Source organism: Desulfovibrio desulfuricans (assembly GCF_004801255.1).
Taxonomy (GTDB): Bacteria; Desulfobacterota; Desulfovibrionia; order Desulfovibrionales; family Desulfovibrionaceae; genus Desulfovibrio; species Desulfovibrio desulfuricans_C.
Map to the genome: position 1 here is coordinate 2,380,001 of NZ_CP036295.1, position 461,373 is coordinate 2,841,373.

The following is a 461,373-nucleotide window of genomic DNA, read 5'->3' on the forward strand; positions in this document are numbered from 1 at the left end:
GTTACCGCCGCTTTTGAAGAATCGTCCATTGCCCGTATTCTTGAGATGGTCGAAAACGCCGTGGCGCGCAAGGCCCCTACCGAGCGTTTTATTACGCGCATGGCCCGCTGGTACACGCCAGCCGTCACCGGCATTGCCTTGCTGGTGGCGGTGCTGCCGCCGCTGTTCGGGCTTGGGCCCTTCTCTCAGTGGATTTACCGTGCGCTGGTGCTGCTGGTCATATCCTGCCCGTGCGCCCTGCTTATCTCCATCCCGCTCGGGTATTTTGGCGGCATCGGCGCGGCTTCGCGGCGGGGCATCCTTATCAAGGGCGGAGCGGTGCTCGACAGCCTGCGCGACATCCGCGTGGCGGCGCTGGACAAAACAGGAACCCTCACTGAAGGCGTGTTTGAAGTAAACGAGGTGCTGCCCGCCCCAGGCATCGCGCCCGATGACCTGCTTGCCGCCGCAGCCCTGGCAGAGAGCCGCTCCAACCATCCCATTGCCCGCTCGGTGCTGCGGGCGGCGCAGAGCCGGGGCCTGACCACCGACGACGCAACGCTTACCGGCATGCAAGAACTGCCCGGCATGGGCGTAATTGCGGGCACCGACGCCGGCGAGTTGCTGGCGGGCAATGCCGCCCTGCTTGCAAGCAGAGGCATCGCGCCCATGGATGTAAACCTGCCCGGCAGCGTGGTGTACGTTGCCCGAGGCGGCACACTGCTGGGCGCACTGGTGGTGGCGGACCGCATCAAGCCGCAATCGCCCGAGGCCATACAGGGCTTGCGCCGCCTTGGCGTGCAGCGCATCGCCATGCTCACGGGCGACAGAGAGGAGCAGGCCCGCCCAGTGGCCCAGCAGCTTGGGCTGGACACCCTGCGGGCAGGTCTGCTGCCCGAGGACAAAGCCGGAGCCCTCGAAGCCCTTGGTCCGGTAAAGAACACCATATTTGTGGGCGACGGCATCAACGACGCCCCAGTGCTGGCAACAGCCGGGGTGGGCGTGGCCATGGGCGGCCTGGGCGCGGAGGCGGCCATTGAAACTGCCGACGTGGTCATTCTGGACGACAACCCCGCGCGCCTGCCGGAGCTTTTGCGCATAGCGCGGCGCACGCGGGCTATTGTGTGGCAAAATATCGTTATGGCGCTGGGCATCAAGGGGCTGTTCATGGCCCTGGGCATCGTGGGGCTTTCCGGCCTGTGGGAAGCCGTGTTTGCCGATGTGGGCGTGGCGCTTATGGCCGTGCTCAACGCGGCCCGCGCTGGCAAGGTAGACAGCTGAACCTGCAGCGGGGGAAGGAGCCGTTACGCTCCTCCCCCCGCTGCAAAAAAACTTCGGCGTTCTGCTGCCGCCGCGTCAGCCGACCCGCTTACCGAGCCGCGCCTTCAATCATATACCCGCTCTCCTCCAGGGCCTCGAGCGCTGGAGCGAGATTCTCCGCCTTTATCAATATATAGTCCGTATCAAAGGTTGAGACGGCAAACAGGCTGATGCCCGCCCGCGCAAGCGCCGTGGACAAGCCCGCCATAACGCCGGTGAGCCCAAAATCCATACGCCCCGCCACACGCAGGGCACGCCAGCCGTCCTCGCGGGCGAGGGTGGCGTGGGGGACATCGGCCGTCAGGCAGACCACAGAAATTTCGGCATCGGTCTTGCCCACAAACAGCCAGGGCACATTAAAATTGACGGCGCGCAGGTTTTCCACCTTGCAGACGCTGAATTTTCCCTCAATGACCTGCAGCAGCATGCTCCCTCCCCTTTTCAGTTTGTGCAGTGGGCCAACTAACTGGCCTGAGAGAGCATACACCTAAGAAAGCAGCATTTTCAAGTGCCTGTAGGCCAGAGGGGTTGCCATGCGGCCCCGTGGCGTGCGTTTTAAAAAGCCGCACTGGATGAGGAATGGCTCATAAATATCTTCAATGGTGCGCACTTCTTCCGAGCAGGCCACCGCAAGGGTTTTGATGCCAACCGGGCCGCCGTCGTAGTGTTTTATAAGCACTTCAAGCAGTTTGCGGTCCATCTGGTCAAGCCCCAGCTCGTCCACGTCCATGCGTTTGAGCGCCGCCGAGGCCTGCTCGCCCGTTACCATGCCGTCGCCGTGAACCAGCGCAAAGTCGCGCACGCGGCGCAGCAGCCGGTTGGCGATGCGGGGCGTGCCGCGCGAACGTCGGCCAATCTCCACCGCGCCGTCGGTTGTCACCTCTACGCCCAAAATCCTCGCAGTGCGCTGCACTACCCGCGCCAGATCGCCGGGCGTATAGTATTCGAGCCGCGCCACAATGCCAAAACGGTCGCGCAATGGCGAAGAAATCAGCCCCATGCGCGTGGTTGCCCCCACAAGGGTAAACGGCTCAAGGTCGATTTTTACCGTACGCGCCGCTGGCCCCTGCCCGATTACCAGATCGAGCTTGAAGTCTTCCATGGCGGGGTACAGCACTTCTTCCACGGCAATGGGCATGCGGTGTATTTCATCCACAAAAAGGATGTCGTGCCGGTTGAGATTGGTGAGGATGGCGGCAAGGTCGCCGCTGCGTTCGAGCACCGGCCCCGAGGTGCAGACCAGATTGACGCCCAGCTCGGAGGCCATGATCTGCGCCAGCGTGGTTTTGCCCAGGCCGGGGTTGCCGTAAAAAAGCGTATGATCCAGCGCCTTGCCGCGCTCGCGCGCGGCCCCAAGGTACACGCGCAGGTTGGCGCGCAGCTCGTCCTGCCCGATAAAGTCGTCGAGACTGCGGGGGCGCACGCTTTCATCAATGCCCGTCGCGCCTTCAGCAGCGCACTGGTCGGGACACTGGCTGGTAAAATCCGACATCAGGCCTTACCTCTGGCGAGCGCCTTGAGGGCAGCCCGCAGTGCGCCGGTAACGTCAAGATCCGGCTCTTCGTGCAGCAGTTTTTTGACCAGCGGCGCGCACTCGTCCGGCTCGTAGCCAAGGTTGCCGAGCCCGTCCAGCACATCGCGAAACACCGAGCCGGGGCGCACCCCCGAGCTCAGCACCGCAGCCTGCGGCACATCCTCGACCTTAAGCTTGTACTTGAGTTCCAAAAAGACATGCTCGGCGGTTTTTTTGCCAATGCCCGAAACACGGGTGAGGGCCAGCACGTCGTCCTCAAGCACCACGCGGCGCAGATCCTCGGGCCGGAATATGGAAAGGATGCCCAAAGCAGTACGGGCGCCGACCTTGGAGATGGAAACCAGCACCTCAAAGGTCTGCCGTTCTTCAAAGGTGGCAAAACCAAACAGCTCCAGCGCGTCTTCGCGAACGGAAAGGCTTGTGTACAGCACCAGGGGTTCCCCCCTGCCGGGCAGGGCGGCCAGAGTATGGGCGGGCAGGGCCACTTCGTACCCCACGCCGCCCTGGGTAACCACAAGGCAGGCATTGCCCCATATTTCGGCCAGGCGGCCTTCAAGATAGGCGATCATGGATTCCTTGCAAAAGTAGAGGTTGCGACCGCCAGAGCATAGACTGAAAGACGGCGCGTTTCAAATGGCGTTTGCCAGGCGCGGAACAGCAGAATCTCGGTTCACAGAGCGCCTGCGTACCGGGGCACAGCAATATCCGGCATCCCGACTGGCGGTGCCCATGTCGGTGCGGCTAACCGCCAATGCCCACCATGTGCTTGTCGGCCACGGCCTCGCCCTTTTTACGGGCTTTGAGCAGATCAGCGCCTATGGGCTTGTCCGCGCAGGCCAGCCGCACCACGCGGGCCAGCTGCCCGTCGTCAAAGTGCGGGCTGCGCAGTATGCCGCGCAGGTGATACTCCCTGTCGTCAAACAGGCAGGTGCGCAGGTTGCCGTCGCTGGTGAGCCGCAGCCGGTTGCACGTGCCGCAAAAATGGCAGGAGACGGCAGTGATAAATCCCAGACGCCCCTTGCCGCCGCGCACGGCAAACATCCTGGCCGGGCCAGCCTCGGCGCTGTCGTCCTGCACAGGGTCAAGCTGCACCCGGCGCTCGGCCTCGGCTCGGATGTCCCCAGCGGCCCAGAATGTTTCCGGCCCCCACAGCGTGCCGCTGCCCATGGGCATAAATTCGATAAACCGCAGATCAATGGGCATGGTGCGCACGGCGTGCACAAAATCGTCCATCTGCCCGTCGTTGACGCCGCGCATGGCCACAGCGTTGATTTTTACGCGAATGCCCGCCCGCAGCAGGCCGTCCAGCGAGTCCAGCACCGCTGGCAGCATATCGCGCCCGGTGACCTTGGCAAAGGTATCGCGGTCAAAACTGTCCAGCGAGAGATTAACAGCGCTTACGCCCACCGAGCGCAGCATGGGGATGTGCGGTCCGAGCAGGGTTCCGTTGGTGGTAAGACGCAGGTCAAGGGAGGGATAGTGCGCGTGCAGCTGGTGCAAAAGTTCGTCGCACCCCTTGCGGGCAAAGGGTTCGCCGCCGGTCAGCCGCAGCTTTGTCACGCCCAGCGAGGCCATCATGCCCACCAGACGCACCATTTCTTCATACCGCAGCACCTTGGGATGGGGTATGAATTTTTGGTTTATATCACTGCGGCAATAGGCGCAGCGCAGGTTGCAGCGGTCTGTTACCGAAAGCCGCAGATACCGCACCACGCGGCCATGCCCGTCGCAGAGCTGACCAGCCCGCGCGGATGGCTGCTGCTGGCCGTTTGGGGTCGCGCAGTTGCCAAGATGGGCAAATGGATTTACACATGCTTGCATGAAACACCTGCTATTCGCCACAGCCCTGCTGGGCTGTCTTTGCATGACCATACCCGCTCTGGCCTGGGACGGCTTTGACGCCGACTCGGCCGACCTTGTCGAAGTTATCCCCGACCGCGTCCCCACCAAGGGCGACACGGTGGATGTACGCAACTACGACAAGGACGCCACGGAAACCTGTCTGGTCGAGTCGGTGGCGCGCAATGCCCGTACCGTTGAGCTGGTGGTGCGCACGCCTGCCGGAGTTGCCCGCACCCTGGTGATGGAAGGCCGCTAGCGGCTGTTGACCAAAAGCATCGGTCAGGCCCCCCGGCGCGCCATTATGCGGCGGCCTGCGCATACGCGCGCACGGCGCTTCGGCATGGCCGCCGCCTGGGCAATCAGTTTTCTTTATTTTCCGCCTCATAGCCCGGCAAAAGAATGCTTGGGCTCTCGGCCTGTCCTTGTCCCTTGGGGCATTGGGACTGCAAATGGCATATTTCGCAGCCGCCCTTGAAGGGGTAATGCGTCACCACTGCGTAGCGACGGGTCAGCGTGCCAAAAGCTTCGCGGTATTCGATGCCCAGCGAGGCAAGGGCCTCGCGCAGGGTTTCGGTGGGGCGCGGCGAGGGCGCACAGCCAGCGTCTTCCACCTGCGGCAGGGCATCCTGCACGGCGGCCATGCACATAAACTGGGCAAGGTTGTTAATCATAAAACCGTCAGAGGCTGACTTGCCCCACGCTTCGTCCACGTAATTTTCCACGTCTTCCGGCAGCCATACGGCCAGATACGAAATTTTGCCCGTAACAATTTCGCACACGTTCAGCTGCGGCAGCCATTCGCCCCACAGGCCCACGAGGCGCTCAAGTATGGCCCCGCCAAGGCGCGTCTCCTTGCTCATGGACATAAAGGCTTCAAGATCAAAGTAGGGCTGCACTTCATGCCGCCGGATTTCATACGGTTTGCTGCTTGCCTCGCTCACGTGTTCTCCTTGGGTGCTCATTGCCTGATTTGCCCGCGCGCTGCAGCGCCTGGCCGTGCTTATGAGCCGCAGCAGATATTCTATCCATGCAATGGGCATCGTCAAGAGCATGTTTGCCGCTGCAAGGCTGTTGCACGCGCGTCAGAGCCGGGCTGCCGCAGCATTTTGCGCTCCGCCGCGCTTTTTTGAATCCTTTTTTTGCCGTGTTTGCCACGGTCTGTCCGGCCCGGAGCATTGCCGTGTCCGCGGGGGGGCGGTTTGCCGCCTTTACTTGGCAGGGGCTCTTTTTTATCATATGCAATTGCCGCACAATTGATGTCGTTGCAACCGGGGCCTCAGCCTGCGGCCAAGCCCCTGATACCACCACCACAAGGATGCCGCATGAACAAGCCCAGTGACCACCCCGCAAAGATCCGCTATAAATATCAGATGGATGAAAGCGCGAGACTGCAGACAGCCCACGGCGTTTGGGGCGGTATAAACCCTCAGGGCGAAATTGAAATGAATTTTTATCACGAAAGTGACGCCTTGCCCGCTTTTTCGGAGCAGCTGGTGGCCCCCGACGGTTCCATCGGGCACGAGATGACCCCCGGCGAGCCGGACGTGCGCGAAGTGAACCGCTGCATACACAGCCGCATACTGCTCAACTACCACACGGCCCGCGCCGTGCTCGACTGGCTTGAAGACCGCGTGGCCGCTCTTGAAGAAGAAGGCGCGCCCGGCATGTACGATGCAGACCTGGACATAGAGCAGTAACAACAATCATGATCGAAAAAACGTACCATATCATCACTTTTGGCTGTCAGATGAACGTGCACGACTCCCACTGGCTGGGACGTGCCCTGAGTGCGCGCGGTTTTTTTGAAGCGCCGCTCGAAGACGCGCAGGTGGTGGTGGTCAATACCTGTTCGGTACGCGAAAAGCCGGAACAGAAAGTCATGAGCGCGCTTGGCCGCATCCGCCAGCTCTCGGGCGGCAACCCCGCCGTGCTCGTGTGCGTGGCTGGCTGCGTGGCCCAGCAGCTTGGCGAGAGCCTGTTTGAAAAAGAAAGCCAGGTGCGCCTTGTGGCGGGCAGCGACGGCATAGGCAATGCCCCGCAGGCTATTGAACGCCTGCTGGAAAACCCCGCCCAGCGCCTTTCGCTGCTGGACTTTACCAGCCAGTATGTGGAGCGCGAGGCCACCACCGAGCCTGGCGTGGTCAACGGGGCCGTGGCCTACGCCAACATCATGCAGGGCTGCGACAACTTTTGCGCCTACTGCATCGTGCCCTTTACACGGGGCCGCCAAAAATCACGCGGCAGCGCGGCTATTATAGATGAATGCAAGGCTCTGCTCGACAACGGCGCGCGGGAGATCACCCTGCTGGGGCAAAACGTCAACGCCTTCGGGCAGGACAAAAGCGGCGACGGCACAAGCTTTGCCGCCCTGCTGCGCAAAGTGGCCGCCCTGCCGGGCCTTGAACGGCTGCGCTATGTAACGCCGCACCCCAAGGATATGGGGCCGGAAGACATAGCCGCCTTTGCCGAGCTGCCCCAGCTGTGCCCGCGCCTGCACCTGCCCATGCAGGCTGGGTCTGACGCCGTTCTGGCCCGCATGAAGCGCCGGTACGACAGCGCGGCCTTTCTTGATCTGGTGGAGCGTCTGCGCAAGGCGCGGCCCGACCTGGCGCTTTCCACCGACCTTATCGTGGGCTTTCCCGGCGAGAGCGAGCAGGATTTTCAGGATACGCTGCGCATGATGCGCGCCAGCAATTTTATGTCCAGTTTTTCCTTTTGCTATTCCGACAGGCCGGGCACGCGGGCCTCGCTGTTTCTCGACAAAATCCCCGCTGAGGTGGCGCAAGACAGACTGCTGCGCCTGCAGGCCCTGCAGGACGAGCTGGGGGCGAACTGGCTGCGGCACAGGGTCGGCGACGAGACCACGCTGCTGATCGAAAACCCCAGCCCCAAGGAAAGCCAAGGGCCGGAGCCCAGCTGGCAGGGGCGCGACCCCTACGGGGCTCCCGTGCATGTGGAGCTGCCGCCTCTGGCCGACCACACGGGGCGCATGGTGCGGGTGCGCATCAGCCAGGCAAAAAAACACAGCCTCATGGCCCAAAGACTGGGGGAACCATGGTAGAAATGCGCGTTTTCGGCCTTACCATCGACCCTCAGAGCAAAACACCCATCGTGGTGTTGCGCGAGGCGAGCGGCGATGCGGTGCTGCCCCTGTGGGTGGGAGCCATGGAGGCCATGGCCATTTCACTGGTGCTCAACAACGAAAGCCTGCCCCGCCCCCTGACGCACGACCTTTTTCTTATGACGCTCAAGGCCTTTAAGGCCGAACTGCGGCGGGTGGAGATCAACGACCTGCGCGAGGGCACGTACTATGCGGTTCTGGTGCTCTCCGGCCCTGACGGCAGAACCCGCATAGACTGCCGCCCCTCTGACGCCATCGCCCTCGCCATGCGCGCCGCCGCGCCCATTCTGGTGGAGGAGGAAGTACTGCGCCTTTCGGCGGAAGAACAGCAAAAAATCGAGCAGGGCAAGGCGGTTGAGGTGAGCACGCCCGTGCCAGATGCCGCCACGGACATGGTGCGCCGCGCCGGGGCCCGCAAAGAGGCCGACATGCTGGGCGGGGCACTGCTGCGCCACGGGGAGCTGCCAGCGTCGCTTTCGGCAGATGAAGAAACCCGATATCGCGAGATGCTGCGCTCCCTTGACCCTGTTTCGCGTCGCAAGATGTAATTATCGTATCTTACTGATATTATTAAAACAGCTTGTACAAGACCGCATCCACGGGGCGGTGACGCGATGTCTCGCGTCCGGGCTGTCAATATGGCCTGAAGCGTCTCGCAGCCGCCATTTTTATGCCTGCGCATCATGGTCGGGGCGTCCTGCCCCCCCCGCAGGTCTAAAAAAAATCTAAAAAATTATTCCCGCTTCAACGGTCTAAAAATACGGATAAAAATTTTCACCCCGCGCCAATGGCGGATTCCAGCCCCCTAAAGATATACTGCCGGGCTCCGATATAGAGCAGCAATAGGGAAGTAAACCATGCTGCACTATCGCCTTTTTAAAGAAATCAACGATCTCTTCGCCTCTGGCCGGGACGAACAGGCTCGCCGGCTGCTCATGGAACTGCAGTCGCGCAGCATAGCCCTGCACGACGAACTTCATCTCCTGCAGACCCGCCTTAAAACCATGGAAGAAGCCATGAGGCTTTCGTGCAACCTGTTCAGACGCAGCGGTTTGTACTGGCTCAAGGCGCAGGAAGTTGACCTTGGGCCCTTCTGCCCGCGCTGCTACGACCACGAGGGAGGGCTCATCCGCCTTGAACGGAGCGACGGCGAGCTCCACTGCCCCTACTGCCACACGGTCATCACCTGCCCGCCCCCATTTGAAGAGGAAGCGGCCCCCAGTCCCCGCGCCCACATCATCCCCTTTGCCAATTAGCCCGCAGCGAATACGGCTCTGCAACCGCTGCAATGCATGCATGAACTGAGCATGCTTTTTTTGCATCCGCCTTTAGTCCGCCCGCTGTAACCTTGATTTCATAAATTTAGCGGTGCAGTTTTCTTGCGCAAGCCTCGCGCTGAGGGTATAGTATTTTTACGGAAGGCCCAGCCCGCCTCTTCCAGAGCGGGCGTTCAACAGGTCTCTCTGGCAAGGACAAGCATGACCCGCCAACGGCAGATCCATGTTCTTCTTCTCAGCGAAAGCGAATCTATGGCCGCTCTCGACAGGCGCGCCCTGCGCGATGTTGGAGCCGACCGCATAGAGTGCCTTACCTCCGGCGTTGCGGCGGCCCGCATGCTGGCCGGTCTTGACGAACTTCCCCCGGCTTTTCGGCCCGATGTGGCCGTGTGCTCGCAGCGCCTCTCCGACATGGACGGCGAGCAGCTTTGCGCCATCCTGCGCCTGCACCCCCTGCTGCTGGATATGCCGGTTCTGCTTATTCTCCCGCACGACAGCGAGGTCGAACAGCTCAGAACCCTCGGCTGCGGGGCAAGCGCCCTGCTTGCGCGGCCCTACTCCATCGATCAGCTCAAGGCGCATCTTGATTTTTTGGTGGGCTCGCGCCCCACGCTCGACGACCTGGACAAAGCCGGGCAGATGACCAGCACCAAGGCCTTTGACGATGCCCTGGCCACATACGGCATCCTGCTCAAACCCGTCCGCCAGCCTGAAGACTACTTTCGCGTGGGCATGCAGTGCCTTGAACAGCGCAAGTGGAACAGCGCCATCAACGCCTTTCAACGGGCCATGCGCGGGGCGCTCATCCAGGGCAAGGCCGAGCTTGGCATGGCCGCAGCCTGGAAGGGCAAGGGCGACATGGCCCGCTACCGGCATTATCTGTCGCTGGCCGCAGCCACCTTTGTACGCGCCCGGCAGTGGAACAGGGCACGGGCCGTGTATGGCCGCATGCTCCAGGAAGACCCCAACGCCCGCAGTCCGTTTTTGTCCGAGGCCCTGCAGCAGATGCGCCAGGGCAACTACGACTATGCGGCTGGCATTCTTGCCCAGGGCTACGAAATTACGCCCCGTCAGCAGATTACAGAGCGCATGGCCCAGATGTGCCTTGCCGCCGACACCTCCGACGACCTGCTCAAGAGTATGGAGGCCTGCCTTGAGCAGGCTCTTGGCGAGGATGCCCGCGGCCTGAGCGCTGAAATCCGCTCCACGCTCGAAGCCATGGCGCAGGAGGCCGAGGCCAAAAAAATTGAAGAAGCGTCAGAACGCCAGTGGCGGGCCGGCAGAAACGCACGGGCGCGTGAAGAAGCGGAAACCGCGGCTGACGAGGCCGACGATTCGCTCTCCCAGCTGGCCCCGGCCGCGCAGGCTGCCCATGGAGCGGCCCGCGCCCCGCGGGCGGGCGCGCGTGCCCGAGGCCCCGTGGGCATTGCGCTGGCGGAAGATGAATACCAGGACGCGCCTGCGCAGCAGGGGTCTGCGGCCCGGTCGGGCGCCATGCGTGCGGGGCAGGGGGCTACAGCCCCCGTCATCTCCCTGTGGGGCGAGAACGACAGCACCGCTGGCGCGTCGCAGCCCCCCCAGCAGGAGCCGACCGCAGAGTCGCCCTCGCAGCCCCAGACAGGCACGCCCATACCTCCGCTGCTGGACCCCCTGGCTCGCGGCAAAAGCACGGGAACAAGCAGCCTCAACGACATGCTCTCTGTCGTCAAATTTACCTGGAAGCAGGCTTTCCGCAAATAACGCGGACGGCATTGCGGCAACAGCCGCAGCAAATATACGGCACAAGTCCGCGTAGCTGCGGGCAAACGCGTTGGGGCCTGTCTTGCGGCAAGGATTTGGATGTTAATCCTTGCCGCAAGACAGGCCCCAGCTGTTTAAGCAGATAAAAAGGCACTACGGCCTAGCGCTTGACCCTCTGCAGCATGTCTTCTGGCGCAAGCCCGTGCAGCTGCCGCACACGCAGCAGATAGCACGCCGCCCCAAATCCCAGCGCCACAATGTAGGCCACCCAAAAACCCGCCGCGCCCATGGCGGGGGTGAGCAGGTTTGTCCTTGCCAGGGCAAAGCCCAGAGGCAGGCCGATGATCCAGTAGGCCGCAAAACAGATAACCGAGATAATCCGCGTGTCGTTGTGCCCGCGCAGAACGCCGATGCCCGTCACCTGCAGCCCGTCCACAATCTGGTAGGCTGCCTGGTACAGCAAGAGCTGCGCCGCCAGCGCGGCAACAGCCGCGTCTTCCGTATATATGGCCACAATGCCCTTGCGGCACAGCACAGTAAGCGTGGCGATAAGCAGGGCAAAAATCACGCTCAGGGTCAGGGCCGTGCGGGCCACGAGCTTGGCGCGTTCGCACTGCAGCGCGCCAAGGCAGCGCCCCACGCGTATGGTGGCCGTCATGCTGATGGACAGCGGCACCATAAACACCAGTGAACCAAAGTTGAGGGCTATCTGGTGCCCGGCCACCATCACTGTTCCCAGCGGGGCCAGTAAAATGGCGCTGAGGGCAAAGAGCGACACCTCAAAAAACAGGGCCAGGGCCCCCGGCAGGCCGATGCGCAGCACGCGCAGCACCAGCGCGCCGTCAAACCGGGGCTCGCTTGCGCTCACGCCACGGAACAAGGGCGCAAACAGCGGGCCCAGATGCCTGTACTGCGGGTCGCGACGCAAATAGTACAGCATGCAAAGTCCCATAAACCAAAAGCTGATGGCCGAGGCCACGCCGCAGCCCACGCCGCCCAGCTCGGGCATGCCCAGCTTGCCGTAGATGAATATGTAATTGCAGGGCACGTTTACCAGCAGGCCCAGCAAACCGATGATCATGGCCGGGCGGGTACGGGCAAAGCCCTCAAGAAAACTGCGCAGGTTCACAAAAAACAGAAAGCCCGGCAAACCCCAGAGCATGGCCCGCAAAAAGCCGCCGGAGATCCGCGCCAGCTCCGGCTCAAGACCAAAGGCGTCCATGTGCAGCGACATGACGTAAAAAAACGACATGAGCACAATGCTCATACCCAGTGTAAGCCACAGGCCCTGCCGCAGCAGGTGCGCCGCGCGGTCGGGACGCCCGGAGCCGACCAGCTGGGCGCTCAGCGGCGAGAGCGCCAGCAGACAGCCAATGCCAAGCAGGGCCACGGGCATCCACACGCTGCCGCCCACGGCGACCGCCGCCATGTGCTCCGCGCTGTACTGCCCGGCAAAAGCCGTGTCGGCAAAGGTCATGCCCGTCTGTGAAATCTGGGCTATGAAGATGGGCAGACCCACCGAATAAAACCGGCGGGCCTCGGAAAAGGAAAAATATTTTTCAAACATAAGGTTCTCACAGGTGATCCATGGCGCGGCCAGGGGGCAGTGCCAGAGCAGCCCGGAAAGTCCGGGGTAAGACGAGTTTCGTCCGCGCCGCAACGCGCGAAACATGGGGGCTTGGGGTTGAGGCGGGCGTATGCCCTTGCGGGCTAACGCAAAAACAGGCCTTCCGGCGGCAGGCTTTTGCCCATAAGCTCCGCAGCGCGGCCCACCAGGGTCTGGATGGCCGCACGGCCTGCCAGGCCAAGGTCAAGGCTGAAATCCGTCACAAAGGTCTTGATGTGCGCGCTGGTCACGCTCTCTTCCATCTCCTGCGCATGCGCGCGGATAAATTCGCGCGAGTCTTCCGGGTGCGCGTTGGCATAGGCCAGGCTGGCGGTAATGGTGTTCTGCACGCGGCGGGCAAGCGCCACCGGCAGATCGCGCCGCACGGCAATGGCCCCCAGCGGCAGCGGCAGCGCAAATTCGCCCTCCCACCACTGGCCCAGATCAAGCAGTTTTACCAGCCCCTGCCGGGCGTAGGTAAAGCGCCCCTCGTGGATGATCAGCCCAAGATCCGCCTCGCCGCTGGCCACGGCGGGCATGATGTCGCTGAACAGCATCTCTTTGCGCGGCCCCTGAAAGCCCCCGTGCAGGGTCAGCAGCAGGTTGGCCGTGGTCAGCAGACCGGGCACGGCCACAGTGGCGTTGCGCCAGTCTTCGGGCTTGAGGTTTTTGCGCGCAACCACAAGGGGGCCGCAGCCCCAGCCCAATGCCGCACCAGAGGACAACAGGGCATAATCCTGCATGATTTCGGTGGTTGCGCCAAGCGACATCTTGGTTACATCCAGGCCTTTTTGCCGGGCAAGGTTGTTCAGTTCTTCCACATCGGCCATATGCGGCGTGATGGAAGCGGGGACAGGCACAAGCCCGTGCAGCATGGCGTGAAATATATAGGTGTCGTTGGGACAGGGCGAAAGGCCAAAAGACAGGTTTTGCGGCTGCAAGGCAGACATTTTTTCCTCACATTGACAGCGTGCGGCGGGGGGGCTTAATCTGCGAGCGGCATTTTGCCCCCAATCCATGCACAGGATTCAGATATGCTAGACGCAACATACTACGCCGCCCTGGGCCTTTCGTCTATCCGCGAAAAGGTGCTCGCCGGGGAGCGGCTTTCGCCCGAAGATGGGCTTACTTTGTTCAATTGCCCGGACATTACCGCCGTGGGCGCGCTGGCGTTGCATGTGCGCTGCCGCCTGCACGGGCACAAGGCTTTTTATGTGGTCAACCGCCAGATCAACTACACCAACGTGTGCGTCAACGGTTGCACCTTTTGCGCCTTCAGGCGCGATGCGGAGGACGAACCCGGCGCGTTTGTCCTGAGCCTGGACGACGTGCTGGCCCGGCTGCGGGCCGCCGACGCAACCCCCCTGCATCTGGACGAGCTGCACATTGTGGGCGGCTGCCACCCCACCCGGCCCCTGGCCTGGTTTGAAGAGATGATCCGCGCGGTGCGGGCCTTCAACTCCAACCTGCCGGTCAAAGCCTTTACGGCTGTGGAGATAGAGCACTTTGCCCGCCTTGAAGGCATCAGCACCCTTGAGGTGCTCAAGCGCCTGCAAAACGCCGGTCTTGTCATGATGCCCGGCGGCGGCGCCGAAATTTTTGACGAAACGCTGCGCCCGCAGATATGCCCCCACAAGGCCGATGCAAAAGCCTGGCTGCGCATCCAGGGCGAGGCCCACAGCCTCGGCATCGCCACCAACTGCACCATGCTGTTTGGGCATATCGAATCGTACGAGCACCGCATCGACCACCTCTGCCGCCTGCGCGAACAGCAGGACAAGAGCGGCGGCTTTACCTGTTTTATTCCGCTGCCCTTCCTCACCGAGCACAGCCGCCTCAAGCTGCCCGAAGACAAGGTCGGCCCCCAGCGCGGGCTGGACCAGCTGCGCACGGTGGCGGTGTCGCGACTGATGCTCGACAATATTCCCCACCTCAAGGCCTACTGGATCATGATGGCCCCCAAGCTGGCCCCCGTTGCCCTGTGGTACGGCGCGGACGACCTGGACGGCACCATCACCGAGGAGCGCATCGGCCACATGGCGGGCGCGCAGTCCGCCCAGGGCATGACCATTGAGGAGCTGGAGCACCTCATACGCGAATCGGGCTTTACCCCGGTGCGGCGCAACGCCACCTTCAATACCCTGAACGACGAATCCCCGGAGGCGCGCCAGTGAGTACGTTTTTTACCGCGCACAGTCCCTTTGACGAACAGGGAGCGGACTATGCCGACGTGCGTCAGGCCGCAGCCATGGCCGCCAGCGGCCAGCGCCTCGATCGCGCCGCCGCCGAGGCCCTGTACTACAAGGCCAGCCTGCACACCCTGGCCCAGCTGGCCCACGCCATGCGCCTGCGCATGCATCCCGAGCCTGTTGTCACCTATGTGGGCGACCGCAACATCAACTATTCCAACGTCTGCGTCTGCGCCTGCCGCTTCTGCGCCTTTTTTCGCGCACCCGACCAGGAAGGCGGCTACGTCATCAGCCGTGACGAGATGGCGCAGAAAATCGACGAAACCCTGGCCCTCGGCGGCACGCAGGTACTGCTGCAGGGCGGACACCACCCCGATCTGCCGCTGGAGTGGTACGAAGACCTGCTGCGCTGGATGCACGCCACATGGCCGCAGTTGCACATCCACGCCTTTTCGCCGCCCGAGGTTTTCTTCTGGTCGGAGAAGTTCGGCCTTTCCGTGCACGAGGTGCTGCGCCGCCTGAAAGAAGCGGGCCTGCAATCCCTGCCCGGCGGCGGGGCGGAGATTCTGCACACGGGAGTACGCGCCCAGGTGTCGCCCAACAAGTGCACTGCCGAGCAGTGGCTGGGCGTTATGGAAGAAGCCCACAAGCTGGGGCTGCGCACCACGGCCACCATGATGTTTGGTCATGAGGAAGAACCCGCCCACCGGCTTGATCACCTTTTTGCCGTGCGCGAGGTGCAGGACCGCACCCACGGCTTTACGGCCTTTATTCCCTGGACGTTCCAGCCCGCGCACACGCGCATCAACGTAGACCCGCTGCCCGCGCCCGCCTATCTGCGCCTGCTGGCCGTGTCGCGCCTGGTGCTCGACAACATCGCCAACATCCAGGCCTCGTGGGTAACCATGGGCCCGCAGGTGGCCCAGCTGGCCCTGTTCTACGGAGCCAACGACTTTGGCTCGCTGATGATTGAAGAAAACGTGGTGGCCGCAGCGGGGGTTTCCTTCCGCATGAACCGCAGCGACATCCACAAGGTCATACGCACGGCGGGCTTTACCCCTGTGCAGCGCACCATGGATTACACGCCTGTATCTCCCCAACCGGAAGTATAAGGCCGCCGCACAGATGCCGGGCGTTTCCGGGGGCACGCCCCCGGAAACGCTTTTTTTGACATACATTCAAACTTCGTCCATCGGCATTGCCCCTGGCAAAAGGTGACCGTCCCGTGACCACGCAAGATAAAAATCCCCCCGTATTGCGCATGGGCCGTATTGGCTACCTCAACGTACTCCCCATCTATCATCCGCTCGAAGCGGGCATCCTGCCCCACGATTACGAGCTGGTTTCCGGCCCGCCCGCTCTGCTCAACACCATGATGGCGCGCGGCGAGCTGCATGTTTCGTCCTGCTCGTGCTTTGAATACGCCAGCCGCCCAGAACGCTACCAGCTGGTGGAGGACCTCTCCATCGGCTCGCGCGGGCCGGTCATGAGCGTGCTGCTGCTCTCGCGCGTGCCTTTTGAGCAACTCGAGGGGCAGGAGATTCTTATCAGCGGCGAGACCCACACCTCGGTCGCCCTGCTGCGCCTGATCATGCGCGACCAGTTCAAGCTCAACGTCAGCTATTCCACCGGGCAGGTAACTCCCGCCCTGCGCGGCAAAAATCCGCCGGTGGCCTTTCTGGCCATTGGCGACGAGGCCCTGCGCCTGCGCAACCACCCCGATTATCCCTATCGGCTTGATCTGGCCGAGGCCTGGCGCGACTGGACGGGCCTGCCCTTTATCTTTGGCCTGTGGGTGGTCAGCCGCGCGGCGGCAGAGGCCAACCTGTTTACCAGCGACCCCGGCGCACTGTTGCGGCAGGGGCGCGACTGGGGCCTTGAACACATGGACGTGATTCTCGACCTCACAGCCCACGGCTGCCCCCTGTCGCGCGACGAGCTGGCCTTTTACTACAGCAAGGGCCTTGTTTACACTCTGGGCGATGAAGAACAGCAGGGGCTGATGCTCTTTTACCAAAAGCTGGCCGACGCGGGCATGATCCCCAAGGCCCCGCCTCTGGAATTTTTCCGCATGTAGCTTTGCCAAAAAAAATTGCCCCCCCCACGGGGCATTTTTTTGTGCGCTCTGGCGGTAAAATGCCCGGCATTTGGCGACAGCGTCGGATGCCGCAGCGCATTGCCGTGATTTATTCATACCAATTCAATATGTTATAGCGCAGCAAATGCCCTGCGCCGCCCCGACTGCACACCGCCTTGAAGCCGCAACGCATACTGCCAGGCCAAGAAATTTTTTCGCAATTATCAGCCAGCAAATGGAACGCAAGGTCAATCTGCCCTAAGTTCGGTATCCACGCGCGTACCGAACACATCTTACCGTGGGGTAGGTCTATGACTCAGGTTTCTGTTGCCGCAAGGCAATCTTTTTGGGGTTATCTTTGTGAAAATATTCGTAATACAGGGAAAAACCCCCTGCGCGTCCTTACAGGATTCGTCCTTGCGTGGGTTGCCTTCTTTTTGCTGTGGGGGGTGATCCCCCCGTTTACCGGGCTTACGCACAACGGCATGGCAGTGCTGGGCATTGTGGTATGGGCCAGCATCATGTGGGTCAGCGAGGCCATGCCCGCCGGTATAACCGGCATTTCCATTCCCACCATGCTGCTGATCACCCAGGCCCTGCCCTGGACCAACGGCAAGCCGCCCATGGCGATTATTTTTGCCGGGTTTACCGACCACGTCCTCTGGCTGTGCCTGTTTGCCTTTATGGTGGCGGCGGTAATGCAGCTCATCGGCCTTGACCGCCGCATTGCGCTGGGCATCCTGGCCCGCTTCAAGGCGTCCTCGGCATGCCGGGTTGTCTGGGGCATGTTTTTTGTCAACATCGTGCTGGGTTTTCTGGTTCCGGCGGCCAACGCCCGCGCCGCCACCCTGCTGCCCGTGGTGCAGGGCATCTGCAACCTGCTGGGCGACTCGCCCGAAGAACGCGCCGCCAAAAAAGCCATCGTCATCCAGTCGCTGGTTTACGGCTCCATGATCTGCGGCATGTTCATCATGACTGCCCACCTGCCCAACATGATCCTGGTGGGCATTTTTGAAAAAAACGGCTTCACCAACATCAACTTTCTCAACTGGATGCTCCTGCAATTTCCTTACCTTGGCATGTTTGTGCTGACCAACTGGTGGACGCGCTACTACTTTAACACCAGCTGCATTTCCATTGCTGGCGGCGCGGCCACGCTTGAAAACCGCTATGCGGAAATGGGCCCCATGACCACGCCCGAAAAAGTGCTGCTGGGCATCTTTCTGCTGGTCGGGTTCATGTTTGTGACCGGCAAGGGCAGTTTTATCTATGAGCTGCACCGCCAGCCTCTGGGCGTTATCGGCCTTGTGGGCATGATGGTGCTGTTTGCGCCGGGCGTAATGCCCTGCACGTGGAAGGCCGTACAGCAAAAAACCATCTGGGGAACCTTTTTGCTGCTGGGCGGCGCCATGACCATGACCACGGCCATGACGCAGGCCGGCGTGGCGCAGTGGCTTGCCGACCACATCCACGCCTGGGTCGTGGGCATGAACTGGTGGCAGACGCTGCTGACCATGATGGTGGGCACGCACATCATCCGCCTTGGCATGCTCTCCAACGTGGCGGCCGTGGCCATGCTGGCCCCCGTGGTCTTTGCCATGGCTCCCAGGCTTGGGCTGCATCCCGTGGCCTTTACCATGCTGGTGTGCGACACCGACACATTTGCCTACCTGCTGCCCACGCAGATCACCGCCGCCGTCATCGCCCACAGCACAGAGACCTTTTCTACCGCCGACTACGCCAAAGTGGGCTCGGTAGCCGTGCTCATCGCCATTGCCTACGGCGTATGCATCATGGCCCCCTGGTATGCCCTGCTGGGCATGCCCGTGTGGAACCCCGCCGCGCCCTGGCCTTTTTAAACAAAACGTTACCTTGCCCTAACAGCCCCAACCTTTTGCCCAAGAGGACATTATGGCACGTATAAAAACAACCCATGCGGTCGATTTTCGGCCAACCAGCCTGAACGACATTGAAACCATCGAGGTAAGCGCCGACCTGCTGATCATCGGCGGCGGCAACGCGGGCTGCTTTGTGGCGACCGAGGCCGCCCGCCTCAACCCCGGAGCCAAGATCGTCATTGTCGAAAAGGCCGACATCATGCGCTCCGGCGCGTGTTCCGCCGGTATGGACGCCATCAACACCTATATTCCGCCGGACAAGACGCCCGAAGACCTGGTGCGCTGGAGCCGCTCGCAGGTGGGCGGCGGCCCCCTGCGCGAAGACCTGGCCCTTTCCAATGCCCGCGAGCTCAACGAATGCGTGGAAGATCTGGAACGCTGGGGCCTGCCCATCCTCAAGGATGCGCAGGGCAATGTGCGCTACCGCGGCAAATGGGATATCTCCATCCACGGCGAGCAGCTCAAACCCATCATGGCGGAAAAAGCCCTTGCGACAGGCGCGGACGTATACAACCGCGTGGCCGCCACGGGCCTGCTGGTAACCGATGGCCGCTGCACCGGGGCCATGGGCTTTGGCGTGCGCGACGGCAAGTTCTACGTGTTCCGCGCGCGGGCCACGGTGGTGAGCACCGGCGGCGCAGGCACGCTGTACAAGTCCTACACGGCCGACTCCACCGACAGCGGTTCGCAAATCTGGATGTGCCCCTACTGCGTCGGCTCCGGCTACGCCATGGGCCTGCGGCAGGGCGCGGAGCTCACCAGCCTTGAGCAGCGCTGGGTCGCCACGCGCACCAAGGATTTTTGCGGCCCTGTGGACACCATCTCCGTGGGCTACGGCGCGCCCATCATCAACTCGCTGGGCGAGCGCGTCATGAGCCGCTACGCGAGCCTGGGCGGCGATGCGGCACCCCGCTACATCCGCGCCAACGCTCCCATGGAAGAATGGCTGTCCGGTCGCGGCCCCTGCTTTTGCGACACCACCCACATGTCGCCCGAAAAAACCAAGGCCATGATGGAAGATTACCTTAACGAACGTCCTTCCTTCGTGCTTTTTCTCGCCAGCCGAGGGCAGAATCCCTCCAGAGAACCCATCGAGATTTTCGGGTCCGACCCCTACATCATGGGCGGGCACACCGGCGGCGGCTACTGGGTGGACATGGAACGCATGACCACCCTGCCCGGCCTGTTTGCGGCGGGTGAAACAGCGGGCGGCAACCCCAACAAATTTGTGGGCGGCTGCTGCGCCGAGGGCAAGCTGGCCGCGCGCGGGGCCCTGGCATACATGACCGTGGCCCATGCGCCGGAGCACGACGCCAACCAGATCGAGCAGGAAAAGGCGCGCATATACGCCCCGCTGCTCTCGCGCGACGAGGAAGGCGTGAGCCCGTTGGAAATGAAGGAACGCCTGCAACGTCTCATGGACGAATACGCTGGGGGTTCCAGCCAGTTTTACCGCGCCAACGAGCAGCAGCTCGATTACGCCCTCAGGCACATCAAGATACTGCAAAGCCAGTTTCAGTACCTGCGCGCCAACGATCTGCACGACCTCATGCAGGCCAACGAAACCATGGACCGCGTGGATGTGGCCGAATCAGTGGTGCACCACCTCAAGGCCCGCAAGGAGACCCGCTGGGCTGGCTGGCAGACCCGCTCGGACTACCCGCAACGCGACGACGAAAACTTTGACTGCTTTGTGGAATCGCGCCGCGACCCCGCCACGGGAGAAATGACAACCTTTACCCGTCCCTACGAGCAGCTGCTGCCCGGCGACAGGTACAAGCCCTAAGTCAGGAGAACAACAATGCCGCCTAAAATCGACACGCGCAAATGCAACGGCTGCAACGGGCGCGAAGAAACCCATTGCGAAGAAGTATGCCCCGGCGATCTCATGGCCCTGAACCCCGGCACGGGCAAGGCCTATCTGCGGGCCGCCCGCGACTGCTGGGACTGCATGTCCTGCATCAAGGCCTGCCCGGCAGGCGCGCTTGAAATAAAAATGCCCTATCAGCTGGGCTACTTCAAAGCTTCACTGCGCCCCATCATGGGCTCAAACTTCATTATCTGGAAGTGCCGCGACATCAACGGGCAGGAACAGACCTACCGCTACGTCAACCGGCTGGACAAGGCCTGATAGCGCAACGTACTGTTGATAAAGCCGCCTGCGTCCCGCCGTTACTGCACGGCGGGGCGCAGGCGCTCCATACAGGGAAGGGCCTCCATGGACACGTACTGGCATCTGGAAAAAGAGGACTTTTTTAAGGGCATCGCCGAGGTCAAAAGCCTCTTTTTAAAAAACGCCCAGTGCCTTGAATTGCCCAAAAATGAAATGGTCTTTCTTGAGGGCGATGCCGGTGATTCCTGCTTTTATATAGAATCCGGCCTGATACGGATTTTTTGCATGGACCGCACAGGCAAGGAAATGACCTTTTCGCTGCGCATGAAGGGTGAAATTTTTGGCATTTCAGAGGTGCTGAACAACTCTCCCCGCAAGGCCTGCGCCCAGACGGCCAGCGCCTCGGTGCTCTACGCCATCAACCGGCAGGATTTTGAGGCAATGCTGCAGGAGCACTACCCCCTCGCCCGCAGCGTCATCACCCTGCTGGGGCGCAGACTGCGCCAGATGGGCGATCTGGTGCGCCGCCAGAACAGCGACGTGGCCAACCGCCTGGCCAGCCTGCTTATCTCGCTGGCCTACGAAACCCTGCGCACCACCGAAGCCTGGAACCAGCCCTGCGAAATTCCGCTGAATATCCCGCAAGAGCAGCTGGCCTCCATGGTCGGCTCCACCCAGCCAACTGTCAGCGCCACCCTGCAGCAGTTTCGCAACGCAGGGCTCATTGTGGCCTCGGGCAGACGCATTGTACTGCTCAATCCCATAGAAATGATCTACCGCCTCGACCACAACCTGCTCTAGCTGCCAGCCCGCCCCCTGCGGAGCCGAGCCGTTCAGACGCGCGCAATCTTTCCTGTCCATCATGCAGCGGATAGCCTGCCAGAGCACAAGGTGGTACAGGTTGGGTCAAGGCTGTCCGGCATGCATTCCAGCCCAGGCATTTCAGCCCAGGGCATTCCAGCTCTCTCCAGCTCCCCCGTAACGGATTTTGCCGTCCGTAGGAAAAAGCAAGGCCCGCTCAGAGAGCGGGCCTTGCTGCAATACACGCGCGGCTGAAACAGCTGCCTATTCCATGGCCTTAAGTATGCTGCCGGCAGATACGGACGAAAGCACGTTGCCGTCGACAACCACGGCGGGCAGGGTCTTGATGCCGAAATACTGGGCAATCTGCTGGGCCTGATACAGGTTCACGTTGCCCGCATTGTAGCAGTATTTGCCCACGGCCAGTTCCTCGGCGGAGTTCACCGGGGGCCGCAGCTTGCTCATGTAGCTGTAGTGGATGGGAAAGTCCGAGGATTCCACCGTGGCGTCATACTCGTTGTTAAAGGCCACAACCCGGCCCTTGGCCTTCTTTTGGGCGGCCTTTACCTCGTTCCAGCGCGAGAGCGCATAGGTCATGTACTGCATGGCCTGGCCGGGGCGGGAGTAAGAAATCCAGATGCCCATGCCCATGAGGTCGGTGCCGTAATATTCCTTGCTGTTGGCAAATACCACCACCTTGCACTGCTGGGGCGAAACGGAGCGGCTGGCTTCCGCCACGGCATGCCACACCTTTTCACTCTGCGGCGAGGCAAAGTCGAGCAGCACAAGCACTTCGTGCGGCGCCTTGGGGTCGCCAAACAGTACGGGGTAAAGTTCCTGTTTCCACTGGGGCCGGTACGCGGCTTCACCCTCGATGGAAGTCGCACGGCCGCCCATTTTTTGCAGCATGGCCTGACTTTCGGCATCATTTGCGCGCAGGTTGGGCAACGAGCTGCGCATGTAGGGGTTAAATGCATTGGCCTTGGCATTTTGCACGCCAGCGGCAAGATTTACCTTTTCCTTGGGGCCGGTATCGCCCGTCCCCATGGTGCCGCACCCGCCCAGCAAAAGCCCCGAAACCAGTATAGCCGCCAAAAATCCACGCATAGGTCACCTCTTCTCCCAGCCTGCAGCAAGGGATTGAACGGCATCCTCAAGATGCCGCAGCCATATTTCAGCCACACCGGCGTATTCCGCCGTCCCCACGAGTACGGGCAGGCATTGATGGCCGTGGGCCTCAATGCGACTGCGCCAGCTGTGTCCGTTCTCGCCCGCCATGTCCTCCAGAGCATGGCGGCCCACTACCGACAAAAGCGGCATAAGCCATACCCGGCGTGAAACGAGATTGGGCAAAATTCCTTCAAGCGTCACCGCTCCGTTCATGGCGCCCACGTATACGCGGCTGTCAAGCTCGCGCACGGCTGCCGCCAGGTCCACATAGCGGGCAACCGCCTCGTGCTCCGCCCCGTGGCCCATAAAGATCACGTCTTCGTCAGCCGCGCGCCCGGCGGGCAAATGCCGCACCAGCGCGCTGGCCGTTGCGCGCACATCGCCCGCCGAGGCCAGCAGGGGCGCGCCCACCCGGCACAGCAGATGCTCTTGGGCTGCGGCCTCTTCAACCGCAGCGCGCACATCGCCGTGCTCCTGCCCCGGTATGGTCTGCAGGGGCTGCACGGCCACGGCTTCAAAACGCTCAAGCCCCAGGCGGCATACTGCCTTGAAGACAGAGTCGCTCTTCTGGCGGGCCTGGGCCATGCGCTCGCGCAACAGCAGCGAGGTATAGGCCCAGCGTACCGGAACTCCGGGATACCGCTGACGCACAAGCGCGTCAAAGCCTTTGAGGGCGTTTTGTCCCTGCGGGTTGCTCGCGCCAAAGGCTACCAGAAGAATGGCATGTTTCATGGGGCTTTTTTGTACGTCACTTGCGCCCCTGAGGCAAGAAGGCCGCGTGGATGTCTGATGCCCAAGCGCGCCCGTATGAAATTGATCTTGACCTGCCTGTACTGTATTGACCCCGGCCACGATGCGGGGATACTGTGCCGGAGAATGGCCAGCACATCAGCAGCACCGTTTGACGGGCAAACCTTTGGGGGTCGCATGGCAAAAGCTCTGGTACTTGGTGGGGCAACCGGCCTTTTGGGCCAGGCCCTGACGCGAGTGCTTAAAGCCCGCGAGTGGGAAGTAGCAACCCTGGGCCGTGAAAACGGCAACCTGCTGGACATGGCCTTTCTGCAATCCGCCATTGCCGGGGCGCAGGCCGACGTAGTGTTCAACACTGTGGCCTGGACGGCAGTGGACGATGCAGAGGACCACAAGGACGAGGCCTGCCAGCTCAACCGTGCCCTGCCCGCAGCCATTGCGCGTTGCGTCAAGGCGCAGAGCGCGGGCTTTTTTGTGCAGTACAGCACCGACTTCATCTTTTCCGGCACGGGCGAAACCCCCTGGAAAGAAACCGACCTGCCCCAGCCCGCCTCGGTCTATGCCCGCACCAAGCTTGAAGGCGAAAAGGCCGTGATGGAAATCTTGCCAGACCGCGCCTGCATTGTGCGCACCGCCTGGCTTTTTGGCCCCGGACGCAAAAATTTTGTGGATACCATCCTTGCCGCCTGCCAGCGCCGCGACTCCATAAATGTGGTGCACGACCAGACAGGCTCGCCCACCTACACGCTTGATCTGGCGCACTGGAGCGCCGCCCTGGCCGAAAAACGCGCGGCGGGCATCTGGCATGCCGTAAACGGCGGTCAGGCCAGCTGGTGCGATCTGGCCTGCGAGTCGGTATCGCTTGCCGGGGCTTCGTGCCGCGTCGTACCCATTGATTCGGCGGAGTGGCCGCAAAAAGCCCGCAGGCCGGTTTTTTCCGTACTGGACAACAGCAAGCTGGCCGGTTTGCTGGGCAAGCCCCTGCGCCCATGGCCCCAGGCCCTGCGCGACTATATTTTTAGCGAATATCTGCCCTCTCACACTGGCAAAGGTGGGGCGCAGTGAGGCGTGCCGGCGCTGCCTCGGGGCGGGTGTTGTCGCCTGCCCGCCTGCCCGGACGCGGCCTGATTGCGGCGCTGCTGGTTATGGCCTGCCTGGGCGTGCTGTGGAACGGACCGGCGCAGGCGCGGCCCCGCAGTCTGCAGGAACTTGCCGCCATCATGGGCAAAATGGTTGAAACCGGCGTCAAGTACGGTTCCATCCCCTCCCTGTACCGCCCGCGCTACGACCTTGTGCAGGACGCAAACCTGAGCCTCAGCGACGACGAGGTGGTTTTTGTGGTCATGCTGCCGGGCGGGCCGCGCGTGTACCCGCAGCGCATCATGGTCTGGCATCAGGTCGTCAACGAAATCGTGGACGACAAGGCCTACGCCATCACCTACTGTCCCACCACGGGCACGCTCATGGCCTATGACTCCACCATGGGCGGCCTGAACCTTATTTTTGACACCGAAGGACGCCTCTACGACGGCAACAGCGTGCTCATCGACCGCAATTCCGGCAGCCTTTGGCTGCAGGAGACAGGCATGGCCTTTGACGGCCCCCTGCTGGGCCGCGGGCTGCCCATGGCCCCCGTGTACTGGACAAACTGGGGCGCGGCAAAGCGCACCTTTCCGCAGGCGGTGGTGCTGGCCAAGCCAAACGGCAACAAGCCATACGGGCGCGACCCCTACGGCAACTACCTGCGCAGGGGCACCTACTACGACAACGACAGGCTCATCTACCCTGTCGAGCGCATGGACAAGCGTTTTGCCCGCAAAACACCCATGTTCTGCATCGAGTACGAGGGATATCTGCTGGCCATCGACATCGGCTACGTCAGAAAAAAAGGCGCGGTAAACTTTTTTGTGGGGCCGCACGCCCTGGTGGCCGTTTACGACCGAGGGCTTGAAGTGGTGCGTCTTTTCAACCGTCAGATATGGTCCGAGCCGTTCCTGTTCGTTGCCCAGAACGGCAAGCTCATGGACCTGACAACCCGCAGCCTGTGGGACCCCAGATCAGGCGTTGCGACTGAGGGCAACATGAAGGGCGCGTCCATGCCGCAGTTTTACGGCGCGTATTCCATGTGGTTTGCCTGGTACAGCATCAACCCGGAAACACTGGTAATTCCCGGCCCCGGCGAAGTGCCGGAAAAGCTGCTTTCGCCCGCGCCGCCCGGCCAGTAGCCCCGCAGGGGCTGTTTGCATTGCCGAAAACCAGAGCGTATCTGTCTTTCATGAACAGCGCGATCTCTCCTGCACTTGCAGATATATCTACCCATCTGGCATGGTTTACCGCCTACGCCAGCCAAAAAAAGGCCATGGAAACGGGCGACGCCTCTCCCATGGATCTTAAAATCACGCACACCATGCATGTGCTGGACAATGCCCGCCATACCGTGGAGGGCGAGGGCTTTGACGCCGCAACCGCGCGGCAGAGTCTTCTGGCGGCGCTGTACCACGACGTGGGCCGGTTTGAGCAATATCTGCGCTACCACACCTTCCGGGACAGGGAATCGTGCAACCACGGGCAGATGGGCGTGCGCATTCTCAAGGCGCACCGCTGCCTTGCGCATGAAACCCCTGAAACGCGCAAGGTGGTTATGGCGGCCGTGGGCATGCACAACCGTTTTGCCCTGCCCGCAAAAACGCCCGCCCTGGTGGCCCTGGTCACCAATGTGGTGCGCGATGCGGACAAACTGGACATTTTGCGGATCATGGACGAGCACCTCAACGGCCCCGGCCCCTACAACCCCAGCGTGGTGCTGCAGCAGCCGGACGACCCCACCATCGCCAGCCCCGCCATCATGCAGGCGGTGCGCGACCACCGGGTGGCGGCCTATGCCGACCTCAGCTGCGTCAACGACTTTCGCCTGTTGCTGGGCACATGGTTTTTTGACCTGCATTTTGCCTCAAGCCGACGCAAGTTTCTGCAGGACGGGCACACGCAAAAACTGCTGCGCCACCTGCCCGACACGGCCCCCCAGGCCCCGGCGCGCGACTATCTGCTGGGACTTCTGGACGCTGCGCAGCGGAGCCAGTAAGCATGTCTGACTGCCCGGCCTATTTTTGGCAGGCGCTGCTTGCCCGTGGCGTACCCTGGCCGGAGGCGTACGCCCACGCACCGCTCACCCCCGACCTGCAGCGGCTTTGTGCAGTCAGCGACGCGACCGCCCGCAATGCGGCCCTGCCCTGCGTGCGTCTTGCCTTCGCCCTGTGGCATCTGCCCGAGGATCAGGGCCAAGCGCTGCTGCGTCTGGCCCTGCAAAACGCCGAGACGGTGCTGGTGGCCGACTTCAAACTGGCCGAGCGCAATCTTGAACTGCCTGCCGTCCTTGCGGCGCAAGGCCTCATGGCGCTGACCGGGGTTCTGGGCGGGGTTCTGGGCGGGGTTCTGGCCCGGGTTCTGGGCGGTATACATGGCAGGACGCATGCGGCGCTACGCGCCAGCCGCGCTGGCCAGTCAAATTTTATGCAAACGGGCGGCATTGAGGGGCTCGTGCACCGGAGCGGGGCTCTGGTGCACGAGCGCCGCCCCATTTTTGCCGGGGCGGCGGCCCTGCTGCGGCTGCAACACCCTTAGCCCTGAGCCCGTCTCGGCCAGCTGGTCAGCAGTGCATGATGCATTGAATATTATAGTTATTTTAAACTGTTATAAAAGCTCTGGCGACCAGCGGACCTGACGCTTCCGCCGCCTCGCCCGCCGAGCCGCCTTGAAGCCCCCCCCGCCCCTGTGCTATAAATTTTTTCGGCGCGCCCCGCCGCAGGGCGTCCGCGCCCGTAATGCCCGCCGTTGCCGCTTTTGGAGCTTCCATGTCAGATTTTGTCCATCTTCATTGCCATACAGAATACAGCCTGCTTGACGGCGCCATCCGCATCAAGGATCTGTGCGCCCGCGCCAAAGACTTTGGCATGTCCGCCTGCGCCATAACCGACCACGGCAACCTGTTTGGCGCTGCCTACTTTTTTCAGGGCTGCAAAGACTACGGCGTCAAGCCCATCTTTGGCTGCGAGGTTTACGTCTGCCAGGACCACACGGACAAAAGCACCGACTCCCCCCTGGCCCGCCGCCGCAACCACCTCATCCTGCTGGCCCAGAACAACACAGGCTATCACAACCTGGTCAAGCTGGTGACCAAGGGCTACCTTGAGGGTTTTTATTACAAACCCCGGGTAGACAAACCCCTGCTGCGCAAATATTCCGAGGGTCTCGTCTGCCTGTCGGCATGCATCGCGGGCGAAATACCCCGCGCCATACTTGCGGACGACATGGACAAGGCACTGAGCCTTACGCGCGAATACGCCGATATCTATCCCGACCGGTTTTACCTTGAGCTGCAGTCCAACGGCCTGCCGGAGCAGACCAAGGCCAACAACGCCCTGCTGGAGCTGTCGGCAACCACGGGCGTGCCGCTGGTCGCCACCAACGACTGCCACTACCTCACGGCAGATGACGCCGAGGCCCACGAGGTGCTGCTCTGCATCCAGACGCAGACCACCATGGACGACCCCAAGCGCATGCGCTTTGGCACCAACGAGCTGTTCTACAAATCCATCGAAGAGATGGAAAAGCCCTTTGCCCATGTGCCCGAGGCGCTGGCCAACACCGTGCGCATTGCCGAGCAGTGCAATGTGGAGCTGGACTTTGGCCACCACTACTTTCCGGTATACAAGCTGCCCGAGGGGGCCAGCCTCGACTCCGAATTTAGGCGTCTGGCGGAAGAAGGCCTTGAAAAAAGGCTGGAGAAACACCCCGACAGAGCCACGCTGGACATGCAGATGTACCGCGACCGCCTGCAGTACGAACTGCGCGTCATCCTTGAAATGGGCTTTCCCGGCTACTTTCTTATCGTGCAGGAATTCATCAACTGGGCAAAAAACCACAACGTGCCCGTGGGGCCGGGGCGCGGTTCTGCCGCTGGTTCGCTGGTGGCCTGGGCCCTGCGCATCACCAACCTTGACCCGCTTCCGTACAATCTGCTGTTTGAGCGCTTTCTGAACAACGAACGCGTCTCCCTGCCCGATATCGACGTGGACTTTTGCGAACGTCGGCGCGGCGAGGTGATCAAGCACATGGTCGAGACCTACGGCGAGGGCTCTGTGGCGCAGATCACCACTTTTGGCACCATGAAGGCCAAAGGCGTGGTGCGCGACGTGGGCCGCGCCCTTGGCATGAGCTTTGCCGAAACCGACCGCATCGCCAAGCTGGTGCCCGCCGACCTCAAGATGACCATCAAAAAGGCCCTTGAGGCGGAGCCGGAGCTGGAGAACCTCTACCACTCCGACCCCAAGGTCACGCACCTGCTCGACACGGCGCGCCGCCTCGAGGGGCTGGCCCGCCACGCCTCCACCCACGCCGCCGGGCTGGTGGTTTCGGACAAGCCCATGGAGGAATACCTGCCCCTCTATCAGGGCAAACGCGGCGAACTTGTGACCCAGTTTGACGGCCCCATGACCGAAAAGGCCGGGCTTGTTAAATTTGACTTTCTGGGCCTCAAGACCATGACCCTGATTCAGGATACCCTGGACAATATCACCCTGCAGGGTAACGAACCGCCCGACCTCGACAACCTGCCCCTCACCGACGCCGAAACCTACGAGCTGTATGCCCGTGGCGACACGGACGGCGTTTTTCAGGTTGAAAGCTCGGGCATGCGGCAGTATCTGCGCATGCTCAAGCCCTCATGCTTTGAAGACGTCATCGCCATGCTGGCCCTGTACCGCCCCGGCCCGCTGGGTTCGGGCATGGTGGACGAATTTATCAAGCGCAAGCACGGGCAGGTGCCTGTGGTCTATCCGCACCCGTCGCTCTCCGACTGCCTGCGCGACACCTACGGCGTTATCGTCTATCAGGAACAGGTCATGCAGATCGCCCAGATCATCGCCAGCTACACGCTGGGCGGGGCCGACCTGCTGCGCCGCGCCATGGGCAAAAAGAAAGCCGAGGCCATGGCCAAGGAACGCGTCAACTTTGTTGCCGGCGCGGAAAAAAACGGCATCAGCAAAGACAACGCCAACGAAATTTTCGACTTGATGGAAAAATTCGCCGAATACGGCTTCAACAAGTCGCACTCCGCCGCATACGCGCTTATTTCGTACTACACGGCCTACCTCAAGGTGCACCACAAGGTCGAGTTTATGGCCGCCCTGCTCACCTCTGAAATGGGCAACCAGGACAAGCTGCTCAAGTACGTCTCGTGCTGCAAGGACATGGGCATCAACGTGGTGCAGGCCTCGGTAAACCAGAGCCAGCGCGAGTTTACGGCCCACGGCGGCAAGGTGGTCTTTGGCCTTGGCGGCATCAAGAATGTGGGCGACGAAGCCATCCGCGAGATTGTCGAGGCCCGCGCCGAGGGCGGCGAGTTTGCCTCGCTGTTTGACATGTGCTGCCGGGTCAACCTGCGCAAGGTTACCAAGCGCGTGCTCGAATCGCTCACCAAGGGCGGCGCGTGCGACTGCTTTGGCCTGCCCCGCGCCGCCCTGCTGGCGGCCATTGAAATCGTGGTTGCCCGCGCGCAAAAAAAAGCCAAGGACAAAAACTCCAATCAGGTTTCGCTGCTCTCCATGGCCCCGGCAGTGGAAAGCGCCCCTCAGCCCGGCATCGGGTTCGACTGCCCGGAGGCCTCGCTGCCCGAAATGGCCGACGACGACAAGCTGCGGGCCGAAAAGGAAGCCCTGGGCTTCTTTTTGACCAGCCATCCGCTGCAGCCCTTTGTGCGCGAGATACGCCGCCTGGGCCTTACAACGCTCGAAGACGCGCGCGAGCTTTTTCCCGGTGCGGAGATCCGCTGCGCGGCGCTGGTTGTCAGCGTCAAGGAAGTGCTCACCAAATCCAAGGGAGAGCGCATGGCATTTGTGGGCATTGAAGACCTCACCGGCCACGCCGAAGTGACGTTCTTTCCCCGCTCCTATGCCGAATGCCGCGACCTGTTGCGCTCGGAGCAGCCCATCTGTCTGGTGGCGCGGCTCGACAGCCAGACGGACAATGCCGACAATGCCGATATGGACGAAGAGGCGGAGGACGCCCCGCGCGAGGTCAAGCTGCTGGGGCAGAGCGCCCGGTCGCTGGCCGAGGCCTGCGGCCTGAGCGACACCCCCGTGTGCGTGCACATACCGGCCCACCGTCTTGGCCGCGACGACATGCTGGCCCTGCGCAATCTGCTGGAGCAGTATCCCGGCCCGGTCGAGGCCCACGCCCAGGTGCTGCTCGACGGGCATCTGTGCCTGCTGCATCTCGACAACACTCTAAAAGTCAGACCCGGGCCAGACCTGGATAAAGCTCTTGCCGCCTGGGCTTTATAATATATGTTCCGATTTTTTCTGGTAACAGGCATTGGCCTGGCCATCATCAACGGCTGGATATCCTGGTGGCTTTGGCGCGCTCTTTCGGGCGCGGGCTGGCTGCGTTTTGTGCTCTGCGCCCTTGTGCTCGTGCTGGGCGCGGCCTTTCCCCTGCTGTACAAGGGGCATGGGGCAACGCTGGCCCATGTGTGGCTGCTGCGGGCGGGCGCGTTCTGGATGGGCGTGGCCTTTTACGCCTTTGTCCTGGCGCTGCTTGCCGACGTGTGGGGGCTGGGCGCACGAATTTTTGGCTGCGCGCCGCCCATGGCGCCACGCTGGGGAGCCGTGCTGCTGGTGCTTGGCCTGCCGGTACTGCTGGGCGCGGCCAGCTGGTTTAACGCGGCCTTTCCCGCCTTGCGGCAGTACGACATCACCGTGCGCATGCAGGCTCCGGTGCCCGACGCCCTGACCCGCAAACCACTGCGGCTGGGCATTGTTACCGACATGCATCTGGGCCGACTGATAACTGCGGGCCGACTGGCCAGAGCCATGCAGCTGCTGGCCCCGGAGCAGCCCGACGCCATTTTTTATGTGGGCGACATTATTGACGACCACATCAAGCTCGACGCGCAGGCCATTGCGGCGGCCCTGGCTTTGACCCAGCCCCGGCTGGGCCACTGGGCCGTACCCGGCAACCATGAGTATATTTCGGGTTCCATTGACAGGAGCCTGAATTTTTTACGCAGCGTGGGCATGCAGGTACTGCGCGACCAGTGGGCGGTTGTGGACGACAGCTTTATACTGGCGGGCAGGGACGACCTGAGCAAGCCCGGCTTTACCGGCACGCAACGCGACAGCCTGGCAGAAATTCTGTCAGACCTGCCCCAGCAGTACCGCCAGCTGCCCCTTGTGGTGCTCGACCACCAGCCCGCAGCCCTAACCGAGGCCCGCGACGCCGGGGCCGTGCTGGAATTTTCGGGCCACACCCATTACGGACAGCTGTGGCCCTTCAATCTGGTGATTGAACGCAAATACGAAAACCCGTTGGGGTTGCTGACCAAGGGCAGCTTCCACTCCATTGTCAGCGCGGGCACGGGAACCTGGGGCCCGCCCCTGCGCAACACCTCGCGGGCCGAAGTGCTGCTGGTGACCGTGCATTTTGCGCCAATGGAGGACAGAGCCGGGGCAACGCCCGCCCCCTGAGCCTCTGCCGGGCTATTGCTGCGGGCTGATGCTCTCCCCCTCCGGGTCGTGCAGCCGATACTTGCGGGCCGCCGTGGCGGGCGAAGTATTGGCGTAGCAGTACACGCAGCCGTGGGGGCAGGTATCGTACTGGCCCACGTCCTTGCAGGGCACGCACAGGCACTGCGCCCGCTGGCCGCTGTCGCGCGGGTATTCGGTTGCCGCCGAGGGCGGGTCGCCAGACGGCCCGGCAAGCGGCAACCCCAGCTGTCGCGGTTGCGCAAGGCCAAACAGCCGCAGGATATCAGGATGCCGGTTGGTGAGCCTGAGGACAAGCTCGGGATCAATACAGCGGTTGTGGCTGATGCCCAGGGCGGCAAAATCGCCCTTTTCACCGCAGGTGCAGGCGGCAATGCCCAGATCACCGGCGATGCGGGCCACCCCCGCGGCAACGCGGAGCGTTTCTTCCCGCGTAAAATCGCGCCAGCCAAGCCCCGCCCTGCGCAGGTTTTCCCGCACCTTGCGGTAGTCGGCGATGTCGGCAAAGCTGAACACCAGTTTGCTGGTGCAGCCCGCAAGCGCGCGGCCCACGCGCTCCATGCGCTCAAGCAGCGCTTCGCAACCCAGCGGGTCTCTGGCCAGCCCGCCCGCCAGCATGAGCGGGTCAAAACGCCACACGACCCTCTCCGGTCCGGCGATGTCGGCAAACCGCCTGAACGTATCAATACGCCGCGCAAGTCGGGGCAGGCCGGGTTCCCAGCCTTCTTCTTCATAATCGTTGAGCGTAAACTGCAGATACCAGGCCAGCCCACGGGCCTCCACCTGCGGCAGCAGGGGCAGCAGGGGCTGCGGGTTTTTGCTCCAGAACACGACCATCCGCGTGTGGTCAAAGGCCACAAACTGGGATCGGCCATTGAAGGGGTTGATCCAGCGGGCATACCCGGCGCGCAGGCGGCTGACAAACCACGGCGCGTAAAAAGCCGGGATGTCCGTTGCCCGGCTGACCGCGATAATTTCCGGGGCAACGGCGCTGACGGTTCCCTCGGGGGTGTTGATCTGCACTGTTCGCCATTTCATGGGCCAAGTGTTTCAGGGTGACGGCGCTTCGTCAACCGGCAGCGCGCCGCCGCGCGGGGCCGCCGCAACGTGAGCGCGCAACGTGAACGCCGGGCAGCAATCAGACTGCAGATGGACAGCAATCAGGCAACAAAATAGCTACAAACTGGCAGCGGCGGGGCAACTCTTGGCAAAAACAGGCAACCCCGGGTAAAACCACGCTGTTTCGCCATTTTGACATATCCCGCGCAATTGTTATCCTTGTGCTGCGAATACGCCCAATCAACCTGCAACAAACTGGAAATTCATGTCTTTTTTTTCCTGGATGCAAAGCCTCTTTACGCCGCCCTCTACAGGCGACCCCGATCTGGACGATCCGCGCCCCGGTTTTGAATGGAATCAAAACGTCCGCATATTGCTGGCTATGATTATTGTCATTATTTCGGCCTTTGTGGTCTACTGGATACTGTCATGACAAAAGGCGCTTTCTGGCGGCTGACCGTACGCGACGATTTTTCCGCAGGTCACGCCCTGCGGCACTATGAAGGCAAGTGCGAGCGCATGCACGGGCACAACTTTGCGGTTGAGCTGACCGTGCAGGGGCAACGCCTGACCTGCGATACGGAGTTGCTGCTCGACTTCAAGACCCTCAAGACGGGCCTCAAGACCGTACTCGACGGGCTGGACCACCGGCTGCTCAACGAAACGCCGCCATTTGACGTTGCCAACCCCTCCTCGGAAAATCTGGCCCGGCACATCTGGCGGTGCATGGCCGAGCTGCTGGCAACGCACGACGACCCGCAGGCCCGCGAGGTGCGGCTGTACAGTGTTGCCGTGTCTGAAAAAGGTGCGCAAACCGCCACCTATATGGAAGTGGACGACTGACTGCCAGCGAGCCGCAGGCCGCCTCAGCCCCTCCCCCGCACACCGTTAACCAGACCACACGGAACCAAGCATGGCTCAGGCTTTGTGTCTTCTGCACGCCAACTGCCAGGGTGATGCGCTGCGTCCCCTGCTGGAGAATACCCCGGCCTTTGGCAGCCGTTTTTACATCCGCCAGTACGTCAACTACACGCGGCAAAGCATAGCCGCGCGGGATATCGAGCGCTGCGACCTCTTCCTGTACCAGCGGCTCGCCCCCAAGTGGGGCGACCTGTCCACGGAGCAGATGCTGCCGCAACTGCCGCCGCACTGTCAGGCCATTGAAATTCCCAATCTTTTTTTCAAGGGCTACTGGCCCTTCTGGTCGCGCGACGAGCGCATCAATTTTGCCGACAGCCTGCTGGAAGCCCTGCTGGAAAGGGTCAGCCCGCACGAGGCCATGACCCTGTATTTGCGCGGCTCTGCCGGGCTGCTGGGCGATGCGGCGACGCTGAACCGGCAGGCCGAGGAATCGCTTTGCCGCGAGGAGGCCAAGGAGGCCGAGGGCCCCATCAAGTGCGCCCCGCTGCTGCGCGAACGCTGGCGCGACGAGCAGATGTTCATCACGGTCAACCATCCGGGGCGCGAGCTTGTGTGCCACATGGCCGACAGCCTGCTGCGCCTGCTGGGCCTTGGCGGGCTGCCCCCGAGCACGCGCAGGGGTTTTGTACACCCGCTGGAGGATTTTTGGCTGCCTATCCATCCGGTCGTGGGGCAGGCCCTTGCCCTGCCCTTTGCCAGCGCCGACAGACCCTGGGCCATCTTTGATTCACAGCTGACCCATCGGGAATACATCATGTGCTACCTGGCCTGCCGCGCAAACAACGTAGCTGATTTTTTGACATTTCTCAAAAACCTGTCGCCCGACGCCATGCACATGGCAGCGGCAGCCGTACACGGCAACCGGGCGACCCCCTAGAGCCTTTATCGGCTCCGTTTTTTCCAACTTCCTGGGCAGATAAGCATTTCAACGGCAATCTGCTCCGCACTACCGGCGCCCGTCCGCCGGGTGTCTGCCCAGCAACACCAGGCGCAACGCGGCTGCGGCAAACGTGTCGCCACCGCCCACGCACAGGGCTGCGGCCATACCGCGCCCGAAAGGAGTACGTCATGAAAGTTCTGATGATCAACGGCAGCCCGCACCCCAAGGGCTGCACCTTTACCGCGCTGTCCACCGTGGCCGCGCAGCTTGAAAAAAACGGCGTTGAAACAAAGCTGCTCCAGCTGGGCGCAAAACCCATCCAGTGCTGTATTGCCTGCGGCAAATGCAAGGATACCGGGCATTGCGTCTTTAACGCCGACCACGTCAACGAGGCCATCGACCAGCTGCGCGAGGCCGACGGCTTGGTGGTGGGTTCGCCAGTGTACTACGCGGGCCCCAACGGCGGCATCACGTCCTTTCTTGACCGCATGTTCTTTTTCAAATCCGGCAGCTACGCCTTCAAGCCCGCCGCCGCTGTGGTGAGCTGCCGCCGTGGCGGGGCCAGCGCCTCTTTTGACCGGCTCAACAAGTACTTTACCATCGCGCGCATGCCTGTGGTGTCTTCGCAATACTGGAACGCCGTGCACGGCAATACGCCGGATGAAGTCATGCAGGACAAGGAAGGTCTGCAGATCATGCGCGCTCTGGGCGACAACATGGCCTGGCTGCTCAAGTGCATTGCGGCAGGCAAGGCCGCTGGCGTGGCAACGCCCACGCCCGAGGCCTGGGAACCAACCAACTTTATCCGCTAGCGCGGGTGCAAACCGGGGCACGGCAAACGCCCCGGCGCAGTCTGTCGCGCACCCCGCCCGCCGCACAGTAGGCAGCGCCAGCAGACAGTGCCCCACAGACAGGGCCGTCCGAGGGATCACCCCGGGCGGCCCTGTCTTTTTCTGCTCCGCCAGAGCTGTCTTTGCCGCCCCCAAAATAAAAAACTACGTAGCCAAGGGTTGGCCCGTCGCCGGTGCGGATCGGCATCGGGCAGTCGGCGCGTCGGCCTGGATAAAACTGTCATATGCAACGCTGCGACAAAACTGCGCAATAGTTTTTAAATAACGGAGGCAGTATTTCTGCGAGGAGCATCGACCGGTTGCTGACAAATACACTTAACCCGACAATATACGTCTGCATAACACAATATAACAGCGATAATTTGACACAAATTGCACAATATTATACATAATAATACTGCAAAATTTGATTAATATGTAACTATTAAATGTATAATAAAAATGATTGTGATTTTTTTTACATAGTATTTTTTACATCGCATACCGCTTCCATCGGCTCAACATCCATTAAATAAGTACAAAGATTGATCAACCATTCAATAATATATTGTTGCCAGCAACTTGTACATCTGGCATTCTTCGCGCAATTGTTTATTTTGCATGGCCCAAGGTTGCCGCACCTAATCTCTGGAGCGCCCAAGGTTGCCGCGTGCATGGCCGCCCCGGCAAGGGCGGCGACAGCCCCAAGGTCAATAGGGCAAGGCGTTAATATTTACTGGCAGTTACACGCTAATTCGCACATCATGTGCTGGCTGAATATTGAGCGGATCTGGCAGGGCCACCCCCGGATCACAGCAATCATTGCCGCATAAAGAGGATGCCATGAAGGAAATCAGTGTTGAAGACATCGCCCGCGCCATTGCCGATCTGGCGGTACGCGCCTGTTGCCACCTGCCGCAGGACATGGTGGACGGCATGCGCAGGGCGCACCAGACGGAGCCCTCGCCCGTTGGCAAAAACATTCTTGAACAACTGCTGGAAAATGCCTCCATCGCCGCCAACGACGGTATTCCCATCTGTCAGGACACCGGCCTTGCCGTGATTTTTGCCGACGTGGGACAGGATGTGCGCATCGTGGGCGGCGCGTTTGAAGACGCTGTCAACGAAGGCGTGCGCCGCGGCTATGTGGACGGCTACCTGCGCAAATCGTGCGTGGCCGAGCCGCTTTTTGAGCGCAAAAACACGCGCGACAACACCCCTGCCGTCATCCACACCCGCCTCGTGCCCGGCGATGCGCTGCGTCTGCGGCTGGCCCCCAAGGGCGCGGGCTCAGAAAACAAGAGCGTGGTAAAAATGCTTGTGCCTGCCGACGGCATTGAAGGCGTGCGCAAGGTTGTGCTTGACGCCGTGCTGGCCGCCGGCCCCAACTCGTGCCCACCCATGGTGGTGGGCGTGGGCCTTGGCGGCACCATGGAGATGGCCGCCATCTGCGCCAAACGCGCCGCCGCCCGCGACCTCGAAAGCCGCAACCACGATCCGCGATACGCGGCATTTGAAGAAGAACTGCTTGAGCTTATCAACAAGACCGGCATTGGCCCCCAGGGCCTTGGCGGGCTGACTACGGCGCTCAAGGTGCATGTGGAATGGGCCCCCACCCACATCGCCTCGCTGCCTGTGGCCGTTAACATCAACTGCCACGCGGCGCGTCACGCCGAAGTTACCCTGTAGGAGGCCGCCCATGTCCGAAACCCAGATGAAAAAAATTCGCGCCCCTTTTGACGATGCCACCGCGCGCTCGCTGCGGGCGGGCGACCGGGTGCTTATTTCAGGCACTATTCTTGCCGCGCGCGATGCGGCCCACAAACGGCTGGTGGAAACCCTGGACAAGGGCGACCCCCTGCCCGTGGATCTCAAGGGCGCTGTCGTCTACTACGTGGGGCCAAGCCCCGCCAAACCCGGCCAGGTCATCGGCGCAGCCGGGCCCACCACGTCGGGCCGCATGGACGCCTATACCCCACGGCTGCTCGCTCAGGGGCTCAAAGGCATGATCGGCAAGGGCTACCGCAAGCCTGAAGTGGTGGAAGCCATGAAAAAGCACGGCGTGCCCTACCTTGCCGCCGTGGGCGGGGCCGGTGCGCTTATTGCCCGCAGCATCAAAAAATACACCGTGCTCGCCTACGAAGACCTGGGGCCGGAAGCCGTGGCCGCCATGGAGGTGGAGGACTTTCCCGCCATTGTCGTCATCGACAGCACTGGCGACAACTACTACGAAACCGGGCAGGCTCCCTACAGACGCTCCTGACCCCTGACACGCCGGTTTGCAGCCCAATGCCGAGACAGGCGCGGCTTAGCCGCGCCGTTTTATAATGCCTGACACATTATGAAGGAGTTGGTATGGCCTTAAGCAGATCCCCTGTCGACGCCCGAACCCGCCTGGACTTCTGGCAAGCGGCCTCGGGCGCGGTGTTGGCGCTTTTTGTGTGCGTGCATCTGGTGCTCGAAGGAACTGTCGTTATCAGCCCTGCGCTGACCAACGGCATTGCATGGCTGCTCGAAGTGACCATGCTGGCGCAGGTGGCGGCCCCCGTCATCGTGCTGCTGATCCTGTTTCACTTTTACATCGCCGCCCGCAAAATGCCCTTTCGGGCCAACGAGCTGGGCGTCTTTGTGCAACACAGCAAAGGCCTCAGGGAACTGGATACCTGGCTGTGGCTGGTGCAGGTGTTTACGGCCATTATCATACTTGCCGGCGCCTTCTACCATGTGTACAGCGTCATGACCGACCTGCCCATCAATGCGGCGGGCAGCGCCAAGCGCCTGCACTCGGGCTGGCTGGCCTTTTACGTGTTCTTTTTGCCCTGCGTCATTCTGCATACGGGCATCGGCGCGTACCGCCTGGCCGTCAAATTCGGCCTGTGCGTCAAGGCCACGCGCGCCGCATGGCGCAAGTGGACCTGGGTTGTCATGGGCTGTTATCTTTTGCTCGGCGCGGCGGCTCTGACCCGCGTGTGGTTTCTGGGATAGGGGGTGCGTATGCGAGTTTTTGAAAGTGATGTTCTTTGCATAGGCGCCGGCCTGGCCGGGGAACGCGTGGCAGTGGAAGCGGCCCAGGCCGGGTTCAGCGTTATCTGTCTTTCGCTCGTGCCGCCCAAGCGGTCGCACTCGTCCGCCGCCATGGGCGGCATGCAGGCGGCCCTTGGCAACTCCATCATGGGCGAGGGCGACTGCCCCGAGGTGCACTTTACCGATACCGTAAAAGGCTCTGACTGGGGCTGCGATCAGGAAGTGGCCCGCCTGTTTGCCGAAACCGGCCCCATCGCCATGCGCGAGATGGCCTGGATGGGCGTGCCGTGGAGCCGAGTCGTACCCGGCGAGCACACCTACTACAAGGGCGGCAAACCGTTTCAGGCTACGGAAAAATCTGAAAACGAGGGGCTTATCCACTCGCGCGCCTTTGGCGGCACGGCCAAATGGCGCACCTGCTATACCTCGGACGGCACGGGCCATGCAGTGCTGTTTACCCTCGACAACCGTCTGCTGCAGCTGGGCGTGGACATGCACGACCGCATGCAGGCCGAGGCCCTGATCCACGACGGCCAGCGCTGCATGGGCTGCGTTGCCCGCGACCTGCGCACCGGCGAGCTGGTGGGCTATTTTGCCAAGGCGACCCTCATCGCCACGGGCGGCTATGGCCGCATCTACCGCGCCACCACCAACGCCATCATCTGTGACGGCGGCGGCCAGATTACCGCGCTTGAAACCGGCGTTGTGCCCCTTGGCAACATGGAGGCCGTGCAGTTTCACCCCACGGGCACGGTGCCCACCGACATTCTGGTCACAGAAGGCTGCCGGGGCGACGGCGGAACACTGCTCGACGTCAACGAATACCGCTTTATGCCCGACTACGAGCCGGAAAAGGCCGAGCTTGCCTCGCGCGACGTTGTATCGCGCCGCATGACCGAGCACATGCGCAAGGGGTTTGGCGTGCCAAGCCCTTACGGCGAGCATCTGTGGCTCGACATCCGCCACCTGGGCGAAAAACACATCACCACCAACCTGCGTGAAGTGTACGACATTTCCACGCACTTTCTGGGCGTCAACCCCATCCACCAGCTTATCCCGGTACGGCCCACCCAGCACTACAGCATGGGCGGCGTGCGCATCAACAAGGACGGCCACGCCTACGGGCTGCAGGGGCTGTTCTCTGCTGGCGAGGCGGCCTGCTGGGACATGCACGGCTTCAACCGCCTGGGCGGCAACTCGCTGGCCGAGACTATCGTTTCGGGCCGCATTGTCGGCGCAAAGCTTGTGGAATTTTTGCAGGGTTACGAAACCGTGTTCTCCACCCAGTCCATGAAAGACGCCGCCCTTACGGTCAAGGGGCGCATAGCAGCCCTGCTGCGCGGCACGGGCGACGATTGCTACACCCTGCGCAACGCCATGCAGGACACAATGATGGAGCACGTGGGCATTTTCCGTAACGGCAAGGATCTGGAAGCGGGCGTGGCCAAGCTGCAGGAACTGCTTGAGCGCAGCAAAAACATGCGCCTGGCGAGCGGCAACATCCCCGGCCCCAACGGCGAGCTTTCCATGGCGCTGCGCGTGCCCGGCATGCTCAAGCTGGCCCTGTGCACCGCCTACGGCGCGCTGATGCGCACCGAAAGCCGCGGCGCCCATGCCCGCGAGGACTACCCCGAGCGCAACGACCAGCAGTGGCTCAACCGTACCCTGGCATACTGGAAGGAGGGCGACACCCTGCCCACCCTCAGGTACGAACCGGCAACGCCTTTCTACATTCTGCCCCCCGGAGACCGTGGCTACGGCGGCGGCAAGATCATCACCGCCGATATCAGCGCTGAAAAAATAGTGCCCTACGCGCAACAGGGGTAAGGAGAGCCACATGGGACGCAATCTGACATTCGAGATATTCCGCTACAATCCGCTGGATTCGCTCTCGCAGCCCCACATGCAGACCTTCCAGCTCGAAGAGCACAACAGCATGACGCTGTTTATCGCCCTGAACATGATCCGCGAAACGCAGGACGCCTCGCTGCAGTTTGATTTTTGCTGCCGCGCCGGCATCTGCGGCTCATGCGGCATGGTTATCAACGGGCGGCCCGGCCTGGCCTGCCACACGCAGACCCGGGACCTGCCAAACCACATCACCCTGCATCCGCTGCCGGTGTTCAAGCTTTTGGGAGATCTGTCAGTAGATACGGGCACATGGTTTCGCAATGTGGGCACCAAGATCGAATCGTGGATACACACCACCAAGGAATTCGACCCCACAGCGCAGGAAGACCGTATGAGCAACGAGCTGGCTACCCAGATATTCGAGCTCGACCGCTGCATAGAATGCGGCTGCTGCGTGGCCGCCTGCGGCACCGCCCGCATGCGCGAAGACTTTATTGGCGCAACCGCCATCAACCGCATGGCGCGCTTTTATATCGACCCGCGCGACAACCGCACCCCGGCCGATTACTATGAACTGATCGGCGACGACAACGGCGTATTCGGCTGCATGGGCCTGCTGGCCTGCGACAACGTCTGCCCCAAGCAGCTGCCGCTGCAGGACCAGCTGGGCATCATGCGCCGCATGGTGACCATGGAATCGGTACGCGGCATCCTGCCGGAGTTTATCCGTAAAAAAATGCAAGGCTGCGGCTGTTCCAAATAGCCACGGCAGCACCCGACATCAACCGGTCGCCCGAACCCCGCAAGGGTTCGGGCGGCGCTGCAGGCAAACCCGCTCAACAGCCGCGCACACCGCATTTTCCATAGCCTGCCCGGTATATTCCCGACCTCATGCCTTGGCTTCCACCATGTTATAGGCTATACCTAACGGCAAGTCATAGCTGCATGATCAGACTATCATTTACGATTTCTTAACCTGTACAGCAGCATTGGTGCGGTAAAAAACATTTTGCCGACGCGCGCCGCGCTGACTGTTCATGCAGTCACAACTTTGGGGTTATTGGGTCTACAATAACGACAGGATGTTGCTCCAAGGCGCACCCTGCATATACACGTCATTGGGCATTTTATGACGCCGCGCCCCTGCCCGCCAGAGCGCGGCACGCTTTTACGCTTCGGGATTTTTCATGCACAAGAACTACGCGTTCAGAACCAATTTTTTTATCTGTCTGATCATCATTGTCGGCTTTTCCGTCACATCTGTAATCAGCTATCGCTCCAACATGGATACGCTGAAAAAAGAAGCAGAAAGTGTAACGCGTCTTGCTTCTGAAGGCATGATGTACCAGATTGATGCTATTTTTGCGCAATCCATACACGTTTCGCTGACCATGGCTCACGACAGTTTTTTGATAAACTTTCTTTCCAAAGAAAAAGAAAATCTCGAAGACCCTTCGTATACGCAAAATATCAAAGAATACCTTGCCGCATACAGAAAAAAGTACGACTACGATTCTGTCTTCCTTGTCTCCATGCAGACAGACAGGTACTACAACTTTACAGGCGTTGACAGGATAGTTGACCACTCCGCGCCTGAAAACAAATGGGTGCGCGCGTTTGCTGCCGCCAATAATGAATTTTCGCTGAATATCGACAATGATAAAGCCGATCATGACACCATCACAGTTTTTGTAAACTGCAGTGTAAAAAACAAAGACAATAAAATTGTGGGCATCGTGGGCGTCGGCTTTAGGGTAAACACCGTCCAGGCCATGCTCACCAAGTACGAGCAGCAGTTTGCGGTCAAAACATACCTTGTGAACGACAACGGCGCTGTGCAGATATCATCCTCCGGGCATGCCGCCGCTGATTCGCGCATGTTTGCCACGCAGGCCTTTGCCGCAGCCAAAAAGAACCTGCAAAAAAACAGCTCGGACTGTTCGGATCTCTGGTACTCCGGCAACGGGGCGGACGGCTACGCCGTAACACGCTACCTGCCTGCCCCAAACATGTACCTTGTCACTGACAAAAACACCTCAGAGATCATCAAGCAGATCAGAATAAAATACTATACTGGCGCTGTTATTGTCTTTGTTACAATGTTAATAGTCATCTTGATTGTAACAACAATAATTCGCAGATATAAAACAAAAATCGTATCTCTTACCATTGCTGAAGAACTGAAATACCACGCCATACTTCAAAACGCCACTTCGCAGATCTATGACAGCATTATAGAATTTGACATTACCAACGATATTGCCTGCGGCGAAGGCACAAAACGCTTTTTGCAGCAACTTGGCCTCAAGCCCGGCACGTCGTACAGCGCCATGCTGCAAACCATCGTGACCAAACATATTCACCCGGACCATGCCGCGCTGTTTATGCAGACATTCAGCCCTGATTCTGTACGTACTGCGCTTGAAATGCAGTGCAACAAGCTGAGCTGCGACTTTTTGTATGCCGGCAAAAACGGGGAATACATATGGTACCGGGAAACAGGCTATGTGCTGCGCTGGGCGGAAAACGACTCCATCCACATCGTCATTTGCCGCCAGAATATCGACAAGGACAAAAAACAGGAACTCAACCTGCAGGAAATGGCGCTAAAGGACGGCCTCACTGGCCTTTACAACAAAATGACCACCCAGAGCCTCATCGAAACGCGCCTTGCTGAATACCAGTACGGCAAGGGCATCCTTGCCATGATCATGCTCGACATCGACAACTTTAAGGAGCTCAACGATTCGCTTGGTCATGTGGTCGGCGACAGGATTATCCAGGAATTCGCGCACGGCATCAGCGCCGGTTTTGAGGCAAAAGACATCATTGGCCGCGTTGGCGGCGACGAATTTGTGGTGCTTACCCTTCAGCAGAGCGAAGGAGCGCTGCTCGACAAGCTGGAGGAGTTCAGCCGCAGCATCCGCGCCGCGTCTTTTGGCGGCGACGGACGCTACCATCTGGCGGCAAGCATGGGAGTGGCCATTTTTCCGCAGCACGGAACAACCTTCAGCGATCTGTACGCCAGGGCCGACGCAGCTCTCTACCGCGCAAAGCAGGGTGGCAAGGACACCTTTGTTTTTTTTGAAAACACCCCTGCCGCCGTCAGCTGACAACGCGCTGGCGCATAGCGCCGGTTTGCCCAAACAGCCCCGAGGCCCCGGCAGAGCCCGCCGCTCGCGACAAACTATGGCTGCTGCCGGTTGCGGCGCGAGGGCCCCCACCCGGGCGCTCCGGATGCGCACGGCAGAGCCCGTCACTTGCCCTTTGGGGCCTCGCAGCTGGCCAGACAGCGGCGTACGGCGGCCACATTGGCCGAGGCCATGCCCTTGCGCCACACAAGCTCCGTAACTGCGCTGCCCAGCGGATGCTCAAGGGCATGCACCGACAGCATGCCGTCAGTGCGGCACAGATCGAGCACCGAGGCGGGCACCACCCCCACCCCCATGCCCGCAATAACGCCCCCCACTATGGCGTGGTACGAAGCCAGCTCGACAATGTGCTGCGGTTCCCAGCCATAAGCCCTGAACCAGTTTATTACCCGGTTTCGGTATGCGCAGCCGCCCTGGAAGGCCAGCACCGCCTTGCGCCCGATGTCGTCCGGCGTGTGGATGGGCGGATGGCCGTTGGTGGCGATAAGTACCAGACGCTCCTCAAAGGCCGCTACCCGCTCAAGGCGATCGTCCACTGGGGCGTCGACCACAAATACGGCGTCCAGCTTGTTTTCCAGTATATCGTCGTACAGTGAACGGCTGGTCCCTATGACGAGCTCAAGCTCTATATTGGGGTACTCCGCATGCAGCCGGGCCAGCACTTCGGGCAGCCGGGCCGCCGCCGCGCTTTCCAGCGCGCCGATGCGCAGCCGCCCGCCAGGCTCCATGCCCTTTACGCAAAGCTCCGCCTCATCCATCAAAACGATTATCCTGCGGGCATAGGCATACAGCGTCTGCCCCCTGGCAGTGGGCAACAGGCGCTTTTTTTCACGCAAAAACAGCTGCACGCCCAGGTCTTCCTCCATCTGCATTATCCGCGCGGTAACGCCCGAGGGCACGCGATTGAGCGACTTGGCGGCGTGGCTGATGCTGCCCTTTTCCATTACAGCCATAAATGTACGCAGGTCTGACACTTCCATTTATTCACCATTTGTGACTATTTTTTTCATTTTTATTCATTTGCCATGACAATTATCATTCCATAACCTATGCCGCAAGCCGCCCGCTGCTGCAGGGGAAAAACCCTCACTCCAAATTTTCCCCAGCGGCAGCGGATGAGCTGACAACCCGAACTCAGGAATATTCCATGCGTGCGACCTTGAAACTGCTTTGGCAGACGGCTCTTCTCACTGCCATATACTGGGGCTGCGACCAGATCACCCGCCTGACGGGCATTCCCATACCGGGCAACGTGCTGGGCATCATCGTGCTCTTTGTGCTGCTGCTGACTGGCGTTGTAAAAGAAAGCCACATCAGCACGGCTGCAGAATATTTTCTGCGGCATCTGGTGTTCTTTTTTGTGCCCATTGCTGTGGGGCTCATGCAGTGGGGCGGGGTTTTTTATGATTACGGCTGGGTGCTGGCAGCGGCCATTGTGGGCAGCACGGCCCTGCCGCTGGTGATCGTGGGTTTTATGGCCAGAGGGCTGCGCCGCCGCGCGGCATGCGGACAAAAGACTGAAGGGGAGGATGGGCCATGCAGATCATAAGCATTTTTTTGTGCGTGGCAGGTACGGTACTGGCCTATGCGCTGGTGCGCGGCCTGTACCTGCGCTACAGGCACCCGCTCATCAATATTGTGGCGGGCAGCGCCGCCATAGTCATCGCAGCGCTGCTGGCCTGCGATATCCCTTACGAAACGTACGAGCCGGCCCGCCAGGTCATGACCCTGCTCATCGGCCCGGCCACGGTCAGCCTGGCCCTGCCGCTCTACCGGTACAGACGCCTGCTGGTGCGCAACGCCATGCCCATTATTGCCAGCGTGGGCGCGGGAGCCTTTGCGGCCATGCTTTCGGCGGGTATTCTGGCGAGATGGGGAGGGCTGCCGCAAGACGTGGTGATTTCCATTCTCCCCAAGGGAGTTTCCATCCCCTTTGCCGTCGAGGTGGCGTCCATGTACGGCGGCATTCCGTCGCTCGCGGCCGCCTTTGTGGTGGCGACAGGCACGCTGGGTTCGCTTTTTGGCCTGTGGGGGCTTAATGTGCTCCGCATCAGGGATCCCTTTGCCCGGGGGCTGACCATGGGGACAATTTCGCACGCGCAGGGCACAGCTGCGGCCCTGCAGGAAGGCGAGGAACAGGGCGCCATGGGCGGGCTTGCCATGATACTGGCGGGCATACTGACTGCGGCCCTGGCCCCTGCAGCGGTGTGGATTGTGCTGCGGCTGCCTCTGACGCCGTAAACGGCGGTGCGGGGGCGGCGCGTGCCGCCCCCGGCAATATTTTGCAAGGCAAGCCGGTTACTGCAACGGAGTCGCGTTGGGGTTGCCGGGCGTGCCGCCCCCCTCCCGCCACTGCAGCCACTGCGTGGCAACCTCAATAAGCCGGTAAGGATCAATGGGTTTGGCAAGGTGATCGTTCATACCTGCGGCCAGACTTTTTTCCCTGTCGCCCACCATGCTGTCGGCGGTCAGGGCGATAATAGGCGTGCGGGCATACCGCTCAAGCATACGCAGACGCTTTGCCGCTTCAATGCCGTCCATATCGGGCATGTGAATATCCATAAACACCATGGCGTATTCCGTCTGTTCCACCATACGCAGCACGTCCAGCCCGGTATTGGCGATATCCACGCTGAAGCCGGACGACGCCAGCAGTTCCTTGGCCACAAGCTGGTTGACCTCGTTGTCTTCAGCAAGCAGTACCTTGCTGCCCCTGAACCTGGAAGGAATACGCAATTCCTGCGGCAAGCCAGACTCATCCTCGTCGGTCGAGCGCTGGCCAAACACGTCCAGAATGGCGTTTTGCAAGAGTGAAGGACTTACAGGTTTGATGAGAAAATGGCTGATGCCCTCGGCCTGGGCTTCTTCCATTATTTCTTCGCGCCCGTAGGCCGTGACCATGATTACCGTGGGTATGTAGGGCAGCTCGCGACAGCCCCGCAGCAGGCGCACCACCTGAATGCCGTTGTCGCCGGGCATCTTCCAGTCCATGAGCACCAGGTCGTAAGGGTCGCCGTCTTCCGCAGCGCGCACCAGCTCTGCCAGAGCAGCTTCGCCGCAGTCCGCCGTACCCGCCCGCAGCTGCATGTCTTCCAGCTCCTGCCGCAGAATTTCGCGGCTTGAAAAGGAATCGTCAACCACAAGAACCCGCCGTTCATGCAGGTTTTTCAATAACAGGGGCGCGCGGTGGGCCTGAGTTGCCTGCATATCGAGCATGACGGTAAAGGAAAACGTGCTGCCATTGCCTATCTCGCTCTCTGCGCTGATCTCTCCCCACATCAGCTCCACTATCCGCTTGCTGATGGAAAGCCCAAGCCCGGTGCCGCCAAACCGGCGGGTTGTGGACGAATCCCCCTGAGTAAATTCCTTAAACAACTTGTCCAGCTGTTCCTGCCCCATGCCGATGCCCGTATCCGTAATCGTAAAGCGCAGGCAAGCCTTTTGCTCCTGCATTTCCTGCAGGGCAACCCGCACCACAACTTCACCCACCGGCGTAAACTTGATGGCGTTGCCCACAAGGTTGATCAAAACCTGCCCCAGGCGCAGCGAATCGCCGACAAAGAACAGGGGAACATCCCTGTCGATGCGCAGCAGCAGTTCTATGTTTCTGCCGCCGGACTTGGAGGTGTCAAGGCTCGAAAGCCCCAGCAGCACTTCCTCCAGATTAAAGTCCAGATGCTCCATATCCATGCGGCCTGCCTCGATCTTGGAAAAATCGAGGATGTCGTCAATAATGCGCAACAGCGATTTGGCGGAGCTGTCGATATTTTTTAAATAATTGCGCTGGGTGGCGCTAAGCTTGGTGCGCAGGGTCAGGTGGGTCAGGCCCACAACGGCATTCATGGGCGTACGTATTTCGTGGCTCATGTTGGCCAAAAATTCGCTCTTGGCCTTACTGGCCTGTTCTGCTGCCTGCTGGCTCTCGACCAGATCGGTAATATCCCGGCAATCTTCAATAATACCCAGCAGCTCTCCGTCAGGCGACAAAAACGGCGTGGCCACCATGTCGCAGTAGACGATGCTGCCGTCCTTTTTGCGGCGCATCTGCCTGCTGGCGGCCCTCGGCGCGCCATTGAGTATGCGCCGACCAACGCAGTCCGCGTCGCACAGATCGCTGCTGGCGTGCTCGCCGCACCAGTGGCCGATCATCTCCTCGCGCGAGTATCCAAAACAGTTTGTAAAGGTGGCGTTTACCTCTTTTACTATAAGATTGCGGTCGATAACCCGCATGGCGCTGCCGGCGGCGTTAAATATCTGGTACATCTCCATCTGGGCGCGCCGCAGGGCTTTGTCTGACGCGATGCGCTCAGTGATGTCCGTGCCCATGTACACCAGGCCATTAGCCGCGCCATCGGGGTCAAACAGCGGCACGCGCACGACCTCAAGGGTGTGGGCCTCGCCCGCGGCATCATAGCGTGATTCTTCCGTTCTGTGCGCCTTGCCGGTCTCGATCACCATTTTATCCAGGCGGATGCCCGATTCGGCAATCTGCGACGGCAGCAGATCAGCGATGCGCCTGCCAACAACATCTGCCTCAAGATTCCCCGTAAACGTCTCAAAAAACTTGTTTACCATCACATAACGGCCATCCGCATCCTTGAGCATCATGAGGCTCGGCAGATTGTCAACAACACTGCGCAGCTGCTGCTTGCGCTCCCACAGGGCGGCAGCGCTGGCCCTCGCCGACTCAAGCGCCTTTTGCCTTTCTGACGATTCGTGCGCGAGTTTGCGGTTCCAGATCACAATAACTCCAAGCACGCTGCCCAAAAAAAGCACCACCACGCCCGCGACATGAAAAACCAGCGTCCAGTTAACCGACCGCTCAATGCGCAGGTTGGCCCACCGGTTGATGACTGCTGCGAGCTGGTCCTGAGGGATATTGTCCAAGGCCTTATTGAGGATTTCAACAAGAACCGGCCAGTCAGAACGCACGGCGATGCGCGCGGAGTACTGCAACTGGGGCAGCAGCCCCAGGCGCACGTCACGGAGATTTTTGTTGACCACCGAGTATTCCATGGAAAGGGCCAGACCGACCATCGCGTCGACCTGCCTGCTCTGCACGGCTGCAAGGCCTGCATCCTGACTGTGAACATTGACGATTTTTGAATTGGGCAACTGGCTACGCAGGTAATCGGCAAGACCGGCGTGATCGTGCACGGCAACGCTCTTGCCCGCCAGATCGCCCGCCGTGGTCACCATGCGCTCGGTATCGAGCGTAACCACTGCCAGCGGCAACTGGGTAACGGGTTTGGTAAACAGCCAGGGGCCGCCCGCTGGCGGGGTACCTTCGAGGAAGGGCTCCAGATCGGCCATATGCGAGGTGCTGCTGTCTTTCAGCACAGCGTCTGAAACCGGTTGTATGGCAATATTCAGATATCGCCCCGCAAGCTGAACAATATTCAGCCCAAGGCCGCTAAAATTACCCTCGACGTCGACAAACTCAATGGGCTGCCAATCCTTTTCTATAGCCACGCGCACGGTCTGGTGGGCCGCAAGCCACCCACGCTCGGCCGGGCTAAGCATCAGGGGGCGAGCCATGTTGCCCCACACGCGGTGCGCCGGGTTGCGTATCCAGCGCTCCTCAAGCGCAACCATCTCGGCCCGGCTGATGTGCGCAAGCCCCGCATCCAGCAACTGGGCAATATCATCCCTGTCGCGCAATACCGCCGGGTGCAGATTGCGCGCAAACAGCGGCAAGGCCTGCGGCATAAAAAAACTGTTGAGCCCCATCTTGTCTATCACGCCGTAGGCAGAGGGAAAATTGCTCGAAATGCCCACCGCCAATCCCTTGGCGACGGACAAAAACAAGTCGGCCCCATTTTTTACCACCAGCAGGCGCGCATCGGGAAAGTGATCCCGCATGTAGTACTCCTGCAGCGAGCCTTCCAGAACGGCAATGACCGAATCCCCCAGCTGGCTTGGATCAACAATCTTTTTGCCAGCCTCGACCGAGAGCAGCAGCCCGCCTATGCCTGGCGAAATGGCGGGGCCAAATTTTGCCCAGCGGGCGCGATCAGGCGTAATATACATGCTAAAATGGATATCGGCCCTCCGCTCGCGCAGGGCATCCAGCGAATCCTGCCAGTCGCTCATGACAAACCTGACGGGGCGGCCAACCTTTTCTCCCCACAACCGCCAAAAATCAATCATCAGACCAACGGGCTCTCCTGTTTTTGAGGTAAAGGAAAGCGGCTCGTTGTCGTTCATACAGGCAATGGTGATAGGCTCTGCAGCCTTGGCCGAGGCATCAGAAGCGAAGGCGCGTGCATGACGGGTGAGGACGAGGAATAATACCAGCAGGCAGAAGGTCAATGTGCGGCAATGTCTGTGCATGGCATCCTCGCATGATCTTTTACAGGAATGATATTTAATTTCTTATAGCAGTAGAGCCAGTAATGCAATAATACCCTGCCCCGGCATTGCGGGCGGCTTTGCGAGACAAGCTCAACCGCATCAGGGCATATGCAATCAGCCGTGCCGTCTGAGGAGGCGGGCTCACTTTGACGCGGGCGGCGCTGTGGGGATATGCTCGGCACAGAATGCGGGGGGGGGCAAACCCCGTTGAGAGACAATGCTCCGCACGGGGCGCATACTCTGGCACGACGAGGTTCTTATGTATATTGTTACCGGAGGCGCGGGTTTTATTGGCAGCGCCATGCTCTGGCGGCTCAACCAGGCCGGCATAACCGACATTATGGTTGTTGATAACCTTGGCTCTACGGAAAAATGGAAAAACCTCGTCAACCGCCGCTATGCGCGCTATGTGCACCGCGATAGCTTTTTGGAGATGCTGCGAGGCGACACCCTTGGCTGCAGCGTTGACGCCGTGCTGCACATGGGGGCGTGCTCGTCCACCACTGAAAAAAACGCGGACTTTCTGATGGCCAACAACACGGCCTATACAACCGAGCTGTGCAGATTTGCCCTGAACCACGACGCCCGCTTTATCAATGCAAGCTCGGCCTCAACGTACGGCGATGGTTCACAGGGGTTTGCGGACTGCGCGGAAGTTACGCGCCGCCTCAAGCCCCTGAACATGTACGGTTACTCCAAGCACCTTTTTGACTTGTGGCTGCTCGACAACAAGCTGGACTGCAACGTGGCCAGTCTCAAATTTTTTAATGTCTATGGCCCCAACGAGTACCATAAGGATGACATGCGCAGCGTAGCCTGCAAGGCCTTTCATGAAATCCGGGGCACAGGACGGCTGAGGCTTTTTAAATCAACCACGCCGGAGTATGTCGACGGCGGCCAGATGCGTGACTTTGTCTATGTGAAAGACTGCGTGGAACTGATGTTCTGGCTGCTTCAACACCCGGACGTCAACGGTATTTTCAATGTGGGCACGGGCAAGGCGCAGAGCTGGAACGACCTCGCCAAGGCCGTCTTTGCCGCACTGGGCAAGGAGCCGCGCATAGACTATGTGGACATGCCAGAAACGCTAAAAGGAAAATACCAAAACTTCACCCAGGCTGACATGGGCTGGCTGCGGGAAAAAAACTGCCCCGTGCGCTTTACCCCGGTTGAAGAAGGCATTGCGGACTACGTGGGCAACTATCTGAGCCAGGACGACCCCTACCTCGAAATGCCCGCCTGACCAGAGGGGCTACCGTGTCCGCTCGTTTGCCCGGCGCGGCCCGGCTGGCGTTGCGCACCGGCAGGCACTCCCGCCCGGTCTGGCCCAGAGGGATGGTGGGAGCCGCCGAGCGCCGCTATCAGCCCATATTGAGCGCCATGGCCTCGGCCCACGATGGCGCGGCGCTGTCCTTGGCGGAAAGCAGCGGTTCCTCCACCGGCCAGTCAATGCCGATGGCCGGGTCGTTCCAGCGGATGGACGCCTCATCCTGCGGGCAATAGAATTCTGTGCACTTGTAGTGAAAGTGGGCAATGTCGCTCGTAACCACAAAGCCGTGCGCCAGACCGGGTTGAACCCACATCTGCCACTGATTTTGCTGCGAAAGCTCCACGCCAAACCACTGGCCAAACGTGGGGGAGCCACGGCGGATATCCACAGCGACGTCAAAAACGCTGCCCAGTGAAACATATACCAGTTTGCCCTGAGGACGGTTTTTTTGATAGTGCAGGCCGCGCAAAATGCCCCGCGTGGACATGGAATGGTTATCCTGCACAAATGGCAGGGCCATACCGGCGGCTTCGTAACGCTGCTGCTGCCAGGTTTCCACAAAATACCCGCGCTCATCGCCCCAGATCTTTGGCTTGATCAGCAAAACCCCGTCGATGGGCGTTTGAACTACTTCCACTGTCCTATCCCCGTATCCACCAGTTCAAGAAGATATTGGCCATACCCCGTCTTGGCCATAGGCCGCGCCAGCGCGCGCACGTCTTCAGCGGAGATGTAACCGTTGCGCCAGGCTATTTCTTCCAGACAGGCCACCTTGAGGCCCTGACGTTTTTCCACCGCCTGCACAAAGGCTCCGGCGTCCATAAGTGAATCGTGGGTTCCGGTGTCGAGCCAGGCAATGCCCCGGCCCATCAGCTCCACATGCAGATCGCCCTGCTGCAGATAGGTGTTGTTGACGTCGGTAATTTCCAGCTCGCCCCGGCCAGACGGGCGCACGGCGCGGGCGATGTCCAGCACCTTGCTGTCGTAAAAATACAGGCCGGTCACGGCAAAATTGGATTTGGGCTGCCTGGGCTTTTCTTCAATGCTGACAACCCGCCGCTCGCTGTCAAACTCCACAACGCCGTAGCGTTCGGGATCGCGCACATGGTAGCCAAAAACAGTGGCCCCGCTTTGGCGGGACATGGCCTCGCGGGTGAGGTCGGGCAGCCCGTGACCAAAAAACACGTTGTCGCCCAGCACCAGGCAGGTGTTGTGACCGGCAATATGGTGCTCGGCCAGCAAAAAGGCCTGCGCCAGCCCCTCGGGCCTTGGCTGCTCCACATAGCTGAAACGGCAGCCAAGCTGCGAACCGTCGTGCAGCAGCGCCTTGTAGAGCGGCAGATGCTCCGGCGTGGAAATAAGACAGATATCGCGAATACCCGCCATCAACAGGATGGACAGCGGGTAGTAAATCATGGGTTTGTCGTAGATGGGCATGAGCTGCTTGCTCACGCTCAGGGTCAAAGGATACAGACGCGACCCCGACCCCCCTGCCAGAACAATTCCTTTCCAGCCGCTCATGCCGCCTCCCTTGTCAGTTGCTGCCGCCTGGGCCGCGCTGCGCGTAGTTGGCCGTAATCCACTCCCGGTATGCGCCGCTGCGCACGTGCTCGATCCACGCGGCGTTTTCAAGATACCAGCGGACCGTCTCGCACAGGCCGGACTCAAAACTGCGGGAGGGCTTCCAGCCCAGCTCGGTTTCCATGCGGCTGCTGTCAATGGCATACCGGAAATCGTGCCCCGGCCTGTCGGCCACAAAGCTTACAAGATCGGCATGGGGGCCGTTGGCCGACGGAGCCAGACTGTCAAGGATAGCACATACGGCAAGCACAACCTCAAGGTTGGTCTTTTCCGCATGTCCGCCGATGTTGTAACAGCGCCCCACCCGGCCTGCCTCGAGCACGCTGGCAATGGCCGCGCAGTGGTCTTCAACGTGCAGCCAGTCGCGGATATTGGCCCCCGTGCCGTACACGGGCAGGGGGTTGCCATCCAGCGCATTGCAGATCATCAGGGGGATGAGCTTTTCGGGAAACTGGCGCGGCCCGTAATTGTTGGAGCAATTGGTCAGCAGCACCGGCAGGCCGTATGTTTCGTGAAACGCGCGCAACATATGGTCGCTGGCGGCCTTGGAGGCGGAGTACGGACTGTTGGGGCTGTAGGGCGTCGTCTCCGTAAAGGCAGGGTCGCCGACCTGCAGCGCGCCGTAGACCTCATCGGTCGAAACGTGCAAAAAGCGGAATGCTGCGGCGCGCTCCGCAGGCAGACCCCGCCACCACCGGGTTGCAACGCGCAGCAGTGTGGCGGTTCCGAGCACGTTGGTGCGTACAAAGGCCTCCGGATCCACAATGGAGCGGTCCACATGGCTCTCAGCGGCAAAGTTGACGACGGCATCGGGCTGGAACGTCCGCAGCAGCCAGTCCACCAGATCGGCATTGCCAATGTCGCCCCGCACAAAAACGTATTCGGGGTCGCCCTGCAGCGCCGCCAGGTTGGCGGGATTGCCCGCATACGTCAGCTTATCAAGATTGACCACGCGCACGCCGCGCCGCCGTGCTTCAAGCACGTAGCAGGACCCTATAAATCCGCAACCGCCGGTAACCAGCTGACAGGGCATGCGCGCTCCCGGATTAAAGCCGCCAGAGGTCAAACCCGGCATCAAGCATTTCCTGCTTGTTCCAGAATCCTTTGATATCCATGAGCAGAACCTTGCCCGCAACAAACATGGAGCGGATGACGGCGGGGCTGAGCTGCCCAAAGCTCTCGTGCGACACGGCCAGAATAAGCACGTCAAGGTTGTTGAGCTCGCTCATGGGCAACAGGTGCTGGCCGTATTCGTGCAGGGCTTCGGCCGGGTCGGCCTCCGGGTCGTGCACCAGGGCGGTGATGCCGTACTCCTTGAGCTCCGCTATGATGTCCACCACGCGGGTGTTGCGGATATCCGGCACGTTTTCCTTAAAGGTAAAGCCCAGCAGGCCCACGCGGGCGCCCTTGACATGCTTGTCGGCATTGATCAGGCGCTTGACGCATATCTCGGCCACGTACTTGCCCATGCCGTCGTTGATGCGGCGGCCCGCCAGAATCACCTCGGGGTGGCAGCCGATTTCTTCGGCCTTGTAGGTCAGGTAGTAGGGGTCGACGCCTATGCAGTGCCCGCCCACCAGACCGGGACGAAAGTGCAGAAAGTTCCACTTGCTGCCAGCAGCCTCGAGCACCTCAAGCGTATCAATGCCCATGCGGTTAAAAATAAGGGCCAGCTCGTTCATCAGGGCGATGTTGATGTCGCGCTGGGTGTTTTCGATAACCTTGGCGGCTTCGGCAACCTTGATGCACGAGGCCCGGTGGATGCCCGCCGTGACCACCGCGCCGTACACCTTGACCAGCAGGTCGGCGGTGACTGCGTCAGAGCCGGAAACAACCTTGCGGATGGTTTCAAGCCTGTGCACCTTGTCGCCGGGGTTGATGCGCTCGGGCGAGTAGCCCACGGTAAAGTCGGCGGGAAAGCTCATGCCCGATTCCTTCACCAGCAAGGGGATGCATTCGTCCTCGGTGACGCCGGGGTAGACGGTGGACTCATAGCACACCACGCAGCCCTTGGGCATGTGGCGGCCCACGGTGCGGCTGGCGCCGATCACGGGCGTGAGGTCGGGGGTGCGGTGGCTGTCCACGGGCGTGGGCACGGCCACAATGATCACGCCAGCCTTGCCCAGCTGGGCGGCGTCGCTGGTAAAGCACGCGGTGCTGGCGGCGAGGGAGGCGTCGTCCACCTCGTTGGTGGCGTCATGACCCTTATTGAGGGCATCCACGCGCGCTGCGTTGATATCAAAACCAATGACGTCAAAATGGCGGGAAAGGGCCACAGCCAGCGGCAGGCCCACATACCCCAGACCAACAACGGCCACGGAAGATTTTTTGGAGAGGAGATCGTCGAAAGAAACCATGCTGCTATCCTTAAAATTACTGACTTTTTCACCGGAAATCTGAATATCACAACGTTCGCCGCATGTGTCAAAGCCCGCGCAAAACCGGGGCAGTCGCGTGCAGGCGGGCTTTTACCGCAAAACGGCCTGCAGGCGGGGCACTTGCTGCCTGTTTGCAGGCCGTGCATAGCTGCAATGCTGCCAAAACCTACACCAATGCGCACTCATTGAAAAGCGGGAAAAACAGCCACATTACAGGCCGTACGCCTGCCGCGCGGACCGGGAGGCTCCAGCGTTGCATGGTCGGCCCTGCCTACGCCCCTCTGTGCGGGTTTTGCAAAAAATCCCTGTAGGCGTCGAGCAGGCCTTCCCTGAGGGAGATGCGGGGTTTCCAGCCCATGCCAAAAAGTTTTCCAGAATCCATGATTTTGCGGGGGGTTCCGTCAGGCTTGCCGGCATCCGCGACGATGTCGCCTTCATACCCCACTACCTTGGCGATCAGACGGGCCGCATCCATGATGCTGCACTCTTGCTGGCAGCCCACGTTCACATGCTCAAAATCAGAGTAATTTTGCAGCAGAAACACGCAGGCCTCCGCCATGTCGTCCACATGCAAAAACTCGCGCAGGGCTGTGCCCGTGCCCCAGATGGTCACTGTTGAGGCTCCGCTCACCTTGGCCTCGTGAAACCGCCGGATCAGCGCCGGTATCACGTGGCTGTTTTCGGGGTGATAATTGTCGCCGGGGCCGTACAGATTTGTGGGCATGGCGCTCACGGCGTCAAACCCGTACTGCCGCCGATAGGCCTGACACATACGGATACCTGCGATTTTGGCCAGGGCATAGGCCTCGTTGGTGGGTTCGAGCGGCCCGGTGAGCAGGTATTGCTCCTTGATGGGCTGGGGGCACAACCGGGGGTAAATGCAGGACGAACCAAGAAACAGCAGTTTTTTGCAGCCGTTGCGGTAGGCACTATCGATGACGTTGTTCTGGATCTGCAAATTTTCGTATATAAATTGTGCAGGATAGGTCGCGTTGGCGTAAATGCCCCCCACCCTCGCAGCCGCCAGAACAACAACCTCTGGCCGCTGGCGGGCAAAAAAAACTTTCACTGCGGCCTGATCGCACAAATCCAGCTCGGCATGGGTGCGGGTCAGCAGGCGCTCGTAGCCCGCACGCCGCAGTGCGCGGCACAGGGCGCTGCCCGCAAGACCCCGATGGCCCGCAACATAGATCAGGGCATCCTTGCGCATACCCTACTCGTTGTGGCTGAAGGTTTTAAAGCCCGCCACCTTGCACACGGCGTCGCGCATGCTCAGGGCCAGATCTTCGCGCGCCATTTCGGCCACCATGTCTTCAAACGGCGTTGCAGGCTCCCAGCCGAGCTTTGCCTTGGCTTTGGACGCATCGCCCAGCAGGGTTTCCACCTCTGTGGGACGAAAATACCGGGGGTCTACGCGTACAATCACGTCGCCAGGTTTGAGGCTGCACGCAAGCCCCTGCCGGTTGCCTGCGATCTGCCGCAGCCGCTGCACATCCACAGAGGCTACCGATCCGGTTTCTTCCACGCCCTGCCCCTGCCAGCTCAGCCCCAACCCCAGCTCCGCCGCTGCGGCATTGACAAAATCACGCACGGAAAACTGCCGCCCAGTGGCAATAACAAAGTCGTCCGGCTGGGGCTGTTGCAGCATCAGCCACTGCATTTCGACGTAATCTCTGGCATGGCCCCAATCGCGTTTGGCATCCATATTGCCAAGGTACAGGCAATCCTGCAGTCCAAGCGCCATACGCGACAGGGCACGGGTTATCTTGCGGGTCACAAAGGTTTCGCCCCGGATGGGGGATTCGTGGTTGAACAGGATGCCGTTGCAGGCATACATGCCGTAAGCCTCGCGGTAATTTACCGTGATCCAGTATGCGTAAAGCTTGGCGCAGGCATAGGGCGAGCGGGGATAAAAAGGTGTTTTTTCCGTCTGCGGCATCTGCTGCACCAACCCAAACAGTTCGGATGTGGACGCCTGATAAAACCGCGTGTGCCGGGTAAGCCCGGCAATACGTATGGCTTCCAGCAGGCGCAGGGCGCCCAGAGCGTCGACATCAGCCGTATATTCCGGCGATTCAAAAGAAACCTGCACATGGCTCTGCGCCGCCAGGTTGTACACCTCGTCGGGCCTTACCTCCTGCATGATGCGCACAAGATTGCTGGAATCGCTCAGATCGCCGTAATGCAGGATAAGCCGCCTCTGTTCCATGTGCGGGTCTTCATAAAGGTGGTCAATGCGGTCGGTGTTGAACAGCGAAGCGCGCCGCTTGATGCCGTGCACCTCGTAGCCCTTTTGCAGCAGAAAATCCGCCAGATAAGCCCCGTCCTGACCAGTAATGCCGGTTATTAGCGCTTTTTTCATAAATTAAGATGTCAGGTTACAGATTTTTTGCCCATCCGGCTTCAAAACGGCAGCCCGGCGCGCTCCCCCCTTGCGGCAGGGTCGCGCGGGGGTCAGCCGTCTGAGCGGCTCCGCCCGTATTCGTCGGCAAAACGCACAATATCGTCCTCACCCAGGTAGGCGCCGGACTGTATCTCTATGAGCACCAGCGGGATAACACCCGGATTTTTCAGCCGATGCACCGAGCCCACAGGTATGTAGGTTGACTGGTTTTCTGAAAACAGCTGCACGCTCTCGCCGTTGGTCACCTCGGCTGTGCCGCTCACCACAACCCAGTGCTCGGCCCGGTGATGGTGCATCTGCAACGAGAGCTCCGCACCAGGACGCACGATAATGCGCTTGACCTGAAATCGCCCGCCAACGGCAAGAGTCTCGTAGCTGCCCCATGGCCGGTGCACCAGCGGATGCAGCCTGCATTCCGGCCGCTGCTCCCGCTGCAGGCGCGCGACGACTTTTTTGACGTCCTGCACCTGATCACGCGGGGCGACCATGACGGCGTCCTGCGTTTCGACCACAATAAGGCCGCTCACGCCGATGGCTGCCAGCAGTCGGTGGCTGGCTTTGAGATAACAGTTGGTCGCGCCTTCGGTCATCACGTCGCCAGAGCAGACATTGCCGCTGCTGTCCCTCTGCCCTGTCTGGTAAAAGGCCTCCCACGATCCCAGGTCGCTCCAGCTGAGATCAAGGGGCACAACCGCCGCCAGCTCGGTATGTTCCATCACCGCATAGTCTATGGAATCAGCTGGCGAGGCAAGAAAGGCGGCCCTGTCGGGACGGCAAAAGGCGTGGTCGTTTGTATGTCCGGCCCAGGCAGCCCTGGCGGCGGCGTATATCTGGGGGGCAAAGCGTTCAAGTTCGGCCAGATACACCGAGGCCCGCAGCAAAAACATGCCGCTGTTCCACAGATAGCCGCCTTGAGCCAGCATGGCTCTGGCAACATCGGCAGCGGGCTTTTCCACAAACCGCGCAACGCGGCAGCCGCCGTCAGGCCCAGATTGGCAAAAATCCCCCGTCTCAAGGCTCTCGCCCTGCTCTATGTAGCCAAAGCCGGTTTCCGGCCCGGTGGGCGCAATGCCAAACGTGACGATAAAGCCCTTGTCCGCCAGCGCGGCTGCACGTCTGACGCCCTCAAAAAATCCGGGTTCGTCGCCGATAATATGGTCAGAGGGCAAAACCAGCATGAGCGGGTCAGCACCTGCATCCTGCAGGGCGCAGGCGGCAAGGGCAATGGCTGGCGCGGTGTTTCGGGGGGCGGGCTCAAGCAGTATTTTGCCGTGCACGCCGCACGCATACAGCTCGGCGGTTACGTAAAAGCGGTGCGACTCGTTGCAGACGATCACCGGCTCGGCGCACCCTGGGGTGTGGCGCGCCCGCTGCACGGTATTTTTGAACAGTGTTGCGCCGTCGCCCATATCCACAAACTGCTTGGGATAGGTCTCGCGGGAGAGCGGCCACAAACGGGTGCCGCTGCCGCCGCACAGGATCACAGGAACAATGTCGGGCATGAATGACCTCGCCAGCGCGTCAGTGTTGGGGCCGTGATCAGGCAAGAGTTCCGGACGACCGAAGGGCGCTCCATCCGCCGCCGACACCTGTATCAGGCGGGCTCTGCCCCGCCCGCATCTTTAAGCAGCTGTAGCAGCTCTGCCGTTTTGTCAGCAAGCAGCGCCGCGTTTCCCTTGCTCTCCACATTGAGCCGCACCAGGGGCTCGGTGTTGGACATGCGCAGGTTAAAACGCCAATGGGCAAATTCCAGGTTAACGCCGTCAATGTGGTCCTCATGCTCTGCTGCGGGGGCGTACTTGTCCCGCACCAGCTGCAAGAGCCCCTGTGCATCCTGCACGCGCAGATTTATCTCGCCGCTGCAGGGATAGGCGGCCATGCGAGCGGCTACCAGCTGCGCCAGCGAGCGGCCGCTGCGGTGCAGCAACGAGGCAACCAGCAACCAGGGCAGCATGCCGGAATCGCAGTAGGCAAAATCGCGAAAATAGTGATGGGCGCTCATCTCGCCGCCGTACAGGGCATCTTGGGCGCGCATGTGTTCTTTCATGAAGGCGTGCCCGGTTTTGCCCATTACAGGCTGCCCGCCCGCGGCCAGCACAACCTCGCGGGTATTCCAGTACACCCTGGTGTCGTGCACGATTTTACCGCCCGGTACGCGGCGCAGCAGCTCCTGCGCCAACAGGCCGATGCAGTAGTATCCTTCGATAAAATTGCCCTCGGCGTCATAAAAAAAGCAGCGGTCAAAATCGCCGTCCCAGGCAACGCCCATATCCGCACCCGCCTGGCGTACGGCATCGGCCGTGGCGGCGCGGCGCTCTGGCAACAAGGGGTTGGGCACGCCGTGAGGAAAGGCCCCGTCGGGCTGCATCTGACGGCAAACAAATTCAAAGGGCAGTTTGTCCATCAGCTCTCGCAAAACCAGCCCGCCGCAACCGTTACCGGCATCGGCCACAATCCTGAGGGGCCTGCGCCCGGCAACGGGTTTCAGCCGCCCTGCGCCGCTGTACTCCAGCAGCCATGCAACATACGCAGCCCGAAACGACGCCACGTGCACAGGCGGAAGATCCGCATCCGTCATGGCAGGTGCTTCGCCCTCGGCCATAATCTCCTGCACGCGGTCACGCAGGTCGTAGAGGCCGGAATCCCTGCTTATGGGGATGGCCCCGGCGCGCACGATCTTGAAGCCGTTTTCATCCGCCGGGTTATGACTGCCCGTGATCATGACGCCAGCGCCAAACGGCTGGTTGGCGGCGGCATAATAAATTTCTTCCGTGCCGCATATGCCGATGTCCGTCACCTGCGCTCCGGCCTGACGCAGACCAAGGCACAGTGCGTCGCGCAGTTCTGGCCCGGAGAGCCGGGCATCACGGCCGATGACGACACTCTTTGCGCCGAGTATTTCAACAACGGCCCGCCCCAGAGCGCGCGCCAACGGCGCATTGAGCACAGCCGGAACGCGGCCCCGGATATCGTAGGCCTTGAAACACGCAAACGAGTTGCCCATGTATTCTCCATTACCGCAGTGCGGCGCGAGCTCCGCATCGTCGCTGTGCGGAATATGCAAACATTTTACCCAACTTGCACGCTGATTGCCAGCGGCTTATGCCGGGGCGCGCAGGAATCACGAATACTGTCCTGAATTTTCGTACATTTTGCAGCAGACAGTCCGGTGAGGCCTGGAGTGTCCCGGACATTGAAAGCCAGATTCTACGCCGGTACTTCCTGGTTCATGTTGATATACCGTTGCGTGCCCCACTTTTGACCTGCCATATAGCGCAGGCAGTCTGCTTCCATTTCTTCAATGTGCTAAAGATACCGTACGTTATCGCAACATGTTCAACGGGCTACAGCCGCAAAAAAGCCATCCCGCCCCCTCGCGACGGGAACGGGATGGCCAAAAAAAGCGGAGACAAACCGCTTAGCGGGCGGGCTTTACGGGCCTGGCCGACTTGGCGGCGGCCGGTTTGGCAGTCTTGGCAGGAGCGGGCGCGGCCTTGGCGGCGGTCTCCGGCGAAGGAGCGCCGTTTACCATGTCCGACAGGGCCAGAATGGTGTTGGCATAGATATCCGCATGGTTGTAGGCCATGAGCAGCTGATGCTGCCGTGTGCGGGGCAGGCCGGGCTTCCAGCCGTGCTTGGCCAGATAATTGGAAAGGCTGGCTACCGCGTCGGGCACGGTGAACAGATCCACCTTGCCGTCGCCGTCGCCGTCCGCGCCGTAAGTGGCGATGTTGGACGGCATGAACTGGCACAGGCCCACAGCTCCGTAGATGGAGCTCGGCAGGTGGTGCGGATCGATGTTGTCGCGCAGCATGTGTTCCACCAGCGCCTTCACTTCCTTGTAGGCCCAGTCAGCCCGCTTGGGCATGATGTCGGCAAACCAGTCGAGATGCTCCTGGTAGCCGGGCATGCGCGGCAGCCATTCGGGGATATCAGAGGGCTGACGCGTCACGGCCATGCTGGCAAGGGTATAAAAGGCGTTTTCCGGCACGTCGGCCAGCACTTTGCCCAGGCGCGTTTCCACAAAGAGCAGCGAAACCGCGATGGACGGAGGCACGCCGTAGCGGGCGTTGGCCTGGTCAAAGGCCCGCTTGTTCTGCGCCACAAACTGGCGGCACAGCTGGACGTTGGCCTCTGTGAGCACGCCTTTGTAATAAAGGGCGGCCGGAGCTGTGGACGGCGGCTTGGGGAAAAACTTGCGATTGTACAGCTCGCGCATTTTTCTGCCCATGGGCGACTGCGTGGGCGTAGGGTTGAGCGTTGCCAGCAGGGCGTTCACGCGCGGACCCGAGAGCCCGTCGGCGGCAAGTCGTGCGGCAAGGGGCTGCCACACGGGGGCCACCGCGCCGTTGCCAGCCATTTGCTGCGCCTGGGCAGACGCGCCATAACCATAGGGCTGGCCCTGGGGCTGCCCGTAGGTGGGGGCGGCGTTGTCCCCGGCATAACCGGGGGCGGCATAGCTCTGCGGGGCCTGCGGCGCCCCCTGCGACGGAACCTGAGGCGAAGTATAGGGCGTCGTGTAGGCAGGCGCAGCCGCTGGGGGAGAAGACGGCAGGTCGTAAGACGTAACGCCGTCTCCCCCGCGTGCGGGCGAAGATGCCGTCTGCGCGCCGCCGCAGGCGCACAGCAGCAAACATCCCGCAAGGCTGCAGACTGTCCAGATTCTTCGACAAAAGTATTGAGCGGCCAAGGCTGGCTGGTGCGTCATTGCTATACTTCCTGCAGCACCCACGAGACACGGCCAAGCATACGCCTGGTCAGAAGGCTGGCAGCCAGCTGCGTTTCAGGAAAGGCCGCAGCCTCTGAACGCAGCACATAGCCGTCCTGGGTGCTGTTCAAAAACACCCTGCGCAACACCACGCCCTCGTTGGGGGCAAAGATGGCATACACGCGGCCAGAGACCACATCTGTATCCATGGTGTCCACGCCCACATGGGCCCCTTCGGAAATAAGAGGGGCCATGTTGGCGCCGCGCACGCGCAAAACCTGCAGGCCGTCGCGGGTAAGCGACAGCGGCAACGATATTTTGCCCGCCAGGGCAAGGGTGGGACGCGGAGCGTCATCGCTGTAGACGCACTTGGCGTCGTAGACCGAGTGAATACCGCCCCGCGCCATGGCATCGCCATAGTGGGCAGCGGTCTCGGCCAGTGCGGCCGGAGCGTCTTCGGGAACGTAACCCTGCTCGGTGCGCAGGTACATGGGGCCAACGCCCTGCTTGAGCCAGTCGGGGTTGAGGCCGAACTTCTCAAACAGCTTCATGAACCAGTCACCAGGCACGGAATTGCGCCGCTTCGCATCTGAAATACTGGACTGACGGATGTCCAGAACCTCGGCCAGTTCAACCTGTGTACGGCTGTTGGTGGCGAGCTTGATGCGCTCATATATTTCTGCAAAACCGGGCATAACTCTTCGACTCCTGGCGTGGACGCAATCCACGCATCAATGTTGCTGATTAAGCAATGGCGTTTCGTTAGAAAGCACCATTTTACTGTTTTCTTTTAACGACTTGCGCATGGCATCAAGCCAGCGCTGGTAGGCGTAGAACTGGGGGGCCTTGTTGTAAGCCTGCGCGTAAGCCGCCGCAGCCGTGGCATCGCCCTTTCCGCGTTCTATTTGCGCCGCACGCGCCGCCTCCGCCAAGATAACCGCCCTCTGGCGGTCAGCATCAGAACGGATACGCGTCGATTCCTCCTCGCCTTCCGAGCGGTACTGTTTTGCCTGCCGCTCCCGTTCAGCCCGCATGCGACCAAAGATCGCGCGCTGGTTTTCCGGCGGCAGGTCGGTGCGCTTGATGCGCACATCGAGCACCTCTACCCCGTAGCCATGCATAAGGTCTGAAACCTTGTTGGTGACTTCCTTCATGATGGCAGCCCTGTGCGAAGATACAACCTCTGTAAGGGTGTACGCGCCAACAAGCGCCCGCAACTGCGAATAGACAACGTCGTCCAGACGCGCCTGCGCGCCTGGTATGGAGCGCATGGTGCGGTAAAACTGCAAGGGGTCGATGATTTTCCACCGCGCGTAGTTGTCGAGCACAATGGCCTTTTTATCTACGGTAAAAGCCTCGCGGGACCTCGCTTCATAATCCAGGACACGCGCGTCGAAATAAACCACGTTCTGGATAAATGGAATTTTAAAATGCAGGCCAGGCCCGTACACGCGCGAAAGCGGCTCGCCCAGCTGCAGCACCAGCGCCTTCTGGGTCTGGTACACGGTAAAAAAACCCTGATTGCCGATTATGATGAGCACCAGAGCCACAATAGTAAGCACCAAGGGATTTTTGCTCATTATTTTTTCTCCAGCGTCTTGGGCGAAGCGGGAGCGCCGAGACCGGGCAGGGTGAGATAGGGCAAGGCACGCCCGGCTGCCGGGCTGTCCATAAGCACCTTTTCGCCTGCGTTGGAAAGGATTTCTTCAATCGCTTCGTAGTAGAGCCGCTGCTCTGTGACCTTGGGGGCCTTGTCGTGCTCTACGCGCAGGGCGTCAAACCGTGAGGCGTCGCCCTCGGCAGTACGCACGCGCGTTGCGCTGTAAGCCTCGGCGTCGTTCACCATGGCGGCCGCCTGACCTCTTGCCTTTGGCAGCAGCTCGTTGCGGTAGGCCTCGGCCTCGTTGATTATGCGGCTTTTGTCCTCGCGGGCGCTGGCCACGTCTTTAAAGGCGTCGATAACTTCCTGCGGGGGGTGCACGTCCTGCAGCTGCACGGCCAGCACCTGTATGCCCGCGCCGTAGCGATCAAGCACGGTTTGCAGCAGGTGCGTGGCTTCGCTCTGGATTTTAAGCTTGCCGTCGGTGATGGCCGAATCGATCAGGCTGTTGCCGATAACCTCACGCATGGCGGCCTCTGCAGCATTGCGCACCAGCGCGGCCGGGGCCGTGACGTTAAAGAGGTAACCCACAGGATCGCTGATCTTGTACTGCACGCTGAACTGCACGTTGACGATATTTTCATCGCCCGTGAGCATGGAGGCTTCTTCCGGAACGGTACGGACCTGCCCCTGCTGGAACGTGGCCGTCTGTCCCACGGAACGAAAGCCCACTTCACCGCGCAAAACCTGCGTTACCTGCGGCTTGTATACTGATTCGATAGGAACTGGCCACGCATAATGCGGGCCAGGGCCCTCAGTGCGGTCGTATTTGCCAAACCGCAGCACCACGCCCTGCTCGTCAGGGTTGATAATGTATATGCCCGAAAGCAGCCACAGGCCCACTATGGCAAAAACAACCAAAAATGCGGTCCTGCCGTTGGGGAAGCGCATCCGGGCAAGTTTGGCAAAAGGGTTTTCGTTGCCCGGACCACGTCCGTTGTTAAACGGCGTACGGCGGGCACGAGGGGCTTCTTCCTCCCGCTCCGTGTCGTCAGAATCAAAATCCTGAGGAGGTCGGGGCGGGGGGTTGGAGCCCTGCTTCTGTCTTTTTTCCTGAAGTTTGTCCCAGTCCCAATTCATGACGCAAGCGTATCCTTTAAAAATGTGCGGCCCCGTTGCCGATCAGAGAGAGATCAGTCAGCAAGCCACTGAGTATTTTGAAAAAAAAGGAGAATCTAAACATGGCACTATTGCGGTGTAAACAACAAAGACCTGCCACCCATTCTAAACGGGCATCTTGTAAAATATATGCAAAGTCTGAAACAAAGTCAACATAACGTTGCGAATCAGTATGTTTTAAAGGGCTAAGACATACATTACGGGTAATTGCAATTTAGCAATCAGAGCAGACACGTGCCCTGCTTGTGGGGATCATCCCCGCTGTGCCGTGAAAATAGGATAAGGCAATTTTTTTATCTCCTGGACAAAAACGCGGACGGCTGCAGTTTGCGCAAAAAACCGTTCGGACGCAAGGCGTACTGGCAGTCGGGGCTTGCGCCCTGACTGCTAGTACGCCAGAGAAACTGCGGCGTTTTTGTCCATGTTTACGCTGGGGCTGCGCAGCGCGGGTCCGGCCAGGGGCACAACCCGCACGGCGCTGACTACGTCGGCCCGTACGTCAAAGCCCGGCGTAAAGGCCAGATCGCCGCTTTCGCCCAGGCTTTCGCCACGCCAGAGCGTGACGGCAAAAAACAGCGCACAGCCAAGCAATGCAGCGCTCAACGCCATATAGGGAACCGATTTAGCGCGATTCTGCCTGATCATGACGACTCCTTGCGGCAGCTTTTGCCGCCGCCAAGTTTTCGTCATTTGATGCAAAAAACGCGCCGGGCAGGACTACTGGCGCAACCGCGTGCACTCCTCGAGGATACGCGCAAGCTCGGCGTCGTCGGGCATTTCCTTGAGGCCCGTGCGGGCATGCCCGATGGCGCGAACATATTCGCCAGCGTCCATCATGGCTCTGGCCATCATGCCAAAGATGGCATTTTCGTCCTTATAATGCTTTAGCGCCTCGGCAAAACAGGCGTCAGCCTCCGACGGCTTGCCCTCGGCCAGAAATTTTTTCCCGTCGCTGAAGCAATGGTCGAGGTTGAGCTTGCGCTGCAGGGCCAGCTGATATTCCTCTTCTTTTTCCTGGCCTTTCATGGCCCGGTAAAACTGCGAGAGCCGCTGCAGCAGTTCCTTTTCGCCGCCGGGCGAATAGCCGCTTACCGGCGCGCCCGCCGCCTTGAGGTCGGGGTCTGCGGCAAGCTCGGCAAGCGCGGCGCGAAAATCGCCGCGCAGATCAAGGGGCGCGCTCTGCCCGCCCAGTTCTTTGAGGGCCGAAATAATCAAAAACAGCGCCCTTTCCGTGTCGTGGCGCGAGCAACAGGCCTTGGCCCGGCCCAGGTCTTCCCTGATCTTGCGTGCGTTCATCATAGCCCCTGATTGTTGTTTGCCGCCTGGGCGTGCATGGTCAGCACCCGCCGCATGGCCTCCGCCGTGTCGCCGTCCAGCTGGTACGACATGACGTAGTTCCTGAAGCGGGCGTTCAACCCTGCCGCCACATGGGCAAGATCACGCTGAAATTCCTTGTATTCACGCCGCTCCGCCAACCGCACCCTGCCCTGGCCGTCCACATCCTCAACGGCGTACCGCCTGAGAGGAACCAGCGAGCGCAGGCCCGAAAGGTAAAGAATCTTGTTCATAAACAGCCTGCCCATGCACAGGTTGTCCCTGATAACCAGCTCACGGTGCAGTCTGCGTTTGTCTATGCCCCTTGCGGCGTACGTATCGCGAGCGTCTTCGCCTTCCCTGATGTTCTCAAAATATTCCGGTCCGAGGTAGTAGTACTGCGGCAGGCCCGCCGCCTGCATGCGTAGCCCGTAGTCGCCGTCTTCGCCTCCGTAGAGGCCGTATTCCTCATTCCAGCAGCCAAGCTTTTGGGCGACGGTCTGCGGCACGAGCACCGCCTGACCGGGCAGGTTGCCCAGACACAGGCCAAGCTCGCCGTGGGGCGTCTGCTGGCTGCCTGGCGCTTTGCGCAGCATTTCACGGTTAAAGGCTCCCCCAAGGTTGGAGACTGGCTGCCCGTGGCTCCACAGTGCCAGCAGGTCGCGCAGCCAGTGCCGCCGCACCATGGCCGTGTCGTTGTCGAGCTTCATGTACAGCGGCGCGGGCGCAAGCTCCCACCCCACATTGGCCGCGCAGGCCACGCCCATGTTGCGCGGCAGCAAAAACAGGTGGTCGATAACCCCATCGCCGCGCAGGCGCAGCAGAGTTTTGACCAGATCAGGCTCGCTGCCGTTATCCACCACCGTGATGCAAAACGGAACCTCGCGCGAAGTTTCGGACAGGGCGCGGATAGCGCGCTCTGTGGCTGCGGGCCTGTTAAAAACAGGGATGGTCACGTTGCAGAGCGGGCCGGTCAGGCTCGCCCCAGTACTGGACTCGTGCATGTGTGCTCCGCTGGCGCAGGTGCGCCGCCGCCTGCCTTGGCAGCCGACAATGTAGCGCGATGGTAGATAACAGGCCCGCAGCCGTCAAGACAGACAATTGACGCTCACGCCCGGCATTGGTAGGCTTGCCGCCGCAAACCCGCCGCCTTTTGCGGCTGGACAAAGGAGCACCATGGCGCGCGTACTTTACGGCATTCACGGCACAGGCCACGGGCACGCCATGCGCGGCCTGACCATAGCCCGCCGCCTTTCACGACACGAATTCCTTTTTGTGGCGGACGACGACGCCCCAAAAGTTCTTGAGCCGGAGTTTCCCGTGCGCCGCCTGCCCAACCTGGGCACAGTGTTTAAAAACTACAAGGTGGACATGGCGGCCACCATTGCCAGGGCCGTCCCCCTGCTCTGGCGCAGGCAGCGCTATATTGACCAGGTTTCGCGCCTGATTGATGAATTCAAGCCCGACGTCTGCATGACCGACCTTGAGTATTTTGTGCCGCGTGCGGCGGAAAAGGCCGGTCTGCCCTGCCTGACGCTCGACCACCAGCACGTCATCACCTGCTGCAGGCACAACCTGCCGCCTGACATGTGGTGGGACACCTTTGTGCAGGGTCTGACCCCGCGCTATCTCTTTCGCCCCACTGCCGAAAACCTCATCATCTCCTTTTACGCGCCGCCAGTGCTGCCCCGGTACAAGGCCCGCGTGGCCCCGCCCATTCTGCGCGACAGCGTGCTGGCCCTCAACCCGCGCGACGACGGGCACGTGCTTGTGTACCAGAGCAATTCGACCCATCGCAAGCTTGTGGACTTTTTACGCGCCGCCACGCGTAAAACCTGCTATGTTTTCGGCTATGACCGCACCGAAGGGCAGGAGGACAACGTGGTCTTTATGAGCAAGAGCGAAGAGGGCTTTTTGCGCCTGCTCGAAAGTTGCTCCTATGTTGTTCAGGGCGGCGGGCACACTCTCATGGGCGAAGCCCTGCACCTGGGCAAGCCTATCCTCACCCTGCCGCTCAAGGCCATGGTGGAGCAGCGCTTTAACGCGCTGTACATCGAGCGCCTGGGCTACGGCATGCAGGCCGACATGCACACGCTCGAACCAGAGCTGCTGCGCCGATTTGAGGCCAACCTGCCCGCCTACAAGGCGGCCATCGCCGCAGGCTCGTTCTGCGGCAATGAAACTGTATTCGGCCTGGTGGACCACTTTATCCGCACCGGCTCCCTGCCGGAACACGGCAACCCCGCCGTGCAGGAATAATCCCGCCAGCCCGCAAACTGGCCATATCAGGGCCGCGACCGCCTGACCTTTCGCACGTGGATGGCCCGGCGGCGCGGCTTTTCTGCCGCCCTTAACACAGTTCTGGGAGCTGCGGGGGCGAGGCGCAACCCGTTTTGCCGGCACGGTCTTGTTTCAGGCATCGTAATTTGGCGTCGCGCTTGTCATTTATTTTGAAAAAGTCTAGATTTCAGCAATATTTTTCCTCCAATCCATAAACGAGGCATTCGCATGGACGGCATCCGCTATATTCACGCCGCCGATCTGCATCTGGACACGCCGTTTCAGGGGCTTTCACGCTCGGCGTCGCAGGGCGCACATCTGGCCCGTCTGCTGCAAGAGGCCACCTTTAAGGCCATGGAACGCCTTTTCCGGCTTTGTGAAACAGACAAGCCGGATTTTCTTGTTCTTGCGGGCGACGTCTATAATGAAGAAAACCACAGCGTCAAAGCCCAGCTCAAGCTGTGCGACGGCTGCCGCCGTTTGCGCGATGCAGGGGTGCGCGTGTTTTTGGCCCACGGCAACCACGACCCGCTCTCCTCGCGCCTGGCCGCCATACAGTGGCCGGACAACGTCACCATTTTCGGGCCGGATGTCGAAAGCCACACGGTTGAAAAAAATGGCAAAATCGTGGCCGTGGTCCACGGCATCAGCCATGCAAAAATCAAGGAAGGCCGCAATCTGGCCCGCCTTTTTCGGCGTGACCAGCAGCACGACTGCTTTCAGCTGGGCGTACTGCACTGCACCGTCGAGGGCCAGAGCAAGGCCGACCGCTACGCCCCCTGCGCGCTGGACGACCTGAAAAACGCCGGGCTGGACGCCTGGGCGCTGGGGCACGTGCATGAGCGGGCAACGCTGAGCACGACCCCGTTGATCGCATACAGCGGCAACGCTCAGGGCCTGCATGTCAACGAGCCTGGGCCGCGCGGCTGCCTGCGGGTTGCCGCCAGCCCGCAGCCCGATGGCGGCTATGCCTGCCGCGAGGAATTTGTGCGCCTCGGGCCGGTGCAATGGACCAAGGTGCAGGTTGACCTCGACGACGTGGCCCACCTCAATGATGTGGAAGGCCGCATGACACGCGCCCTGGAAGAAGCCGCCGAGAGCACCGACCCCGGTTGCGAAGCGCTCATCGCCCGGGTGGTTCTGCGCGGGCGTACCCCGCTTGACGCCGCCCTGCGCGACGCCGCCAATCAGGAGGATCTGGCCGAACGTCTGACCCACCTGCAAACCTCCACCCCCAGCGTCTGGCTCAAGGATATGGTGGCGGAAACCAGCCCGGCCATAGACCGCGCGCAGTATCTGCAGCGCGAGGATCTGCTGGGCGAGGCCCTGCGCCTGGCCGACCGCATGTCGCAGGGCGGCGAAACCCTGCACGCGGTGGCCGCCCCGGCGCTCAAGCAGCTCTACGAGCACGGCCAGCTGCGCCACATACTTACCCACCCCGACGATGAGCGCATGCGGGCCCTGCTGGAAGAGGCCGAACGCCTGTGCACCGATCTTCTGGAGGCCCGCTGATGTATATCCAGTCCTTCCACATGGACGGTTTCGGCATTTTCTCGGACGTGAGCGTCGAAAATCTTTCGCCGGGTCTTTCCATCTTTCTGGGAGAAAACGAGGCGGGCAAGTCCACCTGCCTGGAATTTTTGCGCACCATGCTCATCGGCTACCCCGACCCGCGCAACAAGGAATACAAGCGTATCCCCGGCCCCCTGCGCGGCGGCCAGCCCGGCGGCAGCATGGAGCTGCGCAGCGACGAGCACGGCATCATGCGGCTTACCCGGCGGCCCGGCAGCAACGGCGGCGTGCTCACCCTGACCGATGCCGGCGGCAAGGCGCTTGAGCACGACACGCTGCGGCAAATGCTGTTTGGCGTCAGCCGCGAGGTATACCGCAATGTCTTTGGCTTCAGCCTGACCGAGCTTGAAGACCTCAACAGCCTGACCGACGACGGCGTGCGCAATGCCCTGTACGGCGCAAGCTTTGGCCCGGGGCTGCGCTCGCCCGGCGAGGCGCTCAAACAGCTGGACAAGCAGGCCGACGAAATTTTTAAAAGCGGGGGCAGCAAGCCGCCCCTCAACGCCGCCCTGCGCCAGCTCGGCGAGCTGCGCCAGCGCAAGGCGCTGCTTGAGCAGGAAAGCGCGGGCTACGACAGCATGGCCATGGATCTGACCGAAAAACGCGAGGCCCTTGCAGACCTGCGCCACCGCAAACTGCAGCTTGAAGAAGAGCGTCGTATCCTCGAGCGCCGTCTTGGGGTGTGGCTGCAGTGGAACGAATGGCGTATGACGGGCGCGCGGCTTGAACGCCTCGACCCCATCAGCGCTTCCTTTCCCGAAAACGGCAGGGAGCGACTGGCCCGTACGCAGGAGGCCCGCGAGGGCTGCGAACGTCAATGGGCCGCGCAGATGGAAAAACTCACGCGCCTGCGTCAACGTCGAGACGGCATTGAAATCAGCCAGCCGCTGCTGGAGGCCCTGCCAGCCCTGCGCCGCATGGCCGAGCGCAAAAGCGGTTTCCGTCAGGCGCTGCTGGCCATGCCCGCGCAGGAGGAAGCCCTGCAACGGTCGCAGGAGGATCTGAGCCGCGAGCTTTCGCGCCTCGGGCCCGACTGGACCTGCGACCGCATCCGCGCTACCGACCGCTCGCTCTTTGCCCGCGAAGATCTGGAACGCCAGGGCAGGGAAATGCGCACTGCGGGCTCTGCCCATCAGGCCGCCGTGGACAGCCTTACCCAGGGCAACCGCGAGGTGGAAAGCGCCGAACGCGAGGTAGCCTCCAACTCTGCCGCCCTTGATCTGCTGCCCGTGCCGCCCGCCGCGCTGGACGACGAGGCCCGCGACAACCTTAGGCAGTCGCTGGCCCGGCAGGAGGAAGCCCGCCGCCAGCGCCCCTTGCGGCAGCGCGCCGTACAGGAGGCAAAAACAACATTTTCCCGTGCCTTCAACCCCTTGCGTCTGGTCGCAAACGGCGCGGGCGACAGCACCCAGGCAGAATCGCTGCTTGACGCCCTGCTTGCCCGGCAGGAGGAGGCTCTGGCCCTCGCCGCCGAAGTACAGGACAAAATGCGTCAGTCGGAGGACGCGGCGCAAGAGGTGCGGCAGGCCGAGGAGCAGGTGGCCGCTGTCAAGGCCCGCACCGAGGCCCTGCGCGAAGAACAGCGCCACGCCAACGGTCCCAGCCGCGAAGACCTGGACGGTCAGACCCTTGCCCTGCGCAAGCTGCGCGCCCTCTCGGCCAACCTGACCACAGAGCGCGAACGGCTTGAGGATCTCACCGGGCGCATCGGCAACGAGCCGCCCGTCGCGCGCGTAAGGAACATCCCCCTGCTGGTGCTGGGCATTGCTTTTTTTGTCGGCGGGGCGGCCATGCTTTTGGCCTTCTGGCGCATGGGCATCTCCAGCATTACGCTGTCGCCGGGCATTGACCTGCCCGTGAACCTGTGGTCGGGCTACCTGCTGCTGCTCTGCGGCGTGGGTTTTCTGGCTGGCGGCGTGCCGCACACCGGCGCCGAGGCAAAGCGCCGCAAACAGGAGCATATTCAGCTGCTCGGCAGGCGCGACGCCTGCGCCGCCCATGTGGCGGAGCTGGACGAGCAGGCCCGCCAGTTGTGCATGGCGGCAGGCGTACAGAGCATGGACCTTGTGACCCTCGAAGCCCGCGAGGTGCTGCTTGAGCACGAACGCGAACAGTGCTTTGAGGAGGAGCGCGCCCGCAAGGACATGGACGAGCTCAAGCACGCCATGGATCTGGCCCGCACCGAGGTAAGCAAGCGCCAGGCCGTGCGGGCGGAGGTCGAAGGCGTTGTGCAGCAGACCCGCCGCCGCTGGCACGAATTCATGCTGGCCCTGCATGTGGCCAATGTTCCTTCGCCCGAAGGCGCGGCGGCTTTTTTTGCCAGGGCGGAATCCGCCCGGCTGGCCTTTGGCGCAGTGGCAGCAGCCGATGCGGAGCTGCGCACCCTCGACGACGACCTGCGCCAGACCGAAGGACGCATGCGCCTTGTGCCCGCCGTGGCCGAGCGCCTGCCCGCCAATGCCGATTCGGACACTCTGGCCGAAGCCGTGCGCCAAGTGCTCGAATCGTGCCGCGAGGCCGATGCGGCGCGCGAGCTGCGCATCAAGGCCGAGGCGGCGTTGCAAAACTCGCAGAGCGAGCTGCAGCGCGCCCGCACCCGTCAGGCCGAAGCCAGCGCAGAGCTGCGTCAGGCGCAGGAGAGGCTCAACGAGGCCCGCACCCAATGGGCTGCCTGCCTGCAAGACCTGGGGCTCGGTACCGATCTTGAGCCAGAGACCGTGCGCGAAGCCCTCAAGTATATGGAAAACAGTCTGGCCGCCGAGGCTGCGGTGCACCGCGCCCAGTCGCAGCTCAACCAGAGCCGGGCGGAGCTGAACGCCCTGCGCGACCCGCTGCAGGCGCAACTGACCGAGCTTGGCATTGCGCCGCAGCTGGACGCAGACAACCAGCCCGACTGGCTGCTCAGCCTCGAGGCCGCCCAGGAGGCCGCCGAGGCCATGGCCCAGGCTCATGCCCGCCGCCGCAGCCTTGACCATGAAGTGGCGGAGATGGAGGACGAGGCCCGCGCAGCCGAGGCCGCCCTTGAAAGCGCCCGCAGCGCCGAGCGCTCGTTGCTGGCCATGGCCGGTGCGCACGACGCGGAGGAATTTTTGCGTCAGGCGGCCCTGCACGAAGAGCTGCGCACCCTCACCCTGCGCAGACAGAATCTGGAAGACTCCCTGCGTCTGGCGGCGGACAAGACCCCCCTGCAGGAGTTTATTGATTCCTTCGGGCATGAAGACCAGGAGAGTCAGGAACGCCGCTGCGCCGCCATCAGCGAGGAGCTTGCCGGTTTGCAGGAGCAGGAGGAAAACCTGGTCAAAAAAGTGGCCGACCTGCGCAACAAGGTCGACGCGCTCTCCCGTACCGACGAACTCTCGCAGCTTCTGCAGCAGGAGGCCGCGCTTGTGGAGGACATGGAGCGCATGGCCTTTGCCTGGAGCCGCATATCCCTTGCCAGAAGCATCCTCGAGACGGCCAAACGCACATTTGAACAGGAGCGCCAGCCCGAGGTCATCCGCCTTGCCTCCAGCATCTTTACGCGCATCACCGGCCAGCGCTGGCGCGGCATAAACGCCTCGCTCGAAGATTCCAGCCTGGCCATACTGCCACCGCAGGGCGAACCCATCAGCCCCGAAAACCTCAGCCGGGGCGCGCGCGAGCAGGCCTACCTGGCCCTGCGGCTGGCGTACATAAAAAACCACGCCCTGCACGCAGCCCCCCTGCCCGTCATCATGGACGAGGTACTGGTCAACTTCGACCCGCAGCGGGCGGAGCGCACGGCGCGGGCCTTTGTGGAGCTGACCGGCGGCGGTCAGGGCAAGGCCCACCAGTTGCTCTACTTTACCTGCCAGCCGCACATGGCCGAGCTGCTGCGCAAGGCAGAGCCGCAGGCGGCGCTGTTCCAGGTACAGGACGGCAGCATCAGGGCCGCATAGCCCCAACCATATTACCTTCTGCACACTGCGGCGGGCGTTTCCTTGAAGCGTCCGCCGCGCCATTTTATGCCCCAAGCCGCCCAGCGCCCTGCCTCTGGGGCCTGCGCACTCGCCAGCAGAGAGCCTGACGGCCTGCCGGGCATGCCTTCTTGCGCCAGATAAGCGGCGCTTCTTTGCTGGGTTAAGCAACTCCTTTTTATTCAGAATGTTAGAAAAAATTCAATTTTTTGTACATTTTTTATGTTTAATTTCAGTATGATATAAATTGAAGTTGAAAATTAATTTCATTTTTATTGACACGTATGTCCGCCTGTGCCAGTGTACCGCCATGCACATTCAGCCAAGCGGAGAAAAAAATATGGATCAGCAACAGGTGTTTACCGACCACGCAGGACTCACCCACCGTTTCAGCCACGACAACCTTCACATATCCGTTTCATCCCGCTTTGATCCTCCCCAGGCCAATGCCCTCATCAAGCTGCTGCAGTGCAATCAGGCCAACTGCAAAAGAATTTTTATCGATGTGCGGCACGTAGCCGACCCGCACCCTTCAGCCGTTGACGCCCTCAAGACCTCGCTGCTGCTGGGCGGCCTCAGCACTGAACGCATTGTCTTTAAGGGCAAAAGCGGCTTTGACATGGCCGTTACCGGCAACCGCGTGCTTATTGAGCAAAAAAAGGAGCACGTCTGCAAAGGCAACTGCGCCAACTGCAAATGCGGCCATCACAAACACCATCAGGCGGATAACTGATCAGGCCGGTTTTCGGCTGCGGGCGGGGCCTCGGCAGGGGGTCCCGTTCATGATCCGTACCGCACGCATAACGCGTGCGCCGCAGCGGGCTGTGACCGTCGCGGCAAAAGCGCAAACCCATTACGCAGGAGCAAGTAATGACGTTACAAGAAAGGAAAGGTCTAAACAGGTTTAAAAAAATGTGCATGGTCACGCTGCTGGCGGCGGGAATGCTGGTTGGCGCGGCGGGGGGGACCAGAGCCATCGAATTTAAGGCCCAGGGCGAATGGCTTGTCGGCTTTGGGGTGGCAGACACCGCGCTGACCAAGTCCGCCAAGGATATGGACGGCAACAAAACCAAGACCAATACGGACGACCAGTTTGCCGCGTCGCAGCGCATACGCCTGCAGCTGGACGCCGTGGCCTCCGAGGCGCTTTCGGGCACGGTGTACTTTGAAATCGGAGACCAGCACTGGGGCAAGGCCGACGAGGGGGGCGCGCTGGGCGCTGACGGAACCAACCAGATCAAGGTGAAAAACGCCTACATCGACTGGCTGGTGCCCCAGACCGAAGCGCGTCTGCGCATGGGCCTGCAGACCACCACCCTGCCCAACGTGGCGGGCGGCTCGGCCATCATGGACTGCGATGCCGCAGCCCTCACCGCCAACTACAAGTTCAACGATACCGTCAGCCTGAGCTTTATGTGGGCGCGGCCGGTCAACGACAACTTCAACAACAGCTACATCGACCTGGCCAACAACAAATCCAGCACAGAAAAAGTCAATTACCTCGACAACATGGATTTGTTCATGCTCTCCATGCCCTTGCACTTTGACGGCGCGGACATCACCCCCTGGGCCATGTACGGCATGCGCGGCAAAAACGCCCTGCGCGGGCTTGAAGCCGTCAACGACGCCGAACCGTGGGAAACCAGCGACGGCAAGCTGGGCCTGACCCTGCCCGGCCTGACCCCCGGCTTCAACTACGCGGGCAGCACCCCCCTCACGGCTTCCTCCACCAGCAAGCAGTACGGCTCGCAGTTCTGGGCGGGTTTGCCCGTGGCCATCACCATGTTCGACCCCCTGAACATCGAATTTGACATCAATTACGGTTATTCCGAGGCCATGGGCCGCTACGACGTGCTCAAACGCGGCGAGGAAACCGTGCGCGGCAGCACAGGCCGTCAGGGATGGCTGGCCAAGGCCCTTGTGGAATACAAGATGGACTGGGCCACCCCCGGCATTTTTGGCTGGTACGCCAGCGGCGACGACGGCAACATCAAAAACGGTTCAGAGCGCATGCCCTCCATTGCCGGGGCAGGCAACTTCACCTCGTTTATCGGCGACGGCAACCTGTCGTGGACGCCCAACAACGGCGGCTGCGACATGAGCATGAGCTACGCCGGAACCTGGGGCATCGGCGCGCAGCTGAAGGACATGAGCTTTCTGGAAAACGTCAAGCATACCTTCCGCATGGCGTACTGGGGCGGCACCAACGCCCCCTCCATGGTCAAATACATGAAGGAAGCCTCCTCCTGGCAGGGCGGCTACGGCGGCGACGGGCCTTACCTGACCACCAACGACGGGTTGCTTGAATTCAACCTGGTGAACACATGGCAGGCCTACGAAAACCTGAGCGTGAACCTTGAGCTTGGCTACATCGCCAACATGATCGACAAGGACACCTGGAAAAAGACCGGCTACAACAACGGCGCCGGCAACGGCAGCTTTGAAAAGCAGGACGCCTGGAAGGCCCAACTCTTCTTCCAGTACAGCTTCTAACCTTTTGCCTGCCGCTAGCGCCGATTCCTTCCCGGCGCGCAGACTTCGCCGCTTCCGCCAGCCGGAAGCGGCGTTTCACTATGGCGGACGGTTTGCTGCGGCTTGCGGCGACGGTTAAGCCGCAACAGGCTGCGCGCGGACAATGCGGCGGGCACGGGCCAGATCCAGCCTGGCCGCTATTGCGCGGCGTTGCCCCAGGCGGCAAGGCCGCCCTCAAGATACCGCACGTCAAAACTCTTCTGGCTCAGGCTGTTGTGAACAGCCTTGCTCACAGAGCCTCCGCGCGCGCAGTAAATGACAACGGGTTTGTCCGTGGGCAGTTGCGCGGCCCAGGCCTCGACCTGCTCCGGATCATGCCAATCTGCCCCGGGGATGGTACGGGGGTCGGCCTCATAGTCCGCCCTGCGCCGCACATCGCACACGGTTGCAGCCTTGCGCGCCAGCAGCTCCTTAAGTTCCTGCGGTAAAAGCGTTTCGCTCATATGTCCTCCCAGTTGGTGGGTTGCACAGTGTCGGCCGTAACGGCCCAGTTGCAACGGGTCGCCCGTCAGACCATTTGCCACAGCAGACCGGCCAGCCCGCTCAGCCCCACCAGCGCGTGCATGGAAAGTTTAAAGCGCACCAGGGCCACAAGCGCGGCCACGGCGATCAGCACGGCAAAGACGTCAAAGCCGGTGACGGGAAAAAACGTGTTCCAGGCAAAATACACGCCGATCTTGAGCACCACGCCCACCACTGCGCCGGATATGCCGGTAAGCGCGGCATTGAGTTTTTTGTTGGACGTGATGGCCTCAATGTATGGCGCACCTGCAAATATAAACATAAAACTTGGCAAAAACGTGGTGAATGTGGTGAGCAGCCCGCCAGCAATGCCCGCAGTCAACGGGGTCAGGTTGCCGGGCTGGTTCCAGGCGGCGATAAAGCCCACAAACTGCGTCACCATGATCAATGGTCCGGGGGTTGTTTCCGCCAGCCCAAGGCCCAGCAGCATGTCCTTTTCCGTCAGCCAACCCAGGCTGACCGCGTGCTCCACTATGTAGGCAAGTACGGCGTATGCCCCGCCAAAGGTCACAAAGGGGGCTTTGCTAAAAAATACGCATATCTGCGAGAGCATGTCGGCCATGCCCAGAGAGGCAAAAACGGGCGCGACAACGGCCAGCCAGATCAGGACAAAAATACCCGTCACTTTAACAAGGTGCGACAGCGGCGGCAGGTTGGTGAATGTCTCCGGCTCATCAAGCAGACATTCGTTGGTGCCCGGCTTTTTCTGACAAAATATATCTGGCCGCAGCCGCCCAAGAACAACCCCGGCAAGCCCTGCCAGCACAACAATGACGGGAAACGACACGCCAAAAAACTGGCCGAGCGCAAAGGATCCGCCTGCAAAGGCATACAACGCCGGGTGCCTGAGCGATTTTTTTGAAAGCCTGATGAGCGCTTCAATAACAATGGCTACAACGGCCGCCGCTATTCCGTGAAAAATTCCGGCCACAAGGGGAACCTGCCCCTTGGCTGCCGCCAGCCACGAAAGAAACAGCATCAAGAACACCGAGGGCAGCAAAAAGCATATCCCCGCTATGGTTCCGCCCCAGTATCCGTTAAGCCGCCAACCAATGTACACCGCCAGCTGATGAGCCTCCGGCCCTGGCAGCAGCATGCAAAAGTTGAGGGCACGCAAAAAAACCTTTTCACTGATCCAGGCCCTGCCGTCCACCAAGTTTTTGTGCATCATGGCGATCTGCCCCGCAGGACCGCCAAAATTGATAAATCCCAGTTTGAACCAGTAAAGGAATGCCTGTCGCAAGGAAACCTGGGGGGCGGCATCATTTTCGCTCATGCACGATCCTTTGCCTGTCAGGCTGGGGGACTAAACGGAAAGAACAACGTTTTGACTACCACGCCGGGGAGAGTACCTTACACTACTATCCGTAGCGCGGTAGATCAAGGGGCTTTGGCACATTGCGCGGCAGTTCAAGGCTGGCGCTGCAAAAAAAGGCCGCCCGGCAGGGGCGGCCTGTAGATACTGCGGGCGCGAGGCGATTATCCCTGGTTTTTCATCTCGCCGATAAGTTTCTGCAACGCCTGCGACTGCTGGGCCAGATCAACCACAGCCCTTGAGGCCTGCTCCATCGCCTGGGCAGTCTCGGCCGAAATGCTCGAAATCTGATCGACAGAACGGTTTATCTCCTCACTGGCCGCAGATTGCTGTTCACTTGCGGTAGCGATGGACTGCACCTGATCATTGACCAGCTGAACATACTCAAGAATATTTTTCAGCGATTCGCCCGACTGCACAGAGAGTGTTGTGGCCGCCTCAATGGCTACGCCGCTCTGCTCGACATTCTGGATGTTCTTTGCGGTGCCGGCCTGGATCTCCTTGATGGCCCGGCCCACCTCCTGAGTTGCCGTCATGGTCTTTTCCGCCAGTTTGCGCACCTCGTCGGCCACCACGGCAAAGCCGCGCCCGGCGTCGCCGGCGCGGGCGGCCTCAATGGCGGCGTTGAGTGCAAGCAGGTTGGTCTGGTCGGCAATATCGGCAATGACGCCCATGACCTGCCCGATGCTTTCCGCCTGCTTGCCCAGGGCATCCATGTCCTGCTTCATGGCAATAGATTGCGTGTGCACCGTGGATATGCCCTTGACGGCATCGTTGACTATCTGCGCGCCTTCTATGGCCTGCTTTTTGGCGTTGTTTGACACATCGGCAGCCTGCTGGGCGTTTTTGGCAACTTCCAGCACAGTGGCGTTCATCTCTTCCATGGCGGTTGCGGTTTCGCGCACGCGGCCAGACTGTTCGTCAGCGCCGCGACTGGACTGTTCTATCTGGGCAGACAGTTCTTCTGAGGCGGACGTGATAATTTCCACCACGCCTTCAAGCTGCCGCGCAGCCTGAAGCATGCCCTCGGCCTTGGCGCGCTCGGCCTGACGGCGGGCTTCTTCCGCCTCGGTCGTGGCCTTTTGGGCGCGCTCGGATTCTTCCCGCGCCTGCTGGCTCTTTTCATCAGCCTCGGCAATTTTGCCCTTGAGCGTGGCGACCATTCGCTTCATGGCTCCGAAAACGCCGATATCGGGCCGCGCGGGGTTAAACTTTGCTTCCAGGTCGCCGCCGGCAATCTGCAGGGCCAGCTCGGAAAGCGCAATCGGCTCGTCGCCAAGCTGGCGCAGCATATTGCGCGAGATAACATAGCCCAGGCCAAGGCCGATGAGGACAGACAACACCACGCCCGCGATGGTCATCATCCGTGCGGTTTCATAGTCCTTGAAGCTTGTGACGCTCAGTTCATGAGCGAATTCCAATTTTCTTTCGCCAATGTCCTGCAGATGATCAGCGAGTTTTCTTGCCAAGACCCGCCCCTGCGTTGACGACAACACTTGCGCCTGCTCATTCATTGCGGGGTCAGTCGTTTGGGCCAACGCCATGATCTTGTCATGCACGTTGCGCCATTCGCTGACCATGGCGTTCAGCTCCGAGAGCATCTGCGCGGCGGTCTGCGTGACAAAATAGCGAGGCATCTCTTTGAGGTGCCCATTTAATCTTTCATATTCTTTGTGCACATTATCCAGAGCCAGGCGGTTGCCTTCTTCCGTTGTGCTGATGATCAGGTTTTTTTCCTCACGGATAATCCGCAGGATGTCTATATTGAGCACACGGACAAGATTAAGACCCCGCATATGCATGGAGTTCAGTTCTTCAACATCAACGGCAAGCCTGTTCAGTTTATTGACGCCGTACATGCCTATAATCACTGTAAATAAACACAAGAGGAGACTTAACCCTGACAATTTCTGCATTGTTGTAATTTTAGGCATAACAACACCTTTTTTTGCATGTCAGTTTTGATCAGCGAAAGTATTCTATGACACGGAGATAGTTCACACATTTCATAATACGGACAAAATGTAAATTAATTTAGGTTATTTTAGATATATTTACCATTATTATTTCTTTAATTTAGCGTACGCATACAAACTATAATGGCGTAACAAAAACAAAGAAAAATATAATATTTTTAGTATATAAACGATTTAAAACAACAATATAAAACATATTTCCGTTTACAACATATACAATTGCGCCAATAAAATACAGAACATCTCTCAAGTAACCAATACAAATTTGCTCATACGTAAACATAGCTGCTTGAACCACATTTCACATTTAGTGGAGTACATTTTTTATGTGCCTTTTTGATCCTGGCTGGCCGCTTTATTATAAAGCAATGCGATATACGCAACCTGTTAGGCGCATAACCAGCCCCGCATGCCAAACAACGCAAAAAACCGGCCGTCTCGTTAGAAGCAGCCGGTTTTACACCATTGCCGGGCGCGGCGCCTATGTGGCGTCGACCTCCGTGTCGCGCACCACTTCAAATATGGGCGGCAGCACGCGTATGGCTTCGATAAGCTGATACAGCTGGGTGGCGTCGCGCACTTCGACGGTAAAACGCATCTTGGCGCGGCCATCCACCTGATTGTCCATATTCAGGCCGATAATATTGACGTTGTTGCGGGCCATGACCTCGGCAACCTTGGCCAGCACGCCCTGCTCGTTTTTGGCGATAATGAATATGCCCGCAGCGTAGGGCTTTTCTTCCATGCCGTCCCAGTGCACCGAGATAAGCCGTTCAGGCTCCATATTGGCCACATTGGGGCAGTCCGCCCGGTGCACGCTGATGCCGAGCCCCCGGCTGATATAGCCAATAATGGGGTCGCCAGGCACAGGGTTGCAGCACTTGGCAAAGCGCATGAGCACGCCGTCCACCCCGGATATGCCCACGCCCTCGCCCTTGCGCGAGGCGGCCTCCTTGCTCTCCTTGACCGTGGGCGGGGCAGGCTCGGCGGCAGTGGCGGCCTCGGGATGCAGCACTGCGTACAGGCGGTTAAGCACCTTGCGGGGCGTGGTGTGGGCGTAGCCCACGGCGGCCACCATGTCGTCCACGCTTTCAAAATTCATTTCCTGGGCCACAATGGCCAGGTGGCCCTCCTTGGTGGCGCGGCCCACGTTGAGGCTGACCTTGCGCCCTTCTTTTTCAAGCAGGTCGCGCCCCAGCGCCACGGCGTGCTCGCGCTCTTCGGTGCGCAGATAGTGCTGGATACGGCTGCGGGCCTTGGCGGTTTTGACTATCTTGAGCCAGTCGCGGTTGGGATTGCGCGTGGGGTCGGTAAGAATTTCGACCACATCGCCGTTTTTCAGCTCTGTGCCCAGGGGCATGAGGCGGCCATTGATTTTTGCGCCGCTGCAGTGCTGGCCCACCTTGGAGTGGATGACAAAGGCAAAATCGAGGGGCGTCGCGCCTTCCGGCAGTTCCTTGACGTCGCCGGCGGGGGTATAGATGTACACCTCGTCCTTGAACAGATCCATCTTGAGCGAATGCATAAACTCGCGGGAGTCCGTCTCTTCGCTCTGGCGCTCAAAAATTTCGCGCAGCCAGGCAAACTGCTCAAGGTCCTTGCTGTTGACGCGGCCTTTTTCCTTGTACAGCCAGTGCGCGGCCACGCCATGCTCGGCCTGCCGGTGCATCTCTTCGGTGCGTATCTGAATTTCAATACGCTCGCCTTCCGGCCCGATGACGGTGGTGTGCAGGCTCTGGTAGCCGTTGGTCTTGGGCATGGAAATGTAATCTTTAAAGCGCCCGTGCACGGGCCGCCACTGTGAATGCACAAGCCCCAGCACCGCGTAGCAATCCTTGATGTCCTGCACCAGCACGCGGAAGGCCATGATGTCGTGCATTTCATCCAGGGTCATGGACTGTGCCTGCATCTTTTTGTAGATGCTGTGCTTGTGCTTGATGCGCCCGTAAACCTGCCCGGTGATGTCGTTTGATTCCAGCAGATCCTGTATCAGCCCCACGACCTTGCCGATGATCTGCTTTTCCACAACCTGATGGTTGTCGAGCCAGTGCTCGATCTGGTTGTAGATGTCGGGGCGCAGATATTTGAAGCTCAGGTCTTCCAGGTCGCGCTTCATCACGTACAGGCCCAGCCGGTTGGCCAGGGGCGCGTAGATGTCCATGGTTTCCTGAGCTATGCGCTTTTGCTTGTGGCTTTTTTGAAAATCAAGCGTGCGCATGTTGTGCAGGCGGTCGGCCAGCTTGACCATAAGAACCCGCATGTCGTGGCTCATGGCCAAAATCATTTTGCGGATGTTCTCTGCCTGGGCTTCTTCCTTGTTTTCAAAGGTAATCTGGCTGATCTTGGTGACGCCGTCGACGATGTCGGCCACTTCTTCGCCAAAATTTTCGTCCAGATCTTCAATGGTGGCCTTGGTGTCTTCCACCGTATCATGCAGCAGACCGGCTGCGATGGTGGGCTCGTCAAAGCCCATTTCGGCCAGGATGCTGGCCACCGCCAGCGGGTGGGAGAGGTAAGGTTCGCCCGAAAGGCGGGTCTGCCCCGCATGGGCGGTGGCGGCAAACACATACGCCTTCTGGATCAGCTCCAGATCCGCGTTGGGGTTGCCTGCCGAAACCTTATCGAGAATTTCCTGAATACGAATCATGCGTAACATCCACCCACAGCGTAAAAAAATCTCTTCACCACGTGTGAAACTATGTTCCGACTGGCGCGGCCTTGTCAACGCTGCGAGCGGGCAACCCCCAAGAATACTGCGTCTGCACGCAGTATTGCAACTACCCGCAAGGGGCGCGGCTGACCTTGCCGCTCCCTGCGCGCCAGCCGCGGCCCCGCGCCGCAGGCAGTGCCGATGCCGACGCTCGCACGCTTAAGGCTGCATTTGCGGCTGTTGCAAGCTCTTGGGAATCCACCATTTTTCAAAATTATACATGATGCCCGCCAGAGCAGGCTCTATACCCTGAAAGCGCCGTTGCACCACGGGCAGGGCATAGGGCACAAACAAAAAGCAGTACGGCTGGTCGGCATCAAAAATTTCCTGAATCCGGTAATACAGCTCGGCCCGTTTTTTCTGGTCGGGCGTCGACTGCGCTTCTTCAAGCAGCCTGTCCACTTCGGGGTTGCGGTAGTGGGTAAAATTGAGGCCGCCCTCAAAGGTCTGCGACGAATGCCATACGGAATACAGATCCGGGTCCTGCGGGATGGTCCAGCCCAGGAGCACGGCGTCAAAGCGCCCCTTGTTGACAAATTCGCGGATAAAGGCCGCCCACTCCACAGTGCGGATACGCACGTCGATGCCGACCTCCCTGAGCTGCGACTGCATCACGGTGGCCGCAAGTATGCGCTGCTCGTTGCCCTGGTTGGTCAGAATGGTAAAGGCCAGAGGCTGGCCGCCGCGGTCAAGCACGCCATCGCCATCGTGGTCGGCAAAGCCCGCCTCGGCCAGCAGGGCGCGGGCGGCGGCCACATTTCTGGGCAGGGGCTTGAGCCCCGGATGATAGGGCCACGAGCCGGGCTTGAACGGCCCAAAAGCCGGAACTCCCTGCCCCAGCAGCACCCCCTTGATGATGCCGTCGCGGTCGATGGCCATGGAGATGGCCCGCCGCACCCGCTCATCCTTAAAAAACGGATGTTCGAGGTTGAACCCCAAAAAAATATAGACCGAGGCCAGATACCGAAACTTGTGAAACCTGTTTTGCCATTCGGGCCCAGAGGTCTGCCGCAGGTACTGCAGGGGCGAGAGGTCCATAACGTCCAGCCTGCCCGCGCGGGTTTCCATAAACATGGTGGCGTTGTCGGGTATGATTCTGTAGACCACCTCGTTTATGCGCGGCTTGCCCGCAAAATAGGTGGGCGAAGCTTCAAGCACGATGCGGCTGCCCGGCTCCCACGATTTGAGGCGGTAGGGGCCAGCGCCCATGGGCTTGCGGGCAAAGGGCGTTGAACGGATATTTTGCCCTTCCAGAATATGTTTGGGCAGGATGGGGTTCATCCAGGTGGAGACAGCCCGGGCAAAAAACTGGTCGTAGCGCACCTCAAAGGTATAGCGGTCGATGACGCGCAGGTCCTTGATGCGCAAAAAATCCTCGGCGTAAGGGCTGCCGGTGGCGGGGTCGGCTGCCAGCTTGCAGGTAAAGGCCACGTCATCCGCCGTGAGTTCCTGCCCGTCTTCCCACAGGATGCCCTTGCGCAGGGTAAAACGCATGAGCCTGCCCTCGTCCTCCATGCTCCACGATTCCGCCGCCCAGGGTTCTGCCTGCAGGTCTTTGTTGTAGCGCAGGGGGGCCACGTAGATGAGCTCGGCCACCTCATGCGAGGCGGAGTCGGAGGTAAGATAGGGAATAAGGTTTGACGCCTCGCCTATGGTTCCAAAAAAAATACTGCCCCCGTCGGAGGGGGGGCCGCTGGGCGCGGCGCTTTTTGCCAGATCCGCTCCGGTTTCTTCGGGCAGGTCGCCAGGAGAGGATGCGCAGAATGCGGGCAAGCTCCATAAACAGATAAACATCGATAAAATAATGCCCATAATACCCGCTTTTTCCCCGTAAAAAATCCTGTCTCGGCAGTAGGATATTGAGTCCAACATATTGATTGCGCGCTCAAAATTTATTTTTTTCATAAAAGAGACACATCATATTGCTTTCGCCCCCCAACCTGTGCTATTTGTCGCAAACATCATAACGTCTCTCCGTTTCTGGAATTTTCCAGAAATTTCTGCGGAGTATTTTGGGGAACCCATGAGTCGATCTGAACAGAGCGTCGTCCGCGAAATGTGCCAAGCCTTTCTGCACGATAGCGTGCCGGAATACATTCGTGACGCCGCCTACTATATCCTGTCCGAAGGTGAGGTGCAAAAAATAAATATTCAGGAGGGCGAAACCTGGGATGTGCAGGGCGTCATACAGGGCGACGATCTGCAGGTCTTTACGCCGAGCCTGAGCCTTACCATTACCGACCGCAGCACCCACCATCAGTGCAACTGCTCTGACGCGTTCACCGGCATTTGCCGCCATGTGGCCGCTCTGGCATTACGCCTTGTGGAAGAACTGCGCAAGGAACAGGGCGACCCGGAAGAAACCCCGCCCCCCAGCACCGACTGGAAGCAAAGCTTCCGCAACTTTTTTTCCACCGATATGGAGCCGGAGCCGGGCCGCCATTACCTCATCTTTCGCTTTGAACCGGAACAGGGCCGCCTGCTGGTTTCCTTTTTCCGTGGTCGGCAAAACAAATCCGGGCTCTCCAGCGTACACAACGAGGTAACGCTGGACCAGATCATCCAAAACCCCGAATGGTGCGAATTTTCACCACAACTGCCGCATGTTGCCCGGCAGATCGGCCAGCACCTCGACTATTACGGGCATCGGGTTGAAATTCCGCAGGGGCTGACCTCGTGGTTTTTCTGGTCTGTGCGCAAAGAATATTACCTGCTGTGGAAAGACACGGACAAACCCTGCCGCATCGAGAGCACGCCCTTTGCCCTCAAGCTCAAGCCCATACTTGACGACGCGGGCTTTCGCTTTGAGGTGCTGCTCAAACGCGAGGGCCGCCCGCCCCTGCCCATACGCGCGGGGCGCACCAACCCCGGCGACCGCAACCAGCCCGAAAGCACCTCGCCCGAGGACGCGCCCATCACCTTTCATGGGCAAATGCCGCTGTGGGTCTGCTATCAGCACAATTTTTACCCGGTGCAGACGGGTCTGTATCCCTCGCTGGTGCGCAACCTCATTTACGAGCGCCCGGTTGTGCCGCACGAAGAAATTTCCGAATTTCTCGACCGCGTGTGGACGCGCCTGCCCGCCTCAGAGCTGTACGAGCCGCAGCAGTTCCTCAAGCTCATGGAGCCGGTTTTTCAGCCTGCCACGTATAATCCCAAGCTCTTCCTCGACGAGGAGGGCAGCCTGCTGACGCTGGAAATCGACAACATTTACGAGACGCGCCACGGCGAATTTACACTCAACGGCCCAAACCCCGACTTCCAGACCGGCAGCTACGCCTTTGAGGGTCAGACCTACCTGGTGCGCCGCCATCAGGACGAAGAAGCCCATCTGATGAACGAGTTGAGCGGCATGGACTTTCAGGCCCGCTCAAGCAAACTGTGGTTTCTCGAGCCGGAAGAAGCCATTGCCTTTTTGCTCGATTCGTACCCCAAGCTCATCGAAAACTACCGCGTCTACGGCGAAAAGGCCCTCTCCCGCTACAAGGTGCGCACGGCCTCTTCCAGCATCACGGCGGAGGTCGTCAGCAACGAGAAGGAAAAGTGGTTTTCGCTCGACATCAATGTGGAGTACGAAGGCCAGAGCCTGCCCCTGGAAAAAATATGGAAGGCCTGGACGCGCGGCAAGCGCTACGTGCAGCTGAAAGACGGCTCGTACACCAGCCTGCCCGAGGCATGGCTCGAAAAACTTTCGCACAAGCTTACGGCTCTGGGTCTCGACCCCTCAAAGCCCCCCCAGCAAAAATTCAAGCAGTTCGAGGCCCCGGTGCTCGACAGCCTGCTGGAAGACCTGCCCGGCGCGGCCACAGACTCCTTCTGGAACAACCTGCGCGAAAAAATCCGCTCGTTCCGCGAGGTTCAGCCCATTGCGCCGCCCAAGGGCCTCAACGCCAACCTGCGCAGCTACCAGGTACAGGGCCTCTCGTACCTCAACTTTCTCTCCGAGTACGGGTTTGGCGGCATACTCGCCGACGAAATGGGCCTTGGCAAGACAGTGCAGACGCTGGCCTTTATCCAGCATATGATTGACGTGCACCATGATGGCCCCAACCTCATCGTGGTGCCCACTTCGGTGCTGCCCAACTGGGAGCGCGAAGCGGAAAAGTTTGTGCCCGGCCTCAGGCGGCTGACCATTTACGGCACGCGCCGCGAGGGCATGTTCAAGCACATTTCAAACTCGGACCTTATCATCACCACATACGCGCTGCTGCGGCGCGACCTGGAAGAGATGGAAAAGTACGAGTTCAACACCGTCATCCTTGACGAAGCCCAAAACATCAAAAACCCCAATACCATCACGGCGCGCGCCGTGCGCCGCATCAACGCCCGCATGCGCCTGTGCCTGTCGGGCACGCCCATCGAGAACAACCTCTTTGAGCTGTGGTCGCTGTTCGAGTTTCTCATGCCGGGCTTTCTGGGTTCGCAGCACGCCTTCCAGCGGGGCATCGTCAAACCCATCAAGGACGGCGATGCGGAAACCCTCGACTACTTGCGCACCCGCGTGCGGCCCTTTATCTTGCGGCGTACCAAGGCCGAGGTGGCCAAGGATCTGCCGCCCAAGGTGGAGAGCGTCACCTGCTGCGCGCTCGAAGACGCCCAGGCAGAGCTGTACGCCGCTCTGGCGCGCAAGCTGCGTGCCCAGGTGCTGGCCGATGTGGACCAAAAGGGCCTTGCAAAAAGCCAGATGTCCATTCTCGACGCCCTGCTCAAGCTGCGCCAGATCTGCTGCCACCCGCGCCTGCTCAAGCTCGACATGCCCGGCTTTTCCAACAACCTGCCGTCGGGCAAGTTCGACGCCTTCAAAGACATGATTATGGAAATCGTGGAAGGCGGGCACAAGGTGCTGGTATTCTCGCAGTTTGTGCAGATGCTGCAGATCATCAAGCAGTGGCTGGAATTTTCGCAGGTTCCCTTCTGCTATCTCGACGGTGCGAGCAAAGACCGCTTCGATCAGGTGGACCGCTTCAACAACACCCCGGAAATTCCCATCTTCCTTATTTCGCTCAAGGCGGGCGGCACGGGCCTCAACCTCACCTCGGCGGACTACGTTATCCACTATGACCCGTGGTGGAACCCCGCTGTGGAAAGTCAGGCCACCGACCGTACCCACCGCATCGGCCAGACCCGGCAGGTTTTTTCGTACAAGCTCATCTGCCAGAATACGGTGGAAGAAAAGATACTCAAGCTGCAGGAAGCAAAACGCGGCGTGGCCGAGGCCATTATTCCCGGTCAGGACACCTGGAAGTCGCTCACCCGCGAAGATCTGGAAATGCTCTTCGAAGTGTAGCCTCCAGCACAGCCATACGACACAAAAAAGCAAGGCCTCTGGCGACAGGGGCCTTGCTTGCGTCTGAAAAGCAATGGACTTATGGCGTAAGGACGCCCTAAAGGCGGGAGCGGACAAAGGGCTGCACTGACGCAACTGCGGGGAGCACGCCAGTTCAGGCAAAATTTTCTGACAGGCCTGGAACAAAAATAAACAATCGGGGGCTGGCGCGGCGGGCCCTTTGCAGGCTCCGCCACCGCAAAAATCTTCCAACCAGCGGAAGTTACGAGAGCACGGCCTTGGCCTCGGCCACCCGCGCCTCCTCCTCCCGTCCCAGTTTGCGCAGGGCGCGGGCAAGAGCCTGCCAGGCTTCGGGCCTGTCGTGCAGGCCGACGCTCTTGCGGGCCAGCAGCTCGGCCATGGCGGGGTCTTCGTTGCTGTCCAGATAGATATTGGCCAGCAGCAGCATGGAGGCGGCGTCCTGAGGATTGCGAACCAGGGCCTCATGCAGCAGTTCGCGGGCCTCGCCGCCCTTGCGCTGGCGCACGGCAACACGCGCAAGATGCCTGCGGGCAAGGCTTGGCCCGCTGGGGCGGGCATCCTCAAGCGTTGCGGCTTTTTCGTAAAAACGGCGTGCTTCGGCCCGTCTGCCGCCCTGCTCGCACAGCTGCCCCAAACGGATGTGCGCAAACAGATGCTCGGGCGAAATTTTGACGCACTGCCGGTAATACTGCGCCGCAGCCCGTTTTTCACCCAGCCCCTGACAGACGGTGCCCAGGTTGTAGTAAATCTGCTCGGCCAGCGCGGTATCCGGCCCTCGGCGACGGGCTTCCATAAAGTGCCGCCGGGCCTCGTGCTGCCGCCCAAGGGCCGCCATGCACACGCCAAGCGAATTCCAGGCCATGGCGTTGTCCTCGTCGGCCAACAGCGCAAGCTTGTACTCCTCGACAGCGCCAAACACGTCGCCCAAACTGTAGCGCCGGTCGGCGCTGATGTTAAGCGCCAGCGAGTTGCACACCCCCACCTTGGGTTCGGGCAGCAGCAAGGCGTATTCCAGCGCCTTCAGGGCGCAGTCGGGCATTTCACCCCGGCTGAACTGCAAAAAAGGATACCCGGCCAACCCGGCAGCGGCCAGCGTGCCTTGCCCGGTCAGTGCCCCGCATACCTCCTCATACAGGGGCACAAGGGCCTGCGCCTCCACATCGGGATGAAAAAACACCAGGCTGTTGCTGCCGTAGCGCCCGGCCAGCGGCGAGGCTACGGCGGCGCAGTCGGTCTGCGCCCCCTGCGCTTTTTCCAGCGCCGCACGCCAAACGCTCAGGGCCGTGTCCACAAGGCCCTGCCGGTTTGCGTTTTCCGCAACCATATCCTGCGGCGCGGGCGCGGCCTGCGTCCCTTCTATATCGGCAGTTTCGGCGCTGCCCGGCTCAAGCCGCAGCAGGCACAGGGCAAAACGGCTGCGCCGTTCCGCCTCCTGGGCAAACCGGTTCAAAAAATCGCCGTGGCCGCACAGGCCGCCCGCGCATTCCGGCCGAGGCCCGGCCTGCGCCAACGCGCCGCCCTCGCCCCTGCCGCGCACGGCAGCAGCCGCAGCTCCCGCGATGGGCCCGAGAGCGCCAGTCAGGTCGTGCTCGTCAAGGTCCGGGCTCAGCACAGGGGTCTCGCCAAGCAGGGTAAGCCTGTCGCCCACCTCCGGCTGACAGGTTATATCCACGAGATGCATCACTTCGGCCACAGAATCCGTATCACGGGTGTGCAACAGCACAAGCTCGCCCTTGTAGCGCGGCGAGCTGCCGTCGCCCCTGCCCCAAAGGGCAAAACGCATCCCCTCGCGCGCCTTGGCCTGCCGCCCGATACTGAGGCGCAAGCGCCCCAGCGGCAAGGATTCCAGCACCATGCCGCCCTCCTGCAATATGCGGGCAAAGGGCATGATGCGGCTTTCGACGGCGTCCGCGCCGTCAGCCTCCTGCCCGGCCACATCCGCCGCAAGCCTCGCGCGGTCCATGCACAGCCGGGCCTGATCGTACATGGCCAGATGCAGCTCTGTGCCGCGCATATCTTGCGGATACAGCGCATGACCGGCGCACAGGCGCGGCCTCACGGCCTTTTGCACCACCGGGTACGGCATGCGCACGGCTTCCATGCGCGAGAGCGCGGCCCGCGCCAGCTTGTGGCAGGCCCCACGCCCGCTGGCCGGAAACAGCAGAGCCATCTCCCAGCGACCCACGCGGGCGGCCAGCACGTCAGAGGGCAGGGCCTCGCGACAGGCATCGGCCAGAGATCTGAAATACTTTTCCGCAAAGGCGTGCCCGCCGCGCCGAACCACCGACTGCCCATTGGACAGCCGCAACAGCACAAGCCCCATGCACAGCCAGTGCAGAGGCGCGGGGCCGCTTTCTTCCGCGCCGGGCTCCTCCAGATAAGCCCGCAGGCGCTCGGCGGCGTTTTCCATATGGGCAAAAAGCGCCTGTTCCGTGGCAAGCCCCGTAACCGCATCAGTGCGCATGGCCTTGGCCCGGGCCAGATTTTCCAGCCCCAAAGCCAGAATGGCGGGCAAAAACGGCAACAGGGGCCTTGCCTCGCGTGCCTTGACCCCGTGCAGCATAAACACGCCCAGCTGGCTGTCGTTGCGACGCAGCGGCAGCAGCAGCCGCCGCTCGCGCGTCAGAAGCTGCGGCTCTTCGGGCGCGCGACTGGTGGGAAAGTACAGGGCATGCCCCGAAAAAGACAGAAACGAAGACAGTTGTTCGCACAACAGACCTTCCATTTCCATGAGGTCTTCACGCGCAAGATCGAGTTGCGGACAGTTGTTTTGCATCGTTAAAGTGTAGTGTGGCTGGCGCTGCTTGTCTAGAAAATTTCAAGACACAGGGCGTCCGCGCGCGCTCTCCAAATCCGCAACACGGGCTGCTTCCCCTGGCCGCTTGATTTTGCCCCCCTGTCCGGCTATCGCTCTTGTGGAACAGCAAAAAGGTTGTCGCCGCAGTGCGGCAGACCTGTAACCCTCTTGCCTGAAAAATTCATCCACGATAGCATACCCAAAGTCGAAATCCATGCGAACAATCACAGATTGAGCGCATAATATCGACCAACCAAAGGAATTTTTATGCCCGTTGCGACTTTTCCCCTCGGCCCATTGCAGACCAACAGCTACCTCATCCACAGCGGCAAGCAGGCTGTTGCCGTTGACGTGGGCGGCGATCCGGCCCCCATGCTCGAATATCTGAGCACGCACGGTTTGACGCTGGCTGCCATCTGCATCACCCACCGCCATTTTGACCATGTGTACGGCGTGGCCGAGCTGCGCGAGGCAACAGACGCGCCCGTTTTTATCAGCACAGACGACGACTGTCTTGCGGGGACGGAATCCGCGCAGGGCGGCCTGTGGGGTTTTCCTTCCGTTACGCCCTACCCGGCGCAGCCCATGCCCGCAGGCAAGACCTCGTTTGGCGGTATGGAATGTGAAGTGCTGGCCACACCCGGGCATACGCCGGGGGGTGTCTCTCTGTATTTTGCCGATGAAAACCTTGTTTTTAGCGGCGATGCGCTGTTTTACCGCTCCATTGGCCGCACGGATTTTCCCGGCGGCGATCACGAGGGCCTGCTGCGTTCAGTGACGCAAGTGCTTTTCAAGCTGCCGGACGACACGGTTGTCTATCCCGGTCACGGGCCCTCCACCACCATTGGCGATGAGAAAAAAAGCAATCCTTTTTGTGGTGAATTCACGCTATGAACAACATCCTGGTGCTACAGTGCAGCCCCCATGCGGGCGGAGTTTCTGATGCCGTTGCTGACCTTTTTGCCGCCGGCATGGCAGAAGCGGGCGCCGACCTGCGCACTGCAGCACTTCGAGATTATGCCTTTTCGCCCTGTACGGGCTGCGGCGGCTGCGCCAGGCCGCCGCACAATTGCATTCTGGCCAGGCGACCCCTTCCCGGTCTCGGCGGCGGATGCGCGCCCATGGATCAGGCGGAAGAAGTCTTTCAGATGATCAGCGAGGCGCAGATGATCATGATTTCTTCCCCCATCTATTTTTATTTTTTGCCCGCGCACTTCAAGGCGCTTATCGACAGAACGCAGCGCTTCTGGGCGCAGCAGGGCGGCGAAGACCGCGTTGCCCTGCCGCTCTCGCGCACCAAACCCGTGCTTGTGGCCATGACTGCCGGGCGGCGGCGTGGCAACCTGCTGTTTTCCGGCTCGCTGCTTTCGCTCAAGTATTTTCTGGCGCCGCTTGGGGCGGGCATACGCGAAACCCGCCTGCTGCGCGGGCTTGAATCGCTCAAAGACCTGCACGAGCGCCCCGCAGTGATGGCTGCCTTGCACGCCTGGGGGCACGACTGGGGTCACAGGCTGGCTACGGAGCAGTCCCCCATTTATGAACTGCCGCAGGCTCTGCCCCCCGATATGGGCAAGCCCTGAGCGCGCCGCATGCCGTCTCGCAGTACGCCGCTGCAGCACCGCCGTACCGGTTTTTTTGGCCAGCGGCCCCTGGGGTTGGCCGCCTCGCTGGCGGCATGGCTGGCCCGCTGGCAAAACCTGCTTGGCCTCGCGCAAAACCGCTGCGTGCACTGTCTGCGCCCCTTTTCTGCCCCTGACGCCGCGCTGTACGAGTCCGCAGCTGCTCCTGCATCTGTTTATGCGCCCATGTCCGCTCCCGCTGCCGAAACGCGGCTCTGTCCCGACTGCCTTACCCTGCTCGCCCCATACGTCGGCCCCCACTGCCCCCGTTGCGGCCTGCCGCCTGCCAACCCGCATGAGGGCAATGTGGTCTGCGGCGCCTGTTTGCAAAATCCTCCGCCGTGGAGCGGCATCGCTTTTCACGGGCTATACAGGGGCGCCCTGCGCCATACCCTGCTGCGACTCAAATTTGACGGGCATTTGTACCTTGCACCGCTGTTGGGCGGGTTTCTTCTTGATGCCGTCGGCTGCCTGCCGCGCCCTGATGTGATAATCGCCGTGCCGCAGCACCCTGAACATCTGCGCCGCAGGGGGTATAATCAGGCGCACGAGCTGGCCAAGGCGCTGCACGGTCTTTCGGGTGTGCCGCTGGGCACGCGGATGCTTGCCCGGCCCGTGCCCGGCAAAGAACAGGAACAGCTCAACGCCATGGCACGGCGGAGCAACGTGCAGCACAGTTTTGCCGCCGAGCCCGCCGTCAACGGGCTGCGCGTGTGGCTGGTGGACGACGTCTTGACCACGGGCAGCACCATGGCCGCTGCGGCGCGGGCCCTGCTTGCAGGCGGCGCTGCGCGGGTGGATGCTGTTTTTGCAGCACGAACGCCTCTCAACAGCGCCCCGCAACCGACGGATGTGCAATCCACTCCGCCATGTCGCACAAGCACCACATGACAAGCTCATGCTCTTGAGCTATACACAGGGCACATACACCAGCGCCTGCACCCTTTTTGCGTGCAAACCGTGTTTACCCGCCGCATACGCGGGCATGCGGGCGCAGCCAGGAGTTTCCATGCCCAGCGCACACTGTTCCTGTCATCGGGGTTTTTTAAAGCACAGAACTGCCGCCGTTGCGGCACTATGGGCTTTTTTTGCCTGCCTGGTCTTTACCGCCAGCGCGCAGGCGCAGGTAACCCTGCTTGTCCCCAGCCAGCCGAGCGTTGAAGCTCCCTCACCCCGTCCAAAGCAGGATGTCCCTGCCAAGCGTGAAGACAAAAAGGACGAAAAACGCCCGCAGGAGGCCAAGGCCGCCACGGGCAAGGCTGACCAGCCCGCCGACTCCAGCGCAAAGCAGCCGGAGCAGCCTGCTGCGGCGGACAGCAAGCCCGCGCCCAACAGCGACGCAAGCCCGGCTGAAGCCCCTGCCAAGCCGGAACAGACCCAAGCCGCAGCACCTGCTGCAGCCTCCGCACCCGCTGAAGCCCAGATCAATGAAGAACTGGACGTGCTCATAACCATGATGCGCCCCTTTCAGTATGAAGGGCTGGTCATGGATATGCCGCAGATGTTTGCAGTACTGCGATACGACAGCGCCACGCCCATCAAGGACGGTGTTGCGCAGCCCGAACGGCGCGACCTGCTGGGGGACCTGGAAGAAATACGCTACCTCAACCAGAAGGCCTGGGGAGCCAATGTGGCTCTGACCAAACCCGGACTTTACCAGTTTATCATCGAAGGACGCCCCTGGTGGGATGCTGCGCACGGACGTTTTTTGCAGCACTATGTCAAAACCACGCTTCCGGTTTACGGCGTTGAACGCGGCTGGAGCCTGCCTGTGGGCCAGCGCTTTGAAATTGTTCCGCTTGCACGCCCGTTTGGGCTCACTGCACCCGCCATGTTTTCGGGCGTGGTGCTTATGGACGGCAAGCCGCTGCCCGCCGCCTCTGTGCGCATGGCGCGCATAAATACCGAAAAACGCTCCGTGCCGACCTCATGGCATGAGGATATCGCGGCCCGCACCAACAACAAGGGCGAATTTGCCTTTGTGCTCAACCAGCCCGGCTGGTGGTGCTGCATGGCCAGCATACCCGGCGACCCGCTTAAAGGCCCCGACGGCCAGCCCAAGCCCCTGCAGCTTGGGGCGCTGTTCTGGCTGTACGTGGACAGCCCCGCGAGCGAAACCCGCAAGCGTTAGGTCGCCCCTGCCTTCGCAAATTTCCCCGGTTGCACCGCTGCAGCCGGGGTTTTTGTTTTTTTGCGCCTATGCAGCGAGCCGTTATTTGAGTTTGCTGCCCTGCGGGCACGCTATATCGCCCTCCGGCGAAGTTGGGGACGCCTGCTGGGCGAGCTGTTTTCGCCTGCGCGGCGGTCGTTATTTGAGTTTTCTGCCCTGCGGGCACGCTATTTCGCCCTCCGGCGAAGTTTGGGACGCCTGCGCGGCGGGCTGTTTTCGCCTGCGCGGCGGTCGTTATTTGAGTTTTCTGCCCTGCGGGCACGCTATATCGCCCTCCGGCGAAGTTGGGGACGCCTGCTGGGCGAGCTGTTTTCGCCTGCGCGGCGGTCGTTATTTGAGTTTTCTGCCCTGCGGGCACAGGGTTTCGCCCTCCGGCGAAGTTTGGGACGCCTGCGCGGCGCACGGCAAGGCGGGGCCGGTTATGGGGCTGCGCCCCCTGCGCGGCCCCCCTTGCATCCCCCCCGAACCACCCCCCTTGAGGTTTTCAATTACCATAGCTTGACGAGGGCACGCGTCCTGTGCTGCGGGAGCTTCCTTCCCTCGCTTTGCTCGCTCAGGCGATCTCCCTCCGCGACGCGTAAATGCCAGAGTACGCTTTCACTTCGAATCAGATTCCGCTTCAGCCGAATACCGTTGATCGGTTTGATTACTGCAAGTGAACTTTGTACCCGCTCCTGCAGAAACTATTTCAACTACATGATAAATTTCACTAAAAATACAAAATCAGTGTAACTAAGCGTCACGGTTACGGCAATTCAGCGCTCCGTTCAGCCACGATCAAAGGGCTTACCCTCCCCCCGCCGCCGCTGACTTCTTACATGCTTTTGCCTTTCTTGCTTTCTTGCCTTTTCTACCTCACCCACCATGCCGTCCAACGTACCGATCGTTCACTTGTCTTTTCCGTCTCGCCCGCCATCAAAAGCAGGTCGTGGCGTCGCCTTCCTTAAACTCGCTGAAGCGAAGCGGAGGCGATGGCTGGTGTTGGGCTATTTGCAAAATACGTATTTTCCCGGCCTGACAAGGAAACGTCGCGTTTTTGAGCGCAGCGTACTCGTGTACGTGAGCATCAAAAACGCGACGTTGACGCCGTCAGGACGAAAAAGACGGGTTTGCGTAAATCAGCCCGACGGGCTCACCCACCCCCGCCGCCGCCAAGCTCTTACATGCTTTTGCCTCTTGCTCTCTTGCCTTTTCTACTTCGCCCACTCCGTCAGCCCCGGCTGCATTATGCCTTTGCGACATCCTTGGTCGCAGCAGCCAGAATCAGGCGGATAGCGTATGCGTCAAAAATTCTTTCACCATCAAAAGCAGGTCGTCGAGCCGCCTTCCTTAAACTCGCTGAAGCGAAGCGGAAGCGATGGCTGGTGTTGGGCTATTTGCAAAATACGTATTTTCCCGGCCTGACAAGGAAACGTCGCGTTTTTGAGCGCAGCGTACTCGTGTACGTGAGCATCAAAAACGCGACGTTGACGCCGTCAGGGCGAAAAAGACGGGTTTGCGTAAATCAGCCCGACGGGCTCACCCACCCCGCCGCCGCTAACCTCTTACATGCTTTTGCCTCTTGCTCTCTTGACTTTTCTACTTCGCCCACTCCGTCAGCCCCGGCTGCATTTTGCCTTTGCGACATCCTTCATCGCGGCAGCCAGAATCAGGCGGATAGCCACCGCGTCAGACCATCCTTTCACCATCAAAAGCAGGTCGTCGAGCCGCCTTCCTTAAACTCGCTGAAGCGAAGCGGAAGCGATGGCTGGTGTTGGGCTATTTGCAAAATACGTATTTTCCCGGCCTGACAAGGAAACGTCGCGTTTTTGAGCGCAGCGTACTCGTGTACGTGAGCATCAAAAATGCGACGTTGACGCCGTCAGGGCGAAAAAGACGGGTTTGCGTAAATCAGCCCGACGGGCTCACCCACCCCCGCCGCCGCTAACCTCTTACATTCTTTTGCCTTTCTTGCTTTCTTGCCTTTTCTACCTCACCCATCCCAGCCAGCCCCGGCTGCATTTTGCCTTTGCTGACATCCTTGATCGCAGCAGCCAGAATCAGGCAGATAGCGTATGCGTCAGAAAATTCGTCTGCGATCAAATCACCGCAATCGCGCGCTACTTTCCCTCGCCCAGCTTGGCCAGCAGCGTCTTGCGATTGATCCCCAGCCTGCGGGCGGCCTCGCTCTTGTTGCCGCCCACCTGGGCCAGCGTGTCGGCCACCGCCATGCGCTCGATTTCTTCAAGCGTCATATTGGCAAAATCCACCCGCGCTGCCGCCGCGCTCTCTGCCTCCTGACCAACGATAGTGGGCGGTAGTTCACGCTCGCTGATATAATCCCCCACCAGCAAAACCACAGCCCGTTCGACGGCATTTTCCAGCTCGCGCACATTGCCCGGCCACGAATGCTTCAGCAGACGATCCATGGCGGCAGGCGTAAATCCCTTGACCGCCTTGCCGTTGCGCTCGGCAAACTGCTTCAAAAAGTGCATGGCCAGCAGGGGAATGTCCTCCCCACGCTCACGCAGAGGCGGCAGTTGCAGGGCAACCACATTGAGCCGGTAGAAGAGGTCCTGCCTAAACCGGCCCTCCTCCACCTCGCGGGCTAGATCCTTGTTGGTGGCCGCCAGAATGCGCACATCCACCCGCACGGTCTGGTCGCCGCCCACGCGCTGCAGCTCGCGCTCCTGAATGACGCGCAGCAGTTTGACCTGCATGGACAAGGGGATTTCGCCTATTTCGTCCAGAAATATCGTACCTTTGTCCGCCGCCAAAAAGCGCCCCTCGCGGCGTTTTTCCGCCCCGGTAAACGCACCCTTTTCGTGCCCGAACAGCTCCGACTCCAGCAGGGTTTCGGTAAGGGCCGCGCAGTTTACCGCCACATACGGGCCGGAGCGCCTGTTGCTGTTGGCGTGGATGAGCCTGGCCACAACCTCCTTGCCGGTGCCAGATTCACCAGTGATGAGCACCGTGGCCTCCGAGGGCGCGATGGCCGAGACAAGCTCGAGCATCTGCCGCATGGCCGGGCTTTGCCCGATGACGTTGCGGGCGTCCATGCCCTGCGCCAGCTCGTGCCGCAGGGTGCGCACCTCGTGCCGCAGGCTGGCGTGGTCAAGCGCCCGCTCAATGGCAAGCTTGAGGGCGTCAAAAGCCAGGGGCTTGGTAAGGTAATCGTACGCCCCGGCCTTGAGCGCCTCAACCGCGCTCGAAACGTCCGAATAGGCCGTCATGATAAGGATGGGAATGGCGGGATTGTACGCCTTGACGGCGCGCGTGGCCTCAATGCCGCTCATGCCGCCCATGCGCACATCCATGAGGATAAGGTCAAAGGGGCGCTGGCGGCACAGCTCCAGCGCCTCCTCGCCGCTGGCGGCTCCGGTAGGGGTGTAGCCCCACTCTTCAAGCAGGGCTCGCAGCATTTCGCGGTGGTTGCGGTCGTCGTCCACGACCAGCAGATGTATGGCTGTATGTGCGGTCATTATTCTGTCCTTGGGCAAACATCGGGGCGGGTTGGCGCACCAAAAATTTCGAGGCTATGGGGCAGGCGTGCCATCCGCCTACACAGGCAGGGTCAGCGTAAACTCCGCCCCGTGCCCCGGCGCGTTGCCGACGCTGACGCGCCCGCCGTGCCCCTCGGCAATCTGGTAGACAATGGCGAGGCCCAGCCCGGTTCCCGACGGTTTGGTGGTAAAATAGGGCGTGAAGATGGAGGCCTGAATCTCTGCCGGTATACCCGGCCCGGTGTCAGCCACGGTGAGGCTAAAAAAACCGTCCGGCAGCAGACGCGCCGTTACCCGCAGCGTGCCGCCATTATCCATGGCCTGCACCGCGTTGAGAAAAAGATTCAGCAGGGCCTGGGTCAGCCTTTCCGGGCTGATTTTGACCTTGGGGAACCCCGGCTCCAGCTCCAGCGCCACGGCAACGCCCTTGGCCTTGATGTCGGCCTCGGCAAGGCGCAGCGCCCGGCTGATAATCTCGCCCAGATCGGCCTGAACGGTTTCAAACGAGCCGGGGCGGGCAAAGTCCAGCAGCTCGGAAACCACGCGGTCGAGGCGCTCCACCTCGTCAATCATGCGCTGAGCGGCTTCTTGCTCACGCCCCCCAAGCGGCATGCGACGGGCAATATACAGGGCAACCCCCTTGATGGTGCTCAAAGGATTGCGGATTTCGTGGGCCACGCCAGCCGCCAGATGCCCCAAAGCGGCAAGGCGGTCATTGCGCTGGGCGTCGGCCTGAAGCCGCTTCATTTCCGTAACATCACGCAGCACAAACACATTACCCAAAAAAACGCCGTCTTCATTGCGTATGGCCGCTCCGCCAAGGTTGACGGTCAGCGGTTTTGCCCCGGCAACGGCCAGCGCCGTCTCCTGCTCCAAGATGCGCGCGCCGTGGGACATCTTGTCTGTCAGTGAATCCCATGGCAGACCCGGCAGGCTTGCCAGAGGGCTTGCCTGCTTGTGGGCATGGGAGCTGCCCTGCTGGCCGTTTTGCGGGCCGGAGTTCTCCGCGGGCAATATCTCGTGGCGTTTTTTGCCAAACATGCCAAGCGCCGCATCGTTGATCATGGCGATGCGGCCTGCGGGATCGCTGATCACAAGCCCCAGAGGCAGGCTGGCCACAACCTCGGCCGCCATGGCCTGCTGATCGCGCAAAATACGCTGCCAGCGCCGGTTGTTGTGCACCCAGAACAGTGAAACAAAACCGGCCAGACCAAGTGCTGCCGCCAGCGCGGCCGAAAGCAGGTTATTGCGGGCGTCCTGCGCCAAAGCGTCCTCAAAAGGGCGCGCGTCAAAGCCGACCAGCGCAACACCCACCACCTGACGCGGTGCTTCTGGGCCTGGTCGCCCGCCAAAACCGCCCATGGGCGGCGGCGGAGCGTCGCCAAATGCGTCCCTGGGGTCGGGCGCTCCAAAACCGTCAGCTGCGCCAGGGCGGCCATCCGGCCCGGCAAGCCCGTCCGCCCCAAGCATCCCCATCATGCCGCCCATCATGCCCATGCCGTGGGATCCGTGCCCCCCGCCCATATGCTGCCCGTGCGCACGACTCAACGGAGCAAATGCACGAAATACTTCAAATACTTCCTTGCCGTCCTTGTTGCGCACCCGCCACATGGGTCTGTCCCCAACGTCGGCCAGAGGGGGAACATCCTGAGCCTGAACCCGCATGGACGTTGCCGCCAGATCGCGCCCCGCATCGCCGGGCTGACCGGGGGGCAGGGGGCTGTCGCCGCTCTGCGCCAGAACAGCGCCGCTGGTGTCGGTCACGGCCATATACAAAATGCCGGGCTGGCGGGCGGTTTCGGTCAGCAGAGGGCGCATGCCCAGCACCGCGCCGGGGCTGAGACGCAGCCCGGTGCGGGTTCCGGCCTCCAGCGCCCAGATGAGCGCTTCGGCCCTGTCGATGAGATTATGGACCATAAAAGCCCGTTCACGCTGGTTGCTGCGCACGGAAATACCCGCCAGCGTAAGCCCCAGAATAAGGGCCGCGCCCAGCAGCATCCAGGGCGAAAGCCCCATGCGCGACAGACTGCGTGATAAAGACAGGCGGAAAGATTTCATGACTGGTTCCTCTACGGCGCAGCATTAAATTATGTATTTTTTACCCACCGCGCAAGCCCCCTGGTAAAATTTGGACACTATCCAGCGCAGGTGAGTAAAAAACGGGCAGTGCTCAAACTCATGCCCCCAAGCTCCACAGTCACATAAAAAAATACATCTTATATTTAAGCATGTTAAGAAGCACAGCAACAGTTGGCACGTCCTTTGCTCATACAACAGCAAATGGCGCTAAAAACGCAGCAACCATCAGCAGGCATTAATTACAACTGACGGCGCAACGTCAAATAGAGGAAACTGATATGTACGGCTGCGATATAGGAAGCGTAATGGGATGGGGAAACGGCATGACGCACCTTATGTTCATGATTCTGATCGTTTCTCTTGCAGCTGTTTTTATCAGCAGGATCATACCACAAAAGAAGAATAACATGGACTCAGCAGATTCTCTGTCCATTCTAAAAAAGCGGCTTGCTTCGGGCGAAATATCGCTTGAAGAATACGAAAAACTGAAAAACGCCATCTAAGCCGCAATGCGCTCAACCGCTAAAAAAGCAGGAACAGGTATGAGCACTTTCAAACTGACCCTTATTCTTGCCGCGCTTGCCTTTGCCCTGGCGCTGGCTGTGACAGCCTCAGAGGCAAGCGAGGCCGCAACGCAACCAGAATCACCATGGTGCGGCAACGGGCAAAACGGCGCGCACGGCTACGGATCAAACTGCCAAGGCCCGGCGACAGCAACGTCCTGGCGCAATTAACCAAATCATCTCAAGCAAAAAGGATACACTACCATGAAGACCTCCAAAATCGTTACCTCCGGCGCGGCCCTTACCCTTGCTATCTTTCTTGGCATTGCGGGTGTTGCTTCTGCCCAGAACGGAGACGGGCACGGCCCCGCAGGCATGGGCCCCGGAACGGGCTACGGCATGGGGCACGGCGGCATGGGTTACGGCATGGGCCTGACCAATGAGCAGCAAACCGCCATGCAGCAGCTACACCAGAACTTTGCGGAAAAAATGCAACCCACCCTGCAGCAGCATTTTGCCAAGATGGCCGAGCTGAATAACCTTGCCGCTGCTGACGCAAAGCCTGACGACGCCCGAGTCAAGGCAGCCCAGAAGGATCTGCGCGAAATCGACGCCAAGCTGTACGCAGCCCGCGCCGATATGCTCAAGCAGATGTCTGACAAGGGTATTCCATTTATGGCCGGGCACGGCATGGGCCGGGGCATGGGACGGGGTATGGGCCATGGCATGGGTCACGGCATGATGGGTAACGGCATGATGGGCAACGGCGACTGCCCCGGCCTGGCAGGCAACGCCGCCGACAATGCCGTGCCGTCTTCCACCACCGGCAACAAGTAAGCGCAGCAGTTTACCATGGCGCGGCCAACTGCCAGGCTATGCGCCATTACCACACGCTCCCTCGCAGTCTGGCGGCTGCGGGGGAGTGCGCCGTAGTTAGCCCATATACAAAAAACCGCCCGCTTTCGAAAAAGCAGACGGCTTTGCATCGGTCAAAATCCGCCGCGAAACCCTGATTTCACGGCGGATCTTCTGTCAAGACGGCTATGAGTTGTAGTCGCCCCTGTTAAACTTGAATTTTTCCGTCGCGGTCATCACGTCAAGCTCGTTGACCAGTGAATCAAGACCGGTATTCTGACCGCGCACGGCGGCCGTATTGGTCTTGAGTGCGGAAACCTGCCCGTCTATGCCCTGCAAAAGAGAATAGGCTTCGCGCAAAGATCCATCCTGCCCCGACGAGCCCAGGGCGTTAACGTACGAATCCCACATATCCAGCGTGCCAGAGGCCTGAGAAAAGGCGCTCTGGATGACATCGTCATCCATATCGGCCGGTTCTGCCTGGGTAGTGCCCAGCAGCATCTGGCTGATCATCGAAGCCTGCGAGGTCTGGCCCGCTGCAGCAGTGGAAAACGTGGAAGATGCGACGGCATTGTCAAGGCCCAACTGCTCGGTCAAAGCAGCCTCAAAGCCCCCCGCCTGCGTCTTTTGCGGGCGTGTGGAGCCTGAGGACTGGCTTTGCTGCCGTAACAGCGCCTCAAGTTGGTCGTTGGTAACTTTCATGTCGCCTCCAGGGTTGGCGTACTGCCGTTGCGAAAAAGATGCAAAAACCTTGCCACAACCGCACCACACCATAACAGGCTGATTTTGCACAGTCCCGCGAGGCGCGCGGGAAAAATTTTCCCTGCCCCTTTGCGGCGTTAGGTGAAATGTCTTGTCTATTGTGCTGAAAAAAACTACCATTAATGTTAGGTGAAGGCAAAGGATAAGGCTGCAACACCAAAATCATACCCCTCTGGTAGCCCCCCATTCTGCCCGCCCGCCAATCAATCTGCCGTATAGAGGGGAACAGGAGTTTGCCATGAAGGAAATCAAGAAGATTCTTTGCGCGGTAGACCTTTCCGAACACAGCAAGGAAGTTGCCGAGTATGCGGTGCTTCTTGCCAAGGGCCTCAGCGCCAGCGTGCTTGTAGTGTACACCGCCCCTTCGCTGAGTCAGTACGTTGGCTTTCATGTGCCGCCCAACACCATTGAAAACTTCGTAGGCGAAATCGTCACCGGCGCCGAAAAGTCCATGGAATCCTTTGTCGCCGAAAATTTTGTGGGCGTCGAAGCCAAGGGACAGGTGCTCATCGGTTACGCCGCTGAAGAAATCCTCAACCGCGCCAGAGAAGAAAAGGCCGACCTTATCGTTATGGGCACCCATGGACGCAAGGGAATCGACCGTATTCTCTTCGGTTCTGTTGCGGAAAAGGTTGTCAAAAACGCCGACATGCCTGTGCTGACGGTGCGCCCCACCGAACCTGCGGAATAGCAGCCCCCCGGCCAGATAGCGTCTGCCGTAGAGCAACCATCTGTTTTTTAAAATCTTTTCAGCCAACAAGCCGTTGCACCGTAGCGGCTTGTTGGCTGAAACATATTAGGGTAAACAACCAAGCCATCTTGCGCCGACGCGCTGCCCTGAAGCTTCGCCCTGCCGGGCGATACTGGTGGAGTAATCATGTCCGAGATCAGTGTGCGCCAGGAAATTACGGCCCTCAAGGCCTATGTTCCGGGCCTTTCCATTGCCGAAATCCAGGAAAAGTACAACTTGCCCCAGGTCATCAAGATGGCCAGCAATGAAAACCCTCTTGGCATGCCGCCTCTGGCTCAGGAAGCCGTAGTGCGCCACGCCTCGGGGGCTTTCCGCTATCCGCAGGGGGGCAATCCCCGGGTGGCGAGGGCATTGGGCAAGCGACACGGCGTGGACGAACGCCGCCTGGTCATAGGCAACGGCTCGGATGAAATCATCGACCTGCTTATACGCATACTGGCCATACCGGGCACGCACAATATCGTGTGCTTCAATCCCTGTTTCAGCATTTATCCCATACAGGGGCGCATCTGCGGGGTGGAGATCAGGCGACAGCCGCTTGAAAAAGACTTTTCATTCAACTTTGCCGCCCTGCTCGACCTGGTGGACGAAAACACGCGCATTGTTTTTGTGACCACGCCCGACAACCCGTCCGGCTACTGCCCGCCCCGCGAACAAGTGATCGGGCTTGCCCACGACCTGGCCCGGAAGGCCCCCGACTGCCTGCTGGTGGTGGACGAGGCATATATGGATTTTGCCGACGACGAAAAGGCGACATCCATGCTCGCGGGCGGCATCATGCCCAGCAACACGGCCTTTATGCGCACGTTTTCCAAAAGCTTTGGCCTGGCGGGCATGCGTGTGGGGTACGGCATTTTGCCCGACCACCTGGCGGATTTTGTCTGGAGGGCGCGCTTGCCTTTTTCTGTCAATATTCTGGCAGAAGAAGCCGCACTGGCCGCGCTGAACGACAAGGCATTTTACGACGCCACGCAAGAGGCGGTACGCAGCGGCCGCAAGCAGCTGTACACGGGTTTGACCGCTCTGGGCTGCAAGGTATGGCCCAGCCAGGCAAACTTTTTGATGTTCGGCATGCCCGAAGGCGCGCCCTCTGCGGCGGAATGCTTTGAAACCCTGCTTGCGCGGGGCATCATCATCCGTCCGCTCAAAAGCTACGGTCTGCCTGATCTGCTGCGCGTGAGCATTGGCAATCAGCAGGAAAACCTCGCGTTTCTCGCGGCCATGGCCGACGTGACGGCCCGTCGCACGCCCGAAGGGGCTAAGGCATGAGCGCAAGGCTTTCTGTGGTCACTCTGGACGGCCCGGCCGGCGTTGGCAAAACCACCCTGGCACGGCGCGTGGCTGAAGGGCTGGGCATTTCCTACCTTGATACCGGCGCAATGTTTCGCTGCATGGCGCTCAAGCTGGGGGCAGGGGCGGAAACGCTGCCGGAGGATGACCTGCGCACCCGTTGCGCCCAGTGGAAGTTCACCCTCTCGGGCCTTGGCCAGCAATCCACCCTGTTTTGCAACGGCGAGGCCGTGCGGGGCGAGGTGCGCACCGAGGCCGTAGGCATGCTGGCGGCCCGCATCGCCACAGTGCCTGTGGTACGCGAAATGCTGCGCGCCACACAGCGGGCCATCGGCGAGCGCTCGCCCCTGGTGGCCGAGGGGCGCGACATGGGCACCGTGGTTTTTCCCGACGCGCGCTTCAAGTTTTTTTTGGACGCCGCCCCCGAGGTACGCGCCATGCGCCGCCTGCACGACCTTGAATCACGCGGACAAAACGCCGACCTTGCAACCCTTACCGAGCAGATACGCCAACGCGACGCGCTGGACCGCAACCGCGCCGTCGCCCCGTTGCGCCCTGCGCAGGACGCACTGAAGGTTGACACCTCGCAGCTTGATATCGAAGGGGTGCTGGGCGTCATACTGCACCACATCAATGTGCACGGCGGCACGCAAAGCCTGCGTACAGCCTGAGTACAGCCTGAGTATTTTTGCCGCATCGCCTATGGGGCCGGGCCGTTTGACGGTCCGGCCCTGTTTTGTTGCGGCAATAATTGCCCGCCCCGGAAAATCCTGCCTCCCAGGCAGCTCCCCCACGCCAAGGCTTTGGCGCTCAAAGCCGCACGCCAGCCCTTGCGGCAAGCCCACTGGCGCACAATTGGCAAATCACCCAGCTGAATTTATTGCACTCTTTTATCATTGGCATGTTCAGTGCATATAATCTGGCAAGTCAGTGGGCATACAGCGCACGACGACAAACCAGCCTCAGTTGGGGAGGATACGATGAGCAATCAACTGGATTACGAAATCAATAAGGAATTGGGCGAGTGCTACCTTTTCATGGGTGATTTTGACAAGGCCGAGGAATACTACCGCAAGGCTGCGAGCAGCAACTCGCAGAGCGCGGCTCCCTTCCTGGGACTGGCCACTGTGGCCGTGCAGCGCTCCGACCTTGACAAAGCCCTGGTGCTCTACCAGAAGGCCGCCGCCGTTGAAGAAACCGACAAGGCCCTGTGCGGCATCGGCCTTGTGTACATGGAACAGGGCGAGCATCAGCTGGCTTTTGACCACTTTGCCCTCGCTCTGAAAAAATCCAGCGAAAACATCGTGGCGCTCAACTGCCTGGTGCGCGAATCTTACCAGCTTGGCTGCGTCGAAAACGCCCTGCCCTATCTGGAAGACACCCTGAAATCCGGCGTTGAAGCCGAGGCCGTCCGCGTCACCCTGGCTGGCTGCCTCATCTACCTGGGCCGCGCCGAAGAAGCCCGGCAGCATCTGGAAGCGGTGCTTGGCGCCAACCCCGCCAACATTAACGCCAAGGAACTTTTTGACACCATGGCTGCCTAGGATTGGCCCGACCAGTCCACAGCCAGTACATACTCCCCTCCCCACATGATTTTCCGGCCCCTGGCGGGTGTCGGGGGCCGGAAAATCATTCTCTGAGGGAAGCCGCTCGAGCCGCTGCCGCCCAGGCTTCGCCACTGGCGAACCAGGCCTGGCGGCACGGAGCGACCGGAAAAAACCCCTGAAGTGATTCAGGGGTTTTTGTCGTCAGGCAGTCTGGCAGCGTACCGTGCGGCAGCGCGGCGGCAGCTAAAGCCTGTCGCGTATCTCGTCGTAACTTTCGCGCAGCTTCATGACCTGTGGTTCGCCGAGGGCCTGCGCCCCGTTGCGGGCGACTGCGCACAAAAACAACAGGGCTTCCTCCGCATCGGACATGCTGTTGCAAACGATGTCGTAATATTCCGTTTTGTTGGAAGGATCTACTTTTTTGGCGATTTCTGCCGCCTGACGAAATGTCTTGATAAAGACTTCGCAGCGTTCGTGCCGGAACACGCGCCGGGCAAATACCTGCAGCAGGGGCGTCTCTGCGGGCGTACCCGCCAGCAGGCCCTCCACCTCGCGCACCAGCGCCGCCCCGACCTCTGCGCTGCGGGCATTCAACGCGACGGCGTCGCACAGGCATTCGCGCACCACAAGGCGCACGTCGGCTACGCTGAAGCGATGCTCGCGCGACTTTTTAAATTCGTCCATCAGCAGCAAGAACATGCGTTCGCGGTGGTACAGCTGCGCGGCCTTTTTCTGCTTTTGCAGTTCCTTGCGCTGCTCGCGCATTTCGTCGCTCTGCATCTTTATGGACACGATAATGCCCGCAAAGGCCAGACCAGAGAACAGCGTGTTCAGCACCCCGAACGAGTCGCCAAACGTGCCCGACTTGCTGTAATCCTCCACCGACATATAGAGCACAAGGGCGGAGGCCGCCCAGATAATCGTCACCAGCACCGCTGCTTTCAGAAACAGCGGCCAGGTTACCCTGTCGGGGGTAGCTTCGGCAGGGTTTGCATGCGCGTGCGCCGACCCCGCCCCCGCAACCGGCCGGTGTACGTTTTCCGCATCCTTGGCGTGGGGTGTGCGTGCCGCCATATGGTAATCCTCCATGGGTGATGCGCGGCGAACAACCCGCCGCAGCTGCAACATAGCCTTAAGCCGCAGGCCGCGCAAACAGCCGTGGCCGGGGATGTTGACGCGCCTGCTGGCAGCGGATAAGTGAATACGCTCACTGTTCAACTTTTTCCGGCCTGTCAAGTACCGATCTTACGACCGCTCCACGGATTTTTCATGCAGATACCTGTACCTGTAAGCACTGTGGGCTTGCTGTTCTGCTCCAACCTGTTCATGACTTTTGCATGGTATGGACACCTGCGCTACAGAAGCGCCGCCCTGCCGCTGGTGATCCTCACAAGCTGGGCCATTGCCTTTTTTGAATACGTTTTGCAGGTCCCTGCCAACAGGATCGGCTACGGCTACTTTTCGGCGGCGGAGCTGAAAACCATTCAGGAAGTCATTTCGCTCACTGTCTTTATGGGCTTTTCCGCCTTTTGGCTGCACGAGCCCCTGCGCTGGAACCACCTGGTAGGCTTTGCGCTTATCGTGCTTGCGGCGTGGGTTATCTTTAAGGAATGGTAACAGAACAGTGCTCGATTTTAGTCTGCTCACCTACCTCGTAGGCATAACCGCCGCTTTTGCCGGGGGATTTATCGATTCCATAGCGGGGGGCGGCGGTCTTATCACCATGCCCGCCCTGCTGCTCAGCGGCGTGCCGCCGCACCAGTCGCTTGGCATCAACAAGGTCAGCGCCTGCCTTGGCACCTGCGTGGCCCTTGGCAACTTTGCCCGCAGCAAGCTTGTGCTGTGGCGCGTTGCCATGGCGGGCATCGCCTTTTCGCTGATAGGATCGTGGGCGGGCTCGCGCCTGGCCCTGCTGCTTGACGCGGCGGTGCTCGGCAAGGTGCTGGTGGCCCTGCTGCCCATTGGCATGTGCGCCACACTGCTGCCCAAAAAGGAACGCAAGCAGGTTCCCCTGACGCATTCCGGCCCCCGGTTCTGGATTCCCGTGGCCTTTGTGTGTCTTGTGATGGGCGGTTATGACGGTTTTTTTGGCCCCGGCACGGGCAGTTTTCTTATTCTTGCCTTCCACTGGATATTGCGCATGGGGCTCATGGAGGCTTCCGCCACCTCAAAGGTGCTCAACCTTGCCTCAAATTTTGCCGGAGCTGTTGTTTTTATTATGAACGGCGTTGTGGTGTGGAGCCTGGCTCTGCCCATGGCCGCGGCTTGCTGCCTGGGCAACTGGATGGGCAGCCGCATGGCCATCCGTGTGGGGCCTGCAGCCGTGCGCCGTTTTTTGACCGTTTCGCTCAGTCTGTTGCTGCTCACCCTGGTGTGGCAGTATTTTCTTGCCCCGGCCCTGCGCTAAGGCGACAAGGCTGCAGGCTGGCAAGCAGTTGAACCAATCAACGCAAACATCCCCGGAATGCAATCATTCCGGGGATGTTTGCGTTGATTGGTTGCGTGGCGGGCTAGCCCCGCTTCATCTCGCCTATCAGCTTGCCCATGCGCTCCGCCTGGCGGGCCAGTTCATTCACCGCCCGCGAGGCTTCGCCCATGGCCTGCGCCGTCTGGCCGGACATCTCGTTGACGCGTTCAATCGACCGAGTGATCTCGTCGCTGGTGGCGGACTGCTGCTCGCTGGCTGCGGCGATGGCGCTGACCTGATCAGCCGAGGCCTCGACCTTGGTGACAATTTCCTGCAGGGCCTCGCCGGACTGCTTTGCCAGATCGGCGGCGGTTTCCACCTCGGTCAGCGCCTTGTCCATGGCCTGCACGCTCTGCCCGGCGCTGCCCTGGATGGCGGCAATGGCGTTGCCGACATCGTTGGTGGAGGCCATGGTTTTTTCGGCCAGTTTGCGCACCTCGTCGGCAACCACCGCAAATCCGCGACCGGCTTCGCCCGCGCGGGCTGCCTCGATGGCGGCGTTGAGGGCCAGCAGGTTGGTCTGGTCGGCAATGTCCGAGATGACGTTCATGATATGGGTAATGGCCTGGGCGTGCTCGTTCAGCGTTGTCATATCGCCCTTGAGCGCCAGCGAGACCTTGTGTACCTGCCCGATGCTCTGCAGGGCGCTTTCAACGATATTGGCGCCGTGCTCCGCATTTGCACGGGTTTCGGCAGACATGCTCGAGGCGTCCGAGGCGTTGCGGGCCACTTCCTGCACGGTGGCGTTCATTTCATTCATGGCTGTGGCGGCCTCAGCCAGACGCTGCGACGACTCTGCTGCGCCCTTGTCCGACTGCTCTACCTGCGCGGCGAGTTCGGTTGATGCGGCAGAGATGATGCTGACCACTTCCTCCAGTTGTTCCGCCGCCGCAAGCATGCCTTCACGCTTGGCGTTCTCGGCCTGACGGGCGGCTTCTTCGGCTCTGGCGGTGGCTTTTTCCGCTTCTTCGGTGGCTTGCTGGGCAGCCCTGGTTTTATGCTCGCTTTCACCTAGCAGATGCCTGATGCTCTCAACCATCCGCCGCATGCCTGCGGCCAGCGTGCTGAACTCATCGCCGCGCTTTTCAGCTGCGTCAAACAGGGCGCGTTCTTTATCGTTGGTTTGCAGGCGTCCACCGGCAACGGCCTCGGCCACGCTGGAAATACCGCCCAGCATGCGCACAATGCCGCGCGCCGAAAAAAAGATCACGACACCGACAATCAGCGCACAGGCCAGGGTGATCAGGCTGGCGTTGGTCAGCAGATCACTGATGGGCTTGAAGATTTCGCCGCGGTCAAACTCTACGCACAAAATCCAGCCTTCATGCGGCAACGCTTTATAATACAGGCCCTTGCTCTCGCCCTTGCTGTTGTCAAAACGGGTGCGGCCTTCTTTTTGCGCAAGCAGCTGCACCACCTGCGGCAGCTTGCTGTCGTTGCGGCCAAGCACATTGCTGTCAGGGTGCAGCACCACCTGCCCCTGCAGATCATAGGCGTACACCAGCCCCTTTTGCCCGACCTTGATCTTGTCGGTGGTTGCCTTGGCCAGGGCATGGTTGTCAATGCCCGCTGCCAGTACAGCTACCGTTTTGCCGTTCACCTTTAACGGCATGGCAAGCACGGTGGCGATTTCACCGCTGCCAGCGCTGACTACGCCTACTACACAGGGCTGACCGTTTTTGCTCTTTTTGAAATACTCGCGGTCAGAAAAGTCGCTGCCCACAAACTTGCTGGGGCCTTGCTGATTGTCGACACGGTGGCTGATGACCTTGCCGTCAAGGGCAACGATAGCCGCAAAGTACACCATGTCGTTGCTGGTTACGAAAGACTCAAGCGCATGGTCCGCCCTGGTAAACAGCGAACCCTCAAGAGCTTCTGCTTTGCCCTCGGCGTACGCCTCAACCTGATCCTTGATGCGCTGGTTTTCGGTCATGGTCTGCAGGCCCTGCTCAACCCCGCTAAACACAGCATCAAGACCAATGGTCTGACACTCAAGCAGCGCGGTCATGTCGGTGGCAATCTGCTCCCGCAGCATTTCTTCTGACATTTTGTAGCAAACCCCAGCCACAAGCATCAGACCCACAATGGCCGGCGTCAGGATGGACAGGCCCATCCTCGCGAGCAATCCAATTTTCATCACTACCCCTTTTGCGCGGCGTCAACACGCTGGTCATCAGATAAGACAGAGCCCCTTGTGAAATTATCAACAACATCGGTAAACTACGATCATTCCTTTGCTTTGCCTTGCTTATCGGCAAATAATTGCTTTTCAATATATCAATTATGCCTATTTTCACAAGACATTTATCCAAAGATACTAGGAATATTTTGCGATAGACTTCGTACTGATACCAGGAGGCGGTCGCCGCTGCATCAGAAAAAATTCTTATATTCGATAATTTGGGCCGGGCCGGGTGAGCCTCAACGGGCAGGCAGAGAACAAAAAGGCTGCGCAGCACGCCGGTATAGGGCGAGTTAACGGGGTGCGGCGGGGTCGGCAAGCTCTGGCAGTGCCCCGCCAGCCACGGCCCACAGATACAGACTCGCCACAGAGCCATAAGGGCTGAAGCGGCGACGGTAGACCTCAAACCGCTGACGGTCGACCACCTTGTGCCTGTAGACCATGCGCAGCCCCCTGTGGATGGCCAGATCGCCAAAACTGAGCACATCGGGCCGCTGGAGCGAAAACAACATGAGCATTTCCGCCGTCCATACGCCCACTCCCTCCAGCGCGCACAGGGCGGCGCTCAGCTGCGCCTGATCCATCAGGCGCAGGGCCTCCACATCCAGCTCGCCCTGCAGAACCTTGCGGGCAGCGCCCTTCATGTACCCTACCTTGCGGAACGACAGCCCCAGCCGTTGCAGACTGTCTGCGGCGGCGTTGTCCACAGTTTCGGGCGTGACCCGCCCAAGGGCCTGCTCCAATCGCGCCCATACGGTCTGCTGGGCCTTGGTGGCGATCTGCTGCCCCACAATGGCGTGCATCAGCGCGTCAAAAAGGTCAGGACGAACCTCGCGCCGCACGGGTCCAAGCTGCTCTATGACAGCGGCCAGCCGCTTGTCCCGGCGCGAGAGGTATTCGGTCTCCTGTTGTCCGTAGACAAAATACTGGGGCATGGCGCTTCCTTGTGCTGAGGGTGGTTGCGGTACGCTACCCCATCGCCGCGCATAAAAAAAGCCGCTGTCGCGGCAAGATACATGCGGAACAAAAAAAAGCGGCGCGAAACCGGTCGGTTCCGCGCCGCTACAACGTGCAGCCAGCCTAGTTTTTCAGGCTGTGGATGGGGGCGGGGATGCGCCCGCCAAAGCCGATAAAGTCGGTGGCGTCGCCCTTGGGTACAGGGATGATGGCCGCCTTGCCCAGCAGGCCGCCAAACGACACCTCTTCGCCCACGCCCTTGCCGGGCACGGGGATAAGACGCACGGCCGTGGTCTTGGTATTGATGACGCCAATGGCCATTTCGTCGGCGATAATGCCCGAGATGGTCGATGCGGGAGTGTCGCCGGGGATGGCGATCATGTCCAGACCCACCGAGCACACGCTGGTCATGGCCTCAAGCTTTTCAAGGCTGAGCAGGCCGGAGGTGGCGGCAGCCTCGATGCTCGAGTCTTCCGAAACGGGGATAAACGCGCCCGAAAGACCGCCCACCGAGGAAGATGCAAACGCTCCGCCCTTTTTCACCGCGTCGTTCAGCATGGCCAGAACGGCGGTGGTGCCGGGCGCGCCGATGCTGGAGAGGCCCATGCTCTGAAAAATTTCGCCCACAGAGTCGCCCACTGCGGGGGTGGGAGCCAGCGAGAGGTCGGCCACGCCAAAGGGCAGGCCCAGACGGGTGGCCACTTCCGTGCCGATCATCTCGCCCACGCGGGTAACCTTGTAGGCGGTGCGCTTGATGACCTCGGCCATGTCCAGCAGGGTAAGGCGGCCGCCCTTGCCGTTGTGCCCCGCCTCGCGGGCGCGGTCGAGGGCCTTTTTGACAACGCCGGGGCCGGAGACGCCCACGTTGATGACCACATCGGGTTCGCCCACGCCAAGGTAGGCGCCAGCCATAAAGGGCACGTCCTGAGGAATGTTGGCAAACACCACAAGCTTGGCGCAGCCGATGCCGCCGCGCTCGGCGGTGGCGTTGGCAACCTTGAGGATCTGCTGGCCCATGAGGGCCACGGCATCCATGTTGATGCCGCTGCGCGACGAGGCCACGTTGATGGAGGAGCAGATGCGGTCGGTCTCGGCAAGCGCCTGGGGCAGGGCTTCAATCAGGGAGCGGTCGCCGCTGGCAAAACCTTTTTCCACCAGGGCGGAAAAACCACCCAGAAAATCGACGCCCGCCTCCTTGGCGGCTTCGTCAAGGGCCTTGCACACGCGCACCATGCCGTCGGGCCCAAAGGGCGCGCCCACCACGGCAATGGGGCTCACGCTGATGCGCTTGTTCACCACCGGGATGCCGTACTTGTCGCCCACTTCGTTGCAGACTTGCACGAGCTGGGAGGCATAGCGGTTCAGCTTGGCCTTAACGTTGGCGGTAAAAAGCTCAAGGTCATGACTGACGCAGTCAAACAGGCTTACGCCCAGGGTGACGGTGCGCACATCAAGGTGCTCGTTGCGGAGCATGTTCAACGTGCTGATAACTTCGCGTTCTGAAAGCATGGAGGTCTTCCTGTATTTTCGGGTGCGGCCGCCCTGAGGCGGCCCGCCCGGCAGGCGGATTTTATTCCCCGGCGCTCATGAGCGCGGGGCAGGAAAGCGCATCTGGACAAAACAGGCGGTCAAGCGCCCTGGGGGCAACGCTGCCGCGCCTGTGGCGCGCTGGCGTGGACGCCCTGCGCGGCCGATCTGTTAAAAAGAGTTCACTCGATGCACGGCCTCAAAAATATCCCGGTGCTGGACGCTCACGCGCAGGTCGCGCTTTTGCCCCTCGCAGTCAAGCTCGCGGCGCAGCCGGCCCATGTCGACGCTGTTGGGCACCATGACCTCAAACACAAAAAGCGCATGGTTGGAGCCGCCCTCGCCCAGTATGGCCTTGAGGCTTTCGATGTTCACGCCGTGGCGGGCAAACACGCGGCTCATGGCGGCGATGAGGCCGGGTTTGTCCGGGCCGTCGGCGGTGACCACAAAAGGTTCGCAGTGGAGGTCTGTTCCCCACTGCCCCTTGATTGCCGGGCGCACCAGCACGGAAAGGTCGACCTTGGCGGCCTCAAGGCCGCCGTTCAGTTTGGCGCGCAGGCTTTCGGCGTCTTTCTCCGGGGCTGCAACCACAAAAATGGCCGCAAACTCGCCGGAAAGGATCGTCTGGGTCACTTCCTCGATGTTGCAGCCGCTTTCTTCAAGAATTCGGCTCACAGAGGCCACCACGCCGGGGCAGTCGCGCCCCAGAAAGGAGGCTGTAAATTTTTGCATGACACTGTCCTTGGAAAAGCCGCCAGCATGGGCCAGCGGCGGTTGTATCGTGTAAAAGTGTTTTATACACGCAAACAGGGTAAAACTTCAAGGGGGCGCAACGGCCCATTCTGCGCGGGTTTTTCGGCGAAGACGTGCAAAAAAGCAGCTTCTCCGGCCCTGGGGCCACGGCCTGATATCAAGGACGCGCGCAAGGCGCATGCGCACAAGGGCCGATGTTTGCCGCATGCGGGGCAATCTTGACGCCTATGCGCTAATGGCATACCGTAGCGCTCCTTTCAGGTATGGGCCATTCAGGAGTCGTCACGTGGATAATCGGGAAAAGAAAAGCAGCAAGCCAGCAGTCAAGTTGGGTACCAAGTCGCAGCATGCGGGCTATTTTATGCCCATGCTGGAAAGTTTCGCCGTACGCGAAGGCCTCAACGAAGTTGTCAAAAACCGCGTTGTCAAATCGTGCGACCTTTTGGACGCGGGGGTTCCGCTTTTTCCCAACGACTTCCGCAAAGAGCACGACGTCGCCTGGGTGCTGGAAAAGTTTGGCGCGCTTGAGGGCGAAGATCTGGACAGACAGGAAGACGTCTTTGCCATTGCGGGCCGTATTGTTTCCTTACGGTCATTCGGCAAGGTGGCCTTCTTCCATATCATGGACCAGAGTGGCCGCATCCAGTGCTACGCCTCGCGCGAGCATATGGACGAAGCAAACTACATGGTGGTCAAAAAGCTTGATGTCGGCGATATTGTTGGCGTTTCTGGCCACCTGTTCCGCACCAAGACGGGCGAGCTGACCATCGCCTGCCGCAAGGTCAAGCTGATCACGCGCTCCATGCGCCCTCTGCCCGAAAAATATCACGGCCTCACCGATATGGAGACGCGCTACCGTCAGCGCTACGTCGACCTTATCGTTACGCCCCGCGCCCGCGAAATTTTCTTTAAACGCAGTCTTATTGTGCGCGAATTTCGCCGCTTTATGGAAGACCACGGCTTCATGGAAGTAGAAACCCCCATGATGCAGCCCCTGGCGGGCGGCGCTGCGGCCAAGCCGTTTAAAACGCACCACAACGCCCTCGACCTGCCCCTGTTTTTGCGCATTGCGCCAGAGCTGTACCTCAAGCGCCTGCTGGTTGGCGGGTTTGAAAAAGTTTTTGAGCTCAACCGCAACTTTCGCAACGAAGGCATCGACACGCGTCATAATCCGGAATTCACCATGTGCGAGTTCTACTGGGCGTACGCCACGTTTGAGCACCTCATGGACTTTACGGAACAGCTCTTTGCCCACCTGGCCATGGCCGTCTGCGGCACGACCGTAGTGCCCTATCAGGGCGAGATGATCGACCTTACGCCCGGCAAGTGGACCCGCCTCAGCTTTTACGATTCGCTTACCCAGGTCGGCGGGCATTCGCCGGAATTTTATAACGACTACGGCAGGGTCAAGGCCTACATCCGCTCGCGCGGCGAAAAGGCCGCCGACAGCGAAAGCCTGCAAAAACTGCACGCCAAGCTTTTTGACCTGGATGTGGAAGGCAAGCTTATCCAGCCCCACTTTATCTACCATTATCCCACGGAAATCTCGCCGCTCTCGCGTCGTAACGACGCGCACCCGGAACTGACCGACCGGTTTGAGCTGTTCATCACCGGGCGCGAACTTTCCAACGCCTTTTCCGAACTCAACGACCCTGTGGATCAGCGGCTGCGATTTGAAGACCAGGTGCGCGAGCGCGAGGCTGGCGACGACGAGGCCCACAGCATGGACCAGGACTACCTGCGCGCCCTCGAGTACGGCATGCCCCCGGCGGCCGGGCAGGGCGTGGGCATAGACCGGCTTGTGATGCTGCTTACAGACAGCGCATCCATCCGCGAGGTCATACTCTTCCCCCTGTTGCGCCCCGAGGTGTAACAACGCTCCGGCAGCACGCCGGCCATCTGCTGAAAAAACAAGCATATCAGGAAACGTCGCCTCAGGGCGGCGTTTCTTTTTTGTAATTATCTATTTTTATGTAAACAAATTTGCAAATAGCTTAGCACCTCCCGGACAAAAAAACAATTTTATATCAACAGTATATAGTATTGCCACTATCTGTCGATAATAATACAAGATTATTATCTGCATTTATTCTGGGCTCACGCGCCCAATTGGGCCGCATATGGCGTCACAGGTCTGGAAAGGAGGTTTACATGAAGATGCGACTGCTGAGCAAAATGCTTCTGTACATTCTTACCCCGGCGATTGCTGGTCTGCTGCTGCTGGCTGGTGTAAGCTACCAGATGTCCGAGGACATTTTGCGCGATCAGATCCGCAACGACGCCCGCTCCCTGTTGCGTTGCCAGACCATCGGCCTCCACGCCATGCTGCAGGTCATGGAGGAAGCCCTCTCCATGGTTGCCGCCGACAACCGGGTCAAACTGTACCTTGACTCCGTCAACGACAAAATGCCCGAGGTCATGACGCGCACCATGTATGCCGATGCGGACGCGGCCCTCGATAGCTTTGTGTCGCTCAATTCCAATTTTGCCTTTTGCGGCGTTGCCGGTCTTGACGGCAAGGCCATAGCCCACCATGTCGCGGGCGAAAAGCATCCCAGTAAATCCGTAGGCGTGAGCTTTACCGACCGTGATTATTTTCAGCGCGGCATGCAAGGCAAAAAAACCATTGTGGGCGTGATCAGTAAAACCACGGGCAAAATTACCACGGTAATGGGCCTGCCCATTCTGCGCGACGGCAAACCGGCCGGCATTGTCTGGGCGGGCATCGACAACGAAAACATGGCCAGCAAAACCACCAGCCAGATTGATTTTGGCTCCAGAGGCAGCATCTACGCCTACGACTCCCATGGCAAAGTCATGCTGCACCGCGCCCCCAAGGCCTACGGGCGCGACGACAGCAGCAAGCCATACATGGCCGAGATTCTTAAAAATCCAGAGGGCCGCGTCAGGTTTGTCGCCGCAGACGGGCGAGAAAAAACCATCTATTATCAGGCCATGCCCGCTGAAGGCTGGGTTTTGTGCCTGGAATTTGACCGGGAAGAAATATTCAATCCCATCAATGTGATGCTGAGCAACAGCATGCTGCTGACCCTGGTCAGCACGCTAGCGGTGGGGCTGATCATCTTTTTTGCGGCGCGGGCCATCGCCCGTATGCTCAAAGGCATTTCGGGCATGGCCGAAGCCGTGGCCCAGGGCCGCCTTGAGGCCAGCGCCAGCGAAAAAGCCCTGCTGCTCCGGGCTGCCAAACGCCGCGACGAATTCAGCACCCTGGCCCTGGGCATGGAAAACATGATTGATAACATCAAGCGCCTGCTGCAGGAGAGCGCGCAAAAAGCCCGTGACGCCCAACAGGCTACCGAACAGGCCAAGCTCGCCACCGCCAGGGCCGAAGAGGCCGCCCAAAAGGCTGAAAACGCCAAGCGTGAAGGCATGCTGGCGGCGGCTGGCCAGCTGGAAGAAGTCGTGGAGATTATTTCCGCCGCCTCAAACCAGCTCACGGGGCGTATAGAGCAGTCGGACCATATCGCGGCCCAGTCGGCCCAGCGCCTCAGCGAGGCCGCAACAGCCATGAATGAAATGAACGCCACCGTGCAGGAGGTGGCCCGCAACGCCTCCTCCGCCTCGGCGGTGTCTGCAGAAACGCGCACCAATGCCGAGAGCGGAGCCAATATTGTAGAAAACGCCCTCAAGAGCATCGGGCAGGTGCAAAAGGTCTCGCTGGCGCTCAAGGACGACATGACCAAGCTCAACCAGCATGCGCAGGCCATCACCCAGATCATGAACGTCATCTCGGACATCGCCGACCAGACCAACCTGCTGGCCCTTAACGCGGCCATTGAAGCGGCGCGGGCGGGCGAGGCCGGGCGAGGCTTTGCCGTGGTTGCCGACGAGGTACGCAAACTGGCCGAAAAAACCATGGCCTCCACCAATGATGTGGGCAACGCCATCGGGGCCATCCAGCAGAGCGCTTCGCAGAGCGTGGCCGCCATGGACAAGGCACTGGAAGAGGTCAACACCGCCACAGACTTTGCCAGCCAGTCGGGCGCGGCCCTGCGGGGTATTGTGCGCAACGTCGAGGCCACCGCTGATCAGGTGAGCGCCATAGCCACGGCCAGCGAAGAGCAGTCCGCAGCCAGCGAAGAAATCAACCAGTCCATCGTCGAGGTAAACGACATGTCCGGTCAGACGGCGCAGGCCATGGGCGAAGCCTCAAAGGCCGTCGCCGACCTTGCCCAGCAGGCGCGCAGGCTGAGCGAGCTCATCGAGGCCATGAAGCGCAGCTGACCGTACAAAAGCACCTGACATTCGCCTCTCCCCACGCTTGGCTTGGGCAAGGGGTTGCCCACCCCCGGCAGGTTCGCCGAACCGCCGGGGGTTCGCATTGCCATGGCGGGGTTTGCGCGTGGGCCTTGCCCAATGCCTTCCGCCCGGGTTTGCGCTGACCGGGATATCTGGCAGTTTCAGGCTTGCAGCAGTGCTCATGGCAGCCGGGTGAAGCCGCAGACGCAAGGCCGCAGGCCACGCATCGCAGGCACCTCAGGCCGCCAGCATGAGGCTGGCTCTCCTGCGGACTCACGGCGCGGGCGACACCCGCCCGCAGGCAATTGCCGCGCGCTCTAAAATAACTCTTGAATATCCGGGCAAGGTGGGACAATATGCCGCAAATGTCATTTGAACTATTTGTCGCACTGCGCTACCTCTTCTCGAGGCGAAAGCAGACATTCATTTATATCATATCGATCATGTCCATTCTGGGCGTGGCTATTGGCGTTGGTGCGCTGGTAGTGGTGCTGGGCGTGTACAACGGCCTGACCACTGACATGCGCGACAAGATTCTGGGGGCCAATGCCCATGCCATCGTCATGTCCTACATACCCTCGGCCTTCGAGAACCGCAGCGACCTTCTGGACCGCGTGCGCTCTGTGAAGGGCGTTACCGGCGCTACGCCTTTTATTTACACCGAGGTCATGCTTTCCGCCGGCGGCGGCGTCAAGGGCGTGGTGCTGCGCGGCATTGACCCGCAAACCGCGCCTGCAGTGCTCTCCATGCTGCGGCAAATGCGCGTGGGTTCAGCCGCCGACCTTGAACGCGAAGGCGCACCAGGGCTGATTGTTGGCGAGGAGCTGGCCAAACGCCTGGGCCTGGGCCTGGGCAGCCGCGTCAACCTGCTTTCGCCCTCCGGGCAAAAGACCACCTCGGGCTACGCCCCGCGCGTACGCCCCTTTGAGGTTGTGGGCATCTTCAAGACCGGCATGTTTGAATACGATTCGTCGCTGGGCTTTGTTACCCTTGCCGCTGCGCGCGACGTGCTGGGCCTGCCCGACAACTACCTCTCGGGCGTAGAGCTGACGGTGGCGGACGTCTACAAGGCCGACCAGACCGCAGCTGCGGTTTCCACCGAGCTGGGTTCGCCGTTTTACGTGCGCTCGTGGATGGAAATGAACGCCAACCTATTTGCCGCGCTCAAGCTGGAAAAAATCGGCATGTTCATCCTGCTGGCAATGGTTGTGCTGATCGGCTCGTTTTCCATCGTCACCACGCTGGTTATGCTGGTTATGGAAAAAACCCGCGACATTGCCATCATAATGTCCATGGGCGCCACCAGCGGCATGATACGACGCATATTCATGTTTCAGGGCACCATCATCGGCGTTATCGGCACGCTGCTGGGCTATGCGCTGGGCCTTTCGCTCGGCTGGCTGCTCAAACGCTACCAGTTCATAAAACTGCCCGAAAACGTCTATACCCTTGACCACCTGCCCATAATCATCAGCCTGTCTGACGTGCTTATCATCGGGGCCAGCGCCATGCTGCTGTGCTTTCTGGCCACCCTTTACCCGGCCCGGCAGGCATCGCGCCTGCAACCGGCGGAAGCCCTGCGCTACGAATAGCCATGCCAGCACTCTATACTTTTTCAAATGTGGTCAAAAAATTTGCTACAGCCAATGAAGATATCGAAATTATCAAGGATATCAGCATGGTTGTGGAAGAAGGCGAGATGCTGGCCATCGTGGGACAGTCCGGTTCCGGCAAGAGCACCCTCTTGCATCTTATGGGTGCTCTTGATACTCCAAGTTCGGGCGAGATATGTTTTGAGGGACGCGACATGGCGCTTATGAGCGCAGACCAGAAGGCTGCTTTTCGCAACAAGACTCTGGGTTTCGTTTTTCAATTTCATCATCTGCTGCCGGAATTTTCTGCCCTTGAAAATGTGGCCATGCCGGCTATAATCGGTGGTGCGAGCCAACGTTCAGTGATGACCCGTGCGCGTGAAATGCTTGACCGCGTGGGCCTTTCGGCGCGTATGGACAGCAAAATTGCTACCCTCTCAGGCGGCGAACGCCAGCGGGTAGCCATTGCTCGCGCGGTTTTTATGCGACCGCGTGTTCTGCTGGCTGATGAACCTACTGGCAATCTGGATGAAGTTACCGGGGCTCAAGTGGGCGAACTCATGAACGAACTCAATCGTGAATTGGGCATGACCCTCGTAGTTGTGACGCACAACCGGGAGCTGGCCGCAGGCATGGGCAGAACCCTGGAACTGAAAGCGGGGACCTTGTATGAGAAGACTTTTGAATAACGTGCTGTGCAAAGCTCTGTGCCTTGCCGTGCTGGCCTGCGCCACCCTGGCGCTTTCGGGTGGAGCCATGGCGGCGGAAGGCCCCCTTGTGCTTGTTTTGCCCTTTCAGGTGAACGCTGGGCCGGAATTGCCCAACGCTTCACAAGACCTGCCGCAGATGATCGCCGATCAGCTGGCGCAAAACGGCATGCGTGCAGTCCCCATGGCGACCGCACGGCAGTTGCAGCGCAGCAGCGGCGAATCCATCGATCTCGCCACGGCCCGCGAGCTTGGCCGCAAGGCTGGCGCCCGCATGGTCATTTACGGCAAGTTTAACCAGATGGGCCAGGGCTTCTCCATGGACACGCGCATTGTGCCTGTCTATAACGGCGATGCCGTGCCTGCCGGTTTTGAACGCAACACGCTCACTGCACTGAACGAATGCACGGCAGCGCTGGCCAAACGCGCCGCCGAGGTTGCCAACCCCGCGACGGCGGCGGAGGCTGTACCGCAAAAGTCAGACGCCCCCGCCTCGCTGGTTCCCATGGGCGCTCCCGCATCCGCGCACGGCGGCATCGCCGACGTGCAGGTACGCGGCATGAAGGTGCTTGACCCCGACACCGTGCTCATGCGCCTTACCATCCGCAAGGGCGACAACCCCGACGCCACCGCCATCAACGAAGAAGTAAAACGTATCTGGGATATGGGGTACTTCAGCGACGTGCAGGCCAACCTTGAAGGCAACGTGCTTGTCTTTACCGTGGTTGAAAAACCCCGCATCGACAACATCATTGTTGAAGGTTCGGACAAGGTCAGCAAGGACGACGTGCTGGCGGCCATGGGCACCAAGAGCGGCAGCGTGCTGAACGAGCAGGTGCTCTCCGACGACCTGCAGAAGGTCAGCGAGCTGTACCACAAGGAAGGCTTTTACCTCGCCAAGGTGACCTACCGCCTCGAAGACCGTCAGGGCGGTCGCGGCGCAGTGCTGGTGCTCAGCGTCAAGGAAGGCAACAAGCTTTATATCAAGGACGTGAAGATCGAGGGTCTTACCAAGCTCGATCGCGGCGACCTTGACAAATACATGGCCCTCAAGCCGCGCGGCATCTTCTCGTGGCTCACGGGCACGGGCGTGCTCAAGGACGAATACCTTGAGCGCGACACCAACGCCATTGCCGCCTTCGGCCTCAATGAAGGCTACGTGGACATTCAGGTGGCCGCGCCTACGGTCGATTATCGCGACGACGGCATCTACATTACCTTTAACGTGCACGAAGGCCCGCGCTACAATGTGCGCGACGTGGTCTTTGCCGGCGACGTTATCGATAGCGAAGACAAAATGCTTGAAGTCGTGCAGATGGACGACTGGAAAAAGTCTGACAAGCACTTTTCGCTTACGGTCATGCAGGAAGACTCCAAGCGCCTCACCGACTACTACGCCGACTACGGCTACGCCTTTGCCGAAGTGGATACCAAGGTCGTCAAGGCCGATGACGGCAGCGATCAGGTCGATGTGGGTTATGTCATCACCAAAAAGCAGAAGGTATTCATCCGCCGCCTGTCGGTGGAGGGAAACACCAAGACCCGCGACAACGTCATCCTGCGTGAAATGCGCCTGGGCGACGGCGACATGTACGAAGGCGCCAAACTGCGCCGTTCCAACGAGCGTTTGAACCGCCTGCGCTTCTTCTCCGCAGCGGATATGGAACTGATCCCCACCGACAAGGAAGACGAGGTCGACCTCAAGGTCAAGGTCAAGGAGGCCAACACCGGCGCCATCATGGGCGGCATTGGCTACTCGACCTACTACGACGTGGGCGTCACCGCCTCCATCATGGAGCGCAACCTCTTTGGCCGCGGCTACTGGCTGCAGCTGCAGGGCTTCTTCTCCTGGCGTCGTACATCCGGCGTGCTGTCATTCACCAACCCGCGCCTGTATGATACCGACCTTTCCGTCGGCAACGATCTGTACTACACCCACGATTACTGGGACAACTTCACCAAGGATACCGTGGGCGACAGCATCCGCCTCTCGTATCCCATTGGTGAATACACCAGCGTTGGCGGCGGTTATCGCCTTGAACGCTACACCCTGTACGACGTGGACGACAACGCTTCGCCCTATATCAGCGATTACAAGGGCGTCAACTGGACAAGCGCCATTTCTGGCCGCATCCTGCGCGACACCACCGACTCCAAGGAGCGCCCCACCAAGGGCACCATCGCCCGTCTGTGGGCTGAATACGGCGGCGGCGGCCTTGGCGGTACCGACAACTTTATCAAGACCGTGGCCGACTGGCAGGGTTTCTGGTCGCTCAATCCGCAAAACACCGTCCACCTTCGCGGACGCCTGGGCGGCGTGTACCAGAATACCGGATCCAACGTGCCAGTGTTTGAACGCTTCTGGGTGGGCGGCATGGATACCATCCGCGGTTACTCCTTCTCCGACCTCTCGCCCCGCGACTACAAGTACAACGGCGACCAGATCGGCGGCGACCGCATGGGCGTTGCCAACCTTGAATACATCTGGACCTTCCAGAAAGACCTTGGCCTCGCACTGGTGCCCTTCTTTGATGCCGGTTACAACATCGACAGCAAGACCATGGGCAACGAGCTCAACAAGTACATTGTCTGCTCCACCGGTCTGGAACTGCGCTGGCGTTCGCCCATGGGCGACCTGCGCATCGCCTACGGCATTCCGCTGGTTCAGGACTATGACAAGGAACGTGAGAATGGCCGTATAGAATTCAGCATGGGCCAGTTCTTCTAGGCCTCGGGCACTTGCCGCCCTTGCGGCATATATTCGGCGCGCCGGAAGCACAGTAGTAAGTGCCTCCGGCGCGCTGCCTTTTTTGTAGGGTACGTTCTGGCTATTAACGCCGCTACCAATCATACAAAGCCGATGGCATGCTATATGCTTTACATTGGCAAGCAACAGCTTTATGCGTCAGATTATTGTCACCAAGCATGGCAAAGGGAAATACCGTGGCCGGAAAATCCACCCAGCCCAAGGCTTCCGAACAGGTTAGCAGCACCAACATGCGTCGGCTTGTGCCGCCGCTGGCCTTTCTTGCCGCCCTCTGCCTGATGGTTGTCTGTTTTTACGACTCCGGCTACACGTCGCTGCCGCCTACCGGCAAGCGCTATGATCTGGCCAAGGCCAGCATCGACACCCTGCGTCAGGACGAAAAACGCTCGGGTCAGCGAGAACCGTGGGAAAACCTTGCTGCCGAGTTCCGCGCCATCTATGATGCAGACCCCGGCTGGCCCAACCGTCCCGCAGCCCTGTTCCGCGCAGCGGAAAGCCTTGAGGAACTGGCGCGCCGCTCATTTGCCAAGGCAGACGCCAGAAAAGCTATCGAATGTTATGAGGCCGTTGCCCAACGCCATGCGGACAGCCGCCTTGCGGACGACGCACTGTTTCGCGCGGCCAAACTGCGCGCTGCATGGCTCAAGGACGACAAGGGGGCGCTGGCCCTGCTTGAGCGCATCAAGAGCCAATACCCCAAGGGCGACATGCTTCAGGAGGCGCTGGCACTGGAAAAGACACTTCAGGCCGCAGCCAATGGGCGCACAGCGCCTGAAGCGCGCCAGGTTGCCAGCACTGACGGTAAAGAGCCAAAGGACGAGCTGGCCGCCAGATCCGCAGGCCAGGCGTCAACGGCCGCGCAGGCAAACGGCAACGCCGATACCGCTTCGATGCAGAAAGCAGCGCCGCCGCAGCCATTGCCTCAGGCCGACCTGCTGCCGCGCTACCGCGAGGCCAAGGCCAAAATGGATGCCCTGCGCGCAGACAAGGTGCGCTCGTGCTGGCGGCAACCTTGGGAAGAACTGACCACGGAATTTCTGCGCATCTACATAAGCCGCAAAGACTGGGCGATCTCGCCGGGCGCGCTGTTTCGCGCGGCCTCAAGCCAGGAGGCCCTGTCCGACTGCTCGCACCTGGCGGATGAATACCGTCAGGCCCGCGATCTTTACCTCAAACTGGCGCAGGAATTTCCCAAAAGCGCCCTCGCGGACGATTCGCTGCTGCGCGCCGCCGCCATTGACGCCGACCACCTCAATCAACCGGGTGAGGCGCTCGAGCTGCTTGACGCCATCGCGGCCCTGTACTCCGGCGGCGACAAAACCGCGGAAGCACAGACGCTCCGTAGCCGCCTCACTGGCGCACCCGCCAATGCATCCGCCGCAGACAAGCCCGTTGCCGCAGCGCCAGCTGCCAAGCCTGTCGTGCAGGCTCTCTCCTGGAATTCACTGAGCAAAAACAGTGTGGAAATCGTACTGGAGCTCAGCGCCCCTGCCCGCTTCACCGCCAAGCTCAACAATGCGGCAACAAGCGGCAAGGCGCGGACCGGGCCGACTTCACTGCAGGTAGCGCTGGAAAACGCCGCTGTGGAAAAAACCGTACGCAAAGGCGTGAGCATACGCGGCAGCCTCTTCAAAGGCATGAGCGTGAGCGACGGCAAGGCAGGCGAAGCGGTACTCCAGTTCAATTTTCAGGATGCCCGGCGGTTTGACACGCGTACAGAATCAAATCCCTGCCGTATTATCCTGCGCGTAGCGAGCGGCACAACACTTCTGCCCCCTGTAAACAACGCCAAGGGCGGATTTGCCCAGGCGCAGCTCAGTGAATCGGGCCAGCCTGATGAATCGGGGCAGCCCGATGCGACGGCTCAGGCAGGGGCAACGGGGCAGGCTGCCGGTGTCGCCGCCAACAGCAGCACGCCCGCAGGACCGCCTTCGCCGCGTCTGGTGCGCGATATGGCCCGCCAGCTGGGCCTTACCGTACGCACGGTATTTATTGACGCCGGTCACGGCGGCCGCGACCCCGGCGCCAACCACAATGGAGTGCTAGAGCGCGCCATCTCCCTCGACGTGGCCCTGACCCTTGGCCGCCTGCTTGAAGCCAACGGCCTTGATGTGGTTTATAGCCGCACAGGCGACAAATCCGTTTCACTGCGCGAGCGTACGGTCATGGCCAATGCCGCTGGGGCCGACCTGTTTGTGTCCATCCATGTCAACGCCAATGACGACGCCAGCGTACAGGGATTTGAAACCTACTACCTCGACATCGCCAGCAACCCTGACGCCGCCCGCCTGGCCACGCTTGAAAACGCCGACGGCGACCACAAACTCGGCGACATGCAAAAAATGCTGGCCGACGTCATGCTTAACGCCAGGGTGGATGAATCGCGCCATCTGGCGCAGGACGTGCAGCGCATGGCGCAGTTCCGCTTTAAAAAGCGGCAGTTTGATATAAAGGACAACGGCATCAAGTCTGCACCGTTTATTGTCCTGCTCGGTGCGCAAATGCCTGCGGTGCTTATTGAAATTGGTTACTGCACTAATAAGGAAGAAGCAGCCCGTCTGCTCACGCCCAAATACCGCATGACTCTGGCCGAGGGGATGGCCGAGGGCATCCTGGCCTACAAGGACAAGCTTCTCAAGCGCCGCACGGTCCAGAATTCCTTGACGCAAGAAGGCGCTGGTGCTATGTGAGGCAAGTAATTTCAACTATGTGTTTTTGGCCTGTACCATAGCAAATAACTGTTTTTTACTGCACCTCAGATAGTTATGGCTGTTTTGCAAAATGTAGTACATAGTTGCGGACAGCAGAGGCATCTTCTCTTACGGCGCGCGGCTCAGCCCAGTTCCGCAAGGACGACATAACAAATCAGCATTGGGGAAGGAGAACTTTCATGCGCAAGGTTTTGATGACGGCTGTTGCGGTTGGCATGCTGCTTGCCGGACAAGTCTGTGCTGCTGACGGCAGCGCCGTGCCTGCAGCCAAGATCGGTGTTGTTGACATGCAGACGGTGGCTACGCAGAGCATCCCTGCCCAGGCCGCCAAAACAACAATGGAAAACAAGTTCGGCAATGAACGCAACGAACTTGAAAAGCAGGGCGAAGCGCTGAAAAAGAAAGCCGAAGCTCTGAAAAACCCCAAGGCCAGCGAAGAAAAGAAGCTGGACTTCATCCGTTCCAAGCAGGATCTGGACCAGAAGACACGCAACTTCCTGCGCAAGGTTGAACAGGAAGAAGTGAAGCTTCGCCAAGACATGGTTACCCTTGTCTTCAGCGCTACCTACGAAGTTGCCCGCGCCAAGGGCTTCAACTTTGTGGTGGACGTCACTGCTGGCGGCGTGCTGTATGCCGACCAGTCCATGGATCTGACCCAGGACGTGCTGACCGAAGTCAACAAGATCTACAAAGACAAATCCAAGGACGACAAGGGCGCCAAGAAGTAACCCCCCCTGCCGTTTACTGTTCTGGCCTCTCAACCCGGAAGGGGCGAGAGGCTTTTTTTATGCTGCCTGCGGGCGGCAAAGCACAATACATTCAGGAGGCCCCATGCAGGATACCACCCCCCAGAACTTGAGCATGGACATACAGCGCATTTTGCGGCTGCTGCCCCACCGCTATCCTTTTTTGTTGGTGGACAGGGTGGTGGAATGCGTTTCAGGCTCTCATATCCGGGCCTACAAAAATGTTACCTTTAACGAACCTTTTTTTCAGGGGCATTTTCCCGGTGCGCCCATCATGCCCGGCGTGCTCATTCTGGAGGCTCTGGCCCAGACAGGCGGTCTGCTGGCCGTTTCGGGCATGGAGAGCCTTGACGACAAGCTCTTTTTGTTTACCGGCCTTGACGGCGTAAAATTCCGTCGGCAGGTGACGCCGGGCGACAGGCTTGATCTTGAATGCAGCAACCTGCGCATGAAGCTCAAACTTTGCAAGATGGACGCCCGTGCCTATGTGGACGGCAAGCTGGCAGCCGAAGCCCAGATTACCGCCGCCATCGGCGACAGGCCCAAGAGCTAGCGCGGCACGCGACATCTCGCCAAAAGGGGAAGGGATTACAACAATCCCTTCCCCTTTTTATTGGCCTGTCCTGCGGACTGACAAAATTTATCGGCCATCTCGCACGATGGCAGGCTCTGACGGCGGCACTCCCGCAGCGTGGCGAAACAGGGCTGACGATGCGGCTAGCCCCTGGAGTTCTGCGGCGGACGTTAACGCTGCAGCAGCACCCTAAAAAAGCCCAAGGCTGTGCAGGGCGTCTGCCACATCTTCCACCGGCAGCGAGTCAAGGCACGGCGTGAACGGCCTTGGGTATTCAAAGCCCAGATTCAGGTAGGCGTACGGCCCCTTGTGGGGCAAAAGCGCACGCACGTGCCGCCCCACCGGTCCCCAGCGCAAGGGGTTGGTCGGCCCGTGCAGGCCCACGGTGGGTGCGCCCGCAATGGAGGCCAGATGCATGGTGCCCGTGTTTACCGACACCACGGCCGAGGCGCGGCTGAACAGCCATGCCAGCCCCTGCAGCGAGGTTCTGCCTGCCAGCGAAACAGCGGGGCACTGGGGATGCGCCTGCAAAAAGGCGTTGTTGCGCTGAGCGTCGGCCGCCGCCCCCGTCAGATACACCTCAAAGCCCTCTGCGCTCAACATGCGCGCCAGCGCATCCCAATTATCGGCGGGCCATTCCTTGAGCCATGCATGGGCCCCGGAGGGCCACATATGCAAAAAAATCCGTCGCGGCAGCGCATCGCCCACCTCGCCCGTGGGTTCCAGCCTGCCGCACAGCTCGGCGGGCAGATCGTCGGGCGGCGATTGCGGCATCAACAGACGCGGCGCGCCCAACAGACCGGGGTACAGCGCCCGGCCAAGCTCCAGAAAGTTCTCCACCTCGTGCCTGTCGTTGCGGTGCTCAACCTTGCAAGAGTACCCAAAGGCGCGGTGCTGCCCGCAGGTGTCAAACCCTACCGTTGTACGCGCATTGGAAAAATTGCACAGCACCGCCCCAAGGCGCGCCCACTGGGTGCTGTCAAAGAGCACGTCAAGCCGCTGATCGCGCAGCCACGCGGCCATGGAAGAGACATCGGTCACGGCAAAGGCCGCGCTGCTGTCTATGCCGGGGATCAGACGGACTGTGGCGGCATTGGCCCGCGATGTCAGCAGAACAAACCGCGCCTGAGGCAAGCGCTCGCGCAGGGCGGTAATCAGCGCGGAGAACAGCAACAGGTCGCCAATGGCGCCCAGACAGATAAAACCCACTCGTTGCGGCTCGGCAATGGGCGCAGCACCTCTGCCCAGACGCAAAACAGAACTGCAGGCCGCCAGCGGAATACCGGCGTACCTGTCAAGCCAGCGGTTAAAACTGTTGCCGCGTTCGCCCATCAGTACGCTCCGTACCCCGTTATAACCACGGGAACAGTCTTGGCGAGGATCCACAGATCCATCCACACAGACCAGTTGTTGATGTAATAGTGGTCAAAGGCCACGCGTTCGGCATAGGTGGTGTTGTTGCGGCCCGATATCTGCCACAGGCCGGTCAGACCGGGGCGGACCATGCAGTATTCTTCAAATACTGGGCCATATTTTTCAATTTCTTTGGCCACAATGGGGCGGGGGCCGACCAGGCTCATGTCGCCGACAACCACATTGAGCAGCTGCGGCAGCTCGTCCAGGCTCACCTTGCGCAAAAAACGCCCCACGCGCGTAATTCTCGGGTCGTGCTTGAGCTTGTGATCCCTCTTCCATTCGGCCTGCAACTCAGGGTTGCGCTCAAGCATTTCCTTGAGCACCACATCGGCCTTGTCCACCATGGTGCGAAACTTGAAAATCCTTATTTCACTGCCGTTGCATCCTATGCGGCGCTGGCGGTAAAATACCGGTCCCCGGCTGTCAAGACGAATGGCCAGAGCCAGCAGCAGGCCCAGGGGCACCAGTACCACGCCGCCCATGGCGCAAAGCAGCACGTCCATGAGCCGCTTGACCAGCAGACGGCGCTTGTCGCGCAGGTTTTGCCGCACCTGCAGCCCCACGGCAGCGCCAAGATCGCGAGGCGTCAGCCAATGGGCGCGAAAGCCATCGTTGAACGAGGGCACAACAAGGATGCGCTCAAAAAAGCGGCTGGCTTCGGTAATATAGTCAAGGCTCTGCCCTTGATCCGCCTTTTGCAGAATCATGGCCATTGCCTTGGGGTTTGCCGCCGCGACCGTGGCAAACAGTGCGCGCACGGCGTCGGTGCTTGTGGGCAGGGGATATATGGAAACAGGGTGCAGGCCGCGTTCAGGCCTGCGTTTGAGGTAGCGCCAAAAGTCGCGTCCGGCGTTGCCGCTGTCAAAAATAATCAGTGGCCGCCCCCACCAGCGGCGGCGCATATACAACCGGCGGCACAGGCTGCGCGTAATGGGCAGCACAAACACTGTGGCCGCCCAGCTGCCCGCAATGACAATGCGGGAATAGGCGTCGCCGGTTTTAGAAAGAAACAGCACGGCCAGAATTATGCCGTACATGAGGCTTGTCAGCTGAAACAGGGCCTTGAGCTCGCGGTGCGGCGGCAGGCTGATGGTCTGGTAAAGCCCAAGACCGGCAGCCATGACTGGCCCGATGAGCAGCAGGGGCAAAGCCCAATGGTATAATGCGGGATCCACATTGCCAAATGCGGCCCGCACCAAAAAGACCGCCATGGCCGTACCAATGATGGCCATAAGGTCAAAAATGCACAGCAGGGTTTTTTGCGGAGAAAGGCCGCAAAGCAAAAGCGCCCTGACCCAAATGGGATATTGTTTCATGCGAGGTGGCGCTGTGCCGTTGTATCCGACACTACGTTTGTGCGCGGTTGCCGCGTCGTTGAAAAAGAAGCTCACATTCAAACGCGGTGATGTTATGCTCTTTCTTCGCAAAGCACAAGAATTGCCCCTTGCGTGTGGACATTTACCCCTGCGCTGCCGCGCCCTGCGACGCGGCTTACGCCTTGTGGTTTACACTGAGCTTACGAAAGGCTTACGCCTTGCGTCGCAATCTTCCTTCTGTTACAGAAAGACTTTGTTTTCAGTGGCCGCACGGCGACAACCCTGTTGTCACGCCGTGCAGGGATGCGCAGCAGTCGCCCCGGGGCGGCCGCGTGGGCGCATGTCCGTCCTGTCATTTCCGAGGGGGAAATTGAACATGAAAAAGCTTTTCGTCTGCGCCCTGCTGGCCACCGTGCTGGCTGCCGTACCCGCATTTGCCAAAAAGGCCTATGTCAACGGCATCGATCCCGACTATCCTCCCTTCGCCTATGTTGACGAAAAGACCGGCCAGCCTGCCGGGTTTGACGTCGATTCCATGAACTGGATAGCCAAGACCATGGGATTTGAAGTGGTTCACAAGCCCATGGCGTGGGACGGCATCATCCCCGCCCTGCTCGCCAAGCAGATCGACATGGTCGACTCCGGCATGAGCATTACCCCTGAGCGCGCCAAAGTCGTACAGTTTTCCAACCCCTACTGGACGGTTTCGCGCGTGTTTGTCGTGCCCGCCGATTCCAAGCTGACCCCTGCCGACATCCTGAGCAAAAAGATCCAGCTCGGCGTGCAGCGCGGCACCTCTGAAGCCAACGACATCAAGAAAGAGCAGGAAGAAAAAAAGTATCCCTTTGAACTGCGCTTTTACGAATCCTCGCCCCTGGCTGTGGAAGACCTGCTGAACGGCCGCATTCAGGCTGCCCTGATGGACGAGCTGCCCGCCAACAACGCCATTGAAAATGGCCGCGCCGTCAAAAAGGCCGGCACCCACGGCGATCCCGACAACTTTGGCGTCGCCATGCGCAAAGAAGACAAGGAACTGCAGAAGCTGATCAACGAAGGCTATAAAAAGCTTATCGCCGATCCGTACTGGAAAGAACTGCAGAAGAAATACCTGAGCAAGTAACGGGCGTTCCAGCGTCCACACGTCAAGCGCGAACCGCCTGAATCCGGACGGTTCGCGCTTGCGCGGAAAAGGCCCCTCCATTCATGAATTCTCTGCTAGTGGTATACAACGCCCTGCCCTCCATGCTGTCCGGCAGCCTGGTAACTGTGGGCAACGTCACCCTTTCGCTGACCATGGGTCTGCTGCTGGGCGTGCCCATGGCTGTGGCCCAGGTTTACGGCGGGCCATGGCTGCGGCGTCTGGTCGCGTTGTATGTGTGGTTTTTCAGGGGCGTGCCCATCCTGGTATTGCTGTTTCTTTGCTACGGCCTGTTTATCAGCATAGGCGTGTCCATTGATCCGTTTTTTATCTGCTGCATAGTCTTGGGCAGCACCAGCACGGCCTACCAGTCGCAAATTTTTAGGGGCTCCATCGAAAGCCTGCCCCACGGCCAGCTCAATGCCGCGCGCGCCCTTGGCATGCGCGAAAGCACCGGCATCTGCGCCATTATTCTGCCGCAGGCCCTGCGGCTCTCCATACCCGGCTGGGCCAACGAATTTTCCATTCTGCTCAAGGATTCGGCCATCTGCTTTGTGCTCGGCACCCAAGACATCATGGCCCGCACTTCGTTTGTGGCTGCCAGAACTCACGAGCATCTGGCCCTGTACGCCACGGCGGGCGTGCTGTATTTTGTGCTGACGCTGGCGGTGCTCAAGCTGTTGCGCCGCCTGGAACAAAAAGTCCATGTGCCCGGCTATTCTTCAGGAATCGGCATGGAAGGCATGGGTATGGGATAAGCATGAGCGTTGACCAACAAGCGGTATTGCAGGTTAAAGGCATTTCCAAAATGCTGGGCGGCAAGCCCATACTGGATAATTGCAGCCTGACGGTTAACCGGGGGGAACTCAAGGTCCTCATCGGGCCTTCCGGCGCGGGCAAAAGCACGCTGTTGCAGTGCATCAACTGCCTTATTCCCCCCGACACCGGCGAGATTTACCTTGAAGGCCAGATGCTTGACCGGGCCGACAGGGGCGCGTTGTGCGCCTTTCGCGCTCAGGTGGGCATGATTTTTCAGGATTTTAATCTCTTTGACCACCTCACCGCAGTGGAAAACGTGGCTATTGCCCTGCGCAAGGTACGCGGCATGTCCGCAGCCGACGCGCGCGCCCGCGCGCAGGAAGAACTGGCCCGCGTCGGTCTTGCCCGGCGCGCCACCCTGTACCCGGCGCAGCTCTCCGGCGGGCAAAAGCAGCGCGTGGCCATGGCCCGCGCCCTGGCCATGGACCCCAAGGTCATACTGCTCGACGAACCTACCTCGGCCCTTGATCCCGAGCTTGTGGGCGAGGTGCTGGCCGTTATCCGCGACCTTGCCAGCGGCGGCATGACCATGGTTATGGCCACCCACCAGATGGATTTTGCCAGGGCCCTTGCCACGGAAATCATTTTTATGGAGCACGGCAAGCTCATCGAGCAGGGTTCGCCAGCCGTTTTGCTGGCCGAAGGTTCAAACACCCGTACCCGCGACTTCTGCCAGCGCCTGCTGGAGATGGGGGCTTAAGTGCTGGACCAGGCCTTTTTCAGCAACGAGCTTTTACCCGCGCTCAATCGAGGCCTGCTGGTCTCGCTGGCGCTTATCATACCGGCGGGCACGCTGGGCTTTGCAGGCGGCGTGCTGCTGGGCTGCGCCCGCGCCTTTGGCCCGCTGTGGCTGCGCCGCCTGGGCAACGGCTACACCTCGCTCATACGCGGCGTACCGCTGGCCGTGCAGCTGATGATGATCTACTATGCCCTGCCCAAGCTCGGTATTTTCTTTTCACCCTTTGGTGCGGCCCTGACCAGCTTTACCCTGTGCACGGCGGCCTATCAGTCGGAATACGTGCGCGGGGCGCTGCTCTCCATCAGGCAGGGGCAGGTGCGCGCAGCACAGGCGCTTGGCTTCAGCCAGTGGCAGACCGTGGCCTGGATCATTATTCCCCAGGCAGCCCGGCGCGCCTTGCCCGGCTGCGGCAACGAGATCATCTACCTGATCAAGTACAGCTCCCTGGCCTATCTGGTGACCTGTATGGAACTGATGGGCCAGGGCAAGGTTGTGGCCTCCGACACGTTTCGCTTTACCGAAGTTTTTATTGCCGTGGGCGCGTACTATCTGGCCATGGTTACCCTGGCGACCCTTTTGCTGCGCTGGCTTGAGGATCGCTTTCGTATACCCGGTTTCGGCGCTCGCTGAGCGAGTGCCGGTTTACGGCGCATACGCATATCTCGCACAAAAGGCCCGCTTTCGCGGGCCTTTAAACATTCTGCACTTGTTACCGTGCGGGCTTTTGGCCCGGTTTTCATCAATCCTGCCCAAGCTCGTGCTTGAGCCAGGACTTCACCTCGGGCGTTGGTTCGCTTATACCCCGCCACGAGCCGTGCACCTTGCGGTAATCAGCCTCCAGCCCCTTGGGCAAAGGGATGGTAATAAGGTCGTCTGCTCGCTCGGAGTTGCGGCGCACCAGTCGGATAACAGGCGGCTCCTGCCAGCTGTCCACAACAAAGTAATGGGCCACATCTTCCTTGGATCGCACCGGCGGGTACTCCGAATGCCAGTCGTTGTTGCCCCACTCGAGGTACATGGTTACAGCGTGCTCGGGGGAAAGGTTCCAGTCTATATTGTAGAGGGAAAAATCCTTCAGGGTCGTCATGGAGTCCTCCTTTCGGCTTGATTTATTAATAACTGTTATTGATAAATTAAGCAAGGGGGCATTCAGCTTTTTCTATCGCCGGTTGCCCGGTTCCGACTCGGCCCTCTGGTTTCTTTTTGCTCTTTCTGCCTCAAGCCGGCGTTGCGTGCGCACACGTTCAAGACGGGTCTGCTGGGCCTGCTCCCGCTGCTGCCGGGCCTCCTCAAGCAGCTTTTCGCGCTTGCGGTCAAACACCAGGGTTGTTCGTAGCGCCGCCGTACCCAGAGAAACCGTGGTTACGATAAGAATAAGAATCTTCTGGATGGACCATGGCTCAGACCCCAGTATATTCCTGAGCCAGCCAAGGTGCATGGTTTCGCCCCAAAAATAGATCACAGGCACGGCTACAAAGCAGAGCAGCAGCCCCACCGCCTCGATCCACATAAATGTTTTTAGCAGGGTGAGGCCAAACAGGGTTCCGTCGCGCACCATGCGCAAAAACTGCAACCTTTTGCGCAGGCTGCGCAAAAGCTCCGCAAGGTGGGGCGTCTGGCCCTGGGCGCGCTTGAACGATTCCGCCTCCTTGAAGTTGCACGAAAAGGCTCGGTTGATAATGCCCGCGCTTTCGTTAAACTCGTGGCTGAACTCGCGCAACGCTGCGGGGAAGGGAAACCACGAGGCTTCGTCCCGGATCTCCTGCAAGATATCAAGGTAGTACTTGTACCGGTTGCGCAGATCTTCTACCTCGCGCGCGATGCAGTCTTCCATCTCCTTTTCAAGATTGGGGCGCTCGGCCACAACATTAAGAAAGGCCAGATAGTTGTTGATGTTGGCCTGCGCCTCAAGGTCGCGCACCTTGGTGCCCAGCTGCAGCTGAACAGGGTGCTCCGGGGCAAACCATGCGTCGAGGCGATTGCCTATTTCCGTAACCCGCGCGCGGTCGGCATCGGCGCATTTTTTGGCTTCGGTCCACAGGTCATAGAGAGCCGAGAGAATCAACAGGCGGCCACGCTCTAGGGCCGGGTCTACAAGCACACGGTTAAAATAGGTGGGATCCTCGCGGATAAGCTTGGACAGCTGGTCGAGCACCGGCTCGCAAAAGCCCATTTTAACCTGGCAGACAAGCTCGCGGTACTTGACCTCGCGCCAGTGGGGCATGACGCGCCATATCTGCGAATACTGCTCTATGGCCTGCGTCAGATGCCCCTGCTCTTCTGCGATGCGGGCCAGAAAAAATTCGTTCCAGGCCTGCAGGGCGGGCGACGGAGTAAGCACCGCCGCATTGCGAAAGGCCGCCTCGGCACGCGGATAGTCATTGCGCTCAATATGCGCAAAGGCCTGTACCATGTGCAGGCGAGGGTCGCGCTGATGGCGCGCTATTGCCTGACTGATCTTTTTTTCCATCGCGCCCATGTCGGCGGGCGAGGTGGTGATGAGCTTGTCCAGCAGATCCCAGGCGGGGCTGTCGTCCCTGGCGGGAACCTCCTCGCCGGGTTCCGGCTCGCGCATGCGGTACAGCCAGTGCCGGGGCACATTGCGCAGCTGGCAGGCGGCGTTGATTTCAAAAACCGCCCGCATGACTACCGCAGCGTCGTCATCGCCAGCCATTATGGCCGAATACCCATTGGAGCTTTTTTCTGTCAGGGTCAGCTCGATGGACCGAAACCCTTCGTTGATGGCCTCAATATCCAGTTTGCCCAGGGCGTCCCAGACGTCGGGGCTGGAGGCCGCCCCAAGACGCGTGGGGCACTCCGACGCATCGTGGCTGTGGATGCCGCAATACACGCAGCCGGTGCCGGAGGTGCTGGGCATGGTGAGGCGGCTTGGCATCAGCAGGGTGAGCGAACGGCCGCTGAGGCTGTTCTCGTCCAGCATGACGTTGCACCAGCTGTCCATGGCCATCTGCTCGCCTGTAAAGCGCAGATCGCGCACGGTAAAGCCCTCGCCCAGCAGATAGGCGTTGCGATAGCTCATGTAGGGGAAATCCGGCATGAGATTATCCCACTGCAGGCCAATCTTTTTGGGCAGGTCCGCGTTAAAATTCAGGTTGTTGCGGTCGGCCACAACGCTGACGCAGGGCCAGTAGCCGCCGCTGTCTTTCTTTTCCTTGTCAAAACCGTGCAAGAAGTCGCGCATAAAGGTGCGCAGCATCATCAGGTTGTCAATGGCGATCATCATGAACGTATTGTCCACGATGGATTTTATCTTGTGCTTTTGCAGCAGGGCTTCAAGGTGTTTGAACATGGCTGTCCAGCCGGTCTGAAACCCCTTGTCCAGGGGGTTGCCCAGCGGGTGCAGCAAGGCAAACCACGACTGCGTGGACGAGTACGGCATGCGCACGTCCACTGACATGGAGGCCCACTCCACACTGGTCATGCCCTGACGGCCTGAGCGGCTCTCAAAGGTTATGCCCGGCAGGCCTTTTTTGCCCTCGCGGCTCTTGGGGTGAATCCATATCTCAAGGGTGTCCGTGACCACCAGCTGCTGGGCCTGCAGAGCGCCGTCCAGCAGCAGGTTTACCTCGCGTTTGCGCCCAAACTGCAACCGGCCTGGAAAAAGCTCGATAGCAACAGGCAACTCGTTAAAGTTGCCCCACACCATCAGCCGGGCCAACGCCAAAAAGACGTCATCGGTAAAGAAAAACCAGATGGACTGCTCTTCTTCCTCGCCCACAAGCATGCCGCCGTAGTTCAGCAGGGTCTGGCCGACGGCTGGCGCGAGTTTATCGTGCCAGCTCACCCACACCACATGCCCCATGGTGCTCATGCGCACATCAATGTTGCTCGGCAGGCGTGACAATAACTGCGATAACTGCGCCATGAATAAATTCCTTTATGCAAAGACCGCCATGATGTAGCCTGAAACAAAAGGCACTGATCAAGCCAATAAAACCGAGGTGGCTTTTATGGATATTAACAAAACTCTTCAGGAACTCAAAGCACGTCCCGGCTTCGCCGACAATGTGGGCATGATGCTGATACACAACGGTGTTGTGCGGGGCTGGTCGCGCGGTGATCACGCCCCGGTTTCCTCGGTGCGGGTTTCGCACGACACGGCCAAAATGGACGCCATCTGCCGCGAGATGGAAAAACAGCCCGGAATTTTTGCCATTATCGCCCAGGCGGAAGAAGGCCTGCTCAAGCCCGGCGACGACCTGCTCTTTCTGGTGGTGGCGGGCGACATACGCGAGCACGTCAAAGCCACCTTTGCAGAACTTCTCGACCGCATCAAGGCCGAGGCGGTCATCAAGCAGGAATTTCACGACGCCTGAGGCATCCCGCGCTTATCTTCTTATCGGCTGATGCATAAAAAAGGCATGCCCAAGGCATGCCTTTTTTATGCGCCGCAAATGGTCGGGAGTCTGCCCCGCACACACGCAGACCCGCATCAGCATCTTGCCCGCCAGCCAGCCTCGCTCTTTCCGGCCCGTCCCCCAAAAACGCCCCGGCCTGCCGTAGGGCAAACCGGGGCTATTGCTGACAGGATAGGCCTGTGCGGCGAATTACGCCAGGTTACACCACGCCGTGCTCGCCAGGACGCTCGTACTTGCCCTTCTGCTGCACAAGGCCAACGTAAAAGGCCGTATCGCCAAGGGCCAGGAGCACTGCGGAAGATACGTAGATCGAGGAGAGCGTACCCACAACCACGCCGATAAGCACCGTAAGCGCAAAATCATGGATAACGCCGCCGCCCACCAGGAACAGCGAAAGCGTCGCCAAAAATGTCGTGCCGCTGGTCAGAATGGTTCGCGAAAGAGTCTGGTTGACGCTGCGGTTGATCAGCTCGGCCATGGTCAACTCGGGCGCAGCGCGCAGGTTTTCACGCAGGCGGTCGTAAACGATGATGGTATCGTTGAGCGAGTAGCCCACCAGGGTCAGCAGTGCCGCCATGACGTTGAGGTCAACCTCGACCTTCATTAACGACAGCAGCCCCAGGGTGATGCCCACGTCGTGCAGCAGGCCCACCACAGCGCCCAGAGCGAAGTTGAGCCGCAACACAAAGCATACCACAAGGGTGATGGACAGCGAGATCATGATCAGCCAGCCCATGCCAAGCCCGGTAAGGCTGCCTACATAGGAGCCGCACCACAGGGCGGCCGCCATAATGGCGGCTGCCATCCAGCGCTGTTCAAACCGGCCGGAGATGTACACGGCAATGAGCAGCACGGCATAAAAAAGCGCGTTCAGAGCCTTGTTGGTCAAATCCGCGCCAACTTTGGGGCCCACAACTTCCAGACGCTGAATTTCAGCATTGTTGTCAGGAAAGGCCGCTGCCAGAGCATCCACCACGGCGGTGCGCACCTCGGTGGCGTCGCTGTTTTCAGAGTTGGAGAAGCGCAGTAGAAAATCCCTGTCGCCGTCGCCAAAACGCTGGGTCGTGATGCCCGGCAATGCCGGTACTTCAAGACTCTTTTTCAGGGCATCGTCGTGCACGGGCTTTTGAAACTGAATCTGAACAATAACGCCGCCCGCAAAGTCGATGCCCATTTTAAGGCCGCTGCCCCAGAGGGTAGAAATAATAGCCACAATGATCAGCAGGGCCGAGATGGCGTACGCCCAGTGGCGCAGGCCGATAAAATCAAACTTGGTGTCGTGCCTGATAAATGCAAAACCCATAATTGCCTCCCGGCGCGCTAGATGCTGATGCCCTTGGGACCGCAATGACGCGCCCATTCCTCAAAGATAGCCCGCGATACAAAGATGGCCGTAAACATGGAGGCCACAATGCCCAGCCCCAGCGTAACGGCAAACCCTCTGATGGGGCCCGTGCCGAACTGGTACAGGATGACGGTTACGATGATGGACGTGAGGTTGGAGTCAGTGATGGAAATGGCCGCCCGGTCAAACCCTGCCCGCACAGCGGCAAGAGGGGTGAGGCCCAGCCGTATTTCCTCTCGTATGCGCTCGTAGATCAGCACGTTGGCGTCAACGGCCATGCCGATGGTAAGAACAATACCGGCTATGCCCGGCAGGGTAAGTGTAGCGCCAAAGGCGCCCATGCCCGCCATGACAATAAGCATGGTAAAGCTCAGCATGACGTCGGCGATGAGTCCGCTCAGGCCGTAGTATACGCCGATAAACAGCACCACGCCCACAGCGCCCACCATGGCCGCGCGAACGCCGCTGTCGATGGCTTCCTGCCCAAGGGAGGGGCCGACCGTGCGTTCTTCAAGCACCGAAACAGGCGCGGGCAGCGACCCGGCGCGCAGCACGATGGCCAGGTCCTGCGCTTCGGCAGTGGTAAAGCTGCCCGAAATACTGGCCCGCCCGCCGCCGATGCGCTCGCGGATGGAAGGAGCGGAATAGACCTTGCCGTCGAGCACAATGGCCATGCGGCGGCCCACGCTTTCGCCGGTAACGCGCTCAAAAATGCGCGCGCCGCGGGCGTTGAAACTCAGGGTGACGTACGACTGGTTCATCTGGTCAAAGGCGGGGCGCGCGTCAGACACGTCCTCGCCAGTGAGCATGGCGTCTTTTTCCACCGCGATGAGCGTTTCTTTTTGCTGCTGGCCGGGGTTTTTCTCCAGCATGGGCAGTACGATCACGCCGGGGGGCAGCACAGCCTTGCCGGGGTCCACGTCTTCGCGCACCAGATGGAACTCAAGATGGGCGGTCTGGCCGATAACCTGCACAGCGCGGCGCGGGTCGGAAATACCCGGCAGCTGCACCTGAATGCGGTTGCCCGCCTGCTTGCGGATGTCCGGTTCGGCCACGCCGAACTGGTCGATGCGGTTGCGGATGGTGCGCAGGGCCTGATCGAGCGAAAGGTCTTCGATGCGCTTGATTTCAGCCGCCGTAAAACGGGCGACGTAGCGCAGCTGGCCTGCTTCGCCAGCCTGCGGCTCACTCACGCTCATCTGCGGAAAGTGCTTGGCCAGCAGCTCGCGAAACTGGGGTTCGTTTTCCGCGCGCGGCAGCACAAATTCAAGGGCCGTGCCGCCCACCACGCGGGGGCGCAGCACGACAATCTTTTCGTCCTCGGCAACGCGTCGCAGATCCTGTCCGGCCAGAGCCAGCGAATTGCTCACAGCCTTGGCCACGTCCACGCCGAGCGTCAGATGGATGCCGCCCTTGAGGTCAAGGCCGAGATTGATTTTGCTCGACGGCAAGACGCGCTCGAGGGCTGTTCCCAGATAGGGAACGCTGGGGAGCGCGTAAACAAGGGACAACACAAAAACCATGATGGCTATGGACAAGCGCCAGAGCAGACCCATCGTTCACCTTCCACACAACAGATTAAGCTTTGCCGCAGCCTTGCGGCTGCCCCGAAGGGCCAGCTGCAAGACCGCAGGCAAAGCCGGAAACTCCGCAGACCCGGAAAGCCGGGCACGTCAAGAGGCAAAAGCCCTTGAGCCAATCCGGCAATGCCGGTTCGGCTCACGGGCCATGCACTGCGCCCGCCACAGCAATGACAGGCGCATGTCGCCAGAGGCGACCTACTTCTTTTCTTCCTTGGCGTCCTTGCTGCCCCTGATAGGAACAACGCCGCCAATGGACCCGCGCGAAACGCGCAGCTTGGCTTCGCCGCACTCAAGAAGCACCTGTTCATCGTCGATTTCCAGGATACGGCCAAGCAGACCGCTGGAGGTCATAACATGGTCGCCGCGCTTCAGCTCGGCCAGCATCTGCTTGTGGAGCTTGGCCCGCTTTTGCTGCGGACGGATAAGCAGAAACCAGAAGATGACAAACATGACGATGAGGGGCAGAAACTGCATCAGCATTTCCTGTCCGCTGGCGGGAGTAGCCCCGGCCTGGGGCGTACCCATGGCATAAGCTAAGGATTCAAACAAAACGCACCTCCATAGGGTGTGGGTATAGCTTTAAAAACGCCCGCCGTCACAACGGGCAAAACGCCGTCCGCGCCTGATTTTCGCGCGATGCAGCAAATTTCTATATACGCTGCGGCCCGATCTTGCAAGCCTTTCCGGCTGCCAGCCCGCTGGCAAAGCCAGCGGCAATGGCCGCAACACGCCGGGAGCTTTCGGCGTGGGTGGCGGGCAAATGTCCACCGTGGGGGCTGCTCACCCGCAAGATATGCACCCCCACCTCTCTTGAGCCGCAGTGCCCGGCCAGATAAAAGGCATTGAACGGCGGGCACACGCCGTCGCTTTGCAGCTGAATGACGCACAAAGGCGCGGCGAGCCTGCCAAGCCCGGCCCGGATACGCTGTTGCGCCAGTTGCATCTGGCGCAGATGGCGGTACGAACACAGGGTTTCGTGCCCTTGCCAGGGGGCCGCTGTGCGGCTGGCCGCCGAACGGCAAGGTACGCGCCGCACCGGCTGCAGACGGTTCCATACCGGCAGCAGCGGGATGCGCCAGTCAGCAGCAAAAAAGGGCAACGGGCGCCACAAAAACAGCGGCGTGGCCAGCAGCAGCAAGCCCATGGGTTGAGGCGCAAGGCCCTTTGCCGCCTCCAGGGCCAGATCAAGCGCCAGCAGCCCGCCCAGCGAATAACCGCCCAACAGCACCGGCCCGAGGTCGCACTGCGCGGCATAGGCCGCGCGGGCGCACTGCAGCCACTGACTGTACGAGCTTGACAGATAGTCGCTCTCCGTGGCGGCATGCCCCGGCAGCACCGGGCAGACCGTTGCATGACCAGCCTCAATGAGGGCGTCGGCCACGGGCCGCACCTCAAAGGGGCTGCCCCCCAGGCCGTGCAGCAACAGGCAGCGCAAATCTTTCACGTTCACCATCCGGCGCGGCCCGCTCTTGCCAAGCGCAGGCCACGGCGCTACATCTGAAATCTCGCGTCAATACACGCATTATCAAGCCAAAACCGTCAGCGGAGAAACGCATGCGCCACTGCGACACACTGCTCCACGCCGCCTGCATCGTCACCCAGGACGAGCAGCGCCGCGTTATCGAAAAAGCCTCACTGGCCATTGACAAAGGGCTGGTGGCCGATGTGGGCCCCACCGCCGAGATGGCCCCAAACTGGCAGGCCGACAAGGTTCTGCACCTCGAAAACATGCTCGTTCTGCCGGGCCTCGTCAACGCCCACACCCACGCCGCCATGACCTTTTTGCGCGGTCTGGCCGACGACATGCCGTTGATGGACTGGCTCAACCAGCGCATCTTTCCTGTGGAGCAAAAGCTCACGGCCGAGCTGGTGCGCCTAGGCAGCCTGATGGGCTATGCGGAAATGCTGCGCACCGGCACCACCGCCTGCGTGGACATGTATCTTTTTGAATCGGCCGTGTTTGAGGCAGCAGAGACCGCAGGCCTGCGCTGCCTGGGCGGCGAGGCGGTTTTTGCCTTTCCTTCGGCGGCCTTTCCCGGTCCGGAGGCGGCCCTCGACGCCACCCGCGCCCTGGCGGAAAAATACCGTGGGCACGACCGCCTGCGCGTGGCCGTAAACCCACACAGCGTCTACACCACCACCCCTGAGATTCTGACCGCCTGCCGCGACCTTGCGCAGGAGCTTGCCCTGCCCCTGCACATCCACCTGGCCGAAACCCCCTCTGAAACGCAGATATGCCTTTCGGCCCAGGGCAAGAGACCCGTGGAATACTGCCGCAGCCTTGGCCTGCTGGATGTGCCCTGCACCCTTGCCCACGTGGTGGATGTGACCTCGGCCGAGCTTGACCTGCTGGCCCAAAGGCAGGCCGTTGTGGCGCACAACCCGTCGTCCAACATGAAGCTGGCCTCCGGCGCGGCCCCTGTGACGGCCATGCTGTCGCGCGGCATGCGCGTGGGCCTGGGCACGGACGGCGCGGCCAGCAACAACAGGCTCAACATGTTTTCCGAGATGGGCCGCGCGGCCCTGCTGCACAAGCTCACAGGCCTTGACCCTACCCTGCTGCCCGCCGGGCAGGTACTCGACATGGCCACCATCGGCGGCGCGGCGGCCATGCACGACGACTGCCTTGGCTCGCTGGCCCCCGGCAAGGCTGCCGACTGTGTGGCGCTTGATCTCAGAGAGCCCAACCTGCAGCCCATGTACAACGAGGTGTCGCACCTTGTGTATGCGGCCACAGGCATGGAAAATCGCATGACCATGGTGGGCGGCGAGGTGCTGTATCAGGACGGACGCTTTACCCGTTTTGACTACGCCGCCCTGTGCCAAGAAATGCGCGGCGTGCGCCGATTTGTGCTTGAGGCTTCCGGCGCGTAGGCGGTTGCCGCCAGTCAGCAATGCAAAAGGCCCCTCGTGGAATATCCGCGAGGGGCCTTAAAACTCTGCACAGCACAGGGTTACTGCGTCATGAAGGCATGCATGGTCACAAGAGTATCCATGTGAGCGGCGCTGAAGTGGCTCATGGCGCGGTCTGTGTCCGCACCGGCCTTGACGGCCATCTCGAGCTCAAGCGCAGCGGCGGCCAGCGCCTTGGCCCCCAGATTGGCGGCAGCCCCCTTGGTGCTGTGCACAAGGTTGCGGGCTTCTTCCATATTGCCGCTCTTCAAGGCCTGTAACACCTTTGAGGGGGTGTCGCGCTCAGTTTCAATGAACTTGGCCAGCAGCTTGACGTACATGTCGCGCTTGTTGAGCACTCTGGCGATGGCTTCCTTCCAATCCAAAACTTCCTCGGTCATGTTGTCCTTCTTGGCGCAGGTTAAGAAAAAGCGGCCATGGCCGCTTGCAGATGTCTACGCAGTCGGCGTTCCAAAATCCGGCAAAGCCGCATATGTCCCCAAACGGCGGCGCACCGGCAGGCTGGCGGTAAAAGCCGAATCGGCGTCAGTCTGCTGGGCGAATACTGCCAGCAACAAATTACCCTGACAAGGATTTTATATGCCCAAATCCAGAACAGCATCAGGTCGAGCGACTCTACGATGCCGCGCGCCCCAAGCAAAAAACTAGTAGGTCAGCGTCTCGGGCAGCACGCAAAAATCCGCCGGGCAGCCCTTTTCCAGCCGCCCCGCGCCGCAGCCCAGCAAATTAAGGGCGGCGGCGCTGTTGACAGTAAGCATGCGCACCAGGGCCTCTGGCGGCACGTCCATGGTTTCACGCAGCCACAAGGCCTCCTTGCGCACGTCCAGGTCGCGGTTGGAGGTCAGCCCGTCGGTGCCAAGGCACAGCAAAACGCCGCTTTCCATCAGCTCGCGCACCGGCGCAACCCCAACGCCCAAATTGCGGTTTGAACGCGGGCAGAGGCACAGGGCCGCACCGCTGGCCGCCAGCACTTCCACCTCCTGCGCGTCCAGCTGCGCGCCGTGAACGGCCAGCGTGCCGGGGCCCAGCAGCCCAAGCTTGACGGCATAGGCCAGGGGGCGCAGGCCGGGGGCTGTCCAGTCGGGCGGCAGCACCACGCCGTCATAAAATTCGCGCAACGGCCCGTCGCCAGAGGTCAGCATCTGCGTTTCCTCCGGTGATTCCGCCAGATGGAAAGAAAACACGCGTCCCATGCGGGTGCAGTCCTGACGGGCAGCGGTCAGTATTTCAGGCCCTGTGGAGTACAGGGCGTGCCCGCCCGGAGCGCAGCGCGCCATTAAAAAAGGATCGTCGGCCAGAGCCTGCCTGCACCGGGGCGGCCAGGGGCGCTCGCCATCTGCAAAGGGCGCGCCGTAGCCGAACCATTCGCAAAAATGGCTCGCCGTCAACCCAGCCTCGTTGCAGGCCGCATCGGCCAGTACCGTGCCGCCAGGCAGGGAGCCGGTAATGTTGCCCACGTACAGCGTGCCGTAGAGGGCCAGCGAGGCGCAGGCGTTTTCAACGGCATCAGTCCTCGGGGCCGCGCTCAGCAGGGGCACAAGACTTTGCAGCCATGCGGTAAATCCCTTGCCCCAGCGGGTTTTTTCCGCCAGGTGCGAGAGTTCCAGATGGGTGTGGGCATTGACGCAGGCAGGCGCCAGACACACAGCCCCCACGTCGCGCACCAGCGCCCCTGCGGGCAGCCGCGCCTGCGACCACGGCAGCACGTCTTCCACCAGACCGTCGCGCACCAGCAGTACGCCGTTGTCGATTTTTTTCAGCGGGGCAAAAAGGCGGGCGGCACGGGCGGGGCCTTCACCGGCAAGGGTCAGGATGCTCTTGGCCCTGATGGCCAGCACGTTGTCCATGGGGTCGGCGGCGGCAGATAATCCCGTCGCTGAGGATTCCGTTTCTTCCTTGTTCATGTGACCTCCGCCGTCAACGGCCGCTGCGGGCAAACTGGCCGCCGGAGACGTAGAACGTATTTTCCACAATAAACAGGGCGCGCGCGTCAATGCTGAACACCAGGTTTTCCAGCCTTTTCAGCGCCACATTGTTGGTGACGGTGAGCAAAATTTCGCGGTCCGAGCCGGAATAGGCCCCCTTGCCGCGCACAAGCGTTGCGCCAAAGCGCTCGGTGACCAGGATAGCCTCGCTGATTTCTTCGCCGTGGTCGGAAATGATCATCACAAGCTTGCGCCGGTTAAAGAGCCCCAGCACATACTCCAGCGTGTGCGCCGAAATAAACATCATCAGCATGGAGGCCACAATGCGGTCAAGAGGCATGCGCGACGCCGCCGTGAGAAAAAGCAGGCAGTTGAACATAAAGTTGAACTGCCCGATGGGCACGTTCCAGCGCTCTTTGAGCAGCACGGCGACCACGTCGGTACCGCCGCTGCTGCCCATGGTGCGCAGCATGATGCCGCAGGCCGCGCCGTGCAGCACGCCCCCCACCACAGTGGCGTAAACCTCGCTATCGATGGGGATGGTAAAGGTGATAAAAAGGCTGCACAGGGTAGTGCACAGGGTTCCGTAGGCCGTATAGAGCAAAAAACGCTTGCCCACCCAAAACCAGCCCATGGCGTAGACGGGCACGCACAACAGCGAATACCAGACAAGCGGCGTCAGCGTCTCCGTCCAGTACCCCACAAGCAGCGACACGCCCATGACTCCCCCGGAAAGGAAGCCATGGGGCGCTGCCACGCTCTGTATGCAGATGGCCATAAGAAGCGACCCCAGCGTGAGCCAGAGCAGGTTCCAGACGACAGATTCCGCCAGTGCCTTGTTGTATGCGTGCAACTTCATGGGGTCAGGTTACAACAGGCCCCAGACCATCTTCAAGGCCACAAGTATCAAAAAGCAGGCAAAACCTTTTTTAAGTTTGCCGGCAGGCAGTGAATGCGACAGCTTTGCGCCCAGCGGCGCGGTCATAAAGCTGGCCGAGGCGATGCCCAGCAGGGCCCACAGGTTTACAAAGCCCAACGACATGGCGGGCAGGTCGGGCCGGCCCCAGCCGCCCACAATAAAGCCCAGCGTGCCGGCCACGGCAATGGGAAAGCCGATGGCGGCCGAGGTGCCCACCGCGTGGTGCAGCGGCACGTTGCAAAAGGTCATAAACGGCACGGAAAGCGTACCGCCGCCAATGCCCACAAAGCTCGACACAAGGCCGATGACGCCGCCCACGCCTGCGGTGCCCAGCTTGCCGGGCAGATCGCGGCTGGCCGGGGGGCGATAGTTGGAGAGCATCTGCGCAGACACAAACAGGATAAAGCAGATGAAGAATATTTTAAGGAACATGGTGGGCATGTGGGTGGCAATAAGCCCGCCAAAGAACGTACCCAGCAGAATGCCGGGGGTGATGGCCTTGAATATATCCCAGTGCACCGCGCCGCGAGCGTTGTGGGCGCGCGCGCTGGAGACGGACGTTATCATGATGCTTGCCAGCGACGTGCCCAGCGCCATCTGCTGCACGTACTGGGCCGGTACCCCCACGGTGGGGAAAATGGCCACCATCATGGGCACCAGCACAATGCCGCCCCCGACGCCCAAAAGACCGGCCAGCACGCCAGCCACAGCGCCGCAACAAACGTAGACCACGAGAGACAAAAGCATACTGTTCTCCTCAATGAAGATGCTTGCTGCCACGCGGTCAAAAAGCCTTTTGACGCAGCACGGCACGCCCTACAACTAGACAATGGCCCCCCAGGCGTCAACAGACTTTTTGCTTTACAAACCGCCAAAGCGCGTCTAAGTTTTGAACTTATGAAGTACAACGCCCGCATGCGCAGTTTTCTATGGCAGGGCAAGCACAGTGCCCCCGGCCTTCCTGATTTTTTTTGCATTTGCAGGCGTATTTCCATTTTCCCCGTTGTATAAGCAACGGGGATTTTTTTTACCTTTTTACCACGCACCGTCATGAACACCGACAATCGCTACCACTGGCCCCACAAAGACCTGCTGGACGTCACCCAACTGAGTGTGCAGGATACTATGCACCTGCTGGATGTGGCCGCCAGCTTTCAGGAAATTAACAGCCGTCCGGTCAAAAAGGTACCCACGCTCAAGGGCAAGACCGTGGTGCTGTTTTTTGTAGAAAACAGCACCCGCACCAAGACGTCCTTTGACGTGGCGGGCAAGCGCCTTTCTGCAGACACCTATTCGCTGGCCAAATCGGGCTCGAGCCTGAACAAGGGCGAAAGCCTCAAGGATACGGGCCTCACCCTGCAGGCCATGGGGCCGGATGTCATCGTTATCCGCCACCCCAGCAGCGGCGCGGCGCGCTTTCTGGCGGAGCTGCTGCCCTGCGGCATCGTCAACGGCGGCGACGGCTGGCACGCCCACCCGACCCAGGCGCTGCTCGACTGCTACAGTCTGCGCCATGCCTGGGAAAACCGCTTTGCCGGCCGTACCCTGCTGATTTTGGGCGATATTGCCCACAGCCGCGTGGCCCGCTCAAACATGCACCTGCTCACCATGCTGGGCGTCAAGGTGCGGCTGTGCGCGCCGCGCACCCTGCTGCCCGCCGGGGTAGACCACTGGCCCGTGGAGATTTATACTGAGCTGGACAAGGCAGTGCGCGACGTGGACGGCGTTATGTGCCTGCGTCTGCAGCTCGAGCGCCAGCAGGCGGGCCTTTTGCCAGATCTGGCGGAATATTCGCGCCGTTTCTGTCTTGGCACGCGCCAGCTGGCCCTGGCCATGCCCGACGCCAAGGTGCTGCACCCCGGCCCCATGAACCGTGGGCTTGAAATTTCCAACGAAATAGCAGACGCCCCCGCAAGCCTGGTGCTCAATCAGGTGGCGGCGGGCGTCGCCACGCGCATGGCCGTGCTCTATCTGCTGGCCACACGCAACGACGGAGTACGCGCATGAGCCTCTTGATAAAGAACGCGCGCCACCTTGGCGCCCCTGTTGACCTGCTGGTGCGGCACGGCAAAATTGTCACCATGACCCCGGCAGGGCACAAAACCTACGACAGCCGCGAGGTTTTTGACGCGCAGGGCCTTATGCTCATGCCCAGCTGCACCGACGCCCACGCGCACCTGCGCGAGCCCGGCTTTGAATACAAGGAAGACATCGCCTCCGGCCTGGAGGCCGCAGCGCGGGGCGGCTTTGCCACCATCATGTGCATGGCCAACACCAGGCCCGTCAACGACTCGGCAAGCGTCACGCGGGCCATGCTCGACAGCGCCCGCAAAAGCCATCCGCAGGGGCCGCGCCTCTGCCCCATTGCCGCCGCCACCGTGGGCCTCAAGGGAGAGGAAATGTCCCCCCTCGCGGAGCTTAAGGATGCGGGCTGCGTCGCTGTTTCCAATGACGGCCGTCCGCTCGAAAACGCCGAGCTTGTGCGCCGCATCATGGAATACGGCGCCGACCTTGACCTTGTGCTTATCGACCACTGCGAAGACCCGCACCTGGCCAAGGGCTGGCGCATGCACGAGGGCGTAACCAGCGGCCTGCTGGGCGTTAAGGGCCAGCCCGCCGCAGGCGAGGCCAACCAGGCCATGCGCGACATCATGCTGGCGGAGTACCTGCAGATTCCCGTGCACATCGCCCACGTTTCCGCCGCGCTCACCGTTGACTGCATCGCCTGGGGCAAGGCCCGGGGCGTCAAGGTGACCGCCGAAACCTGCCCCCACTACCTGCTGCTGGATGAAACCGCCCTTGAGGGATATAATACCCAGGCCAAGGTCAGCCCGCCCCTGCGCACCGCCGCCGACCGAGAGGCCCTGCGCCGGGCAGTCAAGGACGGCACCATTGATATTCTGGCCACAGACCACGCCCCCCACGCCGCCCACGAAAAGGAAGGCACCCTGGACGACGCCATGTGCGGCTTTACCGGGCTTGACCTTGCCGTGAGCCTGACCTGGGGTCTGGTGACCGAGGGCGTACTGAACGAGGCGGACCTGCACCGGCTGTGGAGCCAACGTCCGGCGGAGATATTCAACCTGCCACGCAACGGATTTGCCCCCGGCGACCCGGCGGACTTTTTTCTGTTTGACCCGGCGGAGACATGGGTTCCCAGCCCGCAAAATCTTTATTCCAAAAGCTGCAACACGCCATTTTTGGGCAAGCCCCTGCAGGGCAGGGTCAAACACCACTGGATTGGCGGCCAGCAACTGTTCTGACGCCCGCAGGGCGCATGATCAGGAGTTTTTATGTACCGTATTCTGCACGATCAGGAGCTGTTTCGCACCCAGTGCCTCATCAACGGGCGCTGGTGCGATGCGGCCGACAAAAGCGTTGTCGAAGTGGTCAACCCGGCCAACGGCAAGCAGCTGGGCACGGTGCCAAACTGCGGCGAGGCCGAAACCCGGCAGGCCATCGAAGCAGCGCAGGCGGCCTTTGGGATCTGGAGCGCCAGAACTCCCCAGGAAAGGGGAGCCCTGCTGCACGCCTGGGAGCGGGCCATTGCTGAAAATATCGAAGACCTCGCCCGCCTGCTTACCCTTGAAGAAGGCAAACCCCTGGCCGAAGCCAGAGGCGAAATTTTGCAGGGAGCGTCGTACTTTCCCTGGTTTGCCGAGGAGGCCCGCCGCTTCAGCGGCGACGTCACCCCTGTGTACCGGCACGGAGTGCAGGCCCTGACCCGCCACGCCCCGGTGGGCGTCGCCGCAGCCATCACGCCGTGGAACTTCCCCATGTCCATGATTCCGCGCAAGGTGGCCCCGGCCCTTGCGGCGGGCTGCACCATGATCGTCAAGCCCGCCAGCGCCACGCCATACAGCGCGCTGGCCATGGCGGAGCTGGCCATGCGGGTGGGCATACCCGCCGGTGTGTTCAACGTCGTTACCGGCAGCGCCAGCCGCATCGGCAAAGAAATTACGTCCAATCCGCTGGTGCGCAAACTCAGTTTTACCGGCTCCACCGCAGTGGGGCTGCAGCTGGCAACCCAGTGCGGGCCGACGCTCAAACGCCTTTCCATGGAGCTGGGCGGCAACGCCCCCTTCCTGGTGTTTGACGACGCCGACATGGATAAGGCCGTGACCATGGCCATGGGCTGCAAATTTCGCAATGCCGGGCAAACCTGCATCTGCGCCAACCGCTTTTTGGTGCAGGGCAGCGTGCTGGACGAATTCACCACAAAACTGCTTGACCACATCAGCGCCCTGCGCGTGGGCGACGGCCTCAAGCCGGAGACCGACATGGGGCCGCTCATCAACGCCGAGGCGGTGGCCCATGCCGACGCGCTGGTCAGGGACGCGGTGGAAAAAGGCGCGCAACTGCTCTTTGGCGGCAAACCGCACAGTCTGGGGGGCAATTTTTACGAACCCACCCTGCTGCTGGGCCTGACGCCCGAGATGCGCATCTTCCGCGAAGAAATATTCGGCCCGGTTGCCGCAATCATGCCCTTTGACGACGAGGAACAGGCCGTGGAACTCGCCAACGACACGGAGTTTGGCCTCGCCTCCTACGTCTGCACCCATGACATGCCCCGCATCTGGCGGCTGTTTAACAAGCTGCAGTACGGCATGGCCGGCTTTAACGACGCGGGGCTGGCCGCTGCGGAAATACCCTTTGGCGGCGTGAAGTTTAGCGGCGTGGGCCGCGAGGGCAGCCGCGAGGGACTTCAGGAATATATGGAAACCCACTATGCCCTGCTGGGCGGGCTAAACTGACGCGCCCGCAAGGAGTAACCATGCCCGAACGTGCACCTGTCGTTGCCGGGCGCTTCTACCCTGCCGCTCCTGACGAGCTGCAGACGGAAGCAAGGTCATGGCTTACAGCTGGCAAAACCTATGCGGCCACAGCGCCCCTTGATACCGGGCGCAGCCCTTCGGCGAGCCTGCGCGGTTTCATGCTGCCCCACGCGGGCTATGCATACTGCGGCAAGGTACTGGGCGCTGCGCTGGCAAGCCCATGGGAGGGAACCACCGCCGGGGCCTGCCTGCCGGAGCGGCTTGTTATTCTCTGCCCCAACCATACGGGCAGGGGCGCGCCGCTGGGGGTCTGGCCCGAGGGCGCGTGGCGCACGCCGCTTGGCAACGTGCCCGTGGATGCCGCAATGGCTGCAGCCCTGTGCGGTGCTGGCGGCTTTGAGCCAGACCTGCAGTCGCACCTTGACGAGCATTCCATCGAAGTGCTGCTGCCCTTTTTGCAGTGCCTGCCCCCGCCGCATGGCAAAACCGGCGCGCTACGCAGCATCACGCCCGTATGCGTGGGCACCATGCAGCATGACGCGCTGCTGCAGGCCGGGCTGGCCCTGGCCGAGGCCCTGCGCCAGTGCGGGCAGCAGGGTGCGGGCGTGGGCGTCATCGTAAGCTCGGACATGAACCATTTTGAAGATCAGGAATCCACCATGCACAAGGACTCTCTGGCGCTTTCGCAGGCCCTGGCCTGCGACCCCGAGGGCCTGCTCGCCGTGGTGCAGCGCAACCGCATAACCATGTGCGGCGCCGCCCCCATGGCCCTGGCCCTGTTTGCCGCCCACGCTCTGGGCGACCCATGGGCGGAGCTGTGCATGTACGACACCTCGGCCACGGCATCGGGCGACACGCGGCGCGTGGTCGGCTATGCGGGGCTGCGCTTTGGCCTGAACTGAGCCTTGCGGCAGGGCGCTCAGCACCTTGCCACCAAGATATGCGGCAGCGGACCACAACCCGCTGCCGCCTTTTGCTGCCGCCAGACGACGCGACATCCGCGAAGATCTGTCCGGCTGCATTTTTTGCTCAGCCGGGGCGCACTGCCCTGCGCCGCAAAATGCCCGTCAACGCTTGAACTTTTCACCCTGCCCGGCTGTTGCTCTCATGCAAAGGGATGCAACTGAAACCGCCGCATCTCTGGACAGGGGGGGGCAAGTTTGCCACTATGCGGCATCACAAAACCAAGGGGATTACCATGGAAGTGTGCATTGCCTATCTGCATGGCAAACCGGTCATGCTTGAGCTGCGGGACGGCATAGCCTATCTCAACAATGAGGCCCAGCCCATCAAATATCTTAGCGAAGAAAGGCTGCAGGAATTCAGCGACTCCATCCGGGCCATTCCGTACACCGCCGATGCGGGCTACGAAGCGCTGATCAACGCCAAGCGCGCGGCCTTTATTGTTACGCTGCTCGGCAGCGCCGTGGGCGAAGAATGCGTTTCGCTGCTGACCCATATTCTGGACCATGTGCACTATGACGTGCTGGAGTTTCTGGGCGAGACCGGAGAAGAAGATGCTTGAAATCCGCGATCTGCATGTTTCGGTCAAGGGCACGCCCGTACTCAGGGGCATTAACCTGCACATCCGCCCTGGCGAAACATTTATTCTTTTTGGCCCCAACGGCTCGGGCAAAACCACGCTGCTCATGACCCTCATGGGCTTTGCTGGGTACGAGGTCACGCAGGGGCGGATCATCTACAAGGGTACCGACATCACCAACGCGCCCATGTACGAGCGGGCGCGGCTCGGCATAGGCATGTCGTTTCAGCGGCCCCCTACCATCCACGGCCTGCCTACGGGCAAACTGGTGGAGCTGTGCGGGCGCGGGCGCAAGCTGGACATCGAGGGCATGGCCCGCAAGGTGCATTTTGACCACTTTCTTGCGCGCGACGTGAACGCGGGATTTTCCGGCGGCGAGATCAAGCGCTCGGAGCTGCTGCAGCTCATGGCCCAAAAGCCCGATCTGCTGCTGTTTGACGAGCCGGAATCGGGCGTGGACCTCGAAAACATGGCCCTTGTGGGCAAAACCGTACGCTTTCTGCTTGACGGCATGCCCGAACGATGTTGCGCCACGCTTGCGCAGCGCGAAAAGGTGCGCTCCACAAGCGGTCTCATCATCACCCACACCGGCCATATTCTTGAATACGTCAACGCCCACCGGGGGCAGGTCATGTATCAGGGCAAGCTGTGCTGCGAGGCGCGCCCCCGCGAAATTCTCGACCACATTGCCACCCACGGCTATCAGGAATGTCTGCGCTGCCTCACCGGCGACATGCTTGGCAAAATTGCGGAGGCGCCCCTTAAATGAGCTCTGTAAATCTCTCCCGCTTTCAGTTTAGCGGCGGCGAAAACGCCGCCCCCATCGAAAACCTTGCCTCCCTGCCCCGCGAAGATCAGGAACGCCTGGTGCTGGCGGGCATCGACGTGAACGACAATACCGCCAGCGGCGCGTTCATGCAGCTCAACCACGCAGGCGTGCACTGCGAGACGCGCCATGAGGGGCTTGACCTCATGGACATTCGGGCGGCGCTGAAAAAATTTGACGGTCTGCCCCGCTATTACTGGCAACTGCTCAATCCTGAAAAGGACGAATTTACGCGCATGGCGCAGGAGCACTGCAACGGCGGCTACTTTGTGCGGGCGCGCAAGGGCGTTAAAATCGCCCAGCCCGTGCAGTCGTGCATGTTTATCAAGGGGCACGGCGCTGGCCAGAGCATCCACAACATCGTGGTGGTTGAAGAAGGCGCCGAGCTGCACATCCTCGGCGGCTGCGCCACCGCCCACGAAGCCAGGGATGCCGCCCATCTGGGCATTACCGAATATTATGTGGAAAAGGGCGGCAAACTCACCTTTACCATGATCCATAACTGGGGCGACAGCACCACCGTGCGCCCCCGCTCCGCCGGTATTGTGGAGGCGGGGGGCGAGTTTCAGAACAACTACATTCTGCTCAAGCCAGTGGGCGACCTGCAGATGTACCCCACCATGAAGCTGGCCGGGGCCGGAGCCGTGGCCCGCTTCAACTCGGTGATCGTTGCTCCCACAGGCTCGCATGTGGACTGCGGCAACCGCATAGACCTTGCGGCCCCTGAAACACGCGGCGAGATCATCTCGCGCGTGGTCACCACGGGCGGCACGGTCATCAACCGGGGTTTTATCGGCGCTTCCGCCGCACCCGCCAAGGGACACCTTGAATGCAAGGGGCTTATTCTCGGCGGCGGGCGCATGCATGCCATCCCGGAGCTGGACAGCAACCAGGCCGGCGTGGAGCTTTCGCACGAGGCGGCTGTGGGCAAGATCGCGCAGGAGGAAATTGAATACCTCATGGCGCGCGGTCTGGACGAGGACGAAGCCGCCGCCACCATCGTGCGGGGCTTTTTGAATGTGGACATCATGGGCCTTCCCGCCCAGTTAAAAAAAGCCATGGACGAGCAGATATCCCGGCTTGAAGCGGGCAACGCCATGTAACAGCGGCCTGCTCCGGCCCGCCCGCAAGGGCTGCCAAAGCAATCTGCAGCACTGCCACGCGGACGGCTCAGGGGCAGCGGGAATACCCGCACTTGACCGATGCGGGCCTTGCGGCTATATTTCCCCTCCTTGGGGCCTATAGCTCAGTTGGTAGAGCCTCCGGCTCATAACCGGCCCGTCCCAGGTTCGAGTCCTGGTGGGCCCACCAAGAACTGTTCAGACAAAGTCCGCCGAAGTTGCACAACTTCGGCGGACTTTGCGTTTATGGCAAAACAGGCTTCTTTTAGGTCCATCTAGGTTCGTTGACAGCCTCAACTTTTGGGGCAACTTTAGGGGCAACAGCAAGCCACCTCGGAGGTATTGCCCCCATGCCCTCATCGACACCGCAATCCGTGCCATAAAACCGACCTCTAAGACCGCCAAATTCTTTGACGGAGAGGGCTGTACCTTGAAGTTGGCCCCAGCGGGGCAAGCGGCATATTTTTCGGGAGAGGGTCATGACGACACTTTTTTCAGCGAATTTTTGCTCTACGCGGTGCGGATGGAAAAACGAAGGCCCCGGGCAATTGTAGCCCGGACATGCGTCGGCTTCCTCCGGCCTTTTGTATTTCCCGCAACCAAGCGGGAATTTTTGTTTTGTCCGCGCTCAGCCTCTGTCCAGCTCAAACGCTGTCTTTGACCCATCCCAAACCGCCAGACCAGCCATGCACGCTTGCAATTTCGTGGATGGCAAATTGGCGCGTTGAGCGTCTAATCAAACTTCTGAACCTCCAGCCTCAGTTCCTTGTGGCGATCATATTCTCAAACAAAACACGCGTAAGCACGCCCCCCCCCGCTGCTCTATTGCTAACTTTCAGTAATTCTAGCATTTGAACTTTTGCGCCCTATGCCGTACAAAACCGATATTTGCCTATAGTAAAAGCCCCTGAAATTCATAGCGCCGCAACACAGGAAACCGCTACCATGACAGCCCGGCCAAAAATCCTTTGACGTGACCTTTCGCGGGAAGCACTGGGCGGCATAAAAACCGCCCGTTGTCTGGTTTGAAGTCCAACTAAAAATGAGTACCCGGTATGGCAATTCCTGATTTTCAAAGCTTTATGCTGCCTGTATTGCGTCTGGCCGCCAAAGGCCCGTTGCGAACAGCAGACGTCATCGCTCAACTATCCGACGCCTTTAATTTGTCTGTAGCAGACAGGCAGGAAATGCTGGCTAGCGGCAGACAGACCCGTGTTGCAAACAGAATTTACTGGGCGTTTGTGCACCTCACCAAGGCGGGCTTGCTACGGCGTGAGGCGCGCGGCGTCTATGACATCACGGCGGCGGGGCAACATGCCTTGCACGAGGCCCCCCAACGCATTGATATTAATTTTTTGATGGCCCGCTCCGAAAGCTTTCGCCAGTTTCGCAGTCCTTCCGGCACAACAGGGACAGACAACGAGGCCGAGGGGCAAATAGCTCCCTCCACCTCAGAAGAGGAAACCCCCGAAGAACGTATTGAAGCCGCATTTGCAGAGCTTAACGGCGCGCTGCGCTCTGATCTTCAGGAACACCTGCAAGCGATGCACGATGCAGACTTTGAACGGCTGATTGTCAAGTTGATGCTTGGCCTGGGATATGGCGCGGGCGGCCTTGGCAAGCGGACAGGTGGAACTGGAGACGGGGCCATTGATGGCATCATCACAGAGGATGTGCTTGGTCTGGACGTGATCTTTCTGCAAGCGAAGCGGTACTCGCAAGACTCCGCCATCGGGCCGGATAAAATCCGCGAATTTGCAGGAGCAATGGATGCGCACGGCATCACCAAGGGTGTATTTGTTACCACAAGCCGCTATACAAAAGCCGCCCGTGAATACGCGGAGCGCAGCCACAAGCGCCTGCGGCTTATTGATGGCCATGAGCTGGCGGGCCTTATGGTGCAGCACGGCATTGGCGTTAGAAGCTACAGAACTCTGGAACTGAAGAAGCTCGACGTTGATTTTTTTGACGAGCTGGGAGAATAAAGCATCACAGGCTAAATTGGTTAAGCAAGGCTCAACCGAATATATTATACTCTAGTTGCGCACCAAATAAAAAAGGGGGCAACCTTGGGGGCAACTATTCGTTTGAAGCAAAAATACATTATATATTACAAATAGTTGATATTAATATCCAGTTGATTGTGGTCCAAGAACTGTTTAGACAACGTCCGCCGAAGTTGCACAACTTCGGCGGGCGTTGCGCTTGATGAAAAAAGGCTGAAAACTGGGTTCATGGCAAGCCGGAACGCCAATGTGCCCCGGCTTGCCACAAACGCCGATTTTTCAGCCCCGGTGTGGCATAACGCCAACTAGTTTGCCGCGTTCTGCCCCGCTGCCTTACCGGTTATTTTTATCAGTTCAGCCAGCAGGCCCAGAGATTGCCTGCCTTCTGCGCTGCACAGCGTGCCAAAGAGGCCCAACACGCCCGTGGGCTTCACGCTGTCCATGTCAATCTCGCCCAGCATGGCCATCAGCTTTGTTATCCTGGCCTGCAGGTCGGGGTCGGCAAGCCGTTGCAGCTGACTGACCAAAAAGGTCAGGCCTTCGCCCGTGTTGGCAATATCTTCGGGACTCATGGAACCCAGCAGATTGCCACCGGCGCTTTTGAAGGCGGACATCTTTTCAAACACGCCGTCCTTTTCCCACGCGCCCATCTTTTCAATAATGTGCGGAAACGTCGGCGCAACCGCAGGATGCAGAATGTTCCACAGGTCGGCGGCGTTTTCCAGCTGGTCGAGCAGCCACGTAAGCTTGGGAACGGTCAACAGGCCCTTTCGGCCCAGAGCGAGTATGTCGTCGAGCGTAACCCTGCCGTTGAGGGTCTCCATCTCTTCGACCATAAGGCGAAAGGCATGGTTGCCGATCGGCGTCAGCTGCTCCATCAGCATCCGGCTGTTTTCCTTGCTCTGTTGAAGGTCGCTGAGCTTGTCTTCAATAGCTGCCAGCCGCTCAAGAATTTTATCTTCAGGTGTCATATGGTCCCTCCAGCCTCCTTGCTGCGCAGCAAGGAGGTATCCTTACCTGCAAGATACATATTGGGCTCAAACGGAAGCTCGTGTCCCTTCAGCATAAGGTTGTAATACACCCATTTGAACATGAGCTTTCCCCAATAATTGATGTGGCTTTCGCCCAGCAGCTCAAAGGGGCCGACCCCAGGAAGCGGAAACATGCCCGGCAGGGGTTCGATGGCATAGCTGAAATCGATCAGCGAGGCCTTTTCAAAACCCGTGACGATAAAGCAGTTGGTATGCCCGTCAAACCTGTAATAGTTGTCGGTTCCTTCAATGTCCGACAACAGGTTTTGGGCGATGACATCAGCTTCAAAATGGGCGACAGATCCGGCTTTTGATGCGGGGACGTTTGTTGCGTCGCCAATGATATACATGTTTTCGTACTTTTTCGCCTTCAGCAGTTCCTTGTCCGTGTCAATGAAGCCGGTTACGTCGGACACTTCAGAGTCGATGAGGAATTGCTGCCCCAGGTTCGGGGGTATCGTCACCAGAAGGTCATAGGCGATTTCGTCGCCTGTTACCGAGCTGATCACGGCGCGGTCGGCTTCAACGCTGTCCACAGTCCAGTTTGTGGTGACCTTGATGCCCTTTTTGTCGCACAGCGCGCCAAGAATGTTGTTTGCCACAGGTTTGGTAAATGCGCCCGTGAGCGGCGTGACAAGCTCGATCTCGACATTGTCGCGCACGCCCATTTTTTGCAGGTACCAGTCGGCCATGTACACAAATTCCAGCGGCGCAACAGGGCACTTGATGGGGGTTTCGCAGATATGCAGAACAAGGCGGCCCTTTTTGAAGTGCTTCAGCTTTTCGCCCAGGGCGGCGGCCCCGTCATGGGTGTAGAAGTTGTGGATCTTGCCGCCCCAGTCGTCCAGCAGGCCGGGCACTTCATCGGGGGCGATTCTCGCCCCGGAGGCAACCACAATCCAGTCGTACGTGTGCGTGCTGTTTTTGCATTCGACCTTGCGCTGCACCGGATCAACGGCAATGATCGTATCAAGCACAAAGTTGACCCCACGGCTGATAAAATCCTTTTTGGGCCGGACACAACCCTGCGGAGTGTCAACCCCAAAAGGGATCAAAAGCCAGCCGGGCTGATAGTGATGCACAGGGTCTCTGTCGATCAGCGTTATTTCCCATTCTCTTTCATTCAAGAGCTTTCTCATTTTAGTGGCGATCATGGTTCCACCAGCGCCAGCGCCAAGAATAAGCAATTTTTTCATGCAATTAACCCCAATGATAAGTATACAGCAACATGCCATAAAAAGGTTTTTCCACTACGCGCAGCCGCAACCATCGCGGCCTATTTCATAGTAGATTGGTATTATTTGACTACTAGCACAGGTAATTCCCAACTGCACTATTTATGTGAATGAAATTGGAAAGATATCATTTAATACTTACTAGATAAGTATTCTATTCAACACATGCGAGTTTCAACCCGACGCGTAGAAACATAATATTACCAGCTAGATGAAATCTTAGCCCAGAGGGCAGCGTATAGAAATGAAGCGTCGGAATATGGTTGAAGGCGGCCACAAATCACTCTCAAACATTAGATCCGCAGAAGCTGTGCAACTTCGGCGGCCCAAACATTTGCACCCCGCTCCCCCAAAAAGACTGTGGCAGATTAGGCAGCATTGGCGCGTAGTTCCGGCAGGTCTTGCATTCATGCAAATTATTGCTATAGGCGATCCACGGAGGTTTTTATGAATGTACCCAAAGGCTGCCTTGCTTTTGCAATGGCTTTGTTCTGGCTGTCTGGTTCTCCCGCTTTCGCGGGGAGTCTGGACAGTTTTTCGGACATGCTGGGAAATCTCTCTGACATGGCGCGGGCGGCAGACCGTGCGCACGATGACTATCTTGATGCCATGAACGGAGGACGCGACTATGGCCGCTATGAGCGGGACTGGCGCCAGCGTGAATCTGATCTTGAACGCGCACGGATGCGCACCATGGCGCGGATGGCAGGTGTATCCGAATCACGCATTCGCAATATGCGGCAGGACGGCATGAGCTGGGGGGGCATTGCCCGCCGTTACGATATCGACCCTGACCGTTTTTACGGCAGATCACCCTATGACAATGACCGCGACAACTGGCGCGGGAATCCCCCCGGTCTGGCTAAAAAGGGAGGCACTCCTCCCGGTCTTGAAAAGAAAGGCGGCATGCCTCCCGGACAGGCAAAAAAAATGCGCCGCAATGACGATTACTGATCCTATGCAACAGGAAAGGCCGCCCAAATGGGCGGCCTTTCCTGTTGCATCCATACCTTGCGCACAGGCCAAAACATATCGACCTGCGCATGGCGCGGCCCCGTCAGACCTCTTCACGCCCGACAAAATACCGGCGGCGTATGTACAGGGACACATTTACAAGGGCTATCAGTACCGGCACTTCGACCAGCGGGCCGATAACGGCCACAAAGGCCTCGCCCGAATCGAGGCCGAACACGGCGATGGCCACGGCAATGGCCAGCTCAAAGTTGTTGGAGGCAGCGGTAAACGACAAGGTCGCCGACTGCTCGTAGTTTGCCCCTGCCCGCCACGAAAGGTAAAACGACAGCAAAAACATGATGATAAAATACACCAGCAGGGGGATGGCCACCTTCACCACATCCATAGGCAGCTGCACAATGTACTCGCCCTTGAGCGAAAACATCACAATAATGGTGAACAGCAGCGCCCGCAGCGTCCAGGGGCTTATGCGGGGGATAAAGACATTCTCATACCACTCGAGCCCCTTGACCTTGAGCCCGTAAATGCGCGAAGCCACGCCGGCGATAAAGGGTATGCCCAGATAGATAAATACGCTCTCGGCAATCTGCCCCATGCTCACGTTGACAACAGCGCCCGAAAGCCCCAGCCAGCCGGGCAGCACGGTGATGAACACATAGGCGTAGACCGAAAAAAACAGCACCTGAAATATGGCGTTAAAGGCCACCAGCCCCGCGCAATACTCCCTGTCGCCACCGGCGAGGTCGTTCCACACAATGACCATGGCGATGCACCGGGCAAGGCCTATGAGTATCAGGCCCACCATGTAGCTGTTGTTGCCGGAGAGAAAGGCTAAGGCCAGCAAGAACATGAGCACCGGGCCGATAATCCAGTTTTGCGCGAGCGAGAGCAGCAAAACCTTTTTATTGCGAAACACCCGCCCGAGCTGCTCGTATTTCACCTTTGCCAGCGGCGGGTACATCATCAGGATCAGGCCGATGGCAATGGGAATATTGGTTGTGCCCACCTGAAAAAAGTTGATCACGTTTTTTACGCCCGGCATGGCCCAACCAAGCCCCACGCCCGCAAGCATGGCGAGAAAAATCCACAGGGTCAGAAACCGGTCGAGAAACGACAGCCGCTGCAGCGTTGATTGACTCATGATTTCATCTCCCTACTGACCGGCAATGCCGTCAAGAATACCCTGCAAACCATCCGCATCCACGCCGGGATGCGCCTCCAGCTGTCGCACCAGGGCCGTTATGCGCCTGCGCAGTACCGCCAGCGTTTCCGCAAAGGCAGCCCTGACGGCGGCATCGTCCCCCTGCACGCTGGCCGGGTCGGGCATGCCCCAATGGCAGCGCACCACCTTGCCAAAGTACACGGGGCACGCCTCGCCCGCCGCGTTGGCGCACAGGGTTATGACCACGCCGGGCTTTTCCGCCAGATCATCCCACGACTTGCTCGCAAGCCCCTGGGTTGCAATGCCCGCATCGCTCAGCGCCTCAAGGGCACGCGGGTGCACATGGCCCGCAGGCCTGCTGCCCGCGCTCTGTACCGAAACCCCAGCCGGGGCCATGGAGCGAAAGAGCGCCTCGGCGATGATTGAACGGCACGAATTGCCAGTGCACAAAAAAAGAATGTTCATATCCGCTCCTGTTTATTGATGTCAGCGGCACTGCCTGCAGTAATCAGGGTCGCCCGAGCAGCACTCGTCGGTCAGATAGGCTATGACCTCAAGCATCAAAGGTATGCTCGCCCGGTATCGGGTGTTGCGCCCCTCGCGCTCCATGCTCGCAAGCCCGCTGTGAACAATCGCCTTGAGATGAAACGACAGATTGGTCTTGGGAATGCCCGCGAGCTGCGATATCTCCCCGGCTATCAGCCCGTCCGGCGCATGCTTTACCAATAATCTGAAAATATTAAGACGATCCTCTGATGTCAGGGCCTCAAATATTCTGGTGGCGTCTTCCGTTTTCATTGGATGACTATTCAATACACATTGAACAATGTCAAGCCAGCTGCACGCGCAAAATCCCGCGCGATTTAATACAAATTTTATATCCTCTCCAAAAGTTTAACACCCATTTTATACGCTTTTTCATACCGTGCATCTGCGGGCTCTCTCCGGGCCCCACAGGAGGACGTTATGGAAAACATGATCGGGCAATGCCTGCTGTACATCGCGCTGCTTGCGCTGCTTGCATGGCCACTGGGAATTTATATGGGCAAGGTCATGGACGGCGAGCAACTCTGGCTGCAAAAAATTATTGGCCCATGCGAGCGCGGCATATACCGCGTCATGGGCATCGACCCGACAGAGCAGATGGGCTGGAAGCGCTATCTCTGCTGCGTGCTGCTGTTCAGCATTGTCAGCATCGCGCTTCTGATGCTGCTGCTCATGACCCAGCGCAGCCTGCCCCTGAACCCGCAGGGCATAGCCGACACAAGCTGGGATCTGGCCCTGAACACGGCCGTGAGCTTTGTCACCAATACTAACTGGCAGGCATACTCTGGCGAAAGCGCCATGAGCTATCTGGCCCAGATGGCTGGCCTCACGGTGCAGAATTTTGTCTCCGCCGCTGCGGGCATTGCGGTGCTGTTTGCCCTCATACGCGGCCTGCGCGCCGGCAACGCCAAGGGTATGGGCAATTTTTGGGCGGACGCAACCCGCGCCACCCTGTATATTCTTGTACCGCTGTCGCTGGCGCTTTCGCTGCTGCTGATCTGGCAGGGAGTGCCGCAGAACTTTGCCGCATACAAAACCGTTGCCCTGCTTGAGCCGCTCGCTGACGACAATGGGGTGAAGATTGCGGAGCAGATGGTCCCCATGGGGCCGCAGGCCTCGCAGGTAGCGCCCAAGCAGCTGGGCACCAACGGCGGCGGATACAACGGCGTCAATTCCGCCCACCCGCACGAAAACCCCACCCCGCTCGCAAACCTGCTTGAGATGCTCTCGCTGCTGCTTATCCCGGCGGGCCTGTGCTTTACCTTTGGCAGGCAGATTGGCGACATGCGCCAGGGCGCTGCCATATTCATTGCCATGACCCTGCTGCTGACAGCCGCCATAGGTTTTACCGCCTGGGCGGAACAATCGGCCACGCCGCAGCTGGCGCAGGCCGGTCAGGTCGATCTGGCGGCCCGCGCGGCGCCTCTGGCGCAGGCTGGCGGCAATATGGAAGGCAAGGAAACGCGCTTTGGCGTCGCCAACAGCGCCCTGTGGGCAGCCGCCACAACGGCCGCCTCCAACGGCTCCGTCAACGCCATGCACGACAGCCTCACCCCGCTTGGAGGGCTCGTGCCCATGGTGCTCATGCAGCTTGGCGAGGTGGTGTTTGGCGGCGTTGGCAGCGGCCTGTTCGGCATGCTGGCCTTTGTGCTGCTCACGGTCTTCATGGCCGGGCTGATGGTGGGCCGCACCCCCGAGTATCTGGGCAAAAAGGTGGAACCCTACGAAATGAAGATGGCCGTGGTGATCTGCCTGACCACGCCTGTGGTCATACTGGCCGGGGCCGGGCTTATGAGCCTTGTTCCGCAGGTGGTGGAAAGCCTCAACAATTCCCTGCCGCACGGCTTCAGCGAGATACTCTACACGGCCACCTCCGCCGGGGCCAACAACGGCTCGGCCTTTGGCGGCCTCAACGCCAACACGCCCTTTATAAATGTTTTGCTGAGCGCGCTTATGCTGGCCGGGCGATTTATTCCCATCGCCGCCATCCTTGCCATAGCGCAGAGCATGAAGGGCAAAAAAGTTCTGGCCCGGAGCGCGGGCACGCTTTCCACCTGCAACGGCATGTTTGTGTTTTTGCTTGTCTTTGTGGTGCTGCTGGTGGGCGCGCTGAGTTTCTTTCCCGCTCTGGCCCTCGGGCCTGTGGCCGAACATCTGCAAATGGCGCGCTAACTCACGCGCCCGCTATATAAGGATACTGCCATGTCAGCCAAAACCGCACCTGTCGGGCACGACGCCCGCGTACTCCAGCGGGCCATGCATGATTCGCTCACCAAGCTGGCCCCGCATATTCAGGCCCGCAATTTCGTCATGTTTACCGTATACCTGTCGGCCATACTGACCACGGGTCTGGCCGCAGCCAACGCTGCCGGCGTCATGCCCGACAGTCCCGGTCAGGGCGCGTTTGCCGTCGCCATAGCCGCCATACTCTGGTTTACGGTGCTGTTTGCCAATTTTGCGGAGGCCATTGCCGAGGGCCGGGGCAAGGCCCAGGCCGACAGCCTGCGCAAATCGCGCAAAAGCGTCGACGCCCGCAGGCTGGAGAACCCCGCCAACCGCGATATCTTTGTCATGACGCCTTCAACAGCGCTCAAACCGGGCGACCATGTGCTTGTGCTGGCGGGCGAGCTTATCCCCGCCGACGGAGACGTAACCGAAGGGGCCGCCTCGGTGGACGAAAGCGCCATCACGGGCGAATCCGCCCCGGTCATACGCGAGAGCGGCGGCGACCGCAGCGCGGTCACCGGCGGCACCACGGTGCTCTCCGACTGGCTGGTGCTGCGCGTGACCAGCGAGGTGGGCCGCAGTTTTCTGGACAGGATGATCGCCATGGTCGAGGGAGCCGCCCGGCAAAAGACGCCCAACGAAATTGCGCTCAACATCCTGCTGGTGGCGCTTACGGTCATCTTTGTGCTGGTCACGGCAACCCTGTGGTGCTTTGCGCGCTTTGCGGCCGGGCAGAGCAACGCCGCCAACCCGGCTGACGTCATCTCGCTGGTGGCGCTCTTTGTCTGCCTGGCCCCCACCACCATCGGCGCGCTGCTCTCGTCCATCGGCATTGCGGGCATGAGCCGTCTTAACCAGGCAAACGTGCTGGCCATGAGCGGCCGCGCCATTGAAGCGGCGGGCGATGTGGATGTGCTGCTGCTCGACAAGACAGGCACCATCACCCTGGGCAACCGGCTGGCGGTCAGTTTTATGCCGGTGGACGGTCACAACGAGCACCAGCTGGCCGAGGCCGCCCGTCTTGCCTCGCTGGCGGACGAAACCCCCGAGGGCCGCAGCATAGTGCTGCTGGCCGACAGCCTGTGCCCGACGCGTGCATGTACCGGCGAAAGCGATGCGGTTTTTGTGCCCTTTTCGGCCCACACCCGCATGAGCGGCGTGGATGCGCACGGCTCAAGCATCCGCAAGGGCGCGGCCGACGCCGTGCGCGACTTTGTGGAAAAACTGGGTGGGCGCTTGAGCCAGCAGTGCGACGAAGTGGTGCAGACCATCGCCCGGCAGGGCGGCACGCCGCTGGTTGTGGCGCACGATGCGGCGGTGCTCGGCGTTGTGCACCTCAAGGACGTCATCAAGGAGGGCGTGCGCGACAAATTTGGCGAGCTGCGCCGCATGGGCATTAAAACCGTCATGATCACGGGCGACAATCCGCTTACTGCGGCAGCCATCGCCGCCGAGGCCGGGGTGGACGATTTTTTGGCCGAGGCGACGCCTGAAACAAAGCTGGCACTTATCCGCGAGTTTCAGGCCAAGGGGCATCTGGTCGCCATGACCGGCGACGGCACCAACGACGCCCCGGCCCTGGCCCAGGCCGACGTGGCCGTGGCCATGAACACGGGCACCCAGGCCGCCAAGGAAGCGGGCAACATGGTCGATCTGGATTCATCGCCCACCAAGCTGCTGGACATCGTGCGCATCGGCAAGCAGTTGCTCATGACGCGCGGCAGCCTGACGACCTTTTCGCTTGCCAACGACGCGGCAAAATACTTTGCCATTATCCCGGCGCTGTTCATGGGCCTGTATCCGGGGCTTGCCGCCCTCAACATCATGGGCCTGCACAGCCCGCAAAGCGCCATACTGGCGGCCACAATCTATAATGCGCTTATTATCGTGGCGCTTATTCCGCTGGCGCTGCGGGGGGTAAAATACCGCGAGGAGAGTTCCGGCCACCTGCTGCGCCGCAACCTGTTCATCTACGGTCTCGGCGGCCTTGCCGCCCCCTTTGTTGCCATCAAATGCATCGACCTCTGCCTCGTGGCCCTTGGTCTGGCATAAGGAGACACGCCATGTTGACCCTTACACTGCTACGCCGCTCGCTGGTTTTTCTGCTTGTCATGACGGCCCTTACCTGCGCCTATACCGGAGTGCTCACGCTTGCGGGCAATACCCTGTTTCCATTTCAGGCGCAGGGCAGTATCCTCAGCCTGCACGGCAGGCACTACAGCACCCTGCTGGGGCAGCCCTTTGCGGCCCCCAACCATCTTTGGGGCCGCCCCGTGAGCGCTGATCTGGCCACATACTCCGACCGGGGGCAGCCGCTGTTTTACGCTGGCCCCAGCAACAAAAGCCCGGCCCTGCCGGAATACGCCGCAACCATGCGCGAGCGCCTTGAGCGCATCCACATGGCGCACCCCGAAAAATCTGGTCAGCCTGTGCCCGTGGATCTGCTGACGGAGTCGGGCAGCGGGCTTGACCCGCACATTTCGCCCGCCGCAGCGGAGTATCAGGTAGAGCGGCTGGCCCGCGCCACCGGCTTTACGGCTGCCGAGGTGCGCCGTACCATAGCCATGTATACGCAGGGCCGCACCCTGGGACTGCTGGGCGAACCCCGCATCAATGTGCTGGAGGTCAATCTGGCCCTTGACGGTCTGCTGCCCAGCGGACGGGCCACCCCGACCGCCCCGGCGGGCGAGGCTGCGCCTTCCGGCGTTCTGACGGAGCAGCAACGGTAACAGCACCCCGCAGCTACGGACATACCATGACAGACAGCTATAACCGACCTTCTCCCGACGCCCTGCTGGCCCAGTTGCGGCAGGCGGCCTACGGAGACGACGCCGGGCAATCGAGTCAGCCCGCGCGCGGGTTGCTGAAAATATTTTTCGGCTATGCGGCGGGCGTGGGCAAAACCTACTCCATGCTCAGGGCGGCCCACGCCGCCCTGGAGATGGGGCACGACATCGTGGCAGGGTATGTGGAGCCGCACCCAAGGCCGGAAACAGCCGCCCTGCTGCCAGGGCTGGACGATGTGGCCCCCCTGCGGCAAAGCCACCGGGGCATAACGCTCAACGAGCTGAACGTGGATGCGGTCTTGGCCCGCAAACCGCAGATCGCCCTTGTGGACGAGCTGGCCCACACCAACGCCGAGGGCTGCCGCAACCGCAAACGATATCAGGATGTGGAGGAGCTGCTGCAGGCGGGCATATCCGTATGGACCACGGTAAACGTGCAGCATATCGAGAGCCTCAACGACGTGGTGGCCGCCCTCACCGGGGTGGTCGTGCGCGAGCGCATCCCCGACAGCGTTTTTGACGGGGCCGATCAGGTGGAGCTGGTCGACCTTGAGCCCGACGAGCTCATGGCCCGCCTGCGCGAGGGCAAAATTTACGGCGAGGCCCAGGTGCAACGGGCGCTGGGGCACTTTTTTCTGCCTGCCAACCTCATTGCCCTGCGCGAGATCGCCCTGCGCCGCATGGCCGACCGCGTCAACCGGCGGGCCGCCTCCTCTGACGGGGACGCCGCCAGCCCGACCCGGCAAATCAAGGAGCACATCCTCATCTGCCTGTCGGGCGCGCCCAGCAACGCGCGGGTCATCCGCACCGCAGCGCGCATGGTGGAGGCATTCCGCGCCGACTTTACCGCCCTGTTTGTTCAGAACACCAACCAGCGGCGCAATGATGCCAAAAGCAGCACCCTGCGCGACAATATCAAGCTGGCGGAAGATCTGGGCGCAGTCATCGTAACCCTTCAGGGCGAGGACATCCCTGTCCAGATTGCCGAGTACGCCCGCATGAGCGGCGTCAGCAAAATTGTGGTGGGGCGCTCGCCCGCGGGCGGCTGGCTGTTTCACAGGGGCAAGACGCTGGTGGAGCGCCTTGCCGAACTCGCGCCGGAGATGGAAACCTTCATCATTCCCGATGCCGTGCCTGTTGGGGGTACGTCGTCCCATCCCGGCCCCCTCCTTGCCCTGCTGCGAACACTGCTTGGCACGGCGCCCCGTTCATGGCGGCAATGGGGTGCAACGGGCGCGCTCATGGCTGTCTGCAGCGTCATTGGTTTACTCATGTTTTCCGCAGGCATGCCCAACGGCGGCATTGCGGGCCTGTACATGCTCGGGGTGCTTGGCGTCTCCATCCTCACCGCCGGGCCGTGGTACGGCGTAACGGCCTCGGTCGCCGGGGTAGCCCTGTTTGATTTTTTGTTTGTGGAGCCACGCTTCAGTTTTACCGTGTACGACATGGATTATGTCGGGCTTTTTACGGCCATGCTGCTGGTTTCAACGGCAACCAGCGCCATAACCGGCCGCGCGCGGACTCAGGCGCGCAACAGCGCCGTGCGCGCGCTGCACACCGAGCTGCTGCTGGGCAACAGCCGCCGCCTGCAAAAAGCCAAGGACGAACCCGCCATTCTGCTTGAGGCCGCCCGCCAGCTGGGAACGCTGCTGGGGTGCACGGCAACGCTCTACCCGGTGCAGCATGGCCGCCTGCAAACGCAGCCAGCCTATGCCTATGCGGCAGACCATACGCAGGATGCCCCCCCCGGCAGACCGCCAGCCTGTCAGTCGGGCCAGTTGCCCAAGCAGCAACCTGGCCGCCTGGCGCCGGGCATGGACGCGCAGCACGGCCCCCTGCCCAGGGACGAACTGGGCGTGGCGCAGTGGGTCGCCAAAAACAACCGACCTGCGGGCGCGGGTACAGACTCCCTGCCGGGCGCGCAGCACAGCTTTATACCCATCAGCAGCCGGACCGCAGTACTGGCCGTGGCCGGGCTGGCTGTGCCGCCGGGGCGCACGGCCCCGCTGGCCGACGCCAACAGCAAAAACCTGGTGCTGGCGCTGGCTGGCGAATGCGCGCTGGCGCTGGAAAAAGAACGCCTTACCCAGGCCAACGCGGCCATTGCCGTGCGCGCGCAGCAGGAAAAGCTACGCGCGGACGTGCTGCGATCCATTTCGCACGATCTGCGCACGCCCCTTACGGGCATTTGCGGCAATGCCGCAATCCTTGCCGGGCAACGCGGGGCGGGCTCGCCCGAGCGCAATGCGGCGCTTGCCGCATCCATTGAAGAAGAAGCCCACTACCTCGTGGGCATGGTGGAAAACCTGCTGGCCCTTACACGCCTTGAGCAGCAAGGGTTTACCCTGCGTCTTGAGCCGGAGCTTGTCGAAGACGTCATCCGCGAGGCCGTGCACATCACCGGCAGGCGCGCCGCGCGTCACGACCTGCACGCCGAACTGCCCGAAACCCTGCTTATGGCCCGTATGGATGCGCAACTTATCGTGCAGGTGCTCGTCAACCTGCTGGATAATGCTGTAAAGCACACGCCAGAAGGCACTTCCATCAGGGTGCGGGCCAGGGAGGACGGCCCGTGGGTCAGGCTTGAAGTGGCCGACAACGGGCCGGGGATTCCAGAGGACGAACAGGGCCGCATCTTTGACATGTTCCACTCGGCGGCGATAAAAAAAGGCGACAGACGCCGGGGCATGGGGCTGGGCCTTGCCCTGTGCCGCAGCATTGTGCAGGCGCATGGCGGACGGATTGAAGTATTTGCCAATGCGCCGCACGGGGCGATTTTTTCGCTGACCCTGCCGCGCGAGGCAACAACGCCAGACCTGCCGACAGCATGATCACAGGAGCATCCATGCCGCAAAACACCCCCCAGCCTGCCCTCGCGGCGCAGCATCCCGACGGCGTGGCAGAGCGCATCCTTGTGGTGGAAGACGACAAGGCCATACGCGCACTGGTGACCACCACGCTTGAGAGCAACGGCATGCCCTGCCTGTGGACGGCAACCGGGCGCGACGCCATTGCCGAGGCCTCGCGGGCCAACCCCGACATTATCCTGCTTGATCTGGGCCTGCCGGATATGGACGGCGTGGACGTCATCCGCACGGTACGCCAGTGGTCCATGCTGCCCATTATTGTGCTCAGCGCCCGCACAGAAGACGACGACAAGGTGGCCGCTCTGGACGCCGGAGCCGACGACTACCTGACCAAGCCCTTCAGCGTTGACGAACTGCTGGCCAGACTGCGCGCCGCGCTGCGGCGCATCCGCTACGAGCGCGGGCACACGGGCAACAGCAGGAGCGTCTTTGAAAACGGGGTGTTGTACATCAATTTTGCCGCAGGCTGCGTGAGCGTCGCCGGGCAGGAGGTGCGCCTGGCCCCCATGGAATACAAACTGCTTTGCCTGCTAGCCAACAATGTGGGCAAGGTGCTGACCCACAAAACCATCCTGCAGGCTGTGTGGGGCAATGCCCTGCCGCAGTCGCTGCCCTCGCTGCGCGTTTTTATGGCGACTTTGCGCAAAAAACTGGAGGCCGCCTCGCCGCAGTGCGACTGCATACGCACGCATATTGGCATCGGCTACCGCATGAGCCGCGTGGAGGGCTGAAAGCTGCACCAGCTATTGGTCAGCCCATACTCCGTTACACTTTTCGGCCGCAACCGGCGCGGCTGCGCCGCGACCGGCTCCTGCTTTTCGAGCGTGTTGTCTGCCGACAACACGCAAAAAGGCCGCGATTGCTCGCGGACATGCTTCCTGTACAAACCCCGCTGCGCGGGATTTGCGCCGCCTGCCCCGGCTGCGCCGACGGGCGGAAAACACGAAAACCAGTCGCTTCACGGCGCGGCTGCGCCGCGACCGGCTCCTGCTTTTCGAGCGTGTTGTCTGCCGACAACACGCAAAAAGGCCGCGATTGCTCGCGGCCTTTTTAACAAACGAATTTGGCCGCTTACCAGCGACGGGGGGCGGGCTTTTTGGGCTCAGCCTTATTGATGCGAAGAGCGCGGCCTTCAAATTCCTTGCCGTCAAGAGCGGCAATGGCGTTGATGGCGTCGGCATCTTCCATTTCCACAAAACCAAAGCCACGGGCGCGTCCGGTTTCGCGGTCAGAAACGAGCTTCACGGAAAGGACTTCGCCGTAGGGGCTGAACAGGGATTCAACGCTTTCCTGGGTGGCGGACCAAGGCAGATTGCCAACGTAGATAGAAGTAGCCATATAAGGACTCCAGAGATTACGGGAGGTAGACTTTCCGCTTGGAGCCTTACCCATGTAAAGCCTCTGCAAAAAAATTTACTATACCCAATCAGTGATTGGTCAAACATAGTTTGGGGCATTTTTAAAGTCAACATATATTATTTATTTCAAGCAAAAAACCGCTGCAGTTCCTTCATTGGGCCGTATCTATCCTGCCGCTCACAGTGGTTTTTGCAAAACGCCCCCCACTGCGGATTTGTTCGACGCCGAAATGGATAATATTATATTCCTCAGCTATGAAATACCCCTTGCAAAACACCTGCGCCGCCCGCTCAGGGCAACCCCGCCATACCAAATGAGCGTTATAAGGGATTACTGCAGTGCCGCAGGACGCATATCCACGAAACATGTCTGCAAGTACATATTGGCGGCAACCCCTAACGCAAAGCTAACGCGTCTCCCCGTATGTTTTTTGATAAGCAATGGCAGCGGTCCTGCCGCATATACGCCGCGCCTTGCCCACGCAGCCACAGCTGCGATGCGTCGGTGCTGCCACATCGGCGTCCCCCCTTCCCTCCTCCTGCGCGAAGCGCCCTGGCATGCCAGGGCGCTTCCAGTAAAACGCATCCGCGCTGACGCAGCCCTTGCAGTCATGCTGCGGAGCTGCTGATCGCCCGAGCAGTTGCTGGCAACATCAGCCCTTGAACGCAAAAAAGCCATCCCGTCCCCTCACGGGAACGGGATGGCCCCAAAAAGCGGAAAAAAGCTGGCGTCCATGCGGCAACCGGCTTGCGGCATCTTCCATACCGCGCTCCATGCAGCATCGGGGCAGGCACACTGCCGTTGCGCCATCTGTCTGGCCAAGACGCAAAATGCGCTAGTTGATCCAGGAACTCAGCGCGTCAACAATCTTGCGGGCCTGATCGGCGCTGGAAATATTGAATTTAGACTGCTGGCGGTACTCGCCCCCGGTCTTTTTATAACGGCGGATAACATACATGTCCGGCCCAAAGGTGTCTTTTTCGGGCTGCCACTGCTGGTAGCGAAAAAGAATGGTCGTCCATGCGCCCTTGCTCAGTACAACCTTGTCCAGTTCGTTAACAACGACCTGGCCGTTTTCTTCAAATTGCACTGTGAGATCATCAATAGTTTCGTTCAAAAAAGCCCCCCAAATAAACATAATTCGCACACAGGCGGCCTGCTGAGGCCAAACCTCACACTCCGGGCCTTTCGGCCATCCACGGCGAGTGCAAGTCAGGCAAATCAGCTAGCCCGCGTACTCTATCATCAATCCCTTAACGCTCTCCGGCAGATCCAGGGTCTTGACATGCATTTCGGCAGGCCCGGGCCCGTAATAATGACTGGTCATGGATGCATACGCAGAGAGAGCCATAAGATCTTCCGCCAGGGTCAACTTGTTGCCGTTTATCATCTTGCGACCCAAAATGCCCAACAAATTCTTGTTGATGTCTATGGGATTCACGACAGTGTATTCCATATGCGGCCTCCTCTCACGTCTTGAAGCAAGAATAGCTTTTTCTGCCTGTGGCTGCAAGAGCCTGTCCCGTACCGCTTACTGCCGCAACAAGACCAGCGTATAGCGCTCTACCGGGGCAAAATCGTCGGTCAGCGCCGGCGTGGCAAACGTCAGCGGGCCGACGTAGCGGCTGGCCAGCATGGCGGGCAGATCTGGAGCTTCCGGCTGCGCCTCCTGCCCGGCCCCCACGAGGTCGGCATCTGACGCCGCGCCCGCCGCAGCTTCCTGTCGTGGCTCGGCAAAGGCCGCCACCATGATATTTTGCAGCCTGTCCGGCGGTTCGCCCCCCGCGCAATACACCCGCACCTCGGCAAACGACTGGGTCAGCGCGTTGAAAATACTCTGAAACAGACGGCCGTCCGGCCCTTGTACGGCGGAAATAACATTCATGAGCATAAGCCCGCCGGGGGCCACTGCCCGCCGCAGCGCCGCAGCAGCCTCACGCGTGCCCATCTGAAACGGCACGGCGTAATGCGAGTTGAACACGTCCACAAATACAAGGTCGTACTGATCGCGCTGCCGGTTCAAAAAAGCCCTGGCGTCCTCGTGCCGCACAGTCAGGCGGGGGTCGTCGCGCAGGGCAAACCAGCGGTGGGCGGCCTCTGTCATGGCCGGGTCCAGTTCCACCACCGTCACCCGCGCCTCAGCGGGCTTTGCCAATGGCGATTTGTCGGAGAGCAGCCACTTGGGTACGGAATATCCCCCGCCCCCGAGCATGAGCACCCGGTTTGCCTGCGGGACAAAATGCGGCCCCAGCGCATAAAACCTGGTGTAGCGAAAATACAGTTCGTCCGGCGCGTCCAGATACATGCCCGACTGGCTGTAGCCTGGATCTGTTGCCATGAGGCGCACGGCCCTGCCGTTTTGCGCCCAGTCCACGCCCTCAAAAACGCGGATGCTGTTGTACGGGCTTTCTATCAGATGGCTCATGGCGCGTCCGTCCTGCCAATGCCCATAGCTAGCCGCCAGCACGGCCATAAGGCCGCACAGGGCAAGCAGGGCGGCCCGCAGGCGCAGCCTGCCCCCGCCGTGGCACAGCGACAGCCCCAACATGCAGGCCGCTACACCCCACAGTATGGCGGTGCTGCCCCAGTACGAAATAAGCACAAACCCGCCCAAAAAAGTTCCTGCAATGCTGCCCGCAGTGGAAAGGGCGTAAAGCCTGCCCACGGTAGCCCCGGAGGAGTCCACGCGCTCAATGCGCAGACGGATGGCGTAGGGCGTGATCATGCCGAAAAAAAAGGCGGGCAGGGCAAAAATACACACGGCCGCCAACACCGCTGCCGCGTACAGGTTGCCGATGGCCGCCGTTACCCACTGCCCGACAGCCTCATGCCAAAGCGCCGTAAGCCCGCTGCCAATTCCAGCCCCGGCCAGGGCCAGCGCAAGCCCCCTGCGCGAAAGCATTCTGTCGGCCAGCCGTCCCCCGGCCCAGGCTCCAGCGGCCAGACAGGCCAGCACCACGCCGATCAGGCTTGTCCAGACCACGGCGGACGTGCCCACATGCGGGGCCAGAACCCGCGCGCCGACCATTTCGAGCACCATGACCAGCGCGCCGCTCAAAAACACAGTCAGTTCAAGCATATGCATCCTGTCGTGCGTTAAACGGGCCGCAACAATCCGCCACATCGTGAGCGCAGGGTCGTTTACCCGCGCCTTTGGTCAAAAAAGTCGTGCAGCAGGGCCGCGCACTCCTCGGCCAGCACGCCGCCCATATGCCATACCTTGTGGTTGGCGCACTGGGCGTCAAAATACTCCGCGCGGGAGACCACAGCCCCAGCCAGCGGGTCGGCCGCACCGTACACCAGCCCGGCCACCCGCGCATGGATAAGGGCTGCAGCGCACATGGCGCATGGCTCAAGCGTCACCACGAGCACGCAGCCGCCGAGGCGGTAATTGCCCAGGGCCGCGCCCGCCGCGCGCAGGGCCAGCACCTCCGCATGGGCGGTGGGGTCATTGCCGCGCACGGGCGCGTTGCCGCAGCAGGCAACAACGCGTCCGTCAGGGGCGGCAAGCACCGCCCCCACAGGCACCTCGCCCGCCGCGCCGCTGGCGCGGGCCTCGTGCAGGGCCATACGCATGAGCTCCGGCCAGGTGCGCCCCGGCGGTGGCGGCGTAAGCGGCCCTGCGGGATGAAAGGCCCGCGCCGCCACATTGCCGTCTGGCCTGCTGGCCGCTACACTACAATGACTTTGCACAGATGGTTGACCACTTCTTCCGGCGTGTCGCACACCGTGATAAGCTTGTCGATTTCAGCCTCGCGGATAAAGCCCCGCGCGCACATGGTCTTGCGCATCCATTCAAGCAGTCCGCTCCAGTAGCTGGAATCGTACAGGATGATGGGGAAGGGCCGGGTGCGCCCGGTCTGGGCCAGCACAAAGGCCTCGGAGAGTTCGTCAATAGTGCCCATGCCGCCCGGCATGACCACATAGGCCATGGCGTATTTGACAAACATAAACTTGCGAATAAAGAAATAGCGAAAATTACAGCGTGTTTTTACATACGGGTTGCAGCCCTGCTCGTGCGGCAGGTGGATGTGCAGCCCCACGGAAACGCCGCCTGCCTCATACGCGCCCTTGTTGGCCGCTTCCATAATACCGGGCCCGCCGCCGCTGATAATGCCAAACCCGGCCTCCACCAGCAGGCGCGAAATTTTTTCCGCATCTTTATATTCAACTGAATCCGACGTGCAACGGGCCGTGCCAAAAAGGGATATGCACTTGACCTTGAGCGCATTAAGCGCGTCAAGCGCTTCAACCATTTCGGCCATGATACGGAAAGTGCGCCATGATTCTGTAGTGACAGAAGCGAGATCGTCAACAATGTTCTGTTGCAGTTCAGGCATGAATACTCCTTGTCGCTGAAGTATGGGGGGGAAGGCCCCTCAACGCGGCACGCGTTTTGCGGGCCCCAAGTTTCAGTATATGTGGGCCTTGGGGCAAAGGCAATGCATGGCTTTTGCCGCCTGGAGCCTTGCTTGACGCTGGCCTGCGCTTGCGGCTAAGAAAATACGTCTTCCTGCGTTTTTTCCGCGCTGCCGCGCGGCATGGCAGGAAGTTTGCGGCCTCTCAAGCCGCCAACCCTCACCGGAGGAACAAATGAAAGTACAATTTCTGGGCGCGGCGCAGACCGTGACTGGTTCTTGCTATATGGTAGAGGCGGCGGGCAAGCGCTTTTGCATCGACTGCGGCATGCATCAGGGCAACAAGGCCATTGAGGCCCGCAACCGCGAAACAGAGCTGTACCGACCCTCCGCCATTGATTTTATCCTTGTCACGCACGCCCATATCGACCATTCTGGTTTGCTGCCCAAGGTCGTCAAAGAGGGCTTTTCCGGCCCCATATTCTGCACCAAGGCCACCAGCGAACTGCTCGACCTCATGCTGCAGGACAGCGCCCATATCCAGGAAATGGAATCGCAGTGGGAGGCGCGCAAATACCAGCGGCGCGGCCTCAAAAATCCCCCTGCGGCCCTGTACTCGGTTGAAGACGCGCAAAAAGCCGTCACGCTCTTTCAGACCGTCGACTACCACAAGGTCTTTGAACCCGCGCCCGGCATACGCGTAACGTACTTTGACGCCGGGCATATTCTGGGTTCTGGCTCGCTGCGCCTTGAGGCCGACGAAGACGGCAAGACCACCAGCATCATCTTTTCCGGCGACATCGGTCGCCCGCAGTCGCTCATTGTGCGCAGCCCCGAAACGCCGCCCAAGGCCGATTATGTGTTCATGGAATCCACCTACGGCGACCGCGACCACAAGGACGAAAACCTCAGCGTGGACGAACTGGGCGAGGCCATAGCCTACAGCTACGGCAAGGGCGAAAAGGTCATCATTCCAGCCTTTGCAGTCGAGCGCACGCAAGAAGTGCTCTACTGCCTGCATATGCTTACAAAGCAAACCAAGCTGCCCACGGACATGCCCGTTTTTGTGGACAGTCCGCTGGCCATCCGCGCCACCGAGGTTTTTGAACGCAACCGCGAGCTTTTTGACGATGAAGCGCTCAAGATGCTCAACGGCGGCGACGACCCCTTTTCACTGCCCAACCTGCGCTACACGCTTTCCGCTGCCGAATCGCAGGCCATCAACGACTACAAGGGTCCGGCCATCGTTATTTCGGCCAGCGGCATGTGCAACGCGGGCCGTGTACGCCACCACCTGCGGCACAATATCTGGAAGCCCGGCGCGAGCATTGTTTTTGTGGGCTATCAGGGCGTGGGCACGCCCGGCCGCAAACTTGTTGAAAAAGCAAAAAAAATAACCCTGTTTGGTGAAGATATAGAAGTAGCCGCCCGCATCTTTACCATCAACGGTTTTTCCGGCCACGCCGGACAAAGCCAGCTTGTCGAGTGGCTCAGGCCGTTGACCGGCAACGGCGCGCAGGTGGTGCTGACCCACGGCGAAGCAAAGGCCCAGAGCGTTTTTGCCGAACTGATCGAAAAGAAATTCGCCAAGCGTCCCCTCATCGCCACCTATCTTGAAGAAATGGTTCTTGAAGGGCCGCAGCTCACGGAGACCGTGCAGCACGAAACCCTGGCCCATCCCCGCGTCAACTGGGAGTTCCTTACCGGCGAGGTGGAGCGCAAGTGGGGCATGTTCAAGGACAAGATGGCCGATGTTGAAAACCGCCAGTGGGTGGAACAAACCGAGCTGCAGGAGGCGCTGGAAAAAATGGACTATGCCCTTACGCGCCTTTTGTCGCGCATGTAGGACGATATGCGCATCATTTCCGGAAAACTTGGCGGACGCAACCTCAAAACCGTTGAGGGCGAGGGCTACCGCCCGGCCATGGGCAGAACGCGCGAGGCGCTTTTTTCCATGCTTACCGCACGGGGCATCGACTGGCACAGCACGCGGGTTCTTGACCTGTTTGCGGGCAGCGGCAGCCTGGCCTTTGAGGCCATAAGCCGTGGCGCTCCGCACGCCCTGCTGGTGGAGATGGCCCCTCAGGCGGTACGTTGCCTCAAGGTCAATATCGAGGCCCTCGGCGTGCAGGACGAAGCCCGCATCGCCAGCGAAGACGTGCTGCGCGTTCTCAAGACGCCCCCGGCTGAACCGTATTCGCTTATTTTTATGGATCCGCCCTACCGCAAAAATCTGGCCGATCCGGCGCTCAAGCTGCTGGTCTCGCGCCGCTGGCTTGCGCCCGGGGCCTTTATTACGGCAGAAATTGAAAAAGACGCGCGGCTCACGCCGCCGCCCCAATGCACCCTTGAAGCCGAACGCCTGTTCGGCCAGACACGCATATGCATCTGGACAACGCCATGAGAATAGCACTCTACCCCGGCACTTTCGATCCGCTGACCAACGGGCACCTGAGCCTTATACGGCGCGGCTGCGAAGTATTTGACCAAATTGTTGTGGCAGTGGCGGACAATACGCCCAAATTCCCTCTCTTCAGCCATGAGGAGAGGGTCGAGATGGCCCGCGAAGCGCTGAAGGACGAACCCCGCGCGGTGGTGGAGCCCTTTTCGGGCCTCACGGTGGAATACGCCGCCCAGCGCGGGGCCTGCGCCCTGCTGCGCGGGCTGCGCGCCGCCTCGGACTTTGAATATGAGTTTCAGCTGGCGCTCATGAACCGCCGGTTGCAGCGGCACATTCAGACGGTCTTTTTGATGACCGACTATCAGTGGCTGTTCATCAGCTCCACCATAGTAAAGGCCGCCGCCAGCCACGGCGCGGACATCAAGGGCCTCGTGCCCGAAAATGTGCGCGTGGCCCTTACGGAAAAATACCGCAAGGGCGAGGTGCGCCAGGGCACGCCCTGTCTTGCGCCGCCGTTTGGCGGTTTTCGCGTCAAGTAAGTATGGCTGACACGTCTTATGCGCCGCTGCCGGTTGTTTGCCTGGCCGGTCCTACCGGCTCGGGCAAAACGGCGGCGGCTCTCGCCATGGCCGAAGTCCTCGACGGCGAAGTCGTCAACGCCGATTCGCGCCAGGTCTACGCCGACTTTCCGCTGATCACGGCCCAGCCTTCGCCGCAGGAGCGCGCCTGCTGCCCGCATCATCTGTACGGTTTTTTGCCCACCGAAAACAAGATCAGCGCCGGGCGCTGGGCCGAGGCCGCCGCCGATACGGTGCGCGACATTCTGGCGCGCGGCAAAACACCCCTGCTGGTGGGCGGCACGGGGCTGTATTTTCAGGCGCTGCTCAGGGGCATGGCCGAAATTCCGCCCGTAGACCCGGAGCTTACGGCGCAGCTCACGGCCCGCGTTGCCGCCGAGGGCGCGCCGCGCCTGTACGCCGAGCTGCAAGGCCTCGACCCGGCCTATGCCGCAAAAATTCACCCCAACGACCGCCAGCGCATCATCCGCGCGCTGGAGGTTTGCCAGAGCACGGGCCGGACATTCAGCTGGTGGCACGGCAACGCCATGAGCAACCCGCTCTGCGCGGGGCCGCTGCTGACGCTCAACGCCTCGCTGGACTGGCTGGAACCGCGCCTTGCCCGACGCCTTGACCTCATGCTTGAATACGGAGCCCTTGACGAAGCCCGCGCCGCCATGCAGCGCTGCGCCGACCCAGCAGCGCCCGGCTGGACAGGCATTGGCTGCGCCGAAGCGCTGTCCCATCTGCAGGGCCGGCTATCGGCCCATGACTGCCGCATGCAGTGGCTGCGCAACACACGGGCCTACGCCAAGCGGCAGCTGACATGGTTTCGCGCCCGGCCCGAGGCCGTATGGCTGCCCCCGGACGACCCCCGCGCGGTTGTGGAAGCCGCGCAGCGCTTCTGGCAAAACGCACGCAAACTATAAGCACCCCTGCCAACAGGGGCCGCGAATGGAATCCTCATGGACACGCCGCCTCCTTGCATCAGCATTGATCCTGCCCTGCAGGCCATCTGGCCCGATACCGCCCTTGGCTACATCTTTTGGTCAGCCCCGGTTCTGGCGCAGGAGCCGCAACTGTGGAATTTTTTTGCCAGTCATACGCAGCCCCGGCTGGCCCGGCTGCTTGCCGATACCGAGCTTGCCGACATGCCGCAGATCGGTACTTCGCGCCGGGCCTTCAAGGCCTTTGGGCGCGACCCCGGCCGCGTGCGCATTTCTTCCGAAGCCCTGTACCGCCGCCTGCGCCAGGGCAAGGAACTGTACCGCATCAACTCTGCCGTAGACGCCAACAACCTTGTCTCGCTTGAATCGGGCTTTTCGCTGGGGACGTACGACCTCGCCCGGCTACGGGGCAACCTTTTGCTCCGGCTGGGCAACGAGGGCGAAACATACGCGGGCATAGGCAAGGACAAGCTTGACCTTCTGCGCATGCCCCTGCTGGCCGACGATCTGGGCCCATTTGGCTGCCCCTGCAGCGATTCGCAGAGGGCCATGATCGTCGCCGACGCGCAGGCGACCGCAACGCCCAGGGCATTGCTCACGGTCGTTTACGGTTTTTCTGGCTGCGAACCTGTGCAGGAGGCGCTGACCTTGGCGCGCGGACATTTTACCGCGTTTGCCGGGGCCCGCATCAGCGACGCGGGTGTCGTCCGTAAATAGCTTGACTCCCCCAAAAGCGACTCCAGGGATGTCTTTTTTGGCCAAAATCCTGCATTTTCACCAGATTGTGTATACAATCAGTATTTGACGCATTTTAGCGAAAAATATCTCAAGCGCCCTGTTTCCAAGGCATAAGAAGCAATTACAACAACGGCCCCGCCTTGACGAGTCTTGCATGCTGGGATACCGTTTCAATATCTGCGTGTTCGCCCCCGTAGGGATCGGGGGTGCGGAGGAACCCGCTGCAATGTTTGCGGCGGGCGTTGGGGTAATGTCTGATTGCAAAAGGACAAGCACATGAGGAACGGCACATCACTGCTTTTGCTGGCGGCTCTGGCCCTGGCGGGCGCGGCGTGTCTGACGGCGCTCGGAGCTGGATCGGCCACGGCCGCAGCTTTGGAGCCGACAGACAGCGGCGCGCCGTCGGCCATTGTTATGTTTCCGGTAAGCGCTAAGCCCAATCCCAAGGGCGCGGCCATGAAACCCGCTGTTTTCAATCATCTCATCCATGAGAAAAAGGTTGGCAACTGCGAAACCTGCCACCACACCGGCGACCCTGTGGCCTGTAGCACCTGCCACACCACGGAAGGCAAGGCGGAAGGAAACTTCGTGACGCTTGACCGCGCCATGCACGCCACCAATATCGCCAAGCGCGCCAAGGGCAACACCCCTGTGAGCTGCGTGAGCTGTCATGAACAGCAAACCAAAGAACGGCGCGAATGCGCGGGCTGCCACGCCATTGTGACGCCCAAGCGCGACCAGGCATGGTGCGCCACCTGCCACAATGTTACGTCTTCCATGACGCCGGAACAGCTGCAGCAAGGCATCAAGGGCAAGCTGTCTCCCGACCAGAACGAAGCTCTGGCCGCTGAAACCGTGCAGTCGCAGAAGGCCGTTCAGCCTCTCAACGCCATGCAGGGTCCCCTCAAGGTGACCATCGACGCGCTGGCTGACAAGTACGAGCCGAACAACTTCACCCACCGTCGCCATGTCGCCTCCCTGATGGAACGCATCAAGGGCGACAAGCTGGCTGAGGCTTTCCACAACAAGCCCGAGACCCTGTGCGCCACGTGCCATCACAGGAGCCCGCTTTCGGCCACGCCTCCCAAGTGCGGTAGCTGCCACACCAAGGAAATCGACCCCAAGAATCCCAACCGCCCCAACCTCAAGGCTGCATATCACCTGCAGTGCATGGGTTGCCACCAGGGCATGAATGTGGGTCGTCCGAAGAATACCGACTGCACCACTTGTCATAAGGCCCGCCCCTAGGGCGCCTAGCTGCACGGAGAAACGCATATGAATCGCAGAAAATTCCTGGCCATCATGGGAAGCGCGGGCGTGATTTCGGCATTGGGCACTGCCAAGGTAGCCAATGCCGGGGTGCACACCTTCCCCTACTATGCAGACAGCTACGGCGTTCTGCATGACACTACGCGCTGCATCGGCTGCCGCCGTTGCGAAGAAGCCTGCAACGCGGTGAACCACCTGCCCAAGCCCAAAAAGCCTTTTACCGACCTTTCGGTTACCTCCACCAAGCGCCGCACCTCGGCGTATGAGTGGACCGTGGTCAACAAGTACAACGTCAACGGCAAGGACGTGTTCCGCAAGCTGCAGTGCTTCCACTGCAACGACCCGGCCTGCGCCTCTGCCTGCTTTGCCAAATGCTTTCAAAAACAGCCCGACGGCAGCGTGTCCTACGACGGTACGCAGTGCGTGGGCTGCCGGTACTGCATGGTAGCCTGTCCCTTCTACGTGCCTGGCTTCCAGTACGACGAAGCGTTTGATCCGTTGGTGCAAAAGTGCACCTTCTGCGAACCCCGCCTCAAGGAAGGCAAGCTGCCCGGTTGCGTGGAAGCCTGCCCCATGGACGCGCTGACCTTTGGTCGCCGCAGCGACCTGATCAAGATCGCCCGCTCGCGCATCAACGAAACCCCCGGCAAATACGTAAACTACGTATACGGCGAGCACGATGCCGGCGGTACCGCCTGGATGGTGCTGTCTCCTGCCGTTGAGGCTCCCGCCGTTGCCAAGGACGCCAAGGCTCATGCCGACGCCCACGGCGACACCAGCGAACTCAAGCAACTTGGTCTCGACAAGCACCTGGGCACGCAGCCCATGGGCGAGCTGACCTACGGCGCTCTGGGCACCGTGCCCATGATCGTGGCCTTCTGGCCTGTGCTCTTTGGCGGCGCATACGCCATGACCAAACGCCGCGACGCCATCTTCAAGGCCGAGAAGGACGCACACGTCAAGGAGACCAAGGACGATCTGGCCGCAGCCGTTGACGCCGCAGTGCGCAAGATTGAGGAAACCCAGGGTCCGGGCGCTGCCGACACGGCCCGCCGCGCAATGACCGACGCCTTGAAGGCTCGGGAAGCGGCGTGCTGCAAGGAGCACGGGGAGGATAAATAAATGGCAAACCACAGCATAGTTATTCCTACCAGGGACAGGCTGTTTAACATCAGCGAGTTCCTCACGCCCACCCCCGGCAATATCATTTCCGCCATCATTCTGGCGGTGGGCCTGGTCATCACCGTTATCCGCTTTACCGTGGGCATCGGTTCCGTCACCAACCTGAGCGATGTGCAGCCCTGGGGCATGTGGATCGGCTTTGACCTGCTGTGCGGCGTGTGCCTCGCGGCGGGCGGCTACTTCACCACCGTGGCCTGCTACATCATGGGCATGAAGCACTTCCACTCCGCAGTGCGCCCGGCCATCACCACAGCCTTTTTGGGCTACGCCTTCGTGGTTATCGCCCTGCTGTACGATCTGGGCCATCCGCTGCGCCTGCCCTTCATGTTCTTCTTCCCCGGCACGACCTCGGTTCTCTTTGAAGTGGGTCTGTGCGTTGCCACCTACGTTTCGGTGCTGCTCATCGAATTTTCCGTGGCTCCGCTCGAATGGCTCTCCTGCCGGTACCCCTGGCTGCTCAAGATCCGCAAGATCGTGGTCAAATGCACCATTCCGCTGACCATCTTCGGCGTGACCCTGTCCACCCTGCACCAGTCCTCGCTGGGTTCGCTCTACCTGATCTCCCCCGGCAAGGTGTTTCCCCTGTGGTACTCGCCCTTCATGCCCATGTTCTTCTTTGTGAGTTCCATGGCCGCTGGCGCGTCCATGGTTATCTTTGAAGGCATGCTGGCCCACCGAGGCGTGCACCACTACATGGACAAGACCCACCTGCGCGAAGCTGACGACGTAACCTTCAGCTTTGCCCGCGCGGGCTCGTTCATCCTCTTTGCCTACTTTATGCTCAAGCTCATCGACATGCTTGTGCAGGCCAACATCCCCTACCTGTTTACGGGTTACGGGGCATGGTGGGCGGTGGAAATGCTGGGCTTTGTGCTGCTGCCCGCCCTCACCTACGCCAAGGGCGCTCGCGACCGCAACCTGACCCTGTGCCGCATTGCCGCGACCAACACAGTGGTGGGCATCGTGCTGAACCGTTTCAACGTGTCCATGATCGCCTTCAACTACACGCTGCCCTCGGCCGAACGTTACTTCCCCAGCATCTGGGAAATCTGCATCTCCATGTTTGTGGTGACCATGATTGTCACGGTCTACCGCTTCATCGTTTACAACATGCCGGTGCTGTACGAACACCCAGACTTCAAGGGCGAGCACTAAGCCGCGCGTAGGAGGAGAATATCATGGAATTCAATACGTTTTATCAGTATTTCCTCTTCACCAAGAGCTGGGCTTATGTGATGATGTTTGTGGTGCTGCCCGTGTACGTGCTGTACTGGAACTTCATCCTGTTCCCTGAAAAAAAGGAACGCTCCAACGGCTCCAAGCACTAGGCCGTAAAGCGCAACGAAAACCACAAGGGCGAAGCCGCAAGGCTTCGCCCTTTCCGTTACGGCCGTCATCTTTCGCACAGGCCCCAGGCGCGCCGGAAGGCCAGCCCGCAAGCCCACGGCCTTGGCAGCAAAGCACCCAGCTCAAGCGATGACCGGAACAACAGCCCGCATGCGGGCATGCGCGCGTCCCCCTTTCAGCAGGGCAGCAACGCAAGGGCATGCCCTGTTTGCATTCTGCCGCCACGTTCTGTGGCAACGCCGCTGTACGCCCTTGCGTGATGCCAGACGCGCTGATAAGCTGAAAGTCTGTGATCCAGTAGGCCTTGCCGCAGCGATGTTAATGCTTATCTGCCTTCCAAGAGGAAACTGCTATGTGTCTTGCCATACCTGCCAGAATTGAAGAACTTCAGGGCCAGGGCATGGCCCGCGTGCGCGTGGGCGAAAGCCAGACCTTTCTTACGGCGTCGGTCATGCTGCTGCCCGAAGAACCCAAGGTGGGCGACTACGTCATTGTCCACGCCGGGTTTGCGCTGCACGTAATGACGCCGCAAGAGGCGGAAGACAGCCTGTCGGCGTTGCGCGAGCTGGCACAAGCCATGGAAGGCACACCGGCGAACTTCTGAGTTGCGGGCAAAGGCTGCCGAGCATGCAAGAGCGGTTCAGACTTGTGCGCAACGCCCTGGTGTTTGCCTTTGCGTGAACCGTGGACGCGTTTACGGCGGGTGTTTCTGACAACGGCGTCTGCCTTGAAGATTCACTTATGCACCGCTGTACCCCGGCGCTGCCCACTGCCCCGAGACGACGCCTGCAAGGCGCGTATGTTTACGGTGGTTTTTGTTCGGCCATTTTGGCCGTCTCTATGCCATCCGCTGCTGGGCCAATGTACCGCTGCTTTTTTCAGGCCCCAGCGGCTTTGTCGTTTCATGGCGGCTTGCTGTCCTGGAGCTGCTTAGCCTTGATAAACGGGTGCGCCTGATCAGCGAGCCTGTGGAGGTCACGCGCCTGATTGTTTCGCCCCCGGGCGCAACGGTGCTGCCCGATTCCATGCTGCCGGAGCAGCTGGAGGCGCTGGGCAGCGCCGTACGCGCCGCGCCACCCCCCGGCCGCAAGATATGGCTGTCGCGCAGCGCCTTTCCGTATGGGGGCGTGGTGGAAAACGAGCCGCAAATTGAGCGGGATCTGCAGACCATGGGGTGGGAGATCGTGCACCCCGAGCAACTGCTTGCCGCAGCGCAGGCGAGGGCTGCGGCGGGTGCTGAGGTGGTGGCGGGCTTTGACGGTTCGGCTTTTTTTCAGCGGGCTGCTCGCCGACAAGATACACGGAACCCTGCTGATTTTTAACCCCCGCCAGCACATAGCGCCTACGGTTTCCTTTTTGTTGAACAAAAAAGGCGCAGTAAAACAGGATCTTATGCTTCAACTTGACCCCTGCCCTGGTTTTGACATCGCAACGCGCTGCAGACTGGGGCGTCCACAGGATCTGCTCAATGTACTGCGCGCATTTTAGCCTGCCGCCAATAATTCTCTACGATTGCCCCGCCCCGCGCTCCTTGACTTTACCCCGCTATTTGCCCACACTAGAGCGATTTTTTCACCTTGCGAATACAGACACGTCCCTGAGTTGAACTGTGCCGGGAGCCAGCATGAGCGATTACAAGAAAACATTGAACCTGCCTCAGACCGCCTTTCCCATGAAAGCAAACCTGGCCCAGCGCGAGCCGGAAACGCTGAAAAAATGGGATACCATTAACAGCTACGAGGCGATGGTCGAGGCCTCCGGCAGCAAGGGCACCTATGTTCTGCACGACGGCCCGCCCTACGCCAACGGGCACATCCACATGGGCACCGCGCTGAACAAGATTCTCAAGGACATTATTGTAAAGTCGCGCAACATGGCGGGCTTTGCCTCGCGCTACGTGCCGGGCTGGGACTGCCACGGCCTGCCCATCGAGCACAAGGTCGAGCAGGAGCTGAAAGAAAAAAAGAAAACCCTGCCCGCCCATGTGGTGCGCAAGCTCTGCCGCGACTACGCTTCAAAGTGGATCGACGTGCAGCGCAAGGAATTTCGCCGTCTCGGCGTGCTCGGCAACTGGGAAGATCCCTACATGAGCATGCGCCCCGCCTATGAGGCCGCCACCGCCCGCGAGCTGGCAAACTTTGTGGAAACGGGCGGCGTCATGCGCTCCAAAAAGCCCATCTACTGGTGCTGCTCGTGCCATACGGCCCTTGCCGAAGCCGAGGTGGAATACTACGACCACACCTCGCCCTCCATCTTTGTGCGCTTTCCGCTCAGGGACGAAGGCCTGAAAAACGTATTTTCCGCTGCAGACCCTGCGCACGCCTTTGTGGTCATCTGGACCACCACGCCCTGGACCCTGCCGGACAACATGGCCGTGTGCCTGCATCCCGAATTTACCTATGTGCTCGTGCAGGTCGGCGACGCCCAGTACCTGCTGGCCGAAGATCTGCTGGCCTCCTGCGCCGGGCAGTTTGGCTGGAGCGACCCCCAGATTCTGGGCCGCGCCACCGGCGCGCAGCTTGAGGGCCTCAAGGCCCGGCACCCCTTCTACGACCGCGTGTCGCCCCTCATTCTGGGCCAGCACGTTACCCTTGATGCGGGCACGGGCTGCGTGCACACCGCCCCCGGCCACGGCCGGGAAGACTATGATGTCGGCCTCAAATACGGCCTCGAAATCTATTCGCCCCTGGACGACGCCGGGCGCTTTTTGCCCACCGTGCAGTTTTTTGCCGGGCTGAACGTCTTTGAAGCCAACCCCAAGGTCATTGAAAAGCTTGAAGAAGTCGGCGCATTGCTGCGTCAGGGCAAGATCAAGCACTCCTACCCCCACTGCTGGCGCTGCAAAGAGCCGGTCATCTTCCGCGCGACCACCCAGTGGTTTATCAGCATGGAAAAGAACGACCTGCGCGGCCGCGCCCTCAAGGCCATTGACGATCAGGTGCGCTGGATCCCCGCCTGGGGCCGCGAGCGCATCCATAATATGATCGAATTCCGCCCCGACTGGTGCATCTCGCGTCAGCGGCAATGGGGCGTGCCCATCATGGCCCTGCTGTGCGAAGACTGCGGCGAGGCATGGAACGACCCCAAGTGGATGCGCGGCATCTGCGACAAGTTCGCCCAGCATCCCACGGGCTGCGACTACTGGTACGAGGCCGATCTTGCGGATATCGTGCCCCAGGACCTTGCCTGCCCCCACTGCGGCGGCCACCACTGGAAGCGCGAAACGGATATTCTTGACGTCTGGTTTGATTCGGGCACCAGCTTTGCCGCCGTGCTTGAGCAGCGCCCGGAGCTTTCCTACCCCGCAGACCTGTATCTTGAAGGTTCAGACCAGCACCGGGGCTGGTTCCACAGCTCACTGCTCGTCAGCGAGGGCACGCGCAAGCGCGCGCCCTACAAGTCTGTGCTCACCCACGGCTACGTGGTGGACGGCGAAGGCCGCAAGATGTCCAAATCCATTGGCAACGTCATTGCGCCGCAAGAGCTGATTGAAAAATTCGGTGCGGAGATTGTGCGCCTGTGGGTCTCGTCGGTTGAATACCGCGAAGACATCCGCATTTCGGACGAAATTCTTGGCCGTCTTGTGGACGCCTACCGACGCATCCGCAACACCTGCCGCTATATTCTGGGCAATCTCGACGGTCTGGGCAAGGACAACCTGCTGCCCCTCAGCGAGCTGCTGCCTCTCGACCTGTTTGCCCTGGATGCCGCCGCCCGCGTGCACGACCGTGTGCAGCAGGCCTATATGGATTTTGACTTCCACAAGGTCTACCACACCCTGCACAACTACTGCGTGACGGATCTTTCGTCCATGTACCTGGACATTCTCAAAGACCGCCTGTACGCCTCAGGCGCCGCCAGCGCCGAGCGCCGCTCCGCCCAGACCGCCATGTGGCACATACTGGGCATGCTGCTGCGCGACATGGCCCCGGTGCTGTCCTTTACGGCCGAAGAAATCTTTGCCCACCTGCCTCAGGGCCTGCGCGGCACTGAGCCCACGGTCTTTGCCCTGCACCCCGTTGACTCGGCCCCCTTCCTGCTGGACGAGGGCAAGCGCGATGACTGGAATGTGCTTACCGCCGTGCGCGGCGCTGCCACCAAGGCCATCGAACCCATGCGCCGCGACGGTGTGGTCGGGCACTCGCTCGACACGCGCGTAACGCTGTTTGTGGCCGACGAGCTGCGTCAACGGCTGGAAGGCCTGCATACCGACCTGCGCGCCTTCTGCATTGTCTCGCAGATTGAGCTGCAGCCCCTTGAAAACGCGCCGCAAGGCGCCTATCGCGACGAGGAAATTGCCGGGCTGGCCATCGGCGTGGAAAAGGCCCACGGCGAAAAGTGCGAGCGCTGCTGGATTTACAGCACCGAGCTGGGAACAGATGCGGCGCACCCCACGCTTTGCCCGCGTTGCGCCGCTGTTATTAAGGACATGGAAGCGTAACAGTAATGCCCAGGCATTATCGCATACTAGGCATTGCGGCCGTCGTTGCCCTGGCGCTCGACCAGATCAGCAAATGGGCCGTCATGCGTTTTATACCGGAGCACAGGCCCATAACGGTTATTGCCGGGCTGTTTGACCTCGTCAACATCCGCAACCGGGGCGCGGCATTCGGCTTTTTGAACAGGTCAGACATCGAGTGGCAGTTCTGGCTGTTTCTGGTCGCCACAATTGTGGCGGCGTGGGCCATTATAATGCTGGTGCGCAGCTCGCACGAAGACCCGTGGCTGATTACGGCTCTGGGGCTTGTCATGGGCGGAGCGCTTGGCAATCTGGTTGACCGCGTGCGCTTTCGCGCTGTGGTGGACTTTTTGGATGTTTATTGGGGCGACTGGCACTGGCCTGCCTTTAACGTGGCCGACTCGGCCATCTTTGTGGGCGCGGCGCTGGCCTGCCTGATTCTCTGGCGCAAGCCCCCGGCTGCCGCCAGCGACAAGGGCGGCAAACCAACCCCCGGCAAGGGAGGAACCGCATGATTTTTCATTGGTGGCATGTGCTGATAGTAATGTTCCCCATGATTCCCACCGTGTGGAGCATCCTGCACATCTGGGGGCATGAGTTTGCAAACCCGCAACAGCGCGCCCTGTGGCTTGTGCTGGTAGTTTTTCTGCCGGTTGTGGGTGGAATAATCTATATTTTTACAGGACGAAAAAAAGTTCTGGGAAAAGTGCAAAATTGAAAGAGGGTACTATGCGCACACTCCGTTCTTTGTACATTCTGACTCTTGCCTGCGCGGCTCTGCCTTTGAGCGGCTGCATGGGCGGCAGCACCAGCAACGGCAACGGCAGCGTTACACTGGAACAGCAGGTGCAACAGCAAGACGTGCAGCTGCGACAGATGCAGCCGGCGCAGGCCGACGCCTGGAACCAGATTCAGACCTTGCGGCAGGAAGTCAACGCGCTCAAGGGCCAGCTTGACGATATACAGAACGCTGGCGGCGCGCACGCCCTGGTTGGCCGCGTAAGGGCGCACGATGAAGCCTTGCGGCAGGTTGAGCGCAGCATGGCGCTGAACCTGAACCTGGGCGACCCCATGAGCAGCGGCAGTTCCGGCTCCACAGCCCAGTTTACCCCGCAGGCCGCGCCTCAAGCCGCTCCGCAGGCAGCTCCGCAGGCGGCTCCCGCATTCAGCCAGCCCAACTATGGCCAGCCCTCCTACGGTCAGGCAGCCGCAGGCGGCATGGCGGCAGGTTCTGTGGGCTATGCCGCAGCCAACGCCGCAGGCGACCAGGGTGCTGCCCATCAGCCCCAAACGGTAATCAACCCCAGCGCCAGCACCTGGGGCCAGGCTAGTCCTCAGCCAGAACCCCAGGTTCAGGCTCCCAAAAAGGACATTTCTCTGGCGCTCTTTGACGCTGGCGTCAACTCCTACAATGCCCGCAAGTACGATGAAGCGCAGCGCTCCTTCACCGATTTTCTTAAAAACTACAAGGACCACAGCCAGGCCCCCGAAGCCCAGTACTACCTGGCCGAGTGTTACTTCCAGCGCAACCAGTTTGCCGACGCGGCTCTTTCCTACGATGCGGTCATCAAAAAATACCCCACCTCGTCCAGTGCGCCCGGTGCGTACCTCAAGCAGGGCATAAGCTTCAGCAAGCTCAATCAGGCCGCCGCCGCCAAGGCGCGACTGGAAGAGCTTATCAAAAAGTACCCCAACTCTCCCGAAGCCGCGAGAGCCAAGACCTTTCTCAAGACCAACAAGTAAGCAGCCGCGCTCTGCCGTGCTCCAGCGCGGCAGAGCTTTTTTATACGCACATACTTAACCGCGCCGAGCGCAAAGGGGACGGGCATGAGCGAACAAAAGCCCGAAGCCGCTGTTTATAAGCAGATCAGCACAGAAATGCGCCAAGGTCTCAAGGACATTTTTCAGCGTGTTTCTGCTGCGTCCAAAGGTCAGCCCCTGCCCCCCCCGAATCCCGACGCTCTTTTTCTTGAGGCCTCAAGCCAGCTCGACGAAGTGCTGAAAGACACCGAAACCGCCACAATGACCATCATGGAAATTGTGGAACGCCACCTTGATCTCCAGGAACAAAATGCCGCGCTGCTGGGCAGCCTGCGCGACGGCGCAGCCGATACCGCACCCATTGAACAGCTTGAAGCAAACAACGACATGCTGGGCAAGGATCTTACGGCACTGCTCACGACACTGAGCTTTCAGGACATCACGGGGCAGCGCATCAAGCGCGTTGTTTCCGCGCTGAACCAGATAGAAGCCATGGTAGTCGAGCTGTATGTTTCTTCAGGGCTGCTGCTTGACGCTGCGGAAAAAGACCCCAGCAAAAATGTTGAAGAATTGCAGAGCGCGGCCCGCCAGGCCGTCAAGGAATTCAACCAGGGTCGCACCGAGCTCAAAGGCCCGGACAAGGCAGGCGTCTCGCAAGGCGCTATTGACGACATGCTCTCGCAACTGGGGCTGTAAATTTCATCCCCTGATCTCTGCATCTTCCCATGAATTACGTAAGGGCGTTGCGCAACGCCCTTTTTTTGCGCCCACGCCCCTGCCCTATACGCGGCAAAGGCGCATGCGGGCCTCCGGCACGGTTGAACTGCACAGTCAAGGGCCCGCCCGACAGGCAGAGACCGCATCGCCGCCAGGTGTGCTTGATGACCCCGCCAGGATGGAATGCATCTGCATAAACAGGCCCCTCGCCGCAAAGCAGCTGGCCTGCGCCGCGCATGCGGGCCGCAATTACTGGTTGGTCAAAAGCCCAAGCGCTTCACCAGCGGCCAGCGGGCCTGCATTTGCGGCAAGCGCTGTGTCCGTAATGCAAGAAGGCCCCGCAGAGAGGCCTTCTTGCATTACGGACAAAATCCTGTGCGAAGGGTTTACTGCTTGGCGGCTTCGCGGGCGCTGGCAGCCATGTGGCAGGGACGGCAGCCCTTGAACTTGGCCCCGTACTTGGCGGGATTTTCCTGTGCCTTTTGTGAATGGCAGCCGTAGCAGGAACGATCGCCGTTCTTGGAGTGGAAGGCCATGAACATGCTCATGGAGTCACGTTCGCGCGCACCGGGAGTGGCGTGGCATTCGGTACAGGCAACATAGCGGCTGTCGCTGCCCACTTCGTGGTGGCAATGCATGCAGTTGATGCCTTTGTGCGCCGTGTGGGGAAACATGACGCTCATACGGGCGGATGTGCCGCCAGGAATCTCAATGGGCTTTTTGATGACCTGCGACATTTCCTTGATATCACGCGCCTGCGCTTCGCCAACCCACACAAGGCTCAGCGCAAGCAGCAACAAGGTCACATATTTCATCAGCAAATCCTCCTACAGGGTTCGTACAGCTCAGGAGTCTGGCCCCCGATGCGTCATCGGCGGCAACCCGCCACCTCTTCACCACCACTCTACTCGCCGGATGTTTTACCTTAATAACGCCCAGTTGTGCAATATTTAAAGAATGCCGCACAAGGGGCATTTAGTCTGCCTGGCAAATCAACCCCAATACGCCCTCAAAATATGTCGGCCATGTTTGCGGCGGCCCTTGCCAAAAGCCAAACGGCTTTCGCAGTTGCTTACGCCAGCTAAAACATGTTCCAGAACGAGGGCTTGACCGGTTTGAGCTTTCTGCGGGCCGCCACCATGTCCAGATGCATCATGCCCAGGGCAAGGGCATCCAGATTGGGAACAAACTCGCGCTCGCGCAAATCGACAGACGGGCAATACGACTTGCACTTGGTGCACCAGTCCAGCCGCTCGCCGTGGGCGGCATTGCCGCTTTCGCGCAGCAGCTCCATTACGCCGCTGCCTTCCTCGCCGCATGCCGGGCACGCACCGCGCCGAAACTTCCAGTCAGCGCCGCACAAGCCGCAGTGCAGATGTTTTTTACCACCCCCACCGGCAAGAAAAGCGTTTTTTTCATCTATGGAGGCCTTGTCCAGCCAGCCGATGGTGGGCAGTGATCCGCATACAGGGCAGTAGCCCTGCCGCCACACGTCGCCCGCCTCCCAGGGAGTTTCCCCTTCTGAAGCCGCCAGCGAAGTCATGGCCCGTAAAACCGGCGCAACAACAAACCCTGCCGCAAAATTCAGCACCAGAGGGTCGAGCTTGAGCTTTTCAGCCAGCCCCGCAAGCGCCTTTCTGTCGCCAGAGGCGACAGCGGCAACGATTTCTTCTGCCCTTTGCGCCTCAGCCCCGTCAGGTTTTGTAAAAAAATCAGCAAGCGCGGCCTTGTGCGGAACCACAGCGTCCATACGGCACAGCAGGGGCAGCAGTTTTTCCGCGCTGATGCGCACTGCCGGGGCTATGCCAGCAAAACTCGCTCCGGACAGCAGCGACACCCCCTGTTCCATCCGTTCGGTCTGCCCCTGCGGCAGTGCAATGCCGTGTTGTTTGAGACAGTTTGCCAGCTCGCCCACAAGTTCTTCCTGTGCGGCGAGCAACGGTTCAAAAGACCGCAGCACAGGGGCCAGCACAGGACGCCATGCAATAACTTCTTCAAGGGTTTGGGCAACCGTTTGCCTGGTAGCAGCCATTGATACTCCATACGTCGGTGATGCCCGACAGCTATCCAGAACCATGCAACGCCAGGACGGCATCCTGAGCGTTTTATAATGCCACCCGGCGCATACGCCGCTGTGGCCGGCTTGCCCGCGCCGACAGAGCCATACCTGCCTTGGAGCCGGGCGGAACAAAAACCGTGGGCCTTCCGAACAAATTTCACACCAGCGCAAAGACCATGCGACCTTGCCGGATTTTGCCCCAATGGTGAACCAAAGCGGAAGTTTTGCCAAGCCCCCGCCCTGTATTTCCGGCTCCCGAGGCCTTGCGGCCACGGGAGCCTTTTGCACGCGCCTACATAAAGGCCGCGTGCTCGTAATAATGTTCTTTTTCTTCCGCCAACAGGTAAATGACGCTCACGTCCTTGACGTCAGCCAAAAAAGCCTTGGGAAAGGTCTTTTTGACGATCTCAAGGCGCTTTTGGGCCATGGGCAGAATTTCTTCCCTTTCGCCAAAGGCCATGGTTCCCGTGGGGCACGTCTTGACGCAAATGGGCAGCATGCCCGCGTTCACGCGGTCAATGCACATGTCGCACTTGGTAAGGCGCTTGGTCTTGGGATCAAGCCGCGGAATATTGTAGGGGCAGGCGTCAATGACGGCCTGCGCGTCTTGCGGGCTCAGCTGGGCGCTTTTTTCGGTGGCGATGACCATGCCGGTCTTGGCGTCCTTGATGATGGCCCCAGGCACCGCCATATCGGCCACATCCTTGCAGATGGGCGTAAGGCAGTGGCGGCACTGGTCGGGAAAGAAGTTCCAGACAACCGTGCCGTCGGGCTTCATGCGCTCGCGAAAACGAACAATTTTAAGATTGTTGGGGTTCAGATCCGGCGGATTCTGATGCGTGCCGCGCTGCTTGGTTTCATTGGCGGGCAGGTCATGCCATTCCTTACAGGCCAACTGGCAGCCCCGGCATGCCGTGCACCGAGTGGTGTCGATCAAAAATGTCTTCGGCATAGCAATGCTCCTTGGCGGGCGCACTCCCAGGGGGAGTGCGCCCGGCTCGTTAGCCTATTTCGGTCAGCTTATCAGCCTTGCGCAGGTTTACGCAGCAGGCCTTGGATTCAGGAATGGTGGTGTTGGGATCATAGGCCCCAACGGTCAGCCGGTTGGTGGAGTCGCCGCACTTGGGCGTTGTCCAGCCAAAGGCAAAGGGCATACCCACCAGGTGGATTGTTCTGCCCATGACCGTAAAGGGACGAATGCGCACCGTCACCATGGCGATGGCCTCGCATGTGCCGCGAATGCTCTCAAGCACGACGCCGTCGCCGTTCTTGATGCCCTTTTCCTTGGCCAGCTCGGGGCTCATTTCCACATAGAGCTGGGGTTCGGTTTCAAGCAGGTTGGGCACATTGCGCGTTTCGCCGCCGCCGCACCAGTGTTCGGTGAGGCTGTAGGTGGTCAGCACATAGGGGTAGTTGGGGTCAGCCGGTGCGGCGATCTTGTCCATATCTGAGGTATGGAACTTGTACACCGGGCTGCTCAGCTGCTTGGAGAAGGGGTGGCTCGCCAGAGGCGTTTCCGCGGGCTCGTAGTGCTCGGGGAAAGGCCCGTCGGCGGGGCCAGCGCCAAAGAACTGGGCGTGCCCGTCCTTCACCATGATGAAGGGCAGCTTGCCGCCTTCCTTGGCCATGGGCGGCCATGGGCCGTCGGGCACGTCGCCCACCCATTTGGTTCCGTCCCATTCAATAACGGCCCTCTTGGGGTTGAACGGCTTGCCGTTTACGTCCACAGAGGCGCGGTTGTACAGGATGCGGCGGTTGACGGGCCAGCACCACGACCAGTTGGGGAACAGACCAATATTGGCCTGCATGGGCGTCTGGCTGGTGTTGCGGCGTTTGGACTTGTTGCCGTCCTCTTCCGTCCAGCTGCCTGCGTATATCCAGTTGAGCGACGAGGTCGTGCCGTCGTCCTTCAACGCTGCAAAGGCAGGCACCTGCTGGCCGCGCTTGTACTGCTTGTCGCCCACCTTGCTGTCGGCCCAGAAAAGGCCGTTGATGCGGCGCGCCCATTCAGCGGCATCGTACTTGTCCGTCCAGTTCATCTTGAGGATGGGATCGGGCAGCTGGCCGCCTTCGGCCTTGTACAGCTCGCGGAGGGTGTTGAACAGGGGCACGACGATGTCGGCAAAGTTGCGGGCTTCGCCGCCGGGCTTGACGCCCTGGTCAAACCACTGCAACCAGCGGCCGCTGTTGCTGATGGTGCCTTCTTTTTCAATGCGGTGGGCCGAGGGCAGCAAAAACACTTCGGTCTTGCAGGCCTTGGGGTCCACGCCCGGACGCTTCCAGTTGTCTGTGGTCTCCGAGTTATGCAGCTCGGAGCACACGAGCCAGTCCAGCTTGTCCAGGGCGGCGCGCATCTTGTTGGTGTTGGGGAAGCTGTTCATGGGGTTCACGCCAAAGATGAAGCCGCCGCGCATCTTGCCCTGATAGACCTTGTCCATGGCAAACATGTACGAGCAGTCTTCGCCCGGCTCCAGCTTGGGCAGCAGGCCGTAGCAGAAGTCATTTTCAGGCGTGGCCTCGTCGCCAAACCAGCCCTTGAGCAGACTGGCGATATACTTGGGACGGTTGCCCCACCAGTTGGCGCTGTTGGGCAGCGTGGTTACGGGGGTATTGGCCTTGTTGTAATCGGCCAGGGTCTGCCACGGGGCCTGGGGCGTAGCGTGGTAGCCGGGCAGGTTGTTGTACAGCAGGGCGTGGTCTGTGGAGCCCTGCACATTGGGCTCGCCGCGCAGGGCGTTGATGCCGCCGCCCGCCACGCCGATATTGCCCAGCAACAGCTGGATCAGCGAAGACAGGCGGATGTTCTGCACGCCGACGGTGTGCTGCGTCCAGCCCAGGGCATACAGGATGGTGCCGGCCTTGTCGGGGCCGCCGGTAGCGCAAAAGGCCTTGTAGACCTTGAGCAGGTTTTCCTGCGAAACGCCGGTTACGTCAGAGACGTTTTTGAGCGTGTAGCGGGAATAGTGCTGGCGCATCAGGTTGATGACGCAGCGCTCGTTTTGGAAGGTGGGGTCGATGAGCGGCCCGCCGTCAGGGCCTTTTTCCAGAACCCAGGACGACTTGTCGTACTTGCGTGCGGCGGGATCATAGCCGCTGAAAAGACCGTCGTTGAAAGCGTAATTCTTGCCAACCACAAAGGCGGCGTTGGTGTACTTTTCAACGTAGTCCTTAAAGTACAGCTTGTTTTCCAGAATATAGTTGAGCATGCCGCCCAGGAAGGGAATATCCGTACCCGAGCGCAAAGGCACATGAAAGTCGCAACGGGCTGACGTGCGCGAGAACTTGGGGTCGACGTGCATGAGCACGGCCCCGTTGTCCTTGGCCCGCATAACCCACTTAAAGGCGACAGGATGATGTTCAGCGGCATTGCTGCCGATAATAAGCACTGCATCGCTATTCTTGATATCGATCCAGTGGTTCGTCATAGCACCGCGTCCGAACGACTCTGCCAGAGCCGCAACAGTGGGGCTGTGTCAGACCCGCGCCTGGTGGTCCATATGGACAACACCCAGGCCGCGCATTGCTTGGTGAATAACTGCGCATTCCTCGTTGGAGGCGTGCGAGGTTCCCATCCAGAAGATGGAATCGAGACGGTTGACCGTCTGCCCCTTGGCGTTTTTGATGATAAAGTCTTTGTCGCGGGTGTCTTTTACCCGGCGGGCAATCTGGGCGAGGGTCCAGTCCCAGTCTTTTTCGACCCAATGATCGCTGTTGGGCGCGCGGTAAAGCGGCTTTTTCAGGCGATGGTCATTTGTGTACATGCTGAAGAGAGCCGCGCCCTTGGCGCAAAGAGCGCCTTCGTTGACAGGAAAGTCGGGGTCGCCCTCTGTGGAAACCAGCTTGCCGTCACGCACATAGGCAATGACCTGGCAGCAGACCGAACAGAATGGACAGACGCTAATGACTTCCTTGGCGCCTTCTATCTTGAGTTTTACGGCGTAAGCCTGAGCTTCGCCCAGGTCGAAGCCCAGCTGCCCCAATGAGAGGCAGAGAACCCCTGCACCGACGCCCTTGAGGAAACTCCTCCGGGTGCTATTCATGATGCTACTCCTTTTTTAGGCCAATCACGCAACGCAAGGGCCGAAAATCCTGCGTTGAACAAGACGCCTCTGAACTGCGTCAACTAACGATAATGGAGATTTGTTTTCACCATAGTTTAAAAAACGTGATATCGCAAGATACTTAGCTTTTTTTGCATGAAAGCTCCCCTATTTGTGAGCTTTTTCCCAATTATAAAACTTTCTATATGATTCCATGGTGATGGAACAATCAAACATCATAATTTGTACACACAAACAGCATATATGAGCTTATATTGTCCCCCTCGCGCGCACTGATATCATTGCTCTTTTTTCTTCAAATTTTACGCTTACCTCCGGTTGCCGCAAACCCTATTGCATAAAAAAGCCACCCGCGCGCGGCAGGTGGCAGCAATCAGCAGAGGTCAACCAACTCGTATCCTTCAGGCGGAAACACACAATCCGCATCCTGACAAAACATCCCTGCACCAACGCAGCAGCATGGCATAGGCTTCTTTCTCAGTATGCGCGGTCAGCCAGTCAGGCAGGTCGCACCCGGCGGCAATGATCTCTTTTTCTGTTCCAGCAAGGCGCGACAGCAGTTCTCTTTTGCTGCGGCAAAAAACGCCGGAGGCAATATGGTGCTGCGAGCGCATGACAAAAAACGCGGTTTTGTAGGACTCCTGCAGCATCTGGAATCTGGTCTCCGCATCCGCATACAGGTACGAATGCGTAAGCATATGGATAAGTGCTGACGCGCCGACTCTGACAGATTCTGCCGCATCTCTTTCTGTAAGGACCGGCAGAAACGTGCTCAGCGTGCCGAAATAATCGACTGTATCCTGCTGAAAAGCAAAAAGTTCATGGCGAGGCCAGTGCAACAGCTCGGCAATGCCGCTGATGAATCCACAGGCCTTTTGCCCTTCCGGCATGGCGCGGACCATGACACGGTAGGTATCAAGATCTTCCAGGGCGACCCTGTCCAGCAGCACGACAACATCAATATCGCTGGTTTCACGGGCCTCCCCCCTTCTGTAGCTGCCCTGAAGCCCAAGATACTGCAACCGTGAGCCAAAGGCCTGCTGCAACCGAGGCAGAAGCACAGCCATCCATGCATCAGGGTTAATCACAAATTTCTCCATCTTTTTCAAATTTTTCATATAGATAGTTAAAATGACCCTTTTCCGCGCCCAGCGCTTTTTCCGCCATCCAGGCAAGGGCCTTGATCTTTTGCAGTCGCTGCGCGCCTTCCCACGCAAAGGCCCCTCCGTGCAGCATAAATTCAGAGGCGGCAAGCAGTATTTCCATGCATTCCCTAGGATATTCGGTTTGGAATATGCCTTCGCGCATCCCCTGCCGGACAATGCCCTCCAGAATGGGCGAGAGCCGCAGAACAATGGATGCCATGGTACGCTGATGCATATCCGCATTGCCCACAGCGCTGGACTCTTTTTCCAGGCGATCACCGCGCGCATTGTCTTGCCCCGAAGCCCTGAGTATGCGGAACATTTTTTCCTCGGCAGACATCTGCGGATTGTCTGCAATCGCCTGCGCCGCCTCCATTTCCGTATCAATATACCGCGCGATTACGGCGTCCATGAGTTCTTCTTTTGACGCGAAGTAATGGTAAAACGTCCCCTTGGCGATGTTCAGGGCTGCAAGAATATCGCTGACGGTGGTGCTGGCGTACCCCTTTGACGCAAACAGGGCTTCTGCGGCGTCAACAATTTCTGCTCTGCGCTTGCCATGTTCTTTAATGATGCGCATCGGCACCCCCACAAATTTTAATAGACCGACGGTCGGTCTATTAAATAGCGAGCAATTTCAGTTGCGTCAACAGGCTCGGGCATTGCTCCGCACTCTCTGCCGTGCAGCCGATGGCGACAAAAAAAGGCGGCCCCGAAAAATTTTCGGGGCCGCCGCTCAAGCTCATGTCCGCCTCTGCACAAGGCGCAGTATTATTTACCAAACCAGCACTTGGGATAGGTGCAGGTGTGGCACGCCAAACAATAGCCGCCTTCGCCCATGCGGGCGGCCTCTATGCGGGTCAGGCCGCGCCCCGCCAGCATGCGCGGCAAAACCAGATCAAGAAACGTCGTTTTAAAATACAGGGCGCAGGCGGGCACGCCGAGCACCTGCATGTCGCCCTGCGGGCCGGGTATGCGGCCCATAAGGCTCATGGTGCCGGGCAGCACGGGCACGCCGTGCAGCACGTCGGTAAGGCCCGCCTCAACCAGCGCCTGTCTGGTCACGTCGTCCGGGTCAACCGAAAGCCCGCCCGTGGTGATCAGCAGGTCAGCCCCGGCCTCGCGCATGGCGGCCACAGAGGCCCGCATCATGGCCTTGTCGTCAGGCACGATGTCGGTGCGCGCAACGGTGCAATCGAGCATGGTGACCTTGGCGGTGATGACGGGGATAAACTTGTCTTCAATAATACCCTGAAAAACCTCGGTGCCGGTCACCAGAATGCCCACACGGGCCTTGCGCAGGGGCAGCACGCGGAACAGCGGCCCGCCCTCCAGCGCCTCCAGCGCCTGACCAAGCCGCTCGCGGCTGATATAGAGCGGGATGGCGCGCGTACCGCAAAGGGGGTTGCCCTCCTTGACCAGGGTTGCATCCTGACGCGAGGCCACCATGACCTCGGGCACCAGATTAAACCTTGTCATGCGCTCCACATCCACGCAAAAAAGCCCGTTGCAGGCAGCCTTGAAGTCTATTTTGCCTTCATGGGGCGGCAGCGCGTAGGTCACGCCCTCGCCAGCCATGCGACGGGCAAAAATTTCTGCGACTTCGTTTTCGTGCACCATGGCCTGCTGGCCGGACGACGCATTTTGCGGCGCATCATCGTCGGTCACCGCCACATGGAACCGGCCCATCTGCTGCAGCCGGCAGATGTCGCCTACCGAGATACGCTGCCCGGCCTTGAATTCCGGCCCCTTGAACTGGCCGGGGTCAATGCGCGTCATGTCGTGGGCCACGTTTTTGCCCACGGCCTCCTCCACCGGCACAACACGCACGCCGGTAGAGGCCTTGTGACGTTCGACAGCAAGGGCCTGACAGTCTTCCTTGAGTTCGCGCCGGGCAGAAACGTACGGAGCCTCACCCTGACAGCCCCGGCATACCGGGCCGTCCTCCACGGGATATGCCTCGCCGCACACGGGGCAGCAGAGTATGCGCGTCATGTGCTTGTGGCCCATAAACCGGCGTTTGACCGTAATGGACTCAACCTTGCAAATGCTGTCGCCAGCAGTTTCAATCTCTGATTCCAGCAGGGCTATATCCTGATCCTTTTTGGCTTTTTCCTTAAAAAACCACGCCTTGAGCTCCGGGTAGGCAGCCATCTTTAGCGGGTCGAGGCTCACGCGCACGCCCTCTCCCGTATGCTTGTCAAACAACGAAACCGCATACCGGCCCAGATTGTGTATCTTCATCCAGTTGTTGCCGATGCTGCACAACGTCAGCAACTGCACGGCGTCGGGCAGGCACTTGCCGGACTCAACCACGGCCTCAAACAACGTGCCCTCGGTCAGGTGGCGCTTGGCCAGTTCCACCATATAACCGCCCACAAGCAGGCCGGGCGCGGCATAGCCATGAAAGTTCTCCGCCAGACGGTGAAATTCCTTAAACGTATAGGCCCCAATATTCATATAATCTCCAGGCCATCAAACGCGGGCGTGCAAAATGCCCGCGCACCGGCAGAGTTGTTCGCGCGCGGTTGATTCCGCTTTCCGGACGGACGCGCACCAGCGCCGGACAGCAAATATAAGGCATACGGCCGCTATGCAGCCGCATATTATCACGTTTGTTTGCGATACCGTGAGCTGGATAAATCTTAAAGAGATGCTCCCAGAATATCCAGTGCCCTTTTTACGTCTTCCGGGCGGTTAAGATTAAAAAACGGCCCGGCTTCATCCGGACCGTAAGGCAGACGGGTCTGTTTTTCGGCGGGGACAACATTATTGAGCCTGCCGCCCTGCTGGGTGACCGATTTTTCAAACCAGGGCAGCGAGGCCGTTTCATAAACAGCGACCAGCGCCTCCGGTCGTCCGCTGACCGCATCCACATACAGCGTGGCCAGGTTGCCCGCGCCTGCCGTATTGCGCGAGGCCAAAAGCCTGCGCAGGGTAGGGGCATCCATAAAGGGCATGTCGCACGAAACAACCAGCACGGCGTCAAAGCCATGGGCGCGCGCAGCCTTCAGAGCCGCCAGCACGCCCGCTGCAGGGCCGCGGTCGGGGTATTCATCAAAAATGCACTGGTATCCGGCACGCGCAAGCCCGCTCCGGCATGAGATCCAGCATTGCGGCAGCAGGTCTGTCAGCAGGGAGCATGTCCGGGTCAAAAGATCAGGCTTGCCCGGCCCGTAAACCTGCAGCAGGGCCTTGTCCCTCCCCATGCGGGAGGACATCCCCCCCGCCAGCACCACGCCCGCCACAGGGCCACGCACATTTTCCATCCGGCCTCCGCCGCGCACGTGCGCCGCTTTTTGCGCACGCCGCGTCCATATGATAGAGATTTGCAATGATGCACCACTTATACCCCGCACCGCAAGCCTGCGTGAACGAGTCAGAAATCATCGACTTCCACTGCCCTGCAGTGCGCGACAAAGCGGCCAGCCTTGCCGCCGAAAGCGCCTCGGAACTGGAACTGATCGAAAAAACCTATGTTTTTGTGCGCGACCGCATAGCCCACTCCATCGACTGCGGCGGCACGGCCGTTACCTGCCGGGCATCGGAAGTGCTGCGGACCGCTGAGGGCTTGTGCTACGCCAAGTCGCACCTGCTGGCGGCGCTGCTGCGGGCCAACGGCATTGCCGCCGGTTTTTGCTATCAGCTGCTGGGCCTGAAGGACGAACACGACCCGCAGCGGGCGCTGCACGGCCTGAATGCTGTATGGCTCAAGGATCGCCAGACCTGGCGGCGCATGGACGCAAGGGGCAACAAACCGGGCGTGGACGCGCGGTTTACGCCCGACGGGCCGGAGCGGCTGGCCTTTACCGTGCATCCGCAATGCGGCGAGGCTGATTATCCCTGCATTTTTACCCGGCCAGACCCCGGCGTGGTCGCAGCCCTGCAGGCGTACGATAATATGGCCCTGCTGCTGCCCAACCTGCCCCAGGGGCTGACGCAGACGCGGGAGTAGCTCAGGCGGAACTGGCGTCAAATACTGGGCAACTTCATGGCCCACGAGATGACGCACGGCATGACGCGAGGGGCGGGCCGCAGCCGACCGACAGGCGTGGTCAGGTCATGGCCCAGCCTGCCGGGCGCATTGTGCCGCGTTCGCGCATCTGCTATGCTCTGCCCGCCGTTGGATAAAACCTCGGCGCGAAAGCCTTCACGGCAGTGAACCGACTAACGGATATCACAGCTGCAACGGAGAACGCATGGGTCAGGATATTTTCGACCTCATTATTGTGCTCATACTGGTCTTTTTTGGAACAAGGGGCTTTATCCACGGCTTTGTGGGCGAGGTGGCCGGTCTCATTTCACTGCTGGGCGGTTTTTGGGCCGCGCACCACTATCATCCGCTGCTCGCCCCGCGCCTGACCCTGATTACCGATCCCTCATGGCGCATCATTGCGGCATACGTGCTCATTTTTCTGGGCGTTATCATATCGGTGGCCCTCATAGCCCGTATACTGCAAAAAATACTTTCCTTCTCCTTTGTTTCGTGGGCCGACAAAATGGCGGGCGGCATGCTTGGTCTGGCCAAGGGCGTGTTGCTCTGCTCGCTGGGCCTGCTTTTTTTGCAAAAATTTTTTGCGGGCGCGCCCTTTATGCAACACTCACGCGCGCTGCCCTACTTTAACGCGCTCATGGCTCAGGTGCACGGCTGGCTGCCGCCAGACCTCACCGCACACCTGGGCATCTAACTGACGCATTACCAAGGAAACACGCATCATGGAAAAGACCGCCCTTGAAGAACTGCAGCTGATCATAGACAAGCTTGCCGCTCCCGACGGCTGCCCCTGGGACAGGGAGCAGACCCCCGAGAGCCTGACTGAATATATTCTTGAAGAAAGCCACGAACTGGTAAGCGCCATACGGTCGGGCAACGTGGCCGACATACGCGAAGAACTGGGCGACGTGGCCTTTTTGCTGCTGTTTGTGGCGCGCATGTACGAAAAAAAGGGCCAGTTCACCCTTGACGACGCCCTCAACAACAACCGTGCAAAGATGATCCGCCGCCACCCCCACGTGTTCAGCAACACTGTCTTTGACAGCCTGGACGAACAGCTCAAGGCCTGGGAAAAAATCAAGCGCGCCGAGCACACGGATGAAGAAGGCAAGCCCAAGGGGCTGTTCGACACCCTGCCCGAAAGCCTGCCGCCGCTGTCCAAGGCCTACCGCATCAATTCCAAGGCGGCCCGCGTGGGCTTTACCTGGCAGGAAGACGAAGAGGTCGAGCAGCAGGTGGAAGCCGAATGGCTGGAATGGCTGGACGCCTCTGCGGGCGGCGATCAGGAAGCCCAAAAGCACGAGCTTGGCGATTTGCTGTTCAGCATCGCCGAGCTTGGCCGCCGCAAGGGCATCAAGGCCAACGAAGCGCTGGACTACGCCAACCGCCGCTTTCTCACGCGCTTTGCCCGCATGGAAGCAATCGCCCGCGAGCAGAACCGCGACTTTTCCGCCCTGACCCTTGATGAAAAAGACGAGCTGTGGAACACCGCCAAGGCCGAGGAAGAAGCGGCAAAAGCCTAGCAGGCGCAACCATGCGTACACCGCGCTTTTTTTGCACCCTGCGGGGTCAAAAACCTGATTTTCGACCTGCGCACCTGCGGCGGCAGGAGGCTGGCCAGCTTCAGCGCCTGAAACTGCGTCTGCCGCTGTGTCTGTCGTTGTGCCTGGCTCTGGGTTTGGCCCTGTGCCTGACGCTGTCGGCATGTACGGCGCGCGGCAGCAATCCGGGCAGCGCCCAGCGGCGCGACCTGCCCGCCGGTACGGCCGCCCTGCTGCCGCGCGCCGACCCCGGCTATCTGCAGTGGCTTGAGCGGCAGTCCATGCTTGGCGCAACCCAGGAGCTCACGGGCCAGGTTTCGGGCACGGACCTTATCTGGCGCAACAGCGCCTCGGCTCGCCGCGTGCCGCTGCTGCTCACCGCCGCGCCCAACTGGTTTGACGTAAACCCCCACAGCCTCAATGCCGGGCAACCAGCCCTGCGGGCGCTGGCGCAATCCGGTCTGGATGTTTTTTGGGCCCAGGCGGGTTTTGGCGGGCTGTTTATTGCCCCCACCGGCGAAAAGGGCGACATCTGGAGTGCCCATGCGGCTTCGGCGCAGCCCGATGCGGCGTCGGAGGCCGGCGACAACGTCACCGCACTGCGCATGGACCCAGCACTGGGCGCTGGCGATGATTTTGCCCGGCTGACGCAAAAAATGGATCAGGGGCACATGCAGATGGGCGGCGAGCTGCCCCCTGCGGCCACGGGCCTCGGCCCCGATTTTATACTGCAGGCTCGCCGGGCATCGCGCTTTGACGGCCTGTATGCCATGATGTCCGTACCGCAGAAAGACTGGGGTCTGCTGCCCGCGACCGCAGGCGAATGGGATTGCCTGCCCCTGCGCGACGCCGCCGTGGCCGAGCTGCGCAAAAAGGGGATCATCCCCGACATGCTGCGGCGCGACAGCCTCGACTGGTCCACCCCCGGCGGCTGGGCCGTTACCGGCGAGGTGCGCGGAGCCGACGGCCAGGTGCGACGCTGGGTGTACCGCTACAGCGGCAACGCCCTGCGGCCAGTGCTGCTGTGGCAGGACCCTTCGGGTCAGGCACGGCGGGTGTTTTCCGCAGCTGTTATCCAGCACACGGGCCTGCAGCAGCAAACGCTCGCCGGCATCAGGCTTGAACCGCTCATGGGGCTGGATCCGCAGGTTGACGGGCAGGCTGTCGGCAGAACCGACGCCGCCGCCCTGGTTCCCGGTCTGGAAGCGCTGGAAGCGCTGTCGGCCGAGGTGCACCGCTATGGCGGCTGGGCTGTGCAGGACGACGTGCTGCCCCCCTCGCTGACGCGGGCAGTGCTGGACACTGCCGTGGATTTCAGCCGCGACAGCATCACTCCTGCAGCGGCGGACTATGCGCTGCTGAGCGGCGATGCCGCCCCGCTGGCCGCCCTGCTCAAGGCTTCGCTGACGGGGGGTGTCGACCATAGCCGCCTTGCTCGGGGCCTGCGCGACAGACAGTATGTGGACTGGCGTCCCCTGCTGGATCTGCCCGATGGTCAGGCGTTGGCGCGCCGCGCGCAATCGCTTGCCAAGGGTTCGCCCGCCGCGCTCGGTCTGCCCGTCACCCAGGCGGAACTGGCCGCACGGGCGCTGGGTTTTGACGCTGCGGCCACGTTGCGGCCAGAGCACCAGCCCTCCATGGCATCGGCCTGCCTGCTGCTGCTGAGCTGGCGCATGGGCCTGCCGGGCCTGACATTTTTGAGCCCGCAGGATCTCACCGGGGCGCTGGGCCTGCCGCAAGGCTCCGGCAAGGGAGCCTCCGCCGCTGGCAGCGTGCCCCTTTGGGCCGCCAACGCCCAGCCCGGCGGGCAGACACCCGCCCAGTTGGCCTTTGGCCCCCTGGACATGCAGTGGAACCGCGAAACAAGCTTTGCTCGCCAAGTGGCCCGCATTTTACAGGGACGGCGCATGGCCGGCCTTGCCGGAGGCCGCCTCGTGCAGGTCACAACCGGCCCCACGGGCTGCGTGGCGACCCTGAGTTCTCTGCCCGGCGGCGGCTACTGGCTGCTGGCGGCCAATTTTTCTGACAAAAAGCAACACCTTGCCTGCCCCCTGCCAGCAGACGCGCAAGGCCCGGCACGTGATGTGCTGAGCGGCCAGAGCGTGTCCATGGCCGGACGCGCCTTGGAAATTGACCTCGAAGCCCGTCAGGCCCGGCATGTACTGCTTGGCGAGCCGAAAACGCATGAAGGAGCGATGCCATGACCCAGAACAGCGCCCAAAATCCCGAAGGCCCGGCTGTCTGTCAGCCCGCAGGCCAACAGCCCAGTGCGGAAGGAGATCACGCGACCTCTGCGCCGCAGGCCGACACGGCCACGTCACAGCCGTCTGCCCCCGCCGCCGCGTCGACCGCCCAGACGGCGGCAACCCCAGAAGGCGCAAAGTCAGGGCCATCACGCCCCGTAACCATCGCAGCCAAGGGATTCAGGGGCGTGTTCGGCAATATCGGCAAGACCGGCAATACAGCCTCTTCCACCACGGGCGCCACGCAGGCCGCCCCTGCAACGCCGCCCCCCGCCCCCGGCTTTGCCGACAGTCTTTTTGATGCGGCAAGTGTTGTCGGGCCTCTGGCGCTGCTGCTGATCATGCTTGCGCAGGCATGGCCCGCCCTGCTGGGGCACAGCCTGTACTGCCCACGCGAGGCGGCGGGCATCATGGCCTTTACCCAGACAGCGCAAAGCGGCATGTGGCTTGCCCCTGCGGGCGACGGTCTTTCGCAGTGGCCAGTATTTTTCTGGTTTTTGCGCGGCCTTGAGGCCCTGCTGGCCAAGGCTGCCCCGCAGTTTGCCCACCTGCTCTTTCCTCTTGCCGCCATGGCGGGCTGCCTGCTGAGCCTTATTGCGGTGTGGGTTATGGGCCGCGTTGCCGGTCTCGACCGCAAGGTAGCGCTGGCTGGCGGCATGATGCTGCTCTGCGCCCCCATTTTTGCGCCTCTTTCAACATTTACCGGGCCGGAAACGCTGGCTGCGGCCCTGACGCTGTTTTCGCTGGCCTGTCTGTGCCACGGCTGGCAGCAACAGGGCACGACCCTCACGGTGCCGCTGGGCTTTATTCTGGCGGCGCTGGCCGGTCTGACCGGCGGTCTTTTTCACCTGCTGCTGCCCGTGCTGGCCAGCCTGGTCTTTCTTTTCTGGCGCGGAGACTTTCGCCGCGCGCAAAAGACGGACGGTCTCCTTGGCTTTGCGCTGCTGCTGATCATGGTGGGCTGCTGGCTGGCCGTGGTCATGCTGTGGCACCAGCCGCAGGGCTACCTTAAAAATATTGGCGAAAACCTGGTCACCTGGCCCATTACCCGGAGCAACTGGTGGAAACCCCTTGCCGTTGCCGCTCTGGGCCTGCTGCCCTGGCTGGCTGTGGTCTGCGGCGTTTCGTGGGCGCGGGTGCTGCGCACGGCTCCGGCGGATATGGCCGCCTCGCGCAAGGAAAAAGCCGGTATGGCCTTTTTGTGGATAGCCCTTGCGCTCGCCTGTCTGCTCTGCATCCCTGCCGCCGACATGGTTGGCGCCACGGTGTGCGCCGCTTGTCTGGCGGCGCTGCTGCTCGGCAAGGCACTGCTGCGCCTGTCCCCTGCCGGAGCAAAGCTCTTCTACATCATTGCGGCCCTGTGCCTGCTGCTCGCCAGCCTGGCTCTGGTGGCAGCGGGCTTCGGCTTTAGCCTCGACTGGCTTGGCAAGTTCTTGCACCTTACCCTCAGCGAGGGCCAACGGACCGCAGTGCTCGGCCTTAAGGCCCTGCCCGTGCTCGGCCTCATCGGCATTGCGGCGGTCGTACTGCTTGCGCGCATGGTGCGCCGTGGCGCGCATGGCGGTGCCAGCGGTTCGCTTGTGCTCGGTGTGGTCATTGCCGTTGTTATGGCCCAGCCCGCCTCGCTTATGCTGATGCCGCAACTAGAAAAAACGCCCGAGGCCCAGGTAAGAAACCTGAGCGCCATCCTTGCCCCGGCTCCGGCCGCACCCGCCGCGCCTGCAATCCCTGAGGCCGTGGCACCGGCACCGGCTGCCGCTCCAGAAGTTCCGCTGGCAACACCGGCGGCGGAACCCAAGGCTGCCCCCGCGACCGCGCCCGAAGCCGCACCCGCCGTACCGGTGGAAAAGCCCGCTGCACCCGTGCAGGAACCCGCAGCGCAGCCGTCCGATGCAACGCAGCCCTCTGAGGCCGCAGGCCAGTCGGCGGTGCAGGCAGCAATTGAGGCTGCAGCCAAACAGGCCGCTCAGGAGGGCGCATCCTCCGCACAGAGCAACCCGACTGCACCGGCCCCAGCGGTGGAATCCCCTGCAGCAGCGCCCGCACCGGCGGCTGCCCCAACGGCTCCCGCCAAGGAAACGGGCACGGAGGCCGCCCCGGCCGCCCAGCCGCTGGCCCCCCAAACGACTCCCCAGGCGGCTCCTCAGGCGGTTCCTGCTGAAAAGCCCGCCAACTAGCGACAACAACTCCGACAGCCCGGCTGACGCCGCTGGCTGATACAACAAGGCCCCTTGCAAAAGGGGCCTTGTTGTGTCGTATGGTCGCGTCCCGAACCGCCGGGGGATTGTTATGCCCCCCTCACGTTGAAGTCCCCCGCGCTGACGCCGCGCATCGTTGCGCATCGTTGCGCATGCAAGCGTATTGTCATGCAAGGGCTGCCCCGACAATCAACGCACGAGCGAGCAAAAGATGCTTCGCCTTGCCTCCATGCACGTACGGCTCCGCCTCCGCCCGCTGCGGAACAGCCGCCAAAAACAAAAAGGCCCCGGAATCAACCGGAGCCTTTGCATTCAGTGCCTGCCTGCCCGCGTCTGCGGGCGGCCTGCCTTGCGCTATTTGTTTATGGGCGGCGCATCGCCGCCAGCCTTGAGCATGGTGCCGAGATGCCTTCTTGCAAGGGCAAGCTCGCTCTCGGAGACCTCGGGCATGTCCTTGGAACGCGCACCAGCCATGTCGTTACCTTCTTCCACGATGGACAGGGCGGCGGCCATGCGGCCCATGACGCAAAAAAAGCGTACGGGGTTCCAGTTATGCGCCTGCACCCAGGCGGCGGCGCTGGGCGAATACAAAAAGTCCGCCTTGCCGTTGCGCAGTATGGGGTGCGCCTCCTCGTTGCTGCTCTTGGCCCAGGTACGGAACTGGGGCAGCAACTCCAGGAAGTCCAGCAGTTCCTTGTCCGTCACCGGCGGCTGTTTTTCATACACGTTGACGCTGGCGGGGGCGGGTTGTTCCGCTTTTTTTTTGGCAGCGGGAGCCTGTGCGGCCTCAGCCACGCCGGGGGCAAAAGCCATCAGCGGCAGGGCCAGAATAAGCGCCGCTAGGACGCCTGAGTGTGATAAAAAATTCTTCATTCAATACCGAACCGCGCTGATTTTCGAGAGTCTGTCCATATTATGGTAAGACTCCACATACCGCAACGTACCGGTCTTGCCGCGCAAGACCAGCGAATGCGTCACGGCGTGCTTTGCGCTGTAGCGCACGCCCCTCAGAAAGTCGCCGCCGGAAATACCGGTGGCCGCGAAGAAGCAGTCGTCGCTGCGCACCAGATCGTGAACTGTAAGCACCTCGCGGGCGTCGATGCCAGCCTCGGTGATGGCCTCTTTTTCCACATACGACTGCGGGTCAAGACGGGCCAGCAGCTGTCCGCCCATGCCCTTGATGGCGCAAGCGGCCAGCACGCCTTCAGGAGTGCCGCCCGTACCCATCATGATGTCCACCTCGGAGCGGGGATCAACAGCCATCAGCGCGCCGGCGACGTCGCCGTCTGTCTGCAGCTGGATGCGCGCTCCGGCCTGGCGGATCTCAGCGATGAGTTTTTCGTGCCGGGGCTTGTCGAGCACAAAGACCACAAGGTCCTGCACGCTTTTGCCCATGGACTTGGCCACATTGAACAGATTGTCTTTGACCGGCGCGTCGAGATCGATCACGTCGCGAGCCTCCCGGGCCACCACGAGCTTTTGCATGTAGTAGCTGGGGCCGGGATTGAACATGCTGCCGCGCGGGGCGACACCTACAACAGAGATGGCGTTGGGACGGCCATAGGCCAGCAGATTTGTGCCCTCCACGGGGTCAACGGCCACGTCGAGGCTGGGGCCGCAGCCCTTGCCGACTTTTTCGCCGTTAAAGAGCATGGGGGCATTGTCTTTTTCGCCTTCGCCGATAATGACCAGGCCGTCAATGCTGAGGGTGGCGAAGCTGACGCGCATGGCGTCAACGGCAGCGCCGTCTCCGGCTTCCTTGTCTCCCCGACCGAGCCAACGTGCCGATGCAAGGGCCGCAGCCTCGGTAATGCGAACAATATCCAGAGCCAGATTTTTCTCCGGTGCTTCCGCCATGATATCCTCCACTCAAATCAGCGTTGTGCAACACACTGCTCTTACCCCAGTGCGTTGCGGGCTTCAAGAAAAAACCCCCGCCCTCGCGGCGCAGCCAAGGGCGCTTTTTGCGCCGCGCCTGCCAACAGCATCATCCTGCACTGTTAAAGTTAGTTAATCCGGCAGGCTAAACAGCCCTGCCACAGGCGTCTGCCAGCCGCCGCCAAAGGGCACGTGGCTCACGTAGAGCGACAGCGGCTCCTGACGGCGCTTGAATTCTGCCCGAAACAGCTTGCCGCGCACTTCTTCACGGGTGGGCGACAGCGGCCCAGATTCCGCCTCGGCAGGCTGCAGCAGGTCTTCAAGAATCGGGTCAAGATCCTCGTAGGGCAGCAGGCTGTCCGAATCTTTCTGGCCGGGGCGCAGCTCCGCCGAAGGGGCCTTGGTAAAAATTTCTTCGGGTATGATCTCCGCGCCGCGGTGCGCATTGTACCAGCGGCCTACAGCGTACACCTGGGTTTTGGTGAGGTCGCCTATTACTGCCAGCGCGCCCACCGAATCGCCGTACAGGGTGCAGTAGCCCATGGCGCCCTCGCTCTTGTTGCCGGTATTGAGCACCAGCGCCCCGGCCCGGTTGGCCAGCGAGGTTATGAGCGTGCCGCGTATGCGGGCCTGCACGTTTTCAAAGGTGACGTCGCCGGGCAGTTCTTCAAACAGATCAAGGCCGGGCTTGAGCGCCACGGCAAAGGCATCCATAAGCGGGCCTATGGGCAGGGTCACCGTGGTGATGCCCAGGTTTTTTGCCAGTTTGGCGGCGTCGTTCAGCGAGCCGTCGCTGCTGTGGGGCGAAGGCAGCAGCACGCCGGTGACGTTTGCCGCGCCCAGGGCCTCCACGGCCACGCTGCAGACAAGGGCCGAATCCATACCGCCCGAAATGGCCACAATGCCTTTTTGCGCCCCGCACTTGCGCACAAAGTCGCGCGTGCCGAGCACAAGCGCCCGCCAGTAATCTTCTTCAACGCAGGCGGCCAGCGGCTCTGGAGTTTTGGGCGTTCCCTGGCCGCGCGCCGTATCCACCACCAGCACGTCCTCCTCAAAGGCCTTGCCTCTGGCAAGCAGCTGCCCGGTGGGGTCAAAAACAAGGCTCTGGCCGTTGTACACGCGGCTGTCGTTGCCGCCCACCATGTTTACCGAAAACATGTGCACGTGGTGCCGGGCCGCCACGTGCGAAAGCAGGTGCTCGTCCGTCTCTTGCGCGCCCACGCTGAAGGGGGCGGCCGCCATGTGCACCAGGGCGTCCACGCCGCGCTGCACCAGCTCCATAAGCGGGTTGTGGCCGCTGGCGTAGCGGGTTTTCCAAAAGGAGCCGTCCTCGCTCTGCGCGTCCTCGCACAGCACCACGCCGATGCGCCAGCCGCCCATGGTGACAATGCCGCAAGAGATGCCCCGGTCAAAATAACGGGCGTCTTCATCGGCAGATTCGGCAACGCTGGGGTTTTGCCCCTGATTCTGGTAAACCTTGCGCGAAACAACCTGCCAGCCGCCTTTTTCGACCAGCACCGCCGCGTTGGACAAAAGCCCCGAGGCGTACACGCTGGGCACGGGCGCACCCACCAGCAGCGAGGGGCCGTCCTTGAGTTCCGCCGCCAGAATATCCAGGGCCCTGAGGCAGCCCGAGGCAAAGCCCTGTGCGCACAGATAGTGCCCCGGAGCCACGCCGCACAGCGCCAGCTCGGGCGTAACGCACAGATCCGCCCCGGCGGCTCCGGCCTGACGGGCGGTGCTGATGATGCGTTTCAAATTTCCGGCCACGTCGCCGGTAACGGTGTTGCACTGCAATAGGGCGATTTTCATACCGATGCCTCCCCCATGTTACAAGTAGTTGTGCAGGGGGCCGCCCGGCGCTGCCAGGGCCTCCACCTTGCGAATAACCGCCGCGTCCTCTTCCAGTGGGGGGGCATGGAAGGGCTTGAGGCGTGCGTCTATGACGAGCGGCGCTTCGCACGACCAGTGTCTGGCCCGCGTGGCGGCGCTGGCGCCGTACACGTCTGTGGCCGGGTCTGACCGGGTAAAGGCCGCCCATAAAAAATTGTCCAGGCCAGCGGCGCAAAAGCCCGCGTCGTCGGCAACGACTATGAGCGGAAAAGCCTCGCGCCCCGGCCACAAGGCCAGAGCCTCTGCCAGGGATTCCATATCAGGGTCGGGCTGGTTGCGCCCGAGCGCATGACGCGGCCCGCCAATGACCAGCAGGCCGGGGCCGCATACGCGCACAGGGCCAAACCCTGACGGCAGGGGCGGCAGCTCCGCCGTGGGGCCTGCAAGCTCGCAGCCAAGCTCGCGCTTTTTTTTGCCCGCCGAGGCCCAGACAAGCTTGGAGCCCTCGTTGAGCGCGCCGCCGGTGTAGTCCAGCGTGTCGTTAGTGCTGCGGGTGATGAAGTGCAGATCGCGTGAAAAGTCGGCCCGCTCGAGCAAATGCCGCAAAAAGGCTGGCACGTCGCGGGCCGTAAGACCCGGCGCGTCTTCGTGCGCAACCAGAAAAACATACTTGGCCAGGGCCGTCTGGGTGGTGCCCAGCAGGTGCAGGCCTGCGGTTATCAGCTCGCGGGGGCGGCGTTCATCCTCATACGGCGTGTAGCGCTCGCTGCCCACGGCCAGCAGCAGGGGGTGCACGCCCGCCGCATCCACGGCGTGCACGTCGCATATGCCCTGAAATACCTGCGGCACCAGCGGCCCGGTCAGTTCGTGGATAAAATCGCCAAAGACCGTGTCCTCCTGCGGGGGACGGCCCACTGCGGTAAAGGGCCAGATGGCCCCCTGCCGGTGATGGACGGCATCGACCCTGAGCACGGGGAAGTCGTGCGCAAGGCTGTAATAGCCTACATGGTCGCCAAACGGCCCCTCCGGCTTGCAGTGCGGCAGCACATGCCCGCTGATGCAAAAATCGGCCTGCGCCAGCACGGGCAGGGGCAAACCGGGAACACTGGCCATTTCTGTGCGCCTGCCACCCAGCAGACCGGCAAAGCGCAGCTCCGACAAGCCCTCGGGCAGCGGCATGACGGCGGCCACGGTCAGGCTTGGCGGCCCGCCCACATAAATATGCACTGGCAGCGGCTTGCCCAGTTCAAGGGCGCGGGCGTGGTGCGCGCCAATACCACGGTGAATCTGGTAGTGCAGGCCCACCTCGTCCGGCGAGTACTGGTTGCCGCCCAGCTGCACGCGGTACATGCCAAGGTTGGAGGCATCCGCGCCGGGTTTGGCGGGGTCTTCGCTGTACACAAGGGGCAGGGTTATGAAGGGGCCGCCGTCCATGGGCCAGCAGACAAGACGGGGCAAATCGGCCACCTTGCAGCGGCACTGCAGCACCGGGGGCACTGCCGCCGCCTGCTCAGCCCGCGCCCTGCGCATCTGGGGCAACATGTTCACAAGGCCGGGCAAGGCCTTGAGCGATCGCAAAGGATGTTTTACGGCTGCGGCGGGGTCGGCCTTGGCGGCCAGCACGGCCTCCACTGCGGGCAGACTGCGCCGGAAAATAAAATGCAGCCTCTCGCGCGTGCCAAAAAGGTTGGACAGCATGGGAAAGGACGTTCCCCTGACCCTGGTGAACAGCAGGGCCGGGGCCTTGGCGCGAAAGGCGCGGCGCTGGATTGCGGCCAGCTCCAGATGCGGGTCTACCTCGGCATCGATGCGCACCAGGTGGCCGTTGGCCTCAAGGTCAAGCACGCACTCCTGCAGGTTGCGGTAGCTCATAGCGCCCCCTCTCCGCCTGCAGCTGCGGGGGCTACAGCGTCAAACCGGGGCTGCACGCCAGCTATGGCGCGTTTGCCCGCAAGCGTTGCCGCAAAATCAGCCAAAATTTGCGCGTGGTCAAACACCAGCGGCTGCGGCAGGGCGTCTAGCGGATAAAAGGCCGCCTGGGCAGCGTCGTCCCCAGCCCGCAACGAGTCAGTATTACGGGCAGAGCCCGTAAACGCCACCGTCAGCGTGTGCTGGCGCGGGTCGCGGTCCGGGCGGGAGTAGACGCCCAAAAGCCCGGTCAGTTCCACATCAAGCCCGGTTTCTTCAAGCATTTCGCGCACAGCTGCGGTTTCCGCGCATTCGCCTTCTTCGATAAACCCGCCAGGCAGGGCAAAACCCACAGGCTCGTTGGCGCGACGGATGATCACCACTCCCCTGTCAGGGGCATAAATGACCACATCCGTGGTGGGCGTGGGGTTTCGGTAGCTGGAATATGGCTTGCCGCAGTGCGGGCAGGTAACCTGGCGTTTCATGCGTTCTCCATAGAGGGGGGCGCGGTACGGCGCGTAACTGATCCATACTAAGCCAGCACGACCCGAGTCGCAAGCGCGGGAAACACCAGGCCCCAAAGCCGCATGTTTGCGTCCGCACAGGGGCTGGCCGAAACATGTCCGCTTTTCTGGTCTATGAACCGCGCGTTTGCGCACGCGCGGGGAATTGCTGCCCGCAGCCTGTGTGCTGATGGCGGCGATCGCGCGTTTGCGCACGCGCGGGGAATTGACAAAAAAGTATGGATACCATACAAAACGCATATGAAAAAAGACGGACACAAAAATACTGTTGAACTTCGCATACAAAAATCCATGCTTAAAACCCTGGGGCACGAGGCGGCGCACGGGCCGCGCAGCGCAGCACTGAGCCACGCACTGCTGGGCATCATGACGCGCTTTCAGGAACTTGAGCGCCAGTGCTCCAAATTTGGCACCGATGTGGACATCCATCTGGCGGAAATCCACACAATCATGGCCATCCACAACAATCCGGGCATCCATGTGGGTGGCCTGGCGGAATGCCTTGGCGTCACCAAGGGCAGCGTTTCCGAGCTGCTGCGCAGGCTGGAGCGCAAGGGCCTAGCCTACAAGGCCAAAGATCCTCTTAAAATGACCCGCCTCAATGTCTTTTTGACCGACAAGGGCAAAATTGCGCACGAGCACCACATGATCTTTCATTCGCAGCTGGACGGGCTGGTGGACGAGGCCATGGGGAAGCGCGCGCCCGAAGAAATAAAGAGCATTGTGGCCTTTTTGACTGAAATGCTCGACCGCCTCAACGCCACCGGCGTCAAGGACAACTAACCGCGCAAATTACCCGCCCCTGCCCGCAAAACTCCGCCTCCGCGCCAGGCTCTGGTTATTCAACGCTGAACCCCGCCGCCGCAAGTTCGGCCGTACTCACTGCTCCGGCGCGCACCATGCGCAGCCGTCCCGCTCCGCCTGCCGCACAGCCCAAGGGTTTAACCACGGTTGAGGGCAACCCCCCGGCAGGCAACGGACCGCCTGCCAATATGGGCAACACTGGCAGGGAGGCATCCGCAGTTGCAGCATTTTCTGCGTACGCTGGTGGGCACGGCATATCCTGCGCCATGCGCAGCAACGCCTCCAGCAGGGCCGGATCAAGCTGCTGCGGCGTGCGCACGGCCTCGCCGCCGCTGAGGTTGGCGCTGCTTGCAGTGAGCGCCCCGCCAGCCTGTACTGCCAGCTGCGCCGCCAGCGGGTGCGGCGTGACACGCACGGCCGCCAGCCCCTCGCCGTTGACGAGCGCCGGGGGCAGGCATGGACGCGCAGGCAGCAGCACCGTGAGCGGGCCGGGCCAGAATGACAGCAGCCCCCGGGGCATGGCGGCAAGCTCCGCCACTTCGTCCACCTGGGCGGCATGAGCCGCCAGCAGGGGCAGCGGCTTGTGGACGGGCCGACGCTTGAGCTGATACACCCTTGCCACGGCGTCGGCATTGGCGGCAAGGCAGCCCACCCCGTAGAACGTCTCTGTGGGGAACACGAGCGTCCCGCCGCTCCGCAAAAATTCCGCAGCCTGGGGCAGCTCCATACCCGCGCACGGCGCAAGACCGCCGCAGCCCGGCGCTGCGCCATGGGCCGCCGCCGCTGGCAACTGCAACAAAAAACGAGAAGACATGACTGGCAAACCTTTGAAATACATAAGTGTGGGCAAACTGAAAACGCCGTTCTGGAAGGATGCCGCCGCCCACTATACAACGCGCATCACCCGCTGGCGCAAGCTGGACATAACCGAGGTGCGCGACGGCGATGCAGCCCTGCCGCAAGACCAGCGCAATGCTCTTGAAGGCCGCCGCATCATCGACGCTCTGGAGCCGCAGGATATAGCGCTGGTGCTGGACGAGCGCGGCCAGCACCTCACCTCGCCCCAGCTGGCCGATTTGCTGCGCCAGATGGATCACGACGCCAGAGGCCGGGCCTGCTTTATCGTGGGCGGAGCATGGGGGCTGGACGACGCCGTGCGCCAGCGCGCCAGCCGCTGCATCAGCCTTTCGCACATGACCCTGCCGCACGAGCTGGCCCGGGTGGTGCTGCTGGAGCAGCTGTACCGGGCGGAATGCATCCTGCGCAAGGTGCCTTATCATCATTAGGGGCGCCACCAAGAGCCCCCCAAAAAGCCGCAGCCCGCAACAGGCTTAGAGCACCTCGTAAATTCTGGCGAACACGTTGTCGTACACCAGCTTGAAATAGGGAGAGACGCGCGGATCCTGCGGATCGCCCACCAAAAGCTGCACCATCAGCGAATTGTACAGGCCCGCATCCATGGCAAGCTTTTCATCCGTTACCCGGTTGAAAAAAAAGTTGATGTTGCGGCGTTTTGAAAGAAATTCGTGCTGTTCTTCGGGCGTGGCCTTGGGGTGAGCGTCAAACCAGTCCTGAATATAATTGCGGCGCGTCACGCCTGTCTCTTCAAACACGCTGATGGACGAGGCGTAAATGGCGCTGCTGTTGCCCTCCAGGCGCACCTCGCCCGTATCAAGCTTGTAGGCAAGGGTCTGCGGCACAATGGAAAGCGCCCCGCCCTCGCCCGACCGGGTGACAAAATTCCAGTTGCCAAAATTGCTTATCCAAAAGCCCAGCCGCAGCATTTCAAAACTGACGACCACGTACAGCTTGGCGTTGTTCTCGATCAGGGGCGTCTCGGGCGAGCGCAGCCTGTCCATAAGTTCCTGCGCGGCCTGCCCGTCCAGCCCTTCAAAGACGTTGCCCGGCTCGTTGCCGCACTGCGCCGTATAACGGATGATCTGACGGGCAAAACGGGGGTTGTCGGTGGCAAAGACGGCTGCTGGCAGGTAGAGCGAAGGCCCCGCGTGCTGCGCTCCGTCGGCGATGGTCTGCCGCCGGGCAAAGTGGTTGGCCGAGTAACCCCAGTCCCACCACAGCCAGATCATGGCGTCGGGCGGGGTCATGACCTTGGCGCGCGAGAGCGCCTCCGCATGACGACGGTTGATTACCGGCCCCTGCGACATGGCGGGGATCATGTCGGCAAAGGGAGCAACCAGCAGGGCCAGCAGCAGGCCGCTGGTCAGGATGCCCGCCACGGCTCCGCGCAGGTCAACCCGCAAAAGACGTTGCAGCAGCCAGTAAAAAGGCAGGGTCAGCCCGATGGCGATGATGGGCGCGCCAAACATGACCATGCGGCCGCCCATCTTGACGCTCAAAATGCCCAGCGCCGCCAGGGGCAGCAAAAAAAGCGCGCCAGGCCGCCGCAGCAACACCAGGCCAAAACCCAGAAGGCCAAGCACCCCGGCTTCCATCCATGGATGAAAATAGGGGAAAATTTCGGCAAAGCCCAGGTCCTGCACTTCGATAATGGACTGCGCCACAGAGGGATATTCCAGCGAAAGCCCGCCGCCAGTGCTCTTCACATCGCCGGTGTGCTTCACGTAGGCGTTGATGTGGTTCATGATGGAGGTAAAAATTTCGCCTTGCAGCATCAGGCAGCCCACGCCCGCCAGCAGCAGCGCCAGCAGCCACGGGCGGCACAATAGCCGGCGCAGCTTGTAGCCGGTTTTTGTGCCCGCCGCCAGCAACAGCAGGCTGAAACACAGCCCCCACGGCCCGGCCAGCGTGGGCAGGGCGTAAGCCATACTGCCCAGAAGCAGCAGGCCGCGCCTGCCGCGCGGGGCCATGACCAGACTCATAAAGGCCAGCAAACCCACATTGTAGCGGATCAGATAGGGAAAAACCGAGTGCCATTCCTGCGTCCACCACGAGATGACGCCAGAGCTGCCTAGCAGCACAACCCACTGCCAGCGCAGGGGATTACCCAAATGATCCGCCTGCCTGAACTGCGGAGCCCAGTGCCCCTGCGGCTGGTTGCGCGAAAAAAGACGGCGCACGGTCAATACGCCCGACGACATGGAAAGGCGGCGCAAAACCATGCCCGGCAGCAGCATGTAGCGCATGGCCCAGCTGGCTGGAGCCAACGTCATAAGCAGCGGAAAAAACAGGGTTACGAGGTCTGTATCGTAAAAACCCAGCAGGGTGCGGGCCAGAAAGCCCGGCGATATGGCCGTAAGAATGCCTGCGGCAACGCCAGCCTCAATGCTGCCCAGCGCCCATACCCAGGCAAAGGCGATAACAGCCACAAAACTGGCCAGCAGGGCGGGAAACCAAAACGCCACGGCGGCAGGGGTGCTTCCGACCATATCTGCCATTGCCTTGAGCATCACCGCCATGGGATGCCCCACGGCAAGGCCAAAATCTTCCGCCCCCGCCACCCAGGTGTAGGCGTCGTGGGTAGCCAGCAACCATTCGTTGCCAAGCCGGTATTCCGGATTTTGCCAGCAGGGCCACTCGAGCATGCGCAGGCCAAAAGCCAGGGCCAGGGTCAGCAAGCCCCAAAACAGGCCGCGCGCCCAGTACCTTCCGGGGGGCAAAGACCGCTTGCCGGGGTGCGTGTCCGCGCCCGCTGGCCGCGACATGGCGCCAGCCGGTGCGGCCTGCGGGCCGTGCGGTTTTTCAGCGGTGTTTATTTCTTCGGCTGCAACGGCTGCGGCCTGGTCTGCTGAGTGTTCTGCCGTATGTTCTGCCGTATGCGCTGGGGTATGAGCTGCGTCATGGTTTGCGGCGTGCATGACATTCTCCCTGGGGGGGCTTTGCGCCTGTTCATGTCTGGCGAGGCAGGCCACGGGCCGGTCTGCGCCCGCCGCCTGTTCCCGCCACGAGTTCTCAGGGGGCTGGCATGTCGGCAGGGCTGTTGCGTCCCTGCCGACCGATCACATTAAAAATTCTTGCGGAACAGTGCCTTAGTTCGTCCCGTGCATGGCGGCGTCGTAGGTCAGCCGCTCGCTGGCGGCACTGGGGGCAAGCGCCCAAAACCAGCGCCCGTGGCCTGCGGCCACATACGAATGCTGCGCCGCAAGCCGCCAGGGGGCGGGCAGATCACCGGGCGCGGGCTCAAGCGCCAGCACAATCAGCACGCCGCTGGCCTGCAACCTGGGGGCGGCAAGTTCAAGCAGCTGCCGCCAGGGCATAAAGGCACGGCTCAGGATGCAGTCGGCCTTGTAGTACTGGCCCTGAAAAAAATGCTCCACCGGCCCTCTGAAAATATGCGTGGACGGCAACTGCAGCCGTGAAAGCACGCTTGAAATAAACAGGGCGCGTTTTTCGCGCACCTCCACCATATAGTATGCGCCGCGCGGCCAGACCATGCGCAGGGGTATGCCCGGCAGGCCAGCGCCCGCGCCCAGGTCCCAGCTCAAGGGGGATTCGGGCAGGTCAAGCTTATCCAAAAAACCGGCCAGATGAAAACTGTCCACGACCAACCGTGCCAGAATGTCCTGCCAGGTATGCGGGCCAACCAGATTCATGGCCTTGTTCCACTGGCAGAGCATTTCAAGATATTCCGCAAGCGGTTCCAGGGCCGTTTGCGGCACTTCCGCTCCTGTGGCCGCCACCAGACTGGCCAGTTCCTTTCTGTCCACCGATTGTCGCTGCATGTTCCTTATCCTGCGCTTATACGCCCTTCGCGGGCTTTTCCGGCGTATTTGCCGGGTTCACTGTCATATCCCCGCAGACCGGGACTTGCAAGCCCCGCGCCGATAACGTAAAAAAGAGGGCTTGCGCGCTCGCACGCTCCACAAAACAAACACAAGGCCGGTAACGGCCACGCCAATGCGCACCCTTGTGCGCCACTGGAGGATAACCCCCGTCATGACACAAGCCGTTCTGCTCTTTCCCGGCCAGGGCTCGCAAGAGTCGGGCATGGGCCGCGATCTGGCCGAGGCCTCTTCCGATGCCATGAACCTCTGGAAGCAGGCCGAGCGCATCAGCGGTCTGCCCCTGCGCGAAATTTACTGGGAAGGCGACGCTGCCGCCATGAGCGACACCCGCGCCCTGCAGCCCGCCCTGACCGTGGTGAACCTGAACCTCTGGAGCGCCGTTGCCGCGCGCGCCAGCGTGCGCGGCGCAGCCGGGCACAGCCTTGGCGAGTTCAGCGCCATGGCCGCCGCAGGCGTGCTGTCCGCCGAGAGCGCTCTTGAGCTCACCGCCCTGCGAGGCCGCCTTATGGCCGAGGCAGACCCCGACGGCAAAGGCGGCATGGCCGCCCTGCTCAAGCTCGACCAGCCCGCCATTGAAGAAATTGTGGCCGAAACAGTCGCCCAGTGCGGCGAACTTTTGCTGGTTGCCAACTACAACACCCCCGGCCAGCTTGTTATCAGCGGCGCCAAGGCAGCCGTAACCCTGGCCTGCCAGAAGGCCAAGGAGCGCAAGGGCCGTGGCCTTGAGCTCAAGGTCAGCGGCGCGTTTCACAGCCCCATGATGGCCGAGGCCAACAGGGAGCTTGCCCCCCTGCTGCGCAAGGCCGTGTGGAGCAAACCCAGATTCCCCGTGTACTGCAACGCCCATGGCAAGGCCGTGACCGACGGCGAGAGCGCCCGCGACAGCCTGCTTGTACAGATGACCTCGTCCGTGCTGTGGATAGACACCATGCGCAACCAGTATGCCGACGGCGCGCGCCGCTGGCTCGAGCTCGGCCCCAAGGCCGTACTGGGCAAAATGGTTGCGCCGTGCCTGGCCGGTACCGCTCAAGCGGAAGACCTTGCCGTCGAACTGGTCAACAATGCGGAGACCGCTTCGGCCTTTGCGGGATAGTATCCGGGGAGCGGCCCGATTGTTCGGGCGGGTTCTTCCGTATTTTTTGCCAACTTTTTTCTTCATGCGTTCCCGCGCGGCACTGGCCGCAGGCAGGGGGCGCATGAACCCGAAACGGGGTTTCCGGCGGCGCAGGCCCCGGCTACCATAGGCGACCAGCCGCAACCGTTGCACAAAAGGACACCAGCACTATGCGCGCCATTGATACCCTGCGCACGGCCCTGAAGGGCATTATTGAAGAAGAAGGCCTTGCCTGGCCCGTCAAAACCGTCATCGAGCCGCCCCGCGACCCCAAGCACGGCGATCTGTCTGTGAACTCCGCCATGCTGCTGGCCAGGGAGGCCAAGGCCAACCCCCGTGAGCTGGCGCAAAAATTTGCCCAGAAGCTCGTGGAGCGTTGCCCCGATGTGGCACATGCCGAGGCGGCTGGCCCCGGCTTTTGCAACGTGACCTTTACGCAGGATTTTTGGCGCGGCACTGTGGTGGATATTGAATCCGCCGGCGCGGAATACGGCAAGAGCACGGGCGGCGCGGGCAAAAAAGTGCTGCTGGAATACGTGTCGGCCAACCCCACCGGCCCCCTGCATGTGGGGCACGGGCGCGGCGCGGCCGTGGGCGACAGCCTTGCCCGCCTGCTGCGCATGGCCGGCTACGACGTAAATACGGAATATTACATCAACGACGCCGGTCGCCAGATGCGCCTGCTGGGCCTTTCGGTATGGCTGCGCGCCAAGGAACTGGCCGGCATGCCCGTTACCTGGCCCGAAGACTACTACAAGGGCGACTACATCATCGACATCGCCCGCGAGATGCTCGACGCCAACCCCGCCCTTGTGCAGCTGCCCGACGCCGAGGGACAGGACGTGTGCTACGACAAGGCCATGAACGACATCCTCAACGGCATCAAGGCCGACCTCAACGAATTTCGCGTTGAGCACCAGCGCTGGTTTTCCGAAAAAACACTGGTGGAAGGCGGGGCCGTGGCCGCCGCTTTCAAGGCGCTCGATTCCGCAGGCTATACCTACGAAAAAGACAATGCCTACTGGTTTGCCACCGAAAATCTCGGCGACGACAAAAACCGCGTGCTGCGCAAGTCTGACGGCAGCCTGACCTACTTTGCCTCCGACATCGCCTACCACCACGACAAGTTCCAGCGCGGCTACGACTGGCTCATCGACATCTGGGGCGCAGACCACCACGGCTACATCCCGCGTATGCGCGCGGCCATCACTGCCATGGGCAAAACGCAGGACAGCTTTGACGTGGTGCTTATCCAGCTGGTCAACCTGCTGCGCGAGGGTCAGCCCGTGAGCATGTCCACCCGCGCGGGCACGTTTGAAACCCTGGCCGACGTCATCAAGGAAGTGGGCGTGGACGCGGCGCGTTTCATGTTTCTTTCGCGCAAGAGCGACAGCCCGCTCGACTTTGACCTTGAGCTTGCCAAACAGCGCAGCCTCGACAACCCCGTGTACTATGTGCAGTACGCCCACGCGCGCATCTGCGCCGTGCTGCGCAGGGCTGAGGAACGCGGTTTTGCGCTGCCCGGCAAGGCCGATGCCGCCCTGCTGCAAGGGCTTGATACGCCAGAAGACATGGCCCTGCTGCGCAAGGCCGCAACGCTTGAAGACATGCTGGCCTCTGCCGCCAAATCGCTTGGCGTGCACCATGTGAGCACCTACCTTACAGAACTGGCCGGACAGCTGCACAGCTACTACGCCAAGCATCAGGTGCTGCTGGCCGACGACGCGCCGCGCACCCTGGCCCGCCTGGCCCTCCTGCGCTCCATCGGTCAGGTGCTGCGCAACGGCCTGGACGTACTTGGCGTAAGCGCTCCGGAGAGCATGTAGGCAGGGTTTTGCCTGCCGGCAACCAAAGAGCGGGCATTTGCCCCGCTGACTGCAAAAACGTCGAATACTCGGCGTGCGCCCATTGAGTCTTGTGCCTGCTGCAAGGCGCATCCTGGCAAGGTTTGACGCGGTCGCCCGCGCATCTTTACAGCATGCGCCTGCACAGGCAGGATACAAAGGCCAGTGGCCCACGACGGAGGATACCTGATGGCCGCCCCCTTACGTAAACCCCGCAAATCTGTCGTTTCCCAGCCTTCGGGCGAGAAGCGCCGCTTTGTTATCCGCCTTTCGGGGCCAATGGCCGCGCTGCTGGGAACCATCCTGGCGGTCGCTGTGGGCTGGTCGTTTTTTATGGGCTTTATGGTCGGGCGCGGGCAAAACCCCGAGACCCGCGTCGAGCAGATGACCAGTATGATCTCCAAGGATTCCGCCCCGGGCAAGGGCAAACCCGCTCAGCAGGAGGTTCCTGCGCCAGCTGCTGCTGCGGCGGAAACCGCCGACGCACAGGCCCCGACGGCTGACGCAGCTGCGCCCCCGGCTACGGCGGCCCCTGACCAGCCCGGCAAACCCGCCGACGGCAAGGGGCAAAAAGCGGCGGCCCCGCAGGCCCAACAAGCTCCGCAGGCCCCGGCCTATCCCTTTTCGCAGCCTTCGCCCAACAGCATGGCGGCGTGGGGCATCAAACCTGGCGCCAATCAGGCGGGAGCACAGGCGGGGGCACAGACGGGCGCGCAAAACGGTGCGCAGGCCGCCAAGCCAGCCCCGGCAAAAACCGGGCCGCAATTCGATTACGTGTACCAGGTGGCGGCGTTCAAGTCTGACGAAGACGCCGACAAGCTGCGCACGCGTCTCGAGGGCAAGGGGCTGCATACCCGCACCCAGAAAAGCGGCAAGCTCGTGCTTGTGCTGGTCAACATGCGCGGCACGGAAGACGACGCCTTCAACCTGCGTGAAGACCTGCGCCACATGAGGCTTGGCGTGCCCATTCAGGTTTCGCAAAAACCGGTTTCAAGCAAACCGCAAAAAACCGGGCGGTGAGGCGTACCATGACGGCAACCGAATCTTTTGGCGATTTTCTGCGCAAGATCGGGCGACCCTGTCTGCGCGGCGTTGACGCCCTTGGCGGCACGGCCCTGTTCATGTTCGAAGGACTGGCGCAGATGTTTGCCAGCCCCAAGATCTTTCCGCGCACCATGCAACAGCTCTATATCATTGGTTCAAAATCGCTGTTTCTTATCATGCTCATCGGCGTATTTTGCGGCATGGTGCTTGGCCTGCAGGGCTATTACACCCTGGTGAAATTCGGCTCTGTGGGCATGCTGGGCTCCGCCGTGTCGCTGACGCTTATCCGCGAGCTTGGGCCAGTGCTCACGGCCATCATGCTTACGGGTCGCGCCGGGTCCTCCATGACGGCCGAGATCGGCGTAATGCGCATTACCGACCAGATAGACGCCCTGGACGTCATGGACATCAACTCCATGGGCTATCTGGTCAGCCCGCGCATTGTGGCCTCGCTCATCGCCTTTCCGCTGCTGACGGCGGTGTTTGACGTTATCGGCATCATCGGCGGCTACCTCACGGGCGTGCTCATGCTGGGCATCAACGAAGGCGCGTATTTTTACCGTATCACCAGCTCCGTGACCGCCACAGACGTTAACGGCGGCTTTATCAAAGCTATACTTTTCGGCCTGCTGGTCACCACCGTCTGCTGCCGTCAGGGCTACTTTACCAACAAGCGACGCGACAGCGTAGGCCCGGAGGCCGTGGGCAACGCCACAACCTCCGCAGTGGTCATCTCGTGCGTGCTTATCCTTGCAGCCGACTATATTGTAACCTCGTTTCTGCTCTAGCAGGCCATGCAGGCGGTAACTGTCATAGGCATCGACCCCGGCTCGCAGCGTACGGGCTGGGGCGTGGTGCGCGAAGCTTCAGGCGTGCTGCAGCTGGTGGATTGCGGCGTGGTGCGCACCGCCTCGGCGGGGAAGGAATTTTCTGACCGGCTGGCGCGCATCTATCACGAGCTTTCAGCAGTGCTGTCCCGCCTCAAGCCGGAAGAAGCCGCCATAGAACAGGTCTTTACCGCCAAAAACGCCGCCTCCGCCCTCAAACTCGGCCAGGCGCGGGGAGTGGCCGTGGCCGCCTGCGCGGCGCAGGGCCTCTCCATCAGCGACTACGAGCCCACACTGGTCAAAAAATCCCTTGTGGGAACAGGCCGGGCCGAAAAAGAACAAGTGGCCTTTATGGTGCAGCGTCTGCTCAACGTCAAAAACGCCAACTGGGCGCTGGACACCTCGGACGCGCTGGCTGTGGCCGTGTGTCATCTTACAGTACGCCGCTTTGCCGCACTGACGGGCAAGTAGCCTCCGCTCATGCGCAGCCTCCAGCTCCGCCCTGCAGCTTCGTCCACCCGCCTGACTTAACCGCTCCGCTTGCACCACGTTGTATACTGCGATTTTGTGGCGCGTTCCTGCACTCAGAACGCCGGATATTCCGCCATGTGCGGCGCTACCGCCCTGCCCAGCCAGTCTATGGCCCGGCCCAGGTGCCGCATGTTTTCCAGGGCAAAGGCGTCCTTTCCCGCTTCCCCTTCTGCATGGCCAAAACCCACGTTCCAGTAGGTCGAACCGGGCACAAGCATCTTGGACATCAAAAACATGTGGTTGATGCTGTCGTAAGCGTGGGTGGCCCCTGCCCGCCCCGCAGCCACCACTGCCGCGCCAATTTTGCCCTGAAAAAGGCCGCCGTTGACGTAGGCCACAAACCCGGCCCTGTCCACCAGCGCTTTCAGCTCCGCAGACATATCCGTAAAATAACAGGGCGTACCCAGAATCATGGCATCTGCCGCCAGCATTTTTTGCAGCAGTTCGTTGAGCAGGTCGTTGTCAAAAATGCAGCGGCCATTCTTGAGTTCCGCGCATTTTTCACAGCCCCGGCATCCCTGAATCTTTTTGCCGCCCAGCTGCACAGTTTCCACTTCCCAGCCCGCTTCGCGCAGGGGGGCCAGCGCCTCCTGCAGCAGCAGGGCCGTATTGCCGTTTTTTCTGGGGCTGCCGTTTATGGCCAGTACTTTCATGCGTATCTCCTGGGTGATCGTTTTCTTACATCATATCCCTTATCTGCAAAAGTTGAAGTACTGATAAAAAAAACATATTGTAACACAAATAGCAGGTACTGATAAAAAGTATAGTATCGAAAGCGCAGGACACCCACATGGAAAATACGCCCCAATGCCCGCCCGTGATGGGCAATTACCGCTGCCACTTTGAACTCACCTTGCAGCTCATTGGCGGCAAGTGGAAGCTGCTGGTCATCTATTTTTTGTCGTTGCAGAAGGTCATTCGCTTCGGCCAGTTGCGGCGTACCCTGCCGGAAATCAGCGAGCGTATGCTGGTGCGCCAGCTGCGCGAACTGGAGGACGACGGCCTTGTGAGCCGCAAGGTGTACGGCACGGTTCCGCCACGGGTGGATTATTCGCTCACGCCGCTGGGCGTTTCGCTTGTGCCCATCATGGAATCGCTGAAGGCCTGGGGCAGCATGTATGAAAACAGCCGTGGGCGGGCAGCCGCCACAGCCAGCGCCGCACCGGCGGAAAAATAAAAACGGAGGGCCAGTAGACCCTCCGCCTGCACACGGCGGCAACGCCGCCATGCATACCTGCCGTCGGGCTATTCCACCACAACGGCCTTTTTGATAACCACGTTTTCCATGGGTACATCGTCGTAGTAGCCCTTTTTGCCGGTCTGCACGGCGGCAATCTTGTCTACCACTTCCTGCCCCTTGATGACCTTGCCAAACACGGCGTAGCCCCAGCCCTGGGGGGTCTGGCTCTTGAAGTCGAGAAAGTCGTTGTCCTTGGCATTGATAAAGAACTGCGACGAGGCCGAATGCGGCTCGCCGGTACGGGCCATGGCAATGGTGTACTTTTTGTTTTTCAGGCCGTTGTCAGCCTCGTTGCGGATGGAGGCGCGGGCAGACTTCTGCTTCAGGTCGGCAGTCATGCCGCCGCCCTGAATCATAAAATTTTTGATGACGCGGTGAAAAACCGTGCCGTCGTAAAAGCCCGATTTGACGTACTGCACAAAGTTGGCCGTGCTGATGGGGGCCTTGCGCGAATCAAGGCGCACAAAGATGTCGCCCATGCTGGTCTCGAGCTTTACTGTCGGGTCGGGGTCGGCGGCCTGAGCCTGACCGGCCAGAGCAAGGACGGCCCCAAGGCAGAGAGTCAACGTAAGCGCACGAAAAAATACACGAAATGATTTCATGGAATACTCCTCAAAGTTTGGTGTGCCGGGGTTGCCCCGGCAGGCCGCAAGGTAGCACGGGGCCTGCCGGGCAGCAAGGGTGCGCAGGGGGCCGACACGCATGTGCATATGGCCCCCGCCCGGGCCGGACGACGGCTTTCGGGCAGGCCGCAAGGCGAAGTTTCCCCCTCCAGCCCTTGCTAATTGCTGCTGCCGTCATTATACTTACAGGCAGAAGACAAACTTCAGGCCTCAAGACGGCACTGCGGCACGGGAGCCGCAGCCGCCATGCAGGCTGAACGCCTTCAACTGCTTTTCGGAGGATATAATGTCGTACACCCGCAGTGTTGCCCAAGGCGCCGCCAGCAGCGTCGCTTCCATTTACATGCGTCAGGTTTATCAGTGGATGACCGCCGGTCTGGGCGTAACCACAGTTGTAGCCTACGCAGTTGCCAGCTCGCCTGCCGTGCAGGAAGCCATTTTTGGCAACACCATTGTGCTTGTTCTCATGCTGGTGGCCCAGTTTGGCCTTGTCATCGCCCTTTCGGCGGCGGTTCACAAAATGTCCGGCGGCATGGCCACAGGGCTGTTTTTGCTGTACTCGGCCGTTACGGGCGCAACGCTTTCGTCCATTTTTGTGGTCTACCCCATCGCGTCCATCGCCAACGCCTTTCTGGTGACCACGGGCACCTTCCTGGCCATGTCGGTCTACGGCACGGTTACCAAGCGCGATCTCACCGCCATGGGCAGCTTCCTTTTCATGGGGCTCATCGGCATTGTCATCGCCTCGCTGGTCAACATCTTCCTCAAGAGCAGCATGATGGACTTTATCATCAGCTGCCTTGGCGTGCTCATCTTCACCGGCCTGACCGCTTATGACACGCAGAAGCTGCGCCAGTTCGGCGAGAACGCCCCCCTCGAGGACGGCACGGCCGTGCGCCGAGGCGCCATACTTGGCGCGTTGACCCTGTACCTTGATTTTATCAACCTCTTCCTCATGATGCTGCGCCTGTTTGGCGGCAACCGCGAGTGACGCGGCCCTGCGCCAGCGCAGTCTGAGATTTGAGAGACTGGGGGCGAAAGGCCAGGCCTTTTGCCCCCTTTTTTCGCACTACGGAATTTTATGAAAAAGAAAAAATCCCCACGCGGCGCGTTTGGCGCTGCTGAACATACCCCCGGCTTTCCCTCGCGTGAGGAACTGCTGAAAACCCTCGCCGCCCAGTCGCGCCCCATGCGCGTGGACGGCATCTTGAGCGTGCTGGGCCTTGCCCGCCGCGCCAAGGGCGATCTGGAAGCCCTGCTCGCCACACTGGCCGACCAGGGCAGCCTGCTGCGGCTGCGAGGCGGCCTGTGGGCGCGCCCCGAATCCCTCAAGCATATCTTGGGCCGCTTCAGTTCCCTGCGCGACAGGGGGGGCTTTGTCACGCCCATGCGCCCCGCCGACGGGGACGAAAACAACCGCGACAGCAGGCTCGAATTTACCGGCGAGCGCGACGTGTACATTCCCGCCGGGCAAACTGGCGAGGCCTGGCATCAGGACATTGTGCGCGTGGCGCTCAGCCCCGGCGCTTCTCGCGGCCCCTCGCCCGAGGGACGCATCATCGAGGTCGTCGAACGCGGCCTCAAGGAAATACCCGCCCACGCTGCTCACCGCACGGGCAACACGCTTTTTTGCCGCCCGGCTGACGCCCGGCTGAGCGTAAATTTCAGTGTCGAGCTGACGGAGGGTCAAACGCCCCCCCAGCCAGGCACGCTGGTACTGCTCGCCCCGCTGCAGCGGCTGGCCTCGGACCTGTGGACTGCCCGCCTCGTGGGCAACTATGGCCGCGAGGACGACGTGGCCGTGCAGGAAGAGCTGGTCAAGCTCAACCATGAGGTGCCGCGCGACTTTCCCGCCGGTGCGCTGGCCGAGGCCCAAAACCTGCCCGACGGCCCCACGCCCGAAGACATGCGCAACCGCGAAGACGTGCGCCCACTGCCTCTGGTGACCATTGACGGAGCCGACGCCCGCGACTTTGACGACGCCGTGCAGGTTGAGGACCGCCCCGGCGGCGGCTGGCTGCTGCGCGTGGCCATTGCCGACGTAAGCCACTACGTGCGCCCCCGCGGCAGCGGCAGTACCGGCGCGCTGGATGCCGAGGCCCTTGCGCGCGGCAATTCGTGGTACTTCCCCCGCTCGGTCGAACCCATGCTGCCCGAAGCGCTCTCCAACGGCCTGTGCAGCCTGCGCCCTGATGTTGACCGGCTGGCAATGCTGGCGGAGATTCCATTTTCTCCGCAGGGCAAGCCCGGCAAGCCGCGCTTTGCCCAGGTGGTCATGCGTTCGGCGGCGCGGCTGACCTATGATCAGGTCAAGGCCTGCATGCTCGACCACGACCCCGCCGCCCTTGCCGCCCTGCGCGAAAACCCGCGCGGCGATGAGGTTATCGCCATGCTGCAGAAGGCCTTTGCCCTGTATGCGGCGCTGCGCGAAGCACGCCGCCAGCGCGGCAGCCTTGACTTTGACCTGCCCGAGGCGGACAGCCGCCTGGACGAAGCAGGGCGCGTTGTCTGGATGGGGCACCGGCAGCGGCACGACGCCCACAGGCTTATTGAAGAATTCATGATCGCGGCCAACGAGGCCGTGGCGCGTTACCTGCGCGACGCGGGCATGCCCTTTTTGTACCGCGTGCATCCCCTGCCCGACCCGGAACGGCTGGAGAGCCTTTTTGACACGCTCGCAGGTACCGGGATGGAGGACCTGCCCGCCCAGCCCGATGCAGCCGCCATGCAGGGCATACTTGCCCGCGTACAGGGCACGGATCAGGAATTCCTGGTCAACCGCCTGTGCCTGCGGGCCATGCCGCAGGCCCGCTACCAGCCCGTCAACGAGGGGCACTTTGGCCTGGCTTCGCAGGCGTACTGCCACTTTACCTCGCCCATCCGCCGCTACGCCGACCTGCTGACCCATAGGGCACTCAAGACCGCTCTGGGCATCGGCGTGGGCGCACTGCCCGCCGGGCAAAAGCTGCTGCGCATCGGCGACCAGATCAACCGGCGCGAACGCGCGTCCATGGCCTGCGAGCGCGAGATGGACCGCCGCATGGGCTGCCTTGCCCTGCTGCCACGCGTGGGCGAGCACTTCAAAGGGCTGGTGGCCGGGGTGACCGACTTTGGCATATTTGTGGAACTGGCCGAAATGCCTGTTGAAGGCATGATCCGCATCGATGACCTTGGCGACGACTGGTACGACTTCGACCCGCACACCATGAGCCTGGTGGGCCAGCGCTCCGGCGTCATGTGGCGCATGGGCCAGAGCCTCGAGGTGGCGCTGGCCGAGGTCAACCTTGGCCGCCTTGAAATACGCCTCATGCCGCTGGAGCTGCCCAAGGCCGCGCAGGGCGGCGCAGGGCGCGGCAGGGGCAAGCCCACCCGCAGGCCCGCCCGCAAAGGCGGCGCAAAACCAGGCAGCACAAGCCGCCCCGACGGTACACGCTCCGGCTGGAAGGTCACCTCGCCGGGCGACGAATCCGGCAAACGTGGGAGCAAGGCCGCAGGCGGCGGTAAGTCGAGCCGCCGTAGCGGCGGAAAAAATTCTGGCGGCGCTCGCTCTGGCGGCAACAGCGCTGGTGGCGGCAACTCCGGCGGGGGCACGGGCAAGACCAGCAAAAAACGGGGCCGCTGATGGCGCTGCTCACAGCCCAGCAACGCATGGGAGCCGCCGCCCTCATACTGGCGGCCAGCACTGTGCTGTCGCGCCTCATGGGCCTTGCCCGCGACAAGATCATCTCGTGGCAGTTTGGCGCTGGCGGCGAATCAGACATGTATTTCGCCGCCTTTGTGGTGCCCGACATCATCAATTATCTGCTGGCTGGCGGCTTTATGTCCATCACCATCATCCCCCTGCTGACCCGCCGGTTTCAGGAGGACGAGGTTGATGCCTGGGGCTTTTTTTCTTGCGTGTTCTGCTGGATGGCGGCGGCCTCGACCCTGCTGACCATTGGCGGCATGGCTCTTGCCCCATGGCTGGCACGGACTGTGGCCCCCGGATTTACACCTGAACAGTGGGTGCGGCTGGCCTTTTTTATGCGCATCATCCTGCCCGCCCAGATATTCTTTTTGTGCGGGGCGTGCCTCACGGCCCTGCTGTTCATGCGGCGGCAGTTTCGCGTGCCCGCGCTGGCCCCGCTTATCTACAACGGGGCCATCATTGCCGTGGGCCTGCTGCTGCCCTGGCTGGCAACAACCAGGACAGCGCAAACCACCCTGCCCGCAGGCCTGCTGGCGCACATGGACGGCATGACGGGCTACTGCGTGGGCGTGACCCTGGGCGCTGCCCTGGGAACCTTTGCACTGCCCCTGCGGGTGGCGGAGCAGCAGGGACTGCGGCTGCGCATGGTCTGGCGGCATCCGCTCATGGGCAAATTTTTGCTCACCGCCCTGCCCCTCATGCTGGGGCAGACCATCATGATGCTGGACGAGCAGTTTCTGCGGGTGTTCGGCAGCCTGGCGGGCGACGGCGCAGTAAGCCTGCTCAACTACGCGCGGCGCATCACGCAGGTTCCTGTGGGGCTGGTTGGACAGGCGGCGGCGGTGGCCTCCTACCCGTTTTTGGTCTCGCTGCTGGCCCAGGGCGAAACCGAACGCTTCAACACCACCCTGCGTACGGCCCTGAGGGCCAGTGTGGCACTTATCATCCCTTGCGCCTTCTGCATGGCGGCCACCAGCTGGCCCATACTGGGCGTTATTTTTCAGGGCGGACGCTTCAGCCCCGCCGACACGCTGGCGACCCTGCCGCTCACCCGCATCATGCTGGCCGCTACGCCCTTCTGGATTATCTACATGGTGCTGGTGCGGGCCTACTACGCCCACGGCGACACCATAACCCCAGCGGCGACAGGCACGGTCATGACCCTTGTGTGCGTGCCGCTGTACTACTGGTGGGCCGTGCCCCACGGGGCTTGGGCCATCGCGTCCCTCTCCGGCCTGAGCGTGAGCCTGTACGTGCTGTGGCTGGTCGCCATATGGATTCGCCGTCACGGCGGCGGGGCTTTTGCCGGTCTGCCGGGGCTGGCGCTACGGGTGACGCTGTGCTGTCTGCCCGCCACAGCTGCGGGCTGGTGGACCTCGGAGGCGTGCATGCGCACCCTTGCCCTGTCGCCCATTATCAGGGCCTGCGTGGTGCTGGTGCTGGGCAGCTGCGCCTTTGCGGCGCTGTTTTTGCCCATTGCGTGGCAAAACGCGCCCGAGACGCTTGAGCCGGTGCTGCAGCGCCTGCGGCGCAAGCGCGGCGCAGCCTGATTGTTTTGGAGATATTTTGCGGGAGGCGGGGCTTTTACGGACGCCCCGGAGGGACGTTATTCTTGACCTTGCAGAGGGGTAGAATAATGGACAGCAGAGCAAAGGGGCTTCTCCCCGCACAGCTCCCCAAAACCATTACTTCAGTTTCAGGTCAAGCAGGGATTCTTTTTACGCCATAACTCAAGGGGAATGCCCCTTTCTTCTCAATCCCTGGGCAACGCACCGGCATGGTCGCCATCGGGCTATGATTCTTTTTTTACGGCTGCGGCATGCTTTTGCTGCAAGCGTCGCTCAAGCAGGGAAATGACCGCGCCCGCCAGCAAGGCCGCCGCCGATGCGAGGCTGTAGCACAGCCACAGCGACAGATGCTCAACCCCTGTCATCACCACCACCGCAAAGGCAATGCAGCCAAACCACCCAGCCATGATGCCGCGAAAGATGCTCACCACGGCCGCAGCCCCCAGCGTGGCGTGGGCAAAGGGCACAATGGAGCAGACCATGACGGGAAAAAACATTAGCACGCCGCTCCAGCCGGGTCCGAGCCAGTGGGCGGCTTCGGTCACCGCATACACCAGCGTGGCCCCGCAGGCCATCTGCACGGGTACGCGCACGTAGGCCGTCATTGCGTGGCCGTGCTCGCAGCGGGCCGTAATTCTGGGCAGGCAGGCCAGCACCAGCACCGGTGCAAGGGACGAGAGGATTACCGCCCACAGATGCGTGAACGGCAGATGCAGCACCAGCATGCCGCCGCCAAAAAAACCGCCAAGGGCCGCTGGCAGGGCCACAAACCAGGGCATGCCCAGCGCCGCCAGCCGGGGATAGATAAGGGCCGTAGCCGTGCAGGCCAGCACCCCCAGCAGGGTGTTGTACGAGGCGGCGGCGGAAAAATCCGGCCCCTGCTCAAGCGTGAGAAAAAAAGACACCGGGCCGGAAATAAGCGGCAGCCCGGCTATAACGCCGCCCACAAACGATCCCCACCGGCGGGCCACCAGCAGGCACATGAGAATGAGCAAAGGCGTGAGAAAAATCTTGACCAGCATCGGCTAACCGCCCTGTTGCTGCACTTAGGCATTGCCGCGTCGTTGCGGCCTGCAGCAGTTGATTAAAACAGCTGTGCGTGACCCAGCTTGCGCGTCAGGCGCAACAGGTCGTCATGGTACAGCAGCCATGTCGCGCCCGCCACGCAGGCCAGAAAGCAGTATTCTCCAAGGCTGCCCGTTGAGCACAGCTTGAGCGACAGCTTGTTCTGGCGCGAAAACGGCGTGAGCGGCACGCCCGACGGGGTCAGCATATCGAGCAGCACATGGCTCAAGCCGCCAAAGCCAAGCCCCAGCAAGGCATCGCGGCCAAGCGCTCCAAAACTTGACGGCGACAGCGCAAAGGCCGCCACGCATACCGCCAGCCACCAGCCAAACCAGTGGGTAGTCCCCCTGTGGATGGCGTTAAATACCTTTTGCCGCCCCCTGCGGGTGGGGGCCAGGCCCGCTATGCGCTGATCAAGCACGTCGGGCAGCACAGCGCCAGCGCAGGCCGCAGCCACGCCCTCCAAGGGAAGGTGCAGCGCCAGCGCCGCCGCCACGGCTGTGGCCTGATGCGTAATCCATTTCATGTGAGAACCGTTGGGTAAAAAATATTGCGGGGAGGAATCTCTTGTACAAAAGAGCATCCCTCCCCGCAAGGATATTACTGCAACGCAGGTTGGCTGCCCTGAGCCATACGGGGCTTTTCGCAATACGGATTTTTACAACAACCCGGTTTGCCCCGTTTTAACAAAAGACTCCTGCAACAGCCTGAACCATAAGCAAGGATCATTGAGCGGTGGAGTCACCCCCCGCCAAATATCCCACCGTCAATCAGCTTCGGCGGTTACCCGCAGCGCGAAAAACCGCAGCCGGGGCAGATGAGGCAACCTTCCTGAAAGACCAGCGGTTCGCCGCATTCGGGGCAATTCTGGGCTTGCAGGTCGTTGAAGTCGCCGATGTGTTCATCCTTGAGGTAACGTTTTTCGAGCACCCAGGCGATGGCGTCGGGGATGGAAAGCAGCAGCCCCTTGCCCCGAAAGACAGGGTGCTCGCCGCCAATGCCCTTGATCTGGGCAACCACGTCGCGCACGTGCACTCCAGAGCGCAGGGCCAGCGACACCAGACGGCCAATGGCCTCGGCCTTGGCGGTAATGGAGCGGCCAGACTTGCCGATGGTGGCAAAAACCTCAAAGGGTTTGCCATCCACCTCGTTGACGGTGAGGTACATGGCCCCAAGCCCGGTGGGGACCTTTTGCGTAAAGCCCCACACGACGTCGGGCCGTTTGCGCACGCCTGCTCCGGGCTGCGCCGGGCCAGACGGGGCCTGCGCCTCCGGGGTTCCGCCGGTATCGCCGTCCATCTTCTTTTGGCCTTCGCCCGTGGCCAGCACCTGGATGCTTTTGCAGCCGTCGCGGTACACGGTGACGCCCTTGCAGCCCTCCTGATAGGCCAACCAGTAGATGTCAAAAATATCCTGTTCCGTCGCGCTGTTGGACAGATTAACGGTTTTTGACACGGCATTGTCGGTGTGGCGCTGAAAAGCCGCCTGCATGCGCAGGTGCCACACCGGGGCGATATCCATGGCCGTCACATAAATCTTGCGCAACTTGGCGGGCAGATAGTCCATATCCTTTATGGAGCCCTTGGCCACCACAGCGTCCATCAGCTCGTGGCTGAAAAGACCGGTATCTGCCAGGGCGGCCTCAAAATGGGGGTTCACTTCCACAAGGCGCTCGCCGTCAAGGATATTGCGGGTAAAGCACAGGGCAAACAACGGCTCCACGCCCGATGAGCAGCCCGCGATGATGGAGAGCGTACCCGTGGGCGCGATGGTGGTTACCGTGGCGTTGCGGTAGGGACCCTGCTTCTTTTTGGCATACACCGACGTGGCGTAAGCCGGAAAAGCCCCGCGCTCGGTGGCCAGCTGGGCCGAAGCCTTGTGCCCCTCGTCCTGAATAAAGGCCATGATGCGCTCGCCAAGCTCAATGCCCGGCTGCGAATCATAGGCCACCTCAAGCTGGTAGAGCAGGTCGGCAAAACCCATGACGCCCAGGCCGATCTTGCGGTTTTTGCGCACGGTTTCGGTGATGCTGTCCAGCGGAAAACGCGAAGCGTCGATGACGTTGTCCAAAAAGCGCACCGCCAGGTGCACCACGCGCTTGAGCTCGGCCCAGTCAATGCCCTCGCGGGCGGGGTCGGCGTCGTTTTGGTGGCCGGGAACATAAAAACACGAAAGATTGATGGACCCCAGGTTGCAGGCTTCATAAGGCAGCAGGGGCTGCTCGCCGCAAGGGTTGGTGGATTCAATCTCGCCCTGGTCGGGGGTGGGGTTGTCGCGGTTGATGCGGTCAAGAAACACGATGCCCGGATCGCCCGACTGCCAGGCTTTTTTAACCAGCAGGTCAAATATCTCACGCGCCCGCAGACGGTTTATCACTTCGCCCGAATTGGGGGCCACAAGGTCATAATGCTCGTCGTTTTCAACGGCGCGCATAAACACTTCTGTAAGGCCCACGGAAAGATTGAAGTTGTTAAACTCGCCCTCTTTTTCCTTGGCGCGGATAAATTCAAGGATATCAGGATGGTCGACGCGCAAAATGCCCATATTGGCCCCGCGCCGGGTTCCGCCCTGTTTTACCTGCTCTGTGGCCGTGTTGAAAATGCGCAAAAACGACACCGGCCCCGAGGCAACGCCGCCGGTGGAGCCCACGCGGCTGTCCTTGGGCCGCAGACGCGAAAAGGAAAAGCCCGTGCCGCCGCCCGATTTGTGGATCATGGCCGCGTATTTGACCGCGTCAAAAATTTCTTCAATGGAGTCGCCCACCGGCAGCACAAAGCAGGCGGAGAGCTGGCCCAGGTCTGTCCCCGCGTTCATGAGCGTGGGAGAATTGGGCAAAAACTTCCAGCTGGTCATCAGGTCGTAAAAATCGCGGGCGAGGTCTTCGCCCTTGCGGGTAGACTGCGAGTACTTGGCTTCCTGGGCGGCAATGGAAGCCGCCACCCGCCAAAACAGATCACGCGGAGTCTCTGTCTGACGGCCAGCCAGATCCTTGCGCAGATACCGTTTTTGCAAAACAACTTCCGTGTTGGGCTTCAGCTGGGGCTGCGGCAGATTTTTGGGCATTGTGAACATGAAAAAACAGCCTCTTTTTAGGGTATAAGGGCGCCTGAACGGCCCCCGGAGTCCGAATACAAACCGCAAAACAAAAACCCCGTCTGGGGCGCATACGCAAACAATATTTGAAGTCGCCAGTATACACGGAACAAAAGCAAAAAAAAGACCCTGAAAAACCGCATTATACCATTAACATATTAAAATAACATAAATATTAAATAATAAAGGTAATCAATATCAATAACTTTTTTTAGGCCGCAACGGCCGCACGTCTGTTTTTTGGCTGCTGGCGCGGCATTACGCGATCTGGAATTTTTGCTTTTCTCCGCCCGGGTATGCAGCTAGCGGAGCAGCAAACCGGATCGCCAACAGATGCAGAACTGCCCGCGTGGCATATGCGGTTTTGGTTGCACACGCCAAAGCAAGGGGCAGGCAAACAGCCTGCCCCCATTTTTTTGCGGCGCTCAGCGCCCGGATTTGAAGGCGTGGCGGCGCAGATTACTATTTGCCGTTGCGAGGGCCGGAGCGTCTGCCCTGCCCGCCGCGGCTGCTTCTTTCCTGCCGGTCTGGGCGTCGCGCTGGCCGCTGAGCTGGCCTATCATGTCTGTCTTTTTTGTCCTGACGGTCGTCGCGACGATCGGGCCGATCATGTCTATCCTGTTTGCCCTGATGGTCGTCGCGGCGCGGACGATCCGACCCCTGAGGACGGGAGGGCCGCCCTCCCTGACTGCCGCGGTCGTCGCGGCGATCCTGCCGATCATCACGGCGGGGTCTGTCATCGCGGCGGGCGCGGTCGTCACGAGATGGGCGGTCTGACTGCCCCCTGCCTGCGGATGTGTCGTCATCCCTGCGGTATGCGGGCCGTTGCCCCTTGCCTGCCCTGTCGCCGCCGTCACGGCGATCATGGTCGCCGCGCCCTTCCCGATTATCCCGGTTGTTACGGGTGTCCCGACTTTCGCGGCCATCGCGGCTTTCCGCATCCCGCCTGGGTGTTACGGGCCTTTCGCCCTGCGAATGGGGGGGGCTTACCTTCAGGGCTCCGCTTTTGCGGTCGCGCTCGGCTCCGGGGGCCACCGTCACGGTCAGTTCCTCGCCGGAGGCCAGAGCCTCGGCATTTTCGAGCAAGAGCATGCCCTTGCCGGAACAGGCGTAGCGCGCCCGGCCTGCCAGACCGGGAACAAGAAACGGGGCGGAAAGCACCCTGGCAGATACCGCCGGTCCGTTTTCCGCAGGCGATTCGGGCAGGGCGGCGAGCAGCAGGGGCGAAAGACTCAGGCCGCTTTTGCCAAGGCCCGCAGTCAGCGAGATATCTTCAAGCCAAAGGGGCGCACCCTCGCTGCCAAAGGTAAAGTGACACCACGTACGCCCGCCCTGGCCGCGCAACAAGGGGCAGTCGAGCTGGTGAGGACACGGGGCAAGAGCAGTCAGCCCGCCGTCCACGGCCAGCTGCCGCAGGCGCATGATGGTGGAGCCGCCAAGACGGGTACCCGGTTCCACAAACAGCAATGCGGGGCCTACGGCAGCGGGAGCATCCGAGTTCTCCTCCCGCTTGGCCCCAACATGGTCAAACAGGGGGGAGAGGGATTCAAGAAAACTGTCCAGCCGGTCCTCGCGGCAGCCTTCGGGCTTTTCGCCGTCCGCGCCGGTATCGGAGTTGCCGTCAAAATCCGGATCGTCGCCATCCAGCGAGTCGAACTCGTCCTCGTCCTCTATGGCGCTTGCGCCGCGCGAGTGCTTTTTGCCAAAGCGCAGCTCGTTGAGCACATTGGCGGCACTGACCAGCCAGGGACGCGCCCGACCGCCTGCCAGCAGGGGCGCGGCCTGCCGCACCACCTGATCAAGCGGCGCGCGGGCCACCCGCACGGGCCAGACGGGCTGCCCCGTCATCTCGCCCAGCACTTCCATAAGGGTTTTGCCAAGCTCCAGCGGCTGCGACGATGTGTCGAGCGCCAGCACCCGCAGGGGGGCAGTACGCCACTGCGGCCTTGCCAGCCAGAGCGCCAGCGGCAGCGTCAGCGGGCCGGAACCCACATCCACCAGCAGGGCCTCGCCCCCTTGGGGTGCAACACTGCGCGGATCGGGCAGCGGCAGGCTGGCCAGCATGCGCGTGAGGCGCACAAGGTTCCACGGCAAAAAGTAATACAGATACGCGCTGATGGACGCGGGGGAGCTCCAGTAGGGGCGCGCGAGGCCAGCGCGCTCTGTGGTCAGCAGGCGCGACAGGTCTGCCACGTCGTCGGGCAGCGAACGCCGGTGAGCGGTGTTGAGCGGCCACACCTTTGCCAGCGCCTCGGGCAACATGTCCAGAATGCGCATGGTCTCCGCCGACATTGGCGGAAAAAGCGCCCTCGCGGCAGGCCAGGCGGATGCCGCTAGTGGCTGGCGCTGACCCGAAGGAGCAAACGTTTTTTGCCCGTCACGTACGGGTCTGTCGCCAGCGCGGTCGCTGCGGCGCTCAAACCGGCCGTCGGCCCTGTCGTTACGGCGGTTGCCGGGGCGGTCGCTGCGCTGCCCGTCACGCCGGTCTTCGCGCCTGTCGGACTGCCTGTCGGGACGCCCAGCGGCGCGGCTCCGGGAACCGCCGTCCTCCCGCCTTTCGGAACGCTCACCCGGACGGTTGTCACGGCGGGCATTGCCGCGGGCACGGCTGTCGCCCTCGCCCGAGCGGCGACCTCGCCGACCTGAAGTATTGGAAGAATCATCTTTGGCGGACATTTAAACTCCAAAGCGCATATGGCGCAGATAATCATTGTGAAAATTCGGTTGATCCACAAGGGAAAGCACAACGGCGTCTCGGCACAAGCGGGACAAGGCCCCCGCTTTGTCCCCCTGCAGGGCCAGCAGGGCCGCGCCGTCCAGCGCTGTATTGCCTACGGCGCGGATGCGACGGGTCAGTGCGGCAGGCACAAAGCCCAGGGTTTCAAGATCGTCGGGGTTGGCGTGCTCGCCCAGAGTACCGGCCAGGCACAGGGCCGCGACCTTGCCGGCAGGCAGGCTTGCCGCCCGCAGCAGCGCCTCCAGCGCCAGTGCAAAGGCCGCCTTTACCTTGAGGAGTTCCTCCACATCGGCGGCGGCCAGCCACATGCCGTGCGGCAGATGCAGGCGCGCCCCGGCCCCTGACAAACTGCACTGGCCGGGCGTTTCCAGCCCAGCGGTCAGCCTGCGGGCCAATGGCATGGCCGGGTTGGCCACAAACTGGCCGTCCTGACGCAGCCCCCCCGCCCGCAGCAAAACAGCCAGCAGCGACAGATAGCCCGTGGCGCTGATGCCCCGCGCCGTGCCTGCCAAACCCTGCCCTGCGGCGGCAGCCGCCTGACTGCAGGCCGGGCAGGGGCACATGCCGCCAGCGGCATGCTCATGCGGCGTCTGCGAAGTGTTTTTTGCGGCCGCGGTCTCATAAAACCGCGCTGCAATCCCTGAGGGGGCAAGCGCAAACCCTGTAATCACGCCGGGGCCGGCCAGTTGCCCGCATTCGGGGCCGATGCCTTCAAGGGCGGGGCCCAGGGGCACGCTGGCCAGCCACAATCCGCCTGCCTCCGTTACCAGGGCCAGCTCGCCGTTGGTGCCAAGGTCGGCCAGCACGAAGGGGCGGGGAATGTCCGCATCGAGCAATGCCGCCAGCCCGGCGCTGATATCGCCGCCCACAAAAGGGGCTGGCAGCGGCGGTATATATACCGGCGGCAAATCCGGCAGAGTTACGGTTTCATCCCCGCTGTGAGCAAGTCTGTATGGGGCGGCGCACAGCCCCTCGACGTCGCGGTTGAGAAAAATATCGGTCATGGCCGTATTGGCGGCCAGACACATGCGCCCTACCCGGCCCCTTCCGGTTCGCAGCAAATAATCCACTATCCGCCGCAGTTCCTGCCGCGCCAGCAGGGCCAGCCGCTCGCGCCCGCGAGGTTCGCGCGCCACGGCAAGGCGCGACATGACGTCGGCCCCGGCCCCGGCCTGCGGGTTAAGCTCGCGGCCCTCGGCAACGGGCACGCCACTGGCCGTAAGCGCCCGCCAGCACAGCGAGGTTGTGCCCAGATCCACAGCCAAAACCAGATCATCCGTGCCGTCAGCAACGTAGCCTGACTGGCCCTCGCCGGAGGCCTGCGGCCTTGTCGCCGTCAGGGGCAGCGGTTCCGAAGCCAGCGGCCCAGTGGCGCCCTGCGGCGGCGCAAGACTTTCCGCAGGCAGCTCTAGCTCAAGCGCCGCCTCGCCTGTCAGCCCACCAGCGTCGGGGACTTGACGGCGGCAGGCCAACCGCCAGCCAGCCGCCAGCTGCTGCGGGGTAAACACCGACTCCTCGGCTGGCAAAACGGGCGGCGCATGGCGCACAAAACGCACGCGGCAGCGCCCGCAACGCCCCAGGCCGCCGCACAGGGGCAAGGGGCGGACCAGGCCGGAAAGCCAGATGGCGTGCGAAAGGCTTTGCCCTGCACTAGCGGCAATAGTCAAGCCCGCCGGGGCCTGCGCAGCACTTCCAGAGTTGGGGGCACCGCAGCCGCCAGCTAAAAAAAGACGCACCAACATTTATTTACCCTGCCTGAAGCCCCCGCTAAAGGCAAGCGCGCCGCTGCTGCGGGCCGTGCGGGCAGCCTGCGCCGACAGGCAACGCGCTTGTCAAAATGGCCTTTATCTTGCATATTCCACTGCATGGTCGTGCGCGGCAATTTTCGTCCGCAACATACTTTTTCACGACTGTTCCGAGGCTGGCATGAATAAAGTTCTGGCGCAAGACGAAGTTGATGCCCTGCTGCGCGGGCTCTCCGGCGGAGAAATCGAAAGCGAAACCGAGACGCAGGAAGATGAATCCGGCATTGTCTCCTTTGACCTTGCAAATCAGGATCGCATCATCCGCGGGCGTATGCCCGTGCTCGAAATCGTCAACGACCGTTTTTCGCGGCTTTGCACCAACGCGCTTTCAAACTCCGTGCGCAAGCGTGTGGAACTGAACCCCATATCCATTGACATGACCAAATTTGGCGAGTTTATGCGCTCGCTGCCGGTGCCCACATCCATCAACATCTTCAAGATGGACCCCCTGCGCGGCAACGCCATCATGGTTGTCGATTCGCGTCTGGTTTTTGCGCTGGTCGAAAACGTCTTTGGCGGCGCAGGCTCGCAACCCAAGGTCGAGGGCCGCGAATTTACGCGCATCGAGCAGGCCGTGGTGGACAAAATCGTCAAGATCGCCCTGGACAACATGGAAGAATCCTGGCGACCAGTGCACGACGTAAAGCTTGAACTGGTGCGCAGCGAAATCAACCCGCAGTTTGCGGCCATTGTGCCCCCCAGCGACGTGGTGGTGGTCATTACCTTTGAGGTGGAGCTTGATACCGCGCTGGGCTCGCTGATCATCTGCCTGCCCTACGCAACCATTGAACCCATCCGCTCCAAGCTGCACGCCAGCTTCCAGACCGAGCGCCTCGAAGTTGACCATGCCTGGGTTGCCCGCCTTAAAGAGCGCCTGCTCGAAACGCCGGTGGAAATGAAGGTGCAGTTTGGCCGCACCACCATCACGGGCAATCAGCTGCTGCGCATGCAGGTAGGCGACATCATTGTGCTTGATACAGACCAGGAAGACATGCTCAACTGCACGGTGGCGGGCGTTACCAAGTATCAGGGGCTACCGGGCACCATCAAGGCCATGAAGGCCTTTCAGATCATCAAGGAAAACGAACCGCAGTACACCTGATGCGGGCACCCGGCCTGACATGCTGGCCGCCCCGTTATGCGCCCCGTCAGACGCGGGGTTTTACGCCCGGAAATGTTGGTGTTGCAGTTTTGCAAAGATAAAGGCCCGAGCCAGTCGGATGCGCCCTGCGCAACATCCGTCAGGCCCGGGTTTTTGCATTGCCGACGCACGGGTGGTCGGGGCAGCCGCGCGCAGCCCAAGGCTTCCCGCGCCCAAGTTTCCCCGCTCCCAACCGCCCGCAGCCCTGCAGCATAAAATTTTTGCTGGCGCGATGGGGTCGCCATACGACCAGCCCCTTTGTCAGCCATCAACCCCAGCCTGACACTCTGGCCGTCCCAGTGGCCGTCACGCTGGCTGCTGGCCCTGACCGCCGTCGTCTCCCTTGCCGGGGCAGCGCCCGCCGCAGCCGCCGGTGGGCAGCAAGGCAAGCCGATGGGCCCGCATCTCGGGCGCAAGTATGTGCACCCCGGCGGCTGCCAGATGCGGTACGACTTTGACGCCGTCGGGCACGGGAACATTGTTCTCGTACGCGCCAACGGGGGGGCGCAGCAGCACGCAGCTGCAGCCGGCGGCGAGCCCCGCCTGCATGTCGCGCACGCGGTCGCCGATCATCCATGAACGCGCAAGATCGATATTCAGGTCTGCCGCAGCCCGCAAGAGAAGTCCTGGCTCCGGCTTGCGGCAATCACAGGGGCCGGTGACCTCCGGCAGGTGGGGGCAATAGTACCAGGCGTCGATAACGGCGTTGCTGGCGGCGAGGTCTTCATTGATCCAGGCTTCAAGCGCGTGCAGATCGTCCTCGCCAAACATGCCGCGCGCGATGCCTGACTGGTTGCTCACCACCACCAGAAGGTAACCTACGGCATGGAACCGCCGGAGCGTTTCCACCACGCCGGGCAGCCAATGCCAATCCTCCTTGCGGTGCACGTAGCCCGTGTCATTGTTCAACGTGCCGTCTCTGTCCAGAAAGATGGCGCGACGCGGCGCCTCGGTCATGCTCATGAAATACCTAGCCTTGAGGGTTGCGGGTATCGGTTGGGGATGTACCGTGGCGATTTTGCGCCAAACTGCAAAAAATTGCAAAAAATCCCGGATGAGCAACCAATCCCATGCCGTAAAAAAACGAAGCGGCCCCCAATTGGGCCGCTTCGTTCCCAGCCTCTCAATGGTTGGGCATAAATAATGCTGCTGAACCCGGCGAGGGCTAGCTGACTTTGGGGGCTGTCATTCTGCGTTCCCACAGCCTCATCTCGTTCATCTTCTTGCGGCGCTCGCGCTGCAGGGCCTTACAGGCCAAAGGCGCTCCCTTTTTGAAGCCCCACTTTTCAAGATATTCTTCCGTGGTGAGCCCATGGGTCGACAAATGACGTTTCGTCAAAATTTTGAAGCTCTTGCCACATTCAAGGCAGGTAACGCTCTTTTCTTTGATCGACTTTCTGGCCTCAAGCACTACTCCGTCAAAGTCAGGTTCGCACACCTCGTCGCCAGCAGCGACAGAGTGTATGCTGACGGCAACCTTTTGAACATACGCCGTGATTTCCTCAGCACTCATGACCCTTACGCCAGCCTGAGCCTTGGCAATTTCCAAAGCACCCTTTAAAAAATCGTCCATCTTGTCTCCGCGATATATTAAGTTAACAAACTTTTGAACTACAAAGTTTCAGCACAAACACTATTTCGATAATGCAATTTGTGTCAACCCAATTAACGGCAATAGCCGTCAAAATTAAATAGGGCAAGACGCAACGAATAGGGAACCGCATAAACGGTGATTAAAAAAATACCCAATTCATATCTCTGGCCTTTTAGCCTGCTAAACAGCAACTCACATGTCGTTTTACCGTTGAACTGAAAATAATGTTCAAATTCACATCGTACTATAAAAAAAGAAACTGCCATGCAACATTTCATGATAATCACAGGTATGAACAAAAATTATAAAAATACATAAATGTAATTATACACAATATTGATGCTTAAATTTTAAGCAATAAAGACTGATCAACCAATTAGTTACAAAGTATAGTTGCAATACAATTACAAAAATTTTAATAAAATAATTATCATAAATGAATAGTAAACAATATAAATGAACCAATTAACATACACAGATCTCAACTATTATCACGCGCAATTCTAACATCATCATGCGAAAATACTACCAAAACGCTATCTTTGCCGCAAAACTAAATAATTTTACTAAACATTATCCCACATTCAGCATTGTAACTTTTGACTATTCAAGTATTTTTTATTGCGAAAATAATCAATTCAAGTACAACTTTTTTTAGTCAATCATAAAATACTATCTATGTTAATTGATTATTTTTTGAACGATAACAATTATGAGAATAATTATTTTTTAGACAAGCCATATATAATTGCAGATTATAAATCATGCAAGATAATTATAATAATAATTTTAGAACGAGTACATACCCGCATTCATATTGCGAGGTTTACCGCGCAGCCTTCACCCAGTTCACTTTTGTATCAAAAAATTTAAATTATTAATGCCGAGCAGCATATTCTGTTGAATTCTTGCCGATTCACTCGTAAATCACATAGCACGTGCGGCAAATACAACGCGGCGCTCCGTTATGCTGCGCGTAACTGGGATTATACACATCAGTGCGCTACTGAGGCGATAAGACAATGGACCGAAGCGTGAAAAAAAAATTCTACATCCGCATGCTGCGCATTCGACAAAGACTGGGCATATTCTGGCCCATACTGTTCAATGGCGCTGTGCTTTTTATCATATTCATACTGGGCAGTCTTGGATATAAGTATATAGAAGGATGGTCTTTTTTTGACGGTTTTTACATGGTTCTTATCACCCTTTCCACCATCGGGTTTGGCGAGGTGCACCCGCTTACCGATTCTGGAAAGTGGCTCACTACCTGCATTATTATTTCGGGCGTCATGTACTTTGCCCTTCTCATTGGTTATTTTGTGCAACTGGCTTCTGAGGGTCGCGTTTTTCAAATGATGCGGAGGCGCAGAGTGGACAAGGCAATAGCGGCTCTTTCGGGCCATTGCGTGTTGTGCGGGTTTGGGCTGGTGGGCCGCGTGGTGGCGGCGGAGCTGGCCGCGGACGGCGTGGATGTGGTAGTGGTTGAGACGGACGATAAAAAGGCGGAAGAAATTGAAAACGCCGGTTACTTTCTTGTTCTGGGCGACGCCACATCCGACAACGTCATGCAGCGTGTAGGGCTAAACAGGGCCAAGGCGCTTGTGGCTTCCATGTCCAACGACCCGGCCAACGTATATGTCGTGCTTTCGGCGCGCTCCATGAACCCCGACCTGTATATCGTATCGCGCGCCAGCGACAACCGCCACATCAGCAAGCTAAAAACAGCCGGAGCCAACCGGGTCATACTGCCGCACATGATCGGCGGGCAGTCCATTGCCCAGGCCATCCAGCGCCCGCTGGTCGAATCGTTTATGCATCGCAGCAGCGACGCCAACGATGAGGTGCAGCTTGACGAATTTGTGGTGTCCGACACCTCCCCCCTTGTGGACAAAAGTCTGGCGGAGGCGGCCCTGACCAAGACGCACGACGTGATCATACTCGCCATCAAAAGCCCGAAAAATCCCATTTTGCAAAAAACGCGCGCGGATACTGTCATGCGGGCGGGTGATATATTGCTGGTAGCAGGCTCAAAGATTCACCTGCAAGGGCTCAACGACATGATGTAGCCGCCCGCCCAGGGCAACTTGCCAATATTTGCCCCCAACCCTGCCCACGCAAAAGGCCGTCCAACAAAGGACGGCCTTTTTAATGACAGGCTCACAGTCAGGATGCCAGCAGGAATGCAAACAGAGGTTATCTTGCGCCGCTACAGAGATGACTGACTGATTTGTTTTACACGATAACTGCGCCACCAACTACTGCGATAGTTCAATAACATGGCAGCAAATTCCAGCAAGATTCACGCGCCAATTATTTGCTTTGCCCGATCCGACTGATTAGGGAACATATCTGAAGGCACAGCCTCTCTCCCCATTTTTTCACAAACCATATAGCGTGCACAATTTTTAAAATCGGCTTCGCAATATGTTTTTTTAAGAAGAGTTGCCGTACCCGGTTTATTGGCCATTTTATCATTGAAAAAAATACATTTGGCAATGTTTTCGCAAGGCATAATCCCCTCCTTGTTTTGTATGCAATAAACTATACATTAGTTAAAACTTCACAGCAATACATATTGATGCACAACTATGGTCATATTGCTATGATATTTCTATAAACTTGCAATAATTATTAACAAATTTCATTGATATTCTTCAGTGCAACCATTTATCTGTCAGTAAAAAATGCACCAAACAGATCACATATGGTTTTAAGCGTGTTGTGGATGTTGCTGCGGGCACTATATGTCAAACAGTATTCAGTTGTTTTTCCAGCGCAGCAAGCGTATTTCCCAACTTGCAACATATTTCAATCTATCTGGAGGCTTGCAATGAAGAAGTTTCTTTTTGTGCTCTCTCGTGGCCCAGAGGATCCTACTCGCGCGGTGCGGTGTTTTCAGTTTGCCAAAATTGCTGCGGAAAAGGGGCACGACACCACTGTGTTTCTTGTTGACGATGCGGTGTACCTTGCCAACCTGGGCATGGCCGAAAGGGTAAAATGCCCTACGGGCGATGAGCTGTTGCCCTACATGAAAGTGGTTCAGAATAAAGGCAAAATTCTTGTGTGCAAGCCCTGCGCCGCAACCCGCATGATCGGCGAGGACGACCTGCCGACAGGATTTGCCATCAGCACCGGGGTCGCCCTGATTGAACTGGCCGAAGACGCACAGGTTTTTTCTTTTTAGGTGTGCCCCTGCCCACGCAAAAGGCCGCCCAACAAAGGACGGCCTTTTTATGCCTTTCCATTGCTGGCGCTGAAACCAGCGCCCTAGACATCCTGCGTCTGGTCAGACTCCTGCTCGGCACGCATGTAGTGCTGTATAAAATCCTTGCGTTCAGCGGCGTAACGCTGTTCCGCCCTGAGATAGGCCGGGTCGGGATAAAAATCGTATCTTCCGTCCTCGAGCCGACGCTCCCTGAACTTGCGCTCAACGCGTACCGGGCGAAGCCCTGAAAAATAAAGCGCGTTGTGAAAGTAAAACATGCCTCGGTATTCAGCGGAAAGACCGTTTGTTTTGCGTATTTCATCATCAAGGTGCGCATTTTCCCTGTAGAGCGCGTGGCTGTGCCGTATGTACTGCTCGCTGCGGGCCATATACAGATTTTTTAGCCCTGCGGCCTTGAGCCTGGAGCTGAAGTCTGAATCTTCAATGCCGTAGAGGCCGTAGTCCTCGTTCCAAAACCCAAGCCGGGCATGCGTTGCCTGCGGTATGAGCACGCACGAGCCAACGCTGTACTCCACGGCAAAGCAGCCATCATCCGCCTTCAGGCCGGGCCAGGAATCTTCAATATAATACCCCACGCAACCGGCATCAGGATGCGACTGCGCTGTTTCTATGAGCGTTGTCAGCCAGTCGTCGCGCAGCACTTCAACGTCGTTGTCCAGCTTTACATAATACAGGGCGGGCACGGCAGCCCAACCAAGGTTTGCCGCAACGGCAACGCCCACATTGCGTTTGCACAACAGCAGGGAGTCAATGACCCCGCCGTTGTAAAGCTCTTGCAGATACGCAACGGATCCGTCCACGCTGTTGTTGTCGACGACAGTCAGATGCCAGCCGGGGCAGCGCGTTTTTTTGAGCGCATTGATGCAAGCAACAGTGGATTGAAGCCTGTTGAACGACGTAACCGTCACATTGGCTATGCATTCTGCCATCTGGAGCCTCCAAAAACATGTCCGAACAAAACGCCAACCGGCATACCGGCGCTGCCGCGATGCCCGCAGGCCTCGCCGCATGCGGGCAATCTGCGCCCTGGCAAACACCATGCTGGCAGGCTGCATGCTACAGTAAGGCTTACCCCGCCGCAATGGACCGCCCACTCGCAATGTGGCATTGAAAAGTTGGTGGTCCTGACATAGGAGCACAAGAACAGTGCACCACCACGCAACGCGGTTGCCTGCCTGCGGGTCAGGCGCAGGGCCGAAGCGCTTGGCGAAGGCGGCAGGTCGGTTCGGCAGCCCAGACCAGTAGACCAGACCGGCATATGGGCATTTTGATCTTTTTATTTGGGGTTTCGCGCATGATAACGCTGGCGACCTATACCTACAACGACCACCAGTTTGCCCTTGGGCAAATCCGCAATGCCCTGAAGCTGCGTCCCTTTGTATCTGAAATTATCGTGGTCGACGACTGCTCCGAGCCCCCCTTTGCTCTTGATGCCGAGATGCGGCTGCAAGGTGTAAAGCTTGTGACGCATACCGAAAACAGAGGGCCAGCCCTAGCCAAATGGTCGGCCCTGCAGATGGCCGCGCGCGAATATATCCTCTCTGTCGATTGCGATATGGAATTCAGCCGACAGTGGGTGCTGACGGCCCTTGAAACACTGAAAGACCCTGCGGTGGGGCTGGTGGGCGCGCGCATTGTAAGCAGGAATTACGGCGACCCCCTGTCGCGGGGCATGCACTACGATTCGCTGCACAGCCCCCGCCAAAATCCGGCCCAGTTTGCGCCGGGGGGGCTTTGGCTCATGCGGCGGCAGTGCTTTGTCGACCTGGGCGGCTTTGATGATTACCCGGACAGAACGCACGAAGACTGGTTTCTCTCGCGCAAAATTACGGCGGCGGGGCTGAAGATTGTCATCAACGAAGCTTTTCCGGCAACAGAACTGCGGCGTTTTTGCCGCAAGACCTTTGTGCGGCGTGAATCCGCATATCTGCAGGAGAGCTATAGGGCCATTATCACCCGGCTGGAGCCCTCGGCAGTGCTGGCGCACATTCAGCGGGAGCTCGCAGACGCCCTCGCCATAGCGGCCAGATACGATTGCGCCATGCTGGTTTATGTGCGGTTGGCAAGGATACTGCGGGCGCTGGCATGTGTGCTGGACGTGTACGCCAGTGCGCCCCTCACGCAAGAGTTTGCCGCCGCCATTGATCAGACGTTTTGCCGCTACGCGAACGTGGCGGCGGCGCTGCGTGAAGACTGCGACATCCCCGCCAGCGACGGTGCTGCGCGGCCAGCCGCCATCGTTGATCTGGTGCGGTTTATGGTCGACTGCCTGGGAGACGCCGTACTCGAAACGCTGGATACGGTGACCATACCCGAGAACAATGCCAGCGAAGCGCAGCGGGCGGCCGATTTTCATTACCTGTCGTGGTAGCGCACCCAGCAAGCGCCCGCAGGCATGTGCGGCGACCGACGCCCCCCCCAACGGCGAGCACCTGCTGGCAATGCCTCTTGCCTAGCCTGCGGCCGGAGCGTTGAACGCCTCCATTACGTCGCGCACCGCATGCAGATACGCAAAGCCATGCCGCTTATCCGGCTCCAGATGGCAACCCTCGCCCCATTCATTCCAGGCGTTGATAAAAACATACTGCATGCTGTCCGGCAGGTGTTCCTGGGTATGCGCCGCCATGGCGCGGAGCATGGAGGTGAAAACCTCTACCGACTCGCCCACAAAGGACAATCCGTGACTGCCCCGACGGGGGGTGTTGTCCCAACCGGGGAATGCGCAACGCAGCCGGGTGTAGTCGGGCGTCTGCTTCAGCAGCATGTCGCGCACCGTGCCCGCATAGTCGAACCGCCGGGGATTTTCCCCGGCGGGTGAAAGCATGTTTTTTTCGCTCAGGTTGGGCGCAAACTCCACCATGACGTCAAAACCCAGATTGGCGGGGGGCTGCCCCACGTAGCACTCCACACCAGCCAGGCAAAGCTCTGTGCGCCTCATGGCCCAGGCTTCTTCGCGCCATACCTCGCTGTAGAGCTGCATCATGGGGTTGCGCTCGGGCGCAAAAACAAGCAGCAGGGGTTTGCCGTCTATTCTGATATAGCGCGGATTGTCAAAATACTGCACGAGATCCGTGACGAGTTGTTTTGCCTTTTCCCGCGAGTACTGCTGCGCGATAAAAGGCTCCCGCCGTGTGGGCCGGGTGTTGTCGTACCAGCTGTCGTGCGCCCAGCAAAGGCAAAATTCGTTGCGTATCAGACGGCTTTTGTTGATGAGATGCAGCGGCGCATCCAGAAGTGTGCGGCCAGCCATGTTATAGTAATAGTAACAGAAAGCCGGTACATTGTTGTCCCAGGCAATATGGTGCTGTTTTGTCAAAATCTTTTCATCTGTAAGATCGTAGTAGCCGAGTATTTCGTGAGGAACATGGGGCTGTAAATGCCCATTGTACAATGGAACGGCCTTGCGGACGTTGCACCACTCAGTAAAATTTTTGCCATAAATGTCATTTTCGGGAATGACGTGAAACTGCGGCAGATAGAACGCGATAGCTTTCATCATAGTTAGCCGTTGCCGTCCATTGGGAGTATCAAAAACCATCAGGTTTGCCCGCAAAAATGAACCAGAGGCGCAGCACTCAAACGATTGTGAAACAGCTGTGCAATTCAGCAAAACACGAAGTAGCCCAAAAGTCACTACTCTTGCAGCGGCATTGAGCATTCCATTTTTTCCATGATGCGGCGTTGCCGCAGCACGGCTAAGCATGCATTGCAACAAACAGGCATTGCGTCATGAACCCAACGCAACAACAGGCCTGAGCAACAGCGCGACGCGTACAACGCAGAAAAACCACGCAGCACGGCGGCTGCAAAGGCACTAGGCATCGCTGCCAACGGCACTGTCTGCCACAAAACAGTCCCTTCCGGCCTTTTTGGCCGCGTACATTGTTTTGTCCGTTCTGCTGATCCAGTCGCCGAGCGACTCTTGCGGCAGTTTTTCGGTAACGCCGATGCTGAGCGTCATTATCAGCAGGTTGGGCATGGGCTCGCTCTTGACGGCCATGCTGATTTTTTTTGCCATGACGCATGCCGCAGAAAGGTTTACGCCGGGCAGCAGCACGACAAACTCCTCCCCGCCGTATCTGGCGAGCACATCCCCCGTTTTCAGGCATTGCTCAACGGCACTGGCCGTTCTTTTCAGCACCTCGTCGCCCACGGCGTGCCCATGCCTGTCGTTGACCAGCTTGAAAAAATCCAGGTCAAAAAAAAGCATGGCCACCGGCTCGCGCGACAGGTCCGTCTGTTCAATTATCTTCGCGCCATGGGCAAACAGATACGACCGGTTAAAAGCCCGCGTCAGGTGATCGTGCGTGCTGAGAAAGTATATGTCCTGCTCCCTGCGCTTGCGCTCGTCAATATTGCGGCTGACGCCCACAATCTCCACATGTCCTTGGGAATTGAGCAGGTACCTGGCATTGTATTCAACCCAAAAGCCCCGGCCATCGGGATCTATGAACTGCGCCTCGTGTTGCGCCACAATCGTCATGTCGGGGTTTTGCCGCAACCGCGCGGCGGAATTGTGGATGCGCGCCGACAATGCATCCAGAAATTCAGGCGTGACCACATCCTGCAGGGTCAACCCCTGCAGCCCGTTGTCAATATTTATGTTGTGCATGCACGAGCCGGGGTTGGCGTAGACAAATACTTTTTTATCCACGTTGTAGACCCAAATGGCGTCTGCGGTATTTTCCGTAATAAACCTTAATTTCTTTTCGCTTTCAGCCAAAATAACATTGAGCTCGCACAGCTCTGTGTTCTTTTTGTCTATCTCTGCGGCTCTTCTGGCATTCTGGCTCAACAGCTCGTGTATCTTCAGGTTGCCTTCAATCAGCATCCGCATTTTTTCAACGAGAGTTATGGTCTCTTGCGAAAACGTATTTTCGCGGGAGTCAAGCAGACATATGGTGCCAAAAATTTCACCGTCAGCCCGCCGGAGGGGAAACCCAAGGTAGGCCAGCATGCCTGACTCCAGATCTGGGTTCGAGTTCCAGCGCTCGGACTTCAGGGCGTTGGGCACAAGCAGCATCTGCCGCGACGTAATCACCTCTTCGCAGTAAAGACCTGACCCCAACAAATTGTGCTCCTCGCCGGGACAGTACGGGTTTCCTTGCGTAGCGCTGGAAACCAGCACGGAGAGGTCGTCTCCGCGAAGCTCCATAATCAGCCCCACGGGAACTTTTGCAACAAACGCTATCAGGTCAACAATTTGCTGCCATTCGGTCAAAAGATCGTGAGGAGTTTTTTTGTCCATACCATTTCCTCCGGCGCTTTTTTGGGGGGGCTAAGCCGTATTGTGCTGCACAGCAAAGCAGCGCCTGGCCGGGGATCAGCAGTCAGGATGTTGTTGAAATGATGCTGCCTATATCGCGCAGCAGGGGGTCTTCTTCACTTGGCATGGCGTCATCAGCGGCCTTCTTCAGTATATTTGCCTGCTCCACCATATATTTTGCTTCGTCTGTATATGACGTTGCCAGTGAATTATTGCCGCTGTAGATGATATTTGCTGAAGTTATATTTGTGGAAAGACTGCTGATAAGAGCGTCAAGATCAAGCGATGAACTGCTCAGATCAACGCTGTTTAAATAGCTGAGATACGACATGTCATTCAACGTAAACTTTGAACCATAGTATCCGAGCTGTATATTTAACGTTGATGAATTGCCATCACTGCTGACTGTAAGGCGGCTGTCGTTGGCCCAGCCACTTTTGTCCACAAGCGAAATGTTGTTGTATTTTGCGGTGGATATGGTTGCGGATATCTCTTGAGCAAGCGATTTGAATTCTGCGCTGTTGACGCTGCCCTGGGTCGGGTCCGCCTTTACCTCCTGGGCGAGGGTCAGCATGCTGGTCAGATTGTCGCGTATCGAGGAGGCGGAATTGGCAATAAGGGTTGCGATATTTGCCGCTTCGGTGGCGTTTTTTGAGCCCTGCTGCAGCATGGACGAATCGCTTCGTATGCGGCCCGTCAATGCCTCGGCCATCATCTCGCTGCCTGACTTGTAGCGGGCGACGGGCGCAGGCTGCGGCAGGTTGTCCAGCAGCAGGTTCAGGCTGCCGCTTTTTAAAAAGGAATAGGCCATGAGCTGATCGTAGAAGTCCATCCAACACCCCTCCCCGTAGATGAATCCGCATCTAATCAGCCTATCGGCCATTTTTAAAATAAGCTTACCTGCCTGCGTTGTGGGCTACTTCCTCATCGCTGCCACCGCCCCCAATACTCCGGGAGTTAGCAGGAACGGCTACGGTGCAGAGGGCTGCGAATGGGATAGGATTTTCCCCTGCACCTAAAGCTGGCGCCAAAACAACCGTTGAATAATGAATAGATAATATGCTATTGTAAATTCAAATATATTCACGATTATATCAACTTTAATTATTTTTTAATCTTTTTACTTTTTGGTTCGACTTAACTATCCAGAAACTCGAAGCAAAAAAAACAGGCATTACATTATCACCCATGATACAAAGCCCTTGACGTTTGCGACCCATACCTTGAAACCGGTGAGGTATTTGCATGAGCATCAAGTTCAAAGTTCTGCTCCTCTCCATTATCGGCCCCACGCTGCTGGCAATCACCATTTTTTTCAATGCGGTGCAAAACATCTGGACGTCTGAGGAGCAAGCAGTCATCCATTCCGCAAAAGGGATTGTCAGCATGGCTGAGTCAGCCCGCAACGAAATGGCCATGAAGTTTGACGGAGTGATCAGGCCCTTTGGGGAAATACCTCGCGACAAACTTATTGATGCTGTACCCATCATCACCGCCATAAAAATGGCACGGCAAAATGCGGAAAAACTTGGATATAAATTCCGTGTGCCCAAGTTTTCGCCACGCAATCCAGCAAATGAACCCAATGCTTTGGAAAGAACAGCTCTGGAACAGATAGCGTCCAAGGGTTTGCCAGAGCTTATTGTCCGCCAAAAGGATGCAATACACTATTTTAAACCCATAGTTCTTACTGCTGAATGCATGTTTTGCCACGGCGACCCCAAGGGAACCACTGACCCCATTGGTGGAACAAAGGAAGGCTGGAAAGCCGGGGAAATACACGGTGCTTTCGAAATTATTTATTCACTGGATGAAGCAGTTGCCAAAACTAAAGCGGCAGCAGTTTCCGTTGGCATAGCAACCGCTGCCATTCTAGTTTTTATTATTTGCGCTGTCTGGCTTATTATGCGCAACAGTCTGGTCGCCCCGCTGGTACGGCTGCAACAATTCGCACGACAGGTTTCAGAAGGCGAGCTCAACACACAGCCCCGCGGCACATTCAAGGCCGAGTTGCAGGCGCTTGAACAGGCTTTGACCGCCATGGTCGTGCGGCTTAAAGAAAAAATCTCTTTCTCGGAACAAAAAACAGCAGAGGCCAAGGCAGCAGAGGCTCGGGCGCAGCAACACGCCGACGAAGCTGCGGAAGCTCGTGACGATGCGCTTAAATCACGGGCGCAGGGAATGACCGAAGCGGCAAACATGCTTGAAGGTGTGATCAGTTCAGTTACCTCGGCGTCGCAGGAAATATCGGCACAGGTTGAGCAGTCCAGTAATTTTGCGGCAAGCCAGGCCAGCAGCATGAACGCTGTGGCCGCAGCCATGGAAGAAATGAACTCCTCTATTTCTGCGGTTTCAGATAACGCGGCCCAGGCCTCCGCCTCTTCTGAGATTATCAAGGTAAACGCCAACAAGGAGCTCAAAGAAGTTAATGTCATGGTGGATGCCATCAAATCAGTGCAAACCATGGCTGATGCGCTTAAATCCGGCATGAGCGAATTGGGGCACCAGGCTGAAGATATTGGAAAAATTATGAATGTCATCAACGATATTGCCGACCAGACAAACCTGTTGGCGCTTAATGCCGCTATCGAAGCCGCCAGAGCTGGCGATGCTGGACGAGGCTTTGCCGTTGTTGCCGACGAGGTGCGCAAACTGGCCGAAAAAACCATGCTGGCGGTTACAGAGGTTGGAAACGCCATCCAATCTGTACAGCAAGGCACAAAAAATAATGTCGACAGCGTAGATATGGCTGTTGATGCCATTTCAAAGGTCAACAGCATGGCCGAGGGTACAGGAGAGGCAATCAGCCAGATCACCTTGCATGTCAATGAAATGGCTGAACAGATTCAGGCAATCGCCCGTTCGGTGGATGAACAGACGCGGGCGTCGGCAGACATCACAAAGTCCATTTCCATGGCTGATCAAGACTCTTCTGAAACGTCGGCTGCGCTGCAAGAGATATCCACGGCGCTAATAGATCTTTCACAGCAAAGCCAAATACTTACGTCTCTCATTGTCAAGTTGCAAGATGGAGCCAAACATATTACTGCGCAGTTTAACGAGATATAATGATGTTGGCCTAACATCCCCCGAAGAGTCTGCCATTGAAACATTAGCGCTCCTATGTAAGGAATATTAACGTTTCAATGGCATACTCTTCGGGGGGAGGGGCAATATGGGCAGCCTATAAATAAAAAGACCGCCCATTTCTGAGCGGCCTTTCGAATGAACGCCTTATGAAGATATCGTGGCAGAAATATTCCATTTAAGGTGCTGGCCAAAATCGAACTCTTTTCTTTATTCATTAGGATGGCGGCACGAGCTTGACAAGCAAACTCAATTTTAAGAAACGCCTAAATACAAACCTAAAAAGCAAACTTGTCGTGGACGAAAGAATTCGTTAGTCTATTTCAATGCTAATAAATCCTAGACTAACAGATTTTTACGGCATCCAGTGTGCACAGGAACAAATAGACTTTGCTATCCCTTTCTTTAATGAGGATATCCCGCTCTATTTGGATCCTTTTTTGCTCTGGAAGTCTCCGTCTATGCAAGACAATGCTCTCCATGCCTCGCTAATGACTTTTTTTAATGACCTCGGTGCTAAATTCTTGTCAGGTCAAAAGAACGATGCCATAAATAGTCTTATTATTGCTTCTGAGTGCCATGAAGTAAAAATGGGGACTTCCCTCAGCGGTAAAGGTAGACGGATGTCCGTAAAGCTTGCTGAAATGATTCTTGGAACATTTCAGATTGCAGAGCGTGCAGGAATACATGGTTTTCGGCACTTAGAAGAGATTCAGCTACTTATAAATGGTATTTCGAAAGACAGAATTAGTGACATAGCATGTTCATTCATTAAATCATATCTTATTGACTACACCATTGATCAATGTTTAGAGCTGGGTATTCCTGTTGAAAATACACATGTCGATAATATTTTTCATATGCAAAACCATAAACCTATTTCAGAACAAGTAGCATTACCGATTAATCCAGTGCACAAGGAGCCAATAATTTTAGTCCCAAAACGTTATTTGCGCTTTGTTCCTTGGATTAATTTTGATGAGTATTATGCTAAAAGTTGTCCGCAAGATGCGGCGTCCAGCCGCCGCAGGAACTGTCAAGAGGGGCTGTCTTAAATTTCAATCGGAACAATTACGATGTTATCCAAGAGTATATTACTTTAAAAGAACGTACAGCAGAAGACTGCAAAAACGATCCTCTCTTTTCTGCGATTCCAGTACTTTCGGCAAAACGACGATTAAAGCAGCTTCTCAATCTGCCAAGCGGAACACAAAATCTTTCACATCAAAAATATGAAAAGGCTATTGAGTCTTTATTCCCATCGTTGCTTTATCCCTATTTGGACTTTGCAGCAGCGCAAAGTCGAACTGATAGCGGGACAAGCATCCGTGATTTAATTTTTTACAACACCGCAACTCACCATTTTCTCAAGCAAATCAGCGAAGAATATCACTCACAGCAAATCGTTATGGAACTAAAAAATGTTCATGAGCTGTCTCGTGAACATGTCGATCAACTCAACCGTTATATGACCGAAGGGCTTGGGCGTTTTGGAATTCTTGTTACGCGGCATGAGCCGAAAAAGGCAATTCGACAGCGCATTATTGACCTATGGTCTGGACAAAGAAAATGCATTATAGTCCTTTCTGATAGCGATATTGAACAAATGGTGGATGTCTTTGAAACTAAACAGCGCGAACCAATAGACGTTCTTGTCAAAAAATACGTTGAATTTCAACGTTGTTGCCCATGTTAATACCATGAAAAAAAATGATATCATTATATGCGAAAAATCTAGGAAGCAACTTCAAGCTCTATATACTGAGCTTCACCCATATGCGCTAAAAAAACCGCATGACACTGTAACGAAGTTTAAATTAAATGTTGTTAATAGCCTTCTGGGAACTATTGATAATTTGATCGGGCAAGAAAATCTTCCCATTGCTGGTTTCACCCTTTTTGATGAAGACAGCATGCCTAATATTAGCGACATCTCCCTAGTGCTTAATCAATACATTCAGGCTCTTGAGATTTTCAGATCTAGAAATATAGAGCTTGATGATGAAGATGAAAATATATGGATCTACAAAATAGATGATGCCGATAACGATGAAGATTATTTGATCATACAAACCGATCCCCCAACATCATTCAGGTAGTGTCATGAATAAGACAAACACTCAGTTTACACAAAGAACGGCTTTATACGAATCCGTCAAGGATATATTTGATTCTGTTTTTTCCGAACTACAAGGCATGGCCAAGAAAAAACCGGATGGGACTCTTAGTAAAACTAAAATCATCCACTTAAATAGGATTTTGACAGATATAAAGCTTATTTTCGACGGATATCCTGAAGCAAAATATTTGGACTTGCTTGATGATGACGAGTTGCCCCAGTTTAGTGATGCTTTGTTAATTTTGGCTCAATACAATGGGGCATTAAAAAGTTTCCATAATAAACACTGGAAGTTTAATGGAATTGATTGGGATTGGATGAAGAATTGATTCATGGCGTACTTATATTGCGAGACCAGAAAAAAAACGCACTTCTAAGCAGGAATTAGCAAAGAGCTTAGCAAGTGCCCTTAAGTTGAGCTAGTTTCGACTTGCTCTGGCGGTCGCTTCATTTTGATGCTCACGTCCCTACCGCCACGATTGATGGGAGTTCTGCCATTCCCACACCAACCCACGCGCCAAACGATCCCATGTCCGCAAGTATTTGTATCGCTGATGCAACTCTTTAACTTGTGGCCATGTGGCGCAATAATTTTCATTATATATTGAATTGTTACATGAATTTTCCCAGAAATTCTGCCACACGCCACATTTGGCGACCCCATTCAACGCAGAAAAGGGATAGCCGGGTTTTCACCTAACTATCCCTTTCGGTTATTTGGTCGGAGCGAAAGGATTCGAACCTTCGACTTCCTGCTCCCAAAGCAGGTGCGCTACCAGGCTGCGCCACGCTCCGAAAAAAAACCCGCGCCGTTGCGGCGCGGGAAAATTGTGGGGCGAAAGATGGGACTTGAACCCACGGCCACCTGGGCCACAACCAGGTGCTCTACCAACTGAGCTACTTCCGCCACGGGAAATTTCATATACGCAGGATATTTTCCTTTGGCAAGCGTTTTTTCTAAAAACCTCCATCTGGATTTTATCTAGAAAAGCAACTACACTCTTTTTCGGTTGTCCGGAGCTGGGGCGCAGACCCGCCAAAGCACCGCGGCAATCCCTCATTTTACAAGCCTTCCGCGCCTAAAGGCGACATATCCGACGCAGACGGCATTTCAGAAGTAAACTTTTTTCGGGGACACTCATGGACAAACTGGTCATCGAAGGCGGCGTTCCGCTCACTGGCGGCATTGATGTCAGCGGCTCAAAAAATGCGGCCCTGCCCATTCTTTTTGCCTGCATCCTGCTGTCAGAGCCTGTCACCATCACCAATGTGCCCAATCTGCGCGATATACACACCACCATCAAGCTCCTGAACATGTTGGGCTGCACCTGCGAATTCGCCGATCATCGGGTGCAGGTGCGGCCCGGCAATTTATTGCCCGAGGCTCCCTATGACCTCGTGCGCACCATGCGCGCCTCTGTTCTGTGCCTGGGCCCGTTGCTGGCCCGCATCGGTCAGGCCCGCGTGGCTCTGCCCGGCGGTTGCGCCATCGGCGCGCGCCCGGTGGATCAACACCTGAAAGGCCTCGAGCTGATGGGGGCGAGCTTCCAGCTTGAAGAGGGGTACATTATGGGGCGCTGCCGCCAGCTCAAAGGCGCGCATATTTCTTTTGACATGCCCACCGTGGGCGGCACGGAAAACCTGCTCATGGCCGCAGCGCTGGCAGAAGGCGAAACCATACTTGAAAACGCCGCCCGCGAGCCGGAAGTGGTCGACCTCGCCAACTTTTTGCGAGCCTGCGGCGCCCACATTGAAGGACACGGCACGTCCGTTATCCGCATACAGGGCGTCACCTCGCTGCACGACGGCGAATACGCCGTCATGTCTGACCGCATCGAGGCGGGCACGTTTCTTGTGGCGGCGGGCATCACAGGCGGCGAGCTGATGCTGCGCAACTGCCCTTTCAAAGACCTGGAGGCCGTCATCCTCAAGCTGCGCAGCATGGGCATGGAGATCAGCAGTACGCCCGAAGGCGTGCTGGCGCGCTGCGCGGGCCCCCTGCGCGGCACGGACGTAAAAACCCAGCCTTACCCCGGTTTTCCCACCGACATGCAGGCCCAGCTTATGGCCCTCATGTGCATGGCCGAGGGAGCCAGCGTGGTGGAAGAAAGTATTTTTGAAAACCGCTTTATGCATGTTCTTGAACTCATGCGCATGGGCGCGCAGATCAAGGTTTCGGGCCACACCGCCATGGTGCGCGGCGTGCAGAAGCTTACGGGCGCGCCCGTCATGGCCTCTGACCTGCGCGCCAGCGCCTCGCTGGTTCTGGCCGGTCTTGCGGCCAAGGGCGTTACCGAGGTACGGCGCATCTACCACCTTGACCGCGGCTATGAGAGCATTGAGCATAAACTGAACGCTGTTGGCGCGCGCATCCGCCGCGAGCAGGAATAACGCCTGGGGCGCTCCTTTTTTTTGGGGGGTTCCCTGCCTGATGAATGAAGTTTTGCCCGCTACGCGGGCCTCAGGAGGATTCCATGAAACGACTGGCGCTTTTTATGCTGCTGCTTTGCGTCACACTGCTCAACGGCTGCGCATATTCCGGCTACGGCATCTACGACGATCAGCGTCTGATGGGAACCATGTCGGACGACAAAGAACTCTCCGCCAAAATAAAAACCGCCCTGCTGGACGAGAGCTTTTCCGGCGGGTGGTCGGTGGCTGTTTACAGCTTCTACGGACATGTATTCTTGGTAGGCGAAGTGCCCGAACACATGCAGGGCAAGGCTGTGACCATAGCCAACCGCTACAAGCCGCGCTCGGTCACTACGCACTGGTTCACCCCTGCCGCCAGCGACACCAGCAATTTTGTGCTGGCCACCAAGCTGCGCAAGGACCTCATCAGCACCAAGGGCCTTTCGTCCACACGCATAGAGACAGAGGTAAACTCCGGGCGCGTGGTTTTGCTGGGCGTGGTGAAGGATGAATCGGAAAAGCAGATCGCCATTCAGGCGGCTCGCGGCGTGGCCGGTGTAACCGGCGTTACAAGCTATCTTATGCTGCCCCAGAAGGCGGGCCAGCTTGACAACATGCGTCCGGAGCACGCCGCTGGCGTCAGCCCCATGGACGGAAGCACCGAACCCGCAGGCGGCAGCACCCCTGTCTCCGGCGGCGCGGGCAGTTCAAGCCCGGCCAGCCCAGCTGGCGGCGTAGAGTCGCGCGATCTGCCCTAGGCGTATTGCACGCAAAAAAGCGACCGGCCAATATTGCCCCATAGCTGGCAGTACTTACGGTAAGGTCCAGCAGCACAGCTTGCGCATGGAAAGAAATTTTGCCGCCGCATCACGCTGTGCGCTGGACCTTACCTTGTTAATCTGCAACGCATTTTGCGTAACCAGATCAACAACGTCCCCGTCCAGCTGGCGGGCAGCCGCCATGGACGACATGCACTCCAGCACGCTTGAAAGCTCCATGCCAGGCCGGTACGGACGGTTTTCCGTCATTGCCGTAAAAACGTCGGCAACCGCCATGACACGCATGGGCAACGATAGCTTCTCCGCCCCCAGTCCGTAGGGGTACCCCCCGCCGTCCAGCCTTTCGTGGTGCATGCCGCCCCAGTCGCACACGCAGCGAAAGCCCGGTATTGTCCTGAGCAGATCCACGCCTATCTTTGCATGTTCTTTTATTTCTTGCCGTTCCAGATTCGAGAGCGGCCCCGCCTTTTCAAGTATATCCACGGACACGGCCAGTTTGCCGATGTCATGCAGCAGCCCCGCCATATAAATTGTCAGGCCGTCTTCATCCGAGGCCAGCCCCGTCTGCATGAGAATTGCCTGGGCTGTACGGGCGACGCCGTGCGAATGCGTTGCCGTAAACGGGCTTTTGGAGTCAATAATTTGCGAAAACAGGTCGCACAAAGTCAGCAGGTTTTCTATGGAAAGAATTCCGTTGCCAGCCGTGTTGACAAGATAGGCTTCCATGGCGCTGTGTGACGGATACCGGTCGGTCAGATCACTGCGCAGGGAGATTTGGGCCAGAGCCTTGAGGCCAGCGGGGGAAAAACTGCCAGCAGTTTCTTCCGCTGCTGCTGCCGCTGCCCATTCGGCAAATGGCAATTCTGGTTGCTCCTGCGCCTGAGCGTCAATAAAATCTGCAAGATAAATGCAATTTGCAGCCAGAGCGTTGTCGTCTATGGCACCCATGGCCCGCCACGGGGTTTTGCGCAGCAGCACCATATTGCAAACAGCTTCGGGCAGTTTTGCCGTTCTGCAAAACGCCCATCCTGCAATGCAATAATCTTCTTTTTCAAAAACTATATTTGTCAATCCGTTCTTTTTAGGAATAGTGCCTATCTCGTGCAACATTGTTGCTACAAGCAGATATCTTCGTTCCTGCGGCTCCATCCCACAAAAATTTGCCAACAGCTGCGTCAGATAGGCTACACGTACATTGTGGCCTCTCAAATCATGGTACGCAAGACCCAGGGCCCGTGAAAACCCCGAAAGCAAATCGTAAAGAAAAACTGACTCCATATGTACCACACCTAGTCCTGCAGGATTCGTTACCCTTTCCTTTTTTTCACATCCATTGTTCCTGCACTAAGGGTTATTATCAAACTGCTCTGGTTTTACACTTCGCCAGCAGAGGGCATCCTACGGCAATGCGCCCGCAGCCCCGCGCCGAAAGCATTGCGGGTGGGCATTGATGGGCACCCAGCGGAACACTGACGCAACAGGCCCTTGCCGCGACAGACTACTGCCGGGCGCAGACTGTCGTGCAGAACAGCGCTCTCCCGCGCCAGCTCTTCGCCCGGCTAGCCGTTGCGCATCTCAGCAATAAGGGTTGCAAGCTTGCCAGCCTGAACCGCAAGATCGCTCACTGCCTTGGCGGCCTCGGCCATGGCCTCGGCGGTCTGGCGCGACATGTCGTTTACCTCGATAATTGTATGATTAATTTCTTCGCTGGCGGCAGACTGCTCTTCACTGGCGGTGGCGATGGCATTGGCCTGATCCGCTGTAACCTCGGCCGTGACCACAATTTCGCTCAGAGCCTGACCCGACAGACTGGCGCTCTCCGTGGCGGTGTTGACCTGCTCAACGGCGTTATCCATGGATACGCGGCTCTTGGAGGTACTTTCCTGAATAGCTCTGATCACGCGCCCCACATCAATGGTTGAGGCCATGGTCTTTTCGGCCAGTTTGCGCACCTCGTCGGCAACAACGGCAAAGCCTCGTCCTGCCTCGCCAGCGCGCGCGGCTTCAATGGCGGCGTTAAGCGCCAGCAGGTTGGTTTGATCGGCAATGTCCGAGATAACGGTCATGATCTGCGAGACATCCTGCGCGTGGCTGTCGAGCTGCGCCATGTCGTCCTTGAGCTCCATTGAAAGCTGATGCACCAGCTGGATGCTCTGCAGCGAGCTGCCCACGATAGTGGCCCCATGCTCGGCTTTTGCCTTGGTTTCCGCAGAGGCAGAGGAGGCCGCGCCGGCATTTTTAGCAACTTCCTGCACGGTAGCGTTCATTTCGTTCATGGCTGTGGCAGCCTCGCCCAGGCGTTGCGCGGTTTGCAAAGCGCCCCTGTCGGCCTGCTCTATCTGAGCCGAGAGCTGCGTCGAGGCCGAGCTGACCGCATGGGCGACCTCCTCCAGCTGGGCGGCCGCCGTCAACATGGCCGACGTTTTTGCCTGAGCATTGTTTTCCGCTTTTTCGGCATTGCGCATGGCTTCGGTGGCCTTGACGGCCTGATCATGGGCCTTGACGGATTCGGCCTGAGCTTTTTCCATATTAGCTTTCAACGCTTCCACCATCGAGACTATGGAACCGTAGACGCCAGCCCGGCTGCTGCCGTCGGCGATGTCGTAATCGCCGTCCACAACCCGGCGGGCAATGGTGTTCAGCACGCCAGGGTCTTTGCCCAGCTGGCGCATCACGCTGCGCGTCAGCACGTACGTAATCACCACGCTGATAACAATCGCGACCAGGCTGAGGATAAGGCCGGTATTTTTGGCCATGGCTCCAAGCGTTATGGCCTCTTGCATGTTCTCCTTGCTGCTCGCGGCCGTCAGATTGACGAGCTCTTCATACACAGGCGCAAGCTTGCGAAACTGCGGACTATAGTTGGCATCAAACAGCGCTGTGGCCTCGTCAAATTTTCCCTCCGCGACAAGCTTTGTCGCATTTTTTCTCACTGTGCCCATACTTGCAGAAATTTCATCAATCTGGCGTAAAAGATTTTTTGCCTTGACTGCAGTATCTCTATCAAACAGTTCAGTATATTTTAAATACTTACGTTGACCGTCAGCTATCTCTTGCAGTGATTCTTTAATACGTGAGCCATACGTTTCAGCAGCCGACTCATTGCGTTTAAGCAACATGGTTGTCAAATTTGTCCTGACTTCCCAAAAATTCAAATGCATAGTTCCAACAGCTATAACAGCTGGAATATATGCTTTATCAACATCATCAATACTTTCATTCATCCGGGAAGTGCTGAACATTGAAGCTGCAGAAATAGCCACAATAACAATTATCATGCCAGCAAAAGACATGATAAGCTTTGTTGATAAACGCATCTTTTGTCTCCGCCATACGTGAATGTTATTTGTCGTCAATCAAAACATGCTAACTTTTCCGCAAAAGCAATCTTTGAGTATTTGCAGATGCCAATCAGATTGTTGGCGTGCACATCTCAATTCAGCAGCTCCAAAATCCCGCAGACAGTACGTATTGTGCGTACAATTTACGCGCGTTCAATAGTTGCTATACTATCCGGCGACATTCATCTGCCATTACTCTATTTTAGTAGGTTACCAGCAAGGATGGGTAAAATATTATTTTTGCATACTGCATGCACTCAGCAAATACTTGAATTTATATTGATTTATTGACAAAAATAAGTTATGCTACCATACAAAAACCATTATGCAATAATATATTGGCACAGTGAAAAAAATCTTTAAAGTCAAAACAAACACCGAGCAATACCATTTCAAATTAAATGATTACTGTGTCTAAAGATTCCACCAACAGAACAAATTTGCCCTTGATGCATTAGGTACGGCCATGGAAATTAAGCATCTTAAAACGTTAATGATGGTTGCATCGACAAGGAGCATCTCAAAGGCATCCAACCAACTGCACCTCTCCCAACCATCGGTAACAAGAATTATACAAGAAATAGAAAGCATTGTTGGCGTACCGCTATTTTCAAGAACAAAAAACGGTATGGTTCTTACAGGAGCTGGAAAAAATTTTTATACGCAAGCAACGCGCATTGTTTCAACACTTCACGATGTTGTTGCAGAGTTAAAAGCTCCATATGAAAGCAATATAATAAATATTGGTTTTTGCCCGAGCGTTCTCATATTCGATTTCATTGAACAACTACGATACAGCAATTACCGCATGGATTATATCAGGTTTCATGAGCTTTCCGAAAAGCGTCAATTCCTTGCACTGGCAAACAAGTACATTGATATTTCGATAGCGAGGAGCCTAAACACTGGCAGCAAGATGGGGTTGGAGCAGATTATTCTGAACAAGGCAGAGCTGTTTGCCGTCATCCCTGCATCTCACAGGCTCTCAGGCAAAAAGATGATCAGCCTGGATGAACTTAAAAACGATCCCTTTGTCGCACTGTCCGAAAAATCATTTCCTGCATACAGCAACAATATAGTAAAGCTCTGCAAAAAATCCGGATTTACACCCAACATCACTTTTCAGGCAAATGGATATATAGCGGCGCTCGCGACAATTTCCGCTGGAGCTTGCGTGGGTATTTTTCCAAGAAACATCGTCAATTCAATTGTCCCTGGATACGTATACGTACCTATCCACAGCAATAAAGATTTCTTTGATATATCGTGCTATATACGAAAAAATGAAACCAGGGTTGAAATTCTTGACCTTGTTGCAAAAGTACAGGAACAGTTTCGTAGCAGATAGTTCTATGTATCGGGCGGTTATGGTCGCTGCAAAAAGCTTTTCCACCAGTTTCCGCGCACAGAGGCCCATGACATGGGCAAAAAAACAGCCCCGCCGGGGCCTCTGAAAAGGCGCTCCCGGCAGGGCAATAGACACGACAAAAAAAATGCAACGAGAGGGCTACCGCTCCCTGGGCCAGCTGTGTGCCCGCAGTTTTTCACCCAGTCGCAGCAGTACAGGGTTCGCCTGCTCTTCAAAGTTTTGCCAGCCGCTCTCGGCATAGGCCAACAGCGCGGCCACCGTATCCAGCGCTTCCTCAACACTGTCCACCCAAGCGCTCGCCGCGCCGTGCAGCATGAGCCCCGGCCCCTCCAGCGGCCCGCGAATGCCCAGCACGGGCACTCCGGCCCCGACGGCCAGCCCCACCTCAACACCCGCGTCCTGCCCGGAAGCGCCGTAATAGATGACCAGATCGGCGGTCAGGCAGGCGTGGCGACAAAAGGCGTACACCTCGCCGCCGTCGCGGTCGGTATCCATCCAGATACGTCGTTCCGCCGGGGTCAACCCCGGAGGGGGAACGGCCTTGTCCGTCCAGTCCAGCATCCGGCAGCCCATGCTCCGCAGCTCGCGCCCCAACAGTCGCACGCCGTGCTTGTGTTTGAAAGACCCTGCAACATAGATGGTCAACGCAGCCATGCAACATCCTTTACAGCAATGAAATGAACCCGGATTGCGATTAAAATTCTATGCCTGGCGCAGCCTTTACGCCCGTGCGCCAAGGGTGCTTGATTTCCGTCATGGAGGTCACAAGGTCGGCCGACTCCACCAGCCAGTGGGGAGCATTGCGGCCGGAGAGAACCAGATGACGGTTGCTGGCGCGGGCAAGCGCCATAATCTGTTCCAGCTCCTGCTGCTCGAGAATGCCCGCGCTGAGCGCATACAGGGTTTCATCCAGCACCAGCATGTCCACCTGTTCAAGCTGTACCTGCGCCCATGCAACCACGCTCAGGGCGGCCTCGCGGTGCGCGGGGCGGTCCGCATCGTTGCGCAAAAAGCCAAGCCCCCCCGCAAAAAACCGCCCGTCCAGCAGTTTGGCAAGCATGGCCTGCTCGCCCGCCTGCCCATCACGCTTCATAAACTGCCCAAAGGCCACGCTCAGGCCCTGCCCCATGGCGCGTACGGCCTGCCCCACGCAGGCGCTGGTTTTTCCCTTGCCGTCGCCCGTGTACACAAGAATCATTATTTCCAGACTCCCGGAATCTGCTCGCCGCACGAGGGGCATTTGCCGCCCACGCCGTGCAGCCGCGTTGCGTAGGCATCCCGCTCAATAACCACAGCTCCGCACGAGGGGCAAAAGGTGTTGCTGCCCAGGGCGCTGCGGGCGTTGCCGATATATACGTGCTGCAACCCGGCCTGCCGCCCGATGTTGCGGCTCGCCTCAAGTGTAGCCAGCGGCGTGTCGGGATGGTTTGCCATGAGATGCGCGCCGTGAAAACCAGAGACATGCCAGGGGGTTTCCGGCCCCAGTTCGTCCCGAATAAATGCCGCCAGATCCGCCAGCTCGGCGGGACTGTCGTTGACGCCCGGTATAACCAGGGTTGTGACCTCAAGCCACCAGCCAAGTTTTTTTATGGCCTTGAGGTTTTCAAGCACAGGCTGCAGGTGGGCTCCGCAATATTTGCGGTAAAAGTCCTCGCTGAAGGATTTTAAATCCACATTGGCGGCGCAGATGCACCGGCCCAGCGCAGAAAGGCAGTCCTTGGACATGTAACCGTTGGTGACAAGCACGCTGCGTATGCCCTTTTTGGCCGCAATGCCCGCTGTTTCGTACAGCAGCTCAAAAAAAACCGTCGGCTCGTTGTAGGTAAAGGCCATGCTCTGGGCATGATTGGTGAGGGCCAGCGCCAGCAGATCCTCGGGCGCAGCGCGCTTGCCGGGCACTATGCCGTTTTCCGGCACATGCGCTATGCTGTTGTTCTGGCAGAATTTGCACGAAAAATTGCACCCCGCGCTGCCCACGGAAAAAATCTGGCTGCCGGGCAAAAAATGGTACAGGGGCTTTTTTTCCACAGGGTCCATGCCCACAGCAGTGACAACCCTGCTGACCAGCGAAACAAGCTCGCCCCGCAGGTTGACGCGTACACCGCAAATGCCCTTGGCCCCCTTGCGCAACCGGCAACGGTGGGCGCACAGGCGGCACGCAACTGATCCATCAGGCTGAGAATCCCATAGCGCGGCAAGCATGCTAGCGTCTCTCCCTTCCATCGCGGCTTCTGTCCGCATCGCGCTGGTCATAGGGTGCATTGCCCTGAGGGCCAGGGCGGGTATCGTACCTGTCGCCGCTGCGCCGCCCGTACCCGTCGTCGTAGCCTCGCTCCTCATGCCGCCTGTCGTCATGGCGATGCCGGTGCTTGTCGGCAGGCATGCCGGGTTGCCAGGTGACAGAGGGCGAAACGTAGGGCTGGCCGGGACGCGGCATGGGGCCGTAGGGGCTGGGGCCCCAGGGCCTGCCGTTGGGGTAGATTTGCGGGGCCACAAAAATGGTTCCGTAGTCCGGCTGGTCCTGCTGGCTGGGCGGCACCACAGAGGTGACGATGTCGCCGGTCAGCGGATCGCGGTACTGGCTGACGCTGCCCCTGTCGTCAAAATTGTTTCCCTGCAGCTGCCCAGTGCCGTAGACGACATCGCCTCCCTGCCCCTGAGCGTCAAAAGCGGCGGCTGGCGGATAAGGGCCTGGCGCATAGCCCGGAGGCGGCGCATAGCCGGGGACATAGCCAGCTGGCGGCAATGGCGGCGGTGCAAAACCAGCCGCGGGATTTACCGGGGCGCTGGCGGCCGGATTGGCGACCGGATTTGCGGCCGGATTGGCGACCGGATTGTCGGCAGGGTTGGCAGCCGGGGCTGCGGACGGGAAACTTGCGGGGTCAGATGCGGGCGGCAGCGCTCCCAGTGCGGAATAGGGCATCATGGTTCCGGACGGGGAGGACGCGGGCCATGGCGTTGGCTGGCCGGGCGCGGTTTGCCCGGGCGCATATTGGCCCAACCCGTTTTGTCCCGAGGCGTTTTGGCCGGGGGCGGATTGTCCGGGCTGGCCTTGCCCCGTGGGTTGCCCCGCCGTCTGCGGTTGGGGCGAGCTGGTCCGGGCCTGTCCAGACACCCCGGCGGCAGGCCCTGCGGCTCCTGCCGCGCCCGATTGCGCGGGCTGGCCAGGCGAGACAGGCCCCAGCTTTGCGCTGGTGACAGGCGCGCGGTATTCCGCCGCGTTTTCTGGCGCGTTTTCTGCCGCGCTGGGCGCGGCGGGAGAAACGAACGTCAGTACGGCGCAGAAAAAGCTCAGACAGATGTATCCACGCATGGCTACGCTCCTTACCCCTCCGGCTTTATCCTAGCAGCGGCGGCACAGCCGGTCTATGAAAAAACACGCGGGGACGGCCTTAAAAAGTCGCTTGGGGTTTGGCCGAACCTGTGTTATGTAGCGCAGATTCAAAGGAGGCAACGGATGTCCAGCGACCGCGCAAAAGCCTACACCCAGGCAGGCGTTGATATTGAGGCGGGAAACTCACTGGTTTCTCGCATCAAAGGCATGGTTCAGAGCACGCAGACCAGAGGCGTCATTTCCGATATTGGCGGCTTCGGCGGCCTGTTCCGGCCTGACCTCAACGGCATGACCGAGCCTGTGCTGGTTTCTTCCACCGATGGTGTGGGAACCAAGCTCAAAGTGGCTTTTGCCTGCAACAAGCATGATACCGTGGGCATCGACCTTGTGGCCATGAGTGTCAACGACATTTTGGTCCAGGGCGCCACCCCCCTGTTTTTTCTCGACTATTTTGCAACCGGCAAGCTTGATGTCGACACGGCCCAGACCGTCATCGGCGGCGTGGCCGAGGGCTGCCGTCAGGCCGCATGCGCCCTGCTCGGCGGCGAAACCGCTGAAATGCCCGACATGTACGCGCCGGGCGAATACGATCTGGCCGGTTTTTGCGTAGGCATTGTGGACAATGCCAAGCTTATCGACGGCTCGGGCATTCAGGTGGGCGACAAGATCATCGGCATCGCCTCGTCGGGCCTGCATTCCAACGGTTATTCGCTGGCCCGCAAGGTACTTGACCAGAGCGGCCTGGCCTTTACCGACCCCTTCCCCGGCGGGGACGGAGCAACCGTGGGCGACGTGCTGCTGACCCCCACCACCATTTACGTGGAAGCCGTGCGTCCCCTGCTGCGCGACATGAACGTAAAAGGCATGGCCCACATCACGGGCGGCGGTTTTTACGACAATATCCCCCGTGTACTGCCCTCGCAGGTGGAGGCGCGCATCAATTTTGGCAGCTGGCAAATGCCCCAGGTCTTCAACTGGCTCAAAGAAACGGGCGACCTCAGCTGGCCGGAAATTTTGCAGATATTCAACGGCGGCATCGGCTTTGTGCTGGTGGTGCCTGCCGATCAGGCCGAGGAAGCGATCAACCGCATCCAGGCCTTCAAGCTGCGGGCCTGGTGCATAGGCGACATAGCCCGCCGCGCCAAGGATGACGCGCAGGAACAGGTCATCATCAACTTCTAGCCAAACACGGGCCGCACGGAACAACCGCGCGGCCCTTTCCATCAGGAGCACCTTATGAACAGCACAATCAGCTGCCTTGGCAACGTCATCTGGTTTTTATGCGGCGGCATTGTCATGGGGCTTGTGTGGTGGCTCTACGGGCTGCTCTGCTTTATTTCCATAGTGGGCATACCCTGGGGCAAAGCCTGCTTTGTCATGGGCAGCTTTGCCTTTTTTCCTTTTGGCAAAATGCCCGTGGCGCGTGACGTGCTCACAGGCTTTCAGGATGTGGGCACCGGCCCCTGGGGCACGGTAGGCAACATAATATGGCTTGTGCTGGCTGGCGTATGGATTGCCATGGGGCATCTGATTTCCGCCGCCATGTGCGCGGTCACCATTATTGGCATTCCCTTTGCATGGCAGCATGTAAAGCTTGCGGCTCTGGCACTTTGCCCCATTGGCAAAACCATTGTGCCTGCCCCGCTTGCCGATGCCGCTGAGCGTGCCGCCGCTGAGCGCGGATTTCGCGAGGGGCGCTTTTAGGTTGCCGCTAAGGGCCCTTGCGCAGCCGATTGCCCAAGCTGGGCTGTAGTTGAGGCTGGCAGCCGCCGAGCAGGCATTTGTGTACTGGCATAGCCGCGCCGCCATTGTCCATGTCGGGCCGCGTCAGGGGCCGCGTCAGGGGACACGTTGACCGCATGCGCCAGTCCGGCATACGGCTCACGCCTGTCTGTCGGTATTGTCCCCAAACAGCTCCGCCATCTGGCGGGCGTAAAACCGCTTCATATATTCCACATCAATCGCTGGCGAGTTTTTGCCGCGCAGCAGGTTGACCACCAGGGCGGCCCCCATCAGCTGCGCCAGTATCAGCTCGGCCCGCGCGGCCCGCTGCTCGCCCGGCAGTATGGCCATGATCTGCTCGCGTACGGCGTCGTAGGTTTGCGCCATCACATCGGACACATTGGGGTCCAGCGCAGAAAGCGCCGTGATGCGAAAATCCGTCACCCAGGCGCTCTGTGCGCCGTCGCTCAGTATGCTGTTCATGGCCAGGGTGGTCCTTTCCAGCGGCGGCGCGTCGGGCAGGGCCGCGTTGCCCTCCTCGTTGAGCAAGGCCGCCACCTCAAGAAAGAGATTGCGCTTTGAACCAAAATAGCGGCTGATCAAAGCCGGGTTTACCCCTGCCGCAGCGCCAATTTCCCGAATCCCCACGCTGACATAATTGGCTCCGGAAAAGAGCCGTCGCGCGGCCTGGAGCAAACGCATACGAGTTTCTGCAGCATTGCGCTTCTGTTGCGGCACTACGACTTTTTTTTGATCGGATATCATTACGACCTCTTGCAGTTATCGCGCCTTGACACGGCTGCAGTGTCGGCGCTAACATTTATTGTAATCAATCGATTATACATTTTTCAAAAAAAGTGCAAGCCCCGGCTGCACTGGAGGAATCATGCGCAAAAGGATACTGCCGCAGGTCGCGGCAATAGCCATTATACTTATTACGGCCTTTGCCGCGCAGGCAGAGGAAAACAAGGGCGACAGCAACAGGTGGGGATTCAACCTCGGCGTTGGCGCGACAGTTTCCACCAGTGAATACCGGGGCGTGGAGCGGTTGGGCACAGCGTTGCCCCTGCTGGGCTATGAAGGTGAATGGCTGTATCTGCGGGGGCTGAGCGGCGGCGTGCATCTGTTCAAAAACGAGAACCACGAGCTCAATGCGCAGCTTTCGTATTTGCCGCAGCACTTCAATGCATCGTGGAGCGAAAGCTCAGCCATCAAAAAACTGGATGACAGGTATTCCACAGCCATGGCCGGCATCAACTATCGTCTGCGCACCGACCTGGGAGTGCTGGCGGCGACACTTTCGACAGACGCTCTGGGCGTAAACAACGGCTTGATGGGCGAGGCCTCGTACTCGTACCCGATCCGCCTTGTCGACATGTCGATCATTCCGGCTCTGGGCGTGCAGTGGACCAATGCAAACTATAACGACTACTACTACGGCGTAAGCAAAAGCGAGGCGCAGGCCAGCGGTCTGAGCCACTATTCGCCAGAAGGATCAGTGGCCCCATACGGAGAGCTGACCATGCGCCTGGGGCTTACTGAACGCTGGAGTGTCTTTGTGAACGGCAAGGCGCTTTTTTTGGGCGACGAGGTGAGCAACAGCCCCATGGTTGAACACAGCAACAAGTATTCGCTGAGCGGGGGCTTTTTGTACGCATTTTAACTCTGTCGCAGTGGGTTGATCCCATGGGGACAACCCATGCGTTTTCAGGGCGATTGGCCGTTGCGGGCTTTTGCCGCAGCCTGCGATGGCCTACCGCTCGGAGGCGCACCCCCCCTGACACAAATGACTGGGGCCAAAAGGTACAAGCCTGCCCGCGGCAAAGGCGTTGAGACAGTCTGCCACGCTGGGCAGGTTGGCATTGTAGTACACGGCTATGCCTGCCTCCTGCAAAGCCCGCAGGGGGCGCATGCCCATGCCGCCCGCCAGCAGCGTGGTTACCCCAAACCGCAAAAGGGCCTGTACCGGCCCCGCGCAGTCGCCCCCCTGATGCATGGGGTTGGGCTGCACGCTGATTTCTGCAATCTTGCCGTCTTCCACCCTGGCGAGGGTATAGAGCTGACATCGGCCAAAGTGCCCGCAGGGCGCGGCATCCGGGCCGCCGGGCGTCAGACTGGGCACAGCCACAAGCATACCGCCCGGCGCGGCAGGCTCAGGCTCCGCGTCTGAGTCCAGAGCGCAAACCCCGCCCTCAATGCGCAGGGCCTGCCCCAGCACCAGGGCCTGGGCCACGCCCCGCCGCGCACGGCGCAAAAGCCTGCCAAAAGTATGCCGCGAAACTCCCATGCGGGCAGCGGCCTCATCCATGTTCAAATCTTCAAAATCGGCAAGTCGCAAGGCCTCCAGGCCATCCAGAGACAGCACCACTTCCTCAAGTTCGTGCAGAGGGATACCGGCGGGTTTAAAACAGCTGTTTTTCGGCAGGGCGCTGACACGCCTGCAATGACAAGGTCTTGGCATAATTTCCCAGCAATATGGTTTTATTTGAGAATAAGCCAATGAGGGGGCATGCGCAAGAGGCCAGCCGTGGGGCGTGCGCCTTGGGCACAGGCCGCATCGCGACCCACAGTGCCGATACGCCGCAGGGCCGACAGTCAACAGCAAACCACGGCTGGCGCGGCAAAATCGCCGCAGCAAATGACCGCTCAGGCTCCGACACGTATACGGACGTGTTGCTTACGCCTGAAGCTCCGCCAACAGATGGGCCAGACGCCGGGCGTCGTCAGCCGAGGGCTGTGAAGGCAAGGCGGCAAGTATGCCCAGGCCCTCCATGGCGTCGTGAAAGACATCTTCGGCCATATCCGTCACCACTGCCGTATGCACCAGTGCGTTGACGCGCATGATGCCGATGACCTCACGCCGCGCTTCTTCCTGCGAGGCCGCGTCAACCACAATCAACGCAGGCGTCTGCCGCTGCATGTCCGCCTGGCGCGCTGCGGCGTCTGGCGCAAGGGTAACGGCGCAGCCCTGCCGTTCAAGTTCTTCCACAAAGGCTGCAAATACGGCGGGACGCGCTGTCTGCAACAGTATGGAGCGCTTCATGGCAGCCTAATGCCCGCCGCCGCAGGTGTGCTCGGGCGTGAATTCTATCAGCTTGCCCTGGCAAAAGGCCTGTACGGCCGCGCCCACAGTGGGTTGATTGCCCGCAAAATACACGCTTATGCCCATCTGGTTAAAACCCATGAGCGGGCGCATGCCCATACCGCCCGCCAGCAGCGCAGTAACGCCGTGCGCTGCCAGATGCTGCACCGGGGCCATGCAGCCGCCCTGCTGGTGCGGGATAGATTCGAGGGTGGACTGGGCTACGACCTTGCCGTCTTCCAGCTCGACAATGGTGTAAATGTCGCAGTGACCAAAGTGCATGCCCATGCCGGAATCCATGCCGCCGGGCATCTGCGAGGGAATCGCCAGAATAGTCTTGCTCATGATTTCATCCTTTTACAGAGTGTTTATTGCGCCCCGTCGCTCCGGCTGCGCTGCCAGAGCGCACACGCGCTCCCAGGCTGCTGCCAGTATCCCGGCAAGGGCTGAATTTTCTTCGGTAAGTGCGTGCCGCCGCACCATGGCTTGCGTCACCAGCGGGCTGAAGGGCATATCGCCCAGCAGGTGGTGACCGCTCTCGGCGGCCATGGCGTGGATACGGGAGGTCTCGTCGGCATTCAGGTCGGACTTGTTGACAAGCACCGCTACAGGAATGCGAAAATGCGCGCACAGCTCGGCAACACGGCCAAAGTCGTGCCGCCCCGACGGCGTGGGTTCCACCACCGCCACGGCCAGCGCCGCGCCCGAAAGCGAGCTGATGACGGGGCACCCCACGCCGGGCGAGCCGTCGCACAGCACAAACTCCGCCCCCATGGCGGCAGCCTTGTCGCGCGCCTGCCGCTTGAGCAGCGCGACGAGCCTGCCGGAATTTTCCTGCCCCGGGTCAAGCTGGGCGTGCACAAAGGGGCCAAATCGGGTATCGCTCACGTACCACACCCCGCAGCGCCGCTCGGGAAATTCCACAGCCTGCGCCGGGCAAAGCTTGTAGCATACGCCGCAACCCTCGCAGCCCAACTCGTCAATGGTGTATGCGCCGTCTACGAGCCGCACGGCGTCAAACCGGCACAACTCGGCGCAACGCCCGCAGCCCGTGCAGGCCGCAGCATTTATGCGGGCCGTATTGCCCGAGATAAAAACCTCGCGCTGCCGTACCTGGGGGTCCAGCAAAATGTGCATGTCGGGCACATCTACATCCAGATCGCAGAGCACGGCCTTTTGCCCCTGCGCATGCGCAAGGGCCGCAAATGCGGCGCAGACGGTGGTTTTTCCCGTGCCGCCCTTGCCGCTGACAACAACAATTTCACGCATGGCCCGCGCCCTCCGCAAAAGTACGCAGTTTTGCCGCCAATCCGGCAAAACGCTGCCGCCATTCCCGCCCGGTCGCGCCCTGAGCCTCTGTGGGCGGCAAACCGCACGCGTAGGCCTCCGCGGCTTCGCGCTGAAAAGGCAGCTCGGCCAGCACCGGCAACCCGGCCCCTGCGCACCATGCCCGCAGCTCGTCCTCGCAAGCCAGGTTGCCCTCCATGCCCACGCGGTTCATGACCACGGCGACGGGTCGCCCGAGCTGTGCAAAGGCAGCGTGCGCCAGCTTGAAATCATAAAACCCGAAAGGCGTCGGCTCCGCCACCAGCAGCACGGCGTCCGCGCCGCGAGCGGCTGTCATGGCCGGGCAACTCACGCCGGGCGGCGCGTCCATAAGCACATCCGCCGGGTGCGCCCGCAGCAGGTCGGCAAGTTTGCGCTCCTGCGCGCGCAGGAGCGGCGGGGTCATGGCCTCGCCCACGCGTGTGCGGCCCATAAGAAAAGGCACAGACCGCTCTCCAGCCCGGACCTTGCCCAGCAGCAGCGCACCCAGCTCACGCCGGGCCACGCGCAGGGCATGCTCGGGGCAGACCGCAAAGCAGCCGCCGCAGCCGTGGCACATATCCTGAAAATACACGGGCTTTGCGCCCAGCATGGCTATGGCCCCATAGGCGCACATGGGGCGGCACGCCCCGCAGCCCGTGCAGACATCTGCCGCAAGCTCCGGAACCTCAAGGAACACGGGTTCCGGCGGCTCAAGGTCGGGATGCAGCAAAAGGTGCAGGTTGGGGGCCTCCACATCGGCATCCGCAAGCAGCAGTTCGCCCGCCCACTGACCGGCAAGGCAGGCCGTCACCGTGGTTTTGCCCGCTCCACCCTTGCCGCTGGCAATTACAATGCGCATAGGGTCTACTTGTTGGGCGCCGAGGCCGGGCTGACCGAGCCATCGGCAAGGCAGCGCACGGCGTCGCCAACGCTGCGGTTTTCCATGTCCTGGTACACGTCAAGCCCTGCCGCCTTAAGCGCCATAAAGGCCTTGGGCCCCACATAGCCGCTCATGACCGCCTGCACGCCCAGGCCGGCCAGTCTCTCCGCCGTCTGGATGCCCGCGCCCTGAGCCGCAGCCTGCGATGCGCCGTTATCCACATAGTCTGCCTGCATGGTTTCCATATCGACAATGACAAAACCGCCAGCCCGGCCAAATCGCGGATCCACCTGCGATTCCAGCCCCGGCCCTTCACTTGAAACGGCAACTTTCATGTGTGCTCCCTTGTTTTTGCTCAAACGAGCATAACCTCGCGGGCTGGATTGTCAAGCGTAAAAAAGCCGCCGCACCAGTTTTTGCTGATGCGGCGGCTGCACCGCCATGGGCGGCCGGGGGGGAAGAAAAAAACTACCTGTTCACATAAAAGTCGAGGGGCTTTACCCGATAGCTGTTGACTGGCATGAGGTCTGTGGTCACATAGCCGGGCCTTGCATTGATCAGGTCGGGGATGCGGTTGACAATGGTGGCGCAGGTCAGCTCCACGGTGGCGGGCTGGGTAATGACCACCTGCGTGTCCGGCTCGCCCATGAGGGTCCAGTCGTTGCGGTCAACCTCGCCGGGGGCGTAGACCTTGCCCACGCACTCGCTTTCAATGACGATGCCCTCCTGCGTTTCGGTGGTCACCACAGCTGACATGCCCGTGGCGTGCCCGGCGGGAATGGTCATGCCCAGCGTCTCGGAATGCAGCTCGGTGGCGTGGGTCTGCGGCACGCACTTTTGCACCTGACTTTTGACCGTAAGGCCAAGGCGCTCTGCCAGCCAGCCGTTGACGTTCCACATGTAGGACGGCAAAAACTCGCCCCGCTCGATCAGCGCTTGCCGTTCGGCGGACGAAATGGCGTCGGCTGCGGCAATTTCCTTTTCAAACGCGGGCAGATCAAGGCCAGCGCCGTGCACCTTGGCCAGCGCGATGCCGTAGTCTTCCACATTATAGCTGGAGCTGCCCTTTATTTTGCTGATGCTGTGCATGGCCCCGGCCAGCGTGGCGATCAGGTTGCCCCAGAACACGTCCTGATAGCCCGAGCCGCAAATGGTGCAGCCGGTCTTTTTGGCCATGGCGTCCACCTCGCGGGTGAGCACGGGCGACGAATTCATGGGAAAGATGGCTTCCTCATTGGTGGTGATGGCATTGACGCCGTTTTCAGCGCAGACCATGAGCGCCTCAATGATGTCGCGCATCAGGCTCATGGTGGTGATGATGCAGGCATCGGGCTTCAGGGCCGCAAGCGTCTTGCCAGCCTCTTGCGCGTGCCGCACCACAACGCCCCTGTCCGGGCCGCCTAGAATGGAACCGATATCGCGCCCCACCACCGCCGGGTTGACGTCAAAGGCTGCGACAATTTCCGCTCCTTTTTCATATACATATCGCATTGAATACTTTGACATCTTTCCACAACCATACTGGGCAATCCGCAATTTGCTCATGAGTTTCCTCCTGGTTTGGATATTCATTATGCTGAAATTATCTTTCAACTACAGCATACGCCCAGCTTGTGAAAAAACAAGCATGTCACGAATGATAAAAAATAGCGCCTCTATGGCAGCACGCCAGAGCCACGGCAAGGCCCGCCACAATTGCGGCAGACCCCGCCACATCGGCGGGCAGGATTGGCAAGCCCAGAAACAGAACCGAAAGGGCCAGCCCGCTCAGGGGATTGAGCATATTGTACGCGGCAGCAGTTGACGCCCCTTGCGTGCGGATGAGCAACAGCCACAGAGCCATGCCCAGCAGGCTCACCACTGCTAGCCAGCCAAGCGCCAGCAGGGCCTGAATGGAAACTGCAAGTGGCGTCACCGCGCTACGCATGCCCGCCGGAGCAAAAAAGAACATGGCGCAAACTGACATCCAAAAATTGACCGGCAGCAGCGGCATGTTGCTGTATCTGCCGCGAAACAGCACCGCGCCTACGGAAAAAGCCACGGTTGCCCCTGAAGCCAGCAGCAAGCCCAGCACGGCCCCGCCCTCAAGCCTGCCCACACCCACCATGACCACAATACCAGCCAGCGACAAACCAAAGCCCAGCAACTTTGCCGCGCTGAACGATTCCAGCCTGCGAGCAACGCCAAGTATAAGGGTGACAAAGGGCGAGCAGGACACAATGACCACAACCCAGGGGGGCGACACCAGTTGCAGGGCGGAAAAACTCAGCCCCAGATAGCCCACGTTGTTCAGCAGGCCAAGCACAAATCCCACCCGCAACGCCCTGCCCGCATGCGGCCCCCACAGTCTTTTACCGCACAAGAAGCCAAGCACAAAAACGGTACCCACAAAACGGTAAAACAGGCTTACGAATGGCCCCATTTCCGTTACCACTATCTTGCCCGCCACAAAGGCCGAACTCCAGATAATGCTGAAGCACACGCCCACAGCCACGTGCCGCCAGCTCAGACGCTTTTGGGCCGTGTTTCCCGCGCTTCCATTTCCCAATCCTGGCTTGTGCGCTTCCAGCGACCTTTCCACACTTGCTGATTTTTCCATTTTTCACCCCTAACCTTTGCGGCAATATAATTGCGTCCACAGTAGGCGGGGGCTTGATAATTTGTAAAATTTATTTTTATCATGAACAAATTACCTTGTCTTATTTTAAGGTGGTCAGCAGTTATGGAACTCCCGTCAGACACGCGCAGCATTACCCTTGAGCATATGCGGGCTTTTATTGCCGTGGCCCATTTCCGCAGTTTTCAGAAAGCCGGGGAGCAGCTCTGCCGCAGCCAGTCAGCGGTGACGCAGTCTGTCAAAAGGCTGGAGACGCACCTCAACTGTACACTGGTGGCGAGGGGCAATGGGCACACCTTTGGCCTCACCACGGCGGGGCAACGCCTGCTGCCGGAACTGGAGGATATTCTGCTGCGCTTTGACGCAGTCTTGCGCGCTGCCCGGCAACCTGAATTGCGGGGGCGCATCACGGTGGGCATTCCGCCAAGTTTCAGCACTGTGGAGTTGCAGGCAGCTGTGGCGCGCCTGCTGGCCCTCAATCCTGACCTTCAGAGCGGGATTATTTCGGCCATGTCTGCGGATATTGACCGCATGCTGGCGGACGGCAGCCTGGATGTGGGCCTGATCAACCAGTACCGCTTTGACAGCAGCCATGCGGTCGAGGGCATATTCGAGGTATTGGCCCAGCAGCCCCTGCACTGGGCAAGCGGCGGACACATTGCGCTCGCGCCAACCACGCCAGTGCCGCTGGCCACCTACAGCGAGGGCAGCCCCTGGCGCGCCGCCACGCTGGAAGTCCTCAATGTCGCAGGCAGAAGCTATGATTTTGCCTATGTGAGCGCCTCGTACGAAAGCCTGTGCAGCTCAGTGCTGGCGGGTTTTGGCATAACTGCTCTGCCCGACTGGGATATGGACGGACGCTTTGTCATCCTAGACGGCACGTGCGGCCTGCCGCCTCTGCCGCAGGTGCGCACAGTACTTAAAACTGCCGTGTACAGCCCGGTGCTGCGCCAGTTTTGCGACTTCATTATGCAACTGCCGTTTTTTAAAAACCTGCGTCCTCGGGCCTGAGCGACACGCAAAAAGCCCCCGAATCCAAAGACCCGGAGGCTTCAATCAACCAGCAATTTTGCCCGCCGCAAGTGCGGGATTAAGAGCAGGCGCGCGGTGCGCGACGAGGTAAAGGGGCCTAGCCCCTGTCTTCCAGCGCTGCCACAGAGGGCAGCACCTTGCCTTCAAGCAGCTCCAGCGACGCGCCGCCGCCGGTGGAGATATAGCCCATCTTTTCCGACAGGCCGTATTTTTCCACCGCCGCCACAGAGTCGCCGCCGCCCACAACCACAAAAGCCTTGGAATCGGCAAGATAGTGGGCCAGAGCCTTGGTGCCTTCGCCAAAGGGATCGGTTTCAAACGCGCCCACAGGGCCGTTCCACACCACTGTGGCCGCCTTGGCGAGCAGCTTTTTGTACTGCATGACCGTATCGCGCCCGATGTCCAGAATCATCTGGTCGGCGGGCACGTCGCCCACGGCGCGGGTGGTTGCCGCCTGGCCGGGGGCCAGTTCTTCGGCTGTGACCACATCCTCGGGCAGGGGCAGCTCCCTGTTCAGGTTCTTGGCCTGCTCCATGATGCGTTTGGCTTCGGGCACCAGCTCTTCTTCATACAGCGACTTGCCCACCATGTACCCGGCAGCCGCCAGAAACGTATTGGCAATGCCGCCGCCCAGGATAAGCACGTCCACTTTTTCAAGCAGGTTCTCGAGCAGGGCCAGCTTGGTGGACACCTTTGAACCGCCGATAATGGCGGCCAGCGGGCGGGCGGGGTTGTTCAGCACCTTGGCAAAGGCGGTAAGCTCGGCCTGGAGCAGCGGCCCGGCGCAGGCCACCTTGGCCACGCGCACCGCGCCCTCGGTGGAGGCATGCGCCCTGTGGGCCGCCCCAAAGGCGTCCATCACATACACGTCGCCCAGTGCGGCAAGCTGCGCGGCCAGAGCGGGGTCGTTCTTTTTTTCGCCCTTGAGAAACCGTACGTTTTCAAGCAGGGTCACCGCGCCGGGGGCCGCTTTGGCCTCGTCCAGCGTAGCAGCCAGCGCAACGGGCTTGCCCAGCAGTTCCGAAAGGCGCGCCGCCACAGGTTTGAGCGAAAACTGCTCTTCGTACTGCCCCTCGGTGGGCCGCCCCAGATGCGACAGCAGCACCACGCCAGCGCCCTTTTCCAGAGCCATGCTGATGGTGGGCAGCGAAGCGCGGATGCGCTTGTCGTTGGCAACCTGTCCGTCCTTCATGGGCACGTTGAGGTCTTCACGGATCACAACGGTTTTGCCCGTAAGGTCCAAATCCTGCATTTTTTTGATAGGCATATGCGGTCTCCCTGTCAGAGAATTTGCTTTGTTGGGCAGGCTGGCTACTTCGCGCCCTGCTGCAAAAGGTTTTCCGCCAGTTCCAGCACATGCGCCACGGTAAAGCCCAGGCGCTCAAAAATAATCTTGGCGGGAGCGGACGCGCCAAAGCGCACCATGCCGACCACCGCGCCGTCCAGCCCCACATACTTGCGCCAGTAATCCGCAGCGGCGGCCTCAATGGCTATGCGGGCGCGCACGCCGCGCGGCAGCACGCTCTCCTTGTAGGCCGCGTCCTGCGCGTCAAAAATTTCGGCGCAAGGCATGGAAACCACGCGGGCCTTGCGCCCGTCGGCTGTCAGCTGGTCGGCCGCTTCAAGGGCAAGGGACACTTCCGAGCCAGTGGCAATAAGAATGATTTCGGGCGTGCCGTCGCACTCGCGCAGCACATAGCCGCCGCGCGCAATGGCCGCCACCTGGGCGTCGCTGCGCTGGCAGAAGGGCAGATTTTGCCGCGAGAGCGAAAGCCCCGTGGGAGTGTGCACGCTCTCAATGGCGCTACGCCAGGCCACGGCGGTTTCCACCGTGTCGCAGGGCCGCCAGAGATTGAAATTGGGCATGAGGCGCAGCATGCCAAGCTGTTCTACAGGCTGGTGGGTGGGGCCGTCCTCGCCCACGCCGATGGAGTCGTGCGTCAGCACCCACACCGAACGGATGCCCATGATGGCCGCCAGACGCAGGGCGTTTTTGGCCTGATCGGCAAAGGACAAGAACGTGCCCGCGTAGGGGATAAAGCCCCCGTGCAGGGCAAAGCCGTTCATGATGGCGCTCATGCCGAATTCGCGCACGCCGTATGAAATATAGTTGCCCTCGTGGCTCTGGATGTCCAGATGCACGGAAGAGCTCGTCAGCGTGCCCACAGAGCCGGTAAGGTCGGCGGAGCCGCCCACCAGTTCGGGCAGACGCGGCACAAGGCACTCAAGGGTTTTCTTGGAGGCCACGCGCGTTGCCGTGGTTTCGGCCTTGCTTACGGCCTCCGCCACCATATTTTGGGCGATACCCGCCCAGTCGGCGGGCAGGTCGCCGCGCATGCGGCGGGTAAACTCGGCGGCCAGCTCGGGGTTGGCCTTGGCGTACGCCGCAAAGGTATGCTCCCAGGCGGCCTCGGCGGCCTTGCCCTTTTCACGCGCGTCCCAGGCGTCGTACAGCTCCTGCGGCATGCTGAACGGAGCTTCGGTCCAGCCAAGGGCCGCGCGGGTGGCGGCAATGCCCTCGTCCCCGAGGGGCGAGCCGTGGCAGGAGGAGGAGTCGGCCTTGGGCGAGCCAAAACCGATGTGCGTGCGGCAGATAATCAGGCTGGGGCGGCTGTGATCGGCCTTGGCCTCGGCAATGGCTGCGTCAAGCGCGGAGGCGTCGTGCCCGTTGATGGGGCCGATAACCTGCCAGTGATAGGCGCGAAAGCGCGCGGCCACATCCTCGTTGAACCAGCCGTCGATCTTGCCGTCAATGGAGATGCCGTTGGAATCGTACAAGGCAATGAGCTTGCCCAGGCCCCACGTGCCGGCCAGCGAGCAGGCCTCGTGCGACACGCCTTCCATCAGGCAGCCGTCGCCGGTAAACACATAGGTGTGGTGATCCACAACCGTATGCTCGGGCGTATTGTAACGGGCGGCCAGCATGCTTTCGGCAAGGGCCATGCCCACTGCGGACGAAATGCCCTGCCCCAGGGGGCCGGTGGTCATTTCGATGCCCAGGTCGGGTTCATATTCCGGGTGACCAGCCGTTTTGGCTCCCCACTGGCGAAAATTGCGCAGCTCTTCCATGGGCAGGTCGTAGCCCGTGAGGTGCAGCAGGGCGTACAGCAGCATGGAGGCGTGGCCGTTGGAAAGCACAAACCGGTCGCGGTCGAACCAGCGGGGGTTGGAGGGATTGTGCTTGAAACCGTGACGCCACAGGGCTTCGGCCATGTCGGCCATACCCAGGGGAGCGCCGGGGTGGCCGGAGCGGGCTTTTTCAATGGCGTCCATGGCAAGGGCGCGGATGGCGTTGGCGCACTGTCTGCGGGTGGGCATGACTCGTACCTCTATTTTTGCGTGATATTGTTGGCGGCGCGGCGTCTCAGGGATACTTCCGCATGTCGGGGCGTTTTGCCCGCCAGCGGGGCCATAAAGGCGGCAAGCCGTTTGTCGTAAGGTTTATGGCCAAAAAAGGCCGAGCCGGAAACAAGTACCTCTGCCCCGGCATCCACAAGCTGGGCCGTGTTTTCGGGGCATACCCCGCCGTCGATCTGGATAAGCGCTTCGGCCCCGCCGCTGGCGTCAAGCAGTTGCCGGGCGGCGCGAATTTTGTCGTATGTGGAGGGGATGAACGCCTGACCCGAAAAACCGGGGTTCACGCTCATGAGCAGCAGCATGTCCATATCCGCCGCCAGCCACCGCGCCGCGCTCACGTCCGTGCCGGGGTTGAGGGCAAGCCCGGCCTTGCAGCCCATGGCCCTTATGGCCGTGAGCGTGCGCTGGGGATGCCTGTCGGCCTCGGCATGGATGACCAGCATGTCGGCCCCGGCCTTGTAAAAGTCGGCAATGTAGCGGGCAGGGTCATTCACCATCAGGTGCACGTCAAAAAAAAGCCCGCTGACAGACCGCAAGGCCTTGATCAACGGGGGACCAAAGGTGATGTTGGGCACAAAGGCCCCGTCCATCACGTCAAGATGCAGCCAGGCGACCCCGGCTGCTTCAAGAGCGGCAAGCTCATCGGCCAGACGGGCAAAATCAGCGGACAGCAATGAGGGCGATAAGATCATGATTATATAGCGGGGTGAGCGTGTTGCCGGGGAGGACCATCAACAGAAAGGGCCGCCTCCCCCGCGTCCCTTCCCTAGAAATCTGCATTGCAGCGGCCACTGCCGCCCCAGGTGTCGCCCGCGCGCCCGCACTGAGCGAACGCCCGTCCTGTCGGCTATCTGTCGCTCAGCAGGCGGCGCAACGAAATCAGCTCGCGCTGCAGCATGCGCATAAAATCCGGGTCCGGCACGGCCGCCACGCGCTCTGGCAGACTTTCATCCACCACGGCGCTGCCCGAAAGCACGCGCCGCGCGCCTTCAATAGTCATGCCCTGCTCGTGCAGCAACTGCTGGATGCGCCGCAGCAGGGCCACGTTTTCTTCAGTGTACAGGCGCTGGCCCTTGCCGGTGCGCAGGGGGGCCAGCTGGGGAAACTCCGTCTCCCAGAAGCGCAGCACATGGGTCTTGAGGTCGAGCAGTTCCGCAACCTCACCTATGCGATAGGTATTGTCGGGCGTATGGTCCGACATGGCATGCCTCCCTGACAATCTCTGAACATGTGCCCGTATTGCGCAGACCCGAAAAAACGGGTCTGCGCGGGATGTGCTAGATACTGACGCCCAGAGCGCTCACCAGAGACTGTGCCACCTTCTCCCGTTCCTTGTCCACTTCCGTATCCTTGAGGGTGCGCTCCGCATGGCGGAAAGTAAGACGGAAGGTAAGGTTGCGCACGGGCTCTTCGCCCTGCTCCACCTTGGGTTCAAAGCAGTCCACCAGGGCCACGTCTTCCAGCAGGGCAAGCTTGAGGCCCCGCACATGGGCCGTGACGTCGGCAACCTTGAGGCCCGGTCCGGCGGTGACTGTGATGTCGCGCCGCACAGGCGGATACACGGGCAGCGGTTCAAAACGCACCCTGGCCGCATCGTGCATCTCGCGCAGGGTTTCCAGATTCAGCTCGGCCAGCCACACGTCCTTGCGGGCGTGGTATTCGTCGGCCATGGCGGGTTTTACCCGGCCCATAAAGCCCACGACGCGTCCATTGACCAGTATGTTGACGCCGGGCAGCAAAAAGGGATGCTCCGCTGCCAGCTCGCAGGCGGGCGCATCAAGATGCAGGTAGTGCAGCAGGTTTTCCACCACGCCCTTGAGGTCGGCGTAGTCCATGTCGCCCTCGGCCTGGGGCCAGGCCGTGTCGTAGCGCGTGCCGTAGAGCAGCACGCCCAGCATGCCTGTTTCGCGGGCGGTGGTTTCGGAAGCGGCGTCGGCCTCAAAGATGTTGGCCAGTTCAAACAGCCGCAGCCCCTGAGCGCCTTGGGCAAGGTTGTTGCGCAGGTCGTACAGCAGGCCGGGGGCCAGCGCGGTGCGCAGGGCATCCTGCTCCGCCGAAAGGGGATTCATGATGGAGATGCGCCCCTCGCGCGGCAGGGTGAGGTGATCCATGTCCTTGTGGCCCACAAAGCTGTAGTTCACGGCTTCATTGAGACCCAGGCCAGCGCCCCAGTGCTTGAGGCGCGACCAGAAGCCAAAGCGCGATTCCGGCTCGCCGGCGCGGTCAAGGTTGCGGGCAATGGCGGGCAACACAGGCGCGATGGTGTCCAGCCCGTGCACGCGGCCCACTTCTTCAATAAGGTCGGCCTCGCGGGTGAGGTCGGGACGCCACGAGGGCTGGCTGACGCGCCACACAGGGCTGTTTTCGCCCTTGTCCACGTTGCAGCCCATGCCGGTGAGCACCTTTTCGTCAAAGTCGTTGGCGAGGTGCACGCCCAGCAGGGAGTCGGCACGGGCAGGACGGAATTCGATGCTTGCCGCCTTGAAGGGGCAAGGCTCGCTGATGGAAAGGCCGCGCTGCACGCGCCCGCCGCTGACGGCGGCCATCATGGCGCAGGCGCGGTCGAGCGCCCACACGGTACGCTGCTGGTCGATGCCGCGTTCAAAGCGGTACGAGGACTCGGACGAAAGCCCCAGCCGACGCGAAGTCTTGCGGATGGTCGCAGGTTTGAAGACCGCGCTTTCCAGAAACACGTTGGTGCTGGCGTCGGTAATTTCGCTGTCCAGGCCGCCCATGACGCCAGCCAGAGCCACGGCGCGCGCGCCATCGCGGATGCAGAGGTCGGCGGCGGTAAGCACGCGCTCCTGCCCGTCGAGAGTGGTGAACTTGTCGCCGTCGTGGGCGCGGCGCACCACGATGCGGCCGCCTTCCAGCTTGTCCATGTCAAAGGAGTGCAAGGGTTGCCCGCACTCAAAAAGGATATAGTTGGTCACGTCCACAATGTTGGAAATGGGGCGCACGCCATGGGCATGCAGTCGGTGACGCAGACGCATGGGCGAAGGCCCGATTTTTACGCCCGTAATGACGCGGCCAGAATACAGCCAGCAGTGCTCGGGGTCTTCGATATCAATGGGTACCAGCACTTCCGGCCCGGAGGCGTCGAGCTGCAGCGGCAGATCGGGGATGCCGAGGGGCAGGTTGCAGGCGAGGGCCGTCTCGCGCGCAAGGCCGAGCACCGAAAGGCAGTCGGCACGGTTGGGCGTGATGGAGATATCCAGCACTTCGCGGTCCAGCTCCAGCTGATCCACCAGGGGCTTGCCCACCACAAAGTTCTGGGGCAGCACCATGATGCCGGAGTGGTCTTCGGTCAGGCCAAGCTCGCGCTCGGAGCAGATCATGCCAAAGGAGGGCGCGCCGCGCAGTTTGGCTTTTTTGATCACCATGCCGTCGGGCATTTTTGTGCCCACAAGCGCCACAGGAACCTTCTGCCCGGCAGCCACGTTGGGCGCGCCGCAGACGATATCAAGCAGCTCGCCTTGTCCGGCGTCAACCTTGCAGACGTGCAGGTGGTCTGATTCCGGATGGTTGTCGCACGAAACCACATGCCCCACCACAATGGAGCTGATGCCATCATAGGGCCGACTGATGTCTTCCAGCTCAAGGCCGAGCATGGTCAGGCGGTCGCCCAGCGCCTCAGCCGTTCCTTCATACGGAGTAAATTCACGCAGCCATGAAAGTGAGAGCAGCATAGTTCGTCCTGTTTCCGCGCCGTGGCGTGGTTATTTGAAACTCCAGGCAGGAGTTTGATTTTGCGGATCGGGCAGTGGGCGCTCGTAGCGCTTTTCCTTGCCCGCGCCCGGACCGTAGGCCCCCGGCAGGGGACGCTTACGCTCGGGTTTTTCTTCCGGCTGGCGGTCGTCAATGGTGTTGCCGTAGGCGTCAGTGTAGCCCATGCCGCCCTCGGCCGTACGCCCGGCGCTTTTGCTGGGCAACGACTCGATGCGCTTGGGCTCGCCCGGCGCGTCCATGCCCGAATTGCGCGGGCTGTAGGCCGAGGCCGCCAGAGCCGCACGCGGCGCGAGCCACTGCGGGCCGCAGGGGGCCAGCAGGGAGGCCGTCAGCAAGGCCAGCAACGCGCACGCCATGGTCGACGCCCACGTGCGGCGCGACCGGGCAGCTCTGTCGCTGCGGGCTATGCGGCTAATGACAACGGGCATACTGTCCTACCTGGCAAACTGCCCAAGAAAGCGTACGTCGTTTTCAAAAAACATGCGCAGGTCGCCGATGCCGTACTTGAGCATGGTCACGCGCTCAACGCCCATGCCAAAGGCAAAACCGCTGACGTCCGCCGGGTAGCCCACGGCCTCAAACACAGCCGGGTCAACCATGCCGCAGCCCAAAATTTCAACCCAGCCGGTGGTCTTGCACACGCGGCAGGGCGCGTCGCCGATGTGGCCCTTGCCGCCGCACATGCAGCACGAGATGTCCACCTCGGCCGAAGGCTCGGTAAAGGGGAAAAAGCTGGGACGAAAGCGCACCTGGGTTTCTGCGCCAAAGACCGCGCGCACAAAGGCCGTAAGCGTGCCGCGCAGATGGGCCATGCTGATGCCCTCGCCCACCACAAGACCTTCGATCTGGTGGAACATGGGGGTATGGGTGATGTCGCTGTCGCGGCGGTACACCTTGCCGGGAACGATGACGGACAGGGGAGGCTTGCGCGTCAGCATGGTGCGGGCCTGCACCGGCGAGGTGTGCGTGCGCATGAGCACCTTGTCGGTGATGTACAGGGTATCCTGCATGTCGCGGGCGGGGTGCTCGGGGGGCATGTTGAGGGCTTCAAAATTGTAGTAGTCGATTTCCACTTCCGGCCCGGAAGCCACGTCAAACCCCAGCCCCTCAAAAATCTGGCAGATTTCTTCCGTCACCAGGGTGGTGGGATGCAGGCTGCCGCGCCAGGGGGCGCGACCGGGCACAGAGGGGTCAAACCGGCGCAGGGCTTCGGCCTCGCGCCCAGCTTCAAGGGCGGCCTTGCGTGACTCGAACAGGGCGTTGCAGCGCTCTTTGACGCTGTTGGCAGTCTGCCCCACTGCGGGACGCTCCGCCGGGGCCAGCGAGGGCAGCTGAGCCATGATCTGGGCAATGCGGCCCTTGCGGCCCAGAACATCCACGCGCAAAGCCTCAAGGGCATCCAACGAAGAAGCCTGGCCCAGACCTTTTTCAAGTTCGGGAACCAGGCTTTCCAGTGCAGAAATCAGATCCATAGCGGATATCCCAATGCCGCGTGGCGCGGCTTTTGTTAAGGGAGGCGCGGATGTCGAAACGGCGGCAACGGGGTAAGGCCCATGCTGACAGACCCTGCCGCCCCGCAGCGACGTTACCGTTTTTGCCCACGCATCCTCACGGCATGAATTCGCCCTGCCTGCCGGACTATTGCCAGCAACACAAAAAATCAAGGCGCGGACGGCGCTTGTGCACCGCCCGCGCCTTATACCATACAAGGCCCCGCTCCCGCAAGCCGCGCGCACCATCAGGGTGCGGGCGTCGCTGCCAGGAGGCTGCCCTCCGGCGCGGGGAGCGCCACTCTTACTTCAGAGCGGCCTTGGCCAGATCGACGATCTTGGCGAAGTCGTCCTTGTGATACACGGCGAGGTCAGCCAGAACCTTGCGGTTCAGCTCGATGCCAGCCTGCTTGAGGCCGAACATGAAGCGGCTGTAAGACAGGCCGCTAAGACGGGCGCCAGCGTTGATGCGGAGAATCCACAGCGTACGGAAATCGCGTTTCCTCTGCTTGCGGCCCACATAGGAATACTGCATCGAGCGTTCCACAGCCTCGCGCGCGGTGCGGTACAAACGGCTGCGACCGCCGCGGAAACCCTTGGCTGCGGTCAAATATTTTTTGTGACGACGATGACTTACAAGACCTCTCTTTACACGCATATGCGTTGCCTCCTTCTCCCAACCAAGGCGGAGGAATGCCCGTTGGGGAGCGTAAAAACTTCAGGCCCTCGCAATGAGGGATGCGGATTGAACGTCAGTCGCGGCTCCACATGCGCCGCCGACGCCGTAGCGTCGCGCTGATTTACCGATTCTAAACCTAACGAATCTGCTTTACCCATACCTCAGCAAGCTGTGGTGTGAGATGCGTTGCCTTGCTGTTTCTGCGGCCTGCAATGCAGACGGCTGACGCAGCTAATTCGTTCGTTGGCGAAAAAGCCAAGGGAAGCGCCGAGCGGAGCATAGTTAGACCTATGTGACCGAGGCGCGCCCCGCAGGCTGAAAAAGCCAACGGGCGAATGCGCAAGTCAGCTAGCCGTTGGGCAGCATCCTGCGCACAGCCTTCTCGTTGGTCTGATCCACGAGGGTGGACTGACCCAAACGCATTTTGCGGCTGGCGGCCTTCTTGGTCAGAATGTGGCGCAAGTTCTGGCGGCGACGCTTGAACTTGCCGCTGCCGGTCTGCGAAAAACGCTTGGCGGCGGAACGCCGGGTTTTGATCTTGGGCATGGCGTACTCCTTAAAAACGTATACACTCGGACGCCGTTTTACGGGCGCACCGAGGGAAGGGCATAATGCCCCAAAGCACCGTACCGCGCAAGGGAAAATTCACCCCCCTGCGCATAAGGCAAATCGGCTACTTTTTGGGAACCAGCATCATCTGCAGAGTACGGCCTTCCGCGCGGGCTTCCTGGTCAACCTTGGCCACATCGGCCAGGTCCTGCACCACCCGTTCAAGAATGCTCATACCGCGATCCTTGTGGACAATTTCGCGGCCTCTGAAAAACACCGTAATCTTACAGCGGTCTCCGTCTTCCAGAAAACGGCGGATGTGGCGGATTTTGGTTTCGTAATCATGGTCGTCCGTCTTGGGGCGAACCTTGATTTCCTTAATCTGCACCACGGCCTGTCGCTTTTTGGCTTCCTGCTTCTTTTTCTGCTGCTCGTACTTGAACTTTCCGTAGTCCATTATGCGACAAACGGGCGGTTCGGAAGTGGAAGCCACCTCCACAAGATCCATGCCGGCTTCCTTAGCCAGGGCAATAGCATCGTTACGTTGCAGAATTCCAAGCTGCTCGCCATCGGCGGCGATCACGCGCACTTCACGGGCGCGGATCATCTCGTTGCGACGCACGCCGTCCTGCGGCATGTCGCGACGGAATCTCATATTAGGCGAAGCTATAGCGCATCCCTCCTTGTTTGAAAGGCTCCTCGGCGTCCGCCCGGATAAGCGCGGCGATTTCCGCGACGGATTTGAGCCCCAGATTGTCCCCACTGCGCAGGCGCACATTAGCGCCGCCCGCCTGCACTTCCTTTTCACCTACCACCAGAATATACGGAACCTTGGCAAGCTGCGCCTCGCGCACCTTGAAGCCCAGCTTCTCATTGCGCGTGTCGGCTGTAACGCGGATGCCCAGCGCCTTCAGCTCGTCGCACATTTTCAGGGCGGCTTCGTCGCCCGCTTCCGTCACCGTAAGCAGACGGGCCTGCTCGGGCGCAAGCCAGGTGGGCAGCGCACCGGCAAAGTTTTCGACCAGTATGCCGATGAACCGCTCAAGCGAACCCATGATGGCCCTGTGCACCATGACCGGCCTATGCCGCTCGCCGTCCTGCCCCACATAGGTGAGGTCAAAACGTTCCGGCAAGGTAAAATCAACCTGAATAGTCGAGCATTGCCATTCACGGCCGATACAGTCAAGCAGGCGCACGTCAATTTTGGGCCCGTAAAAAGCACCGTCGCCAGCGTTGATCTCGTAGGGCAGACCGGCTTTTTCCACAGCCTGGGTAAGGGCGTTGGTGGCCAGCTCCCACGCTTCGTCGGTGCCAATGCTGCTTTCAGGCCGGGTTGAGACGGCAACCTTGTACTGAAAGCCAAATAGATTCATGAGGTCGCGGATAAGGTGGATGACCTCAAGAATTTCGCCTTCAAGCTGCTCGGGGGCGCACAAAATGTGCGCATCGTCCTGGGTAAACTGGCGCACCCGCAAAAGCCCGTGCAGCACGCCGCTTTTTTCGTGGCGATGCACCACGCCCAGCTCAAAATAGCGCTGGGGCAGGTCGCGGTAGCTGTGCAGCTCGTTGCCGTAAATAAGCATGTGCGAGATGCAGTTCATGGGCTTGACGCCGTAGGTGTCTTCGTCAATCTTGGTAAAATACATGTTTTCGCGGTAGTGGTCGTAGTGGCCCGACTTCTGCCACGTTTCCACGCGCAGCAGCTGCGGCCCCTGCACGATTTCGTACCCGCGCTTGAGGTGCTCGCGCCGCCAGAAGTCTTCAAGGATGGTGCGCACCATCATGCCTCTGGGCAGCCAAAAGACCATGCCGGGCGCGACGTCTTCCTTGAAGGTAAAGAGGTTGAGCTCGCGGCCAAGCTTGCGGTGGTCGCGGCGCTTGGCTTCTTCAAGCTGCTTGAGGTAGGCGTCCAGCGCTTTTTGGTCGGCAAATGCCGTACCATAAATCCGCGAAAGCATGCGATTTTTTTCATCGCCGCGCCAGTAGGCCCCGGCAACGCTCATGAGCTTTGAGGCCTTGGCAAAACCGGTATGCGGCACGTGGGGGCCACGGCACAGATCGGTAAAATCGCCACATGTATAGAGCGACACCGTGTCTGCGTCGATGCTTTCAATAAGCTCGACCTTATAATTTTCGCCCATGGCGCGAAAAACTTCAACGGCCTCCGCCTTGGGCAGCACCTTGCAGGTAAATGGCTCGCGCGCGTCGGCGATACGCTGCATTTCCGCTTCTATAGAAGGAAAATTCTCGCTGGAGAAGGGCTTTTCGACGTCAAAATCGTAGTAAAAGCCGGTGTCGATGGAAGGGCCTATAGTGACCTTGGCAGTGGGAAAGAGGCGCTTGACCGCCGCCGCCATGACGTGGGCGGTGGAATGGCGGATCATCTGCAGCCCCTCGGGCGAGTCGGCGTACACGGGCGCAAGCTCGGTGCAACCGGCAGGCAGGCAGGCGGAAAGATCCAGCAGCACGCCGTTATCGGCGCGCGCCGCCACAACGGCCTTGAACTTTTTGCCGCTCAAGGCTTTTTGCAGGGCAGAGGCGACAGAATCTCCGGCCTCGACCATCTGCCCTTCCACACGGACTTCCATGAAAAACTCCTTACACGAACAACCGGTGCGGCACATAAAACAAAGTGGGGAGGTAAACCTCCCCACTGCGCCGATTCCGGTCTTCGGGCCGCTCAAGCGACCTGTGCTATGGGCGGGGCCAAGGCCTTCCGCCGTTAAGGGGAACGATCCCCGAAGAGTCATTTGGTAGGAACGAACAGACTTGAACTGTTGACCCCTTCCGTGTCAAGGAAGTGCTCTAGCCACCTGAGCTACGCTCCTACATGGGCAAGAGGCTATATAGCTATTCCCCATACCGCCGTCAACACTTTTTTGTCGCATTGCCGCAAATTATTGCAAAATCTCCCCAAAACCACCCGAGGGGCCAAAACTTTTGGCGTTGTTGCCGCAGGGTCGTTTGCGATTTTTGACCGCCAGGTCTACAGCTTTTCCTTCAGTCTAAAAGAAAAGTTTCTGGATCCCTGGCAGCTGCAAGACAGTTGCGCACCCGGCGCAAGGCCATTGCCTACGCAGCAGGTTCACCGGGCTACAGGGTCTCGCCCTGCCGCAAGGCCGCCAGCCAGTTGCCAAATGCCTCTTGCGCACGGGCGGAATACAGGGCCTTGCGGTCTTTTTTGCGGGCTTTTTCGCCCAGCTCCGGCACAAGGCCAAAGTGCGCGTTGGAGGGCTGAAAGTGCTTTACCGGGGTGCGCAGGTGGTTGAGCAGCCCGCCAAGAGCGCTCTCAACCGGCGGGAGCGGCAGCTCGCGCCCGTGGGCGCGCGCGTCAAGCAGCATACCCAGCCACAAGCCGCTGGCGGCTGATTCCACATAGCCTTCCACACCGGTGATCTGCCCCGCCAGATACACGCCGGGGCGCGCCCGCAGCGACAGGTCCGGGGCCAGCACATCTGGCGCGTTGACGTAGGTATTGCGGTGCATGCTGCCAAAGCGCGCAAACTCGGCATTTTCCAGCCCCGGCACCAACCGGAACACGCGGGCCTGCTCGCCCTGCGTGAGCTTGGTCTGGCAGCCCACGAGGTTGCAGGTTTCGCTGTTGGCGTTTTCGGCCCGCAGCTGCAGTATGGCCCATGGGCGACGCCCCGTCCGCGGATCCACAAAACCCACGGGTTTGAGCGGCCCAAAGGTCAGGGTGCGGGGACCGCGTTCGGCCAGAGCCTCAACCGGCATGCAGCCTTCAAAATGCTTTTCCTGCTCAAATTCGCGGGCCGAGACCTTTTGCGCCTCAAGCAGGGCCGCATAAAAAACATCATATTCGTCGCGGCTCATGGGGCAGTTGAGGTAGTCGCCCTCGCCGTCGGCCTCGCCGTTTTCCTGCCCGTAGCGCGAGGAACGAAACACCACGTCCATATTAAGGGAGTGCGTCCACACGATGGGAGCGATGGCATCATAAAAATAGCAGTGTTTGGCCCCCACCGCTTCGGCCAGAGAGGCAGAAAGCCCCTCGGAGGCCATGGGCCCCGCAGCCAGCACCACAGCCCTGCCCTCGCCGTAAAAAGGCGCGAGCACGGGGTCGTCCAGCGACGCAACCTGATGCTCCACGAGGGCAATATTGCCCTGCGCGCGCACCCGCTCGGTCATGGCGCGGGCAAAGGCCTCGCGGTCAACGGCCAAAGCCTTGCCCGCAGGCACGCGGTGGGCGTCGGCCAGTTCCATAAAGTCGCTGCCAAGGGCGCGCATCTCGGCCTTGAGCAACCCCACGCCAGAAGTGAGTTCATCAGAGCGCAAGGAATTGGAGCACACAAGCTCTGCAAGATGCTCGCTGATGTGGGCAGCCGACCTGTGGGTCGGCTTTTGTTCAAACAGGGTTACGGCGTGGCCAGCACGGGCCAGGCGCAGAGCGCATTCGCACCCGGCAAGGCCGCCGCCCACAACGGCTATGGACATGATTTGCATACAGTCTCCTTGCCGCGCAGCTTGAAAGAAAACCCTGCTGTTGGCAAGGGGCGTCCGCAATCACGCGCAGTACAAAAAGCGCTCCGCCAGAGCGGAGCGCTTTTGCCATGCCGTATGGGCGGGGACGTTTACAGCCCGCAAGTTACTCACGCCCGGGCATCAACATACCCGGGCGGCTGGCCCGCAGGCCGCAAGAATCTTGTAGACCGCCTTTTGCGAGAGAAAATACCGCTCAGCCAGCTGCGCAACAGACCAGCCCGCCCTGCGCCTTGCGGCAATTTCGCGGTTTCTGGCGGCTCTGCATGCGTGGCTTGGGGCAGCATCTCCCCAGTGTTTTTTATTTTCCTGTTTGCGGGGAATATACAGATATTCTCCGTCAACATACTCCTGTATGGCCTGCAGCAGATGCTGCGGCAGAACATTTGCGGCTTTTTTATAGCCCATTGTGCTTCCTCCTGCTGTAGCGTCAGGACGGAGCAAGGGCTATTGCCAAAACAATCAAGCTGTTATGCAATAGCCCCTGCTAAGCACAACAGACAGAATCCTTGTAAGTATACATCCAATAATCCTGTTAGATGGTTGCTGTTGCCTGTTTTTTATACGCGGCATTGTTGCGCGTCAACCGGGCGGACGTTCAAAACCGCTCTTGCCCCCGCCGAAAAGCTGCGCTACTAACAACCGATGCACGACGACCCTTTACCACAGCACGCAGCCGCTCCGACAAACGGCACCAATACGGGCCCAGCCTCCGACGGCATGGCCCCGGTTGATATTGCCTTTGTCCGCGCCGGTGCGCGTGAGCTCTACGCCCAGGGGCAGGATGACTTTCTGGCCCCGGCTACCAGCCAGTCGGCAGGCATGGATCTGCGCGCCTGCCTTGACGGGCCGGACGCCGTGATTCCCGCCGGGGGCAGGCTCAAGGTTCGCACCGGCATAAGCGTGCAGCCCCGTTTGGCGGGCATCGCCGGCTTTGTCTACTCGCGCAGCGGCCTGGGCGCGCGCGACGGCATCACCGTAGCCCAGGGCGTTGGCATCATCGACCCGGACTATACCGGCGAAATTCTGGTGTTTCTTCTAAACACCTCAGGCCAGGAGCGACGCATTAAAAACGGCGAGCGCGTGGCCCAGCTTATCTTTCAGCCCTTTGTGCGACCGCGATGGCGCGAAGTAACGGAACTGACGGCCACAGAACGCGGTTCCGGCGGTTTCGGTCACACCGGGCGCTGATACTCTGCGCTGGCAACAGCCGGCGTCTTTCATCCATTCCACCATTCATACGTTCACCGAGAAGGAGTTTGTCCATGTCACAAGCTTTTGCCGCCGTGAAAGCCGGGGAAGAGAGTCTGCTCTGCCGTTCCTACAGCCGTTACCCGCTGGCTATCGTGCGAGGCAAAGGCGCGCGACTCTGGGACGTGGACGGCAAGGAATATGTCGACCTGCTGGCGGGCATTGCCGTGACGGCGCTTGGGCACTGCAACGACGAAATCTGCGCGGCGCTTGAAGCACAGGCCCGCAAGCTCTGGCACGTGAGCAACCTGTTTTATCAGGAAGAACAGCTTGAGCTGGCGCGGTTGCTGCTCTCCACCAGCCACCACGGCAAGGCATTTTTTTGCAATTCGGGGGCGGAAGCCAACGAGGCCTGCATCAAGCTGGCGCGCCGCTACATGCGCAGCGTAAAAAAACGCGACGCCTATGAAATCATCACCCTTGAGGGATGCTTTCATGGCCGCACCCTCGGCTCGCTGGCCGCCACCGGCCGCGAGAGCCTGAGCCAGGGCTTCACCCCCCTGCCCGAAGGCTTCAAGCAGGTTCCGGCAAACGACCTTGCAGCGATGGAGGCCGCCATCACTCCCGCCACCGCAGCCGTCATGGTTGAAGTGGTGCAGGGCGAAGGCGGCATCGTGCCCCTGCCCGCCGACTACCTGCACGGCGTTGAGGCCCTGTGCCGCAAGCACGACGTCCTGTTTATCTGCGACGAGGTCCAGGCGGGCATGTGCCGTACGGGCAAGTTCTGGGCCTTCCAGACCTGCGGGCTCACGCCCGACATCATCAGCATGGCCAAATCACTGGCCAACGGCCTGCCCATGGGCGCCATGCTGGCGACCGACGAGGTGGCGCAAGGCTTTGCGGCGGGCAGCCACGCCACAACCTTTGGCGGCGGCGCGCTTGTTTCCGCAGTGGCGGCCAAAACGATTGAAATCATGCTGCGCGACAAGCTGGCCGACCGTGCAGGCGCGCTCGGCGAGCACATGAAAAACCAGCTGGCAGCCCTGCAGCAGCGCCTGCCCGGCAAAATCCGCGAAATACGCGGCCTGGGCCTCATGCTGGGCATCGAGCTGACCGTTTCGGGCAAGGACGTGTGGGAAGAACTGCTGCGCCGGGGCTACATATGCAACCTGAGCCACGGCGTAACCCTGCGTCTGCTGCCGCCGCTCAACATCGACCAGGCGGATCTGGATGGTTTTGTGACCACGCTTGAGGATATTCTGAAGGCTTTTTAAAAAAATAGCCCCTCGCGGGGCTTTACAGAAGCACGATTGTAAACTACATAGTGCTTCCTGAAAATATTCTGCAATTCATACGGCAACCCCGCTCTGCGGGGTTGCCGCTTGCTTTACACAAGGAGTGACGAATGGACGTTTTTGACCAGGCTACCGAGCTGGAGCGCCTCGACCGCGAATCAGCCCTCATGCGCGCGCGTGCCGCTGTGGACCGAGGGGGCCCGGAAATGATCAACGGCGTGGCCTGCTGCCGCGAATGCGGCGAACCAATCCCCGCAAAGCGCCTTGCCGCTCTGCCCGGCGTTGGCCTTTGCCGCGCCTGTCAGGAAGAACGCGAAGGCGGACACGACTAGGCAGACCCGGTTTTATCAGCCGCATGCGACCGAAATTCTGCCGTTGCGCTTGCTGACATCCGAGCTTACCGCGTTCCTTGTCGTTGGCGGAGCGCCTCACGGCGACCGCCAGGCCTTGTCTGCCGCCCGCGCACGTCGCGGGTTTGCGTACGTCACGGCCCGCGTGGGGCTGCCCCGCTTCCACATCCCCGGCCAACACGCCCAAGGGCCTGCCGCACGGCAGGGCCTTTTTTTTCGCCCGCCGTTCCGCTGCCCGGCTCCGCCCAGGTGCCAGCGTTCCGCCAGCAACGGCTGCGACAAACCGCCGCTGGCCTCCAAATGCAAAACGCCCTGTCTGCAAATTCGCAGGCAGGGCGTTGAAATTATAGACCGGGGCCTCCGGCGACCAGCACCAACGCCTACAGCCAACAGCTGTCAGTTCCAGATAAAGTGCAGCAACCAGTATGAGATAAAGCCGATAACGCCAGCTGCGGGCAGGGTGAGCACCCACGCCGTTACCAGGTTAGCCGCCACGCTCCAGCGCACGGCCGAAAGCCGCTTGGTGGAGCCCACGCCAAAAATGCAGGCCGAGATGGTGTGCGTGGTGCTGACCGGCGCACCCATCAGCGACGCGCCGGTGATCACGATGGCCGCTGAGCTTTCGGCGGCAAAACCGTGCACCGGCTCCAGCTTGAAAATACGATGCCCCATGGTTTTGACGATCTTCCAGCCGCCCACGGCGGTTCCCATGGCCATGGCCCCGGCGCAGGAAAACTTGACCCACAGCGGCACTTCGACCGTGTCGATTTTGCCGAATATCATCAGGGCAAGGGTAACGATGCCCATCGTTTTTTGCGCGTCGTTGAGCCCGTGACTGATCGCCATAAATGCGGCGGAAACAAGCTGCAGCCGCCGAAACGAGGCATTTACCTTACGCCTGTGGATGCGTCCGCATATCCAGTAGATGCTCCACATGCAGCAAAACCCGACCATATAGCCGGCCAGGGGCGAGGCCACCAGCGGAACCAGCACCTTGTCCCATATGCCTTTGCCGTTCAGCGCGCCAAAGCCCGCATCGGCCACGGCTGCGCCGATAAGCCCGCCAATAAGCGCGTGCGACGACGACGAAGGGATGCCGAAATACCAGGTGATGCAGTTCCAGGCAATGGCCCCCACCAGCGCCGCCAGAACAAGCACATGGCTGCCGTCCACGACCTGCGGCAGCACAATGCCGCTGCCCAGGGTTTTGGCCACTTCCGTGCCCAGCAGCGCCCCGCCGAGGTTCAACACCGCCGCAGCCCCTACTGCAAAACGCGGCGTCACCACTTTGGTAGATACCACGGTGGCAATGGCGTTGGCGCAGTCGTGCGCGCCGTTGGTGAAGTCGAACACCAGGGCCACCAGCACGATAAGCGCCAGCAGCACGGGGATATCAAACATTTTTCATCACCGCTTCTTCGATGGTTTCCGCCAGGGCATTGACCTGTTCGAGCAGAATATTCATACGCTCGTAAGCCTGGCTCCATTTGAGCACCCGCATGAGCGCCTTGCTTGTCAGCTCCTGATGCTCGTCCATCAGCTCGGCAAGGCCCACGGCCAGCACCATGTCGCATTCGCTGCGCAGGGTGCGGAAAACTCGGGTTTTGTGGCAGTCGCGCCGGGCGGCAAGGCCAACCAGCATGTCGCGGGTCAGGTCAAGCATGGAACTGATGGTGCGCGCCATCTGCAGGGCGGGAAACCGAATGGCGGAAAATTCAAAAATATGCAGCCGCGTGCTCAGGCTGTGCAGGCAGTCCATGCACTCTTCCTGCTCCTGATTGATACGCAGGATGTCCTCGCGGTCAATAGGCGTGATAAAGGTCTGCGAAAGCGCGCGGATAATCTTGCCATGCAGCAGGTCGGCCTCTTCTTCCAGAAAGGCTATTTCCTTATGCACGTGATCCATGTTGGAGACGTCTTCCAGCATGTTTACAAGCAGTGCGGCCATGCGGCGCAGCAGATCGTTCTGCTCTTCCAGCATGGAAAAAAACGGTGCGGATTTGGGCAATAGAGCAGGAAACATCCCTTCTCCTTAAACTGGTTGCAAGCGCCGTGCGCCAACGAATGGTTGCTGCGACCCGTTGCCCGGGCAGGCAGCGTCAGGGGGGCGAACACCACATAGCCTCCCAGCCTGTTTGACCTCTTCCATTTATACCGGGCAGAACTTTGTGCCAAGAGAAAAGAAGGGGACAAATTAAACTTTTCAATTTTTTTAAAAGAAATCAAATCATAGTGGTATGTTATAAAAACATTTTTTTGCGCATCTTGGCTGCTGACGCCGTTTTTTGCGGCAGACCACGATCACGGGTTGAGTGCTCAATCCATAGATCAGAGACACGCATTATACAATGGTCCGGCACGGGAAATTCATACCTGCGCGTCAGAGGCTCAGCAGCCGGTGGCCAGCCATTCCAGGGCACGGCGCGCCGCGGTTTCTGACAAAAAAGTCCAGGAAGGCTTCACAACGCAGCTTGCCTCGGGTAGCCAAAGGCCGCCGTGATGCAAAAAAAAGCGAGAGGAGGAAGTGCCGGGCGCGGCCTGAGGATCGCCGTCGCCGTACAGGGGATCGTTCCACAGGGGATGCCCAAAAGCCGCAGCGTGGGCGCGTATCTGGTGACGCGCCCCCCGCCGGATGCGGCAGCCCGCAAGCGTCAGCCCCACCCGGTGAAATTGAGAATCTTCGGTCAGCGCGGGCAGGTTGAGCTCCGCGCCGTCAAAGTAGTGCAGGGGCAAAAACTCCGTCCAGCGCGACCGGCCAGCGTCGCAGTCAAGCACGCGGGTTTTGCTGCGTTTGTCGGTGCGCAGGGCAAGCCTGACGGTATAATATTCCTCCAGCCGACCGGCCAGCAGAGCCACATAGCGTTTTTCGCAGCGCCCGGCCGCCTCCGCCCGTCGAAAATCCTGCGCGGCCTCCAGGGTCAGCGCCGCGCAGACAATGCCCGACGTGCCGCGATCAAGGCGCTGCAGCAGCTGGGGGGCAAAAACTCCGCCTTGACCCAACGATTGCCCCGCCGCTTGCCCTGCGCTTGCAGCGGCAAAGGCTACAGGGTCCGCCTGTCCGGCCAGCAGCTGCGGCAGCATACCCTCCAGACTGGGAGCTGTGCTCCCGGTCAACGCTGCCGTGTGCAACCCCTCAGGCTTGTAAAAAAAGCACAGATCGCCCTGCCTGCACACAAAACGCGGTTGCTCCTGCCCGCCTGTCAGGCCAGCGCCGCACGCCTGAGGCTGCCCCTCATGGCCCTCGGCTCGCGCCGACGGAGCAGGCATTGCAGACCGTGGCGAAGCCTCGACCAGCTCGACCACATCGCCCTTGCGCAAGCGCTGGGCCGCCGTGCAGGAGCGGCCGTTTACCACGACCAGCCCGCTGTCGATGCAGCGCTTGCGCCCGCGCAGGCCCATCTGCGGCAAAAGCAGACTCAGCGCGTAGTCGAGCCGCTGGCCCGCCATGTCCGCGTCAGCAGCCTCAAACCGCCTTGCAACCGGTTGACCCGACGCGGCAGGGATATTTGCACCATCATGGCTACTCACAGGGACACCGAGCTGCCGGGCACCAGTTCCAGCAGAGCCTTGGCCGTCAGTTCCGGCACATGCCGCTGCGGATCATTTTCGTGCACCAGGTCTCTCTCCACCAGCCGCACGCCCATGTCGGCGAGGGCCGTTCGTTCTCCAGCGTCAAGCCCGCCCTCATAGCGGCCGTGGCGGGGGTCGACCAGCACGGCATGCAGCAGCGCCTCGCTTGCGGCTGCGGGCGCGTCCTCGCGCAGATGGCGCAGAATCATGGCCGCCTGCCCCGCCACTGTGAGGCCGTGCAGTTCGACATCTGTGCCCGTATTGGGGATAAATATTTTGGGGCAGGAGACCGCTGCAACGGTACGTCCCACATTTTGCGGCAGCAGGTTGGCCAGAACGCTGGTGTAAAAGCTGCCCATGGGATAGCAGATGGCCCCTGCGGAACGCAGGTAGGCCACGGATGCCGGGGCAAGAGGCGGGCGGCACGGCGTCTGCATTTTTTTTGCGTCGTCCGTTCCCCGGTCCGGCTCGTGCACGGTCAAAAAAAGCCGCCGCACAGCGCCGCTCAGCTCTTTAAAGCGGTGCTGCCCCACGACCACCGAGCCGTCTTCAAGCTCTGCCGCCAGATGCAGGCTCTCGCTCACAATGGGCAGAACCACGCCGCGCGTTTGCAACAAGCGGCTCAAAAAAGCCATGACAGGGCCAAACACACGTTTGTGGTGCAGATAGCCGCCAGCCAGAATCAGGTTGCCCAGACAGGCCCTGAAAGGGTCAAAATCTTCGGGCATGCGCTGCAGAAAAAAATTGAGGTGCAGCCTCAGGGCATCGGCAAACAGGGGCGGCATCCCTCCCCAGACTGGATGCGACAGGCTGCCCATTTGCCGCAGCTGCAGCCGCAACAACTCGGGGTCACTATGCTCGGGGGATTTGTCCGGCAGCCGGCTCGCGCAAAAATCCGTAACCGCAGCAGGCACCACCGCGCTGTCAGCCAGGGCCAGCAGGCGATTGCGGATATCGCCCACGGCAGGCATGGCAAAGGCCCGCCGCAGCGCGGCGGAACTGCCGCCGGAATCAAACGGCGTGACCAGATGGACGGAATTGTGGGTATAATGGATCAGCTCGCGGCTGAGGTCGCGCAGGGCTGTGCCCCCTGTAAAAAAAACCAGCCTGGGGCCAAGCGGCGGAAAACAGAACGGCGAAAACTTTTCACTCACACCGGGCTCCCTGCGGCCGCCAGATAGTCCTCCGGCAGAGGCTCGCAAAGATTGCGACAGGAGGGGATCAGCCCCATTTCACACATCCGCAAAAAGATCAGCCTGCCAATCCAGGCGTCGGTTGCGGCATAGGCGATCTGACGGGGCGTCAGCTCCATGAGGCTCCAGTTGGAGCACTGCGACCCCTTGGAGATACGCCAGCCAAAAAAGTTTGCCGTCAGCGTGCGCAGGCCTTGGCTGGGCATCTTGTGCGCACGGGCCACGCCGCCAAGATCGACCAGGCCCGCGGGTTCAAAGTCGTACAGGCGGGCAAGATCACGCATGTCGTCGCGTATGCCCACGCCAGCTTTGACCTGATCAGGATTTGCCAGAATTTCAACAAGATGCGGCCCAAATGGCAAAAATGCCAGCTGCACCAGATATACGGCACTGGCGGTAGCCAGCTGGATAAGCGCCGGAGAATTGCGGCGTCCCTTGCGGAACGAGGGCCGCGTTTCCGTATCAAACCCGATCAGGTCAGCCGAACGCAAATCTGGCAGCGCGTTCTTCCAGTCCTCGAGAGTGCGAATGACCTGCACTGCCCCTTCGTAATGGCAAAGGGGCATGGCGTTGATTTCTTCGCAACTCAGCCGACGGCGCAATACGTCCATATCCATAGGTTACTTACCGATGCAGAATTGGGCAAATATGCTGTTCAGCACTTCAGCCGGGCTGGAGAGCCCGGTAACTTCCCCCAGATACGCGACGGCCATGTCCAGTCTGACCGCGCAACAATCGTAAGGCTGCCCAGCGACAACATCCGCGCGCAGCCCTTCAAGTTCTTTCAATGCATTTTCGAGCGCCAGAGATTGCCGCGCGTTGGGCGCAAGGCCTTCTTCCGGCGCGCTCTCGGCACTGCCCCCAAGCAGAACCGCACGCAACGTACCCGCAAGCTCTTCAACATATGTATCGGAAAGTGCGCTTACTGCGCAACAGGTTCGCGGCCCAATCCACCGTGGGGGAAACACTTTTGGCATGCAAATGTCGCATTTGTTCCACACCACGAGCAGCGGCGTATCGCCCGCAGAATCAAGCACCTCGCGGGCTGCAGGGTCGGGGCAGGACTCTGCCGCCGCGCCCTCTTCGCCAAGTTTGGCGCCGTCGAGCACCAGCACAACAAGGTCGGCCTGCAAAAGTTTTTCGCGGCTGCGGGTTACGCCCAGTTGCTCGACCATTTCTGCGGCCTGCCGCAAACCTGCCGTATCCGTAAGGCGCACGGGCAGACCGTCGAGCACGCAGGTTTCTTCCAAAAAATCTCTGGTGGTGCCGGGAATATCCGTCACCAGCGCGCGCTCCCGCCCCAGCAGGGCGTTGAGCAGGCTGGACTTGCCCGCATTGACGGCCCCGGCCAGCACGACCAGTGCCCCCTGCTGCGCGATCTGCGCACGGCGGCTGCCCGCCAGCAGGCGGCGCACCGAATGCATGACGCCATCAAGCACCTGACACAAAGCTTCTGGCTCCATGCCTTCCACTTCTTCTTCGGGAAAATCCACCGCAAGGCACATCTGCGCCCGCAGCATTTCAAGCTCGTCGCGTAGTTCAACGGTACGCTGACCAAGCAGCCCCTCAAGACGGTTGAGGCCGTAACGCAGGGCCTCGCGCGAGGGCGCGGCAATAAGCTCGGCCACCGCCTCAGCCTGGCTGAGATCAATGCGCCCGTTCACAAAGGCCCGCCGCGAAAACTCGCCCCGTTCCGCCTGACGCGCCCCATAGCGCAGCGCGCTCTCAAGCACGGCCTGCACCAGATACGCGCCCCCGTGGCTGTGTATCTCGGCCACATCCTCGCCGGTAAAGGTTCGCGGCCCAGGCATAAAAACGGCCAAAGCGTCGTCCAGGGCTTCGCCGTTCCAGTCGATGACGCGGCCCCGGTGCAGATGCCAGGGAATAAAATTTTCCACCTGCGCGGACAGGGGTAGAAACATGCGGGCCAGAACTTCCTTGGCGCGTGGGCCGGAGAGCCTCACAATGCCGATGCCCCCCGAGCCGGGCGGGGTGGCAATGGCGGCAATGGTGTCGCCGCGTTCTGTCTGCACTGCTGTTTCCATATCTGCCCTTTACTCTTGCGCGTAACGCCGTTTTTTGCATCTGTCCGGCGTCCAACCCCGGCCATACCGTGCGGCGTGCGGAACTTTAAAAAAGCGTTGCCGGAGACTTTGCCCTGCTGGGCCGTTTCTCCGGCAACGCTACAAGCTTTCAGACAACGATGGCCCAGCTTGCAATCAGCGCTTACGCGCATGTGCCGTACGGCCTCAAACTAGGGGCGGTCTCCCTTTTTACGCATGATCACCACACGCTTCATGGGGCCGTCGCCGGTGCTGCGGGTCTGCACGTCAGCCGCTTCCTGCAGGCAGACATGCACAATGCGACGGTGATACGACGAAAGCGGACGCGTGGAATATGAACGGCCGCTTTGGCGAACCTTATCCGCCAGGGCCAGGGCCATTTCGCGCAGTTTTTCGTCCTGACGGCGGCGGTATTCGCCAGCGTCCAGCTGCACGCGCACGGCGGCGTTCATGCCGCGCGAAACAATGCGCGAAATCATATACTGCAGAGCGGCCAGGGTCTGTCCCTCGCGCCCGATCAGCAGCCCTGAATCCTCGTCGCACTCAATACCCACGTACACCCTGCCGCCGCCGATTTTAACGGCAATGCCCACCTCGTCGCCGGTAATGGGGCGAATGAGCTTGCGGACGGTTTCGTCCACCAGGGCCTCAAGCTTGGGTGCATCGAGTTGCTCAAGCGGCGTTACGGGCAGGCCCTCGCCAGCGGCGTCAAAGTCGTCTTCAAGTCCCTCCGCAGGGGCCTCGACGCGAGGGGCGCGCTCTGGCCGCCCGCCGTCGCGGTGCGGCGCCCGGACTTCGCCCTTGCCGTTGCCCCGGCCATCCTGACGGACATCGTTGCGGCGGCCCCGTGGCTCACGCCCGTTGGCTTCCGCAGCATTGACTGTTTCGACGGTTTCGTCGCCGTCGGCATTTTTGGCGGCACGGTCGCGCCCGCGATCATTTTTGCCATTACGGTTTGACGGCCGGTTGCTGTTTCTGTCGGGCTTGCCATTGCGTTCGCGACGGTCAAAGGGCTTTTCTGCCGGTTTTTCTATCACGTTGCCGTTACAGGCCGCATCCAGCGCGTCTTCACTTTCATAAGCGTCGAGCGGCTGTGGTTTGTTGCGGTTGCGCCCACGGTTGCGCCGGTCGTCCTGCTGTCCGCGCGGCACGCGGGACTCTTGCAGACGCGGTGTCTCGCGGGTTTCGTCCCGCCCCATGTCGTTCTGGGCTTCAGACGCCTTGGGTGCGGCATCGGCACCGGCATCATTGCTGGCCTCAGCCTCTGCTACGGGCGTCGGCGCTGGTTTTGCGTTGCCGGTCTTGCGCGGTTCGACCGCTGCAGCCGTCTGCTCGCCGGTAACGGCAGCGGCCTCGGGCGGCGTTGGGGGCAAAGAGCCCTCGCCGCCTTTTCTGCCCAGGATGCTGTCCACCGTTTCGCGCAACTGCACGCGGCGGGCGCGCACCTTGGCCTTGCGCGCTCCCACTATGCCGAAAATGCCAGACTTTGCGTCCTCCACAATTTCGATTTCAAGCTTTTCCCGCGCGGTATTAAAATAGCCGCAGGCTTCCTCAATGGCGCCGTCAAGATCCTTGCCCTGGAATTCTTTAAATCCTTCCATACGAACCCCTTGCTGTGTCACGCGAACCCGCCGGGGCGGCCTATTTCGCTGCGGCTGTAGAGAACTTCTTGGCCATCATCCTCTGCTGCGCAATGGACAGGATGTTGTTGACCAGCCAGTACACCACCAAACCAGAGGGGAAGCTCAGGAACATGGCCGTGAAGATCAACGGCAAGAACATCATGACCTTCTGCTGGGTGGGGTCTGTGGCCGGGGGGCTCATCTTTTGCTGAATAAACATGGTCAGGCCCATAACGATGGGCGTGATGTAGAAGGGATCCTTGGCCGAAAGGTCTGCCAGCCAGATGATGTCCGTGCCTGGCAAATAGGAAATAAAGGGGGCGTGACGCAGCTCGATGGACGTGAGCAGCGCCTGGTACAGACCAAAAAACACGGGCATCTGAATAAGGATGGGTACGCAGCCGCTGGCCGGGTTGACCCCGTAGGTCTTGTAGAGCGCCATGACTTCCTTGTTCATGAGCTCCTTGTCATCCTTGTACTTCTCGCGAAGAACCGTCATGTGCGGCTGCAGTTTTTTCATCTTTTCCATGGAGGCGTAGCTCTTGGCCGTAAGCGGCCAGAACAGCGCCTTGATGAGAACCGTCAGCAGGATGATGGCGACGCCCCAGTTGTTCACGTATTGCTGGAAAAATTCAAGCAGCCATAGCAGGCCCTTGGCAATCACATGAAACATGCCGAGATCGATGCTCTTGGCCAACTGGTCGGAAACAGCGGCAAGCCTTTCGCGCTCCTTGGGTCCGAGCCAGTACGAAACGGTCAGCTCGCGCTCCTGCCCGGGGCCGAGCATCACTTCCGGCTCTTCCACTGCGGCGCGAAACACGTTCTGTTGCATGCGGCCCTTGACGGTCACGTTGCTTGTATCACCGGGAAGCACCGCCGCCAGAAAATAGGTGCTCATGGTGCCCGCCCAGTAAATCTTGCCGGAAACCTGCGCCCCCGTTGTCTCAAGAGTTTTGGACGAAGATTCTTCGCTGAGGCTGCCGTCGTTATCCCAGGCGAGGCGCATGGCGTCGTAGCGGCCGCCGGCGGCGTTGCTGGCGTCGGCAGCCACAGTGTAGCTCACGCGTACGCTGCGGGCCTGATCGGTGGTGTTCACCACGCGGATTTTTTCGCGGATAAGATAGCTGTCGGCGCTAAAGGTCATTTCGCGCACGACGCGCAGGTTGTCCACTTCGCCGTTAAAGCGCAGCACAGCCTGCTGGCCTGCAGCAATGTTCAGACCGTTTTCGGCATTTTCCACAGACCACTGACCGGTGCTCCACGAGGGCTGGCTGTTGATCACCAGGCCCAGCGGGGCCACTGTGGCGGTCTGGGGATCCACAAGATTGACCAGAGGAGAATCGGCATCAAGGCCGGTCTGGTACTGCTTGAGCTTAAAGGAGCGCAGCGCACCGCCACCCGTGTGAAAAACCGCTTCATAAAGCGGAGAATTGACCGTCAGATCGCGGCCAGAGGCAGGCGTAAACACAGGCAGGGCCTGTTGCACCGCAGTAGCGGCCTGTTGCTGCGCCTGCTGTTGCTGGACGGCCTGCTGGGCCTGCTGTTGTTGCGCAACAACGGCCGGGTCGGGCTTGCGGACCCAGCCCATATGTTCGGACAGGTAACTCCAGCCCACAATAACGACGAGGCACAAAAGGATGGCGATGATCAGATTTTTTCCGTCTTGCATGAGGGCGTTCACTCCTGGGACAGTGGCGGGACGTCACGAGGACGCCTTGGTGGTGGAACAGGGTCGTAGCCTGAGCCGCCCCACGGGTGGCATCTGGCAAGACGCTTGAGCGCAAGCCAGCCCCCCCGGAAAATGCCGTGGGTCATGATGGCCTCTGCGGCATAGGCGGAACAGGTGGGATAAAACCGACAGGCGGGGGGAAGCACTGGCGAGATGCAAAGCTGGTATACGCGTATAGGTAATATGCACAGGTTACGCAGCAAATGACTCATGGCAGCCCATCCAATGCCGGGCGGCCCGGCTCGCGCCGAACCATGCGCCGCATCAGCGGCAAAAGCTCGGCGGCCACGCTGGCCAAATCCAGCGCAGCCTCTCCGGCATGTTTTTTGGCAACGGTAACGATGTCGGCTTTATTGGGCAAATCGTCGCGATGCAAACGATAAAACTCCCGCAAAAGCCTTTTGACGCGATTTCGCACAACAGCATTGCCAACCTTGCGGGAAACAGCCATGCCAGTGCGCGTAGCTAGACCGGGACAATTGCCCGACAGCACAAATACAAGAAAATGCTCGGTGTGCAGACGCCTGCCCCGCTCATAGCACGCTACGAATTCCGCCCTGCGACGTATCCGCAAATGCTGCGGCAGACCATTCTGATGCATGGGAATACCCATGTCGAACGGGGCAAGCCCGCCCCGCTAGGCGCTCAGAACCTTACGGCCCTTGGCGCGGCGGCGACGAATAATCGCGCGCCCGCTGGGGGTGGCCATGCGGGTGCGGAACCCATGGGTGCGGGCCCTTCTGATTTTGCTCGGCTGGTATGTTCTTTTCATTGCAGACTCCTTAAAAAATTTCCGGCAGGGCCTTGGGCCGACCACCGGAGCGATGCGGCACGCCGGGCCTGAGCGGTTTTGGGGCTACCCCCCGGCTTTTAAGCGCGGAAGGGCGGCATTGCCCTGGCGTTAAAATATATGGAACAAGCTACATACACGCCAGCAAGCGCTCCGTCAAGCGCCAGATGCCCCAAACAACGCGCGACTATCATGCACGTGCAGCCGCAAGGGCGCAAGGGCAAAGATGCCCTGCCTGAATAAATCCATCGCTGATGATTGCAGCCCGGCCTGACTGCCAGCTATTGCCCCGCACCGCCACCGCAGAGGGCGGCAGTGCTCGGCATGCAAAAGGGAGCACACGGCCTATCCAAGCTGCAATACTCCCAATCATGCCCCCCAGCAATAGGGCGGAACCTTACGGCAAACGGTGTGCACGGTCGGCCGCGCTATTCACACGCGGCACATACGCGCTGACCGCGCCTTTTTACAAGCCAAACGGATCGGCGCAAGGCAACAAACAGCGCGAAACCCGCTCAGGGCCGGGCGTTGGCGCGGGGCAACAAATCGTCGGCTGAAAAGCCCGGTGCAGGTGCTGCGCCTGTGGATGCGCCAGCCCCTCCGCCCGTCACCCCGCCCACCGGCGAAGCCGCTGCGGACGAATAAGGGACGTCGGCTCCTGCGCCAGCCGGGGCAGAGCCAGCACTGCCCGGTGCTCCCAGAGGCGGTATGGCGCTGCTCTGGCTTGCCGGAGCCTGCAGTGAAGTTTTGCCGACGCCCTTGGGCACTGCCGCCGGGGCGGCCTTGGGGGCGGCCTTGCTTACCTTGACCTTGCGGCTGGCGTGCCGCACGGGCTTCTTTTTGTCAGCAGGGGGCGTCATGGCCAGTTCGGGCACTGCCGCAGGATCCTCAAACCGCGCCCCTTCAAGGGCGATCTGCCGAGGCGCGACCAGAGTATTCCAGTACAGACGGCCGCCCCCGCTGTGCAGCCACACGTCGTTGATATTTGTAGCTCCAGAGGGCGTGCGCGCAGGAACCTGCGGCGGCAGGGGCTGCACATCAACAGCGGCAGCCTCCGAAACAGGGCAGACAAAAAACGCCAAAAAGGCCAGCAATGGCAGCATAACTGATTTGCGCATGGAACTCACCTCTACAGCCCTTATCGGCAGGCGCAGCCGCAAACTTTAGCCCTGCCGCTGGGGCGTCGATCTCTTTTGTCGGCACGCCGGGCACAATGAAACTGCCGCGCCGCAGGGCCGCAATCCATTTTCCGGAGAAGCGTCACGCCGGAGGATGTACGCGCATTGACAGGCAGCTTTTGCTTGGGCACATTCGCACCAAGACAATCATCAGCAATGCGCCGCAGTTCGCCGCAGGCAATGCGGGGCGATTCGGGTTTACCGTTCAGGCAACAATCAGGAGCCAGCATGTCCACCAAGCCAAATCTCACCGCCGCGCCGTCCGCGCCAGCCCCCTGCATCACCCTTATTGGCATGGCCGGAGCGGGCAAATCCACGGTAGGTTCAGCCCTGGCCCAAGAGCTGGGCTGGGCTCTGGTTGACAGCGACCACCTTATTGAAGCCGCCTATGGCGCACGCCTGCAGGATATTACCGACACCCTGGGCAAGTCGGCCTTTCTGGATACCGAGGCAAAGGTGATCAGCGCCATCAAGGCCAACCGTACGGTTATCGCCACCGGCGGCAGCGTTGTTTACCGCGATGTCGCCATGAAGCACCTGGCCGCCCTGGGGCCAATTGTCTTTATTGACGTGCCCTTTCGCCTTATTGAAGAGCGCGTCGCCCGTAACCCCGAGCGCGGCATTGCCATGAACCCAGGTGAAAAACTTGAAGATATTTTTAATGAGCGCCAGTCCCTGTATACGCGCTACGCAACACTGCGCTGCCGGGCCGAGGGCAAAAACCCGACCCAGTGCGCACACTGGATACACACCCACCTGCCCCCGGATGTGCTGCAAGGCGACGGCGCGTAGCCCCCGACATGCAGCGCACAGGAGCCTGCTGTACCGCATGGCGGAGCATTTCCGCCAGACTCACAGGCTCCCTGACAATGTGCCTGCCTTGAGACAGCTGGCAGACATCGCCAGGGTTGCCAAACGTCGACCAACACCAAAGCCAGCAATACAAACGCGGCCTGAGCCTCAACGCCCCCTGCGGCCTGACCCGCAGGCCGCCTCCGCTTGTTCCCAAGCATCCGCAGCCGTTTTGCCCGGCAGCAAAAAATAAAGCGGGGCCGAAGCCCCGCCAAAATTTCAGTACGCGTCACTTGCCGCGCAAAGGACATCCGCTCCGGCAGAACGCAGCAATGCGGCGTGCGGCCAGAGCGGCGTCACAACAATACTAGTACTGCCAGGTCGAACCGTCGTAACGAATAAGTTCGTTAAGGTTACGCGCTTTGACCTGCTGGCACGAAGCGGTGGTGATGGCTTCCTGCTTGGTTTTGCCGCGGCACTCCATTATCTTTTCCTGATAACGGACATACCCCACGTACTGACCAGTGGCGCCGGGGTGCAGTTCGGTGGTCACATTGGATGCGTCGACGTCGACGTAGCTTGCAACGTAGTCTTTGCCGTCCTGGCGCACTTCCTTGGCGGACTTGGAAGGCATCACCGTGCGAGCAGCCTGGGCGGCAAGCCTGTTGCCCACCATGGTGAGCTCGGCCGCGATCTGGGCTTCAGTCTTCACGACCTTTTTGGAAGCGACAGGTTTGGCTTCAGCCTGCTTTTCGGCCTTGGTCTTGGCCTTGGTCTTGCCCTTGCCCTTGACGTCCTTGGCAGGAACTTCAGGAGCCGGAGCCGGTTCGGGGGCAGCAACCTGTTCCTGCGGCTGGGCGGGCTTTGCTTCTTCAGAAGAAGAGCCGCCGAACCAGGCGCAACCGCCGGAGGCCAAACCCATAGTGAGAATAAGTGCCAAAATCTTACGCATGTGCGATGCACCTCATAAAAAGCCGGGCGGCATAGACCACCCGGCTTTTGCTTTAATTCGACAGAAGCGAAGGCCTGCGATTACTCGAAGGACACTTCGGTGCGGCGGTTCATGGCGCGCCCTTCGTCGGTCTTGTTGTCATACTTGAAGGACTTGCCACGACCAATGGCGGTCATGCGGCTGGCGGGGATGCCCTGCTTCACCAGGTAGTTCTTCACGGAGCTGGCGCGTTCCTGCGAAAGCTTCATGTTGTAGGCGTCGGAGCCCACAAAGTCGGTCCAGCCAGAGAGAACAACGCGCTTGTTGGGGTTGTTCTTGATCAGGGTGGCGGCTTCGTTCAGGATGCCCATGGCCTTGCCGTCGAGGGCGAACGAATTGAAGGCAAAATGCACGCCGCGCAGCACGATGACGTCTTCGTCCTTGCAGAACACGGAAAGCACAAAGCGTTCAACAGCGGCGTCGCTGGTGGCGAGCTCTTCAGCGCGCACCACAACGGCGTTGGAATTCAGAGCGGCGATCTTTTTGACGGTGGCTTCACCGTTGGGGGTGTCGGCCAGAGAGATCACATGCACAACCAGGTTACGCTGGCTGGCGTACATCTGGCTCACAACCTGCACGAGGTCGGTACCGCGGTTGTTGTCGCCGTCGGTAACGAGGATCAAGGCGGCGTCGCGCTTCATGCTGGAGATGAAGGGTTCATACGCCTGCAGGCCGTTGCCCATGCTGGTCATGCGGCCAAAAATCTGGAAGTCGCTGCTCAGCTTCTTGAGACCAGCGGCCATGGCGGCGCGGTCCCAGGGGCCCTGGGCCACAATGGCGCCGTTGGGCGAAAGGGTGTGCAAACCACCGTTGTAGCTCAGAGCGGGAATAGCGGCGTTAACGCGCGTGAGCACGTTTTTGGCCACAATGATCTTGTCCTGCTTGAGCCTGTCGTTCTTCATCATCATGGAACCAGAGTAGTCCACGACGAAGTCGAAGCTTTCAATTTTCTTGTTGCACGCCGGAGCGGCCGCAGCGGCCACGGCGTAGCTCAGAACAAGAGCGGCCGCAAGAGCAAGAAGACGAAACGATTTCATACTGCCTCCCAAACGTTGTTAGTGTCGTCGATTACCGTCAACAACAGTAAATCGCGGTGTGCCCGCCACGTTACCGGCTCACTCACAGCCATAGGCCTTGGAGACGGCAACTGCCTTTGACATACCCGCGTTTGGGAAAAACCGCAAGTTGTAAATAGGAAAGACTCTTTCGCTTTTACGTCACTCTTTAATTGATGCACACGCGATTATTTTTCACCGCACTATTCAAAGTCCCCTTTTGCGCCCGGCAGCGGGCAGCGCTGGACAGCCCGCCGGGGCTGGGGCATACTTATGCGTGAACCAAGGATTTTCCATGCCCGCACTGACTTTTTCCAAGTGGAGCCCAGGGGGCAACACAACACTGCTCTTTCCCGACGTCGGACAGCGACCTGCCGAGCAGGCCCGTCTTGCGGGTCTGGCGCTTGATTCCGCCATACTTGGGGGCGAGCAGGCGGGCTTTGTAAATTTGTCTCAGGGCAAACTGCGCATGGCTGGCGGCGAATTTTGCGTCAACGCCACCCGCGCGGTGGGGGCGCTGCTGGCCTACACGGCCCAGAACGCAAACCCTGATCAGGCTCCGCTTGAGGGCATTGCCCCCGGCGCAGCGCCTGCTGCGGGCTGCGGCAGCGACCAGGCCGAGCGCATTGACGAAGTTCTGGTCTCTGGCTGGCACAGCCCGGTGCGGTTGCGCACCAGAGGGTGCGCCCCGCTCTGGCAGGTAGAGGCCCTGTTGCGTCTGCCTTCGTGCAGCATCGCCACTGTCGGGCAGGGCGCGCACCTTGTGCGCCTGCCGGGCATTTGTCACCTGCTGCTTGGCGGCCCGGTCCATCATCTGCCCGAAGACTGCTACGCGGCTGCGGCCCAGATGCGCGAACAGCACAATCTTGAGGCGGAGCCTGCGGCCGGTGTTATCTGGTGGCGCGAGCAGCAGGGCCAGCTGGAAATGCTGCCCCTCGTGCACGTGCGCGATGCAGGCACGACGTTTATTGAAAACGCCTGCGGTTCCGGGGCGCTGGCGCTTGCATTGTGTCTGTCGCGGACAGGCACGCGCCGGATGTTTTCCATCATGCAGCCCGGCGGCTCCCCACTGGACGTGCGCCTGTTTGCCGAAAACGGCGCCGACATGGCAGGCGTTGACGGCCCGGTGGCCCTTGTGGCCCGAGGCAAGGTCTGGCTGCCGGAGCCGGATGCGCTCACCCGCCCTCTCCAGGCCTGAGGCATGACCAGCAAGCTGCGCGAGGGCTTTACCACAGGCAGCGCCGCCACAGGGGCTGCCCTGGCGGCACTGCAGCTGCTGCGCATGGGCTGCGCGCCTGCGGAAGTGCACGTGCCCTTGCCCCCCTTTGACGCGGAGCCCCAAGGTCGCGACAGCAATATTTTTACCCCGCGCGGCTGGCTGCAGTTGCCAGTAGCAAACTGCGCCCCCGGCCCCGCGCCGGAACTGGTTGCGGCCTGGAACGCGGGCACGTCTGCCCGGTCCGACCCGCCGCCGCAGGGCATCATCCGGGCCGCCCACGCCAGCATCATCAAGGACGGCGGCGATGACCCCGATGCTACTTCAGGCGCGCGCATAACGGCCACCGTGGTTGAGCACGTCGCCGCGCAACAGCATGCAGACCTTGCAGACCTCGGCTCCATCATTATAAAGGGAGGGCCGGGGGTAGGCCGCGTTACCCTGCCGGGCTTGCCGGTGCCAGTGGGACAGGCGGCCGTCAACCCTGTGCCGAGGCAGCAGATCACCCTTGCCCTGCAGGCTTGGGAACGCCAACGCGGCAACGTCCCAAACGGCGCGCAGGCTGGAACGCAGGAGGGGCATACCGCCCTGACGGTATTTGTCAGCGTGCCCGAGGGCGCGCAGCTGGCGCAAAAGACCTTTAATCCCCGGCTGGGCATTGAGGGCGGCATTTCCATACTGGGAACGCAAGGCACGGTGCGGCCCTTCAGCCATGCCGCATGGAAGGCCACCATCGAGCAGGGGCTGTCTGTCGCCGCCGCCACCGGCTGCCGCAGCATCTGTCTGACCACGGGCAGGCGCTCCGAACGGCTGCTTATGGAGCGCAACCCCTTGCTGCCCGCTCGCTGTTTTGTGCAGGTTGCCGACTTTGCAAAATTTTCGCTGCACGCGGCGGGCCTGCTGGGCTTTGAACGCATTGTCTGGGGCTGTTTTTTTGGCAAACTGGTCAAGCTGGCCCAAGGCCATGCGTACACCCATGCCCAAAACGCCACGCTCGATATGCAGGCTCTTGCGCAGATGGCCAGGGCCGCAAACGCAACCAGCGCAGAGGCTGTGGGCCGCTGCATAACGGCGGCGCACGCGCTGGAGCTGCTGCTGGCCGATAAGGCCGGGCCGAGGGTGCTCGAGCAGGTGGCCCGTCAGGCCGTGCGCACGGCGCAAAATTTTGCGGGCTGCCCGGTGAGCCTGCACCTTTTTCACACTGACGGCAGGGAATTATTGGCGCTATGAAACAACAGGTCTCACTGCCCGGCTTGGCCGTGCCATCCCATGCGCACACCACCCCCACCAAGGATGACGCTGCGGCCATCCCCCTTTTGCGCGCGGCAGAAGCGGGCACGGGCGCACCTGCAAGCAACGCAGCCCAGCAGCTCGGCCCTGCAGACGAGGCCACGACGCAGGCAGCCCCTACGGCCCAGCCCGAAATGGCCGCACCGCAAGATCACACTCCGGCTGCCGCCGTGGCCGCTGACAATGCGGCCCCAATAGGCATGGCTGAACCCGCGCCGCAGACCGGCGCATATCCCGCCCCAGACATGCGCCCAGATGACAATCCGAGCCCGCAGGCAACCGCCCCGGCTACGGAATATGCCCTCCACTCGTCTATCGCTGACGTCGCCGCCGACGCCATGACGCCCCAGCCTGCCGGGCCCGCAGATTTTGCCGATTTTATCGACTTTTCCGGGCCGGCATACCCGGCTGACACCTCGACAGCCCAATCTGCGGGCACGGCTGAGCAGACGCCCTCGGCAGGCCCGGCGCACGAGGCAGATACGACAACATTGGCGGAAGAGGCCGACACCGTCGCGCCCGCCGATGACCCGGCATCCGCCCCCTTTACATACGCCGTCCCGGCAACAGCTCCGCTTGCAGACGCTGCCGCCCCCCCGGTCGCAACCCATGCTGAACCCCATGCCGCAGCACATGCCGCTGTTGAGGAAACGGACACGGCCAGAACAACTGCCGAGGCTGCCCCGACACCCGTCGGTATGGCCGAGCAGGACGACTGGCCGCCCATGTCTGAAATGCTCCAGTCGTTTTTTATTTTTGAGCCGACAACGGCAGCCCCCCACCCCATTACGGTCATGGGGCTCGACTGCGCCCGCCCGCGCGGTCTGGCAGGGCTTGCCGAAGCGCAGCGCCGCCTGGCGGAAGAGGCCGACGTCATCTGCGCCGGGCGCATGCTGCTTGAAGAATTTTCTGGCCGCAGCCTCATGACTGACGGCCCGGATGCCGAAGGGGAGCAGACCTCGACCGGAACCCCGGCCCTCAAGGCGCGTCTGCTGCCCCTGAGCACGCCGCTTGAGCCGCTGCTCACCCGGCTGAGCCAGTTGCGGGCCGCAGGCGAGCGCGTGCTTGTGCTGGCAGACGGCGACCCCCTGCTGTTCGGCATTGGGGCAACCCTGGTGCGCCGCCTCGGGCCGGATGCGGTGCGGCAGCTGCCCGCCGTCAGCTCGCTGCAGCAGGCCTGCGCGCGCCTTTCGCTGCCGTGGCACAAGGTTATCTGCCTCTCGCTGCACGGGCGCGACGACCTGCGCCCCCTCAACGTGGCCTGCGGCAAAAACGCGCCGCTCTGCATCCTTACCGACGCACGCATGTCGCCAGACGTGCTGGCCCGCCACCTGCTCGACCGTGGGGTGGACTGGTTTGACGCGCATATTTTTGAACGCATGGGCGCAGAGGACGAGGCTGTCAGCCATCTGAGCATGGCTGATGCCGCCGGGCGGGAGTTTGGCCCGGCCTGCACCATGGTGCTGATACCCGCCGCCCCGGCTCGCCGTCCGCACCTGGGGCTGGACGCCGACCAGCTGGCTGTTGATCGCGGTCTTATCACCAAAAAACCCGTGCGGGCGGCCGCCCTTGCCCTGCTGCGCATCGAGGCCGGGCATGTGGTGTGGGACATCGGCTCCGGCTCTGGAGCCGTGGCGCTGGAGGCCTCGGTACTGGCGCACGAAGGGCGCGTTATCGCGGTTGAGCGGTCCGCCGGTCGCGCCATGGGCATTCAGGAAAACCGCCGTCGTTTTGGCGCTGCCAATGTGGATGTGCGCCTGGGGCAAGCGCCAGAGTGCCTGCCAGGTCTGCCAGATCCGCAGCGGGTGTTTATCGGCGGCGGTCTTTCCGGCGATGACGGCGACGATATCCTCGGCCATGTGTGCCTGCGCCTGCCGGTGGGAGGCCGCGTTGTGGTCAGCTGCGTGCTGCTGGACAGCTTCAGCCTGTGCCGCCGCTTTTTTGAGGACATGGCCTGGCCGGTGGAAGTTATGCAGATATCCGCCGCCGAAGGCAAAACCCTGGGCGGCGACGTGCACCTTTCGGCCATGAACCCCGTATTTTTGCTGGCCGCTCAAAAACCCGCGCCCGCACCCATTCAGTCCGGCGCGCAGCCAGAAGGCAGGTAAGGTATGGATGCCGCGCGGCAAAACGGGACAACCCCCGGCACAGTAACATTTGTCGGCGCCGGGCCCGGCGACCCAGATCTGATAACCGTCAAGGGCCGCAAGGCCATCGAACAGGCGGCCCTTGTGCTCTACGCGGGCTCGCTGGTGCCGCGCGAGGTGGTGGCCTGCGCCGCGCCGCAGGCCATGGTTGTGGATTCCGCCCCGCTGACGCTTGAGCAGTGCCACGCCATGGTGCGCGCTACCGCCCTTGAGGGCCGCCCCGTGGCTCGAGTGCACACGGGCGATCCCTCGCTGTACGGCGCACTGCGCGAACAGGCGGCACTGCTCGATGCCGACGGCATCCCCTGGCAGGTAATACCTGGGGTTACCGCCGCCTGCGCTGCGGCTGCCGCGGCGGGCATCACCTTTACCGTGCCCGAGGTAACCCAGAGTCTCATCATCAGCCGCCTTGAGGGACGCACCCCGGTGCCGCAGCGCGAGCACCTGCACCTGCTGGCCGAGCACAAGGCATCCATGGCCGTGTACCTTTCCGCCGCTTCGGCCCAGGCCCTGCAGGACGAACTATTGCGCAGCCTGCCTGCGGAGACCCCCGTTTTTTGCGCCCACATGGTCAGCTGGCCCGAGGAGCAGCTGTACTGGACAACCCTGGGCGAGCTTGCCCAGTGCATCACCAGCCACAACCTCACCCGGCAGACGGTTTTTCTTGTGCTGCCTGCGCAAAACAGCCAGGGCGCGCCCTCGCGCCTCTATGCCGCCAATTTTTCACACGGTTACCGGCCAGCTCGGGGCTGACCCCCTCCCGCTTTACCACGCCTCATCTAAAACAGGCAGGATGCGTTAGCGCATCCTGCCTGTTTTTCGTCCATTTTTTGTTGTGACTGTCCTGATACGCAATATTATCGTGACACGTTTGCAAAACACGTATCAATTGTTTTAGTTATCGCACAACAAACAGATTTTGCAATGTTGCATGGTTTACAAAATATACTATTTGATTGTATTTTTTTTCACAAACTGTATTATAATCGTGATAGCATCTGCAAAATTCTGCCATCTAATATGGAGTTGCAATCCATATCACCATACTATTGTCTTATTGACAATCATGGTTTTTTAAAAAGGAGTGATTCATGAACAAAGTTGACATTCAGGATTCGTACTCCCTTTTCATCGACGGCCAGTGGAAACAGGCCTCGGACGGCGGAACCTTTGAAACCTTCTGCCCTGCCAACGGCGAACGGCTGGCAACCTGCGCAGAAGCCACCAGGGAAGACGTGGACGCCGCAGTGGCAGCCGCCACCAAGGCCTGGGACAGCTGGAAAAAGGTTGACCCCATTAGCCGCGCCAATCTGCTGCTGAAGATTGCCGACATCATCGACGCCAACAAAGAGCATCTGGCCATGGTGGAGACGCTGGACAACGGCAAGCCCATCCGGGAAACCATGAATGTGGACATTCCCTTTGCTGCCGACCACTTCCGCTATTTTGCCGGCGTAGTGCGCGCCGATGAAGGCACCGCCGTCATGCTGGACGAAAACACCATGTCGCTGGTTTTCCGCGAACCTATCGGCGTGGTGGGCCAGATTGTGCCGTGGAACTTCCCCTTTCTCATGGCGGCCTGGAAGCTGGCCCCGGTGCTTGCCGCCGGGTGCTGCACCGTGTTCAAACCTTCCAACCACACATCGCTATCTGTGCTGGAATTGGCGCGGCTCATTGCTGGCGTGCTGCCAAAGGGCGTATTCAACGTCATCACGGGTCGGGGTTCCCGTTCCGGCCAGTTCATGCTTGAGCATCCGGGTTTCCGCAAGCTGGCCTTTACCGGTTCCACAGAGGTGGGCCGTCAGGTTGGTCTTGCTGCGGCCAAGCGCATCATCCCCGCCACCCTTGAGCTGGGCGGCAAATCGGCCAACATCTATTTTCCCGATTGCCAGTGGGATCTGGCCATGGACGGCCTGCAGATGGGCATTCTGTTCAATCAGGGGCAGGTGTGCTGCGCAGGGTCGCGCGTATTTGTGCATGAGGACATTTACGACCAGTTTGTGGCCGAAGCGGTGGAGCGCTTTAACCGCGTTAAGGTGGGCCTGCCATGGGATCCCTCAACCCAGATGGGCTCGCAGATTTACGAATCGCACCTCAAGGCCATCCAGCTCTGCATTGAGCAGGCCAAGGCCGAAGGCGCAACCGTGCTCTGCGGCGGCGAGCGCATCACCGATGGCGAGCTTGCCAAGGGCTGCTTTATGCGGCCGACCCTGCTCGGCAACGTCACCAACAACATGCGGGTGGCGCAGGACGAAATCTTTGGTCCTGTAGCGGTGATCATCAAGTTTCGCACTGAAGACGAAGTCATCGCCATGGCCAACGACAGCCTGTACGGCCTTGGCGGCGCTGTGTGGACGCGCGACATCAACAGGGCCATCCGCGTGAGCCGCGCCATCGAGACAGGCCGCATGTGGGTGAATACCTACAACAGCATCCCGGCGGGCGCGCCCTTTGGCGGACACAAGGAATCGGGCATAGGCCGCGAAACGCACAAGGCCATACTTGCGCACTACACGCAGCAAAAAAATATCCTCATCAATCTGTCTGAAAAACCCACCGGCTTCTACCCCTAGCGACAACCGCGCATGCTGCGAGCGATCTACGGTTGCCGCGTAACTAAAACGGCCCCGAAAGGGGCCGTTTTGACTGCAACAGGCTAAAGACCGCTTCACGACAGCGCGAGAGGCGGGCTGGCACTGACTGAAAGATCGGCAAGGCTTGAAATAATGCGAGAGGCGGAGGCCCCACGCCCCCGCTACTGGCTCAAAGGCCGCACCTCGTGGCGCGGCAAAGGCACGAAAACTGCTCGCTTCCGTTGCGGCAAAGCCGCTAACGGCTCGCGGTTTTCGGCGCTGCCGCTTCACGACAGCGCGAGAGGCGGGCTGGCACTGACTGAAAAATCGGCGAGGCTTGAAATAATGCGAGAGGCGGAGGCCCCACGCCCCCGCTACTGGCTCAGAGGCCGCACCCCGTGGCGCGGCAAAGGCACGAAAACTGCTCGCTTCCGCTGCGGCAAAGCCGCTAACGGCTCGCGGTTTTCGGCGCTGCCGCTTCACGACAGCGCGAGAGGCGGGCTGGCACTGACTGAAAGATCGGCAAGGCTTGAAATAATGCGAGAGGCGGAGGCCCCACGCCCCCGCCTCTCATAGGTGGAGAATTCGTTATGGATTGCGGACTGCCATGCCCCCTATCATGTCACGGAAAAGTGATGCTAGTGGTTTGTGTTCAGCAACGCGGGCCTAAGCCCTGCATTGCGAACGCATGGTCCTTCTGCAGCCGGTCCGGAGCTCCACTTTGGAGACCGTCCGGTTTATTGTTCGGGCGCGTCAATAATGCGCCTCACAAGAGCCAGGGCCAGCAAGGCCGGAGACATTCTGGGCTTTTCGGCTGGTCTGCGCAGCTGGCGCTTCACAAAACCCGCCATGTCCAAAGCCATATCTGCATCGGTTACAGCCGCGCAGCATGCCTTTTTGTTTTCTTCCAGTACTACAAGGTACCGCTCGATCAGCAGCAAATTCCGACTTCGCGTCGGGTCTTCGGCCACTTCGGGCGGCGAGACTCCCGTCTGGAAAACGTCACCGATGTGTTGCGACATGACCATTCCTCCATGAATGGATCACTGCTTCCTTGCAAAGGGGTTGGCCCTGTCCGCCTCCTTGTTGGTTGTACCGTCTCCCCTTCCCCACCTGTCAAGAAGCTTATCGGTACTATAGGCCGCGTCTTTAGGGCAACGCAAAAAAATGGGGCCAAATACATGCCCATTGGCGCAAATTGAATGCGAACAACAAATTATATCAGCCATGTAAGAGAGATACGACAAAACTGTTGCTTGCAACTAATGTCGCTCGCAGCTACCATGCAGCAACTCACATGCCTGACGAGGAGAACCTATGCCAACACCCATATTGCACAAGGAAAGCCTGATCCCGGGCAAAACCAGCAAACTGGTGCTCCATGCGCCGCAAATCGCGCAAAAAGCGCGCCCCGGCCACTTCGTCATGCTGCGCATGAGCGAACAGGGCGAGCGCATCCCCCTTACCATTGCTGACACCGACCGGGAAAACGGCACCATTACCATAGTCTATCTGGTCATGGGCAAAAGTACCGCCATGCTTGAGGCGCTCGGCGCCGGAGACGCCATCCTTGACGTCTGCGGTCCCCTGGGCCACCCCACCCATATCGAAAAACGCGGCACGGTCATCTGCGTGGGCGGCGGCACCGGCATTGCCGCCATGCACCACATTGCCAAGGGCCACGCCCGCATCGGCAACAAGGTCGTGGGCGTTATCGGCGCGCGCAGCAAAGACCTGCTGCTTTTTGAAAACGAACTAAAGTCGTTTGTGGACGAGCTGCTTATTTCGACGGACGACGGCAGCTACGGCCACAAGGGCCTTGTTACCGAACTTTTGCGCAACAGGCTTGAAACGGACAAGGACGTGTTTGAAGTCGTTGCCGTGGGCCCTGTGCCCATGATGGCCGCCGTGGCCGAAACCACGCGTCCTTTTGGCGTCAAAACCACAGTGAGCCTCAACCCCATCATGGTTGACGGCATCGGCATGTGCGGCGCCTGCCGCGTCACCGTGGGCGGCAAAACCAAGTTTGCCTGTGTGGACGGCCCCGAGTTTGACGGTCACGAAGTGGACTTTCCCGAGCTGCGCCGCCGCCTGGCCGCATACAGAGAGCAGGAAACCGTTTCCATCGAAGAATACCGGAGAGTCAGCCATGGAGAATAACAAGCCCAAAAAGACCGTGGCTCCCCGTGTGGATATGCCCTGTCAGCCCGCCCAGGTGCGCCGCAGCAACTTTGAAGAAGTCGCCCTCGGCTACACCAGGGATATGGCCCAGACCGAAGCCAGCCGCTGCCTGCAGTGCAAAAAACCCCTGTGCGTCACCGGCTGCCCGGTCGAAGTGCCCATCCGCGACTTTATCCACCAGGTGGCCGAGGGCAACATGGACGCGGCCTACCGCATCATCAAGACCACCAACAGCCTGCCCGCCGTCTGCGGTCGCGTATGCCCGCAAGAGCACCAGTGCGAAGGCAAGTGCGTGCTCAAGGCCAAGGGCCAGCCCGTGGCCATTGGCCGTCTTGAACGCTTTGTGGCCGACACCTACATTGCCACCACCGCCTGTGAGCAGGTAACGGGCACCAACGCCTGCGCCTTGCCCCTGGGCAGCAAAAAGGTCGCCTGCATCGGCTCCGGCCCCTCGTCCCTGACCTGTGCGGGCGTTTGCGCCACGGCGGGCATCAAGGTGGACGTTTTTGAAGCCCTGCACGAGCCCGGCGGCGTGCTCATTTACGGCATCCCTGCCTTCCGCCTGCCCAAAAACGTGGTCGCCACCGAAATCAACGGCCTGCGCCAGGCCGGGGTAGACTTTCACCTCAATTCCGTGGGCGGCCGCACCATCGACATCGCCGATTTGCGCAAGGAATACGACGCCGTGTTCATCGGCGTGGGCGCCGGTCTGCCCGTCTTTTTGGGCGTCCCCGGCGAGAACCTGGTGGGCGTGTTCTCGGCCAACGAGTACCTTACCCGCGTCAACCTCGGGCGTGCCTACAACTTTCCCACGCAGGACACCCCTGCCTACCCCGGCAAACACGTGACCGTGTTCGGCGCGGGCAACGTGGCCATGGACGCGGCGCGCACAGCCCTGCGCATGGGCGCTGAAAGCGTGCACGTCGTCTACCGCCGCACCAGGGCGGAAATGCCCGCCCGCCTGGAAGAGCTGGAACACGCGGAGGAAGAAGGCGTGCAGTTTGCCATGCTCTCCGCCCCGCTGCGTTTTAACGGCGATGCGGAGATGCGCCTGCAGTCCGTAACCCTGCAGCGCATGGAACTGGGCGAACCCGACGCATCAGGCCGTCGCAGGCCCGTGCCTGTTACAGGGTCGGAATATGACCTGCCCACCGATCTGGCCGTTGTGGCTCTGGGCACGCGCTCCAACCCCATCCTGCTCGAGGCCACCCCGGAGCTCAAGCTCAACAAGCGGGGCTACATCGAGGCCGACGAAGCCACGGGCGAAACCTCCATACCCAACGTTTTTGCGGGCGGCGACATCGTCACCGGCGCGGCCACGGTCATTCTGGCCATGGGCGCGGGCCGCAAGGCCGGACAGGAAATTGTCAAAAGGATAGCTGGCTGATCGCAGCCCGGCAGATGATCAAGGGAGCCTCCCCACGGAGGCTCCCTTTTTTCATGCACACGGCCCGGCATGGCCGCAGCTTGCCAGACAGGCGGTTCGCGTTCATACTTGCAAAGGTTTTTTGAGCCGCACTGCGCCGCTCACAGGCAAGGGCGGGCGCTCAACCCGGACGCCCGACAATGGGCAACAATCCGCATCCACGGGCACGACCCAGGCATATTCAGGAAAACTCTCATGATTCTCGCAGACTTGCACACGCACACCAAGTACTCGCACGGCGGCAACACACCGGCCGAAATGCACGCGGCAGCTCAGGCCAGGGGGCTTGAGTACATGGGCTTTACCGAGCACTCGCCCCGCCCCGTGGGCTTTGACTACACCCACGAATACCGCGAGCAGCTCACCAGACACCTGCCCGACTACGTGCACGAGGTCTGCGGCCTGCGCGCGGCCAACGCCAACGGGCCCTGCCGCGTTCTTTTCGGCATGGAGATGGACTGGCTTGAAGGGCAGGAGGACTTTACCCGCGCATCCTGCGCCGCCTACGACTTTGACTACCTGCTCGGCAGCGTGCACTTTATCGGCAAGTGGGGCTTTGACGACGGCGCTGAACCATGGAAGGCCTTTTCGCAGGAAGAATGCGAAAGACAGTACCAGGCCTATTTTGAAGCATGGGAACGCATGATCCTGTCCGGCCTCTTCAACATTGCCGCGCATCCCGACCTCATAAAAATCTTTTCGGTCGAACAGTTCCACATCTGGCTGGCTAAACCGCAAGGTCAGGCCCTGGTGGGGCGGGGGCTGGCGGCCCTTAAACGCATGGGCATGGGCATGGAAATTTCCTCCGCCGGCATCCGCAAGCTCTGCCGCGAAATTTACCCTGCGCCGCCCATCATGGTTATGGCCCGGCAGCTGGATCTGCCCGTCAGCTTTGCCTCCGACGCTCACGCCACCGAAGACGTGGGCTACGGCTTTGCCCGGCTGGCCTCCTACGCCCGCGCCTTTGGTTTTGCCGAATATACCATTTTTGACCGGGGCCAGCGCCTGGTGCTGCCCCTGTAACACGGCGTCCGCCTTTGACAGTACGGATTTTTTTATGTCCGAAATTATAGTCTCCATCGACGATGTAAGTCTTTTTTTACCCGGCGATTCCAGCCAGAAGCTTGTGCTGCACAACATCGGCTGGCAGGTGCGGCGCGGCGAGCACTGCGCGCTGCTTGGCCCCAACGGTTCCGGCAAGTCAACCCTGCTGCGCCTCATGCGCGGCGAGCTGTGGCCCGCCCAGGGCCGCATACTGTGGCACGGCCCCGACGGCGCGGAAGACTCCCCCCTGGCTGGCCGAGCCATGACCGCCCTGGTGTCGCCCGCGCAGCAAGAAAACTATCAGCGGCAGGCCTGGGATCTCACGGGCCGCGACCTTCTGCTCACCGGCTTTGAAGACACCCCCCTGGTGTATGCCGACAGCACGGTTTACCGACGGCAGGCGGTGGAGGCCATGGCCGCGCAGCTGGATGCCGAGGGGCTGCTTGAACGCACGGTGCCCACGTTTTCGCAGGGGCAGCTGCGCCTGCTGCTGCTTGGCCGCGCCCTGCTGCGCGCCCCGACCCTGCTGTTGCTGGACGAATGCGACGAAGGTCTGGACGAGCGTTACCGGCAGATTTTTTTTGAAACGCTGGGCGAATACGCCAATCGCTGCACGGTGGTGATGACAGCTCACCGCGCCGCCAATATTCCCGACTGGTGCGCGGGACGCCGTTATGTGCGCAATGGCCGCCTGTTTGCCGCCCCGCCCGCGGGGGACGCGGCAGAGGCCGCCCCGATGCGGAGCGCCGTAACGCCCGCATCCGGCGGGCTGGCCGCCCACGGCAAGCACGCCATGCTCGACCTGGACAACGTCACTGTATTTATCGACCGGCAGGCAGTGCTGCACGACATCAGCTGGTGCATGCACCAGGGCGAAAACTGGCGCATAACCGGGGCCAACGGCTCCGGCAAATCCACCTTGCTGCGTCTGCTGGCGGGGGATGAATTTGCGGCCGCCGGCGGCACGCTTGAACGCTGGCTGCCCAGCCAGGGCGGGCAGGTGGATACGCTTGAGGACGTGCGCAAGGGCGTGCGCCTGGTTTCTGACCTTTCGCAGGCGCTTTACGGCTATGAGCTCAACGCGCTCGACATGATCTGTACAGGGTTTGACAACAGCATCGGCGTGTACCGGCGTTTTTCCGAGGCCGAACGGGCCGAGGCCAAAAACTGCATGGCCCTTATGTTTCCAGAAGAATCCCCTGAGCGGCTCGCGCAGATCGAGCGGCAGTCCATCCGCCACCTGTCCACCGGGCAGCTGCGGCGTCTCTTTCTGGCGCGGGCGCTGGTGGGTGGGCCGGACATCCTGCTGCTGGACGAACCGTGCTCCGGCCTTGATGCGGCCAGCCGCGCCCAGTACCTGCACCTGCTCGACCAGCTCGCCGCGCAGGGCATCCAGATGGTCTTTATTTCGCACCATAATGAAGACGCCCCCCTGTGCATAAACAGGGAGGCGCATATGGAAGGCGGCAGGCTGCGCGTGGTGCTGTAGGGGGCTAACCCTTGCGGCCCATGCGGGAGCGCGCCACTTCGACAAGCACCGGCAGCACGGAAATGGCGATGATGCCGTAAACGATCAGGCTGAAATTCTGCCGGGCCCATTCAAGATTGCCAAGAAAATAGCCGGCGGAAACAAGACCGCCCACCCACAGGACGCACCCCGTGATGTTGAACAAAAAAAACGTGGGCGGGTGCATAAGGGCTATACCGGCCACAAAAGGGGCAAAGGTGCGCACAATGGGCACAAAGCGGGCAAGCACAATGGCCTTGCCCCCATGCCGTTCGTAAAACCGGTGCGCCTTGAGCAAATGGTCTTTTTTTATAAACCGGTTCTCGCGCGAAAATATGGCCGGGCCCACATGACGACCGATCATATAGTTGACCGCGTCGCCCATCACGCCCGCAGCCAGCAGCACGCCCATGATTTCGCCATAGCCCATCAGCCCGGCCCCCGCCACCACGCCAGAGGCAAACAGCAGGGAATCGCCCGGCAAAAAGGGCGTCACCACAAGCCCTGTCTCGCAAAAAACAACAACAAACAGTATGCCGTACAGCCACAAACCATACTGGTTGGCCAGTTCAAACAGATGCACATCAATGTGCAGCACAAAACTCACAAAGCTGCTCAAAAATTCCATAAAAACGTATCTCCCTCGGCGGGTGCGCATGCGCCCCTGTGCGCTCTTGTACCCCAAGGCAGCTTGTGGCACAACACAGCCATGCGCGTAATCACCACCATAGCCCTCTTTGCCCTGCTGCTGTTTACTCCTGCGGCCAACGCCGCCGACACCTACATGGTGGGTTTTCGCACGCTTGGTCAATGGTCGCCCGAAACCGGCCTGCGGCTGGATGTAAATGTATGGTATCCTTCATCACGCCCCCCGCGTGATCTCAACTACGCCCCGTGGGAGATTTCCGCCTCCCGCGCAGGCAAGGCGGTGGACGGGCGTTTTCCTCTGTTGCTGCTCTCGCACGACACCGCAGGCACGCGTTTTTCGTACCATGACACGGCCACATGGCTGGCTTCGCTGGGTTTTGTCGTGGCTGCGCCCAACCACCCCGGCGACAACATGGACAATATGGACAACCTGCTGACCTGGCAGCAGCTTGAAAACCGCGCCCAGGAGCTCTCTGGCAGCATTGACCTGCTGCTGCACGACCCGGAGGTGGAGCCCAGCGTCGACGCCTCGCGCATTGGCGTGGTGGGCTTTGGCGTAGGCGGGGCCGCTGCGCTGCTGCTTGGAGGCGCGCTGCCCGACTGCGAGGGCTGGGCAAGCTATTGCACCCGCACCACGCCCAACGACATGTACTGCAATACATGGGCGCGCGAACGCATGGAAGCGCTGTGCAAAAACCTGCCGCTTACCCATAGCCTGGCTGACCCCCGCATACGCGCTGTTGCCGCTGTCGCCCCCGGCTTCGGCATGCTGTTTTCGCGCCAGTCGTTCCACTGGTTTTATCCGCCCCTGCTGCTCATGGCCGCGCCCAACGACGCGCTCAACTCCCCGGCCCTGCACGCCCGGCGCATATACGAGCTCATGGACAAAAAGCCCCGCTGGCTCACCCTGCCGCAGGCCGACACAGGCTCGCTTATGGCCCCCTGCCCGGAATCGTTGGCGCTTGAGCTGCCCGAACTGTGCCGCTCGGTGTCGTCCGAAACGCGCACTGCCATACATAAACGCATGACTGAAGCTCTGGGCGACTTTTTTCTGCACTACCTCGGCAATGCCCAGAATCTGCCACAGATTCCGGCCCCGCCCGACCTGACCCCGCAGCCGCCCAAACCTGCTCCGGAGCCTGCCGCGCAGCCTGGCCCAAAACCCAAAAAGCGCCGTCCCGGCTAGGCGTGCAAAGGCATGTTACGAGCCGCTTTTCAGCAGCCTTGACAATTTCCGCGCTGCTCACTAAAGGGTTTGCCATGGCGGTAGATTTACTCCCTAGCGCCGATTCTTCCATATCCGGAACAGGATACTATGCGGAACACAATTTATTTGTTCTGTTTACTGCTTGCCGCCCTGGCCCCTGCGGCCGCCTTTGGCACTGACACCCAGGGAACCACCGAACAGCAAGGCTGGGTAGTCATGCCCGCCGGCGCTCGTTCGGCCTATTTTGGCATACATGGCGGCACCATGCCTGTCAGCCTGCTGGTGTATGGCGACGGCTCTTCGCTGGTGACCTTTGTGGGCCGCACCGGCAACGATTTTATTGACGTTTTGCGCCGGGCCGAGGTTTCCATGCCCAGCCTGCTCAACGGCACCACGCAGAGGTCCTCTGCGGGCAAGGCGGGGACCCCTTCCGCCAACGCCACGGCTGTTCTGATGGCTGGATCCTCAGCCAGCAGCCTGCCGGTGTTCAACGTCAGCGGCGAAGGCCTGTCGCAAATGGATGTGCCCCCCGGGCAGCTGCAGCCCTTTGGCCTCTCTGACAAAGCCTTGTCCATCGAGGGCGAGGTGACCGCGCCGCAGCGCCTTTCCACAGTCAAGCAGTACCGTTTGCTTTTACAGCCCCAGTATCTGCAACCCCGCCGCAACCAGCGTTAAAACAACGGCCGCGCCGCCTGCCCCGCCTTTCGACACGTCTGAGCCCGCCCTGCACCAGAGCGGGCTTTTTTTATGTAGCCTCTTGATTTGAATGTTTATAGAAGATAAGCTATCTTTCAGTTGAACAATTTGTCTCAGGAGCCAAGCCATGCCTATTTCTGACCATCTGGACGATCTCCAGCGCGTGTGTGCGAAAGCAGTGCAGCAGCACAATTGGCCGCTCGAAAAAGTATTCCGCTCCGGCCTTATGTCCATCAGGGAATACAGTGCTGACTACGATACCCTCATTGACGACAACAATCCCTTTTATCAGGAGTTTACCCATTGCTCGCAGCAGGATGCCATCAGCGAGGATGATCTGTTCAGCCTGTTTGAATGTCTGGTAATTTTTATCCGCATGCGGCAAATGGTCGCCCCCGGTCTGCGCCTCAGCGCTAAAGAACAAAGCGTGCTTGAATATTTTGAAACCTGCGGCGAGTGGACGGCCTGCGATGAGACGGTCGTGAGCCAATGGTACTGGAAGCACCTGCCCGAGACCAGCAGGCACCACTAGCAATAGCATCGAACAATAGCGGACTGCGAACCGCTGACCGCGTGCCCGCATGGGCACGCCAACAGTGCGACGCCGGAGGTTGCCCCCTTCCGGCGCTTGGCCGACAGGCTGCCAGGTTGTGCAAGCCTTGAAGGCAGACAGCGCGGCACACGCAAAGGGCGGGACATGCCAAGCATGCCCCGCCCTTTCTGTATTCTGTCAGGCAGTCTGATTATTTCTTGAGGTTTTCGGCCAGAAGTTCGGCGATGTGGTCAACCTTGATCTTGAGCCCCTGTTTTTCAGCGCCGCCACGTATCTGCATGACGCAGCCGGGGCAGTCGACCACCAGGCGGTCGGCGCCGGTGGCCTTCATGTTGGCGATCTTCTTGTCCAGCAGCTGGGCCGAGATTTCGGGGAACTTCACAGAGTAGCTGCCGCCAAAACCGCAGCACACTTCTTCTTCCTCGCAGGGCACGTATTCGGCGGCGTCGCCGATAAGTTCACGCGGGGCTTTTTTCACGCCCAGGCCGCGGCACAGGTGGCACGAAGCATGGTAAGTGACCTTTTGCGCGGACTTGTTGAAGTCCTCGGGCTTGAGGCCCAGCACGTCGTGCACAAAGGAACTGAAGTCGATGATCTTGGCTGCAAAGGCCTGAGCTTCCACAGTCGAAAAATCACTGTCCAGGATTTCAGGATAGTGGTGCTTGAGGTGACCGGCGCAGCTGGCGCACAGGGTGATGATGTAGTCGTAGTTGCCGCCGCGGAAGGCCGCAATGTTCTGCTTGGCCACATCCACCGATGTTTTGCGCTGCCCCATCATTTCAAGCGGCAGGCCGCAGCAGGACTGCTCCATGGGGAAGTCAACGGCCACGTTTTTGGCGGCCAGAATCTTCACGCAGGCTTCCAGCTCTTCGGGATAGATGAAGTCCTGGGCGCAACCGCTGAAAAGGGCCACGCGCAGGGTGGGGTTCTGCACCTTGGGGGCCAGATCGGGCCAACGATCGCGGAAGGACTTGTTGGCGATGGCGGGCAGAGCCTTGAAGTTGTGCTTGCCAAGGAACACCGCAGGCAGGTGGCGCTGGAACTGCGCCCCACGCGTAAAGGGCTTCTGGGCAAAACTGGCGAACTTGAGCAGTTTGTGAAAAAGCTTGCGGTTCTTCATCACGGCCGAAAGCAGATTGGCCTCAACGGGCGCGCCCTGCTCCGCGTTGAGGCGCGAGCGCACTTCGCGGATAAGACGCGGCAGGTCAATGCCGCCAGCGCAGACGTTGGCGCACGATTCGCAGCCCATGCAGTTCTGGCTGAGGATGCGCGCACGGTCCTTGCCGTGGAAGAAGTACGTGAGGATCAGACCAATGGCGCCAATGTAGATGTAGCCCATCTTGTGGCCGCCCACGAGGCGGTACACGGGGCAGACGTTGGCGCAAGCGCCGCAGCGCACGCAGCGGAACACCTGCGAGAACAGGGGATCCTTGGCGATTTCGGTGCGGCCATTGTCCAGAAAGACCACGTGCAGCACTTTTTTGTTATCGGCGCTGGCGGCGCAGGGACCGGCGCCGCACATCCAGGTAACGTAAGAGGTCAGGCGCTGGGCGGTGGCGTTGCGGGGCAGCACCTGCAGGGCCACCAGGGCGTCGTCCAGCTTGGTCACCAGCTTGTCCAGACCGGCAATGGCCACATGCACGCGCGGCAGGGTGGTGACCATGCGGGCGTTGCCTTCGTTGGTGACGGTAGAGATTGCGCCGTTTTCGGCCACGGCAAAGTTGCAGCCGCTCACGCCCATGTCGGCGGCGATAAACTTGCGGCGCAGCTGCACGCGGGCCACCTTGACCAGGCGCTGGATGTCCGAGTCCTGCTTGACGCCGGTGGCCTTGGTAAAGTCGTCGGCCACCTGATAACGCGACAGGTGGATGGCGGGCATAACCATGTGCGAAGGACCTTCGTGGCGCAACTGGATGATCCATTCGCCAAGGTCGGTTTCGTCCACAATCAGGCCGTTGCCTTCAAGGGCGGTGTTCAGCCCGATTTCTTCGGCGGTCATGGACTTGGACTTGACCACCTTTTTGACTTTGTTTTCCTTGGCAATGCGAACGATGATGTCGTTGGCTTCGGCAGCGGTGGCGGCACGGTGCACGTGCACGCCGCGCTTTTCGGCCTCGGTCTTGAACTGCGCGTACAGTTCTTCCATGTGCTGACAGGCATAGTCCTTTGCGTCGGCAATCTGCTTGATCAGGGCTTTTTCGTCCACTTCCTTGAACACGGCTTCGCGGTTGGCGCGGTAGGCCACGGCAAAGGTATCAAGGGTGCGGCGCAAAAATTCGTCGTTGAGGGCCTCGTCCAGTTCCTTATGATAGCCCGATGAGCTCTTGAGCGCGTCATGCATGGGTTAGTCCTCCAACAAAATGATATGCAGTTCCAGCGGCCCATGCACGCCCACGGCCGCCACCCGCTCGATATCGGCTGTACGGCTGGGGCCGGTCACCAGGGTGGTGTAGGTGGCGGAGCCCGCGTTCATGCGCTCGCGCAGCAACTGGGCCATTGCAGGCAGATCGGGGTAAATAGTGGATTTGCGCAGCATCAAAACGGACACCTCGGAGATCATGCCCGTAAGGCGCACATCTTCGCTGTCGGTATTGAGCATACAGGTTCCGCTGGCGGCAATGCCCAGTTCCGCAGTGGAAACACCCACATCGATACCGGCAAGATAGTTGCGCAGCCCTTCACGGATGCACAGAAAACCCTTTTCTTCGCAGGCGGCGGCCAGCGTGGCGTAATCGGCCTCGCTCATCTGCGGCGCGGCGACCACACGCTTGACGCGCGTAGGAACCTTGTTGGGGCCAAGCGGGCCCTGCTCGGTGCCGGGCTCGTCAGCCAGAAGTTCGGCAGGCGCCTTGTTGGCGCACACATCCACAATATATTGCAAGGCGGCTGCCATGCTGGGCACTTCCTGGACCACGGCGTTAACTGCCGCAGCCTTGGCGGAAAAGGCTTCTACCAATTCCTGCTGTGTCATAAATAACTCCTTTTTCAAAAACGCCTGGTTCGCTCACCATGCAGCATCGCCGTAAAAAACGAACTTGCCGCTGGCCATATCCAACCACGGACGACTCGCTGCGTATACCGCCAACGGCGCACAGCGTCAGGACTTCCAGACACGCCCCCGGTTCCGCTTCAGCCTTTGGGCAAAGCAGGCCGTCGGGCGAGAAGCGTCGGCGGGGAGCCCACAGATCCCCGCCGACGTTCCAATGTTACTTCAGGCTTTCGGCGTACAACTCAATGGTGTGCTTGACGCGCACGGAATCGTGATTGTGCGAAAGCACATCCTCAAGCTGCATCATGCACGCGGGGCAACCAGCGGCCACAATCTTGGCGCCGGAGGCCACCACGTTGTTGCGCTTGCGCTGGCCGATTTTGCGCGAGTAGTCATAGTGGAAGAGGTTGAACGAGCCACCGCAGCCGCAGCAACGGTCGGCCTCGGCCATTTCTGTCACCTTGTAGGCGGGGTTGGCCGCAATGATCGCGCGGGGCTGGCTGACCACGCCCAGCGATTTTTTGAGATGGCAAGAGTCGTGATAGGTCACGCTGACCGCATTGTCCTGGGGTTGAGCCGCAGGCTTCACATTGAGCACATCCACCAAAAAGGCGTTGATGTCCATGGCCTTGGCCGCAATTTCTTCGACCTTGCGCTTTTCAACAGAGCCGAGGCGGTGCGCATAGCGGGGCCACAGTTCCTTGAGCGTGGAGGTGCAGGAACCGCAGGGGCTCAGGATGTAGTCAAAGTCGCCGTTTTTGAGGGCTTCGACGTTCACGCGCATCTGCTCCACCATGCCCTTGGCGTCGCCGGACGAAAGGGCCGGGATACCGCAGCAGGTGAGGTTTTTGGGCATGAACACGGCCACGTTGTGATAACGCAGCACCTTCAGACAGGCCTCGGCCATTTCGATGTACATCTTGTCGCCCACGCAGCCGGGGAAGAACGCCACCTTGAGCCCGCCAGCGCGGCGGGGCTCGTCAAGCGCGCCATAACGGGCGTGCAGCGGCTTTTTTGCCAGGGGGTGAATGTGGCGGTCGCCCAGCATAAAGTTGAGCAGCGGGGCGCACACGGTACCCTGCGCGTCGTTGCTCGAGCCAAAAATAAGGCCCTGCATGGGCGCGCCAACACGCATGGCAAAGTTAAACAGGCCGGGCTTGGTCAGAAGAGAACGGAAAATCATCTTCTTGACCGGGTGCAGGCCAATAAACTCGTTTACGATTTCGCGGGCTTCCATGAAAACGTCCATAATCTGGACGCCCGGAGGGCAGGCGGCCTGGCAGGAACCGCACAAAAGGCAGCGGCCCAGTTTTTCAGCCACCGCAGCGGGATCCTTGATCATTTCATGGGCCAGATTATCAATAAGGGCCAGCTTGCCGCGAGCCACGTCGGCTTCCATACCGGTGGCGCCGAACATGGGGCACACGGCCTGGCACATGCCGCATTTCATGCAGGCAGTGATCCTGTCGTCCAGAGCCATCAGTCTCTGGGCCAGTTCGTGCATAGTACTCATGAAACGCTCCTGGAGCGGTTGAATTTTTGCTCTTGCTCGGCGATGCAGGGCCTGCGCCCCGCCGCCGAAAGAAACGTGGGTTACCCCTTGTCCCTACAAGTCCCAGGCAGCGCCTAGATGCCCACCAGCTTGGTGGAATTGAGCAACCCCTTGGGATCAAGAGCCCGGCGCAACCGCTGCGAGAAAAGAATGGTGCCGCGCGAGGTTTCTTTTTCCATCCACTTGGACTTGGCGGTTCCGATGCCGTGCTCGCCAGAAAGCGTGCCCTTCAGCTTGATGGCCATATCGAACATTTCGTCGATGGCTTCTTCCACGCGCTTGAATTCTTCAACGTCGCGCTTGTCGCACAGGAAGGTGGGGTGCAGGTTGCCGTCGCCAGCGTGGCCAAAGGTGCCCACTTCGAGGCGGTACTTGGCGGCGATGTCGTTGACGGCTTTGACCATGGCAGGAATCTGCGAACGCGGCACAGTGGCGTCTTCAAGCACGGTGGTGGGACGGGCGCGGGCCAGCACGGGCAGAGCCATGCGGCGGGCTTCCCAAAGCTTGAACTTTTCTTCGGCGTCCTTGGGCACGTGCACGGCGGTGGCTTTATTGGCCTTCAGCACTCTTTCAACGGCTTCGGCATCGTCCGCGACCTGGGCGGGGTGGCCGTCCACTTCGATAAGCAGGATGGCGCCAGCATCACGCGGCAGACCCGTCTTGGTGAAGTCGTCGACGCGCACGATGGTGTTGTTGTCGAGAAATTCAAGGGTACAGGGCACAACGTGGGCGGCAATGATGCCCGCCACGGCGTCGGCTGCGTTCTGCACATCGGCGAACACGGCCATCAGGGCCTTGGAGGCCTTTGGCGGCGGCACAAGCTTGAGGATGGCTTCGGAAATGACGCCCAGCGTACCTTCAGACTGCACCATCATGCCGGCAAGGTTGTAGCCGGTAACGCACTTGACCGTGCGCGAACCGGATTTGACCACTTCGCCCGTGGCGTCGAAAAATTCGATGCCCATGAGGTAGTCCTTGGTAACGCCGTACTTGAGACCGCGCAGGCCTCCGGCGTTTTCAGCAATGTTGCCCGCGAGGGTCGACACAGCCTGAGAACCCGGATCGGGGGGGTAGAACAGGTTTTTCTTGGCCACGGTAGTGGCAAATTCGGCAGTGATGACGCCCGGCTCCACCACCGCGTACAAGTCGTCGGAATTGATTTCGATGATGCGGTTGAGGCCGGTGGTCAGGATGACCACGGTTTCAGACTTGTCGGGGATGGTGCCGCCGGAGAGGTTGGTTCCCGCGCCGCGCACGGTCATGGGAATGCCGTTGTCGTACAGTTTTTTTACACACTGGCCGAGCTGTTCCTTGGTAGTGGGACGCACCACCAACGAAGGCATGACTGCGGGCAGCACCGCAGAATCATACGAGTAGCTCATGCGGTCGGCTTCGGAACTAAATACGTTTTCCTTACCGATCATGTCTTCAAAATCCTTAATCAACGCCTGGCTTGCCATAAGGCCTCCTTAAAAAGTCCGTCATCAACGTCTTTACGGTATGGCACAGACCGCGCGCCCCTTGCGCGGGCCTGATAGGTTTGATTCCCATAAGGCTGTTTGAACAGCCGGTCAACATTTTTACGAGAATGAAGACCTATAGCGTTGTTTGACAAGTTTGCAAAGGGCACCGGCCAAAAAACTTTGGTATCACAGTCTGACCTTCTCAAACCCATACAACGCGCTGCGGCTGATCATTGCCGCAAACAAACCAAAAACATCAAGGCAATCTGAATTGTTTTAGTGAGTTAAGACAACCAAAGAAAGAGAGAAGACAAAGGACGCAGCAGAGAGGCTCAACCCGTAGCCGATAAAAACACCTGAAAAAAGTGTAGCCGATGCCGCCTTAATAAACAAATATTCTCAGCAATACGGGTTTTGCAGAGTTGCTAAACAGAGCGGATTGTTGGCTGTGCGCGCTGGCCACCCCCGTAAGCGGCCAGACCGGGATCGGTGCGGACCGGTTGGCCAGCCGCCTGTCCCGCCCAGCAAGCTCTGGAGCAAATGCCGGGCGGGGCAACAGAGCGGATGGAAAGCCGCCAATGTCGCCGCCTGCTCGGTGCGGCTGCGGCAAGCAGCTTGGCCTTACTGGGCTTTTTGCTGGGTGGATTTTTTCCAAAAGAAAAAGTGCCCCATGGCCATGCCGCCGTGCCCCACGGCGTAGGCCAGAAGCAGCCACACAAAAAGGCCGTGCAGCGTTGCCGCCAGATGCGACGGGTTACCCAGCTGCCAAGATCTGAACCACCACAACCCGGTAAGAAGCGACAGGCTCAACGCCCCCATGCCGAGGCCCTGCACTACGCAGGCCAGCCCCTTGGGGCGGGGCGCGATGATGAGCTTGCCGCTGCGAATGGCGGCCGCATCCTTGGCGAGCTGCGCCATGTCGCCCCACAGATAGGGGAAATAATGACGCGGCCCCCGCATGCCAAGCCCGCAGGCAATCAGCCCAAAACCCAGCACGCAGAGCGCAAGGCCAAAAACCATGTGCATCGTGCCCAGCCCCAGCAGCTGGGTCAGCACCTGCAGCAGCACCATGCACACCACGACCGCGTGCAAAACACGCAACAACGGCGGCTGGAAAAAACCAAGAAAGCGCCACAACAGACCAAGCTGGGATTTAGGCATTGCGTCCACGCCCATAAAGGCCTCCTTGTTTTTTCCGCCCCGCCAGTGCTGACGGTTGTACAGCCAGCCGCTGCCGCAGCCGATTTTGCCAGTGCGCCGGTTGCTCTGCGTCAAAAAAACTGTGGCGGTACATCCGCAAAAAAACAAGCGCCGCCCCTAAGGGCGGCGCAGCATATCTAGTGATGGCACGAACAAGAAAGCATATGTGCCATTTTTTCTTTTTTGGTTCGCAGGTAATTTTCGTTTTCCGGGCACGATTCCATTTCAATGGGTACCCGTTCCACAATCTCAATGCCGTAGCCGGAGAGGCCCACGATTTTTTTGGGGTTGTTGGTGAGCAGGCGGATTTTGTGGATGCCCAGGTCAACCAGCATCTGCGCGCCGGTGCCGTAGTCGCGCAAATCGGGCGGGAAGCCCAGCTTGCGGTTGGCTTCCACGGTATCGTAGCCCTGATCCTGCAGCGCGTAGGCCTTGATTTTGTTGGCCAGGCCGATGCCGCGGCCTTCCTGCCGCATGTACAGCAGCGCTCCTCGGCCTTCTTTTTCGATCTGGCGCAGGGCCGCTCCCAGCTGGCCGCCGCAGTCGCAGCGCAACGAACCAAGCGCGTCGCCCGTGAGGCATTCGCTATGGATGCGGGTAAGCACCGGTTCGTGCGGGGAGAGGTCGCCCTTTATGAGCGCCAGATGCGTGCCGGGTTCGTTTTCGCTCTCGTAGGCGATAACGCTAAAGTCGCCAAAACGCGTGGGCAGATGGGCCTGGGCCACGCGGCGCACCGAGACCTGACCCCGGTCGAGCCGGTAGCGGATGAGGTCCTTGACCGCCGCAATCTTGAGGCCGTGTTCCTGAGCAAAAATTTCGAGATCGGGCATACGGGCCATGGTGCCGTCGTCGCGCATGATCTCGCAGATGACCGATGCCGGTTTGAGCCCGGCAAGACGCGACAGGTCAACGCCGCCTTCGGTTTGCCCGGCGCGCGAAAGCACGCCGCCAACCTTGGCCCGTAGCGGAAAGATATGACCGGGGGTCACAATGTCGTCAGGGCGCACGTTGTCTGCCACGGCAGCCTGAATGGTCGTGGCGCGGTCAGCTGCGGAGATGCCCGTGGTCACGCCCTCGCGCGCCTCGATGGAAATGGTGAAGTTGGTTCCAAAACGCGAACCGTTGCGCTGGGTCATCAGGGGCAGCTGCAGCCGGTCAATAATTTCAGGAGCCATGGGCAGGCAGATGAGGCCTCTGCCAAATTTGGCCATAAAGTTGATGGCTTCCGGGGTCACGTGTTCGGCGGCCATGGTAAGGTCGCCTTCGTTCTCGCGGCCTTCGTCGTCAACCAGAATAATCATCTTGCCCTGCCGGATGTCGGCAATGGCTTCTTCTATGCTGCACAGTGGCATGTCGCTTCCTTCATTGCCCAACGGGGGGCGTGAATTTTTTCTTTCATCAAAATTAGGTACGCAGGGGGGATCTGTCAACCGCAGGCCTCAAATACCCCGCAGGCCTCACCCCAGACTGCCGGTCAGATCCGCAGCGGGGCTGCCGCCGCCAACCGGCGTCTAGCCGTCAACGGCGGGTTTAAGCCCGACCTCGGCCAGCAGCTCCCTGACGGATCGGCCAAATAAAAAGGGAAGCATGGCGGCCGGCACGCCCGCGCGTTCCACGCAAAGCTCGCGAAAGGCGGCGTCGGTGCGGGCGGCTTCGCCCAGTTCGGCCACGGCCTGCTCGCGCTCGCTGCCTTCAAGCGGATTTTCGTGGCCGGGGCTACGCTCGACGGCAAGGCCGTGCCCCTGTTGAGGATAAAACCCCAGCCGGTCTGCCAGCTGCAGCACCTCCAGCACAGAGACCTGTTCTTCATGGGCGCTTACAAGGTCGGGCAACAGGGCCAAAACAGCCGCACTTACGCCCGCAAAGCCCGGGATCCCGCCGCGCAGGGCATTGAGGGCCGCAAACCGGCCAAGATGCCGCCCGCTAGCCAGCAGAGCCTCCAGCGGTCCCGTATCCATGCAAAAAAGCGCCTCGCACTGGGCCGGGCGGTGCTCGTAAATGCCGCAGCCCACGCCCTCGCGGTAATAACGACAGCGCCAGGGGTGCACCCTGCCGCCAAGCCCCGCGACCTTAATGCGCTCGCCTTCGAGGGGGCGCAGGGCCTTGCGCGAATCGTCGCGCGCCCATTCGCCCGCCCGCAGGCACACCAGCGACTCAAGGGTCAGCGTGCCGCCGACAAGCAGCGCCGCATCGCCGACCATCAGCGTGGGGCCTCCCAGCAGGCAGCACGTGCCGCAACGCCGGCACGACGGCTCTTCGCCATGAGCGGCGGGTGTGGACAAAAAAGGCTGTTGCTGCATGCTCATGCGGCCTCCAAAACGGTTCAGTGCTGGGTGGAGGGGGCTTGCCCATTGTTCGGACTCTCCTGCCCTTTTTGCTTGAAACGCTTGCCCCAGAGGCGTCCCAGACGACGGGAGAGTTTTTCCATATAATAATAGTACACAGGGGTGATGTAGAGCGTCACCAGCTGCGAAAAGCACAGCCCGCCCACCACGGCCAGGCCCAGTGCGCGGCGGGCGTCCGCGCCCGCGCCCACGCCCACGGCAATGGGCAGCGCCCCCATGAGGGCGGCCACCGTGGTCATCATGATGGGGCGAAACCGCACATGACAGCCCCGCGTGATGGCTGCCAGCGGGTCGAGCGAAGGATCGCGCCGTTGCGCTTCCAGGGCAAAGTCGAGCATCATGATAGCGTTCTTTTTTACTATGCCCAGCAGCATGATGATGCCCACAAATCCGTACAGATCAAGCTCCAGCCCAAACAGCCACAATGTGGCCAGCGCGCCGAAGCCCGCCGACGGCAGACCCGAAAGAATGGTGAAGGGGTGGATAAAACTTTCGTACAGTATGCCCAGCACAAGATAGATAACCACAATGGCCAGCATCAGCAGCCAGCCCATGCCCTTGAGCGAACTCTGGAAGGCCTGGGCCGTGCCCTGCGATTCGGCGCTAACCGTATCGGGCAGCAGCGGTCGCGCCGCCGCCTCCACCGCGCCCACGCCCTGACTCAGCGATACGCCGGGCCGCAGGTTGTACGAAATGGTCACGGAAGGAAACTGCCCGTTGTGGTTGACCGCAATGGGGCCCACGCCGGTCGAAAGCTGGGCAAGAGTATCCAGCGGCACAAGGTCGCCGGACTTGGAGCGCACATAGAGGCGCGACAGGGCCGAGCGGTCTTTTTGAAACGGCTTTTGCAGCTCCACAAATACCGAATAGTCGTCCGTGGGCGCATAGATGGTCGAAACCTCGCGCGAGCCGTAGGCCGACTGCAGGGCCAGCTCGATCTGCTGCGGGGTAACCCCAAGGGCGGCGGCGCGGTTGCGGTCGATGGTCACGCGCAGCTCGGGGTTTTTGAGCTGCAGGTCGCTGTTGACGTCCTGCAGTTCGGGCAGCTTGCGCAGGGAGTCTTCGATATGTTGCGCGCTTTCAAAGAGCGATCCCATATCCGGGCCAAACAGCGTGTACTGGTACAGGGCCTTGGATGAGCGGCCGCCTATGCTGATAGTGGGCGGCACGCGCACAAAAACCCGCATGGACGGCGACGTATTGAGGTCCTTGCGCAGCTTTTGGGCCACGGCCTCGATGCCGGGGCGTTTGTCGTGCCCGGCCAGCCGCATGAGCAGAATGCCGTTGTTCATGCTCTGGCTGCCGCCCACGATGCCCACAATGGAGTTGTATGCCGCCACATGGGTTGACGATTCCAGCATGGGGTCAAGGCTGTGCTGCGCGCGCACCATGCCTTCAAACGACACGCCCTGCTCGGCCTCGGTGCTGGCCTGCAGCAGGCCCATGTCTTCCGTGGGCAAAAAGCCCTTGGGAATGAGCATGCCCAGCCACACCGTCAGCCCCAGCAGCACAAACGAGGCCATCAGCGTAATACGCCGGTGGAGCAGCACCACGTCGAGCGAGCGGGCGTACAGATCGGCCAGTTTGTCAAAACATCGCTCAAGCGTTCCATACAGCCCGCCCATGGCGGGTTTGTGCCCGGCCATGTTGTGCGGCTGGGCCTTGAGAAAATAGGCGCAGAGCATGGGGGTGAGCGTGAGTGAAACCACGCCCGAGCTTAGAATGGCCGAGATGATCACCACGGCAAATTCCCGGAACAGCCGCCCCACAATGCCGCCCATGAACAGTACGGGGATGAACACTGCCGCCAGCGACAGCGTCATGGAGACAATGGTAAAGCCGATCTCCGCCGAGCCGTCAAAGGCCGCCGTCTGCGGGTCCTTGCCCATCTCCTGGTGGCGCACGATATTTTCAAGCATGACGATGGCGTCGTCGACCACAAAGCCCACGGCCAGGGTCAGGGCCATGAGCGAAAGGTTGTCCAGGCTGTAGCCCAGCACCGACATGATGGCGAATGTCGAAATAACCGACATGGGCAGCGCCAGACTGGGTATGATGGTGGCGGGCATGTTGCGCAAAAAGATAAAAATGACCAGCACCACCAGAAAAACCGTGAGCACCAGGGTAAATTTGACGTCCGACACGGAGTCGCGGATGGATTCGGATCGGTCGTAAAAAACCTCGACCCTGGCCGAAGGCGGCAGCTGTTTTTCCAGCGCTGGCAGCAGCGCACGGATGGAATCCACCACCTGCACCGTATTGGTGCCCGGCTGGCGCTCCACGGCCAGCATAATGCTGGGAGCGCCTCCGTTGCTCCAGGTCAGCTGCTTGTCCTGCTTGAAGCTGTCCACCACATCGCCCAGATCGCGCAGGCGCACAGGCGCGCCGTTGCGGTAGGCTACCACTGCGTCGCGAAAGGCCCTGGCGTTCATGAGCTGGCCCGAAGACTTGATGGAATCGGCACGCTGCGCCCCCTCCAGCGAGCCCGTGGGCAACATGCTGTTGGCGGAGGCCACGGCATCGGCCACTTCATCAATGCCGAGGCCTCGGGTGGCCAGCTCGTCGGGGTTCAGCTGCACGCGCACGGCGTACTGCTTTTGCCCGTAAATGACCACCTGGGCCACGCCGTCCACCATGGAAAGCCGCTGGCCTATGAGGGTATCCGCGTATTCGTTGAGCACGTAAAGCGGCAGCGTTTCAGACGAAACACGCAGCTGCAGGATGGGCAGGTCTGCCGGGTTAACCTTGCGGAAGCTCGGCGGCACGGTCATGTTGGAGGGCAAGCGGCGCTGGGCAAGCCCTATGGCCGACTGCACGTCCAGAGCCGCCGCATCGATGTTGCGGTCAAGGGCAAACTGGATGGTAATGCGCGTGCGCCCAGTGGAGCTGACCGATGAGATGGAATCAATACCCGCAATGGTAAAAAATTCCTTTTCCAGCGGCGTGGCCACAGACGAAGCCATGGTCTCCGGGTCGGCCCCGGCCAGCTCCGCCTGTACCTGAATGGTAGGAAAGTCCACCGTGGGCAGCTGGTTTACCGGCAGGTTGCGGTACCCCGCAAGGCCAAAAAACAGCATGCCCAACATGATCAGCACCGTGGCCACAGGTCGGCGGATAAAAAGCGAGGCTATATTCATGCGGCTCCCCCTGAGGGTGCGCAAAACGGCACGGTTTCCTTGCAGCAGGAGGGGCTGAACACGCAGACTCAGCCCGACAGTTCACGAACCAGCAACAGCAATCCCAGCAGGCAGCATACGCCGCCGATCAAATTTCGCAGCAAGACCGTGGGCGTACGCCGGGCCAGGGCCACGCCAAAAGCAAAACCCGCAGTTTCAAAGATGCACAGCGCGGGCAGCAAAACAAAATCCACATACCCGCTCTGTATGTTGCCCACCGTACCAAACAGGGCTGTAACCACCTGATACGGCATGGCAAGGCCAACAGCCGTCATGGGGGCAACCCCCGCAGCGATCATCCAGGGGATGGAGAGCACCGGGCCGCCCGCCCCTGTCATACCGGCCAGAAAGGCCGTGGCCGCGCCAATGCAGAAAAAGCCCGCCCTGCCCTGCCAAAAGACGCTGCCCCCGGCCCTGGGCGGACGAAAAACGCACAAACCCGCAAACAGTATTATGCTGGCCAGCAAAACCACCAGAGGGCTCGCGTTGATGCGCGCGTTGATCATGGCCCCCGGCAGGGCCGCAAGGCCGCCCAGCATGTAGGGCATGGCCTTTGACCACTCCACATGGCCCAGGCGGCGGTACATATAGGTGCCAGCCAGACCGAGAGGCAAAAACGAGGCCAGGGCAGTGCCCATGGCTTCGTGCGGCTCAAGCCCGCTCAGCAGGATGAGCGCGGGGGGAATCAAAATACCGCCCACGCCCGTGAGGCCCACCAGCAGGCCCACCAGCAGGCCCGTAACGCTCAGCACGATCAACACATGCAATCCTCAACGATATGAAGTACCGGCCACGATGGCGCACAGCCAGACTGCAAGCCCCCCACACAGGGCGCTATAGCGCAAGAGTTCGCAAAGCGCCAGCAGGCGCGCGTGGTCCCAGGGCGCGGCCTCGCTCGGCTCCGGCCCCAGCCAGGGCTTGGGCGTGAGCGTGCCAAAATATACGGAAGGCCCGCCCATGCGTGCGCCGCACAGCCACGCGCAAGCCGCCATGGACCAGCCGGAATTGGGGCTGGGCATGCCCGCAGCCTGCCGGGCAACCACCCCAAGGCCAGGCCAGCGGCCAGACCAATGGCCAGACCAATGGCCAGACCAGCGGCCAGACCAGCGGCTCAGGCGGCCCGCACGGGCAAACCAGCCGGGGCCTTCACGCCCGCCGCACAAGCGTGCGAGGGCGGCGGCGCATCTGTCGGCAAGCCATGCCGCGCAGGCGGACAACCGGGCGGGGATGAAGGCCAGCGCATCGTCGCAGCGTGCCCCTGCCCAGCCCAGCCAGCGCCATTTGTCGGTCACATAGCCCCACATGGAATCCGTGGTGCTCACGGCCTTGTAACACCACAAGGCCACCGGACCGCCCACCAGCAGCCAGAAAAACGGCGCCATAAAGGCATCCGTAAGATTTTCAGACAGCGTGTCCGCCAGGGTTTTGCGCATGAGGGGGCGGTCCATGCTTGAGGTATCGCGGCTGACCAGCCACGAGAGCGCCGACCGCGCCTCGGGCTCGTCATAATTCTCCACCCGCCGCAGCACTTCGCGCCCGGTGCGCAGCAAACTGCCCATGGCCAGTCCCGCCCATGCAAGGTACAGGGCCAGCAGCCAGCCAAACACCGGCAGCGAAACCAGCGCCCATACCGCCAAACCGGTCAGCGCCGCCAGCACGGCCAGCGTTGCGGCCCCGGCCAAACGCCCGCGCGCGCGCTCGGCCTCTGGCCCGCCAGCCAGCATAAAGCGCCGCGCTGGCGCTTCCAACGCATCCAGCAGGTTGCCCACCGCGCAGACGGGGTGACGCCAAGGCAGGTCGGGGTCGCCCAGCCACAGGTCAAAAATCAGCGCCACGGGGGCAAGCCACCAGCATTCCCATACGGAGTAGGGGAACAGCTGCGCGAGGCTCACGCCCAATCCTCCATGAGGCCGGTGCGGGCCAAAGCCAGATACAGCACAATACCCGCAGAGGTGGAGAGGTTCAGGCTGCGCACGCGGCCTTCCCGCATGGGAATACGGATGCGGTACGGCGAGAGCGCCAGAATTTCCTGCGGCAGGCCCCGCGTTTCCGGCCCAAAGACCAGGCAGTCGTCCGCCTCAAAGGCAAACTGATGCGCCGGAGCACTCACCTGCCCTTTTTTGGCCGACGTGAGCACAAGGCGCGCGCCTTGCCTCCCCTGCGCCTCAAACGCGGCCCAGTCGGGCCAGACGCGCAGCCGCACGTTGGGCCAGTAATCCAGCCCGGCCCGCTTGAGGTAGCGGTCCTCAAGCTTGAAGCCCAGAGGTTCAATGAGGTTCAGCGTGGTGTCCGCAGCGGCGCACAGACGGGCGATATTGCCCGTATTGGGCGGAATTTCCGGCTCAAAAAGAACTATCTGCATGGTGGATATATTTGAATGACAGTAACAATGTTTGGTTTGCGGTTGCTGGCTGGCCGGAGTTGTTCCTTATGCCTGAAGCTTCTTCGGAACAGACCTGGCCGGAGATGAATTTTCTCCAGCCCACGCCCCGTTCACATATTCTTCATGGAGGCGGCAAGACCTGGTATTACCTGACAGACAACCCTGATGTCTCTGCTGCCAAAACCCGCGTCGTCGAGCGTGGCAAAAATGTCGGCCTCGGTCACCTCAACCCGCGCCCCGCTCTCTCCCGCCGCTTCCAGCCGCTGGCGCAACAGGGCGCTGGCCCGTTCGCGGGCTTCGCCAAGGCTGTAAGCCTTGCCGATGCGCTCGGTGATGTCCAGCGCGGGCACGGTCAGCACGCCCCGCCCGGTGTCGGCGTAGAGCTCGAGCGCGTCCGTGGGCAGGGTCAGTGCTGCGCCCACGGCATTGGCCACATCGGCATGAGCAGGCGTTTCCACCGGCATGCCCAGAGCCTGCGCCAGACGGTGCGCCACGCAACCCGCCGGGCCGCCCACAAGCCAGGCATGCGTGGGGCGCGCCTCACGCAGGGCCTTGAGCGCCGCAAGGGTGTATATGGGGCGGGCATTGACGCCAGCGGCCAGATCGCGGGCGGCGTTTGCCACCTGCTTCAGCGCGTCGTCCACAGCCATGCGCGCCAGATCCAGCGGGGCAAGACCGTGCAGGGCTGCCAACGCGGTTATGCCCGCAGCTGAAGCGGCCGCATCGCCCGCCGCTGCGTCTGCGGTCTCCCCGGCAGAAGCACGGGCTGTCGCGTCGGCAGCGTGGCTGTTCAGTACATTAAGAGCGTCCAGCAGGGTTGGCCGCTCTCCGCCAAAGGCCATGGCCGGGCCTTCGCGCAGGGGGCCCGTACGCACGGGCCGGGCCGCACCGGGCTTCGCATCGACATCAAGCAGCGAGTCGCCGCCGACGCCGATGGAGACCGTCGCCAGCGCCCGCACCAGGGTGCGCCGGCCCTCAAGCAGCATGCCGTCTCTGTCCACCACGGGCGAGCCGTCCACAAAAAGGGCCATATCGGTGGTGGTTCCGCCCATGTCGAGCAGCAGGCTGCATCCCTGTTGCATGGCTGCGCTGCCGCCGCACAGGGCCAGTACGCCCATAACGCTGGCCGCAGGGCCGGAAAGGATGGACTGCACCGGCTCGCGGCGTGAAAACGCCAGCGGCACAGCCCCGCCGTCGGCCTTGAGCAGACGCACCGAGGCGCTGATGCCCGCATCGGCAAGGGCCGACTCCACAGCATCCAGAAAAGTATTGTGCAGGCGCTCCACTGCGGCGTTAAAGTAGGCCGTGGCCAGCCGACGGGGAAAGTTGAGCCGACCCGAAAGCCTGTGCCCTTCGGTCACGGGCATGCCCGGCATGTCTTCGCGCACGGCCTTGGCCATGGCCTGCTCGTGCGCGGCGTTGCGCGGCGAAAATTTGCCCACGCAGGCCACGGCGGCCACACCGGCCTTGCGCCAGGCCGCAGCGGCCTCGCGCAGCACGCCTGTCTGCAGGGGGCTGACCTCAACGCCCCGGTGATCCAGCCCGCCGGGTACAACGCACACCTGCCCGCCCATGGCAAACCGGCGCGGGTCAAGCCCCGGCCCAGCGGAGACGGCCAGCCCCACGGTATCCGCCCGATGTTGCACCAGGGCGTTGACGGCAAGGGTGGCCCCAAGGGTCACGCGCGAGATGCGCCCAAAATCGCAGCCGGGAGCGGCCTTGGCCAGCGCGGCGAGCACTTCGCGCACAGAGCGGGGCAGGTCGTCGTGCCGGGTGCGCACCTTGGCAAAGGCCGCCAGACGTGCGGCAGGCGCGGACGCGCGGCTTGCGCCCATATCGGCGACGGGGCAGGCCAGCAGCACAGCGTCTGTGTGCGTGCCCCCGGCATCTATGCCCAGCACATATGTTTCGCTCATAATTTCAGCCTCATAATGCTAGTTGGCAGTCATGAACATACGGCATCGCCAGCCGCAGGGCCAGCCCTTTATTGCCCCGCATGCCGCCGCGCAAGCGATTGCCGCAGCAGCATGCGCCTGCAATTACGGATATTCTTATCGGCAATAGGCGCAACTGCTTGCCATACGCGCCCATTTTCAGTAGATTTTTGCTCTTGCGGCAACCGCCGGGACTGCCCCGGCACGACCGCGTTTTATACAGCAGGCTACTGCGGAGGAAAGCCATGCAGAAAACAAAGTTTATCTGGTTTGACGGAAAAATGCTCCCTTCTGAACAGGCACAGGTTCATGTGCTCACCCACGCCCTGCACTATGGCAGCGCCGTATTTGAAGGCATTCGCGCCTACGCCTGCGCCGACGGCACGTCCGCCGTCTTTCGCTTAGAAGACCACTGCAAGCGCCTAATTAACTCCGCTAAAATTATGCGCCTTGAAGTACCCTTCTCGCCCGACCAGCTGGTAGAAGCCTGTGTTGAAACCCTCAAGGCCAACGAACTGCGCGAGGGCTATGTGCGCCCGCTGTCGTTTGTGGGCTATGGCGAAATGGGCGTCTACCCCGGCAACAACCCGGTGCAGACCATCATCGCCGTCTGGCCCTGGGGCGCGTACCTTGGCGCAGAAGCCCTTGAAAAGGGCATTCGCGTCAAAACCAGCAGCTTTGCCCGCAGCCATGTGAATACCAGCATGTCCAAAGCCAAGGCCGCAGGCAACTACATCAACTCCATCCTTGCCAAGGTGGAGGCCAAGGACGACGGCTACGACGAAGCCGTGATGCTCGACACCAACGGCTTTGTCTCTGAAGCCACGGGCGAGAACATCTTTATCGTGCGCAACGGCGTGATCAAAACCACCCCCTGGACGTCCATCCTGGGCGGCCTGACGCGCGACTCCGTCATGGCCCTGGCCAAAGACCTTGGCTATACCGTGGAAGAACAGCAGTTTACCCGCGACGAATTCTATATTGCCGACGAGGCTTTCTTCACCGGCACGGCGGCTGAAATCACCCCCATCCGCGAGCTGGATCACCGCCAGATCGGCGTTGGTCATGCTGGCCCGGTGACAAAGCACCTGCAGAAGGAATTCTTCAAGATCGTCAAGGGCGAAAACCCCAAGTACGAGGGCTGGCTGCACCGCTTCAGCGTGTAACACCCAGCGGGCCGCACGGCCTGCCGCGTTCAGATATGTTTCGGGCGGTTTTGCTTTGGCGAAACCGCCCGAATAAACCACCGACCTGCTCCGCCCGCCCGCATGCCCCGTGCTGCCAGCGGCGCGTCAGGCAAAAGCCTTTTCTGCGGGTTCGCCCTGCGGCGTAACCCGGGACTGCCCGACAGCCCGTTGGTCATCTTTCAAAGGCAACGAGCGCCATGAAACATCTCTCTCTCGCCGCACGATACAGGCCGCAAAACTTCGCTCAGGTAGCAGGACAGGACATGGTCAAGGCCGTCCTTTCCCGCGCCGCTGCCGAAGACAGGCCAGCCGCCGCCTATCTTTTGAGCGGCACGCGAGGCGTGGGCAAAACCACCATCGCGCGCATTTTTGCCAAGGCGCTCAACTGCCAGCACGCGCCGGGGCCGGAGCCCTGCAACCAGTGCGAACAGTGCCGCAAGATTACCCAGGGCGTGCATGTGGACGTGACGGAAATCGACGGCGCTTCCAACAACAGCGTCGAAGACGCCCGCTCGCTGCGCGAAACCATCGGCTACGCGCCCATGGAGGGCCGCTACAAGATTTTTATCATCGACGAAGCGCACATGCTCACCCGCAACGCCTTCAACGCGCTGCTCAAAACGCTGGAAGAACCGCCGGAGCGCGTCGTCTTTATTTTTGCCACCACCGAGGCGCACAAGTTCCCCATTACCATTGTGAGCCGCTGCCAGCATTTTGTCTTCAGGCATCTGAGCGAAGATGCGCTGTTTGCGCACATCTCGGCCGTGTTGCGCAAAGAAAACGCGGCCTTTGAAGAAGGGGCCGTGCGGCTTATCGCGCGCAGGGCCGCAGGCAGCGTGCGCGACAGCATGTCGCTGCTCGACCAGACGCTGGCGCTGGGCGGCGCGGAGCTGACCGTGGCCGCCACCCGGCAAGTGCTGGGGCTTGCGGGCCAGGAGCTGTTTGCCGAGCTGTTCGAGGCCCTGCACAGTCAGGACTGCGCCGCCGTCGCGACCCTGTGCGGGCAGATATTGCAGCAGGGTGTGGACATTGGCTTTTTTATGCGCGAGCTGGCGGGCAACCTGCGCAATCTTTTTTTGCTGCGCCAGAGCGGTCAGGCCATTGTGCCAAGTCTGCGCCTGCCCGCTGACGAGGCGGCAATGTGGCAGGGCATAGCCCCCCGCTTTTCTGCGGCGCATCTGCATGCGGCATGGCAAATGGCCCTTGACGCGCAGCGCGGCATCGTGCAAAGCCCAGAACCGGCAGCCGCGCTGGAGCTGTTGCTGCTCAACCTGGCCCTGCTGCCGCAGCTGCTGCCAGTGGGACAGACGACGCCAGGCCCAGGCGGCCCCAATGGGGGCCAGGCTACGGGCCAGACTACGTGCCAGACTACGGGCCAGGCTTGCGGGCAACCGCCTAGTATGGGGGCAGTCGCGCAGGCGCAGACCGTTGCGGCGGCGAGTCCGCGCGGGGACAGCTCGGCGACCGTGTCCAGCGAGGCCGCTCAGGCCGTGCAGGCCCGGCCCAGAGATGCAGCCTCGACCCAGCACGCCGCCAACGACGCCGACGACGGAGACTCGGACGAACCGGACGCGGCCCCGAACACCGGGGACAGCAGCGCAGACCCGAGCAGCGCGCCGCGCAACGACGCCCCCACCTCTGCCCCGGCAACGCCGACGCACCGCCCATGGCGGCCGACGCCGCCCCCGCAAGGGAATGCCAACGCTGGCGGCGGAGCTGCAGCAGCCAAAGTCCGGGACGCGGCCAGCGCACCTACGGCGAGCGACGCCCCCGCAAGGCAGCCAGCAGGGAAGCGGCCTCTGGTGCAATGCGTCGCAGACGAACATTTTGACCAGGCTACTTCCGGCGAGGGCAACCCCCGCGCCGTGGAGACGCCCCCTGCGGCCGCCCCAACGCACGGCGCGCCTCAGGGCGAGGCCGCCTGCAACTGGGCTGCGTTTTGCGATTTTTGCACCACGTGGCAAAATGGCGGGCGCGACATGCCGCGTCAGCACCTGCTGCGCAGCGTTGCCGCAACGTGGAAGGACGGCGTGCTGCGCCTTGCGCCCAAGGCCGAGACCCAGCAGTTTCAGCTTGAGCGCGGGCGTGAGGAGCTCATGGCCGCTTTGGCGGCATACGGCGCAGGGCAGACGCGACTTGAAATCGTGGCTCCCCGGCCCTACAGGCCAGAGGCGGAGCTGATTGACGAATTCAGCCAAAAGCCGGAGCTGCGCCACTGTCTCGAAGTTTTGAATGCGCGGGTCAAAGGCTGCCGCCCCATCGACCAGTAACGGCGCCGCCCGCCAGGGCAATAAAAAATTTTCGCGACCATCGGCCACGCCGCCGGGAGCGGAAGCATGCAACAGACGCAAGGAGAAACACATGCGGAACATGAACGACATTCTGCGCCAGGCGCAGGTTATGCAAAACAAGATCGCCAAACTTCAGCAGGATCTGGGCGAGCACAGCTACGAAGCCAGCAGCGGCGGCGGCATGGTCAAGGCCGAGGTTTCGGGCAAGCAGGAACTGCGCAAACTTGTTATCGACCCCAAGGCTCTTGAGGGCAACGACGTCGAAATGCTGCAGGATCTCATTCTGGCTGCCGTCAATGAAGCTGGCCGCATTGCCCGCGAAACCATGGAACGCGAGATGAGCGCCATCTCAGGCGGCATCAAGCTGCCCGGTCTTTTCTAGCGCCATGCACGACAGGATTCCCGAACCGCTCAAGGCCCTGGTAGAGCAGCTTTCGCGTCTGCCGGGCCTTGGCCCCAAATCCGCCATGCGTGCGGCCATGGCCCTGCTCAAGTGGCCGGAGGCCGAAACCCGCAGGCTCGGGCGCGGCATCCACGACCTGCGCGACAACCTGCACCTGTGCTCGCGCTGCGGCGGGCTTTCGTCCACCGACCCGTGCCCGGTCTGCTCCGATGCAGAGCGTGCTCGCGATACGCTGTGCCTGGTGACGGAATGGGACAGCATGCTTACTCTGGACGAAGGCGGCTTTTATCACGGCCAATACATGATTCTGGGCGGCCTGATCGCTCCGCTTGAGCGCATGGATTCTGACAGCCTGGATATGGACAGGCTGGTAAAGCGCCTGGCCGAAGGCGAAATTCAGGAGCTCATTCTCGCCCTGGGCGCAACCCTTGAGGCGGAAAACACGGCTTCGTTCATCCGTCAGATGGTGCGCAGGCAGTTTCCCTCAGTGCGCGTTTCACGCCTGGCTCAGGGTATTCCCCTTGGGGCCGAGGTCAAATATATGGACAAGGAAACCCTGCGCCAGTCGCTGCAGTTCCGTCAGGATCTGGCCTAGGCCCCGAGTTTGCCCCCCCTATCCTTCCTGGTTTGGTCCGCTTTTTTTCGTTCAGGCATAAATCTTCTCTCCGATCTGCCGTAAATACGATAAACCAGAGACGTTCAGCTCTTCTTGAGGCTGTTTTTGCAGCATGTGCAAGTCAGCAAACCGCTTGTTTTTCCGTCGACCTGCATATACTACTACTGCGCTTGTATATGGCAGGTGATTTAGCCGCGACATGCGGCAAACACACTGCGGAAGAGCGCGATTCCCCGCCCTTGGGGTTTCGCGAGGTGCGGTTCTGCGCTTAAAACCTGAGAGCGGGCGTCGGCGTCCCGGGCGCCTGCCGCACCAGAGCGAACCAACAGCGCACAATGAGGTTGCTTGCAATGAATATGACGTTGAGTTCCCGCATCATTTTTGTATATGTCCTGAGCCTTATGCTGGCATGCATGGCCATGTTCATAGGCTTCAACATGGTTATGGGCGATGCCCTTACTGGCGGCGGCGCGTTCAAGGCGCTGCTCATCGGGGCGGGCCTCACCGCGCTGCTGGCTGTTGCCGGTTCGCTGTTCATCTGCAACAGGCTTTGTCCCATACGCAAATGCGTGGAGTACGCCAGGGCCGTTGCCGCAGGCGATACCAAGGCCACGCTGGATATGGACAGGGCCGACTGTCTTGGGCATCTGGCCCAGGCGCTGCGCGACATGGTCGCAAAGCTTGAAGGCCAGTCCCACTGGTACGAGAGCATTCTTGACACGCTGCCCCTTTCCATTTCCGTAACAGACAACGACATGATCTGGACGTTCTGCAACAAGGCCGCCCTCACGGGCATGCGCAAATATTGCCAGGAAGACGTCGTGGGCAAACACTGCTCTGAAAAACAGGGCAACATCTGCAACACTCCCCAGTGCGGCATCGAGCAGCTGCGCCGTGGCAGCAAGCAGGTCATCAACCATATGCCCAACGGCAAGACCATGCAGATCATGCTTGATTTTCTGAAAGACAAAAACGGCAATACTGTTGGCCATGTGGAAATTGGCGAGGATATCACCGAGCGCATCATCCTTGAAAAAAAGGCCGAAGAATCCGCCCACAAGGCTCGCATGGACACGGTCAACCAGCTTGAAGGCGTGGTGGAAACCCTGCAGCACGCCGCCAATACCCTCGACACGTCGCTGAACGACGTGCGCGACAAATCGGGCACGGTGGCCGACCGCATGGCCGAAACCGCCACAGCCATGGACGAAATGAATTCCACCGTGCTTGAAGTGGCGCACAACGCCGATGGCGCGGCCGAGGCCGCCACCTCGGTGCAGGGGCATGCGCAGGAAGGCACGGGCATTGTGCTGCGTACCATCCAGAACATGCAGGAAGTGCAGGAAAAGGCCTCTGGCCTCAAGCACGAAATGAGCACCCTGGACAAACAGGCACGGGATATCGGCGCGGTTCTTACGCTTATCCGCGACATTGCCGACCAGACCAACCTGCTGGCGCTTAACGCCGCCATCGAGGCGGCCCGCGCTGGCGATGCCGGGCGGGGCTTTGCCGTCGTGGCTGACGAGGTGCGCAAGCTGGCCGAAAAAACCATGAGCGCCACCAGCGAAGTGGAAAAAGCTATTGCCGCCATTCAGGAAGGCACCGACAAAAGCTCCAGCACCGTCGACAACACGGTGACTTCCATCGAAGAAGTAAGCCGCATGGCGCAGGAGTCGGGGCACTCGCTTGACCTTATCTCCAACCTCGCGGGCGACTCCAGCAGCCGCGTTTCCGCCATCGCCACCGCCGCCACGCAGCAGTCGGCCGCGTCGGAAGAAATCAACCGCAATATTGCCGAGGTCAACACCCTGAGCGCCCGCATCGCCGAGGCCACCAACGCCGCAACGGGGCAGGTGCGCGATCTGGCGGAGCAGGTGGGCATTGTTACCGGCATTCTCGACGCCATCCGCAAGGACGACCGGATCCGTGAGGCCAAGGCCAAGGCCTGATTACCGCGTACGACCAGATAAAACCACGCGACATTCAAAGCCGCCGAAACACTGTTTCGGCGGCTTTTTTGCATCTTACGGCAAAAAAACCTGCCAGCAGCTCGCAAACAACGGCATTAGCAAGTTTTTTGATTTTTTTTGCCCGCCCGCTCTGGACGATAACGGAGAAGGACTTACATATTGTTCGCACCTGACCACTGGTGCTGATTTTCCCGCGCTCGCCGCCGTTTGCGGCCCCCTGAGGTCCCTCGGAGGTGGTAGCGCGAAGCGTAACGAGAAGTTTTCCTGAGGAGGATTCAGATATGTCCAAGATTATAGGCATCGACCTGGGTACCACCAACTCCTGCGTCTACGTCATGGAGGGCAAGGACCCCAAATGCATCACCAATCCTGAAGGCGGGCGTACCACTCCTTCAGTGGTGGCCTTTACAGATAAGGAACGCCTGGTGGGCGACATTGCCAAACGTCAGGCAGTCACCAACCCCAAGCGCACGGTTTTTGCCATCAAGCGCCTCATGGGCCGCAAGTTTGACAGCCCCGAAGTTGGCCGGTGGAAGGAGCATTCGCCCTACGCCATCGTAAAAGCCGCCAACGAGGACGCCGGCGTGGAAGTGGACGGCCGCACCTACAGCGCGCCTGAAGTTTCGGCCATGATTCTGGCCAAGCTGAAGGCCGATGCGGAGGCATACCTCGGCGAGACCGTAACCGAAGCCGTCATCACCGTGCCTGCGTACTTCAACGATGCCCAGCGTCAGGCCACCAAGGACGCGGGCCGCATCGCCGGTCTTGACGTCAAGCGTATCATCAACGAACCCACCGCGGCCTCGCTGGCCTACGGCGCGGACAAAAAAGCCAACGAAAAGATCGCCGTGTTCGACCTTGGCGGCGGCACGTTCGATATTTCCATCCTTGAAGTGGGCGACAACGTGGTTGAAGTGCGCGCCACCAACGGCGACACCTTCCTCGGCGGCGAAGACTTTGACCAGCGCGTCATCAACTTCCTCGTTGAAGAATTCAAGCGCGAAAACGGCATTGACCTTTCCAAGGACAGCATGGCCCTGCAGCGCCTGAAAGAAGCCGCTGAAAAGGCCAAAAAAGACCTCTCCACCTCCATGGAGGCCGAGGTCAACCTGCCCTTTATCACTGCCGACCAAAACGGCCCCAAGCACATGCTCATCAAGATTGGCCGCGCCAAGCTTGAATCGCTGGTCAGCGACCTTGTGGACCGCACCATCGAGCCCTGCAAAAAAGCCCTGGCCGACGCCGGCATGAGCGCCTCGCAGATTGACGAAGTCATCCTCGTCGGCGGCATGACCCGTATGCCTATGGTACAGCAGGTTGTGGGCAAGTTTTTTGGCAAGGAGCCCAACCGCTCCGTGAACCCTGACGAAGTTGTGGCCATGGGCGCCGCCATTCAGGGCGGCATCCTCACCGGCGACGTCAAGGACGTGCTGCTGCTCGACGTGACCCCGCTCTCCCTTGGCATCGAAACCATGGGCGGCGTGTTCACCAAGCTGATTGACCGCAACACCACCATTCCTACGCGTAAAAGCCAGGTGTTCACCACGGCCTCCGACAACCAGCCCTCGGTGTCCATCCATGTGCTGCAGGGTGAGCGCCCCATGGCCCCCGACAACATGACCCTGGCGCGTTTCGACCTGGCGGGCATTCCCCCGGCGCCCCGAGGCGTGCCGCAGATCGAAGTGTCTTTTGACATCGACGCCAACGGCATTGTGAACGTGTCCGCCAAGGACATGGGCACCGGCAAGGAACAGTCCATCAAGATTACCGCTTCTTCTGGCCTGTCTGAAGACGACATTCAGCGTCTGGTGCGCGAGGCCGAGACCCACGCCACAGAAGACAAGAAAAAGCAGGATGTTATCGAAGCCCGTAACCACGCCGACAGCCTGATCTACGGTACGGAAAAATCGCTCAGCGACCTGGGCGACAAGGCCGATGCCGCCCTCAAGAGCGACATCGACGGTAAAATCGTCGCCCTGCGCAAACTTATGGAAGGCGAAGACGCCGCAGCCATCAAGGCTGCCACCGAAGACCTGGCCAAGACCTCGCACAAGCTGGCCGAGCAGCTCTACCAGCAGCAGGCCCAGCAAACCGGCGGACAGCCCGGCGCGGACGCTGGCGCTGCCGGAGCAGGCCACCAGCACGGCAATGCCGGAGACGATGTGGTGGACGCGGACTATACCGAAGTAAAGAAATAAGCGGGCGCGCAATTCGGCGGCAGTCGCCCCGAACTTGCAACCACGCCTGCCCTGTACTAAAAAGGTCTGGTTCCCTGAACCAGACCTTTTTTTGCGGCCCGCGCACGGCGGGCCTGTCGGTACTACAACCAGGATTCCGCCATGACCATACGCCGCCCTTTCGTCGTGCTGGCACGTAATATTTTGCTGCTGGCACTTCTTGGCTGTCTTGCCGCGTGCCAGATGCCCTTTGGCATGGGGCAGAGAGCCCCCGAACCCAAACCCCAGCCGGTGGCGCCCGCGCCGGCAACCGGCCCTTGCGTTGTGCTGGCCCTGCCCTCGTCGGGCACCTACGCCGCCATTGCGGGCAAGGTGCGCCACGGCGCGCAGATGGCCCAGAACGAGCTGGCCGCAAACGGCGTCAAGCTGCGTCTGGAAACCATCAATACCGAAGCCCCGGACTGGCTGCAGCGCCTTGACGCGCTGCCGCAGGCCTGCTCGGTTGTGGGCGGCCCCCTTCAGGCGCGCAATTACGCTCAGGCACGCGAGCACGGCCAGCTGGAAAAGCGGGCGTTCTTTACCTTTGTTCCCTCGCTTGAGCAGGGCGACGAGGGCGCGCGGGCATGGCGCTTTTTCCCCAGCCCGCAAGACCAGATTGATACGCTCATCGGCTTTGCCACCACAGGCATGAATATCCGCACCTACGGCGCGTTTTACCCAACCGACGCGTACGGCGTGCGCATGACGGGCCTTATGGAACAAAGCCTCGCCAGTCAGAACATGCTGCTGCAAAAGGCCTCGTACAATCCCGCCGACCCCACGTCGTGGAGCGATGCTGTGGCCCCGCTCATCAACGCGCAAACGCCGCAGGGCAGCAAAACCCCTGTGCCGCAAACCTCCTTTGAAGGCCTGTTCCTGCCCGACTCGTGGAAGAGCATGGAAATGCTGACCACAAGCCTGCTCTACAACGGCGAGGATCGTCTGGTGCTTCTGGGCACAACGCTGTGGGAGCAGAGCCTCTCGGGCAAAACCATCTCCAATGCCGACAAATACGCGCTGGCGGTTTTTCCCGCCGCATGGAACCAGCCGCAGGCGCCCCGCGCCCTGCAGGTTCCCGGCACGGACTTCTGGAACGCCCTGGGCTACGACTTTGTACGCTTTGCCGTGTCCATGGGGCTTGATTCGCGTCTGACGACGCCGCAGGTCACCGCCCGCGCCCAGCGCGCCTCAAAGATGATCTGGGGCATGGCGCCCATTTCGTGGGACAACGCTGGCGTGGCGCACCAAAAGCTCTTTTTGTTTGGCGTGTCGCCCACGGGCATGACTCCGGTGAATATAGAGACCTTCCAGCAGACCCGCGCACGCGTGCTGCAGCAGTCTGCCTTGCGCATGCAGGGCCTGCCGCCTGTGGACGCCACGGGCGCGCCAGTTGCGGCCCCTGCCGCCGGGGCGGAAGCCGCCCCCGCCGTGCAGCAGGGTCAGACGCCGCCGTCCGCGCCCATAATGAGCAACACGCCCCGCCCCTCGTATAAACTCAGCCTGCCCACAGCGCGCTAGCCGCGCCCGCAGGCATGCCTTTAAAGGATCGCACATGGCAGACAACAAAACCATCAGTCTGGATGAAGTAACCCACATGGCGACGCTTTCACGGTTGAGCGTCAGTAAAGAAGAACAGATCCTGTTTGCCCGTCAGATGGGTGATATTTTGGCCTACATGGATGTGCTTGCCCAGGTGGACACCAACGATGTTGAACCGCTGTACAGCCCGGCCCAGCACCCCGGCCACCTGCGCGAAGACGTCGCTGCCCGGCGGCGCGAGCGCACCGAGGTGCTGGCCAACGCTCCCGAAGCCGACGGCGAGTATTTTATGGTGCCGCGCATCGTCTAATCTGGCCATGGGTGGCCGCGCCGCAAGACAGCAGGGCCGCCCCCAACGAGTGTACAGCATTGTGCGGAATTTGCCGCCGTGCAGAACATATTTGAGAACGACATGACCGAAATCTGCTCCCTCTCGCTGACCCAGGCGGCCCAGTCCCTGCAAAAAAAGGAACTGGGAGCCGCAGAGGCAGTTACAGCCTGCCTTGCGCGCATGGATGCCACAGAACCCGGCATCTCCGCCATGCTTACCATTGACAGGGAAGGTGCGCTTGCCGCTGCCGCCGCAATGGACAGGCAAGGCCCCGACCCGTCCAAGCCCCTGTGGGGCGTGCCCGTGACCGTCAAGGACGCCCTCTCCACCAAGGGACTGCGCACCACCGCGGCCTCGCGCATCCTTGAAAACTATACGCCTTTCTATGACGCCTATGCCGTGCAGCTGCTGCGCGAGGCCGGGGCGATCATCCTCGGCAAGGCCAACATGGACGAGTTTGCCATGGGTTCCACCACGGAAAACTCCTCCTACCAGACCACCCGCAACCCCCGCGACACCAGCAGGGTGCCCGGCGGCTCCAGCGGCGGCTCTGCCGCTTCTGTCACGGCCGGTCAGTGTTTTGCCTCGCTTGGCACAGACACGGGCGGTTCCATCCGCCAGCCCGCCTCGCTGTGCGGCTGCGTGGGTCTCAAGGCCACCTACGGACGTGTTTCGCGCTATGGCGTCATTGCCTATGGTTCATCGCTGGACCAGGTGGGCCCCCTGACCCGCACGGTGGAAGACTGCGCCCGTGTGCTCGGCGTTATTGCCGGGCATGACCAACGCGACGGCACTTGCGCTCCCCGCCCCGTGGACGACTACGTTGCCGCCCTGGGCGGCAACGGCCTCAAGGGCGCACGGCTGGGTATTCCCAAGGAATTCTTTGGCGAGGGCCTGGCCCCCGAGGTGCGCGCCGTGTGCCAGAACGCCATGGGCATAGCGCAGGCGCAGGGCGCAGAACTGGTGGAAGTAAGCCTGCCGCACACCGATGCGGCCATTGCCACCTACTATATCATCGCCATGGCCGAAGCCAGCTCCAACCTCGCTCGCTTTGACGGCGTGCGCTATGGACGCCGCGCCAGCGACATTAAAAACCTTGAAGAGCTGTACGTGCACTCGCGCACCCAGGGCTTTGGGCAGGAAGTAAAACGCCGCATCATGCTGGGGGCCTATGTACTCTCCTCCGGCTATTACGACGCCTACTACCGCAAGGCCGCGCAGGTGCGCCGCCTTATCCGCGACGAATATCTGGCTGCCCTCGACAAGTGCGACGCCCTGTGGGCCCCGGTTTCGCCTGTTACGGCATGGACCGTAGGCAGCCTCACTGCGGATCCGCTGCAGATGTACCTCATGGATGCCTACACGCTTTCGCTCAACCTTGCGGGTCTGCCCGGGCTTTCCATGCCCGTGGGCCTTGGTGCGGAAAGCGGCATGCCGGTGGGCATGCAGCTGTTTGGCAAAGCCTTTGCCGAGGGCGAATTGCTCGCGCTGGGTTTTGCCTTGGAGCAGGCGCTACCGAAGATTGGCGCACCAAAGTTGTAGATTGTTTTTTTGTATGGATGCATGGGGAGCAGGCCGAGGGCTTGCTCCCTTTTTGTTGTTTTTGAGGGCGGCCCTGCGGTGCGGAATGGACTTTTTATGCTTGCGGGCGCGGAATTGCGCCCCCCGGCGCTGTTTGGGACGCCTCCCCGGTGTGGGGGGCATACTTTGTTTCGGGCTTGCTGCCCTGCGGGAATGGATTTCGCCCTTCCGGCGCTGTTTGGGACGCCTCCCCGGCGTGGGGGCATACTTGTTTTGGACGCGCTGCCCTGCGGGCATGGAATTGCGCCCCCCGGCGCTGTTTGGGACGCCTCCCCGGCGTGGGGGGCATACTTGTTTTGGGCTTGCTGCCCTGCGGACGCGGGATTGCGCCCCCCGGCGCTGTTTGGGAGGCCTCCCCGGCGTGGGGCAAGGGGGCCTGTTAGGGGCTGCGCCCCTCCTCGGCCCCCTCTGCACTCCCCCCGGAACACCCCCTAAGAGGAACATTCAACTTCCGCAAAACGGCGAGGGCACGCGTCTTATGCTGCGGGAGCTTCCTTCCCTCGCTCCACTCGCTCAGGTGATCTCCCTCCGCGACGCGTAAATGCCAGACACCGCTCCCGCTCTGGTCAAATTCCGCTTCAGCCAAATACCACTGGCAAATCTGACCGTTGAAAAAAAGAGAGGACCTCTCCCTCCAGCCAACCCCCCTCTTCTCATTTTTGCCTTGATTGGATTCTTCCCTGCCGCCCTCAAGCAACCACCGCTACGGCGCACCCTGCCCATTTTTGTCTTCACTGCATTTTTTCTTCTCTCACGCCAACCTCAGCAGCATTTTTCTTCTCTTTCCTGTAGATCTTTACTTTTCCTCGCTCACGGCAAGGCGAAGCACCGTATGAACAAAATCAGCCGGATAGCATACGCACCAGGAATTACGTTCGCTATCAAAAGCAGGTCGTGGCGCTGCCTTCCTTATACTCGCCGAAGCAAAGCGAAGGCGATGGCTGGTGTTGAGGGAATTTGCAAAATACGCATTTTTCTGGCCTGACAAGGAAAAATCCTGTTTTTGAGCGCAGCGTACTTATGTACGTGAGCAGCAAAAACAGGATTTTAACGCCGTCAGGCCAAAAAAGACGGGTTTGCGTAAATGCTCTCGACGGGCTCACCCCGCCCTCAAGCAATCGACGCAAAAAATCACCCTGCCCATTTCTGTCTTCACTACATTTTTCTTCTCTCACGCCAACCTCAGCAGTATTTTTCGTCTCTTTTCTGTAGATCTTTACTTTTCCTCGCTCACGGCAAGGCGAAACACCGTATGTACAAAATCAGCCTAGCATACGCACCAGGAATTACGTTCGCTATCAAAAGCAGGTCGTGGCGCTGCCTTCCTTATACTCGCCGAAGCAAAGCGAAGGCGATGGCTGGTGTTGAGGGAATTTGCAAAATACGCATTTTTCTGGCCTGACAAGGAAAAATCCTGTTTTTGAGCGCAGCGTACTTATGTACGTGAGCAGCAAAAACAGGATTTTAACGCCGTCAGGCCAAAAAAGACGGGTTTGCGTAAATGCTCTCGACGGGCTCACCCCGCCCTCAAGCAATCGACGCTAACGGTTCACCCAGCCAACATGTTGAAATTATTCCAGGATATAACGCATGGGGTCAACCGGCACGCCGTTAAGGCGGACCTCATAATGCAGATGCGGCCCCGTCGTGCGCCCGCTCATGCCCACATAGCCCACGATCTCGCCGCGCTTGACCCACTGGCCTTCCTGCACGGCGCAACGTTGCATATGACCGTACTTGGTGACTATGCCGCTGCCGTGATTGATCTCGACGCTAAAGCCGTAGGCGCCGTCACGCCCCGAGAGGGTAACAAGCCCCTGCGCGGGTACAATAATGGGCGTGCCTATGCGGTTGGTGATATCCAGCCCCTTGTGGAACTGCCCACGCCCGCCAAACGGCCCGGACCGCCAGCCAAAACTGGATGAAACAAAACCCACCACCGGCCAGATGGTCGGCATGGAAGAAAGGGCGTCGCGGTTTTCGCGCAGGGCCAGCAACAAATCCTGCTGGCGCACTTCCTCAAGCTTGACTGATTCGGAAAGCCGGGTGAGAAAATCGAGCATCTTGCGGGCGGCAAGCTCCTGCCGGTGCAGGGGCAGGTAAGTGCGCGAAAAATCGCCGGGTTTGTCGCCAATGGACCCGGCCTCAGCGGGGTCTTTTTCCATATTCATCATGATGCGCAGCTTGGCGTCAAAGCTTTGCACCCGCTCAAGGTCGCGTCCCACGACAGAGATGCGCTCAATGAGGTTCACCAGCTGGCGGCGCTGCTCTTCAATGGTTTTGTCCGCGTTGCGCAGATCGTCGCCAAGGTGCCGCGCCTCAAGCCAGTTACGCAGCAGCCATACGTTGCAGGCCACCAGAGCCAGCACAAGCAGACAGGCGATAAAGCCCAACCAGCCGCGCATGCGCACATTGCGGCTGCCGCTACGACCTTCGGTGAAGATGACTATGTGATATTTGCCGAAAAGCATCGAGTCCGTACTCTAGGTCCGGTAAGCGGCCCGTGTCAATCGGCTGCGGAATCCGGCGCTTCGGCGTCCGGCAAGGGGACCTCTGCCGGCAAGTCTTTACGGGCGCTGCTTTTGTCGAGCTGCCAGCGGGTCAGTCCGTTAAAAATGCAGCGACGCGAATCTTTTGAAACCCCGTAAAGGTGCTCGAGGGTTTCACCCATGGAGCTGCGGGCGGTATTTCCCGCCGAGGGGCAGGCGTTGGCCCAGATGGGCAACTCCCACTGTTTTGCGGCCTTGAGGATAAACTTTTTTTCCACCAGCAGCAGCGGACGTATGAGCTGCAGCCCGCCGCCAAAAAACGATTCGTTCATGCTCATGCCGTCTACGCGGCCATTACGGCACAGATTCATAAAAAACGTCTGCACCAGGTCATCGGCATTATGCCCAAGGGCAAGGTGGGTTATCCCATACTGGCCGCACAGTTCAAACAGCCGCTTGCGGCGCAGCCACGAGCAGCGAAAGCAGGCCGACCTGCGCAGATTTTTTTCAGAATGCGCGTCAGGCCCATAGGTGGTCATTTCAATATGCCCCGGTATGCCGCGCATGGCCAGCCAGGGCAACAGGGCCGCATGGCTTTTTTCATCAAAGCCGGGATTAAGATGAATGGCCATCAATTCAAAGTGAAAAGGTACGATTCCTTGGCGAATTTTAAGACTTTGCAGCAACACAAAGCTGTCCACTCCGCCCGAAACAGCCACGGCGACCCTGCAACCCGGCCACAGCATGCCGGTTTTTTGCATGGCCTTGCCCGCACTTTTAACGCAGGTTTCCTGGGCAAACGATCTTTTTTCTCTGCTCATAAAATTTTTCCGTATAATTTGTTGGCGGGCAAGGCCGCTTGCTGGCGGCGCAGCCGGAGTGCCTTGTGAACTGCCGACATGCGGGGCTATTGACAGCACAGCAGACGACATATATTAATTCATATTTCAGCAGGGTAATCCTGGACAAAGGCGTATGAACACGCCCGGCCTTTACAAATGGTCGGGCGGTATTATTTATCAACCGGGTTGCCTGTGGCAGCCCGGAATGCGGCGCTTGAGCCGCACTTACGGAGGCAGCATGGCCCGCATTACCGTTGAAGATTGCCAGGAACGCGTTGATAACCGTTTTCTCCTGGTGCAGATGGCCATCAAGCGTGTGCATCAGTACCGCGAAGGCTACGAACCCCTTGTGGAATCGCGCAACAAAGAGGCCGTGACCGCTCTGCGCGAAATTGCCGCAGGAAAAGTTTTGCCCGATGACGTCAGCCTTTACTGCCCCCTGCCCGGCCAGGGAATGACCGACGCAGAAGATTAGCCCTTGGGGACAGACTGTCCGCGCGGCGGCTTCCCCAGTGGGAGCCGCCGCGTTTATGTACAACCTTTAGCACAGGCGCACAAGCCGCACAGTGACCGGAACTACGATGGAGCTCGATTACTACGAAGTGCTGGGCGTAAGCCGCAGCGCCGAAGATGACGAAATAAAGCGGGCCTACCGTAAGATGGCCTTAAAGTATCACCCTGACCACAACCCCAACAATGCCGAGGCCGAACAGAAGTTCAAGGAAGCCGCCGAGGCCTACGACGTGCTGCGCGACCCCGAAAAACGCGCACGCTATGATCGCTTTGGCCGCGCAGGCGTGCAGGGCGGAGCTGGTGGTTTTGGCAGCAACGACGATATTTTTGCGCACTTCAGCGACATTTTCGGTGATCTTTTTGGTTTTTCCACTGCCACGCGTGGGCCCCGGCCCATGGCTGGGGCAGACCTGCGTTACAACCTGACCGTCACCTTTGCCCAGGCGGCCAAGGGTGACGAAATCAGCATTTCGCTGCCCAAGCATGTGACATGTTCCGAGTGCAACGGCAGCGGAGCCGCGCCGGGCAGCAAGGCCGAGACCTGCCGCCAGTGCAATGGCACGGGGCAGGTTCGCCGCTCGCAGGGATTCTTTCAGATTTCCATGCCCTGCCCCTCGTGCCAGGGCACAGGCCGTGTGATCACCAAACCCTGCCCCAAATGCAAGGGCGAGGGCATAACCACAGATACCCGCGAGCTTGTGGTGCGCGTGCCTGCCGGTGTGGACAGCGGCACCCGCCTGCGCGTGCGCGGCGAGGGTGAACCCGGCGTGCACGGCGGCCCTGCGGGCGACCTGTACGTAGTGCTTACCGTTGAGCAGGACAAACGCTGGCAGCGTCAGGGTCAAGACCTCATCTACACCCTTGAGATCAACTTTGTGCAGGCGGCTCTTGGGCACCGGGCCGATGTGCCCGGTCTGGACGGCAACCTGCCCCTTGAAATTCCCAAGGGCATACAGAGCGGCACGCTGCTGCGCATGGCGGGCGAGGGTATGCCCTATCCCGGCCGCAGATCGCGCGGCGACCTGCTGGTGGAAGTACGGGTGCTTACCCCCACGCGCCTTTCTGCCAGGCAGGAAGAACTGCTGCGAGAGTTTGAAGCCGCAGTGGAAAAGAGCCCCCTGGAAAAAGTCAAAAAAGCAGCCAAAAAAATCAGCAAAGCCATGGGCATAGACTAGATTTTTCTGCCGCATATCAAGCAAAAAGCCGGGTTTCCCGGCTTTTTGCTTTTATGGACGAAAAAATATTTGACCCGGCGGCATCGTGGTATGCCGCCGGGTCAAATTTGTCCTGATTACCGCTCAGCCAGGCAAGGAGAAGCGGTACGGACGCAGAGGCTGGCAAACGGTTCCGCTTAAGGGGAAGCGGGGTTCACAGAAGGGGCTGTGCGCCTGCCGAGGGTTGCCATCTGCAATTTTATACAGGAGGGGTTGCACTCCCATAAAAATTCTTTTTATCTAGACAAATTACACACTGTTTGTGCGCTCAATCTAGCACTGGGTCTGACAACATGCAAGTTATTTTTTTCACCACCGCAAACAAATTTCAGACACCCCTCGCGCACAGCAGTACATACAATAACAGCATGTTGCTGGGAAATACGCACATATCTGCAGGCGCAAAAAACGTACCCCCTAAAAGCAACAAAAAGAACCCGCCTGCATAACCAGACGGGTTCTTTAAACAAATTGACAGAAAAAAATTATTCTTGCGGGGCATCCTTGTGGCTGCAGCCGCACGAAGGCGCGACCTCGCCAGCGGATTGAGCCGCCGCCTGTTCCTCGGCCTCTACCGGTTTGAGCGAATGCATGTTGACCTGTTGCGGCCCGTCGGCGCTTTGCGGAACCTGCAGCCCCATGCGCACCTCATAGTTGATGACGATGGGTCCGGTGAGGTTGAGCACAGCCTTTTCGGGCGCTCCCGCCGGGATGGATACCGTCACCAGCACGGCGGCCTGTTCCAGGCTTTCGATGCTCAGCAGCTGCTTTTCGGCATCGCCCACCTGCGGCGCATAAGATTTGTCAAAAAAGCTGTAGGGATCAGCCACCAGCAACCCCACTACCGGCGTGCTCACGCTTTGCAGGATAAGCAAAGGTGCTTCAGGCCTGATCTGCAACAGGATAAAATCCCGTTCGTTTTCAAAACCAGCCAGCCCACGGGGAAAGTGGATAACCTTGTCCGTATCGATGCAACGACGTCCAAGACGGGTGTCGATTTCTATTTCTTTGTTTCGTGCCATAGTTCAGCAGCCACCATAAGGTCATTAGTACTGGTTTCAAGGGCCCGACGGTTTTCTTCAACAACCCGTTTGTATACTTCTTCGCGGTATATCGTGGTGTCATCAGGCACTTCCAGGCCTAGTTTGACCTGTTTGCCCTGCATGCCCAGGATAGTTATGCGTATATTTTCGCCCAGGTAAAGGCTCTCCCCCGGGCGTCGCGTCAATATGAGCATAGGTGCTTCCGTTAATTATATCGTTGCATGAACCGCACCGCGCCAGTGCTCACGCGATGGTCCGGCAGTCGGGCGGCTGATCCGCCAGCATCCGGCATTACAGGTAACTTGACAGACTCATCTGCATGATCTTTGATGAAGACTGAAGCACTGTCTGGTAGGTCAACTGTTGCCGGGTAAGTTTTGTCAGCAGCTCAGTCAAGTCTATATCTTCAGTGTAGCTCAAACGGTCCTGCTGGTCTACCTTTTGAAAGCTGAGCATATCGCTGGCGGTGGAAACCCGGTTTTCAAGACCGCCCACACGGGCCGTCTGGGTAAGAATATTCTGCTGCACGCTGGCGATTTTGGTGAGCGTCTGCTGGCAGCCTTCCTGATTGTTGTTTTCGCAATAGCCGATGAACTCGCCAACCACGTCAAACAGGTTTGTGGACGAATCAAGGGCGGGCTTGCCTTCGTAATAGCCGCCAAAGATGTCCTTGCCCACGTTGTTTACAGAAATATACGAGTCTTTCATTATCTCCAGGTTCAGATCGGCGCGGTTTGGATGCACCAGAATCTGCGTTCCTGCAGTAACGGTATTGCCCGCCACGGTTGAGGCGTCCATATCCACATAGCCGCTGGGGACCAGCAAACGCAGCTTGTTTGTGCCGTCGGTGGTGGCTGTTGCCGCCACCCAGGTTGAACCGCTGTCGGTGCTGTACGAATAATTGACGGTATTGCCCGTGGTGGACAGATTGGCGGCGTTGTCCATGCGCACAAGCATATTGCCGCCAAAAGCCCCTGCAGCGGAGGTGGCAAGGTTGGCCGGGCCGCCCATGACCGTCATGGTGGGCGGCGGATCGTTGTCGTCGCCCTGGTATACGGCGGTGGGACGGACATAGAGCAGGGTTCCGTTGTGCGAGCCGGCGCCCGCGCTCACGTCGGCGGCGGTAACGGCCATGTCGCTTTTCATGGTTACCGTGACGCCGTTGGCCGAAAGCGTTCTGCCCGAGGTGGTTCCCGTGCTCCAGGTTGTGCCGCCGTCACTTGACCAGCGAAAAGTCTGCGGCCCGCCGTCCAGCGTGCCAGTACTGGTAAACTGCACCATCATGGTCGTTTTTGACGCGCCCTCAATGGTGTAGCCGCCGTTTTGAACGGCCGTGTTCCAGTTGGTGTCGGCGCTGGTAAGGGCAAGGCCTTCTTCAAAGGCGTTGTGGTCGTAGCGCTGACCGGCAAAGATGCTGTTGTCCTCGTACTGCGTGTTGGAAAGATTGAGTATCTGGCCAAAAATCTGCCGGGCCTGGTCGGCTATCTGCTGACGGTTTGCCGCGGTATACGACCCGGTGGAAGCCTGCTCGGCCAGACTTTTGAGGCTTGTCAGCGCCGTGCTCAGCTGCGTGCCCAGCACGTTGTCGGTCAGCGAAAGCCAGCCCTTGGCGGTATCCACGTTGGTCTGATACTGCGTGGTGGCGCTGATGTCGTTGCGCGTCATCAGCACACGATAGGTGCCTGCCGGATCATCCGAGGGCCGGTTGATCTTTTTTTGGGTAGATCCCTGCTCGTTGCTTTCCATGTAGGCGGCCAGATTTTTCTGCATCTGGCTCGTCAGGGTATCATACATGGTGCTTTGCGTTACGCGTATGGACATGCTGACCTCCTACTGCTTCATCCCAAGAAGGGTTTGCAGCATCTGGTCTGCGGTTGTGATCAGCTTGGCTGCCGCCGTATACGAATGCTGATACTTGATAAGATTTGCCATTTCCTCGTCCAGGTTCACCCCCGCAGCAGAGCTCACCTGATCCGACATATCGCTCGTAAGCGTCGAGTGATAGTCTGAATTTGTTTTGGCCAGCTTGGTGTCCGCACCCACGGTGGTCACCAGACTTGCGTAATACTGCGAGATAGTCTGGTTGCTTGTGGTCTTCCACACGGTGGAGATGGTCACAGTGGTGTCGGCCAGCTTGCCGATGGCCGTTGCGTTGACGTTGTCGCCCTTGTTGATCTGCTGCTGGCCATTTACCTGGCCTGCCGCAATGTAGTTTACATTGCTGTGCAGCTGGCTGCTTACGGCAATGGAGCCGGCGTCAGTGCCGGTAAAAAACGTGTTGACCCCAAGGGCGGCCATCATGCCCGTGCTGTCCGTGCCCAGGGCAAACTGCAGGTTGCTGCCTGCAGCGGTATTAATGATCAGCTTGCCGTCCTGTATACTGGCCGAAAGCTGCGTGGGAAACGTATTGTTGATGGCGGCGGCCACATCCGTCAACGAATGCTTGGTGGGATCAAAATTCTGCACGCCGGCGGTGGCTGTGTCAAAATCAAGCTGTCCGGATGACACGTAGTCGCCCGTGGTCTTGTTGTAAAAGTAAAAATTGACGTTGCCCGCCTGCAACCTGCTCGAATCAGGCAAGACGGCCTGAGCTGAGCCAAGGGGTACGGTGGTGTTTGAAACACCCTGCTGCCCCTGCGCGTAGTCGAGCAGCGAGGTGCCCGCGCCCTGGCTGTGGATGCGGTTTACTTCCCAGATAAGCGACTTGGCGGTGGCGTCCAGCTCGTCGAGGTAGCGGCCGCAGTTGTCGTCGCGAACATTAAAATAGGTCGCCAGCTTGCCGCCGGAGACGCGGTCATTGTTGTCCGTGCCGTCAAAATAGACCTGAGGCGTGATATTCTGCGGGCCGCGCGTGGGCTCTATCCAGTACAGGCCGGTCTTGGGAACGATGTCAAACTTGTCGCCCTGGGTAAAATTGGTGGTGGAGTCAAACGAAATCTTCAGGTTTTTTACCTGGACGGAATCCGTTGAACCGCCGCCGCTGGAGCTGATTTCATAATGCAGCTCGTTGCCGCTTTCATCGCGCAGCCAGGTTTTGCCGCCGTCCAGCGAAACGCGAAACGAGGGGTTGCCTGCCGTGCCCGCCGCAGCGGCATTGCCGCCAGAAACGACCTCCAGCGTGTATTCGTGGCTGTCGGTGCCGTCAAACTGCACGTTGCCCGCATAGGTAGAACCCACCGTAAGGTTGTTTTCCGCGCGCGGGGGCATGACCTGCAGTTCATTGGTGTTTGTGCCCTGCACCAGCGGCTGGCCGGTGGAAAGGGCTACGGTAAAATTGCCGCCGCCGTTGTCTACGGTTTTTACATCGGCCAGCGTGGCCAGCTCGCGCACCATCTGGTCGCGCTGGTCAAGCAGCGCGTTGGGATTGCTGACCCCGTCGACGGTGGTGGCGCTGATCTGCTTATTGAGCGACGCTATGCTCTTGGCCAGCGAATTGACGCGGTCCACGCTCTGCCCGATGGAAACGTCCATCTGGCTTTGCAGAGATTTGACCCCTGCGGCAGTGCTGGTGATCATATCGCTGAGGTTGTCCGCATTCGAAAGCAGCGACTCGCGCGAGGCAGTATCGCCGGGGCGCAACGCAAGCGTTTGCCACGCGGTAAAAAAGGCGTTCATGGCCGAGCTGACGCCGGACCGGTTGGATTCGTTGAACAGGCTTTCAACCGAACCCATGATATTTTCCTGCTCGCTCCAGCGGGAGGAGTTGGTGGACTGCTTTACGTAGGCGCTTTCAAGAAACGAATTGAAATACCGCAGTACCTGCTGCGCATTTACGCCCTGCCCTTCGCCGCCGGGGCTCGAAACGATGGTGCCCGCATCCCGCTGGTCCACATACCGGCGGGTGTAGCCGTCGGTATCGGCATTGGCGATATTGCTGCCAGTGACCGAAATCCAGGCTTGCGAGGCATTAATTGCCGTCTGGCCGACGTTGAACAGACTGCTGATCATGACTACAGCCTCCCGGAGATAATCGCAGCCTGGGGATGCCGCTGCACGCTCATGCCCCCGCGTCGGCCGTACGTCTCGGCCTTGGGCGGCATGGCACGGCTTGTGAGTTCCTGAAGCGTACGGCTGCTCTGGTCAAGCAGGGCCAGCGAAAGGTCTGTGTTGCGCGAGGCCTGACGCGAGACAGCCTGCTCGCCGGCGTCTATCCTGCGCAGGGTTTCCTGTACGGCTTCGTGCTGATCTTCGGGCAGCATGGCGGCATATTCCGCCGCCCGCATACCCCCAAGCCATTTGATGACGGAGGTTTTTTCCAGGGCCAGATGGCGGATCAGTTCCTGAATGGAAAATTCCAGAGACACCACGGCATCGGTATCGCGACTGAGAAGACGGCTGTATTCTTCTTCAAGAAGAACGCGCAACAGGCCAAGGGCTTTGTCCTGACGCGAAAGCGATTCAAAAATGATGTCGTGCATGTGTTCCTCCAAGGGGCTCTTGCTCCTGCCGCGCTCAAACTACCGCCCGGCAGAGATGGCAGAAACTGCCGCCCCGCCTGAAACAAAGCAAATTTCGTGCCTTAATCTTGCCGCACGCCGCAGGGGTGCTGAATCCGCCGCCGGTTGGCGCACGACGCCGCAGACGGCAGCCATGCCTGCTCCCCCATGCAGCCGCATTCGGCCCTGGCCCGCACGGCGGCTACTGCCTGCCGTAAACATCCGTTGCGGTCAGCGGCGGAATGCCAGAAGCGGCGGAGCCTCTGCCGTCGGCGTTCTGGCCGCCCTGCCGCACAGATATCTGCCCGCCCGTGAGCGGCACGGGGCTGACCACGCTCTGCGCGGCGGCGGGGGTTCCCGCCTGATTGGGAACCTGCGCCCCTGCACTGGCAGACGGGCTTGCGGGCTGCGCTGTCGGCTGGCTGGCAGCCTGCGCCGCCGACTGACCGGCTGCCGACATGGGCAACGCGCTTACCTGGGCTGTGGGTTGCGCGGCGGTCTGCATTGACTGCATGCCCGCGCCCTGAGCCTGTTGGGCGTGATAGGCGGCTATGCCTGCGCCCGCGTTGCTGTTGGGGCTGGAGCCGTCGACGTTGAGCATGCGTATAAGCCCCTGCTTGCCGTTGCGGCCAGAGGGCGGAACATTGGTTGTGTAACGAACCTTTTGCGGGGGCTGCGGCTGCTGAAACTGACCGGGCATGCCAGCCTGGGGCTGAATCTGCTGCGGCGCCTGCTGGGGACGCATGGCGGCCTGCATGGCTGGCTGCGCATCAAATGCGTCGCCGGTAAGCGGGGCAATGTCCATAGTGGGCATATTCATGGAGGTGTTGCCCTGCTCCACCCCCTGCCCGCCTGCGCCCTGTCCTCCCTGCATATTGGGCTGCGCGGACCGGCTTTGCGGTTGGGCAAGACCCAGCATCTGCTGCATGGGCGGGCGCACGGCATTGGCGCCAAGCTTGCTGCCAGCCTCAAACTGCGCCATGCGGGCCAGGTTGAGGCCCGAATTCATGTTGCCCGTAACATTGGAGGTACGCACGACCCTGTGCCTCTCTGGCTGCGCCGAGGACTGCATGGCCTGCTGGGCGAGCCGGGCGGCTTCTTCCGGGTCTTGCCCTGCCGCTGCGGCCTGGTCGCCGGTAAGGGTGCGAGCCGCTGCCGAGCCGTTTTCCACATGTCCGGCGTCCTGCAGAGGCGCAACCCCGCCGTAAACACCGTCGGCGGTACCAGACGGCCTGCCTTTGCCGCTGGGCGACGAAGAAGCGCTGTCGCTGCCGTCAGCGGCTGACGGCATGGCCGCAAGCATGGGCGCAGCTTCGGGGGTAAAGGCCGGGGGGCTGGCCGACGAGGCGTCTGTGGCCGTGTTGCGGCTGGCCGAAACAAGACTGCGCGAAAGCTGGGCATACATCATGTCGGCCAGGCCAATACCGCCAGCCGATGTCATTTTTTTGGCCAGTTCCTGATCGTACATGCCCTGCCAGAACTGCTCCTCCTTGCCGTGCAGCAAGGTGGACTTGGGCAGGGTTTTGCGCATTTCTTCCCACATTTTCTGTATAAATATGGATTCAAAACCTTCGCAGGATTCGCGCAGCTTCTTTTCCTTTTGCGCGGGATCCATTTTTTTGCCGCCCAGGTTGCCAAGGCCCGCCAGGCGCGACTGCATTTCGTTGCGGGCAATTTCGCCCGCCCCGGCCTCAGGAGGGATAAGCGCGGTCGACATGGGCGTGGTCATGTTAAATTACCTCCAGATCCGCATGCAGTGAGCCCGAGGCCTGCATTGTCCGCAAAATGGATATGAGGTCGCGGGGGGTTGCGCCAATGGCGTTGAGGCCGTCCACCAGCTCCTGAAGGGTTGCGCCCTCCACCATCATGAGGTGGCGGCTTTCTTCACGCACGTTGGTTTCGGTCTGCGGGGTCACCACTGTCTGCCCCTGCGAGAAGGGACCGGGCTGCGAGACCTGCTCGCTTTCCTGCACGGTTATCTGCAGATTGCCGTGGGCCACGGCCGCGCGCGATATGCGCACGTCGCGCCCTAGCACCACAGTGCCGGTCTTTTCGTCCACCACGACCTTGGCGGCGGTGTCGGGGCTGACATCAAGGTTTTCCACCGAGGCCATAAGCGGCACCAGATTGTTGCGGTACTGCGGGGGCACGTCCATGGTGACGCTGGTGGCGTCCACGGCGCGGGCATAGTGCCCGCCCATGGCGCCGTTGAGGCGCTCGGCTATCTGCTGCGCGGTGGAAAAGTCGCCCACGCGCAGGTTGAGCGTGAGTTTGTCCTGCTGGTTAAACTCAAAGGGAATGCCCCGCTCGACAATGCCGCCGCCGGGGATGATGCCCACGGTGGCGATGTTCTTGGTGGTGCTGGCGGCCTTGCCCGAGGCGGAAAAACCACCCACGGTCAGCGCGCCCTGCGCCAGGGTGTATATCTTGCCGTCCACGCCCTTGAGGGCCGTCTGCAGCAGCACGCCGCCCATGAGCGACGAGGCGTCGCCCACGGAAGACACGGTTACGTCAAGACGCGTGCCGGGCTTGGCCGAAACTGGCATGCGCGCCGTAACCATAACCGAGGCCACGTTTTTTATTTTCAGCGCCGAGGCGTCTACGCCAACGCCCATGCGGTCCATCATGTTTTTCATGGAGCTGAGGGTAAAGACCGAATCCTTTTTGTCGCCGGTTCCGGCCAGACCTACCACAAGCCCATACCCGATCAGCTGGTTGTCGCGCACCCCCGAAAACGTGGCGATATCCTTGATGCGCACGGCGTGCGCGGGCAGGGCCCAGCACACAAGCAGCGCGGCGGTGGTGATCCAGAAGATAGGTTGGCGCAGTATCGTCAATTTCATGGCGCAGACTCCTTGCCGGAATACCGGCACACAGGGTTTTGCAGAAACTATGCCGAACCAGTCTGAGCCTGCTCGGCACGCGCGGAAGCCACCACCGCAACCGTCGCCGCCCCGGGCATGCACCCCCACGCAACAGGAGCGCAGGCCATCCTCCTGCCAGCCCGCAGACCACACGCGGATGCTCCCTCCAAGGGGCGCGCGCCAATCGCCCGTGCCGGTCATTTGCTCCCGTTGGCCAGCCGGTTATCCCGGCACACGCACCGTGCCCGCACGAGCGCGACCGGCAACTGCAGGGCGCAAAAAAAGAGCGGCCATGGGATCCATGACCGCTCTTGGCGTTGTTATGCCGTTGGGGCTAGTTGAACAGACCCGGCTCTTCGCGCACAAGGTTGGCGGCAATCAGCTTGCTGTCGGGTTTGTAGGTTCCGTTAGAAACCTGGATGCGCAACGACTCGACCTTTTCAGCCCGCACATCCGGCGTGTTCTGGGCGGTACGGCGCGCCTCCGTCAGCAGCAGGGCATCCTGCGAAACGCTGACCGTGTCGCCTTGCGAACCTTCCGGCGCTGCAGCGCCGGTGCGGCCCTTAAGCTTGGCCTCGCCGCTTTTTTCAAGGTTGGACGCTGTGCCGTACGGGTCGAGAAATGTATTGATCTTCCCCTGAATTTCCATAGTGCTCTCCGCTTGCGTTACCTGCCGCCCGACTGTTCGGCCAAAGGCTCGTCAAGCATGCTTTCGTCAACTTTTTTTCGCGTTACTCGCCACAGGGCATTGCGTGATGCGCGCAGTTTTTCTTCAGATAAAGGTTCCAGTCCATCTGGCCCTTGCCCTACAATACGTAATCTGCCGCCCGGCGGATAGGTGAACTGCACGTCCTGCCCCACCTCGTTGCCCAGCTCCTGGCGGATTTCTTCCACCACGGGGTTGTCGCTACCGGTATAGAGCAGGGTTTCGTAAAGCTCGCGAGCCACCTTTTCAACCATGAGGCGGCGGCGGACAGAAGCGTCGGGATCGTTGGGGTCTTCGCCCGCAGCCGTTCTGCGACGCATCCGCAACCGTGCAAGACGCCGGGCCGCCAGCAACTGCTGTTCATACCCTTGAAGCATTATGCGCAGTTGCGCGGCGGTTGCGTCGGCCATGGTGTTTCCCGTCCTTCCATCCTCTACGGCAGGGGAGAAAAAAACTTTAGACTCGGGGCGCGCCGCATTTTATACCTCAGCAGCCCGCAGCAGGGCACGGCCTTTGTTCAACGACGGTTGCGGGCAAGGGCGCAGCCCACGGCCAACAGATTGAGCAGACCAAAAATTATCAGGTCAATGCGCATGGCGCCCATAAACGCATCAATATTGTGTGTTCCCGCTGGCTCACTGCCAAGAAAAAACCCCAGAGTCAGCGTTATCACAGCCATGTTGCACAGCTGGCCGCCCGTGCGCACCGCGCCGGTAAGCCCGGCGGCCTGACCCACGCGGTCGCGCCCGGCGCTTTCAAGGATGATGGTTGTATTGGGCAGGGCAAACAGGCTTATGCCCATGCCAAGCAGGCACTGGGCCGAGACCAGCACGTACATGGGCGAGTCGACACGCAGCAGCCCGCAAACCACAAGGCCCAACCCGCAAAGTGCTATGCCCACGGCGCTGACCTTGCCCGGCGCAAATCTGCCGCACAGCCGGGCCGCCACAGGGGTTGTCATGACCTGCACTATGGACTGCAAGGCCAAAAAAAGCCCGGCCTGCTGCACGGTCATGCCGCGCCCAAACTGCAGATACAGGCTGAAAAAAAACACCATGCCAAAAAATGAACTGTAATTGATAAAGGCCGCCAGCGACGACAGGGCAAAAACCCTGTTGCGCGCAAGCAGGCGCAGGTCAAGCAGCGGGTAGGCGCTTTTGAGTTCCTTGACGCAAAAAACCGCCATAAGCGCGGCAAAAATCGCCAGCAGCCCTCCAGCCATGGCCGGAGCCGAGGAGAGTTCCGAAGATCCGAAAGTCAGGGCCGTCATGGCTGCCGCGTAAACAAGGCAGCCTGTCCAGTCAAAGGGCTTGCCCTTGGCCATGCGCCACTCGAGTTTGACGCGGTACTTCATCAGCAGCAGCACTGCCACCGAGGCCATGGCGCTGCCCCAAAACAGCCAGCGCCAGCCAAAGCACCCGGCCACAAAGCCCGCCACTGGCGGCCCGCACGCAATACCCGCGTAAACCGATGACCCGCTGTAGCCAAGGTACGAGGCGCGGCGGCCCTCCGGCGCGGCAGAGGCCAGCAGGGCAAGGCCGCAGGCGTTGAACATGGCCCCGCCCACGCCCTGTACAAAGCGCAGCAGCAAAAAAAGCGGTACGGAATTGACAAAACCCAGCAGGGCTCCGGCCACGGCAAACAGGGCAATGCCCCACAAAAAAATGCGCCGATAGCCCCAGATGTCACCCATGCTGCCGCTGGCCAGCTGAAACACCGCCAGCCCCATGGAGTAAAAAGCCCCCATAAGGCCCAGCTCGCGCGCGCTGGCGTTGAGGCTTTGCCCCAGCGGCGGCAGCACGGCGTTTACTCCGGCCATCATGAACGGCATAAAAAATAGGGAGGTGCATACGGCCACCAGCAGCCAGCCGTGACCTTTTTCGATGGATGAACTCATGGGCCCAGAGTAGCGCCGGGGGCGCGGGACGGTCAATATGCCCCGCACCCCTAGGATTGCGGGATCAAAGCTTGCCCACGGCCTCGGCCAGGCGCAGGCACATGTCGGCCTTGTTGAGCGTATACAGATGGATGCCCGGCGCGCCCGCGTCGAGCAGGCGGCGTATCTGACGCACGGCATAGTCAAGCCCCACCTGCCGCACGGCTTCCGCGCCGCCGTCGTTGTGGGCTTTTTCAAGAGCCAGATACAGCTTGCCCGGGATATTGGCCCCGCACAACGAGAGTACCCGCCGCAGCGAACCAAAGCCCTGGATGGGCAAAATACCGGGGATCACGGGCGTGGTTATGCCCTGTCCGCGCAAGTTGGCGACAAGATCCTCATACTCGCGGGCGTCAAAAAACAGCTGCGTCAGGGCAAAATCAGCCCCGGTGCGCAGCTTGTCGGCCGTATGCCGCCGATCGTCGGCAAAAGTCGGCGATTCGGGATGCGGAGCGGGATAAGCCGCCACGCCGATGCCCATGCCCGGCTGCTGCTGCCTGGCAAACGCCACAAGGTCTGAGGCATGATGAAAATGCGCGCTGTCCCAGCTCCAGGGCCTGTCGGCAGGCGGATCGCCGCGCAGGGCCAGCACGTTGTTGACCCCGGCGGCCCGCAGTTCGCCCAAAAATACAGAGATGGACTGCGGATCCGCCCCCACGCAGGTCAGATGCGCCATGGCGGTTATGCCCCTGCGGGCCAGCTCAGCCGTTACCGCAAGCGTGTTTTGCTGCCGCGTGCCGCCCGCACCGTAGGTGACGGAGGCAAACAGCGGATCAAGCGCACGCAGGCGGTCAACTGTGGCATAAAAATCAGGCAGCTGGGCCGTGTCTGAAGGAGGAAAAAATTCCAGCGAATAAAAAGGGGCCGAAAGTTTCCGGATCATTTGACCGATATGCATGGAAAGACTCCTTGGCGCGTAATGCCCGCAGCTGCGTATTGCTGCGATCTGATAGTTTATGTTTATATCAAGATAAATTGATACGTCAATAAAAATGTGGCATCACACCTTGCCAAATGGCAAAAGCGGTCGTAATGCAGGTTACGGACATTAAAAATAGACGGCAAGACATGAATATCCGGCAGACTCTCTCCATAGCAGCGGACTTGGTCCGGCCCCTGCGGCGGGCAAACCGCATCCTGCCGAAAACATGGATGGCGCTGGTTTTCGCCTCTTGCCTTGCGGTGCCGAGTCTGCCCGCGTTTGCCGCGCAAGAGCAGCAGCCCGCACAGGTTCGGCCTGATTCACCGCTGGCGGCCCAATTTCAGGCACTTCCCCCGTCAGCAATCCTGACGCCAGGCATTCTGGCGCTCAACACTCTGCCGTCAGACGGACAGCAGCAATCCCGCAAAACCGATCCAGTGCAAGGGCAACAGCCCGTCCAGGCGGAGGAGGCCCCAGCCAGAAACGGTCTGGACGATCAGGGCAGAGCCGCCTGGCGCGAGCTTGAAAAAGGCCTGTGGTTTGGCGAATTTCAGCTCAACGACGGCTACGCCCGCCTTACCGTCGTGCGCATTGATCCTGCCTTTTTTGATTTTACGCTGTGCGCCCGCTCGCAAGACAACGGCCCCTCGCGCCCCCTGAACCAGTGGGGAGAACAGTACAACCTCTCCGCCGCCATCAACGCCAGCATGTATCTGCCTGACGGGTCCACCAGCACGGGCTACATGCGGCAGGGCGAGCACACCAACAATGGCCGCATCGTGCAGCGGTTTGGCGCTTTTTTTGTGGCTGGCCCGGACGAACCCGGCCTGCCCCTGGCCGCCATCATCGACCGCGACAACCCGGTGTGGCGGCAGCAACTGGACCGCTACTCGCTGGTTATCCAGAACTACCGTATGATCAACGCCGACCGGCGCATCCTGTGGGCGCCCGGCGGCCCGCACTATTCCATCTCCGCAGTGGCCCAGGACGGCGAGGGCCAGATACTTTTCATGCACTGCCGCCAGCCGGTGGAGGCATACTCCTTTGCCCAGCAGGTATTGCACCTGCCGCTGAACGTACGCACCGTCATGTATGTCGAGGGCGGCGGTCAGGCGGGCCTGCTGGTGCGCTCCGCAGCCTTGACGCGGGAGCTGGTGGGCCTGAGCCCCACCGGGCTGCTGGTAACGGGCGACCTGCGGGCCGTGCTGCCCAATGTGCTTGGAGCGCGCCGCAAGGATACCCCCGCGACAGAAGCCGCAACGTCGGCCCAGCCTGATTCGGCAGCGGCCCCAGCTGCGGAATCCCCAGCTGCAGCGGCCGAGCCTCCGGCGGACGGCATTCCGGCAGACAGCATTCCGCAGGCTGCCGGCCCGCAGAATGCCGGCCCGGAAGCCCCCACCGCACAGGTGCCGCAAACGCAGCAGCCCGACGGCAAACCTGAGGGCATGCAACCTGCAACCGACGATGCGCCAACCACAACAGTACCCGACAACAGCGCCGCTCCGCAGCCCGCAGGCCCGGGCACCCCTGCCCCCCCGACCGCCGAAACAACACCCAGGTCCGCTGCCGGGCAAATCACCGAGCCGCTCACAGAGCCGGGCACGCCCCTGGCCGCGCCAGCCGCTGGTGCAGAAAAGACCGCCCCCTGAGTGGCTGCCGACTGCCTGCAAAAATTTTGTCTTCTCCCCAAATATCCGCCAGCAGCAACGGTTTTTGAGCACTTATTGCTCCTGTTTTTTAGTGATAATAATTATCAATTCTAAAAAAAGGCTTTACAACAGGGGACACTTCTTTCACAATAATTTCTGGTCAGGGGCTGAATGAGCTGTTTTCAGTTTTTCAGCAGCCTCCCCGCTAACCAGTCAAAACAAGTGAGGGAATCATGCCCACGCAACTCGAAGTTTATAAGTGCACCCACTGCGGCAATATTGTTGAAGTTCTCCATGGCGGCGGCGCCGACATCGTCTGTTGCGGCGACCCCATGAAGCTGATGGTCGAAGGCGCTACCGACGGCGCTCTCGAAAAGCACGTGCCGGTTATCGAAAAAGTTGACGGCGGCTACATGGTCAAGGTCGGCAGCGTTGCCCACCCCATGGAAGAAAAGCACTTCATCGAATGGATCGAGCTGCTGGCCGACGGCCGGAGCTACACCAAGTTCCTGAAGCCCGGCGATGCCCCCGAAGCCTTTTTTGCCATTGACGCAGCCAAAGTCACTGCGCGTGAATACTGCAATCTGCACGGCCACTGGAAGGCAGAAAACTAGTTTTTTTGCTCGCGGACCAGGGCACGCATCTGGCTGCCCGGTATAAAACCACCAATTATTTTCAGGAGACATGCCATGCAAAAGTATGTTTGCGGCGTTTGCGGCTACGAATACGACCCCGCTGAAAACGACAACGTTCCTTTTGAAGACCTGCCCGACGACTGGACCTGCCCTGTTTGCGGCGTGGGCAAAGACCAGTTTTCTCCTGCCTAATTTTTACTCTTGCCCGTTCTTTCCCCCCGCCTTGCCTTGCCCTAAGGCAGGGCGGGGCTTTTCATAAAACGGGATGCCCCAACACTGCGGAGACACAACATGCAGCCAGTAGAAATAAAAAAAGATATTTTCTGGGTCGGCTTTGTCGATTACGACCACAGGGATTTTCACGGTTATTCCCGGTCGCCTGACGGATCCACCTACAACGCCTATCTGATCAAGGACGAAAAAAACGTCCTGCTTGATACCGTTGCTTCGGGCTGCGAAGGTACGCTGCTGTGCCGCCTGGCCCAGGTCCTTGAACCGGAAAAAGTGGATTACATCATCTGCAACCACATGGAGCTGGACCACGCTGGCGCTCTTGAAGCCATCATCGAGCGCTGCAAGCCCGAAAAGATCTTTGTATCGCAGACAGGCCTCAAATCCATGGCTGGCTATTTTGACTGCAAAGACTGGCCCGTGCAGGCGGTCAAAAGCGGCGACAGCATCAACATCGGCAAGCGCACCATCGTTTTTCAGGAAACCCGCATGCTCCATTGGCCTGACAGCATGGTTTCCTATATCCCCGAAGACAAGCTGCTGGTCAGCAACGATATTTTTGGCCAGAACATTGCCAGCTCCGCGCGCTTTGTGGACGAGTTCGGCGACGACGGCGAGTATGTCCGCCGCGTCAAGGAATACTACTTCAACATCGTGCTGCCCTACTCGCCCATGGTGCTCAAGACCCTGCCCGTGGTCGAAAAGCTCGACATCGACATGATCGCCCCCGACCACGGCCTCATCCACAGGGGAGAAAAGGACGTGCGGCACATCCTTGACATGTACCGCGCCATGGCCGAGCAAAAACCCCAGCAGCGCGCGCTCATTTTTTACGACACCATGTGGCAGTCTACAGAAACCATGGCCTATGCCATCTGCAGCGGCCTGGAAGAAAACGGCGTGCCCACGCGCCTCATGAGCGTCAAGCAAAACCACCACAGCGCCGTGATGACCGAGCTGGCCGACTGCGGCGCGGTTATTGCCGGTTCACCCACGCACAACAATACCATACTGCCCCTCATGGCGGCCCAGCTTACCTACATGAAAGGCCTGCGGCCCCTCAACCGCATCGGCGGCGCTTTCGGCTCTTACGGCTGGTCGGGCGAAGGCCCCAAATACCTGCACGAGCAGTTGGCCGGCATGAACATGGAGATGCCCGCAGAGCCTGTGAAGTGCAGCTGGCGTCCCGACCACGAGGCCCTCAAGGCCTGCCACCAGATGGGCGCGACCATTGCCGAGACCCTCAAGAAAAAATGTCAGGGGTAATCTGCCCCTTGCCATAGACAAAAAAGCAGCAGCGTCCTTTGCCGGTCGCTGCTGCTTTTTTACGCTCTGCCGTCCTGCGGGAGGCAGGCTATTTTTTTCTGCTCAGTTCCGCGGCCTGACGCACGGCTTCTATAAGGCTGTCCTCGCAGGCAATGCCCTTGCCGGCGATGTCAAAGGCCGTGCCGTGATCCACCGAGGTGCGGATAACCGGCAGCCCGATGGTGATGTTTACGCCGTCGGCTATGCCCAGCACCTTGATGGGGGCGTGCCCCTGATCGTGGTACATGGCAATGACCACGTCAAAATCGCCCCGTCCGGCGCGGTAAAACAGCGTATCGGCGGGCAGGGGACCCTCCACGCGCCAACCCCTGGCCTGGGTGGCCCTGACTGCGGGGAGGATCTTTGTTTCCTCCTCGCCGTTGCCAAACAGCCCGTTTTCGCCCGCGTGGGGGTTGATGGCGCACACGCCTATGCGCGGGTTGTCGATGCCTGCGTCTACCAGGGTCGCGTGGGTACGCGCAATGGTGCGCTCCACCAGCGCCGGTTCTATCTTTTTAATGGCGTCGATCAGGCCCAGATGGGTGGTAACGTGCACCACCCGCAGAGTGGGCGTGGTCAGCATCATGGACACCTCTGGCGTGTTGGTCAGGTGGGCCAGCATTTCGGTGTGCCCGGGATACATATGCCCCGCAGCGTGCAGTGCTTCCTTGTTCAGCGGAGCGGTGCAGATGGCCTGGGCCTTGCCCGAAAGCACCAGCTCCACCGCTTTTTTGACAAACAAAAAAGCCCCGTCGCCCGAAATGGGCGAAACCACGCCAAAGGGATGCCCAGCAGGAATGACCGGCACATCAAGGCAGTTGACGCGGCCGGGGACATAGCGGGCATCGTCCGGGTCGGCTATGGACTCGACCTGCACGGCAACGCCGGTTATTTTGGCTGCCTCGCGCAAACGCCCGGCATCGCCCACAACCAGGGCATTGGCCCACGAGCCGATTTCCGGACGGGCCAGGGCCTTGACGATTATTTCGGGGCCGATGCCGGAGGCGTCGCCCATGGTAATGGCCACCACAGGTAGGTGATTCAAGCCAGTTCTCCTTTGTTGATTGCGGCCTTAAGAAAATCAAGGCTGCTGGCCAATGTGCGCTCTGTGCCAAAGGACCCCGCCTTGGTCACTATGGGCAGCGAAAATCTGCCCAGGGTCATGCCCGCCGGTACGCCGCTTTCCACCTCGGCCACAAGGCGGATACCGTGAATACCCACCTCGGCCATGAGATTGGCTGCGGTTTCGCCGCCAGTCACAACCAGCCCGGCGGCCGATTCCAGCGCCTTGTGCAGCACCCTGGCCAGGCTTGCTGCCAGTGCGCCGCCCAGCGTCATATCCGGGTGTTCGACCTCGGCAATCTCTACCGCCACATCGCGACCGGCGGCCAGGGCCTGCGCAACGGCAAGTCCCCGGGCCTCCAGCTCCGGGCCAGCGCCGTCAAGCAGCTGCCCGGCAGTAAATGCGTGGTGCTCTATACGTCGCGTGGTCAACACATGCCGCAAGGCCTCACGCGAGACCTTAACAACACTGCCCACAACAAGCAGCAGACCATGGCCGCTCTGCGGCAGACGCACCGCGCACGCGCCCTGTTCCGGGCGCGACATACGCGCCAGCGGCACGGCCAGACCGCCAGTGCCCACCCAAAACAGCCTGTCGGCCATGGCATGGGTCGCCTCGGCGATGCTGGCAAGGTCCTCCGGCGTTTCAGCATCACACACCACGCCGTCCAGGCCTTCCGCCATGGCCGCCGCAACCATGGCCGCAATGGTTTTCGCGCCCTTGCGCACATCCGCAAGCAAAACAGCGCGCACCTTCAGGCCTTCGGGCTTCAGCGCCGCAGCCAGATCTCCGCTGGCATAGCTGTGGTCCCTGGCCCAGACCTCGGTGTTTTCAAGCGGCACACCGTTGACCAGCACGCAGCCGTTGACCGTTGTCCTGCCCGTGGCGGGAAATGCCGGGGCCAGCAGCGCAAAGGCCGGGCCGCCAAGCCTGCGCAACGTGCGGATGGCCGCTGCGGTCTCCGCCGCAGGCTGACCGCGCAGCAGGGAATCGAGTTTTTTGTAAAGGCGCATGCCCTTGCGGTAATGCCGCTCAAGCAGGGCCGCGTGCTTTTGCGCCGCAGCCGTCGCCGTCAGCGGGCGGCTGGCCGCGTCTACGGCCAGCACCGGGGCATCGGTGACCGCCGCCGTATCACTTTCAAACAGCACGTCCGAAACCATGCCGTTTTTGGCAAAACCTATGGCGCAGTCTGCCGCGCCGGTAAGGTCGTCTGCCAGAACAAACCATGACTGCTTCATACTATCCTCCGGATCTGCCGTGGCAAAATGCGAGCCCGCGCCAGCGGCTACCGGCTACTCCTCGCCAGCGGCTGCGGGCGCATCCTTGGGAGCGCCAAAGGTCTTGGCGCCCCAGGCTGTCACAAACGGCGTAAGGATGGCCGTAACCACAACGCAGGCCGCAACCAGAATGGTGGCGTGCTGGGCAGCATCGGCATACACGGGGTTGGCCTGGGCAATGATCATGGGCACGGCCGCGGCGTTGCCTGCTGTGGACGAGGCCGCCAGACCGGCCACGCCGGTGCCGCCGGTCAGCCTGTCGCCGATAAAGAGCACCGTGCCGGTGAGCAGCACGACAAACACGCCAAGGGCCACGCCGAGCAGACCAGCGCTCCAGACCTTAGAAAGATCAAGCCCCGCGCCCAGGGCAAAGGCAAAAAAGGGAATAAGCACCGCAGGGGCCGCCTTGAGAAATTCACGCATGTCCTTGTCGAGGTTGCCCAGTATCATGCCCAGCACCAGGGGAAATATGGCGCCCACCATCATCTGCCACGGAAACGCCGAAAGCCCGGCCACGCCGAGGGTTACCATGGTCAAAAAAGGCCCGGATTCCAGGCACATGATGGAATAGGCGGCCACATCGCGCGGCTTGCCGTACTGGCCCATCAAGGCCATATACAGCCCGCCGTTGGTATCGTTGAGCGCGGCCACGATGGCCAGCGTGGAAAACCCGGCAAAAAAGCCTTCGCTAACCGGGGCTTCACCCAAAAACTGCCCGACGGTAATGCCGATGATGGCGGCTATGCCTACCTTGGTGGCAAACAGGATGCCGCCCTTTTTAAGAATATAGGGAGTGGTCTTAAAGCTGATGGTTGCGCCCATGCAGACATAATACACAGCCAGGATGCTGGTTGCCCCGGTAAACAGCCCCCCGGTGAACGAACCAAAAATTTTGGGAGTATTGGGAAAAAAGGTGTTGCACAGCGCGCCGAGCAACAGGGGAACAACCATGAGCCCACCGGGAATCCGTTCCATAGACCGCTTGATCTGCATGACCCAACCCTCCACTGCGCAGGCGATATGCCGTCTGCAACAAGAGCATTAAAGTGACTGATGCACGCAAAAAATATTGCCCATATCCATCCGCCAGAATACGGCGTGTCGCCCCGATCACAGAGGCGTAGCCGGATTGCGTCAGGCTAACAGATTGATTGAAATGAGCAACAAATTTTATTTTTTTTGCATAAACATGACACAAACATGCTATATTTGCGCATTTTGCGCAAAATATCCCGGTCAAACGTCTTCCTATCCGCCCGGTTTGCCTATAGTCTGACGCAGCAACCCGGCAACACAGGCGGAATATATGCGAAAGGGCATGGAACGGCGCGACGCTATGCTTGAAGCCATAGCAGCGGGCGACAAGGACATACGGCAGCTGGCCGAACTGTTTGGCGTGTCTTTTTCTACCGTGCGGCGGGACCTGCAGCGCCTCTCGCGCGAAAAGGCCGTGGCCCGCACCTACGGCGGGGCCATGCTCACCCGCGCCCTGCAGGAGGACGACTACCCCGTGCGCGAGGGGCAACACCGCGCGGCAAAACAGGCCATTGCCAAGGTTGCCGCCGAGCAGGTACGCGACGGCGAAACCGTAATTCTTGACGGCGGCTCTACCGTTACCTTTATGGCGCGCTTTCTGTACGAAAAAAAAATTACGGTCATTACCAACAATCTCAAGCTCACGGCCATCCTGGCAGATGCGCCGCGCATAGATCTGATACTGCTGGGCGGCTCCATTCGCCCCATCAGCATGAGCGCCTACGGCCACTTTGCCGAAGAATCGCTGCGCTGCCTCACCGCCGACAAGGTGTTCACCAGCGCCAACGGCGTTGTCGCCAGCCAGGGCCTGTGCGAGGCGAGCCTTGAGCAGATTTCTGTCAAACGCCTCATGATGCGCCAGTCACGCGAGGTTTTTGTGCTGGCCGACGCCTCCAAGCTGGGTTGCGCCTCGCAACCAGCCTGGGCCCCCCTGCCTGCCACCTGGACGCTGGTAACCGACGGCGACGAGCAGCTATGCGCACCGTTCAGGACGTGCGGCGCAACAATTCTGTCCGCCTGAATTTCCTCCAAAAGCTCGTCCTGGCCGCAACGCGCAACGCGGGCCCGGCACGGCGCAACCCCCTGCCAGACCCGCGCATGCCGGATGCAGACAACATCCGGCAAACACCATGAACAGTCTGCGGCGGGCTATTTCACCAGCCCCGCCTTTACGGCAAAGGGATCCCAGGAGGGATCGCGGTGGGGTTCGTATTCCGTTATCTGCGCCACCCAGTCGCTCAGGGCTTGCCCGTACAAACGGGCAATAACCGCCACTGTCATGTCCATGCCGGCAGAGACGCCAGACGAGGTCGCCACATTGCCGCTGTCAACCCAGCGGGCGCTGGCTACCCAGCGCACCTTGGGGCCAGGGGCAATGGAAGACTTGAAGGCCATCTTGTTGGTAGTGGCGGCCTTGCCGTCCAAAATCCCGGCCGCTGCCAGCAGAGATGCGCCGTTGCAAACCGACATGACAAGCGAAGTGTTTTTTGCCTGCGTCCGCAGCCAGGCAAGGGTTGCCTGGTCTTTAACCAGCGGGACCGCGCCAATGCCGCCCGGCACAAGCAAATAGTCCAGCGCGGGCGCATCGGTGTAGTCAAAATCCGCCACTGTTCTGGGCCCCTGATTGGAGGGCACGGCCCCCTTGGTGGCGGCAACCGTCACCAGGCGGATGTCCACCCGGTCAGATTTTTCCCCCCAAAAACGCGCCGGCGCATGCTTGAGGCTGCCCCACATTTCCATGGGGCCGTAAGCATCCAGCATTTCAAAGCCGGGAAACAGCAGTACGCCCAGCGTTATCTGGCGAGCCGCTGGCGGGGGAACCGGCTCGTACATTCTGTCTGTCTGCGCCTGACCTGCCCGCGTCTGCGCGCTGCAAGGCAGGGCCGCAGCAAGCAGGGTCAGTAAAAAAGCCAGAGGCCGCAGCCTGTTTTTAAGGATATGGTGCATGTCGTCTCCTTGTTTGCGGGCGAGAGAGGACGCCCGGCATGATGTTGGAGCACCAACCCTAGGGCATGACGATGCGCTGCAACAATGACAATAACTGTGGCCTTTCTGCCATGTGCCCCGCGCCCGGCGGCGGAGCGGGAGAACATGCGCCCGCGTCGCTGCGGCGGCAGGCAAGACCAGCCGCGCAACAGCGCAGACCGGGCAACGACGGCGCACAAAAAAGCCCTCCGGCAACGGAAGGCTTTGATTGTTGTTTCGGCGGCAGCGTGTGGAAACAGCTGCCGTATGTCAGCAAGGGATGATTACAGCGCTAGTTGCGCACGTCGTCATCGTTGTCGGCGGGGCGCTGTCCGCCCTGGGGCGAGCGCTGCTGGGCGTCTCGCGAGGGACGGCGGTCCTGGTTCATCTGGCCGTCGCGCGAGGGGCGGCGATCCTGGTTCATCTGGCCGTCGCGCGAGGGACGGCGGTCATCGCGGGAGCGGCCCATCTCGTCGCCGCGAGGGCTGGGGCGGTCGCCCCTGTCCTTGTCGTACTGGGGCTTGCCCATGCGTTCGCCTTGTTCGCTGCGGTTGTCATGCCCACGGTCCATACGATCATGGCGGCCATCCTGGCGGTCGTTGTGGCGATCACTGTCGTGGTACTGGCCGTTCTTGCGGTCATTGCGGGAGCCGCTGCGGTCGTCGGCATGCCTTGCGTCGCGGTCGCCGCGCTGCTTGTAGCCCTGCGGGGAGTCCCCGTTCTGGGCAGCCTGCACCGCAGGCGTTCCCACAAGCAGCAGACCAACGGCCAGGGCGCTCAGCGCCAAAGGTTTTAACACATATTGCATACGCATAAAATTCCTCCTTGGGGTGGGCATTACGCCCTTTGCCTCCTTACGCCAGCGTGCGGCAGGATGCAAGATGGCAGCAAGACTAAAGGCCCCGCCGTCAAAAAAGCGTTAACCCGCCATACGCGAGGCTCTGCCCGCAGGCGAGGCAAGCCGTCAGCTTTTGCGCCGCATATTGCGCAAGGCAGGCACGCCAAGCCCACGCTGCCGGGCCAGATTTTGCAGTGCATCCGCCTCGGGGCGTACATAGGTTTGCCCTTCAATCACATATTCCTTGGCGGGAAGCTGCTGGCCTGCAACCTCCACGGCGGCGGCATGGCGCGGGGCGACAACACGCTCAAGCATCTGCACGCGCAGGCCCAGCGTATGCGTGTGCCGCAGCACGGCGTTGACCACGCAATGCTGCTGGCTGGGCAGGCACAGTACGCGCATGAGACCAGCCGGGCGGTTTTTTTTGCCCACGCCCGGCAGCCAGAGCACGTCAAGCACCTCTGGCAGGGCGCAAAGGGCCGTCAGGGCCATGCCCAGGTCTTCTCCACTGAGATGGTCAATGTGGCTCTCGAGCTGGATTACGGCTTCGTGCCCGCCCAGAGTATGGTCCGCCCCGCTGCTCGTATGCTCCACGAGCCACGCCCGCAGGCCAGCGCCTTGGGGGCGGGAGCCGTAGCCCGTGCCGCAGGCCGTCACCACTCCATCCGGCCCGGCAACAAACTGGTCTGCCAGCGCATGCACAAGAGCCGCCCCGACAGGGGTTATCAGTTCATCGCGCGCCTCGGTGGCAAAAACAGGTTTGCCCCGCAGCAAAAAGGCCACAGCGGGCGCGGGCAGGGGCACTGGCCCCAAGGGGCTTTGCACCTGGCCCGAAAACCACGGCAGCGCCGAAGCCGTAACCCGCTCCACGCCCAGCACCTCCAGCCCGTACGCAACGCCCAGAGCGTCCATCAGCACTTGCGGCGCGGCGGCGGCAAAAAATTGCACTTCGCCCGCAGGTATCTGCTGCGCATAGGCGTACCCACCGGCCAGAGCCGTCAGCACGGCATGGGCGCGTTGGCGCATGCGTGACGGCATGTCAATTTTTTCAAAAATACCTGCAAAATCAGATAGATGATAAATATTTTGCCCCCCGGCGCTGCAAACGGCGGCGACTGTGCAGCCTGGCCCCGACGGCCGCGTCTGGCCTGACACGTCAATGCGGCAGGCCAGCCCGGCAGCCGCCAGCAAATCCGCCAGCGGAGCAAAATCCACCCCAAGATGGGCAAGCGCCGCAAGGGCCATCTGGCCGTCGACGCCAGCCCGGCAATCAAGATGTAAAAGCATATCGGCCCCTTCAGTATCCGGCTGAGTGCGCAACTAATAGTTACACACTTGTGCAGCCTCGGCACATTGGTGTATAGAAAAATCATGCGTGGCAGTTGCGGCCGCGCCGTCATAACCTGAAACATATTCCCCCGGAGGGAAAGCATGCCTGTACAGAATTGGATGACCACCGATGTTGTCAGCGTGGGCCCCGAGACATCGCTGCTCAAAGTGGGCAAGCTCATGAAGGATCACCACATCCGCCGCATTCCGGTTGTGGACGAGCAGGGACAGGTCGTTGGCATTATCTCTGACCGCGACGTGCGCGACGCCTCTCCCTCCAAGGCCACCACGCTCGACATGTACGAAATGCACTATCTGCTGGCCGAGCTGAAAGCCAAAAACATTATGACGGCCAAGCCCATCACCGTCAAACCGTCCGACACGGTCGAGCAGGCCGCCCTGATGATGCTGGACAACAAGGTTGGCGGGCTGCCCGTTGTGGATGCCGCGGGCAAGCTTGTGGGCATTATCTCCGACCACGACGTGTTCAAGGCTCTGGTGGACATCACCGGCGCACGCAGGGGCGGGCTGCAGTTTGCGGTTGAGCTGCCCGACCAGCCCGGCACGGCGCGCCCCCTGTTTGACCTGCTGCGCGCGCACAATGCGCGCATTCTCTCGGTGCTTACCGTCTCCAACCCCGACGGCAACCGCCACCTGTTTGTGCGCGTGCGCGAGCTTGAAAATACGCAGGCCGAGCAAGACCTTATTGCCGGGGTAAACAAGATAGGCAAAGTGCTCTATTGTCAGCACTAAATCCCTACAATTAAATCATATTTAAGGTATGGCCTCTGAATCACTGTATAAACGCCTTGTCCAAAAATGCACGGCAAGAGCGAAAAATATCAACAGGGCTTGCCATCAAAAATTATTTGTGTCATAAGGACTCTCGTTGTGATTGCGGTATGCTTTCGCGCCCAACGGAGGAATTCGGCCGGAAATATCCGGTTGTGTAGCGCCAGGGCGATTCGCCCGGGCGAGGTTGAGCAATAGCTGTCCAAGGAGGACACACGCATGGCTGAGATCACCTATAAAGGTAAAAGCTTTGAAGTTGACGAAGACGGTTTCCTTCTGCGTTTTGACGACTGGTGCCCCGAATGGATGGAATATGTGAAGGAATCCGAAGGCATCTCTGAGATCAACGCCGATCACCAGAAGATCCTCGACTTCCTGCAGGACTACTACAAGAAGAACGGCATCGCTCCCATGGTCCGTATTCTTTCCAAGAACACCGGCTACAAGCTGAAGGAAGTATACGAACTCTTCCCCTCCGGCCCCGGCAAGGGCGCCTGCAAAATGGCCGGCCTGCCCAAGCCCACTGGCTGCGTGTAGTCCAGCCGCAACATTTTGGAAAAAAGCGGAAGGGTAACCTTCCGCTTTTTTTTGACCATGCCGTCCCTGCGGCTGCCGCGCCGCCCGTGCCGTGCCGCGCTCCCCGCAGGGGCTTGCCTTTACGGCAATACTTCGTATTTTCTCAAAAGCCCGGTCAATGCTGTCCTCCCTTTACGCCGGGCCAAAAAAACGGTATCGCCCTGCCATGAAAATTCGTCTGTCCCTGAAAAAATGCGCCCTCTGGTTCATGGGCATCATTATAGTCTGCGGCCTTTTGGGCAGCGGCGCGGTGGTCATGCTTTTTTACTGGGCCTCGCGCGACCTGCCAGACCTCAACCGCATCGCCGAATACAAGCAACCCCAGGCTACTGTGGTTCTGGCCCGCGACGGTTCAACGCTCGGCACGCTGTACCACGAAAAGCGCTTTGTCATCGGCCTCAAGGACATGTCGCGCTACCTGCCCATGTCCTTTCTGGCTGCTGAAGACGACGCCTTTTACCGCCACATGGGCATAGACCCAGTAGCCATCATGCGCGCTGCCATCAACAACTTCCGCAAGGGACGGCAGGGCGAGGGCGGCAGCACCATTACCCAGCAGCTCATCAAGCAGCTGCTGCTCACCTCCGAGCGCAGCTACGCCCGCAAGATGAAGGAAGCCATTCTGGCCTACCAGCTGGAAAAAAACTTCACCAAGGATCAGATCCTTACCATCTATCTTAACCAGATTTATCTGGGCGAGCACGCTTTTGGCGTGGAGTCGGCGGCCCGAACCTATTTTGGCAAGCACGCTTCCGACATCACCCTGGCCGAAAGCGCCGTCATTGCCGGTCTGCCCAAGGCCCCCAGCTCGTACAATCCCTTCCGCAGGCCCGAAGAAGCAAAAAACCGCCAGATGTACGTTCTTGGCCGCCTGCGCGACCTCAAGTGGATCACCCAGGCGGAATATGATCAGGCCGCAGCCGAGCCGCTGGTCTACTGGAGCATGCCTGAAGGCATGGGCGGCGCGGCCCAGTGGTATCTGGAAGAAGCCCGCCGCCTGCTGGTGGAATTTTTTACGGAGTCGAACCTCCGCGCGCTTGGGGTAGACACCACCAAGTCGGGCGCGGACTACGTGTATGAGGCGGGCCTTACGGTGCGCACGGCCATGGACCCCGCGCACCAAAACGCCGCAGGCGCAGCCCTGCGGCGCGGTCTCGAAGAGCTGGACAAACGTCAGGGCTGGCGCGGCCCCGTCGAGCAGCTTGACCCCGCAAGGCAGAAGGAATTTATCGCCAAAAACGCCTTTTCGCCCCTGGACCTTGCGGGCGGCGACTGGGTCAAGGGCCTCGTGACCGCTGTGGACGGCAAGGACGTCAGGGTGGCTCTGGGCCAGGGTTATACGGGCATTATCCCGGTTTCGGCCATGTCCTGGGCCCGCAAGCCCAACCCCAAGGTGGCTGCGGCCAACGCGCCCGCCATCAAGGACTCCCGTCAGGTGGCCGTCCCCGGCGACGTCATCTGGGTTTCTGCGGAAGAAACGACCATTACCGAAACCACCGCCAAGGGGCGCAAAGAGCAAAAAACCGTGCCCTTTGACCCCGCGACGGTCAAAAAGAATACCCCCATTACCCTGCGTCTGCAGCAGGAACCGCTGGTGCAGGGGGCCATTGCCTCGGTGGAACCGCAGAGCGGCGACGTTGTCGCCCTGATCGGCGGCTACCAGTTTGGCGACAGCCATTTTAACCGCGCAACGCAGGCGCGCCGCCAGCCGGGCTCAAGCTTTAAACCCGTGGTCTATTCCACAGCCATGGACTTTGGCTTTACGCCCGCATCCACAGTGCTGGACGCGCCCTTTGTGTATGTAAACCCCTACACCAACGAGGTGTGGCGGCCCTCCAACTACGAGCACAACTACAAGGGCGAGCTGCCCCTGCATACGGCACTGGCGCTTTCGCGCAATACCTGCACCGTGCGCGTTGCCCAGCAGGTGGGCGTTGCCAATATCGTGCAACGGGCCAAGGCGCTGGGGCTTGAACCGCACTTTCCGCAAGAGCTGGCCATCAGCCTCGGCGCTGTGGCAGTGTCGCCCCTCAACCTCACCCAGGCCTATGCCGCCTTTGCCAACCAGGGTCTGGGCGTGAGGCCGCGCATCATTACTTCCATCAACGACCCGCAGGGCCGCGTGCTCTACAAGCAGGAAGTGGAGCACTGGCAGGCAGTCAGCCCGCAAAACGCCTACATTATGGACACGCTGCTCAAGGAAGTGGTCAATGCGGGCACAGGCGGGCGGGCCAAGATTGAGGGCCGCATCATTGCGGGCAAAACCGGCACCACCAACGACGAGCACGATGCCTGGTTTATGGGATTTTCGCCCTACCTCGTCACCGGCGTCTACGTGGGTTACGATCAGGTGCAGAGCCTGGGCCGCCTGGAACAGGGCGGGCGCACCGCCGCCCCCATATTCCGCTACTACCGCAGTGAAGTGGAAGACCGCTATCCCAAGGACGATTTTGTCATGCCCGAGGGCATCGTGATGTCCGACGGTCTGGCCTTCAAAGCGGATCAGCCCATTCAGGGAGCCTCCGCCACTGCCGCCACTACGCCCGAGGGCGCGCCTGTGGATACATCCGAAGGCGGCGAAGACCTCATGCGGCAGATGTTTTAGCGTATGTTTTTCTGTGCCCGGCAACCCGCCGGGCACAGAAAAACAGCGCAAAACGGCAGCGCCTGCCGACAAACCTTCCCACCCACCCAAGCGAGCGCCCCGCGCTTCGTACCGCCAGCCCCAGGGGGCCGGAGACCGCCATGAAACACCGTATCGACATGGCCGCAGGCAATGAACCGGCGGATGTGCTCATTGTCAACGCCAGGGTGGTGGACGTTTTTTCCGGTCTGGTGCGGCAGGATGCCGTAGCCATCGGCGACGGGGTCTTTGTGGGTTTTGGCCCGCGCGAGGCCCGGCAGGTGGTGGACGCCGAGGGTGCATACCTGCTGCCCGGCTTTATCGACGCCCACATCCATCTTGAGTCCAGCATGGTCACCCCGGCGCGCTTTGCCGAGATGGCGCTGCCCCACGGCACCACATCCGTGGTGGCCGATCCGCACGAGCTTGCCAACGTCTGCGGCGCAGCGGCCCTGCGCTTTTTGCTTGCCAGCGCCCAGACCCTGCCGCTGAACATTTTTCTGGCGCTGCCCTCGTGCGTTCCGGCCACGCCCTTTGAAGACAGCGGCGCGGTGCTGCAGGCAGCAGACCTTGCCCCCTTTATGGACAACCCGCGCGTGGCCTCGCTGGGCGAAATGATGAACTACCCCGGCGTGCTGCACGCCGACCCCGACGTTCTGGACAAGATCGCCCTGAGCCGCTCGCGCCGCAAGCCCGTTGACGGGCACGCCCCCGCCCTGCTGGGCCGGGAGCTGGATGCCTACCTGAGCACCGGCATAGCCAATACGCACGAATGCACCACGGCCGAAGAATTTCACGCCAACCTCATGCGCGGCTGCCGCATCTTTTTGCGCGACGGCTCGGCGGCACGCAATCTGCCGGAGCTGGCCCCGCTGGTCACCCCCGGCAACTGCCACCGTTGCGCCTTTTGCTGCGACGACAGGCACGCCTCCGAGCTGCTGACCGCCGGGCACATGGACGAGGTGCTGCGCAAGGCCGTTGCCCTGGGCATGGACCCAGTCACGGCAGTGCGCCTGTGCACGCTCAACGCAGCCGAGGCCGAGGGCCTGCAAGGCAAGGGAGCCATCGCCCCCGGCTACGATGCCGACTGCGTGCTCGTTGACGATCTGGCATCCTTCAACGTGCGCATGACCTTTGCGGGCGGTCGGCAGATCGCCGCCGAAGGCCGTATGCTCGCGCTGCTGACTGATCCGCCCCTGACCGACCTGACCAACACCGTGCGTCTGGCCCCCCTGCCGGACGACGTTCTTGCCCTGCCCCTGCCTTCGGGCCGCGCGCGGGTTATCCGGCTGCACCCCGGTTCGCTGGTGACAGACGCCGAGGAGCACGCAGTCGTCTGCGCAAACGGACTTTTTGACGCGCAACAAAACAACGGCCTGTGCAAACTGGCCGTCGTGGAGCGGCACAAGGCCACAGGCAAGGTGGGCGTGGGCATTCTGGCCGGATACGGCCTGCGCGGCGCAGCCGTGGCGACCTCTGTGAGCCACGACTCGCACAATATTGTGGTCTGCGGCGATACCGATGCGGACATGCTCGCCGCCGTGCGCCGCGTGGCCGAGATGGGCGGCGGCATCGCCGTTGCGGGACAGGGCCGTATTCTGGAAGATCTGCCCCTGCCCGTGGCCGGGCTCATGACCCACGATGCCCCGCAAACAGTTGTGCGCGCGCTGGATTCCATCCACGCGCTGCTGCACGATCACGGGGTTCCCGGCAATGTGGCTCCTCTTATGTCCCTGAGTTTTATGGCTCTGCCGGTCATTCCCTCGCTCAAGCTGACGGCGCGGGGGCTGTTTTCCGTAGCCGACTGGCGTTTTGTTTCGGTTGACGCGGCAGCGCAAAGCTGAGGCATTTTTTCAACACATGTGGGCAGCGCCCGTTGCGCGGCCCTGAAGCAGCAATATAAAGGAACCTCATGATTCCCTTCGGTACGCTTGTTGTCTACGTTACCCCCAAGGGCCGCCGCTACGTCAAACGCCTTGTCGAAGAACAGAACTGGCACAGCAACGACGGCACCCTTGTTTCCACCGAGGTGGCGCAGGCCAACTTTGGCTCCGTGGTCTACACCAACCAGAATGTCCCCATCCAGGTACTCGAAGCCACCCTGTACGACCGCCTCAAAGGGCTCAAGCGCCAGACGCAGATCATCTACCCCAAGGACATCGCCTATATCTGCCTGCGCCTTGGCGCGGGGCCGGGCCGCACCATCATCGAGGCAGGCTGCGGGTCCGGCGGCCTGACCACTGGGCTTTCGTGGTTTTGCGGCCCCACCGGCCGCGTGGTGAGCCACGAGGCCAGGGAAGAATTCATGAAGCTGGCGCGCCGCAACCTCGAATGGGCGGGCGTGGGCGAAAACGTGGAGCTGCACAACCGCGACGTGGCCGAGGGCTTTGCCGTTACCGGAGCGGACGCGCTGTTTCTTGACGTGCGCACCCCGTGGGAATACCTCGACCATGCCCTCAAGGCAGTGCGCCCCGGCGCAAGCTTTGGCTTTTTGCTGCCCACGGTCGATCAGGTGGGCAAACTGCTGCTGGGCCTTGAGCGCGGCCCCTTTGCCGATGTGGAAGTATGCGAAATCCTTATCCGCCGCTGGAAGCCCGTGGCAGACCGCCTGCGGCCCGAAGACCGCATGACCGCCCACACGGGCTTTCTGGTCTTTGCCCGCCAGCAGGACCGCAGCGCCGACTTTGAATCGCGCAAGCCCATGGGCACGCGCGAACGCAAGCAGGAGGCCGCCCGTCAGGCCCGCCTTGGCCTGACCGATGACGCGGCGCAGACCGCCGAAGACGACAGCGCGGACAACGACGGCGAATAACTGCAACTCCGGGCAGCGCTGCGGAGTACCCCCCGCCGCGCTGCAGTTCGCAGGCATGCGACGCATCCATTTAAGCTTATAAAAGGTAATGCCCGCTCATGGCGGGCATTACCTTTTTACTTTTGGCGACTCCTCCAGTCTATCTTGCGGCCCCCAAAAACCAGCGCCCACACGCTCAAACCCGCCAGGCACATAGCCGGGGCAAAGCCCCCGGCGTATTGTCGCACAACGCCCATGAGCAGTATCAACGCAACATTGACGCAGTTGGCCAGCATGGACATGAAGCCAATGGCCGTAGCCGTCTGGCTGGCCCCGGCCACCTCGATGGTCAGGGTAAAAACCGTGGCATACGTGCCGCCGCAGCACATGGCCAGCGGCAAGGCAAAACCAAACAGCATCCAGACATTGCTGACCCAGCTGCTGCAAGCCAACGCAACCAGCAGATAAAACAGGCCAATGCCCGCCACAAGCAAGGCCAGCAGCCGGGGTTTGGGCATGCTGCGGCCAAGCTCGCCGCCCGCAAGCCGCGCAAACGTACCTGCCAGCAGCACCATGCTTGTGGCCAGCGCCCAGGCCGCCACTGCGCCGCCAGATCCGGCAACAGCCTGACCGCTGGCCTTGTCGCTGTCGGCCAGCATGACAGTCAGCCAGTTGCCCAGGGCCGTGATGGTTCCAAACGAAAATCCGTGGCAACAGCCAATATACCACAAGCGGCGGTTGTGGGCCACGCGACCCAAGACCGCCAGCAGTTCTTTGAGCGACAGGCTTGTCGCCGCGGATTCCTGCCGCAAGGGCGCAAGAGGCGTAAACACAAGCAAAACCAGCAACATCACCGGCAGCAGCCCGCCCAGCGCATAGGCCGCCGCCCACCCAAAACCGCCAAACCAGGGCAACAGCACAAAGGGAACCATGGTCCCCAGGCTAAAGGCAGCGCCTTGCAGGCCTTGCGCCCGGCTCATGTATACGGGCGGGCACAACAGCTTGACGGCGGAGACAACAGCAAGAAACAGCAGCCCCGTAGCAAGCCCGACAATCAGGCGCATGACCACGGCCAGCCACAGGCTGTGCGGCGCGAGCAGCGGTGCAAAACAGGCCGCCGCGCACAGCACGCACGAAAGCGCCAGAGCGCGCAGCGTGCCCAGCCTGTCCACGACCAGCCCGGCGGGAACCTGAACAAGCGTATGCGCCCAGAAGGGGGCGCTCAAAAAAACGCCAAGCCCTGCATAGTTGAGATCGAACAAAAGCCTGAACTGCTCTGCCACGGCCGAGACGTTCAGAAACATAAAGCCCATGCCCAGACAGCCCAGGGCCGGAAGCCAAAAATAAACAGGAACCATGCTGAATCCTTGCGCAAAGCGATAAAAAACGGTTGCGTCCATGCATGAACGCAACCGCCTGGATGTGGTATACTTCAAAACGCAGATCCGCAATGCCCTGCTAAAGCTAAACCGTTTGCGGGCCTGAGACCCGCCTTGCGGTCTGGCTATCTGATGTTGAAAAACCGCAGCCGCAGGGCGTTGGTCACAACAGATACAGAAGAAAGCGCCATGGCCGTGCCCGCCAGCATGGGCGAGAGCATGGGGCCGCCAAAGGCGTGCAACAGCCCCGCCGCCACTGGCAGACCAAGCACGTTGTAGCCGAAAGCCCAAAAAAGATTTTGACGGATGTTGCGCATGGTCGCCCGCGACAGCGCAAGCGCAGTGAGTACAGCCTCCATGCCGTCGCGCATCAGCACAATATCGCCAGCTTCGGCGCTGACATCCACGCCCGTGCCAACGGCCATGCCCACATGGGCGGCAGCCAGAGCCGGGGCGTCGTTGATGCCGTCGCCCACCATGCCCACCACGTGCCCCTCGTCCTGCAGCCTGCGCACATAGGCGGCCTTGTCAGCGGGCAGCAGGCCTGCGGCCACTTTGTCAACACCGGCCTGCCGGGCCACGGCCTTTGCCGTGCGCTCGTTGTCGCCCGTAAGCATGACCACACGTACGCCCATGCCGCGCAGCGTCCTGACGACAGAGGCGGATTCGGGCCGCAGGGCATCGGCCAAAGCCAGTATGCCCGCCAGCTTTGGGCCGTCATGGTCTTCCAGCGACAGCAGCAGCGGCGTCTGACCGGTCTCTGCCAGCTGGGCAAGGCTGTCCTGGGCCGCCTGCGGCACAGACAGCCCGCGCTCCTCCATATAGGCCCGGTTGCCCACGGCAAGGACAAAAACAGCAACGCCACTGGTCACCCGACCAGAGATGCCCATTCCTGGGGCCACCTGCACGTCGTCCACCGGCAGGCTGGACAGCCCCCGCTCCGTGGCGGCGCTTACAAGCGCATGCGCAAGGGGATGTTCCGAGCGGGCCTCCAGCGAGGCGGCCATGGCCAGCAGGGAGTCTGGGGACATACCGGCCGGGCAGTCCAGCAGGGTCACGCCCGTAAGTACGGGTTTGCCAGTGGTGAGCGTGCCTGTTTTGTCCACGGCCAGCACGCTGATGTGCCCGGCCTGCTCGAGGGCCGCGCCATTTTTGATCAGCACGCCAAGCTGCGCCCCGCGGCCCGTGCCCACCATGATGGACATGGGCGTGGCAAGGCCCATGGCGCACGGGCAGGCCATTACCAGCACGGCCACAAAGACCGTCAGCGGCGTTGTGACCGGCTCGGCGCTAAAGACAAGCCAAGCCAGAGCCGCAACCAAGGCCAGCCCCATGACGGCGGGCACGAAGTAAAAACTCACCCTGTCGGCCAGCCGGGCAATGGGAGCCTTGCTGCCCTGCGCCTCACGTACAAGCCGGATAATGCGTGCCAGCCGCGTGTTGCCGCCAACGGCTTCGGCCGCAAAAGTCAGCGAGCCTTCGCCGTTGACGCTGCCCGCCGCCAGCCTGTCGCCCGGCCCCACGGGCACGGGTATGGATTCGCCCGTCAGCAGCGACAGGTCAATCGCGCTTTTGCCGGTCAGCACAAGGCCGTCCACCGGCACGCGCCCGCCAGGCCGCAGCAGCAAATGGTCACCCACGCGCACCTGATCAAGGCCAATCTGCTCTGGAGCCGCTGCGGTATCCTCCGCGTTGAGGCGTAGCGCGTACTCCGGCGTCAGGCTCATGAGCGCGCCCATGGCGTCGCTGGCGCGGCGCTTGGCCACAGCCTCCAGAAACTGCCCCAACTCGATCATGGTCAGCAGCACGGCGCACGATTCATAATAGAGGTTCATGGCCCGGCCAACGGGGTCAACCCCCGCAAGTCCCAACAGCGTATTGCCGAGGCTGAACAAAAAGGCCGCGCCCGTGCCAACGGCCACCAGGCTGTCCATGGCTGGGGCCTTGCGCAGCAGTGCGGCAATGCCGTCAAGATAAAAATGACGGCCCAGCCATACAACGGGCAGGGTCAGCGCGAGTTGCACCAGCATGAAGGCGCGGGGCGAATGGTGGGGGTCAAGAACCATGGGCAGGGGCAGCCCAAGCATGTGCCCCATGGAAATAACCAGCAGCGGCACGGCAAAGGCCGCAATGGGCAGCAGTCGCCGCAGACGGGCCTGGATGTCAGCAGCGGCACGTATTTTGCCCTCTTCAAACTGGCGGGCGGCATCGTCGTTCGCCGTTGGCGCGGCGGAAAACCCCAAGGTCGAAACCTTGTCCATTATCCGTTGCTGCAATTGGGCATCAACGCCCTGTTCCGGCCATACTTCGGCGCTGGCGGCGGCCAGATTGACGCTGATCCTTTCCACCCCCTCCATACGGCCCACCACACGCTCAATGCGCGACGAGCACGCGGCGCAATGCATGCCGCCGATGTCAAAACGCAGGGGGCAGGCTGATTTTTCTGTATCGGTATGCATGGGCTCTCCACTTGTCATTCGCTGTGGCGACGCGTAAGATACGGTTGAAATTGAAAACGCTTTCCTTAATGGAGGATACGATGAAAAGTCTGAAAGTCAATGGCATGCGGTGCGGCCACTGCAAGGCGGCGGTTGAGGAAGCGGCTGCCAAGGTGGCGGGAATCGTCAATCCGCAGGTAAGCCTTGAAGATAAGGAATTGCGCTTCGAAGAATCCGGCCCAGTCGATATGCAGGCCCTGCGCACGGCCATCAGCGATATCGGATTCGATCCCGAATAACGCCACGCCGATGTACGCCAACATACGGGCCAGGGTGAGCTGTCTGTACACGCCGCGTTAGAGCGTGCGGGGCAACGCACCCTGGCTTTTTTGCAGGCCTGCCCGGCGGCGGCAAAGGCTGTGCCCTGGCATCCCAGCCCACAGGCCCCCTCAAGGCGGGCGAGGCCCCTCTTGCCGGGGCGCGTATCTTGCCGTTTTTGCCCAAATGGCTTAGTTATTGGCAGGTAATCACGAGCATCCTCCCCATGCACCCTCACCGCAAAGACAGCACAAGGCATGCAAACACATCCTACCAACGTCACAGGCATTTTTTGCACGGGCCTCTGGATTCTTTTACTGTGCTGTCTTTTGCCCTCTGCGCCCTCCGCGGCGGCCCCAAAGGGTTTTTCGCTGGATTTTACCACCATACGTCTGGGCGATGAAGCCCAAGGAGCCTCCGGTGCCAACATGGCTATCGGCGCGTCCGCAACCACGGCGACGCCTGCTGACGCGCCCGCCGTGCAAACGCTTGAGCAGGAAACAGCGCTCCCGCCTGATCAGGTAAATGGACAGACGGCTGAACAGACCAATGGGCAAGAGAAGGCCCAGGCAAATGGTCAGGCTGCAGACGCGAAACCAGAGATTACAAGTGTCGCCAGCGTCCGGAGCGAAGGCAGCGACACGCCGGTAGCGGACAAGCCCGAAGCCGCTGCGGCAACCGCCCCTGTTGTGCTTGTGGTGGGCGGCATCCAGGGCGACGAGCCCGGCGGATTTTCTGCCGCGACCCTGCTGACCACGCACTACACCATTCAAAAGGGTGTGCTATGGGTTGTGCCAAACCTTAATTTTCCCAGTATTATCAAGCGGTCACGCGGCCTGCACGGCGACATGAACCGCAAATTTGCCAAGCTCGACAACAGCGACCCCGAATTCGGCACGGTACGCCGCATCCAGGAGCTTATCAGCCACCCCCGCGTGGGGCTGGTGCTCAACCTGCACGACGGCAGCGGCTACTACCGCCAGTCGTTTGAAGACAAGCTGCGCAACCCCAACCGTTGGGGGCAGTCTGTCATCATCGACCAGGAGGCCCTCGACGGCGTCTTTATGGGTTCGCTGGCCAACGAAGCCCGACGGGCCGCAGCCGCAGCCAACAGCAATCTGCTCTCGCCCCAGCACGCCCTGCATGTGCACAATACAAAGACTGCTGAAGGCGACCGCGAGATGGAAAAAAGCCTCTCGTATTACGCGGTGCGTCACGGCAAGGCGGCCTTTGGTCTTGAGGCCAGCAAGGAATTTTCCGTCGAAGTGCGGGCATACTATCATCTGCTGATGGTGGAGTCGTTTCTTGCGCAGGCCGGCGTCAAATTTACACGGGGCTTTGCCCTTACGCCTGAGGGCGTGCGCGGCGCGCTACTGGACAAGCTGGACGTCTCTTTTGTCGACAACAAGGTATTTTTGCCGCTTGAAGACGTGCGCCCGGCCATCAACCGGCTGCCGCTCTCAAAGGATGCTCCGGCCCAGGCCGTCACGTCCAAGCCCATTATGGCCGTGCTGCCCTGCGCCAATGGCGAGGAAGGCCAGTACTGCGTCCACTACGGCAACCGCATGATCACCCAGATCCGGCCCGACTGGCGCGAGATGGATCACAGCCTCAGCGGCATGCGCGTGCTGGCGGACGGGCACGAAACCGACGCCGCCTTTGGCCAGGTGCTTGAAATTTCAAAAAGTCTGGTCGTACAACCCGCCAGCGGCTACAGGGTCAATGCCATAGGCTACGACAGCGGCCGCAAGGATGAAAGCGGCGAGCTCATGACGCTCAAGGACTTCCAGCCGCGCTTTTCCGTAGATCGCCAGGGCAGGCTTTACCGCGTGGAAATTTACAAAGACCAGCGGTTCAGCGGTATGTTTCTGGTGCGCTTTGTTTCAGGTGCAAACCGCCTGACCCGCAACGATCCCCTGCCCAATGCCAAGGACAGGCTGCCCGACAAGCCAGGGCAGGAATCAACCCTGGGGTTCTGAAGCAACCATGTCTGATCCTACCATCTGCGTTGCGGGCGGCGGCAGCTGGGGCACGGCCCTGGCGCACCTGCTGGCCGCCAACGGCTATGATACGCGTTTGTGGCTGCGTGACGCCGCCATTGCCGAAGCCATTTGCGCCCATCACGAAAACCCGCGCTACCTGCCGGGCATCGCCCTGCACGCCAGCCTGAGCGCCACTACCGACCCTGAGGTTCTGGGCAGGGAAATTGTGGTTCTGGCTGTGCCCTGCCAGCAGCTGCGCGGCTGGCTTGCCGCCAACGCCCAGTTTTTTTGCCGCAACGCCGTGCTGGTCAACGCCGCCAAAGGCATTGAGACAGCCAATCTTGCCACCTGCGCCGAGATAGCGCAGCAGGGCCTTGGGCATCTGCACCCCCGCTACGCGGTGCTCTCCGGCCCTTCATTTGCGGCGGACGTGCTGCGGGGGTTGCCCACCGCCGTGGTGCTTGCCTCCACGGACGAGGCCCTGGGGCACATGCTGCGGCAGATCTTTTCCTGCGGGACGTTTCGCTGTTATTCCAGCACGGACGTGATGGGCGTGGAGATGGGCGGTGCGCTCAAAAACGTCATCGCCATTGCCGCTGGCGTTTGCGACGGTCTCGGCCTGGGGCACAACAGCCGCGCAGCCCTGATCACCCGGGGGCTTGCGGAGATGAGCCGCCTTGGCGTTGCACGGGGCGCTCAGCCGCATACGTTTATGGGGCTCTCCGGCCTGGGCGATCTTACGCTGACCTGCACCGGCGACCTCTCACGCAACAGGCAGGTCGGCCTGCGCCTTGGACGCGGCGAAAAGCTTGACCAGATCACCGCCAGTCTGGGTATGGTGGCCGAAGGTGTAAAAACCACCGCCGCAATCCACGAGCTTGCCCGCCGTCTGCATGTTGAGGCTCCGCTTACCGATGCCGTGCACAGCATTCTGTACGGCAACCGCGACCCCCATGAAGTGCTGCACAATCTTATGGCGCGCCGGTTGAGGGACGAATAGCCCCGCCCTGGCGTTGCCGCCGCAGCCTGTCCCCCGTCCCCCATGCAACCCGCTGCACTGCGTTTTTCCGCCATGCCGCAGGCTCACGACAATGCGACGGCATGACCAAATCCGACCTGCTGTTTTCAGCTTTTCCCTCCCGCATGTCACCGGTACAAGGTCGTTGTGCCTCCCTCAAAAAAAAATTCACACTTTTTTTTCCGCCCCACATTCTCACACTATCCGTCACGGTTCTTGCCACGACACTGGTACAATAAATCACAAAAAATCGTGCAGCACGCAATGACAATGCTAGGAAAATCAGCATCAAATTAACACGTTTTTTAATTTTTTGCTATCGCATTTATTGCACGACAGAACGTATATCAGGCAAGTTCAAAAAATCACATTTTAACATCGCGTTGTCATTGAATTTCACAACGTTGCACAATGTATTAGCGCTTTTTTGCACAATTTGTTTGTGCAAACAGTTAAATAAAGACTAACATACCGATTTCACAGCTTCTCAAAATCGCGCAAAACGCACAGCGTTTGTTTGACCTATTCATTTTTTGGTCGTTTTGATACCAAATATTGCAATCTACCTGATCTTCTTGAAAGAGTTGTTGCTTGCAACGCTTTGCAAAGTGGGCTAAGGCAAAAACACTCTTAAAAACATTTTTTCACGACATGGTATGGTGTTGATACCATCATACTGGTTAGGGAGTGCGGCCCGGACTTGACCGGGTTGATCCGCCGGGTACATCCGAGAGACCCGCAAACCACGGGGCAAACTATGACGGAATCACTGTTTTCGGCAGGCGGCTTTCTTGTGCCGCTTCTCGTGGGCATGGCCCTTATGCTGTACGGCGCGGCGCAGTCCGTGCGACAGCGCAACAATCCCCGCAGCCTGATCCTTTGGGGCTCGCTGCACGACGCAGGCATCTTCTGCCTGGGTCTGGGAGCCAGCGGCGGCATTAACAGTACGGGCCTGTGGCTCTTTGTACTGTTTCAGGCGGCTGCGCGGCTGTTGGCCTGGACCGCCCTGACGCGGCTTACGCCTCCGGCGCTCGGCGCCCCGGTGCAGCTGCAGGACCTTTGCGCTGCAAGCAAGCGCCAACCCTGGACCGCCGCCTGTTTCGGCCTTGGCATGCTGGCCGCCGTTGGCGGCTCGCCCTTCCTTGTGCCTGAAGCCCGCATGTTCATCAGCTCCGGTATTCTGAGCAGCATGCCCGGGGCCATGGCTGCTCTGTTGTGCATGGCTCTGGCAACCACAGTACTGGTTTGGTTGCATGTTGAAGCCGTACGCATCGCCGTGCTGGACGTCGCCGACGACGACAGCGCCGGCAACTGGGCAACCCCCGCAGGCAATGCCTTGGTCATGCTGGGTCTTGCCGTTGTTGTGGCGCTGCTTGGCGTGTTTCGCGGCCCCATCACCGGCATGCTGGCCAACGCTTACAATGTGGCTGTTCCGCATTCGGCGGCGCACCCGGCTTACTGGTGTTACTACGCGGGCGCGTTCATCACCGGCATCGCCTTTTTGGTAAAGTTTGACCGCGCTCCACTTGTGGGCGTGGCCTTTGCCGCACTGGCGCTCGTCTCGACCCTCGCGGCCGAGGCTGCCCCCACCGCCAAGCTCTTCCTGATCATGATCAGCGTTGTGGGTCTGGTGGTCAGCGTATACTCGCTGAGCTACATCCATGAACGGCACGGCCGCTACTGGTTTTTCCTGCTGCTGACGTTTGCCTCGCTGGCGGGCATTGTTTCCTCCGCCGACTCGGCAAGTATGTATGGCTACTGGGAACTCATGACCTTTGCCTCCTACTTTTTGGTGGTGCATGAGAACAACCGCAGCGCCTACGACGCCGGCCTCAAGTATTACGTGATGTGCGCGGGCGGCGCGCTGTTTATGCTGCCCGGCCTGCTGCTGCTGGGCGACCCCTCGCTCACCTCCGGGCTGCTTCAGGGCGCATTTGTGCTCTGCCTTGCCGGTTTTGCCGTCAAGATGGGCCTTGTGCCCCTGCACTCGTGGCTGCCCGACGCCCACCCCGCCGCGCCTTCGTCGGTGTCTGGTCCCCTTTCGGGTATCATCACCAAGATGGGCGTGTTCGGCATAGTTGTCGTGCTGCTCATGCGGCCCGCCATTGTGGGCATGCCAGGCCTGTTCGGCCTTTCATGGCTGGGCACGGGCCTTGTGGGCATGGGCGCGGCCACCCTGGTGTACGGCGAAATCATGGCCCTGCGCCAGGACGACATCAAACGTATGCTGGCCTACTCGACCCTGGGGCAGATTGGTGAAATCGCCCTGGTGCTCGGCATAGGCACATGGCTCTCCACCACGGGCGCACTGTGGCACATGCTCAACCACGCCATCATGAAGGACCTGCTCTTCCTTGGCGCGGGCGCGCTGATCATGCGCGCGGGCAGCCGCAAGCTGGCCGACCTGCGCGGCCTGGGCCGCCAGATGCCTGTCACCGTTGCCTGCATGGGCATCGGCCTTGTGAGCATCATGGGTCTGCCGCCGTTTGGCGCTTTTTACAGCAAGTTCTTGATGATCCAGGCGGCCACCTCCGCCGGGCACATCTGGCTGGCCGTGCTGATTCTGGCTGGCTCGCTGGTGGGCCTCATCTACTACACGCGCATTCTTAAAACCCTGGTGTTCGAAGAACGCCCCGCCGATCTGCCCGCTGTCAAGGAAGTTCCGCGCAGCATGCAGATAGGCCTGGTGATTCTGGCGGCCATTTGCGTGATCATGGGCCTTGCCCCGCAGATCGCCATGAACCTGGTGGTGCCTGTGGCCTCCATGTGCTTTACGCCCAACCTCAACGACCCCGAAGTACTGGTGGCCATGAACGTCTCCTGGCCCATCTTTGTGCTTGTGCCGGTGTTTGGCGCGCTGGTGCCCGCCATCTTCTACCGCGACCGCAAAAAGGCCGGATGGGCCAGTGTGGGCGTGCTGCTGTTTACGGCTCTGCTGGTCGTCATGTTTGGCCGCGGGCTTGATACGCTGTCCTTCTGCTTTGCCCTGCTGGTGCCCGTGCTTGGCGCAGTCAACATGGCCTATGCCCTCGGCTACATGGAGCACAGCCACCGCCAGTGGCGCTTCTACTGCGCCTTTACGGCCATGTGCGGCGGTCTTGTGGGCATGGCCGCCAGCCAGTACATGCTGAGCTTCTTCCTGTTCTGGGAAATCATGAGCTCGTGGACGCTGTACCTGGCCATTGCCCACGAGGGCGACAAGGACTCGCTGCGCGAGGCCTTCAAGTACTTTATCTTCAACGTGTTTGGCGCGGGTTTCATCTTTGTGGGCCTGTGCGTCGTGGGGCCCTTTACGCCTTTCAACGCAACGCTGCTCACCGGTGCTGCCCCCTACATGTCGCACGGCGCGGCGTGGCTGGGCATGGCCCTGCTGGCTGCCGGCTTCCTGATGAAGGCGGCGCAGCTGCCCTTCCGCATTGACTGGCAGATGCACCCGGCGCTGGCTCCCACGCCTGTTTCGGGCTACATCTCGTCTGTGCTGCTTAAGAGCGCCATCCTCGGCCTCATCAAGCTGTTCATGCTGCTTGGCGGCGGCTTTATGCTGGCTGGCGTGCTGGGCGGCATGGAGCAGAACGTCATCAGCACCGTAAGCATGTGGATCGGCGGCATCACCATCATCATGGCTGCCGTGCAGGCCCTGCGCACCAACGTCATCAAGCTTGTGTTCATCTACTCTACGGTGAGCCAGCTTGGGTACATGGTGCTGGCCGTTGCCGCAGGCGGGGCGCTGGGCTACGCGGGCGGCATGCTGCACGTGATCAACCACGTGTTCTTCAAAGACCTGCTCTTCCTTGTGTGCGGCGCTGTCATGTTTGCCACCCACAGGGAAACGCTGGACGATCTTGGCGGCATTGGCCGCAAGATGCCCTTTACCCTTGTCATGTTTGCCATAGCCGGGCTTTCGGTGGTGGGCGTGCCGCCTACCAGCGGCTTTTCGTCCAAATGGCTTATCTACCATGCGCTCATGGAAGCGGGTCAGCCTTTCCTGGCGCTGCTTTCACTGGTCGGCAGCGTACTGACCATGGCCTATATCGCCAAGTTCCTGCATGCGGCCTTCCTGGGTCAGCCCTCGACCACCCTGCACGACGTGCATGAGGCCCCGCTGATCATGCGCGCGCCCATGGGCATACTGGCCGCCGGTTGCGTACTTACGGGCGTATTCCCCGGTCTGGCCCTTGGGCCCATCAACAGCGTGCTGGCTGAATACGGCTTTACGCCGCTCAACGTGGGACTGTCCGGCGTGCTTTCCGGCCCCGGCGCATGGAACGCCACAGGCATGTTTGTCATGATGGCCCTCGCCTTTGCTGGCGGACGCTGGTTTGTGCTGCGCTTTACCCGCCTGCGCGAAATAGACGTCCACACCTGCGGTCTGCCGCCCGAAACGGCCACCAGCCGCATGACGCCCTCCAGCATTTACGGGGACATCCTCGGCCTTATGGACGGCGACAAGACCGCCAAGGAGAACCGCTGATGAGCGACACCCTGCTTGCCATACTGCATATGTGCATCTTCCCCGGCGGTGCCTTTGCCCTGCTGGTGGCCATGTTCTTCAAAGGACTTGACCGCCGGGTCGAGGCGCGGCTGCAGCGCCGCGTCGGCCCCCCGCTGATCCAGCCCTGGCTTGATATAGCCAAACTGTTGACCAAGGAAACACTCATCCCAAAAACCGCCTGCCGTTCGGCCTTTTTGATGGCCCCGGTGTTCGGCTTTACGGGCATGGCCGTGTGCGCGGCCTTTATACCGATTCCCGGCGTGTTCGACGGCCTGTTCAACATGGGCGACCTGCTGGTAATCTTTTACCTCCTGCCCATCCCGGCCATGGCCATCATGCTGGGCGGCTCAGCCTCCAGCTCGCCCTTTGGCGCTATGGGCTTCTCACGTGAAATGATGCTGATGCTGGCATACGAAACGCCGCTGCTCATGATTCTGCTCTCGGTCGCCATGCTTACGGGCAAGGTGCTGAGCGGCGGCGCATGGGGCGCGGAATTTTCGCTGCTCAAGATTGTGGCCATGCAGCAGCAGGTGGGGTCGTTCGGCTTCAACCCGACCATGATTCCCGCGCTGCTCGCGTACCTGATCTTTCTGCCCGGCACCATGGGCGTCGCGCCCTTTGATATCCCCGAGGCGGAAACCGAGCTCATCGAAGGCCCCCTGCTGGAATACGGCGGCCCCCTGCTGGCCATGTTCCAGATCACGTCCGCGCTCAAGACCTTTGTTGTTTTGGGTTTGGGGGTTGCGCTTTTCTTCCCCGGCACCATATCTGACATATGGCTGGTGAATCTGGTCTGGTTCCTGCTCAAGTGCCTCGCGCTCATGCTGCTTTCGCTTACCCTGGTCAAATCGGCCACCGGGCGCTTCCGCATTGATCAGGCGTTCCGCTTTTACATAACGGTGCCCACAGCGCTTGCGCTGTGCAGCCTGATACTGGTCTGGGTGATGTAAGGAGGCCGACGTGTCGCTGGATAACATGCTTAAAAAACTCTCCGTGCGGTCGCCGTGGCTTTTCCGCATCAATGCTGGATCGTGCAACGGTTGCGACGTGGAACTGGCCACAACGGCCTGTATACCGCGTTACGACGTAGAACGTCTGGGTTGCCGCTACTGCGGCAGCCCCCGCCACGCCGACATTGTGCTGATAACCGGCCCCCTGACCACAAGGGTTCGTGACCGGGTGCTGCGAGTGTGGAATGAAATTCCCGAACCCAAGGTAACTGTGGCTGTGGGCATCTGCCCCATTTCGGGCGGCGTGTTCCGTGAGGGCTATTCCATCGAAGGCCCCCTGGACCGCTACATTCCTGTGGATGTCAACGTGCCCGGCTGCCCGCCGCGCCCCCAGGCCATTCTTGAGGCTGTGGTGCTGGCGCGGTCCATCTGGCTGAAAAAACTGGGCGTGGAGGAGTGATATGGCGGGCTTTCTGAAAGTTCTGTTCCGCAATCTGCTTGAAGGTCCGAGCACCGATCCCTTCCCGCTGGGTGAAACCTTCACCCCTGACCGGCTTCGCGGCAAGGCCGTTGTTGATCCCGACCTGTGCATGGGCTGCGGCATCTGCCGTCACTCGTGCGCGGCGGGGGCCATCAACATTACGCCATTGCCCGACCGCAAGGGCTTTACCATCACCATCTGGCAAAACTCGTGCTGCCTGTGTGCCTCATGCCGCCACTATTGCCCCACCGGGGCCATGAGCATCACCACCAACTGGCACACCGCGCACCCCGAATCGGAAAAATTCAACCGCATCGAACAGCAGACCATTCATTATGAACCCTGCGCTGGTTGCGGCGAGCTCATGCGGCCTCTGCCCAAAAAACTGGCCGAAAAGCTCTATGCCTACAATGATGAAATTGACAGGGAACTGACGCGCAGGCTCTGCCCCAAGTGCCGTCAGCTGGAAGACGCCAAGCGCAATGCCTGCGTGCTGCCCGCCGCCTCTGGCGAAGCAGAGGCAAAAGGCGTTACTTCTGCCGCTCCCACCAAGGATTAGCGGATCATACCCGCGGAGAACATATGCAAGAGACAATCAACGGCAACGCCAAAGTCATCGAAGGGCTGACGGCCCTGTGCACCGAAGACGACGCCGTGCATCACAGTGCAGACAGCTTCGGCAATGCCTTTCACTGGTTCAGGCTCGGCACGCCGCGCATGCTCCAGGAGGCTGCCGCCATCATGCGTGATGCCAACGCCCGCCTGTGCATGACCACAGCATACAACCGCCGCCAGCTCAGTGAACCCATGCAGGAAGTCTGCTACCACTTTGAGCTGGACGGCGTGGTTTACAACATGACCGTTACACTTAACGGCGAGTGGCCCACCGTGCCTTCCATCACGCCGCTTTTTGCCAATGCTGATTGGCACGAACGCGAAATGATGGAGCTTTACGGCATCCAGGTGACCGGTCACCCCAATCCCACCCGCCTGTTTCTTGATGAAGAGCTTGACGCAGGCATTCTCAACGAGGCCGTGCCCCTGTCCATCATGATGAACGGGGCCTGCACCACCGACCTGTGGGAACGCATTCTCAATGACAAGGAGCGCCACTCATGAGCAACACCTTCACCATGCCTCTGGGCCCCGTACATGTGGCCCTTGAGGAACCGGTATATTTTCACCTCACGGTGGAGGGTGAAACCGTTCGCCACGTCGAGCTCACCTCGGGCCACGTGCATCGCGGCATGGAAGCCATGGCGACCCAGCGCAACCTTATCAAGAACGTCACCCTGACCGAACGCGTGTGCTCGCTGTGTTCAAACAGCCACTCCTTCACCTACAGCATGGCTGTGGAAAACGTGCTGGGCATCACCATCCCCGAGCGCGCCTGCTACCTGCGCGTACTGGCCGAAGAAATCAAGCGCGTAGCCTCGCACCTTTTCAACACGGCCATTCAGGCGCATATCATCGGCTTCAAGTCGCTGTTCATGCACGTGATGGAAGTGCGCGAAATGATGCAGGACCTCAAGGAAACCGTCTACGGCAACCGTATGAACCTGGCGGCCAACTGCATCGGCGGCGTAAAGTACAACGTGACGCCCGATCTTTTGGACTACATGCTCAAAACCATCGCCAAGGTCGAACCGCAGGTGGACGAAATCCGCGAGATTTACGCCACCAACAGCATGGTGATTGGCCGTACCAAGGGCCTTGGGCTGCTGCCCAAGCAGGATGCCGTGCAGCTTGGCATTGTCGGCCCTGTGGCTCGCGGCTCTGGCGTTGCCATCGACGTGCGCAAGGATTCGCCCTACGCCGCCTACGGCAAGCTGGACTTCAAGTCCATCACAGAGTCCGGCTGCTGCGCCAATGCGCGCACCATGGTGCGGCTGCACGAGATCTTTGAATCGTTCAGCCTCATCCGCCAGTGCATCGAAAGAATGCCCGACGGCGATGTAACGGCGCCCATGCGCCAGATTCGTACCGCTGAGGCCTGCGCACGGTCCGAAGCTCCGCGAGGCGAAGTGTTTTACTACATCCGCACCAACGGCACGGATATGCCCTCGCGTCTCAAGTGGCGCGTACCTTCCTATATGAACTGGAAGGCTCTGGGAGTCATGATGCGTGACTGCAAGGTGGCCGATGTGGCCCTGATAACCAACAGCATCGACCCCTGCGTTTCCTGCACCGAACGCTAGACACGGAGGCTCCGGGAGTTTGACGCATGCATGAGGCAACGCTGGTTCAGGGGCTGCTGAACATGGCCATCAAGGCCGTGGACGAGCACAATACGGCCCATCCGGAATCCCCGGTCTGCCGTATTGAAGAATTCCAGTGCGAACTGGGCCTGCTTGCCTGTGTCGAAGCACAAACTCTTACCGCCTGCTTTGAACTGCTGGCGGAAGGAACCTTGGCGGAGGGCGCTAAGCTGACGCTTACCAACGCGCCCCTGGCCTGCAGCTGTCATCAGTGCGGGCATGAATTCAGCCTGACGCAACGGCATTTCGTCTGCCCCAGTTGCGGCGGCGAGAACATCCACTTCAACGGGGGCCATGGGATGACACTTATGGCCCTGCACGTTGCATCCGAGGAAACGGACCATGACTGAACATATCCAGGTCGTACCCGACAAATGCCGCGCCTGCCGCCGCTGTGAAGTGGCCTGCATTGCCGCCCACCACGGCATGAGCTTTAAAGAGGCCATGAAACACCGCGACGAACTGGTTTCGCGCGTACAGGTGGTCAAGGCCGAGGGCTTCAAGACCACCGTGCGTTGCCACCAGTGCGATCACGCGCCCTGCGCCAATGTGTGCCCCACCGGCGCACTGCAGCAGGACGCCGATGGCCGCATTATCATGCGCGTGCAATACTGCGTAGCCTGTAAGATGTGCATCGCCGCATGCCCTTACGGCACCATAACCCTTGACACCATCGGCATGCCCTCCGTGGACGGCGACGAAGGCGAAACTCTCGCCCAGCGCGCCCGCCGCGAGGTTGCCGTGCGTTGCGACATGTGCCGCGCATGGCGGATGGAAAACGGCAAGCGCATCACCGCCTGCATGGAAGCCTGCCCGGCCCACGCCCTTTCGCTGGTGCTGGCCGACGGCTCAGTGGTGCAGGCCCCAACGCTGGAAAAGAAGCCAGTCGCTGAAGAAAGCGCGGAAAAACCCGCCGCCCCTGTGGCCGAACCCGGCCCGCGAGCTTCGGTAACCGCCGCCGCGCGTGCCCCTGAAGGAGCAACACCGGCGGAAGCCCCCGCCAGTGAAGAACCCGCCGCGCCCGTGGCCGAAGCCCCCAAGGCTGAAGCTCCCGCTGTCGAAGCCCCGGCCGCTCCTGTGGTGGAAGCTCCCGCTGTCGAAGCCCCGGCCGCCCCCGTGGCTGAAGCCCCCAAGGCCGAACCTGTCGTGGAGCCGGTTGTGGAAGAAGCCCCCGCTGCTCCCGCAGCCGAAGCAAAAACCCCTGCGACGGCAGAACCCGTAGCGGCGGAAGCCCCCGCTGCCCCTGCACCAGCGCAAGCTCCCGTGGCGGCAGCTCCCAAGGCTGCCAAGGGCGGCAAAAAGTCCCCCAAGAAGGGCGGTAAAAAGTAACCTCCTTCCGCAAGCAGACCATCCAGGCCTCGGCAGGCTGTCGGAACTCACCGACAGCCTGCCGAGGCCTTTGCTATTTGTGTACCATGAGGGGGCGGGCTATGATGGACATGAGGCACGCGCCAGCAAGGCTCTTCCCCATGTAGGCGAATATCCGGAGGTTTGGCGAAGAACCCGCATTATTGTGACCACCATCACAGAAAGTCGTGACTAAATCTGTTGTATAAAAGGTGTTGCACAACCACGGCGCGAGGCCAGGCTGAGCGGCAGATATTAAGCCCGCCCGCGGGCGCAGTCCCGGCAGCATGATGGAGCGGCCAGCCCCAAACCGGCCAGCGCGCACGGCAACTCCAAACCACCCCGCACCCGCGGCGGCCAGAATGGGGAAAAGCGATGGAAAACAGCGAACTGCAAACCATCTTCTCTGCATTGCAGACCGGGCCCTTTGCGGCCATGTCCGAGGCCGAACGTCAAAAGCTGGCGCACCACGCGCGGTTGCAGCCATTCGGTCAAGGGGCGACGCTTTTTAGAGAAGGTGAACCCTCCACAGATCCCATGCTGCTGCAGACAGGGATGGTCAAGATCTGTCGTCATTCGTCGCAGGGCAAGGAGTGTGTGCTGCACATTGTGCGCCCCGGCAGGCTGCTGGACGCCGGCGTGCTGTTCTATGAAGAGGGCCTGCCCGTTACAGCCGTCGGCGTGCAGGCGGGCACGGTGCTGCGGCTCGATCGCAAAGCCCTGCTTGAAACTCTGCAGCACGAGGCCGCCCTGGGCGTTGCGCTGCTTACGGCCATGAGCCTGCGCCAGCGCCTGTTTATAAACAAAATCGCCGGTTCGCAGGGGCGTATTTCCGTTTCCGGGCGTGTGGCGGCATGGCTGCTGCACCGGGCAAAGATGGAAAAAAGCGCCACCCTGAACATGGGCGTTACCCAGGAAACCCTGGCCCGCCAGATGGGCATCAGCCGCGAGAGCCTGAGCCGCGAGCTCAGCGCCCTTGCATCCGCAGGGCTCATTGACCGCAACCGCCGCCGCATTACCCTGCTTGATGCGGATGCCTTGCGCGGGCGTGCCGAAGCGTAGGATCAGCATGAAAGTCTGCATTGTTTACTCCTCCTGCACGGGCAATACCCGCAAGGTTGCCGAGGCGCTGGCCCAAACCTCGGGCGCGCCCTGCTTTGCCGTACGCAACGCCCCCAACCCGGAGGATTACGACCTTCTGGCCCTGGGCTTCTGGGTACGCAAGGGACAGCCGGATGCCCGCGCCCAGCGCTATATGGAGCAGGTGCACGGCAAAAAAGTATTTTTTTTCGGCACGCTGGGCGCGTGGCCGCACTCTGAGCACGCCCGCCGATGCGCGGCGGCAGCCCGCGAACTTTTGCTGACGGGCGGCAATGCCGTGCTGGATGGATTTTTGTGTCAAGGACGCGTAAACCCTCAGGTTATCGCCGCATCGCAACGCAAGGGCGGCCATCCCATGAGCCCAGAACGGCAGGCGCGCCTGAACGAAGCCGCGCGCCATCCCGACGCCGCGGACCTCACGGCGGCGCGGCTGTGCTGGCAGCGCAGCCTGCAGCAATACGCGGGCGGCATTGCGTCCTCCGCCATGCCCATGGCCGCCGGGCTGTTGACCATGCCCGAGATCATCAATATGTCTTCCCGGTTGTAACCGGCATAAGAACCGCAGGAGCCTTTCATGCGCAAGCAGGACCGCCAATGCCTCGACCCGGCATTTTTTGACGAAGTTTTTTCCACGGCAGATGATTTGTGCCTGGCCATGTGCGATGGGGAATTTCCTTATGTCATCCCCCTCAACTTTGTGCGCCAGGGCGACTGCATCTATATCCACTGCGCTCTTGAAGGCCACAAGCTTGACTGCATCCGCCGCAACCCCCACGTAGCCTTTACCCTGGCGGCGGACGTGCGCATCCACAGAGAAAAATCCACCACCTACTACAAGTCGGTGTGCGGCACTGGCCGGGCCAGCATTGTGGAAGACCCGGCGGAAAAGGGACGCGCCCTCGACGCGCTGGCCATGCGCTATGCCGCGCAATGCCCCACCCCCACGCCGGATGCCGCCCTCGCCCGTACAGGCGTCGTGCGCATTGATATTGTGGAGCTGGTCGGCAAGCGCAAACTGCCCAAGTAAGCCTCACCACTATTGGCAGCGACGCGGCATCTCGCCACAACTAGCTGTATTTAAAGGAAGTCTGACATGAGCGGAGCTTCCCGTCTTATCCCCTTGCCTTCATTTATGGCCGTAATCCTTGCCGGTGCGCACTTTTGGCGCGCAGGGCAGCCCGGCCTTGCCGCAGCCTGTCTGCTGCTGGGCGCGCTCGCCTGGAGCCGGGCCGCGTGGGTGCGTCTGGCGCTGCTGCTGGCGCTGCCGCTGCTGTCCGCCAGCTGGATATGGAGCGCCGGGCAGTTTGTGCAGATGCGCATGCTCATGGGCGAGCCGTGGCGCAGGCTGGCGGGCATTCTGCTGGGCACGGCCCTGTTTACGGCCCTGGGCGCATGGCCCCTGCTGCGCGACGCCGCGCGGCGGCGGTACAACAGCAACAGCCAGAGCGCGGCAAGCCAGCTGGCGGCCCTGTGCCTGTGCCTTGCCCTGTTGCTGCCGGTGTGGATCATGAAACCGCAGTTATTTGTGCTGGAACGCTTTTTTTCGCAATGGGGGGCATTGCAACTGGCCCTTGCAGCGCTCTGGGCCGCCATGGTCGCAGGCTGGCTGAGCGGCAAAAGATCCCCAAAAGTCAGGATGCGCCTGTGGCGGCTGTTTTCCGTCGTATTTTTTGCCCAGCTGGTTCTGGGTTTGCTGCTTGAAAGCCGCTTTTTGCTCAGCGGGCAGCTGCACCTGCCGGTACCCGGCCTTATTGCCGCCGCGCCCGTCTATCGCGGCGGGGGGTGGTTCATGCTGGGCCTGTTTGGCTTTTCCACACTGTTGGCGGGCGCGGCATGGTGCAGCCACCTTTGCTACTTTGGCGCGTGGGACGCCTCCGTCGCCAAGCTCCGCGCGGGCGGCCCGCACGGGCTTGCCCGCCTCAACGCAGAACCGGATGCCGCGCCGCCCCCGGCTGATGACGCCGTCAAGGAAGCGGTACAAACCGTGCCCCGCCGCGCCCCGGCATGGCTGCCGCATCTGCGCCTGGGCATGCTGGGCCTGACGCTGGCTGTTCCGCTGCTGCTGCGTCTTGTCGGCGCACCAGTTGAAGCGGCGCTGGCCTGCGGCTTGCTGCTGGGCCTGCTGGCAGTGCCAGCCTCGCTGCTGATCAGCCGCAAAACCGGATACGCCGCTTACTGCCGGGGCCTGTGCCCGCTGGGCCTGCTGGCAAAATGGCTTGGACGCCTCGCCCCCTGGCGGGTACGTCGCACCGGCCCCTGCCGCAGATGTCTGGCTTGCGTGCGCGTATGCCGTCAGGACGCCATGGGCGACCCCAGGGCAGCCTGCGCGCCAAATGCCGACTGCAACCTGTGCCGCGACTGCGTGTCTGTCTGTCCGCAACAGGCCCTTTCCATAACTTTTTACGGCCTGCCCGGCACGCGCAGCTGGGCAGGGCCAACCTTTGTCGCCATACTGGCCGCCCTGCACGCGGCTTTTCTGACCATGGCCCGCATCTAGCCCGCCGTGGTCTGTATGACAGGAAGCTAAGCTCCATAACCGCAACAGTTGTAAAACCATATCCGAGGATGCCAATGCTGCGTGTGCTGCGTCGCCTGCGGGCAGGAACCATGGCCCCGCCGAGGGCTGACTGGAAGGAAATTTTCTGGGCCTGGGCAGGCAGCTGCCTGTCCATCATCTGTCTGGCCCTGCTGGAAAGGCTGAGCGCGCAGGAATGGAACCTGCCGCTGCTCATCGGCTCGTTTGGCGCATCGGCCGTGCTGGCTTTTGGCGCGCCCCACAGCCCGCTGGCCCAGCCCCGCAACCTTGTGGGCGGGCACGTGCTGTCAGCGCTCGTGGGCGTAACCTGCCAGATGCTCATGAGCGACGACCCGATTCTGGCATCGGGACTGGCCGTTTCCACCGCCATTGCCCTCATGCACGCGACGCAGACCCTGCACCCTCCGGGCGGCGCAACAGCGCTCATAGCAGTCATCGGCGGGCCGGGCATCCACAGTCTGGGCTACTGGTATGTGCTGCTGCCCTGCGCGGCAGGAGCCGTCTGCATGCTGGCCCTGGCCTGTGTGACCAACAACCTGGCCGCCCGCAAAAGATACCCGCTGTTCTGGTGGTAGGGGCCGCCCCCCGAAGCAAACAGCCAGCCCCAGGGGGGCCGCCGGGCACCATGCCGGCGCGCCTCCCTGCCGTACCCTGCAACGCCGCACAATCAAGGCAGGCCGCCCCCGGCTTGCCAGCCGGGGTCAAAGGGCGTAGCGTCATTGCCTTACTTTTATCGAGGTTATGACATGTCCGGCATTTCTTCCGCTTCCCCCCTGGCGGATGGTCTCAGACGCGCGCTGCCCATTGTGCTGGGGTATCTGCCTGTGGGCTTTGCCTTTGGGGTTCTTGCGGTCAAAAACAACATCCCCCCTTCCCTTGCTGTAGCCATGTCCGTGCTGATGTTTTCCGGCTCCGGACAGTTTGTTTTTGCAGGCATGTGGGGCGCTGGAGCAAGCGCCCTCTCCATCATGGCGGCGGTATTTATCGTCAACCTGCGCTACTTGCTGCAGTCAGCTGCAGAATCTCCCTGGCTGGCCGGCCTGCCGCGCGGGCAGCGTTTTTTGCTGGGCCTGGGCCTTACCGACGAGACCTTTGCCGTGCATATTACGGCCTTCCAGAATGGCTGGCGGCGCAACCTCACCACGCTCTTTGTCTGCAACCACACCGCGCAGCTGGGCTGGGTCTCGGGGGCGGCCATCGGCGCGTTTTGCGGCGAGCTTGTGCGCGACGTCAAACCTCTTGGCCTGGATTACGCCCTGACAGCCATGTTTCTGGCCCTGCTGGTGCCGCAGTGCGTCAGCCGCCTGCATGTGCTGGTGGCGCTGTTTACCGCCGTGCTTTCCATCAGCCTCAAGGCTGCGGGCATGACCCAATGGAACATTGCCGTGGCCACAGTACTGGGCGCGAGCCTGGGCACGTGGCTGTTACTGCGCAAGGCCCGGCACGAAGGCGCGCCCATCGACCTTGACGGAGCGGATTGCCCGCCCGCCCGCGACGATACGGCCGTTGACGCGGCACGCACAGGAGAGGTGGAATCATGAACCAGCCCGGATGGCTTGGCGCCAACGCAGCCCTGCTGCTCTGCCTGTTTGGCAGCGTGCTGGTTACCCTGCTGCCCAAAATACTGCCGGTGACCTTTCTCAGGGGCGACAGTCTGCCCCCCCTGCTGCGGCACTGGCTGTCGTTTGTGCCGGTGGCCGTCATGGCGGCGCTGGTGGGGCCGGATGTATTTTTTTACGAAGGGCATTTTAACGCCGGGCCCTCCAACCTGTTTCTGATGGTGTCCCTGCCCTCGCTGCTGGTTGCCTGGTGGACAAAAAACTACTTTCTGACCATTGCCTTTGGCCTTGCGCTGGTGATTCTGGCCCGGGGCATCGGGTTGTACTGATGCCGAAGGCAAAAAGCCCTGCAACCATGCCGCCCTCCCTGCGCAAACGGCGCAAACCGGCCCCGGCCCTACCGCAGCCCTACCGCAGCGCCAGCCTGCTGGTACGTATCGCGCCCGAAAATACGGGGCTGTTCCGCTTTTTGCTCGAAGCGTACGACCATGTGGCCTACTTTACCGTGCTGGAGCACAAAACAGCGCTGCTGCGGGTGATCTTTTCGCCCCACCGCGAGGACGAAACGCGCCGGGCCCTGGCGCAGATGGCCCAAAGCCTGCCTCTTGCGGTCGAGGAATGGCCCTGAGCCGCTGACGGCCAAAAAATTCCGCAGGCGAGGTCTCCGCAAGGCCGCGCGGCGGGTCTGCGCTGGGGGTCGCGCTGGCGATCCCGCACCCCGACACAGATATCCGCGCAGATATCCGCACGGGCAATGCCGCGCCAAAGCCCGAGCCGCAGCCGTGTGGGGAGCCCTGCGCAAAAACACTTTGAGCTGCGCGTAATTTCTGTTACGATTTTTGCGTTTTGGGGCAGGGCCAAAAGTCCAGCCCTTTTCCTGCGTCTGGCGCAAGCCCGCAACACCTCAGCCTTTACCAAGGCGGATTCATGCCCACACTGAAATACAAGCGCGTGCTGCTCAAGCTGAGCGGCGAGGCCCTGGCCGGTGAAAACAAAACCGGCATCGACCCGGCAACCGTAGACACCATCTGCCGCGAGATCGGCACAGTGCTCGAAATGGGCGTCGAGATGGCCCTTGTTATTGGCGGAGGCAATATTTTTCGCGGGCTTTCCGGCTCGGCAAAAGGCATGGAACGCTCGTCTGCCGACTACATGGGCATGCTGGCCACTGTGCTCAACGCCCTGGCCGTGCAGGACATGCTTGAAAAGCTCGGCTACCCCACGCGCGTGCTTTCGGCCATCACCATGCAGGAGGTATGCGAGCCATTTATTCGCCGCCGCGCCCTGCGCCATATGGAAAAAGGCCGCGTGGTCATCTGCGCCGCCGGCACGGGCAACCCCTACTTTACCACTGACACCACCGCAGCCCTGCGGGGCATGGAACTGAAGTGCGACGCCATCATCAAGGCCACCAAGGTCGACGGCATCTACGACAAGGACCCCACCAAATTTCCCGATGCCGTCAAATTTGACAGCATCACCTACGATGAAACCCTGGCGCGCCATCTGGGCGTCATGGACGCTACGGCCTTTGCCCTCGTGCGCGACAACAACGTGCCCATCATCGTGTGCCGCATGTTTGGCGGCGACATCTGCCGCGTCGTAACCGGCGAAACCGTAGGCACCATCGTTCAGAACTGAGAGCCCCCAAGGAGAATACCGATGGATATCGACAGCATCCTTCTGGACGCCGAAGACCGCATGGAAAAGGCCATTGCCTCGCTGGAACGCGAGTTTTCCAAACTGCGCACTGGCCGCGCCTCCACCGCGCTGGTGGACGGCATCAAGGCCGACTACTACGGCACGCCAACGCCCATCAGCCAGATGGCCTCGGTGGCCGTGCCCGACAGCCGCACCGTTACCATCCAGCCCTGGGACAAGGGCGGCATTTCCGTGGTTGAAAAGGCCATTCTGAAATCCGACCTGGGCCTCACGCCCATCAACGACGGCAAGCTCATCCGCATCATGATTCCGCCGTTGACCGAAGAGCGCCGCAAAGACCTGGTCAAGGTGGCCCGCAAATACACCGAAGACGCCAAGGTGGCGGTTCGCAACGTGCGCCGCGACGCCAACGACAGCCTGAAAAAGCTGGAAAAAGACAAGGCCATCAGCGAGGACGAGCAGAAAAAAGCTTCTGAAGACGTGCAAAAGCTGACGGACAAGTTTGTGGCCGAGGCCGACAAAAAGTGCGCGGCCAAAGAAAAGGAAATTATGGAAATCTAGCCCGTGGCGGGTTTTCCGCCGGGGTTGCGCGCGCCCCGCAACTGTTTGCGGGGCGCGGCTCTGCTGTTAACGGCAGGCCTGCCCGCAGCGGGGCCGCTGGCCCGCAGGACTTATCACCACAGGCTTAATGCATGACGGACCATCCAGACAAACTGCCCACGCATCTTGCCATCATCATGGACGGCAACGGCCGGTGGGCCCAGGCCCGCGGCCTGCCCCGCGAGGCTGGGCACCGCGCGGGCGCGGAAACAGTACGCGCCATCGTGACCGAATGCCGGTCGCTGGGCATACGCCACCTCACGCTCTACACCTTTTCCAGCGAAAACTGGAACCGCCCCAAGACCGAAATCAGCGCCCTTTTCAGCCTGTTGATGGAATTTTTGAGCCGCGAGGTTCCGCGCATGGTAGAGCAGGGCATTTCCATGCGCGTGCTGGGCGATCTTGAATCCATGCCGCTAGCCCAACGCACGGCCCTGCGCCATGCCATAAAACGCACCGAGGGCGGCAGGGACATGGTTCTCAACCTTGCGCTCAACTACGGCGGCAGGGGCGAGCTTGTACGCGCCATGCAAAATATGCTGCGCGAGGGTATGCGCCCCGAGGACATTACCGAGCAGACGCTGGCGGACCATCTGTACACCGCCGGACAACCCGACCCCGACCTGCTCATCCGCACCAGCGGCGAGCAACGGCTAAGCAACTACCTGCTCTATCAATGCGCCTACAGCGAGCTGTACTTCACGCCCGTGCCATGGCCGGACTTCGACGCCGCGCAGCTGCGCATGGCCCTGGCCGCCTACGCCGCCCGTTCGCGCCGTTTCGGCAAAACACAGGAGCAAATTGATGCCCATTGATCCTTCAACACGAACCATCGACATCCGCCGCATCTTCACCGGCATTGTCCTGGCTGCGGTATTATTGCTGGTGCTCTGGCTCAGGGGGTTGCCCCTGTTGTTTGTTATTCTGCTTGTCTGCGCCCTGGGGCTGTGGGAGTTTTACTCCCTGTTCTGGGGGCCCAAGGGCCGCGTAACCAGCAGAGTGTGCGCCATCATACTGGGCTGGGGCATGATCTGCCTCACCTGGATGCACCGTCCGCAGGATGCTCTGGTCTTTATGGGCGCGGGCTTTGTGCTGGCGTCATTGAGCTTTCTGTTCAGGTGGGACGTTATTGAAGAAGAAAACGCCTTTGCCTCCAGCGGCATCTTCATGGCGGGCCTGGCCTATGTGCCGCTGCTTTTGCTGCCCGCCACCTATCTTTCGACCACCAAGCTCATCTTTGTCATTGCCGCCGTGGCCATTTCGGACACTTCGGCCTACTTTGTGGGCACTCGTTTTGGTCACCACAAGCTGTGGCCGCGCGTCAGCCCCAAAAAGAGCTCCGAGGGCGCGGTGGGCAGTCTGGTGGGCTGCGTAATTTTTTGCGCCATTTACGGCTCAATTTACGGCAAAACCGGCTGGTTTTCGTTTGCGCTGCTGGGTATAGCCGTCAACGCCTTTGCCCAGCTGGGCGACCTGTTTGAATCGGCGCTCAAGCGCTCGGTAAACATCAAGGATTCCGGCAATCTGCTGCCCGGTCACGGCGGCATCCTCGACAGAGCGGACAGCCTGCTGTTTGCCATGCCCATGGTGGCCGTTGTGGACCAGTGGTTTTTCTTCTTTTAGGGCGCAAAGCCCTTTTGCTGCTGTCAGCGTGAGCGGTGCGGCGCACGGGGTACGGACAAAGCGTCCTTCCGGGCCGCACCGCTTGCCTGCCATTAAGCCATACGCGAAAGCCGCTTCCCACGGCCTTTTGCAGGAGACCCCGGTTGCGACCCCGCCGGGCGCTTGAATTTTTTGCCGCAGAACCTATGTTATGCGCACAAGCGCAGCGAGCAACCGCGCGCACCCATAAAAGGACAACGTCACCATGGCGCAACTTTGGCCCGGCCAGGGCGGCCCTTCCATCAACTACATTTCTGACGCGCCCGGTGAAAACTGGCGGCAAACATGGCCCCGCAGCCTGGTGCTGCTGGGTTCCACCGGTTCCATCGGGCGCAGCACCCTGGCCGTAGCCGCAGCGCACCCGCAGGACTTCCGCATGGTGGGCTTTGCCTGCGCCCGCAACGTGCAGCGGCTGGCCGAGCAGGCGCTCGCGTGGCGTCCGCCGCATCTGGCCGTGCTGGATGAAGAATCCGCAACCAGGCTGCGCGCCCTGCTGCCCGCCAACTACCGCCCCCGCATCCTTGTGGGGCGCGATGGCTACGCGGAGCTGGCGTCGCTGCCCGAAGCCTCCACCGTGCTGTCTGCACAGGTCGGCGCGGCGGGCCTTGCCGGTACACTTGCCGCAGCTCTGGCTGGCAAGGTGATCTGCCTTGCCAACAAGGAATCGCTGGTGCTGGCGGGCGACCTTGTGCGCCGCGTATGCGCCCGCACCGGGGCCGTTGTGCTGCCGGTAGATTCGGAGCACAACGCCATTTTTCAGTGCTTGGCAGGGCGCGGGCAGGAAGTGGAGCGACTTATCCTTACGGCTTCCGGCGGCCCCTTCAGGGGCTGGACAAAGCAAACCCTGGTCGCGGTGACGCCCGAGCAGGCGCTCAAGCACCCCAACTGGAGCATGGGGGCCAAGATCACCATCGATTCGGCCACGCTCATGAACAAGGGGCTGGAAGTCATTGAGGCCTACCACCTCTACGGCGTGCCGGTTGAGCGCATCAGGGTGCTGGTGCACCCGCAGTCTGTAGTGCACTCGCTGGTGGAATTTCATGACGGCAGCCAGCTGGCCCAGCTCGGCACGCCCGACATGCGGCTGGCCATTGCGGCCTGCCTGCTGTGGCCGAGCTGCGTGCCGGTAAATGTGCCGCCGCTCGACCTTACGGCCAAGCCGCTCACGTTCCACGAGCCGGACGAATCCGCATTTCCCTGCCTCGGGCTGGCCCGGCAGGCGCTAAAAAATCGCGGCGGTCGTTGCGTTGTGCTCAACGCCGCCAACGAAGCCGCCGTGGATCTGTTTCTCAACGGCCGCTGCGCGTTTATGGACATACCCCGGCTGATCAATGCCGCCCTGGAGGCGCACGGCGCTTCCAACCCCGGCCATCAGCCTTTCTGCACGCCCCCTGCGGGCGCGCATTCGCCCAACGATGCGGATGCCGCCCTCAAACTTGAGGCGCATACATTGGCGGAACGCATGCAATGCATTGACCGCCAGAGCCGCGAGCTGGTGTACACGCTGGCCCGCGACGGAGGTTCCCTGTGCTGACAACTGTTATCGCCGTAGTGGTCGTTCTTGGCGGCCTGATCTTTTTCCACGAGCTGGGGCATTTTGCCGTGGCGCGCGGTCTTGGTATGGGTGTTTCCACCTTTTCGCTGGGCTTTGGCCCCAAAATTCTCAAATACCGCAAGGGCAAGACGGAATACGCCCTGTCGCTGGTGCCTCTGGGCGGCTACGTGGCTCTGGTGGGTGAAAGCGACCCCAAGGACATACCCGAAGGCTTTACCGAGGCGGAGAGCTTTGCCCTGCGCCCCGCCTGGCAGCGTCTGCTTGTGGTGGCGGCGGGCCCGGCGGCCAATATTATTCTGGCGTGGCTGCTGTGCTGGACGCTGGCTCTGGGCTGGGGCACGCCCATCCTGTTGCCGCAGGTAGGCGCAGTGGTGCAGAACGGCCCCGCCGACAAGGCTGGCATGCAGCCCGGCGACACCATTGTGAGCATCAACGGCGTCGCGATTGCCAACTGGCAGGTCATGGCCGACGCCATCAGCCAGAGCGACGGCAAAACGCTTGAGGTCACGCTTTCACGTCCCGACATGGCCCCGCAGGCCGATGCGCAGACCAGGGACGACGAAGTTGCCCAGCCGGAACAAGGCATGATCATCAGCGTCGAGCTTACACCAGAGCGCTCCATCCGCAAGACCATCTTTGGCGAAGAAGAAAGCGCATGGCTCATAGGCATCCGCAACTCTGGCGCGGTGCGCCTTGAGCGTCACGGTTTTGCCGGCGCGGCGGTTGCAGGGGCCGGACAGACGGCCGACATGGTTTCGCTGACCTGGCAGAGCTTTGTCAAGCTGGCGGAACGCGTGGTTCCGCTGGATCAGGTGGGTGGGCCCATCATGATCATGCAGATGGTGGGCAAACAGGCCCACGAGGGTCTTGCCGGCCTGCTGGCCCTGGCCGCCCTCATCAGCATAAACCTTGGCATCCTCAACCTGTTGCCCATACCCGTACTCGACGGCGGGCAGATCGTATTTTGCCTGTGGGAAATAGTCTTTCGCCGCCCGCCCAACCCGCGCTTTCAGGATTACGCCATGCGCGCGGGCATTGCCCTGCTGGTGGCTCTTATGCTGCTGGCGACCTACAACGACCTGTGGCGCATTCTTAAAAGCACCGGCTGGTTCGGGAGCGGCTCGTAATGCAGACGGGCACCGGCCTTGAGCTGATCCTCAACGCCGCCGAGGGCGTACTGCAGATCATCGTTACCGAAGACGAAAGGCTGCTCAGCGTGCAGGAGTGGCACAAGGCCGACCGGGCCACGGAAATTCTGGCTCCGGCCCTGGCCGACATGTGCCGCGCCCTGAATATTGCGCCCGCCCAGTTCAGGCGCATTGCCTGCGTGCGCGGGCCGGGCTCCTTTACGGGTATACGGCTGGTGCTCGCCACCGCCGCCGCCCTGCGCCGCGTGGGGCAGGCCCGTCTGGCGGGCCTTGACTACATGCAGGCCCTGGCTACCAGCGCCGTGCTGCAGCACAACCTTTTTTACGGCACGCCGGTGTGGGTGCTCACGCACGCCAGACGCAACCTGGTGCACTGCCAGCCCTTTATGTCTTACGGCCCGCAAATTCCCGCCCAGCCCAGCCAGCCCGTGGACCTGTGCCCGCCGCAGGAGGCTTTGCGCCGCATGGAGGCCGCCTGCAGCGAGCCACTGCCCCAAGGCACGGACAAGCACCGCTGCGCCCGCGTCTGCGGCAGCGGATTGGCCCGCAATGCCGCCGTATTTGCCGGTATCGAGGGCATGCGGATGGTCCCCCCCGATCCGGGGGCCGGGATGCTGGCCATACCGGGTCTGGTGTGCCCCCATACGGAGGCCCTGCGCCTGCTGGCCCGCCATGGCGACTATTTTGACGCCGATGTGGAACCGCTGTACGTAAGACCATGCGACGCAGTTGAAAATCTGCCGCAACTGGCCCCGCGCATGGGCATGACAGGCGAACACGCCATGGCCGCCCTTGACGTCATGCTTGAACGCGCTCCCAAGAGCGAAATCTGATTCAACGCCAGACAAAAAGTCCTGCCCTGTTTTTACGCAAATTACCCAGCAATACAGTACGTTAAAAAGCACATCTAGCGGAGAACACCCATGATCCGTACCCTTCGTCATTCCTTGTCCCTTCTGCTCTCGCTGGCCGCGCTGGCGCTGGCGCCTGCCAACCCGCCAGCCGTAAGCGCCGCCGATACCCCCACGCGCATGGAGCTGCCCCTACCCAGCAAAAACGGCGGCATGCCCCTGATGCAGGCCCTGAACGGGCGTCGTTCCACCAAGACGGGATACAGCGGAGCGTTGCTTGCCCCGCAGCAGCTCAGCGACCTGCTTTGGGCCACTTGGGGGCGCAACCGCGAGGATGGCCGCAGAACGGCCCCCACGGCCATGAACAAGCAGGACGTGCGCGTCTATGTAGCCCTTGAAAGCGGCGTGTGGCTGTACGAGGCCGACAACACGCTGGTAAAGGTGCTGGACGGCGACTGGCGCGCCCAGATGGGCGGCGGCTCGCTTACCCTGCTGTACGCCGTGCCTCAGGCCAATGAATGGGGCGGCGCCCATGTGGGTTCGCTGTACCAGAACGCCGGGCTTTTCTGCGTCTCTGCCGGTCTGGGCAACTTTGTGCATGTTTCCGGCCTGCACGCCCTGGACGGCAAGCTGCCCCTGCCGAAGGCTGGAAGGTTTTTATTCTGCAGACGGTGGGCTTGCTGAAATAGCGCGCACCAGCCACAAAACGCCAGACGCCCCTGTTCTTCGATGAGAACGGGGGCGTTTTTGCTTGCCTTGCGCTGGCTGATTTTGTTTTGCTGATTTTGTCCCGGTTGCGCCACGGCGGCTCCCGCCACAGCAGGGGCGTTGGCGGCGCGGCCAGGTGCGGGGGTTAAAACGCCAGATCCATGCGCTCGCGGCCCACAAAGATGCGGCTGCGCGAAAAGCCGTAAACTGCCGCGTAGGCCGCCAGCTCGCCAAAATGCGAGCCCGTGTCGTCGGTATTGTGCGCATCGGAGCCAAAACTCACGCTCAGCCCCAGATCCGCCGCCAGCCGCATGATGACCGGGCCGGGATACGGCTCGTGAAACGGCTTGCGCAGCCCGGCCGATGAAATCTCCATGGCTGTATCGCTGTTGCGCATGGCCTCGAGAACGGCGGCGATACGCTCTTCGCTTGCCGGCTGGGACAGCCAGGCCTGAAAGTCGTCGTAGCAGCACACCTTGATAAAGTCGGGATGCGCCACAACGTCGACCATGCCGCTGCCTGCCAAGCCGAACATTGCTTCATAATAGGCGTCATAGCGGGCAAAGCGTTGCGCCTGATCGACCTCAGGTCCCCAGCTGCGCGGCGAGCCCACGGGCAGGTCGTCCACAAAATGCAGCCCGCCGATGATGTAATCAAAGGGGTAGCGGCTAACCATGTTCTGCATCCAGGGCGTATTGACGGGCAGCCAGTCAAGCTCCATGCCCATGAGCACGCGGGGCAGGGCGGGCGATTGCCCGCAACAGCAGGCGGGCTGGCCCAGGGTCTGCTCTCTGAGAGCCTGCACCTCAGCGGCGTAAACGGGAAAAGTTACGGCAAGGTCGCCCTTGTACAGAGGGCAAGAGTAGCCCGGAGGCAGCGGGGAATGTTCGGAAAAACCGTACCAGGCCAGATTGCGGGCAACCGCAGCGGCAAACATTTCGCCCACACTGGCAAGCCCGTGCGAGGCAAGCGTGTGGTTATGGATATCGGCACAGATCATTTGTTCTCCAGCCGATGCGCTGCCCCCTACGACATGGCCGGGGCAAGCAGGGCACGGGCGTCGACTACATCCTGCGCAATGCGCTGTTTGAGGGCCTCAACCGAGGCAAAGCGCTCTTCGCCGCGCACACGGGCAACGAACTCCAGGCGCATCATCTGCCCGTAGAGATTCTGCCCGTCTTCCAGCAAAAAGGTTTCAACGCCGAGTTCGTTTTCGCCAAAGGTAGGCTTGCGCCCTACGCAGGTAACCGCTGGCCACGTGTGTCCGTTATGCGTGGCGCGGGTGGCGTACACGCCCTCCACTGGCAGCACTACCTCGGGCTTGCGCTGGTTGGCGGTGGGAAACCCCAGACCGGCCCCGCGCCCGTCGCCGTGTACAACCTCGCCGGTAAATCCGTGAAACCTGCCCAGCAGGGTTGCGGCACGGGCCACGTCGCCCTGGCCAATCAGCCCGCGCAACGAAGTGGAGCTTACCACCGTGCCGCTCACGAGCACCGGATCGAGCTGCTCCACGGTAAACCCGGTCAACGCGCCAAGCTCGCGCAGCACGGCAACCTGCCCGCTACGGTTGCGGCCCAGCGTAAAATCGTAGCCCACCACCAGACGGCGCAGGCGCATGGGCGCGAGTATGGCCTGCACAAAAGCGCCAGCCTCCAGCGAGGCCAGCTCTCGCGTAAAGGGCAGCTCAAGCACGCAGGAGACCCCCAGCGATTCCAGCAGGGCAAGCCTGTCTTCACGCGTGGTCAAGGGCATGTGCCCGCGTTCGGGAAAAAGCACCTGGCGGGGATGCGGCCAAAAGGTCATGACCACGGGGGTCAGCCCTTCCTGCGCAGAAACCTCAAGCGTACGGCGGATAAGCGCCTGGTGGCCAAGATGAACGCCGTCAAAATTGCCTATGGTGACGGCCGAGCCAGCGAGAGCCCCCAGCGCGTCTACTGAATGAACTATTTTCATTATGTGTGTCGGTTCCCAAACAGATGAACGCACGCCCGGCGATCAGATGAGCCGGTCGAAAACGAGTTTGTAAATCTTGCGGATGTGCAGCACCAGCTTGAGGTTGATGCTTTTGGCCTGATTGGAATCCTGGAGGGAAAAAGAGCTCAGATGCCGCGCTATTTCGCTGAAATCGGCATCTCCCCTCGGCTCCAGCATGGCCCAGTATTCGTTGGCGCGGTTGAGCACATGCGCGCTGAACTTGTCCTTGTGCGCCTGCGCGTATTCCTGCTGAAAAAGCTCAAACATGCGTTGCGCATCCACAGGAAACGACCGCGCGAGCGCAAGACGCCACAGGGCCATATACAGCCCCATGAACTCGCCCTGCATCTGACGGCGGCGCATAAACTGCATGCGGCGCACGCCCAGCAGCTCAAACTCAAGCGTAAAATCGGCATCCGCCAGCAATGCCTTAAAATTTTCCAAAGCCGCACGTGCGGCCTCGTGGGGGGCATTGTCGCGCAATGCCTCCTGGGTGGTGATATCTTCGCTGTTCTGCATGGCTGTCACACTGTCTGTTTGCTCTTAACGTCCACAAACACCTAGTCTTCGCCCTCGCCGGACGAACCCCGGCCCTGCCCCTCGGCAGATTGCCCTGCAGTTTCCTCTGTTGCATTCGCTCCACGGCTGCGCCCGGAACGACGGCGGCGTTTGCCGGAGCGCGACTCCCTGCCCTCGCCAGCACTTTCACCTGCCCCTTCCTGCGCGGCGGGCTGTGCTGATGCCTGCGCTGCAGACTGGCCCTCTGCGGCCTCCGCGCCGTGTCCCCCTGCGGACATGCCGCGTCCACCACTCCGCGAGCGCCCCTGGCGGGGCTGACGCTGCTGGCTGTCGGCCATGCGGGGCTTCCCGTCGGGAAACCGCGTTTCGCGCAGGCTCTCCTGATGGCAGGCATCCAGCAGCATGGCCAGCAACAACACGCTGTCTTCTTCGTCGCTCTGCGTGGCGAGGTCGCGCGCCAGCTGGGCGTAACGCCCCACGCGCATGCGTTCAAGCCCGGTAAGATTGCGGTAACGGCCTTCAAGAATGGCGGTAAGCCGGGTGCCGGCCACGCGCGCCACGTCTTCGTCGGTGGGCAGAGGCAAGGCCAAGATGCCTATCTTGTAGTACTGGGCGATGCGGTCAAGCTCCATGCGCTGCATGACGTCCACCAGCGAAATTACCGTACCCGCAGCGCCAGCGCGCCCCGTACGCCCTGCGCGGTGGATATAGCTTTCGTGATCTTCGGGCGGCTCGTACAAAAAGACGTGCGAAAGCTGGGGAATATCAATGCCGCGAGCCGCCACGTCTGTAGCCACAAGATATTGCAGCTTGCCCTGGCGTATTTTTTCCAGCACGGCCTCGCGCCGCGACTGCGAAAGGTCGGCGGAGAGCTCGTCGGCGCTGTAGCCAAAACCCTGCAATACGCCCGTCACGTAGTGCACGTTAGACTTGGTATTGCAAAAAATGATGGCGGAGGCGGGGTTTTCTGTCTCCAGCAGGCGCACAAGCGCCCGGTCTTTGTCCATGGGCTTCACCTCGCAAAAGAGGTGCTGCACTTCGGCCACGTGCACTTCTTTTTGCGAGAGGGAAAGCATGGCGGGCTCGGCCATAAACTCGCGGGCCAGCCTGAGCACATGGGGCGGATACGTGGCCGAAAAAAGGCAGGTATGGACGCGCTTTTGCGGCAGGTAGCGCTGGATTTCCTTCATGTCGGGGTAAAACCCGATAGAAAGCATGCGATCAGCCTCGTCAAAGACCAGCTCGCGCAGATCGCGCAGATCCAGGGTGCGGCGCAGCAGGTGGTCAAGTACGCGGCCGGGCGTGCCCACGATAACCTGTGCGCCGTCGCGCAGGGCGTCCATCTGCTTTTTATAGCCCACGCCGCCGTAAACGGCGACGGTACGGATGCCGGTTTCGGCAAAAATTATTGCGGCCTCGCGCTCAACCTGAACGGCGAGCTCTCTCGTGGGGGCCAGCACCAGGGCCTGTGGAGCCTTGAGATCGGCAGAGAGGTGGGGAAGCATGGGCAAAAGGTAACAGCCCGTTTTGCCGCTGCCGGTGCGGGATTGCACCATAATGTCGCGCCCTGCCAACAGATAGGGCAATGCCAGCGACTGCACGGGCATAAGGTTTTGCCAGCCGGCTCTGCGGCAGGCCGCGCCCACGGATTCAGGCAAGGTGTCAAGGGTCACCCTGGGCAGGGCATCTTCGGGTTCGCTGACGGCTATGCCATGCAGCACGGCGTCGGTCGCGGCATCCGCACATTCACTCACAGTGGAATCGTATTCTGCCATGTATTTTCCCGGCGGTTCACCCGCCATAACTAAGTGTTTTGCTAACGCGCAAGCATGCCACACCCGCCGCTGATTCGCAAGCTGCGCCTTGCAAAGCGCGCCACGCGCGTACGCCCAACGCTGCGCTTGCGTCATTGGCCGCTTGCAGGTAGATTTAACTGTTTGCGCGAACCATAACGCGATGTTCAATCCATATTTTTTTAGGCGCGGCGCACCGCACTGCGGGCAACGCCGCCGACACAACAAAGGAGGCTCCATGTCCTCTACCCATAACGTCGGCGAGGCCCTGGAGGACAACTCCGGCTTTTCGCCCGATTTCAGCAAGGGTCTTTTGCCCGCCATTGCGCAGGACAGCGACAACGGCGAAGTGCTCATGCTGGCCTATATGAATGAAGACGCATGGCGCAAAACCCTTGAGACCGGCGAGGCGCACTACTGGAGCCGCAGCCGCAAAGAGCTGTGGCACAAGGGCGGCACATCGGGAAATGTACAAAAAGTTCGCTCAGTGCGACTTGATTGTGACAATGACACCATACTGCTGCTCATTGAGCAGATTGGCGGCGCGGCCTGCCATACGGGGCGGCGCTCCTGCTTTTACAGGGAATTGAAGCAAGGTTCGGTGCGGGAATGCTCCCCGCAGGTTTTTGACCCCAAAAAAGTCTACGGTCGATAGAAGGAAACTGTCATGAGCGCGGATACCATGCCCATCATCAAGCTTGGCGTGCCCAAGGGCTCGCTGGAAGACGCCACCATCAACCTTTTTGAACGCGCGGGCTGGAAAATCCGCAAGCATACCCGCAACTACTTTCCCGACATCAACGACCCCCAAATTACCGCCTCGCTCTGCCGCGTGCAGGAAATTGGCGAATATATCGAAGCGGGCGTGCTGGACGTGGGCATCACCGGTCTTGACTGGCTTACCGAGCGCAACCACGAGGACAAGGTGGTGCACATTTCGGACCTGGTATACTCCAAAACCTCCAACCGCCCCTGCCGCTGGGTGCTGGCCGTGGCGGGCGATTCGCCCTACCAGACGGCCGCCGACCTCGCTGGCAAGCGCATTGCCACAGAGCTTCAGGGCCTGACGCAACGCTATTTTGACAAAAAGGGCGTCGAAGTGGACGTGTTTTACTCCTGGGGCGCCACCGAGGCCAAGGTTGTGGAAGGACTCGCCGACGGCATTGTGGAAGTGACCGAAACAGGCACCACCATTCGCGCCCACGGCCTACGCATCATCGACGAGGTCATGGTCTCCTACCCCGTGCTGATCGCCAACAAGAAGGCATGGCAAGACCCCGCCAAACGCGCCAAGATCGAACAGCTTGACCTGCTCTTGCAAGGCGCGCTCAAGGCCGAAAACCTCGTAGCCCTCAAGATGAACGCCCCGGCGGACAACCTGCCCGCCATCATCGAGATGCTGCCCTCGCTCAATTCACCCACGGTTTCTCCCCTGCGCGACGGCCGCTGGCTGTCGGTGGAATCAGTGGTGCAGATCGACGTGGTGCGCGACCTGATCCCCCGCCTGCGTCTGGCAGGGGCCGAGGGCATTATTGAATACGCCCTGAACAAGGTTATCTAGCCATATCCGCAACGCCGCGCAGCGCCTGCCCGGCAGGCGCTGCGCGGCGACAGACATCACGTCAGACAGCAAGACGGCCTGCGCAAGCGGGTCGTCTTTGGCCCGCGCGGCGGGCATCCTCTGTTTCCCCCCAGCCCCGCGCCGCCGCGCCACGGGCATGCAACCAGGAGCATCCATGTCCACTGACGCCAGCAGCGAATTGCTTGAGAGTCTTCCGGAGCTGAAGCCCGGCGAAACATTCTGCTTTGACTGCAACCCGGACGTGCCCTGTTTTAACCGGTGCTGCGCAGAGCTCACCCTGCCCCTCACCCCCTACGACATTCTGCGCCTGCGCCGCAACCTGGGCATGGGCAGCGAGGAATTTATCTCCGCGTTCACAACCATGCGTTCGTTTCTTGACACGGGCTTTCCCCTGCCCATGCTGCGCATGCTTGACGGCCCAGACGAACCCTGCCCCTTTGTGACGCCTGCGGGCTGCTCGGTATACGAAGACCGCCCCGGAGCGTGCCGTTACTATCCCCTTGGCCGTGGCACAAAAATGGCGAAAGATGGCGTATCCGAACGCTTTTTTGTGGTGCGCGAGCCGCACTGCCTTGGTTTTGACAAGGGCACGGTGCGCACGCCCCGCCAGTGGCTCGAAAACGAGGAGCTGCTGCCCTTCAACAATTCAAACGACCGCTATATGCGCCTGATGGCCATGGTGCGCGCCACGGGCAAACCCCTTGAAGCGCGCCTTGTGACCATGCTCGTGGTCTGCCTGTTTCAACTTGACAAATTTCGCGAACTGATCACGAAGATGCATGTGTTTTCGCATGTAAACATCAGCGAAAAACGCCAGTCGGCCATTCTTGACGACAGCCAGAGCGGCGACGAGGCAGCCCTTAATTTTGGCCTGGACTGGATGGAGCTTGTCATATTTGGGCAGAGCGAAGGCCTGACAAAAAAATAAGTTGCCCAATATTTCACAACCACGGCAAAATAGCGCCCCCCACAGCGATGCGAGGGAGCGCTTTTTATATCTGGCCGAGGTCATTAAGTATTCTTGCTTAGCAAAAAACTGGCTAATGGCAGGACAATTGGCATAAAAATTTACGAAGAGCGCCCGCGCTCGTGATAAATTTCTTTTACAAATTCCCGCTAATATGTCAGAGTGGCTTGGTACAGCATATTACAAGCTGGAGATTTTTTAAAAAAACGTAAACAATTCAAGACAATCCACTGACAGAACCCAGCTGTGCGGGACGCGACGTACGGCATGCCTTAGACGGTTTGTTTGTTTTGGGGCCACGACCTCGGCCTTTGGCCGGAACAATCGTATTGGAGGAGAGTATGAGTTTTGGCAGACAGGTATATGAGTTTCTGCTGAGCAGCTCCCAAGAGTATGCTAGATGGGATTTGGAAGTCTCGACTTCCATTATCAAAAACAGGAAAAAGATGCTCATCCTACTGGCGCTGGCACTGCCTATTCTGGCGGGCTGCCTGGCCGAAGCCTACGAGTATCACGAAATGCTGGGCAGCAAAGCGGCATATGCCCCGGCGTTCTACACCAACACAATCTTTCTTGCGTCCATTGCGGTGGGCCTTGCAGCTGGCCTGATCACCGGGTGTATCGGTGCCGGCGGCGGCTTTATCATCACGCCAGCCCTTATGGCCGCAGGCGTTAAAGGCATCCTGGCGGTGGGCACTGACCTGTTCCACATTTTCGCCAAGGCCATCATGGGCACCACGGTGCACAAAAAGCTGGGCAACGTCTCGACCAAGCTGGCCGTTGCCTTTCTTGTTGGCTCTGGGGCGGGAACCGTTGTAGGCGGCGCCATCAACAAGGGCCTGTACAACGCCGACCCGCTGCTTTCCGAGCTGTTCATCAGCACCATCTATGCCATATTGCTTGGCTTTCTCGGATTTTACGCCCTGTTTGACTTCCTTAAAAGTTCACGGGGCAGCGCCGCAGCCAGTCAGGATGCCCATGGCGGCAGCGCTGGCATGACCGGCGCGGCCATGAAGCTTCAGGCGCTCAACCTGCCCCCCATGATCACGTTTGACGAAGACCTCGTGCCCGGCGGCCGCCGTATTTCCGGCTGGATCGTCGCTGCGGGCGGCGTCATCGTAGGCATGCTGGCAGCCATCATGGGCGTGGGCGGCGGCTTTGTCACCTTCCCCATGTTTGTGTACATTTTCGGCGTTTCGTCCATGACTACTGTGGGTACCGACATTCTGCAGATTATCTTTACCGCCGGTTTTGCCTCCATCGGCCAGTACGCCATCTATGGTTACGTGTTCTACACCCTGGCTGTCGGCATGTTGCTTGGCTCACTGCTGGGCATCCAGATTGGCGCACTGACCACCAAGGTGGTCAAGGGCATCCATATCCGTGGTTTTTACGCCATTTCCATCATCGCTGGCTTTATCAACCGCGCGGCCACCCTGCCCAAAAAGCTGGTGGAGCTGGAAGTGATCAACTGGTCGCCCAGCGTTGTGGGCATCATCGAAGATGTGGGCAACGTGGTTTTCTGGGTAGTAGTCGCCTTCTTCGGCATTTGGGTTTTCAGCAAGTTTTTCCTTAACCTCGGCAAGCTCAGAGGGGAGGCCTGATTATGCTTATTCATGCTAAGGCCCCTTTTTTCCGGGGCAGTTTGATGCTTGTTTCTTTTTTGGTGCTGTTTGGCGTTCTGCTCACGCCTATCCTGCGCGATGAAAACGGCAAGCACATGACCGGGCTGGAATACGCCGACAACGTTTTTAACGAGCTCTCCAAAGGCTCTTCGTACTTTATTCCCGGCGTTCGCACCAATGTGCAGAGCGTCAACGGCAAGGTTGTGACGGTTACCGTCAAGCTCAAAAAGGCCGCCCTTGCCCCTGTTGCCGCCATGGCCCTGCAAAAGTCGGGCGCTACCGATGTGACGGCTACGGACGGCAAAGTTACCTTTACCGCCGATCTGGGCCTGATCCTGACCTCCGCCACCGATGATGCAGAGGCCCTGTACCACAACGACGCAGACAAGGTTTCGCAGAAGTACGGCGGCGAAAACGCGCTCAAGGTTGCCTCCGCATGGTGGTACCTGCTCTCGCCCAGCATCAAGGAACTGCAAAAGCAGCGCCTGATCGCCGAAGCTCAGGTTGTAGACCACGTGTTGCGCCGCGCCATTGAGCCGGGCAACAACTTCTACAGCGTTACCGCAGCCAAGGTGTCCGAGCATGTGCTGCTGATGGCCGGCATGCTGATATTCTATGTGCTCTATACGCTGTGGTACGGCTTTGCCATCTTCGAACTGTTTGAAGGCATCGGCCTGGCCATGACCAGGTCCAAGGTTAAAAAAGAAGGCTAGGCATAAAACCGGAGACGCACACATCCCCTAAGCCCGCGTCGGCATACCCCGGGTCTTTGGCCGCAAGGCCGGGATCAGGGAATGGGGATATGCCGGATTTGCCTGGTTGGATCTTAAAAAAAGGGCCGCTTCACCAGAAGCGGCCCTTTTGTCGTCATTACGACATGCGACTATCAGATATGCCTGCCTCTGCAAAAATTGCAAGCACATGCATACTGGCCTATAATGCATGTCAATCTTGCGCCTCTTCCATAAATACGTTTATAGATAAAACCAATAAGGTTTTGACATAATACCTGTAGTTAGATAGATATTGATCATACCCTACTTACCAAGGCAAGGTCATGGCTTCAGATGTATCATTCTGCCTATGGAACTCAAGCTGTCACGAGCTGCTAAGTTGCGCCCATGAGGGTGGAGTCAAAGTACACCTTGAATGCTGCCTCGTCTTGCAAGGCGAACCGGCCTGCATGAAGCTGGAAGGCCAGCTGAACGAAGTGCACGGCAGGGAAGCCCAGTTTTTTGTGCTTCACACGACCGTGCACCCCCTGCCCTCAAAGCTTGAACCGGGGCACGGCGCCTATTATTTCAGCGTCAAGCGGCAGATTGCTCAGGACACCACTTTGCGGCTTGGCGTGCACGGCACCGCCAGCATACACGAGACCGTAGTCGGCCCCAACGGGGAGCTGGTATACCTGCGCGTTCGGTTTTCGCGCCATGTGGAGGTGCGGCAGCTGCGCGGCGGCAGAAGGATACCCTGGCGCGATGAATACGACAGGGTGTCAAGCGTGCTGCTTGCCCCCGAGCGGCCCGCCACATGCGAAGACCTGCGGATCATGCTGGGGGCCTATAGCAAAAACTCGCTGCCGCACACCCATATTTTTGACATTTCCGAAGGCGGCGCATGCGTCTGCATGCCGGAAGATCTGGCCATGCCCACCTTTACTGCAGACGCCACCTATCTGTTTTTTTTCATGCCCAGCATTCTGCCGGCATCGTTGCCGCCGTATGTTTTTATTGCCAAGCGGGCTGGTTTTGGCAAAAGCTACGACGGCGAGGGGGTTCCCGTACGGCTGCGGTTTCAGGAAGAGCTGGACTGGGATGCGCACCGCATCCGCCTGCGCTGGATCAACATAAAAGGCGGTTCGCCCCGTCTGCGCAAATGCCTTTTGCACTACCCCGATCACCTGCAAAATCCCGAAGCCACGCAATAGGCGCACCCTGCGGCGGCTCGATAGATGCGCACAAATACTGCACCCCGCAGTGCCGGATCGCTGACGCCCATACCTTTATTTGATGGCCTCAATCTTGCATCCTTTTGGGCAGTTAGCCGCCATGCGGAAAATTTGACCCATGCGGGTCGTCAACATAAAGGATGCAGCCATGAAGATTTCCGGACTCAACCCCGCAGGTACCTTCACATTTCCTTCCATTGAAAAAGAAGAAAACACCTCCGTCGCCGCCTCCCCGCGCGACGTGGTCAGCCTGAGCTCCACCAGCCTGCTCGCCGACGACGAAGTGGACGGCGTGATGAACGACACCATGGGCATGATTGCGCAAGACCCCATGAACGCGCTCTCCGTGCACAGCGGCCTGAGCGCCAGCCGTGTTGCCGCGCTGCTGAGCATGTAAGACCTGGCACAGGTCGGGGCAAAGTTTGACACTGTCGCCGCCTTGGGGGTATCACTTTCCGTGTGCGCCGCTGCATATTTTTTGCCCGGGCGTTTTACCGAAGCCACACAGGGGTAAGGGTGATGACGGATATTGACCGCCAAATGGCTACCATCAAGCGCGGCATGGCCGAGCTTATTGACGAAACCGAACTGCGCAAAAAAATCGCGCGCGGCACGCCGCTGCGCGTCAAGGTGGGTTTTGACCCCACCGCTCCTGACCTGCACCTCGGCCACACGGTTGTGATGCACAAGATGCGCCATTTTCAGGAGCTGGGGCACCACGTCATATTTCTCATCGGCGATTTTACCGGCCGTATAGGCGACCCCTCCGGCAGGTCGGAAACCCGCCCCCCCCTCACCGAAGAGCAAGTGCTCGCCAATGCGGAAACCTACAAAAAGCAGGTTTTCAAGATTCTTGATCCCCAGAAGACCGAGGTGGCCTTCAACTCCGCATGGCTGGGCAAGATGGACGCCACCGCCTTTATCCGGCTGGCTTCCAGCTATACCGTGGCCCGCATGATGGAGCGCGACGACTTTGAAAAGCGCTTCCGCGAGCAGCGGCCCATCTCCATCCACGAATTTTTGTATCCGCTCTGTCAGGGTTATGACTCTGTGGCCCTGAAGAGCGACGTAGAAATGGGCGGCACCGACCAGAAGTTCAACCTGCTGGTAGGCCGCAGCCTGCAGGCCCACTATGGCATCGAAAGTCAGTGCATCCTGACGCTGCCCCTGCTGGAAGGCACCGACGGCGTGCGCAAGATGTCAAAATCTTACGGTAATTACATCGGCATTGACGAGGCGCCCTCCCAGATCTTTGGCAAGGTCATGGCCATCTCCGACGAGCTCATGTGGCGCTACTACGAGCTGCTCTCAGCCAAAAGCCTTGAAGACATCGCCGCCCTCAAGGCCTCCGTGCAGAGCGGCGAGCTGCACCCCAAGGTCGCCAAGGAAAACCTGGCCCACGAAATGGTCAGCCGTTACCACAGCGAAAAAGAAGCTGACGAAGCCCGTCAGGGATTCAATGCTGTTTTTGCCGGGGGCGGCGTGCCGGACGATATGCCCGAGCACTCTTGCGCCTGCGGCGAAGACAGCACCCCCCCGGTGTTTCTTGAAGCTGCGGGCCTTGTAAAAAGCCGCGGCGAGGCAAAGCGCCTGATGAAAGAAGGCGCGCTTTCCATCGACGGCGAGCGCTGCGAAGACGCCGTTACCCCGCTGACTGCCGGTGAGTATGTGGTCAAGCTGGGCAAAAAACGCTTTTTGAAGCTGGTGGTGCGTTAGCACCAAGCCAGTCGCGCAAATAATAAAAGACCGTCTTTGTCGGGCTGCGGGCAGCCAGGCAAAGACGGTCTTTGCGTTATGCGGCAAAAGGGCGGCTCAGGCCACCGGCATGGGCTCCAGCAGGTTGTCCGCAAGACATACGCGGTTTCGGCCTTCATTCTTGGCCCTGTACAGGGCCATATCTGCCCGCTTCATCATGCTTTCCAGCGGGTTGTCCGTATCGAGCAGCAGATCCGCCACCCCGATGCTGACCGTAAAACTGATGTTGGTGTCCATATAGGGCACGATCAGCGCCGCCATCTTGTTGCGCAGCCGCTCGGCAATAACATGGGTCAGCTCGGGCGAGACATTGGTCAGCAGAATGCCAAATTCTTCGCCCCCCAGCCTGCCCACATGGTCTGAGGCGCGCATGGTTTCGCGCAGCATTGTGCCCACGCGCTGCAGCACGTTGTCCCCGGCATCGTGTCCGTATGTGTCGTTGATGTGTTTAAAGTGGTCGATGTCCAGCATCAAAAACCCCACCGGCAAGTCATACCGCCGGGCGCGCTCAATCTCGAGCTGTACTTTTTCCAGCAGGTTGCGCCGGTTGTTCAGGCCGGTCAGGGCGTCGATGGTGGCCATGGAATACAGGTCTTCAATGCGTTTTTCGAGTTTGAACTGGGTCTGTTTGAGTTCTGTGATGTCCGAGGCGATGACAAAAAATCCCCGCACCTCGAGCCCGTCCATGTCGGGAATATAGCGCGAAAGCACATAGCCGACTGATCCGTCGGCCCGCGTCCGCTCCTGCTCGAACTGCTGGGGCTCGCCCTGCAGGGTGGCGGCAATCAGGGGGGCGCATACTTCATACAGTTTTGGCCCCAGCAGTTCCCGCACATCCAGGCCTTCCATCTGCTCCTGACTTCTGCCAAACCAGCCCCGGTACACCTTGTTGGCGTAACGACATTTGCGCTGCACATCCCAGTACGAAACCATGATGGGGGCGTGCTCCATGAGCACGCTTATAAATTTGTCCCGCGTGCGCACGCCTTCGTGCATCCTTTGCGCTGATATTTCAGAGCGGCGGCGCGAGCGCGCCTCAAGCACCAGCAGCCAGGTGGAAACAACCGCTGCGGCTACCCAGGCCAGCACCTCGATAAGCACGTTGCCCCGCCAGTGGGTGCGCGCATAGCTGGCGGTCAGCACCGTCCCCACAACAAGTGGCCCTTCCTCCACAAAAGGGGCGGCAACCTGCCGCAAGACAAGCTTGCGGGGCCTACCGCCGAGGGTTACGGATGAGACGTTCAGCGAGGCGGCATCGCCTGTCATGCCCTGCACGGCGGCAACAAGGGCCTGCGCCTCGCCATCGCTCATGTTGTCAAAGGGCAGCAGCGCCCTGCCCGACACCGTATATAGGGCAACCCTGGCATCAGTTGCGGAAAAAACTGCTGCCAGCCGCTGCGCCCAAAAGTCGCCGGACAGCATAAGGCTTACGGTAAGCGGCGCGCGCCCAGGCATAGGGATTGCGCGGGTAAATACGGTGTCGGTCGCGCCCGCAGGGGAAGGCTCGCCGACGACGGCGGTGCTGCTGTCGCCCGATATGGCAAGAAAGGAAATAAAAGGAACCCTGCGGGCGACGCCTCCCAGATGTTCGGTCAGCAAACCTCTGCCATGCGGATCGGCGGCGAGGCCCTCCGCCGAATCGAGCAGCGAGGCTATGCAGCCAAGCTCGGCCCTGACCACATTGGCAGCAATGCTGTTTTCAGAAAGCAGCAACCGCATGTCCGCAGCCTGAATCTGAAAATAGTCAAATATGACATTGGCGCATATGGCAACAGCGAGCGCAGCCAACCATACACTGTGTATGACCCAGTGCGAGCAGGAAGCCAACATTCTGCATACGGCCGTGATGCCCATGGCTGTACCCGGCTGTTAGATATTTTAACTGCATATTAATACTGACAACAAACCTAGGCAATAAGCTACGGGCAACAAGGGCAAAATCTTTTGTTTTTTTCCCTTTTCGCCTACCATGCCGCTAACGGAGGTCATATGCAGAAACTATACGTCGCCATGGTGGGGCTGCCCGCACGAGGTAAATCCACCCTGGCAAAGCGCATCCGCGATGGGCTTATGACCGAAGGCATCGCCGCCAGGCTGTTCAACAACGGCGACATGCGGCGGGCGCTTATTGGCGCGGAATCAACCGATCCAAATTTTTATGACCCCAACAACAAGGTCGGCCGCGAGGCCCGCGAGATGATCTGCATGCGCAACATGGATCAGGCCCGCGACTGGCTGGCCCACGAGGGCGAGGTGGCCATTCTGGACGCCACCAATGTAAGCCGCGCCCGCAGACACCTTATTGAAACCACGCTCACCGACCATCCCGTACTGTTTGTGGAATGCGTCAACGAAGATCAGCTGCTGCTCAACGCCTGCATACGCCGCAAGACGACCCTGCCGGAATACGCCTCGTACACGGAGGAAGAAGCCCTTGCCAGCTTTATGAAGCGCATCAGCTATTACGAGACTATCTACGACCCCCTGCAGGACGAAAAATACTGGCTGCGGGTCGATTCCACAGCCAACCGCCTGCTGGACGAGCGCCCCTGCGAAAGCTCGCCCTACTACCCGGCTATCCGCGAGATGGTCGTCAGCGTCTGGATTCAGTGTCTGTATCTGGCGCGCCACGGGCAGACGGAATTCAACCTGCGAGGGCGCATCGGCGGCGACCCGCCGCTCACGGCCACAGGCCGCGCCCAGGCGCTGGCGTTGGCAACGCACCTGCGGGACAAGCCCATAGAATGGGTATTTACCTCCACGCGTATACGCTCGCACGAAACGGCAACCCCGCTGCTCAGCGAGCGTCCCGATGCCCATGCCATGGCCTTTAAGGAATTTGACGAGATATGGGCTGGCGACTGCGAGGGGATGCTCTACAGCGAAATACGCGAACGCATGCCCGAGGTGACCCAGGGCCGCAACGCCAGCAAATACACCTATGCCTACCCCCATGGCGAGAGCTACGCCATGCTGCGCGAACGGGTGCAGCGCGGCCTGCGGCGGGCGCTTTTTCTGGCGGGCGACGCGCCCCTGATCATTGTGGGGCACCAGGCCATCAACCGCGTGCTGCTTTCGCTCTTTTTGCGGCAGCGCAACGAAGACGTACCTTTTATGTATATTCCGCAAAACCAGTACTACCACATCAGCCTGACCCCGCGCCGCAAGGTGTTTGAGCGCGTGCCCTACGACGACAGGCAGGGGGCCAGCCTGCTTGAGCGATAAAAAAGCCCGCGCCCCTGGCGGTTTGCGCGTCCATCGTACGCAAACCGCAAAAGGCGCAGGCCAGCCAGCATCATAGCGGGGCGGCCTTACGGGGCCCCGTTTTTTTATGAAGCTCTTCCGCCAGGCAGGGAACTTCTATTTCAGCATTCAAGGCAACCCGCCAGACGGTTGAACACCGTCGGCTCTGTGTGGCCCACCTGCACATCGAGCACGTCGTGCAGCTTGCGCACCTGCTTTACAATCTGTTCCATCCGCCCGTCATCCTTGACAACCAGCCACATGCGGCAGGTATCGCCGCTGGCTTCGGGCGTAATCAGCACGCCCTCAAGGTTGTAGGCGCGTCCGGCAAAGAGTCCGCAAACGTGCGAGAGCACGCCGGGGTGATTGTTGACGCTCAAGTGCAAGGTCGTAAGTGCGCTCGTTATGGAACCGTTCATGAGTTAACCCCCTCTATCATCTGGCTGTTGGCCGCGCCTGGCGGCACCATGGGAAAGACCTTTTCTTCCGCGCTCATGCGCACTTCAAGCAGACAGGGACCGGGATTGGCCAGGGCCTGCTCCAGCACGGCCCTGGGGTCGCGCTCGTCGTTGAGGTGATAGGCAGGCATGCCAAAGCCCTGTGCAATGCGCACAAAGTCCGTGCCCGCCGTAAAGGCCGAGCCAAACAGGCGACCGCCAAAAAACAGATCCTGCTGTTGCTGCACAAGCCCGAGGGCCTCGTTGTTGCACAGGATGATCTTGACGTTGGCGTGGTTTTCGACCGCTGTGGCCATTTCCTGAATATTCATCAGCAGGCTGCCGTCGCCGGAAAAACAGACCACGGTTTCCTCCGGCTTTGCCAGCGCTGCGCCAATGGCGGCAGGCAGGCCAAAGCCCATGGTGCCAAGCCCGCCAGAGGTGAGCCACTGCCGGGGCTGCATCATGGGGTAGGCCTGGGCTACGCGCATCTGGTGCTGGCCCACGTCTGTAGAAACAATACCCTTGCCGTGCATGGCTTCGGCCACATGCCTTATGATGCCGTAGGGCGAGCAGACCTCGTCCATGCGGTCAAAATGCAGGCCGTGCTCCGCCTTGCAGGCGGCCACCCGCTTGAGCCACGGCTCGTGGTTGGTGTTGCGCAGCAGGGGCAGCAGGGCCTTGAGGGCCTGCGCCGCGTCAGCCGTAATGCCCACCTGCGGTATGCGCAGTTTGCCCACTTCGCAGGCGTCAATATCAATGTGCACAATGCCGGTCTTGGGGCAAAAGCTGTCCAGCCTGCCCGTGGCCCGGTCGCCAAGGCGCGCGCCCACAACCATAAGCAGGTCGCACTCCTCAACCAGCATGTTTGAGGCCCGAGCCCCGTGCATGCCCAGCATGCCCACGGCCAGCTCGTGCCCGTGGGGGATGGCCCCAAGGCCGCGCAGCGACATGACGGCGGGGATGCGCCGGGCTTCCATAAAGGCCAGCACCGCTTCAGAGGCCTCGGGCGACGACGTGCCCCCGCCAAGCAGCAACAAGGGGCGCTCCGCCCGGTTCATGAGTTCGGCGGCTCTGGCCAGCGCCTGCGCGTCAGGCTCGGGCATGGACGCCGGGGCGCCCGCTGCGGGCAGATCTTCCAGCTCGGCAATGGCAGCCTGCACGTCGCGCGGTATGTCCACCAGCACAGGGCCGGGGCGGTCTCCAGAGGCGATGGCAAAGGCCTCGGGGATGACGCGCAGCAGCTCTTCGATGGAGCGGACAATAAAGTTGTGTTTGGTGGCCGGGATGGACATGCCGTAGATGTCCACCTCCTGAAAGGCGTCAGTACCGATCATGCCCAGCGGCACCTGACCGGTAATGCAGACCAGCGGTACGGAATCCATACGCGCGTCGGCCAGGGCCGTAAGCGTATTGGTGGCGCCGGGGCCGGAGGTGGCAAAAACAACGCCGGGGCGGCCCGTAACCCTGGCCATGCCCTGCGCTATAAAGCCCGCGCCCTGCTCATGCCTGGCAAGAATGTGACGGATGGTTCCCCTGCGCCCCAGGGCATCGTAAAGGGGAAGATTGAAACCGCCCGGAATACCCGCAATGTGCGTGACACCCTGGTTTTCCAGCAGGCGGATGGTGAGTTCTGCTCCCGAAAGACGTAACATCGCCGCAAGACTCCTTTTCGATGGTGGGCTTGTCGGCGGCGGTACGGACTAAAAAACCCCGCCGACTCGCGCCAGCGGGGTTTACATATGCTTTCAGACTTTCCCTGCTCAAGACGCGCGCAAAGTGTGACACCGTACTACTACGGCGCACATAATAGCTAGCAGCGCTACGTGGCGGAAAGAAGAATGCGTGTTCATGCTCATGTAAAAAGCCTACGCTTGCACCCCGCAAGTTGTCAACATGTCAGACCAGTTTGAGCGTCGGCAAAGTTACTTTTTTTTCCTGCGCATTTCGCTGTTGTGCGGCAAAAGCAGCTTGACCGCCCGCACTTCGTCGATACGGCGGCGGTCCATGCGCGTAATCTCCAGCTCCCAGCCCTGATAACGCAGACGTGCGCCCTGCTCGGGGATGCGCCCCAGCTTCTCCATGATCAGCCCCCCAAGCGTGGCGCTGCTAAAGCGGCGCGGCAGGCTTACCCCCAGCCAGCTGGCAAACAGGTCAACCGCCAGCCGTCCGGGCAACATCCAGCTGCCATCGGGTCTGCGGCACACCTCGGGCCCGGCGGGCATGTCGCCCATCTGACCAGCCAGCACGCTGAGCAGCTCTGAGGGGGTGATGACGCCCACCACGCTGCCGTACTCGTTGCGCACAAAGGCCAGGGGGGCGGGGTGGGTGCGAAAGTCCTCGAGTATGGTCGGCAGGGGCGTGTGTTCAAATATGGTGGGCGCTGGCTTCAGGTAGGTTTTGAGGTTCCACTCGCGGCTGCCGATGCCCTGCTGCTCCTGCAGCAAAATATCGCCGGGGTGCACAACACCCAGCACCTCGTCGGTATCGCGCCGCAACACCGGCAACCACGCGAGCCTCGAGGCGGCGGCGTAGCGGGTGGCGGTGGCGCGGTCGGCGTTGCTGTCCAGCCAGTCCACGCGCTGGCGCGGAATCATGATAAACCGCGCCGTGCGCCCGCCAAGACGGATCACGCGGGCCACCATATCCCTCTCCCTGGGGGCAAAAAGCTGCCCGCCAGCGTCGCCGGCAAGGGCCGCAGCTTCAAGCTGGGCCTCGCCCCCGCCGGGCACGCCCCCGCCTAGCAGGTTGAGGATGACCCTGGCCGTTGATTCGCGCATGTCGCGCATGCTGTAGCGCCTGCGCCTGCTGCGCAGGGCCCACTGGTTGCAGGACTCCACCAGCACGGAAAAACCGATGGCAGCGTACATGTAGCCCTTGGGTATATGGTAGCCCAGGCCGTCGGCCAAAAGGCTCAGGCCGATCATCAGCAAAAACCCCAGGCAGAGCACAATGACCGTGGGGTGTCGCTCCACAAACTCCAGCAGGGGGGCGGCTGCCAGCACCATGATGACCATGGCCGCCACCACGGCAAGCATCATGATGAACACATGGTCCACCATGCCCACCGAGGTGATGATGGAATCAAGCGAAAACACCGCATCCAGCACTATGACCTGAAAAATAACCTGCCAGTAGCCAACCTGCGGGCCTCGGGTTTCAAACCTGCCCGCGTGGCCCTCAAGCCTGTCGTGCAGCTCCATGGTGCCCTTGAGCAGCAAAAAGACGCCGCCCGCCATAAGGATGAGGTCGCGGGCCGAGTAGCCGTGACCGCCCAGTGTAAACAGCGGGTTGGTAAGCATGACCAGGCGCGCCATAAAGGCCAGCAGCACCAGGCGCATGAGCAGGGCAAGCCCCAGACCTGTCAAAAAGGCCTGACGCTTTTTTTCCTGCGGCAGCTTGCCCACCAGAATGGAAATGAACACCAGGTTGTCCACGCCAAGCACTACCTCAAGCAGCACCAGCGTGCCCAGGCCAGCCCAGGCTGCGGGGTCAGTTACCCATGCCAGATCCCACATACGTTCTCCAGCGGCTAAACCGCGTTTATAAAACAAAAAAGGGGCCCAAAGGCCCCCTTAAAACGTGCTTGCGCAAAGGCGCGCACCAATACCCGCCGGCAAACCGGCGCGGCACAGCGCCTACTCGGCAGCAAGCTGAATGCGTTCGAAACCGGTGACCTTGATTTCGTCGCCGATGGTCTTGGCTGCTTCGCGCACGATGTCGGAAATGGTCTTTTTGTCGTCGCGGATGTAGGGTTGCTCCATCAGGCACACTTCCTTCTGGAACTTCTTCACCGCGCCGTCGGCAATCTTGTCAACGATCTGGGCGGGCTTGCCTTCTTCAATGGCCTTCTGGCGGTAAACTTCGCGTTCACGCTCCACGGCGGCCTGATCAAGGCTGGCGGCGTCAAGAGCCTGGGGGCTGGCGGCGGCTACCTGCATGGCCAGGTTCTTGGCCAGTTCCTGCACTTCGGGCTTGGCGGCGCTTTCGGCCTTGCCGCAAGAGAGATACACAAGCACGCCGATCTTGCCGTTGGCGTGGATGTACTGACCCACCACATCGTTTGCGCCCTTCTTGCTGAAGCGGGCAAACTTGCCAAGCTGCATGTTTTCGCCCACAGAGGCGATCAGCTGGGTCACTTCTTCACCAATGGCGGCTTCGAGAGCGGCGGCATCAGCGGGGGCCTTTTCAAGCACGACCTGCGAAATGCGGGCGGCCAGGGTCTGAAACTGTTCGCCACGGGCCACAAAGTCGGTTTCGCACAGCAGCGAACCCATGGCGATGTGCATACCGTCGGCAGTGGCGCTCACGGTCACAAGGCCTTCGCTGGTGGCGCGGCCGGACTTTTTGGCAGCCTTGGCCATGCCCTTCTGGCGCAGCCAGTCAACGGCCTTTTCCAGTTCGCCTTCCACTTCAACCAGGGCCTTTTTGCAGTCCATCATGCCCGCGCCGGTCATTTCGCGCAGTTCTTTAACCAATTGAGCAGTGATAGCCATTGTACACTCCACACGCTGTCCGGCCCCAAGCCGGAGTTGTCGTAACTTTTTTAGTTGGTTACGCGGCCTCCGCGAAGCGCGGCGCGCAAACCTTCATCCAGACGGGGGCAGCGCAGCCCATGACAGGTTGCGCCGCCCCCAGGATACGGAATATGGAAAGGCCAGCTATTCGGCAGCGGCTTCCTGCACGGGGGCAGCAGCTTCGGCCTTCTGCATGGCTTCTTCGGCGTTGACGGCTTCGCCCTTGTGGTCCTTGCTCATGGATTCGCCTTCCATGCAGGCTTCGGCGAAAGCGGCCACAAACAGCTTGATGGCGCGGATGGCGTCGTCGTTGCCGGGAATGATGAGATCAATGACATCGGGGTCGCAGTTGGTGTCGGTCACGGCAACGATCGGGATGCCGAGCTTGCGGCATTCCTTCACGGCGATGTCTTCACGGTGCGGATCGATGATAAAGGCAAGCTGGGGCAGACGGTCCATGTTCTTGATACCGCCCAGGGTTTGCTCGAGCTTGTTCATTTCGCGTTCCAGAAGCAGAATTTCCTTCTTCTGGTAGCGATTGATGGTGCCGTCGGCAAACATGATTTCCAGCTTCTTCAGACGGTCCACGCTCTTCTGGATGGTGACAAAGTTGGTGAGCGTGCCGCCCATCCAACGATTGGTCACATGGTACTGACCGGCGCGGCCGGCTTCAGCGGCCACTGCTTCCTGAGCCTGGCGCTTGGTACCGATGAACAGCACCTTGCCGCCCTTGGAGACAGTGTCGACCACCTTGTCGTAAGCGACGCGGAACAGCTTGACGGTCTGCTGCAGGTCGATGATATGGATGCCGTTACGGGCGCCAAAGATGTAAGGACGCATCTTGGGGTTCCAGCGGCGGGTCTGGTGACCAAAATGCACGCCGGTTTCCAGCATTTGCTTCATGCTGACATAAGCCATTGGGATTCCTCCAAAGGGTTAACTTCTTCCACCCATGCCCTGACCCTGCAACCCGATGTGCGCCCCCAGGCAAACTAGCTGTCCTTGGGCGCAAAAAATGGACGACGCACCACGCGCCGTCCCATCGGGCACCCCGGGCCGCTGCCTTTGGGTGTGCTTGATGGAAAGGGAGTCATACACCAACACCCTGCGAATAGCAAGCATTGGTGCGGAAATTTCCGCAACAGAAAACCTCGCCGCCTTAACGGCTTAAATCTCTGACCAGATCAGGCTGCGTGGTCTGCAGCTTCTTACCTGCATAGACAATCAGCACCCCGTCGTTTTTTACGCGCATAAGGTCAGGATGCGCGTCAAAAAATGCCATGGCTTCATCAAACTCGCCCCGCGACACGCCCCCGCCGTTACGGACCAGAAAGTTCGTGCCCGCATAGGGCGAAATGATCACCACGTCGTCGCCCAGCGGCCCTTGCATGGCGTTGATATCGGCGGCAAAGCGCTGATAGGGGTAAAACACGTGCGGGCCCAGTCCCGACTGCACCCACACCCGCACCGAAGGCGAAAAGTCGGGCAAACGCCCCAGCGAGTCGCGCAGACGGGCATAGGCCGCCGCATCAGGGTGTTGCAGCAGCCGCGCCACGGTTACGGCGGGGTTATACCACCCCGTCTGTGTGGCCAGCATGATCGCCGCCATCAGCACACAGGCTGCGGGCAGCAGTTTTTTCCACACTGCCGGGCGCAACCTGCCCTGCACCCACATGCAGGCATGGCAGATGGCCAGCAGCAAAAACACGCCGGGCAAATCCTCGTACTGTCCGGCCATGGCCCACATCTGCCCGTAGCCCGACACCGCCACCATGGCCAGATAGGGCAGCGTGCACAAAAGGCAGAGCAGGGCCTTGCGCCCCAGCAAGGGCAAAAACCAACTGTACGCCAACAGCCGCAGATAATACGACAGCTTGTTATGCCACCCGCCCCGTGCATCCATAAAGTGCTCAAAGGCATAGCCTGCGCCCCCTCCTGCAAGGTGCCGCATGTACGGCAGCCATACCTTGGTGACGGCAATAAACCACAGGCCGGAAACTGCGCACAGCACAAGACCCGCACGGCGCAGCCCCAGCAGCAAAAAGGCGTACATGCCCAGGCTGAAGATGCTGGGCGCGGCCCGCTCCTGCGCCATCAGGACCACAAAACAGCACGCGGCAAGCGCCCACCAGCGACGCCGATGCAGCATGAGCACCGCAAGCATAAGTACAGGGGTTACAAGCGTGGTGTAGTGCGTTTGGCGCGACCAGGGCGTGAGCACAGGACGAAAGAAAAAGAAAAGAACAAGCGCGACACCGGCGGTCCACACCCAGTTGCTGCCGGATGTTTCGCCCGCCTCGGCGTACAGGGCGCGTACCAGCCGGGGCAGTACAAAGGCCATGGCCCCAGTGGCCGCGCCGTGCAACAGGCTGAGCGCGTAGGGGGACTTCCACGGTCCCACAAGTGGGGCCAGCAGCGCGGTTAGCGGCGTGCAGTGGTGGGCGTAAAAGGGGTGGCCTTCATACACGTCGGCAAAGGGGGTGCGCCAGTCCCAGCCGTTCCAGACCCGCCATATCTGCGTCAAAAAATAGCTGAAATCCGCGTCGTTAATGACAAAGCTACGCATCTGCAGCACGCTGCCCCAGATGAACAGGGCGGCAAAGACCAGGGGGACATACCAGAGCACCAGTTTTTCCGCGATCAGCTGCCTGCCTGCAGCATTGTCTTTGCCCATACCTCTGCCCCCACCCACGGCCATTACGTTTAACGTGCGGCCCGGTACCGCATGCGGACGGCTTTTACCATGGCGGCTGCATCTCCACAAGCGACACCTCGCGGCCGGGCTGGCAGGACAACGCCGAGACGATCCGGATAAACGCCGGGCAACATTGCCCTCCGGGGCTCTTTTCAAACCGTGCATCAATACTTATAGTTCATTTTCACGCTGTGCCCGTATGGGCCCCAGCACATCAACACCTCAGGATTCACCATGAACAAGCACGGTTTTACACTCCTTACCGAACAATACCTGCACGAAGTGGACGGCACCGCCCGTTTGTGGCGGCACGACGCCACCGGCGCGCAGCTGCTCTCCGTCGTCAACGGCGACGAAAACAAATGCTTTGGCGTGAGCTTTCGCACGCCGCCCGCAGATTCCACGGGCGTCGCCCATATACTCGAGCATTCCGTGCTCTGCGGGTCGGACAAATACCCCGTCAAGGAACCCTTTGTAGAGCTGCTCAAGGGCTCGCTGAGCACGTTTCTCAACGCCTTTACCTATCCCGACAAGACCTGCTACCCCATCGCAAGCTGCAACCTGCGCGATTTTTACAACCTCACCGACGTTTACATCGACGCCGTCTTTCACCCGCGCATTACCGAAGACATTTTCAGGCAGGAAGGCTGGCACGTGGAGGCCGAAACCTCCGACGGCCCATGGTCGTACAAGGGCGTGGTCTACAATGAAATGAAGGGCGTCTATTCCTCGCCCGACTCCGTGCTGGCAGAGCAGAGCCAGCAGGCGCTGTTTCCCGACACGTTGTACAGCCTTGATTCTGGCGGCAACCCCGCAAACATCCCCGACCTCACCTACGAAGCCTTTTACGACTTTCACAGCCGTTACTATCACCCGAGCAACGCCCGCTTTTTCTTTTGGGGCGACGACCCGGAGGACGAACGCCTGCGCCTGACCGCCGCCGCCCTTGAGGGCTATACGGCCCGACCGGTCGATTCCGCAGTGCCCCTGCAGCCCCGGCTCGAGACCCCGCGCCAGATCGAGGTGCCCTACGCGGCCTCCAAGGACGAAAAGCGCGCCCTGTTCACGGTCAACTGGCTGCTGGGCGAGCGCGGCGACGTGCATCAGGCACTGCTGATGGAGATGCTCGAGCATATCCTTGAGGGCCTGCCCGGCTCCCCCCTGCGCAAGGCGCTCATCGCCTCGGGCCTCGGCGAGGACACCACCGGCTGCGGGCTCGAAACCGACCTGCGCCAGATGTACTACTCCACCGGACTCAAGGGCGTGGCCCCGCGCGACGTGCAGCAGGCCGAGCTGCTTATTTTTGACACGCTGGCCCAGCTGGTGGAAGAAGGTATCCCCCGCTCCGCCGTCGAAGCCGCCGTCAACAGCGTGGAATTCGCCTACCGCGAAAACAATTCAGGCCGCTTCCCCCGGGGGCTGGCCGCCATGGTGCAGTCGCTGACCACCTGGCTGTATGACGGCGACCCGCTGGCTCCCCTGGCCTGGGAAGCGCCGCTCAACGCGCTCAAGGCCCGCATCGAAGCGGGCGAACCCGTGTTCGAGCAGGCCATCAAGGACTGGTTCCTCAACAACGAGCACAGGGCAACCGTCATCCTGATGCCCGACGCCAAGCTGGGACAGCTGCGCGACGAGGCGGAAAAAGCCCGCGTGGACTCGGTGCAGGCCGCCGCCGGTTCCGACCAACGCGCCCGCATGGTTGCCGAAACCGCCCGCCTGATGGAAGCCCAGGAGGCTCCCGACAGCCCTGAGGCGCTGGCGACCATTCCGGCCCTGGGGCTGGAAGACCTGCCGCGCGAAAACGCCATTATCCCCCGGGCCATGGCCGAGCTGCCCGAGACCTTTTTGACGCACGAGCTGCCCACGCAGGGCATTGCCTACACAACCCTGCTGCTGCCGCTCACCAACGTGCCCGACAGGCTTGCGCCCCTGCTGCCGCTTTTTGCCCGCTCCCTCACCGAGACGGGCACCGCGCGGCGCGACTTTACCGAGTTGGGCGCGCTCATGGCCGCAAAAACCGGCGGGCTTGGCGCAGACCCCCTGCTGGGGCTTGTGCGGGGCAGCCGCAAAACCATTGGCTACCTCAGCGTGGCGGGCAAGGCCGTGTACGACAAGCTGCCCGACCTCTTTGCCCTGACCCGCGAAATCCTGCTGGAGCCCATCAAGAACGCGGACGTGCTGCGCGAGCGGCTGGGGCAGATGCTGCTTGAGGCCAAGGCCCGGCTGGAGCACGGCCTGCAATCGGCAGGACATGCCGCCGTCAGCTCGCGCCTGCGGGCGCGCTTCAACGGCGCCAGCGCGCTGAACGAGCGCACCTCCGGCCTGAGCTACCTTGAAAACGTGCGCGGCCTGCTGCAACGCATGGATACGGACGCGCAGTCCGTCCTTGACGACCTGGAAGAGCTGCGCTCGCGCATCATCGCCCGCCCCGGCGCCATCTTTGACTGCACCGCCGAGACGCAAGGCCTGGCCCTGGTCGAGGCCGAGGCCCGTCAGCTGCTGCGCGCCCTTGCGCCAGCGCGAGCGGGGTCTGAATCAGGCTTTGGCAGCGCCCCGCTTGATCTGCCCATGGGCGAGGCCTTTATCGCTCCAGCCCAGATCAACTATGTGGGCAAGGCCGCCAACATATACGATCAGGGCTATGTGTACCACGGTTCGGCCAGCGTCATCCTGCGCTACCTGCGCATGGGCTACCTGTGGGAGCGCGTGCGCGTGCGCGGCGGGGCTTACGGGGCCTTTTGCAATCTTGACCGCCTGGGCGGCACCCTGGTGTGCGCCTCGTACCGCGACCCCAACGTGGAGGACACGCTGGCGGCCTTTGACGGCATGGCCGAATACCTGCGAGGCTTCAGCCCCGACAAGGCCCAGCTTACCCAGGCCATCGTGGGAGCCGTTGGCGACATAGACAGTTATCTGCTGCCCGACGCCAAGGGCGCGCAGTCCCTATCGCGCTGGCTCACGGACGACAATGACGCCGCCCGCGCCCTCATGCGCGACGAGATACTCTCCACGACAGAAAAGCACTTCCGCGAGTTTGCCGAGGTGCTGGCCGAGGCCGCGCGCACCGGGGCCACCTGCGTGCTGGGCGGCCCCAAGACCGAAGCCGCCGCCAAGGAGCACGGCTGGAGCAGCACCAAACTGGTGTAACCCCAACCGATTGTCTGACGGCAAAGGGGGAGATTTGCCCAAAATCTCCCCCTTTGCGTCTTGAGGCCCCGGATGTTCGCCGCCGGAAAACTGATACGTCGCGCATCCATATATAAGGATCAGCCGCATGCCAGACCAACCCCGCCAGACCGCAACAGACAGAGAGCAGCAGAGCGCGGCGCACGCAAGGCCCCCTGTTGCGGAACCATTGGGGGAACAGCCGGAAAAACAGCCGCAGACCAGGCCAGCAGCACCGGGGGAAAAACCGTCAAAAGCGTATACAGGGGCGCACCCGCTGGCCGGGCGGCTTGCCGCGCCCTCCTTTGTAATACCCGCAGGCGTGGGCGAAAACGCCCGTTTTTTGGCCGACAGGGTAGACGAGGTGGGCCTGTGCCTGTTTGAAACCCAGGCCTGCCTGAACTACGGCCCCGCCGATCTGCCGCCCGACCTGGCTGCCCTGCCCCTGCGCTGGCACGCCCACCTGCCGGTGGATCTGCCCTGGCCGACAAAAAGCAGCGCCGTTCATCCCGCCCGCACGGCGGCACGGCTGGCCCTTGCGGTGCTGGACAGGGCCGCGTTTCTTCAGCCGCGCCGCGCCGTGCTGCACCCGCCGGAAGGCTCGCCGCAACGGCAACGCCGCCTGCTGGCCGGTTTTGCCCACCACTGGAAAAAATACAGCCATATCCCCTTGTTGCTCGAAAACGTGAAGCACAGCGACATCCACGGCCTTGGGCAAGGTTTTTTGCAGGATCACGGCCTTGGCCTGTGTCTGGACGTAGGGCACCTACTGGGATATGGTCAAAAAAATTTGTTATTTTCGTCTTTGCCAGAGCAGGCGGCACTGGTGCACTGGAGTGCGCCCGGCGACGGCGACCGGCATCTGCCGCTCACGGCGCTGACAGAGCCGCAGCTGCAGATTGCAGCCGCCCTCATGGAGCGCTTCGCCTCCGATGCGGTGCATCTTGCGGAGATATTCAACTGGAAGGGGCTGGCTTCTTCGTTGCCGGTTTTGGACGCGCTTGCGCAACCACATCTTGCCCGATGAGCTAAAAGGAGAACCATGGCTGGTGCTACGGACCACATCCCCCTGCTGCAGAAATGGCGGGCAGGTCTTTGCAAGGATGACCGCTGGTGTATCCTCATCAATGCCGACCCCGACGCCCTGGCCTCGGCGCTGGCGCTCAAGCGAATTATGATTCACAAAGTCCACGGCGTGGACATCGCCCGCATCAACGAGGTCACACGGCCAGACAACCTGGCCATGATCCGCTACCTCAATATTCCCGTTATCGCGTGGCAGCCCGAAAACGCCGGGCAGTACACACGTTACGCCATGGTCGATTCGCAGCCGCACCACAACAAGGCCTTTCTGGGGCTGCACTTTGACTGCATAATAGACCACCACCCCCTGCCCCGCGCCGTGCCCAACGTTACGGCCTGCACGCTGGCAGGCCCGGCGGCCTTTCGCGATATCCGCCCCGGCATGGGGGCCACCAGCACCATGATGACCCGCTACCTCAAGGTCCTGCGCATGCGGCCCGGCCCACGGCTGGCCACTGCCCTGCTCTACGGCATACGCACCGATACCGCCGCCTTTGAGCGCTCGGGCGGCGAGGACGACTTTCGGGCGTACCAGTGGCTCTCGCGCCATGCGGACAACAACCTGCTGCGGCGCATCTTGCGTAGCGAATACCTGCGCGAATGGCTGCCGCTGTTTTCACGCGCCTTTCGCTCTCTGGCCGATTGCCGTGGCGGCGGCGCGTTTGCTTCGCTCAACGAGGTCAACAGCGCCGATCTGCTGGTGGCCGTGGCCGACTTTTTTACGCGGGTGCACGGCCTGCGCTGGATAGCCGTAAGCGGCATTGTGGACAAAACCGTCATCGTGATCTTTCGGGGCGACGGGGGGCGCGACATTGGACGTCTGGCGGACGCCTGCTTTTATGACGTGGGCGTGGCTGGCGGGCACCGCAACCTTGCGCGGGCGGAGTTTCCGCTTTCCGCAGTTCCCGAAGGCCTCAGGCCTGGCGAGTTTGTGCTTAAACGTCTGGAGACGCGAAAACTGCGGCCCAAGAAGGGCGGCGAAAACCCCACAGACCCGGTGGAACGGGGCGCGGCCTGAGCCAGCCCATAAAAAGCAGGCAATAATCCATTTTTCTGTTGACAGACATTTATCTGCCGCGTAGTTTTTAACCAGAAAATTTTTAAGGGTATTTATATGCAGCGCATTTCTTCCAACCACACCTCCTCCTACGCCGCCGGCATCTTTAGCTGGTATTTTTTTGCGTATTTTACCGGAGCCTGTGGTCGGGAGCTTTGCTGACGCAAAAAAGTTACAAAGTTCAACGGGCCGCAGGCAACAAGCCAGCGGCCCTTTTTTTGTATGGGCCGCCGGAAAAGATGCGGCAAACCCCGCCACACGCGGGTCACCTCAAAGCAGCAGACTGAAAGGAGCGAGCCCATGTACCTTGGTAAAAAAATTCGTCTCGAACGCATCATCAACCGCGCAAACGGCCGTACCATCATTGTTCCCATGGACCACGGCGTAACCATTGGCGCGGTCGAGGGACTGGTGGACATGCGTGACGCCGTCAACGACATGGCCACGGGCGGCGCGGACGCCGTGCTCATGCACAAGGGCCTGGTGCGTTGCGGCCACCGCAACGCGGGCAGCGACATTGGCCTTATCATCCATCTTTCCGCCTCCACGACCCTTTCGCCCCTCGGCAACACCAAAACCCTTGTGGCCACGGTTGAAGAAGCCATCAAGCACGGCGCGGACTGCGTCTCGGTGCACGTCAACCTGGGCGACCCCAACGAGCGGCTCATGCTGGCCGACCTGGGCCGCGTGGCCGAATCGTGCGACAACTGGGGCATTCCCCTGCTGGCCATGATGTACGCTCGCGGCCCGCAGGTCCAGAACGGATACGCCAAGGACGTGGTGGCGCACTGCGCTCGCGTGGGCGTGGAGCTGGGCGCGGACATCGTCAAGGTTCCCTACACCGGAGACGTGGACAGCTTCTCTGAAGTGGTGGCCGCCTGTTGCGTGCCCGTGGTTATTGCCGGCGGCGAGCGCATGGATTCCACCCGTCAGATTCTCCAGATGGTCAAGGATTCGCTTGATGCGGGCGGCGCGGGCATTTCTGTGGGCCGCAACGTCTTCCAGCATCCCAACCGCGTGGCGCTGGTCAAGGCCCTGCGCGGCATCGTGCACGAAAACGCCTCCGTTGATCAGGCCTTGGAAATCGTAGGAGAATAACCCGCATGTCCCGCATCTATTTCAACTGCGTTCCTTTTGACAAGGGCGACGTGACCCTGGCGCTGGAGTCTGGCGTGGACGGCGTTATTGTGCCCCGCGAACATGCGGAGCAGGTGGCCGGTCTTTCGCGCTGCCCTGTGTGGGCCGCCGAGGACACCACCACCATGGCCCTCAATGTAAAGGCCGACGAAGAAGCCGTGCTCGAACGGCTGCGCAGCGGCGAGCGCGTGGTGCTGGCTCGCGGCTGGGAGGTCATACCCGTAGAAAACCTTCTGGCCCAGAGCGACAGCGTTCTGGCTGAGGCCGCTACGCTGGACGAGGCCCGCCTTGCCGCAGGAATTTTGGAACGCGGCGTGGCGGGCATTGTTGTATCCAGAGGGGCGGTTGCCGACCTCAAAACCATAGTGGCCCAGTGCAAGCTGGCCCAGGGGCGCGAAGAACTGCTGCCCGCCGTGGTGACCCGCGTGGAATCCGTGGGCCTCGGCCACCGCGTCTGCGCCGATACGCTTTCCATCCTGCACAAGGGGCAGGGCATGCTGGTGGGCAATTCCAGCGCCTTTACCTTTCTGGTGCACGCCGAAACAGAGCGCAACGAATACGTCGCCGCCCGCCCCTTCAGGGTCAACGCAGGGGCCGTGCACGCCTATGTGCGCCTGCCCGGCGACAAAACCACCTACCTTGGCGAATTCAAGGCCGGGCAGGAAGTGCTGATTGTGGACGCCAACGGCGAGACAAGCCTTGCCACCCTTGGCCGGGTAAAAATCGAAGTGCGCCCCATGCTGCTGGTTGAAGCCCAGGTTGCCACCGAAGACGGCGTCAAAACCGGCACGGTGTTTTTGCAGAATGCCGAAACCATCCGCCTGACCACCCCCGACGGAGAACCGGTGAGCGTCGTGGGCCTGAAACCCGGCGACACCGTGCTGTGCCGGCTGGATGAAGCTGGCCGCCATTTTGGCATGCGCATAAGCGAAGACATCCGGGAGATCTAGCATGGACGACAGCAACAGCCACTGGCCCAAAGACCAGACCAATGCCCAGGCCCCAAAGGCCTCTCCCGACGAGGCGGGCGCGCGCCTGGCCGCCATCCGGCACGAGATCGACGCGGTGGATCAAAACCTGCTGGAGCTCTTTAACCAGCGTGCGGCCCTGAGCCTTGAGGTGGGCCGCATCAAGGCCGACGTGCCCGGCATCATCTTTAAGCCCCTGCGCGAAAAAGAAGTGCTGGACAGTCTGGCCACGCGCAACCCCGGCCCCCTGCCCGAAGACCACCTGCGGGCCATCTGGCGCGAAATTTTTTCTTCCTCGCGCTCGCTGCAACGGCCCCAGAATGTGGCCTACCTCGGCCCGGAGGGCACTTTTTCCTATTTTGCAGGGGTGGAATACCTTGGGCACACGGCCAAGTTTCGCCCATGCAGCGATATAACCCAGGTTTTTCAAGAGGTTGCCTCAGGCCAGTGCGAGCTGGGCGTTGTACCGCTCGAAAACTCGCTGCAGGGAACCGTGGGCGTGAGCTTTGACCTGTTTTTGAAGTACGACGTGCACATTCAGGCCGAACTCTTTTCGCGCATTTCGCACTGCCTTTTGAGCAACGCCCCTTCACTGGCCGCCGTGCGCACGGTGTATTCGCACCCCCAGCCGCTGGCCCAGTGCGGCGCGTGGCTGCGCGCCCATCTGCCCGGCGCGGGCCTCGTGCCGGTTGAGTCCACCGCGGCAGCCGCCCAGTACGCGGCTGGCAAGGAGGACGCCGCCGCCATCGGCCACGGCAAGCTGGCCGACCTCATGGGCATAGCCATTCTGGCCCGGCGCATCGAAGACGAACCCGGCAACTGGACGCGCTTTGTCATTATCGGCCCCGGCGACGCCCGTTCGGGCAGCCGCACGGGCGGCCCCCAGCCCGGCCATACCGGCGCGGACAAAACCTCGCTGCTGTTCACCACTGCCGACAAGGCCGGAGCCCTCTCAAGCGTGCTTGACCTGCTGGCCGTCAACGGCATCAACATGCGCAAGCTGGAGTCGCGCCCCCTGCGCGGCCAGCGCTGGAAGTACGTTTTCTTTGCCGACGTGGAAAGCGATCTGGAAGATCCGCGCTACGCCCCGCTGCTGGAAAAGCTGCACGAAGTATGCACAAGCTTCCGTATTCTGGGCAGCTACCCCACAGGGCCGCAACTGGACCGTCTTGACCTCCACTCGGAAACACCGGAGCAACTTGCCTCATGAGCCAGAGCACCCTTGCCGTTTCGGCGGCTGAAGAACAGGCCACGGTGAGCGTCACCGCGCCCGCGTCCAAATCGGTCTCGCACCGCTATCTTATCGGCGCGGCCCTGGCGCAGGGCGTGTCCACAGTGCGTCATACCCTTGAAAGCCGCGACCTTGAGCGCACGCGGGCCATTTTGTGCGGCGCGGGGGCCAGTATGGAAACCCTGCCCGAAAGCACGCAGGCCGCAGGCGCGTGGCGCGTGACCGGCATGGACGGCAAGCCGCGCGGCGGCACGGCCCAAAGCCCCCTGTCGTGCGACGTGGAAGAATCAGGCACTACCTGCAGACTGCTTACGGCAGTGCTGGCCGCAGGCGAAGGCGAGTTTCGCATCCACGGCGCGCCGCGCATGCACGAGCGGCCCATTGGCGAGCTCACCGACGCGCTAAAAAATCTGGGCCTTACCGCCACGTTTGAGGGCAAACCCGACTGTCCGCCCCTGGTGCTGCACGCCCACGGCCTCAACCCTGCCCAGTGCGGGGGCGAGGTGGAGCTGGGCATGGATATTTCAAGCCAGTATTTTTCGGGCCTGCTGCTGGCAGCGCCCATGGGGCCCGCGCCCCTGTCTGTGACGCTCGGCGGACAAAAAGCGGTTTCGTGGCCCTATGTGGGGCTTACCCTGCAATGCCTGACCGACTACGGCATCCGCTTTGAGGTGCAAACCCGTCCGCAGGCAGGTGCTGCGTGGGAGCTATTGCCCCCCGGCGCGTGGCGCGAGCTCAAGGCCGCCCAGCCCGGCCGCCTGCGCGTTACCGTACACCCAGGCGCGTATCAGGCAGGCGATTACACGGTTGAAGGCGACTGGTCCGGCGCATCTTACCTGCTGGCTGCCGGTGCTCTGGGCCTGCGCCCTGTGCGTGTTGAGGGCCTGCGCACCGATTCGCTGCAGGGCGACCGGGCCATGCTGGAAATTTTGCAGCGCATGGGCGCGCGCATGCGGCTGACGCCCGACTCCGTCACCGTATACCCATCAGCCCTGCACGGGGTGGAGCTGGACATGGGCGACTGCCCTGACCTTGTGCCCACAGTGGCCGTGCTGGCGGCCTGCGCGCAGGGCTCCACGCGCATCAGCAATGTGGCCCACCTGCGTTTTAAGGAATCGGACCGCATCAGCGCTCCGGCTCAGGAGCTGACCAAGGCGGGCGTGGGGATCGACCAGCTCTCCGACGGCATGCTTGTTCACGGTCTGGCCGGGCGCGGCAACGGCAAACCCGCCTTTCCCCGCCTGCCGCAGGGGGTTGCCCTTTCGGCCCACAACGACCACCGCATCGCCATGTCGCTGGCCCTGCTGGGCCTGCGCCAGCCAGAGGTAAAAATTCGCGATCTGCTGGACGACCCCATGGTGGTGCGCAAGTCGTTTCCGCAATTCTGGAATATCTGGGAGCACCTGGCATGAACGGCAATAAACAAAGGGGCGGCAGCCCCGCCGCCCGGCACGGCGGCGAGACCGCTGCGGAGGATGGATTTGACGGATTTACCGGCTTTTGCCCACGTAACCCCGTAAAAACTGTCATTGTCGGCTCCACGGGACGCATGGGCGCGATGCTGCTTGGCCGCGCCCGCGCGGCGGGTCTCAGGGTGGAGGGCATTGACGTGCCCCTGACAGATCAGGTGCTGGCCGCAGGCTGCGCCGGGGTCGATCTGGCCGTCATCTGCGTGCCCGCAGCCGTGTTCAGCGAGGTTATCACCGCCGTCTGCCCGCACCTGCCGCCCACGGCGGTGCTCGCGGACATCACCTCGGTAAAGGAAATTCCGCTGCGGCAGATGGAAAAAGCCTGGGCTGGCCCCGTGGTGGGCACGCACCCCCTGTTTGGCCCCCAGCCGGACCCGGATGCAGACCAGCCTGTGGCCATTGTGCCAGGGGCCAATGCGGCGCAAGAGCAAGTAGAGCTGGCGGCGGGCTTTTTTACCGCCCTGGGCTGCCGTGTGTTTGGCTCCTCTGCCGAAAAGCACGACAAGGCCATGGCCCGCATCCAGAACATGAATTTTATCACCAGCGTTGCCTACTTTGCCCTGCTGTCGGGGCAGGATGACCTGCTGCCTTTTTTGACGCCCTCGTTTCGCCGCCGCCAAAATGCGGCCCGCAAGATGCTGACCGAAGACGCGCACATGTTTGCGGGGCTGTTTGAGGCCAACCCCTACAGCTACGAAGCCGTGCGCCAGTACAGGCAGATGCTCAACCTTGCCGCGGCCGGCGATATCGACCTGCTCTGCCAGCGCGCCCGCTGGTGGTGGCAGGACGACCCGGCGGACAAAAACTAGGGCCCAGCTGCGGATTTGCCCCCAGCCGAGCGCCCCGGTGCGTCTTGCCATGACCTGTTCTGCTTTTTTACGCGTAGCCGCTGACGCGCCCGCAGCATGCCCGCCAGTAACCTGACGGGCATATTTTTTGCTAGTACCACGCCAAGGCGCTTAAAAGCGCCAATCAAGCAACGGCGGTGACAGCATGTTCGGTGCGCAGCAAGACCCAAGCAGAACGGAAAAAGCGACTCCCAAACGCGTAAGCAAACAGCGCGATGAGGGCAACGTACCCAAATCGCCTGAGCTGGGCAAAGCCGTCAGCCTGCTGGGCGGCGCCGCCATCATGTATGCCTGGATCGGCCCCATGACCGACGACATCAAACGCCTGTTCCGGCATTTTCTCACGCATGCCTGGGAATTTGATCCCAACCCGGAGAACGTCTACAGCCTCAGCATCGACCTCACCCTTGAAATCTGCCGCATGATCATGCCCATCTTGCTGACGCTGGCTTTTCTGGCCTTTACGGCCCAGCGCCTGCAGGTCGGCAAACTCTGGTCAACCAAGATTATGCACCCCAAATTTGAGCGTTTCAACATCGTGCAGGGGCTCAAGCAGATGCTGCTCTCGCCCCAGACCGCCCTGCGCACCATCAAAAGCCTGCTGTTTTCGCTTGTCCTGGGGATCATCCCCGGTTGGATCATCTATAAGGAATACCAAAACTTTTTGCCCATGTACTATGCCAGTACCGAGGGCGTGGCCGCGTACATGCTGCACATGGCCTTCAAGCTGGTCTGCTATGCGCTCATGCCCATCATGGCCATTGCCGTTTTTGACGTCTGGCAGTCGCGCTTTGCCTACAACGAGGGCATGAAGATGACCAAGTCGGAAGTAAAGGACGAACAGAAGCAGGTCGACGGCGACCCTGTGATCAAGGGGCAACAGCGCAAAAAGATGATGGAAGTCATGAGCAGGCGCATGTTGGCCGACGTGCCCAAGGCCGACGTGGTGGTTACCAACCCTACCCACATCGCCGTGGCGCTCAGCTACAATTCGTCCGAGGCCCCCGCGCCGATAGTGCTGGCCAAGGGCGCGGACCATATGGCCGAAAAAATCAAGGAAATCGCCCGCGAGCACCGTGTGCCCATCCGCGAAAACGTGCCTCTGGCACGGGCTTTGTATAAGTCCGCAGAAGTGGGCGACATGATTCCCGAGGAGCTATACAAAGCTGTGGCCGCAGTGCTGGCCAGCATCTGGAAGCTCAAGCCCAAGGTGGGCAGACCCTAGAGGGACAATGATTTTTGCCAGACAGGCCCCAGTTTTTTGGTCTGAACCCGCATCAGGGAACCAACGCAGAGAGGTGTCATAAAAATGGCTGCCGCAGTACTTCCACAATTTGATTACAGCCGCTTTTCCAAAAACGGCGAAATATTCCTCGCAGGCGGCGTGGTCATCATCCTGTTCGTCATGCTGGTTCCGTTGCCCACGTTTTTTCTCGACATCATGCTCTGCGTGAGTATTTCCATATCGCTGCTGGTGCTCATAACAACCATGTTCATGACCACTCCGCTTGAGTTCACCATCTTTCCTTCGCTGCTGCTGATCACAACGCTGCTGCGGCTGGCGCTCAACGTGGCCTCCACCCGCCTTATCCTGCTCAACGGCAACATGGGAGCCAACGCCGCAGGCGAGGTCATCCGCGCGTTCGGCCAGTTTGTGGTGGGCGGCAGCTATGTGGTGGGCGCGGTCATCTTTATGATCCTGTTCATCCTCAACAAGGTCGTCATCACGGCCGGTACCTCGCGTATTGCTGAAGTGGCCGCCCGTTTTACCCTTGACGCCATGCCCGGCAAACAGATGGCCATTGAAGCCGACCTCAACGCGGGCATCCTCGACGAGGAACAGGCCAACGCCCGCCGCGCGGGTCTGCGCAAAGAGGCGGATTTTTACGGCGCCATGGACGGTGCGTGCAAGTTCGTTTCGGGCGATGTGAACGCGGGCATGTTCATTACCCTGGTCAATATCGTGGGCGGCATCATCATCGGCATGGCCCAAAAGGACATGGACTGGAACACGGCCCTCACCACGTACTCTCTGCTGACCATCGGCGACGGGCTGGTTTCCACCATCCCTTCGATCATTGTTTCCACCGGCACGGGCCTGCTTGTTTCACGCGCCGCGTCCGAAGCCAAGATGGGCGAGGAATTTCTGGCCCAGCTTACCTTCAACAGCCGGGCGCTCAAGATGGTCTCGGCCGTGCTGCTGCTGTTTGCCCTTGTTCCCGGTCTGCCGACCATACCATTTCTGATCATCTCGGCTCTTATTTTTACCGTGAGCCGACTCACCGAAAACAAGGATCAGGAAGCCGCCAACAAGGCCAAGGCCGAAGAAAAGAAAAAGAAAAACAGCGGATCGGGCACCGCCGACACCCCCGAAGAAGTGCAGGCGCTCCTGCCCCTCGATACGCTGGAGCTTGAGGTAGGTTACGGGCTTATCCCCCTGGTGGACGAGGAGCAGAGCGGCAACCTGCTTGCCCGCATCCGCTCCATACGCCGCCAGTTTGCGCTGGACATGGGCGTGGTCATCCCCTCGCTGCACCTGCGCGACAACCTGCAGCTCAAGCCGGGCCAGTATTCCCTGCTGATCAAGGGTAATCAGGTGGCCTCCGCCGAAATTCTGGTGGACCATTTTCTGGCCATGGACCCCGGCAACGTGACCACCAAGATCAGCGGCATCGAAACCCGCGAACCGGCCTTTAACCTGCCCGCGCTGTGGATTCCCGACAGCCAGCGCGAGGAGGCCATGCTCGCCGGTTATACCGTGGTCGACCCGGCAACGGTCATCGCCACGCATTTGACGGAAGTGTTCAAGCGTCATCTGGCCGACTTTCTCGACCGTCAGGCGGTGCAGGGCCTGCTGGACACCGTGGCCAAACATTCGCCCAAAGCGGTGGAAGACCTGGTCCCCGGCGTGCTGCCTCTGGGCGTGGTGCAAAAAGTGCTGCAGCTGCTGGTGCGCGAGAACGTCAGCGTGCGCGACATGCTGACCATTGTAGAGACCCTGGGCGACTTTGGCGGCGGCGTCAAAAATCCCGAGACGCTGGGCGAATACGTGCGCGAAAAACTCTCGCGGGCCATTGTGCGTCCCTATCTGGACAGTCAGGGCACGCTTTCCGTGCTTACCCTCGCGCCCAATGCCGAACGGCTGGTGCAGGAGGGCATACGCCATGCGGACAACGGCGTGGTCTTTCTCTCCATGAACCCGGCCGTGGCCCAGCGCCTGGTCAACAACATCAGCGCAGCCGTGGATAACGCCGTCATATCCGACGCCCAGCCCGTGCTGCTGGTAACGCCCCTGATCAGGCCGCATCTGGCGCAGATCATCACGCGATTTTTACCTACGGTTCCGGTTATTTCACAGGCAGAAATTCCGCCCGACATCCGGCTGCAGTCGGTAGGCACGGTCAGCGCCGAGTAATACACCCGCCATATATGCGCGCGGCGCCGCAGCACCTTGGGTCTGCGGCGCCGCGCTGTTTGCATGCCCCGGCGATGCCGGGGCAAATTGCCTTTTGGCGTCCCAGCGGCTATTGTTGGTATGGGAAAAATTCCCTGTGGCGTTTTTGTTCTTGTGGGCAATAATGCCCCAGCTGTTGGCCCCAAATTTGCAAATACCAGAATGTCGTCAAACAAACGGCGCAAGCAAGCCATTTGGCGATACTGAACCGTCAGGCAAAGGAATGGGCCATGCAGGTAAAGACGTTCACAGGTGCCACATCACAGGAAATTCTGGCCAGAATCAAGGTCGAGATGGGGCCTGACGCCGTTATCCTGGGCAACCGCACCTACCGCAAAAACGGTGCCGTCTGCCATGAAATAACTGCCGGCATCGAGCGCCCCAAGGCCGATGCCGCCCAGCCAGCAGGCGCGCCCGCAGGCTGGGGCGAATGGCACAAGGAATGGATGCAGCTCAAGGACCAGATATTCGCCTTGATGAAGCCTGCCATCCAGCTTGAGCGCCTCACGCCCCGGCAGCGCGTAGCTCTGGAATATCTGCAGCGCGAAGGGGTCTCTGACTCCGTGGCCGTCGACCTTTACAAACGGCTGCTGGCCGAGCCTGGCGCATCGGTGCTTGAGTGCCTGTGCGACATGGTTCCGGTCAAGGCCTGGGGGGCGGAGCACTGGCGGCAGCGCATCCACCTGATGGCCGGGCCTTTTGGCCTTGGCAAAACTACCACGGCCCTGCGCTTTGCCCTGCACCTGCGCAGACACGACCCGGAAGCGCGCATTGTCTTTATCAACGCCGACTGCCTGCGCGGCAACGGCAGGCTTATATTGCGCCACTGGGCGGAGCTTTCAAATTTTGCGTACATGGAAGCGCCCGACAAGGCCTCCATGGAGCACGCACTTGCCGCCGCGCGCGAGGCAAGCGCTATTTTTATTGATGTTCCCGGCCTTGACCGCAACGGCAACCTTGCCAGCTGGAAGGCCGACCTGGGACTGGACACGGTGGAGTCGGCCACGCATCTGACCCTCTCTCCATTTTTTGACGCGCTGCAGACACAGGCTTTTTTGCAGCGCTACAAGTTTGACGGGCCGGGTTCCATTGTATGGACCAAGCTGGACGAAGCCGTCAGCTTTGGCAACATAGTGAATGTGGCCTGTGCGGCGGGCCTGCCGGTTTCAGCCCTGTCTTTCGGCGCTGAACTCAAGGAAAGCCTTGCCCCGGCCACCGAGCCGCTGGTCTGGCGTCTTATTTTTAAAAGGCAACTTCCTGGTCAGGCCGCCTAGCGCGGCCCGGACCTTAACATGTGGAGCAGACAGATGAGCGGCACTTTCCCTCTGGTATTTTCCGTCACTTCAGGCAAGGGCGGCGTAGGCAAGACCAACATTTCGGTCAATCTTGCCATCTGCCTGGCGCAGCTGGGCAAGCAGGTGGTGCTTCTTGACGCCGACCTCGGCCTGGCCAATGTGGACGTGGTGCTTGGGCTGACACCGCAAAAAAACATCTTTCACCTGTTTCACGAAGGGGCCACCCTTGCGGACATTCTTTTTCCCACGCCGTATGGCTTTTCCATACTGCCGGCTTCGTCGGGCATGAGCGAAATGCTCACGCTCTCCACCGGGCAAAAGCTCGAACTGCTGGAAGCCGTGGACGAAATGGAAGACGGGCTCGACTTTCTTATTGTGGATACGGGCGCGGGCATCAGCGACAATGTGCTCTACTTCAACATGGCGGCGCAGGAACGTCTGGTGGTGCTCACCCCTGAGCCCACATCGCTTACCGACGCCTACGCGCTCATCAAGGTACTCAAAAACAACCATGGCGTAGAGCGGTTCAAGGTCTGCGTAAACATGGCCCCTGACATCAAAACCGCCAAGGACATGTTTGTGCGGCTGCATCAGGCCTGCGACCATTTTTTGAGCGGCGTTTCGCTGGAGCTTGTGGGCGTGATCCCGCGTGATACGGGCGTACGCAAGGCCGTGGTGCAGCAGCTGCCCTTCTGCATCAGCGATCCGCAAAGCCCGGCGGCAAAGGCCACCATGGCGCTGGCCAAGAACATCAACGTCTGGGAAGCCCCCGAAAACCTGGACGGCAATATCAAATTTTTCTGGAAAAAGCTGCTCTTCCGCTAGTTCCGCGCAGTCAGGCTTTTTCCACGGCAGAAACAACGCACAGCAACCTCAACGTGTGACAACGCGGCGCAACCGGCCTTGGCGGGCAGGTGGAGCGCAGCACAA

The 461,373-nt window shown here is 60.6% G+C and carries 395 protein-coding genes, 4 tRNA genes and 2 pseudogenes (1 of these 401 running past the window's edge); 215 read left to right on the plus strand and 186 right to left on the minus strand.

Annotation, left to right across the window (positions count from 1 at the left end):
- On the plus strand, window positions 1–1,260 hold the 3' portion of the coding sequence (locus tag DDIC_RS09955; protein WP_136400293.1) for a heavy metal translocating P-type ATPase. Its footprint begins 726 nt before the window's first position; 1,260 of the gene's 1,986 nt are visible here — the last part of the coding sequence; the start codon falls outside the window, past its left edge; it ends in the stop codon at window positions 1,258–1,260.
- Window positions 1,261–1,348: 88 nt separating this feature from the next.
- Here the strand turns inward: DDIC_RS09955 and DDIC_RS09960 are convergent, their stop codons facing one another.
- The 4 genes from DDIC_RS09960 to moaA all read right to left on the minus strand — a co-directional run bounded on the left by DDIC_RS09960 (window position 1,349) and on the right by moaA (window position 4,654).
- Window positions 1,349–1,726, minus strand: a complete 378-nt coding sequence (locus tag DDIC_RS09960; protein WP_136400294.1) for an ACT domain-containing protein — start codon at window positions 1,724–1,726, stop codon at window positions 1,349–1,351.
- A 60-nt stretch (window positions 1,727–1,786) separates the two neighbouring features.
- Complete coding sequence (gene ruvB / locus DDIC_RS09965; protein ID WP_136400295.1) at window positions 1,787–2,791, minus strand: Holliday junction branch migration DNA helicase RuvB; 1,005 nt, start codon at window positions 2,789–2,791, stop codon at window positions 1,787–1,789.
- A complete protein-coding gene (ruvA, locus tag DDIC_RS09970) occupies window positions 2,791–3,402 on the minus strand; it encodes a Holliday junction branch migration protein RuvA (RefSeq protein ID WP_136400296.1) in 612 nt (203 codons plus the stop codon). The genes ruvB and ruvA overlap by 1 nt, the downstream gene beginning before the upstream one ends.
- Before the next feature lie 172 nt (window positions 3,403–3,574).
- Window positions 3,575–4,654: a GTP 3',8-cyclase MoaA gene (gene moaA, locus DDIC_RS09975; RefSeq protein ID WP_136400297.1), complete on the minus strand. Its 1,080-nt coding sequence runs from the start codon at window positions 4,652–4,654 to the stop codon at window positions 3,575–3,577.
- Between moaA and DDIC_RS09980 the strand changes: the two genes are divergently transcribed.
- Window positions 4,653–4,931, plus strand: coding sequence for a DUF5334 family protein (locus DDIC_RS09980; RefSeq protein WP_136400298.1), 279 nt, complete (start codon window positions 4,653–4,655; stop codon window positions 4,929–4,931). The genes moaA and DDIC_RS09980 overlap by 2 nt on opposite strands.
- A gap of 103 nt (window positions 4,932–5,034) precedes the next feature.
- On the opposite strand, the gene DDIC_RS09985 is transcribed toward DDIC_RS09980, so the two are convergent.
- The gene (locus tag DDIC_RS09985) at window positions 5,035–5,541 is read right to left on the minus strand and encodes a hypothetical protein (RefSeq protein WP_136401096.1); all 507 of its coding nucleotides are present in this window, start codon (window positions 5,539–5,541) and stop codon (window positions 5,035–5,037) included.
- 456 nt (window positions 5,542–5,997) lie between these two features.
- Between DDIC_RS09985 and DDIC_RS09990 the strand changes: the two genes are divergently transcribed.
- The 5 genes from DDIC_RS09990 (at window position 5,998) to DDIC_RS10010 (ending at window position 10,813) form a co-directional block, all read left to right on the plus strand.
- Complete coding sequence (locus DDIC_RS09990) at window positions 5,998–6,372, plus strand: hypothetical protein (protein ID WP_136400299.1); 375 nt, start codon at window positions 5,998–6,000, stop codon at window positions 6,370–6,372.
- Between the two features lie 8 nt (window positions 6,373–6,380).
- Window positions 6,381–7,736, plus strand: coding sequence for a tRNA (N6-isopentenyl adenosine(37)-C2)-methylthiotransferase MiaB (gene miaB / locus DDIC_RS09995; RefSeq protein WP_136400300.1), 1,356 nt, complete (start codon window positions 6,381–6,383; stop codon window positions 7,734–7,736).
- A complete protein-coding gene (locus DDIC_RS10000; protein ID WP_136400301.1) occupies window positions 7,730–8,344 on the plus strand; it encodes a bifunctional nuclease family protein in 615 nt (204 codons plus the stop codon). The genes miaB and DDIC_RS10000 overlap by 7 nt, the downstream gene beginning before the upstream one ends.
- Before the next feature lie 309 nt (window positions 8,345–8,653).
- A complete protein-coding gene (locus tag DDIC_RS10005) occupies window positions 8,654–9,052 on the plus strand; it encodes a hypothetical protein (protein ID WP_136400302.1) in 399 nt (132 codons plus the stop codon).
- A gap of 222 nt (window positions 9,053–9,274) precedes the next feature.
- Window positions 9,275–10,813 carry a response regulator gene (locus DDIC_RS10010; RefSeq protein WP_136400303.1) on the plus strand — a complete coding sequence of 513 codons (1,539 nt, stop codon included), beginning with the start codon at window positions 9,275–9,277 and terminating at the stop codon, window positions 10,811–10,813.
- A gap of 160 nt (window positions 10,814–10,973) precedes the next feature.
- Here DDIC_RS10010 and DDIC_RS10015 read toward each other — a convergent pair whose 3' ends face one another.
- Both DDIC_RS10015 and DDIC_RS10020 read right to left on the minus strand, forming a co-directional pair.
- A complete protein-coding gene (locus tag DDIC_RS10015; protein WP_136400304.1) occupies window positions 10,974–12,380 on the minus strand; it encodes an MATE family efflux transporter in 1,407 nt (468 codons plus the stop codon).
- Window positions 12,381–12,523: 143 nt separating this feature from the next.
- A complete protein-coding gene (locus DDIC_RS10020; protein WP_136400305.1) occupies window positions 12,524–13,369 on the minus strand; it encodes a 1,4-dihydroxy-6-naphthoate synthase in 846 nt (281 codons plus the stop codon).
- 84 nt (window positions 13,370–13,453) lie between these two features.
- Between DDIC_RS10020 and mqnE the strand changes: the two genes are divergently transcribed.
- The 7 genes from mqnE to DDIC_RS10055 all read left to right on the plus strand — a co-directional run bounded on the left by mqnE (window position 13,454) and on the right by DDIC_RS10055 (window position 21,497).
- Complete coding sequence (gene mqnE / locus DDIC_RS10025) at window positions 13,454–14,593, plus strand: aminofutalosine synthase MqnE (protein WP_136400306.1); 1,140 nt, start codon at window positions 13,454–13,456, stop codon at window positions 14,591–14,593.
- Between the two features lie 74 nt (window positions 14,594–14,667).
- The gene (mqnC, locus tag DDIC_RS10030) at window positions 14,668–15,720 is read left to right on the plus strand and encodes a cyclic dehypoxanthinyl futalosine synthase (RefSeq protein ID WP_136401097.1); all 1,053 of its coding nucleotides are present in this window, start codon (window positions 14,668–14,670) and stop codon (window positions 15,718–15,720) included.
- Window positions 15,721–15,869: 149 nt separating this feature from the next.
- Window positions 15,870–16,685 carry a menaquinone biosynthetic enzyme MqnA/MqnD family protein gene (locus DDIC_RS10035; RefSeq protein WP_136401098.1) on the plus strand — a complete coding sequence of 272 codons (816 nt, stop codon included), beginning with the start codon at window positions 15,870–15,872 and terminating at the stop codon, window positions 16,683–16,685.
- Window positions 16,686–16,996: 311 nt separating this feature from the next.
- Window positions 16,997–18,544 (plus strand): SLC13 family permease, encoded by a 1,548-nt coding sequence (locus tag DDIC_RS10040; RefSeq protein ID WP_136400307.1) that lies wholly within the window; start codon window positions 16,997–16,999, stop codon window positions 18,542–18,544.
- 52 nt (window positions 18,545–18,596) lie between these two features.
- Window positions 18,597–20,369: an adenylyl-sulfate reductase subunit alpha gene (locus DDIC_RS10045; protein WP_136400308.1), complete on the plus strand. Its 1,773-nt coding sequence runs from the start codon at window positions 18,597–18,599 to the stop codon at window positions 20,367–20,369.
- A gap of 15 nt (window positions 20,370–20,384) precedes the next feature.
- On the plus strand, window positions 20,385–20,714 hold the full coding sequence (locus DDIC_RS10050) for a 4Fe-4S dicluster domain-containing protein (RefSeq protein ID WP_136400309.1): 330 nt from the start codon (window positions 20,385–20,387) through the stop codon (window positions 20,712–20,714).
- A gap of 87 nt (window positions 20,715–20,801) precedes the next feature.
- The gene (locus DDIC_RS10055) at window positions 20,802–21,497 is read left to right on the plus strand and encodes a Crp/Fnr family transcriptional regulator (RefSeq protein WP_136400310.1); all 696 of its coding nucleotides are present in this window, start codon (window positions 20,802–20,804) and stop codon (window positions 21,495–21,497) included.
- A 264-nt stretch (window positions 21,498–21,761) separates the two neighbouring features.
- On the opposite strand, the gene DDIC_RS10060 is transcribed toward DDIC_RS10055, so the two are convergent.
- Both DDIC_RS10060 and DDIC_RS10065 read right to left on the minus strand, forming a co-directional pair.
- Window positions 21,762–22,604 (minus strand): hypothetical protein, encoded by an 843-nt coding sequence (locus tag DDIC_RS10060; RefSeq protein WP_136400311.1) that lies wholly within the window; start codon window positions 22,602–22,604, stop codon window positions 21,762–21,764.
- A gap of 3 nt (window positions 22,605–22,607) precedes the next feature.
- The gene (locus DDIC_RS10065) at window positions 22,608–23,399 is read right to left on the minus strand and encodes a sirohydrochlorin cobaltochelatase (protein WP_136400312.1); all 792 of its coding nucleotides are present in this window, start codon (window positions 23,397–23,399) and stop codon (window positions 22,608–22,610) included.
- 195 nt (window positions 23,400–23,594) lie between these two features.
- On the opposite strand from DDIC_RS10065, the gene rfbD reads away from it, so the two are divergent.
- The 6 genes from rfbD (at window position 23,595) to DDIC_RS10095 (ending at window position 31,939) form a co-directional block, all read left to right on the plus strand.
- Complete coding sequence (gene rfbD, locus DDIC_RS10070; RefSeq protein ID WP_136400313.1) at window positions 23,595–24,482, plus strand: dTDP-4-dehydrorhamnose reductase; 888 nt, start codon at window positions 23,595–23,597, stop codon at window positions 24,480–24,482.
- Window positions 24,479–25,642 carry a DUF3179 domain-containing protein gene (locus DDIC_RS10075; protein WP_247647450.1) on the plus strand — a complete coding sequence of 388 codons (1,164 nt, stop codon included), beginning with the start codon at window positions 24,479–24,481 and terminating at the stop codon, window positions 25,640–25,642. The genes rfbD and DDIC_RS10075 overlap by 4 nt, the downstream gene beginning before the upstream one ends.
- A gap of 50 nt (window positions 25,643–25,692) precedes the next feature.
- Window positions 25,693–26,499 (plus strand): HD domain-containing protein, encoded by an 807-nt coding sequence (locus DDIC_RS10080; RefSeq protein WP_136400314.1) that lies wholly within the window; start codon window positions 25,693–25,695, stop codon window positions 26,497–26,499.
- Between the two features lie 2 nt (window positions 26,500–26,501).
- Window positions 26,502–27,038 (plus strand): hypothetical protein, encoded by a 537-nt coding sequence (locus tag DDIC_RS10085; RefSeq protein WP_247647451.1) that lies wholly within the window; start codon window positions 26,502–26,504, stop codon window positions 27,036–27,038.
- A gap of 230 nt (window positions 27,039–27,268) precedes the next feature.
- Window positions 27,269–30,757 carry a DNA polymerase III subunit alpha gene (gene dnaE / locus DDIC_RS10090; RefSeq protein WP_136400315.1) on the plus strand — a complete coding sequence of 1,163 codons (3,489 nt, stop codon included), beginning with the start codon at window positions 27,269–27,271 and terminating at the stop codon, window positions 30,755–30,757.
- Window positions 30,758–30,760: 3 nt separating this feature from the next.
- Window positions 30,761–31,939: a metallophosphoesterase gene (locus DDIC_RS10095; RefSeq protein ID WP_136400316.1), complete on the plus strand. Its 1,179-nt coding sequence runs from the start codon at window positions 30,761–30,763 to the stop codon at window positions 31,937–31,939.
- Window positions 31,940–31,951: 12 nt separating this feature from the next.
- Here the strand turns inward: DDIC_RS10095 and DDIC_RS10100 are convergent, their stop codons facing one another.
- Entirely contained in the window at window positions 31,952–32,995 is a 1,044-nt protein-coding gene (locus DDIC_RS10100; RefSeq protein WP_136400317.1) for a DUF1848 domain-containing protein, read from the minus strand.
- Between the two features lie 286 nt (window positions 32,996–33,281).
- Here DDIC_RS10100 and DDIC_RS13825 point away from each other — a divergent pair, with 286 nt between their 5' ends.
- From DDIC_RS13825 to DDIC_RS10145, 10 genes are all read left to right on the plus strand, one after another.
- A complete protein-coding gene (locus DDIC_RS13825; protein ID WP_168732532.1) occupies window positions 33,282–33,449 on the plus strand; it encodes a hypothetical protein in 168 nt (55 codons plus the stop codon).
- Window positions 33,446–33,859: a 6-carboxytetrahydropterin synthase QueD gene (gene queD / locus DDIC_RS10105; protein WP_136400318.1), complete on the plus strand. Its 414-nt coding sequence runs from the start codon at window positions 33,446–33,448 to the stop codon at window positions 33,857–33,859. Before DDIC_RS13825 ends, queD begins: the two co-directional genes overlap by 4 nt.
- Window positions 33,860–33,929: 70 nt before the next feature.
- Window positions 33,930–34,814 carry a WcbI family polysaccharide biosynthesis putative acetyltransferase gene (locus tag DDIC_RS10110; protein WP_136400319.1) on the plus strand — a complete coding sequence of 295 codons (885 nt, stop codon included), beginning with the start codon at window positions 33,930–33,932 and terminating at the stop codon, window positions 34,812–34,814.
- A gap of 191 nt (window positions 34,815–35,005) precedes the next feature.
- A complete protein-coding gene (locus DDIC_RS10115; protein ID WP_136400320.1) occupies window positions 35,006–35,629 on the plus strand; it encodes a flavodoxin family protein in 624 nt (207 codons plus the stop codon).
- An 861-nt stretch (window positions 35,630–36,490) separates the two neighbouring features.
- Window positions 36,491–37,336, plus strand: a complete 846-nt coding sequence (locus tag DDIC_RS10120) for a fumarate hydratase (protein WP_136400321.1) — start codon at window positions 36,491–36,493, stop codon at window positions 37,334–37,336.
- Between the two features lie 10 nt (window positions 37,337–37,346).
- The gene (locus DDIC_RS10125; RefSeq protein ID WP_136400322.1) at window positions 37,347–37,910 is read left to right on the plus strand and encodes a Fe-S-containing hydro-lyase; all 564 of its coding nucleotides are present in this window, start codon (window positions 37,347–37,349) and stop codon (window positions 37,908–37,910) included.
- A 92-nt stretch (window positions 37,911–38,002) separates the two neighbouring features.
- Complete coding sequence (locus tag DDIC_RS10130) at window positions 38,003–38,632, plus strand: succinate dehydrogenase/fumarate reductase transmembrane subunit (protein WP_136400323.1); 630 nt, start codon at window positions 38,003–38,005, stop codon at window positions 38,630–38,632.
- Between the two features lie 9 nt (window positions 38,633–38,641).
- Complete coding sequence (locus tag DDIC_RS10135; RefSeq protein WP_136400324.1) at window positions 38,642–40,498, plus strand: fumarate reductase flavoprotein subunit; 1,857 nt, start codon at window positions 38,642–38,644, stop codon at window positions 40,496–40,498.
- A gap of 10 nt (window positions 40,499–40,508) precedes the next feature.
- Window positions 40,509–41,285, plus strand: a complete 777-nt coding sequence (locus DDIC_RS10140) for a fumarate reductase iron-sulfur subunit (protein ID WP_136400325.1) — start codon at window positions 40,509–40,511, stop codon at window positions 41,283–41,285.
- Between the two features lie 424 nt (window positions 41,286–41,709).
- Complete coding sequence (locus DDIC_RS10145; RefSeq protein ID WP_136400326.1) at window positions 41,710–43,635, plus strand: sensor domain-containing diguanylate cyclase; 1,926 nt, start codon at window positions 41,710–41,712, stop codon at window positions 43,633–43,635.
- 143 nt (window positions 43,636–43,778) lie between these two features.
- On the opposite strand, the gene DDIC_RS10150 is transcribed toward DDIC_RS10145, so the two are convergent.
- Window positions 43,779–44,654 carry a LysR family transcriptional regulator gene (locus tag DDIC_RS10150; protein WP_136400327.1) on the minus strand — a complete coding sequence of 292 codons (876 nt, stop codon included), beginning with the start codon at window positions 44,652–44,654 and terminating at the stop codon, window positions 43,779–43,781.
- A gap of 167 nt (window positions 44,655–44,821) precedes the next feature.
- Between DDIC_RS10150 and DDIC_RS10155 the strand changes: the two genes are divergently transcribed.
- The gene (locus DDIC_RS10155) at window positions 44,822–45,223 is read left to right on the plus strand and encodes a CidA/LrgA family protein (RefSeq protein WP_136400328.1); all 402 of its coding nucleotides are present in this window, start codon (window positions 44,822–44,824) and stop codon (window positions 45,221–45,223) included.
- Window positions 45,211–45,915: an LrgB family protein gene (locus DDIC_RS10160; protein WP_136400329.1), complete on the plus strand. Its 705-nt coding sequence runs from the start codon at window positions 45,211–45,213 to the stop codon at window positions 45,913–45,915. The genes DDIC_RS10155 and DDIC_RS10160 overlap by 13 nt, the downstream gene beginning before the upstream one ends.
- Before the next feature lie 57 nt (window positions 45,916–45,972).
- Here DDIC_RS10160 and DDIC_RS10165 read toward each other — a convergent pair whose 3' ends face one another.
- Window positions 45,973–50,007 (minus strand): response regulator, encoded by a 4,035-nt coding sequence (locus DDIC_RS10165; RefSeq protein ID WP_136400330.1) that lies wholly within the window; start codon window positions 50,005–50,007, stop codon window positions 45,973–45,975.
- 280 nt (window positions 50,008–50,287) lie between these two features.
- Here DDIC_RS10165 and rfaD point away from each other — a divergent pair, with 280 nt between their 5' ends.
- The gene (gene rfaD / locus DDIC_RS10170; RefSeq protein ID WP_136400331.1) at window positions 50,288–51,271 is read left to right on the plus strand and encodes an ADP-glyceromanno-heptose 6-epimerase; all 984 of its coding nucleotides are present in this window, start codon (window positions 50,288–50,290) and stop codon (window positions 51,269–51,271) included.
- A gap of 118 nt (window positions 51,272–51,389) precedes the next feature.
- On the opposite strand, the gene rfbC is transcribed toward rfaD, so the two are convergent.
- From rfbC to DDIC_RS10245, 15 genes are all read right to left on the minus strand, one after another.
- Complete coding sequence (gene rfbC / locus DDIC_RS10175; RefSeq protein WP_136400332.1) at window positions 51,390–51,935, minus strand: dTDP-4-dehydrorhamnose 3,5-epimerase; 546 nt, start codon at window positions 51,933–51,935, stop codon at window positions 51,390–51,392.
- Window positions 51,926–52,819 (minus strand): glucose-1-phosphate thymidylyltransferase RfbA, encoded by an 894-nt coding sequence (rfbA, locus tag DDIC_RS10180; RefSeq protein ID WP_136400333.1) that lies wholly within the window; start codon window positions 52,817–52,819, stop codon window positions 51,926–51,928. Before rfbA ends, rfbC begins: the two co-directional genes overlap by 10 nt.
- 13 nt (window positions 52,820–52,832) lie before the next feature.
- The gene (rfbB, locus tag DDIC_RS10185; RefSeq protein ID WP_136401100.1) at window positions 52,833–53,912 is read right to left on the minus strand and encodes a dTDP-glucose 4,6-dehydratase; all 1,080 of its coding nucleotides are present in this window, start codon (window positions 53,910–53,912) and stop codon (window positions 52,833–52,835) included.
- Window positions 53,913–53,925: 13 nt separating this feature from the next.
- Window positions 53,926–55,236, minus strand: a complete 1,311-nt coding sequence (locus tag DDIC_RS10190; RefSeq protein ID WP_136400334.1) for a nucleotide sugar dehydrogenase — start codon at window positions 55,234–55,236, stop codon at window positions 53,926–53,928.
- Between the two features lie 292 nt (window positions 55,237–55,528).
- Entirely contained in the window at window positions 55,529–56,467 is a 939-nt protein-coding gene (locus tag DDIC_RS10195; protein ID WP_136400335.1) for a GDP-L-fucose synthase family protein, read from the minus strand.
- Window positions 56,468–56,470: 3 nt separating this feature from the next.
- The gene (gmd, locus tag DDIC_RS10200) at window positions 56,471–57,619 is read right to left on the minus strand and encodes a GDP-mannose 4,6-dehydratase (protein WP_136400336.1); all 1,149 of its coding nucleotides are present in this window, start codon (window positions 57,617–57,619) and stop codon (window positions 56,471–56,473) included.
- 92 nt (window positions 57,620–57,711) lie between these two features.
- Window positions 57,712–59,163, minus strand: coding sequence for a mannose-1-phosphate guanylyltransferase/mannose-6-phosphate isomerase (locus DDIC_RS10205; RefSeq protein WP_136400337.1), 1,452 nt, complete (start codon window positions 59,161–59,163; stop codon window positions 57,712–57,714).
- A gap of 92 nt (window positions 59,164–59,255) precedes the next feature.
- Window positions 59,256–60,665 carry a phosphomannomutase gene (locus DDIC_RS10210; RefSeq protein WP_136400338.1) on the minus strand — a complete coding sequence of 470 codons (1,410 nt, stop codon included), beginning with the start codon at window positions 60,663–60,665 and terminating at the stop codon, window positions 59,256–59,258.
- Window positions 60,666–61,079: 414 nt separating this feature from the next.
- A complete protein-coding gene (locus DDIC_RS10215) occupies window positions 61,080–62,369 on the minus strand; it encodes a lytic murein transglycosylase (RefSeq protein ID WP_136400339.1) in 1,290 nt (429 codons plus the stop codon).
- Between the two features lie 2 nt (window positions 62,370–62,371).
- Window positions 62,372–63,064, minus strand: a complete 693-nt coding sequence (locus DDIC_RS10220; RefSeq protein WP_136400340.1) for a LexA family transcriptional regulator — start codon at window positions 63,062–63,064, stop codon at window positions 62,372–62,374.
- A gap of 36 nt (window positions 63,065–63,100) precedes the next feature.
- Window positions 63,101–63,949, minus strand: coding sequence for a protease modulator HflC (gene hflC / locus DDIC_RS10225; RefSeq protein ID WP_136400341.1), 849 nt, complete (start codon window positions 63,947–63,949; stop codon window positions 63,101–63,103).
- Complete coding sequence (gene hflK, locus DDIC_RS10230; RefSeq protein WP_136400342.1) at window positions 63,949–65,109, minus strand: FtsH protease activity modulator HflK; 1,161 nt, start codon at window positions 65,107–65,109, stop codon at window positions 63,949–63,951. Before hflK ends, hflC begins: the two co-directional genes overlap by 1 nt.
- A 426-nt stretch (window positions 65,110–65,535) precedes the next feature.
- Entirely contained in the window at window positions 65,536–65,793 is a 258-nt protein-coding gene (locus tag DDIC_RS10235) for a hypothetical protein (RefSeq protein WP_136400343.1), read from the minus strand.
- A gap of 72 nt (window positions 65,794–65,865) precedes the next feature.
- Complete coding sequence (locus DDIC_RS10240) at window positions 65,866–66,444, minus strand: tetratricopeptide repeat protein (protein WP_136400344.1); 579 nt, start codon at window positions 66,442–66,444, stop codon at window positions 65,866–65,868.
- The gene (locus DDIC_RS10245) at window positions 66,444–67,466 is read right to left on the minus strand and encodes a glycosyltransferase family 2 protein (RefSeq protein ID WP_136400345.1); all 1,023 of its coding nucleotides are present in this window, start codon (window positions 67,464–67,466) and stop codon (window positions 66,444–66,446) included. Before DDIC_RS10245 ends, DDIC_RS10240 begins: the two co-directional genes overlap by 1 nt.
- Window positions 67,467–67,638: 172 nt before the next feature.
- On the opposite strand from DDIC_RS10245, the gene DDIC_RS10250 reads away from it, so the two are divergent.
- From DDIC_RS10250 to DDIC_RS10270, 5 genes are all read left to right on the plus strand, one after another.
- Window positions 67,639–68,721: a glycosyltransferase family protein gene (locus DDIC_RS10250; protein ID WP_136400346.1), complete on the plus strand. Its 1,083-nt coding sequence runs from the start codon at window positions 67,639–67,641 to the stop codon at window positions 68,719–68,721.
- A 249-nt stretch (window positions 68,722–68,970) separates the two neighbouring features.
- Complete coding sequence (locus DDIC_RS10255) at window positions 68,971–70,254, plus strand: metallophosphoesterase family protein (RefSeq protein ID WP_136400347.1); 1,284 nt, start codon at window positions 68,971–68,973, stop codon at window positions 70,252–70,254.
- Window positions 70,254–74,231, plus strand: a complete 3,978-nt coding sequence (locus DDIC_RS10260; protein WP_136400348.1) for an AAA family ATPase — start codon at window positions 70,254–70,256, stop codon at window positions 74,229–74,231. Before DDIC_RS10255 ends, DDIC_RS10260 begins: the two co-directional genes overlap by 1 nt.
- A gap of 358 nt (window positions 74,232–74,589) precedes the next feature.
- A complete protein-coding gene (locus DDIC_RS10265; protein ID WP_136400349.1) occupies window positions 74,590–74,982 on the plus strand; it encodes a squalene cyclase in 393 nt (130 codons plus the stop codon).
- Between the two features lie 179 nt (window positions 74,983–75,161).
- Window positions 75,162–76,742, plus strand: a complete 1,581-nt coding sequence (locus tag DDIC_RS10270; protein ID WP_247647452.1) for an outer membrane homotrimeric porin — start codon at window positions 75,162–75,164, stop codon at window positions 76,740–76,742.
- A 176-nt stretch (window positions 76,743–76,918) separates the two neighbouring features.
- Here DDIC_RS10270 and DDIC_RS10275 read toward each other — a convergent pair whose 3' ends face one another.
- From DDIC_RS10275 to DDIC_RS10295, 6 genes and pseudogenes are all read right to left on the minus strand, one after another.
- The gene (locus tag DDIC_RS10275; protein WP_136400351.1) at window positions 76,919–77,224 is read right to left on the minus strand and encodes a rhodanese-like domain-containing protein; all 306 of its coding nucleotides are present in this window, start codon (window positions 77,222–77,224) and stop codon (window positions 76,919–76,921) included.
- 65 nt (window positions 77,225–77,289) lie between these two features.
- The gene (gene chrA, locus DDIC_RS10280) at window positions 77,290–78,579 is read right to left on the minus strand and encodes a chromate efflux transporter (RefSeq protein WP_136400352.1); all 1,290 of its coding nucleotides are present in this window, start codon (window positions 78,577–78,579) and stop codon (window positions 77,290–77,292) included.
- Between the two features lie 203 nt (window positions 78,580–78,782).
- A pseudogene (locus tag DDIC_RS10285) lies at window positions 78,783–79,985 on the minus strand (methyl-accepting chemotaxis protein); the annotation flags it as partial.
- A gap of 42 nt (window positions 79,986–80,027) precedes the next feature.
- Window positions 80,028–80,552: pseudogene (locus DDIC_RS14205) on the minus strand (MCP four helix bundle domain-containing protein); the annotation flags it as partial.
- Window positions 80,553–81,075: 523 nt separating this feature from the next.
- Window positions 81,076–83,241: a RelA/SpoT family protein gene (locus DDIC_RS10290; RefSeq protein WP_136400354.1), complete on the minus strand. Its 2,166-nt coding sequence runs from the start codon at window positions 83,239–83,241 to the stop codon at window positions 81,076–81,078.
- Between the two features lie 222 nt (window positions 83,242–83,463).
- Complete coding sequence (locus tag DDIC_RS10295) at window positions 83,464–85,116, minus strand: peptide-binding protein (RefSeq protein ID WP_168732533.1); 1,653 nt, start codon at window positions 85,114–85,116, stop codon at window positions 83,464–83,466.
- A 211-nt stretch (window positions 85,117–85,327) separates the two neighbouring features.
- Between DDIC_RS10295 and DDIC_RS10300 the strand changes: the two genes are divergently transcribed.
- Window positions 85,328–88,591, plus strand: a complete 3,264-nt coding sequence (locus DDIC_RS10300) for a DEAD/DEAH box helicase (protein ID WP_136400356.1) — start codon at window positions 85,328–85,330, stop codon at window positions 88,589–88,591.
- Window positions 88,592–88,853: 262 nt separating this feature from the next.
- Here DDIC_RS10300 and DDIC_RS10305 read toward each other — a convergent pair whose 3' ends face one another.
- Window positions 88,854–91,343, minus strand: a complete 2,490-nt coding sequence (locus DDIC_RS10305) for a tetratricopeptide repeat protein (protein WP_247647453.1) — start codon at window positions 91,341–91,343, stop codon at window positions 88,854–88,856.
- A 333-nt stretch (window positions 91,344–91,676) separates the two neighbouring features.
- On the opposite strand from DDIC_RS10305, the gene DDIC_RS10310 reads away from it, so the two are divergent.
- The 4 genes from DDIC_RS10310 to DDIC_RS10325 all read left to right on the plus strand — a co-directional run bounded on the left by DDIC_RS10310 (window position 91,677) and on the right by DDIC_RS10325 (window position 95,159).
- The gene (locus tag DDIC_RS10310; protein ID WP_136400358.1) at window positions 91,677–92,303 is read left to right on the plus strand and encodes an MBL fold metallo-hydrolase; all 627 of its coding nucleotides are present in this window, start codon (window positions 91,677–91,679) and stop codon (window positions 92,301–92,303) included.
- Window positions 92,300–92,989 (plus strand): flavodoxin family protein, encoded by a 690-nt coding sequence (locus DDIC_RS10315; protein WP_136400359.1) that lies wholly within the window; start codon window positions 92,300–92,302, stop codon window positions 92,987–92,989. Before DDIC_RS10310 ends, DDIC_RS10315 begins: the two co-directional genes overlap by 4 nt.
- A gap of 9 nt (window positions 92,990–92,998) precedes the next feature.
- Entirely contained in the window at window positions 92,999–93,919 is a 921-nt protein-coding gene (locus DDIC_RS10320) for a ComF family protein (RefSeq protein WP_136400360.1), read from the plus strand.
- A 118-nt stretch (window positions 93,920–94,037) separates the two neighbouring features.
- Window positions 94,038–95,159, plus strand: a complete 1,122-nt coding sequence (locus DDIC_RS10325) for a DUF4198 domain-containing protein (RefSeq protein ID WP_136400361.1) — start codon at window positions 94,038–94,040, stop codon at window positions 95,157–95,159.
- A 2,138-nt stretch (window positions 95,160–97,297) separates the two neighbouring features.
- Here the strand turns inward: DDIC_RS10325 and DDIC_RS10330 are convergent.
- On the minus strand, window positions 97,298–98,659 hold the full coding sequence (locus tag DDIC_RS10330; protein WP_136400362.1) for a sigma-54-dependent transcriptional regulator: 1,362 nt from the start codon (window positions 98,657–98,659) through the stop codon (window positions 97,298–97,300).
- A 78-nt stretch (window positions 98,660–98,737) separates the two neighbouring features.
- Window positions 98,738–100,738, minus strand: a complete 2,001-nt coding sequence (locus DDIC_RS10335) for an ATP-binding protein (RefSeq protein ID WP_136400363.1) — start codon at window positions 100,736–100,738, stop codon at window positions 98,738–98,740.
- Window positions 100,739–101,037: 299 nt separating this feature from the next.
- Here DDIC_RS10335 and DDIC_RS10340 point away from each other — a divergent pair, with 299 nt between their 5' ends.
- Genes DDIC_RS10340 through DDIC_RS10350 form a run of 3 tightly spaced genes read left to right on the plus strand, consistent with a single transcriptional unit; the run spans window position 101,038 to window position 102,099 of the window.
- On the plus strand, window positions 101,038–101,262 hold the full coding sequence (locus DDIC_RS10340) for an SHOCT domain-containing protein (RefSeq protein ID WP_136400364.1): 225 nt from the start codon (window positions 101,038–101,040) through the stop codon (window positions 101,260–101,262).
- 39 nt (window positions 101,263–101,301) lie between these two features.
- Complete coding sequence (locus DDIC_RS10345) at window positions 101,302–101,493, plus strand: hypothetical protein (RefSeq protein ID WP_136400365.1); 192 nt, start codon at window positions 101,302–101,304, stop codon at window positions 101,491–101,493.
- 33 nt (window positions 101,494–101,526) lie between these two features.
- Window positions 101,527–102,099 (plus strand): periplasmic heavy metal sensor, encoded by a 573-nt coding sequence (locus DDIC_RS10350; RefSeq protein ID WP_136400366.1) that lies wholly within the window; start codon window positions 101,527–101,529, stop codon window positions 102,097–102,099.
- A 204-nt stretch (window positions 102,100–102,303) separates the two neighbouring features.
- Here DDIC_RS10350 and DDIC_RS10355 read toward each other — a convergent pair whose 3' ends face one another.
- Window positions 102,304–102,819 (minus strand): hypothetical protein, encoded by a 516-nt coding sequence (locus DDIC_RS10355; RefSeq protein ID WP_136400367.1) that lies wholly within the window; start codon window positions 102,817–102,819, stop codon window positions 102,304–102,306.
- Between the two features lie 298 nt (window positions 102,820–103,117).
- On the opposite strand from DDIC_RS10355, the gene DDIC_RS10360 reads away from it, so the two are divergent.
- The 4 genes from DDIC_RS10360 (at window position 103,118) to DDIC_RS10375 (ending at window position 106,464) form a co-directional block, all read left to right on the plus strand.
- Entirely contained in the window at window positions 103,118–103,570 is a 453-nt protein-coding gene (locus DDIC_RS10360) for a universal stress protein (RefSeq protein ID WP_136400368.1), read from the plus strand.
- A 186-nt stretch (window positions 103,571–103,756) separates the two neighbouring features.
- Entirely contained in the window at window positions 103,757–104,899 is a 1,143-nt protein-coding gene (hisC, locus tag DDIC_RS10365; RefSeq protein WP_136400369.1) for a histidinol-phosphate transaminase, read from the plus strand.
- Window positions 104,896–105,591, plus strand: coding sequence for a (d)CMP kinase (gene cmk / locus DDIC_RS10370; protein WP_136400370.1), 696 nt, complete (start codon window positions 104,896–104,898; stop codon window positions 105,589–105,591). The genes hisC and cmk overlap by 4 nt, the downstream gene beginning before the upstream one ends.
- A gap of 309 nt (window positions 105,592–105,900) precedes the next feature.
- Entirely contained in the window at window positions 105,901–106,464 is a 564-nt protein-coding gene (locus DDIC_RS10375; RefSeq protein ID WP_136400371.1) for a tetratricopeptide repeat protein, read from the plus strand.
- A gap of 246 nt (window positions 106,465–106,710) precedes the next feature.
- On the opposite strand, the gene DDIC_RS10380 is transcribed toward DDIC_RS10375, so the two are convergent.
- On the minus strand, window positions 106,711–107,541 hold the full coding sequence (locus tag DDIC_RS10380; protein WP_136400372.1) for a hypothetical protein: 831 nt from the start codon (window positions 107,539–107,541) through the stop codon (window positions 106,711–106,713).
- A gap of 195 nt (window positions 107,542–107,736) precedes the next feature.
- On the opposite strand from DDIC_RS10380, the gene DDIC_RS10385 reads away from it, so the two are divergent.
- The gene (locus tag DDIC_RS10385; RefSeq protein WP_136400373.1) at window positions 107,737–108,084 is read left to right on the plus strand and encodes a DMT family protein; all 348 of its coding nucleotides are present in this window, start codon (window positions 107,737–107,739) and stop codon (window positions 108,082–108,084) included.
- A gap of 7 nt (window positions 108,085–108,091) precedes the next feature.
- Window positions 108,092–108,874: a sulfite exporter TauE/SafE family protein gene (locus tag DDIC_RS10390; RefSeq protein ID WP_136400374.1), complete on the plus strand. Its 783-nt coding sequence runs from the start codon at window positions 108,092–108,094 to the stop codon at window positions 108,872–108,874.
- A 103-nt stretch (window positions 108,875–108,977) separates the two neighbouring features.
- On the opposite strand, the gene DDIC_RS10395 is transcribed toward DDIC_RS10390, so the two are convergent.
- The 4 genes from DDIC_RS10395 to DDIC_RS10410 form a co-directional block, all read right to left on the minus strand.
- Complete coding sequence (locus DDIC_RS10395; protein WP_136400375.1) at window positions 108,978–111,071, minus strand: methyl-accepting chemotaxis protein; 2,094 nt, start codon at window positions 111,069–111,071, stop codon at window positions 108,978–108,980.
- A gap of 338 nt (window positions 111,072–111,409) precedes the next feature.
- Window positions 111,410–112,051, minus strand: a complete 642-nt coding sequence (locus tag DDIC_RS10400) for a DNA-3-methyladenine glycosylase family protein (protein WP_136400376.1) — start codon at window positions 112,049–112,051, stop codon at window positions 111,410–111,412.
- Between the two features lie 145 nt (window positions 112,052–112,196).
- Window positions 112,197–113,582, minus strand: coding sequence for a PFL family protein (locus tag DDIC_RS10405; protein WP_136400377.1), 1,386 nt, complete (start codon window positions 113,580–113,582; stop codon window positions 112,197–112,199).
- 189 nt (window positions 113,583–113,771) lie between these two features.
- Window positions 113,772–114,332 carry a glycine cleavage system protein R gene (locus tag DDIC_RS10410; protein ID WP_136400378.1) on the minus strand — a complete coding sequence of 187 codons (561 nt, stop codon included), beginning with the start codon at window positions 114,330–114,332 and terminating at the stop codon, window positions 113,772–113,774.
- Window positions 114,333–114,720: 388 nt separating this feature from the next.
- Here DDIC_RS10410 and lysS point away from each other — a divergent pair, with 388 nt between their 5' ends.
- From lysS to fabZ, 8 genes are all read left to right on the plus strand, one after another.
- Window positions 114,721–116,226: a lysine--tRNA ligase gene (gene lysS / locus DDIC_RS10415; RefSeq protein WP_136401101.1), complete on the plus strand. Its 1,506-nt coding sequence runs from the start codon at window positions 114,721–114,723 to the stop codon at window positions 116,224–116,226.
- 278 nt (window positions 116,227–116,504) lie between these two features.
- Window positions 116,505–118,598 (plus strand): methyl-accepting chemotaxis protein, encoded by a 2,094-nt coding sequence (locus tag DDIC_RS10420; protein WP_136400379.1) that lies wholly within the window; start codon window positions 116,505–116,507, stop codon window positions 118,596–118,598.
- Window positions 118,599–118,978: 380 nt separating this feature from the next.
- On the plus strand, window positions 118,979–120,205 hold the full coding sequence (locus DDIC_RS10425; protein ID WP_168732588.1) for a lipoprotein-releasing ABC transporter permease subunit: 1,227 nt from the start codon (window positions 118,979–118,981) through the stop codon (window positions 120,203–120,205).
- A gap of 2 nt (window positions 120,206–120,207) precedes the next feature.
- Window positions 120,208–120,894 carry an ABC transporter ATP-binding protein gene (locus DDIC_RS10430; protein ID WP_136400381.1) on the plus strand — a complete coding sequence of 229 codons (687 nt, stop codon included), beginning with the start codon at window positions 120,208–120,210 and terminating at the stop codon, window positions 120,892–120,894.
- Window positions 120,875–123,640, plus strand: a complete 2,766-nt coding sequence (bamA, locus tag DDIC_RS10435) for an outer membrane protein assembly factor BamA (protein ID WP_136400382.1) — start codon at window positions 120,875–120,877, stop codon at window positions 123,638–123,640. Before DDIC_RS10430 ends, bamA begins: the two co-directional genes overlap by 20 nt.
- A gap of 215 nt (window positions 123,641–123,855) precedes the next feature.
- A complete protein-coding gene (locus DDIC_RS10440) occupies window positions 123,856–126,369 on the plus strand; it encodes an N-acetylmuramoyl-L-alanine amidase (RefSeq protein WP_247647454.1) in 2,514 nt (837 codons plus the stop codon).
- A gap of 200 nt (window positions 126,370–126,569) precedes the next feature.
- Window positions 126,570–127,118: an OmpH family outer membrane protein gene (locus DDIC_RS10445; RefSeq protein ID WP_136400383.1), complete on the plus strand. Its 549-nt coding sequence runs from the start codon at window positions 126,570–126,572 to the stop codon at window positions 127,116–127,118.
- A 103-nt stretch (window positions 127,119–127,221) separates the two neighbouring features.
- The gene (fabZ, locus tag DDIC_RS10450) at window positions 127,222–127,689 is read left to right on the plus strand and encodes a 3-hydroxyacyl-ACP dehydratase FabZ (protein ID WP_136400384.1); all 468 of its coding nucleotides are present in this window, start codon (window positions 127,222–127,224) and stop codon (window positions 127,687–127,689) included.
- A 210-nt stretch (window positions 127,690–127,899) separates the two neighbouring features.
- Here the strand turns inward: fabZ and DDIC_RS10455 are convergent, their stop codons facing one another.
- Window positions 127,900–129,042: a glycosyltransferase family 9 protein gene (locus tag DDIC_RS10455; protein ID WP_136400385.1), complete on the minus strand. Its 1,143-nt coding sequence runs from the start codon at window positions 129,040–129,042 to the stop codon at window positions 127,900–127,902.
- Complete coding sequence (gene wbaP / locus DDIC_RS10460) at window positions 129,042–130,442, minus strand: undecaprenyl-phosphate galactose phosphotransferase WbaP (RefSeq protein WP_136400386.1); 1,401 nt, start codon at window positions 130,440–130,442, stop codon at window positions 129,042–129,044. Before wbaP ends, DDIC_RS10455 begins: the two co-directional genes overlap by 1 nt.
- A gap of 376 nt (window positions 130,443–130,818) precedes the next feature.
- On the opposite strand from wbaP, the gene DDIC_RS10465 reads away from it, so the two are divergent.
- The 4 genes from DDIC_RS10465 (at window position 130,819) to DDIC_RS10480 (ending at window position 133,768) form a co-directional block, all read left to right on the plus strand.
- A complete protein-coding gene (locus DDIC_RS10465; protein ID WP_136400387.1) occupies window positions 130,819–131,562 on the plus strand; it encodes an ABC transporter substrate-binding protein in 744 nt (247 codons plus the stop codon).
- 83 nt (window positions 131,563–131,645) lie between these two features.
- The gene (locus DDIC_RS10470; protein WP_136400388.1) at window positions 131,646–132,338 is read left to right on the plus strand and encodes an amino acid ABC transporter permease; all 693 of its coding nucleotides are present in this window, start codon (window positions 131,646–131,648) and stop codon (window positions 132,336–132,338) included.
- A gap of 2 nt (window positions 132,339–132,340) precedes the next feature.
- Entirely contained in the window at window positions 132,341–133,099 is a 759-nt protein-coding gene (locus DDIC_RS10475) for an amino acid ABC transporter ATP-binding protein (RefSeq protein WP_136400389.1), read from the plus strand.
- A complete protein-coding gene (locus DDIC_RS10480; protein ID WP_136400390.1) occupies window positions 133,100–133,768 on the plus strand; it encodes an amino acid ABC transporter permease in 669 nt (222 codons plus the stop codon).
- Window positions 133,769–133,877: 109 nt separating this feature from the next.
- Here DDIC_RS10480 and DDIC_RS10485 read toward each other — a convergent pair whose 3' ends face one another.
- Together DDIC_RS10485 and DDIC_RS10490 are read right to left on the minus strand one after the other, a co-directional pair.
- A complete protein-coding gene (locus DDIC_RS10485; RefSeq protein ID WP_136400391.1) occupies window positions 133,878–134,225 on the minus strand; it encodes a DVU0772 family protein in 348 nt (115 codons plus the stop codon).
- A gap of 72 nt (window positions 134,226–134,297) precedes the next feature.
- Window positions 134,298–137,024 carry a tetratricopeptide repeat protein gene (locus DDIC_RS10490; protein WP_136400392.1) on the minus strand — a complete coding sequence of 909 codons (2,727 nt, stop codon included), beginning with the start codon at window positions 137,022–137,024 and terminating at the stop codon, window positions 134,298–134,300.
- 85 nt (window positions 137,025–137,109) lie between these two features.
- Here DDIC_RS10490 and DDIC_RS10495 point away from each other — a divergent pair, with 85 nt between their 5' ends.
- Window positions 137,110–137,475 carry a molybdenum cofactor biosynthesis protein MoaE gene (locus tag DDIC_RS10495; RefSeq protein WP_136400393.1) on the plus strand — a complete coding sequence of 122 codons (366 nt, stop codon included), beginning with the start codon at window positions 137,110–137,112 and terminating at the stop codon, window positions 137,473–137,475.
- Window positions 137,476–137,716: 241 nt separating this feature from the next.
- Here the strand turns inward: DDIC_RS10495 and secF are convergent, their stop codons facing one another.
- The 4 genes from secF to DDIC_RS10515 form a co-directional block, all read right to left on the minus strand.
- Window positions 137,717–138,820 carry a protein translocase subunit SecF gene (secF, locus tag DDIC_RS10500; protein ID WP_136400394.1) on the minus strand — a complete coding sequence of 368 codons (1,104 nt, stop codon included), beginning with the start codon at window positions 138,818–138,820 and terminating at the stop codon, window positions 137,717–137,719.
- Between the two features lie 17 nt (window positions 138,821–138,837).
- Complete coding sequence (secD, locus tag DDIC_RS10505; RefSeq protein WP_136400395.1) at window positions 138,838–140,418, minus strand: protein translocase subunit SecD; 1,581 nt, start codon at window positions 140,416–140,418, stop codon at window positions 138,838–138,840.
- Window positions 140,419–140,640: 222 nt separating this feature from the next.
- A complete protein-coding gene (gene yajC / locus DDIC_RS10510; protein ID WP_247647455.1) occupies window positions 140,641–140,994 on the minus strand; it encodes a preprotein translocase subunit YajC in 354 nt (117 codons plus the stop codon).
- 100 nt (window positions 140,995–141,094) lie between these two features.
- Window positions 141,095–141,889 carry an alpha/beta hydrolase gene (locus DDIC_RS10515; RefSeq protein ID WP_247647456.1) on the minus strand — a complete coding sequence of 265 codons (795 nt, stop codon included), beginning with the start codon at window positions 141,887–141,889 and terminating at the stop codon, window positions 141,095–141,097.
- A 110-nt stretch (window positions 141,890–141,999) separates the two neighbouring features.
- Here DDIC_RS10515 and DDIC_RS10520 point away from each other — a divergent pair, with 110 nt between their 5' ends.
- Window positions 142,000–143,319, plus strand: coding sequence for an amidohydrolase family protein (locus tag DDIC_RS10520; RefSeq protein WP_136400396.1), 1,320 nt, complete (start codon window positions 142,000–142,002; stop codon window positions 143,317–143,319).
- An 80-nt stretch (window positions 143,320–143,399) separates the two neighbouring features.
- On the opposite strand, the gene DDIC_RS10525 is transcribed toward DDIC_RS10520, so the two are convergent.
- The 4 genes from DDIC_RS10525 to DDIC_RS10540 form a co-directional block, all read right to left on the minus strand.
- Window positions 143,400–143,738 carry an Hpt domain-containing protein gene (locus DDIC_RS10525; RefSeq protein ID WP_136400397.1) on the minus strand — a complete coding sequence of 113 codons (339 nt, stop codon included), beginning with the start codon at window positions 143,736–143,738 and terminating at the stop codon, window positions 143,400–143,402.
- 264 nt (window positions 143,739–144,002) lie between these two features.
- Window positions 144,003–145,262: an amidohydrolase family protein gene (locus tag DDIC_RS10530; RefSeq protein WP_136400398.1), complete on the minus strand. Its 1,260-nt coding sequence runs from the start codon at window positions 145,260–145,262 to the stop codon at window positions 144,003–144,005.
- Between the two features lie 13 nt (window positions 145,263–145,275).
- On the minus strand, window positions 145,276–146,142 hold the full coding sequence (locus tag DDIC_RS10535) for a YitT family protein (protein WP_136400399.1): 867 nt from the start codon (window positions 146,140–146,142) through the stop codon (window positions 145,276–145,278).
- A 9-nt stretch (window positions 146,143–146,151) separates the two neighbouring features.
- Window positions 146,152–146,949 (minus strand): sulfite exporter TauE/SafE family protein, encoded by a 798-nt coding sequence (locus DDIC_RS10540; RefSeq protein ID WP_136400400.1) that lies wholly within the window; start codon window positions 146,947–146,949, stop codon window positions 146,152–146,154.
- Window positions 146,950–147,252: 303 nt separating this feature from the next.
- Here DDIC_RS10540 and DDIC_RS10545 point away from each other — a divergent pair, with 303 nt between their 5' ends.
- The 9 genes from DDIC_RS10545 (at window position 147,253) to DDIC_RS10585 (ending at window position 156,452) form a co-directional block, all read left to right on the plus strand.
- On the plus strand, window positions 147,253–148,209 hold the full coding sequence (locus DDIC_RS10545; protein ID WP_136400401.1) for an aspartate carbamoyltransferase catalytic subunit: 957 nt from the start codon (window positions 147,253–147,255) through the stop codon (window positions 148,207–148,209).
- Window positions 148,206–149,465: a dihydroorotase gene (locus tag DDIC_RS10550; protein ID WP_136400402.1), complete on the plus strand. Its 1,260-nt coding sequence runs from the start codon at window positions 148,206–148,208 to the stop codon at window positions 149,463–149,465. Before DDIC_RS10545 ends, DDIC_RS10550 begins: the two co-directional genes overlap by 4 nt.
- A 30-nt stretch (window positions 149,466–149,495) precedes the next feature.
- The gene (locus DDIC_RS10555; RefSeq protein ID WP_136400403.1) at window positions 149,496–150,956 is read left to right on the plus strand and encodes an NAD-dependent succinate-semialdehyde dehydrogenase; all 1,461 of its coding nucleotides are present in this window, start codon (window positions 149,496–149,498) and stop codon (window positions 150,954–150,956) included.
- Window positions 150,957–150,976: 20 nt separating this feature from the next.
- Entirely contained in the window at window positions 150,977–151,879 is a 903-nt protein-coding gene (gene amrB, locus DDIC_RS10560) for an AmmeMemoRadiSam system protein B (protein WP_136400404.1), read from the plus strand.
- A 296-nt stretch (window positions 151,880–152,175) separates the two neighbouring features.
- Window positions 152,176–152,502 (plus strand): hypothetical protein, encoded by a 327-nt coding sequence (locus DDIC_RS10565; RefSeq protein ID WP_136400405.1) that lies wholly within the window; start codon window positions 152,176–152,178, stop codon window positions 152,500–152,502.
- Complete coding sequence (locus DDIC_RS10570) at window positions 152,495–153,289, plus strand: ABC transporter ATP-binding protein (protein WP_136400406.1); 795 nt, start codon at window positions 152,495–152,497, stop codon at window positions 153,287–153,289. Before DDIC_RS10565 ends, DDIC_RS10570 begins: the two co-directional genes overlap by 8 nt.
- Window positions 153,286–154,449, plus strand: a complete 1,164-nt coding sequence (locus DDIC_RS10575; protein WP_136400407.1) for a SufB/SufD family protein — start codon at window positions 153,286–153,288, stop codon at window positions 154,447–154,449. Before DDIC_RS10570 ends, DDIC_RS10575 begins: the two co-directional genes overlap by 4 nt.
- A gap of 132 nt (window positions 154,450–154,581) precedes the next feature.
- Window positions 154,582–154,657, plus strand: a tRNA-Ile gene (locus DDIC_RS10580).
- Between the two features lie 865 nt (window positions 154,658–155,522).
- Complete coding sequence (locus DDIC_RS10585) at window positions 155,523–156,452, plus strand: restriction endonuclease (protein WP_136400408.1); 930 nt, start codon at window positions 155,523–155,525, stop codon at window positions 156,450–156,452.
- Between the two features lie 326 nt (window positions 156,453–156,778).
- On the opposite strand, the gene DDIC_RS10590 is transcribed toward DDIC_RS10585, so the two are convergent.
- Together DDIC_RS10590 and sqr are read right to left on the minus strand one after the other, a co-directional pair.
- Entirely contained in the window at window positions 156,779–157,444 is a 666-nt protein-coding gene (locus DDIC_RS10590) for a DUF1641 domain-containing protein (RefSeq protein ID WP_136400409.1), read from the minus strand.
- Window positions 157,441–158,700, minus strand: coding sequence for a type III sulfide quinone reductase, selenoprotein subtype (gene sqr, locus DDIC_RS10595; protein WP_136400410.1), 1,260 nt, complete (start codon window positions 158,698–158,700; stop codon window positions 157,441–157,443). The genes DDIC_RS10590 and sqr overlap by 4 nt, the downstream gene beginning before the upstream one ends.
- A 486-nt stretch (window positions 158,701–159,186) precedes the next feature.
- Between sqr and DDIC_RS10600 the strand changes: the two genes are divergently transcribed.
- On the plus strand, window positions 159,187–159,693 hold the full coding sequence (locus DDIC_RS10600) for a hypothetical protein (protein WP_136400411.1): 507 nt from the start codon (window positions 159,187–159,189) through the stop codon (window positions 159,691–159,693).
- 103 nt (window positions 159,694–159,796) lie between these two features.
- Here DDIC_RS10600 and arsB read toward each other — a convergent pair whose 3' ends face one another.
- Genes arsB through DDIC_RS10615 form a run of 3 tightly spaced genes read right to left on the minus strand, consistent with a single transcriptional unit; the run spans window position 159,797 to window position 161,674 of the window.
- Window positions 159,797–160,855, minus strand: a complete 1,059-nt coding sequence (gene arsB, locus DDIC_RS10605) for an ACR3 family arsenite efflux transporter (protein WP_247647457.1) — start codon at window positions 160,853–160,855, stop codon at window positions 159,797–159,799.
- Window positions 160,856–160,867: 12 nt separating this feature from the next.
- A complete protein-coding gene (locus DDIC_RS10610; protein WP_136400412.1) occupies window positions 160,868–161,341 on the minus strand; it encodes an arsenate reductase ArsC in 474 nt (157 codons plus the stop codon).
- Window positions 161,342–161,362: 21 nt separating this feature from the next.
- A complete protein-coding gene (locus tag DDIC_RS10615) occupies window positions 161,363–161,674 on the minus strand; it encodes an ArsR/SmtB family transcription factor (protein WP_136400413.1) in 312 nt (103 codons plus the stop codon).
- 168 nt (window positions 161,675–161,842) lie between these two features.
- On the opposite strand from DDIC_RS10615, the gene kdpA reads away from it, so the two are divergent.
- From kdpA to DDIC_RS10640, 5 genes are read left to right on the plus strand one after another with little or no spacing between them, the layout of a single operon-like run.
- Window positions 161,843–163,594 carry a potassium-transporting ATPase subunit KdpA gene (gene kdpA / locus DDIC_RS10620; RefSeq protein ID WP_136400414.1) on the plus strand — a complete coding sequence of 584 codons (1,752 nt, stop codon included), beginning with the start codon at window positions 161,843–161,845 and terminating at the stop codon, window positions 163,592–163,594.
- 30 nt (window positions 163,595–163,624) lie between these two features.
- On the plus strand, window positions 163,625–165,700 hold the full coding sequence (kdpB, locus tag DDIC_RS10625) for a potassium-transporting ATPase subunit KdpB (protein ID WP_136400415.1): 2,076 nt from the start codon (window positions 163,625–163,627) through the stop codon (window positions 165,698–165,700).
- 11 nt (window positions 165,701–165,711) lie between these two features.
- Complete coding sequence (locus DDIC_RS10630) at window positions 165,712–166,377, plus strand: potassium-transporting ATPase subunit C (RefSeq protein WP_136400416.1); 666 nt, start codon at window positions 165,712–165,714, stop codon at window positions 166,375–166,377.
- A 26-nt stretch (window positions 166,378–166,403) separates the two neighbouring features.
- Window positions 166,404–169,265 carry a sensor histidine kinase gene (locus DDIC_RS10635; RefSeq protein WP_136400417.1) on the plus strand — a complete coding sequence of 954 codons (2,862 nt, stop codon included), beginning with the start codon at window positions 166,404–166,406 and terminating at the stop codon, window positions 169,263–169,265.
- 14 nt (window positions 169,266–169,279) lie between these two features.
- Window positions 169,280–170,032, plus strand: coding sequence for a response regulator (locus DDIC_RS10640; RefSeq protein WP_136400418.1), 753 nt, complete (start codon window positions 169,280–169,282; stop codon window positions 170,030–170,032).
- Between the two features lie 340 nt (window positions 170,033–170,372).
- Here the strand turns inward: DDIC_RS10640 and DDIC_RS10645 are convergent, their stop codons facing one another.
- The 6 genes from DDIC_RS10645 to DDIC_RS10670 all read right to left on the minus strand — a co-directional run bounded on the left by DDIC_RS10645 (window position 170,373) and on the right by DDIC_RS10670 (window position 175,000).
- Window positions 170,373–170,639: an RNA recognition motif domain-containing protein gene (locus DDIC_RS10645; RefSeq protein ID WP_136400419.1), complete on the minus strand. Its 267-nt coding sequence runs from the start codon at window positions 170,637–170,639 to the stop codon at window positions 170,373–170,375.
- 856 nt (window positions 170,640–171,495) lie between these two features.
- Window positions 171,496–171,777 carry a hypothetical protein gene (locus DDIC_RS10650; protein WP_136400420.1) on the minus strand — a complete coding sequence of 94 codons (282 nt, stop codon included), beginning with the start codon at window positions 171,775–171,777 and terminating at the stop codon, window positions 171,496–171,498.
- Between the two features lie 108 nt (window positions 171,778–171,885).
- Complete coding sequence (locus DDIC_RS10655; protein WP_136400421.1) at window positions 171,886–172,116, minus strand: hypothetical protein; 231 nt, start codon at window positions 172,114–172,116, stop codon at window positions 171,886–171,888.
- Window positions 172,117–172,191: 75 nt separating this feature from the next.
- Window positions 172,192–173,739, minus strand: a complete 1,548-nt coding sequence (locus DDIC_RS10660) for a fused MFS/spermidine synthase (protein WP_136400422.1) — start codon at window positions 173,737–173,739, stop codon at window positions 172,192–172,194.
- A gap of 62 nt (window positions 173,740–173,801) precedes the next feature.
- Window positions 173,802–174,353 carry a nucleoside deaminase gene (locus tag DDIC_RS10665; protein WP_247647458.1) on the minus strand — a complete coding sequence of 184 codons (552 nt, stop codon included), beginning with the start codon at window positions 174,351–174,353 and terminating at the stop codon, window positions 173,802–173,804.
- Window positions 174,332–175,000 (minus strand): TIGR00730 family Rossman fold protein, encoded by a 669-nt coding sequence (locus DDIC_RS10670; RefSeq protein WP_136400423.1) that lies wholly within the window; start codon window positions 174,998–175,000, stop codon window positions 174,332–174,334. Before DDIC_RS10670 ends, DDIC_RS10665 begins: the two co-directional genes overlap by 22 nt.
- A 253-nt stretch (window positions 175,001–175,253) precedes the next feature.
- On the opposite strand from DDIC_RS10670, the gene DDIC_RS10675 reads away from it, so the two are divergent.
- The 16 genes from DDIC_RS10675 to DDIC_RS10745 all read left to right on the plus strand — a co-directional run bounded on the left by DDIC_RS10675 (window position 175,254) and on the right by DDIC_RS10745 (window position 190,375).
- Window positions 175,254–176,864, plus strand: a complete 1,611-nt coding sequence (locus DDIC_RS10675) for an MBL fold metallo-hydrolase RNA specificity domain-containing protein (RefSeq protein ID WP_136400424.1) — start codon at window positions 175,254–175,256, stop codon at window positions 176,862–176,864.
- Between the two features lie 6 nt (window positions 176,865–176,870).
- On the plus strand, window positions 176,871–177,422 hold the full coding sequence (rsmD, locus tag DDIC_RS10680; protein ID WP_136400425.1) for a 16S rRNA (guanine(966)-N(2))-methyltransferase RsmD: 552 nt from the start codon (window positions 176,871–176,873) through the stop codon (window positions 177,420–177,422).
- On the plus strand, window positions 177,419–177,958 hold the full coding sequence (gene coaD / locus DDIC_RS10685; protein WP_136400426.1) for a pantetheine-phosphate adenylyltransferase: 540 nt from the start codon (window positions 177,419–177,421) through the stop codon (window positions 177,956–177,958). Before rsmD ends, coaD begins: the two co-directional genes overlap by 4 nt.
- 2 nt (window positions 177,959–177,960) lie before the next feature.
- A complete protein-coding gene (miaA, locus tag DDIC_RS10690) occupies window positions 177,961–178,905 on the plus strand; it encodes a tRNA (adenosine(37)-N6)-dimethylallyltransferase MiaA (protein ID WP_136400427.1) in 945 nt (314 codons plus the stop codon).
- A gap of 36 nt (window positions 178,906–178,941) precedes the next feature.
- A complete protein-coding gene (locus DDIC_RS10695; RefSeq protein ID WP_136400428.1) occupies window positions 178,942–179,640 on the plus strand; it encodes a B3/B4 domain-containing protein in 699 nt (232 codons plus the stop codon).
- Between the two features lie 297 nt (window positions 179,641–179,937).
- Window positions 179,938–180,909, plus strand: a complete 972-nt coding sequence (locus DDIC_RS10700) for a nine-heme cytochrome c (RefSeq protein ID WP_136400429.1) — start codon at window positions 179,938–179,940, stop codon at window positions 180,907–180,909.
- Window positions 180,910–180,936: 27 nt separating this feature from the next.
- Window positions 180,937–182,052, plus strand: coding sequence for a sulfate respiration complex iron-sulfur protein HmcB (hmcB, locus tag DDIC_RS10705; RefSeq protein WP_136400430.1), 1,116 nt, complete (start codon window positions 180,937–180,939; stop codon window positions 182,050–182,052).
- Entirely contained in the window at window positions 182,053–183,267 is a 1,215-nt protein-coding gene (gene hmcC / locus DDIC_RS10710; RefSeq protein WP_136400431.1) for a sulfate respiration complex protein HmcC, read from the plus strand.
- 23 nt (window positions 183,268–183,290) lie between these two features.
- On the plus strand, window positions 183,291–183,440 hold the full coding sequence (gene hmcD / locus DDIC_RS13830; protein ID WP_168732534.1) for a sulfate respiration complex protein HmcD: 150 nt from the start codon (window positions 183,291–183,293) through the stop codon (window positions 183,438–183,440).
- A gap of 371 nt (window positions 183,441–183,811) precedes the next feature.
- Entirely contained in the window at window positions 183,812–184,063 is a 252-nt protein-coding gene (locus DDIC_RS10715) for a HypC/HybG/HupF family hydrogenase formation chaperone (protein ID WP_136400432.1), read from the plus strand.
- Window positions 184,064–184,274: 211 nt separating this feature from the next.
- The gene (locus tag DDIC_RS10720) at window positions 184,275–184,781 is read left to right on the plus strand and encodes a glycosyltransferase 61 family protein (protein ID WP_168732535.1); all 507 of its coding nucleotides are present in this window, start codon (window positions 184,275–184,277) and stop codon (window positions 184,779–184,781) included.
- A gap of 302 nt (window positions 184,782–185,083) precedes the next feature.
- Window positions 185,084–187,900 carry an isoleucine--tRNA ligase gene (ileS, locus tag DDIC_RS10725; protein ID WP_136400434.1) on the plus strand — a complete coding sequence of 939 codons (2,817 nt, stop codon included), beginning with the start codon at window positions 185,084–185,086 and terminating at the stop codon, window positions 187,898–187,900.
- Between the two features lie 5 nt (window positions 187,901–187,905).
- The gene (gene lspA, locus DDIC_RS10730) at window positions 187,906–188,433 is read left to right on the plus strand and encodes a signal peptidase II (protein ID WP_136400435.1); all 528 of its coding nucleotides are present in this window, start codon (window positions 187,906–187,908) and stop codon (window positions 188,431–188,433) included.
- The gene (locus DDIC_RS10735) at window positions 188,430–188,636 is read left to right on the plus strand and encodes a PLDc N-terminal domain-containing protein (RefSeq protein WP_136400436.1); all 207 of its coding nucleotides are present in this window, start codon (window positions 188,430–188,432) and stop codon (window positions 188,634–188,636) included. Before lspA ends, DDIC_RS10735 begins: the two co-directional genes overlap by 4 nt.
- 11 nt (window positions 188,637–188,647) lie before the next feature.
- Window positions 188,648–189,661 (plus strand): tol-pal system protein YbgF, encoded by a 1,014-nt coding sequence (ybgF, locus tag DDIC_RS10740; RefSeq protein WP_136400437.1) that lies wholly within the window; start codon window positions 188,648–188,650, stop codon window positions 189,659–189,661.
- Window positions 189,662–189,745: 84 nt separating this feature from the next.
- Window positions 189,746–190,375 carry a protein phosphatase CheZ gene (locus DDIC_RS10745; protein ID WP_136400438.1) on the plus strand — a complete coding sequence of 210 codons (630 nt, stop codon included), beginning with the start codon at window positions 189,746–189,748 and terminating at the stop codon, window positions 190,373–190,375.
- A gap of 407 nt (window positions 190,376–190,782) precedes the next feature.
- Here the strand turns inward: DDIC_RS10745 and DDIC_RS10750 are convergent, their stop codons facing one another.
- The 8 genes from DDIC_RS10750 to mobA form a co-directional block, all read right to left on the minus strand.
- Window positions 190,783–191,211 carry a cytochrome c3 family protein gene (locus DDIC_RS10750; protein WP_136400439.1) on the minus strand — a complete coding sequence of 143 codons (429 nt, stop codon included), beginning with the start codon at window positions 191,209–191,211 and terminating at the stop codon, window positions 190,783–190,785.
- Window positions 191,212–191,477: 266 nt separating this feature from the next.
- A complete protein-coding gene (locus tag DDIC_RS10755; protein ID WP_136400440.1) occupies window positions 191,478–192,428 on the minus strand; it encodes a formate dehydrogenase accessory protein FdhE in 951 nt (316 codons plus the stop codon).
- 319 nt (window positions 192,429–192,747) lie between these two features.
- Window positions 192,748–193,407 (minus strand): 4Fe-4S dicluster domain-containing protein, encoded by a 660-nt coding sequence (locus DDIC_RS10760; protein WP_136400441.1) that lies wholly within the window; start codon window positions 193,405–193,407, stop codon window positions 192,748–192,750.
- Between the two features lie 49 nt (window positions 193,408–193,456).
- Window positions 193,457–196,495, minus strand: a complete 3,039-nt coding sequence (gene fdnG, locus DDIC_RS10765) for a formate dehydrogenase-N subunit alpha (protein ID WP_136400442.1) — start codon at window positions 196,493–196,495, stop codon at window positions 193,457–193,459.
- 422 nt (window positions 196,496–196,917) lie between these two features.
- The gene (locus DDIC_RS10770) at window positions 196,918–197,604 is read right to left on the minus strand and encodes a nucleotidyltransferase domain-containing protein (RefSeq protein ID WP_136400443.1); all 687 of its coding nucleotides are present in this window, start codon (window positions 197,602–197,604) and stop codon (window positions 196,918–196,920) included.
- A complete protein-coding gene (locus DDIC_RS10775) occupies window positions 197,597–198,241 on the minus strand; it encodes a TetR/AcrR family transcriptional regulator (protein ID WP_136400444.1) in 645 nt (214 codons plus the stop codon). The genes DDIC_RS10770 and DDIC_RS10775 overlap by 8 nt, the downstream gene beginning before the upstream one ends.
- A gap of 191 nt (window positions 198,242–198,432) precedes the next feature.
- Window positions 198,433–200,121 carry an FmdE family protein gene (locus DDIC_RS10780; RefSeq protein WP_136400445.1) on the minus strand — a complete coding sequence of 563 codons (1,689 nt, stop codon included), beginning with the start codon at window positions 200,119–200,121 and terminating at the stop codon, window positions 198,433–198,435.
- Window positions 200,122–200,306: 185 nt separating this feature from the next.
- On the minus strand, window positions 200,307–200,930 hold the full coding sequence (mobA, locus tag DDIC_RS10785; RefSeq protein WP_136400446.1) for a molybdenum cofactor guanylyltransferase: 624 nt from the start codon (window positions 200,928–200,930) through the stop codon (window positions 200,307–200,309).
- Between the two features lie 65 nt (window positions 200,931–200,995).
- Between mobA and DDIC_RS10790 the strand changes: the two genes are divergently transcribed.
- From DDIC_RS10790 to DDIC_RS10810, 5 genes are all read left to right on the plus strand, one after another.
- The gene (locus tag DDIC_RS10790) at window positions 200,996–201,616 is read left to right on the plus strand and encodes a transglutaminase-like domain-containing protein (RefSeq protein ID WP_211088873.1); all 621 of its coding nucleotides are present in this window, start codon (window positions 200,996–200,998) and stop codon (window positions 201,614–201,616) included.
- A 244-nt stretch (window positions 201,617–201,860) separates the two neighbouring features.
- On the plus strand, window positions 201,861–202,349 hold the full coding sequence (locus DDIC_RS10795) for a CvpA family protein (protein ID WP_136400447.1): 489 nt from the start codon (window positions 201,861–201,863) through the stop codon (window positions 202,347–202,349).
- A 28-nt stretch (window positions 202,350–202,377) separates the two neighbouring features.
- Window positions 202,378–203,178: a nucleoside triphosphate pyrophosphohydrolase gene (gene mazG, locus DDIC_RS10800; protein ID WP_136400448.1), complete on the plus strand. Its 801-nt coding sequence runs from the start codon at window positions 202,378–202,380 to the stop codon at window positions 203,176–203,178.
- Between the two features lie 11 nt (window positions 203,179–203,189).
- The gene (locus DDIC_RS10805) at window positions 203,190–205,400 is read left to right on the plus strand and encodes a hypothetical protein (RefSeq protein WP_247647459.1); all 2,211 of its coding nucleotides are present in this window, start codon (window positions 203,190–203,192) and stop codon (window positions 205,398–205,400) included.
- Window positions 205,397–207,616: an ArnT family glycosyltransferase gene (locus DDIC_RS10810; RefSeq protein ID WP_136400449.1), complete on the plus strand. Its 2,220-nt coding sequence runs from the start codon at window positions 205,397–205,399 to the stop codon at window positions 207,614–207,616. The genes DDIC_RS10805 and DDIC_RS10810 overlap by 4 nt, the downstream gene beginning before the upstream one ends.
- A 375-nt stretch (window positions 207,617–207,991) precedes the next feature.
- On the opposite strand, the gene DDIC_RS10815 is transcribed toward DDIC_RS10810, so the two are convergent.
- The 5 genes from DDIC_RS10815 to DDIC_RS10835 all read right to left on the minus strand — a co-directional run bounded on the left by DDIC_RS10815 (window position 207,992) and on the right by DDIC_RS10835 (window position 213,741).
- Window positions 207,992–208,510, minus strand: a complete 519-nt coding sequence (locus tag DDIC_RS10815; protein ID WP_247647460.1) for a serine/threonine protein phosphatase — start codon at window positions 208,508–208,510, stop codon at window positions 207,992–207,994.
- Window positions 208,511–209,494 carry a class II fructose-bisphosphatase gene (glpX, locus tag DDIC_RS10820; protein WP_136400450.1) on the minus strand — a complete coding sequence of 328 codons (984 nt, stop codon included), beginning with the start codon at window positions 209,492–209,494 and terminating at the stop codon, window positions 208,511–208,513.
- Window positions 209,495–209,647: 153 nt separating this feature from the next.
- The gene (gene nadE, locus DDIC_RS10825; RefSeq protein WP_136400451.1) at window positions 209,648–211,327 is read right to left on the minus strand and encodes an NAD(+) synthase; all 1,680 of its coding nucleotides are present in this window, start codon (window positions 211,325–211,327) and stop codon (window positions 209,648–209,650) included.
- A gap of 18 nt (window positions 211,328–211,345) precedes the next feature.
- A complete protein-coding gene (locus DDIC_RS10830; RefSeq protein WP_136400452.1) occupies window positions 211,346–213,220 on the minus strand; it encodes a UbiD family decarboxylase in 1,875 nt (624 codons plus the stop codon).
- On the minus strand, window positions 213,217–213,741 hold the full coding sequence (locus DDIC_RS10835; RefSeq protein ID WP_136400453.1) for an NUDIX domain-containing protein: 525 nt from the start codon (window positions 213,739–213,741) through the stop codon (window positions 213,217–213,219). Before DDIC_RS10835 ends, DDIC_RS10830 begins: the two co-directional genes overlap by 4 nt.
- 279 nt (window positions 213,742–214,020) lie before the next feature.
- On the opposite strand from DDIC_RS10835, the gene DDIC_RS10840 reads away from it, so the two are divergent.
- On the plus strand, window positions 214,021–214,563 hold the full coding sequence (locus DDIC_RS10840; RefSeq protein ID WP_168732536.1) for a MarR family winged helix-turn-helix transcriptional regulator: 543 nt from the start codon (window positions 214,021–214,023) through the stop codon (window positions 214,561–214,563).
- Between the two features lie 55 nt (window positions 214,564–214,618).
- Here the strand turns inward: DDIC_RS10840 and DDIC_RS10845 are convergent, their stop codons facing one another.
- The gene (locus DDIC_RS10845; protein ID WP_247647461.1) at window positions 214,619–215,398 is read right to left on the minus strand and encodes an L-threonylcarbamoyladenylate synthase; all 780 of its coding nucleotides are present in this window, start codon (window positions 215,396–215,398) and stop codon (window positions 214,619–214,621) included.
- Here DDIC_RS10845 and DDIC_RS10850 point away from each other — a divergent pair.
- Window positions 215,397–215,870 carry a 23S rRNA (pseudouridine(1915)-N(3))-methyltransferase RlmH gene (locus DDIC_RS10850; protein WP_136400455.1) on the plus strand — a complete coding sequence of 158 codons (474 nt, stop codon included), beginning with the start codon at window positions 215,397–215,399 and terminating at the stop codon, window positions 215,868–215,870. The genes DDIC_RS10845 and DDIC_RS10850 overlap by 2 nt on opposite strands.
- A gap of 45 nt (window positions 215,871–215,915) precedes the next feature.
- Here the strand turns inward: DDIC_RS10850 and DDIC_RS10855 are convergent, their stop codons facing one another.
- A complete protein-coding gene (locus DDIC_RS10855; protein WP_136401110.1) occupies window positions 215,916–218,207 on the minus strand; it encodes an STT3 domain-containing protein in 2,292 nt (763 codons plus the stop codon).
- 324 nt (window positions 218,208–218,531) lie between these two features.
- Entirely contained in the window at window positions 218,532–219,224 is a 693-nt protein-coding gene (locus DDIC_RS10860) for a 16S rRNA (guanine(527)-N(7))-methyltransferase RsmG (protein ID WP_136400456.1), read from the minus strand.
- 214 nt (window positions 219,225–219,438) lie between these two features.
- Between DDIC_RS10860 and DDIC_RS10865 the strand changes: the two genes are divergently transcribed.
- From DDIC_RS10865 to ruvC, 5 genes are all read left to right on the plus strand, one after another.
- Window positions 219,439–220,380 carry an ACP S-malonyltransferase gene (locus DDIC_RS10865; protein ID WP_136400457.1) on the plus strand — a complete coding sequence of 314 codons (942 nt, stop codon included), beginning with the start codon at window positions 219,439–219,441 and terminating at the stop codon, window positions 220,378–220,380.
- Between the two features lie 191 nt (window positions 220,381–220,571).
- Window positions 220,572–222,227 (plus strand): arginine--tRNA ligase, encoded by a 1,656-nt coding sequence (gene argS, locus DDIC_RS10870; protein WP_136400458.1) that lies wholly within the window; start codon window positions 220,572–220,574, stop codon window positions 222,225–222,227.
- 207 nt (window positions 222,228–222,434) lie between these two features.
- A complete protein-coding gene (locus DDIC_RS10875; RefSeq protein ID WP_136400459.1) occupies window positions 222,435–223,265 on the plus strand; it encodes an SPOR domain-containing protein in 831 nt (276 codons plus the stop codon).
- Between the two features lie 8 nt (window positions 223,266–223,273).
- The gene (locus DDIC_RS10880) at window positions 223,274–224,077 is read left to right on the plus strand and encodes an MlaE family ABC transporter permease (RefSeq protein WP_136400460.1); all 804 of its coding nucleotides are present in this window, start codon (window positions 223,274–223,276) and stop codon (window positions 224,075–224,077) included.
- A 6-nt stretch (window positions 224,078–224,083) separates the two neighbouring features.
- Complete coding sequence (ruvC, locus tag DDIC_RS10885) at window positions 224,084–224,587, plus strand: crossover junction endodeoxyribonuclease RuvC (RefSeq protein WP_136400461.1); 504 nt, start codon at window positions 224,084–224,086, stop codon at window positions 224,585–224,587.
- A 113-nt stretch (window positions 224,588–224,700) separates the two neighbouring features.
- On the opposite strand, the gene DDIC_RS10890 is transcribed toward ruvC, so the two are convergent.
- Window positions 224,701–225,300, minus strand: a complete 600-nt coding sequence (locus DDIC_RS10890; RefSeq protein ID WP_136400462.1) for a flavodoxin family protein — start codon at window positions 225,298–225,300, stop codon at window positions 224,701–224,703.
- A 137-nt stretch (window positions 225,301–225,437) separates the two neighbouring features.
- Between DDIC_RS10890 and DDIC_RS10895 the strand changes: the two genes are divergently transcribed.
- Window positions 225,438–225,824 carry a winged helix-turn-helix transcriptional regulator gene (locus tag DDIC_RS10895; RefSeq protein ID WP_247647463.1) on the plus strand — a complete coding sequence of 129 codons (387 nt, stop codon included), beginning with the start codon at window positions 225,438–225,440 and terminating at the stop codon, window positions 225,822–225,824.
- A 68-nt stretch (window positions 225,825–225,892) separates the two neighbouring features.
- On the opposite strand, the gene DDIC_RS10900 is transcribed toward DDIC_RS10895, so the two are convergent.
- Entirely contained in the window at window positions 225,893–226,489 is a 597-nt protein-coding gene (locus DDIC_RS10900) for a peptidylprolyl isomerase (protein WP_136400463.1), read from the minus strand.
- A 307-nt stretch (window positions 226,490–226,796) separates the two neighbouring features.
- Between DDIC_RS10900 and DDIC_RS10905 the strand changes: the two genes are divergently transcribed.
- The 3 genes from DDIC_RS10905 (at window position 226,797) to murJ (ending at window position 231,748) form a co-directional block, all read left to right on the plus strand.
- Window positions 226,797–227,501 carry a Bax inhibitor-1/YccA family protein gene (locus tag DDIC_RS10905; protein WP_168732537.1) on the plus strand — a complete coding sequence of 235 codons (705 nt, stop codon included), beginning with the start codon at window positions 226,797–226,799 and terminating at the stop codon, window positions 227,499–227,501.
- Between the two features lie 90 nt (window positions 227,502–227,591).
- Window positions 227,592–230,132: a ribonuclease R family protein gene (locus DDIC_RS10910; protein WP_136400464.1), complete on the plus strand. Its 2,541-nt coding sequence runs from the start codon at window positions 227,592–227,594 to the stop codon at window positions 230,130–230,132.
- A complete protein-coding gene (gene murJ, locus DDIC_RS10915; RefSeq protein WP_136400465.1) occupies window positions 230,132–231,748 on the plus strand; it encodes a murein biosynthesis integral membrane protein MurJ in 1,617 nt (538 codons plus the stop codon). Before DDIC_RS10910 ends, murJ begins: the two co-directional genes overlap by 1 nt.
- 242 nt (window positions 231,749–231,990) lie before the next feature.
- Here the strand turns inward: murJ and DDIC_RS10920 are convergent, their stop codons facing one another.
- From DDIC_RS10920 to DDIC_RS10940, 5 genes are all read right to left on the minus strand, one after another.
- Entirely contained in the window at window positions 231,991–232,788 is a 798-nt protein-coding gene (locus tag DDIC_RS10920; protein ID WP_136400466.1) for a hypothetical protein, read from the minus strand.
- 62 nt (window positions 232,789–232,850) lie between these two features.
- On the minus strand, window positions 232,851–233,357 hold the full coding sequence (locus tag DDIC_RS10925) for a metal-dependent hydrolase (protein WP_136400467.1): 507 nt from the start codon (window positions 233,355–233,357) through the stop codon (window positions 232,851–232,853).
- Window positions 233,358–233,614: 257 nt separating this feature from the next.
- A complete protein-coding gene (locus DDIC_RS10930) occupies window positions 233,615–235,903 on the minus strand; it encodes a vitamin B12-dependent ribonucleotide reductase (protein WP_136400468.1) in 2,289 nt (762 codons plus the stop codon).
- Window positions 235,904–236,386: 483 nt separating this feature from the next.
- Window positions 236,387–238,600 (minus strand): small ribosomal subunit Rsm22 family protein, encoded by a 2,214-nt coding sequence (locus DDIC_RS10935; protein WP_136400469.1) that lies wholly within the window; start codon window positions 238,598–238,600, stop codon window positions 236,387–236,389.
- Window positions 238,601–240,403 carry an ASKHA domain-containing protein gene (locus tag DDIC_RS10940; RefSeq protein WP_136400470.1) on the minus strand — a complete coding sequence of 601 codons (1,803 nt, stop codon included), beginning with the start codon at window positions 240,401–240,403 and terminating at the stop codon, window positions 238,601–238,603.
- Window positions 240,404–240,587: 184 nt separating this feature from the next.
- Between DDIC_RS10940 and fliM the strand changes: the two genes are divergently transcribed.
- On the plus strand, window positions 240,588–241,568 hold the full coding sequence (fliM, locus tag DDIC_RS10945; RefSeq protein ID WP_136400471.1) for a flagellar motor switch protein FliM: 981 nt from the start codon (window positions 240,588–240,590) through the stop codon (window positions 241,566–241,568).
- A 345-nt stretch (window positions 241,569–241,913) separates the two neighbouring features.
- Here the strand turns inward: fliM and gmhB are convergent, their stop codons facing one another.
- Together gmhB and DDIC_RS10955 are read right to left on the minus strand one after the other, a co-directional pair.
- Window positions 241,914–242,570, minus strand: a complete 657-nt coding sequence (gmhB, locus tag DDIC_RS10950; RefSeq protein ID WP_247647464.1) for a D-glycero-beta-D-manno-heptose 1,7-bisphosphate 7-phosphatase — start codon at window positions 242,568–242,570, stop codon at window positions 241,914–241,916.
- Window positions 242,571–242,772: 202 nt separating this feature from the next.
- Complete coding sequence (locus DDIC_RS10955) at window positions 242,773–243,180, minus strand: MucR family transcriptional regulator (RefSeq protein WP_136400472.1); 408 nt, start codon at window positions 243,178–243,180, stop codon at window positions 242,773–242,775.
- Between the two features lie 1,055 nt (window positions 243,181–244,235).
- On the opposite strand from DDIC_RS10955, the gene DDIC_RS10960 reads away from it, so the two are divergent.
- A complete protein-coding gene (locus DDIC_RS10960) occupies window positions 244,236–245,270 on the plus strand; it encodes a potassium channel family protein (protein WP_168732538.1) in 1,035 nt (344 codons plus the stop codon).
- Window positions 245,271–245,503: 233 nt separating this feature from the next.
- On the opposite strand, the gene DDIC_RS10965 is transcribed toward DDIC_RS10960, so the two are convergent.
- Entirely contained in the window at window positions 245,504–245,716 is a 213-nt protein-coding gene (locus tag DDIC_RS10965) for a hypothetical protein (protein ID WP_136400474.1), read from the minus strand.
- A 318-nt stretch (window positions 245,717–246,034) separates the two neighbouring features.
- On the opposite strand from DDIC_RS10965, the gene DDIC_RS10970 reads away from it, so the two are divergent.
- Window positions 246,035–246,388, plus strand: coding sequence for a DsrE family protein (locus DDIC_RS10970; protein WP_136400475.1), 354 nt, complete (start codon window positions 246,035–246,037; stop codon window positions 246,386–246,388).
- A gap of 83 nt (window positions 246,389–246,471) precedes the next feature.
- Here the strand turns inward: DDIC_RS10970 and DDIC_RS10975 are convergent, their stop codons facing one another.
- Window positions 246,472–247,359, minus strand: coding sequence for a glycosyltransferase (locus DDIC_RS10975; RefSeq protein ID WP_168732539.1), 888 nt, complete (start codon window positions 247,357–247,359; stop codon window positions 246,472–246,474).
- Between the two features lie 329 nt (window positions 247,360–247,688).
- Between DDIC_RS10975 and DDIC_RS10980 the strand changes: the two genes are divergently transcribed.
- A complete protein-coding gene (locus DDIC_RS10980; protein ID WP_136400477.1) occupies window positions 247,689–248,801 on the plus strand; it encodes a glycosyltransferase family 2 protein in 1,113 nt (370 codons plus the stop codon).
- Window positions 248,802–248,882: 81 nt separating this feature from the next.
- Here DDIC_RS10980 and DDIC_RS10985 read toward each other — a convergent pair whose 3' ends face one another.
- The 3 genes from DDIC_RS10985 to DDIC_RS10995 all read right to left on the minus strand — a co-directional run bounded on the left by DDIC_RS10985 (window position 248,883) and on the right by DDIC_RS10995 (window position 252,528).
- Window positions 248,883–249,929 carry a glycosyltransferase WbsX family protein gene (locus DDIC_RS10985; RefSeq protein WP_168732540.1) on the minus strand — a complete coding sequence of 349 codons (1,047 nt, stop codon included), beginning with the start codon at window positions 249,927–249,929 and terminating at the stop codon, window positions 248,883–248,885.
- Between the two features lie 315 nt (window positions 249,930–250,244).
- Entirely contained in the window at window positions 250,245–251,678 is a 1,434-nt protein-coding gene (locus DDIC_RS10990) for a sensor domain-containing diguanylate cyclase (RefSeq protein WP_136400479.1), read from the minus strand.
- An 82-nt stretch (window positions 251,679–251,760) separates the two neighbouring features.
- Window positions 251,761–252,528 carry a hypothetical protein gene (locus DDIC_RS10995; protein ID WP_136400480.1) on the minus strand — a complete coding sequence of 256 codons (768 nt, stop codon included), beginning with the start codon at window positions 252,526–252,528 and terminating at the stop codon, window positions 251,761–251,763.
- Window positions 252,529–252,941: 413 nt separating this feature from the next.
- Between DDIC_RS10995 and DDIC_RS11000 the strand changes: the two genes are divergently transcribed.
- From DDIC_RS11000 to DDIC_RS11015, 5 genes are all read left to right on the plus strand, one after another.
- Window positions 252,942–254,765 (plus strand): methyl-accepting chemotaxis protein, encoded by a 1,824-nt coding sequence (locus DDIC_RS11000; RefSeq protein WP_136400481.1) that lies wholly within the window; start codon window positions 252,942–252,944, stop codon window positions 254,763–254,765.
- A 479-nt stretch (window positions 254,766–255,244) separates the two neighbouring features.
- Entirely contained in the window at window positions 255,245–255,838 is a 594-nt protein-coding gene (locus DDIC_RS13885; protein WP_211088874.1) for a hypothetical protein, read from the plus strand.
- Window positions 255,781–256,479, plus strand: coding sequence for a hypothetical protein (locus DDIC_RS13890; RefSeq protein WP_211088875.1), 699 nt, complete (start codon window positions 255,781–255,783; stop codon window positions 256,477–256,479). The genes DDIC_RS13885 and DDIC_RS13890 overlap by 58 nt, the downstream gene beginning before the upstream one ends.
- A gap of 4 nt (window positions 256,480–256,483) precedes the next feature.
- Window positions 256,484–256,882, plus strand: a complete 399-nt coding sequence (locus tag DDIC_RS11010; RefSeq protein WP_136400482.1) for a hypothetical protein — start codon at window positions 256,484–256,486, stop codon at window positions 256,880–256,882.
- Window positions 256,883–256,886: 4 nt separating this feature from the next.
- The gene (locus DDIC_RS11015; RefSeq protein ID WP_136400483.1) at window positions 256,887–257,231 is read left to right on the plus strand and encodes a hypothetical protein; all 345 of its coding nucleotides are present in this window, start codon (window positions 256,887–256,889) and stop codon (window positions 257,229–257,231) included.
- 389 nt (window positions 257,232–257,620) lie between these two features.
- On the opposite strand, the gene DDIC_RS11020 is transcribed toward DDIC_RS11015, so the two are convergent.
- Window positions 257,621–257,697, minus strand: a tRNA-Pro gene (locus DDIC_RS11020).
- A gap of 36 nt (window positions 257,698–257,733) precedes the next feature.
- Window positions 257,734–257,809, minus strand: a tRNA-His gene (locus DDIC_RS11025).
- Window positions 257,810–258,042: 233 nt separating this feature from the next.
- Between DDIC_RS11025 and murA the strand changes: the two genes are divergently transcribed.
- Together murA and DDIC_RS11035 are read left to right on the plus strand one after the other, a co-directional pair.
- On the plus strand, window positions 258,043–259,293 hold the full coding sequence (murA, locus tag DDIC_RS11030) for a UDP-N-acetylglucosamine 1-carboxyvinyltransferase (RefSeq protein WP_136400484.1): 1,251 nt from the start codon (window positions 258,043–258,045) through the stop codon (window positions 259,291–259,293).
- Between the two features lie 83 nt (window positions 259,294–259,376).
- Window positions 259,377–260,072, plus strand: coding sequence for a BON domain-containing protein (locus DDIC_RS11035; RefSeq protein WP_136400485.1), 696 nt, complete (start codon window positions 259,377–259,379; stop codon window positions 260,070–260,072).
- A gap of 54 nt (window positions 260,073–260,126) precedes the next feature.
- Here DDIC_RS11035 and DDIC_RS11040 read toward each other — a convergent pair whose 3' ends face one another.
- Both DDIC_RS11040 and DDIC_RS11045 read right to left on the minus strand, forming a co-directional pair.
- The gene (locus DDIC_RS11040) at window positions 260,127–261,041 is read right to left on the minus strand and encodes an HD-GYP domain-containing protein (protein WP_168732541.1); all 915 of its coding nucleotides are present in this window, start codon (window positions 261,039–261,041) and stop codon (window positions 260,127–260,129) included.
- Between the two features lie 611 nt (window positions 261,042–261,652).
- Entirely contained in the window at window positions 261,653–263,410 is a 1,758-nt protein-coding gene (locus DDIC_RS11045) for a methyl-accepting chemotaxis protein (RefSeq protein WP_136400487.1), read from the minus strand.
- 490 nt (window positions 263,411–263,900) lie between these two features.
- Here DDIC_RS11045 and DDIC_RS11050 point away from each other — a divergent pair, with 490 nt between their 5' ends.
- Window positions 263,901–264,782 carry a LysR family transcriptional regulator gene (locus DDIC_RS11050; RefSeq protein ID WP_136400488.1) on the plus strand — a complete coding sequence of 294 codons (882 nt, stop codon included), beginning with the start codon at window positions 263,901–263,903 and terminating at the stop codon, window positions 264,780–264,782.
- Window positions 264,783–264,941: 159 nt separating this feature from the next.
- Here the strand turns inward: DDIC_RS11050 and DDIC_RS11055 are convergent, their stop codons facing one another.
- From DDIC_RS11055 to DDIC_RS11070, 4 genes are read right to left on the minus strand one after another with little or no spacing between them, the layout of a single operon-like run.
- A complete protein-coding gene (locus tag DDIC_RS11055; RefSeq protein ID WP_247647465.1) occupies window positions 264,942–265,457 on the minus strand; it encodes a translation initiation factor 2 in 516 nt (171 codons plus the stop codon).
- 40 nt (window positions 265,458–265,497) lie between these two features.
- On the minus strand, window positions 265,498–266,001 hold the full coding sequence (locus tag DDIC_RS11060) for a cob(I)yrinic acid a,c-diamide adenosyltransferase (RefSeq protein ID WP_136400489.1): 504 nt from the start codon (window positions 265,999–266,001) through the stop codon (window positions 265,498–265,500).
- Window positions 266,001–267,005 (minus strand): AmmeMemoRadiSam system radical SAM enzyme, encoded by a 1,005-nt coding sequence (gene amrS, locus DDIC_RS11065; RefSeq protein ID WP_136400490.1) that lies wholly within the window; start codon window positions 267,003–267,005, stop codon window positions 266,001–266,003. The genes DDIC_RS11060 and amrS overlap by 1 nt, the downstream gene beginning before the upstream one ends.
- Window position 267,006: 1 nt before the next feature.
- Complete coding sequence (locus DDIC_RS11070; RefSeq protein WP_136400491.1) at window positions 267,007–268,116, minus strand: hypothetical protein; 1,110 nt, start codon at window positions 268,114–268,116, stop codon at window positions 267,007–267,009.
- 144 nt (window positions 268,117–268,260) lie between these two features.
- Between DDIC_RS11070 and purM the strand changes: the two genes are divergently transcribed.
- Window positions 268,261–269,319 carry a phosphoribosylformylglycinamidine cyclo-ligase gene (gene purM / locus DDIC_RS11075; protein ID WP_136400492.1) on the plus strand — a complete coding sequence of 353 codons (1,059 nt, stop codon included), beginning with the start codon at window positions 268,261–268,263 and terminating at the stop codon, window positions 269,317–269,319.
- A 54-nt stretch (window positions 269,320–269,373) separates the two neighbouring features.
- Window positions 269,374–269,841, plus strand: coding sequence for a YccF domain-containing protein (locus DDIC_RS11080; RefSeq protein ID WP_211088876.1), 468 nt, complete (start codon window positions 269,374–269,376; stop codon window positions 269,839–269,841).
- A 177-nt stretch (window positions 269,842–270,018) separates the two neighbouring features.
- Here the strand turns inward: DDIC_RS11080 and DDIC_RS11085 are convergent, their stop codons facing one another.
- On the minus strand, window positions 270,019–270,561 hold the full coding sequence (locus DDIC_RS11085) for a TetR/AcrR family transcriptional regulator (RefSeq protein ID WP_168732542.1): 543 nt from the start codon (window positions 270,559–270,561) through the stop codon (window positions 270,019–270,021).
- 184 nt (window positions 270,562–270,745) lie between these two features.
- Here DDIC_RS11085 and DDIC_RS11090 point away from each other — a divergent pair, with 184 nt between their 5' ends.
- A complete protein-coding gene (locus DDIC_RS11090) occupies window positions 270,746–271,522 on the plus strand; it encodes a MipA/OmpV family protein (RefSeq protein WP_136400494.1) in 777 nt (258 codons plus the stop codon).
- A gap of 90 nt (window positions 271,523–271,612) precedes the next feature.
- On the opposite strand, the gene DDIC_RS11095 is transcribed toward DDIC_RS11090, so the two are convergent.
- From DDIC_RS11095 to DDIC_RS11130, 8 genes are all read right to left on the minus strand, one after another.
- The gene (locus tag DDIC_RS11095) at window positions 271,613–272,320 is read right to left on the minus strand and encodes a DUF134 domain-containing protein (RefSeq protein WP_136400495.1); all 708 of its coding nucleotides are present in this window, start codon (window positions 272,318–272,320) and stop codon (window positions 271,613–271,615) included.
- A 216-nt stretch (window positions 272,321–272,536) separates the two neighbouring features.
- Window positions 272,537–272,902: a response regulator receiver protein gene (locus DDIC_RS11100; RefSeq protein ID WP_136400496.1), complete on the minus strand. Its 366-nt coding sequence runs from the start codon at window positions 272,900–272,902 to the stop codon at window positions 272,537–272,539.
- 6 nt (window positions 272,903–272,908) lie between these two features.
- On the minus strand, window positions 272,909–273,286 hold the full coding sequence (locus DDIC_RS11105; protein ID WP_136400497.1) for a NifB/NifX family molybdenum-iron cluster-binding protein: 378 nt from the start codon (window positions 273,284–273,286) through the stop codon (window positions 272,909–272,911).
- Between the two features lie 12 nt (window positions 273,287–273,298).
- A complete protein-coding gene (locus DDIC_RS11110; protein ID WP_136400498.1) occupies window positions 273,299–274,210 on the minus strand; it encodes an ATP-binding protein in 912 nt (303 codons plus the stop codon).
- Window positions 274,203–275,108, minus strand: a complete 906-nt coding sequence (locus DDIC_RS11115; RefSeq protein ID WP_136400499.1) for a 4Fe-4S binding protein — start codon at window positions 275,106–275,108, stop codon at window positions 274,203–274,205. Before DDIC_RS11115 ends, DDIC_RS11110 begins: the two co-directional genes overlap by 8 nt.
- 5 nt (window positions 275,109–275,113) lie before the next feature.
- Window positions 275,114–275,464: a NifB/NifX family molybdenum-iron cluster-binding protein gene (locus DDIC_RS11120; RefSeq protein ID WP_136400500.1), complete on the minus strand. Its 351-nt coding sequence runs from the start codon at window positions 275,462–275,464 to the stop codon at window positions 275,114–275,116.
- 133 nt (window positions 275,465–275,597) lie between these two features.
- The gene (locus DDIC_RS11125) at window positions 275,598–276,620 is read right to left on the minus strand and encodes an NAD(P)H-dependent amine dehydrogenase family protein (RefSeq protein ID WP_247647466.1); all 1,023 of its coding nucleotides are present in this window, start codon (window positions 276,618–276,620) and stop codon (window positions 275,598–275,600) included.
- 139 nt (window positions 276,621–276,759) lie between these two features.
- Complete coding sequence (locus DDIC_RS11130; protein ID WP_136400502.1) at window positions 276,760–277,728, minus strand: DMT family transporter; 969 nt, start codon at window positions 277,726–277,728, stop codon at window positions 276,760–276,762.
- Window positions 277,729–277,851: 123 nt separating this feature from the next.
- On the opposite strand from DDIC_RS11130, the gene DDIC_RS11135 reads away from it, so the two are divergent.
- Window positions 277,852–278,757, plus strand: coding sequence for a LysR family transcriptional regulator (locus DDIC_RS11135; RefSeq protein WP_168732543.1), 906 nt, complete (start codon window positions 277,852–277,854; stop codon window positions 278,755–278,757).
- Window positions 278,758–278,875: 118 nt separating this feature from the next.
- Here the strand turns inward: DDIC_RS11135 and DDIC_RS11140 are convergent, their stop codons facing one another.
- From DDIC_RS11140 to DDIC_RS11205, 14 genes are all read right to left on the minus strand, one after another.
- Complete coding sequence (locus DDIC_RS11140; protein ID WP_136400504.1) at window positions 278,876–280,045, minus strand: phosphoglycerate kinase; 1,170 nt, start codon at window positions 280,043–280,045, stop codon at window positions 278,876–278,878.
- Window positions 280,046–280,089: 44 nt separating this feature from the next.
- Complete coding sequence (tkt, locus tag DDIC_RS11145) at window positions 280,090–282,096, minus strand: transketolase (protein ID WP_136400505.1); 2,007 nt, start codon at window positions 282,094–282,096, stop codon at window positions 280,090–280,092.
- Window positions 282,097–282,107: 11 nt separating this feature from the next.
- The gene (gene rpe, locus DDIC_RS11150; RefSeq protein WP_136400506.1) at window positions 282,108–282,827 is read right to left on the minus strand and encodes a ribulose-phosphate 3-epimerase; all 720 of its coding nucleotides are present in this window, start codon (window positions 282,825–282,827) and stop codon (window positions 282,108–282,110) included.
- Window positions 282,828–282,982: 155 nt separating this feature from the next.
- A complete protein-coding gene (locus tag DDIC_RS11155) occupies window positions 282,983–283,336 on the minus strand; it encodes a MerR family transcriptional regulator (protein ID WP_136400507.1) in 354 nt (117 codons plus the stop codon).
- A gap of 76 nt (window positions 283,337–283,412) precedes the next feature.
- Entirely contained in the window at window positions 283,413–285,824 is a 2,412-nt protein-coding gene (gene pheT, locus DDIC_RS11160; RefSeq protein WP_136400508.1) for a phenylalanine--tRNA ligase subunit beta, read from the minus strand.
- A 30-nt stretch (window positions 285,825–285,854) separates the two neighbouring features.
- Window positions 285,855–286,292: a hypothetical protein gene (locus DDIC_RS11165; protein ID WP_136400509.1), complete on the minus strand. Its 438-nt coding sequence runs from the start codon at window positions 286,290–286,292 to the stop codon at window positions 285,855–285,857.
- Window positions 286,293–286,298: 6 nt separating this feature from the next.
- Complete coding sequence (gene pheS / locus DDIC_RS11170; RefSeq protein WP_136400510.1) at window positions 286,299–287,336, minus strand: phenylalanine--tRNA ligase subunit alpha; 1,038 nt, start codon at window positions 287,334–287,336, stop codon at window positions 286,299–286,301.
- 322 nt (window positions 287,337–287,658) lie between these two features.
- Entirely contained in the window at window positions 287,659–288,012 is a 354-nt protein-coding gene (gene rplT, locus DDIC_RS11175; protein WP_136400511.1) for a 50S ribosomal protein L20, read from the minus strand.
- Window positions 288,013–288,381: 369 nt separating this feature from the next.
- Entirely contained in the window at window positions 288,382–288,579 is a 198-nt protein-coding gene (gene rpmI / locus DDIC_RS11180; RefSeq protein WP_022657789.1) for a 50S ribosomal protein L35, read from the minus strand.
- A 127-nt stretch (window positions 288,580–288,706) separates the two neighbouring features.
- Window positions 288,707–289,237 (minus strand): translation initiation factor IF-3, encoded by a 531-nt coding sequence (gene infC / locus DDIC_RS11185; RefSeq protein ID WP_136400512.1) that lies wholly within the window; start codon window positions 289,235–289,237, stop codon window positions 288,707–288,709.
- A gap of 1 nt (window position 289,238) precedes the next feature.
- A complete protein-coding gene (gene thrS / locus DDIC_RS11190) occupies window positions 289,239–291,170 on the minus strand; it encodes a threonine--tRNA ligase (protein ID WP_136400513.1) in 1,932 nt (643 codons plus the stop codon).
- A 163-nt stretch (window positions 291,171–291,333) separates the two neighbouring features.
- Window positions 291,334–291,410, minus strand: a tRNA-Val gene (locus DDIC_RS11195).
- A 265-nt stretch (window positions 291,411–291,675) separates the two neighbouring features.
- Window positions 291,676–293,043 (minus strand): methylenetetrahydrofolate--tRNA-(uracil(54)-C(5))-methyltransferase (FADH(2)-oxidizing) TrmFO, encoded by a 1,368-nt coding sequence (gene trmFO, locus DDIC_RS11200; protein ID WP_136400514.1) that lies wholly within the window; start codon window positions 293,041–293,043, stop codon window positions 291,676–291,678.
- 159 nt (window positions 293,044–293,202) lie between these two features.
- Window positions 293,203–293,487: a CD3324 family protein gene (locus DDIC_RS11205; RefSeq protein ID WP_136400515.1), complete on the minus strand. Its 285-nt coding sequence runs from the start codon at window positions 293,485–293,487 to the stop codon at window positions 293,203–293,205.
- Window positions 293,488–293,799: 312 nt separating this feature from the next.
- On the opposite strand from DDIC_RS11205, the gene dut reads away from it, so the two are divergent.
- From dut to DDIC_RS11220, 3 genes are all read left to right on the plus strand, one after another.
- Window positions 293,800–294,270, plus strand: a complete 471-nt coding sequence (dut, locus tag DDIC_RS11210) for a dUTP diphosphatase (protein ID WP_136400516.1) — start codon at window positions 293,800–293,802, stop codon at window positions 294,268–294,270.
- A 74-nt stretch (window positions 294,271–294,344) separates the two neighbouring features.
- Window positions 294,345–295,544, plus strand: a complete 1,200-nt coding sequence (locus DDIC_RS11215; protein ID WP_136400517.1) for an aspartate aminotransferase family protein — start codon at window positions 294,345–294,347, stop codon at window positions 295,542–295,544.
- 131 nt (window positions 295,545–295,675) lie between these two features.
- Window positions 295,676–295,897 carry a TraR/DksA family transcriptional regulator gene (locus DDIC_RS11220; RefSeq protein WP_136400518.1) on the plus strand — a complete coding sequence of 74 codons (222 nt, stop codon included), beginning with the start codon at window positions 295,676–295,678 and terminating at the stop codon, window positions 295,895–295,897.
- 414 nt (window positions 295,898–296,311) lie between these two features.
- On the opposite strand, the gene DDIC_RS11225 is transcribed toward DDIC_RS11220, so the two are convergent.
- The 12 genes from DDIC_RS11225 to DDIC_RS11280 all read right to left on the minus strand — a co-directional run bounded on the left by DDIC_RS11225 (window position 296,312) and on the right by DDIC_RS11280 (window position 308,000).
- The gene (locus tag DDIC_RS11225; RefSeq protein WP_136400519.1) at window positions 296,312–297,316 is read right to left on the minus strand and encodes an inorganic phosphate transporter; all 1,005 of its coding nucleotides are present in this window, start codon (window positions 297,314–297,316) and stop codon (window positions 296,312–296,314) included.
- Complete coding sequence (locus DDIC_RS11230) at window positions 297,309–297,938, minus strand: DUF47 domain-containing protein (protein WP_136400520.1); 630 nt, start codon at window positions 297,936–297,938, stop codon at window positions 297,309–297,311. Before DDIC_RS11230 ends, DDIC_RS11225 begins: the two co-directional genes overlap by 8 nt.
- Before the next feature lie 365 nt (window positions 297,939–298,303).
- Window positions 298,304–299,443, minus strand: a complete 1,140-nt coding sequence (locus DDIC_RS11235) for a pseudouridine synthase family protein (protein ID WP_136400521.1) — start codon at window positions 299,441–299,443, stop codon at window positions 298,304–298,306.
- Window positions 299,440–300,639, minus strand: a complete 1,200-nt coding sequence (locus tag DDIC_RS11240; protein WP_136400522.1) for a GAK system CofD-like protein — start codon at window positions 300,637–300,639, stop codon at window positions 299,440–299,442. Before DDIC_RS11240 ends, DDIC_RS11235 begins: the two co-directional genes overlap by 4 nt.
- A complete protein-coding gene (locus DDIC_RS11245; protein WP_136400523.1) occupies window positions 300,636–301,295 on the minus strand; it encodes a 3'-5' exonuclease in 660 nt (219 codons plus the stop codon). Before DDIC_RS11245 ends, DDIC_RS11240 begins: the two co-directional genes overlap by 4 nt.
- A gap of 3 nt (window positions 301,296–301,298) precedes the next feature.
- The gene (gene mnmE, locus DDIC_RS11250) at window positions 301,299–302,723 is read right to left on the minus strand and encodes a tRNA uridine-5-carboxymethylaminomethyl(34) synthesis GTPase MnmE (RefSeq protein WP_136400524.1); all 1,425 of its coding nucleotides are present in this window, start codon (window positions 302,721–302,723) and stop codon (window positions 301,299–301,301) included.
- A gap of 209 nt (window positions 302,724–302,932) precedes the next feature.
- A complete protein-coding gene (locus DDIC_RS11255; protein ID WP_136400525.1) occupies window positions 302,933–304,342 on the minus strand; it encodes a protein jag in 1,410 nt (469 codons plus the stop codon).
- A 40-nt stretch (window positions 304,343–304,382) separates the two neighbouring features.
- Window positions 304,383–306,032, minus strand: coding sequence for a membrane protein insertase YidC (gene yidC, locus DDIC_RS11260; RefSeq protein ID WP_136400526.1), 1,650 nt, complete (start codon window positions 306,030–306,032; stop codon window positions 304,383–304,385).
- Window positions 306,033–306,040: 8 nt separating this feature from the next.
- A complete protein-coding gene (gene yidD / locus DDIC_RS11265; protein ID WP_136400527.1) occupies window positions 306,041–306,304 on the minus strand; it encodes a membrane protein insertion efficiency factor YidD in 264 nt (87 codons plus the stop codon).
- A complete protein-coding gene (gene rnpA, locus DDIC_RS11270) occupies window positions 306,301–306,705 on the minus strand; it encodes a ribonuclease P protein component (protein ID WP_348769726.1) in 405 nt (134 codons plus the stop codon). The genes yidD and rnpA overlap by 4 nt, the downstream gene beginning before the upstream one ends.
- A gap of 24 nt (window positions 306,706–306,729) precedes the next feature.
- On the minus strand, window positions 306,730–306,864 hold the full coding sequence (gene rpmH / locus DDIC_RS11275) for a 50S ribosomal protein L34 (RefSeq protein WP_022657771.1): 135 nt from the start codon (window positions 306,862–306,864) through the stop codon (window positions 306,730–306,732).
- 533 nt (window positions 306,865–307,397) lie between these two features.
- Window positions 307,398–308,000 (minus strand): hypothetical protein, encoded by a 603-nt coding sequence (locus tag DDIC_RS11280; RefSeq protein WP_136400528.1) that lies wholly within the window; start codon window positions 307,998–308,000, stop codon window positions 307,398–307,400.
- Window positions 308,001–308,288: 288 nt separating this feature from the next.
- Between DDIC_RS11280 and thrB the strand changes: the two genes are divergently transcribed.
- Entirely contained in the window at window positions 308,289–308,852 is a 564-nt protein-coding gene (gene thrB / locus DDIC_RS11285) for a homoserine kinase (protein WP_136400529.1), read from the plus strand.
- A 367-nt stretch (window positions 308,853–309,219) separates the two neighbouring features.
- On the opposite strand, the gene DDIC_RS11290 is transcribed toward thrB, so the two are convergent.
- Both DDIC_RS11290 and DDIC_RS11295 read right to left on the minus strand, forming a co-directional pair.
- Entirely contained in the window at window positions 309,220–309,804 is a 585-nt protein-coding gene (locus DDIC_RS11290; RefSeq protein WP_136400530.1) for a translation initiation factor 2, read from the minus strand.
- 80 nt (window positions 309,805–309,884) lie between these two features.
- On the minus strand, window positions 309,885–310,880 hold the full coding sequence (locus DDIC_RS11295; RefSeq protein WP_136400531.1) for an OmpA family protein: 996 nt from the start codon (window positions 310,878–310,880) through the stop codon (window positions 309,885–309,887).
- Between the two features lie 313 nt (window positions 310,881–311,193).
- On the opposite strand from DDIC_RS11295, the gene DDIC_RS11300 reads away from it, so the two are divergent.
- From DDIC_RS11300 to DDIC_RS11320, 5 genes are all read left to right on the plus strand, one after another.
- Window positions 311,194–312,096, plus strand: coding sequence for a hypothetical protein (locus tag DDIC_RS11300; RefSeq protein WP_136400532.1), 903 nt, complete (start codon window positions 311,194–311,196; stop codon window positions 312,094–312,096).
- Between the two features lie 3 nt (window positions 312,097–312,099).
- Window positions 312,100–313,344, plus strand: coding sequence for a cobalt-precorrin-5B (C(1))-methyltransferase CbiD (gene cbiD, locus DDIC_RS11305; RefSeq protein WP_136400533.1), 1,245 nt, complete (start codon window positions 312,100–312,102; stop codon window positions 313,342–313,344).
- Window positions 313,341–315,512, plus strand: a complete 2,172-nt coding sequence (cbiE, locus tag DDIC_RS13995) for a precorrin-6y C5,15-methyltransferase (decarboxylating) subunit CbiE (protein WP_247647467.1) — start codon at window positions 313,341–313,343, stop codon at window positions 315,510–315,512. The genes cbiD and cbiE overlap by 4 nt, the downstream gene beginning before the upstream one ends.
- Window positions 315,513–315,515: 3 nt before the next feature.
- Window positions 315,516–316,304: a precorrin-4 C(11)-methyltransferase gene (gene cobM, locus DDIC_RS11315; protein ID WP_136400534.1), complete on the plus strand. Its 789-nt coding sequence runs from the start codon at window positions 315,516–315,518 to the stop codon at window positions 316,302–316,304.
- Window positions 316,305–316,642: 338 nt separating this feature from the next.
- Window positions 316,643–318,124, plus strand: a complete 1,482-nt coding sequence (locus DDIC_RS11320; RefSeq protein WP_136400535.1) for an aldehyde dehydrogenase family protein — start codon at window positions 316,643–316,645, stop codon at window positions 318,122–318,124.
- 737 nt (window positions 318,125–318,861) lie between these two features.
- Here the strand turns inward: DDIC_RS11320 and DDIC_RS11325 are convergent.
- Window positions 318,862–319,146, minus strand: coding sequence for a hypothetical protein (locus tag DDIC_RS11325; RefSeq protein WP_136400536.1), 285 nt, complete (start codon window positions 319,144–319,146; stop codon window positions 318,862–318,864).
- A gap of 295 nt (window positions 319,147–319,441) precedes the next feature.
- Between DDIC_RS11325 and DDIC_RS11330 the strand changes: the two genes are divergently transcribed.
- The 4 genes from DDIC_RS11330 (at window position 319,442) to DDIC_RS11345 (ending at window position 324,264) form a co-directional block, all read left to right on the plus strand.
- Entirely contained in the window at window positions 319,442–320,284 is an 843-nt protein-coding gene (locus tag DDIC_RS11330; protein WP_136400537.1) for a sulfide/dihydroorotate dehydrogenase-like FAD/NAD-binding protein, read from the plus strand.
- Window positions 320,274–321,692: an NADPH-dependent glutamate synthase gene (gltA, locus tag DDIC_RS11335; protein ID WP_136400538.1), complete on the plus strand. Its 1,419-nt coding sequence runs from the start codon at window positions 320,274–320,276 to the stop codon at window positions 321,690–321,692. Before DDIC_RS11330 ends, gltA begins: the two co-directional genes overlap by 11 nt.
- A gap of 234 nt (window positions 321,693–321,926) precedes the next feature.
- Window positions 321,927–322,754 carry a histidinol-phosphatase gene (locus tag DDIC_RS11340; protein ID WP_136400539.1) on the plus strand — a complete coding sequence of 276 codons (828 nt, stop codon included), beginning with the start codon at window positions 321,927–321,929 and terminating at the stop codon, window positions 322,752–322,754.
- 34 nt (window positions 322,755–322,788) lie between these two features.
- Window positions 322,789–324,264, plus strand: coding sequence for an ATP-binding cassette domain-containing protein (locus DDIC_RS11345; protein WP_136400540.1), 1,476 nt, complete (start codon window positions 322,789–322,791; stop codon window positions 324,262–324,264).
- Between the two features lie 4 nt (window positions 324,265–324,268).
- Here DDIC_RS11345 and DDIC_RS11350 read toward each other — a convergent pair whose 3' ends face one another.
- Window positions 324,269–324,910, minus strand: coding sequence for a DedA family protein (locus DDIC_RS11350; RefSeq protein WP_136400541.1), 642 nt, complete (start codon window positions 324,908–324,910; stop codon window positions 324,269–324,271).
- Window positions 324,911–324,991: 81 nt separating this feature from the next.
- On the opposite strand from DDIC_RS11350, the gene DDIC_RS11355 reads away from it, so the two are divergent.
- The 3 genes from DDIC_RS11355 to DDIC_RS11365 all read left to right on the plus strand — a co-directional run bounded on the left by DDIC_RS11355 (window position 324,992) and on the right by DDIC_RS11365 (window position 327,365).
- Window positions 324,992–326,116, plus strand: coding sequence for an alpha/beta hydrolase family protein (locus DDIC_RS11355; RefSeq protein WP_136400542.1), 1,125 nt, complete (start codon window positions 324,992–324,994; stop codon window positions 326,114–326,116).
- A 129-nt stretch (window positions 326,117–326,245) separates the two neighbouring features.
- On the plus strand, window positions 326,246–326,812 hold the full coding sequence (locus DDIC_RS11360) for a hypothetical protein (protein WP_136400543.1): 567 nt from the start codon (window positions 326,246–326,248) through the stop codon (window positions 326,810–326,812).
- A gap of 148 nt (window positions 326,813–326,960) precedes the next feature.
- Window positions 326,961–327,365 (plus strand): hypothetical protein, encoded by a 405-nt coding sequence (locus DDIC_RS11365; RefSeq protein WP_136400544.1) that lies wholly within the window; start codon window positions 326,961–326,963, stop codon window positions 327,363–327,365.
- Between the two features lie 211 nt (window positions 327,366–327,576).
- Here DDIC_RS11365 and ldhH read toward each other — a convergent pair whose 3' ends face one another.
- From ldhH to DDIC_RS11425, 12 genes are all read right to left on the minus strand, one after another.
- Window positions 327,577–329,727 carry an L-lactate dehydrogenase (quinone) large subunit LdhH gene (gene ldhH, locus DDIC_RS11370; RefSeq protein ID WP_136400545.1) on the minus strand — a complete coding sequence of 717 codons (2,151 nt, stop codon included), beginning with the start codon at window positions 329,725–329,727 and terminating at the stop codon, window positions 327,577–327,579.
- A gap of 3 nt (window positions 329,728–329,730) precedes the next feature.
- Window positions 329,731–330,357, minus strand: a complete 627-nt coding sequence (locus DDIC_RS11375) for a LutC/YkgG family protein (protein WP_136400546.1) — start codon at window positions 330,355–330,357, stop codon at window positions 329,731–329,733.
- Between the two features lie 235 nt (window positions 330,358–330,592).
- Window positions 330,593–331,888, minus strand: coding sequence for a heterodisulfide reductase-related iron-sulfur binding cluster (locus DDIC_RS11380; protein ID WP_136400547.1), 1,296 nt, complete (start codon window positions 331,886–331,888; stop codon window positions 330,593–330,595).
- 113 nt (window positions 331,889–332,001) lie between these two features.
- Window positions 332,002–333,387, minus strand: coding sequence for an FAD-binding oxidoreductase (locus DDIC_RS11385; RefSeq protein WP_136400548.1), 1,386 nt, complete (start codon window positions 333,385–333,387; stop codon window positions 332,002–332,004).
- A gap of 624 nt (window positions 333,388–334,011) precedes the next feature.
- On the minus strand, window positions 334,012–334,566 hold the full coding sequence (locus DDIC_RS11390; RefSeq protein WP_136400549.1) for a cytochrome b/b6 domain-containing protein: 555 nt from the start codon (window positions 334,564–334,566) through the stop codon (window positions 334,012–334,014).
- 161 nt (window positions 334,567–334,727) lie between these two features.
- Window positions 334,728–335,942: a bifunctional 3,4-dihydroxy-2-butanone-4-phosphate synthase/GTP cyclohydrolase II gene (locus DDIC_RS11395; RefSeq protein WP_136400550.1), complete on the minus strand. Its 1,215-nt coding sequence runs from the start codon at window positions 335,940–335,942 to the stop codon at window positions 334,728–334,730.
- Window positions 335,943–336,101: 159 nt separating this feature from the next.
- The gene (locus tag DDIC_RS11400) at window positions 336,102–336,896 is read right to left on the minus strand and encodes a YkgJ family cysteine cluster protein (RefSeq protein ID WP_136400551.1); all 795 of its coding nucleotides are present in this window, start codon (window positions 336,894–336,896) and stop codon (window positions 336,102–336,104) included.
- A 17-nt stretch (window positions 336,897–336,913) separates the two neighbouring features.
- Entirely contained in the window at window positions 336,914–340,072 is a 3,159-nt protein-coding gene (locus DDIC_RS11405; protein WP_136400552.1) for an efflux RND transporter permease subunit, read from the minus strand.
- A 68-nt stretch (window positions 340,073–340,140) separates the two neighbouring features.
- Complete coding sequence (locus tag DDIC_RS11410; protein ID WP_247647468.1) at window positions 340,141–340,872, minus strand: sulfite exporter TauE/SafE family protein; 732 nt, start codon at window positions 340,870–340,872, stop codon at window positions 340,141–340,143.
- Window positions 340,873–340,881: 9 nt separating this feature from the next.
- A complete protein-coding gene (locus DDIC_RS11415; RefSeq protein WP_247647469.1) occupies window positions 340,882–342,003 on the minus strand; it encodes a CobD/CbiB family cobalamin biosynthesis protein in 1,122 nt (373 codons plus the stop codon).
- Window positions 342,000–342,473, minus strand: a complete 474-nt coding sequence (locus DDIC_RS11420) for a tRNA (cytidine(34)-2'-O)-methyltransferase (RefSeq protein ID WP_136400554.1) — start codon at window positions 342,471–342,473, stop codon at window positions 342,000–342,002. The genes DDIC_RS11415 and DDIC_RS11420 overlap by 4 nt, the downstream gene beginning before the upstream one ends.
- A gap of 131 nt (window positions 342,474–342,604) precedes the next feature.
- Window positions 342,605–344,410, minus strand: coding sequence for a hydantoinase/oxoprolinase family protein (locus DDIC_RS11425; RefSeq protein WP_136400555.1), 1,806 nt, complete (start codon window positions 344,408–344,410; stop codon window positions 342,605–342,607).
- A 263-nt stretch (window positions 344,411–344,673) separates the two neighbouring features.
- On the opposite strand from DDIC_RS11425, the gene DDIC_RS11430 reads away from it, so the two are divergent.
- From DDIC_RS11430 to DDIC_RS11475, 10 genes are all read left to right on the plus strand, one after another.
- Window positions 344,674–345,594 (plus strand): branched-chain amino acid transaminase, encoded by a 921-nt coding sequence (locus DDIC_RS11430; RefSeq protein WP_136400556.1) that lies wholly within the window; start codon window positions 344,674–344,676, stop codon window positions 345,592–345,594.
- A gap of 218 nt (window positions 345,595–345,812) precedes the next feature.
- Window positions 345,813–347,885, plus strand: coding sequence for a DNA polymerase III subunit gamma/tau (dnaX, locus tag DDIC_RS11435; RefSeq protein WP_136400557.1), 2,073 nt, complete (start codon window positions 345,813–345,815; stop codon window positions 347,883–347,885).
- A gap of 91 nt (window positions 347,886–347,976) precedes the next feature.
- The gene (locus tag DDIC_RS11440; protein WP_136400558.1) at window positions 347,977–348,288 is read left to right on the plus strand and encodes a YbaB/EbfC family nucleoid-associated protein; all 312 of its coding nucleotides are present in this window, start codon (window positions 347,977–347,979) and stop codon (window positions 348,286–348,288) included.
- A gap of 4 nt (window positions 348,289–348,292) precedes the next feature.
- Window positions 348,293–348,904, plus strand: a complete 612-nt coding sequence (recR, locus tag DDIC_RS11445; protein ID WP_136400559.1) for a recombination mediator RecR — start codon at window positions 348,293–348,295, stop codon at window positions 348,902–348,904.
- A 371-nt stretch (window positions 348,905–349,275) separates the two neighbouring features.
- The gene (locus DDIC_RS11450) at window positions 349,276–350,874 is read left to right on the plus strand and encodes a methyl-accepting chemotaxis protein (protein WP_136400560.1); all 1,599 of its coding nucleotides are present in this window, start codon (window positions 349,276–349,278) and stop codon (window positions 350,872–350,874) included.
- A gap of 302 nt (window positions 350,875–351,176) precedes the next feature.
- Entirely contained in the window at window positions 351,177–353,093 is a 1,917-nt protein-coding gene (gene dnaK, locus DDIC_RS11455; protein WP_136400561.1) for a molecular chaperone DnaK, read from the plus strand.
- 141 nt (window positions 353,094–353,234) lie between these two features.
- Window positions 353,235–354,629 (plus strand): hypothetical protein, encoded by a 1,395-nt coding sequence (locus DDIC_RS11460; protein ID WP_136400562.1) that lies wholly within the window; start codon window positions 353,235–353,237, stop codon window positions 354,627–354,629.
- Window positions 354,630–354,663: 34 nt separating this feature from the next.
- Window positions 354,664–354,960 (plus strand): Asp-tRNA(Asn)/Glu-tRNA(Gln) amidotransferase subunit GatC, encoded by a 297-nt coding sequence (gene gatC / locus DDIC_RS11465; RefSeq protein WP_136400563.1) that lies wholly within the window; start codon window positions 354,664–354,666, stop codon window positions 354,958–354,960.
- Window positions 354,961–355,062: 102 nt separating this feature from the next.
- Window positions 355,063–356,523, plus strand: a complete 1,461-nt coding sequence (gene gatA, locus DDIC_RS11470) for an Asp-tRNA(Asn)/Glu-tRNA(Gln) amidotransferase subunit GatA (RefSeq protein ID WP_136401118.1) — start codon at window positions 355,063–355,065, stop codon at window positions 356,521–356,523.
- A 580-nt stretch (window positions 356,524–357,103) separates the two neighbouring features.
- The gene (locus DDIC_RS11475; RefSeq protein WP_136400564.1) at window positions 357,104–357,547 is read left to right on the plus strand and encodes a hypothetical protein; all 444 of its coding nucleotides are present in this window, start codon (window positions 357,104–357,106) and stop codon (window positions 357,545–357,547) included.
- Between the two features lie 586 nt (window positions 357,548–358,133).
- Here DDIC_RS11475 and DDIC_RS11480 read toward each other — a convergent pair.
- Entirely contained in the window at window positions 358,134–359,033 is a 900-nt protein-coding gene (locus DDIC_RS11480) for a M23 family metallopeptidase (protein ID WP_136400565.1), read from the minus strand.
- A gap of 35 nt (window positions 359,034–359,068) precedes the next feature.
- Complete coding sequence (locus DDIC_RS11485; RefSeq protein WP_136400566.1) at window positions 359,069–359,872, minus strand: tRNA lysidine(34) synthetase; 804 nt, start codon at window positions 359,870–359,872, stop codon at window positions 359,069–359,071.
- 259 nt (window positions 359,873–360,131) lie between these two features.
- On the opposite strand from DDIC_RS11485, the gene rpoZ reads away from it, so the two are divergent.
- Together rpoZ and dnaJ are read left to right on the plus strand one after the other, a co-directional pair.
- Complete coding sequence (rpoZ, locus tag DDIC_RS11490; RefSeq protein ID WP_136400567.1) at window positions 360,132–360,368, plus strand: DNA-directed RNA polymerase subunit omega; 237 nt, start codon at window positions 360,132–360,134, stop codon at window positions 360,366–360,368.
- A 106-nt stretch (window positions 360,369–360,474) separates the two neighbouring features.
- Window positions 360,475–361,581 carry a molecular chaperone DnaJ gene (gene dnaJ / locus DDIC_RS11495; protein WP_136401119.1) on the plus strand — a complete coding sequence of 369 codons (1,107 nt, stop codon included), beginning with the start codon at window positions 360,475–360,477 and terminating at the stop codon, window positions 361,579–361,581.
- Window positions 361,582–362,105: 524 nt separating this feature from the next.
- Here the strand turns inward: dnaJ and fliW are convergent.
- The 11 genes from fliW to DDIC_RS11550 all read right to left on the minus strand — a co-directional run bounded on the left by fliW (window position 362,106) and on the right by DDIC_RS11550 (window position 373,503).
- Window positions 362,106–362,642 carry a flagellar assembly protein FliW gene (gene fliW / locus DDIC_RS11500; RefSeq protein ID WP_136400568.1) on the minus strand — a complete coding sequence of 179 codons (537 nt, stop codon included), beginning with the start codon at window positions 362,640–362,642 and terminating at the stop codon, window positions 362,106–362,108.
- Window positions 362,621–362,857 (minus strand): carbon storage regulator CsrA, encoded by a 237-nt coding sequence (gene csrA, locus DDIC_RS11505; protein ID WP_136400569.1) that lies wholly within the window; start codon window positions 362,855–362,857, stop codon window positions 362,621–362,623. The genes fliW and csrA overlap by 22 nt, the downstream gene beginning before the upstream one ends.
- A 97-nt stretch (window positions 362,858–362,954) precedes the next feature.
- Window positions 362,955–364,484, minus strand: coding sequence for a flagellar hook protein (locus tag DDIC_RS11510; RefSeq protein ID WP_136400570.1), 1,530 nt, complete (start codon window positions 364,482–364,484; stop codon window positions 362,955–362,957).
- A 9-nt stretch (window positions 364,485–364,493) separates the two neighbouring features.
- Window positions 364,494–366,611 (minus strand): flagellar hook-associated protein FlgK, encoded by a 2,118-nt coding sequence (flgK, locus tag DDIC_RS11515; protein ID WP_136400571.1) that lies wholly within the window; start codon window positions 366,609–366,611, stop codon window positions 364,494–364,496.
- A 2-nt stretch (window positions 366,612–366,613) separates the two neighbouring features.
- Window positions 366,614–367,081, minus strand: coding sequence for a flagellar export chaperone FlgN (flgN, locus tag DDIC_RS11520; protein ID WP_136400572.1), 468 nt, complete (start codon window positions 367,079–367,081; stop codon window positions 366,614–366,616).
- Window positions 367,082–367,301: 220 nt separating this feature from the next.
- Window positions 367,302–368,828: a rod-binding protein gene (locus DDIC_RS11525; protein ID WP_247647470.1), complete on the minus strand. Its 1,527-nt coding sequence runs from the start codon at window positions 368,826–368,828 to the stop codon at window positions 367,302–367,304.
- Window position 368,829: 1 nt separating this feature from the next.
- The gene (locus DDIC_RS11530) at window positions 368,830–369,942 is read right to left on the minus strand and encodes a flagellar basal body P-ring protein FlgI (RefSeq protein ID WP_136400573.1); all 1,113 of its coding nucleotides are present in this window, start codon (window positions 369,940–369,942) and stop codon (window positions 368,830–368,832) included.
- Between the two features lie 355 nt (window positions 369,943–370,297).
- The gene (gene flgM, locus DDIC_RS11535; protein ID WP_136400574.1) at window positions 370,298–370,612 is read right to left on the minus strand and encodes a flagellar biosynthesis anti-sigma factor FlgM; all 315 of its coding nucleotides are present in this window, start codon (window positions 370,610–370,612) and stop codon (window positions 370,298–370,300) included.
- A 17-nt stretch (window positions 370,613–370,629) separates the two neighbouring features.
- The gene (locus DDIC_RS11540) at window positions 370,630–371,079 is read right to left on the minus strand and encodes a DVU0524 family FlgM-associated protein (protein ID WP_136400575.1); all 450 of its coding nucleotides are present in this window, start codon (window positions 371,077–371,079) and stop codon (window positions 370,630–370,632) included.
- Window positions 371,080–371,186: 107 nt separating this feature from the next.
- Window positions 371,187–372,566: an MFS transporter gene (locus DDIC_RS11545; RefSeq protein ID WP_136400576.1), complete on the minus strand. Its 1,380-nt coding sequence runs from the start codon at window positions 372,564–372,566 to the stop codon at window positions 371,187–371,189.
- Window positions 372,567–372,630: 64 nt separating this feature from the next.
- Entirely contained in the window at window positions 372,631–373,503 is an 873-nt protein-coding gene (locus DDIC_RS11550) for a methylenetetrahydrofolate reductase (protein ID WP_136400577.1), read from the minus strand.
- Between the two features lie 254 nt (window positions 373,504–373,757).
- On the opposite strand from DDIC_RS11550, the gene DDIC_RS11555 reads away from it, so the two are divergent.
- From DDIC_RS11555 to DDIC_RS11570, 4 genes are all read left to right on the plus strand, one after another.
- Window positions 373,758–375,176, plus strand: coding sequence for a phosphodiester glycosidase family protein (locus DDIC_RS11555; RefSeq protein WP_136400578.1), 1,419 nt, complete (start codon window positions 373,758–373,760; stop codon window positions 375,174–375,176).
- A gap of 233 nt (window positions 375,177–375,409) precedes the next feature.
- Window positions 375,410–375,790, plus strand: a complete 381-nt coding sequence (locus DDIC_RS11560; protein WP_136400579.1) for a desulfoferrodoxin — start codon at window positions 375,410–375,412, stop codon at window positions 375,788–375,790.
- A gap of 75 nt (window positions 375,791–375,865) precedes the next feature.
- Window positions 375,866–376,003: a rubredoxin gene (locus DDIC_RS11565; RefSeq protein ID WP_136400580.1), complete on the plus strand. Its 138-nt coding sequence runs from the start codon at window positions 375,866–375,868 to the stop codon at window positions 376,001–376,003.
- A gap of 99 nt (window positions 376,004–376,102) precedes the next feature.
- Window positions 376,103–377,308: an FprA family A-type flavoprotein gene (locus tag DDIC_RS11570; protein WP_136400581.1), complete on the plus strand. Its 1,206-nt coding sequence runs from the start codon at window positions 376,103–376,105 to the stop codon at window positions 377,306–377,308.
- 88 nt (window positions 377,309–377,396) lie between these two features.
- Here the strand turns inward: DDIC_RS11570 and pdxA are convergent, their stop codons facing one another.
- From pdxA to DDIC_RS11585, 3 genes are read right to left on the minus strand one after another with little or no spacing between them, the layout of a single operon-like run.
- Entirely contained in the window at window positions 377,397–378,392 is a 996-nt protein-coding gene (pdxA, locus tag DDIC_RS11575) for a 4-hydroxythreonine-4-phosphate dehydrogenase PdxA (RefSeq protein WP_211088877.1), read from the minus strand.
- A complete protein-coding gene (locus tag DDIC_RS11580) occupies window positions 378,389–379,648 on the minus strand; it encodes a four-carbon acid sugar kinase family protein (RefSeq protein WP_136400582.1) in 1,260 nt (419 codons plus the stop codon). Before DDIC_RS11580 ends, pdxA begins: the two co-directional genes overlap by 4 nt.
- A 54-nt stretch (window positions 379,649–379,702) precedes the next feature.
- Window positions 379,703–380,680 carry a 2-keto-3-deoxygluconate permease gene (locus DDIC_RS11585; RefSeq protein WP_136400583.1) on the minus strand — a complete coding sequence of 326 codons (978 nt, stop codon included), beginning with the start codon at window positions 380,678–380,680 and terminating at the stop codon, window positions 379,703–379,705.
- A gap of 313 nt (window positions 380,681–380,993) precedes the next feature.
- Between DDIC_RS11585 and DDIC_RS11590 the strand changes: the two genes are divergently transcribed.
- Complete coding sequence (locus tag DDIC_RS11590; protein WP_136400584.1) at window positions 380,994–381,743, plus strand: DeoR/GlpR family DNA-binding transcription regulator; 750 nt, start codon at window positions 380,994–380,996, stop codon at window positions 381,741–381,743.
- Window positions 381,744–381,871: 128 nt separating this feature from the next.
- Here the strand turns inward: DDIC_RS11590 and DDIC_RS11595 are convergent, their stop codons facing one another.
- The 3 genes from DDIC_RS11595 to DDIC_RS11605 all read right to left on the minus strand — a co-directional run bounded on the left by DDIC_RS11595 (window position 381,872) and on the right by DDIC_RS11605 (window position 384,812).
- A complete protein-coding gene (locus tag DDIC_RS11595; RefSeq protein WP_211088878.1) occupies window positions 381,872–382,669 on the minus strand; it encodes a DJ-1/PfpI family protein in 798 nt (265 codons plus the stop codon).
- 310 nt (window positions 382,670–382,979) lie between these two features.
- Window positions 382,980–383,501: a hypothetical protein gene (locus DDIC_RS11600; RefSeq protein ID WP_136400585.1), complete on the minus strand. Its 522-nt coding sequence runs from the start codon at window positions 383,499–383,501 to the stop codon at window positions 382,980–382,982.
- Window positions 383,502–383,651: 150 nt separating this feature from the next.
- A complete protein-coding gene (locus DDIC_RS11605; protein WP_136400586.1) occupies window positions 383,652–384,812 on the minus strand; it encodes a LarC family nickel insertion protein in 1,161 nt (386 codons plus the stop codon).
- A gap of 144 nt (window positions 384,813–384,956) precedes the next feature.
- Here DDIC_RS11605 and DDIC_RS11610 point away from each other — a divergent pair, with 144 nt between their 5' ends.
- The 5 genes from DDIC_RS11610 to DDIC_RS11630 all read left to right on the plus strand — a co-directional run bounded on the left by DDIC_RS11610 (window position 384,957) and on the right by DDIC_RS11630 (window position 391,657).
- Window positions 384,957–385,607, plus strand: coding sequence for a CBS and ACT domain-containing protein (locus tag DDIC_RS11610; protein ID WP_136400587.1), 651 nt, complete (start codon window positions 384,957–384,959; stop codon window positions 385,605–385,607).
- Between the two features lie 258 nt (window positions 385,608–385,865).
- Entirely contained in the window at window positions 385,866–386,183 is a 318-nt protein-coding gene (locus DDIC_RS11615) for a TusE/DsrC/DsvC family sulfur relay protein (RefSeq protein WP_136400588.1), read from the plus strand.
- Between the two features lie 205 nt (window positions 386,184–386,388).
- Window positions 386,389–388,827 (plus strand): penicillin-binding protein 1A, encoded by a 2,439-nt coding sequence (locus DDIC_RS11620; RefSeq protein ID WP_136400589.1) that lies wholly within the window; start codon window positions 386,389–386,391, stop codon window positions 388,825–388,827.
- Between the two features lie 140 nt (window positions 388,828–388,967).
- Entirely contained in the window at window positions 388,968–390,689 is a 1,722-nt protein-coding gene (gene ade, locus DDIC_RS11625) for an adenine deaminase (protein ID WP_136400590.1), read from the plus strand.
- Between the two features lie 68 nt (window positions 390,690–390,757).
- Window positions 390,758–391,657, plus strand: coding sequence for a tRNA (adenine-N1)-methyltransferase (locus DDIC_RS11630; RefSeq protein WP_136400591.1), 900 nt, complete (start codon window positions 390,758–390,760; stop codon window positions 391,655–391,657).
- Window positions 391,658–391,773: 116 nt separating this feature from the next.
- Here DDIC_RS11630 and DDIC_RS11635 read toward each other — a convergent pair whose 3' ends face one another.
- Together DDIC_RS11635 and DDIC_RS11640 are read right to left on the minus strand one after the other, a co-directional pair.
- Entirely contained in the window at window positions 391,774–392,994 is a 1,221-nt protein-coding gene (locus DDIC_RS11635) for an MFS transporter (protein WP_168732544.1), read from the minus strand.
- Window positions 392,995–393,140: 146 nt separating this feature from the next.
- Complete coding sequence (locus tag DDIC_RS11640) at window positions 393,141–395,474, minus strand: heavy metal translocating P-type ATPase (protein WP_136400593.1); 2,334 nt, start codon at window positions 395,472–395,474, stop codon at window positions 393,141–393,143.
- An 80-nt stretch (window positions 395,475–395,554) separates the two neighbouring features.
- On the opposite strand from DDIC_RS11640, the gene DDIC_RS11645 reads away from it, so the two are divergent.
- The 27 genes from DDIC_RS11645 (at window position 395,555) to DDIC_RS11775 (ending at window position 421,657) form a co-directional block, all read left to right on the plus strand.
- Window positions 395,555–395,752, plus strand: a complete 198-nt coding sequence (locus DDIC_RS11645; protein WP_136400594.1) for a heavy-metal-associated domain-containing protein — start codon at window positions 395,555–395,557, stop codon at window positions 395,750–395,752.
- Between the two features lie 276 nt (window positions 395,753–396,028).
- Window positions 396,029–397,750, plus strand: a complete 1,722-nt coding sequence (locus tag DDIC_RS11650) for a M99 family carboxypeptidase catalytic domain-containing protein (protein WP_247647471.1) — start codon at window positions 396,029–396,031, stop codon at window positions 397,748–397,750.
- A 7-nt stretch (window positions 397,751–397,757) separates the two neighbouring features.
- Window positions 397,758–398,753, plus strand: a complete 996-nt coding sequence (locus DDIC_RS11655; RefSeq protein WP_136400595.1) for an NAD(P)H-dependent glycerol-3-phosphate dehydrogenase — start codon at window positions 397,758–397,760, stop codon at window positions 398,751–398,753.
- Window positions 398,754–399,528: 775 nt separating this feature from the next.
- Window positions 399,529–403,242 carry a complex I subunit 5 family protein gene (locus DDIC_RS11660; protein ID WP_136400596.1) on the plus strand — a complete coding sequence of 1,238 codons (3,714 nt, stop codon included), beginning with the start codon at window positions 399,529–399,531 and terminating at the stop codon, window positions 403,240–403,242.
- Window positions 403,242–404,213, plus strand: coding sequence for a respiratory chain complex I subunit 1 family protein (locus DDIC_RS11665; protein ID WP_136400597.1), 972 nt, complete (start codon window positions 403,242–403,244; stop codon window positions 404,211–404,213). Before DDIC_RS11660 ends, DDIC_RS11665 begins: the two co-directional genes overlap by 1 nt.
- Before the next feature lie 25 nt (window positions 404,214–404,238).
- Window positions 404,239–404,673 carry an NADH-quinone oxidoreductase subunit B family protein gene (locus tag DDIC_RS11670; RefSeq protein ID WP_136401124.1) on the plus strand — a complete coding sequence of 145 codons (435 nt, stop codon included), beginning with the start codon at window positions 404,239–404,241 and terminating at the stop codon, window positions 404,671–404,673.
- Between the two features lies 1 nt (window position 404,674).
- Window positions 404,675–405,253 (plus strand): 4Fe-4S binding protein, encoded by a 579-nt coding sequence (locus DDIC_RS11675; protein WP_136400598.1) that lies wholly within the window; start codon window positions 404,675–404,677, stop codon window positions 405,251–405,253.
- A gap of 23 nt (window positions 405,254–405,276) precedes the next feature.
- Window positions 405,277–405,813 carry an NADH-quinone oxidoreductase subunit C gene (locus tag DDIC_RS11680; RefSeq protein ID WP_136400599.1) on the plus strand — a complete coding sequence of 179 codons (537 nt, stop codon included), beginning with the start codon at window positions 405,277–405,279 and terminating at the stop codon, window positions 405,811–405,813.
- On the plus strand, window positions 405,810–406,892 hold the full coding sequence (locus tag DDIC_RS11685) for a nickel-dependent hydrogenase large subunit (RefSeq protein WP_136400600.1): 1,083 nt from the start codon (window positions 405,810–405,812) through the stop codon (window positions 406,890–406,892). Before DDIC_RS11680 ends, DDIC_RS11685 begins: the two co-directional genes overlap by 4 nt.
- A gap of 26 nt (window positions 406,893–406,918) precedes the next feature.
- The gene (locus DDIC_RS11690; protein WP_136400601.1) at window positions 406,919–407,302 is read left to right on the plus strand and encodes a hydrogenase maturation nickel metallochaperone HypA; all 384 of its coding nucleotides are present in this window, start codon (window positions 406,919–406,921) and stop codon (window positions 407,300–407,302) included.
- Complete coding sequence (locus DDIC_RS14000; protein WP_247647472.1) at window positions 407,295–408,281, plus strand: 4Fe-4S dicluster domain-containing protein; 987 nt, start codon at window positions 407,295–407,297, stop codon at window positions 408,279–408,281. The genes DDIC_RS11690 and DDIC_RS14000 overlap by 8 nt, the downstream gene beginning before the upstream one ends.
- 393 nt (window positions 408,282–408,674) lie before the next feature.
- On the plus strand, window positions 408,675–409,361 hold the full coding sequence (locus DDIC_RS11700) for a Crp/Fnr family transcriptional regulator (protein ID WP_136400602.1): 687 nt from the start codon (window positions 408,675–408,677) through the stop codon (window positions 409,359–409,361).
- A 7-nt stretch (window positions 409,362–409,368) separates the two neighbouring features.
- Window positions 409,369–409,947 carry a flavodoxin family protein gene (locus tag DDIC_RS11705; RefSeq protein ID WP_136400603.1) on the plus strand — a complete coding sequence of 193 codons (579 nt, stop codon included), beginning with the start codon at window positions 409,369–409,371 and terminating at the stop codon, window positions 409,945–409,947.
- Window positions 409,948–409,974: 27 nt separating this feature from the next.
- The gene (locus DDIC_RS11710; protein ID WP_136400604.1) at window positions 409,975–410,427 is read left to right on the plus strand and encodes a pyridoxamine 5'-phosphate oxidase family protein; all 453 of its coding nucleotides are present in this window, start codon (window positions 409,975–409,977) and stop codon (window positions 410,425–410,427) included.
- 66 nt (window positions 410,428–410,493) lie between these two features.
- Window positions 410,494–411,897 carry a 4Fe-4S binding protein gene (locus DDIC_RS11715; protein ID WP_136400605.1) on the plus strand — a complete coding sequence of 468 codons (1,404 nt, stop codon included), beginning with the start codon at window positions 410,494–410,496 and terminating at the stop codon, window positions 411,895–411,897.
- 74 nt (window positions 411,898–411,971) lie between these two features.
- On the plus strand, window positions 411,972–412,511 hold the full coding sequence (locus DDIC_RS11720) for an HPP family protein (protein ID WP_136400606.1): 540 nt from the start codon (window positions 411,972–411,974) through the stop codon (window positions 412,509–412,511).
- Between the two features lie 171 nt (window positions 412,512–412,682).
- Window positions 412,683–413,477 (plus strand): AzlC family ABC transporter permease, encoded by a 795-nt coding sequence (locus DDIC_RS11725; protein WP_136400607.1) that lies wholly within the window; start codon window positions 412,683–412,685, stop codon window positions 413,475–413,477.
- A complete protein-coding gene (locus DDIC_RS11730) occupies window positions 413,474–413,824 on the plus strand; it encodes an AzlD domain-containing protein (protein ID WP_136400608.1) in 351 nt (116 codons plus the stop codon). Before DDIC_RS11725 ends, DDIC_RS11730 begins: the two co-directional genes overlap by 4 nt.
- Window positions 413,824–414,123: a DUF4911 domain-containing protein gene (locus tag DDIC_RS11735; RefSeq protein ID WP_136400609.1), complete on the plus strand. Its 300-nt coding sequence runs from the start codon at window positions 413,824–413,826 to the stop codon at window positions 414,121–414,123. Before DDIC_RS11730 ends, DDIC_RS11735 begins: the two co-directional genes overlap by 1 nt.
- 299 nt (window positions 414,124–414,422) lie before the next feature.
- Window positions 414,423–415,136: a UMP kinase gene (gene pyrH, locus DDIC_RS11740; RefSeq protein ID WP_136400610.1), complete on the plus strand. Its 714-nt coding sequence runs from the start codon at window positions 414,423–414,425 to the stop codon at window positions 415,134–415,136.
- A gap of 21 nt (window positions 415,137–415,157) precedes the next feature.
- Window positions 415,158–415,718 (plus strand): ribosome recycling factor, encoded by a 561-nt coding sequence (gene frr / locus DDIC_RS11745; protein WP_136400611.1) that lies wholly within the window; start codon window positions 415,158–415,160, stop codon window positions 415,716–415,718.
- A gap of 131 nt (window positions 415,719–415,849) precedes the next feature.
- Entirely contained in the window at window positions 415,850–416,572 is a 723-nt protein-coding gene (locus tag DDIC_RS11750) for an isoprenyl transferase (protein WP_136400612.1), read from the plus strand.
- Window positions 416,562–417,380 (plus strand): phosphatidate cytidylyltransferase, encoded by an 819-nt coding sequence (locus DDIC_RS11755; protein ID WP_136400613.1) that lies wholly within the window; start codon window positions 416,562–416,564, stop codon window positions 417,378–417,380. The genes DDIC_RS11750 and DDIC_RS11755 overlap by 11 nt, the downstream gene beginning before the upstream one ends.
- Before the next feature lie 244 nt (window positions 417,381–417,624).
- Complete coding sequence (gene dxr, locus DDIC_RS11760) at window positions 417,625–418,953, plus strand: 1-deoxy-D-xylulose-5-phosphate reductoisomerase (RefSeq protein WP_136400614.1); 1,329 nt, start codon at window positions 417,625–417,627, stop codon at window positions 418,951–418,953.
- Window positions 418,947–420,101 carry an RIP metalloprotease RseP gene (gene rseP / locus DDIC_RS11765; protein WP_136400615.1) on the plus strand — a complete coding sequence of 385 codons (1,155 nt, stop codon included), beginning with the start codon at window positions 418,947–418,949 and terminating at the stop codon, window positions 420,099–420,101. The genes dxr and rseP overlap by 7 nt, the downstream gene beginning before the upstream one ends.
- The gene (gene tsaB, locus DDIC_RS11770; RefSeq protein ID WP_136400616.1) at window positions 420,101–420,955 is read left to right on the plus strand and encodes a tRNA (adenosine(37)-N6)-threonylcarbamoyltransferase complex dimerization subunit type 1 TsaB; all 855 of its coding nucleotides are present in this window, start codon (window positions 420,101–420,103) and stop codon (window positions 420,953–420,955) included. The genes rseP and tsaB overlap by 1 nt, the downstream gene beginning before the upstream one ends.
- Window positions 420,956–421,045: 90 nt before the next feature.
- Window positions 421,046–421,657: a nitroreductase family protein gene (locus DDIC_RS11775; RefSeq protein WP_247647473.1), complete on the plus strand. Its 612-nt coding sequence runs from the start codon at window positions 421,046–421,048 to the stop codon at window positions 421,655–421,657.
- A 169-nt stretch (window positions 421,658–421,826) separates the two neighbouring features.
- On the opposite strand, the gene DDIC_RS11780 is transcribed toward DDIC_RS11775, so the two are convergent.
- From DDIC_RS11780 to DDIC_RS11795, 4 genes are read right to left on the minus strand one after another with little or no spacing between them, the layout of a single operon-like run.
- Window positions 421,827–422,681: a histidinol-phosphatase gene (locus DDIC_RS11780; protein ID WP_136400617.1), complete on the minus strand. Its 855-nt coding sequence runs from the start codon at window positions 422,679–422,681 to the stop codon at window positions 421,827–421,829.
- 26 nt (window positions 422,682–422,707) lie between these two features.
- Window positions 422,708–423,634: a bifunctional riboflavin kinase/FAD synthetase gene (locus DDIC_RS11785; RefSeq protein ID WP_136400618.1), complete on the minus strand. Its 927-nt coding sequence runs from the start codon at window positions 423,632–423,634 to the stop codon at window positions 422,708–422,710.
- Window positions 423,635–423,676: 42 nt separating this feature from the next.
- Window positions 423,677–424,174, minus strand: coding sequence for a hypothetical protein (locus DDIC_RS11790; protein ID WP_247647474.1), 498 nt, complete (start codon window positions 424,172–424,174; stop codon window positions 423,677–423,679).
- A gap of 41 nt (window positions 424,175–424,215) precedes the next feature.
- Window positions 424,216–425,949 carry a DEAD/DEAH box helicase gene (locus tag DDIC_RS11795; protein WP_168732545.1) on the minus strand — a complete coding sequence of 578 codons (1,734 nt, stop codon included), beginning with the start codon at window positions 425,947–425,949 and terminating at the stop codon, window positions 424,216–424,218.
- A 256-nt stretch (window positions 425,950–426,205) separates the two neighbouring features.
- Here DDIC_RS11795 and hisI point away from each other — a divergent pair, with 256 nt between their 5' ends.
- From hisI to tyrS, 8 genes are all read left to right on the plus strand, one after another.
- A complete protein-coding gene (gene hisI, locus DDIC_RS11800) occupies window positions 426,206–426,622 on the plus strand; it encodes a phosphoribosyl-AMP cyclohydrolase (protein WP_136400620.1) in 417 nt (138 codons plus the stop codon).
- A 12-nt stretch (window positions 426,623–426,634) separates the two neighbouring features.
- Complete coding sequence (hisG, locus tag DDIC_RS11805) at window positions 426,635–427,528, plus strand: ATP phosphoribosyltransferase (protein WP_136400621.1); 894 nt, start codon at window positions 426,635–426,637, stop codon at window positions 427,526–427,528.
- A 175-nt stretch (window positions 427,529–427,703) separates the two neighbouring features.
- Window positions 427,704–428,477 (plus strand): YkgJ family cysteine cluster protein, encoded by a 774-nt coding sequence (locus tag DDIC_RS11810; protein ID WP_136400622.1) that lies wholly within the window; start codon window positions 427,704–427,706, stop codon window positions 428,475–428,477.
- A 380-nt stretch (window positions 428,478–428,857) separates the two neighbouring features.
- Entirely contained in the window at window positions 428,858–430,120 is a 1,263-nt protein-coding gene (locus DDIC_RS11815; protein ID WP_136400623.1) for a sulfite exporter TauE/SafE family protein, read from the plus strand.
- 2 nt (window positions 430,121–430,122) lie between these two features.
- Window positions 430,123–430,854 (plus strand): hypothetical protein, encoded by a 732-nt coding sequence (locus DDIC_RS11820; protein ID WP_136400624.1) that lies wholly within the window; start codon window positions 430,123–430,125, stop codon window positions 430,852–430,854.
- Between the two features lie 470 nt (window positions 430,855–431,324).
- Window positions 431,325–432,068: a hypothetical protein gene (locus tag DDIC_RS11825; RefSeq protein WP_136400625.1), complete on the plus strand. Its 744-nt coding sequence runs from the start codon at window positions 431,325–431,327 to the stop codon at window positions 432,066–432,068.
- Between the two features lie 169 nt (window positions 432,069–432,237).
- A complete protein-coding gene (locus tag DDIC_RS11830; RefSeq protein WP_136400626.1) occupies window positions 432,238–432,486 on the plus strand; it encodes a hypothetical protein in 249 nt (82 codons plus the stop codon).
- A gap of 122 nt (window positions 432,487–432,608) precedes the next feature.
- Window positions 432,609–433,805 carry a tyrosine--tRNA ligase gene (gene tyrS / locus DDIC_RS11835; RefSeq protein WP_136400627.1) on the plus strand — a complete coding sequence of 399 codons (1,197 nt, stop codon included), beginning with the start codon at window positions 432,609–432,611 and terminating at the stop codon, window positions 433,803–433,805.
- Between the two features lie 96 nt (window positions 433,806–433,901).
- On the opposite strand, the gene DDIC_RS11840 is transcribed toward tyrS, so the two are convergent.
- Window positions 433,902–435,563, minus strand: coding sequence for a GGDEF domain-containing protein (locus DDIC_RS11840; protein ID WP_168732546.1), 1,662 nt, complete (start codon window positions 435,561–435,563; stop codon window positions 433,902–433,904).
- Between the two features lie 270 nt (window positions 435,564–435,833).
- Between DDIC_RS11840 and DDIC_RS11845 the strand changes: the two genes are divergently transcribed.
- The gene (locus DDIC_RS11845) at window positions 435,834–437,069 is read left to right on the plus strand and encodes a bifunctional nucleoside/nucleotide kinase/histidine phosphatase family protein (RefSeq protein ID WP_136400629.1); all 1,236 of its coding nucleotides are present in this window, start codon (window positions 435,834–435,836) and stop codon (window positions 437,067–437,069) included.
- Between the two features lie 140 nt (window positions 437,070–437,209).
- Here the strand turns inward: DDIC_RS11845 and DDIC_RS11850 are convergent, their stop codons facing one another.
- From DDIC_RS11850 to DDIC_RS11875, 6 genes are all read right to left on the minus strand, one after another.
- The gene (locus DDIC_RS11850; RefSeq protein ID WP_136400630.1) at window positions 437,210–437,506 is read right to left on the minus strand and encodes an ACT domain-containing protein; all 297 of its coding nucleotides are present in this window, start codon (window positions 437,504–437,506) and stop codon (window positions 437,210–437,212) included.
- The gene (gene ilvB / locus DDIC_RS11855) at window positions 437,503–439,179 is read right to left on the minus strand and encodes a biosynthetic-type acetolactate synthase large subunit (protein WP_136400631.1); all 1,677 of its coding nucleotides are present in this window, start codon (window positions 439,177–439,179) and stop codon (window positions 437,503–437,505) included. Before ilvB ends, DDIC_RS11850 begins: the two co-directional genes overlap by 4 nt.
- Before the next feature lie 270 nt (window positions 439,180–439,449).
- Window positions 439,450–441,042 carry a TerC family protein gene (locus tag DDIC_RS11860; protein ID WP_136400632.1) on the minus strand — a complete coding sequence of 531 codons (1,593 nt, stop codon included), beginning with the start codon at window positions 441,040–441,042 and terminating at the stop codon, window positions 439,450–439,452.
- A gap of 120 nt (window positions 441,043–441,162) precedes the next feature.
- On the minus strand, window positions 441,163–442,020 hold the full coding sequence (tsf, locus tag DDIC_RS11865; protein ID WP_136400633.1) for a translation elongation factor Ts: 858 nt from the start codon (window positions 442,018–442,020) through the stop codon (window positions 441,163–441,165).
- 165 nt (window positions 442,021–442,185) lie between these two features.
- Window positions 442,186–442,959: a 30S ribosomal protein S2 gene (gene rpsB, locus DDIC_RS11870; protein ID WP_136400634.1), complete on the minus strand. Its 774-nt coding sequence runs from the start codon at window positions 442,957–442,959 to the stop codon at window positions 442,186–442,188.
- A gap of 241 nt (window positions 442,960–443,200) precedes the next feature.
- Complete coding sequence (locus tag DDIC_RS11875; protein ID WP_168732547.1) at window positions 443,201–444,715, minus strand: DUF2079 domain-containing protein; 1,515 nt, start codon at window positions 444,713–444,715, stop codon at window positions 443,201–443,203.
- Between the two features lie 255 nt (window positions 444,716–444,970).
- Between DDIC_RS11875 and DDIC_RS11880 the strand changes: the two genes are divergently transcribed.
- From DDIC_RS11880 to DDIC_RS11935, 12 genes are all read left to right on the plus strand, one after another.
- The gene (locus DDIC_RS11880; protein ID WP_136400636.1) at window positions 444,971–447,883 is read left to right on the plus strand and encodes an insulinase family protein; all 2,913 of its coding nucleotides are present in this window, start codon (window positions 444,971–444,973) and stop codon (window positions 447,881–447,883) included.
- 127 nt (window positions 447,884–448,010) lie between these two features.
- Window positions 448,011–448,928, plus strand: coding sequence for a cobamide remodeling phosphodiesterase CbiR (cbiR, locus tag DDIC_RS11885; protein ID WP_247647475.1), 918 nt, complete (start codon window positions 448,011–448,013; stop codon window positions 448,926–448,928).
- A gap of 15 nt (window positions 448,929–448,943) precedes the next feature.
- The gene (locus tag DDIC_RS11890) at window positions 448,944–450,002 is read left to right on the plus strand and encodes a DHH family phosphoesterase (RefSeq protein WP_136400637.1); all 1,059 of its coding nucleotides are present in this window, start codon (window positions 448,944–448,946) and stop codon (window positions 450,000–450,002) included.
- 339 nt (window positions 450,003–450,341) lie between these two features.
- Window positions 450,342–451,139, plus strand: coding sequence for a 2-amino-3,7-dideoxy-D-threo-hept-6-ulosonate synthase (locus DDIC_RS11895; protein ID WP_136400638.1), 798 nt, complete (start codon window positions 450,342–450,344; stop codon window positions 451,137–451,139).
- A 5-nt stretch (window positions 451,140–451,144) separates the two neighbouring features.
- Window positions 451,145–452,128 carry a 3-dehydroquinate synthase II family protein gene (locus DDIC_RS11900; RefSeq protein WP_136400639.1) on the plus strand — a complete coding sequence of 328 codons (984 nt, stop codon included), beginning with the start codon at window positions 451,145–451,147 and terminating at the stop codon, window positions 452,126–452,128.
- 1 nt (window position 452,129) lies between these two features.
- Complete coding sequence (pheA, locus tag DDIC_RS11905) at window positions 452,130–453,356, plus strand: prephenate dehydratase (protein ID WP_136400640.1); 1,227 nt, start codon at window positions 452,130–452,132, stop codon at window positions 453,354–453,356.
- Window positions 453,353–454,789: a 3-phosphoshikimate 1-carboxyvinyltransferase gene (locus DDIC_RS11910; protein WP_136400641.1), complete on the plus strand. Its 1,437-nt coding sequence runs from the start codon at window positions 453,353–453,355 to the stop codon at window positions 454,787–454,789. The genes pheA and DDIC_RS11910 overlap by 4 nt, the downstream gene beginning before the upstream one ends.
- Before the next feature lie 137 nt (window positions 454,790–454,926).
- Window positions 454,927–455,655 (plus strand): prephenate dehydrogenase, encoded by a 729-nt coding sequence (locus DDIC_RS11915; RefSeq protein ID WP_247647603.1) that lies wholly within the window; start codon window positions 454,927–454,929, stop codon window positions 455,653–455,655.
- A gap of 184 nt (window positions 455,656–455,839) precedes the next feature.
- Complete coding sequence (flhB, locus tag DDIC_RS11920; RefSeq protein WP_136400643.1) at window positions 455,840–456,919, plus strand: flagellar biosynthesis protein FlhB; 1,080 nt, start codon at window positions 455,840–455,842, stop codon at window positions 456,917–456,919.
- 84 nt (window positions 456,920–457,003) lie between these two features.
- Window positions 457,004–459,109 (plus strand): flagellar biosynthesis protein FlhA, encoded by a 2,106-nt coding sequence (gene flhA, locus DDIC_RS11925; RefSeq protein ID WP_136400644.1) that lies wholly within the window; start codon window positions 457,004–457,006, stop codon window positions 459,107–459,109.
- Window positions 459,110–459,378: 269 nt separating this feature from the next.
- On the plus strand, window positions 459,379–460,422 hold the full coding sequence (locus DDIC_RS11930; RefSeq protein WP_136400645.1) for a flagellar biosynthesis protein FlhF: 1,044 nt from the start codon (window positions 459,379–459,381) through the stop codon (window positions 460,420–460,422).
- Between the two features lie 33 nt (window positions 460,423–460,455).
- Complete coding sequence (locus DDIC_RS11935; protein ID WP_136400646.1) at window positions 460,456–461,268, plus strand: MinD/ParA family protein; 813 nt, start codon at window positions 460,456–460,458, stop codon at window positions 461,266–461,268.
- Window positions 461,269–461,373 lie beyond the last annotated feature (105 nt).

Excerpts from the sequence above, each read along its gene's own strand:
- DDIC_RS09960 (WP_136400294.1), bottom strand. The coding sequence starts at position 1,726 with ATGCTGCTGCAGGTCATTGAGGGAAAATTCAGCGTCTGCAAGGTGGAA.
- ruvB (WP_136400295.1), bottom strand. The coding sequence starts at position 2,791 with ATGTCGGATTTTACCAGCCAGTGTCCCGACCAGTGCGCTGCTGAAGGC.
- ruvA (WP_136400296.1), bottom strand. The coding sequence starts at position 3,402 with ATGATCGCCTATCTTGAAGGCCGCCTGGCCGAAATATGGGGCAATGCC.
- DDIC_RS09980 (WP_136400298.1), top strand. The coding sequence starts at position 4,653 with ATGAAACACCTGCTATTCGCCACAGCCCTGCTGGGCTGTCTTTGCATG.
- moaA (WP_136400297.1), bottom strand. The coding sequence starts at position 4,654 with ATGCAAGCATGTGTAAATCCATTTGCCCATCTTGGCAACTGCGCGACC.
- DDIC_RS09985 (WP_136401096.1), bottom strand. The coding sequence starts at position 5,541 with ATGTCCATGAGCAAGGAGACGCGCCTTGGCGGGGCCATACTTGAGCGC.
- DDIC_RS09990 (WP_136400299.1), top strand. The coding sequence starts at position 5,998 with ATGAACAAGCCCAGTGACCACCCCGCAAAGATCCGCTATAAATATCAG.
- miaB (WP_136400300.1), top strand. The coding sequence starts at position 6,381 with ATGATCGAAAAAACGTACCATATCATCACTTTTGGCTGTCAGATGAAC.
- DDIC_RS10000 (WP_136400301.1), top strand. The coding sequence starts at position 7,730 with ATGGTAGAAATGCGCGTTTTCGGCCTTACCATCGACCCTCAGAGCAAA.
- DDIC_RS10005 (WP_136400302.1), top strand. The coding sequence starts at position 8,654 with ATGCTGCACTATCGCCTTTTTAAAGAAATCAACGATCTCTTCGCCTCT.
- DDIC_RS10010 (WP_136400303.1), top strand. The coding sequence starts at position 9,275 with ATGACCCGCCAACGGCAGATCCATGTTCTTCTTCTCAGCGAAAGCGAA.
- DDIC_RS10015 (WP_136400304.1), bottom strand. The coding sequence starts at position 12,380 with ATGTTTGAAAAATATTTTTCCTTTTCCGAGGCCCGCCGGTTTTATTCG.
- DDIC_RS10020 (WP_136400305.1), bottom strand. The coding sequence starts at position 13,369 with ATGTCTGCCTTGCAGCCGCAAAACCTGTCTTTTGGCCTTTCGCCCTGT.
- mqnE (WP_136400306.1), top strand. The coding sequence starts at position 13,454 with ATGCTAGACGCAACATACTACGCCGCCCTGGGCCTTTCGTCTATCCGC.
- mqnC (WP_136401097.1), top strand. The coding sequence starts at position 14,668 with ATGGCCGCCAGCGGCCAGCGCCTCGATCGCGCCGCCGCCGAGGCCCTG.
- DDIC_RS10035 (WP_136401098.1), top strand. The coding sequence starts at position 15,870 with ATGGGCCGTATTGGCTACCTCAACGTACTCCCCATCTATCATCCGCTC.
- DDIC_RS10040 (WP_136400307.1), top strand. The coding sequence starts at position 16,997 with ATGACTCAGGTTTCTGTTGCCGCAAGGCAATCTTTTTGGGGTTATCTT.
- DDIC_RS10045 (WP_136400308.1), top strand. The coding sequence starts at position 18,597 with ATGGCACGTATAAAAACAACCCATGCGGTCGATTTTCGGCCAACCAGC.
- DDIC_RS10050 (WP_136400309.1), top strand. The coding sequence starts at position 20,385 with ATGCCGCCTAAAATCGACACGCGCAAATGCAACGGCTGCAACGGGCGC.
- DDIC_RS10055 (WP_136400310.1), top strand. The coding sequence starts at position 20,802 with ATGGACACGTACTGGCATCTGGAAAAAGAGGACTTTTTTAAGGGCATC.
- DDIC_RS10060 (WP_136400311.1), bottom strand. The coding sequence starts at position 22,604 with ATGCGTGGATTTTTGGCGGCTATACTGGTTTCGGGGCTTTTGCTGGGC.
- DDIC_RS10065 (WP_136400312.1), bottom strand. The coding sequence starts at position 23,399 with ATGAAACATGCCATTCTTCTGGTAGCCTTTGGCGCGAGCAACCCGCAG.
- rfbD (WP_136400313.1), top strand. The coding sequence starts at position 23,595 with ATGGCAAAAGCTCTGGTACTTGGTGGGGCAACCGGCCTTTTGGGCCAG.
- DDIC_RS10080 (WP_136400314.1), top strand. The coding sequence starts at position 25,693 with ATGAACAGCGCGATCTCTCCTGCACTTGCAGATATATCTACCCATCTG.
- DDIC_RS10085 (WP_247647451.1), top strand. The coding sequence starts at position 26,502 with ATGTCTGACTGCCCGGCCTATTTTTGGCAGGCGCTGCTTGCCCGTGGC.
- dnaE (WP_136400315.1), top strand. The coding sequence starts at position 27,269 with ATGTCAGATTTTGTCCATCTTCATTGCCATACAGAATACAGCCTGCTT.
- DDIC_RS10095 (WP_136400316.1), top strand. The coding sequence starts at position 30,761 with ATGTTCCGATTTTTTCTGGTAACAGGCATTGGCCTGGCCATCATCAAC.
- DDIC_RS10100 (WP_136400317.1), bottom strand. The coding sequence starts at position 32,995 with ATGAAATGGCGAACAGTGCAGATCAACACCCCCGAGGGAACCGTCAGC.
- DDIC_RS13825 (WP_168732532.1), top strand. The coding sequence starts at position 33,282 with ATGTCTTTTTTTTCCTGGATGCAAAGCCTCTTTACGCCGCCCTCTACA.
- queD (WP_136400318.1), top strand. The coding sequence starts at position 33,446 with ATGACAAAAGGCGCTTTCTGGCGGCTGACCGTACGCGACGATTTTTCC.
- DDIC_RS10110 (WP_136400319.1), top strand. The coding sequence starts at position 33,930 with ATGGCTCAGGCTTTGTGTCTTCTGCACGCCAACTGCCAGGGTGATGCG.
- DDIC_RS10115 (WP_136400320.1), top strand. The coding sequence starts at position 35,006 with ATGAAAGTTCTGATGATCAACGGCAGCCCGCACCCCAAGGGCTGCACC.
- DDIC_RS10120 (WP_136400321.1), top strand. The coding sequence starts at position 36,491 with ATGAAGGAAATCAGTGTTGAAGACATCGCCCGCGCCATTGCCGATCTG.
- DDIC_RS10125 (WP_136400322.1), top strand. The coding sequence starts at position 37,347 with ATGTCCGAAACCCAGATGAAAAAAATTCGCGCCCCTTTTGACGATGCC.
- DDIC_RS10130 (WP_136400323.1), top strand. The coding sequence starts at position 38,003 with ATGGCCTTAAGCAGATCCCCTGTCGACGCCCGAACCCGCCTGGACTTC.
- DDIC_RS10135 (WP_136400324.1), top strand. The coding sequence starts at position 38,642 with ATGCGAGTTTTTGAAAGTGATGTTCTTTGCATAGGCGCCGGCCTGGCC.
- DDIC_RS10140 (WP_136400325.1), top strand. The coding sequence starts at position 40,509 with ATGGGACGCAATCTGACATTCGAGATATTCCGCTACAATCCGCTGGAT.
- DDIC_RS10145 (WP_136400326.1), top strand. The coding sequence starts at position 41,710 with ATGCACAAGAACTACGCGTTCAGAACCAATTTTTTTATCTGTCTGATC.
- DDIC_RS10150 (WP_136400327.1), bottom strand. The coding sequence starts at position 44,654 with ATGGAAGTGTCAGACCTGCGTACATTTATGGCTGTAATGGAAAAGGGC.
- DDIC_RS10155 (WP_136400328.1), top strand. The coding sequence starts at position 44,822 with ATGCGTGCGACCTTGAAACTGCTTTGGCAGACGGCTCTTCTCACTGCC.
- DDIC_RS10160 (WP_136400329.1), top strand. The coding sequence starts at position 45,211 with ATGCAGATCATAAGCATTTTTTTGTGCGTGGCAGGTACGGTACTGGCC.
- DDIC_RS10165 (WP_136400330.1), bottom strand. The coding sequence starts at position 50,007 with ATGCACAGACATTGCCGCACATTGACCTTCTGCCTGCTGGTATTATTC.
- rfaD (WP_136400331.1), top strand. The coding sequence starts at position 50,288 with ATGTATATTGTTACCGGAGGCGCGGGTTTTATTGGCAGCGCCATGCTC.
- rfbA (WP_136400333.1), bottom strand. The coding sequence starts at position 52,819 with ATGAGCGGCTGGAAAGGAATTGTTCTGGCAGGGGGGTCGGGGTCGCGT.
- rfbB (WP_136401100.1), bottom strand. The coding sequence starts at position 53,912 with ATGCCCTGTCAGCTGGTTACCGGCGGTTGCGGATTTATAGGGTCCTGC.
- DDIC_RS10190 (WP_136400334.1), bottom strand. The coding sequence starts at position 55,236 with ATGGTTTCTTTCGACGATCTCCTCTCCAAAAAATCTTCCGTGGCCGTT.
- DDIC_RS10195 (WP_136400335.1), bottom strand. The coding sequence starts at position 56,467 with ATGCGCAAGGATGCCCTGATCTATGTTGCGGGCCATCGGGGTCTTGCG.
- gmd (WP_136400336.1), bottom strand. The coding sequence starts at position 57,619 with ATGAAAAAAGCGCTAATAACCGGCATTACTGGTCAGGACGGGGCTTAT.
- DDIC_RS10205 (WP_136400337.1), bottom strand. The coding sequence starts at position 59,163 with ATGCCCGACATTGTTCCTGTGATCCTGTGCGGCGGCAGCGGCACCCGT.
- DDIC_RS10210 (WP_136400338.1), bottom strand. The coding sequence starts at position 60,665 with ATGGGCAACTCGTTTGCGTGTTTCAAGGCCTACGATATCCGGGGCCGC.
- DDIC_RS10215 (WP_136400339.1), bottom strand. The coding sequence starts at position 62,369 with ATGACGCACCAGCCAGCCTTGGCCGCTCAATACTTTTGTCGAAGAATC.
- DDIC_RS10220 (WP_136400340.1), bottom strand. The coding sequence starts at position 63,064 with ATGCCCGGTTTTGCAGAAATATATGAGCGCATCAAGCTCGCCACCAAC.
- hflC (WP_136400341.1), bottom strand. The coding sequence starts at position 63,949 with ATGAGCAAAAATCCCTTGGTGCTTACTATTGTGGCTCTGGTGCTCATC.
- hflK (WP_136400342.1), bottom strand. The coding sequence starts at position 65,109 with ATGAATTGGGACTGGGACAAACTTCAGGAAAAAAGACAGAAGCAGGGC.
- DDIC_RS10235 (WP_136400343.1), bottom strand. The coding sequence starts at position 65,793 with ATGATCAGGCAGAATCGCGCTAAATCGGTTCCCTATATGGCGTTGAGC.
- DDIC_RS10240 (WP_136400344.1), bottom strand. The coding sequence starts at position 66,444 with ATGAACGCACGCAAGATCAGGGAAGACCTGGGCCGGGCCAAGGCCTGT.
- DDIC_RS10245 (WP_136400345.1), bottom strand. The coding sequence starts at position 67,466 with ATGCACGAGTCCAGTACTGGGGCGAGCCTGACCGGCCCGCTCTGCAAC.
- DDIC_RS10250 (WP_136400346.1), top strand. The coding sequence starts at position 67,639 with ATGGCGCGCGTACTTTACGGCATTCACGGCACAGGCCACGGGCACGCC.
- DDIC_RS10255 (WP_136400347.1), top strand. The coding sequence starts at position 68,971 with ATGGACGGCATCCGCTATATTCACGCCGCCGATCTGCATCTGGACACG.
- DDIC_RS10260 (WP_136400348.1), top strand. The coding sequence starts at position 70,254 with ATGTATATCCAGTCCTTCCACATGGACGGTTTCGGCATTTTCTCGGAC.
- DDIC_RS10265 (WP_136400349.1), top strand. The coding sequence starts at position 74,590 with ATGGATCAGCAACAGGTGTTTACCGACCACGCAGGACTCACCCACCGT.
- DDIC_RS10270 (WP_247647452.1), top strand. The coding sequence starts at position 75,162 with ATGTGCATGGTCACGCTGCTGGCGGCGGGAATGCTGGTTGGCGCGGCG.
- DDIC_RS10275 (WP_136400351.1), bottom strand. The coding sequence starts at position 77,224 with ATGAGCGAAACGCTTTTACCGCAGGAACTTAAGGAGCTGCTGGCGCGC.
- chrA (WP_136400352.1), bottom strand. The coding sequence starts at position 78,579 with ATGAGCGAAAATGATGCCGCCCCCCAGGTTTCCTTGCGACAGGCATTC.
- DDIC_RS10290 (WP_136400354.1), bottom strand. The coding sequence starts at position 83,241 with ATGATTCGTATTCAGGAAATTCTCGATAAGGTTTCGGCAGGCAACCCC.
- DDIC_RS10295 (WP_168732533.1), bottom strand. The coding sequence starts at position 85,116 with ATGGGCATTATTTTATCGATGTTTATCTGTTTATGGAGCTTGCCCGCA.
- DDIC_RS10300 (WP_136400356.1), top strand. The coding sequence starts at position 85,328 with ATGAGTCGATCTGAACAGAGCGTCGTCCGCGAAATGTGCCAAGCCTTT.
- DDIC_RS10305 (WP_247647453.1), bottom strand. The coding sequence starts at position 91,343 with ATGGAAATGGAAGGTCTGTTGTGCGAACAACTGTCTTCGTTTCTGTCT.
- DDIC_RS10310 (WP_136400358.1), top strand. The coding sequence starts at position 91,677 with ATGCCCGTTGCGACTTTTCCCCTCGGCCCATTGCAGACCAACAGCTAC.
- DDIC_RS10315 (WP_136400359.1), top strand. The coding sequence starts at position 92,300 with ATGAACAACATCCTGGTGCTACAGTGCAGCCCCCATGCGGGCGGAGTT.
- DDIC_RS10320 (WP_136400360.1), top strand. The coding sequence starts at position 92,999 with ATGCCGTCTCGCAGTACGCCGCTGCAGCACCGCCGTACCGGTTTTTTT.
- DDIC_RS10325 (WP_136400361.1), top strand. The coding sequence starts at position 94,038 with ATGCCCAGCGCACACTGTTCCTGTCATCGGGGTTTTTTAAAGCACAGA.
- DDIC_RS10330 (WP_136400362.1), bottom strand. The coding sequence starts at position 98,659 with ATGACCGCACATACAGCCATACATCTGCTGGTCGTGGACGACGACCGC.
- DDIC_RS10335 (WP_136400363.1), bottom strand. The coding sequence starts at position 100,738 with ATGAAATCTTTCCGCCTGTCTTTATCACGCAGTCTGTCGCGCATGGGG.
- DDIC_RS10340 (WP_136400364.1), top strand. The coding sequence starts at position 101,038 with ATGTACGGCTGCGATATAGGAAGCGTAATGGGATGGGGAAACGGCATG.
- DDIC_RS10345 (WP_136400365.1), top strand. The coding sequence starts at position 101,302 with ATGAGCACTTTCAAACTGACCCTTATTCTTGCCGCGCTTGCCTTTGCC.
- DDIC_RS10350 (WP_136400366.1), top strand. The coding sequence starts at position 101,527 with ATGAAGACCTCCAAAATCGTTACCTCCGGCGCGGCCCTTACCCTTGCT.
- DDIC_RS10355 (WP_136400367.1), bottom strand. The coding sequence starts at position 102,819 with ATGAAAGTTACCAACGACCAACTTGAGGCGCTGTTACGGCAGCAAAGC.
- DDIC_RS10360 (WP_136400368.1), top strand. The coding sequence starts at position 103,118 with ATGAAGGAAATCAAGAAGATTCTTTGCGCGGTAGACCTTTCCGAACAC.
- hisC (WP_136400369.1), top strand. The coding sequence starts at position 103,757 with ATGTCCGAGATCAGTGTGCGCCAGGAAATTACGGCCCTCAAGGCCTAT.
- cmk (WP_136400370.1), top strand. The coding sequence starts at position 104,896 with ATGAGCGCAAGGCTTTCTGTGGTCACTCTGGACGGCCCGGCCGGCGTT.
- DDIC_RS10375 (WP_136400371.1), top strand. The coding sequence starts at position 105,901 with ATGAGCAATCAACTGGATTACGAAATCAATAAGGAATTGGGCGAGTGC.
- DDIC_RS10380 (WP_136400372.1), bottom strand. The coding sequence starts at position 107,541 with ATGGCGGCACGCACACCCCACGCCAAGGATGCGGAAAACGTACACCGG.
- DDIC_RS10385 (WP_136400373.1), top strand. The coding sequence starts at position 107,737 with ATGCAGATACCTGTACCTGTAAGCACTGTGGGCTTGCTGTTCTGCTCC.
- DDIC_RS10395 (WP_136400375.1), bottom strand. The coding sequence starts at position 111,071 with ATGAAAATTGGATTGCTCGCGAGGATGGGCCTGTCCATCCTGACGCCG.
- DDIC_RS10400 (WP_136400376.1), bottom strand. The coding sequence starts at position 112,051 with ATGCCCCAGTATTTTGTCTACGGACAACAGGAGACCGAATACCTCTCG.
- DDIC_RS10405 (WP_136400377.1), bottom strand. The coding sequence starts at position 113,582 with ATGCTTTCAGAACGCGAAGTTATCAGCACGTTGAACATGCTCCGCAAC.
- DDIC_RS10410 (WP_136400378.1), bottom strand. The coding sequence starts at position 114,332 with ATGCAAAAATTTACAGCCTCCTTTCTGGGGCGCGACTGCCCCGGCGTG.
- lysS (WP_136401101.1), top strand. The coding sequence starts at position 114,721 with ATGCTGGAAAGTTTCGCCGTACGCGAAGGCCTCAACGAAGTTGTCAAA.
- DDIC_RS10420 (WP_136400379.1), top strand. The coding sequence starts at position 116,505 with ATGAAGATGCGACTGCTGAGCAAAATGCTTCTGTACATTCTTACCCCG.
- DDIC_RS10425 (WP_168732588.1), top strand. The coding sequence starts at position 118,979 with ATGTCATTTGAACTATTTGTCGCACTGCGCTACCTCTTCTCGAGGCGA.
- DDIC_RS10430 (WP_136400381.1), top strand. The coding sequence starts at position 120,208 with ATGCCAGCACTCTATACTTTTTCAAATGTGGTCAAAAAATTTGCTACA.
- bamA (WP_136400382.1), top strand. The coding sequence starts at position 120,875 with ATGAGAAGACTTTTGAATAACGTGCTGTGCAAAGCTCTGTGCCTTGCC.
- DDIC_RS10445 (WP_136400383.1), top strand. The coding sequence starts at position 126,570 with ATGCGCAAGGTTTTGATGACGGCTGTTGCGGTTGGCATGCTGCTTGCC.
- fabZ (WP_136400384.1), top strand. The coding sequence starts at position 127,222 with ATGCAGGATACCACCCCCCAGAACTTGAGCATGGACATACAGCGCATT.
- DDIC_RS10455 (WP_136400385.1), bottom strand. The coding sequence starts at position 129,042 with ATGGGCGAACGCGGCAACAGTTTTAACCGCTGGCTTGACAGGTACGCC.
- wbaP (WP_136400386.1), bottom strand. The coding sequence starts at position 130,442 with ATGAAACAATATCCCATTTGGGTCAGGGCGCTTTTGCTTTGCGGCCTT.
- DDIC_RS10465 (WP_136400387.1), top strand. The coding sequence starts at position 130,819 with ATGAAAAAGCTTTTCGTCTGCGCCCTGCTGGCCACCGTGCTGGCTGCC.
- DDIC_RS10470 (WP_136400388.1), top strand. The coding sequence starts at position 131,646 with ATGAATTCTCTGCTAGTGGTATACAACGCCCTGCCCTCCATGCTGTCC.
- DDIC_RS10475 (WP_136400389.1), top strand. The coding sequence starts at position 132,341 with ATGAGCGTTGACCAACAAGCGGTATTGCAGGTTAAAGGCATTTCCAAA.
- DDIC_RS10485 (WP_136400391.1), bottom strand. The coding sequence starts at position 134,225 with ATGACGACCCTGAAGGATTTTTCCCTCTACAATATAGACTGGAACCTT.
- DDIC_RS10490 (WP_136400392.1), bottom strand. The coding sequence starts at position 137,024 with ATGGCGCAGTTATCGCAGTTATTGTCACGCCTGCCGAGCAACATTGAT.
- DDIC_RS10495 (WP_136400393.1), top strand. The coding sequence starts at position 137,110 with ATGGATATTAACAAAACTCTTCAGGAACTCAAAGCACGTCCCGGCTTC.
- secF (WP_136400394.1), bottom strand. The coding sequence starts at position 138,820 with ATGGGTTTTGCATTTATCAGGCACGACACCAAGTTTGATTTTATCGGC.
- secD (WP_136400395.1), bottom strand. The coding sequence starts at position 140,418 with ATGGGTCTGCTCTGGCGCTTGTCCATAGCCATCATGGTTTTTGTGTTG.
- DDIC_RS10520 (WP_136400396.1), top strand. The coding sequence starts at position 142,000 with ATGCGCCACTGCGACACACTGCTCCACGCCGCCTGCATCGTCACCCAG.
- DDIC_RS10525 (WP_136400397.1), bottom strand. The coding sequence starts at position 143,738 with ATGACCGAGGAAGTTTTGGATTGGAAGGAAGCCATCGCCAGAGTGCTC.
- DDIC_RS10530 (WP_136400398.1), bottom strand. The coding sequence starts at position 145,262 with ATGAACAAGGAAGAAACGGAATCCTCAGCGACGGGATTATCTGCCGCC.
- DDIC_RS10535 (WP_136400399.1), bottom strand. The coding sequence starts at position 146,142 with ATGAAGTTGCACGCATACAACAAGGCACTGGCGGAATCTGTCGTCTGG.
- DDIC_RS10540 (WP_136400400.1), bottom strand. The coding sequence starts at position 146,949 with ATGCTTTTGTCTCTCGTGGTCTACGTTTGTTGCGGCGCTGTGGCTGGC.
- DDIC_RS10545 (WP_136400401.1), top strand. The coding sequence starts at position 147,253 with ATGAACACCGACAATCGCTACCACTGGCCCCACAAAGACCTGCTGGAC.
- DDIC_RS10550 (WP_136400402.1), top strand. The coding sequence starts at position 148,206 with ATGAGCCTCTTGATAAAGAACGCGCGCCACCTTGGCGCCCCTGTTGAC.
- DDIC_RS10555 (WP_136400403.1), top strand. The coding sequence starts at position 149,496 with ATGTACCGTATTCTGCACGATCAGGAGCTGTTTCGCACCCAGTGCCTC.
- amrB (WP_136400404.1), top strand. The coding sequence starts at position 150,977 with ATGCCCGAACGTGCACCTGTCGTTGCCGGGCGCTTCTACCCTGCCGCT.
- DDIC_RS10565 (WP_136400405.1), top strand. The coding sequence starts at position 152,176 with ATGGAAGTGTGCATTGCCTATCTGCATGGCAAACCGGTCATGCTTGAG.
- DDIC_RS10570 (WP_136400406.1), top strand. The coding sequence starts at position 152,495 with ATGCTTGAAATCCGCGATCTGCATGTTTCGGTCAAGGGCACGCCCGTA.
- DDIC_RS10575 (WP_136400407.1), top strand. The coding sequence starts at position 153,286 with ATGAGCTCTGTAAATCTCTCCCGCTTTCAGTTTAGCGGCGGCGAAAAC.
- DDIC_RS10585 (WP_136400408.1), top strand. The coding sequence starts at position 155,523 with ATGGCAATTCCTGATTTTCAAAGCTTTATGCTGCCTGTATTGCGTCTG.
- DDIC_RS10590 (WP_136400409.1), bottom strand. The coding sequence starts at position 157,444 with ATGACACCTGAAGATAAAATTCTTGAGCGGCTGGCAGCTATTGAAGAC.
- sqr (WP_136400410.1), bottom strand. The coding sequence starts at position 158,700 with ATGAAAAAATTGCTTATTCTTGGCGCTGGCGCTGGTGGAACCATGATC.
- DDIC_RS10600 (WP_136400411.1), top strand. The coding sequence starts at position 159,187 with ATGAATGTACCCAAAGGCTGCCTTGCTTTTGCAATGGCTTTGTTCTGG.
- arsB (WP_247647457.1), bottom strand. The coding sequence starts at position 160,855 with ATGAGTCAATCAACGCTGCAGCGGCTGTCGTTTCTCGACCGGTTTCTG.
- DDIC_RS10610 (WP_136400412.1), bottom strand. The coding sequence starts at position 161,341 with ATGAACATTCTTTTTTTGTGCACTGGCAATTCGTGCCGTTCAATCATC.
- DDIC_RS10615 (WP_136400413.1), bottom strand. The coding sequence starts at position 161,674 with ATGAAAACGGAAGACGCCACCAGAATATTTGAGGCCCTGACATCAGAG.
- kdpA (WP_136400414.1), top strand. The coding sequence starts at position 161,843 with ATGGAAAACATGATCGGGCAATGCCTGCTGTACATCGCGCTGCTTGCG.
- kdpB (WP_136400415.1), top strand. The coding sequence starts at position 163,625 with ATGTCAGCCAAAACCGCACCTGTCGGGCACGACGCCCGCGTACTCCAG.
- DDIC_RS10630 (WP_136400416.1), top strand. The coding sequence starts at position 165,712 with ATGTTGACCCTTACACTGCTACGCCGCTCGCTGGTTTTTCTGCTTGTC.
- DDIC_RS10635 (WP_136400417.1), top strand. The coding sequence starts at position 166,404 with ATGACAGACAGCTATAACCGACCTTCTCCCGACGCCCTGCTGGCCCAG.
- DDIC_RS10640 (WP_136400418.1), top strand. The coding sequence starts at position 169,280 with ATGCCGCAAAACACCCCCCAGCCTGCCCTCGCGGCGCAGCATCCCGAC.
- DDIC_RS10645 (WP_136400419.1), bottom strand. The coding sequence starts at position 170,639 with ATGGCTACTTCTATCTACGTTGGCAATCTGCCTTGGTCCGCCACCCAG.
- DDIC_RS10655 (WP_136400421.1), bottom strand. The coding sequence starts at position 172,116 with ATGGAATACACTGTCGTGAATCCCATAGACATCAACAAGAATTTGTTG.
- DDIC_RS10660 (WP_136400422.1), bottom strand. The coding sequence starts at position 173,739 with ATGCTTGAACTGACTGTGTTTTTGAGCGGCGCGCTGGTCATGGTGCTC.
- DDIC_RS10670 (WP_136400423.1), bottom strand. The coding sequence starts at position 175,000 with ATGCCTGAACTGCAACAGAACATTGTTGACGATCTCGCTTCTGTCACT.
- DDIC_RS10675 (WP_136400424.1), top strand. The coding sequence starts at position 175,254 with ATGAAAGTACAATTTCTGGGCGCGGCGCAGACCGTGACTGGTTCTTGC.
- rsmD (WP_136400425.1), top strand. The coding sequence starts at position 176,871 with ATGCGCATCATTTCCGGAAAACTTGGCGGACGCAACCTCAAAACCGTT.
- coaD (WP_136400426.1), top strand. The coding sequence starts at position 177,419 with ATGAGAATAGCACTCTACCCCGGCACTTTCGATCCGCTGACCAACGGG.
- miaA (WP_136400427.1), top strand. The coding sequence starts at position 177,961 with ATGGCTGACACGTCTTATGCGCCGCTGCCGGTTGTTTGCCTGGCCGGT.
- DDIC_RS10695 (WP_136400428.1), top strand. The coding sequence starts at position 178,942 with ATGGACACGCCGCCTCCTTGCATCAGCATTGATCCTGCCCTGCAGGCC.
- DDIC_RS10700 (WP_136400429.1), top strand. The coding sequence starts at position 179,938 with ATGAGGAACGGCACATCACTGCTTTTGCTGGCGGCTCTGGCCCTGGCG.
- hmcB (WP_136400430.1), top strand. The coding sequence starts at position 180,937 with ATGAATCGCAGAAAATTCCTGGCCATCATGGGAAGCGCGGGCGTGATT.
- hmcC (WP_136400431.1), top strand. The coding sequence starts at position 182,053 with ATGGCAAACCACAGCATAGTTATTCCTACCAGGGACAGGCTGTTTAAC.
- hmcD (WP_168732534.1), top strand. The coding sequence starts at position 183,291 with ATGGAATTCAATACGTTTTATCAGTATTTCCTCTTCACCAAGAGCTGG.
- DDIC_RS10715 (WP_136400432.1), top strand. The coding sequence starts at position 183,812 with ATGTGTCTTGCCATACCTGCCAGAATTGAAGAACTTCAGGGCCAGGGC.
- ileS (WP_136400434.1), top strand. The coding sequence starts at position 185,084 with ATGAGCGATTACAAGAAAACATTGAACCTGCCTCAGACCGCCTTTCCC.
- lspA (WP_136400435.1), top strand. The coding sequence starts at position 187,906 with ATGCCCAGGCATTATCGCATACTAGGCATTGCGGCCGTCGTTGCCCTG.
- DDIC_RS10735 (WP_136400436.1), top strand. The coding sequence starts at position 188,430 with ATGATTTTTCATTGGTGGCATGTGCTGATAGTAATGTTCCCCATGATT.
- ybgF (WP_136400437.1), top strand. The coding sequence starts at position 188,648 with ATGCGCACACTCCGTTCTTTGTACATTCTGACTCTTGCCTGCGCGGCT.
- DDIC_RS10745 (WP_136400438.1), top strand. The coding sequence starts at position 189,746 with ATGAGCGAACAAAAGCCCGAAGCCGCTGTTTATAAGCAGATCAGCACA.
- DDIC_RS10750 (WP_136400439.1), bottom strand. The coding sequence starts at position 191,211 with ATGAAATATGTGACCTTGTTGCTGCTTGCGCTGAGCCTTGTGTGGGTT.
- DDIC_RS10755 (WP_136400440.1), bottom strand. The coding sequence starts at position 192,428 with ATGGCTGCTACCAGGCAAACGGTTGCCCAAACCCTTGAAGAAGTTATT.
- DDIC_RS10760 (WP_136400441.1), bottom strand. The coding sequence starts at position 193,407 with ATGCCGAAGACATTTTTGATCGACACCACTCGGTGCACGGCATGCCGG.
- DDIC_RS10775 (WP_136400444.1), bottom strand. The coding sequence starts at position 198,241 with ATGCGCATCATTAAAGAACATGGCAAGCGCAGAGCAGAAATTGTTGAC.
- DDIC_RS10780 (WP_136400445.1), bottom strand. The coding sequence starts at position 200,121 with ATGAATATTGGGGCCTATACGTTTAAGGAATTTCACCGTCTGGCGGAG.
- mobA (WP_136400446.1), bottom strand. The coding sequence starts at position 200,930 with ATGGAAAATGTGCGTGGCCCTGTGGCGGGCGTGGTGCTGGCGGGGGGG.
- DDIC_RS10790 (WP_211088873.1), top strand. The coding sequence starts at position 200,996 with ATGATGCACCACTTATACCCCGCACCGCAAGCCTGCGTGAACGAGTCA.
- DDIC_RS10795 (WP_136400447.1), top strand. The coding sequence starts at position 201,861 with ATGGGTCAGGATATTTTCGACCTCATTATTGTGCTCATACTGGTCTTT.
- mazG (WP_136400448.1), top strand. The coding sequence starts at position 202,378 with ATGGAAAAGACCGCCCTTGAAGAACTGCAGCTGATCATAGACAAGCTT.
- DDIC_RS10805 (WP_247647459.1), top strand. The coding sequence starts at position 203,190 with ATGCGTACACCGCGCTTTTTTTGCACCCTGCGGGGTCAAAAACCTGAT.
- DDIC_RS10810 (WP_136400449.1), top strand. The coding sequence starts at position 205,397 with ATGACCCAGAACAGCGCCCAAAATCCCGAAGGCCCGGCTGTCTGTCAG.
- DDIC_RS10815 (WP_247647460.1), bottom strand. The coding sequence starts at position 208,510 with ATGAAGAATTTTTTATCACACTCAGGCGTCCTAGCGGCGCTTATTCTG.
- glpX (WP_136400450.1), bottom strand. The coding sequence starts at position 209,494 with ATGGCGGAAGCACCGGAGAAAAATCTGGCTCTGGATATTGTTCGCATT.
- nadE (WP_136400451.1), bottom strand. The coding sequence starts at position 211,327 with ATGAAAATCGCCCTATTGCAGTGCAACACCGTTACCGGCGACGTGGCC.
- DDIC_RS10830 (WP_136400452.1), bottom strand. The coding sequence starts at position 213,220 with ATGAGCTACCGCAACCTGCAGGAGTGCGTGCTTGACCTTGAGGCCAAC.
- DDIC_RS10835 (WP_136400453.1), bottom strand. The coding sequence starts at position 213,741 with ATGAAACGCCAGGTTACCTGCCCGCACTGCGGCAAGCCATATTCCAGC.
- DDIC_RS10840 (WP_168732536.1), top strand. The coding sequence starts at position 214,021 with ATGAAAAAAGACGGACACAAAAATACTGTTGAACTTCGCATACAAAAA.
- DDIC_RS10850 (WP_136400455.1), top strand. The coding sequence starts at position 215,397 with ATGACTGGCAAACCTTTGAAATACATAAGTGTGGGCAAACTGAAAACG.
- DDIC_RS10845 (WP_247647461.1), bottom strand. The coding sequence starts at position 215,398 with ATGTCTTCTCGTTTTTTGTTGCAGTTGCCAGCGGCGGCGGCCCATGGC.
- DDIC_RS10855 (WP_136401110.1), bottom strand. The coding sequence starts at position 218,207 with ATGTCGCGGCCAGCGGGCGCGGACACGCACCCCGGCAAGCGGTCTTTG.
- DDIC_RS10860 (WP_136400456.1), bottom strand. The coding sequence starts at position 219,224 with ATGCAGCGACAATCGGTGGACAGAAAGGAACTGGCCAGTCTGGTGGCG.
- DDIC_RS10865 (WP_136400457.1), top strand. The coding sequence starts at position 219,439 with ATGACACAAGCCGTTCTGCTCTTTCCCGGCCAGGGCTCGCAAGAGTCG.
- argS (WP_136400458.1), top strand. The coding sequence starts at position 220,572 with ATGCGCGCCATTGATACCCTGCGCACGGCCCTGAAGGGCATTATTGAA.
- DDIC_RS10875 (WP_136400459.1), top strand. The coding sequence starts at position 222,435 with ATGGCCGCCCCCTTACGTAAACCCCGCAAATCTGTCGTTTCCCAGCCT.
- DDIC_RS10880 (WP_136400460.1), top strand. The coding sequence starts at position 223,274 with ATGACGGCAACCGAATCTTTTGGCGATTTTCTGCGCAAGATCGGGCGA.
- ruvC (WP_136400461.1), top strand. The coding sequence starts at position 224,084 with ATGCAGGCGGTAACTGTCATAGGCATCGACCCCGGCTCGCAGCGTACG.
- DDIC_RS10890 (WP_136400462.1), bottom strand. The coding sequence starts at position 225,300 with ATGAAAGTACTGGCCATAAACGGCAGCCCCAGAAAAAACGGCAATACG.
- DDIC_RS10895 (WP_247647463.1), top strand. The coding sequence starts at position 225,438 with ATGGAAAATACGCCCCAATGCCCGCCCGTGATGGGCAATTACCGCTGC.
- DDIC_RS10900 (WP_136400463.1), bottom strand. The coding sequence starts at position 226,489 with ATGAAATCATTTCGTGTATTTTTTCGTGCGCTTACGTTGACTCTCTGC.
- DDIC_RS10905 (WP_168732537.1), top strand. The coding sequence starts at position 226,797 with ATGTCGTACACCCGCAGTGTTGCCCAAGGCGCCGCCAGCAGCGTCGCT.
- DDIC_RS10910 (WP_136400464.1), top strand. The coding sequence starts at position 227,592 with ATGAAAAAGAAAAAATCCCCACGCGGCGCGTTTGGCGCTGCTGAACAT.
- murJ (WP_136400465.1), top strand. The coding sequence starts at position 230,132 with ATGGCGCTGCTCACAGCCCAGCAACGCATGGGAGCCGCCGCCCTCATA.
- DDIC_RS10920 (WP_136400466.1), bottom strand. The coding sequence starts at position 232,788 with ATGCTGGTCAAGATTTTTCTCACGCCTTTGCTCATTCTCATGTGCCTG.
- DDIC_RS10925 (WP_136400467.1), bottom strand. The coding sequence starts at position 233,357 with ATGAAATGGATTACGCATCAGGCCACAGCCGTGGCGGCGGCGCTGGCG.
- DDIC_RS10930 (WP_136400468.1), bottom strand. The coding sequence starts at position 235,903 with ATGTTCACAATGCCCAAAAATCTGCCGCAGCCCCAGCTGAAGCCCAAC.
- DDIC_RS10935 (WP_136400469.1), bottom strand. The coding sequence starts at position 238,600 with ATGTCCGCCAAAGATGATTCTTCCAATACTTCAGGTCGGCGAGGTCGC.
- DDIC_RS10940 (WP_136400470.1), bottom strand. The coding sequence starts at position 240,403 with ATGTTGGTGCGTCTTTTTTTAGCTGGCGGCTGCGGTGCCCCCAACTCT.
- fliM (WP_136400471.1), top strand. The coding sequence starts at position 240,588 with ATGAATAAAGTTCTGGCGCAAGACGAAGTTGATGCCCTGCTGCGCGGG.
- gmhB (WP_247647464.1), bottom strand. The coding sequence starts at position 242,570 with ATGAGCATGACCGAGGCGCCGCGTCGCGCCATCTTTCTGGACAGAGAC.
- DDIC_RS10955 (WP_136400472.1), bottom strand. The coding sequence starts at position 243,180 with ATGGACGATTTTTTAAAGGGTGCTTTGGAAATTGCCAAGGCTCAGGCT.
- DDIC_RS10965 (WP_136400474.1), bottom strand. The coding sequence starts at position 245,716 with ATGCCTTGCGAAAACATTGCCAAATGTATTTTTTTCAATGATAAAATG.
- DDIC_RS10970 (WP_136400475.1), top strand. The coding sequence starts at position 246,035 with ATGAAGAAGTTTCTTTTTGTGCTCTCTCGTGGCCCAGAGGATCCTACT.
- DDIC_RS10975 (WP_168732539.1), bottom strand. The coding sequence starts at position 247,359 with ATGGCAGAATGCATAGCCAATGTGACGGTTACGTCGTTCAACAGGCTT.
- DDIC_RS10980 (WP_136400477.1), top strand. The coding sequence starts at position 247,689 with ATGGGCATTTTGATCTTTTTATTTGGGGTTTCGCGCATGATAACGCTG.
- DDIC_RS10985 (WP_168732540.1), bottom strand. The coding sequence starts at position 249,929 with ATGATGAAAGCTATCGCGTTCTATCTGCCGCAGTTTCACGTCATTCCC.
- DDIC_RS10990 (WP_136400479.1), bottom strand. The coding sequence starts at position 251,678 with ATGGACAAAAAAACTCCTCACGATCTTTTGACCGAATGGCAGCAAATT.
- DDIC_RS10995 (WP_136400480.1), bottom strand. The coding sequence starts at position 252,528 with ATGGACTTCTACGATCAGCTCATGGCCTATTCCTTTTTAAAAAGCGGC.
- DDIC_RS11000 (WP_136400481.1), top strand. The coding sequence starts at position 252,942 with ATGAGCATCAAGTTCAAAGTTCTGCTCCTCTCCATTATCGGCCCCACG.
- DDIC_RS13885 (WP_211088874.1), top strand. The coding sequence starts at position 255,245 with ATGCAAGACAATGCTCTCCATGCCTCGCTAATGACTTTTTTTAATGAC.
- DDIC_RS11010 (WP_136400482.1), top strand. The coding sequence starts at position 256,484 with ATGAAAAAAAATGATATCATTATATGCGAAAAATCTAGGAAGCAACTT.
- DDIC_RS11015 (WP_136400483.1), top strand. The coding sequence starts at position 256,887 with ATGAATAAGACAAACACTCAGTTTACACAAAGAACGGCTTTATACGAA.
- murA (WP_136400484.1), top strand. The coding sequence starts at position 258,043 with ATGGACAAACTGGTCATCGAAGGCGGCGTTCCGCTCACTGGCGGCATT.
- DDIC_RS11035 (WP_136400485.1), top strand. The coding sequence starts at position 259,377 with ATGAAACGACTGGCGCTTTTTATGCTGCTGCTTTGCGTCACACTGCTC.
- DDIC_RS11040 (WP_168732541.1), bottom strand. The coding sequence starts at position 261,041 with ATGGGTGCCATAGACGACAACGCTCTGGCTGCAAATTGCATTTATCTT.
- DDIC_RS11045 (WP_136400487.1), bottom strand. The coding sequence starts at position 263,410 with ATGCGTTTATCAACAAAGCTTATCATGTCTTTTGCTGGCATGATAATT.
- DDIC_RS11050 (WP_136400488.1), top strand. The coding sequence starts at position 263,901 with ATGGAAATTAAGCATCTTAAAACGTTAATGATGGTTGCATCGACAAGG.
- DDIC_RS11055 (WP_247647465.1), bottom strand. The coding sequence starts at position 265,457 with ATGGCTGCGTTGACCATCTATGTTGCAGGGTCTTTCAAACACAAGCAC.
- DDIC_RS11060 (WP_136400489.1), bottom strand. The coding sequence starts at position 266,001 with ATGATTCTTGTGTACACGGGCGACGGCAAGGGAAAAACCAGCGCCTGC.
- amrS (WP_136400490.1), bottom strand. The coding sequence starts at position 267,005 with ATGCTTGCCGCGCTATGGGATTCTCAGCCTGATGGATCAGTTGCGTGC.
- DDIC_RS11070 (WP_136400491.1), bottom strand. The coding sequence starts at position 268,116 with ATGCGTGGATACATCTGTCTGAGCTTTTTCTGCGCCGTACTGACGTTC.
- purM (WP_136400492.1), top strand. The coding sequence starts at position 268,261 with ATGTCCAGCGACCGCGCAAAAGCCTACACCCAGGCAGGCGTTGATATT.
- DDIC_RS11080 (WP_211088876.1), top strand. The coding sequence starts at position 269,374 with ATGAACAGCACAATCAGCTGCCTTGGCAACGTCATCTGGTTTTTATGC.
- DDIC_RS11085 (WP_168732542.1), bottom strand. The coding sequence starts at position 270,561 with ATGCGTTTGCTCCAGGCCGCGCGACGGCTCTTTTCCGGAGCCAATTAT.
- DDIC_RS11090 (WP_136400494.1), top strand. The coding sequence starts at position 270,746 with ATGCGCAAAAGGATACTGCCGCAGGTCGCGGCAATAGCCATTATACTT.
- DDIC_RS11095 (WP_136400495.1), bottom strand. The coding sequence starts at position 272,320 with ATGCCAAGACCTTGTCATTGCAGGCGTGTCAGCGCCCTGCCGAAAAAC.
- DDIC_RS11100 (WP_136400496.1), bottom strand. The coding sequence starts at position 272,902 with ATGAAGCGCTCCATACTGTTGCAGACAGCGCGTCCCGCCGTATTTGCA.
- DDIC_RS11105 (WP_136400497.1), bottom strand. The coding sequence starts at position 273,286 with ATGAGCAAGACTATTCTGGCGATTCCCTCGCAGATGCCCGGCGGCATG.
- DDIC_RS11110 (WP_136400498.1), bottom strand. The coding sequence starts at position 274,210 with ATGCGTGAAATTGTTGTTGTCAGCGGCAAGGGCGGCACGGGAAAAACC.
- DDIC_RS11115 (WP_136400499.1), bottom strand. The coding sequence starts at position 275,108 with ATGCGCATTGTAATTGCCAGCGGCAAGGGTGGAGCGGGCAAAACCACG.
- DDIC_RS11120 (WP_136400500.1), bottom strand. The coding sequence starts at position 275,464 with ATGAAAGTTGCCGTTTCAAGTGAAGGGCCGGGGCTGGAATCGCAGGTG.
- DDIC_RS11125 (WP_247647466.1), bottom strand. The coding sequence starts at position 276,620 with ATGCGATATGTATATGAAAAAGGAGCGGAAATTGTCGCAGCCTTTGAC.
- DDIC_RS11130 (WP_136400502.1), bottom strand. The coding sequence starts at position 277,728 with ATGGAAAAATCAGCAAGTGTGGAAAGGTCGCTGGAAGCGCACAAGCCA.
- DDIC_RS11135 (WP_168732543.1), top strand. The coding sequence starts at position 277,852 with ATGGAACTCCCGTCAGACACGCGCAGCATTACCCTTGAGCATATGCGG.
- DDIC_RS11140 (WP_136400504.1), bottom strand. The coding sequence starts at position 280,045 with ATGCCTATCAAAAAAATGCAGGATTTGGACCTTACGGGCAAAACCGTT.
- tkt (WP_136400505.1), bottom strand. The coding sequence starts at position 282,096 with ATGCCCACCCGCAGACAGTGCGCCAACGCCATCCGCGCCCTTGCCATG.
- rpe (WP_136400506.1), bottom strand. The coding sequence starts at position 282,827 with ATGATCTTATCGCCCTCATTGCTGTCCGCTGATTTTGCCCGTCTGGCC.
- DDIC_RS11155 (WP_136400507.1), bottom strand. The coding sequence starts at position 283,336 with ATGTCGGACCATACGCCCGACAATACCTATCGCATAGGTGAGGTTGCG.
- pheT (WP_136400508.1), bottom strand. The coding sequence starts at position 285,824 with ATGCTGCTCTCACTTTCATGGCTGCGTGAATTTACTCCGTATGAAGGA.
- DDIC_RS11165 (WP_136400509.1), bottom strand. The coding sequence starts at position 286,292 with ATGCCCGTTGTCATTAGCCGCATAGCCCGCAGCGACAGAGCTGCCCGG.
- pheS (WP_136400510.1), bottom strand. The coding sequence starts at position 287,336 with ATGGATCTGATTTCTGCACTGGAAAGCCTGGTTCCCGAACTTGAAAAA.
- rplT (WP_136400511.1), bottom strand. The coding sequence starts at position 288,012 with ATGCGTGTAAAGAGAGGTCTTGTAAGTCATCGTCGTCACAAAAAATAT.
- rpmI (WP_022657789.1), bottom strand. The coding sequence starts at position 288,579 with ATGCCCAAGATCAAAACCCGGCGTTCCGCCGCCAAGCGTTTTTCGCAG.
- infC (WP_136400512.1), bottom strand. The coding sequence starts at position 289,237 with ATGAGATTCCGTCGCGACATGCCGCAGGACGGCGTGCGTCGCAACGAG.
- thrS (WP_136400513.1), bottom strand. The coding sequence starts at position 291,170 with ATGGAAGTCCGTGTGGAAGGGCAGATGGTCGAGGCCGGAGATTCTGTC.
- trmFO (WP_136400514.1), bottom strand. The coding sequence starts at position 293,043 with ATGCAAATCATGTCCATAGCCGTTGTGGGCGGCGGCCTTGCCGGGTGC.
- DDIC_RS11205 (WP_136400515.1), bottom strand. The coding sequence starts at position 293,487 with ATGGGCTATAAAAAAGCCGCAAATGTTCTGCCGCAGCATCTGCTGCAG.
- dut (WP_136400516.1), top strand. The coding sequence starts at position 293,800 with ATGGCCCCGGTTGATATTGCCTTTGTCCGCGCCGGTGCGCGTGAGCTC.
- DDIC_RS11215 (WP_136400517.1), top strand. The coding sequence starts at position 294,345 with ATGTCACAAGCTTTTGCCGCCGTGAAAGCCGGGGAAGAGAGTCTGCTC.
- DDIC_RS11220 (WP_136400518.1), top strand. The coding sequence starts at position 295,676 with ATGGACGTTTTTGACCAGGCTACCGAGCTGGAGCGCCTCGACCGCGAA.
- DDIC_RS11225 (WP_136400519.1), bottom strand. The coding sequence starts at position 297,316 with ATGTTTGATATCCCCGTGCTGCTGGCGCTTATCGTGCTGGTGGCCCTG.
- DDIC_RS11230 (WP_136400520.1), bottom strand. The coding sequence starts at position 297,938 with ATGTTTCCTGCTCTATTGCCCAAATCCGCACCGTTTTTTTCCATGCTG.
- DDIC_RS11245 (WP_136400523.1), bottom strand. The coding sequence starts at position 301,295 with ATGGATATGGACGTATTGCGCCGTCGGCTGAGTTGCGAAGAAATCAAC.
- mnmE (WP_136400524.1), bottom strand. The coding sequence starts at position 302,723 with ATGGAAACAGCAGTGCAGACAGAACGCGGCGACACCATTGCCGCCATT.
- DDIC_RS11255 (WP_136400525.1), bottom strand. The coding sequence starts at position 304,342 with ATGGAAGGATTTAAAGAATTCCAGGGCAAGGATCTTGACGGCGCCATT.
- yidC (WP_136400526.1), bottom strand. The coding sequence starts at position 306,032 with ATGCAAGACGGAAAAAATCTGATCATCGCCATCCTTTTGTGCCTCGTC.
- yidD (WP_136400527.1), bottom strand. The coding sequence starts at position 306,304 with ATGAGTCATTTGCTGCGTAACCTGTGCATATTACCTATACGCGTATAC.
- rnpA (WP_348769726.1), bottom strand. The coding sequence starts at position 306,705 with ATGGGTATTCCCATGCATCAGAATGGTCTGCCGCAGCATTTGCGGATA.
- rpmH (WP_022657771.1), bottom strand. The coding sequence starts at position 306,864 with ATGAAAAGAACATACCAGCCGAGCAAAATCAGAAGGGCCCGCACCCAT.
- DDIC_RS11280 (WP_136400528.1), bottom strand. The coding sequence starts at position 308,000 with ATGCGCAAATCAGTTATGCTGCCATTGCTGGCCTTTTTGGCGTTTTTT.
- thrB (WP_136400529.1), top strand. The coding sequence starts at position 308,289 with ATGTCCACCAAGCCAAATCTCACCGCCGCGCCGTCCGCGCCAGCCCCC.
- DDIC_RS11290 (WP_136400530.1), bottom strand. The coding sequence starts at position 309,804 with ATGCGTAAGATTTTGGCACTTATTCTCACTATGGGTTTGGCCTCCGGC.
- DDIC_RS11295 (WP_136400531.1), bottom strand. The coding sequence starts at position 310,880 with ATGAAATCGTTTCGTCTTCTTGCTCTTGCGGCCGCTCTTGTTCTGAGC.
- DDIC_RS11300 (WP_136400532.1), top strand. The coding sequence starts at position 311,194 with ATGCCCGCACTGACTTTTTCCAAGTGGAGCCCAGGGGGCAACACAACA.
- cbiD (WP_136400533.1), top strand. The coding sequence starts at position 312,100 with ATGACCAGCAAGCTGCGCGAGGGCTTTACCACAGGCAGCGCCGCCACA.
- cbiE (WP_247647467.1), top strand. The coding sequence starts at position 313,341 with ATGAAACAACAGGTCTCACTGCCCGGCTTGGCCGTGCCATCCCATGCG.
- cobM (WP_136400534.1), top strand. The coding sequence starts at position 315,516 with ATGGATGCCGCGCGGCAAAACGGGACAACCCCCGGCACAGTAACATTT.
- DDIC_RS11320 (WP_136400535.1), top strand. The coding sequence starts at position 316,643 with ATGAACAAAGTTGACATTCAGGATTCGTACTCCCTTTTCATCGACGGC.
- DDIC_RS11325 (WP_136400536.1), bottom strand. The coding sequence starts at position 319,146 with ATGTCGCAACACATCGGTGACGTTTTCCAGACGGGAGTCTCGCCGCCC.
- DDIC_RS11330 (WP_136400537.1), top strand. The coding sequence starts at position 319,442 with ATGCCAACACCCATATTGCACAAGGAAAGCCTGATCCCGGGCAAAACC.
- gltA (WP_136400538.1), top strand. The coding sequence starts at position 320,274 with ATGGAGAATAACAAGCCCAAAAAGACCGTGGCTCCCCGTGTGGATATG.
- DDIC_RS11340 (WP_136400539.1), top strand. The coding sequence starts at position 321,927 with ATGATTCTCGCAGACTTGCACACGCACACCAAGTACTCGCACGGCGGC.
- DDIC_RS11345 (WP_136400540.1), top strand. The coding sequence starts at position 322,789 with ATGTCCGAAATTATAGTCTCCATCGACGATGTAAGTCTTTTTTTACCC.
- DDIC_RS11350 (WP_136400541.1), bottom strand. The coding sequence starts at position 324,910 with ATGGAATTTTTGAGCAGCTTTGTGAGTTTTGTGCTGCACATTGATGTG.
- DDIC_RS11355 (WP_136400542.1), top strand. The coding sequence starts at position 324,992 with ATGCGCGTAATCACCACCATAGCCCTCTTTGCCCTGCTGCTGTTTACT.
- DDIC_RS11360 (WP_136400543.1), top strand. The coding sequence starts at position 326,246 with ATGCGGAACACAATTTATTTGTTCTGTTTACTGCTTGCCGCCCTGGCC.
- DDIC_RS11365 (WP_136400544.1), top strand. The coding sequence starts at position 326,961 with ATGCCTATTTCTGACCATCTGGACGATCTCCAGCGCGTGTGTGCGAAA.
- ldhH (WP_136400545.1), bottom strand. The coding sequence starts at position 329,727 with ATGCATGACGCGCTCAAGAGCTCATCGGGCTATCATAAGGAACTGGAC.
- DDIC_RS11375 (WP_136400546.1), bottom strand. The coding sequence starts at position 330,357 with ATGACACAGCAGGAATTGGTAGAAGCCTTTTCCGCCAAGGCTGCGGCA.
- DDIC_RS11380 (WP_136400547.1), bottom strand. The coding sequence starts at position 331,888 with ATGAGTACTATGCACGAACTGGCCCAGAGACTGATGGCTCTGGACGAC.
- DDIC_RS11385 (WP_136400548.1), bottom strand. The coding sequence starts at position 333,387 with ATGGCAAGCCAGGCGTTGATTAAGGATTTTGAAGACATGATCGGTAAG.
- DDIC_RS11390 (WP_136400549.1), bottom strand. The coding sequence starts at position 334,566 with ATGGGCGTGGACGCAATGCCTAAATCCCAGCTTGGTCTGTTGTGGCGC.
- DDIC_RS11395 (WP_136400550.1), bottom strand. The coding sequence starts at position 335,942 with ATGCCACTGTGCAGCATAGAAGAAGCCATTGCCGACATCCGGCAGGGC.
- DDIC_RS11400 (WP_136400551.1), bottom strand. The coding sequence starts at position 336,896 with ATGAGCATGCAGCAACAGCCTTTTTTGTCCACACCCGCCGCTCATGGC.
- DDIC_RS11405 (WP_136400552.1), bottom strand. The coding sequence starts at position 340,072 with ATGAATATAGCCTCGCTTTTTATCCGCCGACCTGTGGCCACGGTGCTG.
- DDIC_RS11420 (WP_136400554.1), bottom strand. The coding sequence starts at position 342,473 with ATGCAGATAGTTCTTTTTGAGCCGGAAATTCCGCCCAATACGGGCAAT.
- DDIC_RS11425 (WP_136400555.1), bottom strand. The coding sequence starts at position 344,410 with ATGAGCGAAACATATGTGCTGGGCATAGATGCCGGGGGCACGCACACA.
- DDIC_RS11430 (WP_136400556.1), top strand. The coding sequence starts at position 344,674 with ATGCAGAAAACAAAGTTTATCTGGTTTGACGGAAAAATGCTCCCTTCT.
- dnaX (WP_136400557.1), top strand. The coding sequence starts at position 345,813 with ATGAAACATCTCTCTCTCGCCGCACGATACAGGCCGCAAAACTTCGCT.
- DDIC_RS11440 (WP_136400558.1), top strand. The coding sequence starts at position 347,977 with ATGCGGAACATGAACGACATTCTGCGCCAGGCGCAGGTTATGCAAAAC.
- recR (WP_136400559.1), top strand. The coding sequence starts at position 348,293 with ATGCACGACAGGATTCCCGAACCGCTCAAGGCCCTGGTAGAGCAGCTT.
- DDIC_RS11450 (WP_136400560.1), top strand. The coding sequence starts at position 349,276 with ATGAATATGACGTTGAGTTCCCGCATCATTTTTGTATATGTCCTGAGC.
- dnaK (WP_136400561.1), top strand. The coding sequence starts at position 351,177 with ATGTCCAAGATTATAGGCATCGACCTGGGTACCACCAACTCCTGCGTC.
- DDIC_RS11460 (WP_136400562.1), top strand. The coding sequence starts at position 353,235 with ATGACCATACGCCGCCCTTTCGTCGTGCTGGCACGTAATATTTTGCTG.
- gatC (WP_136400563.1), top strand. The coding sequence starts at position 354,664 with ATGGCAGACAACAAAACCATCAGTCTGGATGAAGTAACCCACATGGCG.
- gatA (WP_136401118.1), top strand. The coding sequence starts at position 355,063 with ATGACCGAAATCTGCTCCCTCTCGCTGACCCAGGCGGCCCAGTCCCTG.
- DDIC_RS11475 (WP_136400564.1), top strand. The coding sequence starts at position 357,104 with ATGCCAGACACCGCTCCCGCTCTGGTCAAATTCCGCTTCAGCCAAATA.
- DDIC_RS11480 (WP_136400565.1), bottom strand. The coding sequence starts at position 359,033 with ATGCTTTTCGGCAAATATCACATAGTCATCTTCACCGAAGGTCGTAGC.
- DDIC_RS11485 (WP_136400566.1), bottom strand. The coding sequence starts at position 359,872 with ATGAGCAGAGAAAAAAGATCGTTTGCCCAGGAAACCTGCGTTAAAAGT.
- rpoZ (WP_136400567.1), top strand. The coding sequence starts at position 360,132 with ATGGCCCGCATTACCGTTGAAGATTGCCAGGAACGCGTTGATAACCGT.
- dnaJ (WP_136401119.1), top strand. The coding sequence starts at position 360,475 with ATGGAGCTCGATTACTACGAAGTGCTGGGCGTAAGCCGCAGCGCCGAA.
- fliW (WP_136400568.1), bottom strand. The coding sequence starts at position 362,642 with ATGGCACGAAACAAAGAAATAGAAATCGACACCCGTCTTGGACGTCGT.
- csrA (WP_136400569.1), bottom strand. The coding sequence starts at position 362,857 with ATGCTCATATTGACGCGACGCCCGGGGGAGAGCCTTTACCTGGGCGAA.
- DDIC_RS11510 (WP_136400570.1), bottom strand. The coding sequence starts at position 364,484 with ATGTCCATACGCGTAACGCAAAGCACCATGTATGATACCCTGACGAGC.
- flgK (WP_136400571.1), bottom strand. The coding sequence starts at position 366,611 with ATGATCAGCAGTCTGTTCAACGTCGGCCAGACGGCAATTAATGCCTCG.
- flgN (WP_136400572.1), bottom strand. The coding sequence starts at position 367,081 with ATGCACGACATCATTTTTGAATCGCTTTCGCGTCAGGACAAAGCCCTT.
- DDIC_RS11525 (WP_247647470.1), bottom strand. The coding sequence starts at position 368,828 with ATGACCACGCCCATGTCGACCGCGCTTATCCCTCCTGAGGCCGGGGCG.
- DDIC_RS11530 (WP_136400573.1), bottom strand. The coding sequence starts at position 369,942 with ATGAAATTGACGATACTGCGCCAACCTATCTTCTGGATCACCACCGCC.
- flgM (WP_136400574.1), bottom strand. The coding sequence starts at position 370,612 with ATGGAAATTCAGGGGAAGATCAATACATTTCTCGACCCGTACGGCACA.
- DDIC_RS11540 (WP_136400575.1), bottom strand. The coding sequence starts at position 371,079 with ATGGCCGACGCAACCGCCGCGCAACTGCGCATAATGCTTCAAGGGTAT.
- DDIC_RS11545 (WP_136400576.1), bottom strand. The coding sequence starts at position 372,566 with ATGAGTTCATCCATCGAAAAAGGTCACGGCTGGCTGCTGGTGGCCGTA.
- DDIC_RS11550 (WP_136400577.1), bottom strand. The coding sequence starts at position 373,503 with ATGCATATCGGTCAAATGATCCGGAAACTTTCGGCCCCTTTTTATTCG.
- DDIC_RS11555 (WP_136400578.1), top strand. The coding sequence starts at position 373,758 with ATGGCGCTGGTTTTCGCCTCTTGCCTTGCGGTGCCGAGTCTGCCCGCG.
- DDIC_RS11560 (WP_136400579.1), top strand. The coding sequence starts at position 375,410 with ATGCCCACGCAACTCGAAGTTTATAAGTGCACCCACTGCGGCAATATT.
- DDIC_RS11565 (WP_136400580.1), top strand. The coding sequence starts at position 375,866 with ATGCAAAAGTATGTTTGCGGCGTTTGCGGCTACGAATACGACCCCGCT.
- DDIC_RS11570 (WP_136400581.1), top strand. The coding sequence starts at position 376,103 with ATGCAGCCAGTAGAAATAAAAAAAGATATTTTCTGGGTCGGCTTTGTC.
- DDIC_RS11580 (WP_136400582.1), bottom strand. The coding sequence starts at position 379,648 with ATGAAGCAGTCATGGTTTGTTCTGGCAGACGACCTTACCGGCGCGGCA.
- DDIC_RS11585 (WP_136400583.1), bottom strand. The coding sequence starts at position 380,680 with ATGCAGATCAAGCGGTCTATGGAACGGATTCCCGGTGGGCTCATGGTT.
- DDIC_RS11590 (WP_136400584.1), top strand. The coding sequence starts at position 380,994 with ATGCGAAAGGGCATGGAACGGCGCGACGCTATGCTTGAAGCCATAGCA.
- DDIC_RS11595 (WP_211088878.1), bottom strand. The coding sequence starts at position 382,669 with ATGCACCATATCCTTAAAAACAGGCTGCGGCCTCTGGCTTTTTTACTG.
- DDIC_RS11600 (WP_136400585.1), bottom strand. The coding sequence starts at position 383,501 with ATGCGTATGCAATATGTGTTAAAACCTTTGGCGCTGAGCGCCCTGGCC.
- DDIC_RS11605 (WP_136400586.1), bottom strand. The coding sequence starts at position 384,812 with ATGCTTTTACATCTTGATTGCCGGGCTGGCGTCGACGGCCAGATGGCC.
- DDIC_RS11610 (WP_136400587.1), top strand. The coding sequence starts at position 384,957 with ATGCCTGTACAGAATTGGATGACCACCGATGTTGTCAGCGTGGGCCCC.
- DDIC_RS11615 (WP_136400588.1), top strand. The coding sequence starts at position 385,866 with ATGGCTGAGATCACCTATAAAGGTAAAAGCTTTGAAGTTGACGAAGAC.
- DDIC_RS11620 (WP_136400589.1), top strand. The coding sequence starts at position 386,389 with ATGAAAATTCGTCTGTCCCTGAAAAAATGCGCCCTCTGGTTCATGGGC.
- ade (WP_136400590.1), top strand. The coding sequence starts at position 388,968 with ATGAAACACCGTATCGACATGGCCGCAGGCAATGAACCGGCGGATGTG.
- DDIC_RS11630 (WP_136400591.1), top strand. The coding sequence starts at position 390,758 with ATGATTCCCTTCGGTACGCTTGTTGTCTACGTTACCCCCAAGGGCCGC.
- DDIC_RS11635 (WP_168732544.1), bottom strand. The coding sequence starts at position 392,994 with ATGGTTCCTGTTTATTTTTGGCTTCCGGCCCTGGGCTGTCTGGGCATG.
- DDIC_RS11640 (WP_136400593.1), bottom strand. The coding sequence starts at position 395,474 with ATGCATACCGATACAGAAAAATCAGCCTGCCCCCTGCGTTTTGACATC.
- DDIC_RS11645 (WP_136400594.1), top strand. The coding sequence starts at position 395,555 with ATGAAAAGTCTGAAAGTCAATGGCATGCGGTGCGGCCACTGCAAGGCG.
- DDIC_RS11650 (WP_247647471.1), top strand. The coding sequence starts at position 396,029 with ATGCAAACACATCCTACCAACGTCACAGGCATTTTTTGCACGGGCCTC.
- DDIC_RS11655 (WP_136400595.1), top strand. The coding sequence starts at position 397,758 with ATGTCTGATCCTACCATCTGCGTTGCGGGCGGCGGCAGCTGGGGCACG.
- DDIC_RS11660 (WP_136400596.1), top strand. The coding sequence starts at position 399,529 with ATGACGGAATCACTGTTTTCGGCAGGCGGCTTTCTTGTGCCGCTTCTC.
- DDIC_RS11665 (WP_136400597.1), top strand. The coding sequence starts at position 403,242 with ATGAGCGACACCCTGCTTGCCATACTGCATATGTGCATCTTCCCCGGC.
- DDIC_RS11670 (WP_136401124.1), top strand. The coding sequence starts at position 404,239 with ATGCTTAAAAAACTCTCCGTGCGGTCGCCGTGGCTTTTCCGCATCAAT.
- DDIC_RS11675 (WP_136400598.1), top strand. The coding sequence starts at position 404,675 with ATGGCGGGCTTTCTGAAAGTTCTGTTCCGCAATCTGCTTGAAGGTCCG.
- DDIC_RS11680 (WP_136400599.1), top strand. The coding sequence starts at position 405,277 with ATGCAAGAGACAATCAACGGCAACGCCAAAGTCATCGAAGGGCTGACG.
- DDIC_RS11685 (WP_136400600.1), top strand. The coding sequence starts at position 405,810 with ATGAGCAACACCTTCACCATGCCTCTGGGCCCCGTACATGTGGCCCTT.
- DDIC_RS11690 (WP_136400601.1), top strand. The coding sequence starts at position 406,919 with ATGCATGAGGCAACGCTGGTTCAGGGGCTGCTGAACATGGCCATCAAG.
- DDIC_RS14000 (WP_247647472.1), top strand. The coding sequence starts at position 407,295 with ATGACTGAACATATCCAGGTCGTACCCGACAAATGCCGCGCCTGCCGC.
- DDIC_RS11700 (WP_136400602.1), top strand. The coding sequence starts at position 408,675 with ATGGAAAACAGCGAACTGCAAACCATCTTCTCTGCATTGCAGACCGGG.
- DDIC_RS11705 (WP_136400603.1), top strand. The coding sequence starts at position 409,369 with ATGAAAGTCTGCATTGTTTACTCCTCCTGCACGGGCAATACCCGCAAG.
- DDIC_RS11710 (WP_136400604.1), top strand. The coding sequence starts at position 409,975 with ATGCGCAAGCAGGACCGCCAATGCCTCGACCCGGCATTTTTTGACGAA.
- DDIC_RS11715 (WP_136400605.1), top strand. The coding sequence starts at position 410,494 with ATGAGCGGAGCTTCCCGTCTTATCCCCTTGCCTTCATTTATGGCCGTA.
- DDIC_RS11720 (WP_136400606.1), top strand. The coding sequence starts at position 411,972 with ATGCTGCGTGTGCTGCGTCGCCTGCGGGCAGGAACCATGGCCCCGCCG.
- DDIC_RS11725 (WP_136400607.1), top strand. The coding sequence starts at position 412,683 with ATGTCCGGCATTTCTTCCGCTTCCCCCCTGGCGGATGGTCTCAGACGC.
- DDIC_RS11730 (WP_136400608.1), top strand. The coding sequence starts at position 413,474 with ATGAACCAGCCCGGATGGCTTGGCGCCAACGCAGCCCTGCTGCTCTGC.
- DDIC_RS11735 (WP_136400609.1), top strand. The coding sequence starts at position 413,824 with ATGCCGAAGGCAAAAAGCCCTGCAACCATGCCGCCCTCCCTGCGCAAA.
- pyrH (WP_136400610.1), top strand. The coding sequence starts at position 414,423 with ATGCCCACACTGAAATACAAGCGCGTGCTGCTCAAGCTGAGCGGCGAG.
- frr (WP_136400611.1), top strand. The coding sequence starts at position 415,158 with ATGGATATCGACAGCATCCTTCTGGACGCCGAAGACCGCATGGAAAAG.
- DDIC_RS11750 (WP_136400612.1), top strand. The coding sequence starts at position 415,850 with ATGACGGACCATCCAGACAAACTGCCCACGCATCTTGCCATCATCATG.
- DDIC_RS11755 (WP_136400613.1), top strand. The coding sequence starts at position 416,562 with ATGCCCATTGATCCTTCAACACGAACCATCGACATCCGCCGCATCTTC.
- dxr (WP_136400614.1), top strand. The coding sequence starts at position 417,625 with ATGGCGCAACTTTGGCCCGGCCAGGGCGGCCCTTCCATCAACTACATT.
- tsaB (WP_136400616.1), top strand. The coding sequence starts at position 420,101 with ATGCAGACGGGCACCGGCCTTGAGCTGATCCTCAACGCCGCCGAGGGC.
- DDIC_RS11775 (WP_247647473.1), top strand. The coding sequence starts at position 421,046 with ATGATCCGTACCCTTCGTCATTCCTTGTCCCTTCTGCTCTCGCTGGCC.
- DDIC_RS11780 (WP_136400617.1), bottom strand. The coding sequence starts at position 422,681 with ATGATCTGTGCCGATATCCATAACCACACGCTTGCCTCGCACGGGCTT.
- DDIC_RS11785 (WP_136400618.1), bottom strand. The coding sequence starts at position 423,634 with ATGAAAATAGTTCATTCAGTAGACGCGCTGGGGGCTCTCGCTGGCTCG.
- DDIC_RS11790 (WP_247647474.1), bottom strand. The coding sequence starts at position 424,174 with ATGCAGAACAGCGAAGATATCACCACCCAGGAGGCATTGCGCGACAAT.
- DDIC_RS11795 (WP_168732545.1), bottom strand. The coding sequence starts at position 425,949 with ATGGCAGAATACGATTCCACTGTGAGTGAATGTGCGGATGCCGCGACC.
- hisI (WP_136400620.1), top strand. The coding sequence starts at position 426,206 with ATGTCCTCTACCCATAACGTCGGCGAGGCCCTGGAGGACAACTCCGGC.
- hisG (WP_136400621.1), top strand. The coding sequence starts at position 426,635 with ATGAGCGCGGATACCATGCCCATCATCAAGCTTGGCGTGCCCAAGGGC.
- DDIC_RS11810 (WP_136400622.1), top strand. The coding sequence starts at position 427,704 with ATGTCCACTGACGCCAGCAGCGAATTGCTTGAGAGTCTTCCGGAGCTG.
- DDIC_RS11815 (WP_136400623.1), top strand. The coding sequence starts at position 428,858 with ATGAGTTTTGGCAGACAGGTATATGAGTTTCTGCTGAGCAGCTCCCAA.
- DDIC_RS11820 (WP_136400624.1), top strand. The coding sequence starts at position 430,123 with ATGCTTATTCATGCTAAGGCCCCTTTTTTCCGGGGCAGTTTGATGCTT.
- DDIC_RS11825 (WP_136400625.1), top strand. The coding sequence starts at position 431,325 with ATGAAGCTGGAAGGCCAGCTGAACGAAGTGCACGGCAGGGAAGCCCAG.
- DDIC_RS11830 (WP_136400626.1), top strand. The coding sequence starts at position 432,238 with ATGAAGATTTCCGGACTCAACCCCGCAGGTACCTTCACATTTCCTTCC.
- tyrS (WP_136400627.1), top strand. The coding sequence starts at position 432,609 with ATGACGGATATTGACCGCCAAATGGCTACCATCAAGCGCGGCATGGCC.
- DDIC_RS11840 (WP_168732546.1), bottom strand. The coding sequence starts at position 435,563 with ATGCGGTTGCTGCTTTCTGAAAACAGCATTGCTGCCAATGTGGTCAGG.
- DDIC_RS11845 (WP_136400629.1), top strand. The coding sequence starts at position 435,834 with ATGCAGAAACTATACGTCGCCATGGTGGGGCTGCCCGCACGAGGTAAA.
- DDIC_RS11850 (WP_136400630.1), bottom strand. The coding sequence starts at position 437,506 with ATGAACGGTTCCATAACGAGCGCACTTACGACCTTGCACTTGAGCGTC.
- ilvB (WP_136400631.1), bottom strand. The coding sequence starts at position 439,179 with ATGTTACGTCTTTCGGGAGCAGAACTCACCATCCGCCTGCTGGAAAAC.
- DDIC_RS11860 (WP_136400632.1), bottom strand. The coding sequence starts at position 441,042 with ATGTGGGATCTGGCATGGGTAACTGACCCCGCAGCCTGGGCTGGCCTG.
- tsf (WP_136400633.1), bottom strand. The coding sequence starts at position 442,020 with ATGGCTATCACTGCTCAATTGGTTAAAGAACTGCGCGAAATGACCGGC.
- rpsB (WP_136400634.1), bottom strand. The coding sequence starts at position 442,959 with ATGGCTTATGTCAGCATGAAGCAAATGCTGGAAACCGGCGTGCATTTT.
- DDIC_RS11875 (WP_168732547.1), bottom strand. The coding sequence starts at position 444,715 with ATGGGCAAAGACAATGCTGCAGGCAGGCAGCTGATCGCGGAAAAACTG.
- DDIC_RS11880 (WP_136400636.1), top strand. The coding sequence starts at position 444,971 with ATGAACAAGCACGGTTTTACACTCCTTACCGAACAATACCTGCACGAA.
- cbiR (WP_247647475.1), top strand. The coding sequence starts at position 448,011 with ATGCCAGACCAACCCCGCCAGACCGCAACAGACAGAGAGCAGCAGAGC.
- DDIC_RS11890 (WP_136400637.1), top strand. The coding sequence starts at position 448,944 with ATGGCTGGTGCTACGGACCACATCCCCCTGCTGCAGAAATGGCGGGCA.
- DDIC_RS11895 (WP_136400638.1), top strand. The coding sequence starts at position 450,342 with ATGTACCTTGGTAAAAAAATTCGTCTCGAACGCATCATCAACCGCGCA.
- DDIC_RS11900 (WP_136400639.1), top strand. The coding sequence starts at position 451,145 with ATGTCCCGCATCTATTTCAACTGCGTTCCTTTTGACAAGGGCGACGTG.
- pheA (WP_136400640.1), top strand. The coding sequence starts at position 452,130 with ATGGACGACAGCAACAGCCACTGGCCCAAAGACCAGACCAATGCCCAG.
- DDIC_RS11910 (WP_136400641.1), top strand. The coding sequence starts at position 453,353 with ATGAGCCAGAGCACCCTTGCCGTTTCGGCGGCTGAAGAACAGGCCACG.
- DDIC_RS11915 (WP_247647603.1), top strand. The coding sequence starts at position 454,927 with ATGGGCGCGATGCTGCTTGGCCGCGCCCGCGCGGCGGGTCTCAGGGTG.
- flhB (WP_136400643.1), top strand. The coding sequence starts at position 455,840 with ATGTTCGGTGCGCAGCAAGACCCAAGCAGAACGGAAAAAGCGACTCCC.
- flhA (WP_136400644.1), top strand. The coding sequence starts at position 457,004 with ATGGCTGCCGCAGTACTTCCACAATTTGATTACAGCCGCTTTTCCAAA.
- DDIC_RS11930 (WP_136400645.1), top strand. The coding sequence starts at position 459,379 with ATGCAGGTAAAGACGTTCACAGGTGCCACATCACAGGAAATTCTGGCC.
- DDIC_RS11935 (WP_136400646.1), top strand. The coding sequence starts at position 460,456 with ATGAGCGGCACTTTCCCTCTGGTATTTTCCGTCACTTCAGGCAAGGGC.